Raw genomic sequence first — 461,373 nt, 5'->3', positions numbered from 1 at the left:
GGGTACTTGGCCGCCACGTTTAGTTTGAGCAACCTGCCACCCTTCAATACATAGGCATTGCTGTCGGCACCACGTTGCAATCGCTCAATGCCCTTTATGCCTGCATCCTTCCAGCACTGTGGCGTCGCATCCCAGCGCTGAATACGACCCGCACTCAGACCGACCAGCCCGCCGCGATCCAGGTTAAGGCGGTCTGCAGCGGCAGGTGCTGCCGGAACGGTCAGGCCGCTAGTGATGTCCAGCACCCGCGCATTGGTCAGGTTCCAGCCGCTTTCCAGCGTCGAGTTCTGTTCATCGAGTGCATGGGAATGCACCTCGCCTTTGCGGTTCTTGATCAATGCATGGACGCGGCCATCATCACCGCTGATGAACCCAGTGACGCTGTCATGGCCGCCCATTGGATGACCTGCCAGGTTGTAGCCGGTCTTTTCTGGCATCAGGTGCAACGTCGGTTGGTCATCTTCGAATGCACTGCGGTCGACGCTGTAAAGCTTGCCCTGAGTGTCAGCTACAAACAGTTTGTCGTTACTCAGACCGACCGCTGCTGCCCGGGCGTCGCCGCCGTCGAGCTCCAGGGTCTTGGTCTTCTTCGGCGTCATTATGCCGACCACCGGGCTCATGTCGGTCAGCAGGACAGTTTGAGCGTCCGAGCCGCTGAGCATGGCGGCGGTATTGTCAGGCGCAACCGAAAATGACTTCAGGCCCTTGACCTCTCCCATCGGTTTGAACGTACTGGAGAGGTCGACGACGACATCATCGCTTTTTGCGTAGACCGAGCCGTTCCCGCCGGTTGTAAGGTGATTGAAGGCAGCATCGTCACTGTCCTTTGGAGCCCAGCGGGTGGTCACCGGATCAAACTGATACAGACGACCCTCGTGCACACGCAGGCGTTCTCCGTTGGTAGTCTGGTGTACGTCGGTGAGGTAGGCGATATGCGCCTTGCCAGGCAGCTCCTGGCTTTTGCGTCCACCAGGGCCGTCAATGTGAATATAGCCACCTGAACGCTCCATTTTCACAGCCGGTGGTTTTTTCCCCTCTACCGAGATTGTTTTCTCACTGCTGCGAATCAACGCCAGTGAGCTGTCGTCCTGCAGCAGATGCAACAAATGCCCATTTGATTGCAACAACTGGTGCCCAGCTACACCATCCTGACTTTGCCGAGCAAGATAGGTTTGCCCCGATTTAGCAAGGAGATCCTTCAGCAACAGGTCCAGGCCTGGCGTAACGAACGTAGAGAAATCAGGCTTGCCCTTGGCATTCAGGTTGATAGTGCCTTGAGGTTTTATATCGCGCCTCAATTGCTCGTCCTTGAACTCAAAGCGACCGCCGCGGCTGCGTGCCAGATTTGGACCCTGCGCGGGCTCATCTGAATCGCCGACTTTGGTTCCGGAGCTGCTTGCCTCGTTCGGGTTGGTGGCCATAAACGACAGGCGCGTGCCGTCGTACCCTTGCAGATGGCTACCGGGAAGTCGGGATTCACGAACAGCGTTGGCTACCGCTTCTTCATCAGTCATGGGCTCTGCAGATAGTTCGGCATCATGCGCGGGCTCATCTGAATCGCCGACTTTGGTTCCGGAGCTGCTTGCCTGATTGGGGTTGGTAGCCATAAATGACTGGCGCGTGCCGTCGTGCCCTTGCAGACGGCTACCTGAAAGTCGGGATTCACGAATAGCGTTGGCTACCGCTTCTTCATCAGTCATGGGCGCTACAGATAGTTCGGCCCTACGCGCGGGCTCATCTAAATCGCCTACTTTGGTTCCAGAGCTGCTTGCCTGATTGGGGTTGGTGGCCATAAATGACTGGCGCGTGCCGTCGTGCCCTTGCAGACGGCTACCGGGAAGTCGGGATTCACGAACAGCGTTGGCGACCGCTTCTTCATCAGTCATGGGCGCTACAGATAGTTCGGCCCTACGCGCGGGCTCATCTAAATCGCCTACTTTGGTTCCAGAGCTGCTTGCCTGATTGGGGTTGGTGGCCATAAATGACTGGCGCGTGCCGTCGTGCCCTTGCAGACGGCTACCTGGAAGTCGGGATTCACGAATAGCGTTGGCGACCGCTTCTTCATCAGCCGCTGACTCTGCAGATAGTTCGGCTGAAGCAGTGCGTTCCAGGCGCTCTCCCGGAATGTCGAACCTGACACGGCGGTTGTTTCGGTCGGCAGGCTCTGTCTGCTTGAGCGCTTTTTCGGCGCCAAGCCCCGCTGTCCCGGAGCTGCTCGCTTTATCTGAACTGTTGCGCAGGATTGACTTGGGTGGATTGTCAGCGCCCGTCAGGCGAGAGCCCCGAGCGGCGTTTTGGATGGCCGCGTCACTGGAAAGCGGGCGTGAGCTTGAGGTGTTCGTTGTGCTGGGCGGTCTGGCCGCTGATTGCTGCGGTGCTCTGGATTTCTGAAACACTTTGCCGACGCTTTTCAGCATTCGTTTTCCCAGACTCCCCAGCGAGTGTGATGAGCGTTGGGTGGGCTGTTCGGCGCGTTGCTGCAAGTCGGATGAGTTGCGAAGGTCTGCAGCCGCCTGTGCCTGAATAACGTTTCCGGTGTTCCGGTTGATCGTGGGTGCCTGCACTTTGAATCTCCTCGTCCTCGCTGTCGCCGAGCGATACCTGGGTGAGCCCTTGAAATCCTCCAAAGACTGCGTGGCGCACGCGCGGCTCTGGTTCCATGAAAAAGGAGTGACCGAAGTGTTTCAGCTGAAGGGGTTTCGCAGCGGACATGAGCCAGGTCGTGGCGCAGACATCGTCGCCCAGCTCTGCAGATGCCTGCTGTCCGCCTGCACGGTTGCTGGTTCGCCGTCGATCAGGGTGACTACGGCTGTGTGCGCCGCGTTAACTGGGGTCGCTCGATGAGCCAGCGTTCTGCGACGTGACGAGTGGGTTTATTTCACAGGCGCGCGAGGCACGTATTCTTCTAAACGCCTGAAAAAAAGCGCCGCTTCAATGCGGCGCTTTTCGCTTTTCGCTGTTTGCGTTGTCAGCTCTTCAATTCAAACCCCGCTTTCTTCAACTGGGCCGCCGCTTCCTTGAGCGAAGCGGATGGTCGTGACAATTCCCCATCGAAGGTATAACCAATCGGTTTATCCTGATCGGCGCCATAAATGAAGTTGATGCGTCCTAGCGTTTTAGTGATGCTTAAGCTTGCGCCACTGTTATAACCGACCAAGGGCAGAGGTGAGCTGAAATTTTCAGCCTGAGTCACGGTATGGAATACCACCAGCCGCTTGATGCGCATCTGGTTGCGGTCTTCCAGAAGACGGGAGAGGTCGTTTTGAGTCATGGTGCCGTCATGGCTGCCTTCATCGATTTTATCGACTAGCGAGTCCTTGGGTTCTAGTCGTACGCGTGCCAACGTTCCGACGCTGTGCTCCATTTCCTTCAGTAAGGCACGAAGTTTCGGGTCGTGGCGCATGAGTTCGATAACCCTTGTCGCGTTACCTGGAGCGCTCTCGCTGCCCAGTAAATTCATGATCCTGGTGAATATGTTCTCGCTGGTCATGCCCGATATATCGGTTCTGCTTGTTTCAAAGCGTGCGTTGTCCATTACGCTGTGCTTGTTGACGGACGCCCGATGCTCGACCGCTGCGCGTTTCAGCTGGCGGAGCGCCTTGTACTTCTTGTCATCGTCGTTCGGCGGTGGTGTATCGGCAAACAACTCTTCAAGCCCGTCGAGCCATGCCTGAATGGCCTCGTCAGGTTTCTTGCCTGTGTAGCGTGCATTCAGAGGGTCGGCCAGTTCAGCCAGTTTTGCTTTGATCGTGTTGTCCTTGAATGCACCGTCAAGGCTTTTTGACAGCTTGGTCAGACCTTCGTTGGTTATCGGCTTGGCTACGTTGTAGCGAAACTTGACCCGTTTGACAGTTTTTCTATCGGCGCTGAAATTGAATGCTGCGCCTAAATTGTTGGCGGCTGACTGGGAGGCGGCTGTCGGCCCGGGAGTGGAGGCAGGGCGACCTGTAGATTCAGTGTGGGTGGCGCCTATCTGGCCACGAATCTGTCCCCCCGCCGCCAGGCTATTGAAGAATCGAGGGCGGTTCTTGCCGCCTTCACGCAATTCAGTCTTGTCGTTTTTCTGGATCAGGGAGTAATCGTTGTAGTTCAGCGCATTAACAGTAAGGTTTGCAGCGATCCCTGCGCGTACAACTGCAGAAAACGAATCGCTGTCAGGGTCGGCTGTCGGGCTTTTATCCGGGGTCAGGTTGATACCTGCGCGCAGTTCTGCCGTTCCGGCCCCCGTGATATCAAACGTGAATCGTCGCGCCTGATAGGCCTCATGGTCTACCGCTTTTTTCATCATTTTCAGCGGGTTGTGTGTGCCCGCGAACAGGTTGTCGACAAACCAGCCGAGGTCTTCATCCGCAACATTGAAGACCACACCGGCACGCTGGCTGGCGGTGGCAGTGGCGGTCACGGCTACGCCCAGGCGAAAGTTGGGAATTAGCGAACGGTGGTTACCGACGTCGACACTGCGTGCAGGATCTTTTTCATCAAAAAAACCCGGCCAGTAATCGTGACCGGCGCCTAAACCGCCACTCATGCTCCCCGCAGCTTCGCTCATCAGGTAAAAGGTCACTCCGCCCTCGCAACGTTCGGCGTTGAGTATGTAATTACGATTAGCAGTGGCGCCTGCCATTGGCCAGGGGCCTGTGGCCTTATCGGCAAGGATCATGAATGGGGTGGTGAGGTTCAGTCCATAACTACGCTGCAGACTGATTTCGTCGTCGGCATGCTCCAGTTGCTTGAGTATGCTTTTGAAGTTTTCGCACAGCTCGGTCTGGTCCTTGCTGCCTGTGGCTGCGCGCATATTGACGCTTACGGCATGGTCCTGTTTTTTAAACGCTTTCAGGAATGTCTTGACCGAGTCATAACCGCTTTCAAGTGCACTGTTATCGGTAAAACCCATATCTGTGACCACCTTGACCGGGTTTTTCCCGTAGGTCACATCACGCAGCGTCTCCAGTTTCTTCTCCAGCACGTCTATATCGCTTTGTGGCTTCTCCACTTCGTCGAGAAGATTGCCGAGGTTCTTCAGTGTGACCAGGTCCAGCGCCAGACGCGCTTTACTCAACCCTTGATCCTCGTTGGCGTCGCGGCGCTGGCCCATGGGTATGTCGGCTTTCTGATGGCTGAGTTTCAGCCCTTGATACTTGAGTTTGCCGAGTAATTGTTTGGTGGGGTTTTCAGCGGACGGAGCGACTTGGGTCAAGGCATCTTGCAGCTCTTTGACTAAATCATGCCCAGAGCTTTTGACGTTGAGCTTTGCGCACTTAGCGGCAAGCGTCTTGCCAAACTGCATGCGTACCGCCGGCTTGGCCAACTCTCCATGCTGATTGAGAATGCCATCCCTCTGCCTGAGGTTTTTTAACTTGCCGTAGCTCTGACCGATAGACATCAGCGCGGTGTAACTGTGATTTTCCAGCTCGTCGCGCAGAGCTTCCAGTTTTTTGATCAGCGTGGCGCCTTCGGGTCCCAGTTTTTTTTCCAGCGCGGCAATGCGCGTTTTCAGATCTTTACCTGGCGCCGGTGGCATTCCCCCCGCCTCATGTATCAGTTCCAGTTGCTGGAACAGAATCGACTCGCTTTCATAAACTTCTTTCAAGCCTACGCGACCAAGGTAACGATGCTTGAGATGGTTACCGGAGTTCTTCATCCAGCGCGGCCAGGCGAGGGTGGGTTTGGCGACGTTGGCGCGCATGAATTCGCTGGAGCTGGCTTTGTGGCGTTTCTCCATGCCGCCGCGGCCCATAAAGTTGTAATCCATCCTGACGGTCATCCCGCCTTTTGGGCGCCAGGTCTTGTTTGAGCCCTTGATGCGCGAGTACCCATCGTTCAAGCCATTTTCTGCCACCGGGCGCTGCTCGAAAGGTTGCCATTCACCTGCCTTGAGCTGCATCAGGCCCTCGCCCTCGGCGTCTTCGATCTGGGCGCTGAGCACGTTGTTGTCGTTGCTGAAGAGCGCTTTGACCGGCTGCCCTCCCGGGAGGGCAACCGGCGTCCATTCGGCTCGCATCTGATACTTCAGCTTTGTCGACTGCCAGCTTTTCTTGGACAGAGAATAAAGCCCGCCGGTACTGGTGAGAGCGTACAGGTTGTGTTCTTCGTCCAGCGCCAGGCTTTTGATATCACCTTCCAGTCTGGGGGCCTCAAGCTTGACAGGTTGGTGATCCTTGCTGTGCGCAGTGAGCTTGTTCTGCTTATCAAGTACGACAAATCGCTCATTGTTGACCATCGCAAATGCCGTGATCACGCGGTCATCAAGGCCCTTGATCTCCTCGCCCATCTCGACGGTTGTCGAGCGCGCTGTCTGAGCCAGCGATAGGTTGCGGTTAAAGGCCATGTTGGGGTGGAAGGGAGCAACCTTGAGTGCATGCAGCTTGCCGCCCTTGAGTACATAGGCGTTGCTGTCGGCGCCGCGTTGCAGGCGATCGACATCTTTTATACCTGCGTCTTTCCAGCATTCAGGCGCATCATCCCAGCGCTGTATGCGTCCTTCGCTCAGGCCAACCAGGCCTGCACGATCCAGGTTGAGCCGTTCAGGGGCGGCGGGCGCCGGGGGCATGATCAGGCCGCGATTGTTGTGCCGCACCTGCACACTGGTCAGGTTCCAGCCGCTTTCCAGTGTCGAACCTTGCTCGTCGAGGGCGTGGGAGTGAACCTCGCCCTCACGGTTCTGGATCAATGCGTGAATACGACCGTCGTCACCGTTGATGAATCCGGTGACGCGGTTGTTGCCGCCAATAGGCAGGCCCGCCAACTTAAAGCCAGCCTGTTCGGGCATGAGCTTCAAGTGCGGATCGTCGCTTTCAAACGCACTGCGATCCGCGCTGTAAAGTCTGCCGCGGGTGTCTGCGACGAACAGCTTGTCCGCGCTCAAGCCGACTGCAGCCGCCTGCGCCTTGCCGTCATCCAGCTCAAGAACTTTGGTTCTTTTCGGCGTCAGCCCGCCAGTTATCGGGCTCATGTCAGTCAGCAGGATGGCCTGAGCTTTTGTGCCACTGAGCAAAGCAGCTCTATTGTCCGGCGCCAACGAAAATGACTGCAGGTCTTTGACTTCCACGTGTGGCATGAATGGACTCGACAGGTCGACCAGAACGTCGTCACTTTTCGCATAGACCGAGCCGTTACCGCCCATGGAAAGACTATCGAACGCGATCTCTTCCAGACCTTCCGGTTCCTTCCAGCGGGCGCTGGTCGGGTCGAATTGATACAACCGGTTTTCGTACACACGCAGGCGTTCTTGGCTGCTGGTCTGGTATACGTCGGTGAGGTAGGCCATATGCGCCTTGCCAGGCAACTCCTGGCTTTTGCGGCCACTGCTGGTTTCGATATGAATATGGCCGTCTACGCGTTCCATGCGCACGGTGGGCAGCTTTTTCCCTTCTATATTCAGTGCTTCGTTACTACTGCGAACCAGCGCCAGCGAGCTTTCGTCCTCCACCAGATGCAGTAGGTATCCGTTGGCCTCTAGCAGTTGGTGTCCATGCACGCCGGGTTTGCTTTCATGAGCCAGGTAGGTTTGTTTGGGGCCAGCGAGAATAGAGTCCAGTAACTGGGCAAGGCCAGGTGTATTGAACGTGGAAAAATCGGGCTTGCCTTTGGCATCCAGCTGGACGGTGCCTTGGGGTTGGGCGTGGCGTGTAAACTTTTCATCTTTCAGTTCGAAACGACCGCCAGCACTGCGTCCCAGGCTTGGTTTTTGCGCTGGCTCGTCTGAATCGTCGACGTTGATTCCGGAGCTGCCTGCCTCGTTCGGTTTGCTGGCCATAAATGACTGGCGCTTGCCGTCGTGCCCTTGCAGGCGGCTACCGGGAAGTCGGGATTCGCGAACAGCGTTGGCGACCGCTTCTTCATCATCCGCTGGATCTGCAGATAGTCCGGCTGAAGTGTTGCGTTCCAGGCGCTCTCCCGGAATGTCGAACCTGACACGGCGGTTGTTTCGGTCGGCAGGCTCTGCCTGCTTGAGCGCTTTTTCGGCGCCATGCACTGCTGTCCCGGAGCTACTCGCTTTATCTGAATTGTTGCGCAGGATTGACTTGGGTGGGTTGTCAGTGCCCGGTAGACGAGATGCCCGAGTGGCATTCTGTGTGACTGCGCCATTGGAAGGCGGATGTGAGCTTGAGGTGTTTGTTGTGCTGGGTGGTCTGGCCGCTGCCTGTCGCGGTGTTCTGGATTTCTGAAACACTTTGCCGACGCTTTTCAGCATTCGTTTTCCCAGACTCCCCAGCGAGTGTGATGAGCGTTGGGTGGGCTGTTCGGCGCGTTGTTGCAAGTCGGATGGGTTACGAAGGGCTGCTGTCGCCTGTGTCTGAATAACGTTTCCGGTGTTCCGGCTGATCGTGGGTGCCTGCACTGTGAATCTCCTTGTCCTTATCCTTGTCCTCTGCTTCCGCAGAGCGATGCCTTGATGAATCCTTGAAGTTCTTCAAAGGTTGCGTGGCGCACAAGCGGCTGCGGTTCCATAAAAAAGGGGTGACTGAAGTGTTTCAGCTGTAAGGGTTTTCGCAGCCGACATCTGCAGTGCAGGGAACCGGAATGGCCATCGCACCACGTAGGGTGAACATGCTCAGGACATTCCCGACAATGCCAGCCCCTATACCACCCATTTCCAGACCTCGCTTATTGGTCCGTTCGGTTCAGATCGCCATTCTTGCGCTGGGCTCTGTGTGTGTGGGCTGCCAGTCAGTCGATTATTCCCAGTCGCGCCATGATCGCTTGCCGCGCCTTGTTGCGGGGCTGGTGAATGGCGGCTCGACCAACGAGCAGGCGGACATCGGCCTGCCGAGCGTTTCCGACATGCCGGCTTATAACGGAGATGACGTCTGGCAGCGTCTCGCTGAGCGGTGCCGGCTGGTCGACGGGCAGGGCGCCAACGAGCGGATAATCCGTCAGCGTGACTGGCTGCTGAGCAACAAAGGTTTTGTGAGCAGTGCCAGCGTTCGTGCCAGCCCTTATCTGCATTTCATTGTCGAGCGTCTGGACGAGCGCCAAATGCCTATGGAGCTGGCGTTACTGCCAATGATTGAAAGCTCCTACAACCCCATGGCCAACTCACCTGCCGCTGCGGCAGGTCTGTGGCAGTTCGTCCCTTCCACCGGACGCGCCTTCAACCTTCGTCAGAGCACCACGTACGATGCTCGTCGGGATGTCGTGGCTTCCAGTAAAGCGGCGATGGATTACCTGACGCGCCTGCATGGTCAATTCGGCAACGACTGGCTGTTGGCACTTGCGGCATATAACGCAGGGGAGGGCACGGTCGGGCGAGCGATTGAAGCAAACCGACGTCGTGGCCTGCCGGTTGACTACTGGCACCTGAGCTTGCCGAAAGAGACCCAGGATTACGTACCTCGTTTGTTGGCGCTGTCTATGCTGGTACGCAACCCGGCGGCCTATGGTGTAAAGCTCAACCCGATTGCCAATGTGCCTTACTTTGACGTGGTCGAACTGAACCATGCGGTGGACCTCTCCCAGCTCGCTGCCACTACTGGCGTGGATGAGGCCCAGCTGGTACGACTCAACCCGGCGTTCCTGCGCAAAAAAACGCCGGATGGTCCAGGACGTCTGCTGATACCCAAGGTACACAAACAAGCCCTGACGGCAGGCATCCAGCAAATCACCGGCGAGACACCCGTTACGACCACGGTGCCTCCGCTTCACGAAAACAGAAAGGCTTTGCCGCTTCCGGCGATCAAGCCTGCTGAGCCGGTGCAGGTTGCAGAGCAGCTACCTGTGCAGAAACCGGTTCATCCAGTGAAGGTTGCCGAGCAGAGCCCTGGCCCTGTCGTTTCCATGCCGGTAGCCGATGAGCGCCCGCCGATCCCGAAGGTGGCTCAACCTACAAGCGTGGCAGAACAAACTCCGCCGCCTGCACCGCCTGCTCCTACGCAAGAGGCACTGCGGGCACTGCCTGCAGAGAAAACCATGCCTGCCTTGGTTGCCGAACGCTCGGAGCCAGTCGTTTCGACAGCATCCCTGGCCCCGAATCAGTATGATTTTGCGATCGGTGCAGTCAAGACAACGCGCACCAGAGATGATCATTCGGCGCCGCGAAAACGAGAGGATATCGAGTACCGCAGCGGTCCTCGTGAGCTGCCCACCGGTCCACGGGTGGTGGTCTATGCCAGCGATGTACGTCAGTAAACACTAAAATTTTCTTAATTTTTTAGAAAAACCCCTGAAAACCGCCGGTTTTTGGTGTTTTTCTCATTTAATGTCTGGTTTGTTAATAGTCTTAAGGAAATCTTTAAATTCTCTTTTCACATGTTTTTTGGATCGCAAAATTCTTAGCCGTCCATCTTTTGCCGTGTTCGGTCAGTAATTTTTTTGAACTTTGTAAGCATTTGTAACTGCATAGACACACCCTCTCAAAAATCACGTTGGTGATGACTACCTATAAGCATGGCTGATAACGATGTGATGGCTTTTGCATAGCTTGCATTGCCTGATTGTCCTACATTAAACCGGTTCAGCTAAGTAGTGGCGCATTGGTTTGTTTCAGCAAAGGCGCTACGAAAGGATATATGTTCGGAATGCCGAATGAGGTTGTGGCAAATGGCTATCACTTTTTGAGGCGGAAAATCGGGGGGATTGTGGGATCGGCCAGGTTAAGGGTGAGCTGACGTTCGGAAATCCGAACCCTGCCATGCTGATACCTGATCGTCTGGTCAAACTTTTATCTCTCTTATCCCCTGTAATAACCGATGTATGATTTTATTCTTTGTCGATGGATGTCTTCTTGTTATGAGTGAGTGTTTTATAGTTCACTGGATGTTTATGCCAAAGAGCATTTCTTAAGTTGAAGCGTTTCGCGTACAGGGCAGTGTTTTTATTTCAGTCTTGTGGGTCTTCTTTTATTTTGTTATGTCGGGCTATCGCTGTGTTATGTCGAGGTGTATTAAATTCTGAGTGCGTCGGTATTGCTGCCGTATTTGTTGCAGTAAATAAAAAGAGCAAAAAACGATAATTAAATAGCAATTGTATATCGTAACTTATTGATTTTGTTGAATAAATTCTAATCTAGTTATTTTTGCTCGATCAATTTCATGCCTTTGGGGCGCCGTTAATATGACGATGATACGATGATAGTCATTCTCATTTTTGTGATATTTTTTGCACTCGTTGGGGAACTAAATCCCTATATGTGTGCCTTGTAAGACGTGGTATTAATAGTCCGCTTGCCTTCCACCATGAGAGTGACCGATGAGCACAGACATTGATAAGAACGTCCAGGAGTGTTGGGGCGTAACTGCAGTATCGGCGGGTCATCAAATTGCAATGAACAGCGCGTTCCTTGATATGGATTTGCTGCTGTGTGGCGAAACAGGCACGGGCAAGGACACGCTTGCCAACCGTATCCATGAGCTGTCCAGCAGGTCTGGACCTTTTGTCGGGATGAACTGCGCTGCGATCCCTGAGTCGCTGGCCGAGAGCCAGCTTTTCGGAGTGGTGAACGGTGCATTTACCGGCGTGTGCCGCGCTCGCGAGGGCTACATCGAAGCATCGAGTGGCGGCACGCTGTACCTGGACGAGATAGACAGCATGCCAATGAGTCTTCAGGCCAAGCTGTTGCGTGTGCTGGAAAGCCGTGGCGTCGAGCGGCTAGGCTCGACCGAGTTCATTCCTGTGGATCTGCGGGTGATAGCTTCGGCTCAGCGACCACTGGATGAACTGGTGGAACAAGGACTTTTTCGTCGCGACCTGTTTTTTCGGCTCAATGTGCTGACGCTCCATCTGCCAGCCTTGCGCAAACGTCGTGAGCAGATTTTGCCGTTGTTCGACCAGTTCACCCAGGAAATCGCTGCCGAGCTGGGGCGTCCGGCTCCAGCGCTGGATAGCGGACGTGTGCAGGTCCTGCTTAGTCATGACTGGCCAGGCAACGTGCGTGAGCTGAAATCGGCAGCCAAACGGTTTGTGTTGAATTTTCCTTTACTGGGTTGCGAGCCTGTCGAGGACCTGGCCTCGGCCACCGACCTGCGCACGCAAATGCGTGTCATCGAGAAAATGCTCATTCAGGATGCCCTGAAGCGGCATCGCCACAATGTCGATGCGGTGCTTGAAGAGCTTGAACTGCCAAGACGTACCCTTTATCACCGCATGAAGGAGCTGGGCGTTACCACGCAAATTGCCTTGGCGGCTGGAATCTGATTCGCGGCGTTCTTGCCACACTGGAGTTTTGGGGATCACGGGATGAGTCTGGACGCTACGTACGATGATGACCTGGACGAGGAGCGTGTCCCGAATCTCGGGATCGTTGCCGAAAGTATTTCGCAGTTGGGTATCGATGTGCTGTTGTCAGGCGAGACTGGCACTGGCAAGGACACCATTGCTCGGCGGATTCACACGATGTCCGGCCGTAAAGGCCGGCTGGTAGCCATGAATTGCGCGGCTATCCCGGAATCTCTGGCAGAGAGTGAGTTGTTCGGAGTGGTCAGCGGCGCTTACACCGGAGCCGACCGCTCTCGAGTCGGGTACATCGAAGCAGCGCAGGGCGGCACGCTCTATCTGGATGAGATCGACAGCATGTCGCTGAACCTGCAAGCCAAGCTGCTGAGGGTGCTTGAAACCCGAGCTCTTGAGCGCTTGGGGTCGACCTCGACGATCAAGCTCGATATCTGTGTGATTGCCTCGGCCCAATGCTCGCTGGACGACGCTGTGGAGGACGGTCGATTTCGCCGCGATCTGTATTTTCGCCTGAATGTACTGACCCTCAAGCTGCCGCCGCTGCGCTCCCAGCCTGAGCGTATTGTCCCCTCATTCAAACGTTTTGCGGCGGCCGCTGGTGCCGAGCTGAATGTCGCCGTGCCGACGGTTTGCCCTGCGCTTCAGGAACTACTGCTGAAGCACGAATGGCCCGGCAATATTCGTGAATTGAAGGCGGCAGCAAAGCGATTCGTGCTGGGCTTTCCATTGCTTGGAAGCGAGCCTCAGGGTGAAAAATACCTGGCTTGCGGACTCAAATCGCAGTTGCGGGCTATCGAGAAAGCGCTGATCCAGGAGTCGCTCAAGCGCCATCACCACTGCATCGACGCTGTCAGTCAGGAGCTCGATATGCCTCGGCGCACGCTCTACCGCCGGATAAAAGAGTTGCAGATCTGATTTTTTGTGCTGTCGCCGGAACCGATTCATGGACTGATGCCACGTAGTTGTACCAAGCAATTACGCTGGTATAGCCAAGAAAGGGGAATCAAGACATGCCCGCATTTCCAAGCATCACTTCGAGCCTCACTCAAGCCGGCACCGGCGTCGCCAATGGCATTGGCGGTGCACTGCAGGGTGCTAACACTATCGCTTCGGCCGCTAACATGCAGGGCAACGTTCTCGCAGGCACAGGCATGGGCAACAGTCTGTCGCTGGCTGCGCAGAACAAGGCCAGTGCAGAGATGGACGCCAACGGCGCGCAATTGATCGCCATGCAAGCCGAAGAGACCAAAAAGAAGCAAACGATGGACGTTTTGAACGCCATCGAAGCTGGTAAAGAAGACTCCACCAACAAGAAAATCAGTGCCACGGCGCAAAACGCCAAAGGTATCAGTTACTAATTATTTCTGATTGCCCCCTTGACGGAGGGGGCCGCTACTTCAGGAAGGGCGTTTCTATGCAAGCTCTAAACATTTTTGCCTCGTTGCAAACCCCGGTATCGTCGTTCCCGTTGTCATCCGACAGCAATGTGAGCAACAACACCAGCACGTCGAGCAAAGAGCTCAAGGACGTTATCGATCAACTGGTTCAGGCGCTGACTAAAAATGGCAAGCTGGATGACACGTCTCCGCTTGGCAAGATGCTCGCAAAATCGATGGCTGCGGACGGTAAGTCCGGTGGCAGCATTGATGACATCACCGCAGGGCTCGATAAGCTGATCCACGAAAAGCTCGGTGACAATTTCGGCGCTTCCGCAGGCATGGCCGGTAATCGAGATGTAGGCGGTGGCGGTGGTGGTGGCTCTGATTCCGGTTTGGGCGGCGGTGTGGGTGGCGGTTCGGGTGCCGGACAGTCTGACCTGATGAACCAGGTGCTGAGCGGTCTTGGCAAAGCTGTGCTGAACGATCTGCTGAAGCCCAGCGAGGACGGCGGAACCACGTTCTCCAAAGATGACATGCCTCTGCTGGAAAAAGTCGCCCAATTCATGGACGACAATAAGTCCCAGTTCCCTACCACCGACGGCGGCACCTGGTCGGACGAACTGAAGGAAGACAATGGTCTGGATGGTCAGGAAACTGCTCAGTTCCGTTCCGCCCTCGACCTCATCGGTCAACAGCTCGGCCAGCAAGAGAGTGGTGCCAGTGGTGCGGCTGGTGGCGGTGGTCTGGGTTCTCCTGTGAGTGGGTCCGGTGATTCATCCGGTTCGTTCGGTGATCCTCTGATTGATGCCAACACCGGGCCTTCCAGCAATGGTAATGGCAACGGCAATAGCACCTTTGACCCAGGTCAATTGATCGGGCAACTGATCGACCGGGGTCTGCAGGCATCCGCTTCGGGTGGAGGTCTGGGTTCCCCTGTCGACAACTCGACACAGTCCGGCGGCAACACCAATGGCAATACGGCCAGTCAGGATTTGGGCCAGCTCTTGGGTGGACTGCTGCAGAAAGGGCTTGAAGCAACGCTTCAAGGCGCTGGCAACGCGGCTGGCAACTTGCAATCAAGTGCCGCGCAAACTGCCGCGCTGCTGCTCACTGCCCTGCTGCAGGGTACTCATAATCAATCCTTGTCCTGACTGACAGCCGCCTGACGGAGAGTCATTATGACCATTTCCCAAATCAGCAATATCAACAGCGTCTCCCCGGGGCTTGGGCAGAATGTGCATCAGGGCCTTGCCTCTGAGCCCGCTCAGGCGGATGTCGACTTATTCAATGCGGCGATGCGTCCGGATAACGGGCCTGCTACGTCGCACCTGAGCGATCGGGTGGCCAGCGTGCTGTCCGAGCGTCTGGGCGATACCGCCAAGCTTTCAAATCAGGCAATGCGTCAGATGAAGAAAGTGGCGAACTCCGAAGACGGTTCGGAAATCGTGCAATTGGGCCGCGCGCTTTCGCAGTGCTCGCTGCAAATGGCGTTGACGACCAAGGTCGTCAGCAAGAGCGCTCAGGCGCTCGACAAGTTGACCAACCTGCAGTAGAGGTTTCCGTGAAATTTTTGAGCGCAGGGCTGCTGATGCTGTGCATGCTCCTGCTCGGGGGCTGCAGTGACGAGACTGACTTGTTCACAGGTCTTTCTGAGCAGGATTCCAACGAGGTAGTAGCTCGTCTTGCTGACCAGCATATCGATGCGCGTAAACGCATGGAGAAGACCGGCGTAGTGGTGACGGTTGCCACCAGCGACATGAACCGTGCGGTGCGCGTGCTCGACGCAGCAGGCCTGCCTCGGCATTCACGGACCAGTCTGGGTGAGATATTCAAAAAGGAAGGGGTGATTTCTACCCCGCTTGAAGAGCGCGCCCGTTACATCTATGCCTTGTCGCAAGAACTCGAGGCCACACTGTCGCAGATCGATGGGGTCATCGTCGCCAGGGTGCATGTGGTATTGCCAGAGCGCGTGGCGCCGGGCGAGCCGATCCAACCGGCATCCGCTGCGGTTTTCATCAAACACTCGGCTGCGCTGGACCCTGACAGTGTGCGTGGACGTATTCAACAGATGGTCGCCAGCAGTATTCCCGGCATGTCCGCGCAATCTGCAGATTCAAAGAAGTTTTCGATTGTCTTCGTCCCGGCTGCCGAATTCCAGGAAACCACGCAATGGGTGAGTTTCGGGCCCTTCAAGCTCGATAGCGCTAACCTGCCATTCTGGAAGGTCATGCTTTGGGTGATTCCGGCCGGGATTCTGCTGTCACTGCTGATAGCCGTTCTGCTGGTGCGCAGTGACTGGCGTGCCGCGTTGTTGAAGCGCATCGGTGCAGGCGTCCGTGGCAAGCGTTCGAACCTTCCGGCGCGTGCGTGATGAATCAGGATGCCGAGCAACTGTGGGTCAACTGGTGGTGTAACCCCTGGCCTTGGGCGCACCCGGCCTGGCAGGACAGATTTGCCGAAGTGCATGGAGTGTCGATACATGATTGCGAAGCGCTGCTGACCAGCCGTCATGGTGTGTTTCTTCAGAGTATCGGCATCGTTGCAGATCAGCCGCCGCAGTTAGATGAGCCGGTATTGAGCTGGCTGGCGCTGTCACCGTCGCAACGTGAACAGGCGATAGCGCTGGCGCAATGCATCTGCTTTTCCCTGAATGAAAGTGAAGACCCTGACGGGCAATGGTGCCGAGGGTTCAGCAAGGCGTTACGGCCCGAGGTCTGGCTTGATCTGCACAACCAGGATGCACGATTGCTGCTGGGGGCCTGGCTAGGCGCTCGATACTGGTCTCGATTGCGCCTGGCGTGGCCGCCGGAAGAGGTGGCTGACACCCCGTGCAAGGCACCCTATAACAAGCTTCAAACGTTGTGGCAAGCCGTTTTGTGGCGTGTCTCGGCGGCCTGAACACCCTCCGGTTCTCTTTGTCTCAGGAATTTCCCCATGCTCGCCAAACGCAGTATTGCTCTGACGGCCGCTACGCTGCTGCCTGAACCGATCTTGCGCCGTGAACACATCGCCGACAGCCTGATGGCGCGCGATGTACTCGCCGATGCGCAGCAGCAGGCCAGCCAATTGCTGGTGCTTGAGCAGGAGAAGGCCCAGCGCCTGCAAGAACAGGCGCTTGCACAGTTCTGGCAAAGCGCCAATGACCTGCTGGCTGAGCTGAAAGCGCAACGCGAGGCCTTGCAGGAGCAAGCGCTGTGCGCTGTTGAAACGCTTTTGAACGAGTCGCTAAAGAATTTGCTGGACGACACGACGCTGGCCGAAAGGGCGCGTGCGGTGGTCAGAAACCTTGCTGCCAGTCAGCTCAATGAAGCGGTCGCAACGCTTGGTGTTCACCCCGATATGGCCGAGCCTGTCGCCGAGTGGCTGGCCGAAAGCCGGTTTGCAGAGCACTGGCAGCTCAAGCGTGACGCGACCATAGCGCTGGGCAGCTTGCGGCTGAGTGACGCGAATGGCGCTTTCGATATCGACTGGACGAGCCTGCGCAACGGTTTGTTGGGCGCTGGTCCGTCAGCCTGAGCACAGGCCTCGAACGAACACACACGCGACCGGATCGCGAATCACAAAATGGAACCGTCCGGCATGTTTGTTCCACTCAAGGGTTGAACCCCTTTTATGGAGCACCAGAACATGATCAGTTTCAACAGTTTGCAACGTCATCTGGACAACTCTTCGAATCGCGCCCAGACCAATATGGAGGACGCGGCGATGCAGGCTTCGGAAAGCGGCTCTATCGAAGATATGCAGGCATTCAACGACGCTCAGCAGCAAGCCGACGTTGCCAATATCGCTGTCAATGAAAGCCTGCGCGCCAAACACGGCATCACCAAAGCAATCATCGATGGAATTCAGTGATTTCACCGAGATCCTCGGCCAATGGTTTGCCCAGCGACCGGCGACGCCGCTGGACTGCTGGATCGATGAAGCCAACGCTCGTCTGGCGGTGATCGGTGACGGGGTTCGGTGCAGCATCGAGCTGCTCGACCCCTATGATGCCGATGACCCTCAACGGCTTGAAGCCCTGCTCAGCGAGGGCGGCGCGAGCCTTGCCTGTGCTTGCGAAGGCGCGTTTGCCATCGATCCGCAGACCCGCTGCGTGGTCCTGATCAGCTGGATAGCAAACCCTTGTCGCCTCGATGATCTGCTCGCGCATCTGGAAAGCCTGGCCAATCAACGCGCGGCCCTGCTGAGCCTGATGCAAAACGCCATTCGCGACACCACGCCCGCCTTATCCGGGCGCGCGATCTTCAATTACCGGCAACCGGGAGTGTGAAATGCGCAAGGCCTTAATGTGGTTGCCTTTATTGTTGATCGGGGTAATACCTGCCACGTGGGCGGTCACCCCCGAAGCCTGGAAGCACACTGCTTACGCCTATGATGCCCAGCAGACCGAGCTGTCTACGGCTCTGTCTGACTTCGCCACAGAGTTCGGCATGGCGCTGGATATGTCACCTGTCCAGGGCAAGCTGGATGGCCGTATTCGTGCCGATAACCCCGAGCAATTTCTCGATCGGCTGAGCCAGGAGTATCACTTTCAGTGGTTTGTCTATAACGACACCCTGTACGTCAGCCCGTCCAGTGAACATACCTCGGCGCGCATCGAAGTGTCGCCGGATGCCGTGGATGACTTGCAGACGGCTCTCACCGACGTAGGTCTGCTGGACAAGCGTTTTGGCTGGGGTGCATTACCTGACGAAGGGGTGGTGCTGGTGCGCGGTCCGGCGAAATATGTCGAGTTCGTGCGCGACTACAGTAAAAAAGTCGAAAAGCCCGACAAAAAGGCCGATAAGCAGGACGTGGTTGTACTGCCACTGAAATACGCGAACGCAGCTGACCGGACCATTCATTATCGCGATCAGCAACTGGTGGTCGCCGGCGTGGCCAGTATCCTGCAGGATCTGCTGGAAAGCCGTTCGCGTGGCGAGAGCATCAACAGCGTCAACCTGCTGCCCGGACAGGGCGCAGGCGGGGCAAATGGAACAGCAGGTTTGCCTTCCAATGGGCTGTCCTACAACCTGGGCTCCAACGGAATCGACACCGCCTCTTTGCAGCAGGGCATTGACCGGGTGCTGAATTTCGGCAGTAAAAAATCTTCCAAAGGTCACTCCGCTGGCCGGGCAAGTATTCGCGTGAGTGCCGATGTTCGTAACAACTCCGTGCTGATCTACGACCTGCCAGAACGCAAGGGCATGTACCAGAAGCTGGTCAAGGAACTGGATGTGCCGCGCAATCTGATCGAGATCGATGCCGTCATCCTCGATATTGATCGCAACGAACTGGCAGAACTCTCCAGTCGCTGGAACTTCAATGCAGGCAGTGTCAGTGGCGGTGCCAACCTGTTTGACGCAGGCACCAGTTCGACGCTGTTCATCCAGAACGCCGGCAAGTTTGCAGCAGAGCTGCACGCGCTTGAGGGCAACGGCTCGGCCTCGGTCATTGGCAACCCGTCGATCCTCACCCTTGAAAACCAGCCTGCGGTAATCGACCTGAGCCGGACCGAATACCTGACTGCCACGTCCGAACGTGCTGCCGAAATCTTGCCCATCACGGCGGGCACCAGCCTGCAGGTGATCCCGCGGTCGCTGGATCATGACGGCAAGTCTCAAGTGCAGATGATCGTCGACATCGAGGATGGGCAAATCGACGTGTCGACCATCAACGATACGCAGCCAAGCGTGCGCCGGGGTAACGTCAGCACTCAGGCGATGATCGCCGAGCACGGTTCGCTGGTTATTGGCGGCTTTCATGGTCTTGAGGCTAACGACCGGATTCACAAGGTCCCGCTGCTGGGTGATATTCCGTACATCGGCAAGCTGCTTTTTCAGTCCCGCAGTCGGGAATTGAGCCAGCGCGAGCGGCTGTTTATCCTGACGCCACGCTTGATTGGCGATCAGGTCAACCCGGCCCGCTACGTGCAGAACGGTAACCCGCACGATGTCGATGACCAGATGAAAAGGATCAAGCAGCGACGTGATGGCGGCGAGCTGCCGACGCGTGGCGACATCCAGAAAGTCTTCACCCAGCTGGTCGACGGCACTTCACCTGTCGGGATGCGCACCGGCGACGCCCTGCCATTCGAAACCGACAGCCTGTGTGACCCAGGCGAAGGTCTGACACTTGATCGTCAACGTTCGCAATGGTTTGCGCAGAAGGACTGGGGCGTAGCAGTAGTCGTCGCCCACAACGGCACCGACAAGCCGGTGCGTATCGACGAAAGCCGCTGTGGCGGTCGATGGGTAATAGGTGTTTCAGCCTGGCCTCATGCGTGGCTGCAACCCGGTGAGGAAAGCGAGGTGTACATCGCTGTGCGCCAGCCGCAAGTATCAAAAATGGCCAAAGAAAGCCGGCCCTCATTGCTCAAGGGAGCGAAACCATGAACATCCGTAGCATTGCAGTCTTGCTGGTGCTGGGCGCCACCCTGACAGGGTGCGCCACCCACGGCTGTTCGGGAAGCGCCTGCAAGCGTCCTGATTCCAACAGCCGCGAACTGGTCATCTGGTGGCCGCCGGACATGCGTGACGGCCTTGACGATCAGGACCATGAGCGTGATTACACCGTAGTACAGTTAAAGGACTAAAAATGATCGAGGTAACGGAGAAACTGGCGTTTTACGCCCAGGTAGCCGCTCAACATCCGGCGGTCTGGCCGGTGGCCAACGGCGTCGCTTTTGTCAGTCGGCGCGAGCACCATGACTGGGGCATCGCGCTGCACATCGAAGGTCGCGCCTTGCGTCCAGAGCAACTGCGTGAAGCGTTGCAACGACGCTTCATGGAGGCGGAGCGATTCAGTCAGTACTTCCTGTTTCTGGATATAAGGCGCGACTTTGTAGTGTGGCGCGCTGTCAACGCGACGCCCGACGCAGTCTTTAACCTGGACGAAATCCGCCGGCAGGAGTTGATGCTTGCCGGACTGGAGCACCTCAGCGAAGAACTGCACTGAAAACCTCATGAACAATGCCCATGAGCCCGAACTGACAGGCTCATGGGCATTGCTTTATCGACTCACATCGCCTGCCTGAAAAACCTCCTGCCTCGCTCCAAGCCGCAAAGCATCCGGCTCATACACGACTCCCCAAGTGCCCGCCAAGCGTCGTTCACGCCACGATCACTGCCATGCCTGCGCGCTGATCTGGAGTGCCCCTGCCTGGCCAAGTATGTCGCAATGCTGCGCGTCACACGTTGCAGCAGCCATATCGCGACTGTAAGGCCCGAAGGCATGCAGGCAGTCGTGACGCACTGGCTTGCGTGTATCCGGTCTTGCAGGAGAGGAGGCAGGCGGCGACGTTATGCGTCATCTGCCTGGCCGCGAGGAGGTTACTGCTGGTCGTCGATCCGGATCACTTCGCCGGTGATTTCGTCCAGTTGACGAACCACCTTGTAGATGTGCGCGACGATCAGCAGGGTAGGGCGGGGTATGTATTTGCCGGGTTTGACCTTGTACAGCGTGCGCGCCAGCCAGATGTTCTGGACCACCGGGATTCCGGCTTTTTTTGCCCGTTCGATCAGCGCCAGCGCCTCGTCATCCTCACCTTTGCAGTGGATCATCGGCAGGGGCGTTTCACCGGGTCGATAGTACAGGGCCACCGCATAGTGCGTGGGGTTGACCAGTAGCATGTCCGCGTCTTCGACCGGCTTGGGCGCAGCGCTGGGCTCCTGATTGAGGATTTCATGGGACAGCTGCCGGCGATGACCCTTGACGTGTGGATCGCCCTCTGACTGTTTGTATTCCTTTTTGATGTCCTCGTGGCTCATGCGCAATTTCTTGGCATGGAAGTACTTCTGCATGGCGAAGTCAGCCATTGCAATGACCAGCAACAACCCTAGAATCACGCGAAGAATATGCCTGAACAGCTCAAGCAACGCATGCCAGTAAGTCTGCAGATCACTGTTGGCCAGCAACACCAGACTGCCAAGTTCCGGTTTTACCTGAGTGTACAAAACCGCTGCAATGGCAGACGCTTTGAGGATGCTCATCAACAAATTGGTAATGTTCTGCCCGGAGAACATCTGTTTCGCGTGAGAGAAAGGGTTGATCTTGTTGATGTCGATCTTCAGCGCCTTGGGGGCGAACAGAAAGCCGATCTGCATCCAGCTGCTGATCAGGCGCATGAGCATCGCCAGGCCGACGCTGCACAGGGTAAAGCTGAGCAGCACAGAAAAACCTTCGTTGGCAATCAGCTCGACCGATGACATGAACGGCCGATCGATGCCTTTGAACGAAAGCGCGAGCAACGCCTGCAAGCGATTCACGCTTTCATCGGCCAGGCTCAGGGTGACTTCACTGACGGCCAGCAGCACCAGCAGCTTGCCGATGTCCTGACTCTGCCCGACCTGACCCTTTTCCCGCGCATCGCGCAGTTGTTTGGGCGTAGCCTTTTGCGTTTTTTCGCTCATGGCACCTGCACCATGAAGCCCAGCAGAGATTTGAGATCAGCCAGTTGTGTCAACTGACCGGAACCCAGCTCCAGAAGTGTTGGCAGGTAGATCAACAAGAACGCGAGGCCAGCCATGCTTTTGGCTGGCATGGCCAGAATCGAGACGTTGAGCTGTTGGGCGTACAGGCCGATGATTGCCAGCGCAGCTTCGATCAGCAGCAGCAGCGCAATGAAAGGCGCGGCATACAACATCATGTGTTGCAGGGTCTGGTTCAACTGTCCGAGAAAAATATCCAGGCCGTCCGCCGTCATGCCTGGCAGCCAGGAGGTAGGCGGCCAAACGCTGTAACTGTCCCAGATAACCTGAGTGATCGTCGACAGACCGCCCGTCACGATCACCAGCATGATCAGGGTTTCCTGAAACAGCTCGCCCAGCGGCGTAGCGTCCGGCCCGAGCGCAGGGTTTATCTGACCGCCACTGAGCGCGCCGCGCTGGCTATCGAGCAGGGCACCGACCGAGGCGAACATCCAGAACGGCGCATACAGCAGCATGCCCAGCAGCGTGCCAAGCACAACTTCCTTGAGCAGCAGACCACCAATCGCGAACCAGTCTTCATTAAGTGAAGTCAGCGCCCGGCTGATGCCCGGCGCCGGAACCATTGCCACCACTGCCACCACGGCGTAGCGCACCGGCCCTTTCAAGTATTTGAAGCAGAAAGCAGGCACCAGGAGCATGCATGGCACCAGTCGCGCCATTGCCAGAGCCATGCCCAGTATGAGCTCAAAGAAATCCTGGGCTTGCAAAGGCATCTAGTGGACGACTCCGGACCGGGCGATCAGATCGAAGGCCATGTTGATGAACTGGATAAGCTCGACGCCGATCCAGCGGCCGGTCATGGCCAGCGTCAAGCCTACTGCTGCCAGTTTGATACCAAAGGGCAGGGTCTGATCCTGGATCTGCATCAGCGCCTGCAGCAGTGAGGTAATGACACCCACCAGAACTGCAACGCCGAGCGGCGGGGCCGTCAGGATGACGACCAGGAACATGCCCTGTTTGAACAACGCCAACGCTTCCATGGCCGCCTCACATATACGAATAAAACAGGCTGTCGAGCAGACGCGACCAGCCTGATACCAGCACGAACAACAGCAGCTTGAGCGGCAGTGACAACGTCATCGGTGAAACCATCTGCATGCCCAGCGCCAGCAGCAGATTTGAAACAATCAGGTCAATGACGATAAACGGGATGTAAATCAGAAAGCCGATTTCGAAGCCAGCCTGCAGCTCCGAGAGCACGAAGGCCGGGATTGCCAGCAGCAAGTCTTCCTTGCTGGCCTGGTCGGCCATTTCCTTGGGCCACATGCGCTGAGTGTTTTCGAGCAGATGTGCTACCACATCGGGGTCGGTGTTACGCGTCATGAAGCGCTGCAGCGGCTCGATGACCGTTCGTGCGCTGGCCTGAAGCTTTTCGGTGTTGCCCAGTTCAAGCGGATGCTCATGCACGCGCTGCTGCATTTCATGCGCTACAGGCGCCATCACGAACAGGGTGGCCGCCAGGGCAATGCCGTACAGAGCCATGTTCGGAGGTACTTGCTGAACGCCGATGGCATTGCGAGTGATCAGCAACGTCATGGCGATTTTCAGGAAGGCGGTGCAGACGATCAGCAGAAAAGGAATCAGCGACATTGCACCGAGAAACAGCGCCAGCAGGAGCGGATTCGCTCCTTCCATTATCATGGCTGAGCCGCCAGCCGGGTAATTTGCAGGCCCAGCCGGCCATCGACATCGACCAGTTCGCCTTCGGCTACTACCCGGTCGGCGTGGCATAACGTGGCATACCCGGGTGCGATGCCACTGACCTCGAGAATGGTCCCCGCGTCCAGACGGCGCAGCTCGGCGAGCGAGAGCCGCAGTTCGCCGCAACGCAGGGTCAGGTCCAGCGCCAGTGAGTCGAAATCAGACGATGCGTCGTGTCTGTCGTGGTCGTGGTCCTGTTCGGATTCTTGCGCCTCTGCGGGGGCGTATTCAGGCTGTTCCTCGGCTCCCGACCACAGATTATCCTGCTCCTGCTCCTGCTCAGTTGCCTCATCGTCGTAGTCGTCAAGGCTTTCGACATCTTCCTGATACAGATCTTCAGTACTCATGGTAACCATGCTCCTCGTGGCTGAGCCGCAATGAAAGGTGCTGCGCCTGGTGGTCAGCCTGTGCCGCCCACTTGCGACCGGCGATTGGCAGGACGCCTTGCCCGGCGCTGTCGAACATGCAATGCGCAGGCAGAACCACGTCGCCGGGACGCAACGACGCCAGTTGTTCGAGGGTCAATGACAGCTCACCGACGATCAGCGGGATGTTGACCGACAACGACTCATCGAGCGGTTGCTGCCGGGCCTGCCATTGAGCAGAGCGCAGCAGCGTGATCAGGGTTTGCGGGGTGGCGTGTAAATGAGCGTGGACTCGCTGATCGCCCAGCCTGACTTGAATCCGGCAGCCAACGACAGGCTCTGCTGTGCCGTCGGACAACGGTTCGATAGGGGTCAGCAGGTCGGCAATGGTCGGGCTCAGACGCTGATTGAAAAACTGCCAGTACCAGGCTTGCTGCTCGCCTGCCAGCGTCATGGGAATATCGCCCAGCAGGCTCAACACTGCTTCGGCATCGCTTAGGCACACAGGCCCGATGGCGGTGTTCAGCCAGATACCGACTGCTGGGTTGCCAGCTCCCGGGAGCAACGGTAACAGTGTGAGTTCGGCATCATGACCCCGTGCGCTGAAGCTCAATTGCCGACCTGCACCCAGTTCGCGTGTGGCCTCGGCCAGCAAGGGCGCAACCTTGCGCAGGCTTAGCGCACTCATGCTGCAAGCTCTTCGTGCATGGACAGATCGACGTCCTGGCCCAGCGCTTGCGAAAGTGAGCTGCGGCATGCGCCTGCGTGGCTGCTCAAGCGTTTTAGTACATCGCGACGAGCGAAACCCAGCTGAATGTTCCAGCGGTTGTCTGCCTTGCTGGCGCTGACCCGAACGCTGCCCAGATTAGGCATCAGCAATGTGAAACCGAGTGGACCTTCGGGTTGATCCGGCAGGCGTTGGGCGATCTCGTCAATCAGTTGAGTCGGCACATGATCGGCGTGCATCGGAAATGATATGCCGCCACCGGCGAAACTTTGTTGATCTGTCTCCTCAGCCACTGGTGGCACCAGCAGTTGTGAAAAGAACAGGCCATCGGCGTTAACTGGCGTGTCCGTCAGCGATTTGCCAAAGGCCGTGCGACTCGTCTGTGCGTCGCTGCGTGAAGCACCCAACGGCGGTCGTTTGTCAGCCGATGGCTTGCCGATGAATGGCATCGGCGGCTGGTCCACAGGTTTTTCTCGTGGAGGGGGCGCTGGCGCCTTGGCCGGGGTTTTGATGGGTGCGGTCATCGTCACTTAACCTTCTTGGTTGAGCGTCTCCTCCATGCAGGCGAGTTTCTCGACTGCGCGCTGAGACGCCTTGGCTTGCAGCCGTTTCTGTTCAAGCAACGCCTTTTGTTCAGCTACCCGCATTTGCTGTTGCTGAACGTCCTGGCGGATATAAGCCAGACGGTCGAGCATGTTTCTTTCTTTCTCATGCCAGCGGTCGACGTCATTCAGGTTGATGGTCTTTTGCAAATGCGCATGCGAAAGGCTTTCCCGGCGTCGTTTGTGGTTGTCACGTTCCTGATCCAGCGATGCCCGGGTCTCTGATAAGTGGTCGAGCATCGATTTCAGTTCCACCTGCGCCTGGCGATGTGCCCGTTCAGCACTGGCCTGACGATGTTGACGCAGGGGCGTGAGCAGGCCGATTACCTGCTCCAGAGCGACGTGTTGCGGGTCGTCTTCCAGCAGCTCGTCCATGGGTTACTCCGGCAGTTGAGAAGTGAGTCGCACCAACTCGTCCAGCGTCTCCTGCAAAGGCACAGGCTCACGCAGGTCCTGGCGCAGAAAGGCATTGATGGCGTCATTCAGTTGCACTGCGCAATCGGTGACCGGATCTGCCCCGGCCTGGTACTCACCCAGACGCAGGAGCATTTCCACCTGTTTATAGGCAGCCAGCAACTGGCGCAGGCGGTTGTTAGCGCGCTGATGTGCGCGATCTGTGACGTTACTCAGAATCCGGCTGATGCTGGCGGATACGTCAATCGCGGGATAGTGCCCGCGCTCTGCCAGCTTGCGCGACAGCACGATGTGGCCATCCAGCAACGAGCGAACTTCGTCGGCTACCGGGTCGTTCATCGAGTCCTGTTCGATCAGTACGGTGTACAGCGCGGTGATAGAACCCTCTTCGCTCATTCCGGCACGCTCCACCAGACGGGGCAGCAGGGTATACACCGATGGAGGCAGCCCGCCGCGGCCCAGCGGTTCGCCCGAGGCAATGCCTATTTCCCGCTGTGCGCGCGCGAAGCGGGTCAGGGAATCGAGCAGCAACAGCACTTTCTGACCTCGGGCGCGGTAGGCCTCGGCGATCGCCGTCGCGGTAAACGCTGCGCGAGCGCGCTCCATACTGGAACGATCGGACGTAGCGCAGACCAGTACCGAGCGACTGCGCAGGGTTTCATCCAGCTCATGGTCGAGGAACTCGCGCAGCTCGCGGCCCCGTTCGCCGATCAGACCGAAAACAATGACGTCGCAATCCATGTTTCGGGCCAGCTCGGCCATCAGCGTGGTCTTGCCGCAGCCGGCACCGGCAAAAAGCCCGACACGCTGACCCTCGCCGAGCAGGATTGCACTGTCTATCGCCCGTATCCCGGTGGGCAGGGCTCGTGTGATGCGCGGCCTCTGGGTGGGCGGCAGGGCGTCGGCAATCACCGGCAGGGTAGTGCGACGGTCGTCGGGACCGGCAAATGCACCTTGGCAGTCACCCATCAACGGGCGCCCGAAGCCATCCAGCACGCAGCCCAGCAAGCTGTCATCGACGCCGATTCTGTGTGCAATGCCTAGCGGCCGAATTGGCGCACCGACCTGAACGCCGTCAGGCGCGCCCAACGCACTGAGCAACGTGCATTCCTGAGTGAAACCGACGATTTCAGCCAGCATAAGGGTGCCGTCGGCCTTGCTCACTTCACAGAGGTCGCCAACCTTGGCAGACGGTATCTTGCATTCCAGCAAAATCCCCCGAACTGCACTGACCCGACCACTGACACGAACCGCCGAGTAGCGCGAGAGCCGTGCGGCCTGTTGTTCCTGCCACTGGCTCAGGGCGGCATTCACCACTTCACCTCGATGTGACGGTCGCCGTCGAACTGCAGGCGTTGATCATCAATTCTGGTCAGGCGCAGGCCGTCGACTTCGTCGCCCACGTAGACGCGGCGGCCGTCGGCAGTCACCAGATGCGCGTGGGGGCCGGTCATGATCTGAACCACCACGAACGGCAGGGTGTTTTTGACGCTGCCAACGTTGTCGAGCACGTTAACTGGCGACTCGTAGCGGTCTTTGAAACGCTGCAGCATGCGCTGATAAACCAGCAGCGACTCATCTTTCAAGTGGCCGTTGAGCATCAGCCCTTCAGGCGTTTCCTCAATGCTGACATCGGTCAGCAGCCGGTCACTGAGCATGCTGTTCAACTGGTGTCTGACTGCGTCCGCGTTGTTCAGACGTACGCGCCCGGCAGTTGGCTGGGATGCCGGGTCGGTCAAAGGCTTTTGTGGCCCAGGCGCCGAACGCTCCGTTTCGCCAGCAGACGCGACGGCCGATGCAACGTGTGCCGGCCCCTGGTCCATCTGCATGGCTGTTGGCCGAGTCAGGCTCCAGGCGCTGCCGATCACGCCGACCAACAGGCCTGCAATGATTCCCGTAGTGCGGTTGAGAAACTGCGAGCGTGATTTGACCTTTTCAAGTGGAACGTCGGCGCGCGCAGGACCGGACTCAGGCTGTGGCTGCTTGGGAACCACTGCAGGTACAGCTGGCCATTCATCACCGGCAGGTGAAACGCATAGCCACACTGAACCAAGCATGAATGCGCTGTTGAGAGCCAGTTTCACGCTGGTTTGTGGAACGCCTTCCTCGTCACATACAGGTCCTTCTTCGGCATTGAGAAGCCAGTCCTCATCCTGGTGTTGCAGGCGGCAATGCAGACTTTTCACGCCGGCATCGTCCAGCGCCAGATCCAGCTGTGCTGCCGAGCCAATCGACCACTGTTCGCCGATCAATGGCAGGGCTGCACCTTGGTGCTGGCCATTCAGTACGCGTAGTTCAAACATCTGACCCCCTCCCAGCGCTCAAGCCTCAAAGGCTTAAGCGGCATCCTCGTTGTCCAGCTGTTCAAGGTCATCTTCCAGGTCGAAACGACCCATGACCCTGACCTTGGCTGCGTTGCTGATTTCCGCGAAAGACAGCACGGGAACGTGATAGAACTCTTCTCTCAGCAATGTGCGTAAAGGGCTGCGCAGGTCTTGCGCAACCAGCAGCACTGCCTGTTCAGGTGCTCGTAGCGGAAAAGCGATGTGCAACTGCTGCACGAGCATCTGACTGACCTCGTTGCCCAGTGCAAAAAAGGTTTCGGTCTGTGTCTGGCGCAAGCCGTCGCGCAGCAGGCCTTCGCTTTCTGGCGTCAGCAGCCAGACCTGCAAGCCATCGGCGCCACAGTACTGGTGATAAATCTGTGATTTGAGGGCGATGCGCACATAGTCGGTCAGCACGTTTGTGTCGCGTTCGTGCTGGCAGTGTTCTATCAGGGTTTCGGCGATCACCCGAAGCGCTCGCAACGGCACGCATTCCGAGGCCAGGCGCTGCAGAACCGCAGAGAACCGGGTCAGGGTCAGGACCCGCTGCATTTCCTGAGCGAGTTCCGGTTGTTCCGATTCCAGCCAGCCGAGAATGGCTTTGGTTTCCTGCAAGCCGATGAACTGGGGGCCGCAGGCTTGCAGGGCACGCTCCATGCGTTCAACGATCAGGGTCATGGAGCTGACGCCGGGTAAATCGCTGCTCTGTTCTGCAGGCAACCAGACCCACTGATCTTCCTGGCGGTCGTTTGTGCCGGAGATCGCTGCAGGAAGTGCCTTACCGTTCAACTCACTGGCATCCACCGCAACATGTGTGTTGGTGAATGTCGCTTTGAGCATGGGCACGTCATACACCAGGAAGCGAAATTCATCTGGTGGCAGTTGGTCGACGTATTCAATGACGAAAGAAGGCAGCGTCAGACCGAACTGCACCACCAGGCGGTTGCGCCGTTGGCGTATCTCGCTGACCAGTGCCTCGACCTGTTCGCTGTCCTGATCAGGATGGAACTGCATGACGAACTGACGGCAGGGAGAGAACGTGCGCAGGTCTTCCTTGCCATTCATTTCCGGTGGAACGGCGACAGCGCCTTGCTCCTCTGCCTTGGGCCTTGCGCGTTGCAACTGCAGAAGGCCACCCGCGCCACAAATAATTGCGATGGTGATGAAAACGCCGGTCGGCATCCCCGGCAGGGCAGCGAAGCCGAGCATGGCCACGGAGGCAATAATCCATGCTTTTGGCTGGCTGGTGATCTGCTCGGCGATTTCGCGACCGATATTGGCTTCCACGCCCGCTTCGGTATTAGGCACGCGTGTAATGATCATGCCGCAGGTCACGGAGATCAGCAGCGCCGGGATCTGTGCGATCAGGCCGTCGCCGATGGTGAGAACGGTGTACAGCTGCAGGGCATCGCCCGCTGTCATGCCGTGCTGAATGACGCCGATGGAAATACCACCGATCATGTTGATTGCAACGATGATCAGACCGGCAATCGCGTCACCATTGACGAACTTCATCGCCCCGTCCATGGCGCCGAACAACTGACTTTCCTTGTTCAGCTCGGCGCGACGTTTGCGTGCCTCTTGTACGGTGATCAGATTGGCCCGCAAATCGCTGTCGATGGACATCTGCTTGCCAGGCATGGCGTCCAGGGTGAAACGTGCGCCGACCTCCGCAACCCGTTCAGAGCCCTTGGTGATCACCAGAAAGTTGACCACCGTCAGAATCAGGAAGATCACCAGACCCACAGCAAGATTGCCACCCACCACAAACTGACCGAACGCTTCGACGATGTGACCGGCGTCCTGATTGAGCAGAATCAGTCGTGTCGTGGAGATCGACAAGGCCAGACGAAACATGGTGGTCAACAGCAGCACGGCGGGGAACGTAGAAAAGGCCAGTGGCCTTGGCAGGTGCATCGCCAGCATGATCAGCAGGCAGGAAATACAGATATTCACCGCGATCAGCACGTCGACCAGCCCGGTTGGCAGCGGGGTGATCATCATGAACACGATAGCGATTACAAAAAACGCGCCGACCACTTCCGAGCGACGCATGGCCGACAGCGCGACCATGTTCAGTGCGTTGATAATCCTGTTCATCAGGCAAGTACCCCGTAAAGCTGCTTCTGTTCCTGCTGAGTAAGTTCGGCCATAAGGATGAGCAGGTTACTCAGCGCAGTCTGGCGGCTCTTTATGTCGCGCCAGAGCAGAATCGGCAGTTGCGTCAACATGGGCCGCAAGCCATTTAGAAATGCCAACTGGTGTTTGAGCTGTTTGCCACCGATGTGCTGGGTTAGCTGCAGCGTCTGATTCACATTCATTCCATTGGCCGTCAGTGACAGCAAGTGCTTGAGAAAGGCTGGCGGATCGACTTTTAGTTCAGGGTTCATGGTGCGCATCCTTCCCAGCAGGTGCTCGCAGCCTTTCAGCAACGTGGTCACATGGCGCGCGGTATTGAGGCCGTGCATCAAGGTGCGCAACTGCTCGTTGGAGGCTGACGGCTTGATCGCCGAAAGATCGTCGGCAATGGCGATGCGCATGTCTCGAAGGTCCACGTCGAACTGCCCGTCCTCTTTCTGTTCGCTGAGCAGCGCTTCGATCAACCCGGTGATATTCGGTTGGCCCGACACGGCCACGTTGTAAATATTGCGCAGAGAAGCACGGCGCTTGTTATCGATATTCGATCGACCAAACGCCCTCGCGGTGTTGATACCTGCCCGCGCACGGGGGCCGTATTTTCTGCGCAGCAGTTTCAGTTTTCGGGTCAGGATCACGTGTTCGCCAGTCGCGCCATCGGCCTCAGCCTGCTTGCGGGCCGCCTGCAATACCACGTGTGCCTTGGCGGCATCGCCGTCTGTAAACGCCAGAATCAGCGACAGATCATCGGAAGTGTCTTCCTGAATGATTTTCTTACGCAGCATGTTGGCGGCGTTATCCAGACCGGTGTCCTGAGCTCCCATCAGTAATTGATAGAGCTCACCCAGCTTGACCGCCCGCGACTGCAGGGCGTTGTTGCTGGCGATCAGCTCGCGCTGATGCAGGATGCGGCTGTGCTGAATCAGTGCCGCGGCGAAGCGCGATATCTTTTGCTGTGATGTCCCGGAGCCCTGCGGGTCGACGCTGGCAGGCGACAACGCAGCAGGGGTCACGACGCGGTTTGGCGTTACCGGAAGTATCTGCATGGGAGGCGGAGCGACGATTTTCATAGGGCTGTTCTGAGTCAGATCATGCCTGTTGAGTGGGTCATGGTCGCTGTTCGGTTCCCTATGGGAAAGCCTTCATGTGTTCGTGCCAAAAGTTGCTTGCGTAAATCGTGCGTCACGCAAAAAAATGTATTACAAAGAATTACAAATTTTTAATTTTCTATTAATATCAACAGGTTGCGTTTTATTTTTTGCTGGCACGGTTATCGCTATAGGGCTTACACACCACCATTAAAGGGTAAGCCCATGTTTCAGAAACTCGTGATTCTTGACGCAACCCAGTCACGCCAGCCACGCCAGTCATCTTCGCCGACCGGCATTCGCCAGCTTTCCGCAGATCAGGTTCAAATGCTCAGGGCGTTCATCCAGAAGCGTGTCATGAACCCCGATGATGTCGATGACATCCTGCAGTGTGTGTTCCTCGAAGCGTTACGCAATGAACACAAGTTTCAGCACGCCAGCAAACCGCAGACGTGGTTGTGTGGCATCGCATTGAACCTGATCCGCAATCATTTCCGCAAAATGTACCGTCAGCCTTATCAGGAAAGCTGGGAAGACGAAGTTCATTCCGAGCTGGAGTGGAATAGCGACATCACGCATCAGGTCGACGGGCGCCGGCAGTTGGCACGCGTTATCAAAGCCATTGATTGCCTGCCCTCGAACATGCAGAAGGTTCTGGAAGTGTCGCTGGAAATGGACGGCAATTATCAAGAAACAGCCAACAGCCTTGGTGTACCGATTGGTACTGTACGTTCGCGGCTGTCGAGGGCCCGGGTGCAGCTGAAACAGCAAATCGATCCATTCGCCTGAGCGACGCTTTTTGATGACTTTTCTGGAACCAACGCAGTCGCTCAACCACACAGTTGCCATCCTTCACACCTGGATGGCAACTTATCATGCGTATTTCCAGCCCCCTCACAAGCGGTATTGTTAATCAACCTGCCCAGAGCGACTTCTCTGGGGATGCGCCTCTTGCCAAGGCTTTACTGACGCCGGCCGGAGGTGGTCAAGCGGGTGTGCAGTTTGGTCAACCGGCTGCAAATCCGCCAAGCGCCCCCGCTGGAACCGAGCAAGCGGCGTCGTCCATTCTGGGCTTGCTGCTCAAAGGCGGTAATGCGCCTGTTACAGCTGACCCGCAGGTACAGCCTCAGCCAAGTAGTGATGCTCCCACACAGGCCTCACCCAACGCCCCCTCAACACCTACAGCACCCACAGCACCGGTCGCGCCTGCTGCGGCGCCCGCAAGCACTGATGCATCAGACCCGGCCAATGCACCGAAGGCCGCAGATGCCGCGTTTCTCGATGATTCTGAATACTCATCGCCCGAGGCACTGAAGCGCTGGGAGCCGATGGTGATGAATCTGCCGCCCGAGCAGCGCTTGCAGGCGGAAAAAGAACTCAATCGGCCGATTGCAGCAGCCTGGATGGCCCGTGAAGATGGCCCCAATGCCGCAAAGGCTATGGATTTCATCAACGCCAACCCGGCACTCAAAACCGCAGTGGACGTCGGCGATAGCGGTGGTCACGCAGATGGCAAGATTACCAACAAAGACCTCAAGTCCTTTGGCAAGTACATGGAAGAGGCCGCTGACGACGCTGACAAAAGCGTGTCCGACTACATGTCTGCCCACCCTGACGCCGACCCGCAGTCCCTCGAAATGGTCCGCAGCGCGGCCTTGATGCAGGCGAACATGCCGCTGGCTACTGCGGCTGATCCCAAGAAAGCATTGGGCGCGCAGGATCAGGCTGAAGTAGATGGCAATGTGGGCGCTGGTGACTTGAACGGCCTTGCACAAGGCAACCCCGGGTTGTCAGGGATCCTCAAGCAGTCCTGTAATACCTGGGCGCAGCCTGGCTTTTTGGGGCAGCTCGACGAGGCCGGGCTCAGCGGCAATGACAAGGCAAAGCACAGCGCCGATCAACTGTTCGATAAAGATAACGTGGACAGCTGGATCAGGAACCAGGCACCTACCAATGGCGGCCAGTTTGCCAGCATGTTAAGCGATGCAGCGACTCTTAATTCTGTTGCAGGTATTGATACCAGCAAGCTGGACAAGGATGTCTTCGAACATCCCGAGGCTTACAGCGGCGCTGAGAAAGCTGCCGTCATGATCAAGTTGCAGCAGGTTCAGCAAAGCGTCATTGCCGGACGCAAATTGCGCGACACCGAAGAAACCGAAAAGGAGTTGACCGAAAAAATCTCGCAGCTGCAGGGTGACACAGGCGTACAGGAGTTCCTCAACAACAGTGTTCCCGAGCAGGAGCGCGCGCTGGTAAGCAGCAACCCAGAGCTGCGCAAGGCAGTGGTCAAACAGGCAAAGCATGTCAACAGTGGCGATGCGTTACGTGACGACATGCGAACCGCAGACAAGGCGGTCAGCGATGATAATCCGAATGCCGATTACAGTGGGGCCATCGGTGGGCTCTCTGCTCAACTGCAGATGCAGAAAGACTTGTTCCCCGACGCCGATGTGCCCACTGCCGATCAGGTCCTCGGCAAGCGCCCCGAGTTGCAATCTGCGATTCAGGATTCTTACGTTCGCAACTTCACCGAAGGTGGGTCTCTGAAGCAACTGCTTGGCCGGAAGGATGCCGATGCGGGGGAGTCGTTGCAGACCGCTGACAATCAAAAAGCGATGTATGACAGCGTATTGTCCAGCGACTTCACCCAAAGCCAGCAAGGCGACTACTTGGACTCTACCGTTAGCCAACTGCAGGATTCAAAAAGCGGTCGCAAACTGCTCGAAGGCAAGAATGAAGACAATCAGGGACCGTCGATAGTCAGCCAGGTTGCTTCCGAGATGGGGCCGCGTGCGCTTCAGTCCGTAATGGGGTTCGCCTCGGTCTCCGACATGCTTGCTCAAGGCAACAAGCTCGGCGCAGCTCAGACTATTTACGACAGCACCAAAATGGGCGCCGAAGCGGTCAAGGGAGGCATCGACGCAGGTGCGAAGATGATGGGTCGCGAGGCGTCTGCCGGCTTGGGGCGCATGGCTGGGCAGATTGCCGGCCGCGCGATCGGCATGGTCGCAGGCGAAGCCGCCGGGCTTGCAGCTGGCGCCGCGGTGGGTGCAGCAATTCCTGTCATCGGCTGGGCAATCGACGGCGCGATGGCGCTGGGCTTCGGTATCTCGGCAATTGTCGCAGCGGTCAAAAAGCACAAGGAGCAAAAGGCGTTTGACCATAACGTTGATCCGGTGCTGGACCAGTTCGGGATTTCGAAGGCGCATTGATTTTTTGAAACGGGTTGGTCGTCAACCCGTTTTATCAGCGCTATTTGCAGTATCGGCCAAGATTGCATGGAACTGCGGTGGTCGGATATCACCTCTCGATGATGCTTCTATACCCGGACCGCACAAGCGGTCCCCTTACCCTCGGAGATTGAATCGTGACCAAGGGTAACTTGACTACTGGTGCGGTTGTGTCGAAGTTCAACGTTACGACGTTGATCAGCGCTGCAAAGGAAGCTGGACTTCAGGTGATACTTCTGAACACCTCCAAGACATACAAAACCTCAAATGCCATCGGTAATACGCGCGATAACGACAACAGCACCGACAAATACGATGGACGAGTCTGCCGACATAGAGCTGATCGTCAACAAGCACCTGGCACCCGAGCTGGCGTTGGTCGTGCGTGAGCATTACTGCAACAGCGACAGTTTCCTACATCAAAAAATCACCCACTGCGGTTGCAGTCGGCAGACCTACTATGACCGGCTGCATCAAGCACACCTGAGCATTCAAGGGCTGCTGTGGGGTAAGGCTGCTTGAGGGCTCTCGCCATTTCCCGCTTGTCCTACCTCGTCCCACTGCCTATCTACGTGGTGGGACGGTTTGCCCCTGCAAGTCCAGCCAAGGCTCTCGCTTCGTGCACAAAGCGGAGCGAGCCTGGCAACTGTTCATATATACAGTAAAGGTCTTGCTTTCCATGTCCACACCCATCATCCCTTGGATGGGCGGCAAACGCCGCCTGGCCGACCGTCTCATCCCGCTGTTCCCACCCCACGAATGCTACGTCGAAGTGTTCGCTGGAGGTGCGGCCCTCTACTTCATGCGTCCCCAGGCCGCCCCTGTCGAGGTCTTGAGCGACATCAACGGGGATCTGGTCACGCTGTATCGCGTCGTCCAAAACCACCTTGAAGAATTCGTCCGCCAGTTCAAATGGGCACTCAGCTCGCGCCAGGTGTTTGAGTGGCAGAAGATGACCCGCCCCGAAACCCTCACCGACATCCAGCGCGCCGCCCGGTTCTTCTACCTGCAGCACCATGCCTTTGCAGGAAAAGTGAGCGGGCAGACGTTTGGCACTGCCACGACCGGCCCGGCCATCAAACTGCTGCGGATTGAGGAAAACCTCTCTGCCGCCTGGCAGCGTTTGTCCGGTACGTATGTGGAGAATCTGCCGTGGCTCGAATGTGCCGAGCGCTATGACCGGCCTCACACATTCCATTACATGGATCCGCCGTACTGGCAGACGGCTGGGTATGGTGTGGATTTTCCGTTTGAGAACTACGAGCGCATGGCGGAGTTCATGCGGCGGTGCAAAGGGAAGGTGATGGTGAGCATCAACGATCACCCTGATATACGGCGGGTGTTTGAAGGCTTCCATTTTGAAGCGGTTGACATTCGCTACAGCACGGCAAACCAGAGAACGGGAAAGGCTGATGTCAGTGGTGAGCTGGATATCATGAATTGGGAACCTGTGGCGCTGGGCAGGTTGTTCTGAGGTTTGTCCGTAGCTGGGCCAATAGTGGCTGCACTTCCGGCAAAGGTTAATGTTAGAGTATGGTTTTGTAAGCAGGTCATGGATGAACATATGGACGAATTTTGCACGCCAGAGTCAAACAATAGTCCCACTTGGACCCTGCTTGATCTAGTCATTTGGAAAGCATGGCCCGAGCAATTGGGCGGTGGCACCGCTTATTCACGACGATTCAAAGATGCTTGGGTAGTTCATAATAAATCATATATCAAGACGGCAGCAGCTAAGTACTCACTCCCTATTGAGCTGTTGGCTGGAGTTTGTTGGATTGAGGTTGGCGGCGACCCCAATTTTGTGGACAGGATTGGCTTCGAAGTCAGAGCTCTTGAGCGCTTGGGTAATCTCTCAAGTCCGATAACTAACCCCCCAGCCAAAACCAGTTTTGGTTGGGTCAGCATCCAGCTTCGCACAGCAGCTGTTACTTTAGGGATGAATCCCGATGAGATGGATATCAGTCAGCTTCGGAGTTTGGCTAACTGTATTGAAACTGATATCTATAATATTGATATTGCGGCAAAGCACCTGCGTATGCTTGCTGATTATGATCATTTTTCTTCCATCGGAATGGAGGAGGTACGAATTATCGGCGCTCGGTATAATTGGGGTACAAGTCGGTCTTTAGATGAGATTAAAAAAGATCTGAGTTACGGTAACTTCATCGTCAATTCTTGGGCCCACCTCAAACAGCTTACGATGTGATGAATATGAAAGTGAAAATGAAAATGAAAATGAAAATGAAAATGAAAAGCGTATTGCTGCGAATTTTTTTGTACAGTATTTATTTTTTCTGTCTGCTAATGTATGTGCTCTTTCAGGGTTCTGAATATGATTGGATGGATCCTAGTATGCTCGCGTCCCCACCCGGTCTCACGCCATCACCTGATAATTTATCCTTGCCGATTCAAGATGAGTCTAATGACAGAGCGGTTCTTCGGGGTTTGGTCGTAACTATAGCTATCGTTGTGCAGATGGCTATTTGCTTTTCGCTTTCTCGAAAAGAAGCAATAATTACTGTCATTCTATTTGGTGTCACTTTGCTACTGTTCAGATAAGTCTGGAGCCCGCCCTGTCGTTGGGCGGGCTTCAGTTTCTAAAGAATACCGCTGAGCTGATAGTGTTATTGATTAAGCAAAAGGCTTATTTGCTGTCCTATCCCACCCCCCTGAGACGATACCAGCATTTCCTCCGTCAGCACGCTGCTGCTGAGAATATTCAAATTTTATACGTCCGTAGTTGAGTGTGATCATTTCCACTGGTAAGCCGGCATGTTCTGCGCCATTACCGCTAACGGTTGATATCAAAACTTCTTCAAGAACGATATCTAAATATTTGAATTTCTCAGTGCTTGCGCGGTGTACGCGTATAGTTACCTTGTTGATGTGCGAACCACGGCAGCAAAGCTCAAATAGTTTTGGTGTCGCTCTGTCTATATATTTGCTTACTCTAAAATCGCCCAGAGTCACGCCCCCTGCAGTCGCGCCCCCGCTAGATGAGGCAGTATTACTGATCGACTGAACCGCGTCGTAATGGTAGGACAACAGCTCTACCCAGCCTTTGTGGGCGTCGTCCAGAGACTCGCCTTCTACACCGTCCACCTGCATAAATGCGTCAAAAGACATATCAGCTCCCTGCTTCAAAAAATTGAGAGTTTAGCCTAGCTTGCGGAGCCCACCGATTGCCAGCATGGTTTACATGCAGCGTGCTGCCGAAACACTAGGCGATGAGATCGGGAAGGGCGGCCTCTGATCGAGGAGCGGAGCATCACGTTTGCTGGCCAGGAAGCTGCAGATTAATCAGAAGTGTGAACGAACGCTTGGTCGCGCCGTGCATCATGCGTCGGAACTGCGCGGAACACAGCGCGTTACGCCAATATTACGCCAGACGAAAAAAAAGACCTTGAATTTCAAGGTCTTTTTCAATGGTGGTGCCCCGAGGGAGAATCGAACTCCCACTTCTTTCGAAAACGGATTTTGAATCCGCCGCGTCTACCAATTCCGCCATCAGGGCTCAATGGCGGCGAAGTATAAGGATGAGTTTTCCTTTGGTCAACAGGGATTTACGCAGGTTTTTTACTAATGCCGTCAAACCGGATAAACTTCCCGGCCCTGCTAAACGAACCCGATCATGCGCGTCGCTGACTTTACCTTCGAACTCCCCGATTCCCTGATTGCTCGCCACCCGTTGGCCGAGCGTCGCAGCAGTCGCCTGTTGACCCTCGATGGGCCGACCGGGGCGCTGGCACATCGTCAATTCACTGATTTGCTTGAGCATTTACGCTCTGGCGACTTGATGGTGTTCAACAATACCCGTGTCATTCCTGCACGCCTGTTCGGGCAGAAAACCTCCGGCGGCAAGCTGGAAATTCTGGTCGAGCGGGTGCTGGACAGTCATCGTGTGCTGGCGCATGTGCGTTCCAGCAAGTCGCCCAAACCCGGGTCGTCGATTCTGATCGACGGCGGTGGGGAGGTCGAGATGGTGGCCCGGCATGATGCGCTTTTCGAGTTGCGCTTTGCCGAAGAGGTGCTGCCGCTGCTGGATCGTGTCGGGCATATGCCGTTGCCTCCTTATATAGACCGCCCGGACGAAGGCTCGGACCGCGAGCGTTATCAGACCGTCTATGCCCAGCGCGCTGGCGCTGTGGCTGCGCCGACTGCGGGTCTGCACTTCGACCAGCCGCTGCTGGACGCGATTGCAGCCAAGGGTGTCGAGACTGCTTTTGTCACGTTGCATGTAGGCGCGGGCACTTTTCAGCCGGTTCGCGTCGAGCAGATCGAAGATCACCACATGCACAGCGAGTGGCTGGAAGTCAGCCAGGACGTGGTCGATGCCGTGGCGGCATGCCGTGCGCGAGGCGGCCGGGTGATCGCGGTCGGCACCACCAGCGTTCGCTCGCTGGAAAGCGCAGCGCGTGATGGCGAGTTGAAGCCTTTCAGCGGCGACACTGACATTTTCATTTATCCGGGGCGTCCGTTTCACGTCGTCGATGCTCTGGTGACCAATTTCCATTTGCCCGAATCCACGCTGTTGATGCTGGTTTCGGCATTCGCCGGTTATCCCGAAACCATGGCTGCCTATGCGGCGGCCGTCGAGCACGGGTACCGCTTCTTCAGTTACGGTGATGCCATGTTCATCACCCGCAATCCCGCGCCGACGGCCCCACAGGAATCGGCACCAGAGGATCACGCATGAGTCGCACCTGTCGTATGTCTTTCGAGTTGTTGGCCACCGACGGCAAGGCCCGTCGTGGTCGCCTGACCTTTCCGCGTGGCGTGGTCGAGACCCCGGCGTTCATGCCGGTGGGCACCTATGGCACGGTCAAGGGCATGCTGCCGCGTGACATCGAGGCCACGGGTGCGCAGATGATTCTGGGCAACACGTTTCACTTGTGGTTGCGCCCGGGCACTGAGGTCATCAAGGGCCACGGCGACCTGCACGATTTCATGCAATGGCAGGGGCCGATTCTGACTGACTCCGGCGGTTTTCAGGTGTTCAGCCTGGGCGCCATGCGCAAGATCAAGGAGGAGGGCGTGACCTTTGCGTCTCCGGTTGATGGCGCCAAGGTGTTCATGGGGCCGGAAGAGTCGATGCAGGTGCAGCGTGATCTGGGCTCGGACATCGTGATGATTTTCGATGAATGCACGCCGTACCCGGCTGACGAGGACGTGGCGCGTATCTCCATGGAGCTTTCCCTGCGTTGGGCCAAGCGTTCCAAGGTCGCGCACGGCGAGAACACCGCGGCACTGTTCGGCATTGTTCAGGGAGGCATGCACGAGAACCTGCGCATGCGCTCGCTGGAAGGCCTGGACGAGATTGGTTTCGATGGTCTGGCCATCGGCGGTCTGTCGGTCGGCGAGCCCAAGCACGAGATGATCAAGGTGCTGGACTATTTGCCAGGCCAGATGCCGGCAGACAAACCCCGTTACCTGATGGGTGTAGGCAAGCCGGAAGATCTGGTCGAGGGTGTGCGCCGTGGCGTCGACATGTTCGACTGCGTCATGCCGACCCGCAACGCTCGCAACGGCCATTTGTTCATCGATACCGGCGTTCTGAAAATCCGTAATGCCTTCCATCGTCACGACAATTCGCCATTGGACCCGAGCTGCGATTGCTACACCTGCAAGAACTTCTCGCGCGCTTATCTGCACCACCTGGACAAGTGTGGGGAAATGCTGGGTAGCATGCTCAACACAATCCATAATTTGCGGCACTACCAGCTGCTGATGGCTGGTTTGCGCGAGGCTATTCAACAGGGTACATTGGCCGCCTTTGTCGATGCCTTCTATGCCAAACGCGGCCTTCCAACGCCGCCTCTGGGTTGAAACAGAACGAGTTTTTCCTGCTTTTATACTAATTATGTAACTGGAGCGACACATGAGCTTTTTCATCTCTCCCGCTTTTGCGGATGCTGCTGCACCGGCTGCCGGTCCTGCGGGCAGTGGTTTCGAGTGGATCTTCCTGGTCGGCTTCCTGGTCATCTTCTATCTGATGATCTGGCGCCCACAGGCCAAGCGCGCGAAAGAGCAGAAAAACCTGCTGGGCAACCTGCAGAAAGGCGACGAAGTTGTGACCAGCGGCGGTATCGCCGGCAAGATCAACAAAGTGACCGACGACTTCGTGGTCATCGAAGTGTCCGACACGGTCGAGCTGAAAATCCAGAAAGGCGCCATCGCGGCCACTCTGCCTAAAGGCACCCTGAAAGCGATCTGAGTAGCAACTTTTTACCCATCGACGGGGCGCGCAAGGCGCCCCGCGTTTTAAGCGGGCGGCGTGATGCTGAACAAATACCCTCTGTGGAAATACGTACTGATCCTGGCGGTGCTGGTGGTCGGTTTTATTTATTCCGCACCCAATCTCTATCCTGATGATTCTGCCATCCAGATCAGCGGCGCGAGCACTGCGCTGCAAGTCAATCAGGCAGACGTGGATCGTGCAGCCAAGGCGCTTGCCGATGCTGGCATCTCGGTCAAGGCTTCTTCTCTGGCCGAGAATGGCAAGGGCGGTTTGTTGCGTCTGAGCAAGCAGGAAGATCAGTTGCCGGCCAAGGATGTTGTGCGCAAGGCTTTAGGTGATGACTATGTCGTCGCACTGAACCTGGCGCGTACCACGCCGACCTGGCTGCGTAACCTGGGCGCGAGCCCTATGAAGCTCGGCCTCGACCTGTCCGGTGGTGTGCACTTCCTGCTGGAAGTCGACATGGACAAGGCGATCGATGCTCGTCTGAAAGTCTACGAAGGTGAAGTCAAATCCCTGTTGCGCAAGGAGAAGGTGCGTTATCGCAGCCTCCCGCAGTTGGGCAATGCGATTCAACTGGGCTTTGGCGATGACGCAGAACGCGAGCAGGCCCGTGCGCTGGTTCGCAAGACCTTCACCGACTTCGAAATCACGCCTGCAGAGCTGAACGGTATTCCCGTGCTGCGCATGGCGCTGACGCCAGCCAAACTGGCCGAGATTCGCGAATACTCGATCAAGCAGAACCTGACCACGGTACGTAACCGGGTCAACGAGCTTGGTGTGGCCGAGCCGCTGGTACAGCGTCAGGGTGCCAACCGCATCGTGGTCGAGCTGCCGGGTGTGCAGGACACTGCAGAAGCCAAGCGTATTCTGGGCAAGACCGCCAACCTCGAGTTCCGCCTGGGCGCAGGTCCGGATGATTCGAAAGGCACCACCGAAATGTTCGAATTCCGCGAAGGCGGGCGTCCGGCAGCGGCGGTGGAGCGTGGTCTGATTATCACCGGCGATCAGGTGACTGACGCCAAGGCCAGTTTCGACGAGCATGGCCGCCCTCAGGTAAACATCAACCTGGACGGCCATGGTGGCGAGCTGATGAGCCGCGCTACCCGCAGCAATGTGGGGCGCAGCATGGCGGTGATCTTCATCGAGCAGCGTCCTACCACTACCTACACCAAGCAGATGGTCAACGGCGTCGAGAAAGACGTGCCGGTCCAGACGTTCAAAGAAGAGAAGAAAATCATCAGCCTGGCGACCATTCAGTCGCCGCTGGGCAGTCAGTTCCGGATTACCGGCCTGAACGGCCAGGGTGAGTCTTCCGAACTGGCGCTGCTGTTGCGTGCCGGTGGTCTGGCAGCACCGATGTACTTCGCCGAAGAGCGCACCATTGGTCCAAGCCTGGGTGCCGACAACATCACCAAGGGTATCGATGCTTCCCTGTGGGGCATGTTGTTCGTATCGATCTTCATCATGGCGATCTACCGTTTCTTTGGTCTGATCGCTACCGTGGCGCTGGCCCTGAACATGGTCATGCTGCTGGCATTAATGTCCTTGCTGGGTGCAACACTGACCCTGCCGGGTATCGCCGGTATCGTGTTGACCATGGGTATGGCGGTGGACGCCAACGTGCTGATCTTCTCGCGTATTCGTGAGGAAATCGCCAACGGCATGACGGTACAACGCGCTATCAACGAAGGTTTCGACCGCGCCTACACGGCGATCCTCGACGCCAACCTGACGACGCTGCTGGTCGGCGGCATTCTCTTTGCGATGGGCACCGGCCCGGTCAAAGGGTTTGCAGTGACCATGTCGCTCGGGATCTTTACCTCGATGTTCACGGCCATCATGGTGACCCGCGCTATGGTCAACCTGATCTACGGCGGTCGTGACTTCAAGAAGTTGTGGATTTAAGGGGCTGCCATGTTACGTACCATCAACTTCATGGGCGTTCGCAATGTTGCGTTCGCCATTACGATGCTCCTTACCGCACTGGCGTTGTTCAGCTGGTTCCATAAAGGGCTCAACTTCGGTCTGGACTTCACCGGCGGTACGCTCATCGAGCTGACTTACGAGCGTCCGGCCGATCTGGGCAAAGTGCGTCAGGAACTTGTTTCAGCGGGCTATCACGAAGCCGTTGTGCAGAGCTTCGGTGCGACAACTGACTTGCTGGTGCGCATGCCGGGTGAAGACCCGCAACTGGGCACCCAGGTTGCTGAAGCGCTGCGCAAATCCGGTGCCGATAACCCGGCAGTGGTCAAGCGGGTAGAGTTCGTCGGTCCTCAGGTCGGTGAAGAGCTTCGCGACCAGGGCGGTCTCGGCATGCTGATGGCGCTGGGCGGTGTTCTGATCTACCTGGCGTTCCGCTTCCAGTGGAAGTTTGCAGTCGGCGCGATCATCTCGCTGATTCACGACGTTGTGGTGACGATGGGTATCCTGTCGTTCTTCCAGATCACCTTCGACCTGACGGTGCTGGCGGCGGTGCTGGCGATCATCGGTTACTCGCTGAACGACACCATCGTGGTCTTCGACCGGGTTCGCGAAAACTTCCGCCTGCTGCGCAAGGCATCGTTGATCGAAAACATCAACATTTCGACCACGCAGACACTGCTGCGCACAATAGCGACCTCGGTTTCGACCCTGTTGGCGATTGTGGCGTTGTGGGTATTTGGCGGTGACAGCCTCGAAGGCTTCTCCATCGCGTTGTTCATCGGTGTGCTTGCGGGTACCTACTCGTCGATCTACATCGCCAACGTGGTGCTGATCTGGCTGAACCTGACCACTGAAGATCTGATTCCTCCTGTGGTTGTAGACAAGGCCGACGACCTGCCATAAGTCCGGTCATCATAAAAAAGGCGCGAGAGCTGAACTCGCGCCTTTTTTTATGCTCCAAGGCTAGGCATTGCGCAGTCATGCTGCGTTTCGATTGGTCAGGAGGTTCAAGTGAACAAGTCTATGCTTGTTGGTGTTGTATTAGGTGCTGCTGTCGTGACCGCTGGCGGCGCCGTTGCCACCTATAGCTTGGTCAAGGGTGGTCCTGAGTACGCGGATGTATTGGCTGTAGAGCCAATCAACCAGCAGATCAAAACCCCCCGTGAAGTTTGCAAGGACGTAACCGTTACCCGTCAGGCGCCGGTCAAGGACCAGCATCAGATCGTAGGTAGCGTGATTGGCGCGGTTGCCGGTGGTTTGCTCGGCAATCAGGTCGGTGGCGGTAATGGCAAGAAAATCGCAACCGTCGCAGGTGCGCTCGGCGGCGGTTATGCCGGTAACAGGGTTCAGGAGGGTATGCAGGAGCGTGATACCTACACCACTACACAGAACCGTTGCACAACGGTCAATGATGTCAGCGACAAAGTGGTGGGTTACAACGTCAAGTACAAGCTGAACGAAAAAGTGGGTCAGGTCCGTATGGAGCGTGATCCAGGTAGCCAGATTCCGGTCGACAAGAACGGTCAGCTTATATTGGGTCAGGCGCAATAACGCCAACCGCTGGGCTTCTGAGAGACATAAAAAAACCGGCTTTCGCCGGTTTTTTTACATCTGCTGTTTAGCGCTTGAGCGAAGCAGGCAGGTGCGGTGCGATGGCTGTCAGTACAGCCTTGAAGCACTTGGTATTACCGGCAACGATGTGACCTTTTTCCAGGAAGTCGTGACCGCCTGTGAAGTCGCTGACCAGGCCGCCTGCTTCCTGAATCAGCAGTGCGCCTGCAGCCATGTCCCATTCGGACAGGCCCGACTCCCAGAACGCATCGAAACGACCGGCGGCCACGTAGGCCAGGTCGAGGCTTGCAGCGCCTGCGCGACGGATGCCGGCAGTCTGGCCGACCAGGCTGCGGAACATGCCGAGATAGTTCTCGATGTTGTCCATCTGGTTGTCACGGAAGGGGAAGCCGGTGCCCAGCAGCGCGCCTTCCAGGCTCTTGCGTTGGCTGACACGCAGGCGACGACCGTTGAGTGCGGCGCCGCGGCCACGGCTGGCGGTGAATTCTTCCTGGCGAACCGGGTCCAGAACAACAGCGTGTTCCAGGCGGCCGCGGTATTTGCAGGCGATGCTGACCGCGAAGTGCGGAATGCCGCGAACAAAGTTGGTGGTGCCGTCCAGCGGGTCGATGATCCACAGGTAGTCGGTGCCTTCGCCGCTGCCTTCGTGCATGCCGCTTTCTTCGCCGAGGATGCCGTGAGTCGGGTAGGCCTTGCGCAGCGCAGTGATGATGCTCTGTTCGGCAGCGCGGTCGATCTCTGTGACGTAATCCTTGGCTTCTTTTTCGTCAACCTTGATGGTATCCAAGCGCTCGATGGAGCGGAAAATCAATTCGCTGGCGCTGCGGGCGGCGCGCAGCGCGATATTCAGCATGGGCTGCATGGACAATTCACCTAAGGTTGTTAAAGAGAGCCGGGCATTCTATGGGCTGATTCGAATTATTTCCAGCCTTGCGTTGTTACGGCTGTCGACTTCGTGTGAGTTTTTCTGCTGCCGGGCAAATGATTTCAGGTTGCGTCGTCTGCACGGGTTCGTAGCGTTAGGCGGACCGTTTCTGTAAGATTTGCCCCCCTAATTCGCGTCAGTGAGCGTTCGCCTTGTTGCAGAACATCCGTGTTGTCCTGGTCGGCACTACCCATCCCGGAAATATCGGCGGTGCCGCTCGCGCCATGAAAAACATGGGGCTTTCACGTCTGGTGCTGGTCGAGCCCAGAATCTTTCCGTCGCCGGATGCTGATGCCCGCGCATCCGGTGCCACCGATATTCTCGAAGCTGCGCAGGTCGTCGCTACGCTGGAAGAGGCGCTGGTGGGTTGCCGTCTTGTATTGGGTACCAGTGCTCGGGATCGCAGCCTGCCATGGCCGTTGCTTGATCCGCGAGCGTCTGGCGAAAAGGTTATAGAGCAGGCCGGGGAGGGTGCCGAAGTGGCGCTGGTATTTGGTCGCGAGCACGCTGGCCTGACCAACGAAGAACTGCAGCGTTGTCACTTCCATGTGCATATTCCTTCAGACCCCGCTTTCAGTTCGCTCAATCTGGCTGCGGCCGTTCAGGTGCTCAGCTATGAAGTACGTATGGCGTGGCTGGCCCTATCGGAGCAGGGCGAGGCGTCCAGGCCTGCGTCGGCGCACAGTGCTGAGCTGGCGACGATGGACGAGATGGAAGGCTTTTATGGTCATCTGGAAAGCACATTAGTGGACATCGGTTTTCTTGACCCTGAAAAGCCGAGGCATTTGATGGCAAGGCTGCGCAGGCTGTTCGGTCGCAGTGAGGTGGAGCGCTCCGAGCTGAGTATTCTGCGCGGTGTGCTCACTGAAACCCAGAAAGTCGCACGCGGCGAACCCTACAAGCGGAAGGACCAGTAATGTTCGAGCGCCTTCGAGAAGACATTCAAAGTGTGTTCCACCGCGACCCTGCGGCGCGCAACGCGTTTGAGGTCTTGACCTGCTACCCGGGCATGCACGCTATCTGGCTGCACCGTTTTGGCCATATTTTGTGGCGCAACGGCTGGAAATGGCCCGCGCGGGTGGTCTCCAATTTCGGTCGCTGGATGACTGGCATCGAAATTCATCCGGGCGCGCGCATCGGTCGTCGCTTTTTCATTGATCACGGTATGGGTATCGTGATCGGTGAAACCGCCGAGATCGGCAATGACGTGACGCTTTATCAGGGCGTGACTCTGGGCGGCACCAGCTGGAACGCCGGCAAGCGTCATCCGACCCTCGAGGACGGCGTCGTGGTGGGGGCGGGTGCCAAAGTGCTGGGGCCTTTCACGGTAGGGGCTGGTGCCAAGATCGGCTCCAATGCCGTGGTCACCAAAGCGGTGCCTGCCGGTGCGACCGCCGTAGGTATACCGGGGCGCATCATCGTCAAGTCCGACGACGAGACAGAAGCCAGGCGCAAGGCCATGGCTGAAAAGCTCGGCTTTGATGCTTATGGCGTCAGCGCAGACATGCCAGACCCGATTGCCCGCGCCATCGGGCAGATGCTCGACCATTTGCAGGCGGTCGACGGCCGTCTCGAAGGGATGTGCGATGCCCTCGGTAAACTTGGCAGCGATTATTGCGCCAAGGAGCTGCCAGAGCTGCGTGGTGAGGTCTTCGACTGCGTCAAGGACGAGCGTGAACACGCGGTTAAGTGAAGTTAATTTAGTATCACGCGTCGCCGATTGAGGGCGGGCGGGCCCGTATCGTTGAGGTGCTAATAGTATCGATACGAGCTCGCGATTGTTGTCGTCAGCGCTGTGCTGCGGCCAGTACTCGTTTTATTTCCTGGAGTCTAAAGCCGTCTATGGACGCGCTGAATTGGGTGCTTGACGGTGTACCATCGTCGAGCAAAACACTGCGTGTCATGCGAAATGCCTGGTTGCGTTGAATCAGGTTTTCAGCCTCTCTGTGGTTTTCGCTGTTGACTCTCCCGGCTATGCGTCCGTCCGGCCGCTTCATTAGCTCTCTCGCCTGCGTCAGCGAAGCGCCATGCTTATAAAAATCCACTGGCAGAAAATCCGCACCGAATGCCGCATGAGTGTCCCCGTTCATCAATGGGTATGGGCTGTTTTGTTCGAGTGCGCCGAGGGTGGTCTTGGTTCTGGACTCGTCTTCGGTTGGTAATGCGCCACGCTGAAGACCTTGATGAATGTCATCAAATTGATTTGCATTTTTATAGGCTTTGATTGCGTAATTCAGGGCGTACATAACGCAGTCGTCTTTCGTTTTTTGCGCCTGCGTTTCAAGAATGGCGACGTGCGAGAGTGGTACACCACTCTTTCTCAAATCCTCAAGGGTCAGGTTGTGCTGTCGAAGCTGTTGAAACTCTGAACCGACTATGACGGCTGGCTCAGTAATTATAATGGTTGGAACTCTACCCTGATGCAGGCGGACATCAGCCATTACGTGATGCCTGACTATCTGTCCGGTTCCAGGACTGGTTTGTGGGAATATTGCCCGAAATGCGCTGGGGCCATCGCTTTGGAGTGCCTGAATGAGCTCTTTGTGGTCTCTGAAGTGCCTGAGGTTGAGGCCGGGATTTCGTTGGTTCTCGATGTCGACCATTGCGTCGAGATGGGTGGCGTCCAACTCTGCAAAACTCACACTTGTCTTCTTGCCTGATACTCGGTCGATGGCAGCTTGGCCATAAGCTTTTATTGGGCCTCGTGCATGGCGCACTTAAGGTTTTAAATCCTTTATTTTCTGCTGCAGTCGCATGCTGTGATTTCGGTCTGCGTCGCCCGCCGTCCTCTGGCTGCGCTCCGCAGTATTGCGCGTGCTACGGGGTGGCGCGTCTGCGCGTTCAGGCGAATACACATGTTGCGACATTCGAGAGCCGCTGACGCATACATTTCCCATTTGGTAACTCCTCAAAAAGGTCAAGGCTTCTCAGCGTTGTGTGGCGCATCGTCCTTACCGGGTTGGATTGTAAAAAAGCCTTAATAATTAAAATAATGGCCGTTCGAGGAAGTGTGTTTCGTCACTCGGATCCCAAGCGTGAAAAGCGGATACAACGATTTGCCGGGTTAAGTCGTACGCGAGATTTAAGCTTGCGTGGCCCGCACCATTGAAGCTCGCGTAGGCACGGCACGTGCCATTAGGCCGTACCTTTGCTATGATGCAGCCCGCGCTTTTCGCTAATCCCGACTGTTTTGCTTGGTCTAATACTTGACTCATTTACTCGGGAATAGCATACTCGCTCTCATTCCGAACCTCTGCGGTATATGCCATGCGACTGACTACTAAAGGCCGATACGCTGTGACCGCCATGCTTGATCTGGCGTTGCACGCGCAGAACGGGCCAGTGTCTCTGGCTGATATCTCCGAGCGGCAGGGTATTTCCCTGTCCTACCTCGAGCAGCTGTTTGCCAAGCTGCGTCGCGGCAATCTGGTTTCCAGTGTTCGTGGTCCGGGTGGTGGTTATCAGCTGTCCCGTGACATGAAGGTCATTCAGGTTGCGCAGGTTGTCGACGCGGTCAACGAATCAGTCGATGCCACGCGTTGTCAGGGGCTAGGCGATTGCCACGCAGGTGATACCTGCCTGACCCACCACTTGTGGTGTGACCTGAGCCAGCAGATTCACGAATTTCTAAGCGGTATCAGCTTGGCGGATCTTGTTACTCGCCGTGAGGTACAAGAAGTCGCTCAGCGCCAGGATATGCGCCGTGGCCATAATCACGTGTCGCAACTGGGTAAGATCGAAACGTCCGCCGTCGAATGAACGCAGATGAATGAGCGGTGCGCCTGCCTGATAGGAGAGCTTCAATGAAATTGCCAATTTACCTCGACTACTCCGCGACGACTCCGGTCGATCCGCGCGTCGCGCAGAAAATGATCGAATGCCTGACCGTCGAAGGAAACTTCGGCAACCCGGCCTCGCGCTCCCACGTCTTTGGCTGGAAAGCTGAAGAGGCGGTCGAGAACGCTCGCCGTCAGGTTGCTGATCTGGTCAGCGCCGACCCGCGTGAAATCGTCTGGACCTCCGGTGCCACTGAATCCAACAACCTGGCGATCAAGGGTGTTGCGCATTTCTATGCCAGCAAAGGCAAGCACCTGATCACCTCCAAGGTCGAACACAAGGCTGTTCTCGACACCACTCGCCAGCTTGAGCGCGAGGGTTTCGAAGTGACTTACATCGAGCCAGGTGAAGACGGTCTGATCACGCCATCGATGATCGAAGCCGCACTGCGCGACGACACCATTCTGGTTTCGATCATGCACGTGAACAACGAAATCGGCACCATCAACGACATTGCAGCTATCGGTGAGCTGACCCGCTCGCGTGGCGTGCTATTCCACGTTGATGGCGCGCAATCGACAGGCAAGGTTGAAATCGATCTGGCCAGCCTCAAGGTTGACCTGATGTCGTTCTCGGCACACAAGACTTACGGTCCCAAAGGGATCGGCGCGCTGTATGTCAGCCGCAAGCCACGTGTTCGTATTGAAGCGGCCATGCACGGCGGTGGCCATGAGCGCGGTATGCGTTCCGGTACTCTGGCCACTCACCAAATCGTTGGCATGGGTGAGGCTTTCCGTATCGCCAAGGAAGAAATGGCCGCTGAAAATTTGCGCATCAAGGCGCTGAGCGATCGTTTCTTCAAGCAGGTCGAAAACCTGGAAGAGCTTTACGTCAACGGTAGTCTGACTGCCCGTGTGCCGCACAACCTGAACCTGAGCTTCAACTATGTGGAAGGCGAGTCGCTGATCATGGCACTCAAGGATCTGGCGGTATCGTCCGGTTCGGCCTGTACCTCGGCTTCGCTGGAGCCCTCGTACGTACTGCGCGCTCTGGGTCGCAACGACGAACTGGCGCACAGCTCGATTCGCTTCACCTTCGGTCGTTTCAGCACCGTAGAAGAAATCGATTACGCCGCGCAGAAGGTCTGCGAGGCAGTCACCAAGCTGCGCGCTCTTTCGCCGCTGTGGGACATGTTCAAAGACGGCATCGATATCTCCAAGATCGAGTGGGCGGCACACTAATTTAAAGTCGCCTTCAAGACAGGTTATGTGCAAACCGGACATGACCTGCAGAGCGGCTTCCTGATGTGAGAGGAACAGAATCATGGCTTACAGCGAAAAGGTCATCGACCACTACGAGAATCCACGTAACGTCGGCAAGATGAACGCGGAAGATCCTGATGTTGGCACCGGCATGGTCGGCGCTCCTGCATGCGGCGACGTGATGCGCCTGCAGATCAAGGTCAACGAGCAGGGCGTCATCGAAGACGCCAAGTTCAAGACCTATGGCTGCGGTTCGGCGATTGCTTCCAGCTCCCTGGCGACCGAGTGGATGAAGGGTAAGACTCTGGATGAAGCAGAGACCATCAAGAACACTCAGCTGGCTGAAGAGCTGGCACTGCCGCCGGTAAAGATTCACTGCTCGGTACTCGCCGAAGACGCCATCAAGGCGGCTGTACGCGATTACAAGCAGAAGAAAGGCCTGCTGTAAGCAGCCTTCAAAAAGAAGTCAGAAACAAGTAAGGAGCTCCGATGGCTATCAGCATGACAGAAGCTGCCGCTAACCACGTACGACGTTCCCTCGAGGGGCGCGGCAAGGGTGACGGCGTTCGTCTGGGTGTTCGCACCACAGGCTGTTCAGGTCTTGCCTATGTGCTTGAGTTCGTCGATGAGGCCGCCAGCGAAGACACTGTGTTTGAATTGCACGGTGTCAAGGTGATCATTGACCCGAAAAGCCTGGTCTATCTGGACGGCACCGAGCTCGACTTCGTGCGCGAAGGCTTGAACGAAGGCTTCAAGTTCAATAATCCGAACTCGCGCGGCGAGTGCGGCTGTGGCGAAAGCTTCAACGTCTGAGGCTTCTATTGTGGGTACTCCCTGTCATTTCGCCCTGTTCGAGCTCAAGCCCGAGTTCCAGCTGGACCTCGAGCAGTTGGCGACGCGTTATCGTGAACTGGCGCGCAGCGTTCACCCGGATCGCTTTGCTGATGCCCCAGAGGGTGAGCAGCGGCTGGCACTGGAGCGCTCCGCCAGTCTCAATGAGGCCTATCAGACCCTGAAGAGCCCTCCGAAAAGGGCGCGCTACCTGCTGGCGATGAATGGCAACGAAGTGCCGCTTGAAGTCACCGTGCATGATCCCGAGTTTCTTCTACAGCAGATGCAGCTACGTGAAGACCTCGAGGAGCTGCAGGATGAGGCTGATCTCGATGGCGTCGCGACCTTCAAGCGTCAGCTCAAGGTGGCTCAGGACGAACTGAACCAGAGCTTCGCTGCCTGTTGGAATGACCCTGCACAACGTGAGCACGCTGAAAAGCTGATGCGGCGTATGCAGTTTCTCGACAAGCTTTCTCACGAAGTGCGCCAGCTAGAAGAGCGCCTCGACGATTAACCCCGCGCAGCCTCGGCTGCGCGCCAGTGATTATTCTGAACAGCATGGCCTTACTGCAAATCGCCGAACCCGGCCTGAGTCCTCAACCGCACCAGCGTCGTCTGGCTGTGGGTATTGATTTGGGTACTACCAATTCTCTGGTTGCTGCAGTGCGCAGCGGCCTGTCCGAACCGTTGGCCGATGCACAAGGGCAGGTCATTCTGCCCTCTGCTGTGCGCTACCACGCTGACCATGTCGAGGTGGGGCAGGCGGCGAAAACCGCAGCCTCGCTGGACCCGTTCAATACCGTGCTGTCGGTCAAGCGGCTTATGGGGCGCGGCCTGACTGACGTCAAGCAATTGGGCGAGCAATTGCCCTATCGCTTCGTTGGCGGTGAGTCGCACATGCCGTTCATTGACACTGTGCAAGGGCCGAAAAGCCCGGTCGAGGTGTCTTCCGACATTCTAAAGGTTCTGCGTCAGCGTGCCGAAGAGGCGCTGGGTGGCGAGCTGGTCGGGGCGGTGATTACCGTGCCGGCCTATTTCGACGACTCTCAGCGACAGGCCACCAAGGACGCTGCCAGGCTGGCAGGTCTCAACGTGCTGCGCCTGCTCAACGAGCCGACCGCTGCTGCCGTTGCCTATGGCCTGGATCAGAAGGCCGAGGGTGTGGTCGCTATCTATGACCTGGGTGGCGGGACTTTCGATATTTCCATCTTGCGCCTGACAGGCGGTGTATTCGAAGTGCTGGCCACGGGCGGCGATACCGCTCTGGGTGGCGATGACTTCGATCACGCGATTGCCAGCTGGATCGTCGCCGATGCCGGTTTGTCTTCCGATCTGGCCCCATCCGCGCAGCGCAATCTCCTGCAGGCAGCCTGTTCTGCCAAGGAAGCGTTGACCGACGCTGACGCAGTCGAGGTGGCTTACGGGGAATGGCGCGGCACGCTGACCCGCGACGCGCTCAACACACTGATCGAGCCCATGGTGCAGCGCAGCCTCAAGGCTTGTCGTCGTGCGGTGCGTGATACCGGCATCGAGCTTGAAGAAGTCGAAGCAGTGGTGATGGTTGGCGGTTCTACCCGTGTTCCGCGTGTGCGCGAGGCGGTTGCCGAGCTGTTCGGTCGTCAGCCGCTGACTGATATCGACCCGGATCAAGTGGTGGCCATCGGGGCTGCGATCCAGGCTGATACCCTGGCAGGCAACAAGCGTGATGGTGGCGAACTTCTGTTGCTCGATGTGATTCCGCTCTCGCTGGGGCTGGAAACCATGGGCGGGCTGATGGAAAAGGTCATTCCGCGCAACACCACGATCCCTGTCGCGCGCGGTCAGGAGTTCACCACGTACAAAGATGGCCAGACGGCCATGAAGATTCATGTTCTGCAGGGCGAGCGCGAGCTGGTCAGCGACTGTCGCTCCCTGGCACGTTTCGAGTTGCGCGGCATACCGCCTATGGTGGCGGGCGCCGCGAAGATACGCGTTACGTTTCAGGTCGATGCAGACGGCCTGCTCAGCGTCTCTGCACGTGAAATGGGTTCTGGCATCGAGTCGAGCATTCAGGTCAAGCCGTCCTACGGACTGACCGATGACGAGGTCACTCGCATGCTCAAGGATTCCTTTGAGTATGCCGGCGACGACAAGGTTGCTCGTGTACTGCGTGAACACCAGGTCGATGCAGAGCGTCTGCTTGAGGCGGTTCAAGGTGCGCTGGATGCCGATGGCGAACGTCTTCTCGATGAAGAGGAGCGCCTGGTCATCAATCTGCAGATGGAAGAATTACGTGAACTGATGCAAGGCACCGATGGCTATGCCATCGAGCAGCAGACCAAGCGTCTGTCGCAAGTGACCGACGCATTTGCAGCCCGACGCCTCGATTCGACGGTAAAAGCCGCACTGGCCGGGCGCAACTTGAATGAGATTGAGGAATAACTGATGCCGCAGGTGATTTTTCTGCCCCACGCCGAGCATTGCCCGGACGGGCTGGTTGTAGAGGCGCCGACCGGCACGTCTATTCTGGAGCTCGCCCACGAGCATCACATCGAGATCGAAAGCGCCTGTGGCGGCGTGTGTGCGTGTACCACTTGTCACTGCGTGATTCGTGAAGGCTTTGGCTCGCTTAATGAAGCCGACGAGCTAGAAGAAGACATGCTCGACAAGGCCTGGGGACTTGAAGCGCAATCGCGTCTATCCTGTCAGGCCATTGTCGGTACTGAAGACCTCACCGTCGAGATACCCAAGTACTCGCTCAATCACGCTGCCGAAGCGCCGCACTGATTCAAGGAACGCTCATGAGTCTCAAATGGGTTGATGTACAGGAAATTGCTATCCAGCTGGCTGAAAACCATCCGGAAGTAAACCCGCTCACTGTGAGTTTCCCCAGGCTGCGTGATCTGGTCATGGCCTTGCCTGAATTTGATGACGACCCGGCCCGTAGCGGGGAAAAGGTTCTTGAAGCGATCCAGACACTATGGATCGAAGAGCTGGATTAACGTTCGGTAACGTACGCCGTTAGGCAATACACCAGAACCCGCGTATAATTCGCGGGTTTAATTTTTCGCTTAAATCACTGTTTCTGGAGTTTCACCATGGCTGTTCAACGTACTTTCTCCATCATCAAGCCTGACGCCGTTGCAAAGAACGTAATCGGCGAGATCACCACTCGTTTCGAAAAAGCCGGTCTGCGCGTTGTCGCTTCCAAGCTGAAGCAACTGTCCAAGGCCGAAGCTGAAGGTTTCTACGCTGAGCACAGCGCTCGTGGTTTCTTCGGTGACCTGGTTGCTTTCATGATCTCCGGTCCGGTTGTGGTCCAGGTTCTGGAAGGCGAAAACGCTATCGCTCTGAACCGTGAGCTGATGGGCGCTACCAACCCTAAAGAAGCTGCTGCCGGCACTATCCGCGCCGACTTCGCTGACTCCATCGACGCCAACGCTGTTCACGGTTCCGATTCCGAAGCAGCCGCCGCTCGCGAAATCTCGTACTTCTTCGCAGCTACCGAAGTAACCGCTCGCTAAGTCATTCTGACTGACGAGTGAAGGGTGAATTCATGATTGCATCGACTGGTAAAACCAACCTGCTGGGTCTGACTCAACAGGAAATGGAGAAATTCTTCGACTCTATCGGGGAGAAGCGCTTCCGTGCCGGTCAGGTCATGAAGTGGATTCACCACTTCGGCGTCGATGATTTCGACGCGATGACGAACGTCAGCAAGGCCCTGCGCGAAAAGCTCAAGGCCTGCGCTGAAGTTCGCGGTCCTGAGGTGGTCAGCGAGGATATCTCCAGCGACGGCACCCGCAAGTGGGTGGTGCGCGTAGAGTCCGGCAGCTGCGTCGAGACCGTCTATATTCCGCAGGGCAAGCGTGGCACCTTGTGTGTTTCGTCCCAGGCGGGCTGTGCCTTGGATTGCAGCTTCTGCTCCACGGGCAAGCAAGGCTTCAACAGCAACCTCACCGCCGCCGAAGTCATCGGTCAGGTGTGGATTGCCAACAAATCCTTTGGCAGCGTCCCGGCGACCGTCGACCGTGCCATCACCAACGTGGTGATGATGGGCATGGGTGAGCCGCTGCTGAACTTCGACAATGTCATCGCCGCCATGCATCTGATGATGGATGACCTGGGGTATGGCATTTCCAAACGCCGGGTGACGTTGTCCACGTCCGGTGTGGTGCCGATGATCGATGAGCTTTCCAAGCATATCGATGTCTCGCTGGCCTTGTCGCTGCATGCGCCTAACGATGCGCTGCGCAACCAGTTGGTACCGATCAATAAGAAGTACCCGCTGCAGATGCTTCTCGAGTCCTGCCGTCGCTATATGTCCAGTCTGGGCGAGAAGCGCGTGCTGACCATCGAGTACACAATGCTCAAGGACATCAACGACAAGGTCGAGCACGCTGTCGAGATGATCGAGTTGCTCAAGGACACACCTTGCAAGATTAATCTGATCCCGTTCAACCCGTTTCCGCACTCTGGTTACGAGCGTCCCAGCAATAACGCAATCCGTCGTTTTCAGGACCTGTTGCATCAGGCCGGTTATAACGTCACTGTGCGTACCACGCGTGGCGAAGACATTGATGCTGCATGCGGCCAACTGGTCGGTCAGGTCATGGACCGCACGCGTCGTAGTGAACGCTACATCGCTGTGCGCGAGTTGAGTGCCGAGGCCGAAACGGCTTCCGGTGCGGCAACCCGAACCTGACTGCGAACCTGACCGGGAAAGACTTAATGTCTGTGCGTGCCTCCTTTCTACTGTGTGTTGTCATGCTGCTGACGGCTTGTGTGTCCACCGGCAACGTCAACCCGCTGAGTACGAAGCAGGGGCGCGAAGAGGCGCGTCAGGCTTACGTGCAGCTCGGATTGGGCTATTTTCAACAAGGTCAGACCGAGCGCGCCAAGGTGCCGCTTAAAAAAGCACTCGAGCTCGACAGTTCCGACCCCCAGGCCAATGCGGCGCTGGCGTTGGTGTTCCAGACCGAAATGGAGCCCGAACTCGCCGAGCAATATTTCCGCAAGGCGCTCGCCTCCAGCAATAACGACACACGCGTCGTCAATAATTACGGCAGTTTTCTCTACGAGCAAAAGCGTTACAAAGAAGCCTACGAGCGTTTTGAGCAGGCTGCCGCCGACAACCTGTATCCTGAGCGCTCTCGGGTCTTTGAAAGCCTGGGTATGACCTCGCTGGCGCTGGGCAATCGCGAGCAGGCCCGAGAGCAGTTCACCAAGGCCTTGCGCCTGGACCGTCAACTGCCGCGCTCCTTGCTGGAGATGGCACAGTTGTCTTATGAAGACCGGCAATTTGTGCCCGCACGTGATTATTACGACCGTTTTAGCCAGCTCAGCGAGCAAAATGCACGTAGTCTATTGCTCGGCATACGCTTGGCAAAGATCTACGATGACCGTAACAAGGCGGCCAGTTTCGGCCTGCAATTGAAAAGACTCTATCCCGGTACGCCGGAATATCAGCAATACCTGTCGGAGCAATGATGAAAGCGGCGCATCCCGAAGTTGTAGCAACCAATCGCGTGAACCCTGGAGAAACACTGCGCCAGGCACGCGAGAGCAGGAGCTGGTCGCTGCCCGATGTGGCTTTGAGGCTGAACCTCACCGTGACCTCCCTGAGCAATCTGGAGAACGGCAATTTTGAAAAACTGCCTGGGCACACGTTTGCCCGGGGGTATGTACGTGCCTATGCGAAGCTGCTTGGCCTTGATCAGGCAGCACTGGTTGATCAGTTCGACCAGTTCACCGGTACCGATGGCAAGGGCAGTGCAGTTCACGCGCTGGGCCGCATCGAGGAGCCGGTGAGGCTGTCACACAATATTCTGCGTATCGTCAGCCTGTTGCTGCTGGTGATTCTGGTCGGTGGCGGTTTTTTCTGGTGGCAGGACCAGGCGACCCTGCGCGGCAGGGATCAGTCCGGACTTAACATGGAACACGTCGAAGTCGAAAGCGCCGACGGCACCACGCAGATCCATCCGCTGGACGAGCCTGAAGAAGCGCCAGTGGTCGAAGCACCTGCTTCCGGACAGACTTCCCTGCCATTGAACACCGGTGCGCCTGCCAGCGAGTCGCCGAGCGCTGCGCCAGCCGCACCTGCTACGGATACTACCGGCCGCTCTGCTGCCCAGCCTCAGGCACCGGCTGCTGCGCCGACGCCTGCACAGACTGCGCAGGCGCCAGTGGCTTCGCCTAATGTGCCGTCCATGCCGACAACGCCGGCTGAACAGCCAGCCCCTGTCATGGCGGGCGCCGGCCAGGTCACTGTGCAGTTCGTCGCCGACTGCTGGACGCAGGTCACCGACGGAAACGGCAAGGTGCTGGTCAGCGGTCTCAAGCGCAAGGGCGAAAATCTTGATGTCAGCGGCAAGCCGCCGTTGACCCTTCGTCTGGGCTATGCACGCGGCGCGCAGGTTACCTACAACGGTCAGCCGGTAGACGTGGCACCTTTCACCAGCGGCGAAACTGCTCGCCTGAAGCTAGGGCAATAAGTCATGCACGGCGAATCTCCGATCAAACGTCGCGAATCCCGAAAAATATGGGTTGGTTCTGTACCGGTGGGCGGCGATGCGCCGATTGCCGTACAGAGCATGACCAACAGTGACACCAATGATGTGGCGGCCACCGTCGCCCAGATCAATCGACTGGAAGCAGCCGGTGTCGACATTGTGCGGGTTTCCGTACCTGACATGGATGCTGCCGAGGCTTTCGGTCGTATCAAGCAGCTGGTCAAGGTGCCACTGGTCGCCGATATTCATTTTGACCACCGCATCGCCTTGCGCGTTGCCGAGCTGGGTGTCGACTGCCTGCGTATCAACCCGGGCAACATCGGTCGTGAAGATCGCGTGCGTGCCGTGGTCGATGCCGCACGCGACCGCGGCATCCCCATCCGGATCGGTGTCAACGCCGGATCGCTGGAAAAGGACCTGCAGAAAAAATACGGCGAGCCGACGCCCGAGGCTCTGGTAGAGTCCGCGCTGCGTCATGTCGAACACCTCGAGCGTCTGAACTTCCAGGATTTCAAGGTCAGCGTAAAGGCCTCTGACGTGTTCATGGCCGTGGCTGCCTACCGTTTGCTGGCCAAGCAGATTGTCCAGCCGTTACACCTGGGCATCACTGAGGCGGGCGGCTTGCGTTCAGGCACAGTGAAATCGGCTGTCGGTCTGGGTATGCTGCTCGCCGAGGGAATTGGCGATACTATCCGCATCTCGCTGGCCGCTGATCCGGTCGAAGAGGTGAAAGTCGGGTACGACATTCTCAAATCGTTGCGCCTTCGCTCCCGCGGGATCAACTTCATCGCCTGCCCGAGCTGCTCGCGGCAGAATTTCGATGTGGTCAAGACCATGAACGAGCTGGAAGGCCGACTCGAAGACTTGCTGGTGCCTCTCGATGTGGCGGTGATCGGTTGTGTGGTCAATGGTCCTGGCGAGGCCAAGGAGGCGCATATTGGCCTCACCGGTGGCACGCCGAACCTGATCTACATCGACGGCAAGCCCGCGCAGAAACTCACCAACGACAATCTCGTGGATGAGCTTGAACGCTTGATTCGCGAGAAAGCAGCCGAAAAGGCTGAAGCCGACGCCTCGGTCATCGTGCGTGGCTAACCAGGATTGCTAAGGATTTTCTGTGAGTAAGTCTCTACAAGCCATTCGTGGCATGAACGACATCCTGCCTGAGCAGACGCCCCTGTGGCGTCACTTCGAAGGCACTGTCTCGCGTCTGCTGGATAACTACGGTTATCGCCAGATTCGCATGCCCATCGTCGAATTTACCGAACTCTTCAAGCGATCTATCGGCGAAGTGACCGATATCGTCGAAAAAGAGATGTACACCTTCGCTGACCGCAACGGCGATTCCCTGACCCTGCGCCCGGAAGGCACTGCTGCCTGTGTGCGAGCGGTTCTGGAACACGGTATTACCGGTGGTGGTCAGGTTCAGAAACTGTGGTACATCGGCCCGATGTTCCGTCACGAGCGTCCTCAGAAGGGGCGTTATCGTCAGTTTCACCAGATCGGTGTAGAAGTATTCAACCTCGATGGTCCGGACATCGACGCCGAGCTGATCGTCATGACCTGGCGCCTTTGGGGCATGCTCGGTATTCGCAATGCGGTCAAGCTCGAGCTGAACAGCCTGGGTACCAGCGAAGCTCGTGCACGTTACCGCGACGCGCTGGTCGAGTTTCTCTCGGCGCGTCTTGAGCAACTGGATGAAGACAGCCAGCGTCGTCTGAAAACAAACCCGCTGCGCGTGCTCGACACCAAGCACCCTGAAACCCAGGCTGTGCTCGTCGATGCGCCGAAGCTGGCGGATTATCTCGATGATGAGTCCCGCGTGCATTTCGAAGGCCTCAAGGCCCGCCTGGATGCGGCTGGTATTCCTTATGTCATCAACCCCAAGCTGGTGCGCGGGCTGGATTACTACAGCAAAACCGTTTTCGAATGGGTCACCGATCAATTGGGTGCTCAGGGGACTGTGTGTGCGGGCGGCCGTTACGACGGTCTGGTCGAGCAAATGGGCGGCAAGCCGACTGCTGGCGTAGGGTTCGCGATGGGCATCGAGCGTCTGGTGCTGTTGCTCGAAACCCTGGAGCAGGTTCCGGAAGAAATTGCCCGTCAGGTGGATGTCTACCTGTGTGCCTTCGGCGAAGCAGCCGAGCTGGCTGCGCTGGCGCTGACCGAAAAGGTTCGTGACCGGTTGCCGACGCTGCGCCTGCAGGTCAATGCCGGTGCAGGCAGCTTCAAAAGCCAGTTCAAGAAGGCTGACAAGAGCGGGGCGCTGTACGCTCTGATCCTTGGGGAAGAAGAGTTGGCAGCAAAGGTCATTGGCGTCAAACCCCTGCGTGGTCAGGGCGAACAACAAAATATTGCCTGGGACGCTCTTGCAGAGCACCTGGCCGCCTGCGTTGTGCAGGGTTGAAACAGATTAACAGCCGTTTAGCGAATAGGAGTATTGGGGTGTCGGGTACCGAAGATGAAGAGCTGGCGGTAATGAAGGACTGGTGGCAGCGTAACGGCAAACCCCTGTTGACAGGTGGTCTGCTGGCGCTGGTGGTGGTCTTGGGCTGGCAGGGCTGGCAGCGGTATCAGGCTGGCCAGTCACAAGGCGCCTCGATGCTCTATCAGCAACTGCTCGAAACCGCGCTGACGCCGAGCGGTCAGGCAGATACGGCGCGTGTCGCCGAGCTGTCCGGCAAACTGAAAAGCGAATTTGGTGGCACTACCTACGCCCAGTTCGGTAGCCTGTTCGTCGCCAAGGTGGCGGTCGATGCCGGCAAGCTGGATGATGCAGCTGCCGAACTGAAAACCGTAGCTGACAAGCCAGCCAATGACACTCTGGGTGAAGTTGCCCGTCAGCGCCTGGCTCGTGTGATGGCTGCACAGAACAAGGTTGATGACGCGCTGAAATTGCTCGACGGCGATGCCGACAAGGCATTCCTCGCCAGTCGTGAAGAACTCAAGGGCGACCTGCTGGTACAGCTGGGCCGAACCGATGAGGCACATGCTGCATACCAAAAGGCCAAATCCGCTCTGTCCGAAGACGCAGCGGTTGGTGGCCTGCAAATGAAGCTCGACGATCTGGCGAAAGGGGATGCGTGACGTGATTCGTTGGAAACATGCAGCATTGCTGGCTCTGGCCATTCTGGCCGCGGGTTGCAGCAGCAACAGCAAAAAGGAATTGCCTCCGGCCGAGCTGACCGACTTCAAAGAAGAAGTGGTTCTGCAAAAGCAGTGGAGTCGTTCGATCGGCGACGGTCAGGGCAAGACCTACAACATGCTGGTCCCGGCAATTGACGGCGATCGCATCTATGCGTCTGACGTCACTGGCGAAATCGTCTCTCTGGATCGACTGACCGGTGATGTGATCTGGAAGAAGGATCTTGATCTTCCTGTTTCCGGCGCTGTCGGCGTAGGTTACGGCCTGGTGATGATTGGCACTCTCAAGGGTGAAGTCGTTGCCATGGACGCTGCCACCGGTGAAGAGAAATGGCGCGCCCACGTGACCAGTGAAGTGCTGGCTCCGCCTGCCACCAACGGTTCCGTGGTTGTGGTTCAGACGCAGGATGACCGTATCGTCGGCTTCGATGCGTCTACCGGCTCTCAGCTCTGGATCTACGAAAGCACACCCGCTGTGCTGACCCTCCGCGGAACCGGTGCTCCATTGGCCACCAATCGTCTCGCGATCGCCGGCCTGTCGACTGGCAAGGTCGTCGCCCTCGATATTTCCAACGGCGTGCCGATTTGGGAACAGCGTGTTGCGATCCCTCAGGGTCGTTCCGAGCTGGACCGCGTGGTCGATATCGACGGTGGCCTGCTGTTGTCCGGCGGTACACTGTACGTCGCCACTTATCAGGGCCGCATCGCCGGTCTGGATCTGGAAAGCGGTCGTGTACTCTGGCAGCGTGACGGTTCAAGCTACTCGGGCGTCGCCCAAGGCTTCGGCAGCGTTTACGCCACCCTGGCCTCAGGCACTGTCGAAGGTATCGACGAGCGTTCGTCCTCCGCACTGTGGAGCAACGAATCGCTGGCTCGCCGTCAGTTGGGTGCGCCGGAAGTGTATTCCAGCTACATCGCGGTCGGTGACATGGAAGGCTACCTTCACCTGTTGAGCCAGGTTGATGGTCGCTTTGTCGGTCGCGAGCGCATTGACAGTGACGGCCTGCGTGCCCGTCCGCTGGTAGTAGGGGACATGATTTACGTGTATGGCAACAGCGGCAAACTGGAAGCCCTGACCATCAAGCAATAAGTGTCCAGGCCCGAGGCCATTGGCCCCGGGTGACCTTGCCTCGGCAAGGCTGCAGCGTCATTGTGCGCTGCTCCGAACTTCGGCCGCTGCCCTGCAGCGGCTTTTGTATTTTCTGAAATAACGAAGTGGAGAGCCTAATGGTTCCCGTAATCGCCCTGGTGGGTCGACCGAACGTCGGCAAGTCCACCATGTTCAACCGCCTGACCAGGACCCGCGACGCTATTGTCGGCGATCTGTCCGGTCTTACCCGTGATCGCCAATACGGAGAGGCGAAGTGGCAAGGGCGCTCCTATATTCTGATCGACACCGGCGGTATCTCCGGTGACGAGCATGGCATGGACGAAAAAATGGCCGAGCAGTCTCTGCTGGCCATTGAAGAAGCCGATGTGGTGCTGTTTCTGGTGGATGCCCGTGCGGGCTATACCGCCGCTGATCAGATGATTGGTGAGCACCTGCGCAAGCGCAACAAGCGTTCCTACGTGGTTGCCAACAAGATCGACAACATCGATGAGAACCTGGCGCGTGCCGAGTTCAGCCCGATGGGGCTGGGCGACGCCATTCCGGTGGCCGGCGCTCACGGTCGCGGCATCTCGCAGATGCTCGAAATCGCTCTGCGGGAATTCCCCAGGGACGAGGACGACCTTGAAGAAGGTGAGGTCGAGGAAGTTGCCGAAGGTCAGGAAGCCAAGCGCATTCCGGGCCCGAGCGAAAAAGACGGTATCAAGATTGCGATCATCGGTCGTCCGAACGTCGGCAAGTCGACGCTGGTCAACCGTATGCTCGGTGAAGACCGGGTTATCGTTTATGACGAGCCTGGCACCACGCGTGACAGCATCTACATTCCCTTCGAGCGGAATGAAGAGAAGTACACGCTGATCGACACGGCAGGTGTGCGCAAGCGCGGCAAGATCCACGAAGAAGTCGAAAAGTTCTCTGTGGTCAAGACCCTGCAGGCCATCAAGGACGCCAACGTGGTGATCTTCGTGATGGACGCCCGGGAAGGGGTGGTCGATCACGATCTCAACCTGCTGGGCTTCGCTCTCGAGGCGGGTCGTGCACTGGTCATCGCGCTGAACAAGTGGGACGGCATGACGCCGGGCGAACGTGATTTCGTGAAGATCGAACTGGAACGCCGGTTGTTCTTCGTCGATTTCGCGGACATCCACTTCATCTCGGCCATGCACGGCACGGGCGTAGGCAACCTTTATCAGTCGGTGCAGAACTCGTTCAAGTCGGCCGTAACGCGCTGGCCGACCAGCCGTCTTACGCAGATACTCGAAGACGCGGTCAGCGAGCATGCGCCACCGATGGTCGGCAGCCGCCGCATCAAGCTGCGCTACGCTCACCTGGGGGGTGCCAACCCGCCGCTGATCGTGATTCACGGCAACCAGGTCGAGAAAGTACCCAAGTCTTACGTGCGGTATCTGGAAAACACCTATCGCCGTGTGCTCAAGCTGGTCGGTACGCCGATCCGGATCGAGTTCAAAGGTGGCGAGAACCCGTATGAAGGCAACAAGAACACGCTGACGGACCGCCAGGTCAATAAGAAGCGTCGAATGATGTCGCACCACAAGAAAGCCGACAAGAAGCGCCGCGACAAGCGCTGAGTCGGCCACTGGAAAAAGGCGCTTCGGCGCCTTTTTTTGTGCGTGTTTAATGGGCTATCCTGCTTGACCCCGTGCCGCCCGGTGCCGGGAGATTGCAGGGAAAGGGTTCCATGATCGACAGCAAGTTGCCCAATGTGGGCACCACTATCTTCACCGTCATGTCACAGCTGGCCGCCGAAAACGGCGCTATCAACCTGTCCCAGGGGTTTCCTGATTTTGATGGGCCGCAGGCACTGCGTGACGCAGTCTGCCGCCATGTCACCGAGGGGCATAACCAGTATTCGCCGATGACCGGGCTGCCGGCACTTCGCCAGCAGGTAGCGGCCAAGATTGGCCGCAGCTATGGGCGTGAGGTCAACCCGGACAGTGAGATCACCATCACGCCCGGAGCGACCCAGGCAATTTTTTGTGCGATCCACTCGGTTATTCGTCCCGGCGACGAAGTCATCATTTTCGACCCTTGCTATGACAGCTACGAACCTGCGGTGGAGCTGGCAGGTGGGCGCTGCGTCCATGTGCAACTGGGGCTGGATGATTTCTCCATCGACTGGCAAAAGCTGACCGATGCACTCAGCCCGCGCATCCGCATGATCGTCATCAACAGCCCGCATAACCCGAGCGGTGCACTGATCAGCCGCGCAGAGCTTGATCGCCTGGCTGCGCTGATTGCCGATCGCGATATCTATCTGCTCAGTGATGAGGTCTACGAGCACCTGGTGTTTGACGGCGCACAGCATGTCAGCGTGCTTGATCACGAGGCGCTGTATCAGCGTGCCTTTGTCGTCAGTTCGTTTGGCAAGACCTATCACGTCACGGGCTGGAAGACCGGCTACGTAGTCGCGCCCCCAGCACCGACCGCCGAATTGCGCAAGGTACATCAGTACGTCAGTTTCTGCGGTGTGACGCCGCTGCAGTATGCGCTGGCTGATTTCATGGCCGAACATCCCGAGCATGTCGACGAGCTGCCAGGTTTCTATCAGGCCAAGCGGGACTATTTCTGCAGCCAGTTGGCAGGCTCGCGCTTCAGCTTCAAACCGGTCGGCGGTACTTATTTCCAGCTGGTCGATTATTCGCAGATCAGGCCTGATCTGAACGATGTGGACATGGCCCTGTGGATGACCCGTGAGCATGGCGTGGCCAGTATCCCCATCTCTGTTTTCTATCAAAGCCCACCACCAGGGCAGCGCCTGATCCGCTTGTGTTTTGCCAAGCAGGAAGACACGTTACGTCAGGCTGCGGAGAAACTATGCGCGATATAAGCGGACTGCCGAACCTGAAGCTCGCTTTGATCCAGACGACATTGGTCTGGCATGACCGAGAGGCCAATCTCGAGCATTTCGGACAGTTGCTGGATCAGGCGCAAGGCGCTGATCTGGTCATCCTGCCGGAAATGTTCACTACCGGGTTTTCGATGGAATCCGAAGCGCTGGCCGAGCCGGAAGCCGGGCCGGCATCGGCCTGGCTTGTGGCGCAGGCCAAGCGTCTCAATGCCGTTGTCACGGGCAGCGTGATCATTCGGGCAGCAGATGGCAGTCATCGCAACCGCCTCTTGTGGGCGCGCCCAGATGGAGAGTTGCTGCATTACGATAAACGCCATCTGTTCCGCATGGCTGGCGAGCATGAGCACTACACGCCGGGCGACCGTCAGGTGACGTTTGAGCTCAACGGCTGGCGCATCCGCCCATTGATCTGTTACGACCTGCGTTTTCCGGTCTGGAGCCGTGACGCTCTGGACACCGATCTGCTGCTCTACACCGCCAACTGGCCGGGTGCGCGGCGTATGCACTGGAACCGCTTGCTGCCTGCCAGAGCGATTGAAAACCTGTGCTATGTCGTCGCCGTCAATCGAACGGGGTCGGACGGAAAAGGCTTTGCCTATACCGGTGACAGTCAGGTACTGGATTATCAAGGCGAGAGCCTGTTGAACGCAGGCGATGCGGACGGGGTGTTCATGGCGACCTTGAATGCGGTGGATTTGCAGGGCTACCGCACGCGATTCCCGGCCGGTCTGGATGCTGATTCATTCAATATTCAATAATTCATTACAGAATATTTCGCATCGGCCGATAGTGTGTCCAGACTTCCAGGAGAGCGTTATGACAACCATCGACACTTCCATGCTTAACCGTTACTCGAGTCCGTTGACGCTGACAGTCAAGAAGCCCGAGGAAAATGCAGTTACCGCTGCTACCAATGCCAAGGACACGGACAAGACCACGGAAGAGGCTTCTACCGAAGGCGCGAGCGGCGCACCTGCGGATGGCGGTACCGTAGGCGGATCCAGCTCGGATGCACTCCAGCAAACTATCGACAAGATAAAAGAACAGATAAAGCAGGCTCAAAAGGAATTGGCCCGGGAGCAGGCTCAACTGGCCGCTGCACAGAGCAGCAAGGGCACCCCGGAAGAGAAGGCCCAACGGTCATTGGCTATCCAGGGGCAGATCTCGGCCACCAGTTCCACCTTGCAGACCCTGCAAGGCGCGCTGTTGCAGCTGGAAACCCAGCGTGGCATCAAAGCAACTGCCTGATATCGCTTACTGCGCACCCACTCTGGAGCGAAGTGCAGGCACGATGCTTAACCAGTTATCGTTCCTTACGCTCTAGTGTAGGAATGCCCTGGGTGACGCTCTGCGTCACTCATGGGCAGTGCCCAGCGTCAGTAACCCTGCCGCTTACTCGTTCACATTCATGAACTTACTGGCCCACTCTACGTAGTCTTCGGGCTGGGTGTAGGTGTGGGTCAGTTCCGTGGCGCTCATGTTCGACTCGCTGCCGAGTATCTGGCGCTGTTCGCGCAGGCAGTCGTAGGTCGCCTTGATCGCGGCAAAGTAAGCCGCGTGACCGTGGACGCAGACTCTGACGCCCATCTCGGCAAGGCGCGCATTGTCATGCAGCTCCGGGTTGCCGTAGGTCACCAGCATCAGCGGTACGGTCAGGCCTTCTGAAATCTGTGCCAGGTGATCGAAGTCACGAATGCCAACAATGGTAATGCCGTCAGCTCCGGCAGCCTGATATTGCTGCACGCGACTGATAGCCTCCTGAACCGGAATGATCGCCGCATTGGTGCGGGCAAAAATCGACATCTCCGGATCGACACGCGCTTCCAGCGCCGCACGGATCTTGCCGACGCCTTCTGCAGTAGAAATCAGGTCGGTGGACTTGCGGTTAAATTGTGCAGGCAGCAGGGTGTCTTCGATGGTCAGTGCGGAAATGCCGGCACGTTCCAGTTCGACCACAGTACGCATGACGTTCAGGGCGTTGCCATAGCCATGATCCGCGTCTGCGATCACCGGGAGCTGGGCGACGCGGCCGATGCGTGTGGCCTGCTCAACGAATTCACTCAGGGTGATCAGTGCGAAGTCCGGGGCTGCCAGTACTTGCAGCGACGCGACAGAGCCGCCGAGTATGCCTACTTCAAAGCCCAGATCCGCCGCGATTCGCGCTGACATGGGGTCAAATACCGAAGCGGTATGGAAGCATGAGTTCGACGAGGTGAGCTCACGGAAACTGCGGCGCAAATCTTGGTGGGAAGCCTTGGGCATAATCGCTCCAAATGTGATCGGATCAGCTCAGCATTACCGAGGCAGATAGTAATTTCAATGCACGGGAGGTCTGCCCGAGCATTCTTTTCGTCCGGAAATCAATGCAATAGTCGTCTTGGTTTTTTATAGGAAAGATGCAGCTGGCAGGAAAGTCCGGATTGGCATCGTCAGCATATGGGTCGCTGTTGGATGTGGGCCAGTCTGGATTAAGGGCAGCATGCTACCACAGCAGAAATGAAAAAGATTATGCCGAAAAAGACAGGGGTATGCGCAGACTGCAAGAGCCTTTAAAGGAGAGGCGGGGCGTTACAGGAAGCGTTGTAACGTAGGGGTGAAGAGGGCGGACAGGTGTCCGCCCTCGGTTCAAGGGCTCAGGCGGCCTTGGCTTGTGCCTGACTCAGCGAGCGGTTGAGCGCGCTGAACAGGGCGCGGAAACTCGCTGTGGTGATGTTTTCATCAATGCCCACACCGTGTACCGCGCGGTCGCCATTGACGCGCAGCTCGATATAGGCGGCGGCCTTGGCCGTGGTGCCCGAACCGATCGCATGCTCGTTGTAATCCATTATCTCTACAGCTACCGGCAGGCCTGCTACCAGGGCCTCCAGAGCACCTTTGCCCTTGCCGCGCCAGTGTTGGGTTTCACCGTCCACATGCACTTCTGCATCGACAGCGCTGTTACCGTTCTCTTCCTGCAACTTGTGGCTGATCAGCGCATAGGGCGTGTTGGCTTGCAGGTATTCACGACGCAACAACGAGTGGATCTGCTGGGCAGTCATCTCCAGGCCCAGGCGGTCGGTTTCACCCTGAACCACCTGGCTGAACTCGATCTGCATACGACGCGGCAGAGAGATTCCGTATTCCTGTTCAAGCAGGTAAGCAATGCCGCCTTTGCCGGACTGACTGTTGACGCGAATTACTGCCTCGTAGCTGCGACCGATATCAGCCGGGTCGATCGGCAGGTAAGGGACTTCCCACAGCTCGCCTTCCTTCTGCTGCGTGAAGCCCTTGCGGATGGCATCCTGGTGCGAGCCGGAGAACGCTGTGTGGACCAGATCGCCCACATACGGATGACGAGGGTGAACCGGAATCTGGTTGCATTCCTCGACGACCTTGCGCACTCCATCGATGTCCGAGAAGTCCAGCCCAGGGTTGATGCCCTGGGTGTAGAGATTCAGTGCCACGGTGACCAGGTCGACGTTGCCGGTACGCTCGCCATTGCCGAACAGGCAGCCTTCGACACGGTCTGCACCGGCCATAAGGCCCAGCTCGGTGGCGGCTACGCCGGTGCCACGATCGTTGTGGGTATGCAGGCTGATCAGCACACTGTCGCGGCGAGTGATGTGGCGGCCGAACCATTCAATCTGGTCGGCGTAGATATTCGGTGTGGCGACTTCGACGGTGGCTGGCAGGTTCAGAATTACCTTGTTCTCGGGCGTCGGGTTCCACACCTCGATCACTGCGTCGCAGACTTCCTTGGCGAACTCCAGCTCGGTCGCGCTGAAGGTTTCCGGCGAGTACTGGAACGTCCACTGGGTTTCCGGCTGCAGTGCTGCGTACTTGACGAACATCCTGGCCGCGTTGACTGCGATTTCCTTCACGCCAGCCTTGTCCTGATTGAACACGATGCGACGGAATGACGGGCACGTTGCGTTGTACAGATGAACGATCGCCTTGCGGGCGCCGCGCAACGATTCGAAGGTACGCGCGATCAAGTCTTCACGTGCCTGGGTCAGCACCTGAATAGTGGTGTCTTCCGGAATATGACCTTCTTCGATCAGGGTGCGGACGAAGTCGAAGTCAGTCTGCGACGCTGCAGGAAACGACGCCTCGATTTCCTTCACGCCGACGCTGATCAGGGTTTTCCAGAAACGCAGCTTCTTGACCGCATCCATCGGCTCGATCAGCGACTGGTTACCGTCGCGCAGGTCGGAGCTGCACCAGATCGGCGCCGCATCGATGGTTTTCGAAGGCCAGGTGCGGTCGGGCAGATCAATGGTCGGGAACGCACGGTACTTCTTCGAAGGGTCGTTGAGCATGGTCATCGGAAAATCCTTTTGTATTCACGGGGCCGGTAAGCGGCGGCCTGCCGTTTTGGAAAGTATGGGGTTTGCGAACGCAGGGGCGAGGTACAGCAAATCTAGCCTGGCAGTCGGGCGCTGACCAGGCTGAGGCACCGATGTTGGCGCAATAAAATAAGGGTTTGGGCGTTTTTCATGAAGTCAACCGTACCCACTGGCCAGCACGATGGCAAGCACTTGAAAAAAATTGGGATAAATTCTCGTCATTAGCGTTTTGCTAGTTGTTTATAGCGTTATTCGAGAATTTTATTCCGGAGTATTGTGGGGGTTAGGCGAGGTGCGCAAAGAAAGGGAGCAGTGAGCGAGCGCTGCTGCGCTCGCTCAGGGTCCTGCTCAAGGCTGAAATGCGCCGATAAAAATTGCCGGATCGACCCGCGCGTCATTCAGGCTGACATTCCAGTGCATGTGTGGACCGGTTGCCCGCCCGGTAGCACCGACTTTACCGACAACACCGCCCCTTGGGACCTGATCACCGACTTTTACATCGATCTTCGACATGTGGCAGAACATGCTGATAAAGCCTTGGCCGTGGTCGACGAACACGGTGTTGCCGTTGAAAAAATAATTACCGGTCAGAATGACCTTGCCTGCTGCAGGAGACTTGATCGGCGTTCCGGCGGGCACCGCGAAGTCCAGTCCTGAGTGCGGGTTGCGTTCTTCGCCGTTGAAGAACCGGCGCACGCCGAACTTGCTCGACAGCGGGCCATTGACCGGCTTGTCCAGGATCAGATTGCTAGGTGTGCCGGGGCTGAAGCTTCTATAAGCGCGCAGTTGCTCGGCCAGTTCACCTTCGATGCGCTTGTTGTCTTCTGGGTTGGGATTGACCTGACGCTTGTTCTTGAGGGTGATGTGCTGTTCTGGGTATTTCTTGCTGCCGACCGTGAAATTGAGCGTGCGACCGCCCGACGTGACCTGTTGAGTGCCCGGCTTGACGGTCAGCGGGATGCCGACGATGGCCAGCCAGCGCGCACCTTGTTCCTTGACCACCAGCACCGGTTTGCCTTGATAGGTGGCGGTCGGCGCCTGCGCACCTGTGCCAAGATCGATGACGGCCACGCCACCGGGCACCGGTTTGTCGAGGGCGCGAGTAATGAAGCTGTCGGCATGGGCGGGCAGGCAGAGCAACAGGGCGAACAGCGGGGCGATAAAACGTAGCATCAGGCAGTCAGTCCAGAAGGGAAAGGGTCACAGGCGTGAGGTGATTGTCTTCGACACGTACTTGCAGTTCGCCTTCGCCCAGCCGCGCGGTAAGGCGCTGGCCGGGCCGGGTTTGTGAAGCGTGGCGGATTGCATGGCCCCGTTCATCGAGCAAGATGCTATAACCACGCCCCAGCGTAGCCAGCGGGCTGACGACATTTAGCGTTTGCATCTGACTTTGCAACTGTAGCTTGCGGGCCTTGATCTGGTCGCGAATGGCCCTTGGCAAGCGCTCGGCCAGCGCATCCAGGCGCTGGCGCAGAAACGCCAGCGTGCGGCCCGGATGCTGCGCGGCGAGACGGCTTTGCATGTGCACCAGACGCACCTGCCGCGTGTGCATGTTCTGTTCGAAAGCGCGGCGCAGGCGCATGTCCAGGTCATCCAGGCGCTGTGATTGCTGGCGCAACCGTTCACCCGGATGCCTCAGCCGACGCGAGATACCTTCCAGCTGCAACCGCTCACGCATGAGCCGATCCTGCATGCGGCTGACCAGCCGTCGATGCAGGTTATCGACACGGCGGTGCAGGTCGCTGGAGTCCGGTGCCAGCAACTCGGCAGCCGCGGAGGGCGTCGGGGCTCGCACATCGGCGACGAAATCACTGATGGAAACGTCGGTTTCATGCCCGACGGCACTGACAATCGGCGTCACACAAGCATCAATCGCACGAGCCACGGCCTCTTCGTTGAAACACCACAGGTCTTCCAGTGATCCGCCGCCGCGGGCGAGGATCAGGGCGTCGAAACCCTGGGCGTCGGCCAGCTTCAGCGCGCGGACAATCTGGTTGATGGCCTCGCGGCCTTGAACTGCGGTAGGAATCAGAGTCAGCTCGACCCGTGGCGCTCGGCGGCGAAACACGCTGATGATGTCGCGGATCACTGCGCCGGTCGGCGAACTGATGATGCCGATACGTTGCGGGTGCAGCGGCAGGGCAACCTTGCGCTCGGCGCTGAACAGGCCTTCGTCGCTGAGTTTGGCTTTCAGCGCATCGAACGCCAGCCGCAGTGCGCCATCACCGGCAGGCTCGACAGTGTCGAGAATCAATTGATAGTCGCCACGGCCTTCGAACAGTGAAACCTTGCCCCGTACCTTGACCTGCAAACCGTCCTTGAGTGCCTGACGCACCCGTGCGGCGCTTTGCCGGAACAACGCACAACGCACCTGTGCGCTGGAGTCCTTCAACGTGAAGTAGACATGCCCAGAGGCTGGGCGCGACAGATTGGAAATCTCGCCCTCGACCCAGATGCTGCTGAACACGTCCTCCAGCAACACCCGCGCACGGCCGTTGAGCTGGCTGACAGTTATGACTTCCCGGTCGAGGCCGAGTCTTGCGAAAGGGTCTTTGATCATGTCGGGCATCATAATGGCATTGCCGGTCCGGCGCACGAGTCTGTAACGCCGCTTCAGGCAGGATTTGACCTTGACCTGAATCATCAGCGCATTAAGCTGCGGCCTCGAACAGCATCCAGCGACGCTCCGTTATGAACACCCAAAGCATTATCGTCCCGCAAATATCCACATTCCCCGGGCACGAGGCCAGAGCGCGGCTTATCTTGCGCTGGCTGGTCAAGCTCGACGTGGTCGAACCGGAACTGACCACCTGCGGGCGCACGCATAACAAAATGGCTTATGCCGTGGCGCCTGGAGCCCGCCGGGTGGTGAAGAACCCGGACGCGTTGCCATTCGGCGAAGTGATCAATGGTCTGGAAATTGTCACCAAGCGTTGCATCTTTACCCCGCTGAATGATTTTGCCGAGGAGGCCGGTTGCCCGGAATGCCGTCGCGAAGTCGGCGAGGCGCTGTTCGATAGCCTTGAAGACTGGATGCCCGGCCACACCGACAATTTCACCTGCCCCGAATGCCGCCACGAAGACGACATCAACGGCTTTCTGTTTCTGGACGCCTGCGGCTTTTCCAATCTGGGCTTCATCTTCAATAACTGGCTGGAGGCGTCTTTCACCCAGACCTTTCTGGACGACTTCGCCGAACGTCTGGACCGTCCGGTCTCTTTCGTTCATGTGCGTCTATAAACAGCCTTGATAATAGGCTGAGGTTTACATTGAGCCGGACGGGGTCTGTGGGTATAATGGCGCGCTTCCAATTTCCCGCTCGGGAGCCCCCGCGATGCTGCGTATCAGTCAAGAAGCCCTTACATTCGACGACATTCTCCTTGTGCCCGGTTATTCCGAGGTACTTCCCAACGAAGTCAGTCTGAAAACCCGTTTGACCCGTGGCATCGAGCTGAATATACCTTTGGTCTCTGCTGCAATGGATACAGTCACCGAGGCCCGTCTGGCAATTGCCATGGCCCAGGAAGGCGGTATCGGTATCATCCACAAGAACATGACTATCGAGCAGCAAGCTGCCGAAGTGCGCAAGGTCAAGAAGTTCGAGGCCGGTGTCGTCAAGGACCCGATCACGATCGAAGCCGACGCCACTGTTCGTGATCTGTTCGAACTCACTCGCATGCACAATATTTCCGGTGTACCCGTGCTGCATAATGGCGACCTGGTCGGCATCGTGACGTCCCGCGACGTACGCTTCGAAAATCGTCTTGATGTCCCTGTCCGCGAAGTGATGACGCCCAAAGAGCGTCTGGTCACCGTGCGTGAAGGCGCCGACAAGAACGAAGTACGCGAACTGCTGCACAAGCACCGCCTTGAAAAAGTCCTGATCGTCGACGCCAACTTCGCGCTCAAGGGCATGATGACCGTCAAGGACATCGAAAAAGCCAAGGCTTATCCGCTGGCCAGCAAGGACGATCAGGCTCGCCTGCGTGTCGGCGCTGCTGTCGGTACTGGCAAGGACACCGGCGAGCGTGTGACCGCACTGGTTGCTGCGGGCGTTGACGTTGTTGTAGTCGACACCGCTCACGGCCACTCCAAAGGCGTGATCGACCGCGTGCGCTGGGTCAAGGACAACTTCCCGCAGGTGCAGGTCATCGGTGGCAACATCGCCACTGGCGAAGCTGCCCTGGCGCTGGTCGCTGCGGGTGCCGACGCAGTCAAGGTCGGCATCGGTCCTGGCTCCATCTGCACCACGCGCATCGTTGCCGGTGTAGGCGTGCCGCAGATCAGCGCCATCGCCAACGTTTCCGCTGCCCTTGAAGGCACTGGCGTGCCGATGATCGCTGACGGCGGTATCCGCTTCTCTGGCGACCTTTCCAAGGCCATTGTGGCAGGCGCGTCCTGTGTGATGATGGGTTCGATGTTTGCCGGTACTGAAGAAGCGCCAGGCGAGATCGAACTGTTTCAGGGCCGTTCCTACAAGGCCTATCGCGGCATGGGTTCGCTGGGTGCTATGTCCCAGGCTCAGGGGTCGTCCGATCGCTACTTCCAGGATTCGTCCGCAGGTGCCGAGAAACTGGTGCCGGAAGGTATCGAAGGCCGTGTGGCCTACAAGGGTCCGTTGTCGGCCATCATCCATCAGTTGATGGGCGGTCTGCGTTCCTCCATGGGTTACACCGGCAGTGCCGACATCGAACAGATGCGCACCAAGCCCGAGTTTGTTCGCATAACCGGCGCCGGCATGGCTGAGTCCCACGTCCATGACGTGCAGATCACCAAGGAAGCGCCGAACTATCGCGTTGGTTGATCCGGACTGCATCGTGGTATGTGCCGCGGTGCAGGCCAACAGTTTTTATAGCCGGGGCTGTTGACGCAGCCCCGTGTCGTTTCTGTTTTTTGACGAGAATGAGTCATGGCCCTCGACATTCACGCCCACCGTATCCTGATCCTCGACTTCGGTTCCCAGTACACCCAGCTGATCGCCCGCCGCGTGCGTGAAATCGGCGTGTATTGCGAACTGCATCCGTGCGACATGGACGACGAAGCGATTCGCGAATTTGCCCCGCGTGGGATCATCCTCGCTGGCGGCCCTGAGTCCGTGCACGAAGCCAACAGCCCGCGTGCGCCGCAAGCGGTATTCGACCTCAATGTACCGGTCTTCGGCATCTGCTACGGCATGCAGACCATGGCCGAGCAACTGGGCGGCCGCGTTGCAGGCTCCGACATGCGCGAGTTCGGCTACGCCCGTGTCGACGTCGTCGGCAAGAGCCGCCTGCTTGATGGCATCGAAGACCATATCGATGCCGACGGCGTGTTCGGTCTCGATGTGTGGATGAGCCACGGCGACAAGGTCACCGAAATCCCGGACGGTTTCCATATTCTGGCCAGCACCCCGAGCTGCCCGATTGCCGGCATGGCCGACGACGACCGCAAATATTACGGCGTACAGTTCCACCCGGAAGTGACCCACACCAAGCAGGGCGGTCGCATCCTGTCGCGCTTCATCCTCGACATCTGCGGCTGCGAAGCACTGTGGACCCCTTCGAAGATTGCCGAAGACGCTATCGCTCAGGTTCGCGCTCAGGTTGGTACTGATAACGTATTGCTGGGCCTGTCCGGCGGCGTTGACTCCTCCGTGGTTGCGGCGCTGCTGCACAAGGCCATCGGCGACCAGTTGACCTGTGTATTCGTCGACAACGGCCTGCTGCGCCTGCACGAAGGCGAGCAAGTGATGGCCATGTTCGCCGAGAACATGGGCGTCAAAGTCATTCGCGCCAACGCCGAAGAGCAGTTCCTGAACAACCTGGAAGGCGAGAGCGACCCGGAGAAGAAGCGCAAGATCATCGGTCGCACCTTCATCGACGTGTTCGATGCCGAATCCTGCAAGCTGGACAACATCAAGTACCTGGCGCAAGGCACCATCTACCCGGATGTGATCGAGTCGGCTGGCGCAAAAAGCGGCAAGGCACACGTCATCAAGTCGCACCACAACGTGGGCGGCCTGCCGGAAGAAATGAACCTCAAGCTGGTCGAACCCCTGCGCGAGCTGTTCAAGGACGAAGTCCGCCGCCTTGGCCTCGAACTAGGCCTGCCGTACGACATGGTCTACCGCCACCCATTCCCTGGCCCAGGCCTGGGCGTGCGCATCCTCGGCGAAGTGAAGAAGGAATACGCCGACATCCTGCGTCGTGCCGACCACATCTTCATCGAAGAACTGCGCAAGGCCGACTGGTATCACAAAGTAAGCCAAGCGTTCGTGGTGTTCCAACCCGTCAAATCGGTTGGCGTGGTTGGCGACGGCCGCCGCTATGCATGGGTCGTTGCCCTGCGTGCGGTAGAAACCATCGACTTCATGACTGCTCGCTGGGCGCATCTGCCTTATGAGCTGCTGGAGACAGTGAGTGGCCGGATCATCAACGAGATCGAAGGGATTTCGCGGGTGACTTACGACGTGTCGAGCAAGCCGCCTGCGACTATTGAGTGGGAATGATTGGACGTCCGGCATCGTCCGGCACGATCTAGCAAGAAATGCCCTGGAGCCCGCGTAATTGCGGGCTTTTGGCTTTTTGGGTCTGGCAAATTCTGGCAGCTTTGTGCATCGCCAAGCACCGTGTTTATGTGGTATCGGGCGCTGACTGAGCCAAATGCCATGCTTGGTGCTCGATACCATGTCGCCTTATTAGGGAAGGGCATGGTATCAAAATTCATCTTTACCCCCGGTTTCATTGGGTTTTAACCTGGTGCATGAGTACTTTTCTGCGCATGGTATTTTTTTCCATGGAATCCCACTGCAAGCAGGGTCAACCTGATCGGCGATTACCTCTGGCGGCAGAGCCGCAAGCTGGAAGAGGGTAAATTCAGGCGTTACGACAAGTCGGAAAACCCTAACGTACGATTTTTTCCGAATTCTGTAGGCCCCCAGGCAGAACTTTTTCTTCCCTCGTGCCACTCATGGTTGATTTTACGGGTGAGTTGACCCGCTTCCAGAAAGCCGAAGAGGATCAGTATCATGGTGGGTATCAGTGGTAGAGCAGGGCCATCGGGCGCTTACTATAGTGGGCACACAGACCCTGAGCCAGCATCCGGGCGCGCACGCGATTCCAGCAGCGAAGCCAGCTCCTCGAACAGCCCGCAGGTGCCGCCCTCTTCTAACGCGCCCGCATCTCCGATACCAGCCGGACGTCAGAGGCTTTTGCGATCCAGGCCGTTGTCGAGCCAAACCAGAGAGTGGCTCGAGCAGGGCATGCCGACAGGGGAAGGCACTGGAGCGCGCAACAGGCCGCAAGCATCTGCTGATGCAGCAGCGCCGCATGCAGGTACAGCAGCAAGACGCACAACGCAGGCACCTGCTGATGTCCGCGTACCGCGCGAAGGGGCAGTGGCACGCGCCAATAGGATCGTTCAGCAATTGGTCAGTGCGGGCGCTGATCTTGCCCATACTCGCAGGATGTTTCGCAATGCCATCAATGGGCACGGGGTAGCTTTTTCTGCAGCCGAACAGCGTATTTTGCTGGAGCATTTCCCTGACATGCTAGCGACTGGAATCAGCCAAAACTCAGAGCTTGCCACTGAGCTCCGTGATGCGCTCCGTAGCGCGGTTCGCCAACAGGCAGCACAGGCAGCACAGGCAGCACCGGCTGTGACGCCAACGCCGCCGAGGGCCAACCCTGCGGCATCATCAGCGGGCAGCAGCCAACGTTCGTTATTTGGACGGTTCGCCCGGTTGATGACGCCGAACCAGGGACGGTCCTCGAACACTGCCACCTCTCAGGCGTCGGTAGACAGGCGCCCGGCACGCGTCAATCAGGTACAAACACCCCCTGACAGGACTGCGATGCGCAATCTTGGCGATAATATGGCCAATGTCGCACTGCAGGCATTTGCTGAACAGGGGGGCGATCTGGAGCGCCTGCGCGCTGCTATTGAAAGTTATGTAATGCAACGCCGTCCGATACCCGAGGATATAGGGCGCAGGTTGCAGAGTGTGGGTATTCCCCCAACTATTGACTCTAACGAAAGCATTCTAAACAACCCCCTGCTTAATTTGAATGTTGCGCTAAACCGCAGGTTAGGTGCGTCTCCGGTCGTTGAACGAGCGCCTCGTCCAGCCGTCCCCCCTACAACTGATCGGAGGGCTATGTCGGCTGTTGAGACGAATAGACGCACAGCCCTGAATATATCCTCACAATTTAGTCAGCTGCGTACGATCTCGAAGGCTGAATCCGAAGAATTGGGTTTCAAGGATGCGGCAGACCATGGCTTGGAAGACGCGACGCACTGTCTTTTTGGTGGGGAATTGTCGCTGGGCAATCGGGGTCAACAGGTGATAGGTCTGGCGTCGATACCTTACGGCCAGGAGGGAGATAAGGAACTGGTGTTCATGGATATGAAAAAACTTGCCCAATACCTTGCAGGCGATCCTAGGCATCCGATGCACAGGCAACCGCTTAACGCAGGCAATATCGCTAGTTACGCCTTTAGGCTCGTTCCGTGATCGCGCGGCCAGCAAAAACATGGCATGCCGGCGTTGATGTATAGGAATTTCAATAATTCCTATACAGGGTCATGAACTGAAAAAACATCATCGACGCCCTGCCAACGTGGCGTCGATGTTGGCAAAAAAACTTTTTTCACCCCCCACCGGCGCCGAAAAAGGGATCGAAAGCGACTTTTCTGTCCCTTTTCGAGAATCTTGACGCGCCTCTCTCGTATCATGCCTGCACGTATCTGTTGCCGCTGACCGAAAACTGATCCAGTAGGGGTTTTAATAACAAACCGCCGAAATTTCCGTCGTCCCATCACACCCGGTCTGCAGAATCAGCGCTACTGTGTGGTCCACCCGAAGGCTTCGATATTCGCATCCGCCAAAACCAAGGAACCCGTTCATGAAATCCCGATTTTCTTTCAGCTCATCTCTCCTGATCATGCTGTCGCTGACAGGGTGCGCAGTGAATATGGATGCTTCAAAGTACGATCAGTCTGGAGAAAACGCTCTTTATGGCAGTTGGCATGTTGCAGGCGTAGCGGTATCAGACTCGGGCGTGCAAGCGCTTGAAACTGATGATCCAAGCCTCATGGGCCGACGTCTCAGTTTCAGCCACGACCAACTTGCATGGAAGGCTCCAACAGACTCGACGGAAGATGTATGCAGGGGGCCTGTTTTTCACAAGCTTCCGGCGATGTCCGGAGCTGAACTAGAGCCGCAACTTCATAAGCTGGGCATCGAAAAAGCTGTGCTCTATGGCGTTGAATGCAAATCTGGAAGCTGGGGTCCTTTTGATAAAGAAACCCCGGTATTTTTTATGGCACAGGATGGGTCGCTAGCTCTTTCCTGGTATGACGGCGGAATGCTGAAGCTCGTGCGAGACTGATCACGGAAAGGTCTCGCTGCCGCTCAAGCCATGTGCCTATGGGGCCGAGACCTTGGAAGGGAGTAGTTTTGGCGTCTGCGAATATACGGAGGAGTGCACAGTGGCCTGCATCGAGAGATACTTGCGCGCTGTCTTTTCAAGCAGTTTCAGGCGCTGCTTCCACTGACCAGTCATTCATCCAGCAGAAGCTGCACCACCCCCATTCAATCAATTAAAAACTCACCTGCCCGGAAAAGAACTGGATTTGGGTTTCTCATAAAAAACCGTCTCTCCCGGCGTCCTGTCCATTACATCAATCAGCTTGAGCCAGGTATCCAGGTCATCCGTGCTGATCTTCGTATCGCGCTTGTCCTTTTTCCACAGGTTATCCAGCAAGTCGAAGAAGCCCTTGTCGTTGAGGATAAACTCTGCAGCCGCTTTTTCCTTCTCGTCGCCGCTGTTTAGAATCTTCTCGAAGTCTTTCTTGCTGACGATATCGTCCTTGCCGTTCCAGTCGTCCCATTTCTCGCGGATAGTTTCGATCTCTTCCTTGTGCGCGTCGTAATACGCCTTGTTGTATACGTCAATTGGCAAGCCGTTGGTGTTCTCGCCAATAATGCCGTTTTTGTCTTTATGCGCGCTTTCGTCCAGACGTATCATCGACGAGCCTTGATCCTGAGGGGTTTCAAGGAAGTGTTTCCACTCATCGGTCTGGTAATCGAAGATGCTCTGATCGGTGGGTGCATCCCGGCCTTCGTATTCGTAGAAGCTGTAGCGTCCGTACTCCAGCTTGTCGCCCCAGTCTTCTTGAGCGAAGCCCAGGTTGGCCTGATCCTTGAACCATTGGCCTTCCTTGTCGGTGGCCTTTTGTTTTTTCTGGTGATCGACGAACACGCTGATGATGCCGGTAATGATCCCCAAGCCTGCGGTTACCAGAAATAGCGGCGCGGTTGCACCAGCTAACGCGCCGATAGCGCTCGCAGTTCTGCTGAATGCCACGGCAATCCCGATGCCGGCCGCGGCAGTGCCTGCGGCACCCGAAACGATTTGCAGACTGCCATTGGCAATCTCCAGGTCGCTGCCTGTCTTGATGCCATTTTTGATGGCGATCCCGCCCATGACGATGTCGGCGATGCTCATGACGTCCGGTGCGATGCCGAGTACCTTGACCACTGTACCGGCGATGCGCGCCGAGACACTGGACGACACTTTGCCCGCTCCTTCCGGTGCGGCACTTGCAGCGCCTTGTGTAACAGATTGTGGGTCTATCAGACCTGCACCCCCTGCATTGCCAGCCACGGCCTGACCCACCGAGTTGCGCATGCTATCGACGACGTCATCAGCCGGGATCGGGTGATTATCGGCTTCGAGCATCACATTGATCGACTCGCGATCGATCTCATCGTTGCCAAGCATTTCACTCAAGTTGACTCGATCGTTTTCCGCCGGAACCGGCTGGCCATTACGCTCCAGTTGCTCTTCAATCCCGGCAGTGAATGCTTCACGAGTCGGCGGGGTGATGTCCTCTGCGACGAAGCGCTGCACGGCGGCGTCGTAAAGTTCGTATAACGAGTCGCTGTAGCTGGCGTAACCAGAGCCGGAAGCAGAGTCTGGAACCGGCGTTGTGGCAGCACGCTCCACCTCGACTGCCATGCTGTTCAGACTTTCAGCATCCAGGGCTGGAAGGTCGATTGAGGCGCGCTGAGAATTGATGCTCTGCACCACCGCATCCTGATTGATATTCAGCCTCAGGTCTTCGGCCAATTCGTTCAGATTGGCGTACTTCGAATAATCTGCGGGCGGGTTGCCGCCAGAGCGGGTCACGATCTCGTCGAGCAGTTCGCGACTGACATCCTGCGCGAGCGGCCCTGCATCGTTGACCTCATTGATAAGGCCAATCTGATCCATCACGTCGCCGATACTGCTACCAGCTCTGATGCTGTCCAACTCGTAAACGCTGTTCAGCCGATTTTCCAGACCGTCATCAACAGCAGGGACGTTGTTGGTCGCCTTTTCGTCTTCGATCTTTTTTCCCCACAAACCTTCCTTGCCCCATATTTCCGGTATGGTCTTGCTCAGCCCGATCAGTTCAGCAACGTTGGTCTTTGTAAACAACTCGAACACGCCGGTTTTTTCGAACTGTGCACCGGAGCCCAGGAAGGTTATGAAGTCTTTGGCAATAGCCAGGCGCTCCAGAGGATCGTCCGCTAGCTGGCCGTTCTTGGCCGTCAACATGTAGATGGCGCCACCCAGGGAGGTAAAGCCAGCTGCAGTACCGAATACGCCGCTCTGGTTGAGTTTGCCGATAGCTTTCTTGAAACCCTCTTTATCCTCGGCACCCACGTATTTATCGGCCATGTAGTCGTTGTACTTGTCCAGCGAGATTTCGCCGTTTTTTAGTTTGGTCGTCTGCTCCAGAAAGTCAGTGGCCTTTTTCTTGTCGTTTATCATTTCATTGATAAACTTCTCGATCGTCTCCTGGGTACGGCGGGGGATATCCGCCATACCTTTGATACCCTGTTTGAGGGCAGAGAAAATGTCCTTCAGGGCCAGTTCTTTATATTCATCAGGGATGCCGCCGGGGTCAGCCATCAACTTGTCGACTTCGGCCATCACGCTGTTTTTCTGCAGTTCATTCTGCGCGTCTTTCGCCAACTGCGGATCGAGAAGTTCCAGGCTGGAAAGCAAACGTGCAACGTCAGATTGTCCTTCGGACTTTTTACCGGCCTTGTCCAGATCAGCGAGGTAGTCGACAAACTCGCTGCTGACCAACTTATCGTGCAGGTCCTTGGCCAGTGCTTCCTTGTCGCCACCGCTGACTTTCTCGATGGCGGCGTCCATCTCGGCCTGATATTCCTTGCCTATCTTGTCTTTCTCGCCATCGCCATTGGCAAACAGCTCCGTCAACGCCTTATCGATGTTATTGCCGTTGAGGATGTCCTGCATGTCAGCATTGGTCAGAGTTTCGCCTTCGCTGTCGAACCTGCGCCATGACTCGGCGCCGCGAGGTTCTTCGATATAAGGCGTGATGGTGCGCCCACTCTCCATCCCGGCCTTGGCTTGAATGGCCATGACCAGTTTGTAAACATCGCTGTCCTTGTCGACTTTCTTGTCATCGACCAGTTTTTGGTACTTGTCCATCAGGTTTTTTGTGGCGAGTTCGACCACGGTCAGGTCTTCGGAATTCTTGTCCTTTTCGTCAGACTTCACCCCTGTGGGTTTACTGAGAAGATCCAGTTCGTCGAGATTGCCCAGGCCGTGTTCATCACGGATCTTCTGCACATCGCTCTGAACGCCTGCGCTGCTCTTGTCGGCAACCCGGTCGTACAGCTCTTTGTTTTGGTATTCGGAGACCACGTATTGTTTGCTGTCTCGGCTATCGAACTCGATCACACCATTGCCCAGTTCGTCCTTGGTGCCGGCCTTGATGATGTCGTGATCCGCGACATAGATATTCTCGCCTGCCACTTCCCGCCCGTTATCAGTAACGCGGTTTTCCACGGTGACGCGCGACAGTCCCATTTGCTGCGCAGCAGTAAATAACTCTGGTGTCAGAGCCTTGGAAACAGTGACCTTCTCGCCGTCTTGTTTGACGTAGGTAATGACGTCGGCCGTTTCAAGCTGGCCTTGCCATTCGAAGTTCTTGATATCACCCCATGCAGGCAGCTCGGTATTGCGATCGGCGACCTGAGTGCCGTCAGTGATGGCTTTTTCGACTTGCGATTTTTGCGCTGGTGCTTGGCCAAGGGCATCGAGTTGCTTAAGGAACTGATACAACTTTGGATTGGTCGATGCCGCCACTACAACACCTTGCCCATCACGCTCATAACGCATATCGCCGTTTTCCTCGACCGAGACGGTAGTGCCTTCAACAGGCGGCCACTGTTCATTGTCGGTAGCAGTACGGTCCGGTTTTTTCTGCTCATTGCCTTTGGCCGATACGATGCTGCGCTTGAGCTTCGATTCGAAATCCACAAGACCTTCGCGGGGGAGCGTGTCGTTTTTGGGCGTGATGTTCATGAGCGCCTCGTCAGGTAAGGCGAGCCTTGAAAGGCAAGGCCGCAAGAAAGCGAAAAAGGAGTTTCGCGATTCTTACTGCGATCACCTGCAAATCGTTGTGAAAAGTTGTGAAACGTTGTGCCATTGATTAAAGCGATGGTGGTTTTGTCACACTCGTCAGAGGACTTGTACCCAGGCTGACATCAGCAATGGAGCCCTTCGTCTGGGCTGGTATCGACCCATCAGCAATGCCAGAATGAAAGTGACCCGAATCCAGGAATTCGGATTTTTACGGCACGGACGCGTACAGGCCGTCATCAAGCCTGTTTAAGGGATTTATGGTTTCTATCTATGTGTGTGGCGAAAACAAGCCTCGACGGGTCAGCGACTGGGTTATAAAAAAGAATACTCAGGACGAATTCACGCTGACGTGTCATTACCCCTCTCAACCGTCTGACGACAGCCCGCTTAGCGACTGTAAGATCGTTCCCACCCTTGAACTGAAGGACATGCTTCTTCTGAAAAAAGGAAGCGCTGTGCTCAATCCCGTCGATAAGGTGGAGATATATGGCGAAAAATACGCGCTCGTTCAGTATCCGAAAAGCTTGAAAAAATACCTGTTCAAGATGGACAACATCGAACTCGTTTCACCGACGTCGATCACCGATGAACCTGCATTCACTTATTTTCGCTCTGTGGCTGAAGCTCGGGTTAGCAACGCGGCTGATGATGACAAAAAGGGCATCGCCGAAAATGTTGCTCGCCAGATGGGGAGCCTTTCGTTGTCTCCGGCCACAGCGCTACATGCGTACTGTAAAAGGCAGCAAGCAAAACTGGACTCGCCGGGGAAGTTTATCTTTCCATTCGGTCTTAACGAAAGTCAGCTCAAGGCGGTCGAGCAGGCTTTCAGTTCGCAAATAAGTGTGATCGAAGGACCACCCGGTACTGGCAAGACGCAAACAATCTTGAACGTCATTGCCAATATTCTCTTGCAAGGGAAAACCGTGGCGGTGGTGTCCAATAACAATCCTGCGGTCGAGAATGTCTATGAAAAGCTGGGCAAGTGCGGGCTGGGCTATCTGGTTGCGAGGTTGGGTAGCCAAAAAAACCAGAAAGCATTTTTTGCCGATGTGTCTTCTCGGCCTTCAGCAGACCTTGAGCCTGCACCTTCAATTGAAAGTATCCAGAGCGTTCTGCAGCAACTCAAACGCTGTCTGAGCGCGCAAAATGCAGTGGCCCAGTTACAGATCGAAATTAACGAGCTGGAGATAGAACGGCGCTACCTTCTTGAGTGGCAGCAGGAAAATGGAATCGTGCCTGTCCATGACAGGTACAGGTTGTCGCCACGAAAAACGACGGATTTGATGGCCTACCTGCCGCGCATTCCCGGTGATCGGATCCGGATCAAGGACCGGATCGGGTTGCTGTTCAACTTCAGAATAGTGCGCACCCGGTCGCTGAAAGACCGGGAGAAGCGCATGTCAGCTTTTTATAGCTTGCAGCTTCATTACTACGACGCGGTGCTGCAGAAGAAAAAGTCCGAACTGTCTGGTCATGAGGAAGCGCTTAGGGTCGGTAATTTCAAGGCACTGCTGGAAGAGCTGACGGCCTCTTCGATGCACTATCTGAAACACCATTTGCAGTCTCATATTCCTGATGATGACAGCTTCGATATCAATTACAAAAAGCGGCTCGATGCGTTTTTAAAGCGCTATCCGGTCATCGGCAGCAGTACGCATTCGATCGTCAATTCCCTTGGGGGCAGGGCGGTTCTGGACTATGTCATCATCGATGAGGCCTCGCAGCAGGACATTGTCCCCGGCGTACTGGCGCTGAGTTGCGCGAAGAATCTTATTATCGTGGGTGATCGAAAGCAGCTTGCCCATATTCCGGAGAAACTGGGACTGGAGGCGCCAGCTCCTTGGTATGACTGCGAGAAGTACAGCATGCTGGACTCATGCATCAGTGCATTCGGGGATTCAATCCCGATGACATTGCTCAAAGAGCATTACCGATGTCATCCGCGGATCATTCAGTTCTGCAATCAGCAGTTCTATGACAATCAGCTTGTTCCGATGACGCAGGACGGCGGCGAACAGGCACTGACGCTGGTGGTAACCGCCAAGGGAAACCATACGCGCAACAATTCCAACCTGAGAGAACTGGACTCATTATTGGCGGTGCTCGAGCGCAATGGGGAAAGTCTCTGGGAAGGCGAGGATGGAAGAGGGTTTATCGCACCTTTCAAGAATCAGGCGGTACTTTCCAGTTCGTGTCTGCCAGCAGATTTCGTTAATGACACTGTGCATAAATTTCAAGGGCGAGAGTGCGACGAGATCGTTTTTTCTACCGTTCTGGACAAGCATAAAAGCCCGAAACGCTTGAGCTTTGTAGACGATGCTCGCATGGTTAATGTGGCAGTTTCCAGAGCCAAGAGCAGGTTCACGCTGGTCACGGGCGACAACGTATTCAAGGCTGGTAATGGCCATATCGCCGCACTTATCCGCTACATGGAATATTACGCAGAGAACGGGCAGGTGCATCGTGCGCCGGTTATCTCCGCGTTCGATCTGCTCTACAAAGAGTTCGACCAATCACTGGAACGCCTGGACCAGAGGCTCGACCCTGAAGACGTATCAGTCAAGTCCGAACGAATTGTGGCGCAGATACTTCGTGAGGCGCTGGAACACAAAGCCCGTCAAGGCATCATGTTTCATCGCGAGGTTCTGCTCAAACAACTTGTGTCGGTAACCCGCGCCGACTTCACCACACGAGAGCTGGAGTTCATGAATAACGCGGCCCGCTGTGATTTTGTGCTCTATTTCAAGGTGGGGAAAAGCCCGTTGGGTGTCATTGAAGTCGACGGCGGTCACCATAACGATACTGTACAGATTGAGCGCGACGCTGTGAAAAACAGCATTCTGAGTAAATGCGCTATCCCCTTGCTTCGTTTGCGGACTATCGAAAGCCATATCGAAGAAAAAGTAGCAGCGTTTCTGGATCAATGGACGCCACGCGCAACGGATGAAGATTCTGCAACTGCGCCGCCTTGAAAGTCATCACGTCAGGCGAGCAATTCTTCTCTCCACTGGCGAGCATTTCCAGGGCAGCAAGGCTTCGTGAGCCGAGCGCCGAAAAGCGGAAACAAGCAACAGATGTCAGTTGATCTCGGAACCCATTCGCGCTGGGTGACCACCGATGAGTGCGTTCATGCTGAAAATCCGAGAACTGAATTGAGCGCTAACTTGATCAGGAATAATTGATAAAAAAATTCTGAGGAGTAAGTGATGAAAGCTTCAAGATCTATCAGTGCGCCCAAGGCTACCGAAGTCCTGGCTGATGACTCTAAACGCAAAGACAAGAATGCAGGCTCCCTCGCGTCTGATGCTGGCAGTCGTGGTGCCCCTGATAAAAAGTCAGACGAAAAAAGTGGTTCGCGTCTGGACAAGGCTACTTCAGCCGTAAACTTTGCATCGTCGCTCGTCAATGCGGGAACAAAAAGCTATACCGCCCACCAGACACTGAGCGATGGTCTGCATAAGGCAAATAAGCCAGAACAAGAAAATGTTACTTTCGCGTCTTCCGATGAGCGCGCTGAACTACAGAGCCCGGCTGTCAGCCAGGTAAGCGCTGACCAAAAGTCTGGTTCTTTAGCAGCCTTTGCAGATTTACTCACGCAGTTGCGTTCAACGGCTACGCGGTTATTAGATGACATTAGCGCCAAGCCAGTGCCACAGGTAGCCATCAATCGGCACGATACACCGCCGCCTCCGGAAAAGGAGTACCCGGGTGTTGTCAACGCTGATGGCTCGATCATCGAGACGGAAAAGGATTTGTCTGACAAACCGAGTGATGCTTCAGGCCGGCCGCGGGGCGATACCCGCACTGCGGAGCAAATTATCGATGCCAATCCGATTCTGAAAAACCTGGGTGATCAGAAAGATATAAAACGTACTGAAGCCTACGCCAGGATAGGTGACTGGACTCAAAACAATGCTGATCCAAAAGCCCGGGCGGATGCTGCATACAATGCCGCCAAAGTGCTCAACTGGATCAATAGCTCAGATCAGGCAGATGGCGTCCCTCGCCAATGCACGAACGACAGTGACTTGCAGGGTATTACCCACGACGGTGATGCCAGGCATGGTACTGAAGCAGGTAATTGGAAAGACTTCGTCGAGCAGGGCTACGCAGCGCTGAAGGGCGATCATCGTCTGGATAAAGCCAATGATTCACATGTTCGGCCTGACGGTTCAAACAAGGACAATTTTCAGGCGTTTGCAGGAGAAGCAGGTAAAAAGCTATGGCCTTTGCCGGCCGCCAGTAATGTGTTGGTCGCGGTAGGTGACTCGAAAGGCGGATTGACAGGTGCTTTGAAAGCCGGTGCAGGTGCGGCGGCGCAGACAGGCATTGCGGCTGCTGAAGGTGCTGCAGGCGGGATCAAGGGTGGACGTGCCAGTTCGGCTTCCGTAGTTGCTTTGGGTGCTGCGGGGGCAATGTCCGAGTCTCAGGCCGCGCCGGATTCGGTAAAGACCATTGCTGGCATGGTGTAGAGCCATATGCCCTTTTTTGATCACCCGACAGGTGTTGATAAAAGGGGCATTTAGCACCCGAGAAAAGGCACCGCTTATAGTCTTGATACGTTTCTACAGATAGGCATAGCTACACAATCACAGCCTGAAGTTGCTGTTTTGTGCGCGCTTCTTCATATAAGGCATGGCTGGAACGAGCCAGGCAGCAATAACCTCTCGCGACTCTGACGGCCGCAGCGTTCGTCGCTGCTTTGCCGGCTTGTTTAAGCCCCAACATCAGTTCGCACCCTCTGCTCTTATCTTTCCCCAAATGCAGGTGTATCGTATTCGCCCTTCGCATCTGCTCGCAGGTGCCCTCAGTTTTCGTTTCAGAGGTCCCGCCGTTCATGTCCTTCACCCGTCGTCAAATCCTCACAGGCATTGCCGGTCTTGCCGTAGTCGGCCTTGGAGCAGGCGGTGCTTCGCGTTACTGGATGGGACGTCGCGAATCGGAGGCTGGTTCGGACTTTGTGTTGATCGCCGCTCCGCTGGATGTGGAGCTGGTGGCGGGCCACAAGACGCCTGCCTGGGCATTTGGCGGTTCTGCGCCAGGTACCGAGTTGCGGGTGCGGCAGGGCGAGTGGTTGCGGTTGCGCTTCATCAATCAGTTGCCGGTCGAAACCACCATTCACTGGCATGGTATCCGGTTGCCGCTGGAGATGGACGGCGTGCCTTACGTTTCGCAGCTGCCGGTCAAGCCGGGTGAGTATTTCGATTACAAATTCCGTGTGCCGGACGCCGGTAGCTACTGGTATCACCCGCACGTCAGCAGCAGCGAAGAGCTGGGACGTGGGCTGGTCGGGCCGTTGATCGTAGAAGAGCGCGAACCGACCGGCTTTGCCCATGAGCGCACGGTCAGTCTGAAAAGCTGGCATGTGGACGAAGAGGGCGCATTCACCGAGTTCAGCGTGCTGCGTGAAGCGGCGCGTGAAGGCACGGCTGGGCGGTTATCTACGTTGAACGGCGTTGCGCAGGCCGTCATCGATCTGCCAGCCGGACAGATTACCCGAGTGCGGCTGCTCAACCTCGACAATACCGTGACCTATCGGCTCAATCTGCCGGACGCCGAGGCGCAGATTTATGCGCTGGATGGCAACCCGGTCACACCGCGCCCGTTTGGTGAAGAATACTGGCTGGGGCCGGGCATGCGCATCTGCCTGGCAATCAAGGCACCGCCTGCGGGTGAGGAGATTTCATTGCGCAACGGCCCGGTGCGTCTGGGGACATTTCGTTCGGTTGCCAATAATGATGCTCCCGGCTCGTGGCCGCCCGAGCTGCCAGCCAATCCGGTATCCGAGCCCGATCTGGATAAAGCCGAGAAAATCAATTTCAATTTCGAGTGGGTTGGTTCGATGTCGGTCAACACCGGCAATGGCAAGCCACCCAGCCTGTGGCAGATCAACGGCCAGGCCTGGGATATTACCGACAAGACCTGTGCTGATCGCCCCATCGCCAAACTGAAGCTCGGCAACAGCTACATTTTCGAACTGAAGAACATGACGCAGTATCAGCACCCGATTCACCTGCATGGCATGAGTTTCAAGGTGATTGCGTCCAATCGGCGCAAGATCATCCCTTACTTTACCGATACCTTCCTGCTGGGCCGCAATGAGCGGGCGCGGGTCGCGCTGGTGGCGGATAACCCAGGGGTGTGGATGTTCCATTGCCACGTCATCGATCACATGGAAACCGGCCTGATGGCCGCCATTGAGGTGGCGTGATGAGGCAGCCGCCGATCATTGACCGCAGTAACGACCAGTACTTTATGCGCGAAGCGTTGGCGTTGGCGGCCCAGGGTGCGTTGCTGGGTGAAGTTCCAGTCGGCGCGGTTGTAGTTCACAACGGTGAGATTATCGGCCGTGGTTACAATTGCCCGATCAGCGGCAGCGACCCCAGCGCTCATGCCGAGATGGTTGCGATTCGCGAGTCTGCAAAGGCGCTGGACAATTACCGGCTGCCGGGCAGCACGCTTTACGTGACACTTGAACCGTGCAGCATGTGCGCCGGGTTAATCGTGCATTCGCGTGTGGCGCGCGTGGTCTACGGCGCGCTTGAACCCAAGGCGGGCATTGTTCAGAGCCAAGGGCAGTTTTTCAGTCAGGCCTTTCTCAACCATCGCGTCCTGTTCGAAGGCGGAGTGCTGGGCGAGGAGTGTGGCGCGATGCTGAGCGAATTTTTCAGAATGCGCCGAGCGGCCAGAGAGGCGAGTAAAGGCCAGGCGAGTTAGAGCGCCGGTTTTTCTTCGTTGCTGGCAGGCGCCGGACCGGGCGGTACGGCGGGTTGCGTCTTGTCGACACCTGGCACGTGCAGATTGCCATCGGCCACTTGGCTGCCTTCAAGCTGCGGCTGAGTGACCCAGGTCAGAATGTCGTAATAGCGGCGAATGTTGGCAACGAAATGCACCGGCTCACCGCCTCGGGCATAGCCGTATCGGGTTTTGCTGTACCACTTCTTTTGTGCCAGACGCGGCAGCATTTTTTTCACGTCGAGCCATTTATCGGGATTCAGCCCCTCGGTTTGGGCGAGTTTGCGCGCATCTTCGAGGTGGCCGCTACCAATGTTGTAGGAAGCGAGAGCCAGCCATGTGCGATCCGGCTCTTTAATAGAGTCGTCCAGTTGATCCTTCACGTAGGCAAAATACTTTGCCCCGCCTTGAATGCTTTGTCGGGCATCCAGCCGGTTGGTCACGCCCATGGCTTGAGCCGTGTTCTGGGTGAGCATCATCAGGCCGCGCACACCGGTTTTTGACGTCACTGCCGGTTGCCACATCGATTCCTGATAGCCGATAGCGGCCAGCAACCTCCAGTCGACTTGCTCTTTCTTGGCAGATAACTGGAAGTGCTTTTCGTATTTGGGCAGGCGCTCCTGCAGGTGCTGGGCGAAGGTATAGGCGCCGACGTAGCCAAGTACGTCAACGTGCCCGTAGTAGCGGTCCTTGAGGCGCTGCAGCGTGCCGTTCTTCTCGACCTTGTCGAGGTAGGCATTGATTTCGTTGAGCAGGCTGTTGTCTTCCCCCGGAGCAACGACCCAGCGCTGTTGGCGGGCCTCGCCCAGGTCGAACGCGACGCGTACGTTGGGGAAATACACCTGATTCATCGCCAGTTCGTTGGAGTCGACCAGTGTCAGGTCAATCTGGCCCTCATCCACCATCCGCAGGAGATCGACGACCTCGACCGCGTCCGACTCTTCATATTCAATGGCAGGATTCTTTTCCTTGAGCGCCGCCAGCTGTTCGGCATGGGCGCTCCCCTTGAGCACCACTATACGTTTGCCCACCAGCTCGGCGGGGTCAGTCGGGCGCGACTGGCCATTGCGGTACACAACCTGAGGGGTGACTTCCAGATAGGAGTGCGAGAAACGCGCCTGTTGCTTGCGCTTTGGCGTGTCGATCAGCCCGGCTGCGCCAAGCACCGGGCCGCCCGGTTTGTTCATCTGATCGAACAGATCGTCGAGATTGTCGGCCGTTTCGATTTTCAGTTCGACGCCCAGATCTTCGGCGAAACGCTTGACCAGCTCGTACTCGAAGCCGGTTTCACCGTTGCGATCCTGGAAATAAGTCGCCGGGCTGTTACGGGTGATCACGCGCAGAACACCGTCCTCCTTGACTCGTTCCAGTGTGGTGGGTTTCTCCACGCAGGCGCCGAGCATCAGGAAGAGTCCGGTTGCGATGAGCCACTTGGCGCAACGTGGGCGGAAATCTGGTCTGAAGAACATCGGTGCAGTATACGCAAAGCGCACCGGGCGCCATATCTCGACAGTGATGCTTGCGTCTGATAGGCGAAGGTATTTTTCAGGCATTTGTCGGCTTTTTTCGAGCGCAGCGACATTTGGGCGCATGAGGGGCTGCCGTTTTGAGTGATCAAAGGCCCGGTTTAGGCTAGAATACGCGGCCTCAAAGCACACCCCTTCTCGAGGCTGTCCCGAAGATGTTGATCCTGCGCGGTGCTCCTGCCCTTTCTGCCTTTCGCCACAGCAAATTACTGGAACAACTGAAACAAAAAGTTTCAGCTGTCAGTGGCTTGTACGCCGAATTCGCCCACTTCGCTGACGTCACCGACGTTCTGACCAGCGAAGAACAGCAGGTTCTCGACCGTCTCCTGAAATACGGCCCAAGCGTGCCGGTTCAAGAGCCGAGTGGTCGTCTGTTTCTGGTGTTGCCACGTTTTGGCACCATTTCTCCCTGGTCGAGCAAGGCCAGCGATATCGCTCGCAACTGCGGTCTGAGCAAAATTCAGCGCATCGAGCGCGGGATTGCCTTCTATGTAGAAGGTCAGTTCAGTGAAACAGAAGCTCAGGCCATCGCCGACAGCCTGCACGACCGCATGACGCAGCTGGTATTGGGTGATCACGACCAGGCCGCGGGTCTGTTCAGTCACGCTCAGCCAAAGCCGCTGACCGCTGTGGACATTCTGGGAGGCGGTCGTGCTGCGCTGGAGAAGGCCAACGTCGAACTGGGCCTGGCCCTTGCCGAAGATGAAATCGATTACCTGATCACCAGCTTCAATGGCCTGGGGCGCAACCCTCATGACATCGAGCTGATGATGTTTGCCCAGGCGAACTCCGAGCATTGCCGCCACAAGATTTTCAACGCCAGTTGGGACATCGACGGGCAAAGCCAGGAAAAAAGCCTGTTCGGCATGATCAAGAACACCTATCAGATGCACAGCGAAGGTGTGCTGTCCGCTTACAAGGACAACGCGTCGGTGATCGTCGGCAACGTCGCCGGGCGCTTCTTCCCGGACCCTGAAACCCGCCAGTACGGTGCGGTACAGGAGCCGGTGCACATTCTGATGAAGGTCGAGACCCATAACCACCCGACTGCGATCGCTCCGTTTCCTGGCGCAGCCACCGGTTCCGGCGGCGAGATTCGCGACGAAGGTGCAACCGGTCGCGGCGCCAAGCCCAAGGCCGGTCTGACCGGTTTCACCGTGTCCAACTTGCAGATCCCCGGTTTCGTGCAGCCTTGGGAAGTGCCTTATGGCAAGCCCGAGCGCATCGTGACGGCGCTGGACATCATGATTGAAGGCCCGCTGGGTGGCGCGGCGTTCAATAACGAGTTCGGCCGTCCTGCACTGACGGGTTATTTCCGCACCTTCGAGCAATCCATTACTACGCCGCATGGTGATGAGGTGCGTGGTTACCACAAGCCGATCATGCTGGCAGGCGGTATGGGCAATATCCGCGAAGATCACGTCCAGAAGGGCGAGATTACTGTCGGTTCCAAGCTGATCGTGCTGGGCGGTCCGGCCATGCTGATCGGTCTGGGCGGCGGCGCGGCGTCTTCGATGGCGACTGGCACCAGCTCTGCAGACCTTGATTTCGCTTCTGTTCAGCGTGAAAACCCTGAAATGGAGCGTCGTTGTCAGGAAGTCATCGACCGCTGCTGGCAGCTGGGCGATCGCAACCCGATCAGCTTTATCCATGACGTCGGTGCCGGTGGTTTGTCCAATGCCTTCCCTGAACTGGTCAATGATGGCGACCGCGGCGGTCGTTTCGAGCTGCGTAACGTGCCCAATGACGAGCCGGGCATGGCCCCGCTGGAAATCTGGAGCAACGAATCACAGGAGCGTTATGTGCTCGCGGTCGGCGTCGAAGACTTCGAGCGCTTCAAGGCTATCTGTGAGCGTGAGCGCTGCCCGTTTGCAGTGGTCGGCGAAGCCACTGCCGAGCCACAACTGACCGTGACCGACAGCCACTTCGGCAACAGCCCGGTGGACATGCCGCTGGAAGTGCTGCTCGGCAAGGCGCCGCGCATGCACCGCTCGGTCGAGCGTGAAGCCGAGATCGGCGATGATTTCGACCCGAGTACGCTGGACATCGAAGAAAGTGTGCAGCGTGTGCTTCGTCACCCGGCCGTGGCCAGCAAAAGCTTCCTGATTACCATCGGTGACCGCAGCATCACAGGCCTTGTGGCTCGCGATCAGATGGTCGGCCCCTGGCAGGTGCCTGTGGCTGATTGCGCCGTGACGGCGACCAGCTTTGACGTCAACACCGGTGAAGCAATGGCTATGGGCGAGCGCACACCGCTGGCGCTGCTGGATGCCCCGGCTTCGGGCCGCATGGCGATCGGCGAGACGCTGACTAACATTGCCGCCTCGCGTATTGCCAAGCTGTCCGACATCAAGCTGTCGGCTAACTGGATGTCGGCTGCCGGGCATCCCGGCGAAGATGCGCGTCTGTATGACACCGTGAAAGCGGTCGGCATGGAGCTTTGCCCGGAACTGGGGATTACTATTCCAGTGGGCAAGGACTCGATGTCCATGAAGACCCGATGGAGCGACGAAGGCACCGAGAAAAGTGTGACTTCGCCGCTGTCGCTTATCGTGACCGGCTTTGCGCCGGTGGTCGATATCCGTCAGACCCTCACGCCCGAACTGCGCATGGACAAGGGCATCACTGACCTGATCCTGATCGACCTGGGTCGTGGCCAGAACCGCATGGGCGCCTCGATCCTTGCGCAGACGCACGGCAAACTTGGGCGCGTCGCACCGGATGTCGACGATGCGGAAGACCTGAAAGCATTCTTCACCGTGATTCAGGGCCTGAACGCCGATGGCCATATTCTTTCCTATCACGACCGTTCTGATGGCGGTCTGCTGGTCAGTACGCTGGAAATGGCGTTCGCCGGTCACTGCGGCCTTAACCTGCACCTCGACGGTCTGGCTGACAATGTTTCAGAAATCGCGGCCATCCTGTTCAATGAAGAGCTGGGTGCGGTCATCCAGGTTCGTCAGGACGCTACGCCTCTGGTGCTGACGCAATTCAGTGCGGCTGGTCTGGCGGATTGCGTTGCGGTGATCGGGCAGCCGATCAATAACGACGAAGTGTCGATCAGCTTCCACGGCGAGCCGGTGTTCAGCGGCCAGCGCCGTCTGTTGCAGCGTCAATGGGCCGAGACCAGCTACCAGATCCAGCGCCTGCGCGACAACGCCGAGTGTGCCGATCAGGAGTTCGACGCACTGCTGGAAGAAGATAACCCGGGTTTGACTGTCAAACTGGGCTTCGACGTCAACGAAGATATCGCTGCGCCTTACATCAAGACCGGTATCCGCCCTCAAGTGGCCGTTCTGCGCGAGCAGGGCGTCAACGGTCAGGTCGAGATGGCTGCAGCCTTTGACCGCGCCGGTTTCAACGCAATCGACGTACACATGAGTGACATCCTCGCCGGGCGTGTCGATCTGAACGACTTCAAGGGCATGGTGGCTTGTGGCGGCTTCTCTTACGGCGACGTGTTGGGTGCCGGCGAAGGCTGGGCCAAGTCGGCGTTGTTCAACAGCCGCGCACGTGATGCGTTCCAGGGCTTCTTCGAGCGTTCCGACAGCTTTACGCTGGGCGTGTGCAACGGCTGCCAGATGCTCTCCAATCTGCATGAGCTGATTCCAGGGAGCGAGTTCTGGCCGCACTTTGTACGTAACCGCTCCGAGCAATTCGAAGCGCGCGTGGCAATGGTGCAGGTGCAGGAGTCGGCGTCGATCTTCCTGCAAGGCATGGCCGGTTCGCGCATGCCTATCGCCATCGCGCACGGCGAAGGTCATGCGGAATTCCGCAACGACGATGCGCTGCTCGAGGCAGACGTCTCCGGTACCGTGGCACTGCGTTTCGTGGACAACCACGGCAAGGTCACAGAAGCCTATCCGGCCAACCCGAATGGCTCGCCACGGGGTATCGGCGGCATGACCACCCTCGACGGTCGCGTCACCATCATGATGCCGCACCCGGAGCGGGTGTTCCGCGCGGTGCAGAACTCGTGGCGTCCAGAGGACTGGAATGAAGATGCGGCCTGGATGCGCATGTTCCGCAATGCGCGGGCGTGGGTTAACTAAGGCTCGTGTACAAGCTCGCTTTCTTTGTGCCACCGAGCCATGTGGACGAGGTCAAGAGCGCTGTATTCGCAGCTGGTGCAGGGCGAATCGGTGCTTACGATCAATGCTCATGGCAGGTGCTCGGTCAAGGCCAGTTCCGCCCGCTGAATGGCAGTCAGCCATTTCTTGGGCAGAGTGGCGTGGTCGAGCAGGTGGACGAATGGAAAGTCGAGCTGGTCGTTGCGGACGAACTGATCGCGCAAGCGGTAGTGGCGCTCAAACAGAGCCATCCCTATGAAACGCCTGCTTACGAAGTATGGCGTCTGGAAGAGTTCTGAGGCGCATCCAGGGCTGGACGCAGAGCGTCCGGAAAGGCATTGCCACGCTGAGCGTCCGGAAAGGCATTGCCACGCTGAGCGTCCGGCTGATTATTGTGCCAATGCTCCGCGTTGGCATGCAGTTCTAGACGCTCTGCGTCCGGTCTTGATTGCGTGGGGCAGCGCTCTAACCCTTTGCAATGATCAGGGCCGAATTTCGATCATTGTCCCGTCTTTCACCAAGTCCCAGACTTCGCGCATGTCGTTGTTCTTCATCGCAATGCAGCCGTTGGTCCAGTCGAGGGTGTGGAAATACCACTCCGGATATTCCTCATCCACCGGTGTGCCGTGGATCATGATCATGCTGCCCGGTTTGACGCCTTCGTTACGCGCCCGCGCCGAGTCGGTGATGTTCGGGTAGGAAATGTGCATCGACAGGTTGTAATTGTTACTGGGCTTGCGCCAGTCGAGCCAGTAGAAACCCTCCGGAGTACGTTGATCGCCTTCCTGAAGTTTGGTGCCCTTGGGGTTTTTACCCAAGGAGATGCGATAGGTCTTCAAGGCTTCACCGTCGCTGATCAACTGCAACTGACGCGCCGATTTGAGTACCAGCACCTTGTCGATCTTCTTGCTGGCAATGCTTTCGGTATTGATAACTTTATTGTTGATGATTTTCTGTTCGCTGCCCTTGGGCACAATAGTCTGCGTGAACGCAGCCTGCGACAGTGGCAAGAATGACATGCAGAAGAACGCGAGCAACCAGCGCATTACGATTTCCCTGACGGCCTCGATTCATGGATAACGATCATTATCGATGACAGGCCGATGTTATTTGCAGCCCTGGCTCAGGTGTCCAGCATCGGACGTGACGGGGGGAGGGCGCTGGTATGAACCGGGTAAGTCTGCCGACGCCGATCCGCGAAGAAGCATTCTAGAGTACGCCTGACCGTCATGAAAGCCAGGTCCGCCCACGGAATGTCGGCTTCGTCGAATAACTGCACTTCCAGGCTCTCTATACCGGCGGAGAACGTTTCGGAGGCCATTTCTGCACGATAAAAAACATGCACCTGATTGATATGCGGAACATCAATCAGCGTATACAAGTGTAGCCCGGCCAATGTGGCGCAGGCTTCTTCGACGGTTTCCCGACGCGCGGCCTGCTCGACGGTTTCGCCGTTTTCCATGAAACCGGCCGGCAATGTCCAGAAGCCCAGACGCGGCTCGATGGCGCGACGGCAGAGCAAAACCTTTTCACCCAGCGTCACCAGACAGCCCGCGACAATATTCGGGTTCTGGTAATGGATGGTATGACAATGCTCGCAGACGTACCGCAAACGACTGTCGCCCTCGGGGATACGCTGAATGACCGGGTTGCCGCACTGGCTGCAGAATTTCATGTTTTCAGTCGATAGTGAACGCAGTCGCTATCTTGGCCTGTCGTGCCGTAGCTCGGCAACCCTCGGGTTTATCTGAGTTGCCTTGCAGGGGGTTGGGCACGACGTTGCTTTGGTGCATGATGCCAGACAGGCAACAGAACGAGATTTCCCATGCTGGATGAGCTACTTCACCGAGTCGTCAGTCACACGCCAGAGACTCTCGACACGGATCAAGGCTTCCCCGAGGCGGCGGTGCTGGTGCCTGTCACCCGCAGCGAACAACCCGAGCTGATCCTCACCCTGCGTGCCAGCGGCCTGTCGACTCATGGCGGTGAGGTGGCTTTTCCGGGTGGTCGACGCGATCCGGGCGATCCCGATCTGATCTTCACGGCTTTGCGCGAGGCGGAAGAGGAAATTGGCCTGCCTCCCGGCCTTGTCGAAATTATCGGCCCGCTCAGCCCGTTGATCTCCAAGCACGGGATCAAGGTCACACCCTATGTGGGGGTCATCCCCGATTTTGTCGAGTACCGCCCCAATGATGGCGAGATCGCGGCAGTGTTCAGCGTACCCCTTGAGTTCTTTCGTCAGGACACCCGCGAGCATACGCACCGCATCGATTACGAGGGCCGGAGCTGGTATGTGCCCAGTTATCGCTATGGCGGTTACAAGATCTGGGGGCTGACCGCGATCATGATCGTCGAACTGGTCAATGTGCTGTACGACAGTAAAATCAGCCTGCATCATCCGCCTGAACGCTCGACCACCTGAGCTGACGATTGCTACATCACCTGTAACCATCATCTGTAACAAGCCGAGCCATGAGCGGCCAGTCTGAGGTAACCGCATGAAGTTTCGCCTGGGAGAATCCCGTGTTCAGACCGACCCGCAAAGCTGGGTCGCGCCCAGTGCCGTGCTTATCGGCAATGTCAGGCTTGAGGCCGGAGCGAGTGTCTGGTTCAACACCGTTTTGCGCGGCGATAACGAGCTGATCCACATCGGTGAAAACAGCAATGTGCAAGACGGCACGGTGATGCACACCGACATGGGGTCGCCGCTGGCGATCGGCAGGGGCGTGACCATCGGTCACAATGCCATGCTGCACGGCTGCAGTGTCGACGACTACAGTCTGATCGGTATCAATGCGGTCATCCTCAACGGAGCAAAAATTGGCAAATACTGCATCATTGGCGCTAACTCGCTGATTGCAGAGGGCAAGGTCATTCCTGACGGCTCGCTGGTCATGGGTTCACCAGGCAAAGTGATACGCGAACTCACCGATGTGCAGAAGAAGATGCTTGAGGCCAGCGCCGCCCACTACGTTCACAATGCCCGGCGCTATGCCCGCGACCTGGCCGTGCAGGAAGATTGATGAGTAACGATTCCACAGATTCCATAGTTGAAAAGCCAGTCCGTTCCCCGTGCGTCAGCATCTGTGCGCTGGATGAGCAGGATATTTGCACCGGTTGCCAGCGCACCGTGGACGAGATCACACGGTGGAGCCGAATGAGCAACGACGAGCGTCGTGCCGTGCTGGGGCTGTGTGACGAGCGTGCCAGGGCCAGCGGGCTGATGTGGACGGTGGGCGGGGCACACTGATCATGCTTTTTCTGCTCGCCTACATCGGCAGCGTCGTGCTGATTAATTTCGCTTTTTCCAGTGCGCCGCATCTGGACATGATCTGGTCAGCGTGGGGAGGTCTGGTATTTGTGCTGCGCGACATGGTGCAGATTCGCTTCGGGCATGGCGCAATCGTCGCCATGCTGGCGGCGCTCGTGCTGTCTTATGTCACCAGCGATCCCACTATCGCGCTGGCCAGTGCCACGGCGTTTGCCGTATCCGAGTGCATCGACTGGCTGGTCTTCAGCATCACCAAGCGGCCGTTGCGTGACCGTTTGTGGATCAGCTCTGCACTAAGCATTCCGCTCGATACCTTCATCTTCTTCGGCATGATTGATGCCTTGACCGCCCCCGTCGTGCTGACCGCGCTGATCTCCAAGTTCGCCGGTGTCACTATTGTCTGGATGATCATGGCCTGGCGTGCGCGCAACAGTGCCTGCGCCGGTTGAAACCCATTTGTCCGGGCTTCATGGTAAATTGCGCGCCTTTCTTCACTGCGGTTGCTCGCATTAGGCGTGCAGCTCTCGATATCTGCTTCACGAGGACCTGAGATGACTCGAATCGGAACTCCACTGTCGCCCACCGCGACTCGCGTACTGTTCTGCGGCAGCGGCGAACTGGGCAAGGAAGTCGTGATCGAACTGCAGCGCCTCGGCGTTGAGGTGATCGCTGTTGACCGTTATGAGAACGCACCCGCCATGCAGGTCGCGCATCGCAGCCACGTCATCAACATGCTCGATGGCGCGGCCTTGCGTGCCGTCATCGAGGCTGAGAAGCCGCATTTCATCGTTCCGGAAATCGAAGCGATTGCCACTGCAACGCTGGTCGAGCTCGAAGCTGAAGGCTTCACGGTCATTCCGACTGCACGTGCCGCTCAGCTGACCATGAACCGCGAAGGCATTCGCCGTCTGGCGGCGGAAGAATTGAAGCTGCCGACCTCGCCGTATCACTTTGCCGACACCTTCGAGGCTTACAGCAATGCTGTCGAAGACCTGGGTTTCCCATGCGTGGTCAAGCCGGTCATGAGTTCTTCGGGCAAAGGGCAAAGCCTGCTGAAAAGCGCCGATGATGTGCAAAAGGCCTGGGATTACGCTCAGGAAGGCGGCCGTGCCGGCAAAGGGCGCGTCATCGTCGAAGGCTTTATCGACTTCGATTACGAGATCACCCTGCTGACCGTGCGTCACGTGGGCGGCACCACATTCTGTGCACCAGTGGGCCATCGTCAGGAGAAAGGTGACTATCAGGAGTCCTGGCAGCCACAGGTCATGAGCCCTGTAGCCCTGGCAGAGTCGGAGCGTGTTGCCAAGGCGGTGACCGAGGCTCTCGGTGGGCGTGGCATGTTCGGCGTCGAGTTGTTCATCAAAGGTGATCAGGTGTGGTTCAGCGAAGTCTCGCCGCGCCCGCATGACACCGGACTGGTTACCTTGATTTCTCAGGACCTTTCCCAGTTTGCTCTGCACGCTCGTGCCATTCTGGGTCTGCCGATCCCGTTGATTCGCCAGTTTGGTCCATCGGCCTCGGCAGTGATTCTGGTCGAAGGTCACTCTACGCAGACCGCCTTCGCCAACCTGGGCGCCGCGCTGGCAGAACCGGACACGGCGTTGCGTCTGTTTGGCAAGCCGGAAGTCGCCGGTCAACGTCGAATGGGCGTTGCCCTGGCTCGTGACGAGTCGATCGAAGCTGCGCGTGCCAAGGCGACACGGGCCGCTCAAGCGGTCAAGGTAGAACTGTAGGTCGTAAGCCAAAGGCTGCAGAAAAGGGCGTCCGGCCCTTTCTGCAGCCTGCAGTTCAAAGCTCTGTGTCTTTCGTTTCCTTCAGGCTCAAGACCGCCAGCACGCTGATCAGCGCTGCTGCAGAAACATACCCGCCGACCCAGCTCAAGCCGCCCATCGCTACCAGTTTCTGGGCGAAGAAGGGGGCCACCGAGGCGCCCACGATTCCACCCAGGTTGTAAGCGGCGGATGCGCCCGTGTAACGAACCTGCGTCGGAAACAGCTCTGGCAGCAGAGCGCCCATCGGGGCAAAGGTGATGCCCATCAAAAACAGTTCGATACAGAGGAACAGGGCCACTGCCCAGGTGCTGCCGTGGGTCAGCAGCGGCTCCATGATGAAGCCCGACAGAATCGTCAGCACGCCACCGACAACCAGCACCGGCTTGCGCCCGAAGCGATCACTTGCCAGTGCCGCCAGCGGTGTGGCCGCGGCCATGAACAACACGGCAAAGCACAGCAGCCCGAGGAATGTTTCGCGGGTATAGCCCAGGGTCGAAACGCCATAGCTCAGCGAAAACACGGTCGAGATATAAAACAGCGCGTAGCACACCACCATCGATGCCGCACCCAGAAGCATGGGTCTCCAGTGCTGACCGAAGGTTTCCACGATAGGCAGGCTGACGCGTTGTTGGCTTGCCATCGCTTTGGCGAAGACCGGCGTCTCTTCCAGTTTCAGGCGTACGTAGAGCCCGACCATGACTAGCACTGCGCTGAGCAGAAACGGGATTCGCCAGCCCCACTCGCGGAACTGATCGTCGTTCAGCGTCATGGCCAGTGCCAGAAACAGACCGTTTGCGGCCAGAAATCCGATTGATGGGCCCAGTTGCGGAAACATGCCGAACCAGGCGCGCTTGCCCTTTGGCGCGTTCTCGGTCGCCAGCAGGGCTGCGCCGCCCCATTCACCGCCCAGCCCCAGCCCCTGACCGAAGCGCAGTACGCAGAGCAGAATCGGCGCCCATGCGCCGATGGTCGCATAGCCCGGCAAAACTCCGATCAGTGTGGTGCAGATCCCCATTAGCAGCAGTGACGCGACCAGTGTCGACTTGCGCCCTATGCGGTCACCGAAGTGGCCGAACAGCGCTGACCCCAAAGGACGTGCAAGAAAGGCGATGCCGAAGGTCAGAAACGACGAGAGCATTTGCGCAGTGCCTGACGTCTGCGGGAAAAACACCGGGCCGATCACCAGTGCGGCTGCCGTGGCGTAAACGTAGAAGTCGTAGAACTCGATGGCCGTGCCAATGAAGCTGGCAGTGGCTACGCGGGTTGTTGAGTTGACTGGAGTAGCGAGCGCGTCATTACCTTCACGGGCGAGCAGAGTATTGGTCATGCGGACTCCCTGACAGTCATCTCGCCGGTCGGCCTGCGCCGTGCCCCGGCAAGCGTTGATTATTATGGTTGGGGGTGAAGCGCGGGGGAGAATAACGCGAAGAGTGGGGCGAAAGGCAATGGTGGCGCCCGTGAATCTATTTTAACGTGCCCACCAGCGTGTTGTGCCACATGGCTACCCGAGTGACGCGGTTGTCCTCGGTCTCGAGTATCTCCAGGCGGTAAGGCCCGATTTTCAGGCAGACCGGAGCCTCGGGAATGGTCTCTAGCGCTTCTGTAACCAGCCCGTTGAGGGTCTTCGGACCATCGGACGGCAGGTGCCAGCCGAGGCTTTTGTTCAGCTCGCGAATGGACGCTGCACCTTCGACTTCGAGGCGCCCGTCTTCCTGGCGTTTGACGTGAGGGTTGTCCAGCCTCTGCTCGCTCTCGAACTCACCGACGATTTCTTCGAGAATGTCTTCAAGGGTAACAATGCCCAGCACTTCGCCGTACTCATCCACCACCACGCCAAGGCGGCGTTGCTGCTTGTGAAAGTTCAACAGCTGCAATTGCAGCGGGGTGCTTTCGGGGACGAAATAAGGCTCGTAGCAGACCGCCAGCAATTGCTCCTTGGTCAGCGTGGCTTTGGGCAGCAGATGGCTTATGTCGCGAGTGTTGATGACCCCTTGTACCTGATTGATATCGTTGTGATAGACCGGCAGGCGCGTGTGACGGGAAATGATCAAGCGTTCGATGATCAGTTCTATCGGATCATCAAGGTTGACGCCGTCAACGTCATTGCGGGGTATCAGGATGTCATTGACGGTAATGCTGTCCAGCGCCCGGATGCCCGAAAGCACGTTGATACGCGGGTTATGTTCCTGAACAATCTCTTGCTGAACGGCCTTGTGCGAATCGTCATCGAAGGCCTGGCTCTGAGGTTGCACGTGGCGTGACGGAAACGGGCGCAGAAGGGTCTTGGCAAGCACGTTGAACACGTAGGCCAGCGGCCAGACGATCTTCATCGGAATGCGCAATACGCCATTGCCCAGCATCAGGGTCTCTACCGGATGGCGGTTTGCGAGGCGTCGCGGTATGTATTCGGCAAAAACCAGCATGACGCTGAACGTGGCCAGCCACGCCACGGTCGGTCCGTTGTAGAACCAGTACCCGGCAGCGATGAGTGTGACAATGACGGTGATCAACACCTTGATCAGGGTGTTGCACAGAATCAGGCTGTTCAGGTTGAAAGCCAGATCGGGAAGCGTCGCCGCTTCGTCCTTGCGGCTGGCGGCGCGCAGTGTCTTGAGCTGATGGTGAGCGGTTTCGACTGCCGTCAGCAGGGCGGCCCAGAGAGTCAGCAGGGCGACTACGCCAAGCAGCGGGCCGAGCGGCAAGTTATCCATGATCAGAGGCCATCAGATGTGCAGAATGAATTCGCGTACCAGCTTGCTGCCGAAATAGGCCAGCATCAGCAGGCAGAAACCGCCCAGGGTCCAGCGAATAGCCTTGTGCCCACGCCATCCGAGACGGTTGCGTCCCCACAGCAACACGCTGAATACAATCCAGGCCAGGCAGGCGAGCAGGGTCTTGTGCACCAGATGCTGGGCAAACAGGTTCTCGACGAACAGCCACCCGGAGAGCAGCGACAGCGACAGAAGTATCCAGCCAGCCCACAGGAAGCCGAACAGCAGGCTTTCCATGGTCTGCAGTGGCGGGAAGTTTCTGATCAGTCCGGTCGGATGCTTGTTCTTGAGCTGATGGTCCTGCACCAATACCAGCAAAGCCTGAAAGACCGCGATGGTGAACATCCCGTAAGCCAGCAGCGAGAGCAGGATGTGGCTGAGGATGCCCGGTTCTTCCATGATCGGCTGCACCGTACCGCTGGGCGCGAATTGCGCCAGCAGCACGGTGATCATGCCGAGCGGGAACAGCAGCACCAGCAGGTTTTCCACCGGTATGCGCGACGTGGCGATCAGTGTGACGGCGATCACCGAGGCGGCAATGAGGCTGGCCGAGTTGAAAAAGTCCAGCCCAAGGCCGACGGAGTGCGTCAGTTGGGAAAACAGACCTAAGGCGTGCGCAATGACCGCGAGCGTGCCGAGCAGGCACAGCAGCCGTTTGTCGGGCCTGGCGGTCTGGCTCAGGCGCACGCCCTGGTAGGCGGTCGCGGCGGCATAAAGGGCGGCGGCGGCGAGGCTGGGAAGCAGGCTGGGTGGCAAAGGGGACATAGATCCTGATGGACGGGCCTGGAAAGACGCTGAGTTTGGCATATAACCGGTAAATCACGAAAGACCAGAGAAGCAGTCTGCGTGGTGTCCGTGTGACGGAGTCTTCGCTATAATCCGCGACCTGCTCACGCCGCAGGCTCGCCGAGCGCCATTTCTGCATTACGGGCCGGGCCGCATCAACCGGGGTTCGACGAGAGCCTGAAAGGATCGCGCATGTTTGAAAATCTGACTGACCGCCTCTCGCAGACGCTGCGCCATGTAACTGGCAAGGCCAAGCTTAACGAGGACAATATCAAAGATACCTTGCGCGAAGTGCGTATGGCGTTGCTTGAAGCCGACGTCGCCTTGCCGGTGGTCAAAGACTTCGTCAACAGTGTCAGGGAGCGCGCCGTCGGTACCGAGGTGTCGCGCAGCCTGACGCCGGGTCAGGCGTTCGTGAAGATCGTCCAGGCCGAACTCGAAAGCCTGATGGGCGCCGCCAACGAAGACCTGGTGCTCAATGTCACTCCGCCTGCCGTGATCCTGATGGCGGGCCTGCAGGGTGCGGGCAAGACCACCACGGCTGGCAAGCTGGCGCGCTTCCTTAAAGAGCGCAAGAAAAAAACCGTCATGGTGGTGTCGGTCGACGTGTACCGTCCTGCCGCCATCAAGCAGCTCGAAACGCTGGCCAACGACATCGGCGTCACGTTCTTTGCTTCCGATATCAGTCAGAAGCCTGTCGAGATCGCGCAGGCTGCCATAAAAGAAGCGAAGCTCAAGTTCATCGACGTCGTGATCGTCGATACCGCCGGTCGTCTGCACGTCGATGTCGAGATGATGGGCGAGATTCAGGCGCTGCACGCTGCGACCAAGCCAGCCGAAACGCTGTTCGTGGTCGATGCCATGACCGGCCAGGATGCGGCCAATACCGCCAAGGCCTTCGGCGATGCGTTGCCGCTGACCGGTGTGATCCTTACCAAGGTCGACGGCGATGCTCGTGGCGGTGCTGCACTGTCGGTGCGTGCAATCACCGGCAAGCCGATCAAGTTCATTGGTATGGGCGAGAAGAGCGAGGCGCTGGAGCCGTTCCACCCGGACCGTATCGCCTCGCGGATTCTAGGCATGGGCGACGTGCTCAGCCTGATCGAGCAGGCCGAACAGACCCTCGACAAGGACAAGGCCGACAAGCTTGCCAAAAAGCTCAAGAAGGGCAAGGGCTTCGATCTCGAAGACTTCCGCGATCAGTTGCAACAGATGAAGAACATGGGCGGTCTCGGCGGCCTGATGGACAAGCTGCCGAGCATTGGTGGCGTCAACCTGTCGCAGATGGGCAATGCCCAGGGCGCGGCAGAGAAGCAATTCAAGCAGATGGAAGCCATCATCAACTCGATGACCCCTGCCGAACGTCGGGATCCCGAGCTGATCAGCGGTTCGCGCAAGCGCCGGATCGCCATGGGTTCCGGGACCCAGGTCCAGGACATCGGGCGTCTGATCAAGCAGCACAAGCAGATGCAGAAGATGATGAAAAAGTTCTCCGCCAAGGGCGGAATGGCAAAAATGATGCGCGGCATGGGCGGAATGCTGCCCGGCGGCGGCATGCCGAAAATGTAATTGTGTCGCGTGCAAGAGGTTTTGCATGCGTTTCATTCGGGAGGTGACTCCCGTCCAGCCCGTGTCATGCGGGCTTATACTCGCTGTCTTGATGACAGCTCCTTGGCAAATCTGGAAGGCATGCCGATAGGCGCCGGAAAAAGACATTTGCAAAAGTCCGGATATTCCTTAGAATATGCGGCCTTTCGGGCACCTATGCCCGCTGTGCATCTTAGATTTGCAGCACCGACTACAGGAACGATGTTCAATGCTAACCATCCGTCTTGCCCTTGGCGGCTCCAAAAAGCGCCCGTTTTACCACTTGACCGTAACCGACAGCCGCAACGCTCGTGACGGTTCCCACAAGGAACAGATCGGCTTCTTCAACCCGGTTGCCCGTGGTCAGGAAATCCGTTTGTCCGTTAACGAAGAACGCGTCAACTACTGGTTGAGCGTGGGTGCACAAACTTCCGAGCGCGTTGCCCAACTGCTGAAAGAGCACAACAAGACCAAGGCCGCGGCCTGAGTCTTATGAGCGCGACGCCTGCATCTGCCGACGATCTGATCGTCATTGGCAAGATTTACTCGGTTCATGGCGTTCGCGGCGAAGTGAAGGTGTATTCCTTTACTGATCCGATTGGAAACCTGTTGGACTACAAAACCTGGACGCTTCGGCGCGAAGGCAGCGTTGACAAACAGGTGGAGCTGGTCAGCGGACGCTTGCAGAGCAAGTTTCTGGTCGTAAAGCTCAAGGGTCTCGATGATCGCGAAGAAGCTCGTCTTCTCTCCGGTTACGACATCTGCGTGCCGCGCAACCTGTTCCCTGATCTGGACGATGGCGAGTACTACTGGTACCAGCTTGAAGGCCTAAAGGTCATCGACCAACTCGGGCAACTGCTCGGTAAAATCGATCACCTGCTCGAAACCGGTTCAAACGATGTAATGGTTGTAAAGCCCTGCGCGGGCAGCCTTGATGATCGTGAACGCCTGTTGCCCTATACGGAGCAATGCGTGTTGGCAATCGACATGGCCGCTGGCGAGATGAAGGTGGAATGGGACGCGGACTTCTGAATGCCATGGCCGGTCTGCGCATAGAAGTCATCAGTCTGTTTCCTGAAATGTTTTCCGCCATCAGCGAATACGGCATTACCAGCCGTGCGGTGAAGCAAGGGCTGTTGAAGCTCACTTGTTGGAATCCGCGGGATTACACCACTGATCGCCATCACACTGTGGATGATCGCCCATTTGGCGGTGGTCCGGGCATGGTGATGAAGATCAAGCCCCTTGAAGATGCTCTGGTTCAGGCCAGGCAAGCGGCGGGGGATGCGGCGAAGGTGATTTACCTGTCGCCACAAGGCCGACAGCTGAATCAGTCTGCGGTACGCGAACTGGCGCAGGAGGAAGCGATTATCCTCATCGCCGGTCGTTATGAAGGCATTGACGAGCGTTTTATTGATGCTCATGTCGATGAAGAGTGGTCGATTGGTGACTATGTTCTTTCCGGTGGCGAGCTGCCGGCGATGGTCCTGATTGACGCGGTTACGCGGCTGCTGCCTGGAGCTTTAGGGCATGTGGACTCCGCGGAGGAAGATTCCTTCACGGACGGTCTGCTGGATTGCCCGCATTACACCCGACCTGAGGTGTATGCGGATCAGCGTGTTCCCGACGTGTTGCTTAGTGGCAATCACGCGCACATCCGGCGTTGGCGTTTACAGCAGTCCCTCGGGCGGACCTATGAACGACGCGCTGATCTTCTGGAAAGCCGCTCGCTTTCTGGAGAAGAGAAGAAGCTGCTGGCGGAATACATCCGCGAGCGGGACGATAGTTAACGTATCGATGGTCGATCCAGACGGATTACCTTAGGAGCACCAGCATGACTAACAAAATCATTCTTGCCCTCGAAGCAGAGCAGATGACCAAAGAGATCCCTACCTTTGCACCAGGCGACACCGTTGTCGTTCAGGTTAAAGTGAAGGAAGGCGACCGCGCTCGTCTGCAAGCATTCGAAGGCGTTGTCATTGCCAAGCGTAACCGTGGCGTGAACAGTGCTTTCACTGTTCGTAAAATCTCCAACGGTGTTGGCGTTGAGCGTACTTTCCAGACTTACAGCCCGCAAATCGACAGCATGGCGGTGAAACGTCGCGGTGACGTTCGCAAGGCCAAGCTGTACTACCTGCGTGACCTGTCCGGTAAAGCAGCGCGCATCAAGGAAAAACTGTCCTGATACAGTTTTTCGATGCATAAAAAAGGCAGCCTCAGGGCTGCCTTTTTGCTGTCTGTTATCTGATGATTTGCTCTTGGCTTATTCCCACATGTAACGAGTAAAAATGGCTGCCATCAACCATCCGCTGATTGACCGGTTTCTGGACGCCCTCTGGCTCGAAAAGGGCCTGTCCGATAACACCCGCGACTCTTATCGCAGCGATCTTGCGCTGTTCAACGGCTGGCTGCAGGAACGCAACGTCGATCTGCCCGTTGCCGGGCGCGAAGTGATCCTCGATCACCTTGCGTGGCGCGTGGAAAATGCCTACAAGCCGCGTTCTACCGCGCGTTTTCTGTCCGGCGCGCGCGGCTTTTATCGCTACCTGCTGCGCGAAAAGCTGATTGCCGTCGATCCCACCCTGCAGATCGACATGCCTCAGCTGGGCAAGCCGTTGCCCAAGTCGCTCTCCGAAGCCGACGTCGAAGCATTGCTCGCCGCTCCTGACCTGAGTGAGCCAATCGGTGAGCGTGATCGTGCCATGCTTGAGGTGCTGTATGCCTGTGGTCTGCGCGTGACCGAACTGATCAGCCTGACACTGGAACAGGTCAACCTGCGCCAGGGCGTGCTGCGAGTGATGGGCAAGGGCAGCAAGGAGCGGTTGGTGCCAATGGGGGAGGAAGCGATTGTCTGGGTCGAGCGTTACATGCGTGGCGCCCGTGATGAGTTGTTAGGCGGAAAGCCCAGCGACGTGCTGTTCCCCAGCACCCGCGGCGACCAGATGACTCGTCAGACGTTCTGGCACCGTATCAAGCACCAGGCAACGGTTGCTGGTATCGGCAAATCCTTGTCGCCGCACACCCTGCGTCACGCCTTCGCGACTCATTTGCTCAACCACGGCGCCGACCTGCGCGTGGTGCAGATGCTCCTGGGGCATAGCGATCTGTCGACGACCCAGATCTACACCCATGTTGCGCGTGCGCGGTTGCAGGAAATGCATGCGAAGCATCATCCTCGGGGTTGAATGCTCGCGCTTTTCGCGAAAAGTCTTACATCAGTGCAGAGCGGCCTTTAAGCCCTAATGTGGTAGGCTTTGCCGGTTTCGCAGAACAAGGCCTGACCCTTCTGTTTTCAGCAGCCGTCAGCCTGTCCGCCGTCATAGGAGTTTTCATGCGTTTGCCCCAGATTTTCGCTGCCGCCGCTTTCATGCTGGCCGGTACTTTCAGTATGTTCGCCGCCGCAGATACCGAACCTGACCAGGCCATCCGCAAGACACTGGATTCGCTCCAGCTGGAACTGCCGGTCGAGAGCATTTCGCCGAGCCCGCTCAATGGCCTTTACGAAGTGAAGCTCAAGGGCGGTCGCGTGCTGTACGCCAGCGCCGACGGCCAGTTCGTGATGCAGGGCTACCTGTTCCAGGTGCAGAACGGCAAGCCGGTCAACCTGACCGAAAAGACCGAGCGTCTGGCCATTTCCAAGACGATCAATGGCATTCCGCTTTCCGATATGGTCATCTACCCGGCTGTCGGCGAGACCAAGTCGCACATCACGGTATTCACCGACACCACCTGCCCGTACTGCCACAAGCTGCACGAGGAAGTCGCGCAGTTGAACAAGATGGGTGTCGAAGTGCGGTACATGGCCTTCCCCCGTCAGGGGCTGGGTTCTCCGGGTGACGAGCAGTTGCAGGCTGTCTGGTGCTCCAAGGATCGCAAGTCTGCCATGGACCGTATGGTCGACGGCAAGGACATCAAGGCCGCCAAGTGCGACAACCCGGTCAGCAAGCAATATGAAATCGGCCAGTCTATCGGCGTGAACGGCACACCTGCGATTGTTCTGGCCGATGGTCAGGTCATTCCGGGCTACCAGCCTGCTGCTCAGGTCGCCAAACTGGCGATGGGCGCCAAATAGCACTGCGTCGCGTGAGGCGCAATCCTGGCGCCTCGTCTCATTTGTGGTCGCATGGTGACATGCGGCGGTTTTCCACGGCTGATTCATAATCGGCCGTTTTTCGGGGAGTTCATCAGTGAAACCGGTCAAAGTAGGCATCTGTGGGCTGGGTACTGTCGGTGGCGGTACTTTCAACGTACTTCAACGTAACGCCGAGGAGATTGCCCGTCGTGCCGGGCGTGGAATCGAAGTGGCGCAAATTGCGGTTCGTACACCCAATCCCAACTGCCAGATTGCCGGTACCCCTACCACCAGCGACGTGTTCGCGGTTGCGACCAACCCTGAAATCGATATCGTCGTGGAACTGATCGGTGGTTACACCGTTGCGCGTGAACTGGTGCTCAAGGCCATCGAAAACGGCAAGCATGTGGTCACGGCCAACAAGGCGCTGATCGCCGTTCACGGCAACGAGATTTTCGCCAAGGCCCGTGAAAAGGGTGTGATCGTTGCGTTTGAAGCGGCTGTCGCCGGTGGCATTCCGGTCATCAAGGCCATCCGTGAAGGTCTGTCGGCGAACCGTATCAACTGGCTCGCAGGCATCATCAACGGTACAGGCAATTTTATCCTCACCGAGATGCGCGAAAAGGGTCGCACCTTTCCGGATGTGCTGGCTGAAGCTCAGGCGCTGGGTTATGCAGAGGCCGATCCGACATTCGACGTCGAAGGCATCGACGCTGCCCACAAGCTGACCATCCTGGCGTCCATTGCCTTTGGTATCCCGTTGCAGTTCGACAAGGCTTACACCGAAGGCATTACCAAGCTCACCACTGCAGATGTGAACTACGCCGAAGCGCTGGGCTACCGCATCAAGCACCTGGGTGTCGCGCGCAGCACGGCACAGGGCATCGAACTGCGTGTACACCCCACGCTGATCCCGGCCGATCGCCTGATTGCCAACGTCAACGGTGTGATGAACGCGGTGATGGTCAACGGCGATGCCTCCGGTTCTACCCTGTTTTATGGCGCCGGTGCCGGTATGGAGCCGACCGCGTCGTCAGTCATCGCCGATCTGGTAGACGTCGTGCGGGCCATGACCTCTGACCCGGAAAACCGCGTGCCTCACCTGGCCTTCCAGCCTGATTCATTGTCCGCTCACCCGATTCTGCCGATCGAAGCCTGCGAAAGCGCCTATTACCTGCGCATCCAGGCCAAGGATCATCCGGGTGTGCTGGCGCAGGTGGCGAGCATTCTGTCCGAGCGCGGCATCAACATCGAATCGATCATGCAGAAGGAAGTCGAAGAACACGATGGCCTGGTGCCGATGATCCTGCTGACGCACCGCGTGGTGGAACAACGCATCAATGACGCCATCCAGGCACTGGAAGCGCTTCAGGACGTGGTAGGGCCGGTGGTTCGTATTCGCGTCGAGCACCTTAACTAACGTCGTTTGCAAGCTGTCGGTTACAGGCTGCAAGCACCAGACGACCAGATGCACGTCAGGCGTCAGTTGTTTTGAATTTGAGGCTTGAAGCCTGAAGCCCGGCGCTTCAAGCTTCAAGCTCACACCAAAGGTTTGATCCCATGCGCTATATCAGTACTCGCGGGCAGGCACCGGCCCTTAATTTCGAAGAGGTTCTGTTGACTGGTCTGGCCAGTGACGGCGGCCTCTATGTGCCTGAAAACCTGCCTCGTTTCACTCAGGAAGAGATCGCTTCCTGGGCGGGGCTGCCTTATCACGAACTGGCTTTCCGGGTGATGCGCCCGTTTGTGACAGGCAGCGTCCCGGATGCCGATTTCAAGCAGATCCTCGAAGAGACCTACAGCGTCTTTACCCACAGCGCGGTCGCGCCTCTGCGCCAGTTGAATGGCAACGAGTGGGTACTTGAGCTGTTCCACGGTCCGACCCTGGCGTTCAAGGACTTCGCACTGCAACTGCTCGGCCGTCTGTTGGACTACATGCTGGCCAAGCGTGGCGAGCGCGTGGTGATCATGGGCGCCACCTCGGGCGACACCGGGTCTGCAGCCATCGAAGGCTGCCGTCGTTGCGATAACGTCGACATCTTCATCCTGCATCCGAACAACCGGGTCTCGGACGTTCAACGTCGACAGATGACGACCATCTTCGGCGATAACATCCATAACATCGCCGTCGAAGGCAACTTTGACGACTGCCAGGAAATGGTCAAGGCCAGCTTCGCCGACCAGAGCTTCCTGAAGGGCACGCCTCTGGTGGCCGTCAACTCGATCAACTGGGCGCGCATCATGGCCCAGATCGTTTACTACTTTCATGCCTCGCTGCAACTGGGAGGCCCGGCGCGCTCGGTATCTTTCTCGGTTCCGACCGGCAACTTCGGCGATATCTTCGCGGGTTATCTGGCGCGCAACATGGGGCTGCCGATCAATCAACTGATCGTCGCCACCAACCGCAACGACATCCTGCACCGTTTCATGAGCGGTAATCAGTACGTCAAGGAAACCCTTTACTCCACGCTGTCGCCTTCAATGGACATCATGGTCTCGTCGAATTTCGAGCGTTTGCTGTTCGACATGCATGGTCGCAAGGGCTCGGCAATTGCCGAACTGATGAGCACGTTCAGACAGGGCGGCGGTTTCAGCGTCGAAGAAGAGCGTTGGACCGAGACCCGTAAACTGTTCGATTCGCTGGCGGTCAGTGACGAGGACACTTGCAAGACCATCGCCGAGGTATTCGAGAGCACCGGCGAGCTGCTTGATCCCCATACCGCTATCGGCGTGAAGGCTGCCCGTGAGTGTCGTCGCAGCCTGGATACGCCGATGGTGATCCTTGGCACAGCTCATCCGGTCAAATTCCCGGAAGCAGTGGAGAAGGCGGGCGTAGGAAAAGCGCTTGAGCTACCTGCACATTTGTCTGATTTGTTCGAGCGGGACGAACGCTGCACCGTACTGCCGAATGACCTGAAAGCCATACAGGCCTTTGTCAGCCAGCACGGCAACCGCGGCAAACCGCTCTGACAGAAGCGTCGTGTAACAACTTTAGGCCCGCCACTTGGCGGGCCTTTGTGTTCCTACGTGCCAAACTTCGCTGGTTTTTCGAACCAGAGAGTTGAGTCATTCGTGGGCAAGCAGGCAAGCAGACAGGACGTAGTCAGGGAGACGGGCAGCACGATGAGAGGCCGCGCATGGCGCATGGCATGGATGCTGTTGGCGCTGTTTCTTGCGCGTTCGGTCGATGCAGCCCAGAGCCTGCCGTTCACTCTCACCGCTCCGTTCGTGGTGTCTGAGGACCTCGTCATCAAGGCCAGGGATCGCGCATGGCTGGACCAGCGCAAGGCACTCAGGGTCGGCATTGCGATTGCCGATTACGAGCCGATCGATATTACCAGCGATCGTAATCGCTATCAGGGCATCAGCGCCGACTACCTGGGTCTGGTCAGTGATCAGTTAAATATACCGATGCAGGTCGTCGGTTTCACCAGACGTGAAGAGGCCATTGATGCACTGCGCGCGGGCAGGATCGATCTGCTGACCAGCGCCAACGGGTTCGAGCGAGGCGTGCCAGGGCTGTCGTTCTCGAGCGAGTACATGCCGGACCGGTCAGTGGTGGTCGGTCGGGGCAACGATCTGAGTCCGCCATCGAGCCTGGCCGGCAAAAAGGTCGTACTGCTCGACGGGTACGCCGATTCCGAGGTGGTGCACCGCGTCTATCCAGACAGTGAGATCATCATTGCCCCCAACCTCTACAGCGCGCTGGAGGCTCTCAGCCAGGGGGAGGCTGACGTTTTTATCGGCAACGAGGTGATCGTGCGCACTTACACCGCGCTGCGACCTTATCTGGGCTTGCAGATCAAGTTTGAAAGCCGCTTGCCGCCTGTCGGGTTTTCCTTTGCCATGCGCGGTGACGAGCAGCGCTTGCTGAGCCTGATTGATCAGGCACTCGGCAGTATCGCCCCTTCGGTCAGCCGTGAGGTGCTCGGGCGCTGGACTCTGGGCCTTGGGGCCGACGTAGACGGGCAGCGCATACGTCTGACCGGCGCAGAGCGCCGTTGGTTGCTCAAGCATCCGAAGGTGACGGTTTCTACCACGCAGCATCCACCCTACATCTACAAGGACAAAAATGGCCAGTGGGTGGGACTCAATGTCGACGTGCTGGCGCGTATCTCGCGCATGACCGGCTTGCAGTTCGAACATCAGGAAGTGCCCTCCACGCAGCAGAGTATTGATCTGCTTCGCTCTGGCCTGGCAGACATGAACACCTCGCTGGCCGAAAATGCCGAACGACGACGGTATCTGGACTTCACCTATTCGTTTGGTGGCAACAGCTGGATGTTCGTGGTGCGCTCCGATCGCTCGTCGCGGATATCGCTTGCCAGTCTGGACGGACAGGTGCTTGCGCTGCCTGCCCGGCACGCGCTTGAGGACATGATCAGGCAAGAATACCCGCTGATCAAACTCCGCCTGGTGGACACCTACGAGCAGGCACGCGCACTGGTCGAAAATGGTGCTGCAGAGGCGACCATTCAAAACGAAGCGGGCGCCTACCTGTTCCCCTCGGGGCAGTTGAAAGTGGCGCGCAGTGTCGATGGCAAGTGGTCCCCTGACAGGTTTTCAGTGGTCAAATCCCAACCCGAACTGCTGAGCGTTCTGAACAAGGCGCTGGAAGAGTTCCCGGTCGCCGAGCTGCGCTCTATTCGTTTGAAATGGTTGGGATCGACCCTGCCTCAGCCTTCGCTTTGGTCGCGGATACCGCAATGGGTGTTCTGGGTTGTGGCGCTTGCAGTGCTTACCGGGCTGGTATCGCTGGCCTGGAGCAGCCGTCTGAACGCGCAAATTCGCCAGCGACTCAAGGCTGAGCAACAGCTCAATGATCAACTGGCATTCAAGCATGCCTTGCTCGACGGCATCCCCAACCCCATTTATGTGCGTGACCTGAAAGGGCGTCTGATCTCGTGTAATCGCAGCTACGAGCAAGCGCTGGACATCAGCTTCGAACAGATGAACGGGCGACGCCTGACAGATGTTCATCTCATTCCGCGGCCATTGGCCGAACAGATGCATGCCGACTACCTCAAGCTGCTGGAAAATCATCAACCGGTCTTTTCCGACCGCACGATCGAGTTGTCCGGAAGGCGCATGGACGTCTGGCAATGGACGGTGCCTTTCTTCGCCGCCGACGGGCAATTACAGGGGCTGCTGGGTGGCTGGATCGACATCACCGAGCGCAAGCAACTGGAGCAGCAACTCGAAGACGCCATGCGTCAGGCAGCCGATGCCAACGAGGCGAAAAGTCTATTCCTGGCCAGCATGAGCCACGAAATTCGGACGCCGATGAGCGCAATCACCGGTTTGCTCGAGCTGGAATGCGAGCAGGCGCTACGCCAGGGTCAGGCACCATCCCAAGGCTTGCAGATTGCCCTTAGGTCGGCCACGGAGCTCGTGGCATTGATCGGCGAGAGCCTTGATCTGGCCAGGATCGAAGCAGGTGGCATGCAGTTGTCACTGTCGGTGACGTCGCTGCAGGCAGTATTCGAGGGAGCCATTGAACTGTTTTCGGCGCAGGCCAGGGAAAAAGGTCTGGAACTGCATCTGCAGTTCAGTGAACAGGCGCGGGGCGACTATTGGCTGGACTCGCTGAGGCTGCGTCAGGTGTTGCATAACCTGCTGGGCAATGCCTTGAAGTTCACTCACCAGGGGGAGGTTGTCGTCAGTGTGGATGTCTCGGATGTTTCGGCCGATGCTTCGCGGGTGCGAATCTGTATTCAGGACAGCGGTGCCGGTATTGAGCCGGATCGCCAGCAGCAGATATTTCAGCCCTTTATCCAGGCCAATGACGACACGGCTGCACGCTATGGCGGCAGCGGGCTTGGACTGAGCATCACCCGTCAACTGGTGGAACTGATGACAGGCGATATCAGCCTGCATAGCGAGCCGGGAAAGGGCACGCGGGTAACCATCGACATACCGCTTGCACGCGTCACCGGGCCGCTTGAGCCCATTGAGGATGCTCGGCAGGTGTACGCAGACACTCGCAGCCTGCGTCTGATAGTGGTCGATGACATGTCGGCCAACAGGCTGGTGCTCACCCGGCAACTGGAGTTTCTCGGCCATCGGGTGGTGGCGGTTTCGGACGGGGAGGCCGCCTTGGCGATATGGCGCGAAGAACTGTTCGATGCCGTAATCACCGATTGCAACATGCCAGGCATCAGCGGCTACGCATTGACCCAGGCCATTCGACAGATCGAGCAGAAAGAACGCCGCCGGCGCTGCCCTGTTATCGGCTGCACCGCCAACGCTCTGATTGATGAGGCCGGGCGCTGTGAACAGGCCGGCATGGACGGGCTGTTGATCAAGCCACTGTCTCTGGCGCGTCTGGCCCAGGAGCTGACAGACCGGGTGTCTGAGCCGACCTTCGACATACGCTCGCTGCAAGACATGACCCAGGCCAATCCGGAGCAGATGGACCGGTTGTTAAGCGAGCTCTGGAAAAACCTGCGACATGAGCATGACTTGCTGGAGCCTGCGGTATTGGCAAGCGACTGGAAGACGCTGGGTGCTTGCCTGCATCGGCTCAAGGGCGCTGCCAGCCTGGTGGACGCCGTGCCTTTGGCCAAAGCGTGTGCTGCGCTCGATGAAAGCGTTCGGCTGCAATCCGCGGCTGGCCTTGCCGAGCGCTGGCTGACGCTGGAAACGGCCATGACCTGCCTGCGCGCTGATATCGAGCTGCAACTGGCAGCGGTGCCTGAAATGACGCCGTCTCGCGATTGAGCTTTGCGGAACCGGTTCTGCAAAAAAAGCCGTGATCGCCAGCGCTTTTAAGACATGTCTTATGGGGCATGTCTGCGCGAGGGACTAAAATCAGTGTTCTGCTGTTCCGATGCTTTCAATCCCGTAGGCGTGACCGTGCATACACTCAAGGTTCTGATTCTCGAAGACCACCCGTTCCAGCTGATGGCCTTGCACCAGATGCTCAATGCCAATCAGGTCTTTGATGTGCTGGCCGCTGACAGCGTCGAAGCTGCGAAACAGTCATTGCACAGCCGCGGCCCTATCGACATCGCGATCTGCGACTTGCAGATGGAAGGGCCTGACGGTCTTGAACTGATCCGCTTTCTGGCTGAAAGCGGGCAGGCGAGGGCGCTGATCATCCTGAGTGTTTCCGCCACTTGCGTGCTGGAGGGCGTTGCGCAACTGGCACTCAATCAAGGCATAAAGGTGCTGGGTTACTTGCAGAAACCCGCTTCAGCCGCCGCGCTGTGCGAATTGCTCAAGGCTTATGGGCCTGGTCGTGCCGAGTCTAGGGTGCCTACGCCATCGCCTGTAAGCTGCGCTCCCGAAACTCTGTCTGCGCCAGAGCTGTTTGCCATGACAGGCCAGGACGCAGCCGGCGCAACCTCTGTGGCGGAGCAGTGGATTGCCTATTTTCAACCCAAGGTCAGCCTGCGCGGCGAATTGCTGGGGGTAGAAGCGCTGGTTCGCTGGCAGCACCCTGTGCATGGCCTGCTGGCCCCCGGGCGGTTCATGGCCACCATCGAAGCCAAAGGGCTGACCGCTGCGCTGACCTGGCGGGTGCTGGATCAGGCACTGCAATTATCTGCGCAAGTCCTGCGAGAGCAGGGTATGGCGTTGCCGGTCGCCGTCAACATCGACCCGCACGTGCTTCATCAAGCGGATTTCGCCGAGCAGATCATCCAGGCCCTTGCGCGTCATGGCGTACCGGCAAGTGCCCTGACCCTCGAAATTCTCGAGCAGGATGCCGCCCGGCCTGAAAACTGGCAACTGGAGAGCCTGTTGAGGCTGTGCATGCAGGGCTGCAGGTTGTCCATTGATGACTTCGGCATGGGCGCATCGAATATCGAAAGGCTGCTGCAGCTGCCGTTTTCCGAGCTGAAAATCCCGACCGAGTTTGTGCGTGGCATGGCCGATGATGCGCGCAAGTCCGCTGTAGTTGCCGGGGCAATGCTCATGGCGCAACGCCTGTCCATGTCAGTGGTGGTTGAAGGCGTCGAGACGGTAGACGATTTTCACAGTGTGCTGGCGTTGGGCGACCCTGCCGTTCAGGGGTATTTCATTGCCCGTCCGATGCCGGCGTCCGAGCTGTTGCACTGGATGGCCTCACGTGATGAAACGCGCCGACAGGCGGTGCTGGAGTGACTCTCGCACTCAAGACATCCCGCTTTCCTGCAGGTAAATGAATAATGTTGCGTCGTTGGCCAGGCCGAGTTTGCGCATGGCTCCGATTTTCTGCGCACTGACCGTCTGTTTGCTGCGATTGAGCTGTGCGGCGATCTGGCCGACCGTATGACCGGCCGCAAGCAGGCGCAGCACTTCCAGCTCCTTGGGCGACAGGCGCTCGGACGGCCGCATTGGCTGAGGTCCATGCGGGTGTATTTCTCTCAGAACCCTGCGCACTGAATCGGAAACAAACACCTCACCGAGCCGCGCACTTCTGATCGCCATCGGCAGTTCCCCGGTCAGGCTGGCCTTGCTCAATAACCCTCGCACACCGATGTCCAGCATGGACTGAAACAACCCGCCGTTGCTCAACGTTGTCACCACAACCACGGGCAGCGCCGGAAAGTCCCGGCGGATGCGCTGCAGCAGGCGCAAGCCGTCGCTTTGCTGTTCGACGGGCATCATGAAATCAGTCACCAGCACATCACAGCGGTGCTGCGTCAGCGCCTGCAGCAGTTCATCCGGGTTATGGGCTTGAGCCACCACGTTCGCCAGGCCATGCCGTTCCAGTACTACCCTAAGACCAATGAGGAAAATAGGGTGGTCATCCGCCACGATGACGCGCAACGGGCGATCGGTTGAATCGCTCAAGGTGTGCCTCCGTCATAAATGGGCTGGACGTATTTCAGGTGATCCAGCTGTTTATAACAGGAGGGAAGGGCGTGCACGCTACGTAGGACCTGTAGCGGAATTTTGTCGTCTTTTCCTACCTGTCCGGTTTCATACTTGGGGTGACTCGTTTTTTCCGTGTCACATTCAACAGGCATGCTCGAAATAACAAGCAGTGCCGTGATCGGCCGATAGAAAGAACTTTTTTCTATCAGCGATGGTCATTTGTTGGCACCTTTGCATTCAAACTGTTGAGTGGTGATCCGGATGGAAAATATCAGCTTACTGCTAAGCGAAGCGCTGGCGCCTTACCAGGCCACTATCGGGCCGGCGGGTTCTCGGGGCGAGCGTCTGGTGACTCTGGAAGATAAAGCGGGTGCCTGTGTGATCAAGCGTACATTCAGCGCCGATCAATTGAACGATAAACGTCAGCTCACCGACGTGGTGGACGGCCTGCGCCGAGACCTGATGGTCGCTGAAGGCCGTATCGAGCCTTGTGTCATTGCGGCCATGCGCAACCTTGCAACCAGCCGTGCCTTTGCCGGCGCACGTTCATTTGCTTAACAGACGCTTAACGGCCTTCAACAGGCCCGGAACCTGACGGGTTCGCGGTAATCCTATCCATTATGCCAGTCTTGATCACTGTGCTCCGCTGATCAGGGGCTGGCGTACTGACCCAAGTGGTCATGTTTGCCCCGGCCAGACCCCCTCTGTCCGGGGTTTCTTTTGCCTGCTCAGTTCTTTTCCAGCAGCGCTTTTACCTCCTCCAGATAGCCAGCCCGCTGGGCGGGATCCAGCCATTGTGCGTAGAGCTTCATAAGTCTGGATTCACGCAATACACGCATTTCGTTATTGATCTTGGCGATGGCCTGCTCGCCTTCAGGTGACCGGCTGCAACTGATATAGATGAATTGGTAGGCCGGGTTTCCCTTGATCGGTATAAAACTCAGTTCTTCGGGCAATATGCCTTGTTGCATGGCTTGATAACGAGCTTCCGGCCAGAAGCTGATAAACGCCTGCAGACGCCCGAGACGTTCCATTTGCAGGAGGCTGCCGATGGCGTCGTTGCCATAGTGCGGGATCAGCGTGTCTTCATCGACTGTGCGCAGAGTATGGTCGATCAGCTCACCGTAGCTGCGTTCTGCAACCACCCCCAGCCTGATTGCGTGGCTGTCCATCAGCGCCACAAAGTCGATTTTTCCGTCTTCCATGAAAGGGGCAAACGTCTCCACGTCCTCTTTGCGCACGATCAGGCCGCTGCTCATGATGGCAACAATGGGGATGGAGAACAGCAGGGTCCTGGCGCGTTCCTCGGTCCACAACATGGTCGGGTCGCAGCTCAGAGAGGTCGCGTCATTCAGCATCTGCAGGCCCCTGGCACGATTGACCCGCATCAGCACATGGTCGTATTCGGGCATTCTTGCGGTCAGCAATGGCATGAGCTGATCGATCGCTCCCTGCCCGCGCATCGTTCCGGAGAAGATCGTCGACGGGGGTATGTCGCGCATCAGCCAAGTCAGCGTTTCTCGTGCCTGACAGACACCCGACAGGGTCGTCAGCGCAATGACGAGCATCAATCGAGCCGCTGTACAGTGCGAGGCAGGAAGGGGCATTCGCGGGTGTCATCCTCGAAAAAGGGTCAACAATCTGAGTGGGGTGGCAGGTCTTTGAATGGCGCGGCACCAGTGGCGTCACATTCAAGCACCCAAAGCCGTCTTCAGGCTGGCAGCCTGACGTGTCCGCAGAGACTGTTGCAAAGTATCAAGATGTATCAGGATTTTGTTTCAGACTATCGTTTTTTTGATGTGCCGCAAATCAGTGAAGCACGGCCCGGACTTTGGTGCCTGCGCGAGCAAATTCCTTCGCGGGGCGCGCATCGGTTAGACTTGCGGTCTTCCCTCCAGACTCTAGAAGCCCGTTCATGGCCCAGCCGTCCACGACCTACAAATTCGAACTCAACCTGACAGACCTCGACCGCGGGGTTTACGAAAGCGTCAAGCAGACCATCGCCCGGCACCCATCGGAGACCGAAGAACGCATGACCGTGCGTCTGCTGGCCTATGCCTTCTGGTACAACGAGCAGCTGTCGTTCGGTCGTGGTCTGTCCGATGTGGACGAGCCGGCACTCTGGGAAAAGAGCCTGGATGATCGCGTCCTGCACTGGATCGAAGTGGGGCAGCCTGACGCCGACCGCCTGACCTGGTGTTCGCGGCGTACCGAGCGCACCAGCCTGCTTGCCTACGGCAGCCTGCGCGTCTGGGAAGGCAAGGTCATCCCGGCGATCAAGAACCTGAAAAACGTCAACATCGCAGCAGTCCCGCAGGACGTACTGGAAGTGCTGGCCAAAGACATGCCGCGGGTCATCAAGTGGGATGTGATGATCAGTGAAGGTACTGTGTTCGTTACCGATGACCGTGGCCAGCATGAAGTCCAGTTGCAGTGGCTTGCTGGCGAGCGTGGTTGACCGCAGCCTGCCTGTATCGAACGTATTGTCCATCGACACCCTGAAGAGAATCAGCTGACCCGCATGCGCATTGAACCCCGTCTGTTGCCCGACACCTTGCCGTTTCTCGGTGACCTGCCGCCCTTGCTCACTCGTCTGTACGCCTCCAGAGGCGTGTCCTGCGAGGCAGAGCTGGACAAGAGTCTGGCGCGACTGATCCCCTATCAACAGCTCAAGGGCATCGATGCAGCGGTCGATCTACTGGTGACCGCACTGCGTGAAGGCCAGCGGATGCTGATCGTCGGCGACTTTGATGCCGACGGCGCTACCGCCAGCACCGTGGGTGTTCTGGGCCTGCGCCTGTTGGGGGCTGCGCATGTTGATTATCTGGTGCCCAACCGGTTCGAGTACGGCTATGGGCTGACGCCGGAAATCGTCGAGGTCGCATTGCAGCGCGAGCCACAGCTGCTGATCACGGTCGATAACGGCATCTCCAGCGTCGAAGGCGTGGCGGCAGCCAAGGCGGCAGGGTTGCAGGTTCTGGTCACCGATCACCATTTACCCGGCCATGAGCTTCCAGCGGCGGACGCCATCGTCAATCCCAATCAGCCAGGCTGTAACTTTCCCAGCAAATCGCTGGCAGGGGTCGGGGTGATTTTCTATGTACTGATGGCCTTGCGCGCGCGGCTGCGTGAAACCGGCTGGTTCGATAGCTATCAGCGTGCCCAGCCTAATCTGGGCGAACTGCTTGATCTGGTCGCGCTGGGCAGTGTGGCCGACGTGGTTCCTCTGGATGCCAACAACCGCATTCTGGTGCATCAGGGCTTGATGCGTATCCGGGCCGGGCGCGCACGTCCGGGCTTGCGCGCGATTCTCGAAGTCGCACGGCGCGAGCCTGCGCGCATCACCTCGACCGATCTGGGGTTCATTATAGGCCCGCGCCTGAACGCAGCAGGGCGCCTGGACGACATGAGCCTGGGCATTGAATGCCTGCTTTGCGACGACCCGACGCTGGCGCGGGAAATGGCCGTGCGGCTGGATGAACTGAATCAGAACCGCAAGTCCATCGAGCAGGGCATGCAGCGCGAGGCGCTCGCCCAGCTCAAGGATCTGCCGCTTGAATCGATGCCGTTTGGCCTGTGTCTGTTCGATGCCGAGTGGCATCAGGGTGTCATCGGCATTCTGGCCTCGCGTCTCAAAGAGCGTTACCACCGACCGAGCATTGCCTTCGCGAGTGCGGGCGAGGGCGTCCTAAAGGGCTCTGCGCGTTCGGTGCCGGGCTTTCATATCCGCGATGCGCTGGACGCTGTGGCAGCGCGTCATCCGCAACTGATCAGCAAGTTCGGCGGGCACGCGATGGCGGCCGGTCTGTCGCTGCCTGAGGAGCACTTCCCGGCGTTTGCCGAGGCGTTCGACCAGGAAGTGCGTCGCCAGCTTGAAGAGCAGGACCTGACCGGGCGCTTGCTGTCCGATGGCTCGCTGGCTGTCGAAGAGTTTCATCTGGAACTGGCCCGCGCACTGCGCAATGGCGGCCCTTGGGGGCAGCATTTCCCCGAGCCGTTGTTCCACGGCGTGTTTCAGCTGGTCGAGCAACGGGTCGTGGGCGAACGCCATTTGAAGATGGTGCTCAAGACCGAATGCGGCAGCGTGAAGCTGGATGGCATTGCGTTTGGCGTGGACCGCGACATCTGGCCCAACCCCAATATTCGCTGGGTAGAACTGGCCTACAAGCTCGACCTCAACGAGTTTCGCGGCAACGAAACCGTACAGCTGATGGTGGTGCATCTCGCACCACGCTGACAATCAGCAGGAACCGCTCTCGCTGCCGGGTTGTCGACAACAGACGGTCCAGTGGAATCTGTTGCCTGTATGAACAGAGCCTGGACTCCCGGATTTTCAACACGAGAGGTCACCATGAGCCTGCTGCTAGAACCCTACACCCTGCGCCAACTGACCCTTCGCAACCGCATTGCCGTGTCGCCTATGTGCCAATACTCCAGTGTTGATGGCCTGGCCAATGACTGGCATCTGGTCCATCTTGGCAGCCGCGCCGTTGGCGGTGCCGGACTGGTCATCAGCGAAGCAATGGCGGTTACGCCTGAAGGTCGCATCACTCCCGAAGACCTCGGTCTGTGGAACGATGAGCAGATCGAACCGCTGCAACGCATTACTCGCTTCATCAATGCCCAAGGCGCCGTCGCGGGCATTCAACTGTCGCATGCCGGGCGCAAGGCCAGTACCTGGCGTCCGTGGCTGGGCAAGCATGGCAATGTGCCTTTGACTGAGGGCGGCTGGACGCCGGTCGGTCCATCGGCGATTGCTTTTGATCCGCAGCACACCGCGCCTGTGCAACTGAGCGAAACGCAGATTCAGGAGCTGATCAAGGCCTTTGTCGATTCCGCACGTCGCGCGCTGACGGCAGGCTTCAAAGTGGTCGAAATTCACGCCGCGCACGGTTACCTCCTGCATCAGTTTCTCTCGCCAATCAGCAATCAGCGCACCGATCAATACGGCGGATCTTTCGAGAACCGCATTCGCCTGACGCTGCAAGTCACCGAAGCGGTGCGTGCCGTGTGGCCCGCAGAGCTGCCGCTGTTCGTTCGCGTGTCCGCTACCGATTGGGTGGAAGATGGCTGGAACGCCGATGAAACCGTCGAACTGGCTCGTCGACTGAAAGCGCTGGGCACCGACTTGATCGACGTGTCTTCCGGCGGTACTTCCGCCAACGCCGAAATTCCGGTAGGTCCCGGCTATCAGACCCGATTTGCCGAGCGGGTTCGCAAGGAGTCCGGGATCGCCAGCGGTACTGTGGGGATGATCACCGATCCGGCTCAGGCAGAGCATATTTTGCGTACCGGACAGGCCGATATCATTCTGTTGGCCCGTGAGCTGCTGCGTGATCCGTACTGGCCATTGCGTGCCGATGAAGATCTGGGCGGACGCCTGGCAACCTGGCCTGCGCAGTACCAGCGCGCCACGCATCGTGACCAGCCGATTCATGAGTCTGATCTGCGCGATTGATCGCTGATCAGGGCATTGAATGAAATGAGCGCCATATGGCGCTCATTTTTTTCACTCACCTTCCAGCAGTTCGGTTACTCGGCTGATCAACTCAGCGATGGCGAACGGTTTTGGCAGCACATGCATGCCGGGCTCCAGCGTGTCGTGTGCCAGCGCGGCGTTTTCTGCGTAGCCGGTCACGAACAGGATTTTCAGATCGGGCCTCACTTCCCGCGCAGCGTCTGCGACCTGACGACCATTCATGCCGCCTGGCAGGCCAACATCGGTCACCAGCAAGTCGATGGCGGTTTTTGATTGCAGGATGCTCAGCGCATCAGCGCCGCGCTCGGCTTGCAATACCGCATAGCCCAGGTCTTCAAGCAGTTCGACAATCAGCAGTCGGACGGCAGGTTCGTCGTCGACGACCAGAATCGTCTCGTCGCCGGTATTTTGCATCGGCACTTGCAGCAGTGAATCTTCCAGCGCAGGGGTTTGGGCCTCACCTTCGTGTATCGGCAGCAAAATGCAGACGCTCGAGCCGTCTCCGACTTTCGAGGTGATGCTGACACCGCCACCTGATTGCCGCGCAAAACCATAGATCATTGACAGGCCGAGGCCTGTGCCCATGCCCAGTGGCTTGGTAGTAAAGAACGGATCGAAGGCCCGCCCGATGACGTCTTCCTCCATGCCGCTGCCCGTGTCACTGACTGACAATTCGACGTAGCGGCCCACAGGCAGCCCATGTTTCGCGGCTTCCGCAGCATTCAGGTTGCGATTGCCGGTTCGAATCAGCAACTGCCCGCCATCGGGCATGGCGTCCTTGGCGTTAATGCACAGGTTGAGTAGCGAGTTTTCCAGTTGGTGCGGGTCTACCAGGGTTGACCACAGGCCTTGCGAAGGCGTGACCTGCATATCGATGCCGGGGCCTACGGTTCGTCTGATCAGCTCGTCCATGCCGGCCACCAACCGGTCGATGTCGATGGCAACCGGGGCCAGTGTCTGCCTGCGTGAAAACGCCAGCAACCGATGTGTCAGTGACGCAGCGCGTCTTGAACCTTCCAGGGCTGCGTTGATATAGCGATCCAGCTCGGTGAAGCGCTCTTGACGTATTCTCGACAGCAGCAGCTCCATGTTGCCGGTCACGCCCATCAGCATGTTGTTGAAGTCATGTGCCAGGCCGCCGGTCAGTTGTCCGACCGCCTCCATTTTCTGAGACTGGATCAGTGTTTCCTGTGCGACGCGCAGGGCTTCGATGCGATCCTTTTCATGGGTCAGGTGCTTGCCCAGCGCAAAAATGATTCCGTTGCCTGGTGCAGCGGTCCAGCCGAACCAGCGATATGTCCCGTCAACGTGCTGATAGCGGTTTTCAAACAGCGGCAGGACATGGCTTGCAGCGTGGGTCAGCGCATGTTCTGTATTACTGACGTCGTCCGGGTGGAGCAGGGTAAGGATCGAGCTGCCCAGCAGCTCGTCTTCCTTACGACCGAGGATCGCGTTCCAGGCAGGGTTCACTCTCAGGAAAATACCGTTGAAATCGAGAATTGCCAGCGGGTCGGGAGACATTTCCCAGAACGTGTCCAGTTCGAGCGTACGTTGCTCCAGCGTAGCTGCCTGGCGTTTTTCCAGGGTGATCAGTTCGTCGATCAGGTCCAGGCGTTTGCGTTCGCTTTCCTGCAGGGCCCGTTGATTGAGAACCAGATTGGTGGTTTCGTTGGTGATGCAAAACATACCGACGGTTATGCCGTGTTCGTCTATCACCGGCGAAAAGGAAAATGTCCACCACGTTTGCTCTGGCGCACCGTAGCGCGCCATGCTCAGCGGCAGATCCTTGAAGTGGCATGCCTTGCCTTCCAGTGCATCTATCACCAGCGGGGCTACCTGATCCCAGACGTCAGCCCACAGGTCCGGGATAAGCGCGCCGATTGCGTCATCCTTGCGCGGACCGAGGATCGGGGTGTAGGCGTCGTTGTGGAAAAACACCAGGTCTGGCCCCCAGAGCAGGTACATCGACTCTGGCGAATTAAGAATAAGGTTCAGGGTATTTTTCAGTGACACAGGCCAGCGCTCGATCGGCCCGAGCGATGTTCGGCTCCAGTCTTTCGAGCGAATGGTCTCAGCCGCCTTGCTGTCACTTGCCGGGAAACTTATGGGGGAAATCAACTCAGGCAAGCTCCTCGCGGCTGCATTTTACTGCAAGGCATTCGAATGACATGCTTTAAAGGACTAATCAATTCAAATCGATGCATTATTACTGTTGGCTTTTTCCAAACGCACATTATTGACCCTGCCCGGCAGGCCGGGGTTGCACGCATTTAGCAGAATAAGTTGAACGAGCGGATGAGCGGATGTTGCCCGCAGCAGCCGTAACATTCGGAAGCACACCAGGGAGAGGGGGCGGGGGACTTCTGGTTAACCTGCGGGTCAATAAATCATCTGACAACCGCCATCGGAGGTTTCTTGTGAATACGCGTGGTTTACTCGATCAACTGCTCAAGTCCGGGCAGAGCATGTTACAGGACAAGACAAGTGGCAAATCCGGCAAGTCGTCTTCGGGAGGCGATGCGCTCATGAATGGCCTGGGCAGTTTGCTTGGCGGCGGTCAGGGCAAAGGGCAGGGCGGGCTGGGAAGTCTTCTGTCCGGTGCTGGTGGTGGCGCACTGGCCGCTGGAGCGATGGGGCTGCTCAAGGGCAAACGGTCGCGTGGCATGGGTGGCAAGGTGCTGACCTACGGCGGGCTGGCAGCGTTGGGTGTGCTGGCCTACAAGGCATATAACAACTGGCAGGCCAGCCAGGGTGTTGCCGGCCAGCGTGAACCGCAGACCATCGATCGTCTGCCTGAGGCTGAGGCCGAGCAGCACAGTCAAGCCATCCTGCGCGCGCTGGTTGCCGCTGCCAAAGCTGACGGTCACGTCGATGAACGCGAGCGTGAGCTTATTGAGGGCGAGTTCAGCAAACTGGGTACTGATCAGGAACTGCAGCATTGGCTTGAGGCAGAATTGAAAAAGCCTCTGGACCCGGCTGATGTGGCACGTGCCGCAAGCACACCGGAAATGGCTGCCGAAATGTACATCGCCAGCGTGATGCTGGTGGATGATGAGCAATTCATGGAGCGCGCCTACCTCGACGAACTGGCGCGTCAGTTGAAGCTTGAGCCCGGGCTCAAGGCCGAGCTGGAAGGGCAGGTCAGAAACGCCTAGCAGCCCGCCTTTGGCAACGAGCCGACTGATACCTGCAACGGTATCAGCCGGCCCTCTGATCAACTGTTTTCCAGTCCCTCGGCGTTGGTCAGTTCTCTGATCAGCGCTGCTTGCTGATCCTTGAAGTGCGCCTCGAACTCTCGAATCCTCCCCTCATATTCCTCGCTGTCCAGAGTAATGTTGCGCTGTTCGAACTCATCAGTCAGTCGTGTCAGCCCGGTTCTGTAGATTTGCTCGAGTGCGTCGAATCTTCCCCTGTAGGTTTCTCGCAGGTAGCCGACCCAATAATCCTGTTGCGCAGCAAAGTCGAGAAAGGGTGCGCCTTGTTCCCCGGACTGCACGCGCAGCAGCGCAGTGTCCAGTTCCCCTGGCTGAATAGCAGCATGGGCTTCGAAAAGCATGCCTTCAGGCGGCACAGGCAAGTCCAGTGCGCTTGCCCAGCGCGTGCGGTACGCCAGACGCACTTCGGCTTCGTCTCTGCCGCCAGCCTGTTCGCGCGCTGCCGCATCCAGCTCCGACAGACGATAAAGCCGGGTAGTGAGGCGGTAGAGTGAAGCACCGCGCTGTTCAGGCACGATGTCCAGGACTGTCTGGCGAGTGAACACCAGAACTTCCATCTGATTGAACTCCAGCAGGATGCCGTCCGGGCACGTGTGGTTGCTGCGGAACAGTCTGAGCGGCTCTTCTGCAATTGCGTTGAGTGTCATGCGCAGTGGCGGGTCTTGATTCACGGTGTACAGCACTCGCCAGACACGCTCCTGCAATGCGGCTCGACTGGCAGTATTACGATAATCGGCGCTGTGGCGCAGCGAACTGATCAGCTCCAGCAGGTTGCCGGTGTGTTCCCCGGCTTCAAGCTGTTCCCATATCTGTCGGCGCTCGCCGTTCAACGGGCTGGAATCATCCAGCCAGGGCTCCACGGTGACTGGATTTGGAGTGGAAGAGCGACTTGCACTGGACATGTAGTCTGACAGCGAGCCGTCGGAATCCTCGTCTTGCGCCCATTCCATCGTGCTTAGTTCAGGCGGCACGTCCATGTCAAAGGTGTAAGCGTTCCCGTAACGCTCTGACAGCAGTGCGCTACGTATGGTTGTTTCGGAGAGCGGATTGTTCAGCAGGCTGATTTCCATATGAGACTGGCTTTCAGGATTGGCAAGAACGTGGTCCGGCAGTTCGCTGAGCATATTGCCTTCCAGCAGCAGCGTCCTCAGCGGCCCAGGCACGAGGTCATTCAGCCAGACTGGCCATTCGCTCATTCCGACACTGTTCAACGACAGCCAGGCCAGAGCATTGTCTCGCAGGCCTGCCACGCTGTTGATGGCCCCCAGCCGATTGTTATCCAGTTCCAGTCGCTCAAGGGTCGGAATGCGACTTAGGAAATCGATATGGTGTTGACCGATCAACATCCCTTGGTCGTTGAGAATCAGCGAGCGCAGGAACCTGAGTTCCAGCAGTGCTTGTGGCAGTTGGACCAGCGGTACGACATGCCCATTCATTTCCAGCGAACTGAGTTCAGTCAATGGGCGCAGCAACTGGTCGAGATCAGACACCGTCCCGGTGATTCTGCTCAGGTGCAAGTGGCGCACCTGGCGATAGAAAAACTCCGGCAGGTTTCTCGGGAAATGGGCCAGTGCGATGTCGGCAAGACGCAGCGGCGTGTGGATCTGCCCCAGGCTGAAAGTTCGCCAGTGATCAATCAGTACCGAGCCGATCTGGCGTCTTGCCCCGATGGTATGCTCACTGGGAATGGCCAGCGAGCTTGATGCATGGACCCACTGATCGAGCGCTACGGACAGTTCGGCGCCCTGCAGCAACTGCATGTTGACAGCCGCCTGTATGGCAAGGGGGGTGTCCATGACAAACCGGAACGAGCGGTCGGCTACCGACTCGGTAATGCGTGCCTGTATCGCGGAATTCCGGGAAAGGCTGTTGCCGCGTAGATCGATCAATGTCTGGCGACCAGTACCGGGCGGATTTTCAAGAATCCGGCCCGGAAGCTCTGTCAGGTTGTTTTGCGCCACCGAGAGTTCGCGCACGTTGTTCGGGAGCAGATCTGTCAGCCATGAAGGCCAGCGGTGCATACCGACCCGCTCCAGCACCAGTCGATCCAGATGCAGCCAGTTCAGGTCCATTGGCAGCACGCAGACTATTCGATTGCCGCTGAGGTCAAGCATTCTCAGATCAGTCATGCTGCGAAAGTGGTTCATCTGCGTCTGGTCCAGAAAGATGCTCTGGTTGATCAGCCCAAGCTCGGTCAACTGCGGCAGCATGCTGGACACCCAATAGGGCAGGTTGAGAAAGACCGACGACTGCGGATCCAGACCGGCGCCGGGTTCGCTGATCAGGTGCAGTGAACGCATATTGGGGAAACGTTGCAGGAAATGCCCCAGCTCGAAACTGTTGGTCAACTGGCGAGGCAGGCTCACCTCTGCGGATTGCGCAACTGCAGTACCCGGCTGAACCCTTGCTTCGATCGAGATATTCTCCAGGTGCAGCCCAGTGACGCGGGCATGAACGAAGTCCGGCAGATACCGGGGGAAATCGGTCAGGGACACATACTGCAGACGCAGCGGCTCGAAAATGCGTCCGATCTCGGGCAGATTGTTAAGACGCCAATGGTTCCAGATGGCATCGCTGATACGCTCTCGACTGTCTATGTGCGCCTGACTCATGGGCGGCAACGTGATGATTTCATCTGTCCAGGCGATAAGGCTTGCCCGCAAATCCAGTTGCTCGCTCAGCAGAGTATTGAGTCGCTGGTCGATTTCTCTGTTATTCCAACCGGTATGACGCAGGCGGCTGAGAATGTCCTCCGGGAACGCGTCCTCCAGCTCCAGTGTGCGGATCTTGTCCAGCAGGCTTTCGTCGGTTATGTGCCAGTCGGTCTCGCTGCGACCACTCAACGGATAGCCCACCCGACCGTCAGCCAGGCGCATGGGTGACCTGGAACCTGGTTTGATGGCCTGCATGTTCAGCAATTTGGCGAGCTCCTGGCGCGGCAGGGGATTGTCCTGAATGAGCGTCGCCAGCTCCAGTTTCTGGCCGGTATGGGTAAAGCCCAGCTGCATGCGCTCAGCGTCCGGCAGTGCATGAAGCACAGACGAATACATATCATCCAGCCCCTGCAGATGATGGTCTTCAGCATCGCGGGCCTGATATAGGTCGCCGTCTTTTATCAGCACCCTGCGAATCGGCGCGTCCTGCGGGCCAATGCTGTCGACCAGCGTGCCGCCGAAAAAGCGGTTATGCACCTCGAGCCTGATTTGTGGCGGCCACTGCGGCAAGGCTTCAAGACTGTGCAGAGCAAGGCGGTCGGTATCGGCACTGGACACGGAGGTCAGATAAAGCCCTTCATAAGCCCGCGCCAGCCTGACGTGCTGCAGATACACGCTGGCCTCTTCGGCAATTCGCAAGGGTACGCGACGCTCCGTTGTCAGTTGAGTCAGCTCCGTCGGCGTTGCGTGGCGGGTCAGTTCGTTCACCACAGCAGTTGGCAGCCCGGGAAACGCCTTGTGCAAGGTTTGCGCGCTGTCTGTCTCAGCGACGGCAAGCGCACGGTAGTGTGATTCTAATAGCCAGGCTCTGGTCGCGCGGGCACGGGCTGTCAGTAGCGCCCGCAATGTGGTCACTCGCGCCGACATACCCGGCTGGCCCGCCCCGAACTCTTCGTCGAGCAGAGTGCCAATTTCACGGTTGCTCAACTTTTCCAGAACCTGGCGCAGGGCATCCTGGCGCAGGGCGTCAGGCTGGTCGACACGTACCGTGATGCTGTCGCGAGTAACAGCCTCCTGCGTTGGCGGGAACGTTTGAATGGGCGCGCCCTGGGCATCCACCAGCGTCAGCGCCCGGTTGTTCGGCCAGCGAGGATCCTGGCTCAGCAGTTCAAGTTGCAGAGGGGTTGAAGCGCTTGCATCGTTTGCTGCCATCTGCTCGATGAACCGATCGATTTGCTGGTCCAGCCTGAAACGCAGCGCGGTGTCCTCAAGCAGTGCAGGCGGGCGGGCCTGATCAGTCAGCGCCTGACGCAAAACTGATTCGGGCGAGTTGCTGACGCTCAGCAGGTGCCTGGCTGTGGTGTCGGAAAATACCTCACTGGAATACCCCAGCCGGCGAAACAGCGTCAGACCCTCCATTTGCAGTGGGCGATCCAGCTCGTGCAGCCAGGCACCTGCGCCGTTGTGCCGCAAGGCTGGCTGGTAGCTGTCCGGGCGGGTGGGGTGCGTCATCCGGTAGCCATCGCCGCTCTTGCCGGGCTCTACGGCATAGGTTTTCCCTTCGAGCGCCAGCCACTGCCTGCCTTGCCATGTATACAGGCCAGTAGCGTCTGGCTGCAGACCGCCTGGCAGCACGATGTCATGGGCGAAGGGGGCGAGGTCGGGCTTCCACAGGCATGTCGCGCCGTCCGGCAGTTCCACGGCTTTCAAGCTCCTGACGAACTCGGGCACTTGCAGCGCAGGTATGCCGGCCCCTGCGACCGTCGCAGCGCCGAGCGCGGACATCAGGGCGATGTTCTCCACCACGTCGAACAGATAAGCGAAGGCCTGCTGTTTTTCATCCTTCGCCCAGCTTTCTGCGCCCTCGTAAACTTCATGGATCAGTTGCGCAGCCGTCACCGCCAGCATCAGCTCGCCCAGGACCGGAACCACAAAGCTTGCGATGTTCAAGACGTCCAGCGCTTTGCTCTTGAAGTACTGCAGCCGTTCATCGAACGTCTTCTGATCCTGATCCGCCGTAGGCACACCCTGAAACAAGGCGTCGTCACGCAGTACGGCCTGTTTGCGATCGTACAGCTCGTCCAGCAATGGGGCGCTCAGCGGGGTTTCCCTCAGGTGCAGCCTGGCGTTTCGATCTTCTTCACGCTCCAGCCACTGGCGCTCGAAAATGCCGCCTTTCGTGACCTTGGGGTGCAGACGTTCTAACAGCTGTTCAAGCACTGTATTGCGGTGGCGTGCCGGAATGAAACGCTTGAAGAAGTTCAGATACCCTTTGACGAACATTCGCTCGCGCAGCGAGTTCATGAAGACTTCGACCGAGTCATATTCTTTAAGCGGTGCAATGGGATCGTCAGGCAGATAAACGACAATTTTTTCCGGTCCGGTTGCGATGTTCCGGTTCTTGCCGAAGACGAAGGGGCCGTTAAGCTCTATATCCCCCAGGCACAATACGCTGCAGCTTAACGGCGTGTTATCGAGCAGGGCACCTTGCCTGCCCGCAAGCGTTTCCAGTAACGCAACCTTCAACGGTTCACTGACCAGTTCCTGAAGCGTTGCGATCTGCAGTTGCAGCCGGATGGAGGAAGACTCCAGTTGCATGAAGTCCTTGCGCAGTCTCGAGGCAGCCGAGTCCGAAGTTTCATCTGGCGTCGAGGGTGCGCTGAAGACGGATTTGATATGCGTCTGATACCTGCCGCCCAGGTCCAGTTCGCGGCACAGTGCTGCAAACTCTGTGGGAGAAACAGGCAAGGGCTTGCCCTCGATGTAGTTGCCTGTGATTTCGCAAGACGAAAATACTTCGGCCCTGGTGCCAGTATCCGAGTCCATCGCTCCAGGGACTGTTTCCCACGCCTCGAAGTTCTGCAGAGCGGCGTTGAGCAAGGTCTGCCTTGCAGCTCTCAGGGCCGTATTGGCCTCGGTCATCGGGTCTTTGGAGGCCGACGCGAACGACTGATCGACCTTTGCACGACTGGCGTGAAACAGCCAGGTATCGGTAACGTCAACATCCAGACCGAACCGTTCCTTGATTGCCTCCGTCAGCAGGGGCCTGGCAAAGTCTTCAAGGGTAGAAAGACCGTCGAGTGTCGGACGGACTTTCTGTTCGGTGCGGCGCTGTTCTGCGTAGAGTCGCTGCAGTTCGTCGAGCCGTTCGGGACTGGACGTACGGGCGTTCGTCAGCCATTGCGGTGAACGCCCGGAAGACCGGCGTAACGTTGCGTGGACAGCCGGTCCGGCCTCAAGCAGCCACTCGGGTGTCTTGTCTTTTATATGCTGCACATGAGAGTTTGTCGGAGCAGCGTCCGACAGTAATGAATCGAGCATCGAAGTGCCTTGTCATGAATGAGGAGGCGACGAAGCTTACGTTTGTGTTTGACCCCGCAAGTGCTAACTATTTATGTGTTTTGATTATTCGTTGCACGTGGCGCTCAAGTAGTGCGCAGCGTTGCCGAAAATATTTGAAGGGTGCGATTAAACCGCCTGACGAGTTGATTCCCGTCTCGCCCGCCCGGCCTCTGGAGGCTGGGCTATACTCACGCCGCCTGGACCGTTCATCGGTCTGCATCTTGAACACGGCTGACGCCGTCGTTGAACTCTTGAGGGATGACTGTGAAGAACTGGACCTTGCGCCAACGGATTCTGGCGAGCTTTGCCGTCATCATTGCCATCATGCTGTTGATGGTGGTCGTGTCGTATTCCCGGCTGTTGTCCATCGAGTCCAGTGAGGAGCAGGTCCGCCTTGATGCGCTGCCTGGCGTCTACTACAGCACGCTGGTTCGCAGCGCCTGGGGCGAAAGCTACATCCGCACGCTGGAGCTGATCTCCGAGGGTGCCGCGCGGCCGCTGACCAAACAGGAAAAAGATCAGTACAAAGGGTTCGATGAGAACCTGCAGACGCAAATGGATGGTTACAAGAAATCTATCTTCGATAAGGACGACCGCGACAGTTTTGCACTCTTCGAGAAGCGGCGCGACGACTATGCCCGCATGCTCAACGAAGTGCTTGCCAACTATGATCGCGGTGATTACGCCAGCGCGCGCGCCGAGCTGTTCGGTGATGTGAACCCCGTGTGGCTGGCGGGCCGCAAGCAGCTCAACGAGCTCATTGTCGCCAATAAACAACTGGCTGACGAAGCCACCAACAACATCGTCAGCGCGGTGCTGAGTGCCAAGGTCAGCATGATCCTGTCCTTGCTGATCGCCATCATGGCAGCGGCGGCCTGTGGCCTGCTGCTGATGCGCTCGATCATGGCGCCGATGCAGCTCATCGTACGTATTCTCGACATCATGCGCTCCGGCGATCTGAGCACACGCCTCAGCCTGGCTCGCAAAGATGAGTTCAACGCAGTCGAGACCGGCTTCAACGACATGATGACCGAGCTCACCGGGCTGGTCGCGCAGGCCCAACGATCTTCCGTTCAGGTCACGACGTCGGTCACCGAGATCGCCGCGACCTCGCGTCAGCAACAGGCCACCGCTACGGAAACGGCTGCGACCACCACCGAGATCGGTGCGACATCGCGGGAAATCGCTGCCACTTCGCGTGATCTGGTGCGCACCATGACCGAAGTCACGTCGGCTGCTGATCAGGCATCGATTCTGGCCGGATCGGGCCAGCAGGGTCTGGCGCGTATGGAAGAAACCATGCATCAGGTGATGGGCGCGGCCAATCTGGTCAACGCCAAACTGGCCATCCTCAACGAGAAGGCTGGCAACATCAACCAGGTGGTCGTGACCATCGTCAAGGTTGCCGACCAGACCAACCTGCTGTCGCTGAATGCTGCCATCGAAGCCGAAAAGGCCGGTGAATATGGCCGCGGTTTTGCGGTGGTTGCCACTGAAGTACGCCGCCTGGCCGACCAGACCGCTGTGGCCACGTACGACATCGAGCAGATGGTGCGTGAAATCCAGTCTGCGGTGTCCGCTGGCGTCATGGGCATGGACAAGTTTTCTGAAGAAGTGCGTCGTGGCATGTTCGAAGTCACTCAGGTCGGGGAGCAGCTGTCGCAGATCATTCATCAGGTGCAGGCGCTGGCGCCGCGCGTGCTGATGGTCAACGAAGGGATGCAGGCGCAGGCCACAGGCGCCGAGCAGATCAATCAGGCGCTTGTGCAACTGGCCGATGCCAGCAGCCAGACTGTCGACTCACTGCGTCAAGCCAGTTTCGCCATCGACGAGTTGAGTCAGGTTGCGGTCGGCTTGCGCAGTGGCGTTTCGCGCTTCAAGGTCTGAGTCCGGACAATGACGGAGCAATCGCCGAGGCGCACCGGTCCGCCAGTGACCGCTAACAAGCTCTTCCTGCTGTTTTGCATCGGTGAAGACCGTTACGCGCTGGAAGCGACTGAAATTGCCGAAATTCTGCCGCGGGTGAAGCTCAAGAAGATTGCCAGAGCACCTCACTGGGTGGCCGGGATTTTTGCCCACCGTGGCGAAATCGTGCCGGTCATCGATATCAGCGCGCTCAATTGCGGCCAGCCGGCCCACGCGCGCACCAGTACCCGCATGATTCTGGTGAACTACCGCTACGACGACGCCCACCCTGCTCAACTGCTCGGGCTTATTCTGGAGCAAGCGACAGAAACCCTGCGCTGCCCGGTTTCACAGTTCAAGGCCTATGGCCTGGACAATCGCCTGTCACCTTATCTGGGGCCGGTCCGGGAAGACGAGAAGGGCCTGCTGCAATGGATTCATGTACAGGAACTGTTGAGCGAACCGGTGCGCGAGCTTCTGTATCCGGTGGTGCCGGTAGACCTCGAATTGCTTGAGGACGCGCCATGAAAGTTGATGATTCACGTTTTTTCAGCTTTCTGAAAGACCGCATCGGGCTGGATGTGACCTCGGTTGGCGAAGCCATTATCGAGCGTGCCTTGCGCCAGCGGGCGACCGCTTCCAATTGCCCCGACAGCGATGCCTATTGGCACCTGCTGGTGACCTCGCCTCAAGAGCAGCAAGCGCTGATCGAGGCCGTGATCGTTCCCGAGACCTGGTTTTTCCGTTACCCAGAGTCGTTTCTGACACTCGGCATGCTGGCCCGTGAGCGTGTGGAGAACCTCGCAGGCGTGCGTCAGCTGCGCATTCTGAGCTTGCCGTGTTCGACTGGCGAGGAACCCTATTCCATTGCGATGGCATTGCTGGACGCTGGCGTAGATCCTCGGCAATTCAAGGTTGATGCCATCGATATCAGCCCGGTTTCGATTGCCAAGGCCGAGCATGGCGTTTATGGCAAGAACTCGTTTCGCGGCAGCGATATCGGCTATCGCGAACGCTTTTTCAATCCGGTGGCCAACGGTTTTGAGATTTCCGACTCGATTCGCGGCTGCGTGAATTTTCAGTCCGGCAACCTGCTTGACCCGAAACTGGCAACGCAGGTGGCCTATGACATCGTGTTCTGTCGCAACCTGGTGATCTATTTCGACCAGCAAACCCAACAGCGTGTATTCAAGGTTCTCAAACAGCTGACCCGTGAAGACGGCCTGCTGTTCATCGGCCCTGCCGAGGGCAACCTGCTGGCAGGTATCGGCATGCGCCCCATAGGTATCGCCCAGTCATTTGCCTTTCGCCACGCGCCCGTTGCGGCTGCCGTGCCGGTGCCTCCGGCAGCTTTCGCCGTATCGCGCCCTGCGCCTCCGGCAGCGCCTGCACCGCGCACAGCACCTGCGGCTCGCACATCCGCCGCTTTCGCACCCGTTGTGAAGGCAACAGCCAGCGCCGACAGTACGGGGGCTACAGCATTGCTTGAGAGTATCGCGACGCTGGCCAACGAGGGTAAAAGCACTGAAGCGCGTATGGCGTGCGAGCGCTACCTGCAGCAGCACGAGCCGGCGGCGCAGGTGTTTTACTGGCTGGGGCTCCTCAGCGAGGTGGAGGGCGCTGTGGCGCAGGCCCAGGGTTTCTATCGGAAAGCGTTGTATCTGCAACCCCAGCATCGGGAATCGCTGGCCCAGTTGGCAGCGATGCTTGCCGCTCAGGGAGACAGCGCCGGAGCCCGACGTTTGCAGGACCGTGCGGCACGTGGTGCGAATAAACAAGGAAACCATTGATGACGGGCCTGTCCGGCTTTTCCAGCCTCACCCATGATCAGGCGCAGGACATCGACGATTGCTGGAACCGCATCGGTATCCACGGCGACCGCTCGTGCCCGTTGCTGGCAGAGCATATCCACTGCCGCAATTGTGCAGTTTATTCCGCTGCCGCCACACGCTTGCTGGATCGCTATGCTCTGGCTCAGGAGCAACAGGAGCACTTTCAGGGCTCTGTGCTGCAGCGCGATATCAAGACTCGATCGATTCTGGTGTTTCGCCTCGGTGAGGAGTGGCTGGGGCTGGTTTCCAGCTGCCTCTCGGAAGTGGCCCCGCAACAGACCATTCACTCGCTGCCGCATCAGCGATCACGTGCAATGCTGGGTGTCGCCAACGTGCGGGGCGCGCTGGTAGCGTGCATTTCGCTGGTCGAGCTGCTCGGCCTGGACACCAATCCAGTGGTAACGCAGTCATCGCGCATCTTGCCGCGTATGCTGATCGTTGCTGTCGAGGGTGGCCCGGTTGTCGTGCCGGTGGACGAGGTAGACGGCATTCACGCCATCGACGAGAGTGTGCTGGAGGCTGCCTCTGCATCCGGTACACATGCCAATGCCCGCTTCACCCGAGGCGTGTTGCAATGGAAGGACCGCAGCCTGCGTTGGCTTGACGAAGAAGAGTTGTTGTCGGCGGTACACCGGAGCCTCACATGACGCCAGATCAAATGCGTGACGCTTCACTGTTCGAGCTGTTTACCCTGGAGGCCGACGCCCAGACTCAGGTTCTGAGTGCGGGCCTGCTGGCGCTCGAGCGTAACCCGACTCAGGCAGATCAGCTGGAAGCCTGCATGCGCGCGGCTCATTCGCTAAAGGGCGCAGCGCGTATCGTTGGTGTCGATTTTGGTGTCAGCGTCGCACACGTGATGGAAGATTGTCTGGTCAGCGCCCAGGAAGGCCGCCTGTTGTTGCAGGCCGAACACATCGACGCGCTGCTGTCCGGCACTGATCTGTTGATGCGCATTGCCACGCCCGGCGGCAACAGCGTCGGCCAGCCCGATGTCGACCTCTACGTCGAGCGACTCAACACACTGCTGGCATCTGGTGCGGGGGCGGCGCGCACCGTCAGTGCGCCACCCATCGATCCGTTGCTGGCGAGTGCGATGCAGCTGCTCGATCCTGCGTCCCAGGCCACACCTGTGCCGAACAGCCCTGGCGTTGACCCGCTGGCCGCTGATTTGCGCCTCGGTACGCCAGCGCCGACAGCGCCTCCCGAGCCGGAACCGCCATTCACGCCGCTGCGTGAGCGGCGCGTGACGGAGGGCGGCGAGCGCGTTCTGAGGGTGACCGCCGAACGCCTGAACGGGTTGCTGGACATGTCGAGCAAGTCGCTGGTGGAAACCCAGCGGCTCAAACCGCTGCTGGCCGGCATGCAGCGTCTCAAGCGCCTGCAGAGCAGCAGCGACCGTGCGCTTGAGGTGCTGGGCGCCAGCTTTGGTGAAGAAGGTCCCGGTGCCGATATACAGAAGGCGCTGGAAGATGCGCGGGGGCTGTTGTCTCAGGCGCAACACATGCTGGCCCTGCAGACGGCCGAGCTGGATGAATTCGGCTGGCAGTCGGCGCAGCGCGCGCAGTTGCTGTATGACACAGCGCTGGCCTGCCGCATGCGACCGTTCGCCGACGTCCTGGCGGGGCAGGCGCGCATGGTTCGTGACCTCGGCCGCGAACTCGGCAAGCAGGTCCGGTTGCAGATCGAGGGCGAGAAAACCCAGGTCGATCGCGATGTACTGGAAAAACTCGAGGCTCCGCTGACGCATCTGCTACGCAATGCTGTGGACCACGGCATCGAATCACCGGAAAAACGTGTCGCCTGTGGCAAGGAACCTGAAGGCCTGATCCGTCTGCAAGCTTCTCATCAGGCCGGGCTGCTGGTTGTTGAATTGAGCGATGACGGCGGCGGCGTAGACCTTGAGCGGCTGCGCCAGAGCATTATCGAGCGCAAACTTTCGCCCGCTGAAACCGCCGCGCAATTGAGCGAAGAAGAACTGCTGAGCTTTCTGTTCCTGCCGGGTTTCAGCATGCGCGACAAGGTCACGCAGATATCCGGACGTGGTGTGGGGCTTGATGCGGTGCAGCATATGGTTCGCCAGATGCACGGCAGCGTCGAGCTGCAGCAATGGGCCGGCGAGGGCAGTCGCTTCAGAATTGAAATGCCGCTGACACTGTCCGTGGTGCGCAGTCTGGTGGTCGAGGTGGGCGGCGAGGCCTATGCGTTCCCGCTGGCGCACATCGAGCGCATGCGCGACCTGCAGCCCGATGACATCTTGCAACTGGAAGGACGCCAGCACTTCTGGGATGAAGAGCGTCACGTCGGTCTGGTCTCGGCCAGCCAGTTGTTGAACCGGCCGCCTGCCCAGAACCCCGGAGAAGCACTCAAGGTCGTGGTCATCCGCGAGCGTGATGCCGTTTATGGCGTAGCCGTCGAGCGCTTCATTGGCGAACGGACGCTGGTGGTCATGCCGCTGGACGCGCGTCTGGGCAAGGTTCAGGACGTCTCGGCAGGTGCCTTGCTCGACGATGGATCGGTAGTACTGATCATCGACGTCGAAGACATGTTGCGCTCGGTGGAAAAGCTTCTGAACACCGGGCGGCTCGAACGCATCGACCGACGCAATCGTCAGGTTGATCATGTTCTGCGCAAGCGTGTGCTGGTTGTCGATGACTCTTTGACGGTTCGCGAGCTTGAACGCAAGCTGCTGGTGGGTCGCGGCTACGAAGTCTCGGTGGCCGTGGACGGCATGGACGGCTGGAACGCACTGCGTGCCGAAGACTTCGATCTACTGATCACCGACATCGACATGCCGCGCATGGACGGTATCGAACTGGTGACACTGTTGCGCCGCGACACTCGCTTACAGTCTCTGCCGGTGATGGTCGTTTCCTACAAAGATCGTGAAGAAGACCGACGTCGTGGCCTGGATGCCGGCGCCGATTATTACCTGGCCAAGGCCAGTTTCCATGATGATGCCTTGCTCGATGCCGTTGCCGAACTGATAGGAGACGCGCAAGGATGAAGATTGCCATCGTCAATGACATGCCCATGGCTGTCGAAGCCCTGCGGCGTGCATTGGCTTTCGAGCCCGCGCACCAGATTGTCTGGGTGGCGAACAACGGTGCCGACGCGGTGCAGCGCTGCATCGCAGAAACCCCGGATCTGATCCTGATGGATTTGATCATGCCGGTGATGGACGGCGTGGAGGCAACACGTCGGATCATGGCAGAAACGCCCTGCGCCATTGTCATCGTGACCGTCAACCGCGAGCAGAACATGCGTCGTGTCTTCGAGGCCATGGGGCACGGCGCACTGGACGTGGTGGACACACCTGCAGTCGGTGGTCCCAACCCCAGAGAAGCGGCGCTGCCACTGCTGCGCAAGATTCTCAATATAGACTGGCTGATCGGCCAGCGCGGCAGCCGTGAGCGCGTTGTTGCAGCCCCGGTGCGAGAGTCGGTAAAGCGCGACAGGCTGATCGCCATCGGGTCTTCTGCCGGCGGTCCGGCGGCGCTGGAAATTCTTCTGAAAGCGTTACCGGCAAATTTTTCCCCGGCCATTGTGCTGGTGCAGCATGTCGACCAGGTATTTGCCGCAGGCATGGCGGACTGGCTGTGTTCGGTGTCCGGTGTACCCGTCCGGTTGGCAAAAGAGGGCGAAACGCCGCAGCCAGGGGTGGTCTTGCTGGCCGGGACCAATCATCATATCCGGTTGCTGAAGGACGGTACGCTGGCGTATACGGCGGAACCGGTCAATGAAATCTACAGGCCCTCGATCGATGTGTTTTTCGAGAGCGTGACCCGTTACTGGAGTGGGGAGGCAGTGGGCGTTCTACTGACTGGCATGGGGCGTGACGGCGCGCAAGGGCTCAAGGCAATGCGTGAGCGGGGGTTTCTGACCATCGCTCAGGATCAGGCCAGCTCTGCGGTCTATGGCATGCCCAAGGCGGCGGCCGCCATCGATGCAGCTGTTGAGATACGTCCATTGCTCACCATTGCACCTCGCCTTGTCGAGGTATTTACCCAATGATTGTTCAGGTGCAAACACTGACTGTCGGCGAACAGGAGACAATCCATGGATGACCTGCACAAGGACGACATACTCCCCCCTGACGACGACAGCGCGATGGTGCTGCTGGTTGATGATCAGGCGATGATCGGCGAAGCGGTCCGGCGCGGGCTGGCCGGTCACGAGTCGATCGATTTTCACTTCTGCGCCGATCCGCATCAGGCGATTGCCCAGGCGGTGCAGATCAAACCAACGGTCATCCTTCAGGACTTGGTGATGCCGGGGCTGGACGGTCTGACGCTGGTGCGTGAATACCGCAGCAACCCGCTTACCCGTGACATCCCGATCATCGTGCTTTCCACCAAGGAAGATCCGCTGATCAAGAGCGCAGCATTCACCGCAGGTGCCAACGATTACCTGGTCAAGTTGCCGGACAACATCGAGCTGGTTGCACGAATTCGCTATCACTCGCGCTCGTACATGACGCTGTTGCAGCGCGACGAAGCCTATCGCGCCTTGCGCGTCAGCCAGCAGCAGTTGCTCGACACCAATCTGGTGTTGCAGCGACTGATGAACTCCGACGGCCTCACCGGGCTGTCGAACCGTCGTCATTTCGACGAGTACCTGGAGCTTGAATGGCGAAGGGCAGTGCGTGACCAGTCGCAGTTGTCGCTGCTGATGATCGATGTCGATTATTTCAAGGCCTACAACGACAACTTCGGCCATCTTGAGGGCGATGAAGCGCTGCGTCAGGTGGCCAAGGCAATTCGCAACAGTTGCAGTCGCCCATCTGATCTGCCAGCGCGCTACGGCGGTGAGGAGTTCTCTATGGTCCTGCCCAACACGTCGCCAGGCGGCGCGCGGCTGCTGGCCGAAAAACTCCGGCAGAGCGTGGCGAGCATGAACATTCCGCATGTCGCCCCGGCGCCCGGTTCCAGCCTTACCGTCAGTATCGGCGTCGCAACCGTGACGCCGCAGCTGGAGATGTCCAGCCGTCAGTTGATTCTGGATGCCGACAAGGGGCTTTACGTGGCGAAGAACAACGGGCGCAATCAGGTTGCGGTGGGCTGACCGCAACAGCCCCGATAAAATAGACACCACAACGACCGTCCGACGGGCTGCATTCGCGGCTCGGCCTGGGGTATACTCGTCGGCTTTGAAAATTTCGCCTGCGAGTGCTGCCTACCATGGAAATCAACCCGATCCTAAACAGCATCAAGGATTTGTCCGAGCGCTCCGAAACCATTCGGGGGTATCTTTGACTACGATCACAAACATGATCGTCTGACCGAAGTCAACCGCGAGCTCGAAGATCCAAACGTCTGGAACAACCCGGCCTACGCCCAAGAGCTGGGGCGCGAGCGCTCTTTGCTGGCGCAGATCGTCGAAACCCTGGACGAAATGTCCTCCGGACTGGTCGATGCCAAAGACCTGCTGCTGATGTCCGCCGAAGAAGAAGACCAGGCCGCCGTCGATGACGTGGCTGCCGAAGTCGAGCGTTTGCGTGCGTCGCTGGAAAAGCTCGAATTCCGCCGCATGTTCAGTGGCGAAATGGACCCCAACAACGCCTATCTGGATATCCAGGCCGGTTCCGGTGGCACCGAAGCCCAGGACTGGGCCAACATCCTCTTGCGCATGTACCTGCGCTGGGCCGACAAACGCGGTTTCGACGCAACCATCATGGAGCTGTCTGCCGGTGAAGTTGCCGGCATCAAGGGCGCGACCGTGCATATCAAGGGCGAATACGCCTTTGGCTGGCTGCGTACTGAAATCGGCGTTCACCGTCTGGTGCGCAAGAGCCCGTTCGACTCCGGCAACCGCCGTCATACCTCGTTCTCGGCCGTGTTCGTGTCGCCGGAAATCGATGACAACATCGAAATCGACATCAACCCGTCGGACCTGCGCATTGACACCTACCGTTCCTCCGGTGCCGGTGGTCAGCACGTAAACACCACCGACTCGGCGGTGCGCATCACCCACGTTCCGACCAACACTGTGGTCAGTTGCCAGAACGAACGCTCCCAGCATGCAAACAAGGACACCGCCATGAAAATGCTGCGGGCCCGTTTGTACGAGCAGGAAGTGCAGAAGCGCAACGCAGCGTCCCAGGCCCTCGAAGACACCAAGTCCGACATTGGCTGGGGTCACCAGATTCGCTCCTATGTTCTGGACGCCTCGCGCATCAAGGACCTGCGGACCAACATCGAACGCAGCGACTGCGACAAGGTGCTTGATGGCGATATCGACGAATACCTGATCGCAAGCCTCAAGCAAGGGCTGTAAACCGTCAGCCGACCCCTCAAGCCCCTCGTCGCAAGGCGAGGGCGAACCCGTGATGGAATATCTAAAGACATGAGCGACCAACAACTCGACCCGCAAGCCCTGCAACAGGAAGAAAACACCCTGATCGCCCTGCGCAAGGAAAAGCTTGCTGCCGGCCGTGCCAAGGGTCAGGCCTTCCCCAACGACTTCCGCCGCGACAGCTACTGCAACGACTTGCAGAAACAGTACGTCGACAAGACCAAGGAAGAACTGGCAGAGGCAGCGATTCCGGTCAAGGTTGCCGGTCGCATCATGCTCAATCGTGGCTCGTTCATGGTGATTCAGGACATGACCGGACGCATCCAGGTCTATGTCAACCGCAAGACCTTGCCCGAAGAAACCCTGGCCGAGGTGAAAACCTGGGACCTGGGCGACATCATCGCTGCCGAAGGCACCCTGGCGCGTTCCGGCAAGGGTGACCTGTACGTCGAGATGACTAGCGTGCGCCTGCTGACCAAGTCGCTGCGCCCGCTGCCCGACAAGCACCACGGCCTGACGGACACCGAGCAGCGCTATCGTCAGCGTTACGTCGACCTGATCGTCAACGAAGACGTGCGTGAGACGTTCCGCGTGCGCTCGCAGGTAATCGCTCATATCCGTAGCTTCCTGATGAAGCGCGACTTCCTCGAAGTCGAAACGCCGATGCTGCAGACCATTCCCGGCGGTGCTGCTGCCAAGCCGTTCGAAACCCATCACAATGCACTCGACCTGGAAATGTTCCTGCGTATCGCGCCAGAGCTGTACCTCAAGCGTCTGGTGGTCGGCGGGTTCGAAAAAGTCTTTGAGATCAACCGCAACTTCCGCAACGAAGGCGTTTCGACCCGGCACAACCCCGAGTTCACCATGCTCGAGTTTTACCAGGCGTACGCTGACTACGAAGACAACATGGACCTCACCGAGGAGCTGTTCCGTGAACTGGCGCAACTGGTTCTGGGCAGCACCGATGTGCCCTATGGGGACAAGGTGTTCCACTTCGGCGAGCCTTTCGTGCGCCTGTCGGTGTTCGATTCGATCCTCAAGTACAACCCCGATCTGACTGCGGCCGATCTGCAGGACGTCGACAAGGCGCGTGCCATCGCCAAGAAGGCCGGCGCCAAGGTGCTCGGCTTTGAAGGTCTGGGCAAGCTGCAGGTGATGATTTTCGAAGAGCTGGTCGAGCACAAGCTGGAGCAGCCGCACTTCATTACTCAATACCCGTTCGAAGTATCGCCGCTGGCCCGTCGCAACGACGACAACCCGAGCGTTACCGACCGCTTCGAACTGTTCATCGGCGGTCGTGAAATCGCCAACGCCTATTCCGAGCTTAATGACGCGGAAGATCAGGCCGAACGCTTCCAGGCTCAAGTGGCCGACAAGGATGCGGGTGATGATGAAGCCATGCATTACGACGCCGACTTCGTTCGCGCGCTGGAATACGGCATGCCGCCTACGGCGGGCGAAGGCATCGGTATCGATCGTCTGGTGATGCTGCTTACCGATTCTCCGTCGATTCGGGACGTGATCCTGTTCCCGCACATGCGCCCGCAAGCGTAGTCAGTTGAAAATCAGCCGCCTTTGATGGGCGGCTTTTTTTTAGGTGTTTTTTCAGAATGACTCATTTCAGAATCACTCATTCAGAGCGACTCATTTCAGAGCGACTTAAAAGGAAGCTGTCGTGACGATTGCCAGAGAAGGGGCCGCCGGAGTAGCGAGTGCGGTGGCTAAAAGTGTCAAGTATCAAGGCCGAAAGGCCACTCGCGAAGGCAGCGAGCAACGCAGGCAGGTCATTCTCGACGCCGCCATGCGCATCGTGGTGCGCGACGGCGTACGCGCTGTGCGCCATCGTGCAGTGGCTGCCGAAGCCAATGTGCCGTTGTCGGCCACGACCTATTATTTCAAGGACATCAATGATCTGTTGACCGATGCTTTCGCTCAATACGTTCAGCGCAGTGCCGATTACCTTGCCAGGCTATGGCAAAACACCGAGGTTGTTCTGCGCGAGATGATGGCCCGCAGTTCGGGAAGCCCGAGCGACCGATTTCGGCTGGCCGACGACATTGCGCGCATGGTGACGGAGCATATCCGGCGCCAATTGCTGACCCGGCGTGACTACCTGATCGCCGAGCAGGCTTTCTATCACGAAGCGCTGATCAACCCGCGCTTGACCCCGCTGGTCATGGCCCATCAGGAAATTCTGCTGCAGGGCAGCTGCCAGTTTTTTCAGGTGATCGGCTCTGTGCACCCTTATCAGGATGCACAGGTGTTGACGGGACTCATACGTCGCATGGAGTATCAAGGCCTGCTTCATGGTCCACAGCGTCAGGCAGATGAAGAAATGCTCTGTATCCTGACGCGTCAGATGCGTCTGGTGCTGGGGACGCCGCAGCCCCTCAAGGCGTGACGATGCTTCTTGCCGGGTTCTCTGGTTCAGAAGCCCGCGCGGCTTGACGATTCTGCCTTTTCGGATATTTTTCTAGAGGTGGCGCATGACCCGTGCGCCGCCAAGCAGCAGGGCGAAAGCCCGCCAGCCAAGGAGTCCCGGTGGACGAGTATCAACAGACTATTCGTGCTTTATCGGATCGGATCGTCGTTGCACAGACGCCCATCCGCATTCTGGATGCAGTGAAGTGGGACGAGACGGTTCGTAAGGAGTTTCTGGCTGCCAAGGGCAAGGCATTGCCTGCCGTGGACCGTGCCTATTATGAAAACCGCCCGCTGGGTTTCGATTCGGTTGCCTTGAAGCAAGAGTTTCAGAATATCGAGCGGGACGTCACGCGTCAGTTGGGGCAGTTCAACCCGGTCGGACAGATCATGCGGCGCATGTGCCGCGAGTACCGAATGGTGGTGCGCATGCTTGAAGCGCGTGGCACTCCTGACTTCGGGCTGATCTCGCAGGAACTGTACGGCGCGGCGTCCGATGCGTTCCATGCCGGTGACCCGACTCTCGCCGACCTGGGGTTGATGCTTTCTGATTACCTCAACAACATCGCCGGACGCGGTGACTTGAAGGACGAGCCCAAAATCCTGACGGCCAAAGACGCTGTCTCGCTGCTGCAATCGCGTCTGAACCGGGTGTTCGGCGAGGCCGAGGAAACCATTCGTGTGTTTGAGTCGGACGGTATCGTCGCCGATGCGGCTGCCGGTGCCGACTACATCAAGATCCGCAGTGATGCGATGTTCAACGAACGTGATGTGCGAGCGCTTGAGGTCCACGAAGGGCTGGTTCATGTCGGTACTACGCTGAACGGGCAAAATCAGCCGATCTGCACCTTCCTGTCCAAAGGCCCGCCTTCGTCGACGGTGACTCAGGAAGGGCTGGCGATTCTCATGGAAGTCATTGCCTTTGCCTCTTACCCCAGCCGTCTGCGCAAGCTGACCAACCGTACGCGTGCCATTCATATGGCGGAGCAGGGCGCTGATTTTCTGCAGGTGTTCGAGTTCTATCGCGAACAGGGTTTCGGCATGTCGGAGAGTTACGGCAACGCCAGCCGGGTATTCCGCGGCTCGGTGCCGAACGGGTTGCCGTTCACCAAGGACCTCTCTTACCTGAAAGGCTTCATCATGGTCTACAACTACATTCAGTTGGCCGTGCGCAAGGGCAAGCTTGAACAGGTGCCGCTGCTGTTTTGTGGCAAGACCACGCTGGAAGACATGCGCAGCCTGCGGCAATTGGTGGACGAAGGCCTGGTTGTCGCCCCCAAATACCTGCCAGAACAATTTCGCGACATGAATGCGCTGTCGGCCTGGATGTGTTTCTCCAACTTCCTCAATCACCTCAGCCTGGACCGCATTGAAGCGGATTACTCGAATATCCTGTAGCCACGCGGTCGGTTTTTCGTCCTCTCGGCCTTTGGCCAGTATCAAAAACAGGCTTGCGCATGATGCGGAGCGTCGGCGCGAGAGCCCTATGGCAATGAGACTTTAAGGAACCTCTTTTTGAAACTGATCGGCATCTTCGCCCTGATCCTGAGTCTCACCGGCTGCAGCTCGATGCTGTTTTATCCCGAGCCGGGTGTGCCGTTCACGCCAGACAAGGCGCGGCTGCGCTATCAGGACGTCAACCTGACCGCTGCCGACGGTACGCGCCTGCACGGCTGGTGGCTGCCGGCCAAAGAAGGGGTGCCGGTCAAGGGCACGGTTCTGCACCTGCACGGCAACGGCGGCAACCTTTCGTGGCACCTGGGCGGAACCTGGTGGTTGCCGGAACAGGGTTATCAGGTGCTGATGCTCGACTACCGCGGTTATGGTCAGTCGCAGGGCAAACCCAGCCTGCCATCTGTGTATGAGGACGTTCAGGCGGCTTTCGACTGGCTGAACGCCGCGCCGCAGGTACAAGGTAAACCGCTCGTGGTGCTGGGGCAGAGCATCGGCGGCGCGTTGGCAGTGCACTACCTGGCAGAGCATCCGCAGGAACGCTCCAGAGTAAAGGCACTGGTTCTCGACAGCGTGCCGGCCAGCTACCGCAGCGTCGCGCAAAACTCGCTGAGCAAATCCTGGCTGACCTGGCCTTTGAAAACGCCGTTGTCGTGGCTGATTCCGGACGCCGACAGTGCCGTCAACGGCCTGCCGCAACTGGCAGGCACGCCGATATTGATCTTCCATAGCATGGACGACACGCTGGTGCCTCTTGCCAATGGCATCGAGCTGTACAAGGCTGCGCCACCGCCACGGGTGTTCCAGCTGACCCGAGGCGAGCACGTGCAGACGTTTGCCGATCCGCTGTGGCGCCAGGTTATGCTGCGTTACCTCGAAGACCCGGCCCACTTCAACGGCCTGCGTCGTCTGGGCGAAGTGCCCGATTATCCCGCCCCTCCCGGACAGGCTGGGCAATGAATCGGGACCGCAACGTCAATGGCATGATCCTGAGCGGCGTCGGCGCAGTCATCGGTACTGTCGGTTGCTTGTGGTTTTACGGTTACCTGCACTTTGCAAAACCTGAAGACGCCTTGCTGCTCAGTGAATTCACCCTGCTCAAGACCGTGCCCGGCGAGGACTACAAAGTTGCTGCAACGCCCGCCGCAGAAGTCGCGCAATGCGTTGATGGCGTGCTGGTGCTGTTCGATACCTCGCGAAAGGGGTTGTCGGGCGTGCTGGTCGACGACCACAGGCAGGCGGTGCGTTGCATCGGCCAGCAGCCTCCCGGGCAATAAATAACCAGGCATTAAAAAGCCCCGCCTGTATGCGCAGGCGGGGCTTCGGTGCAACGGCTCGATCGTTTATTTCATCGAAGAGCGCGGTGCAACAGGCTGGTTGTCGTTGGAAATGGTCACTTCCACGCGACGGTTCATGGCGCGGCCCGAGTTGCTGGTGTTGTCGGCAACCGGGTATTCCTTGCCATAGCCCATGGTGACGACGCGCGCAGGGTCTACACCCATGCGAACCAGTGCCATGCGGACCGAGTTGGCGCGACGCTCTGACAGCGACTGGTTGTAGGAAGCCGAACCGGTGCTATCGGTGTAGCCTTCAACAATTACTTTACGGTCAGGGTTTTCCTGAAGGAAAGAGGCCAGCTTGCCAATGTCGCCCTGAGCGGTCGGCTTCAGGTCAGCCTTGTTGTAGTCGAACAGCACGTCGCCGAACGTTACCAGCGTACCGCGCTCGGTCTGCTTGGCGTTCAGGCTGTTTTTCAGTGCTGCGATCTGGGCATCACGTGCGTCCAGACGCGCTTTGGCACGGTCGGCAGAAGCGTTCTGCAGAGCGGCTTCAGAAGTGCGCAGGGCAATGGTCTGCTTGGCCAGCTCGACGCGCTGATTGGTCAGGTAAGCCAACTGATCGACTTTCTGAGCATCTTCGCTGTCGCGGAAAGCCTTGTCGGCCTTGTCCAGCCACTCGCTGGCGTCTTTGGTCTCGAGCGCAGCAACCTTGGTTGCTTCCGGGTTGGTCTGCAGCGCTGTGAAGTTGCTACGAGCCTGTTCCAGGTTAGGGTTGGGCTTGGTTGCACAGGCTGCCAAAGCAACGCTCATGGCCAGCAGAGCAGGGATCATCAATTGTTTACGCATAATAGGGTCGTCCTTTAATCAGTTACGAATTCATGAAAACAGAAGGAGGGCGGGGCAATCACTGCACCTGGCGCATGCCTTCTTCACGGAGTTCGTTGACGCCCTGACGAGCATCCTGCACGGCCTTGGCAGCTTTGGCGGCCTGAGATTTGCGTTCTGCTACACGAGCGTCCCACTCGGCTTGTTCAGCCAGTTTGCGGGCTTCGTCGTACTTGTGGTCCTGCATCGCCAGATCAGCTGCCTTGAGCTTGTCTTGAGCCGACTTCATTTCCACGGCTGCGAACTCGGTACCGCCGGCGCTGACAGCGCTGTTGACGGCTGACTGAGAAACCGCGTACTGCTCTGACGGCGGGTTGCCTGCGCAACCGGCGAGGATGAAGGTGCTACCGATTGCCAGCGCAGCAAGCTTCAGGCCGCGCAGGCCTTTGGATTTGTTTTTGGCAGTAGGGGTGTTCATGGTGATCAACTCCATTGTCTGACTCCGAACGTGGTTATCCATGACAGTTTTCTTATCAAGTCCGGGCATGAGGTTATACAACTGCCTGCTGCCTGACGGGCTTTTCTGTAATGGTTAATGGCTCCGACCCGCGCACTTTTTGAATAGTTCAGATAAATATTTCCTCATCGGCCAGGAAATTTCAATAGCGCCTGGCGTTGGTAGAGTATTCCGTTCGACAGGTAAACGAGGCTGAGCCCGCGTGATCATGGGGATGCAGGGCAGGCTTTTTATTACAAGGATTTGTCGTGGCAAGGGCTTTTGGTGCACTGTTGGCAAAGCGGATTTGAATTCACGTAGCTGTTCTTTTTGAACGGATACGCAACTGAGCCCAAATAAAAACCGGGAGAGGGAACGATGGCCGATATCGATGCACGTCTGCGCGAAGACGTTCACCTGCTGGGTGAGCTGTTGGGCAATACGATTCGTGAGCAACGCGGTGCCGAATTTCTCGACAAGATCGAACGTATTCGCAAGGGCGCCAAGGCTGGCAGGCGCGGCTCTGCAGAAGGGGCCGAACAGCTCAGTTCAAGCGTCGATGGGCTGGAAGATGACGAACTGCTGCCAGTGGCCAGGGCTTTCAACCAGTTTCTCAACCTGGCCAACATCGCCGAGCAGTATCAGCTCATGCACCGGCGTGACGACACTCAGCCTTTGCCGTTCGAGTCGCGGGTGCTGCCCGAGTTGCTTGATCGCCTGAAAACTGAGGGGCATGCGCCTGATGCCCTGGCGCGTCAGTTGAGCACGCTGCAAATCGAACTGGTGCTGACGGCTCATCCCACCGAGGTGGCCCGTCGTACGTTGATTCAGAAATACGACGCGATCGCTGCGCAACTGGCGGCGCTGGACCATCGAGACTTGAGCAGCGCCGAGCGTTCTCAGATCACTTCTCGCCTGCAGCGCCTGATTGCCGAGGCCTGGCACACCGAAGAGATCCGGCGGATTCGCCCCACCCCTGTTGATGAGGCAAAGTGGGGCTTTGCCGTCATCGAACATTCACTCTGGCACGCTATTCCGAATTACCTGCGCAAGGCCGATCACGCGTTGTTCTCGGCCACAGGCACGCACCTGCCACTTGACGCCGCTCCGATCCGCTTTGCGTCCTGGATGGGGGGCGACCGTGATGGCAATCCAAATGTAACTGCGGCCGTCACCCGTGAAGTACTGCTGCTGGCGCGCTGGATGGCGGCTGACCTGTACCTTCGTGACGTCGACAATCTGGCGGCGGAGCTGTCGATGCAACAGGCCAGTACCGCACTGCGCGCCAGTGTCGGTGACAGTGCCGAGCCGTATCGCGCCGAACTAAAGCGCCTGCGCGAACGCCTGCGTGCCACTCGCAATTGGGCCAATGCGTCATTGACGGCCAGCCAGCCCGCTCCTGAAGCGGTGCTGCACGATAATCAGGACCTGCTGGCCCCGTTGCTGCTGTGCTTCCAGTCCCTGCATGAGTGCGGCATGGGCGTGATCGCCGACGGCCCGCTGCTGGATTGTCTGCGTCGTGCAGTCACCTTCGGCCTGTTTCTGGTGCGTCTGGACGTGCGTCAGGATTCCACCCGGCATTGCGCGGCGATGACTGAAATCACCGATTACCTCGGGCTGGGACGCTATGAAGACTGGGATGAACAGGCCCGGATCGACTTTCTGCTGCGCGAGCTGGATAACCGCAGACCGTTGTTGCCGAGCTACTTCAAGCCTGCGGCGGATACCGCAGAGGTTCTGGCGACCTGCAGAGAGGTGGCAGCGGCTCCGGCGGCGTCGCTGGGCTCCTATGTCATCTCGATGGCCGGTTCGGCTTCAGACGTCCTGGCCGTGCAGTTACTGCTCAAGGAGTCTGGCCTGCAGCGCCCAATGCGTGTGGTGCCACTGTTCGAGACCCTTGCCGACCTCGACAACGCCGGGCCGGTAATCGAGACCTTGCTGGGTTTGCCCGGTTACCGCTCGCGCCTGCACGGCCCGCAGGAAGTCATGATCGGGTATTCCGATTCTGCCAAGGATGCTGGCACCACGGCAGCGGCCTGGGCGCAGTACCGGGCGCAGGAAAGGTTGGTCGAAATCTGCCGTGAGCAACAGGTCGAATTACTGCTGTTCCATGGTCGCGGTGGTACGGTTGGGCGGGGCGGCGGCCCGGCGCATGCGGCGATTTTGTCCCAGCCGCCTGGCTCGGTGGCTGGACGCTTCCGCACCACCGAACAGGGCGAAATGATTCGTTTCAAGTTTGGTCTACCGGACATCGCCGAGCAGAACCTGAACCTTTACCTGGCCGCCGTACTGGAAGCCACCTTGTTGCCGCCTCCGCCGCCACAGCCCGCCTGGCGCACGATGATGGACCAGATGGCCAGCGACGGCGTCAGCGCCTATCGCGCCGTGGTGCGCGAGAATCCCGAGTTCGTCGAGTACTTCCGCCAGGCGACACCCGAGCAGGAATTGGGCCGCTTGCCATTGGGCAGTCGCCCGGCCAAGCGTCGTGAAGGAGGTGTTGAAAGCCTGCGCGCGATTCCGTGGATCTTTGCCTGGACCCAGACTCGCCTGATGTTGCCCGCCTGGCTTGGCTGGGAAGCGGCGCTGAGCAAGGCGCTGGCACGCGGGGAGGGTGATGTGCTGGCGCAGATGCGCGAGCAGTGGCCGTTCTTCAGAACCCGTATCGACATGCTGGAAATGGTACTGGCCAAAGCCGACGCGGACATTGCCCGACTCTATGACGAACGTCTGGTCTCCGCCGAGCTGCAACATTTGGGCGCACATTTGCGCGACCTATTGTCGCAGGCCTGCAAGGTGGTGTTGGGCCTGACCGGTCAGGCGCGACTGCTGGCTCATAGCCCTGAAACGCTTGAGTTCATCAGTTTGCGCAACGCCTACCTGGACCCGCTGCATTTGCTTCAGGCCGAGCTTCTTTCCCGGTCGCGTAACCGTGAAGCTAATCTTGACAGCCCTCTGGAACTGGCGCTGCTGGTGTCTGTGGCGGGGATTGCTGCCGGTCTGCGCAACACTGGTTGAAGGCCTTGAGCGGCGCCGTTGCCAGGTCGTTTCGATCCGGCAACGGCAGCGCCTGGGTTTGCAGGCCGGCCCACCGAAAACATTGATGCAGATCACGCTGTACGACTACCAAGGCCCGCAAGCCTGCACGCCTGCGGTTGCTGCGACTTTCGGCGGCTTGTGCGGCCCCGGTCTGCTGTGTATCTTGATCAGCCTTTCGGCCTGTTGGCCTGATTATTTTTTAGATTGGCCCCCGAGGCGAATCCGTTGATTTCACTATAAAAAATTTGAGGAGCATGACGATGCGCGTGATTCTGCTGGGAGCTCCCGGGGCCGGTAAAGGTACTCAGGCAAAATTCATCACTGAAAAATTCGGCATCCCGCAAGTTTCGACAGGCGACATGCTGCGCGCTGCGGTCAAGGCTGGCACTGAATTGGGCCTGAAAGCCAAAAGCGTCATGGACGCGGGCAATCTGGTTTCCGATGACCTGATCATTGGTCTGATCAAGGACCGTCTGGCTGAGCCGGACTGCGCGAATGGCGTATTGTTCGACGGCTTCCCTCGCACCATCCCTCAGGCTGAAGCGCTGTTGAAGGCCGGTCTGGAAATCGACCATGTGCTGGAAATCGCCGTTGATGACGAAGAAATCGTCAAGCGCATGTCGGGTCGCCGTGTGCACGAGGGTTCTGGCCGCATCTACCACACGATCTTCAATCCGCCGAAGGTCGAAGGCAAGGATGATCTGACTGGCGAACCACTGGTACAGCGCAAGGATGACGTAGAAGAAACCGTGCGTCTGCGCCTGAAGGTTTACCATGACCAGACCAAACCGCTGGTCAAGTTCTACAGCGAGCTCGAAGCGAAGAACGGCAAGCCCAAGTGCAGCCATATTCCTGGCGTCGGTTCGGTTGAAGACATCACTGCCAAAGTGCTGGACGCTCTGAGCTAAGCCGCTGCACCTGCTTGATAAATGGCCCGCTTGCGGGCCATTTGTCATTTATACTGCGCCACTTTTTCACCAAGACGGAACCACCGATGACCACCTTGCTGGCCCTGGACACTGCCACTGAAGCCTGCTCGGTCGCTTTGCTGCATGACGGCAAGGTACTGAGCCATTATGAGGTGATTCCACGCCTGCATGCCCAGCGCCTGCTGCCCATGATCAAGGACCTGCTGGCCGAGGCGGGTATCGCAATGTCGGCGCTGGACGCCATTGCCTTCGGGCGCGGTCCGGGGGCTTTTACCGGGGTTCGCATTGCAATCGGTGTGGTGCAAGGGCTGGCGTTCGCGCTGGAGCGTCCGGTGTTGCCCGTCTCGAACCTGGCTGTTCTGGCGCAACGTGCCTTTCGCGAGCACGGTGCTTCGCACGTCGCGTCGGCCATCGATGCGCGCATGGACGAGGTCTACTGGGGTTGCTACGCCGAGAAGGCCGGTGAGATGCGTCTGATCGGCGAGGAAGCGGTCATGGCGCCCGAGCTGGCAGCACTGCCGGCAGGTTCCGTCGAGCCGTGGTTCGGTTCCGGCACTGGCTGGGGCTACGCCGAACGTATTCCGGTAAGCCCGGCGGGTTACGATGCCAGCATGCTGCCCCACGCACAGGACCTGCTGACCTTGGCCACCTTCGCCTGGCATCGCGGCGAATCCTTGCCGGCAGATGATGCTCAGCCGGTGTACCTGCGTGACAAGGTCGCGACGCCTAAAGCGCGTTGATAGGCGCAGCGTGGAACGCACAGACCGCAAAGTGGCGAGCTGATTCGCTGCTCATGAAACTCCGTGTCAGGCCGATATAAATGTCAATAGGCCATCTACCGTTTATCGTCTGTATGCGTCTTAATCGCATATAGCGAAAACAATTTGCCAGATGTGTGGTCTAGTTATCGTTAAGCAATTTGCGAACTACAAGGCAGTAACGCTAAATTGCCACTATCGACGCCGAGTAAATAATCGATGCGCATAGACGGAACATCATCACGTTCATACCCGATCAAGCGAAAGCCGCAGAAAACGCCTGCTACTGTTGAAGGTTCTTTTGAGGAAGTCGTTACAGATGCCGAGTTGCCGCCACCTGCGGCGCAGGCTCGTCGGGAATCGGGCGACTCACCGGTTGGCAGCACGGGCAATGTCCCCGCGCGTCCGCAGGACATCATCTTTCCGCGCTCCATGAGTTCTCGCGTTGCCCATGCGTTGGCCAGCTATCTCACAACTGCCACCTTTGTTGATTGGGACCTTGAAGTATCCGGGCTCGATCTTCACGTCTGATTGTGTCTCGCCTCCCTTACTATCTCGGCTGCCCGTCATGGAGTGAAAACGCCTGGCGCGACTCCCTGTACCCTGAAGATGCGCGTCCCGCCGATTTTCTGAGCCTTTACACTCAGGTATTCAACGTTGTTGAAGGCAACACCACCTTCTATGCCCGTCCCGCCGCCACGACCGTGCAGCGTTGGGCTGAGACGATGCCTGAAGATTTCCGCTTCACCGCCAAATTCCACAAAGACATCAGCCACAGCGGCGACCTTCGCCAGCAAGTCGGTGCTGCCGAGGAATTCATTCGTCTGCTTGCGCCGCTGGGAGGCCGGATTGCGCCATTCTGGCTGCAATTGCCCGCGAGTTTCACCCCGCATAGGCTCGCTGAACTGGTCAGCTTTGTCGATGAGTTGAGCGTGCCTCTGGCGGTGGAAGTGCGCAATATGGCTTTCTTCCTGAAGGGCGATGAGGAGCGCATGCTCAATCGCCTGCTGCTGGACCGGGGCATCGAACGTATCTGCCTCGATTCGCGTGCATTGTTCAGTTGTGTCTCGACTGATCCCGCCGTGCTGCATGCGCAGTCCAAGAAGCCGAAAGTGCCACCGCGTCCTGCAGCACTGACCCTTTTCCCTCAAGTCCGCTTCATCGGCCGTCCGGAGCTGGAAGCCAACGACCCGTTTCTGGTTCAGTGGGTAGAGAAGGTCGCGGCATGGATCGAAGAGGGGCGCACGCCCTACGTGTTTCTGCACACCCCCGACAACCTGAGGGCTCCTGAACTGGCCAGACGCTTTCATGAGCAACTGATGGCACGGCTGCCGGGCTTGCCATCTTTGCCTGAGCTGGAGCGCGGTCCGCAAGTGGAGCAGTTGGGCTTGCTCTGAAGCCACTAGGTGTGGGCTTATAGAGCTTTAACCGGTGCGAAGGCTGAACATGCGGGTATTGCTGTTTTTCTTGGTGATCTTCACCGGCTGTGCGCTTGCGGTCTGGCGTGGCTGGGTCGAAGTGCCAGCGCGCTGGAACCCTTGGGCACCGCTGGACGTGCGAGCAGAGCCGAACATCCTGACCGTTTATAAATTGTCTCGATTGCAGAATGACCCCTCGCTGTGTGGCCAGGTGTTGGGTACTTCCGGGCTGCGCTTCAGTCGCCAGGCTGATAGTGGTCCGGACGCCAAATGTCCGCTGGAAAATACCGTGCGTATTCAGGGTGGCGATGTGGCGCTGAGCAGCAGTTTTCTTGCCAGTTGCCCACTGGCTGTTGCCTATGCGCTGTTCGATATTCACACCTTGCAGCCAGCTGCTCAGGCGGTTTTCGGCCAGCGTGTGGTGCGGATCGATCACCTTGGCAGCTTTGCCTGCCGTAACATCTATAACCGCGCCAACAGCAGGCTCAGTCAGCATGCGACGGCCAACGCGCTGGACATCTCGGGCTTTCGCCTGGCAGATGGTCAGCGCATCAATCTGCTAAAGGACTGGGGCGATACCGGTTACAAAGGGCGTTTTCTGAGGCAGGTGCGTGATGGTGCCTGCAGAAATTTCAGCACGGTGCTGGGGCCGGAATACAACGCGGCGCATCGTGATCATTTTCATCTGGATATGGGAAGGTGGTCGGTGTGTCGGTAAGTCAGGGGCAAGCGATACATCACAGGCGCGCTAACAGACGCTCGCCGCTTGTTTGAGGCTTAGGCCGCCATCCGCAGGTTTTGCAGAATCAGTGGGCGCGCCCAGCTGTTTTCGTAGTCGAACTGGCGCTGTTGAGCGGCAATGGTTTGCTGGTCAAGCGGCAGGGCAGGCTTGTCGGCCAGGTCCCATTCAAGCTCGGCAATCGGCAAATGCAAAGGTCGCGGCTGCGGGCCGGGGCCTGGCGTGCCTTTGTCATCGTAGGGGTTCAATACGGTTGGGCGTACCCAATTGCTGTCGAATTCCAGATGGCGCTGCTGTTCGATCATCTCGACGATGCTGAAAGGTTCGGCAGGCGGTGGCAGCAGGTCGAGATCAAATTCGGCGATCGGCAGGAACAGAGGCTCAGGTGGCTTGACCTCGGTGTCAGTAACCGGGCAGGAGCGTTGCTCAACAATTTTGCTCAGGGTTTTCGCACCAGCGACCGGCTCGCCGGTTTCGACATCGACTTCAACCGCGGTCGGGTGTACTGCAACTGTAGCGCTGTCACTGACCTGTTCTGCCATCGCCCGGGCAAATGCATCCGACCACAGATGCGTCACACCACCCAGTGTGCGGCTGTTGCGAACGCTAAAGTCGCCTGAGTGCGACAAATAGCCGATGGATGATTGAACAATGTCTGACATAGCGATCAGTACTGGCCTTGGGTCTGGCAAAATGCCGGATACTTGGTTATCGGCAGATCTTGCCGATCATTAACAATTTTCGAGTGTATGAACGCAATGAGTGAGCAGCAAGCAGGCAGTCGTGTCCGGGTCGAGTCGCAGAGGGTCGACGGGCAGGCTGCCGCAGCCGATTGGGCGCAAAGACTAGGGCTGCCGTTGCAGGACGTTGAGGCGGATTTTGCTTTGCAGGTCACCGATGATGGGCTGCAATTGCAACAGTTGGGCGACGATGCGCCGGGCGCTGTAAGGGTCGATTTTGTCGAGGGTGCTGTTGCTCATCGTCGATTGTTTGGCGGTGGCACCGGGCAGATGATCGCCAAAGCCGTTGGCATTCAGCCAGGCATACGGCCCAGCGTGCTGGATGCCACCGCCGGGCTGGGCAAGGACGCATTCGTCCTGGCGAGCCTTGGCTGCGAGATGAGCCTGATCGAGCGCCAGCCAATTATCGCTGCTCTGCTTGAAGATGGCCTGCTGCGCGGACGCAGCGACCGCGATGTCGGTTCGATCATCGCGCAGATGCGCCTGCTGACCGGCAACGCCATCGAGATCATCCGTGACTGGACAGGCGAGCCGCCGCAGGTCATCTACCTCGACCCCATGTTCCCCCACCGAGAAAAAACCGCGCTGGTGAAAAAGGAGATGCGCCTGTTCCGGCCGCTGGTCGGCGATGACATGGACGCACCGGCATTGCTCGAGGCTGCCCTCGCGCTGGCCACCCATCGCGTGGTGGTCAAACGCCCGCGCAAGGCGCCTTGCATTGTCGGTCCCAAGCCGGGTTACGCGCTGGATGGCAAGTCCAGCCGCTACGATGTCTACCCGAAGAAAGCCTTAAAACCCAAAGCAGTGGGAAAACAGCAGGACACTCAGGGCAGCTCCCAATAACTAAAGTGCCCCGAACACCTTTTTCGCCAGCCCGGTCGCCGCTGCCTGTGGGTTGGCGCGAATGCTTTCTTCCTGTTTGGCAATCATCTCAAACAGGCCGTTGAGGGCCTGCTCGGTCACATAACTTTCGAGATTGGCACTTTTGCTGTCCAGCGCACCAAGAGCGGCGGCCTTGCCGGCAAAGGCATTGTATTTCTGCACCAGGCCTACCTGATCGGTAGATTTCTTGACGATAGGCAGGAATTTGGCACGAATCTGTTCGCGGCTGGTGCTACTGAGGTATTGGGTTGCCGAGTCTTTGCCGCCACTGAGAATGGCCTTGGCATCAGTCACGCTCATCTTTTTCACAGCATCTACCAGCAACGCCTGAGCCTGGGGTACGGCCGCTTCAGCAGCCTGGTTCATGCTGTTTTCCAGCTGATCGACCTGACTGCCCATGCCGAGCATTTTCATCTTTTTCGCGACCTGGCCCAGTTTGCCAGGCAGTTCGATGCGCACGTCCTGATTCTTGCTGAAGCCACCGGGTACGCCCAGTTGCTTGACCGCAACCTGAGCGCCCTGGGTCAGGGCGTCCTTGAGCCCGCCAGTGGCGTCCGACTGCGAAAGGTCGCTCAGCGACAAGGCAAAAACATTGGCAGACATCAGCAGGCCAGCACACAGACCGGCGAACGTAAACGAAAAACGAGGCATAAGGCGTCCTTGTAGAAATGAGTTCTGACCTGCGCCTGATTCAAAGTTGGCGCGTTACGCTGTCAAGCGTATCAGGAAGTCATGAGAAGGCATCCAAAACCTTGGTGTGCAGAATGTCGCTGGAGAAAACAGGCTGGGAGAATCGAAAGCGGCGCGCAGATAGCGCGCCGCTGAAGCGTGATTTGACTGCGGACCGATCAGTCAGAGACCTGAATAACCTTGATTTTCAGGCCGCTCTGGTTCTGGTCTGTCAGTTCAATCGAGTGGACGGTGTCGTTGATCCAGAGCAACTTGCCCTGGTGTTCGATGCGCGCCGAGAAGGCATAGCTATGGCCTTGCACAGGATAACGGTTCCCGGCATAGCCCAGTTCGAACGGTAACGGTGTCTGGTGGTCGATCTGTTTTTCGCACGTGGCGATGACATCTGCCGGGGCGTCAGCCAGGCTGATGTCACTCAGGGTGACGTTCAGGTTGCAGCCGTTCGGCAGCGCAATGCGTGGCAGGTAAAACACTTCGCCCTGAAGCCTTACTAGGGTTTCGCTGGTCATTTCAATTTCCTTATTGAGTGAGCACCCTTCATGGGTGTAACCCCACCCTAGCAGGCAGCAGAGCATACGAACTGCGAACCGACTGCCTGTCTGGAAAACCCTGCCAAGTTGCTGAAATACCCTACGCTGCCCCTGTTTCGCTTCTTACGTTTTGCTCTTCTTCGTTGCTGTGCAGCGCCACTTGCCGGATGGACAGGCGTATTTCAGCAGGCAAGACGCGTTTGGCTGCACCTTCTGCCAGTTCGCCCAGCATGGGGTGATAGCTCAGCTTGCCGGCGCTGTCCTTGCGCAGTACGCCGAGGTCGAGCAGGGTCTGGATGAAGTGCCTGAACAGGCTCTTGTCGAAAAACTCAGGCGCATTCAGGCCATGCAGAATCGACAGGCGCTGGGCCATTACCGTGCACAGGTCTTCCAGTTCTTCGGCGCTAAGGGTGTTTTGTCCGCTGTTGAGCAGCAAGGCGATTGCCATGTAGAAACGCTGCAGCGTTTGCGCAATGGCCCGCGACAACAGGGTCAGCAACACGAACTCTCGAGAGCTGGGTTCCGGACGTACATAAACGTCTTTGCGAAAGCGCAGCAGGCCTTGTTCGACAAATGCATTCAGCCACTGGTCGACCACCGCATCGAGCTCGCTCAATGGCCAGCGAATGAATAGCTCCGATTGCAGGTACGGGTACAGCGCACGCGTGTAGCGCAGAATCTGTTCGCGGCTCATGCGCGACGAACTCTGGAAAAAGCTCGCCAGCAGGGAGGGCAGGGCGAAGATATGCAACACGTTGTTGCGGTAGTACGTCATCAAGACCGCATTCTGCTCGTTCAGGTACAGAATCTTGCCCAGCGCGTCTTTTTGCTCGGCAAGCAGGTCCATCCCTTTGACGTGCTCGATCAATGAGCGCCCATCGCCTTCCGGTAACGTGGTGTGCGGCGAATAAGGGACGCTGCGCAGCAGTGTCAGGTACAGGTCGAGCACGCGCTCCATGGCCTGGTCGTCGAGTGCCAGCTTTTGAGTCGACAGCAGCGCAATGGCGACGAGGTTCATCGGGTTTACGGCTGCCGCTTCGTTCAGGTGCTGAGCGACGCGTTCGCCCAGTCGGTGAGTCGTTTCGCTCAGCCATTCAGGGCGAAATTCAGGCGTCAGCTCCTGCGCGCGCCAGTCTGGCTGTTCGCTGTCAAGAAATTCGGCCAGCTTGATAGGCTCGCCGAAATTCACCGACACCTGACCAAAGCGCTGCTTCAGCGCGCCGATGACTTTGAAGATGTCGAAAATCGATTCCTTCTTCTTGGTCGCGCCCCTCAGTTCGCCCAGATAGGTACGGCCTTCCAGCACTCGCTCATAACCGATGTACACCGGAATAAAGACAATCGGCATCCGCGAGTTGCGCAAGAAGCTGCGCAGTGTGATGGCGAGCATGCCGGTCTTTGGCTGCAACATGCGTCCGGTGCGCGAACGACCGCCCTCGACGAAGTATTCAACCGGGAAACCCTTGGTAAACAGGGTGTGCAGGTATTCGTTGAAGACCGCGGTGTACAAAGGGTTGCCCTTGAACGTACGTCGCATGAAAAACGCACCGCCACGCCTCAGAAGGCTGCCGACCACCGGCATGTTCAGATTTATGCCGGCAGCGATGTGCGGTGGTGTGAGGCCGTTGCGAAACAGCAGGTAAGACAGCAGCAGATAATCGATGTGGCTGCGATGGCAAGGAACGTAGATCACTTCATGACCGGGTGCGACCTCTTGCACGCCTTCAATGTGACTGACTTTGATGCCGTCATAGATCTTGTTCCAGAACCAGCTGAGCACCACTTCCAGAAAGCGGATCGCGGAATAGGTGTAGTCCGAGGCGATCTCGTTGCCGTAGCTCAGTGCACGTTCCCGGGCTTTCTCCAGCGTGATCTTTTCGCGCTCTGCCTCTTCGATGATGGCCTGCTTGACCAATGGCTCGGCGAGCAGGCCTTTGACCACATTGCGGCGGTGCGAAACGTCCGGGCCAATCACTGCGCTTTTCAGGTTGCGAAAATGCACGCGCAGCAGGCGCTGAGTCATGCGCAGGGTCAGTTCGTAGCCTTTGTTCTGGTCAACCAGCTCGCGCATGTGAATGGGCTCGGAGAACTGCACGCGTGTCTTGCGGCCCAGAATCAGAATGCTGACCAAGCGACGTAAGCGACCAGTCACCGCCCAGCTGTCAGCGAACAGCAGCTTCCAGGCGCTGGACTCTCTGTCCGGGGATTGCCCCCAGAACACGCTGACCGGAATGATCTGCGCATCTTCAGCGGGGTTCTGACTGACCCCCGCAACCAGACGCTCCAGGGTCGGCGGTGCGCCGCGCTTGTCTTGGCGACCGAGCCAGTCGGGCGATGGTGTTAGGTAAAAGAATGCTGCGGGTTCGATCAGGTTGCCAACCGCCACGGACAATACCGGTCTAGGCAGCCCTGCTTTGCGGCATTCGGTATCGATTACCGCCAGATCACTGAGCGACGGAGACTGCAGGGCATAGAAAACCGGCCGGCTGCGATCAAGGTTGAGCGTGAAAGACGATTGGTTGATTGTTTCCGAGCGAACCCAGAGATACAACAATCGGCGCAGAGTGCCGAACACGAGACGACGGAAGGGAGATCGGGTCATACGGCTTCTGCTGAGTCAGGAACGGGCGGCTGCCCGAGATGGGCGCCAGTGTGACGTATCCCGAGACGATCGGCAAAAACCGCTGCACGCCTGTTGTGGCCTCTGCGCTGGAGACGAACGCTTGAAAAGCGCGCTGGATCGAGCAGGCTTGCTTCATCGACGTCGGTCATCCATAGCGTCTAGGGGAAAAGCCTTACGCCGTGCGCCAGGTAATCTCTTCTTCGCCATCGGCACTGACGCGGATCCAGCGGTCGGCAGTTTCGTCGCTTTCTTCTTCGATCCAGGTGCCTGGTGCGCAGCGTACTTCAACGTTCAGCGCTGCGAAGGCCGCGCGGGCGCAAGCGATGTCGTCTTCCCAAGGGGTCTGGTCGCTGTCGAGGTGCAGGCTGTTCCATTTGCCGACGGCCTTTGGCAGCCAGGTCACGGCCACTTCGCCCGCCTTGCATTTCCAGGTCTGGCCGCGTTGCGTCCAGTCACTGCAAGTGCCCAGGGCATTGCTCAGCCATTCGGCGATTGCCTTGTGGTCGACGTCTGCATCTTTCAGGTAAATCTCGATATCGGGTTGGCGCATGGGTGCCTCTGTTGAATGCTTATTGCAGCACGAAATAATCGTAGCGCATGGAAACGGTGACCTTGAAAGGTCCTGGTTGCTCGATGACCGCAGTGCGGCGTTCGGCACTGGCACGCCAGCCGTGAGGTGTCATTGCCAGAAGATCGGCGCGTGACTGGCCGTCGATCAGCTTTAGCGTGTAGCTCAGGGTTTCGCTGTGCTGCAACTGCATGCCCGGCGGTACCAGCGCCAGGTGCTTGTCGTCGGCGTAATCGCGAACCTCGTCGTAGAGTTGCTGGCGCAGTTCCATCAGGTGTTCGCGCGTCGGGCCTACGCGCATCAGTCCGCCACCGGGTGTCAGCAGACGTTTGGCTTCCTGCCAGTCCAGCGGGCTGAATACACTGGCCAGAAACTGACAGCTTGCATTTGGCAGCGGCACTCTGGCCATGCTGGCGACCATCCAGGTCACGCCAGGGCTGCGTCGGCAGGCGCGCTTGACCGCTTCGCGCGAGATATCCAGTGCAAAGCCGTCGGCATGGGGCAGCGCCTCGGCGATCTGCGCAGTGTAATAGCCTTCACCGCAGCCGATGTCCAGCCAGTGAGCCGGCGAGCGTTCAGCCGCAAGCGCTGCCAGGCGTTCGGCAACCGGGGCGTAGTGCCCCGCGTTGAGAAAGTCGCGACGTGCTTCGACCATCGCCTGATTGTCGCCCGGGTCACGGCTGTTTTTGTGCTGCACCGGCAGCAGGTTCAGGTAACCCTGACGCGCGCGGTCGAAGCGATGGTTGGCCGGGCATACGACACCGTTGTCGGCTGCGCTTAGCGGTGCAGAACAGATTGGGCAGGTCAGCATCAGGCGAGCAACTTGACCAGGGTCTGGTAGTAGATCTCGGTCAGCACGTCGAGATCGCTGGCCAGGATGCGTTCGTTGACCTGGTGAATGGTCGCGTTGACCGGGCCAAGTTCGACCACTTGAGTGCCCAGGGTCGCGATGAAGCGGCCATCCGAGGTGCCTCCGCTGGTCGAGGCTTTGGTGTCGCGCCCGGTCACGTTCCTAATGCTGGACGACACGGCGTCCAGCAGTGCGCCCGGCTCGGTCAGGAACGGCAAGCCCGACAGCGCCCAGTCGATGTGCCAGTCGAGTTCATGTTTGTCGAGGATCGCAGTGACGCGCTGTTGCAGGCCTTCGACCGTCGACTCGGTCGAGAAGCGGAAGTTGAAGACGGCCACCAGTTCGCCCGGGATTACGTTGGTCGCTCCGGTACCTGCGTTCAGGTTGGAGATCTGGAAGCTGGTCGGCGGAAAGAAATCATTGCCATTGTCCCAATGCTCGGCGGCCAGTTCGGCCAGCGCTGGCGTTGCAAGGTGGATCGGGTTCTTCGCCAGATGCGGATAAGCCACATGGCCCTGCTTGCCGCGTACGATGAGCGTGGCGCCCAGCGAACCGCGCCTGCCGTTCTTGACCACATCGCCCACCAGCGTAGTGCTTGACGGCTCGCCGACGATGCACCAGTCCAGACGCTCCTTGCGTGCGGCCAGACGCTCGACCACGGCCTTGGTACCATGATGGGCCGGACCTTCTTCATCGCTTGTGATCAGAAACGCCACCGAACCCTTGTGGTCCGGATGGTCAGCGACGAAACGCTCGGCCGCGACCAGCATTGCCGCCAGACTGCCTTTCATGTCTGCGGCGCCACGTCCGCAGAGCATGCCATGCTCGTCTATCAGGGCATCGAACGGGTCGTTCTGCCAGTTTTGCACCGGACCGGTCGGCACCACGTCGGTGTGGCCGGCGAAACACAGTACCGGGCCGTCGCCGGAACCATGAGTGGCCCAGAAATTGTCGACGTCTTCGATGCGCATCGGCTCCAGCTTGAACCCGGCATCGCCCAGGCGCTGCATCATTACCTTCTGGCAATCGGCATCGACCGGTGTTACCGAAGGTCGACGGATCAGGTCGCAGGCAAGTTGTAGGGTGGGCGAAAGGTTGGCTGGGGCCGTCATGTACAGAACTCCGGTAGCAAGACTTTGGGCGCGAAAAGGCGGATATCTTAAAGCAAAACGACGGCCTGAGCCGTCGTTTATCGTGCCCTGTGGATATGTCAGGTTGTGGGGCGGGAAGGGCGGTTGGCGCTGGCCGACAGGATGGCCATGACCACCGCCGCCAGATAAGGAAGTGATTGTGCGAGCAGCATTGCCATCCAGAAACCTGAATCCATATTGATGACTGCTCGGTGCATGAGTAAAAGCACAATTGTCGTCCACGAGATAATCACGGTAGACAGTTCTTCTTTTACATCGAGAATGGTTTGCGCGATCAGATGTGCGGACGTGTGTTTGGGTGTTCTGAAGAACGGCATTCCTGATGTGACGCAACCCGCCAGCACGGCCTTGCCTATCGTCGGATAAAGCGCCATGCCAGCCAGTATCGCTGCAAGAGCCTCTCTGATGTTTGTGCTGACCAACTGTCGGTAGAGCGCAATTACCTTGAGCGAGCGAAGCGCAAGCATCAGTATCAATGGCGTGGAAAATACCCATGGCAGCGGCCCGAAAGTATCTGGCTCCAGAATCATCGCCAGCGACCAGGCGAGCGCGGCAAGCGTTAGCAGATAATTCATGCCTTCTGCCGCCCACGGCATCCATCCCGCGATGAAATGGTAGCGTTGCATCGCACTCAGTGATTCGCAGTTTCCTGCCATCAGGCTCCGGGCATGCCGCTTGACGATCTGGATAGCTCCATATGCCCAGCGGTAGCGTTGTTTTTTGAAATGAATGAACGTGTCCGGAGTCAGCCCTTTCCCATAGCTGGTAGCGGCGTAACCCGTGGAAAAACCGTTTTCCAGCATACGCAGGCCCAGTTCTGCATCTTCACATATGCACCATTGTGCCCACCCCAGCCGGTCCAGTGCTGACCGGCGGATCAGCGTCATGGTGCCGTGCTGGATAATGGCGTCATGGTTGTTGCGGATGACCATGCCGATGTTGAAAAAGCCTCGATATTCGGCCTGGCAGCAGCGCTTGAACAGGCTTTCGTTACTGTCGCGGTAATCCTGCGGTGATTGAATGACTGCGATCTCCGGGTTCGTGAAGTGCGGCACCATGTGTTTGAGCCACTGTCGGTGGACGCAGTAATCAGCGTCGACGACTGCCACAATCTCTGCGTCTTCAGCTGTATGTTTCAGCAGGTAGTTAAGTGCGCCTGCCTTGAACCCGGAAAGAGGATTGATGTGAAAAAACCGGAACGGCGGGCCGAGGCGCTGACAATAGTGTTCAATGGGCTTCCAGACCGCCGGGTCCTGAGTATTGTTGTCGATGACCAGAACCTCGTAATCCGGGTAATCCAGTGTTCGCAACGAGTCGAGAGTCAGTTTCACCATGTCCGGAGGTTCGTTGTAGCACGCGATATGCAGGGAAACCTTTGGTGTGGGACCCGCATGCCGATGTATCGGAGAGAACGATCGTGGGGCGTCCGGTCCCCAGCATGTTTCCAGGAGTTCGTGCGTTTCGATGCCCAGGTAGGCCAGCAAGCAGGTGGCCCAGATAAAAGCGAGAGGCAGCGCCAGCCAGATGCACAGTGAGTGCGCGTAGCTCATGCCCAGCCATACCAATATCCAATAAGCAAGAATGATTATAGAGACGCCTGCATGCCATGAGCCTGGCTTCAGGTGGCTGATAAGCCTAAGCATTTCCGAGGGTACGTTGACCGGCATTTTTACCGGACCGCTGGTTTGCAGTTTTAATCTGCGCTTGGCATCGAACAGACCCCAATTAGGGCCTGGCAGGCCTTCTTCAGTCTTCCAGTCCTGGTCAAAGGCTTCTATCACGAAGTAGTCATGGCCGTGCTGGTCCAGTAAAGGAATCTGGTTGCGCAGGTATATTGAGTACTCTGCGCCGGACGTTGTCATCCGCCTTTTGGCCGCGGTTTTGCTAGGCCAGCCAATCTCGGAAAGTATCAGGGGCTTATCGGGGAATCTCGCTCTCAGTTCATTCGCGTGTGCCAGAACTATCGCGCTCGCCTCCAGCGCTGAAGCACCTTCCCAGAAAGGCAATATATGAGCTGCAATGAAGTCGACCTGCATGACGAGTTCCGGTGTCTCGTACCATTGCGTCCATATCTCGGAGGTCGAGACCGGCACGTTGACGGCACGCCGTGCGGTTTGCAAATACTCGATAAGCAGGCCGACGGGAATATCATCGCGAAGCAGGACTTCATTTCCCAGGATCAAGCGTTGCACGCTGGTGTAGCGGTTGGCGAGTTCGATCCCGGCATTCATTTCCTGGATGTTGTGCTCGTTATCTTCTGTTATCCACACACCGAGCGTGACATTCATGCCCAGTTCTTCGGTGAGCTCGGGTATATGACTCAATGTGCCCTCAACCGAATAAATCCTGATGTTTTTTGTGAGGCTCCGAAGCAGCAGCAGGTCATTCTTTATTTGGTCTCTGGTTGGGAAAATCTGTTTGTACGGGCTTTGTCCTGGATGAAAAGGGGCGTATGCCACGCCAGAGATCATTGCAGGCCAGTCGGGCGGATAGTTGAATCTGGTTTTGAACAGGTTTTTTGGCCAGGCTGCTGCCCTTCCTGAATGTTCGTCCATGTTTGAAATACGCTCCATGCGGTGTATCGACGCCGCGACTCCCTGTCGCGTCCATTAACCCTAGCAACGTTGAAGTGTCAGGGTTTTCCGGCGTTTAGAATCTTTTCTTCGTTGTCGTTGCACGCCAGATGTTTTTTGCACAGTCAGTACTGATCGCGTTTCGACAACAAGCCGAGTGTCTTAACTTCCGACTAACCCCTATAATGCGCGCCGGTTTTCGGGGTATTGATCATGAACACAGACGATCCACGTTTCGCAGGCATCGCCCGTTTGTACGGCATTGAGGGGCTGGCACGTCTGCGCGCGGCTCACGTGGCGGTGGTCGGTATCGGCGGCGTGGGCTCGTGGGCGGCGGAAGCGATGGCGCGCAGTGGCGTGGGCGAGATTTCGCTGTTTGACATGGACGATGTCTGTGTCAGCAACAGCAACCGCCAGTTGCATGCGCTGGACAGCACGGTCGGACGGCCGAAGGTCGAGGTAATGGCCGAGCGCATTCGGGCTATCAACCCTGATTGCGTCGTACACGCTGTAACGGATTTCGTGACCCGCGACACCATGGCCGAGTGCATCACTCAGGACATGGACTTTGTGATCGACTGCATCGACAGCGTCAACGCCAAGGCTGCGCTGATCTCCTGGTGCAAACGACGCAAGATTCAGATGGTTACCACCGGCGGTGCGGGCGGGCAGATTGATCCGACCCTGATCCAGATCGCCGACCTGAACCGTACGTTCAATGACCCGCTGGCCTCCAAGGTGCGCTCTACACTGCGTCGCGATTACGGCTTTTCGCGCACCCCAAACCGCCATTACAGCGTGCCTTGTGTGTTTTCCACCGAGCAACTGCGTTATCCGAAGCCGGATGGCAGCATCTGTCTGGAAAAGAAGTTTGTCGGTGATGGCGTCAAGCTGGACTGTGCGGGCGGTTTCGGCGCGGTAATGATGGTCACCGCGACGTTTGGCATGGTTGCCGCAACCCGCGCCGTGGACAAGCTGGTCGCAGGGACGCGACGACCGTCCGAGCGGGTCAAACCGCTAGCTGCAACAGACGTTCAGGCCTGAGTCAGCTCACGCATCTTTTGTAGCACAGCGTTCAAACCATTGCTGCGCGAGGGTGAAAGCTGGCGACTCAACCCCAGTTGGGTGAACCAGTCAGGCAGGTCCACGCTTTCCAGCTCCGAGGCAGACAGCCCGTTGACCCGTGCCAGCAAAAGCGCAACCAGCCCGCGAATCAGCCGTGCGTCGCTGCTGGCCTGAAACTGCCAGCCATCGGCACCGAGTTCGCCAGTCAGCCAGACCTTGCTTTCGCAGCCATGCACCAGATGGTCATCCGACTTTTCATGATCGTCCAGCGGTGGCAGACGATCACCCCACTGCATTAGAAGGCGTGCGCGCTGCTCCCAGCTCTGTGGTTGCGCGAAGGTCTCCAGGGCAATGAGTGCAGTGGCCGGAATAGTCATCTGAGCAGCTCCAGAGCCTGATCCAGTGCGCTGAAAAACCGCAGCAAGTCGTCCGAGTCGTTGTACAGCGCAAGCGAAACCCGTATGGCGCCGGGCAGACCGAGTGTCTTGAACAGCGGCATTGCGCAGTGATGTCCCGCGCGTACCGCAATGCCTTGCTCGGTCAGCAGATGGGCAAGGTCGGCATTGTGTACACCGTGTGCCACGAAGCTGACCAGTGCCAGGTCAGGGTCGCCCAATACCTGAATGCCATCACGCTGTTGCAAACCTTCCAGCAAACGCCGATGCAGTCTTGATTCATGATCGGCGACTGCCTGATGGTCGAGGTTTTCCAGATAATCGAGCGTTGCTCCGAGGCCGATCACGCTGGCAATGGGCGGTGTGCCTGCTTCAAAACCCAGAGGTGCCGGACGAAATTTTGCGTGCTGATAGTCGGCAGTCAGCACCATCTCGCCGCCGAACTGCCAGTGCGTCAGGTTCGGCAGGGCATCGTTGCGCCCGTACAGAACACCGAGCCCTTCCGGGCCGTAGAGTTTGTGGCTGGAGAACACGTAGAAGTCGCAGCCCAGCGCCTGCACGTCGTGGCGACCATGCACAACGCCTTGCGAGCCATCCACGACGGTCAGTGCGCCGTGTGCCTTGGCAATCGCAACAAGGCGGGCCAGCGGCTGCCAGGTCCCGAGTACATTGGAAAACTGACTGACTGCCAGCAATCGCGTGCGTGGCCCGATCAGGCTGGCGGCTGCTTCAGAATCGATCACGCCGCGCTCATCAATGGGCAGAATCACCAGTTTCAGGCCCCGACGCTGCGCCAGTTGCTGCCAAGGCAACAAGTTAGCGTGATGCTCAAGCGCGCTGATGGCGATCTCGTCACCCGCCGAGAACTCATGTTCCAGCCCGTAGGCCAGCAGATTGAGTGCAGAGGTTGCGCCGTGGGTAAATATGATTTGCCCGCTGTCACCGGCATTCAGCCAGTGGGCTGCCTTGAGCCGGCTGGCTTCGAAGGCCTGAGTGGCATGTGCGCCGGGCAGATGTTGGGCACGATGCACATTGGCGGCACCGTTGCTGAAGTAGTGGGTCAGGGCATCGATCAGTGCCTGAGGTTTTTGCGTGGTAGCCGCGTTGTCCAGATAGGTCTGGCCTTGGCGTTGCAAGGCGGCGATCGCTGGAAAATCGGCACGCCAGGGGGAGAAGAGGGGCATTGTGGGTCCTGCGTGTGAAGGTGGGTTCAACGTCGGAGGACGTCGAACCCACACACAGCATCAGTTGTGAGCGTGCAGTGCTTCGTTCAGCTCGATGGCCGACTTGTGGGTTTTGCATTCCACTGCGCCAGTCTGCGAGTTGCGACGGAACAGCAAGTCGTTCTGGCCCGCCAGTTCGCGCGCCTTGACGATCTTCACCAGCTCGTTGTTTTCATCAAGCAACGCAACCTTGGTACCAGCGGTCACGTACAGGCCCGACTCCACAGTGTTGCGGTCGCCCAGCGGAATACCGATACCGGCATTGGCGCCGACCAGGCAGCCTTCGCCGACCTTGATGATGATGTTGCCGCCACCGGACAGCGTGCCCATGGTCGAGCAACCGCCACCCAGGTCCGAGCCCTTGCCGACGAATACGCCTGCGGAAACGCGGCCTTCGATCATGCCGGGACCTTCGGTGCCGCCATTGAAGTTGACGAAGCCTTCGTGCATCACGGTGGTGCCTTCGCCAATGTAGGCGCCCAGACGCACGCGAGCGCTGTCAGCGATACGCACGCCGCTCGGCACGACGTAGTCGGTCATTTTCGGGAACTTGTCGACCGAGAAGACTTCCAGCAGCTCGCCTTTGAGGCGCGCTTCGAGTTGGCGCTCTGCCAGCTCGGCCAGATCGATTGCGCCCTGGCTGGTCCATGCAACGTTTGGCAGCAACGGGAAGATGCCTGCCAGGTTCAGGCCGTGCGGCTTGACCAGGCGATGTGACAGCAGGTGCAGCTTGAGGTAGGCCTCGGGGGTTGAGGTCAGTGTTGTGTCTTCGGCCAGCAGGGTCGCAACCAGAGGCTTCTGGCTTTCAGCCAGGCGGGTCAGGAGTGCGGCCTGAGTCGCGTCGACTGGTTTCATGGCTTCGGCCAGCTTGTAGGCCAGGTCGACATTGAAGGTAATCGCCTTGTTGCCGTCGGTGTAACCCAAGACTGGCGCGATTGCAGCCACCAGCGCTGCCGAAGGATTGATCAGGGGCTGGGCGTAGAACACTTCCAGCCATGCCCCTTGACGATTCTGGGTGCCGACGCCGAAGGCCAGGCTGAACAGAGTATTGGACATGTAAATACCTCTTAACTTTATCAAGGGGCTTTCAGTAGCGCTTGGGCTTACTGTAAAGCCGCTGCATACAGGTCAGGTTTGAAGCCGATCAGGGTTTTGTTGCCAAGATCGAGCGCCGGGCGCTTGATCATTGAAGGCTGCGCGAGCATCAGTTCGATGGCTTTGGTCTGGTCGAGATCGGCTTTCTGTCCGTCATCGAGTTTGCGAAACGTAGTGCCTGCGCGATTCAGCACCACCTGCCATCCATGTTCATTGCACCACTGCGTCAGGTGCTCACGGTCGATGCCCTGTGTCTTGTAGTCATGAAATTCGTGGCTCACCGCATGCTCGTCGAGCCAGGTGCGGGCCTTCTTCATGGTGTCGCACGCTTTGATGCCATATAGAGTGTAAGTCATTGTTTTAGGTGGGGCGGCTGGTCTTGCTCGATACCCCCACATTTCTCCTCGGCTTGTCAGCCGCGCATTATGCCACGTCATCCCGTCCAATGTTGTGACAGCGTCAGTACGGTTACTGAACGAAAACTAGATAATAAGCCTAACCGTCATTAAGAAAACTTCACCCTGTCGTGCTTGAGTGGCAAGCCCTGCGCGAGCAATTATTACTCTCCACTTGAAGGCTGGGTGCGTTATGTCTGAGCAAGAAAAGAAGCGTCAGGAGGCGCTTGTCCGGCAACGTTATTACCGGGAGCGCCAAAGAGCCGAAGGGTTCAAGCAGAGTACGTTATGGATTCACGGCGAAGCCGAGACAGAGGGGCGATTGGCGGCGCGTGAGGGTAAACCACTGTTGCCCATGCAGTCCCACGACCCGGTAAGTTGGGCCGTCGGGTGGGTCGCGGAAAAATTGCGGACCCGGGAGTAGTTGCCTTGCAGGGTCAGGTCACGCCACCCTTCGCTGCGCGAAGCCGGTGGCGCGACCTATTGGCGGAGCTGGTTATCGGGGGGCTGGTAGCGTATTGCTCTCAGCGCAACATATCGGTATCAGCGCGCGGCGGGTAGATGGCGCCCATCACTTCAATATCATTTTTGCTGAGCGTCTTGCCGGCATTGATGATCTCGAAGTCGCCAAGGGTCACTCCATTGGGAATGTCGTAGTGCATTATCGATTCCCGGTCATACGCCGAGTGATGGAAGTCGGCTGACTCGTACAGTTCGAAAAAATTGCTGTTGATCTCGTCATCAGTCAGCCCGGTCTGAGCCAGCAGCGTGCGCAGCAGGGGTTCGTTCCAGGGGATGTTGGCCTGAGGGTGCTGGTGTTCGTGAACGGCGCCCAAGGCATGTCCGAATTCATGCAGCACAATGCGTGTCAGCTCTGCGCCAGGTTTGAGGTCTGGCGTGTATATATCCTTGATGTTGAACTCCATCGTGGTTTCATCCTGCGCTGCCAGCAGGTTATCGGTGCCGATCGCGCTCCAGTTCAGTTGCTCATTGAAACCGATGCGGATATCGCTCGGCCCATCCGTCACGAACTCGAATTTCAGATTGATGTGTGGCAGCCATTTGTTTGCGGCTTCGATGACCGGGCCTTTCAGGGTGACTGGCGGGTCGTTTTGAAAAAGAATTTTCAGGGTTCGCCCGCGTGCCCAGTATCGGGTGAACGACACCAGAAGACGTGCCTGATGGTTTGTATTGCCCGTGCTTTGGCCGGATTGTGATGTTTGGGCTGGTGCGGTGGCCGTATTGGACGGGTTCTCGCGGATTGCGGCGTCGTATGAGGCCTGCTGGCTGCCAGTGCTGCGTATGCAGCAGGGCGCTGGCAGTTTTATGTTCTGAGTGGCTGAAACGGGCATGTAATTGGCCTTCATGGTAGATCGCTTCCATAAGGAAGCATGAAAAATGAAGGTTGAAGGTACAGTCGCTAAAAGTGTGACAGGTGGTAACTAATTACCCCGCCGCACATTGCATGCGGCGGGGTGGTTGCTTTACTTGAGCACGAAAGCCCGGATGCGTTCCGCTGCCTCTATGCACTCGGCCAGTGGCGCGACCAGCGCCAGACGCACGCGGCCGGCGCCCGGGTTGACGCCATCGACTTCCCGCGACAGGTACGAGCCGGGAACCGCAGTGACGTGTTGATCAACGAACAGGTCGCGACAGAATGCAGCGTCATCGGCGCCCACGTGTGGCCACAGGTAGAACCCGCCGTCCGGACGCTGCACATCCAGAACCGGAGCCAGAATGTCGAGCACCGCGTCGAACTTCTCGCGGTACAGGTCACGGTTGGCGCGCACGTGATCTTCATCATTCCAGGCCGCGATGCTGGCCAATTGAGTTTGCACCGGCATTGCGCAGCCGTGATAGGTGCGATACAGCAGGAATGCTTTCAGAATCTCGGCATCGCCCGCGACAAATCCCGAGCGCAGCCCTGGCAGGTTGGAGCGCTTTGACAGGCTGTGGAACACCACGCAGCGCTTGAAATCCTCACGGCCCAGTTCGACACAGGCGCTGAGCAGGCCTGGCGGCGGGGTTTGTTCGTCGAAATACAGCTCGCTGTAGCATTCGTCGGCTGCAATCACGAAATCATGCTCGTCAGCCAGCGCAATGAGTTTTTTCAGGGTTTCAACCGGAATCAACGCCCCTGTCGGGTTACCCGGCGAACACAGAAAGAGAATCTGGCAACGCTTCCAGATGTCCGGGCTGACTGCGTCGAAGTCCGGATTGAAGCCGTTCTCGCTCAGGCACGGTAGATAGTGAGGCTGGGCGCCGGCGAGAAATGCCGCGCCTTCATAGATCTGATAGAACGGATTCGGGCTGACCACCAGGCCGTCATCACTGCGATTGACCACTGTTTGAGTGAATGCAAACAGTGCCTCGCGTGTGCCGTTGACCGGCAGTACATTGCGCGCCGGGTCGATCCAGCCTTGCGGAACGCCAAACCGGCGACTGCACCACCCGGCAATCGCTTCGCGCAGTGCAGGGATGCCCAGGGTGGTCGGATAAACCGCCATCTGGTCGAGGTTGTCGGCCAGTGCCTTGGCAACGAAATCGGGGGAGCGGTGCTTGGGCTCGCCAATAGACAGCGCCACCGGGCGTTTTTCCGGGTTGGGCGTCACGCTTCCGAGCAATGCGCGAAGCTTCTCGAAAGGGTAGGGCTGAAGCAGTTGCATGGCGTTATTCATGAAGCGTGTTCCTCGATGAGCTGCGTTGGGCCAGTGCGTGTGGTCGAGTGTTCATATGCTGATCCGCAGATCGCCGCCGGTGTCCGAGTTGACGCTAAGTTGCTTGACGATCGCTTCCTGCAAACGGCTGCACAATTGCGGGTCGGAAAGCGGTTGATTGTTGGCGTCGGTGATGAAGAAAACGTCTTCCACGCGTTCACCGAGGGTTGCAATCTTGGCGTTCTGCAGGGACAGGTCGAACTCCAGAAAGATCTTGCCGACACGTGCCAGCAGGCCGGGCCGGTCTGGTGCCAGCAGTTCGAGCACCGTCACCGGACGCTGGGCGTCGTTGTGGATGGTGACCTGCGGCGCGAAGGCAAAATGCTTGAGCTGGCGGGGGACGCGGCGCTTGATGATCGTCGGATAGTCATCCGGGTTATGCAGCGCTTCGGTAAGGCCTTCACGAATGTCCTGAATACGCTCAGGGTTGTTGCCGATCGAGCCGCCCTCATGGTCCAGCACGATGTAGGTGTCGAGTGTGAACTGACTGCTGGACGTGATGATGCGCGCGTCATGGATGTTCAGGTTCAGCTGGTCCATCGCTGCCACGGTCACAGCGAAGAAGTCATGCTGGTCCGGGGCATAGATGAAGATCTGCGTGCCGCCCTCGAACTCGCGCTGGGTCGTTTCCTTGATCAGCACCAGCGGGCCGCCGTCGGCTGGCTGCTGCAGGATTGCATCGCTGTGCCAGGCTACATCACCAGCGGTGTGGCGCAGAAAATAGTCGTCGCCCAACGCTGACCAGAGTTGCTCGACGTCATCCGGGTCAGTGCCGTTGCGTACGAGGATGTCCAGTGCGGCTATCTGCGTGCGTCGAATCTGCTCTTCCCGATCGACCGGGTTCTCCAGGCCGCGACGCAAGGCACGCTTGGTCTCGGTGTACAGCTGGCGCAACAGACTGGCCCGCCAGGAGTTCCATAGCGTGGGATTAGTTGCGTTGATGTCGGCGACGGTTAGCACATACAGGTAATCGAGATGCACTTCATCGCCCACGAACTGGGCGAAATCGTGGATGACCTGTGGATCGGAGAGGTCCTTGCGCTGTGCCGTGGTGGACATCACCAGATGGTTGCTTACCAGCCAGACGATCAGCCGGTTGTCCCATGCAGGCAAGTGATGGCGCTCGCCGAATGCATGCGCGTCCACCGCACCGAGTTCGGAATGATCGCCACCGCGACCTTTGCCGATGTCGTGATACAGGCCGGCAAGGTAGATAAGTTCCGGCTTCGGCAGGCGCGCCATGATCTTGCTGGCCAGCGGGAATTTCTCGGAAACCTCGGTGTACTGCAGTTTACGCAAGTGCTTGATCAGGTTCAGCGTGTGCGCGTCGACGGTATAGATGTGGAACAGATCATGTTGCATCTGCCCGACGATATGACCGAATTCGGGCAGGTACAGGCCCAGAATGCCGTAGCGGTTCATTCTACGCAGATTGCGATGGATGCCTGTCTCGCACTTGAACAGCTCAATGAACAGGCTGGTGTTGCGAATATCGTTGCGGAAATCGTCGTTGATCAGGTGTCGATGTTCGCGCAGCAGACGAATGGTGTCGGCACGCACGCCTTTTATCTCAGGGTGCTGAGCCATCAGCACGAAAATCTCCATCATGGCGAAAGGTGTGCGCTTGAAGACGTTCGGGTTGGTTGCTTCTATATAGCCGTCGTGCAGCTGAAAGCGCGAATTGATCGGCTGAGGCGTGCCTCCGTCATCGGAAAGGATGACTTCCTCGAAGTGCTGGATGATCAGGTCGCTCAGCTCAGCGATGCTCATGACCACACGGTAGTACTTCTGCATGAAGCGCTCTATAGCGAGCTTGGCGTCATTGTCTTCGTAACCCAGCAGCCCGGCGATGCGCACCTGATAATCGAACAGCAGCCGGTCTTCGGATCGTCCGGCCAGCATGTGCAGGGCATAGCGTACTTTCCAGAGAAACTCCTGGGAGGAGGCCAGCAGGGCATTTTCGCTCCCCAGCAGGAAGCCTTCGCCTGCCAGTGCATGCAGGTTCAGTGTGCCGTACTGACGCCGGGCGACCCAGAGAATGGTCTGGATATCGCGCAGGCCACCCGGGGACCCTTTGACGTTGGGCTCAAGGTTGTATTCGGTGTCGTTGTATTTGTGGTGGCGTTTTATCTGCTCGGCATGCTTAGCCAGAAAAAACTCTTTGCTTGGCCACATGTGCCGGGTGCTGGTGACTTCCAGCATGCGCTGGCGCAAGTGCTCGGGGCCGGCGATGGTGCGGCTTTCCATCAGGTTGGTAATCACCGTCAGGTCGGCCAGCCCTTCCTGCGCGCATTCGCGCACCGAACGGACGCTTTGTCCGACCTCCAGGCCGATATCCCACAGCAGCGTCAGAAAACGCTCGATAGGGTCGCGAAAAACTTCGTGATCATCGCTTTCCAGCAGGATCAGCAGGTCAATGTCCGAGTAGGGGTGCAGTTCACCGCGACCGTAGCCGCCCACTGCCAGCAACGAGATGTCGGCATCTTCGCTCCATTCGAACTGATCCCAGGCCTTTTGCAAAATGTTGTCGACAAACCAGGCCCGGTCCTCGATCAGTCGGCGAATGTCGCGGCCCGCTTTGAAACGATCGTCAAGAACATCTCTGGCTCTTCGGATGGCCTTCTTGAACGCAGCGATGGGGCTGGCTTTCAAGGCCAGTTCGGCCTGGAACTGGCCACGATCGAACAAGTCCGGATCTACTTGCGGCATTGAGCAGTATTCCTCGTGTCGGGCTGGGCGCGTTGGTGATCAGGCGTTCAACCGGGCTCAGGGAGCCTTTTGTGCAATGGTATCGTCGCTGCGTAAAGTGAAGATTTCGTAACCGTCAGCGGTCACCAGCAGGGTGTGCTCCCATTGTGCCGAAAGCTTGCGGTCCTTGGTGATTGCGGTCCAGCCATCGCCAAGAATCTTGGTTTCAGGTCGGCCCTGGTTGATCATCGGCTCAATGGTGAAGGTCATTCCTTCTTTTAGCTCGATGCCGGTGCCTGCTTCGCCGAAGTGCATGACTTGCGGCTCTTCATGAAACACCTTGCCGATGCCGTGGCCGCAGAACTCACGCACCACCGAGAAGCCGTTTTTTTCGGCGTGTTTCTGAATGACGGCACCGATGTCGCCCAGGCGTGTGCCGGGCTTGACGATTTCGATCGCCTTGTAGAGGCATTCCTGGGTCACTTTCGACAGGCGCTCGGCCCATACCGGAACAGTGCCGACGTGAAACATCCTGCTGGTGTCGCCGTGATAGCCATCCTTGATCACGGTGACGTCGATATTGAGCGAGTCGCCGTCTTTAAGCTTCTTGTCGCTCGGGATGCCATGGCAGACTACCTGATTGATCGAAGTGCAGATCGACTTGGGAAAACCCTTGTAATTGAGCGGGGCAGGGATCGCCTTCTGCTCGTTGACTATATAGTCATGACAGATGCGGTCCAGCTCTTCGGTGGTGACGCCAGGCTTGACGTGCGGCGCGATCATTTCCAGTACATCGGCGGCCAGGCGGCCGGCAATGCGCATCTTTTCGATGTCTTCCGGGGTTTTGAGGGTGATGGTCATGCTGAATCTCTCGACGTGGCTGGCACGTGGTTGGTGCGCAAAGCGGCAATTCTATCAGACCACCCGCGCCGGGTGATCATCGCTTCCTTCTATAGGCAATCGATGCGCGCTTAAAAGTCCGGTAAAACAAGAGGTTGATTGGAGTTCCGTTCTCTTCCCTTTTGTGATATAAAATGCGCCGCTTTCCAAGGTCCGTCCTTGAAGCACAAACCCACACACGTGTCGACACGATGACCTGGGTGCCCTTGGCAGATGCCACTGGTTGGTCATTGGGATACGTGGAGGCCTAACCCGACTTATCAAGGAACTATTTATGTCCCAAGTCAATATGCGCGATATGCTTAAGGCCGGTTGCCACTTCGGTCACCAAAAGCGTTACTGGAACCCGTTAATGGCTAAGTACATTTTCGGCGCGCGCAACAAGATTCACATCATCAACCTTGAAAAAACCCTGCCGATGTTCAACGAGGCACTGACTTTCGTTGAGCGCCTGGCGTCGGGTAAAAACAAGATTCTGTTCGTTGGCACCAAGCGTTCCGCTGGCAAGATCGTTGCTGAAGAAGCAGCACGTTGCGGCTCGCCGTACGTCGATCATCGCTGGTTGGGCGGCATGCTGACCAACTTCAAGACCATCCGTCAGTCGATCAAGCGCCTGCGTGAGCTCGAAATACAGTCCGAAGACGGTACTTTCGCCAAGCTGACCAAGAAAGAAGCTTTGATGCGTACCCGTGATCTGGAAAAACTGGATCGCAGCCTGGGTGGTATCAAGGACATGGGCGGTCTGCCAGACGCACTGTTCGTCATCGACGTTGATCACGAGCGCATCGCGATCACCGAAGCCAACAAGCTGGGCATCCCTGTTATCGGCATAGTCGATACCAACAGCAGTCCTCAAGGCATTGACTACATCATCCCGGGCAACGATGACGCAATCCGCGCCATCCAGCTGTACATGGGTTCGATGGCTGATGCTGTTATCCGTGGTCGCAACAATGTTGCTGGCGGCACCGACGTATTCGTCGAAGAAGCTCCAGCAGCTGCTGTAGAAGGCTGAGTAAAAACGCCTGGCGTTTACTCAGTACGCGAAAAGGGGGCTTAGCCCCCTTTTTGCCACCTGTGAAATGATTTGTCGGTCTGTAGCCATGACCTTGTTGTCATGTGCTGCTGCCACCCTGATTTTTCAAGAATTGCACGCCCGGCGAGCCGGGTGGAATGGTTGAAGACCTATCCAAGAGGATTTTGAAATGGCAGAGATTACTGCAGCGTTGGTCAAAGAACTGCGCGAGCGTACCGGCGAAGGCATGATGGATTGCAAAAAGGCCTTGACCAAGGCTGGCGGCGACATCGAAAAAGCAATCGACGAAATGCGTGCTTCCGGCGCCATCAAGGCCGCCAAGAAAGCAGGCAACGTTGCTGCTGAAGGCGCTATCGCTATCAAGGAAGACGGCAAGGCTGCCGTCATCATCGAAGTCAACTCGCAGACCGACTTCCTCGCTCTGCAGGACGATTTCAAGAGCTTCGTCGCTGCAAGCGTTGAAAAAGCCTTTGCCGACAAGATGACTGATGTCGCTCCGCTGATCGAAGCTCAGGAAGCTGCGCGTCTGGTACTGGTCGGCAAGGTTGGCGAAAACGTCAATATCCGTCGCCTGAAGCGCATCGAAGGTGACGTTGTTGGTGCTTACCTGCACGGCAACAAGATCGGTGTTGTGGTTACTCTGAAGGGCGGCGACGTCGAGCTGGCTAAAGATATTGCCATGCACGTAGCGGCAAGCAACCCCGAGTTCCTGTTGCCTTCGGAAGTGTCTGCCGAAGCGATCGAGCGCGAGAAGAGTGTCTTCCTGCAACTGAACGAAGACAAGATCAAAGGCAAGCCAGCTGAAATCGTCGAAAAGATGGTTGGCGGTCGTATCACCAAGTTCCTGGCAGAAGCCAGCCTGGTTGAACAGGCTTTCGTCAAGAACCCTGAAGTCAAGGTCGGTGAGCTGGCCAAGAAAGCCGGCGCTGAAATCGTGTCTTTCACCTACTACAAAGTAGGCGATGGCATCGAGAAGCCAGTCGACAACTTCGCTGAAGAAGTCGCTGCTCAAGTAGCTGCCAGCAAGCAGTAAGACGGTTTTATAACTGTCGCCCCAAAGAGGCTGCCCGCATACGCGTGCGGCCTCTTTGTCGAAAGGGGGCAGGAAATTTTTCTGGAGATTGTGCCCACAAGGCTGCATTCTCCCGACGCTTTCGAAGCGTCAAGCTAAAGTAAGCGCAGGCTTGAAATAGCTCGCACAGATTTTTTTCAGAAAAACGCCGCAGGAGAGATTCGCAATGGCTCAGCAGGGCAGTGGTTATCAGGCTCGCTATAAACGCATTCTACTCAAGCTTAGCGGCGAGGCCCTCATGGGCTCGGAAGAGTTCGGCATCGACCCCAAGGTGCTGGACCGCATGGCGCTGGAAGTCGGTCAACTGGTCGGTATCGGCGTCCAGGTTGGTCTGGTTATCGGCGGTGGCAACCTGTTCCGTGGTGCAGCGCTGAGTGCTGCAGGCATGGATCGGGTGACTGGCGACCACATGGGAATGCTGGCCACGGTGATGAACGCGCTGGCAATGCGCGATGCGCTGGAGCGCGCTAATATCACCGCCATCGTGATGTCGGCCATTTCCATGCTGGGCGTGACGGATCATTATGATCGTCGCAAGGCCATGCGCCATCTCAGCGCCAAGGAAGTGGTTATTTTCGCTGCGGGTACGGGGAATCCGTTCTTCACAACCGATTCGGCGGCCTGCCTGCGTGCAATTGAAATCGACGCCGATGTGGTGCTCAAGGCGACCAAGGTGGACGGTGTGTACACCGCAGACCCGTTCAAGGACCCGAATGCCGAGAAGTTCGATCATCTGACTTACGATGAAGTGCTGGATCGCAAGCTGGGTGTGATGGATCTGACCGCAATCTGCCTGTGTCGCGATCACAAGATGCCACTGCGCGTCTTCAACATGAACAAGCCGGGTGCCCTTCTGAATATCGTCCATGGCGGCGCTGAAGGAACCCTGATCGAGGAAGCCCAACAATGATCAACGAAATCAAGAAAGACGCCCAAGTGCGCATGCAGAAAAGCCTTGAGTCGCTGGCTCATGCCTTCACCCGCATCCGCACCGGCAAGGCTCATCCAAGCATTCTGGGTGGTGTCATGGTTCCTTATTACGGCGCAGACACGCCGCTGAGCCAGGTTGCCAACGTAACCGTCAAGGACTCGCGCACCCTGCAGGTTGTTGCGTTCGAACGCAATATGCTCGCTGCCGTCGACAAGGCTATCCAGAGCTCCGGTCTGGGCTTCAACCCGACCAACCTCGGTGAGCTGCTGCTGATCTCCATGCCGGCCCTGACCGAAGAAACCCGCAAGGGCTTCACCAAACAGGCCCGCGATGCTGCCGAAGACGCCCGTGTGGCCGTGCGTAACATCCGCCGTGATGCGCTGAGCCAGCTGAAGGATCTGGTCAAGGAGAAGGAAATCAGTGAAGACGAAGAGCGTCGTGGTGCTGACGACATCCAGAAGCTGACCGACAAGTTCGTAGCGGAAATCGAAGTTGCGGTGAAGCAGAAAGAAGCTGATCTGATGGCTGTTTAAGGTTTCGGACGCTTTCATGGAAAAGATAAAACCGGCCGGGCCGTCATCGGTGCCGCGTCATGTCGCGATTATCATGGATGGTAATAATCGCTGGGCGAAGAAGCGCCTCCTGCCAGGCGTCGCCGGTCACAAGGCCGGCGTCGACGCTGTTCGGGCTGTTATCGAGGTGTGTGCCGAGGCCAAGGTCGAAGTGCTGACCCTGTTCGCGTTTTCCAGTGAAAACTGGCAGCGTCCGGCTGAAGAAGTCGGTGCGTTGATGGAGCTTTTTTTCACAGCGTTGCGCCGTGAAACCAAGCGCCTGAACGAAAACGAAATCAGCCTGCGAATTATTGGTGACCGTTCGCGTTTTCACCCTGAGCTTCAGGCTGCAATGCGCGAGGCAGAGACGCGGACGTCCGGCAACAGCCGCTTCGTCCTGCAGATCGCTGCCAATTACGGTGGGCAGTGGGACATTGCACAAGCTGCCCAGCGTCTGGCGCGCGAAGTTCAGGCCGGGCACCTGCAGCCGGAGGACATCACGCCCGAGCTGTTGCAGACCTGTCTTGCGACCGGCGACCTGCCTCTGCCGGACCTGTGCATTCGCACCGGTGGCGAGCACCGCATCAGTAATTTCCTGCTTTGGCAGCTGGCGTATGCCGAGCTGTATTTCTCCGACCTGTTCTGGCCGGACTTCAAACACGATGCCATGCGCGCTGCGCTGGCTGATTTCGCTTCTCGCCAACGTCGCTTCGGTAGAACCAGCGAACAGGTAGAAGCTGGAGCCCGGGCTTAATGCTGAAACAACGGATTATCACGGCACTCATTCTGTTGCCGATCGCGCTGTGTGGTTTTTTCCTGCTCACCGGCATGTATTTCGCTCTGTTCATCGGAGGCGTTGTCGTGCTGGGCGCCTGGGAATGGGCGCGACTGGCCGGGTTCGCTTCCCAGTCTATGCGCTTGGGCTACGCAGCTCTGGTCGCCATCCTGCTGTTTCTCATGTATCTGCTGCCGGGTCTCGAGCCCTGGGTGCTTGTCGCCGCCGTTATCTGGTGGGGCGTTGCGACCTATCTGGTCCTCACTTACCCTGATTCCAGCAATCACTGGGCGAGCGCGGTCTGCAAGCTTGTGATCGGGCTGCTGGTGCTGCTGCCTGCCTGGCAGGGGCTGGTGTTGATAAAGCAGTGGCCGCTGGGCAACTGGCTGATTCTGTCCGTGATGGTGCTGGTCTGGGCTGCCGACATCGGTGCCTATTTCTCCGGCAAGGCTTTCGGCAAACGCAAGCTGGCGCCCAAGGTAAGCCCGGGCAAGAGCTGGGAAGGTGTATACGGTGGGCTGGTGGTCAGTCTGGGCATTACTGCCGCCGTGGGTATCTCCCGTGACTGGACGGCTGTCCAGTTTGTCGCCGGGCTGCTGGGTGCAGCGGTAATCGTGTTCATTTCCGTGATCGGTGATCTGACTGAAAGCATGTTCAAGCGCCAGTCCGGTATCAAGGACAGCAGCAATCTGCTGCCCGGGCACGGCGGCGTACTGGACCGCATAGACAGCCTGACCGCTGCCATACCCGTTTTTGCCGTCCTGTTATGGGCTGCTGAATGGGGTGTGATGTGAGTGCTCCGCAACAGATCACCGTTCTGGGGGCGACCGGCTCCATAGGGTTGAGCACGCTGGATGTCATTGCACGTCATCCGGCCCTTTATCAGGTGTTTGCGTTAACCGGTTTCAGTCGGCTGGCCGAGCTGCTTGCGTTGTGCATCAAGCACACGCCGCAATACGCAGTGGTGCCGGATCAGGTTGTCGCCCGCAAATTGCAGGATGACCTGGCTGCGGCCGGCCTCGATACCCGGGTGCTGGTCGGCGAAAGCGGCTTGTGTGAAGTAGCTGCGCACCCGCGGGTCGATGCAGTGATGGCTGCCATCGTTGGGGCCGCAGGGTTACGTCCTACGCTGGCTGCGGTGGAGGCGGGCAAGAAGGTGTTGCTCGCCAACAAGGAGGCGCTGGTCATGTCCGGCGCCTTGTTCATGCAGGCTGTTCGCCAGAGCGGCGCTGTGCTGCTGCCTATCGACAGCGAGCACAACGCGATTTTTCAGTGCCTGCCCGTCGACTTTGCTCGCGGTCTGGGTGCTGTCGGTGTTCGACGTATCATGCTCACAGCGTCTGGCGGACCTTTTCGCGAGACCCCGCTTGAGCAGTTGCGAGATGTGACCCCGGCACAGGCTTGTGCCCACCCTGTGTGGTCGATGGGGCGCAAGATTTCCGTCGATTCGGCCACCATGATGAACAAGGGGCTGGAGCTGATCGAGGCTTGCTGGCTGTTCGATGCGCGCCCCGATCAGATCGAGGTTGTGATCCATCCCCAGAGCGTGATTCACTCGCTGGTCGATTACGTTGATGGCTCTGTGCTGGCTCAGTTGGGTAATCCCGACATGCGTATACCCATTGCCAATGCGCTCGCCTGGCCTGCACGTGTAGAATCTGGCGTTGCGCCGCTTGATCTGTTTCGCATCGGCCAGCTGGACTTTCAGGCCCCCGATGAAGGGCGTTTTCCTTGCCTCAGGCTGGCGCGTCAGGCCGCCGAGGCGGGCGGCAGTGCGCCTGCCATGCTCAACGCGGTCAACGAAGTGGCGGTTGCGGCATTTCTTGACGGGCGTATCCGTTACCCGGAAATCGCCGGTATGATCGAGGATGTCCTGAATCAGGAGCCCGTCACGGCGGTCGAAGAGCTCGACGCGGTGTTTGCAGTGGATGCCAAGGCAAGACTGCTGGCGGGCCGATGGCTCGATCGAAGCGGGCAATGAACGCAAGGGTTGATGTGGTGCGTCAAAGGCGGGCCTCGAGGTCTGCGATGATTAACACACTGACCGATCAGTCGGTACCCGGAGAAGCCTGATGAGTGCTTTATATATGATTCTCGGCACCCTTATTGCCTTGGGCGTGCTGGTGACATTTCACGAATTCGGCCACTTCTGGGTGGCTCGGCGCTGTGGCGTCAAGGTACTGCGTTTTTCTGTAGGTTTCGGCACGCCGTTGCTGCGCTGGCACGACCGCCAAGGGACCGAGTACGTCGTTGCTGCGATTCCTCTGGGTGGCTACGTAAAGATGCTCGACGAGCGCGAAGGCAATGTTCCGCCCGAACTGGCCGATCAGTCCTTCAACCGCAAGACGGTAGGGCAGCGCATTGCGATTGTGATCGCCGGCCCGACGGCTAACTTCCTTCTGGCCATCGCCTTTTTCTGGGTTTTGGCGATGATGGGTAGCGAGCAGGTGCGCCCGGTCATTGGCGCAGTCGAGTCTGGAAGCATCGCTCAACAGGCCGGCCTGACCGCCGGGCAGGAAATCGTCGCTGTGGATGGTGAGCCAACCTCAGGCTGGGCTGGCGTCAATCTGCAATTGGTCCGCCGCCTGGGTGAGAGCGGCACCATAGCCATGAAAGTCAGGGATCAGGGCTCGACGGTCGATACCTCTCGCGAGCTGGTATTGAATGACTGGCTCAGAGGCGCAGAAGAGCCTGATCCGATCAAGTCGCTGGGTATTCGCCCATGGCGTCCGGCCTTGCTGCCGATCCTGGCAGAAATCGACCCGAAAGGTCCGGCGCAGAGTGCAGGTCTCAAAACCGGCGATCGGCTGATTTCGATGGACGGTCAGCCGCTCAGTGAGTGGCAACAGGTTGTCGACCGGGTGCGTGAGCGCCCCGAGGCGAAAGTATCGCTGCGTATAGAGCGTGACGGTGCACAAATTGACGTTCCGGTGACTCTTGCCGCCAAAGGCGAAGGCAAATCGGCCGCCGGTTATCTGGGTGCGGGTGTAAAAGCTGTCGATTGGCCACCGGAAATGCTGCGTGAGGTCAGCTACGGTCCTTTGGCCGCCATGGCCGAGGGTGTAAAGCGCACCTGGAGCATGAGTGTGCTGACTCTGGACTCGCTCAAGAAAATGTTGTTCGGCGAGCTCTCGGTAAAAAACTTGAGTGGACCGATAACCATTGCTAAAGTGGCGGGCGCTTCGGCCCAGTCGGGCATCGGAGATTTTCTGAACTTCCTCGCTTATCTGAGTATTAGCCTGGGGGTTCTGAATCTGCTGCCCATTCCCGTCCTGGACGGGGGGCATTTGCTGTTTTATCTGATCGAGTGGGCGCGTGGTCGTCCCCTTTCGGAAAAGGTTCAAGGTTGGGGGGCGCAGATCGGTATCAGTCTGGTAGTGGGCGTAATGTTGCTCGCGCTGGTCAACGATCTGGGCCGACTGTAAAGCGTTGCCGAGTTGCGAATCTGCCGCATTTTGCGGCAGTTTGTTTATTGCCAGTTGGAATAAGAAAGGACTTCATGAAACGTCTGCTGCTAACTGCGGTTCTTTCCGCACTGATGATCGCTGAAGTTCACGCCGAGTCCTTCACCATCTCCGATATCCGTGTCAACGGCCTGCAGCGGGTATCCGCCGGCAGTGTCTTTGGCGCGTTGCCGCTGAACGTAGGCGAGCAGGCGGATGACGGTCGCTTGGTGGAGGCTACCCGTTCGTTGTTCAAAACCGGTTTCTTTCAAGATATCCAGCTGGGTCGCGATGGCAACGTACTCGTCATCAGCGTCGTCGAGCGCCCGTCCGTTGCGAGCATCGAAATTGAAGGTAACAAGGCCATCTCCACCGAAGACCTGATGAAGGGGCTAAAACAGTCCGGTCTGGCCGAAGGTGAGATTTTCCAGCGTGCAACCCTCGAAGGTGTGCGTAACGAGCTGCAACGTCAGTACGTTGCCCAAGGTCGTTACTCCGCCGAGGTTGACGCCGAGGTTGTTCCTCAGCCGCGTAACCGCGTGGGCCTGAAGATCAACATCAATGAAGGTACGGTTGCGTCGATCCAGCACATCAACGTGGTGGGTAACACGGTTTTCTCCGACGAAGACCTGACCGACCTGTTCGAACTCAAGACCAGCAACTGGCTGTCGTTCTTCAAAAACGATGACAAGTACGCTCGTGAAAAACTCTCGGGCGACCTTGAGCGTCTGCGTTCGTACTACCTTGACCGCGGCTATATCAACATGGATATCGCCTCGACCCAGGTTTCGATCACGCCTGACAAGAAGAACGTGTACATCACGGTCAACATCAACGAAGGCGAGAAGTACAGCGTCAAGTCGGTCAAGCTGAGCGGCGACCTGAAGGTGCCAGAAGATCAGGTCAAGTCCCTGCTGCTGGTTCAGCCTGGTCAGGTGTTCTCGCGCAAGGTCATGACCACGACGTCCGAGCTGATAACCCGTCGTCTGGGTAACGAAGGCTACACCTTCGCCAACGTCAACGGCGTGCCGACCCCGAACAACGAAGATCACACAGTCGATATCACCTTTGTGGTCGATCCCGGCAAGCGTGCATACGTCAACCGCATCAACTACCGCGGCAACACCAAGTCGGAAGACGAAGTGCTGCGTCGCGAAATGCGTCAGATGGAAGGCGGCTGGGCTTCAACCTACCTTATCGACCAGTCCAAGACCCGTCTGGATCGTCTGGGCTTCTTCAAGGAAGTCAACGTCGAGACGCCGCCAGTTCCGGGCACCGACGATCAGGTGGACGTCAACTACGCTGTTGAAGAACAGGCGTCCGGCTCCATCACCGCCAGCGTCGGCTTCGCGCAAAGCGCAGGTTTGATCCTGGGTGGTTCGATCAGCCAGAACAACTTCTTGGGTACGGGCAACAAAGTCAGCATCGGCCTGACCCGCAGTGAATACCAGAGCCGTTACAACTTCAGCTACGTCGATCCGTACTACACGCCGGACGGTGTCAGCCTGGGTTACAACGCCTTTTACCGCACCACCAACTACGACGACCTCGACGTTGATGTTGCAAGCTATGCAGTAGACAGCCTGGGTGCCGGTATCAACCTCGGTTACCCGATCAGCGAGACGTCGCGTCTGACTTACGGCCTGACGGTCCAGCAGGACGAGATCAAGACCGGCAAGTACACCGTTGACGAGATTTTTGATTTCGTCCAGAAGGAAGGCGACAAGTACCTGAACTTCAAGGGTTCGGTCGGCTGGTCCGAGTCGACGCTGAACAAAGGCGTTCTGGCAACCCGTGGTCATTCGCAAAGCCTGGTGTTCGAATCCACCTTGCCGGGCAGTGACCTGTCGTTCTTCAAGCTCGATTATCGTGCGCAGTACTTCCACCCGATCACCGACAATTACACCCTGCGTCTGCACACCGAGCTGGGTTACGGCGACGGTTACGGTTCGACCTCGGGTCTGCCGTTCTACGAGAACTACTATGCAGGCGGCTTCAACTCGGTTCGTGGCTTCAAGGACAGCACGCTCGGTCCGCGTAGCACGCCGAGTCGTGGTGCGTCGGTAACCGGAAATCAAGGTACTCTCGCCGATCCGGATCAGGATCCACTGCCGTTCGGTGGTAATGCCCTGGTTCAGGGTGGCGTAGAAGTCATGTTCCCGCTGCCATTCGTCAAGGATCAGCGCTCGCTGCGTACCTCTGTGTTCTGGGACGTCGGCAACGTGTTCAATACCAAGTGCGATTCCAGCAAGACATCTGCAAGCGGCAAGAAAGTCGAGTGCAACGACATCGACCTGTCCGGTATGGCCAGCTCTGTGGGTATCGGTGTTACCTGGATCACAGCTCTCGGTCCTCTGAGCTTCGCCCTGGCGATGCCGATCAAGAAGCCGGACGACGAAGCTGAAACTCAGGTTTTCCAATTCTCCCTGGGTCAGACTTTCTAAGCGTCTGATCTTTGATAACGCAACGAATTTTGTAGGAGTTGTATTGTGCGTAAGTTGACTCAATTGGTAATGCTGGCCACCGTATTGGTCGCCAGCCCTGCATTTGCTGACATGAAGATCGCGGTACTGAACTATCAGATGGCCCTGCTGGAATCCGACGCTGCCAAGCGTTACGCCGTAGACGCCGAGAAGAAGTTCGGCCCGCAACTGACCAAGCTGAAAAGCCTGGAAAGCAGCGCCAAAGGTATTCAGGATCGTCTGGTCAGCGGTGGCGACAAGATGGCTCAGCCTGAGCGTGAGCGTCTGGAGCTTGAATTCAAGCAAAAGGCCCGTGATTTCCAGTTCCAGTCCAAAGAGCTGAACGAAGCTAAAGCTGTTGCTGACCGTGAAATGCTCAAGCAGTTGAAGCCTAAGCTGGATCAGGCAGTTGAAGAAGTGATCAAGAAAGGCGGCTTCGACCTGGTGTTCGAGCGCGGTGCCGTGATTGACGTCAAGCCTCAGTATGACGTGACTCGCCAAGTCATCGAGCGCATGAACCAGCTGAAGTAACCATGAGCATAACCATCAAGCTCGGCCAGTTGGCCGAGTTCCTTGGTGCCACGTTACGTGGCGACAAGGATATCGAAATCACCGGGCTGGCCACTTTGCAAGAGGCCGGCCCTGGTCAAGTCAGTTTCCTGGCAAATCCCAAGTATCGTAAATTGCTGGTCGATACCCAAGCTTCTGCCGTGCTGCTCAAGCCCGCAGACGCCGACGGTTACACCGGTAATGCGCTGGTGGTTCCTGATACTTACCTGGCCTACGCGCGCATTTCGCATTTTTTCGATCCCAAGCCTAAAAGTAGCGCAGGCGTTCATCCGACGGCTGTGATTGCCGCAGATGCACTGATTGATCCTGCTGCCAGTATTGGCGCTTTTGCTGTGATCGAGAGCGGTGTGCGTATTGCAGCAGGTGTCAGCATCGGTGCTCACTGCTTCATCGGCGCTCGCTGCGAGATCGGTGAGGGCGGCTGGCTGGCCCCGCGGGTAACGCTTTATCACGATGTGCGCATTGGCAAGCGCGTCGTCATTCAGTCGGGTGCCGTGCTGGGTGGCGAAGGCTTTGGCTTTGCCAAGGACCAAGGTATCTACCACAAGGTTGCACAGATCGGTGGCGTCACCCTCGGTGATGACGTCGAGGTTGGCGTCAATACGGCAATCGATCGGGGTGCGCTGGCTGATACGCGAATTGGCAATGGCGTCAAACTGGATAACCAGATTCAGATTGCCCACAACGTACAGGTCGGCGACCACACGGCAATGGCTGCGTGTGTCGGTATCTCTGGAAGCACCAAAATCGGCAAGCATTGCATGCTGGCTGGCGGTGTCGGCCTGGTAGGACATATAGATATTTGCGATGGCGTTTACATCACGGGTATGACCATGGTCACGCATTCCATCACCGAGCCGGGTTCCTACTCGTCGGGTACGGCAATGCAGCCAGCCGCCGAGTGGCGCAAGAGCGCAGCACGTTTGCGCAAGATCGATGACATGGCGCGACGTCTGCAAAAGCTTGAAAAGGCCTTGGAGACGGTGACCTGCGCCGATAATCGCTCATCTGATGGCTGATACCTTTTTAATATCAAGCGTGCACAGTCGATAAACTGCCTCCTTGATGTAGAGGGGTGCTGCGCAGTCGCGACGCACTCCTAATCTTTACTACAGGCTTCCCCTCGAAATGATGGACATCAAAGAAATTCGCGAATACCTGCCTCATCGTTACCCGTTCCTGCTGGTGGATCGTGTGACCGAGCTGGATATCGAGAACAAGAACATTCGCGCCTACAAGAATGTCAGTGTCAACGAGCCTTTTTTCAACGGTCATTTCCCCGAGCATCCAATCATGCCGGGCGTTTTGATCATCGAAGCGATGGCACAGGCTGCCGGCATCCTCGCGTTCAAGATGCTCGACTCCAAGCCTTCTGACGGCACGCTCTATTATTTCGTGGGTTCGGACAAGTTGCGTTTCCGCCAGCCGGTTCTGCCGGGCGACCAACTGGTGCTCGAGGCGAAGTTCCTGAGCAGCAAACGCCAGATCTGGAAGTTTGAATGCAAGGCCACGGTTGACGGCAAGGCGGTATGCTCTGCCGAAATCATCTGTGCGGAACGTAAACTATGAGTTTGATTGACTCTCGCGCAATCATCGATCCGACGGCCGTACTGGCCGACAACGTTGAGGTCGGCCCTTGGTCGATCATCGGAGCCGGTGTGGAAATTGGCGAGGGTACAGTCGTCGGTCCTCATGTTGTCCTCAAGGGGCCAACGAAGATCGGCAAGCACAACCGCATCTACCAGTTTTCATCGGTGGGTGAGGACACGCCCGATCTGAAGTACAAGGGCGAGGAAACACGCTTGGTCATCGGCGATCACAATGTGATTCGCGAAGGTGTGACCATCCACCGCGGTACCGTTCAGGACCGTGCTGAAACCACACTGGGTGACCACAATCTGATCATGGCCTATGCGCACATCGGTCATGACAGCGTAATCGGCAACCACGTTATCCTGGTCAACAACACGGCGCTGGCAGGCCATGTTCATGTCGACGACTGGGCGATTCTTTCCGGCTTCACGCTCGTGCACCAGTTTTGCCACATCGGCGCGCACAGCTTTTCCGGTATGGGCACGGCCATCGGCAAGGACGTTCCGGCGTTCGTGACGGTTTTCGGCAACCCGGCCGAAGCGCGTAGCATGAACTTCGAGGGTATGCGTCGTCGCGGTTTCTCCGAAGAAGCCATACATGCGTTGCGCAGGGCCTACAAGACCGTTTACCGCCAGGGGCTGACGATCGGTCAGGCACTGGACGAACTGGCCGCGCCCGCAGCTCAGTTTCCCGAAGTGGCTGTGTTTCTGCAGTCGATCCAGACGTCGACTCGCGGCATCATTCGCTAACCATGACCAGCCCATTATGTGTCGCACTGGTCGCTGGCGAAGCTTCCGGCGATATCCTCGGATCAGGCCTGATGCGCGCCCTCAAGCTGCGCCATCCCGATATCCGGTTCATCGGTGTGGGCGGTCCGCTGATGGAAGCCGAAGGCATGCAGTCTTATTTCCCGATGGAACGCCTGTCGGTCATGGGGCTTGTAGAAGTGCTGGGCCGGCTGCGCGAGCTGCTGGCCCGCCGCAAGCTGCTGATCCAGACGCTCATCGATGAAAAACCGGATGTCTTTATTGGCATCGACGCTCCCGATTTCACTCTCAATATCGAGCTTCAGCTACGCCGCGCGGGTATCAAGACGGTGCATTACGTCAGCCCTTCGGTCTGGGCCTGGCGTCAAAAACGTGTGCTGAAGATTCGTGAAGGCTGCGATCTGATGCTCACTTTGCTGCCCTTCGAAGCCCGCTTTTACGAAGAGAAGGGTGTGCCGGTCCGGTTTGTCGGTCATCCGTTGGCCGACACTATTCCTCTCGAGTCCGATCGCGCTGCTGCTCGCGTCCAGGCGGGTTTGCCCGCCGAAGGCCCGGTTGTCGCATTGATGCCTGGCAGTCGGGGCGGCGAAGTGGGTCGTCTGGGTGGGCTGTTCTTCGATGCTGCCGAGCGGCTGCTGGCCAGCAAGCCCGGTTTACGGTTCGTGCTGCCGTGTGCCAGTCCACAGCGACGTGCCCAGGTTGAAGAGCTGTTGCGGGGCCGGGACTTGCCCGTCACATTGCTCGACGGGCAGTCGCATGTTGCCTTGGCTGCCTGCAACGCGGTACTTATCGCCTCCGGTACTGCGACGCTTGAGGCCCTGTTGTACAAGCGGCCGATGGTCGTCGCCTATCGAATGGCGCCCCTGACATTCTGGATCCTCAAGCGTCTGGTCAAAAGCCCTTACGTGTCGTTGCCGAATCTGCTGGCCCAGCGCTTGCTGGTGCCGGAGCTGCTTCAGGATGACGCAACGCCAGAGGCGTTGGCCGATACGCTGTTGCCGCTGATCGAAGACGGTCACGCGCAGACTGAAGGTTTTGATGCCATTCACCGAACCTTGCGCCGCGATGCCTCCAACCAGGCTGCCGATGCAGTATTGAGTCTGCTCGGCCAGTCACCTTCATTGTGAGTTCGCCAATCATGCAAACAGGTCTGGATTTCACCCTCGTCGAGGATCTGGTCGCGGGCGTTGACGAAGTCGGCCGCGGGCCGCTGTGTGGTGCAGTGGTCACGGCTGCAGTTATTCTCGACCCTGCCAGACCCATTCTGGGGCTCAATGACTCGAAGAAGCTGACCGAAGCCCGGCGTGAAAAACTATTTGTCGAGATTCAGGAAAAAGCCCTGTGCTGGTTTATCGCCCGGGCTGAAGTCGAAGAAATCGATCAGCTGAACATTTTGCACGCCACGATGCTGGCCATGAAGCGCGCCGTCGAAGGGTTGAGCGTCACTCCAAAACTGGCGCTGATCGACGGCAATCGCTGTCCGCAGTTGTCTGTGCCCTCGGCGCCGGTGGTGAAGGGTGACTCCAAAGTCCCCGCCATCGCAGCCGCTTCGATTCTTGCCAAGGTCAGCCGGGATCGGGAAATGGCGGCACTTGAACTCGTCTATCCGGGTTATGGCATCGGCGGGCACAAGGGTTATCCTACTGCGGTGCATCTTGAGGCATTGGCCCGGCTCGGGCCGACGCCCATCCACCGACGTTCGTTCGGTCCGGTGCGTGCGGCCCATGAAGCGCGCGCGGCCATACTGCTTGGTGGCCCGCTTAAGGTGCCGGTCGGTCTGTTACAGGACTGACGTTTCGTCCGGAGACCGCTACAATCCTGCCCTTCGTTTTTTGTATTTTCGCGTTATAGGATCACCATGCCGGCTTCTTTTGTTCATCTACGCCTGCACACCGAGTATTCGCTGGTCGACGGTCTGGTCCGGGTCAAACCGTTGATCAAGGCGCTGACCGGCATGAACATGCCTGCCGTGGCAGTGACTGATCAGAACAACATGTGTTCGCTGGTCAAATTCTACAAGGCCGCCCAAGGCTCCGGGATCAAGCCGATCTGTGGTGTCGACCTGTGGCTGGCGGGCAGGGATGAGGACGCTGCGCTCAGTCGTATCAGCCTGCTGGCGATGAATGCTCAAGGCTACCGCAACCTGACCGAACTGATCTCACGCGGCTTCATCGAGGGCCAGCGCAACGGTCAGATCGTCATCCAGCGCCAGTGGGTCGCGCAGGCCAGCGAAGGCGTTATTGCGCTTTCCGCGGCCAAGGAAGGCGAAATCGGCATGGCATTGCTGGGCGGCAACCCAGGCGAGGCAGACGAGCTGCTGCGCGAATGGCTGGAAGTATTTCCTGACCGCTTCTATATAGAGGTGCAACGCACCAACCGCACAAACGACGAAGAACATTTGCACGCCGCAGTGGCGCTGGCCGAGCGCCACGGTGCGCCGCTGGTCGCGACCAACGATGTGCGCTTTATCAAACAGACCGATTTTGAGGCTCACGAGACTCGCGTGTGCATCGGCGAAGGCCGGGCGCTGGACGACCCGCGTCGCTCTCACAATTACAGCGATCAGCAGTATCTGAAAAGTCCGGAAGAAATGGCCGAGCTGTTCAGTGATTTGCCTGAGGCGCTGGAAAATACCGTCGAGATTGCCAAGCGCTGCAACATCGACGTCAAGCTGGGCACCCACTTCTTGCCCAACTTCCCGATTCCCGATGGCATGACCATCGACGAGTACTTCCGCAAAGTCTCGTTCGACGGTCTTGAAGAGCGTCTTGCTGTCCTGTTGCCCAAGGACACCACCGAAGATTACGAAGCCAGGCGCCAGGTGTATGTCGACCGGCTGAATTTCGAGCTGGACATCATCATCCAGATGGGCTTCCCCGGTTACTTCCTCATCGTTATGGACTTCATCCAGTGGGCCAAGAGCAACGGCGTACCGGTAGGTCCCGGTCGGGGTTCGGGTGCCGGCTCGCTGGTCGCCTATGTACAGAAGATCACCGATCTCGATCCGCTGGAATATGACCTGCTGTTCGAACGCTTCCTGAACCCGGAGCGGGTTTCCATGCCCGACTTCGACGTCGACTTCTGCATGGACGGTCGTGATCGGGTGATTGAATATGTGGCCGAGAAATACGGCCGCAATGCAGTCAGTCAGATCATCACCTTCGGTTCCATGGCTGCCAAGGCGGTGGTGCGTGACGTTGCGCGGGTACAGGGCAAGTCTTACGGGCTGGCTGATCGACTGTCGAAGATGATCCCGTTCGAAGTCGGCATGACCCTAGAAAAGGCTTACGAGCAGGAAGAAATCCTTCGCGATTTCCTCAAGGTAGACGAGGAAGCCGCTGAAATCTGGGAAATGGCCCTCAAGCTCGAAGGCATCGTGCGTAACGTGGGCAAGCACGCTGGTGGTGTGGTTATCGCCCCCACCAAGCTGACGGACTTCTCGCCGATCTATTGCGACGAAGCCGGCGACGGCCTGGTGACCCAGTTCGACAAGGACGATGTCGAGGCCGCAGGGCTGGTGAAGTTCGACTTCCTCGGTCTGCGAACCCTGACGATCATCGACTGGGCGCTGAAGACCATCAACCGCGACCGCGCCAAGGTCAACGAAGCGCCTTTGGACATCGCGTTCATTCCGCTCGATGACATGCCGACTTACCAGTTGCTGCAACGGGCTGAAACCACGGCGGTCTTCCAGCTCGAGTCGCGCGGCATGAAGGAGCTGATCAAAAAGCTCAAGCCCGACTGCCTGGAAGACTTGATCGCACTGGTGGCGTTATTCCGCCCCGGCCCTTTGCAGTCGGGCATGGTAGACGACTTCATCAACCGCAAGCACGGCCGTGCAGAGCTGTCTTATCCGCACGTCGATTACCAGTACGAGGGCCTCAAGCCCGTGCTGGCACCTACTTACGGCATCATTCTGTATCAGGAGCAGGTGATGCAGATCGCGCAGGTTATGGCCGGTTACACCCTCGGCGGTGCGGACATGCTGCGGCGAGCGATGGGCAAGAAAAAGCCCGAGGAAATGGCCAAGCAGCGGGGCGGTTTCATTGATGGCTGCAAGACCAACAATATCGACGCGGATCTGGCCGGTAACATTTTCGACCTGGTTGAGAAATTCGCGGGCTACGGCTTCAACAAATCCCATTCGGCGGCCTATGGGCTGGTGTCGTATCAGACTGCCTGGCTGAAGACTCACTACCCTGCGCCGTTCATGGCGGCGGTTTTATCGGCGGATATGCACAACACCGACAAGGTCGTGACCTTGATCGAAGAAGTGCGCACCATGAAACTGCGCCTCGACGCACCGGACGTGAACACCTCCGAGTTCAAGTTCACGGTAAGCGACGACGGCCGCATTCTGTATGGCCTCGGCGCTATCAAGGGCGTGGGCGAGGGCCCGGTCGAGGCCATTACCGATGCGCGCCAGAACGGGCCGTTCAAGGATCTGTTCGATTTCTGCGCGCGCGTTGACCTCAAACGGGTCAACAAGAGAACGCTCGACGGCTTGATTCGCAGTGGTGCGCTGGATCGCCTCGGCCCGTACTTCGAATTGGAACCCAAGGCGTATCAAGCCAATATCGACCGTAACCGTTCGGTGTTGCTGGCAGCGCTGGAAGAGGCCATTCAGGCTGCCGAGCAGACCGCCCGCAGCCGCGACAGTGGCCACTCGGACCTGTTTGGCGGCCTGTTTGTCGAGGCGGATGCCGACGTATACGCCAGCCATCGCAAGACCCGCGAGTCGAGCCTCAAGGATCGTCTGCGGGGTGAAAAGGAAACCCTGGGGCTGTACCTGACCGGGCATCCCATCGACGAATATGAAGGCGAGATTCGCCGCTTCGCCCGTCAGCGGATCATTGACCTGAAACCGGCCAGGGACACCCAGACGGTCGCGGGTCTGATCATTGCCTTGCGCGTGATGAAGAACAAGAAGGGCGACAAGATGGGGTTCATCACCCTGGATGACCGCTCGGCACGCATCGAAGCGTCGCTGTTTGCCGAAGCGTTTCATTCGGCCCAGTCACTGTTGCAGACCGATGCTATTGTTGTGGTCGAAGGAGAAGTGAGCAACGATGATTTCTCTGGAGGGCTGCGACTGCGCGCCAAACGTGTGATGAGTATCGAGGATGCACGTACCAACCTGGCCGAAAGCCTTCGCGTGACGGTGCACGCCGACGCGCTCAAGGGTGAACGGCTGCGCTGGTTCGGTGATCTTTGCAAGCGCCATCGAGGTGCCTGCCCGATCACTGTGGATTACACCGGGAAGGACGCCAAAGCACTGCTGCAATTGGGAGAAGCGTGGCGTATTGATCCTGCGGACAGCTTGATTCAAGCTCTGCGTGACCAGTTCGGGCGTGAGAACGTCTTTCTCCAGTATCGTTGAACGCCGCAGGCTCGACTTGCGCTCAACCCTGAATTTTAATTTCGACCTGACCGCGCCTGTTCCGAACAGGAAGGGCGCAGACGGATCAACCGGCCGGCCTCTTGGCCGTCGACCCAAGACGGATGCCTATGAACCCGAATTTCCTTGATTTCGAACAGCCTATCGCTGACTTGCAGGCCAAAATCGAAGAACTGCGCTTGGTGGGTAACGACAACTCGCTGAACATCGGCGACGAGATCTCCCGGCTGCAAGACAAGAGCAAGACGCTTACTGAAAGCATCTTCGGTAACCTCACCAGCTGGCAGATTGCGCGCATGGCGCGTCATCCGCGTCGTCCCTACACGCTGGACTACATCGAAAACATCTTTACCGAGTTCGATGAGCTGCATGGCGACCGTCACTTCTCCGATGACGCTGCGATCGTCGGCGGCATTGCCCGTCTGGACAATCAGCCGGTGATGGTCATCGGCCACCAGAAAGGTCGTGAAGTGCGCGAGAAAGTGCGCCGCAATTTCGGCATGCCGCGCCCTGAAGGCTACCGCAAGGCCTGCCGTCTGATGGAGATGGCAGAGCGCTTCAAAATGCCGATTCTGACCTTCATCGACACGCCGGGCGCCTACCCTGGTATCGACGCCGAAGAGCGCAATCAGAGCGAGGCTATTGCCTGGAACCTGCGCGTGATGGCCCGTCTTAAAACCCCGATCATTGCCACCGTCATCGGCGAGGGTGGTTCCGGCGGTGCGCTGGCCATTGGTGTCTGCGATCAGTTGAACATGCTCCAGTACTCGACCTACGCGGTCATTTCGCCTGAAGGCTGTGCTTCGATTCTGTGGAAGACCGCCGAGAAGGCGCCGGACGCTGCCGAAGCAATGGGCATCACCGCAGATCGCCTGAAGGGTCTGGGTATTGTCGACAAGGTCATTCCTGAGCCACTGGGTGGCGCGCACCGTGATCCGGTGGCAGCAGCAGGCCTGATCCGTGAAGAATTGAGCAGCCAGCTGGCAATGCTCAAGGCGTTCGATAATGACGCGCTGCTGGCTCGCCGTTATGACCGATTGATGAGCTACGGCCTGTAAGCTGCATCGCGTCGATTGTTCCCACGCCTTGCGGGCTTCTGCCCAAAGGGCGTGGGAGCGAACCGCGCGACGCTTCGTTTGTTCGCGAAAGGGCAGGTTTGAGCACTGAAACAGTCAGTGTGCGAATCAGCCAAACCGGTGAAAAACACCAATGACCACCCCCTTGTGCAGCGGTCATGACCTTTCTGCCAGGCTTCTTCAAGCCTTGGCTCCATGGCGCAATGCGCCTGTCTGGCACGTCGGCTTTTCCGGCGGCCTTGATTCCACCGTGCTGCTGCATCTTCTGGCTGAACTCGCCAGATCCGAAAACCTGCCTGCTTTACACGCGATCCATGTCCATCATGGCCTGCAAGCCGCAGCCGATGCCTGGCCGGAGCATTGTCGTCAGGTTTGTCAGGCGCTGGGTGTGCCGTTCGAACAGGTCAGCGTAAAGGTCGAGCCCGGTGCCAGCGTCGAGCAGGCTGCCCGGCAGGCGCGCTATAAGGCGTTTACCGAACAGCTCGGTGCTGGAGACGTGCTGCTGGCCGCTCAGCATCGCGATGACCAGGCCGAGACGTTGTTATTTCGTCTGATGCGCGGTGCCGGCGTTCGCGGTCTGGCCGCCATGCCTGATCAGCGTGCCCTGGGGCGTGGGCATCTGGTGAGGCCGCTATTGGTAGTGTCGCGAATCGAACTGGAAGCCTATGCGCATCAGCATGGCCTGAACTGGATTGAAGACCCCAGCAATAATGATCAGCAATTCTCGCGCAATTTTCTGCGCGGTCAGGTCCTGCCCTTGCTGACGTCCAGGTGGCCTCAGGCATCTGCCAGTCTGGCGCGCACTGCAGAGCATCTCGGCGAAGCTCAGCAACTGCTTGACGAGCTTGCACTGCTGGATCTGGCCAATGCACAGGCCACAACAGCCTTTGCCTGGCTGGATTTGCCTGTACTCGGTCTGAAACCGCTCGCCGGGTTGTCTGCAGCGCGACAGCGCAACGCACTGCGTCATTGGCTGGCTCCGCTGACCCGGCTGCCCGATACCGATCATTGGGCTGGCTGGGTTGCATTGCGCGATGCTGCCCAGGATGCGCGTCCGCTCTGGCGGCTGGCCGATGGAGAGCTGCATCGGACGCAGGATTGCCTCTGGTGGCTGCCCGCAGCCTGGTCGCTGACCTGTGACAGCGTCATGAGCTGGCTCGATCCGGCTGACGCGCTGCACCTGCCTGGCAATGGTCGGGTGATGCTGGAAGGAGAGCCGCCCTCGGGAGCACTGGAAATACGCTGCAGGCGGGGCGGTGAGGTCATGCAACTCAGCGGGCGTGGCAGCCGCGATCTCAAGCGGTTGCTCAATGAGCAAGGTGTACCGACGTTCCTGCGCGGCAGATTGCCGCTGCTGTATCGCGACAATACCCTGCTGGCGGTCGCCAACCTGCCTGGACTGGACGGTTCGCCCAATGAACGCTGGCGTTTGCGCTGGATTGCACCGACCCGCGACCAAAGTTTGAGCTGAAAGGCCCTTTCAGGTAGACTACGCTCCCTTCTTGATACAGCTTCTGTTGGTTCTTTTGAAACAACGCAAGTTGCCGGTTACCAACCAGTATTTACTGGGTAATTCTTAAAATGTAGCGCACGACACGCTGGCTTTTGCCGGTCGGTTTCAACGCAGCAGTTTCGGGAGTACGCCATGAATTTTGTCGGTAATCGGGGGCTTAGGCCTTCCTTCGCTTTCCCCGGCGGCTCTGACCGCTTTAACGCAGACTTCTAGGGTTTTTCATGACGCGCTACATCTTCGTCACGGGCGGTGTTGTTTCTTCATTGGGGAAAGGCATCGCCTCGGCTTCACTGGCGGCCATCCTGGAGGCGCGGGGACTCAAGGTCACCATGCTGAAACTGGATCCCTACATCAACGTCGACCCAGGCACCATGAGCCCGTTTCAGCACGGTGAGGTGTTCGTCACCCACGATGGCGCTGAAACCGACCTCGACCTCGGTCACTATGAGCGGTTCATCCGCACCACGATGACCCAGAACAACAACTTCACCACTGGCCGTGTGTACGAACACGTCCTGCGCAAAGAGCGCCGTGGTGATTATCTGGGCGCGACCATTCAGGTCATCCCGCACATCACCGACGAGATCAAGCGCCGCATCATCAAGGGCGCCGGTGATGCCGACGTGGCACTGGTCGAAATCGGCGGTACGGTAGGTGACATCGAGTCGCAACCGTTCCTTGAAGCCATCCGTCAATTGCGTTTCGAAGTCGGCGCGCGCCGCGCGATGCTGATGCACCTGACACTGGTGCCTTACATTGCCACCGCTGGCGAGACCAAGACCAAGCCGACGCAACACTCGGTTAAGGAACTGCGCTCCATCGGTCTGCAGCCTGATGTACTGGTTTGCCGCTCCGATCACCCGATCGATATTTCCTCGCGTCGCAAGATCGCTCAGTTCACCAACGTCGAAGAGCGCGCGGTCATTGCCCTCGAAGACGCGGATACCATCTACAAGATCCCGGGCATTCTGCACTCGCAGGGCCTGGATGATTTCGTGGTCGAGCGCTTTGGTCTGCAATGCGGCGGTGCCGACCTGTCCGAATGGGACAAGGTGGTCGACGCCAAGCTCAACCCCGAACACGAAGTCACCATCGCGATGGTTGGCAAGTACATGGAACTGCTCGACGCCTACAAGTCGTTGATCGAAGCCATGAGCCACGCGGGTATCACCAACCGCACCAAGGTGAACTTGCGTTACATCGATTCCGAAGACATCGAGAACCAGGGCACAGGCCTTCTGGAAGGTGTGGACGCCATTCTGGTCCCGGGCGGCTTCGGTCTGCGCGGTGTCGAAGGCAAGATCACCGCCGTTCAGTTCGCTCGTGAAAACAAGGTTCCGTACCTGGGGATCTGCCTCGGCATGCAAGTGGCGGTCATCGAATTTGCCCGTAACGTGCTGGGCTGGAAAGACGCCAACTCCACCGAATTCGACCGAACCAGCGCGCATGCCGTGGTCGGTCTGATCACCGAGTGGGAAGACGCCACCGGCGCAGTCGAGACACGCACCGAAAGCTCCGACCTGGGCGGCACCATGCGTCTGGGCGCGCAAGAGTGCCAGCTTGAAACGGGTTCTCTGGTTCACGACTGCTACAGCAAGGACGTGATTGTCGAGCGCCATCGTCATCGCTACGAAGTGAACAACAATCTGCTGCCTCAGTTGATCGAGGCCGGCCTGAAGATTTCCGGTCGCTCCGGTGACGGTGCGCTGGTTGAAGTGGTAGAAGCACCGGATCACCCGTGGTTCGTCGCCTGCCAGTTCCACCCAGAGTTCACTTCCACGCCGCGTGACGGACACCCGCTGTTTAGTGGTTTCGTCAAGGCCGCGCTGGCACAACATCAGAAAAACTCCTGACAGGGACTGCAGACATGGCTCAGAAAATCATCCGCGTAGGTTCGATCGAGATCGCCAACGACAAGCCGATGGTGCTGTTCGGCGGCATGAACGTACTCGAGTCCCGGGATATGGCCATGCAGGTCTGTGAAGAGTACGTAAAGGTGACCGAAAAGCTCGGCATCCCTTACGTGTTCAAGGCCAGCTTCGACAAGGCCAACCGCTCCTCGGTGAATTCCTACCGCGGGCCTGGCCTTGAAGAAGGCATGCGAATTTTCGAAGAGATCAAGCGTACCTTCAACGTCCCGCTGATCACTGATGTACACGAGCCTCACCAGGCGGCTGTGGTTGCAGAAGTCTGCGACATCATCCAGCTGCCGGCCTTTCTGTCGCGTCAAACCGATCTGGTCGTCGCGATGGCCAAAACCGGCGCCGTCATCAACATCAAGAAAGCCCAGTTTCTCGCGCCTCAGGAAATGAAACACATCCTGACCAAATGCGAGGAAGCGGGTAATGATCAGTTGATTCTCTGCGAGCGCGGTTCCAGTTTCGGCTACAACAATCTGGTAGTGGATATGCTCGGCTTCGGCATCATGAAGCAGTTCGAGTACCCGATACTGTTCGACGTGACCCATGCGCTGCAGATGCCGGGTGGTCGTTCCGACTCTGCCGGCGGCCGCCGCGCTCAAGTACTCGATCTGGCCAAGGCCGGCATCAGCCAGAATCTTGCCGGTCTGTTTCTTGAAGCCCATCCAGACCCGGACAATGCCAAATGCGACGGGCCGTGCGCCTTGCGTCTGGACAAGCTGGAACCTTTCCTGGCCCAGCTCAAGTCACTGGATGAACTTGTCAAAAGTTTTCCGATCGTAGAGACCGCTTGAACAGGGTTCTCCGGTAAAGTGCCGTTCCCCGTCATTCGTGACGGGGTTGTTGCATTCAGACCTGCCTTTTTCTGCGTCTGATTGCGAGCACCGTTTTCCCAGCTGCGTCGTTTTCGTCAATCTTGGAGTGTTTACAACAATGGCAAAAATCGTCGACATCAAAGGTCGTGAAGTTCTCGACTCACGTGGCAACCCCACCGTAGAAGCAGATGTGCTCCTCGATAACGGCATCATCGGCAGCGCATGTGCGCCGTCCGGTGCGTCAACCGGCTCGCGCGAAGCGCTGGAGCTGCGTGATGGCGACAAGAGCCGTTACATGGGCAAGGGCGTGCTGAAGGCTGTTGCCAACATCAATGGTCCGATCCGCGATCTGTTGCTGGGCAAAGACCCGGTTGATCAAAAGGCTCTGGACCACGCGATGATCGCGCTCGATGCCACCGAGAACAAGGCAAGCCTGGGTGCGAACGCAATCCTCGCCGTTTCTCTGGCTGCGGCCAAGGCTGCTGCGCAGGATCAGGATCTGCCGCTTTACGCGCACATCGCCAACCTCAATGGCACACCGGGCGTGTACTCCATGCCGGTGCCGATGATGAACATCATCAACGGTGGCGAGCATGCCGATAACAATATCGACATTCAGGAATTCATGATCCAGCCTGTCGGCGCCAAATCCTTCGCTGAAGGCCTGCGTTGGGGCACCGAGATTTTCCATCACCTCAAAGCTGTGCTCAAGGCACGTGGCCTGAACACTGCTGTCGGTGACGAAGGTGGTTTTGCACCTAACCTGGCGTCCAACGCCGAAGCCCTGAGCGCAATCGCCGAGGCAGTCGCCAACGCAGGCTACACGCTGGGCACTGACGTGACCTTGGCGCTGGACTGCGCAGCAAGCGAGTTTTACAAGGATGGCAAGTACAAGCTCAGCGAAGAAGGCGAGTACGACTCTGCCGGTTTCGCCGAATACCTTGCCGAACTGACGCGCAACCATCCGATCATTTCTATCGAAGACGGTCTGGACGAGTCGGATTGGGATGGCTGGAAAGTCCTCACCGACAAGATCGGCGAGAAGATCCAGCTGGTAGGCGACGACCTGTTTGTGACCAACACCAAGATTTTGAAGGAGGGAATCGACAAGAAGATCGCCAACTCCATTCTGATCAAGTTCAACCAGATCGGCACCCTGACCGAAACGCTGGAGGCCATCCAGATGGCCAAAGCCGCCGGTTACACCGCGATTATCTCTCACCGCTCTGGTGAAACCGAAGATTCGACCATTGCCGACCTGGCGGTGGGCACCTCGGCTGGCCAGATCAAAACCGGTTCGCTGTGCCGTTCCGATCGCGTCTCCAAGTACAACCAGTTGCTGCGCATCGAGGAGCAATTGGGCGCCAAAGCTGTGTATCGTGGTCGTGCCGAGTTTCGCGGCTGAGCCATAGATGGTAAAAAGACGCAGAGCGCTGCCAGGAATCGAGTCTTGTGACTATTCTTTGCAGCTGTGATGCTGACGCTCCGCGGTAATCTGGAGTGATTGAGCCTGGCTTATGTCAGGCTCAATGCCCTCAGTCATTTGTTCTTCACGCTGGCTCTGCTGTTTTTTTACTGGGTACCTGATATTTCAATGCGCAGTCCTAACTGGTTGTTCCTCGTCCTGCTCTTGTTGCTGGGTGGCTTGCAATACCGTCTTTGGGTCGGTAACGGCAGCCTTGCGCAAGTGGCCAGCCTGACTCAGCAGATTGCCGACCAGCACGCTGAGAATGAGGTGCTGCTCGAGCGCAATCGCGTACTCGATGCAGAAGTCATGGAGCTGAAAAAAGGCCTGGAGACCGTTGAGGAGCGCGCCCGGCATGAACTGGGCATGGTCAAGGACGGCGAAACCCTTTACCAGCTCGCGCAATAATCAAGTTGGTGCAATGACAGATTTCCTTCCTGCCTTCTGGGCAGTGATACCTGCGGCGGGCATCGGAGCCCGCATGGCAGCCGATCGTCCCAAGCAGTACTTGCAATTGGGCGGCCTTACCATTCTCGAACACAGCCTGCTCTGCTTTCTGAATCACCCCCGACTCAAGGGGCTGGTGATCAGTCTGGCCGTGGACGACCCTTACTGGGGCGAGCTGCCCTGTGCGCATGATTCGCGAATCCAGCGGGTAAATGGCGGTAACGAGCGTTCGGGCTCGGTGCTTAATGCGCTGTTGCACCTGCATGCTCAGGGCGCGAGTGACAATGATTGGGTTCTGGTGCACGACGCTGCAAGGCCGAACCTTGCGCGCAGTGACCTGGATAATCTGCTGGGCGAATTGGCGAATGACCCTGTGGGCGGCCTGTTAGCTGTGCCGGCCCGCGATACCCTCAAACGCGCCGACAGCAGCGGCCGCGTACTCGAAACCGTGGACCGTAGCCTGATCTGGCAAGCCTTCACGCCGCAGATGTTTCGTCTCGGTGCCTTGCATCGCGCGCTTGCCGACAGTCTTGTGTCGAATGTCAGCATCACCGATGAGGCCTCTGCCATAGAGTGGGCAGGGCAGTCACCTCGTCTTATCGAAGGGCGTTCCGATAACATCAAGGTCACTCGCCCTGAAGATCTTGAATGGCTGAGGCAGCGCCGCAGCGAGTTCGGACGCTAGCGCCTGCTACTGGCGATACTCGTCCCGCATCGCCAGTCCCTCCTTGAGGTAGTCCACCAGCTTGCGCACCTTGGGCGACAGGTGCCGTTGCTGTGGATACAGTGCCCAGACCGCTGTGTTGGGCGGTTGATGAGTGTCCAGCAGCGATACCAGCGTGCCATCCTTCAAATGCCTTTGCACGTAGTAGTCCGGCAACTGGCAAAGACCAATCCCGTGCAACGCGGCGTCCAGCACCGCTTGGCCACTGTTGCAACGCCAGTTTCCCTGAACCCGCTGAGAAAACTCTCGGCCGTTCTGTTGCAGTTGCCAGGTATCGCTGCCGCCAATCAGGCAGTTATGACGGCCAAGTTCCGACAGGCTGTGAGGCCTTCCGTAACGTTCGATGTAGGAGGGCGACGCGCACACGTACATTTTGCGTGGTGCAATGCGGGTCGCGACCATGCGCGAGTCCTGCAGTCGACCCAGTCGAATCGCCAGGTCCATGCCTTCATGCACCAGATCCAGCGTCTCGTTACTCAATTCGATGTCGACGCGCAACTGCGGGTAGAGATCCATAAAGCGGGTGACCAGCGGCGTGATGAAACGCTCGCCATATGCCACTGCACAGGTCATGCGTAACAATCCCTTGGGCTCGCTGGCCAGATCGCCTACCGCGCGCAGTGCTTCCTCGCGCCCGTCCTGCAGGCGTTGGCAGTGGTGCAGAAATGTCTGCCCGGCTTCGGTCAACGCGACCTTGCGTGTGCTGCGGTACAGCAGGCGAGTCTGCAGGCGTTCTTCAAGGCGCACGATCTGTCGACTGACATGCGACGAAGAAACGCCGAGCCGCAGGGCTGCAGCGGTGAATTGGCCACATTCGGCGACGGCGACGAACTCATCCAGACCTTCCCAGCGATTGGTGTACATCGATTATCCCTGTACAGCATTAATGTTTTGCTTTTAGCCGTATTACTCATCAAATGGCACTGTACTACACTGCAAACCTTGTTTTTACTCGTCGGAGAAAATTGATGATCAAGTCACGCGCTGCTGTCGCCTTTGAAGCCAAAAAGCCACTGGAGATCGTTGAAGTCGATGTCGCCATGCCCAAGGCCGGAGAAGTGCTACTCAAAGTGGTGGCGTCCGGCGTCTGCCATACCGATGCCTATACGCTTTCCGGCGCTGACCCTGAAGGTATATTCCCATCGATTCTCGGCCACGAAGGCGGCGCTATTGTCGAAGCGATCGGCGAAGGCGTGACCTCGGTGGCGGTCGGCGATCATGTCATTCCGCTATATACCCCGGAGTGCCGTCAGTGCAAATTCTGCCGTTCGGGCAAGACCAACCTGTGTCAGGCAATTCGTTCGACTCAGGGCAAAGGCCTGATGCCGGATGGCACCACGCGCTTTTCCTACAAGGGCGAGCCGATTTTCCACTACATGGGCACCTCGACGTTCTCTGAATACACCGTGCTGCCGGAAATCTCGGTGGCCAAGATAGACAAGAAAGCTCCGCTGGAAAAAGTCTGCTTGCTGGGTTGCGGTGTTACCACCGGTATCGGCGCAGTGCTCAACACGGCCAAGGTAAAGCCGGGCGACACCGTCGCGGTCTTCGGTCTGGGCGGCATTGGCCTGTCGGCGGTGATCGGTGCGGTCAAGGCCAAGGCGGCGCGAATCATCGCCATCGATATCAACCCGGCCAAGTTCGAGATCGCCAAGCAGTTGGGTGCAACCGATTGCGTCAATCCGAAGGATTTCGATCGTCCGATCCAGGAAGTCATCGTCGACATGACGGATGGCGGTGTGGATTTCTCCTTTGAGTGCATCGGTAATGTGCAACTCATGCGTTCAGCGCTGGAATCCTGCCACAAGGGCTGGGGCGAGTCGGTGATCATCGGTGTTGCCGGTGCCGGTCAGGAAATCTCTACCCGTCCGTTCCAACTGGTGACCGGGCGCGTCTGGCGCGGTTCGGCGTTTGGCGGCGTGCGTGGCCGTACCGAACTGCCGAGCTACGTCGACATGGCGCAGAGCGGCGAAATCCCGCTGGATACGTTCATCACCCACACCATGGGCCTCGAAGATATCAACAAGGCGTTCGATTTGATGCACGAAGGCAAAAGCATTCGTACCGTCATTCATTTCTGAGTAACAACGCCAGTCTGTCAGCTTCAAGCGCCCGCTTGAAGCTGACAGCTGTTTACTGGGGGACCCCTTATGCCTTTGGAAAATATTTCCTGTCAGAAAAGCTTTGGTGGCTGGCACAAGCGTTACAAGCACCACTCGCAAGCGCTGGGCTGCGATATGGTCTTTGCTGTCTACCTGCCGCCTCAGGCAGAGCAGGGCGGCAAGCTGCCGGTTCTGTACTGGCTGTCCGGTCTGACCTGCACTGACGAAAACTTCATGCAGAAGGCCGCTGCTCATCGGCTTGCCGCCGAGTTGGGCATTATTATCGTGGCGCCCGACACCAGCCCGCGCGGTGCCGATGTGCCGGACGACCCCGACGGTGCCTGGGATTTCGGACACGGCGCCGGTTTTTATCTGAACGCCACTGAGCAGCCCTACGCGCGGCATTATCAGATGCATGATTACGTGGTCAAGGAACTGCCTGCGCTGATCGAGGCGCATTTTCCGGCGTCTCAGGCACGCAGCATCAGCGGACACTCGATGGGAGGTCACGGTGCGCTGGTGTGCGCCTTGCGCAACCCGGGGCGCTACAAATCCGTGTCGGCATTTTCACCCATAGGCAACCCTATCGATTGCCCTTGGGGGCAAAAAGCCTTCTCTCGCTATCTGGGCGAGGATCGGTCCCGCTGGCGCGAGTGGGATGCCAGCGTCTTGATGGCCGAGGCTGCGGAAAAACTGCCGACACTGGTTGATCAGGGCGATCGTGATGATTTTCTGGTCAATCAACTCAAGCCCGAAGCCTTGCTTCAGGCTGCCAAAACTGCGAATTACCCGCTGACACTGCGGATGCAGCCCGGTTACGACCACAGCTATTTCTTCATCGCCAGCTTCATCGAAGACCATCTAAGGCATCACGCCGAAGCCTTGAACAGCTAACGTGCGCCAAAGCAGGTAGAATCACGCCCTGTCTTTTTTCAGGGCGTTTTTTTATGCGTATTGGTCATGGCTATGATGTGCACCGTTTTGCCGAAGGCGATTTTATTACCTTGGGCGGCGTGCGGATTGCACACGGTTTCGGCCTGCTGGCCCACTCCGATGGCGATGTCCTGCTGCACGCCTTGAGCGACGCACTTCTGGGTGCTGCGGCCCTGGGCGATATCGGTAAACACTTTCCCGATACCGACCCGCAGTTCAAGGGCGCTGACAGTCGGGTCCTGCTTCGGCATGTACTCAAGCAGATTCACGGCAAGGGCTGGAAGGTCGGTAACGTCGACGCCACCATTGTCGCTCAGGCGCCAAAAATGGCGCCTCATATCGAGGCCATGCGTGCGTTGATCGCCGAGGACCTGCAGGTGGACCCGGACCAGGTGAACGTGAAAGCCACGACCACGGAAAAACTCGGTTTTACCGGGCGTGAAGAAGGCATTGCCGTGCATGCCGTCGCGTTGTTGCTGCCAGCATGACCGAACTGGAACTGCTGGGGCCAAGGGCCTACGGTGATGCGCTGGGCAGTGCTGTCCTCAAGGCTACAGCTGAAGATTTTCAGGTGGACGAAGTACTGGACATCCCCCTGTCGGGCGATGGCGAGCATTTGTGGTTGTGGGTCGAGAAGCGCGGCCTGAATACCGAGGAGGCTGCCCGCCGACTGGCACGGGCAGCGGGCGTTCCGTTGCGCACGGTCAGCTACGCCGGTTTGAAGGATCGTCAGGCGCTGACTCGTCAATGGTTCAGCATTCAACTGCCCGGCAAGGCTGACCCTGATCTTTCCGCGGCCCAGAACGAGACCCTGCAGATTCTCAAGACCGGCCGGCATCGGCGCAAGCTGCAGCGCGGCGCTCACGCAGCCAACGGCTTCACACTCAGGCTGACCCGTCTGGATGCGGACAAGGACGCATTGAATCAGCGTCTCGAGACCATTGTCCGACAGGGCATACCCAATTATTTCGGTGCTCAGCGTTTCGGTTATCAGGGCGGTAACCTGGGTGAAGCCCGTGATTATGCCAGCCGTCAGGCGCTGCCTGAGCAGCGTGCAGTGCGCTCGCGTCTGTTGTCCACGGCGCGTAGCTACCTGTTCAATCGGGTGCTTGCGGCCCGTGTGGCCGATGGCAGCTGGCAGCAAGCTCAGGTAGGCGATCTGCTGGCGTTCACCGACAGCCGGAGCTTTTTTCCGGCCGGGCCTGACGAGTGCAGCGACCCGCGGCTGGCGATTCTCGATCTGCATCCCACGGGCCCGCAGTGGGGTGAAGGCCCTTCGCCAGCTGGCGGCGTCACCGCAGAGCTGGAAAACACCATCGCCAGCGACGAATCCGCACTGCGCGACTGGCTGATCAGGGCCGGCATGGAGCACGAACGTCGCATCCTGCGACTGCCCATCGGGCGGCTGACGTGGCATTATCCCGAGTCTGACATTCTGCAACTGGAATTCGTCCTTCCGCCCGGATGCTTCGCCACTGTTTTGGTGCGTGAACTCGTGGATCTGGTGCCGGTTGGGCAGACGGACAGCTCATGCGTATTCTGATATCAAATGATGACGGGGTGACTGCACCTGGTCTTGCAGCGCTTTATGCCGCGCTGGCCGATTACACCGAGTGTGTGGTGATCGCGCCTGACCAGGATAAAAGCGGTGCCAGCAGTTCACTGACACTTGATCGGCCCTTGCACCCGCAAACACTGGCCAACGGTTTCATCAGTCTCAACGGCACGCCGACCGATTGCGTGCATCTTGGGATTCATGGGCTATTGGAACGTGAACCGGACATGGTGGTTTCGGGTATCAATCTGGGTGCTAATCTGGGCGACGACGTGCTGTACTCCGGCACGGTGGCAGCAGCCCTGGAGGGACGCTTTTTGCAGCGTCCTTCGTTCGCCTTTTCGTTTCTGTCACGTCAGCCGGATAATCTGGCGACGGCGGCGCATTATGCGCGTTTGCTGGTCGAGGCCCATGAGCAGCTCGACCTGCCTCCCCGTACGGTACTGAACGTGAATATTCCAAACCTGCCGCTGGAGCATATCCGTGGCATTCAACTGACCCGATTAGGCCACCGTACCCGAGCCGCAGCACCGGTGAAGGTCATCGACCCGCGGGGGCGTGCCGGTTACTGGATTGCAGCGGCTGGCGATGTGGAGGATGGCGGCGCCGGGACCGATTTTCACGCGGTCATGCAGGGCTACGTCTCAATCACACCGTTGCAGCTGGACCGGACGTATCAGGACGGTTTCAGCAGCCTGAACCACTGGCTGGAGGGTCTGCGTTGATGTCGCGCGATCAGGATGATCTATTGCGTCGCGGGATCGGGATGACCTCGCAGCGAACCCGCGAACGGCTTATTCAGCGTCTTTGTGAAGAAGGTATCTCCAACGCGCGCGTGCTGGACGTGATCCGCAAGACGCCCAGGCATTTGTTCGTCGACGAGGCGCTGGCGCATCGTGCCTACGAAGACACGGCGTTGCCTATTGGTCATAACCAGACGATTTCCCAGCCTTACATGGTTGCGCGAATGAGCGAGCTGCTTCTGGCGGCTGGCCCGCTGGACAAGGTCATGGAGATCGGCACCGGCTCCGGTTATCAGACAGCGGTACTGGCGCAGCTGGTGGAGCGCGTATTTTCGGTCGAGCGCATCAAGGTGCTTCAAGACCGCGCCAAGGAACGTTTGGTCGAACTGAACGTGCGCAACGTGGTTTTTCGCTGGGGTGACGGCTGGGAGGGCTGGCCGGCTCTGGCACCCTACAACGGGATCATCGTGACGGCGGTAGCCACCGACGTGCCACAGGCGCTGCTGGATCAGTTGGCGCCAGGTGGGCGGCTGGTAATACCTGTAGGTTCTGGCGAGGTTCAGCAACTGATGCTGATCATCCGCGAGGAAAACGGTTTTTCACGGCATGTATTGGGTGCTGTGCGCTTCGTTCCGCTGCTTAACGGGCCGATCGCCTGAAGATTGTCTGTGGCGGCGAGTGAATTCTGGCGCCAGTCATCGGTCTACACCGCGGGGCCTGTAATGTTAGATTGCCTGATGGCGTCATCTCATGCAGCTTATTGATACATAACAACGTTTTTCAGTAGTTAATCACTGGCTGCCCGCCGCTAATGCGGCACAACAGGCATCTTTTTTGAATTCAGTCACCAGTAAAGGGAGTGGCGGGTGAGTCTCACAGTCATTCAGCAGCTCAGGTCTTCAAAAAGTTATCAGCGTCTGGTGATTGGCATTGCTCTCAGTGTCCTCTTGGTCGGCTGCTCAAGTTCGCCCTCGGGCGGCGTTCGCGTCGTGGATCGCAACGGCAATGCCGTTGCGCAACGCCCGACGGTGACCACTGGCCAATACGTGGTCAGGCGCGGTGATACGCTTTTTTCTATTGCATTTCGTTACGGCTGGGACTGGAAAGCGCTGGCGGCCCGTAATCAGATTCCGGAGCCGTTTACAATCAAGCCAGGTCAGACGATTCGCTTTGACGGCCGTTCCTCTTCAACGCAGGGTGTAGCGTCGACGTCCGAATCGGGACGTCCGGCGACCACTTCATCAACCACTACCAGCAGCTCCGGCTCGGTCAAAACCACGGTCATGTCGAAGCCGGTTGCGGTTGTACCGGTGGTGATACCTCCTTCGGCGACTACCGCCACAGGCCCGGCCGGCCGGTCTCCGTCGGGTTGGACCTGGCCTTCTAGTGGCATTTTGATAGGAAAATTTTCCTCAAACGGCAGTTTGAATAAAGGAATTGATATCGCTGGTGATTTGGGACAGCCTGTTTTGGCAGCGTCTGATGGGTCAGTTGTTTACGCCGGAAGTGGATTACGGGGCTACGGCGAATTGATCATCATCAAACACAGCGATACCTACGTCAGTGCCTACGGTCATAACCGCAGGCTTTTGGTACGGGAAGGGCAACAGGTCAAGGCAGGGCAGACGATTGCCGAAATGGGGTCAACAGGAACTGACCGGGTGAAGCTGCATTTTGAGATTCGCCGCCAAGGTAAACCTGTAGACCCGCTGGGATTCTTGCCACGTCGTTGATAGTTGCCAGCCTGTTCCTGGCGTAATAGGAACAGGCTCAAGTGTTGCCATGGAACCAGGCGGCGCTGGAGCTTGAGGTCGAACTCACCAAAGGACTAAAGCAATGGCTCTTGGCAACGAAGCGCCGGAGTTTGACATCGATGATGAAGTGCTCCTTATGGAAGCCGGCATTGTCCTGAAGGAAGCGTCAGACGAGAAGCAGCCACCCGCTGCCTCGGGGCGTACCAAGGTCAAGCAATCATCATCGCTCAAACAACATAAATACATTGATTACACACGGGCGCTCGACGCAACCCAGTTGTACCTCAATGAAATCGGTTTCTCCCCTCTGCTGTCCCCGGAAGAAGAAGTCTATTTTGCGCGCCTGTCGCAAAAGGGAGATCCGGCCGGGCGCAAACGCATGATTGAAAGCAATCTGCGGCTGGTGGTCAAGATTGCCAGGCGTTACGTCAATCGTGGCCTGTCACTTCTCGACCTGATCGAGGAGGGCAATCTGGGGTTGATCCGGGCTGTCGAGAAATTCGACCCTGAACGCGGCTTTCGCTTTTCCACCTATGCCACCTGGTGGATTCGTCAGACCATCGAACGGGCAATCATGAATCAGACCCGGACCATCCGGTTGCCGATTCATGTGGTCAAGGAACTCAATGTCTATCTGCGTGCAGCCAGAGAGCTGACTCAGAAACTGGACCACGAACCGACCCCTGAAGAAATCGCCAACCTGCTGGAAAAGCCAGTGGGTGAGGTCAAGCGCATGCTGGGCTTGAATGAGCGTGTATCTTCCGTGGATGTGTCGTTGGGGCCTGATTCCGACAAGACTCTGCTGGACACCCTGACTGACGATCGTCCCACCGATCCGTGTGAGCTTCTGCAGGACGATGATCTGTCGCAGAGCATCGATCAGTGGCTGTCCGAACTCACCGAGAAGCAGCGTGAAGTGGTTATCCGTCGCTTTGGCCTGAGGGGGCATGAGAGCAGCACACTTGAAGATGTAGGGCTTGAGATCGGTCTGACACGCGAGCGTGTAAGGCAGATCCAGGTTGAAGGACTCAAGCGCCTGCGAGAGATCCTTGAAAAGAACGGTTTGTCCAGCGAATCGCTCTTCCAGTAGCGCCCCTCCCGCAGTGTCACCCAAGGCCGATATAACACTTGATGTGTGTATCGGCCTTGTCATATGTCTTTCGTCATTTAAATTTCAGCGTGTGATTTCTCTGCGCGTTTCCAGGCGGAGGGTGTCGCCGGTTTCATGAGGTAAGTAACGCCGGATTCTTGTAATCCATCGCGTACATCTGTTGTAAGTCATCAAGGCTTTGTGGGTGAGAATTACTGCCAAACGGCGTGTAGGCTGGCTCCAGGTTGCTGATTTTAAAGTCTTTATTTTCTGAGTGGTCAGGCTCGTAGAAATATTCTGGAGCGTTTGAGGTGTTGCTCTTCGAGGTTAAATCTCTAATATCGAAGCTGTGCCAACGGATCGGCACAGGCTATCAAGGATGACGGCCAAGGACATCGCAGGACGCGATTCATCAGGATGATGACAAGGGAATACAGGGATTAGGGAGAAAATGTGGGCGGGTCATACCGCCCCTTTTTTTTGCCTGTCAAACAGCAAGTCCGACTCAAAAAAAGGCCCTTTGAAGGGCCTTTTGTCTGTCTGGAATCTAGCGCTCCAGGTGTTCGATCTTGCCTGGTTTGCCATCCCACTCTGCGGCGTCCGGCATACCGTCTTTCTTTTCGGTGATGTTGGGCCACACCTCGGCAAGTTCGGCGTTGAGCTCGATGAAGTTTTCCATGCCGGCCGGGATCTCGTCTTCGGAGAAAATGGCTACAGCAGGGCACTCTGGTTCACAGAGTGCACAGTCGATGCATTCGTCCGGGTGAATCACCAGGAAGTTCGGGCCTTCGTAAAAGCAGTCCACCGGACAGACTTCTACGCAGTCGGTGTACTTGCACTTGATGCAGTTGTCGGTGACGACGAAGGTCATTTCTAATTTTCTCCTCAGGCGGCTGCAGCAGAGCCCTTCCAGACAGGGTTGCCAGGTTCGGGAGGTTTCCCGGCCCTATGAAAACACGTGCTTTTGGTGGGTGACCTTGAGGCAGTCGGACTGCGTCGCCTGCCACCTACCCTTGGTTCGCTGCGTTTTCACGCGGCTCGAAAAACAGCTCGGCCAGGCTAAAAGCCGAGAGCATCCCAAACCGCGCGGGATTCTAACAGTATGTAATGCTTCGCGTCACAGTCGAGTTTGCAATGTATAGAGCAAATCCAGCGCCTGTCGCGGGGTCAGGTCATCGACCTTGATCTTCGACAGTTCATCCAGTACTGGGTGCGGCAGGCTTGCGAACATATCGCTCTGCTGCGGGATCGCGGGTTTGCCGGGTTTCGCCCTTGGCTGTTCGTGCGGCAGGCTGGTGGTTTCCAGGCGCTGCAAGTGCTCTTTGGCACGTGTGATGACTTTCCCCGGAACGCCCGCAAGCTGCGCAACCGCCAGGCCATAGCTCTGGCTGGCTGGCCCCGGTAGCACACGGTGCAGGAAGACGATTCGCTCGTTATGCTCGGTGGCATTGAGGTGCACGTTGTTCACCAGCGGCTCGCTTTCCGGCAGAACCGTCAGCTCGAAATAGTGCGTTGCGAACAGCGTGTAGGCACGCAGTTGCGCAAGGCATTCGGCAGCAGCCCACGCCAGCGACAGGCCGTCGAAGGTGCTGGTGCCGCGTCCCACCTCATCCATCAGCACCAGGCTCTTGTCCGTGGCGTTGTGCAGGATGTTTGCTGTCTCGCTCATTTCGACCATGAACGTCGAGCGGCCGCCAGCCAGATCGTCACTGGAACCGATACGGGTAAAGATCCGGTCCACCAGTGACAGCTCGCAACTGGCTGCGGGCACGAAGCTGCCGATGTGGGCCAGCAGCACAATCAGTGCTGTCTGACGCATGTAGGTCGATTTACCACCCATGTTCGGGCCGGTGATGACCAGCATGCGGGTGCTGTCGTCCAGTGCCAGGTCATTGGCGACGAATGGCGTGCTCAGTACCTGCTCCACCACCGGGTGACGGCCCTGTTCGATGCGCATGCAGGGTTCAGTGACGAATCGCGGGCAGTTGAGGTCCAGGTTCAGAGCGCGCTCTGCAAGGTTGCTTAGCACGTCCAGCTCGGCCAGCGCCCCTGCAGTGTCCTGAAGCGGCGCAAGGTGGCCGATCAGGTCCTCGAGCAGCGCTTCGTACAACATTTTCTCGCGTGCCAGGGCACGGCTTTTTGCCGACAGCGCCTTGTCTTCGAACTCCTTGAGTTCCGGCGTAATGAAGCGCTCGGCGCCCTTGAGGGTCTGGCGACGTATATAGTCAGGCGGCGCCTGTTCGGCCTGCTTGCTCGGCAGCTCGATGAAGTAGCCGTGTACGCGGTTGTAACCCACCTTCAGATTGGCCAGGCCGGTACGGGCTTTTTCCCGAGCCTCCAGATCAATCAGAAACTGCCCGGCGTTTTCACTCAGCGATTGCAGGTCATCCAGTTCGGCGTCGTACCCGGTCTTCAAAACGCCACCGTCACGAATCACCGCGGGAGGGTTATCGATGATTGCGCGTTGCAGCAGGTCAGCCAATTCCGGATAGGTGCTGGCCGTCTGCGCCAGTTGTTGCAGATGCGGCGTGTCCAGGTCCGCCATCGCCTTTTGCAGCTCTGGCAGGGCGCTCAAGGCATCACGCAGCCGCGCAAGATCGCGGGGCCGGGCGTTGCGCAGACCGATACGGGCCAGAATCCGCTCGATGTCGCCAATTTCCTTGAGCTGCGGTTGCAGGTGCTCGAAGCGGTAGCGATCCAGAAAGCAGGCAATCGACGTCTGGCGCGCCTGAAGAATCGGCAGGTCGCGCAACGGGCGGTTCAGCCAGCGGGTCAGCAGTCGCGTGCCCATCGCTGTCTGGCAACGGTCCATGACCGATTGCAAGGTATTGTCGCGGCCACCAGACAGGTTGATGTCCAGTTCCAGGTTGCGGCGTGTGGCGGCATCGAGGATCACGGTATCGTCAAGACGCTCGTGACGCAGGCTGCGCAAATGCGGCAGGGCAGTACGCTGGGTCTCCTTGGCATAGCCGAGCAGGCACCCCGCAGCGCCAATGGCCAGGGTCAGGTTTTCGCATCCAAAACCTTTGAGGTCCTGTGTCGAAAACTGCTGACACAGACTTTTATGAGCCGAGTCGCGCTCGAAATCCCACGGGGCACGACGGCGGGCGCCTCGGCGTTTCTCCGCCGGCAGACCTTGCGGCCAGTCGTCCGGGATCAGCAATTCTACAGGATTGATACGCTCCAGCTCGGCAAGCAGGTTTTCCCAGCCCTTGATCTCCAGCACGCTGAAGTTGCCGCTGGTGATGTCCAGCACGGCAAGGCCGAACAGGCGCTCATCGCCGAGCACGGCTGCGATCAGGTTGTCCCTGCGCTCATCCAGCAACGCCTCGTCGCTGATGGTCCCCGGTGTGATGATCCGCACTACCTGACGATCCACCGGGCCTTTGCTGGTCGCCGGGTCGCCGATTTGCTCGCAGATGACCACCGACTCGCCCAGCTTCACCAGTTTGGCCAGGTAGCCCTCGGCGGCATGGTAGGGAATCCCGCACATGGGAATGCTCTGGCCTGCCGACTGACCGCGTGCGGTCAGGGTGATATCCAGCAGTTTGGCGGCTTTTTTCGCATCTTCGTAGAAGATCTCGTAAAAATCGCCCATGCGATAGAACATCAACTGATCCAGGTGCTGGTTTTTGAGTTTCCAGTACTGTTGCATCATCGGAGTGTGTGAGGAGAGGTCGGAAATTGCTTTATTCATCAGTGGCTTAGGCAAGTTCTTGAGAAGGGGGTTGGGCAACCCTGAGGCATGACGAGCGATCCCTCTTTGAATCAAGGGCGTCTGCCGGGTATTTGCGATGGTCGCAAGGTTATCACGCACGATCAGGTGGTGCAGTTCTGGCGTGACGGCTGTTCATTGATGACCAGACGTTTCCCGGCGGCCCTGAACGTCGATTTGCCGTATAGACTTTCAGCGTCGGCATTCGATAGTCGAATGCTCCTTGATAAAAAAGGATTTTATATGAAAAAGAAGAGGGCCAGAGACTCTGTCAACGGGCAATTCATTCCTTTGGAAGAAGCCAAAAAAAGACCGAGAGAAACCACGGTTGAAACGGTCAAAAAACCGGAGCGCAGGAAAACTGACTGATCAATCGGCCATTGCAGGGTTGCTGCACTGCTCTGGTGAGCATTTGCTGCAGGTCTTGTGCATGAACAGGAGAACGTCGTGGATCAGATAACCGGGCTTGCCGATACCTTGGGCAAGCTTCTAGACGCAATGAGCGCTCAAGTGACCACCGCCGAATCCTGCACGGGAGGCGGTATTGCGGAGGCAATTACGCGCATCGCCGGCAGCTCCGCATGGTTCGAGGCAGGCTATGTGACTTACTCGAACGCTCAGAAGACCCGACAATTGGGTGTCCCGGAGGCATTGTTCGCTCAGGTGGGGGCGGTCAGCCAGCCGGTCGTCGAAGCCATGGTGCGAGGTGCGCAGCGTGAAAGTGGCGCTCGATACGCCGTGGCGGTCAGTGGCGTGGCGGGGCCGGGCGGCGGGTCGGTCGACAAGCCAGTCGGTACGGTATGGCTCTGCTGGGGCGATGGTGAGGCGCTTGTTGCGCAATGTCACCGGTTCGATGGCGACCGCGATCAGGTACGTCGGCAGACGGTCGAAGCCGCGCTACACGGGCTGATACAGCTTGCACATGGAGAAATGCCAAAACAGGGGTAGGCGCGCGCTCATCGCTGTGGAATAATACTGTCTACTTATACAGGTGTTGTGGCCATCAAGGCCCTAATTGAATTTGATTACGTGAGGACTTCAATGGACGACAACAAGAAGAAAGCCTTGGCTGCGGCCTTGGGTCAGATCGAGCGTCAGTTCGGTAAAGGTGCCGTGATGCGCATGGGCGACCATGACCGCCAAGCGATTCCGGCCATCTCCACTGGTTCTCTGGGTCTGGATATCGCACTCGGTATCGGCGGATTGCCAAAAGGCCGGATCGTCGAGATCTACGGTCCGGAATCTTCCGGTAAAACCACGCTGACGCTGTCGGTCATCGCGCAAGCCCAGAAAATGGGTGCTACCTGTGCGTTCGTCGATGCCGAACACGCTCTGGACCCTGAATACGCAGGCAAGCTGGGCGTCAATGTCGACGACCTGCTGGTTTCGCAGCCGGACACCGGCGAGCAGGCGCTGGAAATCACCGACATGCTGGTGCGTTCCAACGCCATTGACGTAATTGTCGTCGACTCCGTGGCTGCGCTGGTGCCCAAGGCCGAGATCGAAGGCGAGATGGGTGACATGCACGTAGGTCTGCAGGCGCGTCTGATGTCGCAGGCTCTTCGCAAAATCACCGGCAACATCAAGAATGCTAACTGCCTGGTGATCTTCATCAACCAGATCCGCATGAAGATCGGCGTGATGTTTGGTAGCCCGGAAACCACCACCGGTGGTAACGCTCTGAAATTTTACGCTTCGGTACGTCTGGACATCCGCCGCACAGGTGCGGTGAAAGAAGGCGACGAGGTTGTGGGCAGTGAGACCCGCGTCAAAGTAGTTAAAAACAAGGTTGCACCGCCTTTCCGTCAGGCCGAGTTCCAGATTCTCTACGGCAAGGGTATCTACCTGAACGGTGAGATCGTTGACTTGGCTGTCCTGCACGGTTTTGTCGAGAAGTCCGGTGCCTGGTACAGCTACCAAGGCAGCAAGATCGGCCAGGGTAAAGCCAACTCGGCCAAGTTCCTGGCAGATAACCCGGAAATCTGCAAAGCGCTTGAGAAGCAGATTCGCGATAAGCTGCTCACCCCAGGCGTAGATACCAAGGCAGTAGGTTCCCGTGAAGCGGTAGTTGCCGCTGACGTGGCCGAAGCAGACGCCGATATCTGATACCCATGGCCGCTGTGCTTGATACGCCTGTCGCCATACGGCGCACTGCAATGGACCTGCTCGCGCGACGCGAGCACGGTCGAGTCGAGCTGACGCGCAAATTGCGTCAGCGCGGCGCTCCTCCGGAGCTCATCGAAGCCGCCCTCGACCGGCTGGTCGAAGAAGGTCTGCTCTCTGAATCTCGTTACCTTGAAAGCTTTGTCTCTTACCGGGCGCGCTCGGGCTATGGCCCTGTTCGTATTCGAGAAGAGCTGAATCAGCGTGGTTTGCAACGCGCTGATATCGAGCAGGCGCTCAAGGAATGCGGGGTGGACTGGCAAGAAAAGCTTCAGGATGTCTGGCAGCGCAAATTTGCCGGTGCATTACCCGTTGATGCTCGAGAACGCGCCAGGCAAGGGAGGTTTTTGAGTTCTCGAGGATACCCACTGGACATGATCGGCCGCTTGCTAAGCGGCCGTGGTGGTGATGATTGATCAATCAGAGCGTTGTGTGTGGCGCCTGATTTACGCAGTCCTGCCTGTCGCTGAAGCATCAGCCCAGTTTTCCTGCAAGTTGATGTAGTCCACCAATTCCCGAAGCCTGCCTTGGTTGCGCCCTGTAAAGGTAAATGCAAGCCGCGTCAGATGGCTGAATTGCGCTTCATCATGTTCCTCGCCCTGATAACTGTGCTGATGGAAGTTTTCATTGATGCACAGGTCGACGAAAGCCTCCTGCATATGTTCCAACGCTTGCTCACTGAGTGCGTGATGCATACGGATCACAAACTTGTTCTTCAGCCAGCGGCTGGAGTGGAAGTTGCTGTAAAACTGGTTGATCTCTTCCACTGCTTCGCCGGGGCTGTAGACCAGTCGCATCAACTTCATGTCGGCTGGCAGGATGTAGTGGTTGTCCTGTAGCTGATTCTTGATGAAATCCAGCGCACCTTGCCAGAAGCTTCCGCCTGGAGTGTCCAGCAGCACGACCGGCACCAGCGGACTTTTGCCAGTCTGTATCAGTGTCAGTACTTCCAGTGCCTCATCCAGCGTTCCAAACCCGCCTGGGCACAGCACCAGTGCATCAGCTTCCTTGACGAAAAACAGCTTGCGGGTGAAGAAAAAGTGGAAAGGCAGCAAGTTGTCGGTGCCATCGACGGTCGGGTTCGCGTGTTGCTCGAAAGGCAGGGTGATGTTGAAACCCAGGCTGTGTTTCAGGCCCGCACCTGCGTGAGCGGCCGCCATGATGCCGCCACCTGCGCCGGTGATGACCATCATGTCCGATTGTGCGAGTTTCTCGCCCAGATCTCGGGCCTGTGCATATAGCGGGTGCTCTATGGGCGTACGAGCGGAGCCGAAGACTGTGACCTTACGACGCTCCTTGAAGCGCTCCAGCACACGAAAGGCTTTATCCAGTTCACGCAGGGTCTGCAGGGTTATCTTGACGTCCCACCGGTTGCGGTCGTCTTGAGCCATGCGCAACACGGTAAGCATCATGTCGCGATACAGCGGCAGATTTCGCGTGCCGGGTGCCACTTCATTGATATGCGCTTCGATCTTGGCGGTCAGGTCGAGACCGTTGCTTTGAAAATGTCGGGATAGAAGATCATCAGGTACATACGGCATTCGGGATTTTTCCTCCTGCAGAGTCAATGGCCCGCCAGGGCTTGTTGAATCGATGATGTCCCGGTTTTCGGAGAAAGGCTACCCATTCCCTGTTTGAGTCAGAGCGGATTAGTTGCAGGATGTCTTGGCGTTACCGAACTGGCGCGCCTGATGTGTCAGGCGCGCGGGGCAGAAGTGAGGTTATCGCGTGAAAGGACTGTTTACTGCTTGGGCTTGGCTGCGCAGTCCGAGGCCTGGAAAGTCTGGGCCGCAACCGGGCGATTGGTTTTGTACTCGGTGAACTGATACTTGAGTACAGCGCCTTTGGTCATCAACTGACGAAAGCCGTTGTTGTGGCATACGCTGTTGCCCAGCTGGTTACGCATCACGTCCGGGTTGGCACGCATCTGACTTGCCTGGCCTTCGCGGACACTCAAGTGGTTGATCAACTGATTGCCAGTGACGGTATAGCCCTGATCCAGAATATCCTCGTTGATCGCTCTCGGCGTGCCGACACTGCTTTCCTTAGCGACTTTTTCCAGCATCTTGCTGAGTTCGAACTCCTGTTTCGACGCCGCTTGAGCGCACAGCGGAGCAACGAGCAAAAGCGTAAGGGTAGGTGCGATAAGGCGCAGCATTTAACTCTCCTGATTAAGTGGCTGGCTGTTGGACCAGCGACTTCAAAGTGCGTTCCGGTCAGCCCGCCAAGCGAGCGGCGGAGCCGTGGCGCAGCAGTATAGAGCAGGACTAATCCAGCGGCCTAGGCCGAAAGCGGGTTCAAGCGCTGTCGCTCTGATAAACTGCGCGCACTTTATCCCTGCCGAGTCTCTGTGGTGTCGATGTATTCCCCCCGCTGGCGTGCCCAGCGATGAGCCATGCCGTTTCGCGTCTGCGTGACGAGCGTCTGGCACGCAGCACCAAACCGTTTATTGCCCGTGGATCGCGTGCGCCGCGCTGTCCGGCCTGCCGGGTCATTGCCAGCTATTGCCTGTGTGAATGGCGGCCAACGGTGGCCGCCCGATCGGGCATGTGTTTGCTGATGTATGACACCGAGCCTATGAAGCCGACCAACACTGGCTGGCTGATTGCCGATGTCATCGAAGACACCTATGCCTTCGGCTGGTCGCGTGTCGAGATTGATGAGCAGTTGCAGGCCTTGCTGGATGACCCGCAATGGCAGCCGTATATCGTCTTTCCCGGCGAGTTTGTCGCCAGCGAGCGTGTGGTCACGCAGGTCTCGCCGGAGGAGGGCAAGCGCCCGCTGTTCATTTTGCTGGATGCCACCTGGACCGAAGCACGCAAGATGTTTCGCAAAAGCCCTTATCTTGAAAGGTTTCCGGTGCTGAGCCTCGTGCCCGAGCAAATCTCGCGTTATCGCCTGCGTCGGTCAAGACGTGACGATCACTTCTGCACCGCGGAAGTGGCGGCTCTGTGCCTGGAACTGGCCGAGGACGTGAGCGCCAGTGGCGTGCTTGACGCTTATCTGGATGTATTCAGTGCGCACTATTTAGGCGCCAAGTTTCAGCGTCCGATAGATCCGGATGACGCCGCTCACACTCATTTGAAGCCCTTCATTTGAAGGGTGTCATGCTGCGCTGCAGTATCAGGTGGCACGTGTTGGGCCGATTGCCATCTTTGTGCGCAGTCGACGGCGCTTCGCGCTTGACCGTCATGGTGTTGCTGGGCATGCTTGGCGCCGCCTGGAAGCCGATTCATCGGGTCTGCCGCGGCACTTGCCGCCAGCCTTTGAGCGGCCGCTTTTGTCGGCCACTCACTATAAAAACAGGATCATTACATGACCTACGACATCCTGATCGCTGATGATCACCCCCTGTTTCGCAGTGCGCTGCGTCAGGCGCTGACCATTGGCCTAGGGCCTGAGGCACGGCTGGTCGAGGCAGAGAGCATTGCACAGCTTGAATCTCGTCTGGACGAGAAGGGCGACTGGGATCTGGTTCTGCTGGACCTGAACATGCCGGGCGCCTATGGGTTCTCCGGGCTGGTCCTGCTACGTGGCCAGTACCCGCAAATACCGGTGGTGATGGTCTCTGCTCAGGAAGAGGCGTCGATTGTGGTGCGCTCCAGAGAGTTTGGGGCCAGCGGGTTTATCCCCAAATCCAGTTCGCTGGAAGTTATCCAGCAGGCAGTCCGGACCGTACTGGATGGCGAAGTCTGGTGGCCGCCGCAGGTCAATGAAGTCATCAGTGTCTCGGATGAAGCAAAAGCGGCGAGCGCAGGGCTTGCCAGCCTGACGCCTCAGCAGTTCCGCGTGCTGACCATGGTGTGCGAAGGCTTGCTGAACAAGCAGATCGCCTCCGAGCTGAGCGTGTCCGAGGCGACTATCAAAGCCCATGTCACGGCGATTTTTCGCAAGCTTGGCGTGCGTACGCGCACTCAGGCGGCATTGCTGTTGCAGCAGCTTGAATCCATCTCTTCCAGCTGAAGGTAGGCCATGTAGCTCGTATTCACGCTTTTTTGACCTTTATTGCCTTAGTTTTCCTCATCTTTTTTTGCACGGCAGCCCTCTATGTCGCCCTTCAAAGGCCAAACCGGCCTTAAACGTATTCTCAATGCTGCAGGTTATTCCATCGATGGCATGACCGCTGCCTTCAAAGGCGAAGCCGCTTTTCGTCAGTTGGTGCTGCTGAATGTGGTTCTGGTCCCGCTGTCGTTTTTTCTGCACGTCAGCAAGGGCGAGCACGCCTTGCTGGTTGCTGTGTGCCTGTTGGCGTTGATCGTGGAGCTGCTCAATTCTGCTGTCGAGGCGGCCATCGACCGTATTTCGCTGGACCTGCATCCGTTGTCGAAGAATGCCAAGGACATGGGCAGTGCCGCCCAATTCATCGCCCTGAGCATGATTGCGCTGGTTTGGGGCATCGTTTTGCTGGGCTGAGTCTGCTCAGTAGAGGCTTGGCAACACGATCTCGTCGCTGCGCTGCACGCCGGCAGTGAACGCGCGGCACAGTTCGAGAAATTCACGCATGGCGGAAGTCTGATACTTCTGCTTGTGCCAGATGAAATAAAACTGGCGTGACAGGTCCAGCTCCGGTGTGGCCAGCTCCACCAGATTGCCGCGACGAAATGCATCCCGCAGCGCCAGCCTGGAAATACAACCAATGCCCAGCCCTGACTCGACCGCCCGTTTGATCGCTTCGGTGTGTTCCAGTTCGAGCCGGACATTCAGGCTGTTGCGATGATGGCGCAGGGCCTGATCGAACGTCAGTCGTGTGCCTGAGCCCTGTTCGCGGAGAATCCAGGCTTCATGGGTGAGCTCTTCAAGCGTTACATGCGCACGCTTTGCCAGCGGGTGCTGAGGCGCGCAGAACACGACCAGTTCGTCTTCGACCCAGGATTGCACCTCGATGTCCGGATGGCTGCAATCTCCTTCGATCAGCCCCAGGTCGATCTCGTAATGGGCAACCTGTTGCACGATGTGCGCGGTGTTCTGGACGTGCAGCTTGACCTGACTTTCCGGATGGCGCTGCATGTAGCCGCCGATCAGCAGGGTTGCCAGATAATTGCCGATGGTCAGGGTGGCACCGACCGCCAGCGAGCCGAAACCTGATTTGCCATTGAGCAGGTCCTCGATTTCCTTGGCCTGGTCCAGCAGCGCAACCGCCTGCGGCAGCAGCTGTCTGCCCGTGGCATTGAGGCTGAGCCGCTTGCCGGCGCGGTCAAACAGCTGGCAGCTGGACTGGCGCTCCAGTTCGGTGATGGATGTGCTGGCAGCCGACTGTGAAAGCGAAAGCAGCACAGCTGCCTTGGATACGCTTTCCTGCCGGGCCACGGCGACGAAAACCTGAAGCTGACGTAGAGTAAATTGCATATCTATATAACCGATAACCTATATCTTGATAATCCATTTAACAGATATTCTGTCTGCCACTAGAATGTCGCGCAATAGCGCAGTGCTTCTGCGCGCACTATTTTTTCAGGAGTCCTCACGTACATGAGCAACATGAACCACGAGCGTGTCCTCAGCGTCCACCATTGGAACGACACCCTCTTCAGTTTCAAGTGCACCCGCGACCCTGGCTTGCGTTTCGAGAACGGTCAATTCGTCATGATCGGTCTGCAGCAGCCCAATGGTCGTCCGCTCATGCGTGCCTACTCCATTGCCAGCCCCAACTGGGAAGAGCATCTGGAATTCTTCAGCATCAAGGTGCCGGACGGCCCGCTTACCTCCCAGTTGCAGCACCTGAAGGAAGGCGATGAAATCATCATCAGCAAAAAGCCTACGGGCACGCTGGTGCTGGATGACCTGAAGCCGGGCAAGCACCTTTACCTGTTGAGCACGGGCACCGGTCTGGCACCGTTCATGAGCGTCATTCAGGACCCTGAGACCTATGAGCGTTTCGAGAAGGTCATCCTCTGCCACGGCGTGCGCTACGTGAACGAGGTCGCCTATCGTGAGTTCATCACCGAGCATCTGCCGCAGAACGAATTCTTTGGCGAAGCGCTGCGCGACAAGCTGATCTACTACCCGACGGTCACCCGCGAGCCGTTCGAGAACGAAGGCCGTCTTACTGACCTGATGCGCAGTGGCAAGCTGTTCAGCGACATCGGTCTGCCACCGATCAACCCTCAGGACGACCGCGCGATGTTGTGCGGCAGCCCGAGCATGCTCGACGAAACCAGCGAAGTGCTGAACAGCTTCGGTCTGACCGTTTCTCCGCGTATGCGTGAGCCTGGTGACTATCTGATCGAGCGTGCATTCGTCGAGAAGTAGACCGCTCTCACAAGACCCGCCTTGTCCTTGATCGGATCAGGCGGGTTTTTTATTGCGTGGGAAATGTTGCCGGCACTACTTCAATGACGCAGATGACGCCGGTCTGCGGGTAATGCCAGCGTACGTCCAGGTCCCAGAACTGCGCGCCATAGCGGCGCTCTGGCGTGGGTAGCTGGTAAGCCGGTCGCGGGTCTTGAGCCAGGCATTGTTCGATCAGCTCGACTAAGGGCTCGTTGAGGCGTAGAGCGTGTGTTCGGGCTTGCATCAGCGCGGCGTCCTGCCACTGCACCGGGATCAAGGCTGGCGCGGCACTGGCCATGTGGTTGGTTGCGTCGGCGATGACATCGGCATAGGGCACATAAGGCTTGATGTCCAGTACTGGCGTACCATCCAGCAGGTCGATGCCCGACAACCAGAGCCGGCCGGGTTCGACCTTGTCCAGCTTGACCACCGATTGCCCTATACCGTTCGGGCGATGCGTGGCGCGTGTCGCAAATACGCCCATCGACTGATTGCCCCCGAGACGGGGCGGGCGCACTTTCAGGCGTGGCTTGTCTTCCAGTGCCAGGTGGAATAGAAACAGCAACCAGACATGGCTGACCTGTTCCAGCCCCTGAACAGCCTCGCCCTGATCGAAAGGTGCGATCAGTTCCAGCACGCCTCGCGCTGCCGGCGCCAGCTGTGGCTGGCGCGGGATGGCGAACTTCTCCTTGAAGCAGGAGCGCACGAAGCCCACAGGGGAGACGTTGTAGCTCATGGTGTCAGCCGCTTCAGCCGCGGACACGCAGGGTCAGACCCTTGAGGAAGTTGCGCAGCAGTTGATCGCCGCACGCGCGGTAGTTGGTGTGGCCGACCTTGCGGAACAGCGCGCTCAGCTCAGGTTTGGACACTGGAAACTCTGCGGACTTGAGGATTGCATGCATGTCGTCTTCTTTCAGTTCGAAGGCTACGCGGAGTTTTTTCAGGACAATATTGTTGGTGATCGGCAGATCGATCGGCTGTGCAGGGCGGCTTTCGTCCTTGCCACGCTTGAAGTAGACCAGCCCGTCCAGGAAGTGCGCCATGATTTCATCGCTGCAATCCAGATAGCCTTCTTCTTCCTCTTTCTTCATGAAAGCGATGACGTCGCTTTTCGACACTTCAAAACCGGTAAGGCCGATGATCTCGACAATTTTGCTGTCGCTGATATCGAGCATGTAGCGCACGCTGCGCAGTACGTCGTTGTTCATCATGGGGCGTGTTTCCTGGTAAGTCGGCGGCGCATGACAGTGATCACGCGCGCTGTAATAGGGGGATGTCGGAAGGAATTAAAACTTTTCCTTGGTCGTCATGTAACGCCACTGGCCTTCGGGCAGCTTGCCCATAGACACGCCGCCGATGCGGATGCGGCGAATGGCAACGATTTTCAGGCCAACGGCTTCGCACAGTTGCGCGATGATGCCGGGCTGCGGGTTTTTCATGGCAAAGCGCAGACGGTTCTCGTTCTGCCAGCTGGCCTTTACGGCCGGCAGCTCCTTGCCCTTGTAGGTCAGGCCGTGGTTCAGGCGATTGAGGCCGTGGGCAACCATCTCGCCCGAGATTTCCACCACGTATTCCTGTTCGATCTTGCTACGGTCATCGGTGAGTTTGCGCAGGATTTTCCAGTCCTGACTGAACACCATCAGGCCGCTGGCATTGGCTTGCAGACTCGAAATGGCTTCCAGGCGCATGAAGTGGCCTTTGAGCGGGCGCTTGCTGTAGCTGTGCTCTTCGGAAAGCGTGCCTGGCGTGATCATCTGCAAGGCGCTTTCGGCGCTTGCCGAGGCGGGCTTGTGCAGGATGATCGTTACCGGTTCCGGAGAGTCGGCCTTCGCGTCCGGGCTCAGTTCGATTTTCTGCGTGCTGACCTTGAAGTGTGGCTCTTCGATAACCACGCCATCCACAGTGACCCAGCCCCCTTCGATGAACAGTTCGGCCTCCCGGCGGGAGCAACCGACCAGCTCGATAAGGCGTTTGGAAAGGCGAATGGGGTCTGTCATGACAAAAAAGCCGTTTGATAAGTAGAAAGGCGCCATTGTAACCGCCAAAGGCCGGTTAATCGCGGCAACATTGCATTTGCCTGGCAATCCACATCAATTGCGTCTGTTCAGGCGCATCCTGAGCATGGGGTACGGCTGGCCTAGGCCATCGACTTCCGAGCGGCTGACGACCTCGAATCCCTGTTTGCAATAGAAGCCGAACGCCTTGGGATTCTGCTCGTTCACGTCCAGCTCAGTGATGCCGAAATGGTTGACGGCATGTTGCAGCAGTTGCGTGCCAATACCCTGATTGCGGTATTCGGGGGCAATGAAAAGCATGTCCAGCCGCCCCCGGTTCACGCCCGCGAAGCCGGTGATGGCGTGCTTGTCGTTACGCATACAGAACAGCGTCACGCTGTCCAGGTACTGAGTGAGCAAGCCCTTGAGCCGGACGACATACGCGTCCGGCATGAAGTCGTGGGTGGCGCGCACCGAGCGCTCCCACACCTCTATCATTTCCGGATAATCCTTCACATCAGGTGCACATAGCTGCATCACGCCATCCTCCGCTCGGCCTGTCGTCCATAGACAACACCAACAGACAAAAAAGCCCTGCCATTTTAAGGGCAGGGCTTTTGATAGCGCTTTGACCGGTGTCAGAGCATTTCGGCCCACAGGTCGTATTCGTCGGCGTCGGTAACGCGGCACATGATCTTGTCGCCAGGCTGGACGTTGCTGCCGTCTTCCAGGCCGATGAACACGTTGCCGTCGATTTCCGGAGCATCGAAGAAGCAACGGCCGACGGCACCACGATCATCGACCTCGTCAATCAGCACTTCGATTTCCTTGCCGATCTTCATTTGCAGGCGAGCGGCGCTGATTGCCTGTTGATGGGCCATGAAACGATCCCAGCGATCCTGCTTGATGTCATCCGGCACGATGGCCGCATCCAGCAGATTGGCAGGAGCACCTTCGACCGGTGAATACTGGAAGCAACCGACGCGGTCCAGTTGGGCTTCGGTCAGCCAGTCAAGCAGGTACTGGAAGTCCTCTTCGGTTTCACCGGGGAAGCCGACGATGAAGGTCGAGCGGATGATCAGATCGGGACACTGTTCGCGCCAGTTCTTGATGCGCGCCAGGGTCTTGTCTTCAAAGGCCGGACGCTTCATGAGCTTGAGGATTTTCGGGCTGGCATGCTGGAACGGGATGTCCAGGTACGGCAGGATCTTGCCTGCCGCCATCAGCGGAATCAGCTCATCGACGTGCGGGTACGGGTAGACGTAATGCAGGCGAACCCAGACGCCCATCGAACCCAGCGCCTGACACAGCTCGGTCATGCGCGTTTTGATCGGCTGGCCGTCCCAGAAACCGGTGCGGTATTTGACATCGACGCCATACGCGCTGGTGTCCTGAGAGATCACCAGCAGCTCCTTCACGCCGGATTTGACCAGACGCTTGGCTTCGTCCAGCACATCGCCCACCGGACGGCTGACCAGCTTGCCGCGCATCGACGGGATGATGCAGAAGCTGCAGCTGTGGTTACAGCCTTCGGAGATCTTCAGGTAAGCGTAATGGCGCGGGGTCAGTTTGACGCCTTGTGGGGGCACCAGATCGATAAGAGGGTTGTGATCCTGGCGCGGCGGCACGACGTCGTGCACGGCATTGACCACTTGCTCGTATTGCTGCGGGCCGGTGACCGACAGCACACTCGGGTGCACGCTGCGAATGACACTCGCATCGACGCCCATGCAGCCGGTGACGATGACTTTGCCGTTTTCCTTGATGGCTTCGCCGATCACTTCCAGCGACTCTGCCTTGGCCGTGTCGATGAAGCCGCAGGTATTGACCACGACCACGTCGGCGTCCTCGTAGGTCGCAACGACTTCGTAACCTTCCATGCGCAGTTGAGTCAGGATGCGTTCCGAATCAACGAGCGCCTTGGGGCAACCCAGAGAAACGAATCCAACCTTGGGGGCGGACGGCGTGGTAACGGTGGACATGGCAAACCTCGGCGTGAAGGGCGCCCGAACGCAAAGCGCGGGCACCGACTGGGCGCTTGGGGCGCCTCTGATCAAAAAGTGCGCAATTCTAGCGGTGGGCGGGCGGGATGACCAGCGTTAGAAAGAGAATTAAGACGAGTGCTGCGTTATGCTTCGCGCCATCGTGGCCAGACGTGTCAATGTCTGGCTGAATCTTAATTGTTACGTGTTGTGATGTTCTCAGTCTGTTGAACCTCATGTCTGGTTATCTGGAGTAGTGGATGAGTCAAGCAAACAGTCATGCGGAGGCCGGAGGCACGGCGAAACCGATCGGGTTGTTGATCGCCGCTGTCGGCGTGGTTTACGGGGATATCGGCACCAGTCCGCTGTACACGCTGAAAGAGGTGTTTCAGGGGGGCTACGGTGTGGAAGTCAACCACGACGCGATTCTCGGCGTGCTGTCGCTGATTTTCTGGTCGCTTATCTGGGTGGTGTCCTTCAAGTACATGGCGTTTGTCCTGCGTGCCGATAACCAGGGCGAGGGCGGCATCATGGCGCTGATGGCCCTGGCGCGGCGGGCTTCGGCCAAGCACCCCAGGCTGCAGATGATGATGGTGGTATTCGGATTGTTCGGTGCGGCACTGTTCTACGGTGACAGCATGATCACCCCGGCAGTCTCGGTCCTTTCGGCGATGGAAGGTCTGGAGCTGGCCTTCGATGGCCTGGATCACTGGATCGTGCCGATGGCGCTGGTTGTGCTGGTGGGGCTGTTCCTCATTCAGCGGCACGGCACAGCGCGCATCGGCGTACTGTTCGGGCCGGTGATGGTCGTCTGGTTTCTGGTGCTGGGCGCGTTGGGTGTCTACGGCATTATGCAGTCGCCGGAGGTGCTGAAAGCGGTTAACCCGGCGTGGGGCCTGAATTTCTTCATCATCCATCCTGGGATCGGCGTCGCCATTCTGGGCGCTGTGGTTCTGGCGCTGACCGGGGCCGAGGCACTGTACGCCGACATGGGGCACTTTGGCCGCAAGCCAATCTCGCGTGCCTGGTTCATCCTCGTGCTGCCCGCGCTGCTGCTCAACTATTTCGGTCAGGGCGCGCTGGTGCTGGATAACCCGGAAGCAGTGCGCAACCCGTTCTACCTGCTGGCGCCGGGCTGGGCGCTGCTGCCGCTGATCGGTCTGTCGACAATGGCCACCATCATTGCTTCTCAGGCAGTGATTTCCGGCGCTTTCTCGATGACGTTGCAGGCAATTCAACTGGGTTATATCCCCAGAATGCATATCCAGCACACCTCAAGTGACGCGCAGGGCCAGATTTACATCGGTGCCGTGAACTGGGCGCTGATGGCGGGCGTGATCATGCTGGTGATCGGTTTCGAGTCGTCCGGCGCGCTGGCTTCTGCGTATGGTGTGGCGGTCACAGGGACCATGCTCTGCACCACGATTCTGGTGTCGACGGTCATGCTGATGCTCTGGAAATGGCCGCCTTTGCTGGCTGTTCCGCTGTTGATCTGCCTGCTGCTGGTGGACGGTCTGTTCTTCGCCGCCAACGTGCCGAAGATATTTCAGGGCGGTGCCTTTCCGGTGCTCGCCGGTGCAGTGCTGTTTATTCTCATGACCACCTGGAAGCGTGGCAAGCAATTGCTCGCCGAGCGTATCGACGAAGGCGGGCTGCCCTTGCCGATCTTCATCGGCAGCATTCGTGTCCAGCCGCCGCATCGTGTGCAGGGCACTGCGGTGTTCCTCACCGCACGTTCGGACGCTGTCCCTCACGCGTTGCTGCACAACATGCTGCATAACCAGGTGTTGCATGAGCAGGTCGTGCTGTTGACGGTGGTGTATGAAGACTCGCCTCGTGTGCCTGCCGCCGAGCGCTTCGAAGTGGAGTCGTATGGCGAAGGCTTTTATCGGGTGATCCTGCACTTCGGCTTTATCGACGAGCCGGATGTGCCTGCTGCGCTGGCGCTGTGTCATCTGGCCGAGCTGGACTTCAGCCCGATGCGTACCACTTATTTCCTCAGTCGCGAAACGGTCATCCCTTCAAAAATGGATGGCATGGCTCGCTGGCGTGAGGCGCTGTTCGCTTTCATGCTCAAGAACGCAAACGGCAACCTGCGCTTCTTCAAGCTGCCGTTCAACCGTGTGATCGAGCTGGGTACACAGGTCGAGATGTAACCTGCTGCTGTAAAGCCAGTCAGCATGGACAAAAAAATCCCGGCAACCTCACGGTGCCGGGATTTTTTGTGCCTGCAGACTTCGATAAATGAAGCTTACTGGGCGGTAGCCTTGCCCTGACGCTTGTTGATGGCGTCGATCAGGCGCTTGGCCAGTGCCGGATAGTCTTCGTCGAAGTGATGACCGCCAGGCAACTGAACCGCTTCGCCGACGGCGGTGGTGTCGGTGCAGCCGCTGTCTTTCTTCTCTTCGATGCCGTAGACACAGAACACCTTGGCGGCAGGCAGTTTGGCCATTTCCTGTCCGGTGGTGGCCTCCTTGCCTGCGTTTCCGAGCCAGCCGTCGACGTGAATCTCGAAGCTGCCGGTGCGTGCAAAGGCGAGCAGAATGATTGCATCGACACGATTCTGGTCATCCGTAGCCAGGCGGTTGTAGATCGCAGGCATCACGTCCGCGCCAAACGAGTAGCCAGCCAGGATGAAGCGCTTGGTGCCCCATTTCTGCCTGTAGTGGTTCATCAGGTCGGTCAGGTCGGTAGCGGTCTGCTCTGGCGTCTTGTGTTCCCAGTAGTAGCGCAATACATCGATGCCCACTACTGGATAGCCCATCTTGGCCATGTCGCCGGCAACGACCTTGTCCAGGTCGCGCCAGCCGCCGTCACCGGACATGAACAGCGTCACGGTATCGGAAGGCTGGCTGGCCGGGACTTCAACCACCGGGATACCCAGGCCGCCGCTGTCGTTTTCACCGAGCAGCAAGTGACGCAGTTCGGTATTGAGGACCTGCGGCAGCGGAATGTCGTAATCGCTGATGCTGGTGTCGGCGTTGGTCTGGTCGCGTACGAAAGCGGCGCTCGGATCATCCGGTGCATCGTTCCAGGCCGCCAGCCAGTGGCCGTGCGGGGCTTTTTGCGGCAATGCCACGTCACAGATCTGCGGTGCTGTCTCACCCTCTTCAAGCACCGGAGGCGGGTTCGAAGCATGCTCGAGGGCAAAGCCTACAGAGATGGCCTGTGCCTTGTCGTCCGTCTGTTCGGCCAGCCAGCGCCATGCCAGCGTTGCGCCAGGGCCTATCCCGCCAACTACCTTCGCAGGACCGTCGAGCTTCTGCAGGGCAGCTTGAAAGGTCTTCTGTTGCAAGACACAGTCATCCTTTGGCAATACCACCTGAATGATGCGTGCCGAAGCATCCTTGCTGATCGCCAGCAACTGCTTGTCGGTGAGCATGTCTTCAGCGGTGACCGCCAGGGCGATGCGCGTCTTGATGCTGGTGGCCGGCGTCACACTGGTCAGCGGCGCGCCGCCTTCCAGGTCCAGATGTTCCAGCGAAGCGGGTGGAGCGGGGCGGGTCCAGATCCATACCCCCGAAGCTACGATAAACAGAACAATTGCCAGTGCTGCGAGCAAAAGGCGCCAGGAGCGTCGAATCATCAGCGTTTCACCAATCCAGTCAGACCGCCCGCAATCAGGGCGGCGGTGTCAGCCAGTGCCACGAGCGGATCAAGTCCGGCAGGCACGGCCATATAACGAGGTTCCCAATCGGGCTGGAACTTGTCCTTGAAGCGACGCAGCCCCTGGAAGTTGTAAAGCTGTTCGCCGCGGCGGAAGATCATCGAGCCAAGACGCTGAGTGATCGGCGCGCCGCGTCGCGGTTGCAGGCCGGACAAAGGCACCATCCCCAGGCTGAAGCGCGCATAACCCTGGGCTTTGTAGTGCAGAATCAGACCGACCATCATGAACTCCATGGTCAGTTTCGGTGCGTCCGGGTGAGAACGCATCAGGTCCAGGCTGGCCAGTTCCGGGCTGGTGGTTTCCAGCAGGTTGGAGAAGGCCACTGGCTTGCCCTGAAAGTGGATGATGGCGATGCGGAAGTATTTGAGGTACTCCGGGCTGAAGCGACCGAGCGAAAAGCCTTTTTCGCGGACGTTCTTGCCGGTCAGCCAGGCATCGGAAATCACTTTCAGCTCGTCGATAGGCGCCTGACCCGGCTCATAGATCTCCAGCGAAAGCCCATCGCGGCCACCCCGATTCCAGGTGTAGCGCAGGTCTTTCATTTCCTTGCCTTTGGCGTCGATGTCGAAACGTTGCAGGTCCACACGTGCTTCTTCACCCAGCTTGATCGCTGTCAGGCCGATGTCCATGTAGAACGGCAGGTTTTCTGCGCGAACCTGATAAAACACCGGACGAGCATGATGCACGTCGCACAGGTCGCGGAACTGCCAGATCAACTCCGCGCGTTGCTGGGTCGGTCCGATCGGGTCGTAGAGCGCCACCAGACTGCGCCCGCGATGCGAGTACATCAGAAACGCATTGCCAGCAGGGTGAAACAGGATGGCCTTGTCGCCGGTCAGCACCAGGCCGCCGTCTGGCTGGCTGGATGCCTTGAGAATCTCGGCGGCTTTGTCCAGGTCAGCCGCATCCGGCAGCTTGATAACAGGTCGCGCAGTGCGCAGCAGCCAGGTCAGCGAAACCACCACCAGCAGCACTGCACTGCCGAGTGCCGAGCGCAGGCCGCGCGGGGCGTCTGCGTCCAGGGTAAATTGCCACCACAGCTGATGGCTGTAAGGCACATCCTGGTAGGCGAACAGCAGCAGCCATATCGATGCGCCGACCACACAAACACTGGCGATCAGATAAAGCGGCGAGAACGGCAGCTCCAGCAGACGACTGGGACGATAGAACGAGCGGCGGAAGGTCAGCAGCAGGCCTGCGGTCAGCAGGAGCATGCTGGCCTCTTCCCAGTCGAAGCCTTTAAGCATCGACAACACGGCGCCCACCAGGAGCAGAATGACGGTCAGCATCCAGGCTGCGGACAACCGACGACGCAAGCCTTGAGCGAGCAACAGGCACAAGACACCGACCAGGCTGGCGCCGAAGTGCGACGCGTCGATCAGCCGGTGCGGAATCATGAAGCCTACGTTTTCAAGCCGGGTATCGATCTCAGGGGTGGCACCAGAGAAGAGCAGCACCACCCCCGACAAGAAAACCAGTAGTGCCAGAATTGGCGCAGCCAACCCCGAGGCAACGCGCATGGCTTGCCTGGTCGGCAGCAGGCGCTGGGCTTCAGTGAACAGCAAGGTCAGGCAGGCCAGCAGAAGCGGCAGCACCACATATATGAGGCGGTACAGCAGCAATGCAGCGGCCAGCGGTGCGGCACCCAATTCGTTGGCGAAGGCCGCCAGCAAAATGGCTTCGAACACGCCCACGCCACCGGGCACGTGGCTGAGCACACCGGCAGCGAGTGCCAGCAGGTAGATCAGGATGAACGCGCCGAGCGGTGGCGCGTGGGGCAGCAACAGGTAAAGCACCATCGCTGCTGCGGCGACGTCCAGCGCGGTGATAACCAGCTGGATCAGCGTCAGCTTCAGGTCTGGAAGGCGCAGTGTGCGCCGACCCAGGCGGACCAGAATGTTGTGCGGGATATCCTGCTCCGGCAGGCGGCGGCGGTAGACGAACAGCGCCAGCAGCAGGCTGCCAGCCAGAACCGCGGTCGCGATGACGGCGAGAACATCGACCGGCAACTTGAGGGCAAGTGAGGCACCGGAAAGATTGCTCAGCGTCGCCAGTGCGGCCAGCGGTGGCAATGCGCAGCCCAGCGAGAGGCTGGCAAACACCGTCATGCGCGCGATCTCGATGGCACCCACGCCGTAGCGCGAGTACAGCCGATAGCGAACCGAGCCACCCGACAGCATCGACAGGCCCACCGCATTGCCGATGGCAAACGATGTAAAGCCGCCGAGAATCAGGGTTTTGACCGGCAGGTCGACGTTGGCGTAGCGGCTGGCTGACAGTTCATAGCCCATCAGAATGATGTAACCCACCACCGCGGCTGCCAGTGCCCCGCCCAAGGCGGGCAATGGAACCGCGAACAGTGAGTCGTGCAGCGCATACCAGTCCATTTCGACCAGCATGTGGCGGCAGGCAATCAGGGCCAGGCCGAACAACAGCAGCATCACCGCCAGCCCTATAGGCTGTCGGTATTTGCTTAGCAGCTCCCGCCAATGCAGGCGCGGTGGGGTGCTTGGTTGTTCTGCATCAACAGCTTTATTGGAATCGGACGTGTTGTCGCGCATCAATCACTCCTTGGATCGTGCGCGACAGGATGGAGGTATACAGCCAAGTTACCAATCCCTACGCAAAAAATATTTCAGGATGTTAGCGCGTCAACGCCTAACGAGCGAATAGCGAATCGAGCTGGTTGAAGCTGTTCAGCTACGGTTCAGTCGTGATCAGCCTAGTAATAAGCCTATCGGCAGCGCATGCAAAAACTGTCGTCAATGAAAGCATTACGTTACAGATGTGATGATAGGGTTTCAAAGGGTCTGGTAAATAGTCTTTTTTGTCAGACAGTTAGCCGCGGCCTGGAATGTTTTTCCGGCGGAAACAAAAAAGGCCACTCTTTCGAGTAGCCTTTCTTGATGTTTGGTTGCGGGAGCCGGATTTGAACCGACGACCTTCGGGTTATGAGCCCGACGAGCTACCAGACTGCTCCATCCCGCGTCTGTGTGGCGGCATTCTACAGCCGAACGCTGAAGTGTCAACCCTTAATCCACAAAGCAGGCAAATGAGTAGCATATTGTGCGCTTTGTCGTGCAATGCCCTTGGTGGTGCTCAGATATCACAGATCTGTAGACCAAGGTTTGGGAGGGTGTTTTTCAAGCGGAAACAAAAAAGGCCACTCTTTCGAGTAGCCTTTCTTGATGTTTGGTTGCGGGAGCCGGATTTGAACCGACGACCTTCGGGTTATGAGCCCGACGAGCTACCAGACTGCTCCATCCCGCGTCTGTGTGCCGGCATTCTACAGAGAGATGGCGGGGTGTCAATGGCTAGTTTTAAAAAAATGCTTTTTCTTCAATCGGTTAGCGAGGCAGCGTGACTCATCGACCTGGCTTTGACGCCCGTATGACGGGGGGGCCGGGTCATTTGAGTGGCGTAGCAGGGCGGTAAAGGCAATTTTTCGGATGGCCTTTGCATGATTGAGTGTCACTTATTGATACGGGTGAGATACTGCGCAGCCATTGATTCCAAAGTCGCATCAGGTCATGACGCAACGCAAGATCATCCACATCGACTGTGACTGCTTCTATGCAGCCATTGAAATGCGTGACGAGCCCGATCTCGCAGGCAAGCCGCTGGCAGTGGGCGGCTCGGCTGAGCGGCGCGGGGTGATCGCAACCTGCAATTACGAGGCGCGTGCTTATGGCGTGCGCTCCGCGATGTCATCTCGTCATGCGCTTACGCTGTGTCCGGACCTGACCATCGTCAAACCGCGCATGGAGGCTTATAAAGAAGCATCACGAGAAATTCATACCATATTTCGGGATTACACCGACCTGATAGAGCCCTTGTCTCTCGACGAGGCCTTTCTGGACGTGTCCGACGCCGGCCACTTTTCCGGTAGCGCCACGCGCATCGCCCAGGATATTCGGCGTCGGGTCTCGAAGCAGTTGCATATCACTGTGTCGGCGGGCGTCGCGCCCAACAAGTTTCTGGCCAAGATTGCCAGCGACTGGAAAAAGCCCAACGGCCTGTTCGTGATCACACCGGACCAGGTTGAGGACTTCGTCGCGTCGTTACCTGTGACCAAGCTTCATGGCGTAGGAAAAGTCACGGCAGACAAGCTGGGTCGGTTAGGTATTCTTGATTGCGCAGACTTGCGAAGCCGCAGCAAGCTTGCGTTGGTTCGCGACTTCGGCAGTTTTGGTGAGCGTCTCTGGAGTCTGGCGCATGGAATAGATGACCGGCCTGTGCAGAACGACAGCCGGCGTCAATCGGTCAGTGTCGAAAATACGTATGACACGGACCTGCCCGATCTGGCCGCTTGTCTCGAAAAGCTGCCTGCCCTGCTGGAGACACTGGGTACCAGAATGGAGAGGCTGGAGGGGCAGTACCGTCCTGGCAAACCATTCGTCAAAGTGAAGTTTCACGATTTCACCCAGACGACGCTTGAGCAGTCCGGCGCCGGGAGGGATCTGGGCAGTTACGAGCAGTTGCTGTCGCAGGCGTTTGCGCGGGGTGGCAGGCCGGTTCGGCTGCTGGGGGTTGGCGTGCGCTTGCACGACTTGCGTGCCGCGCACGAGCAGCTGGAATTGTTTTCGCGATAACGGATGGCTGCGGTGTGGGCCCGCAGCCGCACGCGCTATTGGCTCTGCGCAGGTACTGCGACCAGGCGGCCGGCGTCTCTGGCGAGTGATTTGAGAAACTCGGTCTGCAGTTGCGGATCGTTGCGTGTCAGTTCGATCAGGCTTTGCTCCAGCTCGCTGGCTTCTTCCTCCAGGCCCATATCAGAAAGACGTTTGACACGATGCACCCATTGGCTGACTTCGTCATCCTCAAGGTCGTCATAGATCAGGGCGTGCGCTTCCAGTAATTTACCGCGCAGCGAGTGACTGATCGGCAAGCTTTCACTGGCGTGAGCGCTGTCCTGGTCGTCTTCGACATTTATGTAGAGACGCGTGATACGGCTCAGGTCCTGTTCTGCAAACGGGCTGTCCAGCAGGTTAATGCGCAGGATGCCATTACGGTCGGTACTCAGCTCATGGGTTTCTGTCCCGGCCTTGACGATGACCGGGCGTTCATTCCACGGCAATGTGGAGTTCTCGATCCGCTTGTCCTTCTGTACTTCGTCGATGCTCGCAAGGTTCTGTTGAGCGCGGCCGTGAGAAGGGGCGTTCATGAACGGGTTAAGTCCTGCCACACCATAGTGAATCCAGTCCTTGGTCATGCTTTCGGGCAAATTGCCCAGCGCAAACACGTTGACCACATTCGCACCGACGCCAGCCACCACTGCAACCGCGCCCAGTGGGATCTCGTAAATCTCCCGCCACGGCTGATAAGGCGTGTAACGGTCATAGTGCCGGGTCACCTCGTAATCGGTGACCTCGAAAGACTTGTGCTCGTGAATCCGCACGCGACGTTGCGGCAACTCCAGTGTCTTGGGTTCGCCAATATCGACTTGCAGCGTATGTTCGAGCAGTTTTCGCTCGACGCGCTCCTCGTGTTCACTGCGTTGTGACAGTTGGTTGGCACAGCCGCCGACAAGAAAAGAGGCGCACAGAACGGCGCTGCCGAGGCTTGAGGTGCTTCGTTTGAACATGGGATCTCTGATGCGGATTGGGCGTGTGATGAGCGACGCACCTGCATATAAGGCAGGTGCGTCTTATGGCTCAGCGCTTCACTCGGCCCTGGATGAACGACAGCACATCCGCGACCGCAATGGCTTGCGGTTGCGACTCGGTACGGCTCTTGTATTCCAGATTGCCTTCGGCAAGCCCGCGGTCACTGACCACGACACGGTGCGGAATACCGATCAGCTCCATGTCTGCGAACTTGATGCCAGGGCTGGTTTTCTTGTCGCGGTCATCGAGCAGCACTTCAAAGCCGGCAGCGGTCAGCTCTGCATAAAGCTTGTCGGTCGCCTCGCGGACGGCGTCGGTTTCATAGCGCAGCGGGATCAGTGCGATCTGGAATGGCGCCAGGGTATCGTTCCAGATAATGCCGTTCTCGTCGCTGTTCTGCTCGATGGCGGCAGCAACAACGCGTGAAACGCCGATGCCGTAGCAACCCATGGCCAGATTAACCGGTTTGCCGTTCTCACCCAGCACCTGGCACTTCATGGCCTCGCTGTATTTGGTGCCCAGCTGGAAGATATGGCCCACTTCGATGCCGCGCTTGATTTCCAGCGTGCCTTTCCCGTCCGGGCTAGGGTCGCCTGCAACCACGTTGCGCAGGTCGGCGACAGTGGGAACGGGCAGATCGCGTTCCCAATTGACGCCGAAATAGTGCTTGTCATCTATGTTTGCGCCGACGCTGAAATCGCTCATCATCTCGACGGAGCGGTCGATGATGCATGGCAATGGCAGGTTCAGCGGACCGAGCGAGCCGGCGCCAGCGCCGATGGCATCCCGAAGTTCTGCTTCGGATGCCATCACCAGCGGGTTGGCAACCTGTTCCAGCTGGCTTGCCTTGATTTCGTTGAGCTCGTGATCGCCGCGAATGATCAGTGCGATCAACTTGCCTTCTTCGGCTGCATGCACAACCAGCGTCTTGACCGTCTTTTCGATGGGCAGACCAAAGCCTTCGACCAGATGCGCGATGGTCTTGGTATTTGGCGTATCGATCAAGCGCAGCTCTTCAGTGGCGGCAGGGCGAGTCTTCTCGGAAGGGACTGCCTCGGCCTTTTCTATATTGGCTGCGTAGTCGGAGCCATTGCTGAACACAATATCGTCTTCGCCGGATTCGGCCAGTACGTGAAACTCGTGCGAGCCTGCACCACCAATCGAACCGTTGTCGGCTTCGACCGGACGGAATTTCAGGCCCAGGCGGCTGAAGATATTGCTGTACGCAAGGTGCATCCGATCGTAAGTGACTTGCAGCGATGCGTTGTCGGCGTGGAACGAGTACGCGTCCTTCATCACGAACTCGCGTCCACGCATCAGGCCGAAGCGCGGGCGGATCTCGTCACGGAATTTGGTCTGGATCTGGTACATGTTGATCGGTAGCTGTTTATAGCTGTTGAGCTCGTTGCGTGCGAGGTCGGTAATGACTTCTTCGTGGGTCGGGCCCAGGCAGAATTCACGGTTGTGGCGATCGACCAGGCGCATCAGTTCCGGGCCGTACTGTTCCCAGCGGCCGGATTCCTGCCAAAGCTCCGCAGGCTGAATGCCGGGCATCAGAATTTCGAGAGCGCCAGCGGCGTCCATTTCTTCACGAACAATGGCCTCGACCTTGCGCAACACGCGCAGGCCCATCGGTAGCCAGGTGTAGAGGCCGGATGCCAGCTTGCGGATCATGCCGGCACGCAGCATCAGCTGATGACTGACCACGACCGCATCGGAAGGGGTTTCTTTCTGTGTGGCGAGCAAAAATTGACTGGTGCGCATGGTTGGCCGTTGTCGGTTGCTGAGACTGGAAATGACCTGGCATTGTACGGCGGTGTTCCGGTGACGTACAGGGCAGGGCGGGCTTGCAGGTGGCGGGAGGGCGCTTTCCCGGCTCAATGAAAAAGCCCGGCATGAGCCGGGCTTCTTTTGTTAACGAGTGCTGAACTGCGATTACAGGATCGAGATCGGGTAATCGACGATCAGGCGGAACTCGTTGACGTCGCCTTCGCCTTGGTCGGCGTTGGCGCGGTGCCATGCCTGACGAGCACGGAAGGACAAGTCCTTGGCCGGGCCGGTCTGGACGACATATTTGGCTTCAAGGTTGGTCTCGTGGTGTTCGCCATCAGCACCGTACAGGCCAGCATAAGCGCTGCCAGCAGGTGTTTTGGTGCCGTCGATGTCGGTACCTTTGATGTAGCGGGTCATGAAGCTCAGGCCGGGCACGCCGTACGGAGTCATGTTCAGGTCGTAGCGAGCCTGCCAGGATTTTTCACCCGGACCGTTGAAGTCGGAGTACTGAATCGAGTTGTTCAGGAAGATCGAATCGCCACCGCGGTTGTTGTCGCCGATACCGATGTAGTCGAACGGCGTGTCACCGTTGATCTTCTGGAACGCCAGGGTCACGGTGTGCGCAGCAAGGAACGAGTAGGCTGCGGAGCCGGAGAACGCGGTGTTGCTGATAGAGCCAGCTTTTGCGCTGCCTTCGTCAACGGTGCGATAGATGTTAGCGTCGAACGCCAGCGACTGATCGCCACCCAGTGGCAGCGCGTAGTTCACGTTACCGTAGTATTGATCCCAGATATCTTCGAGTTTGGCTGCGTAGAACGCCACGCCAAGGCTATCGGTGATGGCGTATTTGCCGCCGGCAAAGTCTGCGCTTTTGGCTTCAACGCCAGCATAGTTTGCGAAGATGCCGCCGCCGTGACTGGTGTCATCCTGGCTGGTGCCTGAGTAGAAATGACCCGCTTCAACATCCAGGCCCTTAAGCTCGCTGCTCTGGAGGCTGATACCACTTGCCGTCTGAGGCAGCAGGCGCGAGCCGCCGACTCCAAACACAGGGCTCGTGGGCTGCATGTCGCCCACTTTCAGCTCAGTCTTCGAAACGCGGAATTTAACAGCGCCACCGGCCTTGCTCTGTGTGTCTTCGTTGTTGCCGGCAGAGTCGGTAATCAGGTTACCCGAACCCGAATATTTGTCCGGGCCCCAGAGTTTCACACCAGCGTAAGCGAAAGCTTCTACGCCGACACCGATGGTGCCTTGGGTGTAACCGGTGCTGAAGTTGGCCCAGATACCTTGGGTCCAGTCACGATCGTCAGCAGCGCCGGCTTTCTTGTCGCGGTTGTAATAGTAATTGCGCAGCTTCAGGTCAAGCGTGCTGCCTTCAACGAAACCCTTGGCCTCAGCCTGATCGCTGACGAAAGGTGCCGCTGTTGCCAGTTGGGCGCTGGCAGCCGTGACGGCCAGTGCGATTGCGCTCCACTTCATCACTCTCATCGTGATTGCTCCTTTGGTTTTTAGAAGATTTTGTGCCGTCCCACCTGCTTTTTTATCTGGGCGGCTCTTTCTATTTTTGGTCGGCGGAATCTACATCACGCTGACTTTTGTAGCGATAGATACAGCTCTATCCTTTCAGAATCTTTACGGCGATGGGCGTACCGGGCCGTTTTCCCTTGACCGTGTCACCTCTGTTTTCCGCCAGAGGCACCGTGATCATATGGGTGATAAAGCAACAAGCGTGCACAAATCATTCGAAAATGAAAAAATTTTGTGAAAAATCAGAATTGGCATTGAGTTGCAATTTTAACTCTATGTTTTAAAAGGAAATATACATTTCATGAGAATTCATGATCTTCACCTCTTCTTGGGATGGCCAGCGCTTTATCCTCCTCAAGCGTTACCCTTGGCCGCATCGTGTGGGTAAAAAACGAAGGCTTGGTGTTGGTACGGCAACAACAGTGTGTGTTTTTGGTGCACTCATTGTTACGTGTGCCTGAACCTGGGGCGCTCTCTGGAAGGGCTCTATGGTGGGGGCTGGACTGTTTCATTTTCATGTACATCAGGCCCATCATTATCTCGTCAAGCTCTCCTGGGGTCTTATCACGCACTGCTGCGGCTTCAAATCGGTGCGGTAATGCTACTTAAGGTTGCACGTTGGTGCGTCGTGCTATCTGCAGGTGAAGCATTGCTCTATCGCGCGTATCCTTCCCGCTATCAAATGCCAGCTTTATCCATCCGGGCTGGCCTGACATCCACCTGGCAATCAGGAGCTTCCTATCGTGTTCGTTCTGGACCCTCGTCTTCAGCAAGATACCTTGCCCATTGGTGACTTTCCCCTGTGTCGGTTGCTGCTGTCCAACGATGCACATTATCCCTGGTTCATTCTGGTGCCGCGTCGGGCCGATATCAGCGAGGTTTTTCAGCTGGAGCCTGCTGATCAATTGCAGTTGTGGCAGGAGACAAACGCGCTGGCAAAGATGCTGAAAGATGTTTTCGATGCGGATAAAATCAACGTTGCGGCTTTGGGCAATGTGGTCAGTCAGCTTCATATGCACGTCATAGTGCGCAAGCGTGACGATGTCGCCTGGCCCGCGCCCGTCTGGGGCAAGCATGCTGCCGTTGCCTACAGCGACGAGCAGTTTGCAGCGATCTGTCGGCGACTCAAGCCGGCGTTGACGACGAATGATTTCAGATTTGAGGGGGAGCAATCATGAGTCTCGAAGATCGAGTCATGGAGCTGGAAAGCCGGATGGCCTTTCAGGATGACACCATTCAGGCACTCAATGATGTCTTGATAAAGCAGCAGCGTGAGCTTGAGCACCTGCAACAGCAGATGGCAGCCATGCTCAAGCGTCAGGAAGAAATGGGCAGTCAGTTCGATACCTTCGAGGAAGATGCGCCGCCACCTCACTACTGATCGGGCTGTGCCCATAAAAAAACCGCGACTCCCTTCGGGATGTCGCGGTTTTTTATTGCCTGAAACTAAAGGTATGGCCTGAAGTAATCAGCGGCGGGGCAGGGCTGCAATCACGTCTTCGGCCTGCAGGCCTTTGTCGCGATTCATGACTGAGAACTCGACACGTTGACCTTCGACCAGGACGCGATGACCCTCACCGCGGATGGCGCGAAAATGGACGAAGATATCATCGCCGGAGTCCCGGGAAATAAAGCCGAAGCCTTTGGAGGTGTTGAACCACTTCACAGTGCCTGTATCGCGATTGCTCATGTCGTGGTTTTGAGGTGCGGGCGAAGGCGAGTATGACCTGTAGAAGCTGACACCCAGATGCAGAACCACAGCCAGCACGGCGATTGCCAGGCTCACCATGATTGCAGGTTGCCCGGCAATGGTCAGGAGCGGAACAAGCAGGGTGAGTGTCTGCACGACGACTGCGATGACAAGCAGTGCGCTGACCAGATTTTGCAGGTTATGACGTGGGCCTCGATTCCAGTAAGGGATTACCGGTGCAAGTATCAGGTTAAGCAGACCGAAGAAAGCCAGGTAAAGCGCGTCGGGCTGTTGCAGGTAGGGAGACATGGCCTCGCTACGCAGGCTGGGGATGAAAGAAAGCAACAGGGCAGCTGCTCCCGTTACCAGGTGGACAATTTTCAACATTTTAAAAAGCTCACATGCAAGAAGGATTACAAGAAATAGCTGGTAACGCCCGGTACGCTTCTGAACAAGATGAGGCGTGATGCACGAACGGTGGGCCAGCCTATGCGCCGATGCTGAAGGGCTACTCATTGGCGACACGCCGTGTATTTAACAGCAAAGCCCGATCCTACTCAAATCAGCAATTGATTATGGCCACCGTGCCTGACATGGGTCACTTGCAAGTCTCGGCACAATGTCTCTGAAGGTGCCCAAGCAGAGCGTTCTGGCTGGCTTCCCCCCGAGCCTCCGAAACAGACACGAATTTTTCGCCATGCCCGTTGCCTCATCAACAAGGGTGCTCCCCGGAACACTATCTGCTCCGCGCAACGTTCCCGCCGCATCGCCGCAACGGAAGGCTGCATCGGTCGGGTTCTCTTGATAGAGTAGCGGGCAGTACGGCTTTCAATCCTCACTAAAAGGGCATGAAACATGGCAATTGATATTGGTATCAGTGAAGAGGATCGCAAATCGATCGTGGACGGCCTGTCGCACCTGCTGTCCGATACCTACGTGCTTTACCTCAAGACTCACAACTTTCATTGGAATGTCAGCGGGCCTATGTTTCGCACGCTGCACCTGATGTTTGAAGAGCAATACAACGAACTTGCACTGGCGGTCGATTCTATCGCCGAGCGTATTCGTGCGTTGGGCTTTCCTGCACCGGGTACGTATTCCACGTATGCCCGTCTGTCTTCCATCAAAGAAGAAGAGGGCGTTCCAAGTGCTGAAGATATGATCAAAAGTCTGGTTCAGGGTCAAGAGGCCGTTGTCCGAACTGCTCGTAGTATCTTTCCTCTTCTGGACAAGGTCAGCGATGAACCGACAGCCGATCTATTGACACAACGCATGCAGGTGCATGAAAAGACGGCCTGGATGCTGCGCTCGATGCTCGAGTCGAAGTAACGGTACTGGCGGGCGACTTTGAAGGTCGCCCGCCCGCTTTACGTCTGCGGCAGCGAGGCTCGCCCATCTGTTACCGCATGCGCACCGGCGACCGGCAGTACGAAGCGTCAGCCGGGCATGATGGTCATCCGCGGTGTATCACCCACTGTTTTATTTCCTGTTGTTAACTCGCTCTATCGCCCTTCAAGTGTTAACGATATTCCGCTGATTTCTGTGGCAATGTCCTACAGTGACAGGCTGCGGAGCCTGCTGGTTATAGCTGCTCGAATAATGTTTTATACATCGGGTATTTATGTGTTTTTGAATATTTCTTCCGGTGTTTTGAATTTATTGATTCGAGGGTGGTAATGATGACCAGTGGGATTGATCAAGAGGTTAAAGTTTTACATCGGGAGGTGGACATACGTCACGATCCCTTTGTTCAGGATTTCAATATGACGCTGGCACAGCCTCATTCGAAGTCGGTCAGGCTTAATGGGCTGGCAACGTGTTTGCGTCTGGAAAACGTGTACTGGAATATTCTGTCGGGCATCGCCAGTTCCAATGAATGCTCCGTCAATGCGGTGCTGTCGTACATCGACAGGGAAGTGCACTTGCGCTATGGCGGCGTCAAGAATTTCAGCGGTTTGATTCGCGTTGTCTGCGTTGCCCATGTTTTAAAGGCTGACTGTCTGGAAAATTCCCACGCCTAGCTCGACCCTCTCCTCATTCTGCGGGCTCGCCACGGCGCGCCTGCCTTCTCTGCTGCGGATGCACTGCCCGGCTGCACGGAGCGACCGCGAACTTATCCGGGCCTCACAGGTTCGTTCGGCTGCACGGTGTCAATTAACTCTATATAATCCCCCGTCTTGCCAGCGGGCGTACTTTGCGTGGGCCTGGGCTGGTTTGAGCCTTGTGCCGGTGCCTTGCACCACTGAGCGCAAGCCAGGAGCGAAAGCGCCACCGAATTCGAATTACGAGAAGTGAAAACACCATCATGATGCGCAGCCATTATTGCGGCCAACTGAACGAAAGTCTGGAAGGCCAGGAAATTACCCTTTGCGGATGGGTCCACCGTCGTCGTGACCACGGGGGCGTTATCTTTCTCGATATCCGCGACCGTGAGGGCATGGCTCAGGTAGTGTTCGACCCTGATCGTGCAGACTCCTTCGCCGCCGCTGACCGTGTGCGCAGCGAGTACGTCGTCAAGGTCGTGGGCAAGGTTCGTGCTCGTCCGGCCGGTGCCGTGAACGCGAACATGGCGTCCGGTGCCATCGAGGTTCTGGGTTACGAACTCGAAGTGCTGAACGAATCCGAAACTCCGCCATTCCCGCTGAATGAATACTCTGACGTTGGCGAAGAGACGCGCCTGCGTTATCGCTTCATCGACTTGCGCCGTCCGGAAATGGCCGAGAAGCTGCGTTTGCGTTCGCGCATTACCACCAGCATTCGCCGTTACCTGGACGAGAACGGTTTCCTCGACGTCGAGACGCCGATCCTGACCCGCGCCACCCCGGAAGGCGCTCGCGACTATCTGGTCCCGAGCCGCACACACCCGGGCAGCTTCTTTGCGCTGCCGCAGTCGCCTCAGCTGTTCAAGCAGCTGTTGATGGTGGCCGGCTTCGACCGCTACTACCAGATCGCCAAGTGCTTCCGTGACGAAGACCTGCGTGCCGACCGTCAGCCTGAATTCACTCAGATCGACATCGAGACCAGCTTCCTCAACGAAGAAGACATCATCGGTCTGACCGAGAAGATGGTTCGTCAGTTGTTCAAAGAAGTTCTGGACCTGGAGTTCGGTGACTTCCCGCACATGACTTTCGAAGAAGCCATGCGCCGCTATGGCTCCGACAAGCCTGACCTGCGCAACCCGCTGGAACTGGTAGACGTTGCCGACCAGCTCACTGGCGTGGAATTCAAGGTGTTCAGCGGTCCGGCCAACGACCCGAAGGGGCGTGTTGCCGCGCTGCGTGTACCGGGTGCTGCCAGCATGGCGCGCAGCCAGATCGACGACTACACCAAGTTCGTCAGCATCTACGGCGCCAAAGGTCTGGCTTACATCAAGGTCAACGAGCGCGCGAAAGGGCCGGAAGGCTTGCAGTCGCCTATCGTGAAGTTCATTCCTGAAGAAAACCTGAATGTCATCCTTGACCGCGTCGGCGCCGTCGATGGCGACATCGTGTTCTTCGGTGCGGACAAGTTCAAGGTTGTCAGCGAGGCGCTGGGCGCTCTGCGGATCAAGATCGGTAACGACCTCAAGCTGCACACCTGCGAGTGGGCGCCGATGTGGGTCGTCGACTTCCCGATGTTCGAAGAGAACGACGACGGCAGCTTTACCGCGTTGCACCATCCCTTCACGGCACCCAAGTGCACGCCTGAAGAGCTGGAAGCCAACCCGGCGACAGCCTTGTCCCGTGCCTATGACATGGTACTCAACGGCACCGAGCTGGGTGGTGGTTCGATCCGTATCCATCGCAAGGAAATGCAGCAGGCAGTTTTCCGACTGCTGGGCATCGCCGAAGACGAGCAGCAAGAGAAGTTCGGCTTCCTGCTGGATGCGCTGAAGTACGGTGCGCCACCGCACGGCGGCCTGGCGTTTGGCCTTGACCGTCTGGTCATGCTGATGACCGGTGCGCAGTCTATCCGTGAAGTGATTGCGTTCCCGAAAACCCAGAGTGCTGCCGATGTCATGACCCAGGCACCTGGCGTTGTCGATGCCAAGGCACTGCGCGAGTTGCATATTCGTCTGCGCGAGCAGCCAAAGGCCGAGTGATGCCGGGCAGGGCGCATCTACGATGCGCCCTGTATCACCCTTATCGAGTGAAGCTTTTTGCCAGATGGCTCATGGGCGAAAGGTGAAGGTGTTTCAAAAAGAATCTGGAGCGAGAAATGGCAGGTCATTCCAAGTGGGCCAACATCAAGCACCGCAAAGAGCGTCAGGACGCCAAAAAAGGCAAGATTTTCACCAAGTGGATCCGTGAGCTGACCGTTGCTGCGCGTCAGGGTGGCGGTGATCCTGGCTCCAACCCGCGCTTGCGTCTGGCGCTGGACAAGGCCCTTGGCGCCAACATGACTCGCGACACCATTGATCGTGCAGTGGCGCGGGGCGTGGGTGCATCCGACGGGGATGATGTAGAAGAGCTGGGTTATGAGGGCTATGGTCCGGGCGGCGTGGCGATCATGGTCGAAACCATGACTGACAACCGCAATCGGACCGCTGCCGCGGTGCGTCATGCGTTCACTAAATGCGGTGGCAATCTCGGCACCGACGGCTCTGTTGCCTACCTGTTTGATCGCAAGGGGCAAATATCCTTTGCTGCCGGTGTTGATGAAGACGCGCTGATTGAAGCGGCTATGGAGGCTGACGCCGACGATGTCGTGACCAATGAAGACGGCTCGATCGATGTCTTTACCTCGTTCTCCGGGTTTTATGCGGTGCGCAACGCGCTGGAAGCATCAGGCTTCAAGGCCGATGATGCGGAAATCGTCATGCTGCCTACTACCAGCGCAGTGCTTGATCTGGAAACCGCCGAAAAGGTGCTCAAGCTGATCGATATGCTTGAGGACCTGGATGACGTGCAGAATGTCTATTCGAACGCGGAAATTCCTGACGAAGTCATGGAGCAACTGGGCTGATCGTCGACTGGTAGCACCGTGTCAGAAGCCGGGGGAACGAAGCTGTGAGCATCACGCAGCTATCGGCCTCCGGCTTCTGCCTTTATGCTGCGCACATTGCTTTTGCGTCACCTTCTGAAGCTGCAGGCGTTATGACTCTTATTCTAGGTATCGATCCCGGTTCGCGAATTACCGGCTATGGCGTGGTGCGTGATACCGGGCGCGGCTGTGTTTATGTGGCCTCCGGGTGTATTCGCACCGGCAGCGGCGAACTGCACGAGCGTTTGCAGATCGTCTATCGCGGTGTGCGTGAAGTCATCAAGACTTACGGGCCTGTAACTATGGGCATCGAAAAGGTCTTCATGGCGCGCAACGCTGATTCGGCGCTCAAGTTGGGGCAGGCCAGAGGTGCGGCCATCGTGGCGGGTGCCGAAGAGGCGCTGGAAATCGCCGAATACACGGCCACTCAGGTCAAGCAGGCCGTTGCAGGCACCGGTGGCGCTAATAAGGAGCAGGTGATGATGATGGTCATGCATTTGCTCAAGCTGACTCAGAAACCGCAGATCGATGCGTCCGACGCCCTGGCGATTGCGTTGTGTCACGCGCACACGCGCTCCAGTCTGATTCCGCATGGGTTGAGTACTGCGCGTAGTCGCGGCGGTCGGCTGCGTCTCTGATAGCATCGCCCGCACGCTTTTTTATGACGGATTGTGTTCAATTTCTTCGCGCAAGCGACACGCAACACGAAAGGATCTGAAACGTGATTGGACGTTTACGCGGCTCTATCGCCGAGAAGCAGCCTCCGCATCTGGTGCTGGATGTCAATGGTGTCGGTTACGAGCTGGAAGTGCCGATGACCACCCTTTATCGGCTGCCGCATGTCGGCGAAACCGTCACGCTGTATACCCATCTGGTGGTGCGCGAAGACGCGCATTTGCTGTACGGGTTTTACGAAAAGCGCGAGCGCGAGCTGTTCCGTGAGCTCATTCGCCTCAATGGAGTAGGGCCAAAGCTGGCCTTGGCCTTGATGTCGGGTCTGGAGGTCGATGAGCTGGTGCGTTGTGTTCAGGCTCAGGATACCTCGGCCTTGACGCGCATTCCTGGCGTGGGCAAAAAGACCGCCGAGCGTCTGCTGGTCGAGCTCAAGGATCGTTTCAAGGCCTGGGAGGCATTGCCAGGCACCTTCGCACTGGTTTCCAATGGCCCTAATCAGGCCGAGCCTGTTGCGTCGGCCGAATCCGATGCTGTCAGCGCGCTGATTTCATTGGGTTACAAGCCTCAGGAGGCAAGCAAGGCTGTCTCCGCCATCAAGGAAAAAGACTTGAGCAGTGCAGATCTGATTCGCCGCGCGTTGAAGGGGATGGGTTAAGTGATAGACGCCGACCGCCTGATTACCGCCGCTGGTGGCCGTGATCGCGATGAACAGATGGATCGTGCCATTCGTCCGCTGAGTCTCGCCGATTACATCGGCCAGCCTACCGTTCGCGAGCAGATGGAGTTGTTCATCCAGGCTGCCCGAGGCCGCAGCGAAGCGCTGGATCACACGCTGATCTTCGGCCCGCCCGGTCTGGGCAAGACCACACTGGCCAATATCATTGCCCAGGAAATGGGCGTGTCGATCAAGAGTACTTCCGGCCCGGTGCTGGAGCGGCCAGGGGATCTGGCTGCGATCTTGACCAACCTTGAGCCCAATGACGTGCTGTTCATCGATGAAATCCATCGGCTGTCACCGATTGTCGAGGAAGTGCTGTACCCGGCAATGGAAGACTTTCAGCTCGATATCATGATCGGTGAGGGACCTGCGGCGCGTTCGATCAAGCTTGATCTGCCACCCTTCACGCTGGTGGGCGCGACCACGCGTGCGGGCATGCTGACCAACCCTCTGCGTGACCGTTTCGGTATTGTGCAGCGCCTCGAGTTTTACAATATCGCTGATCTTTCGACGATCGTGTCGCGTTCGGCCGGCATTCTGGGGCTGGTCATCGAGCCGCAGGGGGCGTTCGAGATAGCCAGGCGCGCGCGAGGAACACCACGGATCGCCAACCGCCTGCTGCGTCGGGTGCGGGACTTCGCCGAAGTGCGTGGCAACGGGCAGATTACCCGTCAGACAGCTGACAAGGCGCTGAACCTGCTGGATGTCGACGAACACGGTTTCGATCATCAGGACCGGCGTCTGCTGCTGACCATGATCGAGAAGTTTGACGGTGGTCCGGTAGGTGTCGACAGCCTGGCGGCGGCCATCAGTGAAGAACGTCACACAATTGAAGACGTGTTGGAGCCCTATTTGATCCAGCAAGGCTATATCATGCGCACACCTCGCGGGCGCGTGGTCACTCGTCATGCGTACCTGCATTTCGGGCTGAATATCCCCTCGCGAATGGGTGAGATGCCGGCAGCGGGTGATTTTGTCGATGACCCGGCGGATTTATAGTAATGCTTTGCAATTTATTCAGGGTTCCTGTGGTCACATTGCCAGTCTTGCGGCCGATACTGGTAATAAGCTGCAAAACGTTGAAAAACAGTTGCCTGAGCCGATTGGCAACCTGAGGAGTAAGCACTAGAGTATGCGCGCGCAAAACGGGGTTCAGTCGTTCGCACATCGCTGTCGCGTTTATTACGAGGACACCGATGCTGGCGGCATCGTCTACTACGTCAATTATCTGAAATTCATGGAGCGGGCTCGTACCGAGCGGCTACGGGATCTGGGCTTTGCCCAGTCCGAACTGGCGCAGGAAAACCTTTTATTTGTCGTGCACTCCAGTGAGGCGCGTTATCACAAGCCGGCGCGGCTGGATGACGAGCTGCTTGTCAGTGCAGAAGTAACCGAATTGAACCGTGTCAGCCTGCGTTTTACACAGCAGATCAGGCGGGCGTCAGATGCAACACTGCTCTGCGAGGGGCAGTTCCTGGTGGCGTGTGTACGCGCCGATAGTTTTAAACCCCGGGCCATTCCCGAAGCTCTGCGAGCGGCCTTTGCCGACCAGGGCGGCGCGGGCATACATTCAGAGCAGGAGATAAAGCGTGGAAGCTAACGTCGTCGACCATTCCTCCATGTGGAGTTTGGTCAGCAATGCCAGCATTGTTGTTCAGTTGGTAATGCTGATTCTGGTGGCCGCTTCGGTCACCTCGTGGATCGTGATTTTTCAGCGCAGCAATATGCTGCGTGCAGGTCGGCGCGCACTGGACAGCTTTGAAGAGCGCTTCTGGTCGGGCATCGACCTGTCCAAGCTGTACCGTCAGGCAGGCAGCAACCCCGATCCGGACTCGGGCGTCGAGCAAATCTTTCGTGCCGGTTTCAAGGAATTCTCCCGTCTGCGTCAGCAGTCCGGCGTCGATCCTGATGCAGTCATGGAAGGTGTGGCACGCGCCATGCGCGTAGCGATCTCCCGAGAGGAAGAAAAGCTCGAAGCAGGACTGCCTTACCTGGCGACCGTCGGTTCTACCAGTCCGTACGTCGGTCTGTTCGGTACCGTGTGGGGGATCATGAACTCCTTCCGCGGTCTGGCGACTGCCCAGCAGGCAACACTGGCCACTGTGGCACCGGGTATTGCCGAAGCACTGATTGCAACGGCCATCGGCCTGTTCGCAGCCATCCCGGCTGTTATTGCCTACAACCGTTTCGCCGCGCGCAGTGAGACCTTGATCAGCCGTTATTACACGTTTGCTGACGAGTTCCAAGCCATCCTGCACCGTAAAGTGCACACCAGCGAAGAGTGAGCAGGTAATTCCCCATGGCTTTAATCGCTCGAGATCGTCGCAGAAAACGCAAGCCGGTCGCCGAAATGAACGTAGTGCCCTACATCGACGTGATGTTGGTGCTGCTCGTGATTTTCATGGTGACGGCTCCCATGATCAACCAGGGCGTGAAGGTCGATTTGCCCAAGGTCTCCAGCGAGGCTTTGCCGCAAGACAACAACAATCAGGTCCTGACCATTTCGATCAAGGCTGACAAGACCTATTACTGGAACCTTGGCAGCGAAGTCGATACCGACAAGCAGATGGACAAGGCAATGACCCTGCCGCAACTGACCGCCGCCGTGACCAAGATCGTCGCAGCCGGTCGTGACGCAGGCAAGCAGACGCAGGTTTTCATTCGTGGTGACAAGACCGTCGATTACGGCTCGGTCATGGGCACGATGGGCGGGCTGCAGAAGGCTGGGGTCGGGAATGTTGGCTTGATTACCGAGGCACCCTGATGCAGCCGATTCGAGAGCCGTCCGCCTCGGAAAGCTACTTCTGGCCCAGTGTCTGGGCCGTGGCATTGCATATTCTGATTTTCGGCATGCTGTTCGTCAGCTTTGCCATGACTCCGGATCTGCCCGAAGCCAAGCCTATCGTTCAGGCAACGCTCTATCAGCTCAAGTCCAAGAGCCAGGCCACTACCCAGACCAACCAGAAGATTGCCGGTGAGGCGAAGAAAACCGCTGCGCGACAAACTGAAGTCGAACAGCTGGAGCAGAAAAAGATCGAGCAGCTCAAACAGGAAGCTGTAAAAGCTGCGGAACAAAAGAAAGAAGAATCGGCTCAAAAAGCCGAAGAGCAGAAAGCAGCCGACGAAGCCAAGAAGGCCGAGCAGAAAGCAGAGGAGGCCAAAAAGGCTGACGATGCCAAGAAAGCCGACGAAGCCAAGAAGGTCGCTGACGCCAAAAAGGCTGAAGACAAGCAATTGGCTGACATAGCCAAGAAAAAGGCTGAAGACGAGGCGAAGAAAAAAGCCGAAGAAGACGCCAAGAAAGCTGCAGCCGAAGAAGCCAAGAAACAGGCTGCCGATGAGGCCAAGAAAAAGGCCGCAGAGGACGCCAAGAAGAAATCTGCCGAGGATGCCAAGAAAAAGGCTGCCGAAGACGCCAAGAAAAAAGCCGCTGCCGACTCTGCCAAGAAGGCTCAGGAAGCTGCTCGCAAATCTGCCGAAGACAAGAAGGCGCAGGCACTGGCCGATTTGCTTTCCGACAAACCGGAACGGCAACAGGCTCTGGCTGACGAGCGTGGCGATGAAACGGCAGGCAGTTTCGATGACCTGATCCGTGTTCGAGCGTCGGAAGGCTGGAGTCGTCCTCCTTCTGCACGTAACAACATGTCAGTAACGTTGCAGATAGGGATGTTGCCGGACGGTACGATTGCTTCGGTATCGATTGCAAAGTCCAGTGGTGACGGACCGTTCGACAGCTCTGCAGTTGCAGCGGTGAAGAACATTGGACGTTTGACAGAAATGCAGGGTCTGAAGCCGGCTGACTTCGCTCCCTATCGTTCATTCAAGATGACATTCACACCTGGAGATCTAGCCTTGTGATCAACCTTTTTCGAGGACTGCTGGTCGTTCTCTGTTTCGCGTCCGGAATAGTGGCGGCAGAAGAAAAGAACATTCTGGTTACCAGTGGCAGTGACCGCGCGGCACCAATTGCGGTCGTGCCATTCGGTTGGCAGGGCGGGAGCGTGTTACCGGAAGACATGGCGGAGATCGTGAGCAACGACCTGCGCAACTCCGGCTATTACGCGCCAATTCCGAAGCAGAACATGATCAGCTTGCCGACCCAAGGCAGCGAAGTCATTTTCCGTGACTGGAAAGCGCTGGGTGCCCAATACGTTATGGTGGGCAATATCACGCCAGCCGGCGGACGTCTGCAGATTCAGTATGCACTGTTCAACGTGGCTACCGAGCAGCAGGTACTGACCGGTAACGTTTCCGGTACCAACGATCAACTGCGAGACATGGCGCATTACATCGCCGACCAGTCGTTCGAGAAACTCACCGGTATCAAGGGTGCGTTCTCTACCCGCATGTTGTACGTGACGGCCGAACGCTTCTCGGAAAACAACACGCGTTACACTCTGCAGCGTTCGGATTACGACGGTGCTCGAGCGGTAACCCTGTTGCAATCCCGCGAGCCTATTCTGTCGCCGCGTTTTGCGCCTGATGGCAAGCGTATCGCTTACGTGTCGTTCGAACAGAAGCGTCCGCGCATCTTCGTTCAGCATATCGATACGGGTCGTCGCGAGCAGATCACCAACTTCGAAGGCCTGAACGGTGCTCCTGCGTGGTCCCCGGATGGCAACAAGCTGGCATTCGTTCTGTCCAAGGACGGTAACCCGGAAATCTATGTAATCAACCTGGCTTCGCGTCAATTGAGTCGTGTCACCAACGACGGTGCAATTGATACCGAACCTTTCTTCGGAAAGGACGGGTCTACGCTATACTTCACGTCGGACCGTGGCGGCAAGCCACAGATATACAAGACGAACATCAATGGCGGTGGTGCCGAACGGGTAACGTTCGTGGGTAACTACAATGCCAATCCGAAATTGTCAGCCGATGAAAAGACGCTGGTGATGATTCACAGGCAGGACGGCTTCACTAATTTCAAGGTAGCAGTGCAGGATTTGGCCCGCGGTAGCGTAAAAATCCTCACAGATAGCAACCTTGATGAGTCGCCTACTGTTGCGCCCAACGGCACCATGGTAATCTACGCCACCCGCCAGCAGGGCCGGGGAGTCTTGATGCTCGTGTCCATTAACGGACGCGTAAGGCTCCCGCTTCCTACCGCTCAAGGCGAAGTCAGAGAACCTTCCTGGTCCCCTTACCTGAACTGACGCGGCGCTACACGTTTTGCTTAACACACTGGGGTTCATTAGGAGTTTCAAGATGGAAATGCTGAAGTTTGGTAAATTTGCTGCGCTGGCTCTGGCCATGGCTGTAGCTGTAGGTTGCTCGTCCAAGGGCGGCGACAACGCCGGCGCTGGCGGTGCTGCTGTTGATCCTAACGCTGGTTACGGCGCTAACTCTGGTGCCGTTGACGGCTCCCTGAGCGAAGAAGCTGCTCTGCGTGCAATCACCACCTTCTACTTCGAATACGACAGTTCGGACCTGAAGCCAGAAGCCATGCGCGCTCTGGATGTTCACGCCAAAGACCTGAAAGCTAACGGCGCTCGCGTTGTTCTGGAAGGCAACACCGACGAACGTGGTACTCGTGAGTACAACATGGCACTGGGCGAGCGTCGTGCGAAAGCCGTTCAACGCTACCTGGTTCTGCAAGGTGTTTCCCCAGCTCAGCTGGAACTGGTTTCCTACGGCGAAGAGCGTCCAGTTGCTACCGGCAACGACGAGCAGTCGTGGGCTCAGAACCGTCGCGTCGAACTGCGTAAGTAATTTGACATGCGAACGTGCCGACGTGCTCTAACCGTTTTGGCCCTCACTCTTCCGCTTTCAGCGATGGGTGCGGCACCTGTGGTCGATAATAATTCTGGCTCTGGCAGCAGCAGTTATCCGCCAGCGGGTTATGGCACGTCCGGCGCCTACGCCGGGGGAGGGGTTACGGCCCCTGCCTCGGCGCAAGGTCAGCTGTTCATGCAGCTGCAGCAAATGCAGGATGAAATCGCGCGCTTACGCGGTGTTGTAGAGGTCCAGCAAAACGATATCCAGCGCATGAAGCAGGAAGCTCTGGAGCGTTATCAGGAACTCGATCAACGTATAGCCAGTGGCACTGCCGCTCCGGCTACCAATAATTCTCAACCTTCTGGTGGCGCTATCGACGCCAGTGGGACGCCTTCGGCTTCAGCAGCCCAGGCTCCGGCAGCAGGCACCGAGCCTCCTGACCCGGCGAAGGAAAAGCTCTATTACGAAGCTGCCTTCGATTTGATCAAGGCGAAGGATTTCGATAAGGCCAGTCAGGCTTTTACCGCTTTCCTACGCAAATACCCGAACAGTTCGTACGCGGGCAATGCCCAGTACTGGCTGGGCGAGGTAAACCTGGCCAAGGGTGACCTTCAAGGTGCCGGTCAGGCGTTTGCAAAAGTCAGCCAGCAGTACCCGAAGCATGCCAAGGTGCCTGATTCTCTGTACAAACTGGCAGATGTTGAACGTCGCCTAGGTCATACCGACAAGGTAAAAGGCATTCTGCAGCAGGTTGTAGCCCAGTATCCGGGTACATCGGCTGCCCAGTTGGCGCAACGTGATCTTCAGCGTTTGTGACCTCCTGACCCGCTGATCAAGAAAGCCGCGCCAGTCGCGGCTTTTTTCGTTAGAATCTCGCCCCCGAAATTCCGGTACACCTTACGCTTTTCCGGATTCTGCAATGGCAGGGTCCTTTGAAGTGCCTGACGGAGGCGGACGGCCTGTTTAGCTGTTACGCCCGTGGCTGATATGCAAGACACATTACGCATCACCGAAATATTTCACTCGTTGCAGGGTGAAACCCGTACGGCTGGCCTGCCTACCGTATTTGTCCGCCTGACCGGTTGCCCTCTGCGCTGCCAGTATTGCGACAGTGCCTACGCGTTCAGTGGCGGCACTATTCAGACGCTGGACGACATCGTCGGACAAGTTGCGTCCTATCGCCCTCGTTACGTCTGCGTGACCGGCGGCGAGCCGCTTGCCCAACCCAACGCGATCCCGCTACTCAAGCGCCTCTGTGATGCGGGCTATGAAGTGTCGCTGGAGACCAGTGGCGCTCTGGACATCTCTGCAGTGGACCCTCGGGTGAGTCGCGTTGTCGATCTCAAGACCCCAGGGTCAAAAGAGGTCTCGCGTAACCGCTACGAGAACATGGAGCTGCTGACGCCGAACGATCAGGTCAAATTCGTCATCTGCTCACGCGAGGATTACGACTGGGCTGTTTCCAAGCTCATCCAGTACGGCCTTGAGCGTCGTGCAGGTGAAGTTCTGTTCTCTGCCAGTCATCACGAGCTTAAAGGCCGTGACCTGGCCGACTGGATCGTTGCTGATAACCTGCCGGTACGCCTGCAGATGCAGTTACACAAAATTCTTTGGGATGACGAGCCGGGGCGCTGAGATGAATGAATTGACCAATACCGGTAAAAGAGCCGTGATCCTGCTGTCGGGTGGCCTGGATTCGGCAACCGTTGTGGCGATGGCGCTGGCTGAGGGCTACGCCTGTTACACCATGAGCTTCGACTACGGCCAGCGCCATCGCGCCGAGCTGGATGCAGCTGCACGTGTCGCCCGCGATCTGGGCGCCGTCGAGCACAAGGTCATTGGCCTGAACCTCAACGGCATTGGCGGCTCGGCATTGACCGACAGCTCCATTGCCGTACCTGAGTCACCCTCAGAAGGCATTCCGGTCACCTACGTGCCTGCGCGCAATACCGTATTTCTCTCGCTGGCGCTGGGTTGGGCTGAAGTGCTGGGCGCACGGGACATATTCATTGGTGTGAACGCAGTGGATTACTCCGGCTACCCGGATTGCCGTCCCGAGTTCGTCGAGTCCTTCGAGCGCATGGCGAACCTGGCGACCAAGGCCGGTGTGGAAGGGCAGGGCTTCACAATCAGGGCTCCGCTGCAGAACCTGAGCAAGTCGGATATCGTCAAGGCCGGTAGCGCTCTGGGCGTCGATTACTCGCTGACGGTTTCCTGCTATCAGGCCGACGATCAAGGTCGGGCGTGCGGTAAATGCGACAGCTGTCGCCTGCGCGCAGAAGGCTTTTCTGCTGCCGGCATGACCGACCCGACGCGTTATTTTTAAATTTTTTCAAAATAGGTGTTGAATTACTGATAAAAATCAGTAATATACGCGCCACACAACAGAGGGTCGTTAGCTCAGTTGGTAGAGCAGTTGGCTTTTAACCAATTGGTCGTAGGTTCGAATCCCACACGACCCACCATTTCGAAAATCTGGAAGGCCCATGAAAATGCGGATTTCCAGGTTTTTTTTTGCGTTGCAGATCGTCATGATCAGATAGCGCCTCTGCGTATCCGCCATGGCGTTGAAGCAACGATCTGTAAAACAGTTGGCAAGTCTTTCGAAGCCGAAGGCAGGCGATACCGTTTGAGCGCGATGCGCACCCAGACAAGCAGCCGTTTGTCACGAAACATAGCGCCGGCAAGCCGTTATCTCAAGTTGCAAGGCGGAATGCTGCTTAAGACATACTGGAGGTCGGGCGTATTTTTCATCCTGACGCAGTGCGTGGCTGTTATCGGCTGTTGTGCACGGTTATTGAAAAAAATGCGTGCTTTGGTGAGTGCTTACGATGATGGCATTTTGGGCTCCAGCGTATCGTTGACTCACTTTGAAGATCTACTGTTCCAGGGGATCCTGTAATAGCCGTCAGGCGCTTGAATCGATGTCTTGCCTTCGCCGATTGCGGCTGTGTCTTCCTCCGCCGCAATCTGGAAACCACTTCGCCTGCAGCATTTTCTCTGATCCAGCGAGCAATATCCTCCAACTCGTCGAATTCATATTCCATCTCCGGTGCGTCCGATATCTGACGCAATGCCTGCGCTTTGGCCTCGTGTGAGATGACAGTCTCGCTATAACCAGAAGTCGGAGTCGAGTTCAATAAATTGATCAAAGGTACGGTCTTTTTTAATTCGAGACGCTCCGTCATCGCGCCAGTCACGAAAACGCTGATACACCGTCGACCAAGGCCCAAAGCGTTCCGGCAGATCACGCCAGGCAGCACCTGAGCACAAAATCCAAAGGATTCCGTGGAGTACCAGACGATCATCACTACGTGGGCGACCCATTTTCTGCTCGGGAGAAACCAGATCCTTGATCAATTCCCACGATGCGTCGGAGAGTTCGTAAAGCTTTGCCATGCGGGCCTCCAGCCAATCATGGCGGCAACTCTACCCCTACCGACTTTTCGTACAAAACCTAGAGCTGCCGGCCAGATCAACTCCGCGTTTGTGCCAACCGATTATCTGACCGCTCGTGCGATACCAGCGTTTGAAACTAGTCAGCGTTATTGTCTGCAGGCTATTGAGCGAAAGGTAGTCTCGAACGGTTTGACGTTCAATAACAGTTTCAGCCACGCGCCCGATGCTGCGCTCGATCAGCTTAACCGCGAGTCTTCCTACCCGACGTTAAAATCGTACATACCGATTTTTATAGGACCGAGCAAAGCGTGGTTCACATATCAGCGGTTCAAATCAAATCCGCAAATGTTGTAACCCGGAGCGCGCAGCACTGGATCATAGTGATGAAACCAAAACGGCGTTGCTTGCCACACAGCAGGTTCATCTATCCAGGAGGTCGACTCAATGCATCGTCCTATCACCGCAGCCTATACCACCTCACCTCTCATCCTAGATCAGTCAAAACAAATATCACGCACCTCATCGGAAAGTAGCGTGCAATCAGTGCTTCCTCAGCAGACAAGTATGAGTGGCCCAGTTTTAGAGCGGTCGAAAAGTGCGCCAAAGTTATTGACTGCTGCACAGCGCACGATGCTTGCACAAGTGGGCGCATGTGACTCTCATTTGACCTCAGACGAAAACATGGCCATCACCGAACTGAGATTACACAAGCCCCGGTTACCGAAGGATACGTGGTTTTTTACTGATCCTAATAAGGACCCAGATGATGTCGTGACCTACACCTTGGGCAAGCAATTGCAGGCTGAGGGCTTTGTGCATATCACGGATGTAGTGGCGACACTGGGTGATGCTGAAGTTCGCTCTCAACGTGCCGAGATGGCCAAAGGCGTGTTCAACAAGCTTGAGTTGCATGACGTGCATGTGTCGCGTGGTCGGGATTACGCAATGAATTCGCTTCAGTCGAAGGAGCATGCCAAGTTTTTACTGGAAGGTCATGCTTTAAGGGCAGGACCTGGTGAAATACACCGTGACAGCTTGCAGGACATGAGCAGGCGCCTGACCCGTGCGCCACATGGACTTAGTATTGTCGTAATTGCAGGCATGAGTGATATCAATGCGCTTATCACTACCTACCCGGATATCGTGCGTGAGCGGGTTGATGACATCACCATTATGGGCGGAGTCGAGCCTTTGAAGGACGCAGATGGTTTTGTACAGCCTGATGCACGCGCTTACAATAATGCGACCGACATGGATGCCGCGCGCAGTCTTTATCGAAAAGCGCAGGAGCTTGGCATTCCACTTCGTATAGTGACAAAGGAGGCAGCTTATAAAACGGCGGTTTCGCCTTCATTTTACGAAGGGATAGCAGGGAGCGGACACCCAGTAGGCCACTACCTGAGAGACGTTCAGAAGAGTGCGCTGAAAGGCCTCTGGGAAGGTATTCAAGCTGGATTGCTTCCTGGGTTGGATGACTCATGGTTCTTTCGGACGTTCATGCCGAATGCACAGACTGAAACAGTAGAGGATAAAAATAAAGAGAGATCGTTTGATGATATCTGGCCTAAAGTGACGAAACTAAACCTGTATGATCCTCTGACATTACTGGCCTCAGTGCCGGGTGCGGCGAAACTGCTATTTAAACCAAAAGCTATACACTCAGAAGGATTGGGTGTGGTAGAGCAAGTAGGTCCAGATGATGTGACGCATCCAGAGAAAGCAAAGTTATTGATGTCCGCTTTAGCCAAGTCTGCGCTTGTCCAGTCGTAGTCCCGGATTGACCCACGGCAAATGCCTACAGGGATCAGGCCCCCTTGTTTCGCAGCGACGATGGCCTGGCAGAGTGAAGACACTGCTTGTTGGTCACTCTGTCATGTCTGTCAGCTGAGCCGGTGACGGAGCATCTTCTTTCTCCAGCTGCCCTCGATGTGTAGGGGTTTAAATGCCTACACACGAGCCTTTGCCGTCTTATCCTCCTTACCGTGTGCTAAGTTTAAATCCCCGCGCATAAACAAGATTGAACGTGTCTATCGCATGCAGTATTTCTTCGTCAGGTAGGCTGGCGGAAACTGTCAGTACCGGTTTGTCATCCGCATCTCGCACTGTAGCAGTATGGGGACTCGACTCCCGATCAATCTGAATATCATTGGGGGCTACGAGATAAATAAAGTTTTTCATGTGCGTCTTCCGTGATTGCTGGTGGAGTTTGGAAATTGAACAGTTTCGCTACGAGAAAGGCGATTCTCTATCATCGATACTTTCGCGTCGAAGATCCAAAAGCGTGTAAATATTAGCCTGTTCGTTTCAGTTTCGTGGACTCTGACCTCTGGCGCTCCCGAATCCTCTAAAAAACTGCACCGACACCGCCAAAGGCCCCGTCAGTGCAGCTACTCACTCGTTCACATCAGCCATTCAGTTTCGGCGGTCGATGATGTAGAGCATTTTGCCTCGCTCCGAGACCGCGTAGTCTCTGGCATCCTTGCGCAGGACCGACACGCTGCCTTGGTCTTTCTGATACGCCTCGTTGATGTCGGGGATATCGGCGATGGCTGTTTCGATTCTGGCGCGTTCGTCTTCATCGACTTCAGAGGCCTCAACGAAAATGGTCACCAGTTCCTTGCGCTCTTCGGTCACTGACAAGTGGACCTGAATTTCAAGGGAGCGGCCCAGTGTCTGTTTGATAGCATGCTGAATGATGCCTAGACCGATGAGGTTGCCCATGAAGTTGAAGCTCATGTCCTCCCGCTGGATGTCTGTCAGGTAGAGTTTGTCGCCTTTCATCGAAAGGGTTGCGGTGTCTCCTAGGCGATACCTCAGCAGCGGCGTGAAGTTCTCTCGGGTCAGCGAGGTGATGAGGATGCTGTCGCCTTCTTTTTCGATGAAATACTTGTCGGACAGAAACTCATATTCAGTGTGGCACGGGCTGTTGGTGAAACCCAGAATGCCGCCCTCGGAACTGCCATACACACCGACAATGGAGACCTGTTCGCCAAAGGCTTCCCTGATGATTTTCTTCTGAAAGGTTTTCAGGCCTTCGCCATTGAAGACGATCTTTTCGATGTCGATGTGCACGCCGTGCTGTTGCATGGCGTTGATGAACTGCAAGATGGTCGATGGTACGCCTAGCAGTACGTTGAGCTTGATCGAGTTGAGTGCCTCGAAGTGACTCTTGGTCAGCAGGGTGATGTCGCCCACCGACGCCACATGAGCACCACAGTTACCGGCCATCATGGTAGTGATGTTGTTCAGGGCAGAAAACAGATTGATGGTGAACAGGTTGGCGCAGCGATCACCAGGTTGAATGAAGCCGTTGCTGCGAAAGACGTTGGAGCGGGAGCTGTCTTCATCGACTTCGCAGTCGTAGTAGTAATAACAGCGTTTAAGGTTGCCGCTGGTTCCACTGGTAAAGCCGATCAGGCAGTTTCGCTCATTGCGTTTTAAACAGCGTTCAGTCTGTGCCGCGAAGCCGTCCTTGTCCATGATCGGTACGTGGGTTCTGAAGTCCTGATAAGTGAATCCTTCAAAATCGTTGTTCTGGTGGATTTTAGCGGCAGTGCTGGAAATTCTGCTCCATTCCTTTTCCATATCGTAGGCAGTCATGCGAGTCCTCTATAGTCCGTTTTTTGATTTCCTGGACATCCTGCCCACCTGACGACAGCAAAGGGTGGGCAAAACGTGGACTATGAGTTACTCCGGTGTAGGGATCGGTTCCCTATTGAATGGATCTCGATGTCCAACATCTTTTTCATGAGCAGATGCGCGAGCCAGCAGGCACAAAAGGCCACTATGGTGTTACCCAGCAACTGCCCGAGCATTACCCCGACGCTGCCAAATTTATGTGCCCCATACCACACAAACGGCATGGTTCCCAGGCTGGCGCGCAGCCAGCCGAACAGTGTGACGTAAGCCGGTCGCCCCATACTGAGGAAGACTGAGGTGGCAATGAATTGCAGCCCGATGAGCGTCCAGAGGGCGCCGCCCCATCGGCAGAACGCGAAGAACACGACCTGGCCTTCACCGGCGATATGAAACAAGCTGGCTAATGGCTCAGCGAGCAGAATGAGTAACAGCGAGGTCACTGAGCCGTAGCCGATCAACAACCCGTATGTCATCTTTATGGCTTGCGATACGCGAGCAGTGTTCATTGCGCCCAGGTTTTGGCCCAATATAGGGATCAGCGCACCGGGCAAGGCGAACACGACACAAAAAGCAACCTGAATGACCCTGTCGATCACCCCGATAGTCGCCAGCGCCTGAGACCCGAACGGCGCCATCGCAGCTATTACGTAGGCCATGCCCACTGGAGTCGCCAGGTTGCCAGTCACCGCTGGCAAGGCGGTTCGTCCGATATTTCTGATGTCACCTGACAGGTTCTTCAGGCTGACCCGACAGGTCAAATGGGCGACTCGGTGAACGTAGTAAAACCCCAGACAGGCCGATACCAGGCTCGATATCAGGTAGGCGATGCCGGCACCCACCAGGCCTAAATCGAACACCACAATAAGCAGCGGATCTGCGATGGCAACGGCGGCCGTCGCCGTCAGCAGGGTCCACATCGCCTGTTTGCCGAAGCCTGCACTGCGCAGGATCTGCACGCATAGCTGCTCGACAGCGACCAGCACCGAAGCCGGAAGGGTTAGCCACAGATATTCACGCGCCGCGGTAAAACTGTCGCCCTCTCCGCCTAACATGCTGATGGCCTGGTCGAGAACTATTAGCTCAAGCGCAGCGCCACAAACGGTAGCCATGCTGGCAAGCAGCACACCACTACTGGCGAGGCGTCTGGCTTGATCCGGCAGGCCGCTGCCGAGGCTTCTCGAAACGATTGTCGAGACCGCCACGGCGATGCCAAGGATCATCGAAATGAGGAAGAACATCAGGGTTTTGGCTATAGCGAACGCAGCCAGCAAGCTGTCGTCACGCAGCATCGCAATGTAAACCACGGTCAACACTTCGATTAGAAAGATCGACAGCAGGCTGGTCGCACTGGTGCTGGTCATGAACACAAGATGCCGTAACAACGACCCAGAGGTGAAGGCTGCTTTGTTAACCGCCATTGATTCTTATCTTCTCACTGATCTCAGAAGAGCACGGCATTGCATCACTGAAGCTCTGTATGAAAAGTGGCTGAGCTCCGTGATGATGCATTAAAACAAGCTCAGAACACTCATTTACAATCCGTAGAAACCGCTTCCTCGCCTTTTTTGCCTTGCATGAACCACACCCCCGTACTTTTGGTACGCGGTTTAATATGTGGTCATCAGGGCTTGTGGGTTCCGAAGAAAGATTTAAAGCTGGCTGATATGTCGCTCAAGAAGCTCCACGCTGATTGCGAGCACGGCCGTTTTCGATTGCAAGCCGCTACAGGTAAGCCCCTCTGTAGGTGCTTGAGAATCGTGGTCCTCTGCGCGTTCGTCTGAACGGCGTAGGAATGGGCCTATGTAGCCAGGCCACAGATCGAGTCTGCCTTGTTCAAACGGTGCTACGCCGAACGCCTCGGCTACCTTGTGCGGTGACGGTGCTTCGTAATGGCTGCACATAGAGCCTCACTGGATCATGTAGGTGTTCTAGTGTGAGACGCCGCCCTGCCGCGCCGTTTCATTTAATCGACTGGTTAGAGTTTCAGGGAGCAGCGATAAGAACTTGCACTTAAGACCAGTGCCTGTCCGCAACCCTCTTGCAGCCTGGCAGGTACGATAAAAAAACAGTTTTATAAAACCGTTTCCGCAGACGTTATGTCGATCCCTAAACCTCAGATTATGGCGTCACCACTTTTTTCAGGGCTTAGGGCTCCATCAATAGTAGGCTGGCGTCCCTCGCACATTCGCAGAACGCCGAGCATCGCTGCTTTCATAGCTCGCGCGATCCCTGTCGCAGGCTGGGCGTATACGGCGGCTGAGTTAGGACTGATAGTCTACAAGACAGTTGCAACTTATAACTCCATTGTGAGCAACTAAGATCAGGTTTTCTAGCAATGAACGAACCCCTTGATTACAAAATACTGGATGGCATTGTCTTCTGCAACACACCGCTAAGAGTGGGTATGTTGTGTCTAACCTTAAAGTCAGGACGTTGGGATACACAAGCATTTGAACAAGCCAAATTTAGCGATGTTCCACTCATTGCCGCTCTCAAAGGACGATAGTCAGTGGCACTTGGCCAATTCGAAAGGTATAAGCCGAAACTTTTGAAAATTTCGGCTTACCCTTTTTAATTAACTGCTTACTATCAGACTATTTTTAGATTGTATTTACCAATTTCCAGAACGTGCATAGGTTCGCCGCAAGGGTAAGCCATGCTCTTGTCGGATGGAGTTCTCGCTGGGCTCCCCTGAGTTTGCATATTTGCCAAGCCCTACTGCTCTTAACTCTTCCTTGCCAGACGGTGTGGAAGCGGATGATGCAGACCTGGTCACTTCACCACCATATTTGAGAGTGCCAGCCAAGTGATGCTTAGCGTGAATGAGCTCATGAGCAAGTGCAACATACGCAATCTCGGGGTTGGCACCTTCCACCGGAACACCTTGCTCATTAAGGTTGGGCTCCGCGGTATGCTTACTCCAAGGGATTTCAGAAGCAACGCCCCGTTTACTAAAAGCGCTGCTTCCGCTTGCATTTTTTATCAACGCTTTATCAAATGTCTTCTGATCTGGATTACTTCCTAAGTTCTCCCACTGTGCTGGAGTCAGCCTGGGTTTAGCAACAATCGCTTGTCCTGGGCCTGCTTCGACTATAGTCACTTTTTTATCATGATCGGATAATGCCTCAACCTCTTGAAGAAGACGTCTGCCACTCGGACGCTCGTCAATTTTTTGAAGGGCTTCAGTAACCTCGTGGCGAAAGTTAGGAGAAGTGTGCGCGCCGATACCAATGCTTGGATAACGCTCCATCTTCATTTCCTCTCTATGCAATTGTTGATGACTTCAGTTGATTTCTTGCGTCCTCGACTGTCGTTTTTAGTGCTTCACGGATGGGTTCACTACGAAACCACATCAGGCGGTGAGTGGCTCCATTCAAAAAGAAATTCCACTTGCGATACTAAATTAAAATTAACTTGAATCCATTTTTCCGCTGCTTTATTTTATTTAAAATACACGGCTTTAAAGTTATAAATGGGTTCAACCTCTACTGCCGAGACTTAAAAAATTCAATGGTTTAATCTGATGGATCTCTGCCAAACATTTTTGCCAACGGAGCGTGAGATTGCAGGCATCAATTTCTACACAGCTGGGATTTCCAGCAGAATAGCCTAGGCCATTCGCAGTTGATCTGCCCAAAGCCACGCTTGTCGCAGGCCATTGCAGGTAGTATTGCAGGACAGCACGTACAGCTAAAGAGCAGCCATGAAAGCAGGGATAGCAGTAACAATTGCATTCGGGGTCTTTGTTAAGTGGATGCCAAACTCAGATACCGGTAAAGACAAAAGACCAGACAGATACAAGTTTTCGCGGGGGGAGGGGCGATAATCGAGTAGTTCGGGAATGCCCATCTGCGCAGAACCTCGTGCAGCCTGGTCGGCTGGATAAAAACCACCGTCTGATGGACTCCCAAATCATCGATTTTTCAGTCGCATTATTGTGATTTTCCCTAGGATTAATTCATTTTCGATTAGATTTCTTCGTCACTGACCGTCAAATTTCAGAGGCCGTTATGCAAACCTATATACCCTGTTCAAAAAATCCTCCTACCGTTGGTACAGTTCTGCTGACTTCCTATGGCTCATTCGCGCACGAAAACGAGATACCTAAATCTTGTGCTGCCGACGCTTTAAGAATAGGCAAAGAGCTCGCTGATGGTTTCGATGGCGAGGCTCATCATCTAGGCGCTCTGATGATGATGATTTCTGACTTTCCAGCAGAGCCGCTGCTGAAAGCATCTGCTGCCAAGAAAGGTTCTTTACTAGGAATTACTTCGCTTGGCTACCTATTATCCTATGGATCTACTGGTGAAAAAGCGAAGCGAATCATCGAAGCAGGTTGTGGTATTTTTCTCGTCAGATTGAGTGGTGATATTGAAAACCCTAAAGCAAAAATTGAAGTTTTTAGCTCTTGGTCTCAGTACCAGAAGTTTCTTGAGCCCATTTTGAAGACCGGTGACTTTTATCCAGTGAAAACGTCGTCTTTTTCCGAATAACAGCTCTTGAGTGCTGGGTTGGAATCCGGCAAAAAAACGTCGCCGTTACAGGTTTTGAAAAGGGAATCATTGCCGTTCGGTGCGCAACCGTCGCAGGCCGGGCAGCCATGAAACGGCGAGCCATCAACCTATACTCTCAGCACCAGTGCAAGCTTGTATTGGTCGCTGGCTTCGGTCTGCACGCACGCCTCAAGCGTTGCCCTTAAGCCCTCATGCTGCTTGGTCGGTTTGATAAAGCCACCGTCTGACGGTCGTGCTCTGGTTGCTGCCCGAGTCACCCGAAACGCATGAAGAACTGCTGCCTGACGACAATCCGCTCGACGAACCACTTCCCGAACCTGAAGATGTGGTCATACCGGATCGGACTGTGCTTTTGGAAAGGTAAAATGTGTTCAGCAAATAGACAGAGTTTGTATTTGCAACAAAATATTTCTTAGTTAGCTTTCAATACGGTCCACCTAGCCCCTGTCGCAATACTGCTCAGCGTAGCGATGCGACATTAATTATCCAGGCGCTTTTTTGGCCTGTCTAATAGGAGAGCAAAAATGAAAATTGTTAACGGCGGGCCTGGTGGAAACGGGGGAGCCGGTGGGGCTGGAAGCGGCGGTGCGGCTGGCGGTGCAGGCGGAAACGGCGGTGATGGGGGTGACGGCTAAGATTGAAGGCTCTTATCAGACTTGTCAGTTCGATGGTTTGTCTGAGTAGATACCGAGCAGGTGAGAATGAGGGCAAGGAGGAGTGCAGTAGTAGCAACCCTCCTTATCAGCCAGTCTGTCAGTTGATCAGAGCATAACGCTTTTCAACGAGGTACAGACTTCAGTTTGAACGAGCGTTGGTTCTGATCATCATCTGCAGAATCATACACACTGCACTGACAAAAAATGCGGAAAAAATGAGCGGCCCGAACTCTTGAACCAAGCGCAGTTGGTCGAAGTTCGGGTCCTGCATCAGAGAAACCATGGAAAGCAGGACGTAACCAACGATGAGCAGAAAGCCGCATCCGTTACCAACTTTAGAGATTCTGAGCAGTACAGGTTCCAGATTTGAAACAATCGATTTGAGCATGAAGAGCTCCCACGGCAGCTTGACCTATAGGCTTGATGGCGAAGATTAAAGCAATCGTAGCTGCTTTGCAGCAGTGGGTTCTTTGAGTCAGTGCGCCTTATCAATGACCATTACCGCGAAACGGTTTGCGTGCATGACAAAATCGCCCAGTCGCTCGTAGTTGACGATGATCCAGCCAGCGTTCGCATCAACGGTTTGCATGGCAATCTGAGCCTGAGGGAACACCATCAGGATCTCACGCTGCCAGTTTATGATCAGGCTGTTGAGTACAATTACCAGAACCGGTTTACCTTGGGCACGTATACCAGCGGCAATCACCGCCTGGCGTGTTTTGTCCAGCCCCATGTCGTCGGCAGGCATGAAGAGGCGATCAGGCGAAGGTCCGTTTTGCGGACCAGAAGTGCTAGATCGCCAACTTTTTCAAGCAGGTACTTGCTTATCAATCGATCCGTGGATGCTGTTGCACCAGTGCTTCACGCTTGGCTTGCAGTTCGGCTATCTGCGTGTCGAGGTCTTCGATCTTGTGTTCGATGTTATCGTGGTGCTCTTTCAGCAGCTCACGAGCTTCTTCCATGTCGGAAGCAGCGGGCGCCGCACCGCGTAGGGGCTTGTTGGCGGTTTCCTTCATGGTGATGGCGGTCACGAAACCAACGACGGCTATGACCATGAGGTAATAGGCCGGCATGTACAGGTTATTGGTGGTTTCCACCAGCCAGGCCACCGCTGTCGGTGTTAGACCAGCGAGCAATACCGAGACGTTGAAGGCACTGGCCAGCGCGCTGTAACGGATGTGCGTGGGAAACATGGCCGGCAAGGTCGAGGCCATCACTCCGATGAAAAAATTCAACAGCACCGCGATCATCAACAGGCCGGCGAAGATCAGGCCGATTTTGCCACTGTTAATCAACATGAAGGCTGGAATGGCCAGCAGGAATAGGCCAATGCTGCCCACAAGAATGAAAGGCCGGCGCCCGACCTTGTCACTAAGGAAGCCGATCAGCGGCTGCACGAACAGCATGCCGACCATGATTGCGACAATGATCAGCACACCGCGGTTTTCACTGTAGTGCAGGTTATGCGTCAGGTAGCTCGGCATGTAAGTGAGCAGCATGTAATAGGTGACGTTAGTAACCGCAACGACGCCAATACAGGTCAGCAAACTGCGCCAGTGCTTGGTTGCGACCTCCTTGAACGACACCTTTGGCCCATCGGAAAGACCTTCACGGTCGCCCTGTTCGAGCTTGTCCATGTGCTGCTGGAACGCCGGGGTTTCTTCCAGGTGGTGACGCAGGTACAGGCCGATCATGCCCAGCGGCAATGCCAGGAAGAACGGCAGGCGCCAGCCCCACTCGAGAAACCTCTCTTCGCCGACGATCGAGGAAATCATCACAACTACACCTGCGCCGAGCACGAAGCCAGCGATCGAGCCGAAGTCAAGCCAACTTCCAAGAAAGCCTCGCTTGCGGTCCGGCGCGTACTCAGCGACGAAGATCGAGGCACCGGTATATTCGCCGCCCACTGAGAAACCCTGAGCCATCTTTGCCAACAGCAGCAGAATAGGTGCCCATATACCGATGGTCGCGTAAGAGGGGATCAACCCAATGGCGAAGGTGCTGAGCGACATGATGACAATGGTCGCCGCGAGAATCTTTTGCCGACCGTATTTATCGCCCAATGCGCCAAAGAACAACCCACCCAGCGGGCGGATCAAGAAAGGAACGGAAAAAGTGGCCAGGGCAGCGATCATCTGCACGTTAGGGGACGCGTTGGGAAAGAACACCTTACCCAGAGCGTAGGCGACGAATCCGTACACGCCGAAATCGAACCACTCCATGGCATTACCGAGCGCCGCAGCCGTGATCGCCTTGCGCACCTTGACGTCGTCAACGATAGTGATGTCGCTCAATCCAATCGGACTGACTTTTTCTTTACGTGGTTTCATACCATTACTCTATAACAAATCATTTGGTGAGGAAGGCGACTTTAAATACAGTTGTCAGACAGGACACTTGTGGATCAGATACCTATGGTACGCAAATAATTCAATGCTGAAAGATTTCACCTTACGAACAGCTGTGCCGGACCGTCGCCCCGGTGTAGTGGTGATCTGATCCCGGACACGACGTTAAGATTTTTTCCGTCCTGAGCGGGCGGCAGTCCATCATTGAGCTGGTATGGCCGAATCCAGTTGTAACGATGCATCAGATCATGACTGATACCCCGCTGAGCCTCTTGGGCCGCCATGTAGTCTACGGTCGGTATCCACTCAGTTTTCAAGCTGCGCAATACCATCCGACGCGCAGACAGACCCATAGCCACCGCCAGGTAATGCCATTTTTCTTTTAACCAATTGGTCTTAGGTTCGAAGCCCACACGACCCACCATTTCCAAAATCTGGAAGGCCCATAAAAATGCGGATTTGCAGGTTTTTTTGCGTTGCGGATTGTGATTTGCCGGATAGCTGCCTTGAGCTTCCGTAAATGGCTTGAAGGTCGAGCACCAAAGCTGAGGCTTTTGAATATGCGCGCTTATCGATTGAGTGGCCGACGAGACAGCCGCTGCACTTGCATGTTTCAAGTGTCAGAGGCTGCACGAGTTAAGAGCTGGGCGTCATGTGAAAGTGCGCATGACCTTGAGAGTCTTTTCGATGTCCTCAGGCGTATTGATAATCCCGGCGGAGAAACGCACTGTTGAATGACGGTAGGGAGTAGCGCTGGCGATGATCTTCTGTGCTTTCAACTTCGCCACCACATCTCTGGGCGTCCAGCCTTTGACGTCGCAGCACACGATTCCAGCCGAAAATTGCGCGGAGCGTGGAGTGTGCAGATGCACATTCGGCAGTTTTTCCAGACCTTCCTTCAGTTGCCCGTTAAGTTCGGAAACACGATCGGCAATACGTTTGCGGCCGACCTTTCTGGCAAACTCGAACGCTTCGATCACTCCCCATTGGTTCTCAAATGCCAGAAAGCCGCCGGGGCTTACCCATGCTGCTTGAGTTTCTCCTTGCGGTTCGCGCTCTTGCCGCCAGGCATTTGCAGGCTCGGCTGCCATGATCGTGGGGATGGTCGGCGTGATTTGTGCCCACTGACCTTCGCGGCCCCAGACCAGCCCCGTTCCGTGTGGGCCGAGCATCCACTTGTGCGTGCCGGCACTGAAGAAGTCGCAACCCAGGCTGGCGACCTGCGCCTCGGAGCAGCCAAAGCCATGGACGCCGTCGATCACATAGATGATCCGGTCGGCTTCGGAGCGATCACGATTGATCCGTGTGACGATTAGGCCTATTTCCTTGACCGGTAAGCGCACGCCTGTGCCAGAGTGCACCCAGGTCATGGCGAGTATGCGAGTTGAGGGTCGGATAGCGGCTTCGATGCGAGCGATGATGGCATCGATACTAACGTCCTCGGGGCCTTGGTAAAGGTCGATGCGCCTGATGCTTCCACCCCATTTAAGCACTGCCAGACGCATTGCCTCGTCGTGGGTGTACCACTCGTGGCTGGTCGTCAGGATTTCCTGGTCAGCTGTCAGTTTCAGACCGTTGTAGATCATCGCCAGCCCCTGCGTGGTACTGGTGGTCAATGCGATGTCCTCGGCGCGTCCCCCAGTGTAGTTTGCCGCTGCTGCACAGACCTTGCGCCAGACCATGTCTTCTGGCTTGGCGAACATATTGTCTTCCAGGTAGGTGTAGGGGTTTTCGTCGAAGGCTTTTCGATGATGGGCCATTGCGTCGCGCACGGCCTTGGGGTTGGAGGCCAGAAAGAAGTTCGAAATGTGCACGAACTCCGATGACAGGTTGAACTGCGCACGCACCGATGCCCAGTTGTCTGGATCAAGCGCCATCACCGCTTTATCCTGTTCAGAAGGCTGTGCCGCTTTCGCACTTGCCACGCCTGCAAACATGCTGCCTGCTATCAGGGTTGCTCCAACAGTGGCACCCATAAAATCGCGTCTTCCCAAACTCATATTATTCCCTGCCGGTCATATTGGCGTGCGCGCAGAACGCGCGAATACAGCATTGAAAATACGCTGCCCATACAGGCCGACGGCCAGGCCAAGCACAATCAGCACTATTGCCAGTACTTTGCTGATCGGTACGCTTTCGTTGAATAAAACGACCGACCCGAGCATGCCGAAGATCGGTACCAGCAACGAGAGGGGGGCAACGGTCGAAACCGGGTAGGTTTTGAGCAGTGAGTTCCAGATCCAGTAGGCGAACAGCGTATTGGGATAAACCTGAAACACGATCGACAGTAAGGCAGTTGTGTCTACCTGATTGACGAAAGCGGCATAACCAGCACTGCCATTGACAGCATAATCGAGAGCAAATAGAGGGATAGGCGCGAAGGCACTGGACCACACCAGAAAGCCGAATACATCCTTGGTGCTGGCCTTTTTATTGATGATATTGGCAATGCTCCAAGATACCGCGCCAACCAGTACCAGTAGCACACCAGGCAGGCTTACTGAGCCATCGCTGATCCCGATGATGCACAAGAGTCCGGCAAGCGCGATCAACATCCCCAGCACCTGAAAACGGGTCAACGCCTCCTTGAATACCCAGCCGCCGAGCAGTATGGTGAAAAATGCGCTGAATTGCAGAACCAGCGAGGCGATACCCGCCGACAGGCCCGCCTTGATGCCAAGATTGACCATCCCCCACAGGCCAATGCCGAATACCAGGCCATAACCGATTATGTAGCGCCATGGCACGTCCGGTTTACGGATGAAAAAGATTGCCGGTAACGCACAGAGACTGAAGCGGATACCCGCGAGAATGAAAGGGTCGACGGTGGCCAGTCCCAGTTTGATTACTGAGAAATTCACGCCCCAGATTGCTGTTATCAGTACAGCCAACACTACGTGCAGTGGTTTCATGGTTGAGTTGCCTTGATGAGAGAGATCACGCGACGGATGTCAGGTCTTGGGTGAGGTTCACCCGCGAAAACAGTGTTCGCATCCAGTCGCGGGTCTTCTGTGGGCGAGCGGTCTTGACGATGCCAGCTAGTGGCACCTCGAAAGCTGAATACGTGACGTGATCGGGCAGTAGCGCACCCATAGGAAGCTCGTTCCACTGCACGACATATGGGCTCGTGCGCAGTTCATCCGCGCCGTCCAGGCCTTGGAATGTTCTTTGCGGGTGGGCATGGCCGGGGAAAACAAACCAGCCGAAGCCCAGGTCCGGTTGTTGCCCGATCAAAGACGGGATGTCCAGTTCGCCTTCAATGTGAATTCGCAGTTCTGCTGACGGCAAGTGTATGCCGGTGGCCAGCTCATAGGTCGCGACGACGTCTGCACCACCGACCCGGTTGCCCACTTCAAGGAATACCGGCTCATCGGCATCCATGATCGCTTCCAGATGGAACGCGCCGTTGTAGATCTGCACCGCTTGCAGTGCTTCACTGACCCAGTCCTGCATCTGTGTTGTGGTCTCCAGATGCCAGGAACCAAGCGGAGCTCCGCGCTCCATGTAGTCCAGGCACGTTCCAACATATTCACTGGATATCAGAGTGATTATCTGACCTCTCAACACCAGGCCGTCAAAATGCCGGATGGGGCCTGCGATATATTCCTCGACCTGAAAGTCTTCGATGCGCAGCGACAGGCCGCTGATTTTGCGCCTTATTTCATCGAAGGCATGTGACGGTTGCTGGTAAATACTCACATCGGCGCTTGATGCGCCGCTGTGTGGCTTAAGTACGGTTGCTCCGGGCCACGGCACATGCCCTTGCAGTTCGAGGTAGCGGTCAAGTGCCATGAAACGCGGCACTCGCAAATATCGCGCCTGGACAGCCGTCTTCATTTCCAGCTTGTTGCGTGACAGCGTCACGGCTGTCAGGGAAGCCCCTTCGACATCAAGCATTTCACGCAGGCGTGCAGCGTCAAGCAGCTCATACTCGGACATCGAAATGATTCGTTCAAAGCGTTGGGGAAAGCGTGTCAGCCAATCCAGCACTTCCTCGCAGGCGCTGGTCAAACCAGGTCGAACGACACGTTCACAGCGCAACGTCGCTGGCAGTGTATTTATCGCCGACTGTGTTCCCAGGTAAGTAACATCATGCTGTTGATGGTCGACGCCACGGTGATATTCGATACGCGTATAAGGAACGCGGTGAAGGATAAGAATTTTCATGCCAATGGTCTCGATGCTTTAGAGAATCGAATCAGGAAGCGACCTTGAACTGCTGCCCGGATGCAAGTTTGCGATTCAGAACTTCCAGCCACTGCTCCCGCATTGTCGCCACCAGATCGCGTATATCCACCCTCGCGTCATGCAGCGCTATACAGGCGTGGGCAACGAAGTCGCTGTTGTCTCTGGGGACTGCGTGAATCAGGCGTGCCTGGCCGGATATCCATGCACATTCGATCAGGGCAATATCCTTATTTTCCATGCCGAGTTTCTGCGCGGCGAGGATCAATGTGTCGTTGACCATTGTCTGGGCCTCGCCCAGCTCGGCTACCTCGAACGTCATGTCATGAGGCACGCCAAGCATCACTGTTGCGGCGCTGCAAGTGGCGGCGGGCATCGCTGTCGGAACGGGGACTGCGAACACCGAGTCGACCCAGGCTGCATACATATCAAGTCCGTGAACTGCGTGTGCAAGTGTCCAGATTTTCATGCCGCCTGGGCGGCGGTTTGGCTCGATCACCGCAGTGCTGAAGTCGTTATCGCTGAGCTTTATTTCATTGTGAAATGGGCCTGTTTGCTGGCCCACCAGACGATTGACCTGCTCGCCGGCCTGACGTATGGCCTGGCGCTCCTGCTCGCTCAGGCGAGCTGGCAGTATCTGCGCCACCTCTACGGGATATCGCCCGCTGGCGCTGATTTTTTCTGTGATAAACCACAGGTCACCCAGCCCATCGTAGGAATACTCACGGGTGAATGTGATGAAGGCTTCAGCCAGCACGCCCATGTCCAGGTAGGGCGCAACTTCCGCGAATGCCTGCTCGCAATCGCCTCCCGGCATTACTATTACCACGCCACGATTGTTACCTTCGCACGCAGGCTTGAGCACGAACCCGCTATCCTGGCGCAGGGCAAAATTGCGTACATCATTGACGCACTTAATCTGCTGAAAATCTGGCAACAGGACACCCAACTTTTTGAGCTGGAGGTGCATACGCCTCTCGGCGATGCGGTACGCCAGTTTGTCAAACGCGCCAAGTGCCAGCCCCGAGTCATCAACCTGCAGGCCGAGCTGTTCCAGCAAGACTGCGCCGCTGGCCACAGCGTTATCGGAAAAGACCAGGCCTGCGGAGATTCTTACAGCGTCGTCACCCAATATACCGAGCGCCCTATGGATGAAATCGGGGGCCAGGGGATCGGCGTCGATTACCCGGTCACTCATGTGCAAGTCATGTTCTTGCGGAGAGCCCCGTACCAGCCACGTTTCGGCATTCCATCGTTTGCGCGCGTAGTTGCGTATATGCAGGACATCACCGATTCGGCTCAGGTTGTAGTCCACTAATAGCAATACCGGCGATTGTTGAGGCATGTTAATCATCTCCAATGCTAGGGCGGATCATAGGCAGGGGTAATGTTCCAGACGCTTTCATGGTGGGCTTATAAGCTGTCGGCCTCGTAGCGGATGTCCAGTGCTGTAGCGCTCAGGGTCGCCAGGCTCGCGAGCTCCGTCGTCTGACGTGCCCGGTCGAACTTCCATAGCAATTGGCCAAGGAATACTTCGCGGGCATGCGCGGGTATAACGTCGCCAGCTTTCAACAGGATGTGTTTCACCACAGGGGCAAGAGGCAAGTCATTCAGTGTCACTGAACTAAGCCTTCCCGGTCTGGCGAAGTAGACTCGAAAAAAAGTTGCAATGGACTGTGCACTCGAACCGTCTGCATGCCAGCCGTACCTGGACAACTTCGCCACCAGTAACTCGCGTGGTAAAGCATCGTCCTGGCTGGCCAATAGCAGATCCAGCCAAAGGGACAGCATGCTGTGGCCCTCGGTGACAGCCTCGACACTGTGGGAAATCAGGCTGCCGCCAACACGCGGATTGATTTCTATCAGGTCCCAGTATTGCCCGGTAAAGCGTGCTTCAACGTGATAGCAGCCCCACTTGAGTTTCATGTGTCTCAGCACTTTTTCCAGCCAATCGATACCGGCGGCTATTTGCCCCTGATCGATACTCGCCGGCGGAGTGGTACAACTGTCTTCCAAGACCGTTTCGGCGGTTTCAGTCACTTCGTATTTTTCGTGGATGGCCACGACGTGAACCTGACCATCTACCAGCAGAGTCTCGAAACTGAATTCCTGACCGTCTATGTAATCCTCCGCCATAAACTGCAGCCCGTCGTTGAACGCTGACGCATACACCGTGTCGTCTGCCGAGGCCAGGCGCAGCGCGTCGAGCTCGTTCCATGTGGTGCATTTGCGCATGGGAAATGTTGCATATGACGCAATCCCGTAAACGGGTTTGATGAAATAGCGCTGGTCATGCGCCTGCAATGATTCCAATACCGGCCCACTCAGTGCGTGGGCTCTTGCTTGCGACAAGCCCGCCTCTAAAAGTTGATTGCGCACCTCAAGCTTGTTGCGCAGTGCAAGCGCCTGTTCGGCGTCAATGTCATAAGTGCCGAGCGACGCGTTGGCCGCGGCCATCAGGTGCCGATAACCTTCCCACACGCTGATGCAGCAGGTGACCTGCTCTCCCGATGCGCGCAGGGTCTGGAGTGCGTTGTTCACATCTTCTGTTTTTAACTGATGCGAATCGGAAACATGAAGCTGATCCGCCCAAGCCTGAATCTGGTCCAGACGAGCTGGCAAATGCTCAGGAAGCGGCAATGAAGACAATACGAAACACTGAAGCCGACGTCGATGCAGCTCCTCTTTCAAGTCCTCAAGGAATGAAAAGCCACAATGGCTCAGGATCAGAACACCGGGACGATTTGCCTTCATTGCCCGTTCCATGGTCTAAGCTGCCTTGTCTTGCGGCGTGGCCAATGTGTCGATGTACAGCTCACTGAAGTACATGGCGAGAATCTTTTGATGCTCTGCCAGATAGCGCTTCAACGCAGCGATGTCTTGCTCGCTTTTAAGCAAAAAGCGCAGTGCCGCCCACACTTCGCCGGGGTGGTCATCATTGATGTCTGTGTGAGAGTGGGAGACCTGACCGATGATCTTGGTCTCGCCAATCGATGCCTTGAGTGCTTCAAGCTTGCGGGGTTCGAGCTTAACGTTCACATACTCGACCAGGTAGGAATAGGCGACTACGCCAAGTGGCCCCTCATGGTCGAGCAGGTAGGAGAAGAAACCGGTCAATAGTTTCGTGGACAGGTAGGGTTCGGTTTCAAGAAATTCCTCGCGGCTGACGCCTACACGCTCAAGGTCCTGAATGAACAGGTCGTCGTGAAGCATCTCTTCCTGTTCATAGTGGGCCCATATTTGGGCCGCCTCCGGGCTGATCTTGGCGATATCCACCAGTGCTTTTGCTTCGGCCACACGCAGCAGACGGATGCGCCATGCCGTTTCGATCAGGTGACGCTTGTAATACGCGCTGTTGACATCTTTTCCTTCCAGGTGGGCAGCCTGAGGGACAGTTTGATACCACTGCTCAACCTGGACGTCGATGATCCGGTCAATCTCACCCCTCAGGTTTAGCGAAGCGGCGGCGTTGAGAAATGGAGTGCGATTACCATAGCCAGCATTCTTTACACGGTTAAGCATAATCAAGCCTCTTTTGGGTTTGTGTATAACGCTTTAAATAACGGGCAAACTTAAACAGCAGGGTCAGCCAATAATTTCAATGGCGACGTTTCCTCTTATCTGGCACTGACACGCCAAGCGGTACTCTGCTCCGCTATAACCCAGTACTTCGATAAAAGCCTCTTCATCATCGTCCCGAGGATTCAATGCATCGAGACCTGATTTAACCTTTATCAAGCAGGCCCCGCAGGCTCCTACACGGCAGCCCAGCGGGATTACATTCTTTCCCCCGACTTCCCATTCGATATCGGTAATAGGGGTATTGACCGGCAGGAGAAATTCGAGCTGATGCGAAGTGATGGTGAGGGTGTGCAATGCCATACTTGCCTCGGGCTTACATTAAAAATAGTGTGAGCTGGACACACAGTTTGACGCCCCGCCTACAATAATCACGAGCGCAGGGTTAACGTGTCAGTCGTTTAGGGGGGTGTGAGTTCCAGGAAGATCCAGTACACCATGGCAATTGCACTGATGGCGGCCCCCAATGCACACACCGCTCCCCAGCCAAAGTGCGCGTAGGTATAAGTAGCCGCCACCGCGCCCAGACCGCTGCCTATCGAGTAGAAGCACATATATGCGCCAACGAGACGGCTCTGCGCGTCGGGTCGCGAGGCAAAAATCAGGCTTTGATTGGTGACATGGACCGCCTGCACGGCAAAGTCCAGCAAAACCACGCCAACTACCATTGCCAGCAACGAGCTTTCGACAAACGCGATGGGCAGCCAGGATAAAGTCAGTAGTGCCAGCGCCACGCCGGTGGTGCGATTGCCAAACCCTTTGTCGGCAAGTCGCCCGGCTCTTGCTGCTGCAAGTACACCAGCCACACCGGCCAGCCCGAAAAGCCCGATCTGGGTATGTGACAATGACAGTGGAGGCGCGCTGAGCGGCAGTACCATTGATGTCCACAACACACTGAAGGCAGCAAAGATAAGCAGGGCAAAAGTGCCCCTGACACGCAGACTGCGCTCAGTCAGGTACAGCTGGAACATTGATCGCAATAACTTCCAGTAACCATCTTTCGCTGGCGGGGGCGTTGAGGCAGGCATTGTCCGGAATAACACCAGCGCCATGCAGACCATCAGTGCGGCCGACACGAAATAAACACCGCGCCAGCCTGCAAGGTCCGCTACCGCTCCTGATACGAAACGCGCGAGGAGAAGTCCCAGCACGATCCCGCTGGTTACAGTGCCAACTGCTTCACCGCGCTGTTCGGGGCTCGCCAGGGTGGCGGCATAGGCGACCACCACCTGGACCACGACTGCCATCAGGCCCACTAGCACCATCGCACCTAGCAGCATGATCCAGTTCTGAGCCATTCCTACAGCGCATAAGGCCAAAGCCGAAAGAAGCATTTGTGTGAGGATGATCTTTTTGCGATTTAGAAGGTCGCCCAGCGGGACAATGAACAGCAACCCAACGGCATAACCTGCCTGTGTGGCCGTGACGACGATACCTATTATTCCAGAGGAAACAGCCAAACTGGCAGCCATCGATTCTAGTAGAGGCTGTGCGAAATAGATGTTCGCCACGGCAATTGCGCAGGTAATCGAGAAGAGAAATGTCTGGTAACGGTTCAGTCTGGGGAGCGTAGCTTTCTGAGATGAGTTGGCATATCCGCCAGCAGCCTTCTCGGTTTCAACATCCATTTTGACCGGTGCAAGGGATTTGTAAGGCATCACTTCATCCTTGAAATTGGTTTCGAAAGAAAACCGGCGTGTTGATTTTTACCAAGTCAGGTTTTAAAATGCAACCACTTATGCAAAAGCATTTTTGTATTACCTTGGATTTCGAGATCAATTGATTTTTTCGCACCCCTTGGAGAACTATGGCCAGACAGCAAATATTGGCTCAAAGCGAATGTCCGGTGGCTCGTACGCTTGAGGCGATCGGTGACCGATGGGTTTTGATGATCCTTCGTGATGCTTTCGACGACGTTCGTCGATTTAGTGAGTTCCAGAAACGTCTTGGCCTTGCTAAAAACATTCTTGCGGTGAAGCTTAAAATGTTGGTTGAGCTGGGCGTGTTCCATATTCAGCCCGCCTCAGATGGCAGTGCCTATAAGGAATATGTGTTAAGCGAAATGGGCCGCGCAGTGTTTCCTATCCTTATCAGCATGCGGCAGTGGGGAGGGCAGTTTCTGTTCAGCGAAGGTGAGCATTACTCCATTTTGCTCGACAATGAATTATCGGAGCCGGTCGAAACCATCGCCGTGCGTTCCAGATCGGGCAGGGTGCTTGCCCCGGAAGACTGCCACCGGCAGGTAATCACTAAAGACTCCTGAGCGTGTAATGCATTGGCGTTGGGCCTGGTAAACCAGTAGGCGCTGGTTGAATTTCTTCACGCCATCCACGATGTGCAGTTGATGTTCGGAGTCGCTTATCGAGCCAGAAACTTCTGCCAGATCAGGTTTTTGGCGTTAGAATCGCCGCGCCTTCAGAGGTCGGGCCGATATTTTTCGGGCATCAGCCATCGGCGATTGCACATGGCGCGGCCTCTTTCAGGCGATGTATGCGTAAGGCCGGACGACCCGTTGCGGATGAGGTTTCCGGCTTTTTTATTGCCTGTTTTTTCAGGTGTAGACTTGCCTTTCGCGCTCAAGCGCCATCAGGTATCGCGAACATGACACAGATTTCCGAACGCTTTCTGGTGCAGGCGCACCTTGATGCCAAGCAGCCCAAAGCGTTGAGCTTTGATGAGCAGGCGCATTACCGTGCCGAGATCGCAGCCGAGCTGAAGAAGCAGGACGCGGTCATGGTCGCTCACTATTATTGCGACCCTGAAATTCAGGCGCTGGCCGAAGAAACCGGTGGCTGCGTGGCGGACTCTCTGGAGATGGCGCGTTTCAGCAACAGCCACTCAGCCAGCACCGTGTTGGTGGCCGGTGTGCGGTTCATGGGTGAAACCGCGAAGATTCTCAACCCCGAAAAACGCGTGTTTATGCCGACGCTCGAAGCTACTTGCTCGCTTGACGTCGGCTGCCCGGTCGACGAATTTTCCGCATTTTGCGATCAGCATCCCGAACGCACTGTGGTGGTGTATGCCAACACCTCTGCCGCAGTCAAAGCCCGTGCAGACTGGGTAGTGACCTCTGGTTGCGCGCTGGAGATCGTTGAAAGCCTGATGGACAACGGCGAGAAGATCATCTGGGCGCCGGACAAGCATCTCGGGCGTTATATCCAGCGCGAAACCGGTGCCGACATGCTGCTGTGGGACGGTGCCTGCATTGTTCACGAGGAGTTCAAGTCCAAGCAGCTCGAAGACATGAAAGCCTTGTATCCCGATGCCGCTATTCTGGTTCACCCGGAGTCGCCGGAGTCAGTGATCGAGCTGGCTGATGTAGTTGGCTCCACCAGCCAGATGATTGCCGCCGCACAGCGCTTGCCCAACACGATGTTCATCGTTGCGACCGATCGGGGCATCTTCTACAAAATGCAGCAATTGTGTCCCGACAAGATCTTCATTGAGGCACCTACAGCCGGTAATGGTGCTGCATGCCGCAGCTGCGCACACTGCCCGTGGATGGCGATGAACACGCTTGAGCGCACCTTGCAGTGCCTGCGTGAAGGCACCAATGAGATAGTCGTTGATCCTGCACTGATCCCTGGCGCAGTTCGCCCATTGCAACGCATGCTGGATTTCACCCATGCGGCTCGTATAAGGCAGGCGGGTAACGCTTGACAGTAAAAAGCCCGACTGCAAAGTCGGGCTTTTGATTTCGTGAAGGCTTGCCGCAGCGCGCGTCGGGCGGCTTGTCGCGATCAGTTCATCATGTCCTTGACCATTCTTTCCTGTTCGACCAGATCCTTCTGGCGTGCGTCGATGCGCGAGGCCAGCTGGAAGTTGTTGGCGGCTCGGCGTTTGGCAAAATCGAGTTGCTGAATAGCCTGAGGGAAGTCACCGACCAGGGCAAAATATTCAGCACGCGCCTGGTGCAGGCCGATCGTATTGCCGTTCAGGCCGCGGGTTTCTGCTACGACATACCAGATGTCCGGGTCGTCCGGACGTGTCTTGAGCAGCGCTTCCAGGGCCTTTTCGGCTTCTGCGGTGCGATTCTGCTTGAGCAACACATCAATGCGCACATCATTGAGCGGGTAGCTGCCAGGGTACAGCGTCAGCATGCGATCGACGCGCTTCTGTGCATCGGCCAGACGGTTGTTGGTGATGTCCAGATCAATCTGCGTCAGGTTGTACGTAATGTCGTTCGGCGCCTTCTCCAGCAGTGGCTTGAGGCTTTCGCGAGCTTCGTTGAGCTGTCCACCCTTGATCTGGGCGATGGCCAGGCCATAGCGAGCGGCATCCGAGTCGGGGTTTTCAACCAGTTGGGCGCGGAAACGCTTGGCGGCTATCCCCGGTGTTTCCTCGTAGATAAGTGCAACGCGTGCGCGCATCAGCTGATACAGCGTGCTGTCTTCCTTGCCGCCAGGCTTGGCCTGTTCGGCGCGGTTGCGTGTGTCGGCGATCCGCGACTCGCTGACCGGGTGAGTCAGCAGGAACTCTGGAGGCTTGGCGTCGAATCGATACTGGCGCATGAGCCGCTCGAACATGGTCGGCATGTTCCGTGGGTCGTAACCTGCCTTTTCCAGATTGAGGATGCCGATACGATCGGCTTCCTGTTCGTTCTGGCGCGAAAACCGACGCTGCTCCTGAATGGCTGCCGCCTGCGAGCCGGCGATGGTTGCGATACCGGCATCACCGGCACCGGCTGCCGCCATCACAATACCCGCCAGCATCGCGGCCATCACCGGCACTTGCATGCGTTGCTGTGCTTCGATGCCTCTCGCGAAGTGGCGCTGAGACAAGTGGGCCAGCTCGTGGGCCAGCACCGAGGCGTATTCGCCTTCGGTCTTGGCATTCAGAAACAGGCCGCCGTTGACGCCGATGATCCCGCCAGGTGCGGCAAAGGCATTGAGCTGCGGGCTGTTGATCAGGATAAATTCCAGGCGTCGGTCCTGAACCTGACTGGTCTCGGCCAAGCGATAGACTGTGGTCTCGACGTAATCCTTGAGCTGCGGGTCCGACAACTGACCCACCTGGCCGCGCAGAAGGCCTAGCCAGGCGCGGCCAAGGCGATGTTCCTGCTCGGGAGACACAATCGAAGAGCTGGCATCGCCCAGAGAAGGCAGATCATCAGCCATGCCGTGGGTCGAAAACAGGCAGGCGAGGGTGAGCAGTGTAGGACGCAAAAAATTCATGCACGAAGCTCTGGTCAGAAGAACCTGTACTGTAGCTGGCCGAATGGCGTGCTGACCAGAGTGAGGTATTCTTGACGCCTTGTCCGCCGTGCCTTTTCGGACCTGCTTTGTAATTCGATGTGTCCGCCTGGAGATAAAAGATGTCTGACGCTGTAGCGCCCCCTGGCGCCTGTGACGCTGAACTGGATGCCAGCGGGCTCAATTGCCCGCTCCCCCTGTTGAAAGCCAAGATGGAGCTCAATCGGCTGGCCAGCGGGGCGGTGCTGAAAGTGATCGCCACCGATGCTGGATCACAGCGTGATTTCCGAACCTTTGCCAGACTTGCCGGGCACGCGCTTTTGCACGAAGAAGCCGACGCAGGCGTTTATCGTTATTGGCTTCGCAAAGCCTGATCCGTCGCCGTTTTTTTCCGAAAAGGATGTTTGATGTTCAATGTGATTCGCAACTGGGTACAACGCTACTTCTCTGACGAGGAAGCGGTGGTGCTGGCGGTCTTGCTGTTTCTGGCGTTCACGCTTGTCCTGACACTGGGCGGGATGCTGGCCCCGGTACTGGCCGGGTTGGTGCTCGCGTTTCTGATGCATGGCCTGGTCAGCGCGCTTGAGCGCTTGCGCATGCCGGAGATGGCTGCGGTCGGTCTGGTGTTCACATTGTTCATCGGCGTGTTGCTGGTGTTCCTGCTGGTGCTGGTGCCGTTGCTCTGGCACCAGATGATCACGCTGTTCAACGAGGCGCCGGGGATGCTTGCCAAATGGCAGTCGGTGCTGCTGTTGTTGCCTGAGCGCTATCCGCATCTGGTTTCTGACGAGCAGGTGCTGCTGGCGATCGAAGTCGCTCGTGGGGAAGTGGGCAAGATCGGCCAACTGGCGCTGACGTTCTCGATTTCCAGTCTGCCGCTGCTGGTCAATCTGATGATCTACCTGGTGCTGGTGCCGATTCTGGTGTTCTTCTTCCTCAAGGACCGGCACATGATCGGCCGCTGGGCGCGGGGCTACCTGCCGCGTGAGCGGGCATTGCTCAACCGTGTCGCCGATGAAATGAAGCGTCAGATCGCCAACTACATTCGTGGCAAGGTCATCGAAATCTTCATCTGTGGCGGCGTGACTTATATCGCTTTCGTCGCGCTGGGGCTCAATTACGCCGCTCTTCTGGCCATGCTGGTCGGGATATCGGTCGTTGTGCCTTACGTCGGCGCAGTGGTGGTAACGGTGCCTGTAGCGCTGATCGGCCTGTTTCAATGGGGTTGGGGCGACCAGTTCATCTACCTGATGATCGCGCACGGCATCATTCAGGCGCTGGACGGCAACGTGCTGGTCCCATTGCTGTTTTCAGAAGCCGTCAACCTGCACCCGGTCGCGATCATCTGCGCGGTGCTGCTGTTCGGCGGCCTGTGGGGATTTTGGGGGATCTTCTTCGCTATTCCGCTGGCGACCCTGTTCAAGGCCGTACTCGACGCCTGGCCGCGCAACGAGCCAACGGTAGCGCCTCTGCTTTAGCGGGCGAGAGTTAATTGCTGCGGCACGTCGAGTGCCGCAGCCGATACCGCTAATCAGGCTTTGTTCAGGGCTTCAGCGGTGGCCAGCACCTCGGCCACATGGCCTGGCACCTTCACGCCGCGCCACTCGTTGCGCAGGACGCCATCCTTGTCGATCAGGAATGTGCTGCGATCAACGCCCAGGTATTCCTTGCCATACAGCTTTTTCAGCTTGATGACGTCAAACAGCTGGCATAGCGCTTCTTCCTTGTCCGAAATCAGCTCGAACGGGAAGGACTGCTTGGCCTTGAAGTTTTCGTGGGTCTTCAGGCTGTCCCGAGACACGCCCAGGACGACGGTATTGGCGGCCTGAAAACTGGCGATGTGATCACGGAAGTCCTGGCCCTGGGTCGTGCAGCCGGGCGTGTTGTCTTTCGGGTAGAAATAAATCACGACCTGCTGACCCTTGAGTGCAGACAGCTCTATGGTCTGCCCGCTGGTCGCAGGTGCCTGAAAATCGGGAACCGGTTGATCTACTGTAACGGCCATGGATGACTCCTTACATGGGGGCTTGTGGGCGCCAGGGTTCGATCAGCGCATCAAGGTTCAGTGCGTCGGCAAAGTCAAGGAACTGATCACGCAACCAGCTTATTTGCGTGCCGGCAGGCAGCGTCACCGTGAAGGTGGCATTGAGCATGGTGCCGCCGGTCTGCGGTGCCTGATAGGTATCGCAGATCAGGTTTTCCAGCTCGACGTTGTGATCGATGAAGAACTGGCACAACTCGTTGATGATGTCCGGACGATAGGCTGAACTGACGTAAGCCACGTAGGGCAGGGCTTCTGGACGGTTTTCAAGCGTTGCGCTGCGCACGACACTGGTCGTGAATGCATGCTTCTTGGAGAGCCCAGGAAGACCTGTCTCAAGACGCGCCAGAGCGTCCCATGTGCCGGATATCTGCAGAATCAGCGCGCTGCACTCACCGTGGCGAGTGAGGCGAGAGGTGACGACCGAGCAACGGTTTTCATGGCTGGCGCGGCACAGGACGTTGGTCAGCTCCATTGGGTTGGCGCCAAGGGCACTGATGACAAGGAATTGTTCGCGAACTGTGGGGGTGGACGACATGCAGCATTCCTAGACGATGAGCGGTCGGTACTTTTTCGGACTTGCGGGGCTGTTTCGACAATCGATGGCGCGAGAGACCTTCCCGGTCCCCGGAGCGCCTGGCTTGCATGAACGAGCCATGACTGGGCTGGAGGGCGCTGGGGCAGGGCTTCTGGCGAAAAATTCGACCGATTGAGCGAGGTACGCAGGTGACCAGTACCGATCAAAGGACAAAGGGTAGCGAAAACCAACGCTCAGGGGAATGCTCAGAGCGCGGTACTTCGCTTGTACAAGGCTGATAGCGCCAGTACCATTACGGCTCTCTTTTTCCGGCAGGAGCGGTTGCATGATTGCGGGCAGTATGGTGGCACTGGTCACACCAATGGATGCACAAGGTCGTCTGGACTGGGACAGCCTGAGCAAACTGGTTGACTTCCACTTGCAAGAGGGCACCCACGCCATTGTTGCCGTCGGCACCACCGGTGAGTCGGCGACGCTGGATGTGAACGAACACATCGAAGTCATCCGTCGAGTGGTCGCTCAGGTTGCAGGTCGTATTCCGGTCATCGCCGGCACAGGTGCCAATTCGACGCGCGAAGCCGTCGAACTGACCACCAACGCCAAGACTGCTGGCGCCGATGCGTGCCTGCTGGTGACCCCTTATTACAACAAGCCGACGCAAGAAGGCCTGTTCCAGCATTTCAGCCACATCGCCAATGCTGTCGACATTCCGCAGATTCTCTACAACGTGCCGGGCCGTACGGCCTGCGATATGCTGCCAGAAACCGTTGCGCGTCTGTCGAAAGTGAAAAACATCATCGGCATCAAGGAAGCCACCGGCAACCTGCAGCGCGCCAAGGACATTCTGGCCAGCGTCGGCAGCGATTTTCTGTTGTACTCCGGTGATGACGCAACGGCTGTCGAATTGATGCTGCTGGGCGGCAAGGGCAATATTTCTGTCACTGCCAACGTGGCGCCGCGCGCCATGAGTGACCTGTGCGTAGCCGCCATGCGTGGTGATGCCGAGACGGCACGAGCGATCCATGAAAAACTCATGCCGCTCAATAACACCCTGTTCATAGAATCCAACCCTATCCCTGTGAAGTGGGCCTTGCATGAAATGGGTTTGATGCCAGACGGTATCCGTCTGCCGCTTACCTGGCTCAGCGAAGCCTGTCACGAACCGCTGCGTCAGGCCCTGCGCCAGTCCGGCGTCCTGGTTTAATTGAGGAAGTATCACGCAATGAAGCGATTGGCCGGACTTTCCGCACTTGCTCTTATCATCTCCAGCACCAGCGGTTGCGGTTGGCTCTGGGGCGAAGATGGTTACTTCCGTGATCGCGGTAGCGATTACCTCCAGGCGACCCAGACTGCCCCCATGCAGTTGCCAGCCGATGTGTCGGGCGTCAAACGCCTGGACCCATTGTTGCCGATCCCGCGCAACGTGGCTGACAGCACTCAGAAGGAGGGCGAATACACGGTCCCTCGTCCTCAGCCATTGGCCACGACTTCCGAGTCGAGCGACTTCAGCTTGCAGAAGAGCGGCGATGCGCACTGGATTCTGGCTCAGCGCCAGCCTGCCGAAGTCTGGCCGGTGGCTCATCAGTATTTTGAAGACAACGGTTTCCGCATCGCTGAAGAGCGCCCGCAGACCGGCGAATTCAGCTCCTCGTGGCAGCGTCTTGATGAACTTTCCGCCTCGGTCGCCAAGCGCCTGAGTGCCGCTGGCGTCGCCGCCGATGCAGAGACCCGCGTGCGGGTTCGTATCGAGCCGGGCGTGCAGCGCAATACCAGTGAAGTCTATGTAGTCAGCGTCGAACGTCCGGCCGGCAGCGCCGCCGACGTGGCGTTCCCGAACCGCACCACCAACCTCGGTCTGGATGCAGCCCTGACCGATGACCTGCTTGCCAGCATGGGTCGCAATGCTGAAAAGGGCGGTTCGATCTCCCTGTTGGCTGCGCGTGATTACGATACCCCGAGCCGCGTTGCGCTCAGCGAAGACGGCAGCGGCAACCCGGTGTTGAACCTCGGTGCCGATCTGGATCGTGCATGGTCGAGCGTTGGCCGTGCCCTGGACCAGGGCGACTGGCGCGTCGAGGACGTCAACCGCAGCCTGGGTCTGTATTACATCAACCTGGCCGAGAAGGCGAAAACGCCTGAAAACGAGCCTGGCTTCTTTGGGCGGATGTTCGGCAGCAAGTCCACCAAAGAAGAAATCGATGCCCGCGCCGAGCGCTATCAGGTTCGCCTGAGCAAGGTGGGTGACAACGTCCAAGTGACTGTCGAGAAAAACATCAACACCGTTGCGCCTGCGGATGTCGCTCGCCGGGTGTTGAGCGTTGTTCAAGACAACCTGGGTTAAGTGCGTTTCGCGGTTCTCGGCAGCGGCAGTCGTGGCAACGGCACGCTGGTCGCAAGCAACGATACGTACATCCTGGTCGATTGCGGTTTTTCGCTGAAAGAAACCGAGCGACGCTTGGCTCGCCTGGGTGTCGCAGCCAGTCAGCTGAGTGCAATTCTGGTGACCCACGAACATGCCGATCATGTGCATGGCGTGGGTTTGCTTTCCCGTCGCCATAACGTGCCGGTCTACCTCAGCGGCGGTACCTTGCGCGGGATGCGCAAGCCGGTGGAAGTGGCGGGGTTGCTGGCAGGCGGGGAGAGCTTGCGGATCGGCGCGCTGGATATCGATGTGGTGTCTGTTGCCCATGATGCGCTCGAACCGACTCAGTTTGTCTTCAGTGACGGCGAACGTCGTTTTGGCCTGCTGACTGATCTGGGGTCTTACTGCTCCAATGTATTGCAGCGTTATCAGGGCCTGGATGCCCTGATGATCGAAGCCAATCACTGCCGCGACATGCTTGCCCGAGGCCAGTACCCGGTCTTTCTCAAGCAGCGCGTCGGTTGTGAAACAGGGCATTTGAATAATCATCAGGCCGCCAGCCTGGTGAGCGAACTGGGATGGCAGGACCTTCAGCACCTGGTGCTGGCGCATCTCAGCAGCAAGAACAACCTGCCGCACCTGGCCCGGCAATGTTTTGTCGACACCCTCGGGTGCGACCCGGACTGGCTGCAACTGGCCGATCAAGATTCAGGGCTCGACTGGCGACATATCGCCTAGCCCAACTACTTAGCAAGCGGAGCCCATCATGGAAAAACGTGAAGAACTCTACCGCGGCAAAGCCAAATCGGTTTACAAGACCGACGACGCCGACCGCTTGATCCTGCAGTTCCGCAACGACACTTCGGCGTTCGACGGCAAGCGCATCGAACAGCTGGACCGCAAAGGCATGGTGAACAACAAGTTCAACGCCTTCATCATGCAGAAGCTTGAACAAGCTGGCGTCCCGACGCAGCTCGACAGGCTGCTGGGCGACAACGAGTGCCTGGTCAAGAAGCTGGAAATGATCCCTGTCGAATGCGTAGTGCGTAACTACGCAGCTGGCAGCCTGGTGAAGCGTCTGGGCATCGAAGAGGGTACGAAGCTTAATCCGTACACCTTCGAACTGTTCCTCAAGGACGACGCCAAAGGCGACCCGTTCATCAACGAATCCCATGTTGTGGCATTCGGCTGGGGCACTGCAGAGCAACTGGTGCGCATGAAAGAACTGTCGATCAAGGTCAATGAAGTCCTGACCAGGCTGTTCGACGACGCTGGCCTGCTGCTGGTCGACTTCAAGCTTGAGTTCGGCGTGTTCCATGGCGAAATCGTCCTGGGCGACGAATTCAGCCCGGATGGCTGCCGCCTCTGGGACAAGGACACCGGCAAGAAAATGGACAAGGACCGCTTCCGCCAGGGTCTGGGCGACGTGATCGAAGCGTACGAAGAAGTCGCAAACCGCCTGGGCGTGCCGCTGTAACCCTAAAAAAGCACGCAAGCGCTTGATAGCACGAAAAAAATCAGCGGAAGGGCTTCGCCTTCCGCGCCGATGCTGTTATTATTCGCGCCGTTGGAGAGATGCCAGAGTGGCCGAATGGGACGGATTCGAAATCCGTTGTACCTTCACCGGTACCTAGGGTTCGAATCCCTATCTCTCCGCCATTATTTGAAAACCCCGTAACTCGGCGAGTTACGGGGTTTTTTGTTTCCGGTCTTACTGTTTTTCTCATGCTGGCAAGCCCTCTTCGTAGGCATTGCTGGCATCAGTCTCTTTGAAGGTCGACCTGTGTGAATGCCGGTTCCTATGAGTCCGAGGGCTGTCATTGATAACTTTTATTTACACAGTGCTCGTGCGAACCGGTAAAGCCGTTGTGGCACGTTTGCCATCCAGCTATTTAGAGTCAGTTTAGTCTGACCTGTTTTTTAAGATTTCCTTGATGTGATTTTTTAAAAGATCATTGATGTCAGCCAGCCGGGTACAGTGGTCAATATCAAAGAGGCGAGCGATGCTATTGATAACGCAGCAACAGATTTTATGATTTTTAATGATGCGTATCATTTGATTTATCTCGGGTCTGTCGCATCTAAACTGCCAGCGTATTTCAGCTCTGATTCGTAGAGTCTGTCCCCTCCAGATTTTTGCAGTCAGCCGCTTGGCTAACCGAATACTCTTTAGATGTCATGGTGACTTGTCGACTGAAAGCTGTGGCAAATACCTGATTATATTCAGCCCGTTTTATGTAAGACCAATCTGCCAGCCGTGCAGGTACTTTCCTGTTGTGACGCCTTGCACATTGCCGCACGACGATCTGCATCTTACGTACCCCGAATCCGGGGACGACTTCAGCAGTGCCTGGCGTGATCTATCGGTAGCCCTGCTCACGGGGATGTTGATTTCCGCAGGCTCTCCCTATGGAACCGATCTGCTCATGCTGACCACTCAGGACGTTAAATTTTCGCTTGCAGACTGAAAAAAAACATGAAAAAACAGACTTTTTCTATGGGTAGCGATGATGGCACTTTATAAGCTACCTATCGACCATGCCCGACGCACATAACATAATCAATAGCGTTGACAGGTGGAGTTTAATTAATTAATTTTAATTTTTTCCTGTCAGTCGGTGATTACACTCGTGCTCTAACGGCTGAAGCGCCAAACGTGAAAGCGATGGCCCAGTGGCACTACAGGGCTTGATCTGATAGATACCCCGCTAAAATATGAGGAGCTGCAATGAGTGATATTCTGAACAAGATAAAACATTATAAACTTCAAGAGATTGAGGCGGCAAAAGCCAAGTTGCCGTTGAACGTCATCAAGCAACATGCCGCCGACCAGCCAGGTCCTCGGGGCTTTTATAATGCACTGAAAGCGAAAGAGCAGCAGGGCTTGTTGGGGTTAATCGCAGAAATTAAAAAAGCCAGCCCGTCAAAAGGTCTGATCCGTGAAGACTTCAATCCCCCTGCGCTGGCTCAGGCCTATGAAACGGGTGGGGCCGCCTGTCTATCCGTTCTGACAGACACCCCAAGCTTTCAGGGGTCCCCACAGTTTCTCATTGATGCGCGAAACGCCTGCAGCCTCCCTGTGTTGCGCAAAGACTTCATGTTCGACACTTACCAGGTCTATGAAGCGCGTGCGTGGGGCGCGGATTGCATATTGCTGATCATGGCTTCATTGACTGACGACATGGCTGCTGAACTTGAAGCCGTGGCCATGACGCTCGGGATGGACGTGCTGGTGGAAGTGCATGATGAAAGTGAAATGGAGCGTGCGCTCAAGTTGTCTTCGCCACTGGTGGGCGTCAATAATCGCAACCTGCATACCTTCGAAGTAGACCTTGGCGTGAGCGAGCGCCTGGCATCGATGGTTCCCGCAGGCAAGCTTCTGGTCGGTGAAAGCGGGATTGCCAACCATAACGACTGCCTTCGCCTTAAAAAGGCCGGCATCACTACCTATCTGGTTGGTGAAAGCCTGATGCGCAAAGAAGATGTTGTGGCGGCGACAAAAACATTGCTTACAGGCAGTGCCGACTGAGCATTTAGTCAGTTTTTACTCAGAGGAGCGACCATGCTCCTCTGACGGTTCATGAAGCACGCCTTTCTGTCTGATCAGGTCACGCACCAGGACGATGCTGTTCGTACTTGCCCTGTCCTTGCCTGTCCGCTTGGGCGCGTTACATTCGGTAGTGAGCCGAAGTCAGTGGTTACCCGGATCGAACCTTTCAAGCTGCCAATATCCACTAATCACCTGTCCCCGGTTTCCCTTTCGCCCGATCTGATCTATACCTTGGGTTCAACGTTTTGTGAGGCGAGGAGCTATCAGATGTCGGACGCAGATCAGGTACAAAGGGCGCAGCCTTCCCCCGGCCAGAGTCACGATGACGTGATCGCCCAGTTCAAGTGGCAGGGCAAACAGATTGACTGGTTGTTGCAGTGGCTGGTCAAGTTCGTGGCGAACACCAAGGTGGAGATGGGCGTGACGCTATCGGTAGGCGGAAATCTGGTTTCCGGGCATCTGATTTCTCACGACACCTATTTTGAGCAGCTGGCTGAGGATATTTCGGCGCCGTTCTCTCAGTTTGCCAATGGCACTGATGCGTCGATGAAAGAAATGATCCTGTCTTTCAAGCCGGGCGAATCGTCGGAAGACACGCCGGCTTTCCATTTCATCCACCTGAAGGATTGCCAGACTTTTTCCACTGACGGTAACCCGATCTGTGAGGCTGGTGTTCTGTGGCGTGGCCGGATTTCAGCGGTCGACGGGTTTACCATCGGGCTGATTGCCGAGAAAACTGAAGTGTCCTGACGTCTACAGGCCCCGACAATCGTCGGGGCTTCTCACCCCCTTTCGGCACACTTTGCCAAAGCGCTTTTGGCGCTGATTGGCAGCAGAGCGCTGCGCGGCGAATGGCTTCATTGGGCTGCTCTGTGCGCGACAAAATGCCGCAACCGTTCTGTGGGCGAGTAATATGTGCCACCTGACCCACGCGCCGAATGTTTTCGGCATGGCCTGATGAGAACTGGCGACAAGAAAAAATAACAAGAAATGAGCCAGGCTGCCCGCCTCGGTCGACGTACAGAATTAATGAGTAGACGAAAAAGGCGACTAGAGAAAATGACCAAGACTTCGCGACCTTTATACATTTCCTACGCAGGTCCCTCGCTGCTGGAGATGCCGCTGCTGAACAAAGGCAGCGCCTTTACCCCGCAAGAGCGGGTTGAATTCAATTTGATCGGGCTGCTGCCGCAGAACGTCGAAACCATCGAAGAGCAGGTCACCCGGGTTTACAGCCAGTACAAACAGTGCGCTAGCGACCTGGACAAGCATATTTACCTGCGTTCGATTCAGGACAATAACGAGACCCTGTTTTTCCGCCTGCTGGATTCGCATCTGGACGAGATGCTGCCGATCATCTACACGCCGACAGTGGGGCAGGCGTGTCAGGAGTTCTCCAAGATTTACCGCACGCATCGCGGCCTGTTCATTTCCTATCCTGAGCGCGACCGCATCGATGACATCCTGCGCAGTGCCACCAAGGACCGTATCAAGATCATTGTGGTGACCGACAGCGAGCGAATTCTCGGCCTTGGCGACCAGGGTATCGGCGGCATGGGGATTCCGATCGGCAAGCTGTCGCTGTACACCGCGTGTGGCGGGATCAGCCCGGCCTATACGCTGCCGATCGTGCTGGACGTCGGGACTAACAACCGCGAGCTGCTGGACGACCCGATGTACATGGGCTGGCGTCACGAGCGGGTGTCGGGCAAGGAATACGAAGACTTCATTGCGCTGTTCATCGATGCGGTTCAACGTCGCTGGCCGGACGTGCTGTTGCAGTTCGAGGATTTCGCCCAGTCCAACGCCATGCCGCTGCTTGAGAAGTACCGGGACGAGCTGTGTTGCTTCAACGACGACATTCAGGGCACCGCTTCGGTTGCCGTGGGCACGTTGCTGGCGGCCTGCAAGGCCAAGAATGAAACCCTTGGCCAGCAGAAAGTGGTCTTTGTCGGCGCAGGGTCTGCGGGTTGCGGGATTGCCGAGCACATCATCGCTGCGATGCGCATCGAAGGCCTCAGCGAAAGCGAGGCGCGCAAGCGAATATTCATGGTTGACCGCTTCGGTCTGCTGACTGAAGGCATGGGTAACTTGCTGGACTTCCAGCAACGTCTGGCGCAAAAAACTGCTGATGTCGCTGGCTGGACGGCAGGTACGGAAGACTTTCCTCAGCTACTCGACGTGGTGACGCACGCCGGTGCCACCGTATTGATCGGCGTGTCCGGGCAGCGCGGCCTGTTCACCGAGCAGGTAGTGCGTGAGCTGCACAAGCACTGCGCCAAACCACTGGTGATGCCGCTGTCGAACCCGACCTCGAAAGTCGAGGCTACGCCGGAAGAGATTCTGCGCTGGACTGACGGCAACGCGCTGGTTGCGACTGGCAGTCCGTTTGCGCCGGTCGAGATAAACGGCCGTACCGTTCACATCGCGCAGTGCAACAACTCTTATATCTTTCCGGGCATCGGCCTTGGCGTGGTCGCTTGCAAGGCATCGCGCATTACCGACCGCATGCTGATGGCCGCGTCAAATGCGCTGGCCGAGTGTTCGCCGATGGTCACGGGGCAGGGCGATGCGGTCTTGCCACCGCTCAAGGAAATCCAGCAGGTCAGCCGCAAGATCGCGCTGGCAGTCGCCAGAGAGGCCCAGGCTGAAGGGCTTGCACTGGATACCTCGGAGGAAGCGTTGCTGGAAGCCATTGAACGCAATTTCTGGCTGCCGGGTTATCGCGCCTATCGACGCCGTTCGGTCTGACCGGGCGCCGCTTGAACCGTGACGCCTCTGCAAACCTGCTTGCAGGGGCGTTCTTGTGAATACGAGGGGCAAAGCGTGCGCCGTGATGCTTTCCTGTGAAATAACCTTCATTCAACCCAATCGTCTCATCTTTTTCACATAAAATTGATGAGGCGCTGCCTACAGTCCGCGCCATCGGGGAGTTGCCTGGTTCCTGCTATGCCCGATGCACATTAATTAGATAAGCAGACCACAATGCCGACACCCAGAACTGTTCGTCCAGAGTTTGTAACCTTGCTTGCCAGTGGCTTTCTTTTATTCGGTTTCAATCTCAATCTTTGGCAACACCTGTTTGCGATTACGAGTTCCGATGCCAAAGGCATTGCCATGCGCGTTGCATTTGGATTGATGATTTTCTGTGTGTTCAATATCGCACTGACGCTGATTGCATTCCGTGCAGTGTTTAAACCGGTGTTGATCTTTCTGTTTATGGTCAGTGCCGGTGTGGTCTATTTCATGACCGAATACGGGGTCATGATCGACGCAGGCATGTTCCGTAACTTTGCCGAAACCAACGTGACGGAAGTGCAAGGGTTGCTGTCCCTGAAGCTGGTGTTGTACATCGCGTTATTAGGCGTACTGCCTTCGCTGATACTGTGGAAAACGCCTGTTGGCTATCGTCCCTGGCACCGCGAGCTGTTCAGCAAGCTGGTGGTGGCTGTGGTCTGCAGCGTTGTCATCGGCGCAGCGGCGCTGGCTAACTATCAAGGCCTGTCTTCGTTGTTTCGCAACCATCACGAACTGCGTCTGATGGTCGTGCCGAGCAATTACATCGGTGCTTCGGTGGGTTATCTGCGTGAGCAGGTCGTCTCTGCCCAGCGACCGTTCGTCAAGATCGGCGAGGACGCCAAGCGCTCGTCGGACTGGGCGACGCATAGCCGTAAATCCCTGACGGTGCTGGTGGTCGGCGAAAGTGCCCGGGCCGAGAACTTCGGCATACTGGGCTATGGTCGCAACACCACACCGAACCTGAACAAAGAGAGTGGTTTGGTGGCGTTCACCGATGTTTATTCCTGCGGTACTGAAACTGCAGTTTCGGTGCCATGCATGTTTTCCAACATGGGCCGCAAGGATTACAACGCCACCGTGGCGCGCAATCAGGAAGGCTTGCTGGATGTGCTTAAGCGCGTGGGCATTAACGTCGTGTGGCGCGACAATCAGGCAGGCTGCAAAGGCACGTGTGATCGCGTGACATTCCAGGATGTCAGCAACCTCAAAGACCCGCAGTTGTGTACGTCCCACGAGTGCCGCGATGAAATTCTGCTGCAAGGCCTGCAGGGCTTTATCGACAACCTCGACAAGGACACGGTTCTGGTTCTGCACCAGATGGGCAGTCACGGCCCTGAATACTACAAGCGCTACCCAAAAGAGTTTGAAACCTTCACCCCTGTGTGTGAAAGCAATGCGCTGAACAACTGCAGCCGCGACACGATCGTGAATGCCTATGACAACACGCTGCTGTATACCGATCACGTGCTGTCCAGCCTGATCGATCTGTTGCGCAAGAATCAGAACAAGGTCGATACCGCCATGGTGTATCTGTCGGACCATGGTGAATCACTCGGTGAATACAACCTGTTCTTGCACGGCACACCCTATGTATTGGCCCCTGACCAGCAAAAACATGTGCCTTTGCTGATCTGGTTGTCCGATGCGTATCAGAAGTCCTTTGCGGTAAGCCCTGAATGCCTGGCAAAAGAGCGCAATTCCCCGTTGAGCCAGGACAATCTGTTTCACTCGATGCTGGGTTTGCTGAAAGTGGACACCAAGGTCTATAACCCGGCGCTGGATATGTTTGCCAACTGTCGGAGTGAGGCTAGAGCAACTGACCAGGCGTCCAGTGTGCCTGGCGCCGCCGAGTGAAGCGTGGGCGCCAGGGGCAGTCGGTATTCGGGACACGCGTCGCCGTTCCTGTCAGTCATTTGCATGAAGAACGGCCAGACTCGGACGACAGACGCGCGATATTCTTCGATGACGATATATACTGCGCGCCATTGTTGAAGGGAGAGCCATGTGGCCATCGATATTCACTGGATTCGCGACGACGACAGCCTCGCCCTGTATTGCGCACAATGGCAGTCGCTGCCGTTTGTCGCGCTCGACACCGAGTTCATGCGGGTCGATACGTTTTACCCGATAGCCGCGTTGCTGCAGATAGGCGACGGAAAAAGCGCGTGGTTGATTGATCCGCTGCTGATCAATGACTGGCGGCCCCTGTCTGCGTTGCTTGAAAATCCCGACGTGATCAAAGTCGTTCATGCGTGCAGCGAAGACCTCGAAGTCTTGCTGCGCCTGACTGGCAGCCTGCCGGTTCCGCTGTTCGATACTCAGTTGGCAGCTGCTTACCTGAACCTCGGTTTTTCCATGGGCTATTCGCGACTGGTGCAGGAGGTGCTCGACATCGACCTGCCCAAGGGCGAAACCCGCTCTGACTGGCTGCAACGCCCGCTGTCGGAGACGCAGATCAGCTATGCCGCCGAAGATGCAGTACACCTTGCCGAGCTGTTTGCCATCCTGCGCCCGCGTTTGTCCGATGACAAATACGCCTGGTTGCTGGACGACGGTGCCGAACTGGTCGCCAATCTGCGCCGTGAAGTTGACCCTTACGAGGTCTACAGGGATGCCAAACTGGCCTGGAAACTGTCGCGTGCCCAACTGGCGGTGCTGCGCGAATTGTGTGCCTGGCGTGAGCGTGAGGCGCGCGCGCGCAACCTGCCGCGTAATCGCATCGTGCGCGAGCACTCGCTCTGGCCGCTGGCAAAAACGCAGCCGGACAACCTCGGCGCGCTGGCCCGTATCGAAGACATGCACCCGCGCACTGTTCGTCATGATGGCGAGTTCCTTCTCGAACTGATCAAGACGGCGAGTAGCCTGCCGCCGGAACAATGGCCGCCTGCGCTGCCCGAGCCGCTTCCGGTAGACGCTGCCGGTTCGATCAAACGCCTGCGTGCGATCGGTCAGCAGTACGCCGAGAAAATGGACATGGCGCCCGAGCTGATGCTGCGCAAGAAGACCCTCGAAGCCCTGCTCAAGAGCGGTTACCCCGACGGTCCTTACCAATTGCCCGATTCGTTGCGTGGCTGGCGTCGCGAATTGATGGGTCAGGCGCTGCTCGACAGCCTGGCAACCCCTGGAGAACAGTCTTGAAGCGTATCTGCTCGATTTATCGCAGCCCGAAAAAGAACGAAATGTACCTTTACGTGCTCAAGAGCGATGTCCTCAAGCGTGTGCCACCAGAATTGCTGGTGGCGTTCGGCAAGCCGGTGCATGCCTTTGATCTGGTGTTGAGCCCGGAGCGGGCGCTGGCGCGTGAAGACATCAATCTGGTGTTGTCGAATCTCGACAGTCAGGGCTATCACCTGCAGATGCCGCCGGCTGAAGACGAGTACATCGAGCATTTACCCGAAGAGCTGCTGCGCCGCAACGATCCCATGTGATTGTTGCTGCGGTTGTAAATCGTGTCGTAAAAGCGGTCCACATCGGTTGTGGGTTGCCTGTCCTGTTTTTAAGGTTTTTGAAACATGCGCGTTCTGATTGCCGAGCACGACTACCCCGTTTATACCCAATTGTTGCGCAAGGCTGTGCCTGAACTGGACGTCTTGAGCAGCGGTGACTCTGCCGAGCTGTCGCGGATGGCCAGCGATTGCCCGGTCTGGCTGGGGCAGCCGGACCTGATGGCCAACCTGTTGCGTCAAGGCCACAAGCCTCAGTGGCTGCAATCTACCTGGGCGGGTATTAACCCGCTGTTGATGGGCGGCCTGTCGCGGGATTATCGCCTGACCCGCGCGGTGGGCATTTTCGGTCAGGTCATGGCCGAATTCGTGTTGACCTACATGCTTGGCCACGAACGTGAGGTGCTGGCGCGATTGATGAGCCAGGTCGAGCGCAAGTGGGACAACCGCACCGGGCAAAGTCTGGCGGGCCGCAAGGCGTTGATCGTCGGAGCCGGTGATATCGGCCAGCGCGTCGCGGAGTTCCTGCTGCCCTTCGGCGTACAGGTCTATGGCGTGGCATCTACTGCACGCACCCAGGAGCCGTTCGTTGAGGTGGCCGCTCTGGCGGACATCGGACGCCTGGTCGGTGAGGTGGATTACGTCATCAATCTGCTGCCCAACACGCCCGAGACTCATGATCTTTACGACGCGAAGCTGTTTGCCAGCTTCAAGCCCACGGCGTTGTTCATCAACGTCGGGCGTGGCATTTCGGTGGTTGACGCAGATCTGGTCGAGGCATTGAGGGTAGGGCATCTGGCGGGCGCAGTGATTGACGTCTGTCGTCAGGAGCCGCTGCCGCAGCGCCATCCGTTCTGGACCGCCTACGGTCTGCTGTTGACCGGGCACAGCTCGGCGCCGACATCGCCGGTAGCCATGACCGAGCTGTTCGTGCATAACCTGAAAGCCTTTCAGGCCGGGGAGGCCTTGCGCGGGGAAGTGGATTTCTCGCGCGGCTATTGAGTTGACCGCTGGAGGGCCGACGCCCAAGGCGTCGGCCTTTCTGTTTCAGTCCGGGCAAAAAAACGGTTACAGCGAAAAATCACCTTCAGCTGCGAGTTCTGCCAACGGTTTGCGCGGGCTGGGTAATTCGCGACCTTGCAGGTATTCCGGCAGTGTCGACTTATCACCCAGCTTGCCGATCGCGATGGCAGCATGCACCGCGTAGCCTTCGGGAATATTCAGCGTCTTGCGCGTCAGGTCCTGATCGAAACCGGCCATGCCGTGGGTGTGCCAGCCGTCAAGACTGGCTTGCAGCGCCAGGTAACCCCACGCCGAACCGGTATCGAATGTGTGCCACAGGGCCGGGCTTTCTTCCGTTGCGCCGGGCGCGGTGAAGGTAGTTTTGGAAATCACGATCACCAAGGCAGCAGCATGTTGCGCCCAGCTGCGGTTGAACTCGTTCAGCAGACCCAGGTAGCGCTCCCAGTTCGGTGTGTCACGGCGCGCATACAGAAAACGCCAGGGTTGCGAGTTGTAGGCAGAAGGCGCCCAGCGCGCGGCTTCGAAAAAGCTCAGCAGCGTTTCCTGCTCAATGCCTTCACCGCTGAACGCGCGGGGCGACCAGCGTTCGGTGAATTGAGGGGCGATAGGGTGGTCAGCGATGCGAGGGTTTGTGCTCATGAGAATCCTTGATAACACTAAAGGTTGGGAAACGAGCGTGGCTGGATGGGCCGTGGTCGGCAGGCATCGTCCGAACGCGCTGAAAACGCGCTAACGCTACTGTTTTGCTTTCTGGCTGACAAGTCCCGGCTACCGACAGTCGCAAGTGCTTGGCCCGCACCCCGTGTACCTCTAGACTGGCGGCCTTTTCATTATCGATACCGTTGCTCGACTCATGGCCGCTAAAGTTGAACCGTTCTGGATTCGCAAGACCCTCGACCAGCTCGATATGCAAGAGTGGGAATCACTCTGTGACGGCTGCGGTTTGTGCTGCCTGCAAAAACTCGAAGATGAAGAGGACAACAGCGTTTATTACACGCGGATTGCCTGCAAGCTGCTGGACCTCAAGACCTGTCAGTGTTCCGACTATCCGAACCGAAAGGCGTCGGTGCCGGACTGCATTCAGCTGACGCCGGGTCAGGCTGACGAGTTCAAATGGCTGCCGCCGACCTGTGGCTATCGTCTGGTCAGCGAGGGGAAGGATTTGCCGCTTTGGCACCATCTGGTGTGCGGTGATCGCACTGCTGTGCATCATGAGCGTATCTCCCAGTCCGGCCGCATGCTCAGTGAGAGCACGGTGGCCGAAGACGACTGGGAGGATTACCTGATATTTCGCGCAGGTTGAACGCTTAGCTTAAACGACCGGCTTTGGCTCGGTCAGCGCATCAACGCTTTTGGCCGCGGCATCCTTGACGGCATTTTCAGCGTCGTCTTTCAGGTTGTTCAACTCGGCGCCGGCACGTTCGATGCTCGAACGGGCGCTTTGCAGATCGCTACGGCCTTTTTCCATCAGCGTCTTGGCGGCGCAATGACCGCTGATGCCGCGAGCCAGCGCTGCGCCACCGATGGCCAGCTGGATGAGGCCCAGAAAACCGCCACGGCGGACGCCTTTGCCCATGATCAGCACGCCGCCGGCCAGCGAGCCGATACGTTCCCAGCCGTTAACGTTCTGAGCGGGTTTTTGCTTGAGCAATTCAGGTGTGTCAATGCGTTCGATGATCGGGGTGTCGCGCATGATGGCTCTCCATGAGGTTGTGGTGCGGAGGTAGTCTGTTGGAGCTCGGTTCAGAGAAACTGACTGCCCGCTGACAACACAGGTTCAATGCTTTTGTGTCAGTGGTCGCTCGACGGATCAATTTTTTCCCGACCAAATTGCGGACCCGAGCGCGTATTGATGCCTTTGGCCATGCGATCGTAGAGCACGACGTTGACGGTGGCCGCCAGGTTCATGCAGCCCTCGGTCGGGATATAGACCACGTCTTCGCACCAGTCTCGTATGTCCTGATCCAGCGAGCCGTCTTCCGGGCCGAAGATATACAGCGCCCGATCAGGATGCGTGTATTCGGGCAACGCACGGGCGCCTTCCACCAATTCGACAGCAACCGGAATACAGCCCAGTGGCAGGATGCTCTTGAGGTCTTCGATACCGATCAGTGGAATGTCCTGATGGATCTTCTTGGTGTCGGTGATGAAGTCCCGGGCGCGCTCATAGCGCTTGCCTGTATAGAACACCGACGCGACGCCGTAACAGCCCGCCGCCCGCATGACCGAACCGACGTTTTCCGGGGACTTGGGGTTGTAAAGACCGATGCAGGCATACCGTTTGTTGGCCACGGGGAGGGTGCTCTGTAGAAAACCGGGGATTATACGGCAGGGTTGCGGCAATGCCATTTGCATTTCCGCGGCTCAGAACCATACGCGCAGGCCCGCCACCAGCCGTGCTTCGGCAACATCGTCGCCTTCTTCGCGGGCGAAGTCGGCGGTATTGCCGTAGGACCGTTCCCAGGTCACGCCCACATACGGAGCGAATTGGGGGGTGACTTCATAGCGCAGCCTCAGGCCCAATTCGCTTGTCGAGAGGCCTGAGCCGTTGCCGCGTTGCGGATCGTTCTTGCCGAAGAAATTCAGTTCAGCAGTGGGTTGCAGCACCAGATTATTGGTCAGCAACAGGTCGTAGTCGGTTTCCAGACGCGCGGAGGTCTGCCCGGCCTCGCCTATAAAGGCAGTCGCTTCGACGTCAAGATCCGAAATCGCCTGGCCTTGCAGGCCGAAGGCTGCCCAGGTTTGCGGGGCGCCAGGTTTGAAGTCCTGACGTGCGCCAGCCGCTACGTCCCACGACGAACTGACCGAGTGGCCCCAGAGCGCCTGGACTTCCGCCTCTTCGGTCTTGCCGTTGGTTCGCTCGCCTTCGGAGCGCAACAGCAGACGGTTGATATCGCCGCCGATCCAGCCGGACAGGTCCCAGGCCAGCGCACTGCCATCGTTGGCGTCCTGCCACTCCAGCTTGTCGGCCAGAAAGTAACTGTTGATGGTGTTGTCGTAAATCTGATGGCCTGCATGGCTGGTGTAGACAGCAGCACGATCGGCATCGGTGACGGGCGGGATCGGCGTTCTGCTTTGCGTTGCAGCGTTGCCGTTATCGCTGTCTGCGGCGTCCATCGGCATCGAGTGGCTGCCGTGATCCATACCTTCCATCTCGGCCGCCAGTGCTGGCGCCCAAGGGGCCATGACCAGACCTGTGGTCAACAGCAGGGCTGGCAGGCGAAGCAAATTGCGCGATCCATTCAACCTTGAAATCCTCATTCTTCCACCCGCACTTCGCGGAACATACCCATTTCCATGTGATACAGCATGTGACAGTGATAGGCCCAACGGCCGAGAGCATCAGCGGTGACGCGATAAGTGCGACGTGAGCCGGGCGGCATGTCGATGGTGTGTTTGCGCACCTTGAACTGCCCGTGCTCGTCTTCCAGATCGCTCCACATGCCATGCAGGTGTATCGGGTGGCTCATCATCGTGTCGTTGACCAGCACGATGCGCACCCGTTCGCCATATTTGAGCGCAATGGGTTCAGCGTCGGAAAACTTCACGCCGTTGAACGACCAAGCGAATTTCTCCATGTGGCCGGTCAGGTGCAGCTCGATAGTGCGGCCTGGCTCGCGGCCGTCAGGGTCCTGGAACGTGCTGCGCAGGTCTGCATAGGTCAGGACTTTGCGCCCGTTGTCCCTGAGACCGATACCCGGATCGTCAAGCTTCGGCGAGGTGGTCACGGCTTGCATATCGACCAGCGGGTTGCCGCTTTCACTGTCCGGGTGCGATTGCAGGGCAGGGGTTGCCTGCATCGGCATGTTGCCATGGTCCATGCCCGGCATTGAGTCATGGCTCATGTTGCCGTGATCCATCGCCACCATGCCGATGTCGTTCATGCTCAACAGCGGGCGTGGGTCCAGGGGCGGGACGATGGCTTGCAGGCCGGGCTGACTGGTCAGCGTGCCGCGGGCATAGCCTGTGCGGTCCATTGACTGGGCGAACAGCGTGTAAGCGCCTTCAGCCGGTTCGACGATGACGTCGAAGGTTTCTGCCACCGCGATGCGCAATTCGTCGACGACGACTGGCTCGACGTAAAGGCCGTCGCTGGCGACCACGGTCATTTTCAGGCCCGGGATACGTACGTCGAAATAAGTCATCGACGAGCCGTTGATAAGCCGCAAGCGAATGCGTTCGCCGGCTTTGAACAGCCCGGTCCAGTTCATGTCGGGCGCCTGGCCATTCATCAGGTAGGTGTAGGTCGCGCCGCTGACGTCTGCCAGATCGGTCGGGTCCATTCCCATCTTTGCCCACATCGTGCGTTCGGACGTGGTCGCGCTCCAGCCTTTCTCGCTGACGTCGTGGATGAAGTCGCCGACGGTGCGCTTGTTATTGTTGTAGTAGTCCGATTGCTTCTTGAGCTTTTTCATCACCTGGGCCGGGTCTTCATCGGTCCAGTCACTGAGCATGACCACGTGTTCGCGCTCGTAGCTGAACGGCTCCGGTTCTTTGGCGTCGATCACCAGCGGCCCGTAAACACCGGATTGCTCCTGAAAGCCCGAGTGGCTGTGATACCAATAAGTACCGTTTTGTTTGACCTTGAAGCGGTAGACGTACAGACCATCAGGCGCGATACCGTCAAAACTCAGCCCCGGAACGCCATCCATGTTGGCGGGCAGGATGATGCCGTGCCAGTGAATGGAGGTGCTTTCGTCGAGACGGTTTTTTACTCTCAGGGTGACAGTGTCGCCTTCACGCCAGCGCAACAGAGGGCCCGGAATGCCGCCATTGATGGTCAGTGCAGTCCTGGCCTTGCCGGTGATATTGACGGGGGTTTCGCCGATGGTCAGGTCGAACTCGGTGCCGGAGAGCCCGTCAGGCTGCCCAGGATTCGGGAGCGCCCATGCCGGGCTGCGCCAGAGCCCCAGGCCGCCGAGGACGCCGCTGGCAGCAAGCCCTTTCACAAAGGTTCGTCTTGAAGTTCGGGTGGGCATGGTGGGGTATCCGGTCAGTCTGTTCATTGCAGGCCCGCATGCGGGCTGCTTGCTCGGGGCAGTTCTGATGATGTTGGTCAGTCAGGAGGGAAGCTGGTGCAGGAGCTATCGTGGCAGGACAGTCATGAACGTATCCGAGTGCAGACCATTGCCTTCGCTGACAAGTCAGCTCCCACTTCGATATATGTCAGCCCGGTGACGGGTGCGTTGGCTTGCCCCCTCATTCATTCGTCTTTTTTCATCAGCCCGGCCAGTGCGGCGAACGGGTTGTGGGTGGCCTTGGCGGTTTTCGGTGTGCTCAGCGAGCCGTCGGCGAAGTATTGCTGGTCGGTGTAACGCGAATGTTCGTTATCGTGGCAATACAGGCACAACAGCTCCCAGTTGGAGCCGTCCTGCGGGTTATTGTCGTGATTATGATCACGGTGATGCACGGTCAGTTCGCTGAGGCGTTTGCCGGCGAATTCACGTGCGCATCGGCCGCAGACGTGGGGGTACATGCGCAGCGCCTTGTCGCGATAACCCATTTCACGGTCGCGCTGGGCGTCGGCCAGGATGCGGTCCAGCTTGGCAGTCTGGGAAGGAGGGTTGGCCGTGCTCATGGTGTCACCTGTGCGTTGTGCGCATTGAAAGCGGAATATCGGCAAGTTTAGCGCCAGATGGGCAAACTCACACCTGCTGGGAGAGTAATTGACCGTCGACCATGCGCAAACGCTTGGACAATGAGATAGCCAGGGCTCGAATGATCTTGGCGGCGATCTTCGGCGCTTCGTCGAGCATCTTGTCCAGCGAGTCGCGTCCCAGATTCAACAATTGGCAATGGGTCGACGCAATGCAACTGGCCGAGCGGCGTTCGCCATCCAGCACCGCCATTTCGCCAAAGGCCCGGCCGCGACGCAAGACTGCGATTTCCACCTGCTGGCCATCACTGGCAAGCTTCTGCACGGACACGGCGCCCTGATGGATGATGCACATGAACGTCCCTGCATCGCCTTCGGCAAAGATGGTTTCGCCTTTCTCGATGTCGGTGATGCTGAAGTACCCGGCGATGGTGAAGAAGTCGCCGGGCAGCAGTGTGTCGAACAGGCCGCAATCCAGCAGCATGTCGCGAATGGCGTTGTTCAGGTTGGACAGTGGTTCTGACATGTTCGGTCTTATAATCCTGACAAAGGGGCAACTCCGCTGCCCCCGATCCTAGTAAGACAGGCGTTTCACACCAAGTTCATTCGCAAATCTGCAATACCTTGAAGATAAAACCATACTCCAGTGCCACGTCGCGCAGGCCTTGGTAGCGACCGCTCATGCCGCCATGCCCGGCGCCCAGTTCGGTCTTGAGCAGCAGCAGATTGTCGTCAGTCTTGCGCTCGCGCAAACGAGCGACCCATTTGGCGGCCTCCCAGTACTGCACACGGCTGTCGTTGTAACCGGCAATCACCAGCATGGCCGGGTAGGCCTGAGCGCTGACATTTTCGTACGGCGCGTAAGCCTTTATCCGTGCATAAACGTCGGGTTCCTGAGGGTTGCCCCATTCATCGTATTCGGTGACGGTCAGGGGCAGTTCAGGGTCGAGCATGGTGTTCAGTACATCCACGAACGGCACGTCGGCAATGGCCGCCTTGAACAACTCGGGGCGCTGATTGAGCACGGCGCCGATCAGCAGGCCACCGGCACTGCCACCGCTGATCACCAACTGTTCGGCGTTGGTGAGCCCTGCAGCGATCAAGTGTTCGGCGCAGGCAATGAAGTCGCCGAAGGTGTTCTGCTTGTGTTCCTGCTTGCCGTTGCGATACCAGGCCTCGCCCAGTTCGCCGCCGCCGCGCACATGGGCGATGGCAAACGCCACGCCACGGTCCAGCAGGCTCAGGCGTGCATGGGAAAACCACGGGTCGAGGCTTTCGCCGTAGGCGCCGTAGCCATACAGGTACAGCGGGGTTGTCTTGCCGACCAGTTCGCGCTTGACCACCAGGCTGATCGGCACCTGAGTACCGTCACTGGCCGTGGCCCACAAACGCTGGCTGACGTAGGCGTCGGCGTCAAAAGTGCCCAACACCGGGGTTTCCTTGAGTACCACTTGTTCGCCGGTGGCCAGTGCCAGCTGGCGCACCTGTGCCGGACGGTTCAGTGACTGATAGCGAAGGCGAATTCTGTCGCTGTCAAACTCGAGCGTGTCCTGCACGTAGAGGCTGTAGGCAGCGTCCGGCAGCTGCACGCGATAAGCCGGCAGGTCCTGCGGGCGCACCTCGATGACCGGCAAGCCGCCTTCACGCAGGCTGAGGCTGATGCCTTTCGCGTTGAGACTGACGCCTTCGAGCATCACCTTCTCATCGTGAGCAACCAGCGTTTGCCAGTCATCGCGTACCGGTACGCCATCGGCTTTTTCTGCCGCGTAATACAGCGCGAAGTTGATGCCGCTCTGATTGCTGCGGATGAACCAGCCCCAGACACCATCGAGCAGGCCGTGATCAGGATAATATTCGTGACCTTCCTCGCGCGGCGCGAGGCAAATGAAGTCCTGCTCGGGATGGTCGGCATCGAGCACCCAGGCTTCGCTGGTGGTCTTGCTGTTGAGCAGGATGACCAGTTGGCGTTCGGAGCTGGTACGGAAGCAGTGCAGGAAGAATCGGCCGTCCGGTTCGTCGAAGACCAACTCTGCCGACGCGTGGCCAAGTGTGTGGCGATGCAGCTTGCCCGGGCGATGGGTGTCGTCCAGTTCGCCGAAAAACAGTGTCTGGCTGTCGTTGGCCCAAGTCATGCTGCCGTCGCAGTTTTCAAACGGCAGGCTGCTGATCTCGCCTGTGCTCAGTTCCTTGACGAACAGCTGATAGACCTCATCGCCGCTGGTGTCCAGGCTATAGGCCAGGCGCTGGTGGTCAGGGCTGATGCTAAACGCGCCCAGCGAGAAGAAGCCACCATTGGCCATCGCGTTAGGGTCCAGCAGCAGCTCTTCGCGACTTTCATCCACGGTGTTGGAATCGTCGGCCGGGCGCGGGCAGCGATAGTGGCGGGCGTACTCGTCGCCTTCGGTGGTACGCGTGTAATACAGGTACGGCCCCCAAGGGGAGGGCAGCGACAGATCGGTTTCCAGAATACGGCCCTTGATCTCCTGAAACAGGTTTTCGCGCAGCGCGGCCTGGTCCGCCAATTGTTGTTCCTGCCAGGCGTTTTCGGCCTTGAGGTAGTCGAGCACCTCGTCGGTGTCGCGATTCTGCAGCCAGGCGTAGGGATCGGAGCCGTCGGCCTTGCGAGCAATCGGGGCGCTGGAGGTTGCATTCGAAAAGGACATGCTGGTCTCTCTGTAAAGGCATCGATAACGAAAATATCGGTACACGCTGAACTGATTACTGAAGCGAGGCAAGCCGCGTCAGGCAAAAGCCGTTATCATAAGCGCCTCTCTACCTGCCTTACCACGGACGTCATGACCGAAAACGACTATCTGATCGCCTGGAGCGTCTACGCCTTCGCCGCATTGGGTTGCCTGCTGGTGTGGTTCCTGATGACCCGCTGGATGTGGCGGTATCTCAAGGAGCCGCTGCTGGTGGCCGTCGCGGTGCTGCTGTTCACGCCGACCATGGTCGACCCTGTCAAGGATGCGATGGCTCCGGCCATCGCAATCACCGCGCTCGACCTTATGTTCAAGGTTGGCAGCAACGTCTGGGCCGCCGTGTCGGATCTGGCCATGTATGGCATGTTCGCGTTCTGTGCGTACCTGCTGTTTGTGCTGATCCGCTGGCCGATCGAACGCAGCCGCAAGGCGCGTCAACCGCAGCCGGTTGCTCAGCCGGTCGAAACAGACCCCGCTGACGAACCGTTTGCCGAGGACGACTCGTTTGCCCGCAGAACCTCTGCGCCCCTTCCTCCGGCCAGAGGCTCGCGGGTAGAGCCGCGGTTGTAGATCCCGCTTCGCCGGCAGCGCCGCTGTGTGCGGCGCATGACCCGCCGCAAACGTCTTGAAGCGAGAACCTGAGCATGTGTGAACTACTGGGCATGAGTGCCAATGTCCCGACCGATATCGTTTTCAGCTTTACCGGGCTGATGCAACGTGGCGGCCGCACCGGCCCGCATCGCGATGGCTGGGGCATTGCGTTCTACGAAGGACGTGGCCTGCGCCTGTTTCAGGACCCCGCCGCCAGCAGCGAATCCGAAGTCGCGCAGTTGGTGCAGCGTTATCCCATCAAGAGCGAAGTCGTGATTGGCCATATTCGTCAGGCCAACGTCGGCAAGGTCAGCCTGTCCAACACTCATCCTTTCGTGCGCGAACTCTGGGGCCGCAACTGGTGCTTTGCGCATAACGGCCAGCTGGCGGACTTCAAGCCTGGCGTCACGTTTTATCGGCCGGTCGGCGACACAGACAGCGAGGCAGCATTCTGTGATTTGCTCAATCGTGTCCGTGAAGCGTTTCCAGAGCCGGTCGACATCGAAGAATTACTGCCATCGCTGATCCAGGCCTGCACTGAATACCGTCGTAAAGGCGTGTTCAATTGCCTGTTGAGCGACGGCGACTGGCTGTTCTGCTTTTGCAGTACCAAACTGGCGCATATCACACGACGCGCACCGTTCGGTCCTGCCAGGCTGAAGGACGTCGATGTGATCGTCGACTTTCAGGCAGAGACTACGCCACACGATGTTGTAACCGTCATCGCAACCGAGCCGTTGACCGAGAACGAAAACTGGAACCGCTACGAGCCGGGTCAGTGGAGTCTCTGGCGCAAAGGCGAGTGCGTGGTTCAGGGAACTGTCGAGACAACAGCGCTTTAACGGTGTCTACCCAGGCACACCGGATAAATGGAAAAGAGGGATATTGATGCTGCGAAGTTATCTGCGATTGGTCCTGTTCACGGCGGGCCTGTTGTTCGGGGTACAGATCCCCGGCTTTATCAGTGATTACAGCAAGCGTGTCGAAGCGCATCTGATCGAGGCGCAACAGGCGGTCAAAGGCTATAGCGCCACTGCGCAGCAGTTCTTCAAGGGCGATATACAGGCGCTGATTCAGCACTATCGCAGCAGTGAAGACCCTGTTTTTCGTGCTGATGCAGACAACATCGATACCTTGATGACCCGTACTCACATTCTTGAACGCCAATGGCTTGGGCTGCAGGGGGCCTGGTACTCCAAGGCCATCTTCGTGGCAACTTCTGCCGATCCGGATATTCGTCGCGAAACCTTCAACGGTTACACGTGGCAAGTCCTGCTGGCTCCGGAAGTGATCGCCTGGGGCATCATCACTGCATTGCTACTGGCGCTGGCGATTGAAAGCGTCGTTCTGCTGCTCGGCTGGGTGGTCAGTGGCGGACGACGCAAGCCGCAACTCGCGAGAGACCGTCACTGACCGCTGACAGGTGTTACAACACTGCCGGGCAGCTCATATGACTGCCCGTGTTTCGTTACGCAGATAGGCGAGCACTGTTTCGGGAGCGTTCCACATCAGCACATCGACTATCGAGAGGTTTTCGAAGAAGGTGTATGGCCCGGTGGAATAACTGAATGAAGCATGTTCGAGAAACCTCAGTTCCACGCCGCGTTCCTGCCATTCTTCAGGGATGAATATGTCGCGTCCCCCGGCTGCGTTGATGTACTGACGCGCCTCCAGCAGCGTGCTGATTTCCAGCGCCCATTGGCCGGCATGCTTTATCGGTGGCAGATCAAGCTGCAGCGTAGAACAGCGTTCCCAGTCGAAATTCATGCCCAGATAATCGCAGACCACTTTCAGGGAGCGTGTATTTATATCGCACAGGTGTGTGGCCGGTGTGCCGAGAGTCAGGTCAATCAGGTTCAGAGTTTCCTGAAAGTAGGGCGCTTTGTGCCGGTAATGCTCAAGCTGATGCCTGATTTTATGATGCGTCATGGCAAGGTCGGTCAGCGTGGCGTCCTTGATCAGCGTTCCCTCGCTGGCGCACACCGGCACAGTGATGTGTTGCCAGCCACCTTTGCCGTCCAGCACCCGATTGCGGTTCATCCAGCTCTTGCGTTTGTATTTGACGATGTCAAAGACAATGCCGCGCTGGACGGCCGCAATCAGCTGGAAATAGCCGATGTAGGGGAAAAAATAAGGCTGCATGATGCCAAGCGTTTCGTTCATGAGTCGTCCGCTGCGTGGCGACGGCGGGTCAGGCAAAACGATGGAGTTACTGCAAAACTGTCTACTCGATCAGCGCATGTCCGTCTGATGGGGTGTCTGGAATGTGTGAGCGTAGCTCATGACTCTGCAAATGGCCGAACCGATGCACAGGTTGTACGAGCTTTGGCCGCCAGGCCCGTACAACCGTCAATGTGCCGTTATTTCGCCAGGTAACGCATGCCTTCTTCCAGCCCGCGCAGGGTCAACGGGTACATCTGACCTTCAACCAGATCGCGCACGACATGGGTGGAAGTGGTGTACTCCCAAGCATCCTTGGGGTACGGGTTAATCCAGATGATCTTCTTGAACTTGGCCATGAAGCGCTGCATCCACACGTAACCCGGCTCTTCGTTCCAGTGTTCGACACTGCCCCCAGGCTGGGTAATCTCGTAGGGCGCCATCGAGGCGTCGCCGATGAAAATGACTTTGTAGTCTGCGCCATATTTATGCAGCAGGTCCTGCGTGGAGGTCCGCTCAGAGCCGCGGCGCAAGTTGTTCTTCCACACCGATTCATAGATGAAGTTATGGAAGTAGAAATACTCCATGTGCTTGAACTCGGTCTTGCATGCCGAAAACAGTTCCTCGCATACCTTGATGTGTGCGTCCATCGAGCCACCGATGTCGAACAGCAGCAACAGTTTGATGGTGTTGCGTCGCTCGGGGCGCATCTGGATGTTCAGAAGGCCTGCGTCGCGTGCGGTGTGGTCGATGGTGCCATCGATATCCAGCTCGTCTGCGGCGCCCTGGCGGGCGAATTTGCGTAGACGACGCAGCGCGACCTTGATGTTGCGGGTGCCCAGTTCAACCTGATCATCGAGGTTCTTGTACTCACGCTGATCCCAGACCTTGACAGCCTTGCCCTTGCGTTCGCCGGCATCGCCCACCCGGATGCCTTCCGGATTGTAACCGCCCGAACCAAAAGGGCTGGTGCCACCGGTGCCGATCCATTTGTTGCCGCCGGCGTGACGTTCTTTCTGTTCTTCCAGACGTTTCTTGAACGCCTCGATGAGTTTGTCGAGACCGCCGAGCGACTGGATCTGTGCGCGTTCTTCGTCGCTCAGTGAGCGCTCGAACTCCTTGCGCAGCCAGTCTTCCGGAATAAGCGCCTGCAAATGATCGTCGAGTTTTTCCAGACCGTTGAAATACGCACTGAAGGCGCGATCGAACTTGTCGAAATGACGCTCGTCCTTGACCAGAATCGTGCGCGCCAAAAAGTAGAACTCATCTATGTCGGCAAAGATTACCCGCTGTTTCAGAGCGTTGATCAGGTCCAGAAGCTCGCGCAGGGACACTGGCACCTTGGCCGCACGCATTTCGTTGAACAGGTTGAGCAGCATGGCTGTCGCCCTTTTTGGTAACAGGATGGATAAAGGCGATCAACGATTGCCGCGACGGCTCATGAACGCCAGACGCTCCAACAGGTGCACATCCTGCTCGTTCTTGACCAGCGCACCGGCCAGTGGCGGAATTGCTTTGGTCGGGTCGCGCTCGCGCAATACAGCTTCGCCGATGTTGTCGGCCATCAACAACTTCAGCCAGTCCACCAGTTCGGACGTCGAAGGTTTCTTCTTCAGACCTGGCACTTTGCGCACATCGAAGAACACGTCCAGGGCTTCGCTGACCAGGTCTTTCTTGATGTCCGGATAATGGACATCGACGATGCGTTGCAGGGTGGCGCGGTCCGGGAAGGCGATGTAGTGGAAGAAGCAGCGGCGCAGGAAAGCGTCCGGCAGTTCCTTTTCGTTGTTGGAGGTAATGATGATGATCGGGCGCTGCTTTGCCTTAATCGTCTCATTGGTCTCGTAAACGTAGAACTCCATCTTGTCGAGTTCCTGCAACAGGTCGTTGGGGAACTCGATATCGGCTTTGTCGATCTCGTCGATCAGCAAAATTACCCGTTCTTCGGACTCGAAGGCTTCCCAGAGCTTGCCCTTTTTCAGATAATTGCGCACATCGTGAACCTTGTCGACGCCCAGCTGCGAGTCGCGCAGACGGCTCACGGCATCGTATTCGTAAAGGCCCTGATGCGCCTTGGTGGTGGACTTGATGTGCCAGGTGATCAACCGTGCGCCGAAAGACTCTGCCAGTTGTTCGGCCAGCATGGTCTTGCCGGTGCCAGGCTCACCCTTGACCAGCAACGGACGCTCCAGCGTGATCGCCGCGTTGACCGCCAGCTTGAGATCGTCAGTGGCAACGTAGGCCGGAGTACCTTCGAACTTCATGATCCATCCTTTTCGCGTGGTCGCGCTTGGCCTGTTGGCACGCGTACCGTAATAGAAGCAAGCAATGCCAGGACTATAACTTGGCTGCCCGATGGCTGTGAACGTTGACGCCTCATTCAGTTCTTGAATGAGGCGTCACGCTGTGACCGGGCCTGGATGGCGCCGCTGTATTGCCGCTCAGGAGCCCTTGCTGTTTTCATACCGCGCATTGAACGCCTGGACAAATGCGTTGCGCAGGATCTGCAAAAAGGCCTGGAAGCCGCTGATGTCCTGCTGATGGACGCTGCCGCTGAGGTCGACACGGGTGGCGAACTGGTTCTCGCGCTGGTTTTTCAGCACGGTTTCGCTGGTGCCGACAAGTGCTTCCCAGACCGAGCGGAAAATGCCTTTGTCCTTGTTTTCAACATCCTGGTGCCAGTTGAAGACATCAACGTTGCGCAGCAAGGGCTTGATGTAACCCGTCAACTGGCCTTTATCGGCCTGTGCTTCAATCACAATATCGCCATCACCGGCGTTGAAGTCGAACTTGCCGTAGGCCGATGAAAAGTCATTGAGCTTCTTGAGCTGGATGCCGGTGGCGCGCAGGCGGAAGTCGAAATCCTCGAAGTTGCTGAACGGGTCGAACCTGGCCGTACTTTCCAGATCGGCGTGGCCCAGCAGGCGCGCCTTGCCCTTGAACTCGGCATCGCGATTGCCTTCGACGTCCACCACGTTGGTGAGGTTGTAAAAACTGGCATTGACCTGGTCAGCGTCGATTTTCACTTTGGGCGTCGAATTGAAGTTGTTGAACGTGATGCGTCCATTGTTGATTCGCAATTCGTTCAGGGTGATCGGCAACAGCTTATCCAGTTGGGTACGCCAGTCGGTGCCCTGACCGGTCTGGGACGCTTGCTTGTTATTGCCGCCGTCGACGAAGTTGATCTGCGGGTCTGTGAACAAGGCTTTCGCCACCACTGCATGATCGTTCCAGAGCGAGTTCCAGCTGACAGCCAATTCGATCATGGGCGCATCGACAAATGGCACCGGAACCTTGCCATCGGTCTTGACGATCTTCAGCCCTTTGATCCGGTAGGCGCCGCGCCACAGTGCCAGGTCCACGTCGCTGATCTGCCCCCTGTAGTCACCCATGTCGGCGAGCTTGTCGTTGAGATAGTCGCGCACCAGGTACGGCAGGGCGATATTGATGGCGATCAGCAAGACGACCAGGGCGGCCATTGTCCATAGCGGCCAGCTGTAGCGACGTTTCATGACATGCGTCTCCTGTTTCAATGAGAGGATTGACTGCGCGCGCAGTCATACGTTCGGTCGGACTGGACGCCCATTGGATGGGGGCATAGGCTTTGGGTCTTTAACCGATGTGCACAAGGACACCATCATGAGTCGTATCTACGCGGATAACGCCCATTCCATCGGCAATACGCCACTGGTGCAGATCAACCGTCTCGCGCCGCGTGGTGTCACGATTCTGGCCAAGATAGAAGGGCGTAATCCAGGTTATTCCGTCAAGTGCCGTATAGGCGCCAACATGATCTGGGACGCCGAAAGCAGCGGCAGACTCAAGCCCGGCATGACCATTGTCGAACCCACGTCGGGCAATACCGGGATCGGTCTGGCGTTTGTAGCTGCCGCCCGTGGTTACAAACTGATGCTGACCATGCCGGCCTCCATGAGTATAGAGCGTCGCAAGGTGCTCAAGGCGCTGGGCGCTGAGCTGGTGCTGACCGAAGCTGCCAAAGGGATGAAAGGTGCAATTGCCAGGGCCGAGGAGTTGCTGGCGGGCGATCCCGAAAAGTATTTCATGCCTGCGCAATTCGAGAACCCGGCCAACCCGGCCATTCATGAGAAAACCACCGGTCCGGAAATCTGGTCCGACACCGACGGCACCATTGACGTGTTGGTGGCCGGGGTTGGCACCGGCGGCACTATCACTGGCATTTCCCGGTACATCAAACACACCGCAGGCAAGCCGATCCTTTCGGTTGCGGTCGAACCGGACAGTTCACCGATCATCACCCAGGCGATGGCCGGCGAAGCGATCACGCCCAGCCCCCACAAGATTCAGGGAATTGGCGCGGGCTTCATCCCGAAAAACCTCGACCTGTCGATTGTCGATCGGGTCGAGCGTGTGACCGACGAGGAATCCAAGGCGATGGCCCGGCGTCTGATGCAGGAGGAGGGTATTCTCTGCGGTATCTCCTGCGGCGCTGCGATGGCGGCTGCCGTCCGTCTGGCCGAGAAGCCGGAAATGCAGGGCAAAACGATTGTCGTGATCTTGCCGGACTCCGGCGAGCGTTACCTGTCAAGCATGCTGTTCAGCGACCTGTTCACCGAGCAGGAGTTGTCGCAGTAACACTTCTTCGAAGGTGTGTACTTCATGCGGGCAACGCAAGGGTTTATGATGGTCAGCTTGCCAGTCGCCGGGCGGGGTCTCTGCCTGCACGGCGCCTGCGGTCCTTTGTTCAATATCATGCATCACTGCTGCCTGCGTGACGTTCGGCGTTACTCGCCCGCTTCAAGGAGAGCTTCATGACCCTTTCATTTGTTGCCAAGGCATCGATCCTGATGCTGTTTCTCGGCAGCACGCTATATGTTCACCTGCGTGGGCGCGCGCGGCTGCCTTTGTTGCGGCAGTTCGTCAATCATTCGGCACTGTTTGCGCCTTACAACGCGCTTATGTACCTGTTTTCCAGAGTGCCGTCCGAACCGTATCTGGACCGCAGCAAGTTTCCTGAACTCGACATCCTCAAGGACAACTGGGAAACCATTCGCGACGAAGCCATGCACTTGTTCGACGAAGGCTACATACGTGCGGCCGAGAAGAACAACGATGCCGGTTTCGGCTCGTTCTTCAAGAAGGGCTGGAAGCGTTTCTACCTGAAATGGTACGACAAGGCGTTGCCGTCTGCCGAAGCGCTGTGCCCGAAGACTGTCGAGCTGGTCAACAGCATTCCCAACGTCAAAGGCGCGATGTTTGCGCTGTTGCCGGGTGACAGCCACCTTAACCCGCACCGCGACCCGTTTGCCGGTTCGTTGCGTTATCACTTGGGCCTGTCCACGCCCAACTCGGATGCCTGCCGGATTTTCGTCGACGGCAAGGAGTACGCGTGGCGCGACGGCCAGGACGTGATGTTCGACGAGACTTACGTGCATTGGGTCAAGAATGAAACCACTCAGACCCGGGTGATTCTGTTCTGCGATATCGAACGCCCGCTGACCAACCGTTTCATGACGCGCGTCAACCGCGGCGTCAGTGCGTTTCTGGGGCGTGCAACAGCACCTCAGAACCTCGATGACGAGCGTGTCGGCGGGATCAATCAGGCGTATGCGTTCAGCAAGCGTTTCAGCGACAGCTTCAGTGGCAAGGTCAAGCAGTTCAAGCGCGCCAACCCCAAGGCATATCGCGTGCTGCGCCCGGTGTTGGCGGTCCTCGTACTGACATTGCTGGGTTACTGGTTGTTCGGTTGATCTTCTGATGTATCGGGTTGCTTGCCGCTTGGGCGGGCAACCCTTATCCCTTCCTTAATCCAGATTCACATGCCGACTCAACAGCGCTCGCAATGCGGCAGGCTTGACCGGCTTGGGCAGATAATCGAGCCCGGCGGCATGCACTTGGGCGATCAGCTCCGGTCGACCGTCGGCGCTGATGAGTACGCCGGGTACTGGCTGACCCAGACGGGTGCGTAACCAGGCCATCAGTTCAGTGCCGGTTTCACCCTCATCCAGGTGGTAATCCACCAGCGCAATCTGCGGCCTCATGCCGTTGTTCAACAGCACCTCGCATTCCTGGCGGTTACGAGCAGTCCAGACCTGACAGCCCCAGCGCGACAGCAGGCTGTTCATGCCGATCAGGATGCTGTCTTCATTATCGATGCACAGCACTTGCGTACCGTTCAGCGCAGGCCGGCTGATGTCTGCCTGAGTGGCAGGGATCGGTGCCTGAGCGGTGGCCAGTGGCACGCGTACGCTGAACACGCTGCCTTTACCGGTCCACGAACGCACCTGCAAAGGGTGCTCGAGAATGCGGCACAAACCATCCGCAATCGCCAGCCCCAGGCCCAACCCCTTGGCTGCGTGGGTCTTGTGGCTGTCGAGGCGTTTGAATTCCTCGAATATCACAGTGCGCTTGTCTTCGGGTATGCCCGGACCGCGATCCCATACTTCAAGGCTCAGGCTGTCACCATGGCGCCTGACGCCCAGCAGGACAGGGCCCTTGGCGTAGCGAAACGCATTGGTCAGGAAGTTCTGCAGAACGCGACGCAGCAGCTTGATATCACTGTCGACGCGCAGTGAACTGCCCCTGACACGGAACGCCAAACCTTGCTCGCCGGCCAGCGCCTTGAACTCGGCGCCCAGCGTGTCGAACAGCGCATTCAGCGGGAACGGCTGGCGATCCGGCGTGATCTTGCCGTTTTCAAGGCGAGAAATGTCCAGCAGGTCGCTGATCAAGTCTTCGGCGGAGCGCAATGAACTGTCCAGATGCTGGACCAACTGCTGAGCGTCTTTGGCAAGACCGTCCTGTTGATGGGACAGCGCTGCGGAAAACAGCCGTGCAGCGTTCAAGGGTTGCATCAGATCGTGGCTGACCGCCGCCAGAAAACGGGTTTTCGATTCGTTGGCGGCTTCAGCCGTGCCCTTGGCGTCGGTCAATGCCTGATTGAGTTGCGACAGCTCGTGGGTGCGCGCTGCGACGCGCTGCTCGAGGCTTTCGTTGACGCCCTTGAGCGCCTGCTCTGCGGCGCGAAACTCGGTAATGTCGGTAAAGCTCATGACGAAGCCGCCGCCCGGCATCGGGTTGCCGATCAGCTCGATCACCTGACCGTTGGGGAACAGCCGCTCCGAGGTGTGGGCACGGCCCTGGCGCATCCAGTGCAGACGTCGTGCGACGTGGACTTCCGCTTCGCCTGGCCCGCACAGTCCACGTTCGGCGTTGTAGCGGATGATGTCGGCAATCGGCCTGCCCACGCCGATCAGGCCTTCCGGGTAATTGAACAGCTCAAGGTAGCGACGATTCCACGCTACCAGTCTCAACGACTGATCGACCACGCTGATGCCCTGGGTGATGTTCTCGATGGCACCTTGCAGCAGCGCGCGGTTGAATTGCAGCACCTCGGAGGCCTCGTCGGCGATGCGCACCACGTCTTCAAGTTGCATCTCGCGGCCTTCGATAGCCGCTTTTACCACTGCGCGTGTCGAAGAGGTGCCCAGTACGCCTGCCAGCAGCCGTTCGGTATGGGCGATCCAGTCGCCGTCGGCGTTCTGGCTGGGGTTGAAGCGCTTGCCTTGCCGGTCGGCAAAACGGACGAAGCTCTGTTGTGCCCGATCCTCGCCGACAAAACGTGCTGAAAGACTGAGCAGGTCCTCGATCTGCACCGCCAGCAGCGGCCGGCTGTAGTCTCGCCCCTGAGTTTCCTGGCCGATGAAGCGGCCCGCCTGCCAGTGCTCGGTCACCCGCGTGCGTGACAGCATCGAGACCCAGGCGAACAGTGTGCAGTTGCCCGCCATCGACAGCACAACGCCTTGGGTCATGGGCGAGATGGGCAGATTCAGCGGGTTATTGTGCAGCCAATTCAGCAGCGGAAAACTGCTCAGTGACCAGCCCATGCCGTGCGCGGCGACTGGCAGCACCAGGGTGTAGAACCAGATGAAAATCCCGGCTGCCAGACCCGCGAATACGCCACGGCGATTGGCCTGCTTCCAGTACAGCGCGCCGAACATGGCCGGCGCCAACTGTGTAATTGCCGCAAAGGCGATCTGGCCGATGGTCGCCAGGCTGGCGGTCGACCCCAGCATCCGGTAACTGACATAGGCCAGCAGCAGTATCATCACGATGCTGATGCGTCTGACCGAGAGCATCCAGTGACGAAACGCTTCGAACGGCCGCTCGGTGTTTTTGCGCCGCAGCAGCCACGGCAGCAGCATGTCATTGGAGATCATCGTCGACAGAGCCACGCAGGCTACGATCACCATGCCGGTGGCCGCCGAAGCACCGCCGATGAAGGCCAGCAGAGCCAGTGACGGGTGCGCGTGCGCCAGCGGCAGGCTGATCACGAACGAGTCCGGCAGCATGGAGTCAGGCAGCAGCATCTGTCCGGCCAGCGCAATCGGCACTACAAACAGGGCCGCCAGCGCCAGATAGGCCGGGAACACCCATTTGGCGAGATTGAGGTCTTGAGGCTCGATGTTCTCTACCACGGTCACGTGAAACTGCCGGGGCAGGCAGACAATCGCCATCATCGCAACGCCGGTCTGCACGAACATCGACGGCCAGTTGATCGTGTCCTGCCAGTATTCCTCAAGGCGCGGCGCGAGCTTGGCCTGATTGAACAGGTCATCGAACCCGTCATACAGGCCGAACGTCACGAACACACCGACCGCCATGAACGCGAACAGCTTGACCAGTGCTTCAAAGGCGATTGCCAGCACCATGCCACGGTGGTGTTCGGTGACATCCAGGTTGCGTGCGCCAAAGACAATGGTGAACAGTGCCAGAATCAGCGACACCACCAGCGCCGTATCCTGAGCGCGCGTGCCGGTCGAGTCGGCGACTGCGCCGATCAGGATATTCACGCCCAGCACGATGCCTTTCAGTTGCAGCGCAATGTACGGCAGCATGCCGATCAGGCAGATCAGCGCCACCATCACTGCCAGTGACTGCGATTTGCCATAGCGCGCGGCGATGAAGTCGGCAATTGAGGTGATGTTTTCCTGCTTGCTGATCAGGACCATTTTTTGCAGCACCCAGGGCGCCAGGACCATCAGCACGATCGGCCCCAGATAAATCGGCAGGAACGACCATAGCTGCTCGGCGGCCTGACCGACTGCGCCAAAGAACGTCCAGCTGGTGCAGTAGACCGCCAGCGACAGGCTGTATACCCAGGCGCGCATCGTCGGGCGCAGTGAAGCGCTGTACCGATCACCATAAAAGGCAATGGCGAACATGATGGCCATATAGGACAAGGCGACGGCCGCAATCAGCCCGCTGGACAGCGACATTTCAAATTCCACACCGTATCGACAGCACGCAGTCTCGCACGATGCACACGGTTCGTCTTTGTCGACCAAGGTCGAGCGTGGCAGGGTGTCGCAGCGGTCTCTCGAACGCCTGCTGTGAAAGGGAAGGGCGCCAGGTGATGTGTAAAAGGAAATGTCCTATCGACATTCACTGAAGTTACGTCTTCAATGTGCCTCGGATTGGCGGTTGCGTCAGTTCGCCCCAGCCTCTCAGGACCATGGACGATGAGCCAACAGTCGCAATTCAGCTTGCTCGGGAAACGTCGTTTCCTGCCATTTTTCATCACGCAGTCTCTCGGCGCGTTCAATGACAATATCTTCAAGCAGTCATTGATTCTCGCCATCCTTTACAAGCTGAGCATCGACGGGGATCGCTCGATCTACGTCAACCTGTGTGCCTTGCTGTTCATTCTGCCGTTCTTCCTGTTTTCGGCACTGGCCGGGCAGTTCGGCGAGAAGTACCCCAAAGACAAGCTGATCCGCATCATCAAGTTCGGCGAGATCGTCATCATGACGGTCGGCGCTGCAGGTTTTCTGTTCAATCATCTTGAGCTGATGCTGGCGGCACTGTTTGCGATGGGCACGCATTCTGCGCTGTTCGGGCCGGTCAAGTATTCGATTCTGCCGCAGCACCTGCGTGAGAGTGAGCTGGTTGGCGGCAACGCGCTGGTCGAGATGGGGACGTTCCTGGCGATCCTTGCCGGCACCATCAGTGCGGGGGTGATGATGTCTTCCTTGCACTACGGCTGGATCGTCTCGGCGGCGACTGTGCTGGTGGCATGCCTTGGGTTCATTGCCAGTTTCGGCATCCCGAGCGCCTCTGCCGCTTCACCCGAGATGAAGCTCAACTGGAACATCTTTACCCAGTCCTGGGCGACCTTGCGGATGGGTTTGAAGCAAACTCCTGCCGTATCGCGTTCGATTGTCGGTAACTCGTGGTTCTGGTTCGTCGGTGCTATTTACCTGACGCAGATCCCGGCCTATGCCAAAGAGTGGATGTACGGGGATGAAACAGTCGTCACCCTGATCCTTACTGTGTTTTCCATCGGTATTGCATTGGGCTCGTTGCTCTGCGAGCGCTTGTCCGGGCACAAGGTCGAGATCGGTCTGGTGCCGTTCGGCTCGATGGGCCTGACGATTTTCGGTCTATTGTTGTGGTGGCATTCGGGCGGTTTCCCGCAAAACGTGCAGGCCAACGACTGGCTGGCAATACTTTCCTACGGGCAGGGCTGGCTGGTGCTGTTCGACATTCTGGGCATCGGCGTGTTCGGCGGCTTTTATATCGTGCCGCTGTACGCACTGATCCAGTCAAGAACCCCGGTCAAGGAGCGGTCACGAGTCATTGCGGCCAACAATATTCTCAATGCGCTGTTCATGGTGATCTCGGCGATCGTCTCGATCCTGCTGCTGAGCTTTGCCAAGCTGTCGATTCCGCAGCTGTTCCTGGCGGTTTCGCTGATGAATATCGCGGTGAACATCTACATCTTCAAAATCGTCCCCGAGTTCACGATGCGCTTCATGATCTGGCTGCTTGGCCATTCCATGTACCGAGTCGAACACCGTGACCTGAACCGGATTCCAGATGAAGGTGCGGCGCTGCTGGTCTGCAACCATGTTTCCTTCGTCGACGCGCTGTTGATTGCCGGGGCGGTGAGGCGGCCAATCCGGTTTGTCATGTATTACAAGATCTACCAGTTGCCGGTGCTCAACTTCATCTTCCGCACCGCGGGGACCATTCCGATTGCCGGGCGCAACGAAGACATGGAAATCTACGAGCAATCGTTCAAGCGGATCGCACAGTACCTCGCTGAGGGTGAGCTGGTGTGCATCTTCCCGGAAGGCAAGCTCACCACCGATGGCGAAATCAACGGTTTCAAAAGCGGCATGAGCCGTATCATCGAGGAAACCCCGGTGCCGGTGATCCCGATGGCGCTGCAGGGGTTATGGGGCAGCTTCTTCAGCCGCGACCCCAGCAAGACGTTGTTTCGACGCCTGTGGTCGCGCGTGGTGCTGGTCGCTGGTTCGCCTATTGCCGCAGATGTTGCAACGCCGGTGGATGTGCGCGAAGCGGTCAAAGCGCTGAGAGGGGCGGTGCAGTAGTAGCTGCACTGGCCTGAATGTTGTAACGCTGTGCGTCGCCCTCGGGTGACGCACACGTATCAAAGGCCCGGCTTGTCGTCTTCTTCCGGCATCTTCCTGAAATACGTCGACAGCAATGCACCGGAAATATTGTGCCAGACGCTGAACAGCGCGCTTGGCACTGCCGCCAGTGGCGAGAAGTGTGCGCTGGCCAGTGCTGCCCCCAGGCCTGAGTTCTGCATGCCGACTTCCAGTGCTAGTGACTTGCGTTGCGGCAGTGGCAGTTTGAACACCTTGCCGGTGAAGTAACCCAGCAGAAAGCCGAAGGTATTGTGCAGGATTACCACGGCCATGATCAGCAGGCCGGATTCGGCGATTTTCGCCTGACTGACCGCGACTACGGCGCAGACGATCATCACGATGCTCACTACCGACACCAGTGGCAGAACGTCCGCGGCGTAACGGACCCGCGCGCCCAGCAATCGCTGGGCGACCACGCCCAATACAATCGGCAGCATGACCAGTTGCAGGATCGACCAGAACATATCGAGGAAGGACACCGGCAGCCACGCCGACGCCAGCAACCAGATCAGGGTCGGGGTCAGCAGCGGGGCGAGCAGGGTGGTGACTGCAGCGATTGCCACCGCCAGCGCCAGATCACCCTTTGCCAGCCAGGCCATGACGTTGGATGAAGTGCCGCTCGGGCAGCAACCGACCAGAATCACACCCACGGCGATTTCCGGCGGCAGTTGAAACACCTGACACAGCAACCACGCCACGCCGGGCATGATCACAAAATGCGCGATCACGCCCAGTGCCACGCGCCAGGGGTTACGCGCAACTTCAGAGAAATCTTCGAGTTTCAGGGTCAGGCCCATGCCGAACATGACCAGCCCCAGCAGCGGCACAATCCAGCTTTTCAGGCCGATGAAGACCTGCGGGAACAGAAACGCCAGGATGGCGAACAGCAGCACCCAGTAAGCAAAGGTATTACCGACAAACCGACTCAAGGCTGCCAACGCACGCATGGCTCGTTCCTTCCTGTTTGAATAGTTGGTGTGAAATGAATGCGCCGTCTGAAAAGACGGCGCGGTGTTTCAGGCATCAAGGTTCGAAGCAACCGCGAGCGGGTATCAGATCCCTTGCGGAATTTCTTCGCCGCCCAGTGCTTCGAACAACTCCGGCAGAAACTCGCCGAAGGTCAGCATCATCAAGGTGAAACTGGCGTCGAGCTGGCCCAGCGCCTCATCGCCGCCGTCCTGTTCAGCCTGATCTTGCAGCAGGTCTTCGAACTTCAGGCGCTTGACCACCAGTTTGTCGTCCAGCACGAACGACAGCTTGTCCTGCCAGGCCAGCGACAGCTGGGTGACGACCTTGCCGGTGTTCAGGTGCAACTGGATCTCGTCGCTGGTCAGGTCCTGACGCTTGCAACGTACAATGCCGCCATCTTCATGGGTGTCGCGCAGTTCGCATTCGTCCAGCACAAAGAAGTTGTCCGCCGCTTTCTGGGTCTTGACCCAGTCGGTCATGGTCGCGCTTGGCGAAACCTTGACGGTCAGCGGACGTACCGGCAGTGAGCCGATGACTTCACGCAGGGTCGACAGCAGGTCTTCCGCGCGTTTCGGGCTGGACGCGTTGACCAGGATCAGACCCTGTTTCGGCGCAATGGCGGCAAAGGTCGCGGAGCGGCGTATAAAGGCACGCGGCAGGAAGGCCTGGATGATTTCATCCTTGAGCTGATCGCGTTCCTTTTTATAGACCTTGCGCATCTGCTCGGCTTCGATCTCGTCGACCTTTTCCTTGAGTGCGTCGCGTACGACGCTGCCCGGCAGAATGCGCTCTTCCTTGCGTGCGGCGATCAGCATGAAGTCCTGGCTGATGTGTACCAATGGAGCGTCTTCGCCTTTGCCGAACGGAGCGACGAAACCATAGGTGGCCACCTCCTGGCTGGCGCAAGCACGGGCCGGTTTGGTCGCAAGTGCTGTCTCCAGCGCTTCGGCATCAAAAGGCACGTCTTGGGTCAGGCGATAGACAAGCAGGTTTTTGAACCACATGAGGTGAATCTCTCTTTCTATACAAAGGCGGGCATTATTCGCTCCTAAGCTGCTTCGGCCAACCCTGCACAGCGCGTTTGTAAGCCTTTGGAAGGATTATAAAAATTATTTAAAAAATCGCTTGCCAGAGCACAGGTCGCTCCGTAGAATGCGCGCCACACCGAGAGTGAAGGGTGATTAGCTCAGCTGGGAGAGCAGCTGCCTTACAAGCAGCGGGTCGGCGGTTCGATCCCGTCATCACCCACCAAACTCACTTTTAGTGTTACGCGCAGCGGTAGTTCAGTCGGTTAGAATACCGGCCTGTCACGCCGGGGGTCGCGGGTTCGAGTCCCGTCCGCTGCGCCATATTCAGCTTCAAGGTCCTTGAACTCCTTGAAGCAAACAGAAAGCCCGCTTTGTGCGGGTTTTCTGCTTTCTGATGCTTTGAAAAGCACATCTTTGATTATTTGGCGTAAAGGCAACTGCCAATTGTGTTGATGCCTGTCCCGGTTGATGTCGTTTTTCCAGGCTGGCGTCTTGTATCGCCAGCCCGTGCAGACATTCATTATTCGGTTTTAGTCGCCATCAAGGCGTTCACCTCACCGTAGGTGTGTGCTTTAAGCGCATGGGTGTCGAGTTGGCCTCTGTCGAGAAAGCTGCGCGCCAACCCGGCCATTGCACCCTGCAGAAACTCGGCGATGCTCGAGCCGGCGCTCAATCGTCTGACGCCCAGACGCTTCAACTCTTCTACCGATGGCAGACTTTCCCGCGACAGCAGGTTGACCGGTAACGTGCTTTCAAGGCAAATAGTGCTGATGTCGCTCGACGTTACAACGCCTGCCGCAAATAGCCCGTTCGCCCCGGCATCGGCATACAGTGCTGCGCGTTTCAGAAGTTCTTCCAGACGTTGTTCGACGGGGAACAGATTCTTTAAATAAACATCGGTTCTTACATTGATAAACAGCCTGACGCCGGTCAGGTCTGCCACCTTTTTAGCAACGTCGATCTTGCGCACAAGCAACTCCGGAGAGTTTGTGCCGTCTTCGATATTAATGCCTACCGCCCCTGCGGCAATCACGGCATGGATTACTTTTTCGACCTGTGCCGGATCATCCGAGTAGCCGCCCTCGATATCTACGGTGAGCGGGACGCTGAGCACGCGTGCCATTGACCTGACGGTAGTGCTCAGCAGGTCGAGTGGCAGCTTGTTGCCATCCGGATAACCATGCGACCAGGCCACTGCCGCGCTGCTCGTCGCCACCGCCTTGGCGCCCAGGCTTTCGACCATGCGCGCGCCGCCCGCATCGGCTACGTTGGCGAGGATCAGCAGTCCATTTTGATGCAAGTTGTGAAAAACAGTATCCAGTGCAGTCATTACAATTCAACTCCTTCGAGACGCGGCTTTATATGGCAAGGTCCGGTTGACTGTTACAGCGCGGCACGGCTTCTCATACAGCGCAGTATCGGTTGTTTCAGCACATCATCAGGTAAGACGTTGTCTTTTACAATGTCAGTCATTTCCTTATTTATTGAAATTGGTGGCTCGCTCTCCGTTTGGACTGATCCAGCCCTTGATTTCTCTTCTTTGCTGGTATTAGCTGGTTTTACGAGTCGGCACCCTAAGTGGTGCTGGCCGAGTGCTTGATTACCTGATTTTATATAATCGCCCGGTCAGGGCGGTTGAACACTGCCTATTCAAATAAGGAAGTTATATGAACACGTGTCTAAAACTGTTATTGGCCGTTTCGGTCATGGCAGCCTCCGTCAGCGCCCTGGCCTCGGCTGCGCTGCACACTGCAACTATAGACCAGCACGGCACTGTCGTTGCTCAGTCTTCCCCATGGATCAAATCCGTTAGCTACAACAGTCAGAGTGATTACTTTGCGACGTATAAAGTATTCTTCAAAGAGGGACAGTTTGAAAAGTCCCCTGGTTTCTGCGCCGTGTCGTCTATTGACACCAGTGATTATGAGCGCCTGTTCTACGGCCACGCCAAGTTGGGCGGCGCTGCTACAACAAAAGAAGTCAATGTATTGGGCCTCATGGTAGGCAAGCGCGGCGCTTCGGGGGATTCCTCGATGAGTTTCCAGTTGGCGTGCAGTAACTGAATGAGTGGGCCTCGCTTCATGCGAGGCTCATAACTTGGAGTGGCGCCGATTAGCACTGTTGATTTCCAGGACCACTCATCATGCAATTGCCTGCCTGCCACTGGTTATCTGACAAAGCTGAGCTGTGATGGCAAACTGGAGTTAAGTGGTCGCCCTTAATATTGGCGCTTTGATAGATCGTCTCTGCGCTGACTGTTTTGTAAACGGCTAATCCCCCGGCTTTCCATTCAGCGCGTTTGCGCCGATCATTCGTCCATTCCCTCACAAGAATGGACGTGTCATGAATCTACCTTTGCAAGGCATCAAGGTGGTGGAGCTGGGCCAGCTTATTGCCGGGCCTTTTGCGGCGAAGATCCTTGCCGAGTTCGGTGCCGAAGTCATCAAGGTCGAGCCGCCGCTGACGGGTGACCCATTACGCAAGTGGCGTCTGCTGCATAACGGTACTTCCGTCTGGTGGGCGGTGCAGTCGCGAAACAAGCAATCGGTAACCCTCGATCTGCGTCAGCCCAAGGCGCAGGAAATGGCTCGGCGGCTGATCCGTGATGCCGATGTGCTGATCGAGAACTTCCGCCCCGGTACGCTTGAAAGCTGGGGCTTGAGCTGGGAGGAGCTGCATGCGCTCAACCCGAAGCTGATCATGTTGCGGGTTTCCGGCTACGGGCAGACCGGCCCTTATCGGGACCGGCCTGGTTTCGGTGTGATAGGCGAGGCAATGGGGGGGGTGCGACATTTATCGGGTGAGGTGGGGCGCACGCCGGTGCGTGTCGGTGTGTCGATCGGTGATTCGCTGTCTGCGCTGCACGGCGTTATTGGCATCCTGCTGGCTTTGCGTCACCGCGAGCAAAGAGGTGGCGACGGTCAGCAGATCGACGTCGCGCTGTACGAGTCGGTGTTCAATATGATGGAGAGCCTGATTCCAGAGTACTCAGTATTCAATACGGTTCGTGAGCCGGCTGGCAGCAGCCTGCCAGGTATCGCCCCGACCAATGCTTACCGCTGCAATGACGGCAAGTACGCCCTGATCGCGGGTAATGGCGACAGCATCTATCGTCGTCTGATGGAGAAGATAGGTCGCATGGACCTTGCCAACGATCCTGAGCTTGCGCACAACGAGGGCCGGGTCAGGCACGTGGCGCGCATTGATGCGGCCATCTCGACCTGGACCGCCGAGCGCTCGCTTGACGATGTGCTGGCGGCCCTTACAGAGGCGCGTATTCCAGCGGGCAAGATCTACGACGCAGCGGACATAGCCAGCGATCCGCATTATCAGGCGCGAGATATGCTGCTGCAGACCACACTGGATGACGGCACCCCAGTCACCGTGCCGGGCATTGTGCCCAAGCTGCTGGACACGCCAGGACAGGTCCGGTCGCCCGCACCGACACTTGGGCAGCACACCGATGTAGTGCTGGAAGCACACGGTATCGATGCCGACACCCGCGCAGAGTGGCGTCGGTTGGGCATCATCTGATCCATAATCTCGCTGCTGACGTAAACAAAACTCTATTTTTCAAACGGAGCTGATCCCGTGATTGATCATCTGGACCATCTGGTATTGACCACCGCTGACATTGACGCATGCAAGGATTTTTACGTGCGCGTGATGGGCATGACCCCTGAACGCTTTCGTCAGGGCCGTCTGGCGTTCCGCTTCGGCAATCAGAAAATCAATGTGCATGAACGCGGCAGAGAATTCGAACCCAAGGCTCATCTGCCCGTGCCGGGTGCGCTGGACCTGTGTTTTATCGCCAGCGTTCCGCTTGAACAGGTGATCGTGCACCTGAGCGAGCAGGAATGGCCGATTGAAGAAGGGCCGGTTGATCGCACCGGGGCGACAGGCCCTATCCGCTCGGTGTACGTGCGTGACCCGGACCTGAACCTGATCGAAATCTCCGAGCTCGTTGGTCCCGGTATCTGACCCTGCAGCTTGGAGCGTTTTGCTGGTCCTGAGCGGTTTCACCACCAGGACCAGGCACGTCGCGAATCATAAGCCCCGGTTCGCGGTGTCATATCCCGCTATGTCATCTCGCCCCTTCAGTTTGCTTACGCTCCTGACTCGATCAGTCAAGCTCAAGGAGCTGCAAACATGTACCTCAGAACAAAACGTCCCAAGCGATCCGCAGGTGATCGGGGGCATCCGGCCATGCCGACGCTCAGCGCACCGTTCGATCATCCTGACGAGGCGGCGCGTTACGCCCACGAGCGGATAGGCAATCGGCGTGACCGTGAATACGGCGGCTTCATTCTGGTTCGGGACGACGGCAAGTACGTCGCGACCGAGCCCATGAATGGCAGTCAGTTCAGTTTTGACCCGAATGAAGTGTTCCCTCGCAACGACGAGGAAGGTTATGTGCTTTATCCGGAAGGGCATGACGACTATGCGATCTACCATTCCCACCCTTCATTGCAGGCTGGGCTTGAAGAGTGGCCGGAGCCCGAAAAGGTCACGTACCCGAACAGTTTTTCAGCGGGCGACATTTATGCGGTGATCTCTGACGAAATCTGTCCGGCGTTTTATCTGTCCGGCCCTGACGGCTCGTTGATCAAATACACACTGTCCCATTCCGCCGCTGAGACAGCGTTGTTCGCGCGCGTGGCCGGCCCCTCAGGCATACCTCACCTCAGCAGGCTTAGCGAGGTGCAACGGTCATTACAGAACCTCACGCTTATGCCCAGCGACGTAGTACGCCTGCTGGCAGCTGCAGGGGACTTGCAAGTCGTGGTACCAAGCCTGTTGTGGGGGCGCGCTGGAAAGGTCTCAGCCGACTGGCGACCTTTTCCCGGCCAGCTTGCCTCTGATGAACCAAGAGTCTCTGCGCCCGCCACCTGTGAAGCGGTGTTGCCGCCCGTACCGTTGAGCCTGAGCCCTCAATTCTCCAGTGCCGATGATGGCGCCCGTTACGTGCACGGCCAGATCGGCGCTCGTATTCATTCGCCGATCATCGGGTTTCTGCTGTTCAATCCGGTGTTGCGAACCTACCTTGTCGCCGAGCCGATTCTGGAGGACGGCTATCCGGTTTATGCGCCGTGTTCGGTGTTTCATCCGGATGCCTTTTACCGACCCGCGTTGCCTGCCGGTTACCGCGTCGACGGGATGTATTTTTCACCCGCCAACCTGGCAGCGGAGGGCGGGCATGAAACGCAGCGTCCGTTCTTCGAGCCAGACGACCTGCACCGGGTGTTCACGTATCGACACATCCCCGCAAAACGGCCAAAGGGCTTACCGATTCGCTACGGGTTCGAGATGTCGGCGATTTATTTCCTGGCTGGCGACGGTGCATTACTCTGTTACACACCCAGCAAGTCCGTTCAGGAAAATCAATTGGCGCAAGGTGTGTCACGGGTCTATTCGGGGGCTCAATCCATACAAGCGCAGCTCGCGGCCGGCACGATCAGTGCGGACGAATTCGTTCGTCATGTCGCGCGAGCCGGTCATCTCCGGGTCTTGCAGACCAGCAAGAGCTGGCCTGTCGCAGGGGTGATCAGCCATATGCCCTGAACTTTTTGCAGCCTGACTGCGCTTTACGCGAGGGACTCGCAAACTGAACTGCAACTGAACAATGCGGTGTCGAGCCGGGAAAACCTTTGGATACCTGAACTTATCGGCTTTTTCTCCCTCTCATGCCGGTAGCCATTGATCGCGGCGGCCTGATAAGCTCGCGGCTTTACTCGTTTGCCCTTTTGGCGCATGAACAAGGAATTAGCATGAAACAGCATCGGTTGGCAGCGGCGATTGCCCTGGTCGGTCTGGTACTCGCAGGTTGTGATAAGCAGGCCAGCACCGTAGAGCTGAAAACCCCAGCACAAAAAGCGTCCTATGGCATCGGTCTGAACATGGGCAAAAGCCTGGCTCAGGAAGGTATGGACGATCTGGATTCCAAAGCTGTGGCTCTGGGTATCGAAGACGCTGTTGGCAAGAAAGATCAGAAGCTCAAAGACGAAGAGCTGGTTGAAGCGTTCTCTGCTCTGCAGAAGCGTTCCGAAGAGCGTCTTGCCAAGATGAGCGAAGAAGCATCGGCAGCGGGCAAGAAATTCCTCGAAGAAAACGGCAAGAAGGACGGCGTGGTCACCACTGCCTCCGGTTTGCAGTATCAGATCATCAAGAAAGCCGATGGCCCACAGCCTAAGCCGACTGATGTTGTGACTGTTCACTACGAAGGCAAGTTGATCGACGGCAAGGTCTTCGACAGCTCTGTAGATCGCGGTAGCCCGATTGACCTGCCGGTAGGTGGCGTGATCCCGGGTTGGGTCGAAGGTCTGCAACTGATGCACGTAGGTGAGAAGATCAAACTCTTTATCCCTAGCGATCTGGCCTACGGTGCCCAGAGCCCGAGCCCGGCGATCCCTGCCAACTCGGTTCTGGTCTTCGATCTGGAATTGCTTGGCATCAAGGATCCGGCGGCTGCACCGGCACCTGATGCTGACGAAGAAGAATCAGCTCCAGCTGCTTCGGCTTCGGCTCCGGCCAAGAAGTAACGCAACACCTGGCTACGAAAAACGCCCTGTCTCGACAGGGCGTTTTTTTGTGCATTTTATTTCTCGAACGCTTGGCCGTCCTTACAGTCCCACTATCATGGCTGCAGCGATGAGGATTGTTCGACAGTCGGGCAGGTTCATTGCGTCTTTCCAGAAGACCCGCAGAGTCAACATTTTTTGCAGTTTTTTTGTGAGTAAAAAACGCCCGATCTAACTGCGGCCCCACGGAAACGGGGGGTTCAGGCATTAAAAAAGCGGCTGTTCACAAGGTTATCCACAATTATTGTGGATAACCTTGAGCGCCAGACAGGCCGGTTCTCACGACCGCTGTTTATCCAGACACAATTTGCTGAATGGGAGTGGGTATGAAAGCACCGTGGAATCTGATCCGTTATCTGCCCGGCGCTCGTCGTCTGCTGGCCGCAGGGCGGCTGCCGGGACTGTTGTTTGCGGTTGCGCGCAAGGGCAATAGCGAAGGCAATCGTCTGGGCAAGCTCAAGGAGGACCTGCGTCTGCTTCAGGCATTGTGTCTGGCCTACTGGCGTGGCGAATACCGAAGTATCAGCCCCAAGGCAATCCTGTCGATCGTTGCCGGGTTGATGTACTTCCTCAGCCCGCTGGACGCGATACCAGACTGGATTCCGGGCCTCGGGATGCTGGATGACATCGCGGTCCTGGCCTGGGTCACCAAGCATTTGAGCGACGAGCTCGACGCTTTTCGCGCATGGCGAGCGCAGCAGTCTCCCGAAAAGCTGATCGTGGTCGAGCAGTTGCCCAAGACTCAGGCGCTGCTGGAGAAAGAGCGCAAGGTGTGAGTCTCGCGGATTGAACACAAGACCTGGCGTTCCGCTGTTAAGATGCCAGCATCCGACGTAAGCCTGTTCAGTAGGCGGTCTTGTAGTACAAGAGGAGTCTATGGATCTTCAAGTGATATCTCGTGACGGTGAGCCGGAATACGCGGTACTTCCGTGGGCTCAGTACCAGGCGCTGCTCAAGGCCGCCGGCCTGATAAGCAAACCGACTACGCTGGCAGCAGCGTCTTCTGTCGAGACAGGCTCCGATGAACAACTTCCAGGTTTTGACCGGCTGGGCGCATTGCGTGCGGCCAAGGGGCTCGAAGTGGCTACCCTGGCCCGTGCCGTCGGCATCAGCCCGTCTTACCTGGAACTGATCGAAAATGGCACTCGCCAACCGGATGCAGCCATCAAGCGCAGCCTTGCATGGGAACTTGGAGTAGCGGGCTGGCGAGGTGAGTCATGAGCGTACGCATCAGCCGCCAGCACTGGGAAGGTCTTCTCAGCGAGCTGGACGGTGCTCGCCGACAGCGTCATCTGCTGACCTACCGTGCGTTGGTCGAGCGCCTGCAACTGCCCAGTCCTGCCATGCAGACGCTGACCGCGGCCCTTGAGCACCTGGCCGCAATGGACGCCCGCGCTGAACAGCCTTTGCGCAGTTCGCTGGTAATAAGCCAAGGTGCCAGCCGCCTGCCGCGCCCAGGCTTTTTCGAGTGCGCCGAACGCCTCGGGCGCTTTTCCGGCCCATCGGACGGCGTTGCCGCAGCCTCATGGCATGCCTCGGAGGTGGTCAGGGTGTTCGAATACAGCTATCCGGAAGCGCAAGTAGAGTAGTTTCGCCAACTGTCATGACTTCGGTGCGGAGCCTCCAGTAACTGTAGCGACGATGGTTCGGGCTTCACTCACGCCTGCATCAACAAATCCATCCGCGTCGAGTCGATCACATGGATGCTCGCGCCCGCGATGTCCTTGGCGAAGTGTTTGGCTTGAGATGCCAGGTCGGCCAGTTGGCTGGCGTCGACGTGACTGCAGCTCTCCTCATGCAGATGCACCACGCCAATCGACAACGACAGCAGAGGAAAATCCTGACGCTGCCCCTGACGATTGAGGGCTATGAAGCAGCCGGCTTCCAGGTGTTCGGCACGGTAGAAACGACGGCATTGGTTCTGGAAATCATCCAGCAGGGTTTTCAGGCGTCGTTCCCAGTCATCAAAACCCAGCACCATCAGAAAGTCGTCCCCGCCGATGTGCCCGACAAAGTCCCGGCTCGGATCGATGCGGTCGTTCAGGCACTGCGCCAGGCACAGCAGCACTTCGTCGCCGCGGGCATAGCCGTAGATATCATTGAAGGGTTTGAAACTGTCGATGTCGACGTAACAGATCATCGATTCGCGGCCCTGTTGCAGCAGGCGTGTCAGGCATTGCTGGATCGGGACATTTCCGGGCAGCAGGGTCAGAGGGTTGGCATAACGGGCCTGCTGGATCTTCATTTCAGTGATCAGTTTCAGAACATCGATTACGCGGCCCAAGCCCAGATAAGTGCCGTTCAGCGTAATGATGAAATCCTCTTCGATGCGCTGCCGGGCGCGGCTGGTCAGCAGCCGGCTGACCTGCTGCAGCGACTGGCCGACTTCCACAGCCAGAAAGTCGTCGCTCATCAGGCGGCTGATCGGCTTGCGGGCAAACAGTTCGGTACCAAACGGCTTGAGCAGCGCTTCGGAAAGCGAATGCCGATGCACAATGCCGCAGGGCCTGGCTTCTTCATCCAGCACGGCCAGCGAGTTGAGGTTTGCCTGCTTGCGAAACGCTTCAAGCACTTCTGCGGTGGGTGTGTTCTGGCTCACTGAGGGTTGCGGGTTGAGGAGGGCGGAAAGATCGGCAGCCTCTTCGTTCAGTGGCGCAGCTACGGCTTCTGCCTTGGGCAGCATCGCGCGGGTGTCGCGGGGCGGTCGCTCCTGCGGGCGAGCCAGCAGATAGCCCTGAACCAGGTCCACGCCCATTTCCTTCAGTATCGCCAGTTCCTCCGGCAACTCTATACCTTCAGCGATGACCGTTGCTCTGGACGCTTTGGCCATTTGCAGCATGGAGCCCACGAACTCGCGTTTGACCGCGTCCTGGTGGATCCCGTCGATGAAGTGTCGATCGATCTTCACGTAGTCCGGGCGCAGCTCCGACCACAGCCGCAGGCTTGAATAACCCGCCCCCAGATCGTCCAGTGCAATCGAAAACCCCATGTCACGATAGTGATGCAGCGCTTTGTACAGCAGGTTGAAATCATCGGTCGGCATTTGCTCGGTCAGCTCGATGACCACGTCCTTGGGGGCGATCTGGTAGCGGCGCAGCATCTCCAGGGTACGTCCCGGCGGGTGTGACGTTTCTAGCAGTGATTCCGGTGAGACATTGAGGAACAATTTGCCCGGCAATTTCTGCTGACTGAAGCGACGGCAGGCGCTTTCTCGGCAGCTTAGCTCCAGCTCACTCAGTCGCCCGGCTTGGCGGGCAATGGCAAACAGGTTGAGGGGAGAGTGCAGCGGGCTGTTGGAGGGGCCGCGTGTCAGGGCTTCGTAACCCAGAATCCTGCGCTCCGACAGCGAAATAATAGGCTGGAACAAGCTGTGCAAATCACCACGAGCCAGAATGGAACTCAGTGCGCTCAACTGTTCGGCTACGGTCATGGTCGTCTCGAGGGGAATAAAGAGTGTTGCAATGAAAAGGGCTGAACGCTTGCACGTTCAGCCCTGTATTTCACGACAGCTTCATGACTGTTTGATGACGTTGGAACTAAATGGCCATCAATGAATCCGCCTTATTTTTTTGCCACCGCAGCACTAAGCCCCAGGTAGTCGATGAGGATGCGCCCGGTCTCGGCCAGATAGGCGTCGTCCTCGGGTTTGGTCTTCTCGTCTTCAACAGGCAGAGCGTCTTCGTCCTCTTTCTTCAGCTCTTTGAGCGGCTCTTCACCCTTGGCCTTGCGGCGGGTGTTTTCCAGCGCGAGCTGCTTGCTTTCGATAGACGCGTGTTCGGCGCGACGGTCTGCTTCATTGAGGCTGACCGTCTTCTCGTTCATCAGCTTCTTGGCCAGCGCGAGACGATCCTCGATGAACACGAATTCGGCGTCTTTGGCCGAGCGCGCGTCATGACGGGTCTGCAACTGCGCCAGGAAAGGTTTGAACGGATCAATTGCCGGCTTGATCGCCGGCTTGATGCTATCCCAAGGCATGGCCTCGGGTAGCGCGCTCTCGCCGATTTCCTTGGTATCGATCAGCGAAGGGTAGGTGATGTCCGGCACCACGCCCTGATGCTGTGTGCTCTGGCCGGAGACCCGGTAGAACTTCGCCAAGGTCAGTTTCAGTTCGCCGTGGTTAAGCGGCTGGATGGTCTGCACGGTGCCTTTGCCGAAGGTCTGGCCACCGATCACCAGCGCGCGGTGGTAGTCCTGCATTGCACCGGCAAAAATCTCGGACGCCGAAGCCGACAAACGGTTGACCAGCAGCGCCATCGGGCCTTTGTAGAAGGCGCCTTTGGCTTCGTCTTCCAGCACGTCGACCTTGCCATCTGCATTACGCACCAGCACTGTCGGGCCCTTGTCGATGAACAGGCTGGTCAGTTCGGTGGCTTCCTGCAAGGAACCGCCGCCGTTGTTGCGAAGGTCCAGCACCACGCCGTCGACTTTCTCGGCCTGCAGCTCGGTGAGCAGTTTCTTCACGTCACGGGTTGTGCTCTTGTATTGCGGATCGCCAGCACGGTAGGCCTTGAAGTCCAGATAGAAAGCCGGAATGTCGATGACCCCGAGCTTGTAATCCTTGCCGTCCTGCTTGATATGCAGGATCGACTTCTTGGCCGCCTGCTCTTCGAGCTTCACTGCTTCACGCGTGATCGAGACGATTTTGCTGGTCTGGTCATTCGGCGCATTGCTGGCGGGGATGATCTCCAGGCGAACCACGGAGCCTTTCGGGCCACGGATCAGCTTGACCACTTCATCCAGACGCCAGCCGATCACGTCGACCATTTCCTTGTCACCCTGGGCCACAGCAACGATCTTGTCGGCGGGGGCGACCTGCTTGGTCTTGGCCGCCGGACCTGCTGGCACCAGGCGCACGATCTTCACGTTGTCGTTGTCGCTCTGCAACACGGCGCCGATGCCTTCCAGCGACAGGCTCATGTTGATGTCGAAGTTTTCCGCGCTGTCAGGTGACAGGTAGTTGGTATGCGGATCGTAAGACATGGCAAACGTGTTGATGTAAGCCTGGAAGATATCTTCGGCGCGGGTCTGGTTCAGACGCGCCTGCTGATTCTTGTAACGCTTGGTCAGGGTTTCCTGGATCTTCGCCGGGTCTTTGCCTGCGATCTTCAGGCGCAGGACTTCGTCCTTGATGCGCTTGCGCCACAGCTCGTCCAGCTCGGCGGTATCCTTGGGCCATGCGGCGTCCTTGCGGTCCACCAGCAGGGTTTCCTTGGTCGTGAAGTCGAGCTTGTCGACGCCTTTGCCCAGTTCTGCCAGAGCGAAGTCCAGACGCGCCTTGATGCGGTCCAGATAACGCTTGTAGATGGTAAAGCCGGGGTTCAGGTCGCCGCTCTTGAGGAAGTCGTCGAAGTCGAACTGCCACTTGTCGAATTCGGCAATATCGCTTGCCATGAAATAGCTGCGCGAGGGGTCAAGCTGCTTGATATAGCTCTGATAAATAATCGCTGAACGCTTGTCGTCCAGGGGCGGCTTGCTGTAGTGATGTCGCTTGAGCAGCTCAACCACGTTGAGACTGGCAATCACTTCGTCGCGGTCAGGCTGAAGATTATCCCAGCTGTTGGCGGCAAAGGTGTTGGCGGACATCGGCAAAACGCTAAGGCCGACAAACAGTGCAAGGGCTGTGCTTGGGAATAGTTGCTTCATGCTGATTCGACGCGAGGACAATTGATAACGCATATTAGGCCGTCTGTGAGGTCGCCGGTTCCCTTGGAGCCGGCCGCATAATGCAAAAGCCCGGGCAAACAGCCGCGGGCTCAGTCTGGACTCACTATGGAGGCACCGTGAAAGCATTGCAAGGCGTTGAAGGTCATGTGGAATGGGTCGAGGCGCCAAGTCCGGCCCTCGATGTGGGACAAGTACGTATCAAAGTTGCTGCGGCGGGTTTGAATCGCGCCGATCTGTTACAACGCGCCGGGAAGTATCCGCCGCCGCCTGGCGTCACCGAAACGCTGGGTCTGGAGTGCTCTGGCGTCATCGCCGAGGTGGGGCCGGGAACCTCCTGGCAGGTGGGAGACCGCGTCTGCGCGCTGTTGGCGGGCGGGGCGATGGCCGAAGACGTAGTGGTCGATGCCCGACACGTCTTGCCGGTACCAGAAGGGCTGTCGCTGCACGAGGCTGCAGCCATTCCTGAGGTGTATGCCACAGCCTGGCTGAACCTGTTTCAACTGGCAGGTCTGAAGCCAGGTGAAAAAGTCCTGCTGCACGCCGGTGCAAGTGGCGTTGGTTCAGCCGGTATTCAGCTTTGCAAAGCGTTTGGCAACCCGGTCTGGGTCAGCGTTGGCTCGACTGAACGACTGGCTTATTGCGTCGAACTGGGCGCACAGGGCGGGGTGGTGCGCAGTGAGAGCCTGGAAGGCCTGAACGACTTTGCGCCGTTCAACGTCATCCTCGATCCGGTTGGCGCAAGTTACGCCGAGCTCAACGTAAAACTGTTGGCTCTGGATGGTCGCTGGGTGCTGATTGGTGTGATGAGCGGGCGTGAGGCGCAGGTGGATCTGGCGCATGTGCTGGGCAAGCGCATCCAGTTGATGGGCTCGACGTTGCGCAGCCGTGACGAAACGTTCAAGGCCGATCTGATTCGTGACCTGGGGCAGCATGTCTGGCCGCTGTTCACCGAAGGTCGCCTCAAGCCGCAACTGGCAAAATCCTTTGCGGTCAAGGATGCCGAAGCGGCATTCGAAGAACTGGCGACCAACAAGGTGTCCGGCAAGATCGTGCTGGTGATCGACGAAAGCCTGGTCTGAAGCGTCGGTGCTGCCGGATTCAACTCCAGCGATGCACCGGCCAGCCAGCTTTCTGCGCATGATCCAGTAGCACTGCATCAGGGTTGACCACGTTAGGGTGGTCAACCCTGAGCAGCAGCGGCAGGTCATTGCGCGAATCCGAATAGAAGCTCGCACCCTCGAGGTTTTCTCCCTTGGCGTCCAGCCACTCCATCAGGCGAGTGATCTTGCCTTCCCGGTAGGTCAGCACACCAACGGTGCCGCCGCTGTAGACGCCATGCTGCACGTCCAGCTCGATCCCCAGCACTTCATCGATCCCCAGGCGGTCGGCAATCGGCTTGACCAGATGCACGCCCGACGCCGAGATCACCAGAATCCGGTCCCCCTTGGCGCGATGCTGTGCGATGCATTTGCAGGCGTCGCTGTAGATGATGGGCTCGATCACATCCTCGACCCACGGGCCGACCAGATGATCGACTTCCTCAGGCGTGCGTCCGGCCATAGGTTCCAGGCTGAATGCCATGAACTCTTCCATCGCCAGTTTGCCCGCACTGTAGGCGTCCATCAGCTCATTGTTGCGTTGCATGAACGACTTGGAATCGACCCAGCCCAAGCGACCCATCTGCTCGCTCCAGAGCGTGGCGCAATCGCCACCGATCAGGGTTTCGTCGAGGTCGAAAATTGCCAGGGGCATGTGCGTCTCCTAAATATTCGTTGAATCAGCTTCAAGCTTGGCGCTTCAAGCCTCCAGTGAAAGCATGGCGCTCTGGCGTTCTCATTCCAGTGCGCAGAGTGCCGATGGTTCGATGTTCAGTGTTACCCGCCGCCCGTCCGGGTGCAGATCGTCGGCGCTGCGGTTCAGCACGTCGACTACCAGCTCCACACCGCGGGCCTGTATGCGATAGCGGATCACGTTGCCGAGCAGACTGTGACTGCGAACTTCGCCTTCCAGTTCGCCGGTCAGGCTCAATTGGATCGCTTCGGGGCGAATAGCCACACGGCTGGCGATCGGGCGTTGCATCAGGCGTGTGGCAACGTCGGCTTCCAGCAGATTGTAGTTGCCGATAAAACCGGCGGCGAAGACATCCACTGGCGCCGTGTAAAGCGTTTCTGCGTCACCGCTCTGTACGATCCGGCCCTGATTCATCAGAAAAATACGGTCTGACATGGTCAGCGCTTCTTCCTGATCGTGGGTCACAAAAATCGTGGTCAGGCCCAATTCGCGCTGGATGGCGCGGATTTGCTCGCGCAAGTGCTTGCGAATTCGCGCATCCAGCGCCGACAGCGGCTCGTCGAGCAATAGCAGACGCGGGCGAGTGACCAGCGAGCGGGCCAGGGCTACGCGCTGGCACTGACCGCCGGACAGCTGATGCGGATAACGCTTGGCAAAGTCGTGCAGTTCGACCATCTGCAGTATTTCGGCGACGCGTTTTTCGCTGTCGTCTGCGCTGACTTTCTGCATGCGCAGGCCAAAGGCGACGTTCTGCTCCACGTTCATGTTGGGAAACAGCGCGTAGCTCTGGAACACCATGCCGATGTTGCGCTTTTGCGGCGTGAGCGGTACCAGATCGCTGCCGTCCAGCAGGATGCGTCCGCTGTTGACCGGGGTCAGCCCGGCGACGCAGCGCAGCAGGGTGGATTTGCCGCAGCCGGACGGGCCGAGCAGGGTGACGAACTCGCCTTTTTTGATGTTGCAATTGATATCGCTGAACACCGACGTGCTGGCGTAGCTTTTTTGCAGATTTTCAATGCTGACAAAACTCATTTCAGTCTTTGTCCTTGTTCAGTCGATTGGCGGCCCAGGTCAGCACCAGCACGAAGAGGAAATACGAGATCACCAGCGCGCTGTTGAAATGACCGCTGCTGTTACGCATGTTGTTCAGGTACACCTGCAGCGTTTCATAGCGGGTGCCGACCAGCAGGTTGGCGAACACGAATTCGCCGAACAGGAAGGAAAAAGACAGCAGCAGGGCGATCATCAGGCCCTTGCGCAGATTGGGCAGCACCACCATGAATGCCGCCTGCCAGGTGCTGGCTCCGAGCAGTTGGGCGGCATCCATCAGGTCTGTCAGGTTGATGGCCTGAAGGTTGTTGGTGATTGCGCGGTACATGAAGGGCAGGGCGATGGTGAAGTAGCAGCCGATCAGAATCCACGGCGTGCCGACCATCGCCATCGGGCCAGAACCATAGAGTTGCAGCAGGCCCACCGACGACACCACCGGCGGGACAGCGAAAGGCATCAGGATCAGGATGTTCATCAGCCCGTCGAGGCGCGGGAAGTGGTAATGCACCACAAACAGCAGCGGCAAAATCAGCACCACCGACAGAATCAGCGCGCCGAAGCACACTAGCAGCGACTGGCCGAAAGCCGCCAGAAATCGTGGGTCGCTCCAGAGTGCCACGTACCATTTGAAGGTCAACCCGCTGGGCAGAATAGTTGCCGACCAACTGGTCGCGATCGAGTACAGAAAAGTGCCGGCAAGCGGCAGCAGCAGGATCAGAAACAGCAGGTAGACCACGGTCTTGTGGTAGAGGGCTGCTGGTGCTCGTTCAGCGCGCGACATGGTAGGTCCTTTTCAACAGCCACTGATGGATCACGGTGACCAGCGTCATGAGGCCGACCAGAATCATGGCCAGCGCGCTGGCCATGTTCGGGTCCAGCGTGATGTCACCTGCCACCATCGCCGCAATGCGGATCGGCAACACGTTGAAGTTGCCGGTGGTCAGCGCGTAAACCGTGGCATAGGCCCCCAGCGCGTTGGCTAGCAGGATAACGAAGGTGCCGAGCAGGGCCGGGGTCAGAACAGGCAGGCCTATGTAGCGCCAGAACTGATAGCTGCTGGCGCCCAACAGAGCCGCTGACTCGTTCCAGTCTTCGCGCACCGCATCGAATGCCGGATAAAGCAGCAGCACGCCAAGAGGGATCTGGAAGTAGGTGTACAGAATGATCAGACCGGCTTTGGAATACAGGTTGAAGTCGTCGATGATCCCGGCCTGCTTGAGGATCAGCGTCAATGCTCCGTTAAAGCCCAGCAGGATGATGAAAGCAAATGCCAGCGGGACACCGGCGAAGTTGCTGGTCATATTGGCGAACGAGTTCACGAAGTCTCTCAGCCGCGAATCCACCTTGCGCAGCGAGTAAGCCCCGAGCACCGAGATGATGATGCCGAACAGGCTCGACCAGAAGCTGATCTCCAGGCTGTACTGGATGGCCTGGCGATAGAACTTCGAGCCAAACGCTCTGACGAAGTTGTCGAGGCCCCAGCCGGCGTCGCTTTGCAGGCTGTTGATGACTACCCACAGCAGTGGCGCAATCTGGAATACGATGAAAAACAGGGCGAATGGCAACAGGCACAATAGCGCCAGCCACTTGCCTCGGGTAAAGCGCGTCACTTGAGTATCTCCCGGCAGAGCGGTTTGTCGTGGGGCACGCCAAGCAGCTCGCAGATCGTGCCACACAGGTCGGTCTGGCGCGGCGCTGCATCGACATTCAGGCTGAATGCCTCACCGATGACAAACAGCGGCACTTCGCGCTCTTCTGGCAGCAGGCCATTGTGCGAGCGGTCATTGTTCATGCCGTGGTCGGCGGTCACCAGCACCTGATAACCCGCGTCCAGCCAGCGCTGCAGGTAATCCGCCAGGATGATGTCGGCGCTGCGGGCGGTGTTGCGATATTGCGCGGTATCGAGGCCGTGCTTGTGCCCGGCGTCGTCAATGTTCATGGGGTGTATCAGGAGAAAATTAGGGGCGTGCCTGAGACGCAGGCTTTCGGCGTCGGCGAACAGGTGCGAGTCCGGATAGTGGTCGGCCCAGTAGAACAGCCCGTGCTGGATCGGCAGGTCGGCTGCTTCGGTGTAGCGATCGCGTGCCGGGTCGAACGGTGTGCGGTTGTACAGTTCGCTGACCCAATGATAGGCCGCCGCCGCAGTGCTCAGTCCGGCGTCGCGGGCGTAGTGGAATACGCTGCGCTGGCTGGACAGGCGGGAAACGTTGTTGTGCACGATGCCGCTGTCGATGGGTGCGACGCCGGTCAATATGCATTCGTACAAGGGGCGGGAAAGGGCGGGCAGCTCGCACTCCAGCTTGTAGAGCGCTGCACGGCCTGCGTTGTGCCAGGCCTGAAGATGGCCCATTGCATGGCGGGCTACTTCGTAATTGAGTCCATCGAGCACGATCAGGATGACGTTATGTTTCATGGGCGACTCGCTTGGGCGAAGAAGTACGGGCGAGACTGTCTCGCCCGTTTCACACGACTCCATCCCTGGGTCGCAGTGGCGATCAGTTCATCTCGATGATGACCTGTTCGTTCCACTTTTGAGGCAGGGCCTTGGACGTCTTCTCCCACGCATCCGCGTTGACGATCGGCTTGGCATTCTTGTACTGGTCTTGCGGCAGCAATTTGGCTTGAACGGTCTCAGGCAGCTTGAGGTGCTCTACGCGGATCGGACGCGCATTGCCTTCGGCCAGCCGGATCTGACCGGCATCGCTGAACGTGTACTCACGCGCCAGCTTGGCAGCGTTCGGGTGTTTGGCGTATTTGTTGATAATGGTGGTGTACCCGGAAATCACCGAGCCATCCGACGGGATCAGCACTACGTAGTCGTCAGGCTTGGTCATCTTGGCCTTGTAGCTCAGCCCGTTGAAGTCCCAGACCACACCCACTTCGATTTCGCCTTTCTCCATAGTCTGGATAGTCGGGTTGGCGAGCGACAGACGCTTTTGCTTAGCCAGTTCGGTGAACAGTTGCAGGCCCGGTTCGATGTTGGCTTCGTCGCCTTTCATGGCGATGGAAGCTGCCAGTACACCGTTTGCGGCCTGGGCAGCAGTACTCACGTCGCCGACCGAAACCTTGTATTTACCGGTTTTCAGGTCAGCCCAGCTTTTTGGTATTTCCGAACCGTGCAGCAGGTTCTTGTTGACGATAAAGGCGATGGTGCCGGTGTAGGCCAGCGCCCAGTGGCCTTCCTTGTCCTTGGCCCAGGCCGGGATCTGATCCCAAGTGGTTGGCTTGTAAGGCTGGGTCACGCCCTTCGACACGGCGATGGGGCCGAAGGCTGCGCCCACGTCACCGATGTCGGCGCTGGCGTTATCTTTCTCCGCATCGAACTTGGCAATCTCCTGGGCCGAGCTCATGTCGGTGTCCATGTGCTTGAGGCCGTACTTGGCTTCCAGGTCCTTCCAGATGCCGCCCCAGTTAGCCCAGTCATCCGGCATGCCAGCGCTATTCACAGCGCCTTCAGCCTTGGCCGCGGCCTCAAGGGTTTTCAGATCCGTGTCCGCAGCCATGGCCAGGGAACTCATTGCCATGGCTGAACCGAGGAGTGATGCCAACAAAAGATGTTTCATTCGGAGCTCCTGTGCACTTCTTTAGCAGAAGTCTTCATCGCGGATGGTTTGGTCTAGATCAGCAATACCTGAGCCAAGTTAGGCGTGTTGCATGACATTTTCGTGTCGGGGAGGGCGAAGAATTCCGTTGTTCCCGCTGCCTGACAGGGCTTCGGGCTAAGCGTAGACCATTGCAAAGCGTCTGAATCAATGGGGTTTCAGGGCTTTTGGAGCGGCGTCTAGCATGGATTGTGAAGTGCTGTGTCACGGGATGGTCATCTGGCCGGCCTAGGCTTGCACCGATGGAGTTAACAGCGGTTGCAGCACGCATGCGTGCCCCGCGAGAGGGCTGGTCTAGTCCAGACAGGTACGCAAATGCGCGAAGATGTACCACGAGCAGTCACCACTATCTGCAACGCTTTGCAGGAGCAAATAGAACACGGTCTGTTGCCGCACGGCAGCCAACTGCCCGCCGAGCGCAAGCTCAGTGAAGTATTCGCTACCACGCGCATCACCCTGCGCGAGGCACTCCTGCAACTGGAGGCTCAAGGGCTGATCTACCGCGAAGAGCGACGTGGCTGGTTCATATCGCCGCCGCGCCTGGCCTATGACCTGATTCGACGCAGTCATTTTCACGCGATGGTCTGCGCGCAGGGAAGGGTGGCTCACACCCGCTTGCTTTCGGCGCGTCTGCAGCCGGCGTCAGCGAAAATCTGCGAAATGCTGGAGCTGCCGGCACTGTCAAGCGTGATCCAGATCTGCCGCGCGCGGCGTATCGACCAGCGTCTGGTGCTGTACGTTGAGCATTACCTGAGGCCTGAGTTGTTCCCAGGTATTCTCGAACACGACCTGAGCGAGTCGCTCACCGAGCTTTACGCCCGGTGCTACGACATTCACTACGGTCAGGTGCATTTCGACATGGTACCCACGGCACTGCACGTCGAGGCAGCCGCCGCCCTGAAGGTTTCACTCGGCAGCCCGGGTTTGCGCATTGCGCGGGTCAACTATGATCGCAACGACCGGCTGATCGACTGCGACCTCGAATACTGGCGTCATGATGCTATTCATGTGCGCGCTAAGGTGCATAGCAACTGACGCTTGTATTGCAAACCCACTTGCCGGGTGCGGCCCGCACCTTTGTTAGTTGGCTGTTTTATATAAGTTAATAGTTGTTTCATTGTTCTAGTGCTTGCGAAGTGTACGGCATGGTTAATAGGTTTTATATAGTGTCCGTGGCCAGCTAATAAAAAAATCATTGAAAATATTTCTATTCTCTCGGAGGGGCGTGGCGTAAATTAGTTGGTTTTTCTTCAGGATTTTCCAGAGTGATTATTCTAATTTTTAAGGGGTATATAAGAAAAAATTTTAGAATTAATTAATATTTCCTAATGCGCTGTGTTAGGTTTTTTAGTGTGGAGCGAAGTGCGCAGGCCAGTGGTTTTCCTGTGCGCCGTTCCGCTGTGGGATTAAGGCTGACATGGCGGTTGTCCTGTAAAGCAATGCTTGATAAGTGCAGCTGCTTTTATTTAAAGGATCTATGAGGATGCTGTAATGAATCTCGACAAGGCGTTAGTGCTGCGTACCTGTGCAAATAACATGGCCGATCATTGCGGCCTTATATGGCCCGCTTCCGGAACAGTTGAATCCAAATACTGGCAGTCAACCAGGCGGCATGAGAATGGCTTGGTCGGTCTGCTGTGGGGCGCTGGAACCAGCGCTTTTCTAAGCCTGCATGCCGACGCACGATGGATTGTCTGTGAGGTCGCCGTTACAGACATCATCAGCCTGGAAGAACCGGGGATGGTCAAGTTTCCGCGAGGCGAGGTGGTTCATGTCGGCGACAAAATTAGTGCGTCACACTTCATTTCGGCACGTCAGGCCGACCAGGCATCAATGCCCGCGCCTACGCCTATGCTCTTGACCACGCCTGCGGCGGTAAGTGTCACGTTACCTGTGGCCGAACAGGCCAGTCATGAAGTGTTCGATGTGGCGTTGGTCAGCGCGACAGCCCCCTTGGCAAACAACTTGCCGGTGACGGTGCCGCAGACTTTGCAGACCGCCACTTACGGCGGCACGTTGAGTGGCGATAACCACAGTCGGCTCATTGCCGGTTATGGCAGTACCGAAACCGCTGGCAACCACAGTGATCTTATTGCCGGTTATGGAAGTACAGGAACCGCCGGCTCCGACAGCGCTTTGGTAGCAGGCTATGGCAGCACCCAGACTGCCGGAGGGGATAGCGCGCTGACTGCGGGTTATGGCAGCACCCAGACCGCCCGCGAAGGCAGCAACCTGACGGCAGGGTATGGCAGCACCGGCACGGCGGGTTCCGATAGCTCGCTCATCGCAGGTTACGGCAGTACACAGACTTCTGGTGGGGACAGTTCGCTGACGGCGGGATACGGCAGCACGCAAACGGCCCGGGAAGGCAGCAATCTCACCGCCGGGTATGGCAGCACCGGCACTGCAGGTTCCGACAGCTCGCTGATCGCGGGTTACGGCAGTACTCAGACCTCGGGCGGGGACAGCGCCTTGACCGCAGGCTATGGCAGCACTCAGACGGCCCAAGAAGGCAGCAATCTCACCGCCGGTTACGGCAGCACTGGCACAGCAGGTGCCGACAGTTCGCTGATCGCCGGTTATGGCAGCACACAGACGTCAGGAAGTGACAGTTCCCTGACGGCGGGCTACGGCAGCACTCAGACCGCTCAAGAGGGAAGCAATCTTACTTCTGGTTACGGCAGTACAGGCACCGCTGGCTCTGACAGTTCGCTGATCGCCGGTTATGGCAGCACACAGACCTCCGGGAGTGATAGCGCACTGACAGCGGGCTACGGCAGTACCCAGACCGCCCAGCAGGGCAGCAACCTGACGGCCGGGTATGGCAGCACCGGGACGGCTGGCTCCGATAGCTCGTTGATAGCAGGCTACGGCAGCACGCAGACCTCGGGCGCAGACAGTGCAATGACAGCAGGTTATGGCAGTACACAGACCGCGCAGGAGGGCAGTAACCTGACGGCGGGTTATGGGAGTACTGGTACGGCAGGCGCCGACAGCTCCCTGATCGCCGGTTATGGCAGTACCCAGACCTCTGGCAGTGACAGCTCGCTCACGGCAGGCTACGGCAGTACCCAGACCGCTCAGCAGGGCAGCAACCTGACAGCCGGGTATGGCAGCACCGGGACGGCTGGCTCCGATAGCTCGTTGATAGCAGGCTACGGCAGCACGCAGACCTCGGGCGCAGACAGTGCAATGACAGCAGGTTATGGCAGTACACAGACCGCGCAAGAGGGCAGTAACCTGACGGCGGGTTATGGCAGCACTGGAACAGCAGGAGCCGACAGTTCTCTGATCGCCGGTTATGGCAGTACACAGACCTCTGGCAGTGACAGCTCGCTCACAGCAGGTTACGGCAGTACCCAGACTGCTCGGGAAGGTAGCATTCTGACAGCGGGCTACGGCAGTACACAAACAGCCGGGGCCGACAGTAACCTGACTTCAGGTTATGGGAGTACAGGCACTGCGGGGCATGAAAGCTTCATCGTGGCGGGTTACGGCAGCACGCAGACAGCAGGTCACAAGAGCATCCTGACGGCGGGTTATGGAAGTACTCAGACGGCCAGAGACGGTAGCGACCTGATAGCGGGTTACGGGAGTACGGGTACGGCAGGCTCTGGCAGTTCACTGATTGCGGGTTATGGCAGTACTCAGACAGCCAGTTACAGAAGTATGCTGACCGCCGGTTACGGCAGTACTCAGACCGCTCGGGAACGCAGTGATCTGGTCGCAGGCTACGGCAGCACTTCAACTGCGGGATCGAACAGTTCGCTGATAGCCGGGTACGGCAGCACTCAGACGGCGGGCTTCAAAAGTATCCTGACTGCAGGCTACGGCAGTACGCAAACAGCTCAGGAGCGCAGTGACCTTGTCACTGGCTATGGAAGTACCTCCACCGCCGGCTATTCCAGTTCTTTGATTGCCGGCTATGGCAGCACGCAAACTGCAGGATACGAGAGCACACTGACTGCCGGTTACGGCAGTACGCAAACCGCACAGGAAAGCAGCTCGCTCACCACGGGCTATGGAAGCACCTCCACCGCCGGTTATTCCAGCTCGTTGATTGCGGGTTACGGCAGTACTCAGACCGCGGGCTACGAGAGCACGCTAACCTCTGGCTATGGCAGCACGCAGACGGCACAGGAGCACAGTGATCTCGTTACCGGCTATGGAAGTACCTCCACCGCCGGTTATTCCAGCTCGTTGATTGCGGGTTACGGCAGTACTCAGACCGCAGGCTACGAGAGTACGCTGACTGCCGGTTACGGCAGCACGCAGACGGCACAGGAAAACAGCTCGCTTACTACCGGCTACGGGAGTACTTCCACCGCTGGCTTTTCCAGTTCCCTGATTGCAGGCTATGGCAGCACGCAGACAGCAGGCTATGAAAGTACCCTCACGGCTGGCTACGGCAGTACGCAAACCGCAGAGCGTGGTAGTTCATTGACTGCGGGCTATGGCAGTACCGCAACGGCCGGGGAAGACAGCTCGTTGATAGCCGGGTATGGCAGTACGCTGACCAGTGGGATCAGAAGTCTGTTGACCGCAGGTTATGGCAGTACGCTGATAGCCGGGCTGCGCAGTGTGCTGATTGCGGGTTACGGCAGCAGTCTTACCTCTGGTATGCGCAGTACATTGACTGCGGGCTACGGCAGTAACCAGATTGCAAGTTATGGCAGTTCGTTGATTGCGGGCCATGAGAGTATTCAAGTTGCCGGGCATAAAAGCATGCTTATTGCCGGCAAGGGCAGTTCGCAGACAGCGGGGTTTCGCAGCACGCTTATTGCCGGTGCGTTCAGCGTGCAATTGGCAGGTGATCGAAGCAGGCTGATCGCCGGCGCAGACAGCAATCAGACAGCCGGTGATCGCAGCAAGTTGCTGGCCGGAAACAACAGTTACCTGACTGCGGGTGATCGAAGCAAACTTACAGGCGGGAATGACTGTACGTTGATGGCTGGAGACCAATGCAAGTTGACCGCCGGAAAGAACAGCGTTCTGGTCGCGGGCGCTCGCAGCAAGCTTATTGGCAGCGAGGGCTCAACGCTCTCGGGTGGCGAGGACTCCACGCTTATTTTCCGGCTCTGGGATGGCAAAAAATACAGGCAACTGGTTGCCAAAACAGGAGAGAAAGGCGTTGAGGCCGACATGCCGTATTACGTGAACGAAGATGACGATATCGTCAGTAAACCCGAAGACGATGATGCCTGAACCACGTCCACCGGTTTATTCGAAAACGCCGGTGTCAAGCATTGACAGGGTACGTCAATGGATTGCGGGACATGAAGTCCCTTTTTCGAAACACCCATGCTGTACTTATTTCTTTCATTCTCAGCGAACATTGAATTTTATTCTGACCAGGCATCTATCGAGCGGCAGCGGCTGAGGTGCGGGACAGCAGGCTGCCCCGCGATACAGTTTGTGTCCTTGGTGACTGCTACGGCAGCTCATGGCTGGCATAGAACGCGCCCAATACCTTGACCAGATGCGCCAGATCGTGGCTGCCGGCAAGCTCCCGAATCGAGTGCATGGCGAATGTCGGTAAGCCGATGTCGACCGTACGTATGCCCAGGTGGCTGGCGGTGATCGGCCCGATGGTGGAGCCACAGGCCATGTCGCTGCGCACCACGAAGCTTTGCACGGGCACTTCTTCAGCCATGCACAGATGGCGGAAGAAACCTGCGGTTTCGCTGTTGGTGGCGTAGCGCTGATTGCTGTTGACCTTGATGACTGGCCCGGCGTTGAGCTTGGGCCCGTGATTGGCATCATGCTTCTCGGCGTAGTTGGGGTGTATGCCATGAGCGTTGTCGGCGGAAATCATCAGCGATTTCTGAATGGTGCGTACATAGTCTTCGCTGCTTGGCAGCAGGCGCTGGACGATCTGTTCCAGCATCGCGCCGTCTGCGCCGCACGTCGAGGATGAGCCCACTTCCTCGTGATCGGTACACACCAGCAGGGCGGTTTCATCACTGCTGGTGTTGAGCAGCGCCTGCATGCCTGCGAAGCATGATAGTAGGTTGTCCAGACGTGCGCCCGCCAGGAAGTCACCATTGAGGCCAACGACTGCTGCGCTCTGGGTGTCGTAGAAACTCAGCTCGTAATCAAGCACTACATCGGCGTTCAGGCCATGTTCGCGTGCCAACTGATCAGTCAGTAGCGCGCGGAAGTCTGCGCGCTCGTCACCGGCGACTTGCGCCAGAATCGGCGGCAGCTCGTTTTGCGCGTTGATCGCCCAGCCTTCATTGGCTGTGCGGTTCAGGTGAATAGCCAGGTTGGGGATGACAGCGATCGGCAGTCTGAAGTCGATGAGCTGGCTTTCGACCTTGCCGTCACGGCGGAAGGTGACCCGGCCGGCCAGCGACAGGTCGCGGTCGAACCAAGGGGCCAGCAGCGCACCGCCGTAGACTTCGACACCCAATTGCCAGAAGCCCTGACGTTGCAGTTCCGGTTGCGGCTTGACCCGCAGGCATGGGCTGTCAGTGTGCGCGCCGACCATGCGGATGCCGCCGGTAAGCGGCGACTGGCGGCCCATTCTGAACGCGACAATGGAAGAATCATTGCGTGTGACGTAGTACCGGCCACCGGTTTCGATGCCCCAGGTGTCACGTTCGTCCAAACGTTGAAAACCCGCAGCCTCAAAGTGTTGCACAAGGGTGGCGGTGGCGTGAAAGGGGGTAGGCGAGGCCTTGAGAAAATCGATGAGGCCTTTGTTCAACTCGTCGCGCATAAATAGCTCCAGACAGCAATGGCGCGAGTTTACCGCATTGGCTCAAACGTTGCCTTGGGTTGCACTCACCTGACATCACGGAACTGCTGTGTGACGCAAAGCGTCACGAACGGCATGACCACGCGAGGCGTGGACACTATAGTCATGGCTCAGAACCGCTGTGTGATGCAGGTCAGAAAGGTACAGGGCACTCGAAGGTCATTCGTTCGCCGCTGCCGGGATGCGTGAAACTCAGCATGCTGGCGTGCAGGCACAGGCGCGGGTACGCCGCCAGCGCCTCGGAATGGGCGTAAAGGCCATCGCCCAGCAGCGGATGCCCGATGGACAGCATGTGCACGCGCAACTGGTGAGAGCGGCCGGTGACAGGCGTGAGTTCGACCCGGCAATGGCTGGCATGCCGTTCGAGAACTTTCCAGTACGTTAGCGCGTGCTTGCCAGCCTCGTGATCCACGACATGGCGCGGCTTGGTCGGCGGATCGTAGCGCAAGGGCAGGTCGATGCTGCCGCTGTCCAGCGACGGCTGGCCCCAGCACAGCGCGGTGTAGGCTTTTTCGGTTTCACGATCGTGAAACTGCCGCGACAATTCGCGATGCGTATCGGGATCGCGAGCCAGCAGAATGATGCCGGACGTTTCCCAATCCAGACGATGAACGATGCGGGCTTCGGGGTAACCGTTTTCCTGCAGGCGGGTAATCAGGCAATCCTTGTTGTCATCGGCGCGGCCGGGGACGGAAAGCAGCAAGGTAGGCTTGTCAATCACCAGAACGGCAGCGTCCTGATAAATGATGCGGATGTTGGACAGCGGCATGCAACGGCCTCGAAACGCTAGAAACGCCGACAGCGGCAAAGGCGCAGCTTCTTGAGAAGTGCGCCGATGCCGCCGTGGACGACTGCCTGATCAGCGATCTGGCAGGGTGATATTGAGTTCCAGAATCGAGCAGCTGCCCTGGCTTTCCAGAGCGACCTGAACCTGATCGGACTCGATATTGACGTATTTGCGGATCACTTCCACCAGCTCTTTCTGCAGGGCAGGAAGGTAGTCAGGGGTCGTTCGCTGGCCACGTTCGTGCGCAACGATGATCTGCAGACGCTCTTTCGCTACCGAGGCCGTGCTTTCTTTTTTGCGGTCACGAAAGAAGTCAAAAATATTCATCAGTTACCCCCGAACAGACGTTCAAAGAATCCTTTCTTATGCACATCCAGAAAACGGTGCTCAAGTGTTTTGCCCAGCAAGCGGTCGACTGCATCGCTGTACGCCTGACCGGCGTCGCTCTGGTCATCCAGAATGACCGGTACGCCCGAGTTGGACGCCTTGAGGACAGCCTGAGATTCCGGGATCACGCCCAGCAGGGTGACGGCGAGAATTTCCTTCACGTCTTCCACGCCAAGCATTTCGCCCTTGCTGACGCGCTCGGGGTTGTAGCGGGTCAGCAGCAAGTGTTCCTTGATCGGGTCTTCACCGAGCTCTGCGCGACGCGATTTGCTGGCCAGCAGGCCGAGCATGCGGTCAGAGTCACGTACCGAGGAGACTTCAGGGTTGGTCACGACGATGGCTTCGTCGGCGAAGTACATCGCCAGATGAGCACCGGTTTCGATACCTGCTGGCGAATCGCAGACGATGTATTCAAAGGTCTTTTTCAGTTCCATGAGGACTTTTTCAACGCCCTCCTTGGTCAGTGCATCCTTGTCACGTGTCTGGCTGGCGGCCAGCACGAACAGGTTTTCGATCTTCTTGTCCTTGATGAGCGCCTGTTGCAGGTTGGCTTCGCCTGTGACCACGTTGACGAAGTCATAAACGACGCGACGCTCGCAGCCCATGATCAGGTCGAGATTACGCAGGCCGACGTCGAAGTCGACGATGACAGTCTTGTGGCCGCGCAATGCGAGGCCTGTACCGATGGCGGCGCTGGTAGTGGTCTTGCCCACACCACCCTTGCCGGATGTAACAACTAGAATCTTGGCCAAGGTGAATCACCCCTAGATGAAAAGGACGTTGAGTCCCTGAAGAGCATCTCGTGACGCAGCAGGGGTCGAAGAGTTCTGGAAATCAAATGGCATGATCCTGGAAAGCTAGCACCGGGCTATTACTTTCAACTCATATGCCGACTGAAAAGCGACGCCTTTCAGGATTTCCTACAGCCTTTGCGACCTTTTCGCGGCGAATCAGAGATACTTTGAAAATTGCGGCAGTATCCGTTAAAGACGAATGATGTTCAACACATCACCGGAAAGGCTTATCTGGACCGGCGAGCCCCACAAAGGGTCTCTGCGCAAGTCTTCGGAGACCTTGTATTGCCCGGCAATCGAAATCAGCTCGGCGCTGAGTTGCTGACAGAAGATCCTTGCCCGAGTGTCACCCTTGATACCTGCCAGTGCTCTGCCGCGCATCGGGCCGTACACATGGATGTTTCCATCGGCCAGAAGTTCCGCGCCGGGACTGACAGGCGCGACCACGACCAGATCGCCGCCCTGGGCGTAGATCTGCTGGCCGCCGCGGACTGGCGACGTAATCACACGGGTCGGCTTGATAACGGGCTCGGGCGGTTTTTCCGGAACCTTCTTTGGCGCCTCGGCTTCGACCGGGTCCAGTACGCGTTCACGAGCACCGGATGGCGGAAGCACCGGGATATCGACGGCGATGGCTGCAGCGATGTCTTCAATGCGATTGGCCCGGATGGCCAGGGTGCGCAGGCCGTGCTGACGACAGATGCGCATCAGCCCCGGCAGGTCCACCGCGCCTTCGTGGGGCGCCAGTTTGTCCAGAGCCAGGATCAACGGCGTGTTGCTGAAGAAGTTGGGAGCCTGCGCCACTTTCGCCGCCAGTTGCCTGTCGAGCGCTTCGAGGTTGGCTCGGGTCAGCTCCATCACAGTGATGGCGAGCATGCTGCCCTTGAGTTGAAATACGGGTTCCGGGTTTTGCGATTCAATCTGGCTCATGGTTGATATACACAACAGCTTGTCGCTAAAAGTGCCGAGACTTATAGCGAGAACGCCCGCGAGCCGCAAGCGGGTCGAACCGTTGTAGAATGCGCGGCCTTTGTTCTGACGGAAGCCCAAATGGATCGCCCGCGCTTTAAATCCAGTTTCCTTCATCCCCGTTTCTGGCCGTTGTGGCTGGGGCTGGGGCTTTTGTGGCTGATCGTCCAGTTGCCTTTTCGGGTCTTGCTGGTCATTGGTCGAGCTCTGGGCGCAGTCATGTATCGGGTGGCCACTGATCGAAAAAATATTGCATCGCGCAACCTCGAGCTGTGTTTTCCGCATTTGTCCGCTGCCGAGCGCAAGCGTCTGCTGAAGGAAAACTTCGCCTCCACGGGCATCGCTTTTTTTGAAATGGCCATGAGCTGGTGGTGGTCCAGGCAGCGACTGGCGAAGCTGGCTCGGGTCGAAGGGCTTGAACACCTGCAGCAGGCTCATCAACAGGGCGAAGGCGTGATCCTGATGGCGCTGCATTTCACCACGCTGGAGATCGGCGCCGCGCTACTGGGCCAGCAGCACACCATCGACGGCATGTACCGTGAACACAAGAGCCCGGTGTTCGATTTCATCCAGCGTCGTGGCCGCGAGCGTCACAATCTCGACTCGCTGGCCGTCGAACGCGACGATGTGCGCGGCATGCTCAAGCTGCTGCGCGCCGGACGTGCCATCTGGTACGCGCCCGACCAAGACTATGGCGCCAAACAAAGTGTGTTCGTGCCGCTGTTCGGCATTCAGGCGGCCACCGTGACCGCCACCAGCAAATTTGCCCGCTTGGGGCGTGCGCGGGTGGTTCCGTTCACCCAGCAGCGGCTGGCCGATGGCAGCGGTTATCGGTTGGTCATTCATCCTGCCCTGGAAGATTTTCCGGGTGAAAGCGACGAAGTCGACTGTCTGCGCATCAATCAGTGGGTAGAAAAAGCCATTACCGAATGCCCGGAACAATATCTGTGGGCCCATCGACGTTTCAAAAGTCGACCGGCAGGTGAACCGAAGCTATATAACAAGCATAGATAAAGTGTCTTCGATCACCGAGGTCAGTTGCAGATGCCAGAACCCGTCGTTTCGAGCAGTACTGTGACAAGCAATGTCGAGCCCGTGACCGGGCTCATTCTGTCAGGAGGCGGTGCCCGTGCCGCCTATCAGGTAGGGGTGCTTGCCGGCATTGCCGACCTGCTGCCTGCCGGTTCACCCAATCCTTTCCCGGTCATTGTCGGCACGTCGGCAGGTGCGATCAACGCAGTGAAGCTGGCCAGCGGCGCGCTGCATTTTCGCATCGCCATTCACCAGTTGACCGAGTTCTGGCAGTCATTTCGCAGTCACCAAGTGCTGCGCAGTGACTGGTCAGGCGTGATTCATCAGGCCAGCCGGTTTTTTGGACGCAGCCTGATGGGGTTCGGTCGCAATATTCCGGTTGCCTTGCTCAACAGTTCACCCTTGCGTGATCTGCTCAACGAGCGGCTGGACCTTTCCGGGATCGAAGCCGCCATTGACGCCCATCATCTGCGTGCAGTGGCGGTGACAGCCTTCGGCTACGAGTCAGGGCATGCAGTCACGTTCTATCAAGGTCGCGGCACTATCGAACCCTGGCTGCGTCATCGGCGTACCGGTCGGCCAACGCAACTGACGGTGGACCACTTGCTTGCCAGTTCTGCCATTCCCCTGCTGTTCGCCCCGGTGATGCTCGATCAGGAATACTTCGGGGATGGCGCCGTGCGGCAGTCGGCACCGATCAGCCCGGCGCTGCACCTGGGGGCAAATCGTGTGCTGGTGGTGGGGGTCAGCGGCAATCCGCGCGGGCTCAAGAGCGAAAGGCCTGCGCCGCGTCCGCCAAGCGGCATTCAACCGAGCCTGGCGCAAATCAGCGGGCACATGCTCAACAGCACGTTCATCGACAACCTCGAAAGCGATATCGAACTGCTGGAGCGGTTGAACATGGCCAGTGCGCTGCTGCCCGACGAGCAGATAAGGCAACCGGGCATGGAGCCGGTAGAAGTGCTGGTGATCTCTCCCAGCCGACCGCTGGACGAAATTGCTGCACGTCACCGCCGCGAGTTGCCGCCGGCACTGCGCACTTTTCTGCGCGGCCCGGGGGCGACCAAGAGCAGCGGCGCCAGTGTCCTCAGCTATCTGTTGTTCGAGTCGGGTTATTGCAGTGAGCTGATTGAGCTGGGTCGCCACGACGCGATTGCCCAAGGCGCAGAATTGAAACGGTTCCTGCGGCTGGCTTAACCAGCCACGAGCGGTGGACCTTGCGAGGGTGCTGCCGTGTCAGGCTGCCGTTGACGACCGGGAAACCGGATTGAATGACGGATTCCCGGTGGTGCAGGGGGCAGGGCGGGTATCACGCGGTCAGGCGATCTTCCCGGAGGTCGCGCAACGCCTGCTCGATCTCTTCACGCGTGTTCATCACGAATGGCCCGTATTGCACAATCGGCTCGTGCAAGGGTTTGCCTGCAATCAACAGCACTCGAGCGCCGTCGGTGCTGCTGATCAACAGTTCGCCTTCGTCGGACAGCCGCGCTATCTGGCGCACGCCAATCGGTTGGCTGCTGCCCTCAAGCTCGACGCTGCCCTCATACACGTACAGCAGCGCAAGGTGACCAGCGGGCAATTGCGGGCTGATGCGACTGCCTGCAGGCATGTGGAAGTCAAAATACAGCGGTTCGGTGTCTGGGCGTTGCACGGCCCCGAGCTGCTGAACCTTGCCGTCATCGAAACGACCGGCCAGAACCACAACGTGTACGCCTTGCTCGGTGGTAAGGCGGGGAACGTTTTCCGGCTGGATGTCCTGATAGCTGGCGTCGTTCAGCTTGTTCTTGCCAGGCAGATTCAGCCACAACTGAAAGCCGCGCATGGTGCCTTGTTCAAGCTCGGGCATTTCGCTGTGGATAATCCCGCGAGCGGCGGTCATCCATTGCACGCCGCCGCCCTGCAGCAGGCCGACGTTGCCCATGTGGTCTTCGTGGCGCATGCGACCTTCGAGCATGTAGGTCACTGTTTCGAAACCACGGTGCGGATGGGGCGGGAAACCTGCGATGTAATCGTCCGGTTTGTCCGAGCCAAACTCGTCCAGCATCAGAAACGGATCGAACTGCTCTACGCCACGGCCACCGAACACCCGCGTCAGTTTCACGCCAGCGCCGTCAGAGGCAGGTTGGCCAGCCTGAACAGACAGCACTTTACGAAATTGAGTCATGAAAAAAAGGCACTCCTCATCAGGTGATAATGAGTGTCATGGTAGGCCCGCCTGATCGATAAACAGAATCAAATCCCGGTATGGAATGATCGTATTTATCGATGTTTTCAGAGAGCGGGTAGGTGGCTACTCAGTGCTTGCTGCCTTGGGCGGGAATGGACAGCAGTTGCTTTTCCTGATTCCAGTCAAACGGCTCATCGTTCTGCTCTGCTTCGTAACGACGCTCTTCAAGCGCTTGATACAGCTCGATTTCGTCATCAGGCATGAAGTGCAGGCAGTCGCCGGCGAAGAACCACAGCAGGTCGCGAGGCACCAGATGGGCGATTTGCGGGTAGCGCTGAATCACCTGGCACAGAATGTCTTGTCCCAGGTACTGGCTCTCGATCGGGTCAAGCGGCAGTTGTTCGACCAGTTCATCGAAGCGTTCCATGAACAAGGCATGGCTTTCTTCAGGAACCTGCTCGGCCTCGCCCAGCGCGACCAGAATGCTGCGCAGGTGTGCCAGCAGGCCAAGTTGGTAGTCGAGAGTGGCGTCGGCCATCGGGGTAATCCTCAAATGCAAAAACAGGCGCGAGAGTATAAAGCTCTACGCGCCTGCTGTGTGGTGCTACCCGACGGATCAGCGAATCTTGCCTTCCGTCAGTGTCAGCTCTTCCTTGTCGAAGTCGTCCACATCGATCACCACGCGACGAGCCGCTTCCGCCGTGCGCAATGTCTGCACTTCATCTGCCTGCAGCACACCAAGACGCAACGCAGCGTCGATGGCATGTTCGCCGGCGTCGGGTTTGACCTGACCGCTTTTGAGCGCCACTTGCAATTTTTTATGAAGCGGATAGGCGGCGCTCAGCAGGTCCACTGCATGTTGCAGGGCGCCCACCGGGTCTTCTGCCGATTGCGGGCGGTAGCAGCCTGCCAGCAGCTCTTCAAGGGTCGGATCGCCTTTGGCTCGGCCCAGCACCTGTGCAACCTCGCCGTCCAGCTTGTCCGACGGCCCCTTGTGACGACGGCCAAACGGGAAGACCAAAGCGCGCAGTACGCCGCCCAGCAACCGGTTAGGAAAATTGCTGAGGATTTCGTCCATCGCACGTTCCGAATGCCCGAGGCTTTCTTCCATCGCCCAACGAAACAACGGGCTCATGTGGTCGGGCGAACCCAGATCGTGATAACGCTTGAGCGCGGCCGAGGCGAGGTACATGTGACTGAGTACGTCACCCAGCCGTGCGGACAGGCGTTCACGGCGCTTCAGCTCGCCACCCAGCAGCATCATGCTCAGGTCGGCCAGCATCGCAAACGCTGCTGCCTGCCGATTGAGCGCGCGGAAATAGCCCTGACTCAGGCTGTTGCCCGGCGCTCGTTCGAAATGCCCGAAGCCGAGATTGAGGATCAGGGTGCTGGCCGCGTTGCTTACCGCAAACCCGATGTGCTTGAGCAGAAGACTGTCAAACTCGAGCAGGGCTTGTTGCTTGTCTTCGCGTCCGGCCAACGCCATTTCCTTGAGCACGAACGGATGGCAGCGAATGGCACCCTGGCCGAAGATCATCAGGTTGCGCGAGAGGATGTTGGCGCCTTCGACGGTAATGAAGATCGGCGCGCCTTGCCAGTTACGGCCCAGATAGTTGTTCGGCCCCATGATGATGCCCTTGCCACCGTGCACATCCATCGCATGGCCGATGCACTCGCGGCCACGCTCGGTCAGGTGGTACTTGAGGATCGCCGACAGTACCGAAGGTTTCTCGCCCAGATCGACTGCGTTGGCCGTCAGCATGCGGGCGCTGTCCATCAGCCAGGCGTTGCCGCCTATGCGCGCCAGTGCCTCCTGAATACCTTCAAAAGCCGACAGCGGCACATTGAATTGCTCTCGAACCTTGGCGTACTGCCCTGTCACCAGGCTGGTGTATTTGGCCGCGCCAGTGCCGACCGCAGGCAGCGAAATCGAGCGACCCACCGACAGGCAGTTCATCAGCATCATCCAGCCTTTGCCGAGCATCGGCTGACCACCGATCAGGTAGCTCAGGGGCACGAACACGTCCTTGCCCGAGTTCGGGCCATTCATGAACGCGGCGCCCAGCGGCAGATGGCGACGGCCGATCTCCACACCCTGGGTTTCGGTAGGGATCAGCGCCAGGCTGATGCCCAGGTCTTCCTCTTCACCCAGCAGGTGCTCGGGGTCGTAAGCCTTGAAGGCCAGGCCGAGCAGGGTGGCCACCGGGCCGAGGGTGATGTAGCGCTTCTCCCAGGTCAGACGCAGGCCGATGACTTCTTCGCCCTGCCACTGGCCTTTGCAGATGATGCCGGTGTCGGGCATCGCGCCTGCATCGGAGCCTGCCAGCGGACCGGTCAACGCAAAGCAGGGAATGTCTTCACCACGTGCCAGACGCGGCAAGTAGTGATTGCGCTGTTCGTCGGTGCCGTAATGCAGCAGCAATTCAGCCGGGCCGAGGGAATTGGGGACCATCACGGTGGACGCCAGGTCACCGCTGCGGGTGGCCAGTTTCATCGCAACCTGAGAGTGAGCGTAGGCCGAGAAGCCCTTGCCGCCGAACTCTTTGGGAATAATCAGAGCGAAAAAGCCGTGCGCTTTCATGTGCGCCCAGGCTTGGGGTGGCAGGTCCATCGCCTGGCCGATCTCCCAATCGCTGACCATCGCACAGAGTTCTTCGGTCGGGCCATCGATAAACGCCTGTTCTTCTTCGGTCAGGCGGACTTTCGGATAGGCCAGCAATTTGTCCCAGTCCGGACGCCCGCTGAACAGTTCGCCATCCCACCAGACCGTCCCGGCGTCGATGGCATCGCGCTCGGTTTCCGACATGGGCGGCAAGACCTTTTGGAACCAGCTGAACATCGGGGTGGTGAAATGTTTACGGCGCAGATCAGGCAGTATCAGCGGTATGAATAGCGCCAGCCACAACAACCAGAACACTGTCAGCAGCCATCCTGGCGCGCGGCCGAAAATACCCATGGCCAACAAATAGACAGCCACTACGCCAAGCGCCGGGAGCGGGTCGATACGTCGGTGAGCCAGCCAGGCAATGCCGACGACCAGCACTACAATCCACAACAACAGCATAGGTGTTCCTCCGTGATGACAGCCGCCCTGGCAGCTACCAGTAACTGGTCGCCAGGCAGTGGTGAGGCGACATCGATAGTGACCCCTGGCTAACAAGGAAGTTGCCGCAGGATCGGCGTAGACTGATGGTATTCATTTACCAGCGTAGGCGAGGGGAACGCAATGCTTAAAATCTGGGGACGGAAGAATTCCAGCAATGTGCGCAAGGCGCTCTGGGTTGCCGAAGAAGTCGGGGTTTCTTATCAAACCCAGGATGCCGGCGGCGCGTTCGGCCTGGTCGACGAAGCGGCTTATCGTGCGAAAAACCCCAACGGGCGCATCCCCATGATCGAAGACGGCGATTTTGTGCTTTGGGAGTCCAATGCCATCGTGCGCTACCTGGCGGCGCGTCACGCCCCTGATTCCGAGCTGTACCCCGCTGATGTGCAGGCCCGAGCCAGTGCAGACAAATGGATGGACTGGACTACTTCTACCATTGCTGCTGCCTTCAGCCCGGTATTCTGGGGCGTGGTGCGCACGCCGGCTGACAAGCAGGACTGGCCTGCCATCGAGCAAGGCATAAAGAACCTGCACGGTCTGCTGCTGATCGCCGATGAGGCGTTGTCTCGACAGCCTTATCTGTCTGGCGAGGTTTTCGGTATGGGCGACATTCCGCTGGGCTGCTTTGCCTACGGCTGGTTTGAAATGCCGATTGAACGTCCGCCGCTGCCTCACCTCCAAGCCTGGTATGAACGTCTGAAAGCACGTCCGGCCTATCGCAAGGCTGTCATGAGCCCGCTGACCTGATGCTGCAAACGGGGCCAGATGGATCATGCCCGGCGCTCGATATTTACTATTAACAGATGTGTCTGTACTTGACCGGCTCAGCCAAGCACCATTGTTCGATTGAGGCTGAGCGGGTCGACGACTGGCCGCTGCTTCCAGCCTGATTCATTTCCTTTTTCCTGATGGGTATTTCTCAAGATATGTCTTCCGCTCTGTCCATTCGGCAGCTCACCAAAACCTACGGCAACGGGTTCCAGGCCTTGAGTGGCATCGATCTGGACGTGGCCGAAGGTGATTTTTTCGCCTTGCTCGGCCCTAACGGCGCTGGCAAATCCACCACCATTGGCGTCATCTCGACGCTGGTCAACAAGACCGGCGGAACAGTGAACATCTTCGGTCACGACCTGGACCGTGAACCTGCTGCGCTCAAGCGTTGCATCGGCGTCGTGCCGCAAGAGTTCAACTTCAACCAGTTCGAGAAGACCTTCGATATCGTCGTGACTCAGGCCGGCTACTACGGCATCCCGGCGAAAATTGCCAAGGAACGCGCCGAGCAGTACCTGACCCAGCTGGGTCTGTGGGACAAACGCGATGTGCCTTCGCGTTCGTTGTCCGGCGGCATGAAACGGCGCCTGATGATTGCCCGCGCGCTGATTCACGAGCCGCGTCTGCTGATCCTCGATGAGCCAACGGCCGGTGTGGATATCGAACTGCGCCGCTCGATGTGGACCTTCCTCACCGAGCTGAACAGAAAAGGCATCACCATCATTCTGACCACTCACTACCTGGAAGAGGCCGAGCAGCTATGCCGCAACATCGGCATCATCGACCATGGAGTGATAGTGCAGAACACCGGAATGAAACAGCTGCTCGCCACGCTCACCGTCGAGACGTTTGTGCTCGACCTCAAGGAATCCTGGCAGAACGCTCCTCAGTTGCCGGGCTTTCCCTGCCGGCTGCTGGACAGCCATACGCTGGAAGTTCAGGTCGACAAGAATGTCGGCATCACTGCGCTGTTCAGCCAGTTGGCGTTCCAGAACATTGAAGTGTTGAGCCTGCGCAATAAATCTAATCGCCTTGAGGAGTTGTTTGTGTCTCTGGTTGAGAAAAACCTGGCGAAGGTGGCGGTATGATTGAGCAAAACGGCGAACTGCGTCCCAATCTGGTTGCCCTGAAAACCATCGTCTATCGCGAAGTCCACCGCTTCATGAGGATCTGGCCACAGACCTTGCTGCCACCAGCGATCACCATGGTCCTGTACTTCGTGATTTTCGGGAATCTGATCGGTCGGCAGATCGGTGACATGGGTGGTTTCACCTACATGCAATACATCGTGCCTGGCCTGATCATGATGTCGGTGATCACCAACTCCTACGGCAATGTGGTTTCAAGCTTCTTCGGTGCAAAGTTTCAGCACTCCATCGAAGAGCTGATGGTCTCGCCGGTGTCGCCGCACACCATTCTGGTCGGCTACACCCTGGGCGGTGTGTTGCGCGGCCTGATGGTGGGGTTCATCGTCACCATGTTGTCGATGTTTTTCACCGACCTGCAAGTGCATCACCTGGGCGTGACTATTATTGTGGTCGTGCTGACCGCAACGATCTTCTCCCTGCTGGGTTTCATCAACGCAGTGTTCGCGCGCAATTTCGATGATATTTCGATTATCCCGACGTTCGTTCTGACCCCGTTGACGTATCTGGGCGGTGTGTTCTATTCAATCAACCTGCTGCCGCCGTTCTGGCAGACCGTGTCGCTGGCCAACCCGGTCCTGCACATGGTCAACGCATTTCGCTACGGCATTCTGGGCGTGTCCGACATCAAGATCAGCATCGCTCTGGCGTTCATGATCGTTGCGACCATCGTGCTGTACCTTGGCTGCGCACGGCTCCTGGTCAGCGGGCGCGGTATGCGCCAGTAACACATCGGCTTCGACCCGCCAGGCTGGCGGGTCGGCTGGTTGTAGAGCGCTGTTGCTCAAATTCTGCAATACACCATTCCTGCTGATTGTCCCCCGCTGCGTTAATCCTTAGAGCTTTCTGCTTCAGGGAATCATCATGCGCACAGGGATGATCGCGCTTGCGCTGGGGCTTGTTGCCCTGCGTTTTCTGCCGGTATTGCCGCCGATCTGGCTATTGCTGCTGATGCCGATACTGGCGTTGATGCTGCTGCCGTTTCGTACTTATCCAATGGCGTTTTTTCTGGTCGGCTTCACGTGGGCGTGCGTGTCGGCGCAGTGGGCGCTGAATGATCGCCTGCTGCATCGGTTTGACGGCCAGACGCTGTGGGTGCAGGGCAACGTCGTCGGGTTGCCGAGTGTTGCAGAAGGCGTGGTGCGTTTCGAACTGGAGGATGCGCGCTCGCGGCGCGCGAAGCTGCCTGCGCGTATTCGCGTGGCCTGGTACGGCGGCCCCGATGTCAAAAGCGGCGAGCGCTGGCGTCTGGCCCTCAAACTCAAGCGTCCGGGCGGGCTGGTCAACCCGGATGCCTTCGATTATCAGGCCTGGCTACTGGCCCGGCGCATCGGCGCGACCGGTACTGTGGCAGACGGTCAATTGCTGACGCCAGCGCGCGGGGCCTGGCGCGATGGCATTCGTCAGCGGTTGCTGGCGGTCGATGCGCAGGGCAGGGAAGGCGGTCTGGCGGCGCTGGTGCTGGGCGACGGCTCGGGCCTGTCGCGCACTGACTGGCAAGTGCTGCAAAACACCGGCACGGTCCACCTGCTGGTCATTTCCGGTCAGCATATCGGTCTGCTGGCAGGGGTGGTCTATGCGTTGATTGCAGGTCTGGCACGTTGGGGGCTATGGCCACGGGCGTTGCCCTGGCTGCCGACGGCGTGTGCATTGGCGTTTGTCGCGGCGCTGGGCTACGGGCTGCTGGCTGGCTTCGAAGTCCCGGTCCGACGTGCCTGCGTGATGGTGGGCATGGTGTTGCTGTGGCGCTTGCGCTTTCGGCACCTGGGCGTTGTCTGGCCACTCCTATTGTCATTCTGCGCGGTGCTGATCTTTGAGCCGTTGGTAACCCTGCAGCCTGGTTTTTGGCTGTCATTCGCGGCAGTGGGCATTCTGATCCTGATCTTCAGTGGTCGTCTCGGCGCCTGGCAGTGGTGGCAAAGCTGGACGCGCGCGCAATGGTTGATCGCCATTGGCCTGCTGCCGATACTGCTGGCGCTGAACCTGCCGATCAGCCTGAGTGGTCCGTTTGCCAATTTGCTCGCTGTACCCTGGGTGAGCGTCATCGTCTTGCCGCTGGCACTGATCGGCACCTTGCTGCTGCCGGTTCCGGTGGTGGGTGAAGGCCTGCTGTGGCTGGCGGGCGGCGCTCTGGAGTGGCTGTTCGTGTTTCTCGGCTGGGTGGCCGACGTCCTGCCCGCCTGGCTGCCCAGTGCGGTGCCCGTTTGGGCATGGCTGATAAGCCTGCTCGGAGCCTTTGTTTTATTGCTGCCCAGAGGTGTGCCGATGCGCCCCCTGGGCTGGCCTTTGTTGCTGCTATGCGTTTTTCCGCCCATCACACCGGTACCGATGGGGCGGGTCGAGGTGCTGCAGCTCGATGTCGGGCAGGGCCTGTCGATTCTGCTGCGCACGCGCAATCACACCCTTTTGTATGACGCAGGGCCACGCTTTGGTGAATTCGATATCGGCGAGCGTGTGGTGGTGCCCGCCATTCGCAAGAGTGGTGTTCGTCATCTTGATCTGATGCTGATCAGCCATGCCGACGCGGATCATGCTGGCGGCGCCCTGGCGGTTCATCGGGCCTTCCCGGTGAACCGAGTGTCGGGCGGAGAGGTGGCCAGGCTGACCCCGCAGCTCGACGCCGGGCTGTGCGAAAACGGCGAACGCTGGGAATGGGACGGCGTCGTGTTCACGACATGGCGCTGGGAGGAGGCCCCCGACGGCAACGCGGGCTCCTGCATCCTCAGCGTCGAGGCCAATGGCGAGCGCCTGTTGTTAACGGGCGACATTGATGTACACGCCGAGCGTGCGGCGATGGGCAGCGGCTTCGACCTGCGCGCCCACTGGTTGCAGGCGCCGCACCACGGCAGCCGCAGTTCTTCCTCCAAGCGCTTTTTGCAAGCAGTCGCGCCGGTTGGTGTACTGATCTCGCGCGGCCACAACAATGCCTTTGGCCATCCTCATCCACTGGTCATGGCGCGCTATCGGTGGCTGGGTATCGCCAGTTATGACAGCGCCGAACTGGGCGCTGTCAGCCTGCAACTGGGTGCATTCGGTACACCACAAGGGGAGCGCGCGCAACGGCGCTTCTGGCGTGATTGAATGAAGGGATATCGATCTCGACGTTCGGCACTTGGCGACCCTATGCTAGAGTGGCGGCAATTTTTCGAGGGAGTGATCACTGTGTGGGAACTGGTCAAATCGGGCGGCTGGATGATGCTGCCGATCATTTTAAGCTCCATCGCCGCTGTCGGCATCATTATCGAACGCCTGTGGACGCTGCGCGCCAGCCGGATTGCGCCACCGCATCTGTTGGGGCAGGCCTGGCAGTGGATTCAGGAAAAGAAGCTGGACAACGAAAAACTCAAGCAACTGCGCGCAGATTCGCCGCTGGGCGAGATCCTGGCTGCCGGTCTGACCAACTCCAGGCACGGTCGCGAGATCATGAAGGAGTGCATCGAGGAGGCCGCCGCTCGCGTCATTCATGACCTGGAGCGCTACCTGAGCGCACTGGGCTCGATCGCCGCGATGGCGCCTCTGCTCGGTCTGCTGGGCACAGTATTGGGCATGATCGACATTTTCGGCTCGTTCAACAGCACCGGTGCCACAGCCAATGCAGGTGTGCTGGCGAGTGGTATTTCCAAGGCGCTTATCTGTACTGCGTCGGGCCTTATCGTTGCGATCCCTGCGATCTTCTTTCACCGCTTTCTGCAAAGCCGTGTCGATGAACTGGTGGTCGGTATGGAGCAGCAAGCAATTCGTCTGGTCGAGGTGGTGCAGGGCGACCGTGATGTCGATCTGATCGACGCCAAAATAGACCTCAAATCGCTGGCCAGGGCAGGCGGGGGCAAGAAGAAGTGAAATTTCGCCGCCGCAGACCTCGCGAAAACATCGACATCAATCTGGTCTCTCTGATTGACGTGGTGTTCATCCTGCTGCTGTTTTTCATCGTGACGACCACGTTTACCCGTGAGACCCAGCTGCGTGTGGACTTGCCACAGGCAGTCACCGGCACGCCGGAGGTGGACGCCGCCGCGAAGCACCTGGACATCGCCATCAATGCCGACGGGATATTTTCCCTGAACAATCAGCTGTTGCCGAAGAACGACCTGGCAACGCTGATCGAAGCACTGCAGCGCGAGTCGGCGGGCGATACCAGCTTGCCGCTGTCTATCAGCGCGGATGGCAAGACCCCTCATCAGTCGGTCATCACGGCCATGGATGCAGCAGGGAAACTGGGCTTCAGTCATTTGCGCATGACCACTGTCGAGGCCACAACGGCTAACTGATGGCATTTACCGACCGTTTGCTTGATGCCTGGTACAAGGGCCACCCGGCGCTGATGTTGTTGCGTCCGCTGGAAAGCCTTTACCGACGCGTGGTGGACAGCAAACGGGCGCGTTTTGTGGCTGGCGAGGGCGATATCTATCGGGCCCCGGTGCCGATTATCGTGGTTGGCAATATCACCATCGGTGGCACAGGCAAAACGCCTCTGATCCTCTGGATGATCGAACACTGCCGCCTCCGCGGGCTGCGCGTAGGCGTTGTCAGCCGAGGTTATGGCGCCAAACCGCCAAGCCTGCCCTGGCGTGTACAGCCTGACCAGAGCGCCGCCGAGGCAGGTGACGAGCCTTTGCTCATCGTCAAGCGCTGCGGTGTGCCGCTGATGATCGACCCTGATCGCAGTCGCGCCGTTCAGGCGTTGCTCGCTGCCGAGCCGCTGGACCTGATTCTTTCCGACGATGGCTTGCAGCATTACCGTCTGGCGCGTGACCTTGAATTGGTGCTGATCGATGCCGCCCGAGGTCTGGGCAATCGCCGCTGCCTGCCGGCCGGCCCGTTGCGCGAGCCGGTCGAACGGCTTAAGAGTGTCGATGCCTTGCTCTACAACGGCGCTGCTGCGGATCGCGACGATGGCTACGCGTTCTCGCTCAAGCCGTCTGCGCTGATCAACCTGCGGAGCGGCGAGCGCCGGCCAGTTGACTATTTCCCGGCCGGGCAGGCGCTGCATGCGGTCGCCGGAATCGGCAATCCGCAACGTTTCTTCAAGACCCTCGAAGGACTACACTGGCGACCGGTGGCTCACGCTTTCGCCGACCATGCAGTCTACAGTGCTCAGGCGCTGACCTTCACCCCGGCTTTACCCTTGGTCATGACCGAGAAGGATGCGGTGAAGTGTCGTGCCTTTGCAGGCGACGATTGGTGGTATCTGGCGGTCGATGCAGTGCCGTCCGACGCCTTCGTCGGCTGGTTCGATGAGCAACTCCTCCGTCTTTCTTCATGATTGCTTCAGGATCTCCTATGGACACCAAACTACTCGACATCCTTGCCTGCCCCATCTGCAAGGGGCCATTGAAGCTCAGCGCCGACAAGACCGAGCTGATCAGCAAGGGCGCAGGCCTTGCCTACCCGGTTCGTGACGGTATTCCGGTGATGCTGGAAAGCGAAGCGCGCACCCTGACCGTCGATGAGCGACTGGAAAAATGACAGCAGCCTTTACTGTCGTCATTCCGGCGCGTTACGGCTCCAGCCGGTTTCCCGGCAAGCCGTTGCAAACCATTGCTGGCAAACCCATGGTTCAGCTTGTCTGGGAACAGGCACGCAAGAGCAGTGCCGAGCGTGTAGTGGTGGCGACTGACGATGCACGCATCGTCGAGGCGTGCCGCGCATTTGGCGCTGAAGTGCTGCTGACCCGCGAAGACCACAACTCCGGCACCGATCGCCTGGCCGAGGTGGCCACGCAACTGGGGCTGGCGGCCGATGCGATTGTGGTCAATGTCCAGGGCGACGAACCGATGATCCCGCCTGCGGTGATTGACCAGGTGGCAGCCAACCTGGCTGCGCATCCGGAAGCCGGCATGGCTACCCTGGCCGAGCCTATCGATGATGTGGCGGCGTTGTTCAATCCGAACATCGTCAAGGTCTCGACCGACATCAACGGTCTGGCCCTGACCTTCAGCCGCGCTCCGCTTCCGTGGGCGCGGGATGCGCTGGCCAGTGATAAAGACCGGTTGCCTGCGGGTGTGCCTTACCGCCGGCATATCGGTATCTATGCCTACCGTGCGGGTTTTCTGCATGACTTCGTCAGCTGGGGGCCGTGCTGGCTGGAAAACACCGAAAGCCTCGAGCAATTGCGTGCGCTGTGGAATGGCGTGCGCATTCATGTGGCTGACGCGCTTGAAGCGCCGCCCGGCGGTGTCGACACACCTGAAGACCTTGAGCGCGTAAGACGCCTTCTGGAGGCTTGATGCGGTTTATCCAGCCGGCTGGAAAGGTGAGGGCATGACCTTGCAGGTTCACTCCGATGTTTCCCTGAAGCCGTTCAATACCTTTGGTGTGAATGTACAGGCGCAATTGTTTGCCGAAGCGCACAGCGACGACGATGTTCTCGAGGCGCTGGCGTATTCCGCCGAACACGATGTGCCGCTGCTGGTCATCGGCGGCGGCAGCAATCTGCTGCTGAGCAGTAATGTGCAGGCGCTGGTGCTGCGCATGACGAGCCGCGGCATTCGCATCGTGCGTGAAGACTGTGCGGAATCGATTGTAGAGGCCGAGGCCGGCGAGCCCTGGCATCCGTTTGTTCAATCCTGTCTGGAGCTTGGGCTGGCAGGGCTCGAAAATCTCAGCCTGATTCCAGGTACTGTAGGCGCCGCTCCGATGCAGAACATCGGGGCGTATGGCGTCGAGATCAAGGATGTCTTTCATAGCCTGACTGCGCTGGACCGCGAAACGGGCGAGCTGCGAGAGTTTTCTCTTGACGACTGTGCGTTTGGTTACCGGGACAGCGTTTTCAAGCACCAGGTAGCACGCTGGTTGATTCTGCGTGTGCGTTTCAGGCTGACTCGCGACGCCAGATTGCATCTTGAGTACGGCCCGGTCCGTCAGCGTCTTAATGAACTGGGCATCGAAAAACCAACGCCGTTCGATGTCAGTCGCGCAATCTGCGCCATTCGTAGCGAAAAACTGCCCGACCCTGCGGTATTGGGCAACGCAGGCAGTTTTTTCAAGAATCCGGTGATTTCGGCTGAGCTTTACATCAGGCTCCAGTCCGAGCATCTAGGTGTGGTCGGCTACCCGCAGCCTGATGGCCGGGTGAAGTTGGCGGCGGGATGGTTGATCGAGCAGGCTGGCTGGAAGGGCTTCCGTGAAGGCGACGCCGGGGTGCATACGCTCCAGTCACTGGTGCTGGTCAATTACGGACAGGCCAGTGGCCTGCAATTGCTCAACCTCGCGCGCCGAATTCAGGCCGATATCGCCGAGCGTTTCGGTGTCGAGCTGGAAATGGAGCCGAACCTCTACTAAGCAAGGCTCCGCACATTTATATCTGCGTCTCGGCCTACGCAAACTCAGAAACGGACACAGCGTTTGCGGCCAGACCAAAGAGTTATCCTGAATCGCAGATGTAAAAAAGCCCCGCCTGTCTGCACAAGCGGGGCTTTTTCATGGGCCGGAGTTAGATGAGAGGTTTAGTCTCGTCTTCCTTATTGGCTTCATGGTGAGGCTGAGCGGTTTGGTGGCTGGTTGCAGCCTCTTCGGTTGCCGGTGAAGGCTGGACCGATTCTGGCTCTGCAGCAAAAGGTGCTGCCTCAGCAACCGGAGCGCTTGCAGCCGCCGCACGACGCGCTTCTTCTTCGCGTTTGCGGCGACGAACTTCACGCGGATCGTTGGGGGCACGACCAGTGCTGCTGACCGGACGAGCTGCCGGTTGTTCCTCGATCGCCGGTTCCTGCTCTGCGGGTGCAGACACCTGTTCCTCGGCAGCGGCCTGAGGCGCGGCATAAGGTACAGGTTCTTCTTTCGCGAATGCAGGCTCGGCAGCAGGTGCTTCGACAGGTGTTGGCAGTTCGGATGATTCAGTGGCTGGCACTTCCTCATGAGCCGCTGCTTCGACCGGCGCTTGTGGCGCAGGCTCTGGCGTTGGCTTGAACGGCACTACACGCTCTGCATGCGGTGCCTCGAACTGCTCGGTCTGTGCTGCAAAAGCCGGTGCTTCGGTCGCTGCTGGCAGAACTTCTACTTCAGGAGCAGGTTGCGCAACCGGAGTGTCGATCACCGCAGGCGCTTCAACGGCCGGGGCTTCAACGACAGGCTCTGCTGCTGCCGGCGCATCTGCGACCGGTGCTTCAGTGGCTGTTGTCTGGGCGGCTGGCTGTTCAAATGCAGGTGTTTCAACAGCCGGCGCTTCGGCGGCAGGGGTCTGCTGTGCAGGCTCTGCAGTCGATGCGTCCGTGCTGTTGGCGCGCTCGGCCTGCTGATGCGCATCGGCTTCGGCTGGAGCGCTGATCACGCTACTGGCGGCAGAGGCGGCGGCTGTGAAGCCAAGACCGGCCGACAGATCGGCGCTGCCTTCTTCGTTACCGTTTTCGTCGGAGCCTTCGATCACATTGCCGTTGGCATCACGTTGACGCTCGCGACGGTTGCTGCGACGACGCTGACCACGGGAGCGGCGGCGAGGGCGGTCGCCTTCACTGCCGTCGTTGCTGTCCTGATTCTCGTCGTTGGCCTGTTCGTCGTTGAGCAGTACTTGCTCTTCTTCGGATGCAGCCGCCGCGGCCTGTTCGGCGCGCGGTTGACGTTCTTCACGAGGCTGGCGTGGTTGACGCTCTTCACGCGGAGCGCGTTCAGGACGTTCTTCGCGGGCCAGATCAACAGCCGGGGCTGCGTCCAGAGGCTCGCGCAGTTCACGAACCGGGCGGTCTTCACGAGCTTCACGCGGCTTGCGCTCACGGGAAGTACGGGCCGGACGCTCTTCGCGAGGTGCCGAGTCTTCACGGGCTTCACGAGGTTCGCGGACGGCACGTTCTTCACGCGGTGCGCGTTCTTCGCGAGGCGCACGCTCTTCACGCGGGGCGCGTTCGGCACGCTCCTCGCGGGGAGCACGTTCTTCACGAGGTTTGCGTTCTTCATCACGACGATTGTTGCGGCCACGGCTCTGTTGACGACCGTTGCGACGTTCTTCGTTGCGAGCTGGACGCTGTTCTGCAGCCGGTTTTTCAACTACTACCGGTGCAACAGGCTCTTCCTTGGTCGCGAACAGGCTGACCAGGGATTTCACCAGGCCCTTGAACAGGCTTGGCTCGTGAGCGACAGGTGCAGGCGTCGGAGCAGGTGCAACGGCTTCTACCGGAACCGGCGCATTGGCGCGCGCTGGAGCAGTCTTGACGGCTGCCTCCTGACGAACCAGGGTGCGGGTTGCGGCAGCCAGCGGGGCAATCTCTTCCACTTCGGCGGCGGCAGCGGCGATTTCGTAGCTGGTCTGGCTGTTGTGCGCTTCCGGGCTGTCATCACGCAGACGCTGAACCTCGAAATGCGGGGTTTCGAGCTGGTCATTCGGCAGGATGATGATGCGTGCGCGAGTGCGCAATTCGATCTTGGTGATCGAGTTGCGTTTTTCATTGAGCAGGAACGCAGCAACCGGGATCGGCACCTGGGCACGTACTTCGGCAGTACGGTCTTTCAGGGCTTCTTCTTCGATCAGGCGCAGGATGGCCAGCGACAGCGATTCGACGTCGCGGATGATGCCGGTGCCGTTGCAGCGTGGGCAAACGATGCCGCTGCTTTCGCCCAACGATGGACGCAGGCGCTGACGGGACATTTCCAGCAGGCCGAAGCGCGAGATGCGACCGACCTGAACGCGGGCGCGGTCGGCTTCCAGGCTTTCGCGGACTTTTTCTTCCACGGCGCGCTGGTTCTTGGCCGGCGTCATGTCGATGAAGTCGATGACAATCAGGCCGCCGATGTCGCGCAGACGCAATTGACGGGCGATTTCCTCAGCCGCTTCAAGGTTGGTCTGCAGGGCGGTTTCTTCGATGTCGCTGCCTTTGGTGGCGCGCGCCGAGTTGATGTCGATGGACACCAGGGCTTCGGTAGGATCGATGACGATGGAGCCGCCGGAAGGCAATTCGACCACGCGCTGGAAGGCGGTTTCGATCTGGCTTTCGATCTGGAAGCGGTTGAACAGCGGAACGCTGTCTTCGTAGAGCTTGATCTTGCTGGCGTACTGCGGCATCACCTGGCGGATGAAGGTCAGGGCTTCTTCCTGGGCTTCGACGCTGTCGATCAGGACTTCACCGATGTCCTGGCGCAGGTAGTCGCGGATGGCGCGGATGATGACGTTGCTTTCCTGGTAGATCAGGAAAGGAGCCGAACGATCGAGGGACGCTTCCTTGATGGCGGTCCACAGTTGCAGCAGGTAATCGAGGTCCCACTGCATTTCTTCGCTGCTGCGGCCAAGGCCGGCAGTGCGAACGATCAGACCCATGTCGGCGGGGGCGATCAGGCCGTTGAGGGCTTCACGCAGTTCGTTGCGCTCTTCGCCTTCGATACGGCGCGAGATGCCACCGGCGCGAGGGTTGTTCGGCATCAGGACCAGATAACGGCCTGCCAGGCTGATGAAGGTGGTCAGGGCTGCGCCCTTGTTGCCACGCTCTTCTTTCTCGACCTGAACGATGACTTCCTGGCCTTCGCTCAGGACGTCCTTGATGTTGACGCGGCCTTCAGGGGCTTTCTTGAAGTACTCGCGGGAGATTTCCTTGAGGGGCAGAAAACCGTGGCGCTCAGAGCCGAAATCGACAAAGGCAGCCTCAAGGCTGGGTTCGATGCGAGTGATTCGGCCTTTATAGATGTTGGCCTTCTTCTGCTCGCGTGCACCTGACTCGATGTCCAGGTCGTAGAGGCGCTGGCCGTCTACCAGTGCAACACGCAACTCTTCGGGTTGAGTTGCGTTAATCAGCATTCTTTTCATGTAGTACCGTCGGTTTCCGGGCTGCCGGAAACGGCGTTCGGCACACACGACTTCTCACGGTCGGTGTCAGGGCACGTCAGGAGTGGTTGGACACTCCAGTGTCTAGCGAGGTCCTCGCCCAGAAGGGGCGGAGGGTCGCGACTACGTTTCCTGCTTGCTGTGGTGGCATAAGACACCCTTTCAGCAAAAGCTTTGTCAGGAGGAGGAATCGACCATCGGTAGCGGACGAGATGAAGCGTCTAGAACAAGCCTTGTGCTACACATTCCGATGGTTGTGCGTCTCCACCCTACACGTATCCCTGATAATTCGGGTGCTGCCGCGCGCAGAATCCGCAGCGGGTTGGCATTTACCGCAGCCTTCGATTGGGAAGGTTGCGCATCATGGCTTGAGGCGTTGTTCCCGAAGCATTCGCTCGTAGCGTCTGGAAGCGACTGCACTTTGTGAACTGGCCATGAACTGTCCGCACTGACCGCGAGCTGTCTGCTCTGCTGTCAGGCGTGTTTCCGGCCTCATGTCACCTGCGCTTGTTACGTTTCCAGCGTGCTCCGTTGTCACCGAACACTGCGTAGGACGGCCTCCCGTCCTTGTGAATTGCGTTGGTCAGGGCCGGTTGTCAACCGTTGATCCGCTGCCCGGCCGCTTTTGGCGGCGTTCGCGACTATAGCAGCAATCATTAAGTGCTTCAAATCCATAAAAATTGTTATGATTTGCCGCATGACGAATATTGCCCCTCCAACCCCCGGCGTCCAGCTGGTTGAGGTTGCGCCGGAACTTGCCGGTCAACGCATCGATAATTTTCTGATCACTTATCTCAAGGGCGTGCCCAAGACCTTGATCTACCGCATCGTGCGTAAAGGCGAAGTGCGTGTGAACAAGGGCCGGACCAAGCCTGAATATAAGCTGCAGGCAGGCGATATCGTGCGCATTCCTCCTGTGCGCGTGCCCGAGCGTGACGAGCCTGTGCCGGTTGCGCAGGCACTCTTGCAGCGCCTTGAGGCTGCGATTGTCTACGAAGACAAGGCGCTGATAGTCCTCAACAAGCCTGCGGGTATTGCCGTGCATGGCGGCAGCGGTCTGAGCTTCGGTGTCATCGAAGCCTTCCGCCAGCTGCGCCCGGACGCCAAGGAGCTCGAGCTGGTGCATCGTCTTGATCGAGACACCTCCGGCCTGCTGATGATTGCCAAAAAGCGCAGCATGTTGCGCCATCTGCATGAGGCCCTGCGTGGCGATGGCGTCGACAAGCGCTACATGGCGCTGGTTCGCGGCAATTGGGCGGCTGCCCAGAAGCAGGTTCGCGCCCCGTTGCTCAAGAGCAATCTGCGTTCCGGCGAGCGCATGGTCGAAGTAAACGAGGAGGGCAAGGAGGCGCTGACAATCTTCAAGGTGCTGCGCCGTTTCGGTGACTTCGCCACCATGGTCGAAGCCAAGCCGGTCACCGGTCGTACTCACCAGATCAGGGTGCATACCCTGCATGCGGGTCATGCCATTGCCGGTGATACCAAATATGGTGACGAGAACTTCAGTCGGGAAATTCGTGATCTGGGTGGCAAGCGCCTCTTCCTGCATGCCTACATGCTGACCGTGCCGATGCCTGATGGCAGCAAATTGAATGTGCAGGCGCCTGTCGACGAGATGTGGGCCAGGACAGTGGAGCGTCTTAGTGCGTCGTGATTACGATCTGTTGATATTTGACTGGGATGGCACGCTGGCCAACTCGGTCGGGCGCATTATCCATTCAATGCGCACCGCGGCCATCGAAAGTGGTGTCGAGGTGCGTGACGATTCTGCAATCAAGAACATTATCGGCCTTGGCCTGCCCGAGGCGATCCGCACACTGTACCCGCAGACCAGCGAAACCATTCTTGTCGAAATCCGCCAGCACTACGCTGACGCGTACATGGAGATGGACAAGGTGCCTTCGCCGTTGTTCGAGGGTGTCGTGGAGTCGATGCAGGCGTTTCGCGAAGACGGCTATCGTCTGGCTGTGGCGACCGGCAAAGCGCGACGCGGGCTTGATCGGGTGCTGAAAGCCAATGGCTGGGCGGATTATTTCGACGTCACTCGTGCTGCCGACGAGACCGCCAGCAAGCCTGATCCGCTGATGCTGAACGAGATCATGGCGCACTGCGGTGTCTTGCCGGGCCGTTCGTTGATGATTGGTGACGCCTCGTTCGACCTGCTGATGGCGCGCAATGCCGGTATGGATTCAGTGGCGGTTGGCTATGGTGCGCAACCGCTTGAGTCCCTGCGGCAGTTCGAGCCCATAATGGCCATTGAGCATTTTTCCGAGCTGCGCACCTGGTTGAACAGGCGCAGCGTCTAGATTTCCGGTGAGGGTAGAAGAAGCATGTCTGATGAATGGAAAGCACCCGTTTCGCAGAGCGCGGACGAGGGTGTCAATGGCAGGGAAGAGGCTAAAAGCTGGAAGCTTCTTGAAAAAACGCTCCTCGCCAGTGTTCAGGAGCAACGCAGGGCACGGCGCTGGGGGATTTTCTTCAAGCTGCTGACGTTCGCGTTTCTGTTTGTGGCTGTGGTGTTGCCAATGCTTGATCTTGAGGGTGGTGCTTCGCGACGTTCAAGTCATACCGCGCTGATCGACGTGCAGGGTGTGATCGCCGACAAAGAAGCGGCTAGTGCGGAAAATATCGTTACCGCGTTGCAAAAAGCCTTTGAGGATGAAAAGACCAAGGGTGTCATTCTGCGCATCAACAGCCCGGGTGGCAGTCCTGTGCAGTCAGGCTACGTCTATGACGAGATTCGTCGTCTGCGCGCAACCAAGCCCGATATCAAGGTATATGCGGTCATTACCGATCTGGGTGCCTCGGGTGCTTACTACATCGCCAGTGCGGCTGATCAGATTTACGCTGACAAGGCCAGCCTTGTAGGCTCCATCGGGGTCACTGCGGCCGGTTTCGGGTTTGTCGGCACCATGGAAAAGCTGGGTGTCGATCGTCGTACCTACACGTCGGGTGAGCACAAGGCTTTTCTTGATCCGTTCCAGCCGCAAAAAGCTGATGAAACCCAGTTCTGGCAGGGTGTGCTGGATACTACCCATCGTCAGTTCATTGCCAGCGTCAAGCAGGGGCGTGGCGATCGCTTGAAAGACAAGGATCACCCAGAGCTGTTTTCCGGGTTGGTCTGGACCGGTGAGCAGGCGGTCGGGCTTGGTCTGGTGGACGGTCTTGGCAATGCGAGCTACGTGGCGCGTGAGCTGATCAAGGAAAGGGACATTGTCGAATACACGGTCGAAGAGTCGCCTTTTGATCGTTTCTCGAAAAAAATCGGCACCAGCATGGCTGAGCGTATTGCCACGCTGGTCGGCTTCAGTGGTCCGACGTTACGCTGACAGGCATTCAAAGCCTTGGTGTCTGAGCCCTGATCATTGCTGGTCAGGGCTTTTTATTGCAGGTCGTGTTGCAGGCGCTCAGGGGATGCTGACGCCTTCCTTTATAAGCATGTCTACCAGGCGAATCAGTGGCAGCCCTATCAGGCTGGTGGCGTCGCTGCCTTCCGTGCTGCGAAACAGGCTGACACCCAGGCCTTCGGCCTTGAAGCTGCCTGCGCAGTCGTAAGGCTGTTCTGCGTGCAGGTATCGCTCGATGCGGGCCTGATCGAGCTCGCGCATGTGTACGGTAAAGGGCACGCAGTCGATCTGGCATTCTCCGGTCGTGCTGTTAAGCAGCGCGAGGCCGGTCAGAAAGGTTACGCGGTTGCCGCTGGCGGCCGTCAGTTGTTGCAGGGCGCTCTCGAAGGTGTGCGGTTTGCCCAGTATGCGGCCATTGAGCACAGCGACCTGATCCGAGCCGATTATCAGGTGCTGCGAATATTCACCCGCCAGCGCCTCGGCTTTTTCGCGGGCGAGGCGCTGCACCAGGTCGTGTGCCGCCTCGTTCGGGTGATGGCTTTCATCGATATCCGGAGACTTGCAGGTGAACGGCAGGCGCAGGCGGGCAAGCAGTTCGCGGCGATAAGTGGAGCTGGAGGCAAGGAGCAGGGAAGGCATGCGGTTCTCCGTAGGCTGAGCGTTGATTCTAAAGAGTGGCCCGAGTGACGAACAGGCCTGAATTTCCTTTGACATGCCAAGGGGGCATCCCTAGAATGCTGCGCCTATGTTGAATGACCCGATTCCATCTCACGTTGACCCGCGCAAATTGTCTGATCGCGGCACTACCCTTCAGGGTGAAGTGCTGCTGGGCGATTTGAAGAGACTCTGCGACCCGCTTGCCGACACTGTCGGTACGGTGCAGGCGAAGTTCATTTTCGAGCGTGACGAACGCCGTTCTGTGGTTATCCACAGTTCGATAGACGTCCCGGTCAAGATGGTTTGCCAGCGTTGTCTTGAGCTGGTGACCCTGCCGATCCACAGCGAATGCAGTTATGTCGTGGTGAAGGAGGGTGCGAATACCCAGTCGTTACCGAAAGGTTATGACGTGCTGGAACTGGGCGAAGATCCATTGGATCTGCTGGCATTGATCGAGGAGGAGCTACTGCTCGCCTTGCCCATTGTGCCTGCTCATCATCCTGAAGAATGCCAGCAACCGGCGGGTCTCGATGAGCCCGAACCGAGCGTGGACGAGGTAACGCGGTCCAACCCGTTCAGTGTATTGGCGCAGTTAAAGCGTGACCCAAACGTTTAGGAGTTAATCAATTATGGCTGTTCAGCAGAACAAAAAATCCCGCTCTGCCCGTGACATGCGTCGTTCGCACGACGCTCTTGAGGCAAGCACTCTGTCGGTAGAAAAGACCACTGGTGAAATTCACCTGCGTCACCACGTATCGCCAGAAGGCGTATACCGTGGTCGTAAAGTGATCGACAAGGGCGCTGACGAGTAATTTCTTGTCCGCTCCGATAATCGCGATCGACGCAATGGGCGGGGACTTCGGTCCCCGCAACATTGTTCAGGCAAGCCTCGCGTGTCTGACAGCTACACCCTCGCTTCATCTGGCCCTCGTCGGCCAAGCCACCCTTATTGAAGAACTGATTGCCCACCATCAAGGTGTGGATCGCTCGCGCCTGCGCGTTGTAAATGCTAGCGAAGTCATTGCCATGGATGAGCGTCCTTCTCAGGCTCTGCGTGGCAAACCTGATTCCTCCATGCGTGTTGCACTCGAGCTTGTAGCAAGCGGGCAGGCTCAGGCCTGTGTCAGTGCCGGCAACACCGGTGCGTTGATGGCGCTGTCTCGTTACGTGCTCAAGACGTTGCCTGGTATCGACCGGCCCGCGATGATCGCTGCTGTGCCCACCCGCGCAGGTCATTGCCAGTTGCTGGATCTGGGCGCAAATGTCGATTGCAGCGCCGAGGCGCTTTATCAGTTTGCGGTGATGGGGTCTGTTCTTGCCGAGACGCTTGGGATTGTAAAGCCCAGAGTCGCCTTGCTCAACGTGGGCACTGAAGACATCAAGGGTAATCAGCAGGTCAAGCAAGCTGCTGCACTGTTGCAGCAGGCTGCGGGGCTCAACTACATCGGCTACGTCGAGGGCGATGGTGTGTACCGGGGGGAGGCCGACGTGGTGGTGTGTGACGGTTTTGTCGGCAACGTGCTGCTCAAGTCTAGTGAAGGGCTGGCTACAATGATTGCCGAGCGGATCGATGCGCTGTTCAGCCGTAACCTGCTGACCAAGGCTGTCGGCGCGATGGCGTTGCCGTTGCTGAAGCGCTTGCGGACCGATCTGGCCCCGGCCCGTCACAATGGTGCCAGCCTTTTGGGGTTGCAGGGCGTTGTGGTGAAAAGCCACGGGGCTGCCAGCGTTGCAGGGTTTCAGAGTGCTATTCAGCGAGCGCAGACCGAGGCCTGCGAAAACTTGCCGCAGCGCCTCAGGGGGCGCCTTGAAGCAGTGCTTCGAGACGACCAGACCTGAAAATGTGACGCATCAGACTGGTCAGTCATCCAACCGATCAGTCATGTAAACTTGAATTCTCGCGTTCGGCTCGTCCGGACGCTTATTTTGACGACAATCATTCAGAGGCCTGTCATATGTCTGCATCCCTCGCATTCGTCTTTCCGGGTCAAGGATCGCAATCGCTCGGCATGCTTGCCGGAATGGGCGAGCAGCATCCGTTGATCCTGGACACATTCGAGCAGGCTTCCGAAGCGCTTGGTTATGACCTGTGGGCATTGACCCAGAGCGGTCCTGCCGAGTTGCTCAATCAGACCGACAAGACCCAACCGGCCATTCTGACCGCTTCCATCGCCCTGTGGCACGTGTGGTTGGCGGAAGGCGGTGCCGTTCCGGCTTTTGTTGCCGGTCATAGCCTGGGTGAATACAGTGCGCTGGTCGCTGCGCAAAGCCTGAGCCTGGCGGATGCCGTCAAGCTGGTGGAGCGTCGTGGTCAGTTGATGCAGGAAGCCGTGCCGGCCGGTCAGGGTGGCATGGCAGCCATTCTGGGTCTTGATGATGCCGACGTCATTGCCGCCTGCGCCGAAGCGGCGCAGGGCGAAGTCGTCAGCGCAGTTAACTTCAACTCGCCGGGCCAGGTGGTCATCGCCGGTTCCGCCGAAGCGGTCAAGCGTGCCATGGAACTGTGCAAGGCCCGTGGGGCGAAGCGTGCCTTGCCGCTGCCGGTCAGCGTGCCTTCGCACTGCGAGCTTATGCGTCCGGCTGCCGAGCGTTTTGCCGAGGCCGTCGAGGCCATCGAATGGCAGGCGCCAGGCATCGCTTTGGTGCAGAACGTCAGCGCGAGCGCAGTCAGTGATCTGGCGACCCTCAAACGTGATCTTCTGGAGCAACTGTACAAGCCTGTGCGCTGGGTCGAATCCATCCAGTGCCTGGCAAGTCGCGGTGCGACCCAGTTGGTGGAATGTGGGCCGGGTAAAGTCCTGGCCGGTCTTAACAAGCGTTGCGCCGAAGGCGTGACGACTTACAACCTTGATACCCCCGAAGCCTTTGCCGCCGCACGCGCGGCACTGGCCTGATTAGGAGAAGTCTGCATGAGCCTTCAAGGTAAAGTGGCACTGGTCACCGGTGCCAGTCGCGGTATTGGTCAAGCCATTGCTCTTGAATTGGGACGCAAGGGTGCGGTCGTTGTAGGCACTGCGACTTCCGAGTCCGGCGCCGAGCGTATCAGTGCGACGTTCAAGGAAAACGGCATCGAAGGCTTCGGTCTGATGCTGAATGTCTGTGATGCCGAGTCTGTAAATTCGGTCTTGTCGACCATTCAGGAACGTGTTGGCGCGCCGTTGATTCTGGTCAATAATGCCGGTATCACCCGTGATAACCTGATGATGCGCATGAAAGATGACGAATGGCACGACGTTGTCGACACCAACCTGAACAGCCTTTTCCGTCTGTCCAAGGGCGTTTTGCGTGGTATGACCAAAGCTCGTTGGGGGCGTATTATCAGCATCGGTTCGGTTGTGGGTGCCATGGGCAACGCCGGTCAAGTAAACTATGCTGCCGCCAAGGCCGGTCTGGAAGGTTTCAGCCGTGCCCTGGCCCGTGAAGTGGGGTCGCGTGCGGTTACCGTCAACTCGGTTGCGCCAGGCTTTATCGACACCGACATGACACGCGAGCTGCCAGAGGCGCAACGTCAGTCACTGATTACCCAGATCCCCCTGGCTCGCCTGGGGCAAGCTGAAGAGATCGCGCATGTAGTCGCTTTTCTTGCGTCTGAAGGCGCAGGCTACGTTACCGGGGCTACAATCCCGGTCAACGGCGGCATGTACATGAGCTGATGTGACGCTCTGTTTCAAAAAAATGTCATACGAGCTGTCTAAAATCCGTTATAAAGCTGCAATCTATGAATGGGCAAAGGTACGGTTGGGGACAAGGGAAGAGCGTTTAGCTTGAAATACGCAAAACCTCTTCTATACACTTACCCACTGGCCAGATGCCTGAACATTTCCACTAGGAGTTAAAACTAGGTATGAGCACCATCGAAGAGCGCGTCAAGAAAATCGTTGCCGAGCAACTTGGCGTCAAAGAAGACGAGGTTGTCAACACTGCTTCTTTCGTTGAAGACCTGGGCGCTGACTCCCTGGACACCGTCGAGCTGGTAATGGCTCTGGAAGAGGAATTCGAGACCGAAATCCCTGACGAAGAAGCGGAAAAGATCACTACCGTTCAAGCAGCAATCGATTACGTCACTAGCCATCAGGCTTAAGATTTGTAATCGCTGACTGCTGTCACGGGAAAACCGCACTGCTTTAACCGGCGTGCGGTTTTTTCTTTAAAAAACGCTGTGATTGTTCCGTAAACAAGAGAGAAGGAGAGTCCTGTGTCGCGTAGACGCGTCGTGGTCACCGGGATGGGTATGCTTTCGCCACTGGGCAATGACGTGCCCAGCAGTTGGCAAGGCATTCTGGCGGGCCGCAGTGGCATTGGCCTTATCGAGCACACGGACTTGTCAGCCTTCACCACCCGCTTCGGCGGTTCGGTCAAGGGTTTCAACGTCGAGGAATACCTGGCGCCCAAAGAAGCGCGTCGGCTCGATCTCTTTATTCAGTATGGCCTGGCGGCCAGCTTCCAGGCGGTGCGTAACGCAGGCCTTGAAGTCACTGATGCAAACCGTGAACGCATTGGCGTCGCCATGGGTTCGGGCATCGGTGGTCTGACCAACATCGAAAACAGCAGTCGTTTGCTGCATGAGCAAGGGCCGGGACGGATTTCACCGTTTTTTGTACCGGGCTCCATCATCAACATGATTTCCGGTTTCCTGTCGATCCATTTGGGCGCACAGGGGCCTAACTATGCCATTGCGACGGCATGTACCACGGCCACTCACTGCATTGGCATGGCTGCACGCAACATCGCCTATGACGAAGCGGACGTGATGATTGCCGGTGGCGCTGAAATGGCGGCCTGTGGCCTTGGACTGGGCGGTTTCGGCGCAGCGCGTGCGCTGTCGACGCGAAACGACGACCCGGCGCGTGCCAGCCGTCCCTGGGACAAGGGCCGTGATGGGTTTGTCCTTTCCGACGGTGCCGGTGCGATGGTGCTTGAAGAACTCGAACACGCCAAGGCGCGTGGTGCGACCATTTATGCCGAGCTGGTCGGGTTTGGCATGAGTGGCGATGCGTACCACATGACCTCGCCACCTGACGACGGCGCCGGTGCCGCTCGCTGCATCGTCAATGCGTTGCGAGATGCCAAGGTCAACCCTGATCAGGTGCAATACATCAACGCACACGGTACATCGACGCCGGCAGGCGATCTCGCCGAAGCGTCGGCCATCAAGTCGGTCTTCGGCGATCATGCCTATCAGCTGGCAGTCAGCTCGACCAAGTCGATGACGGGCCATTTGCTGGGTGCTGCTGGCGCAGTCGAGGCCATTTTCAGCGTGCTGGCGATGGTCGATCAGGTGGCTCCGCCGACCATAAACCTCGACGAGCCAAGCGAAGGTTGTGACCTGAACTTTGTGCCTCACGAAGCACGCCGCATGCCGATCGACGTCGTTCTGTCGAACTCCTTCGGTTTCGGTGGCACCAATGGTTCGCTGGTATTCCGCCGGTTTGCCGAGTAATGCCCGATTGGGTTGATGGCCTTCCTGCCGGCAGCCTGTCTGTCAAGGACAGAGGGCTGGCCTACGGCGATGGAGTTTTCGAGACCATCGCTGTCAAGGCTGGCCGGCCATTGCTGCTTGATCGTCATCTGCAGCGTCTTGAAACTGGCTGCCAGCGTCTGGCGATTTCGGTCGACCTTGCGCTGGTTCACTCTGAAATGACCCGTTTCGCCGCCGAGCTTGGCGACGGGGTCATGAAGCTGATTCTTACCCGAGGCGACGGTCAGCGCGGTTATGCTCCTGCCGCCAACGCGTGTTCACGTCGAATTCTGCAAGGCAGTGCCGCACCAGCCTATCCCGCTGCCTATGCCGAACAGGGCGTACGCCTGTTTGCCTGTCAGACCCGGCTGGCCGAACAGCCGCTGCTGGCCGGGCTCAAGCATCTGAATCGCCTGGAGCAGGTCATGGCCCGCTCCGAATGGAGCGACAGTGAACATGCCGAGGGGCTGATGCGCGACACCTCGGGGCGGTTGATCGAGGGGGTATACAGCAATCTGTTTCTGGTCTGTGGCGGGCGTTTGCTGACCGCCGACCTGAGTCGGTGCGGGGTCGCAGGCGTGATGCGTGCCGCATTGCTCGATCAGGCACGAAATCTGGGGCTGGCTGTCGAAATCCGTGATCTGCACTTGCCTGACCTTGAAACGGCAGACGAAGTGTTCCTGTGCAATAGCGTCTATGGCGTCTGGCCTGTCTGCGGTTTTGCAGCGCTGGACTGGGCGGTTGGTCCGCTCACCCGTAAACTGCAAGGTATTGCTCGCACCCTTCTGGATATCTGATCTGTGATCCGAAAATTACTGGTGTTGCTGGAAACTGCCGTTGTCCTGGCCGGCCTACTGCTTGGCTTCGCGTTCTGGCAGCAGAACAAAGCCCTGGAACAACCACTCAAGGTGGCTCAAGAGCAATTGCTGGATGTGCCGGCGGGCTCGACGCCCACCGGTGTTCTCAATCGCTTGCAGGCCGATGGCGTGATCAGCGACGCGTTCTGGCTGCGCCTCTACTGGCGCTTCAACCTGTCGGGGCAGTCGTTGCACAGCGGCGAATACCGCATGGTGCCGGGCATGAACGTCAAAGGGTTGTTTGATGTCTGGAAGCGCAAAGAGGTCGTGCAATACAGCCTGACTCTGGTCGAAGGCTGGAATTTCAGGCAGGTACGTGCTGCGTTGGCCAAGCAGGCCAAGCTCGATCAGACCCTTGCAGGTTTGTCCGATAGCGAGCTGATGGCGAAGATCGGTCATCCTGATGTGTTCCCCGAAGGCCGTTTCTTCCCCGACACCTACCGCTATGTACGCGGCATGACCGATGCCGAATTGCTCAAGCAGGCTTACAGTCGTCTGGAAGAAGTGCTGGATGAGGAGTGGCGTGCCAAGTCGCCGGAAGCACCTTATTCCACGCCCTATCAGGCGTTGATCATGGCATCGCTGGTCGAGAAGGAAACCGGTGTGCCGCAGGAGCGCGGCCAGATTGCCGGTGTTTTCGTACGTCGCTTGAAGCTGGGTATGCAGTTGCAGACCGATCCGACCGTTATCTACGGGATGGGCGAACGCTACAACGGCAAGCTGACCCGTGCTGACCTGAAAGAAGCAACGCCTTACAACACCTATATGATCGCCGGAATGCCACCGACACCTATTTCGCTGGTAGGGCGCGAAGCCATTCATGCTGCGCTCAATCCTGTGCCCGGCAGCAGCCTGTATTTCGTGGCCAAGGGTGATGGCAGCCATGTCTTTTCGGACGATCTGGACGCCCACAACGCAGCCGTGCGTGACTATCAGCTCAAGCGCCGTGCAGATTACCGCTCCAGCCCGGCACCTGTTGCTCCGCCTGTAACGCCAGCTGAAACGCCTGAGTCAGGGACGCCTGAATCAGTGCCTTCCCCTGCAGAGCCAGATGTCACGACCCAGCCGGATGCACCGCAATCCGGGGCTGATGCGCAATGACAAAGACTAAGGATTATCTGTGACTGGCTTGTTTATCACTCTTGAAGGTCCGGAAGGTGCAGGCAAGAGCACCAATCGTGATTACCTGGCAGCGCAATTGCGGGCCCAGGGCGTGCAGGTGCTGCTGACACGTGAGCCTGGCGGCACGCCTCTGGCCGAGCGCGTGCGCGAGCTATTGCTGGCGCCCAGCGAAGAAAGCATGAGCGCTGACACGGAGCTGCTGCTGGTGTTTGCAGCGCGTGCGCAACACTTGGCCGAGGTCATCCGTCCTGCGCTGGCGCGTGGTGAAGTGGTGCTTTGTGATCGGTTCACCGATGCAACCTACGCCTATCAGGGGGGCGGGCGTGGCCTGTCTCACCAGCGCATTGCAACGCTGGAGCAGTTTGTTCAGGGCGACCTGCGCCCTGACCTGACGCTGGTCTTCGATCTGCCGGTGGAAGTCGGTCTGGCGCGCGCTGCGGCACGCGGCCGGCTGGATCGCTTCGAGCAGGAAGGCCGGGCCTTCTTCGACGCGGTACGCAGCACCTATCTGCAGCGGGCAAAAGCCGAGCCTGCGCGTTATCGCCTGGTGGATGCCGCGCAGACCCTCGCTGAAGTCCAGGCCTCTCTCGACACGTTGCTGCCCCAATTGCTGGAGCTGCAACGTGGCTGAAGCCTACCCCTGGCAGGAATCGCTCTGGCGACAGATGGCAGGCCGTGCTCAGCACGCGCACGCCTACCTGTTGCACGGTCCTGCCGGTATCGGCAAGCGGGCACTGGCCGAGCGCCTGATGGCCAGCCTGTTGTGCAAGGCACCTGACGGGCTTGACGCTTGCGGGCAGTGCAAGTCGTGCCTGTTGCTGCTGGCTGGCAGTCACCCGGACAATTACGTGCTTGAGCCAGAAGAGGCCGACAAGCCGATCAAGGTCGATCAGGTGCGTGATCTGGTCAGTTTTGTGGTCCAGACCGCCCAGATGGGCGGACGCAAAGTGGTCTTGGTCGAGCCTGTCGAGGCGATGAATATCAATGCGGCCAACGCTTTACTGAAAAGCCTCGAAGAACCCTCGGGCAACACCGTGCTGTTGCTGGTCAGTCACCAGCCGAGTCGACTGCTGCCGACGGTCAAAAGCCGTTGCGTGCAGCAGGCCTGCCCGCTGCCCGGCGAGCAGATGAGCCTGGACTGGCTGAGCGGCGCGTTGCCTGATTGCACTCCGGACGAGCGCTTTGAACTGCTGACACTGGCTGCCGGCTCCCCACTGGCGGCTGTGTCGCTTCACGCCCAGGGCGTTCGCGAACAGCGCGCACTGGTGGTGGATGGCGTAAAAAAACTGCTCAAGCAACAGCAATCGGCTACCCAGCTCGCCGAGGGCTGGAAAGACATCCCGTTATTGCTGCTGTTCGACTGGTTCTGCGATTGGTCTCACCTTATCCTGCGCTATCAGATGACTCAGGACGAAGAGGGCCTGGGCTTGGGTGATATGCGCAAGGTTGTTCAGTACCTGGCGCAAAAGTCGACACGTGGCAAGGTGCTGGATATTCAGGACTGGATACTTGCGCAGCGCCAGAAAGTCATGTCCAAGGCCAACCTCAACCGGGTATTGCTGCTCGAAGCGCTACTGGTGCAGTGGGCAGGGCTACCGGGACAGGCGTAGACTCGGTGTTATTCGGAATCGTAGAGGTATTGTCATGAGTCTGCCGCTTAATACGGGTCCACGTAACGGCATTCTGTCCCTGACCATCAAGGACAAGTCCGTGCTGTACGCCGCTTACATGCCGTTCATCAAGAATGGCGGCCTGTTCATTCCGACCAGCAAGAGCTACAAGCTGGGCGATGAAGTGTTCATGCTGCTCAATCTGATGGATGAGCCGGAGAAGGTTCCGGTAGCGGGCCGGGTCACCTGGATCACACCCAAAGGTGCTCAGGGCAACCGTACTGCCGGGGTCGGCGTGCAATTCAATGATGGCGACAATACTGCTCGCAATCTGATCGAAACCCACTTGGTCGGTGCTCTCAAGTCCGATCGTCCCACCCATACGATGTAGTTGTGTTCCTTGCCCATGCTTGTAGATTCTCATTGTCACCTTGATCGCCTTGACCTCGCCCAGCACGATGGCTCCCTGGACGCAGCCCTTGAGGCCGCCCGGGGCCGGGGTGTCGGACACTTTCTGTGTATCGGCGTCAGCGCCGACAATGCCGGTGCGGTCAAGGCTCTTGCCGAACGCTATGCCGATGTCGACTGCTCGGTTGGCATTCATCCGCTGGACGTCAAACCGGGTGAAATGCCGCCGCTGGACTGGCTGCTCAAAGAGCTGGACCACCCACGTGTGGTAGCGATTGGTGAAACCGGTCTGGATTACCACTACGAACCTGAAGCCGCCGAGCTGCAACAGGCGTCCTTCCGAATACACCTTGAGGCGGCCAGAGCCACTGAAAAGCCGGTAATCATCCATACCCGCGGTGCCCGTGCCGACACCTTGAGCCTGTTGCGTGAAGCGGCCTTGCCTCAGGCCGGCGTGCTGCATTGTTTCACTGAAGACTGGGAAATGGCCAAGGCCGCGCTGGATATGGGGTACTACATCTCGCTGTCCGGTATCGTGACGTTTCGCAACGCCGATGCCCTGCGTGATGTGGCCAGGCAGGTGCCTGCCGATCGTCTGCTGGTCGAAACCGACTCGCCTTATCTCGCCCCCATTCCTTATCGGGGCAAGCCAAATCTGCCGCAGTATGTGCGTGAGGTGGCCGAATTTCTGGCAATGCTTCGCGGTGAGCCTTACGAGCGATTCGCCGAGCAGACCACTGCCAATTTCTCTCGCCTGTTCCCCCTGGCCCATCTTCAGCGCTAAACAAGCCTCGAATTGCAGGCAAAAAAAACCCGGATTCTGGGGGGGTGAAACCGGGTCAAGACCATTAGGAGTAAAACAAAGGCACTCGGTCCGTTGGCACCTTTGCAGGTGCATCATTTGGGGGAATGAGGCACCAGCGCCTTGAGTATTGACCAGAATGGTAAGTCTTCCAGCGCCTTCTGGTCGTTTTTTAAACAGTTTTGGAATACCAAAGCGCTTGTTGAGTCCTTATTGAACAGATGAGGGCACTCCGATGCGCCAAAACGAACATCGCGGTTCTGGTCGAGGTTGTCAGTGGAGTTTTCCAACGGGTTTCTATTGAGTCTTTCGTTATGCCTGGATATTGGCCTGGCAAACATCGCCATGATCACCCTATCCATGCAACGTGGCTTTACCAAGGGGCTTTGGCTTGGCCTGGGGACCTGCGTTGGCGATCTGACTTACGCGATTCTGGCCATGCTTGGCATGGCGGTGCTTCTTCAGTACGAGGCCGTGCGTTATGTGCTGTGGCTGGGCGGAACCGCGGTTCTGGCCTGGTTCTGTTTCAGGATGATCATGAGCGCAACCACTGTCAGCGAGGGCCTGGCGAACGCTGATGTCGAGCCAGAAACGTCCGACCTGACACTGTTCCTGCGCGGGATTTTTCTGGCCATGTCATCGCCCAGCGCCATTCTCTGGTTCGCGGCAGTAGGTGGCGCACTCATCGCGCGGCAAGGTTCTGATCTGACCAGTGCCTCGACGTTTCTGGCCGGGTTTGTCGCGGCTGGTGTGGTCTGGTCGATTTCCCTGTGCGCGCTGGCTCATCAGGGTGGGCGTTTCATGGGGGAGCGAATGCTGCGCTGGTCTTACATTGCCTCAGCGCTGATCTTTGCCTATTTCACGCTGTACGTTGTCATCACCGGGTACATGGAATTTGTCGCAGCAACGCCTTCGCTGCCAGCGCTTTAGCGTTTTGGTCAGTGCGGGGCCGAATAATTATCAATTGCTGCAGGTTATTTGCCAGTGGATGGATATAACCCGGAAGGACCGATGATCCGTGCAATTTAGCGCCGATTGGGCATAATACCCGGCTTCGATTTCGATCCTGACAGACCTCCTCATGCAGAAAGAACCTCGTAAGGTCCGTGAATTTCGCCGCCGTGAGCAGGAAATTCTCGACACCGCACTAAAGCTTTTCCTGGAGCAGGGCGAAGACAGCGTCACCGTCGAAATGATCGCGGACGCCGTTGGCATTGGCAAAGGGACCATCTACAAGCACTTCAAGTCCAAGGCGGAAATCTACCTTCGCCTGATGCTCGACTATGAGCGTGACTTGAACGAACTGTTGCACTCTGCCGACGTCGACAAGGACAAGGAGGCGCTCTCGCGTGCCTACTTCGAATTCCGCATGCGTGATCCACAGCGCTATCGCTTGTTCGACCGTCTGGAAGAAAAAGTGGTAAAGGGCAATCAGGTGCCCGAGCTGGTCGAAGAGCTGCACAAGATCCGCGCTTCCAACTTCGAACGCCTGACGCTGCTGATCAAAGGCCGCATCACTGAAGGCAAGCTTGAAGATGTGCCTCCTTACTACCACTACTGTGCTGCCTGGGCATTGGTGCATGGTGCTGTTGCGCTGTACCACTCGCCGTTCTGGAGCAACGTGCTGGAGGATCAGGAGGGCTTCTTCAATTTCCTCATGGACATCGGTGTACGCATGGGCAACAAGCGCAAGCGCGACATCGATCTTTCAGCAGAGCCCAAGCCCGACCCTGCTGCTTAATAACGCTGCGTCGCGGTTTTGAGCCTCTGACCCAGAGATGGCGCGGAAGCTGCATCCGACGACCATTCGCCGGTTTTCCGTCACCGGCATCTGGGAGGGGATGATGCGTAGCCTGGTTCTGCTGCTCGCGCTTATGGCGCTGAGCGGCTGCATGAAAGTCAGTGACATGGGCGAGGGTGTTCGCGAGCAGTTCAGCGACGCAGGTCTGCTCGACCACAGCAACACCCGCCGCACGGCCAACTGGCGTGTGCAGCCAGACTCGTTCATCTACATTGCTCAAGGCGCCTTCGTGCCGCCAGGCAATGCCTATCCGCGTCCCAATGTGGTGGCCGAGGAGGCCTTCAAGGGTTTCGTCGAATACTTTCCGATGGTCCGCCGTGCCCGTGCCCCGTTAGGCTTGGACGAAGCGCTGACCGAAGCGCGCAGTGCCGGCGCACATTATTTGCTCTACACCCGTTTTGCCAAGGCAGATGACCGCATCGGCAATGTTGATCAGTGGTCTGATCAGGAGGCGGTTGATCGGCTGGGTGTGGACAGTGGCGTCATTCAGCTCATGCTGATCGAAACCAGCCCCCGTTACCTGATCGACAGCGCACGCATACGCAGTCGTGGCGGATTGCTGACGCTTTACGATACAAGTCCTGAAGATTTGCTCGGCCCGCCACTTGAGGACTACGCTCGTACACTCTTGGGCGTTGAGCGCTAGGGCTGGCTGCAGGAGAGTTGAGTGACCGATTCAAGCAAGGCGGGCGATCTGTTTGCGCAGATCCCCAAAACCAAAGGGTTGCCACCTGTTCATCTGTGGAATCCGGATTTTTGTGGCGACATCGACATGCGCATTGCCCGCGACGGAACCTGGTATTACCAAGGGACGCCGATCGGTCGCAAGCCTATGGTCCGGCTGTTCTCGACCATCATGCGGCGCGATGGGGATGATTATTTTCTGGTCACCCCTGTGGAAAAGGTCGGTATCAAGGTGGACGACGCGCCTTTTATCGCGGTCAGCCTTGAGGTGGTGGGAGAGGGCGAGGCGCAGGTGTTGCGCTTTCGGACTCATGTCGATGACGAAGCAGAGGCTGGTCCTGAGCATCCTCTAAGGGTAGTGACAGATCCGCATACCGGCGAGCCAGCTCCTTATGTGCTGGTGCGCAGCAATCTGGAAGCACTGATTCATCGAAATGTGTTCTATCAGCTGGTCGACCTGGCGGTTTCTCGCGAGATCGACGGGCAGCAGTGGCTGGGCGTCTGGAGTCACGGTACGTTCTTTCCGATTGGCCTCGAGCCTTGAAAAATAGTCTATTTGGTCGCTTGAATTGCTTGCTTGCAGTACGACGGTTAAAGTGCCGCTCCCCGATTTTCCTGAGGTTTTTGCATGAGCCAGTCCTTTGATATCGCCGTAGTCGGCGCAACCGGTACTGTCGGCGAAACCATTGTCCAGGTTCTGGGAGAGCGCAATTTCCCTGTAGGCAGTCTGCACTTGCTGGCAAGCATCGAGTCTGCCGGTCATTCGGTGCCTTTCAGGGGCAAGAATGTGCGCGTGCGTGAAGTCGACGAGTTCGACTTCAGCAAAGTCCGGCTGGCGTTCTTTGCCGCTGGCCCGGCGATCAGTCGCAGCTACGCCGAAAAGGCGGTAGCGGCGGGGTGCTCGGTTGTCGATCTGTCAGGCGCCTTCCCGTTTGCACAGGCGCCCAATGTGGTGCCTGAAATCAATGCTACGCTTTTGGATATTTGTGGCGTCGCGCCATGCTTGGTGGCCAGCCCGAGTGCTGCGGCCACAGCGGTTGCGCTTGCCTTGGCCCCGTTGCGTGCGCTGGTCGATATTCAGTCCGTGAGCGTGACGGCGTGCCTGGCTGTTTCCGCACTGGGGCGCGAGGGCGTCAGTGAGCTGGCGCGTCAGACCACTGAATTGCTCAATGTCCGCCCTCTGGAAACCCGTTTTTTTGACCGCCAGATGGCGTTCAATGTGCTGGCTCAGGTGGGTAAACCCGACGAGTCGGGTCACCTTCCGCTGGAAAAGCGTCTGGTCACCGAGTTGCGCGAACTGCTGGCCCTGCCGTCACTTAAGGTATCGGCCACTTGCATCCAGGTGCCGGTGTTCTTTGGTGACAGCTTTACCGTCTCGCTGCGCGCGGCCGGGCCGGTTGATCTGACTGCGGTCAATACCGCACTTGAGGCCGCTGCCGGAGTCGAACTGGTGGATGCCGGTGATTACCCGACCCCGGTCGGTGACGCAGTGGGGCAGGATGTGGTCTATGTAGGCCGGGTTCGAGCCGGAACGGACGATGCGGAACAGCTTAATCTGTGGCTTACCTCGGATAACGTGCGCAAGGGTGCCGCGCTCAATGCTGTGCAGGTTGGCGAATTGTTGATAAAAGATTATGTGTAAAAGATACTTGGCAACACATTGAACAATTATTTTAGCGGCGAGACGCCTTACACCCAAATGCAGGACTACCTCTCCGGATATCGGAGAATCTTTAAACAAGGGATGGGCTATGGTTCAGGTTCGTAAACTGGTATTAGCAATCGCTGCGGCTTCAGCGCTGTCATCGGGAATGGCGCAGGCGCTGGGGCTCGGGGAATTGTCGGTCAAGTCGACCCTGAATCAGCCATTGGTAGCGGAAATCGAGTTAACTGATGCGCAGGGGCTCAATGCTGCGCAAATTGTCCCCAGCCTGGCAACCACGGCTGACTTCGCTCAGTTGGGTGTCTCCCGTCAGGAGTTGCTGAACGATCTTTCGTTTACCCCCGTCATCAATGCTAATGGCAAAAGCGTCCTGCGCATCACCTCCAGCAAGCCGGTGCGCGTACCTTATGTGAAGTTTCTGGTTCAGGTGCTTTGGCCGAACGGTCGACTGGTGCGTGATTACAGTCTTCTGCTGGACCCGCCGAAGTACTCTCCTGAGGCGGCCGCTGCTGCAGCTGCTCCGGCACCGGCCCCTGCGGCGGCCCCTGCGGCGGCTCCCGCAGCACCTGCGCAACTGGCCACAGTGGAGCCGTCGGCAGAAGCTCCGGCGCCCGAAGCCACTGCCCCGACGCCTGCAGCCGTTCCGGCAGCATTGCCACCGCCAGCCGCAGATAAACAGTCGCAATACGTCACCGCCAATAACGACACCTTGTGGGAAATCGCCGCGAAGGTACGTAAGGGCGGTACGGTTCAGCAGACCATGCTGGCGATTCAGGCGCTGAACCCCGACGCATTCATCGGTGGCAACATCAACCGTTTGAAAAAGGGTCAGGTGCTGCGTCTGCCGACACCTCAGCAAACCGCTGCACTGCCACAGCCTCAAGCGATTGCCGAAGTTTCCCGACAGTACAGTGCCTGGCGCGAAGGCCGTCGCCTACCCGCAGGCCCGCGTCAGGTCGATGCCACCCGGCGTGATCGCGCCGGTGCGGCGCCCTCCAAAGTGGATGCTTCTGACAACCTCAGCCTGGTGTCTGCGAGCGGCAAGCCAGCCGCCAAAGGCGCAGCGGGTGACAGTGATCTGGGCAACAAGCTGGCGGTCGCTCAGGAAGCGCTCGATACCACGCGCCGGGATAATGCCGAGCTGAAAAGCCGGATGAACGATCTGCAAAGCCAGCTGGACAAGCTTCAGCGTCTCATCGAGCTGAAAAACGGTCAGTTGGCCAAGATGCAAGCGGCTGGCGCTGCGGTGCCGCCTCCTGCGGCCACTCCTGACGCTGCGACCCCAGCCAACGCAGCGGTGCCGGCCTCTCTGGTTGATGCCAATGGCGCCCCGGTCAAGCCAGCTGGCGAGATTGCGCCTGAAGATGCGTTGCCGGCAGGCGCGGCTGAGGTGGCGACACCGGCTGCGGATCAACCGCTGGCAGTGGAGCCTGTGGCCGTTCCTGAAGATGATGAGAGTACGCTGCAGAAGATCCTCGATAATCCGGTGCTGCTCGGCCTGGTCGGGGGCGCTGTGCTGCTGATTTTGGCGCTGTTGCTGCTGTTCCTGGCACGCCGTCGTGCGGCAAAAGCCGAAGCCGAGAAGCACAAGCGCATGGCGCGGGCGCTGGCTGAAGAGTCCGAGTTCGTTTCAGACATGGACATGGATTCGCCGCAGGCCAGTTTCGACGGGCTTGATGTGCCACCGCCCAATGTCCGTATGGGCGCCGGTGCTGTGGCAGCCGCTACAGCTGCGACTCGCGAGCGTCCAGCCGATGCGCTGGTCCAGGCCGAGATTCATATTGCTTATGGCCGCATGAATCAGGCCATCGAGTTGCTGGAGGAGGCTATCAAGGAAGATCCGCAGCGTGATGATATCCGCCTCAAGCTGATGGAAATCTACGCCGAGCAGGGCAACAACAAAGCCTACGCCGCCCACGAGCGTAAACTGGTGGCTGCGGGAAAGCCTGAAGCTGAGGTCGAGCAGCTTGAAGAACGTCACTCGACCCTGAAGTCCGCTACGCCGCTGGCTTCTGAACCTGCACCGGCTTCGGCAGCTCCTGCCATTGCTGCGGCAGCTGCAGCAGCCAGTGCTGCTGCATTGGCCGCTGAACTCGACGCCAAATATGTCGAAGAGTTGCTGGCTGATAATTCGGCAGACGAGGCAACTGAACCGGCGCTCGAGCCTGAGCCCGTCGTAGCGGTCGAGCCGGAGGTGATAGCACCGGTGGCAACTGCGCCTGCCGAGGAAGCGGATCCGTTCGATAACGATTTCGATCTGAGCCTCGACGAGTTCGAAGAAACACCTGCGTCAGATGTTTCCACGGTGGATGACATCGATGACCTGATGCTGGACGAGCCGAAAATATCAGCGGTGGCTGACGACGACGAGCTGAGCTTTGAGTCGATCATGCGCGAGCAGGAAGAAGCGCGCGCAGCAGCAGTCCCTGAAGAACTTGCCGATTTCGACCTGGACCTGTCCGAGGAAGACCCAGCGCTCAAGAACGAAGATGACTTCCTGCTGGGCCTCGGCACCGATCCGCTCGATCCTGTCGAGACAAAGCCGGTGCCGCCGATCAGCGACGATCTAGAGCTGCCTGAAGACTTTGATCTGTCGCTGGCTGACGAAATCGAAACCGATCAGGCCAGTCAGGCGTTTGCGACCGAAATCGATGACGTCAATGCCGAGCTGGACCGTCTTTCTCAGAACCTTGAGCATCCGCCGCTCGACGAGCCAAGGTTTACCGCCGAAGACGCGGCAGCGCTGGACGATGAGCCGGACTTCGACTTCATGGCCGGTACTGACGAGGCGGCGACCAAGCTGGACCTGGCGCGTGCCTATATCGATATGGGCGATGCAGACGGAGCGCGTGACATCCTTGACGAGGTCGTGACCGAAGGTGATGACGGGCAGAAAAGTGAGGCGCGCGAGATGCTTTCGCGGTTGGTCTGATTCAAACCTGCCCCCCACTCGAACGGCCGCTTACGCGGCCGTTTGTTTTTCAGCCGTCGGCGTGAGTAGCGTGTTTTTTCTGCGGCCCTATAATGGCCGACTTTTCGCGAACCGACAGGCTGTACCACATTGGCGAACATAGATAACCCGGCTGCCGAGATGGCGGCCGAGGGCTTTTCCCGAATCGCGCTGGGCGTTGAGTACAAAGGCTCGCGCTACTGCGGCTGGCAGCGTCAGGCGTCCGGCGTGCTCACCGTGCAGGAAACACTCGAGAACGCACTGTCCAAGGTTGCTGCGTCACCGGTATCGCTGATGTGTGCCGGGCGCACTGACGCTGGCGTACACGCCTGCGGGCAGGTGGTGCATTTCGATACCCTTGCCGAGCGTTCCTTGAAAGCCTGGGTGATGGGCGCCAACATCAACCTGCCTCATGATGTCAGCGTTACCTGGGCCAGAGTCATGCCCGCCAACTTCCATGCACGCTTCAAGGCCATTGCGCGTCGTTATCGCTACGTGATCTACAACGATCAGATCCGTCCTGCGCACCTGAATCAGGAAATTACCTGGAATCATCGTCCGCTGGATGTCGAGCGCATGGCTCAAGCCGCCGAATTTCTGGTGGGCACTCACGATTTCAGTGCCTTCCGTGCCGGGCAGTGTCAGGCCAAATCGCCCGTCAAACAGCTGCACCATCTGCGTGTTACCCGTCATGGCAAGATGATCGTGATCGATGTGCGCGCCAACGCGTTTTTGCACCACATGGTGCGCAATATCGCCGGCGTGCTGATGACGATCGGCGCCGGCGAGCGTCCGGTCGAATGGGCGCGTGATGTTCTGGAAAGCCGGGTTCGGCGTACCGGTGGCGTGACGGCCCATCCTTACGGCCTTTATCTGGTGCAGGTCGAGTACCGCGACGAGTTCCCGTTACCTGAACGCTACGTCGGTCCGCATTTTCTTACGGGGTTTGCCGAATTGGACGGCTGACGATCCGGAAAGCATTTGTTAACATCCGGGACTTTCCGAAAGGTCTGAGGTTTTCAACATATGTCAGCCGTTCGCAGCAAGATCTGCGGGATTACCCGCATAGAGGATGCATTGGCCGCTGTCGAGGCTGGGGCGGATGCCATTGGTCTGGTGTTTTACCCAAAAAGCCCGCGGGCTGTGACCGTGCTTCAGGCCCGCGCGATCATCGCCGCGTTGCCGCCTTTCGTGACCACGGTGGGGCTGTTCGTCAATGCCAGTCGCTGTGAGCTCAACGAGACGCTGGATGCGGTTGCGCTGGACATGCTGCAGTTTCACGGCGATGAAACGCCGGAAGAGTGTGACGGCTATCATCGCCCCTACATCAAGGCGCTTCGGGTCAAGGCGGGTGATGACATCGCCAGTGCCTGTCGTGCCTATCGTAATGCCCGTGGCGTGCTGCTCGACACGTACGTAGAAGGTGTGCCCGGCGGCACTGGCGAAACCTTCGACTGGGCACTGATTCCGGATGATCTCGACAAACCGGTCATTCTCGCAGGCGGCCTGACCTCGGCCAATGTGGCGCAGGCCATCGCTCAGGTCAGGCCTTATGCAGTGGATGTCAGTGGCGGCGTCGAAAGGAGCAAAGGCATCAAGGATCGCGAAAAGATCCTTGCGTTCATGAGTGCGGTCCAGGGCTCCTGATGTGACGGTTGCGCTTCGGCCGCCGTCCATAAGCCTGTTCCGCCAGAGATGCGGGTCGAATCAAGTAAGCGAGGGTGCCTGTGTGCGCCGTCGTCGTTGTGAAGAAGCGGAGTGAGGGGGTGTGCAGGTCTGGCCAGGGGTCGATCGCCGTTCCGTCACCATCGTCCATACGAATTTAGCTGAGGGCGTGCGGCTGGCGTGTCATGGCTAGCCGTTCAAGCCACATCGGTACTGGAGATATAAAGCATGAGCAACTGGTTGGTAGACAAACTGATCCCATCGATCATGCGTTCCGAGGTCAAGAAGAGCTCGGTTCCCGAGGGCCTCTGGCACAAGTGTCCTTCCTGTGAGGCGGTGCTCTATCGCCCGGAGCTGGAAAAGACACTGGACGTCTGCCCCAAGTGCAACCACCACATGCGTATCGGTGCGCGCGCGCGCCTGGACATTTTTCTGGATGCCGAGGGTCGCGAAGAGCTGGGCGTTGATCTGGAACCGGTCGACCGTCTGAAGTTTCGTGACGGCAAGAAGTACAAGGACCGCCTGACGGCTGCCCAGAAGCAGACCGGCGAAAAAGATGCGCTGATTTCCATGAGCGGCACCCTGTTGGGCATGCCCGTGGTTGCGTCGGCATTCGAATTTTCCTTCATGGGCGGTTCGATGGGTGCCATCGTCGGCGAGCGCTTTGTTCGCGCTGCCAACTACGCCCTCGAAAATCGTTGCCCGATGATCTGCTTCGCCGCTTCCGGCGGTGCGCGCATGCAGGAAGCACTGATCTCTCTCATGCAAATGGCCAAGACCTCGGCTGTTCTGGCGCGCCTTCGCGAAGAGGGGCTGCCATTCATCTCGGTGTTGACCGACCCTGTCTACGGCGGTGTTTCGGCGAGCCTGGCCATGCTGGGCGATGTCATTGTCGCAGAGCCAAAGGCGCTGATCGGTTTCGCCGGTCCTCGCGTTATCGAACAGACCGTTCGCGAAAAGCTGCCGGAAGGTTTCCAGCGCAGCGAGTTCCTGCTGGATCACGGCGCGATCGACATGATCATCGCGCGTAGCGAGCTTCGTCCGCGCCTGGGTAATCTGCTGGCGCAAATGATGAATCTGCCGACGCCACGTTTCGTCGCGCCGGTCATCGAGCCTATCGTCGTTCCGCCGGCACCTGCCTCGATATGACCCCAGGGTCACTGGGCGATTGGCTCGCTTATCTGGAGCAACTGCACCCCAGCGCCATCGATATGGGGCTGGAACGCTCCCGACAGGTGGCGCAGCAGTTGGGCCTGCTGCGTCCGGCGCGCCGGGTGATCACGGTGACGGGCACCAATGGCAAAGGCTCGACCTGTGCGTTTGTGGCCGCCCTGTTGCAGTCCCAGGGCCTTAAAGTCGGTATCTATAGCTCGCCGCATCTGATTCGCTACAACGAGCGAGTCAAGGTGCAGGGCGTCGAAGCCACCGATCTTGAACTATGCAATGCCTTCGCCGCGGTTGAAGCAGCGCGCGGCGATGTCACCCTGACTTACTTTGAAATGGGCACGCTGGCGGCGTTCTGGCTATTCGAACAGGCACAGCTCGATGTGGCTGTTCTGGAAGTCGGTCTGGGCGGACGTCTGGATGCGGTAAATCTGGTTGATCCGGATATCGCGCTGGTTACCAGTATCGGTGTTGATCATGCCGAGTACCTGGGCAATACCCGCGAGTCAGTCGCGTTCGAGAAGGCCGGTATCTTCCGTTCCGGCCGTCCTGCCCTGTGTGGTGATCCTGCGCCACCGGAGCCCCTGTTGGCTAAGGCTCGCGAGCTTGGTTGCCCGTTGTTGTTACGAGGGCGGGACTTCGACCTGTCGACAGGGCATGACAGCTGGAACTGGCGTGGTCTGGCAGCTGGTGAGCAGGTCGAACTGCATAATCTCCCGCTGCTCGACCTGCCTATGCAGAACGCCGCGCTGGCGCTTCAGGCGTTTGCATTGCTGGGTTATCCGCTGCAACCGGAAGCAGTAGGGCGGGTGCTTGCCGAAACCCGGCTGGCCGGTCGTCTCGACCGCCGGACAGTCCGCTGGCAAGGCAAGCGGCTCAATCTGCTTCTGGATGTGGCCCACAACCCCCATGCCGCGCATTTTCTGGCGCAGCGTATGGCCCGTCGTCCGGTTTCCGGCAGACGTCTAGCTATGTTCGGGCTTTTGAGTGATAAAGACCTCGACGGCGTTATTACGCCCCTGGCGGCGGTGATCGATGAGTGGGCGGTTGCGCCTCTTCCCACGTCGCGCAGCCGCAGCGCAGAAGAGTTACATTCGGCACTGGAGAACCTTGGTGCTCGCGTGACGTCCTATCAGAGTGTTGCGCTGGCACTCGAGGCTCAGTGCGCGCACGCCACGACCGATGACGAGATTCTGCTGTTCGGTTCATTTTACTGTGTTGCCGAGGCTCTGGAATGGCTGGCCCGGCATACCGATGAGGACGCTGCAAATGGCTTTGCTGGATAACGTATTCAAGCAGCGAATGGTTGGAGCACTGGTACTGATCGCTGTAGCGGTCATTTTTCTGCCCATGCTCTTCACGCGTGAAGATGAGACACGTCAGGTACAGGTTGAGGCGCCTTCTGCGCCTCAGGCCCCTGCAGTCTCGCAAGTAAAGGTCGATCCAGTACCTGTTCCGGAACCTCAAGCTCTGCCTCAGGAGCCTGTGCCGGGCGAGGATGACAGCGGCAGCAGCAATCAGCCGCCGTCGATGCCTATTGCACCAGCTCCTGCCACCCAGAGCGCACCGCCTGCGGCACAGGCGCAGGCGCCAAAGCCAGCCAGCAAACCTGCACCCGTGACTGCGCCAGCGGCTCCCGCCAAGCCTGCAGCACCGGCTGGGGTCGATGCCAATGGTTTGTCAGTCAGCTGGTCCGTGCAGTTGGCGAGCATGTCCAACCGTGCCAATGCCGATAACCTGCAAAAGACCCTGCGTACCCAAGGGTATAACGCTTACATTCGCACGTCCGATGGCGTTAATCGGGTGTTTGTCGGCCCGCTGATAGAGCGCGCAGAGGCCGATCGTCTGCGCGATCAGCTCGACAAGCAGCAAAAACTCAAAGGTATCGTGGTGCGCTTTCAGCCTGAGCGGGGCTGACCGTCCGGCGCCTGATGGCGTCGACGTACAGGAAAATGCCTCTTGCCGGTAATCGCTGCTTACCGGCAGGCAGGCGCTCTGCTAAAATGCGCCGCCTTATCTGTCTGCAGGCTGCAACGTGCCATTTACTCCGGTTGACTGGGCAATTCTGGGAATTGTCGCCATCTCCGCCCTGATCAGTCTGAAACGCGGCTTCGTAAAAGAAGCACTGTCGTTGACGACGTGGATCATTGCAGGTGTAGTGGCCTGGATGTTTGGCGCAGGGCTGTCGCAGTACTTGGTCAATTACATAGAAACACCTTCGGCCCGCGTCATTGCGAGCTGTACCATCCTCTTCGTCGCCACCCTGCTGGTAGGCGCCATGGTCAACTTTCTGATAGGCGAACTGATTCGCGTCACCGGGCTCTCCGGGACCGATCGTTTTCTTGGTATGGTCTTCGGCGCAGCGCGCGGAGGCCTGCTTGTCGTTGTGGCGGTGGGGCTGTTGAGCCTGGGGCCGGTACAACAGGATCAATGGTGGCAGCAGTCCAGGCTGGTGCCGAAATTTCTCATGGTTGCTGACTGGTCGAAAAACCTGATTCTCGGGATGTCCAGCAAGTGGCTTGCAAGCGGCATCAGCATACCCGCTGATCTGCCGTTCAAGGAACAGATCCTGCCGTCTACACCACAGCAGGATGTGCTCGGTAAATCCAGTTCCACTAAGTAGGGGTTGTGTCGCATGTGTGGCATCGTCGGTATCGTCGGCAAGTCGAACGTCAATCAGGCGCTGTATGACGCGCTTACCGTCCTCCAGCACCGCGGCCAGGACGCTGCCGGTATCGTAACCAGCCACGATGGCCGGTTATTCCTGCGCAAGGACAATGGATTGGTGCGTGATGTGTTCCATCAGCGGCATATGCAGCGCCTGGTCGGGCATATGGGCATCGGTCATGTGCGTTATCCAACGGCGGGCAGCTCGACTTCGGCCGAAGCCCAGCCGTTCTACGTCAACTCGCCTTATGGCATCACGTTGGCGCACAACGGCAATCTCACCAACGTCGAGCAACTGGCCAAGGAGATTTACGAATCCGACCTGCGCCATGTGAACACCAACTCCGATTCGGAAGTGCTGCTTAACGTATTCGCCCATGAGCTGGCCGTGCGTGGCAAGTTGCAGCCCACTGAAGAGGACATCTTTGCCGCAGTTACTGACGTGCATCATCGCTGCCGTGGGGGCTACGCGGTCGTGGCGATGATCACCGGTTACGGCATCGTCGGTTTCCGTGACCCGGATGCCATTCGTCCTATCGTGTTCGGTCAGCGTCACACCGATGAAGGCGTCGAGTACATGATCGCGTCTGAAAGCGTATCGCTGGACGTGCTGGGCTTTACTCTGATTCGTGATCTGGCACCGGGCGAAGCGGTCTACATCACCGAAGACGGCAAGCTGCATACCCGTCAGTGCGCCGCCAACCCAAAGTACGCGCCGTGCATTTTCGAACACGTCTATCTGGCGCGCCCGGATTCGATCATCGACGGTATCTCGGTCTACAAGGCGCGTCTGCGCATGGGCGAGAAGCTGGCCGACAAGATCCTGCGCGAGCGTCCGGATCACGACATCGACGTGGTCATTCCGATTCCGGACACCAGCCGTACGGCGGCACTGGAGCTGGCCAACCACCTGGGCGTCAAGTTTCGCGAAGGCTTCGTCAAGAACCGCTACATCGGTCGGACCTTCATCATGCCGGGTCAGGCCGCACGCAAGAAATCCGTGCGCCAGAAGCTCAACGCGATCGAACTGGAGTTTCGCGGCAAGAACGTGATGCTGGTGGATGATTCCATCGTGCGTGGCACCACCTGCAAGCAGATCATTCAAATGGCCCGTGAAGCTGGTGCCAAGAATGTCTACTTCTGCTCGGCGGCCCCGGCTGTGCGTTACCCCAACGTCTACGGCATCGACATGCCGAGTGCTCACGAGCTGATTGCCCACAACCGTACGACTCAGGACGTGGCCGACCTCATCGGTGCCGACTGGCTGGTCTATCAGGATCTGAACGACCTGATCGAAGCGGTCAGCGGCAGCAAGAAGATCAAGATCGATAACTTCGATTGCTCGGTATTCGATGGCAAGTACGTGACCGGCGACATCGACGAACATTATCTGAACAGGATCGAGAGCGCGCGCAACGACGCTTCCAAGATCAAGACTCAGGCCGTGAGTGCGATCATCGATCTGTACAACAACTAATCGGACAAGGAGTGGGCGGCATGACTCAGGAATGGGATGCAGGGCGGCTGGACAGCGACCTTGAAGGCGTGGGTTTCGATACCCTCGCCGTACGTGCCGGGCAACACCGCACACCGGAAGGCGAACATGGCGACCCCATGTTCTTTACCTCCAGCTACGTATTTCGCACGGCCGCCGATGCGGCTGCGCGTTTTGCCGGCGAGGTGCCTGGCAACGTCTACTCGCGTTACACCAACCCGACTGTGCGCTCTTTCGAAGAGCGCATTGCCGCGCTTGAGGGCGCCGAGCAGGCCGTCGCCACGGCCACCGGCATGGCCGCAACCCTCGCGGTGGTGATGAGCCTGTGCAGTGCCGGTGACCATGTTCTGGTGTCGCGCAGCGTGTTTGGCTCCACGATCAGCCTGTTCGACAAGTATTTCAAGCGCTTCGGTATCGAGGTGGATTACGTTCCGCTGGCTGATCTGAGTGGTTGGGAAGCGGCAATCAAGACCAACACCAAAATGCTGTTCGTCGAGTCGCCCTCCAATCCATTGGCCGAGCTGGTCGACATCGCCGGTCTGGCCGAGATCGCTCATGCCAAAGGCACGATGCTGATCGTCGACAATTGCTTCTGTACGCCAGCCTTGCAACAGCCGTTGCTGCTGGGGGCCGACATCGTTGTGCATTCGGCCACCAAGTTCATCGATGGCCAGGGCCGTTGCATGGGCGGTGTGGTTGCAGGTCGCAGCGAGCAGATGAAGGAAGTGGTCGGTTTTCTGCGTACGGCCGGGCCGACACTCAGCCCGTTCAACGCATGGATCTTCCTCAAGGGCCTCGAAACCCTCAACCTGCGGATGCGTGCTCATTGTGCCAACGCTCAGGCGCTGGCCGAATGGCTCGAGCAGCAGGACGGTATCGAGAAGGTCCACTACGCCGGGCTCAAGAGCCATCCGCAGCATGAGCTGGCCCAGCGTCAGCAAAAGGGCTTCGGTGCGGTCGTGAGCTTCGAGGTCAAAGGTGGCAAGGATGGCGCATGGCGCTTTATCGACGCCACGCGTCTGATCTCGATCACCGCGAACCTGGGCGACAGCAAAACCACGATTACCCACCCGAGCACAACCTCGCATGGCCGTCTGGCCCCGCAGGAGCGTGAAGCGGCTGGCATTCGCGACAGTCTTATCCGGGTGGCGGTAGGTCTTGAGGACGTTGCTGACCTCCAGGCCGACCTGGCACGCGGTCTGGCGGCGTTGTGAGTGATACGGTGAGCGCTGAGACAGGTCAGGAGTGGGCGCTGAAGTTTGCAGGTACCCACAACGGTCGCGTCGCGCTGGTGACCGGGGCTGCGCGCGGCATCGGGCTGGGCATTGCGGCGTGGCTGATTGCCGAAGGCTGGCAGGTGGTGTTGACCGATCTGGACCGTGCACGCGGTGCGAAAGTAACCCGCGTGCTGGGTGACAACGCTTTGTTCATAGCCATGGACGTCGCGAGTGAAGAGCAGGTCGCCCAAGGTGTGGCTGAAGTGCTCAGGAAGTTCGGCCGTCTGGACGCACTGGTATGCAACGCAGCGGTCGCTGATCCGCATAACACCACTCTCGAAAGCCTGGATCTGTCTCACTGGAACCGGGTACTGGCGGTCAATCTCGGTGGGCCGATGTTATTGGCCAAGCACTGCGCGCCTTATTTGCGTGCGCACTGCGGCAGTATCGTCAATCTGACTTCAACGCGCGCCAGGCAGTCGGAACCCGACACTGAGGCTTATGCGGCCAGCAAGGGCGGTCTGACGGCGTTGACGCATGCGCTGGCAATCAGTCTGGGGCCTGAAATCAGGGTCAATGCGGTCAGCCCTGGCTGGATTGACGCGCGCGATCCGTCGTTGCGCCGCGCCGAACCCTTGTCCGAGACCGATCATGCCCAGCATCCGGCGGGCAGGGTAGGGACAGTCGAGGATGTGGCGGCGATGGTTGCCTGGTTGTTGTCGCGAAACGCCGGGTTTGTGACCGGTCAGGAGTTTGTCGTAGACGGCGGCATGACCCGGAAAATGGTCTACGCTGAATAGTTTTGCGCAGCGTTGCGGGATTGGTGCTTTGCTGTTCTTTTGATGTGTGGTAAAGGGTCAGCGTTTGAAGCGGTTTTTCAAAAAACTTCAATCAGGGTATTGACTTAGGTTCGTTAGGTGCGTAAATTTCGCGGCCTCAACGAAGCAAAGGGTGATTAGCTCAGCTGGGAGAGCAGCTGCCTTACAAGCAGCGGGTCGGCGGTTCGATCCCGTCATCACCCACCATCGTAAGATTGGCGCATCGTTGAGTTTGAAGGCTGAAGTACGAGAGCTTTCAAAAACGGTTATACGGACGCAAGTCCACAATGCGCAGCGGTAGTTCAGTCGGTTAGAATACCGGCCTGTCACGCCGGGGGTCGCGGGTTCGAGTCCCGTCCGCTGCGCCATATTTGTACAGATCGGGTTCGCCGGGTCTGCGATTGAAAAGCCAAAGGGCGTTTCAGTCCGATGTACAGGAAGCAAGCCTGTTAAGGGTTGTTTCAAACAGTTTCAAAGCGATACGCAGCGGTAGTTCAGTCGGTTAGAATACCGGCCTGTCACGCCGGGGGTCGCGGGTTCGAGTCCCGTCCGCTGCGCCATACACCGCTTCAAGGCCCTTGAACTCCTTGAAGCAAACAGAAAAGCGACCTAAGGGTCGCTTTTTTGTTGCCTGCGTTTTATGCGGCGCAGATAGAGGCTGGGCAATGCTTTCAGATCCTTTTTGAACTGTACGTTGATACAACGTCTCCCTTGTTGCAGACTTACCGCCATTTCCCAGTTCGCAGTCTTGCTGGCAGATTCTTCCTTCCTCAGGATTCTCGATGTTTAAGCTATTGAACCTTCGCACCGCATTGTGGGCCTCTGTCCTGTTGATGGCAGCGGGCTGTTCATCGCCCAAACAGGCGATTTATGATCACGAGCACTTCGACGACGCCGGAACCTTCTCACGCAGCTATCCTGCGACCGACCTGGCATATTGCGAAGCGGGGCGACGTGCCTTGCTGAGTCAGGGCTACATCATCACCAGCAACGATCCGAAGATGGTCGCCGGTCGCAAGAGCTTTCAGCAAACCGGTGATACTCACATCGAGATCAGCTTCAATCTGGTGTGTGCGGCTGACATGAAAGATGGCAACTCCACCATGTTCGCCAATGCGTTGCAGGACCGTTATGCCCTGAAGAAGACCAATAACTCCGCCAGCCTCGGGGTCGGAGTATTGGGTTCTGTCTCGATGCCAATTGGTTCTACCGATGATTCGATGGTCAAAGTTGCCAGCGAGACTGTTTCGTCGGCGAAGTTCTATGAGCGCTTTTTCGGTCTGGTGGAAAACTTCCTGCCACCTGAAGTGAAAAAGGCCGCGCATATTGTAGAAAAGCCGAAGGCGGACCTGGGCGTTCCGGATGTGGCACCTGCCGCCGCTGAACCGGCCAAGGCAGCCGAGCCGTCCAGGCTGGCCCCGGAGTCCCGGGAATCGAAACCCAAGGCAGTAGAACCTGCTGTGGAGTCTGCCACGCCGCCTGCGGCAAGCGAGCCTGTGCCAGCCCCCGCCGAACCTGCATCCTTCAAGGCAGAAACCATCGAGACGCCAGCCGCCGAGCCGACAGAAAAAGCTAACCCTGCGACGCTTGAGCACGCCCCTATACAGTAAGGTTTGACTCAGAACGTCAGGTAACCATGGTGCCGATGCTCCGCGTCGGCATGCATTTCAGGACGCTCCGCGTTTCGGCATCAGCCCAAAAACAACCGATACGCCGGGTTTTCGCTCTCGTCCCAGTACGGGTAGCCGATCTCGTCCAGCGCCGCGCCTACCAGATGCCGTTCTTCTTCTGGCACCACCAAACCAGCCACCACCCGGCCATCCGCCGCGCCGTGGTTGCGGTAGTGGAACATCGAAATGGTCCAGCGGCCGCCCAAGCGGTTGAGGAAGTTGAACAACGCGCCCGGCCGTTCCGGGAATTCGAAGCGCAGCACCACTTCATCGTCGACGCGCTCGGCATGCCCGCCGACCATATGCCGAATGTGCAGTTTGGCCAGTTCGTTGTCAGTCAGGTCAAGCACCGGAAAGCCCTGCCCGGTGAGGCTGGCGATCAATGCGCTGCGCGGATCGTTTTCCGGATGAGTCTGCACGCCTACGAAGATGTGTGCTTCGCGGGCAGTGTGGTAGCGGTAGTTGAATTCGGTGATCTGTCGTTTGCCGATCGCTTCGCAGAAGGCCTTGAAGCTGCCTGGCTGTTCGGGGATGGTCACGGCGATGATCGCCTCGCGGCCTTCGCCCAGTTCGGCGCGTTCGGCCACATGGCGCAAGCGGTCGAAGTTTACGTTGGCGCCTGAATCGATCGCTACCAGCGTCTGCCCTTTCACGCCGCGTTGTTCGACGTACTTCTTGATCCCCGCCACGCCCAGCGCGCCTGATGGCTCGGTGATGGAGCGGGTGTCGTCGTAGATGTCCTTGATCGCAGCGCATATCTCATCGGTGCTGACGGTGATCACTTCATCGACATAATGACGACACACTTCAAAGGTGTGATAACCGATCTGCGCGACTGCCACGCCATCGGCAAACAAGCCGACCTGGCTCAGCACCACGCGCTCGCCAGCCGCCATAGCCGCCTGCAGGCAGTTGGAGTCGTCCGGCTCGACGCCGATCACCCTGATTTCCGGGCGCAGGTACTTCACGTAAGCCGCGATTCCCGCGATCAGACCGCCGCCGCCCACCGGCACGAAGATCGCGTCCAGCTGGCCCGGTTGCTGGCGAAGAATCTCCATCGCCACTGTGCCTTGCCCGGCAATGGTGTCGGGGTCGTCGTACGGGTGGATGTACACAAAACCCTGTTCATCGACCAGTTTCAGCGAGTACGCCAGCGCTTCAGGGAAGGAATCGCCGTGCAACACCACAGTGGCACCGCGCGAGCGCACGCCTTCGACCTTGATTTCCGGCGTGGTGCGCGGCATGACGATGGTGGCCAGAATGCCCAGTTCGCGTGCCGCCAGCGCAAGGCCTTGCGCATGGTTGCCCGCCGAGGCCGTGACTACGCCGCGTGCCGTTTCTTCTGCGCTCAGTTGCGCCAGCTTGTTGTACGCGCCACGAATCTTGAAAGAGAACACTGGCTGCAGGTCCTCGCGCTTGAGCAGCACCTGATTGTTCAGCCGCTCGGACAGCTGGCGAGCGCCTTGCAGCGGCGTTTCGATGGCAACGTCGTAGACGCGGGAGGTGAGGATCTTGCGAGCGTAATAGTTGAGCAGATCGGCTTGGCCTTGGCTCATCGTGTCGATCCTTCAGGCGTGCGCAGTGCGACAGAAGGCGGCAAACCGATCATCAGGTTCAAGGATGCGATAGGGGCGATAGAGCGAAGGGTGGCGATCATGTCTGACTCCTGGCTGAATGATGTGGCCCGGGAGACAGAAGAAACCCGCCTCCAGGGCGGGTTTTTTGCAAACGTCGGCTAACCCGCCATGACTGGAATGACGGTAATAATAATCTGGCAGACGTTTTGCTTTATGCGGTTCATGGGCTGGAGGTTAGGTCGACACAGGCCGGCAAGTCAATAGCGCGCTTGCAGCAAACGTATCAGTACGGCTGGTGAATCTGTCTGGGTGTTTTTCGTCTGTTTGACGGGAATCAACATTTTTATTTCACATTGGCACTTTAATGTTGATCTTGCGGTCAGTTATTTCAGCTTGATGGTCAAGCACACTCAATCAGCCAAGAGGGCGAAGAAATGGACGAATACCAGGAAGAACTACTCGAATACCGTGCATCGGAACTGGACCCTGTAGAACCTGCCGACGACGCTACCGAGTTATGAAGGGCTTCAGGCGCTTTGGCGCTGGCTGCGGCGGAACTCTCCCGGAGTCTGTCCGTTCCAGCGCTTAAAGGCGCGTTGAAAGGCTTCTGCCGAAGCAAACCCCAGCAGATACGCTATCTCCCCGAACGCCAGTTCAGTGTCTCGAATGTACGTCATTGCCAAGTCACGCCGCGTGTCATTGAGCACGGCGCGAAAGCGTGTGCCTTCCTCGGCCAGTTTGCGGCGCAGCGTCCATGTCGGCAGCTTGAGTCTTGCCGCCACTTCTTCCAGATCCGGTTCTCTACCGCCGCTCAACAATGGCCCGAGCAACTGAATGATGCGCTCACGCAGGCTGCGCGTGCGGGTCTGTTGCTCCAGTTCTCTTTCGCATAGCTGCAGCAGGTGCCGCCAGGTACTCGGGCAATGCTCCGGGTTGCGCAACGCCAGGCTGGCCTGATCCAGACGCAACTGATTGGTGGCCGCGCCGAATATCACCGGATGATCGCTAAGGCTGACGTATCGGTGTGCGTACCCAGGCGCGTCGAATTCGATTTCGACCCGTTGCGCGCGCAGCTCGGTGCCCGCCAGCGCCGAGAGTTGAGCGAGCCAGCCGCCAAGGATGGAGTCCACCACGAAACGGTTGTAGGCGTTATAGGGGCTTATCGAATAAAAACGCATCCAGGCACCGTCGGCATCCTCATGAAGGCTTGACTGGCCACGGTAGTTGGAGCCGTACAGCGGTTCGAAACGGGTAAGGGTGCGTGCCGCTTCTCGCACGGTAGGGGCCTGCGCTGCGGTCACTCCCGCCAGGCCTGCCTGAGCGAAGCGGCTGAGTTCTCCCATGCGCAAGCCCAGATCGGGCTGGCCGGTGAGCTGGATCGCGGCATGGCCAAGGCGCATGTAGCGCGGGATCGACAGGCGAGCGCCGGCCTGGCTCAGGCGCGCAGGGTCAAGGCCATACTGTTTCAGCAGCGGGGCGGGGTCCTTGTCGAAGCTGTGGACGGCATCGGTGAGGCTCTGGATGAACCCCACCGACAGGTCGCCGAGGCGCAGGGGCGATGTCGGCATTGTCAAAGCCAGAGGTTGATCAGGCGAGCGCCGCCTGCGCTGCTGTCAGGCTGGGGTTCGGCAATGGTCTGACCGTCGTGGCTGGCAAAGCTCTGCCCGGCAACTCCCTGATTCCAGAATTGCCCGCGCATGAACACGCTTATTCCAGCCTTTGCCGAGCTTTGCGGAGGGCGACTGATCAGTGTCAGCCGACGCCACGCTTCGCCCGTACTCGGATGATCAGTGGCCATTTCGATGCCTGAATGTGCAGGCTTGCGCCACGGTTGCGACCAACTGGCCTTGCCGATCACGAAGGCCGGCACGGCGATCAGTTCAGCACCGCTCTGGTTGAGGCGGGCGTAGTTGTCCGGATACCAGCTGTCGCTGCCAATCAGAACACCCAGGCGCCCAGCGGGCGTATCGATCACGTTCAGCGGCGCCTCGCGCGCTGCGCGCACATATCGTTTCTGGTGCCGCTCCGGGTAAAGCTGACGCTGCGGCTGCCCGAGTGGGTGGCCGTCACTGTCGAAAGTCACGCTGCTGTTATACAGGGCGCCTTGGCCGATCTTCAGCTGACCACCTTCGACGCTTGGGTCCGGCAGCACAATCGAGCCTGCCACCAGCGTCACGCCGAACTCTTTCGCCAGACCGCCGAACAGTGTCTGGTAGTCGCGGGCCATATTGCTGGCTTTAGTGCGCAGGTGCGCGTCGTCCAGACGGTTATTGCCTTCGGCGCCGAGCAGGGCCGTGATGAATTGCAGCGGGTTACTCCAGGCCAGCCATTCCATTGCATCGTCTACCGTGGCGGCCTGATAGAGCTGATCCTTTTCGCCGCTGGCAAACAGCCAAGTGCCAATATGTTCCGGCATGACCACTACCGTTCTGGCATTGATCAGCCCGTAATCACGAGCCTGTTGCAGGTAGGCGGCCAGCTTGCGATGCAAATGGTCGATGTTTTGATAGTCCGTGGGGAACAGCTCTGGCTCGATGCCCAGAAGGTTTCCGCGTTCGCTCGGGTCGCCTTCATTGACTGCCAGTCGAATGCGCAGGTCGGACAGGTAGTGACCCGCCGGGCGTTGTTCGGTCCAGATCAGGTAGCTGCCCAGACTGATTGCGCCCAGGAGGATCAGACAGATGGCGAAAAGTTTGCGCATAAATAGGCCGGATGGCTGCCATCGGGAAAGTGTCGACTAGGGTAGGACTACGTTGAGCGCTTGCCAAGTGCCGCTGCGCGTTTGGATCAATAACTTGTCACTTTCGGTCATTGAGTGGCCTTGACGGGCTGTTTACTGTGGCCTGATACATCAGAGAACCCGCAGAGGTTTCTGTTTTTCCGTGATTGACTCGATGGAGCTTTGCCATGACTGCTGCCCCTTATCCCCACCTGCTGGCCCCGCTGGACCTGGGGTTCACGACGTTGCGCAACCGCACCCTGATGGGTTCGATGCACACCGGTCTTGAAGAGCGTCCGGGTGGCTTCGAGCGTATGGCCGTGTATTTTGCCGAGCGCGCACGTGGCGGGGTCGGTCTGATGGTCACGGGCGGCATAGCGCCAAACGAAGAGGGCGGGGTCTACGATGGCGCAGCCATGCTCACCAATGCCGAAGAGGCGGAACAGCATCGCACGGTCACCCGGGCAGTTCACGATGCCGGTGGCAAGATCTGCCTGCAGATCCTGCATGCCGGTCGCTACGCCTATAGCCGCAAGCAGGTCGCGCCGAGTGCCATTCAGGCACCGATCAACCCGTTCACACCCCGTGAACTGGACGAAGAAGGCATTGAAAAGCAGATCAGCGATTTTGTGAACTGTGCGACCCTGGCCCGTAGTGCCGGGTACGACGGCGTCGAAATCATGGGGTCGGAAGGCTATTTCATCAACCAGTTCCTCGCCGCCCACACCAACCACCGGACCGATCGCTGGGGGGGCAGCTACGAAAACCGCATGCGTCTGGCGGTCGAGATCGTGACGCGCGTGCGTGAGGCGGTCGGGGCCGATTTCATCATTATCTTTCGTCTGTCGATGCTGGATCTGGTCGAGGGCGGCAGTACTTGGGAAGAAATCGTCCAGTTGGCCAAGGCGATCGAGCGGGCGGGCGCAACGCTGATCAATACCGGCATCGGTTGGCACGAAGCCCGTATTCCGACCATCGCCACCAAGGTGCCGCGCGCTGCATTCAGCAAGGTTACCGCCAGGTTACGGGGCTCGGTGAGTATTCCGTTGATCACCACCAACCGGATCAACACACCGGAAGTCGCCGAACGCATCCTCAGCGAGGGCGATGCCGATATGGTCTCGATGGCGCGCCCGTTTCTGGCCGACCCCGAATTCGTCAACAAGGCCGCGGCAGGCCAGGGTGACCGCATCAATACGTGCATCGGCTGCAATCAGGCCTGTCTGGACCATACCTTCGGCGGCAAGTTGACCAGTTGTCTGGTCAACCCGCGTGCCTGTCACGAAACTGAACTCAACTACTTGCCAGCTTTGCAGATCAAGAAAATTGCCGTAGTGGGTGCCGGTCCTGCCGGTCTGGCCGCTGCGACGGTCGCTGCGCAGCGTGGCCATGAGGTGACCCTGTTCGACTCGGCCAGTGAAATAGGCGGCCAGTTCAACATTGCCAAGCGTGTACCGGGCAAGGAGGAATTTTCCGAAACCCTCCGTTATTTCCGCAACAAGCTTCAGGACACCAGCGTGCGGTTGCGCCTGGGCATGCGGGTCAAGGCTCAGGACCTGCTGGGCGCGGGCTTTGATGAGGTGATTCTGGCCACTGGCATTGCGCCGCGCACTCCGGCCATTCCCGGTATCGAGCATCCGAAGGTGTTGAGTTATCTGGACGTGATCCTGCAGCGCAAGCCGGTCGGTCACAGCGTGGCGGTGATCGGTGCGGGTGGTATCGGTTTTGATGTGTCGGAATTTCTCGTGCAACAGGGCGTGGCCACCAGCCTGGATTGTGAGGCGTTCTGGAAAGAATGGGGCATCGATACGACGCTTGAGGCACGTGGCGGTGTCGCCGGGATCAAGCCCGAGGTACACGCCCCGGCCCGCCAGGTGTTCCTGTTGCAACGCAAGAGCTCCAAGGTCGGAGATGGCCTTGGCAAGACCACCGGCTGGATTCATCGCACCGGGCTGAAAAACAAACAGGTGCAGATGCTCAACAGTGTCGAGTACCTGAAAATCGATGACGCCGGGCTGCACATCCGTATTGGCGAAGACGGTGAAGAAAAACTCCTGGCGGTGGACAACATCGTCATCTGCGCGGGGCAGGACCCGTTGCGCGAGCTGTATGACGACCTCGCCGCGGGCGGCCAGAGCGTGCATCTGATCGGCGGCGCGGATGTGGCCGCCGAGCTGGACGCCAAGCGCGCCATCGACCAGGGATCACGTCTGGCTGCTGCGCTCTGACAAAGCTTGTCTGTAAACTGCGCGGATGATTTTTGACGCTCTCGGCTGGCAACCCACTGCTCCGCTGCAACGCCTCGACCTGCCTTGGCTGCAAGACGCCGGAGTCGAGGTGGCAATACTGCGCCTGGACCGGATCGACCCGCTGATCAGCGGCAACAAATGGTTCAAGCTCAGCAAGCACCTGACGCAAGCCGCCAAGGTCGGGGCGCAAGGCGTGATCAGCCTCGGCGGGGCGCACTCCAATCATCTGCATGCCTTGGCTGCAGCGGGCAAGCGCTTCGGTTTTCCAACGGTTGGCCTGTTGCGTGGCCATGCCGGGCAGACGCCGACGGTGCAGGACCTGCAAGCCTTCGGCATGCAGTTGCACTGGCTGGGTTACGCCGGCTATCGACAGCGGCATGCTGCAGATTTCTGGCAGCCGTGGCAGGAACGCTATCCCGAGTTCTACCCGATTCCCGAAGGCGGCAGCGGGCTTGCCGGGGCTCTGGGCTGTGCAGCGCTGCAGAAAATGGTCAAAAGCCAGCTTGGGCAACTGGGCTGGGCCGATTACCACAGCTGGTGGCTTGCTGCCGGGACTGGCACGACCGTGGCCGGCCTGCTGCTGGCCGAGGCGGGCGCTCACCCGGTTTATGGTGCGATGGCGGTACCTGACGATCACGGAGTCGCTGAAAATATTGTGTCTGTGCTGAACGAAGCGGCAGGGCCGCAGGCAAAAGCCTTTTCGGACCCGCCACCAGGCTGCGTTCTGCTGGATGCCAGCCGGGGCGGGTTCGCCAAAACCGATGCGGTGTTGCTCGACTTCATCGCCAGCAGTGAAGCGCAGAGCGGCGTGCCTCTCGAGCCGCTGTACACCGGCAAGGCGTTGCTGGCGTTGCGTAACGAGGTGCTGGCCGGTCGTTTCGAGCCAGGCGCGCGTCTGATCTTCATTCATACCGGAGGCCTGCAGGGGCGGCGGGCGATGCGGCTGTAGGCGTCGTTCCAGAGCCTTTGGCATGGATCATGCCCGAATAGGTGGCAAGAGGTCGGCCCTGACTACGTGGATGACACATCTGGAGTAAGGCGTACGGGGTACTGTCTCGATAATCGACCCCTTCCAGATCAAGACGCCGAGGTCAGCATGACAACTACCATTCCAGAGCACGTCGATCCTGCCACGCTGAAGAAAGTCATTGTTGCCGCAGCCATTGGTAATTTTGTCGAGTGGTTCGATTTCGCCGTCTACGGCTTTCTGGCCACCACCATCGCCCTGCAATTTTTCCCCAGTGGCGACAGCAGCGTCGCACTGCTGAAAACCTTCGCCGTGTTTGCCGTTGCCTTCGCGTTTCGTCCACTGGGCGGGATTTTCTTTGGCATGTTGGGTGACCGGATAGGGCGCAAGAAGACCCTCGCCATGACCATCCTGCTGATGGCTGGCGCGACGACACTGATCGGCCTGTTGCCGGCGTATGCGGCAATAGGGGTGATGGCGCCGGTGCTGCTGACCCTCATTCGTTGTGCGCAGGGCTTTTCAGCCGGAGGGGAATACGCCGGTGCCTGCGCCTACCTCATGGAACATGCGCCGCGCACACAGCGAGCCTGGTATGGCAGCTTCGTCCCGGTCTCGACCTTTTCCGCCTTCGCTGCTGCTGCCGTTGTGGCCTATGCACTGGAGTTTTCGTTGTCGGCTGAGGCCATGGGCAGTTGGGGCTGGCGTTTGCCGTTTCTGATTGCTGCGCCTTTGGGGCTCGTGGGGCTTTACCTGCGCTGGAAGCTCGACGAAACCCCGGCTTTTCAGGCGGTGACTCAAGAGCTCGCGGTGGCTCACTCGCCGCTTAGCGAAACCCTTCGTCATCATGCGGGGGCCATATGCTGTCTGGGGGCGTTCGTGTCGCTCACGGCGCTGTCGTTCTACATGTTCACCACCTATTTTGCGACTTATCTGCAAGTGGCTGGAGGTTTGAGCAGGGCAATGGCGTTGCTGGTATCGCTGATCGCGCTGGCTTTCGCGGCTGTGCTGTGTCCAGTGGCCGGCGCGTATTCGGATCGGGTGGGGCGTCGTGCCACGATGGCGACTGCCTGCATTCTGTTGATGGTGGTGGTCTATCCGTCATTCCTGATGGCCAGCTCCGGCTCCTTCGTGGCTTCTATCATCGGCGTCATGCTGCTGGCCGTGGGCGCCGTACTGTGCGGCGTGGTGACGGCGGCGTTGCTGTCGGAAACCTTCCCGACCCGTACCCGCTATACCGCTTCTGCTATCACCTACAACATGGCCTACACCCTGTTCGGTGGCACCGCGCCGCTGATGGCAACCTGGCTGATCAGCATCACCGGCAGCAACCTGTCGCCGGCGTTTTACCTGATGGCCGTGGCAGTGCTGGCACTGGCGGGCGGTCTGGCACTGCCGGAGACCTCGAAGATTTCGCTGCACGACGTGCCGGTTGCAGGCAAGGGAGCGGCGCTGGGTTCGATTGCTTGAGGGTCGCGGCTGGCATGCATCCTGTGCCGCCCCGCGTTACACATCTGCACCGCGCGGTGTGCAGAACCATATGGCCAGCGAAGCGGCGCGAGAGTCATCTGCATTCCTGCGTTGCAGACAAGAGGCTTCCTGAAGCACTTCTCGGCCCCTCTGCAAAAACGCAACAAAACGTGGCACAGTCGCCCCGAAAAATGGCACATTGGCGCGCCCGGGTACGCGTGACACATTTTGTAATCATCCGTCCGGGGAGACTCGAAAACCTTTTTACGGATGAAACTCATGGCCACCAGTGCTCAGCCGACGACGGCGAAGGCCTCGACAACTTCTCAGTCCAGTCCGCTGGTAATGCGCATTATCGGCGCCGTTGCACTGGCGCACCTGATCAACGACCTGATCCAGGCCATCCTTCCTTCCATCTACCCGATGCTGAAGGAAAGCTACGACCTGAGCTTTACCCAGATCGGCCTGATTACGCTCACATTTCAGATCACCGCATCGCTGCTGCAGCCTTGGGTCGGTTATTACACAGACCGCCATCCCAACCCGCTGGTATTGCCGGTCGGCTCGATCTGCACCCTGATCGGCATTGTCATGATGTCGCTGGTGGGCAGCTTTCCCTTGATTCTGCTGGCGGCGGCGTTGATAGGCATCGGCTCTTCGACCTTTCACCCGGAAGCCTCGCGTATTGCGCGGCTGGCCTCCGGTGGGCGCTTCGGCCTTGCGCAGTCGACCTTTCAGGTTGGGGGCAACACAGGCACTGCGTTCGGTCCATTGCTGGCGGCGGCGATCATCATCCCGTTCGGGCAAGGCAATGTGGCCTGGATCGGGCTGTTTGCCCTGTCCTCGCTCGGCTTGCTGTATGCCATCAGCCGCTGGTATCGCGCCCACCTTGATCTGTTCAAGCTCAAGGCCGGTCAGACAGCTACCCACGGTCTGTCGAGAAACCGGGTGATTGCCTCGCTGGCCGTGCTGGCGTTTCTGGTGTTCTCCAAGTTTTTCTACATGACCAGCCTGACCAGCTACTTCACGTTCTACCTGATCGAGAAGTTCGACCTGTCCGTCGCAAGCTCCCAGCTTCACCTGTTCCTGTTTCTGGGAGCAGTAGCGGCGGGGACCTTTTTTGGCGGTCCGATCGGCGACCGAATCGGGCGTAAGGCGGTCATCTGGTTTTCGATCCTCGGCGCTGCGCCGTTCACCCTGGCACTGCCTTACGCAGACCTGTTCTGGACCAGCGTGCTCAGCGTGATCATCGGCTTCGTGCTGGCCTCGGCGTTCTCCGCCATCGTGGTCTACGCCCAGGAACTGGTGCCCGGCAATGTCGGCATGATCGCCGGGATCTTTTTCGGCCTGATGTTCGGCTTTGGCGGCATCGGCGCCGCCTTGCTCGGTTATCTGGCTGACAGCCAGGGCATTCTGTTCGTCTACACGCTGTGTTCTTACCTGCCGCTGCTCGGCATCCTCGCCATTCTTCTGCCACGGACCAAATAATGCTGATCGCAACGCTGATCTTTCTGTTCACCATCACACTGGTTATCTGGCAGCCCAAAGGGCTAGGTGTAGGTTGGAGTGCGGTGCTGGGGGCCGTTCTGGCGTTGCTGACCGGGGTTGTCCAGGTCAGTGATATCGCCGTGGTGTGGGGCATCATCTGGAACGCCACCGCGACGTTCATTTCACTGATCATCATCACGCTGTTGCTGGACGAAGCGGGCTTCTTTGCATGGGCAGCGCTGCATGTGGCGCGCTGGGGCAAGGGGAACGGGCGACGCCTGTTCGCCCTGTTCGTGCTTTTTGGTGCATTGGTGTCGGCGTTGTTCGCCAACGACGGCGCGGTGTTGATCCTGACGCCCATCGTCATCGCGATGATGCTGGCGCTGCGCTTTTCGGCGGCATCGACCCTGGCATTTGTAATGGCTGCCGGCTTCATTGCCGATACGGCGAGCTTGCCGCTGGTAGTGTCGAACCTGGTCAATATCGTTTCGGCTGACTATTTCAAGATCGGCTTCAATCGTTACGCCGCAGTGATGGTCCCGGTCAACCTGGCCAGCGTCGCCGCCACCCTCGCAGTGCTGATGTGGTATTTCCGCCGCGATATTCCTCGCGAGTTCGAGCCAGAGCAGCTGGACAAGCCCGAGACTGTCATCCACGACCGGGCCACGTTCATGGCTGGCTGGGCCGTGCTGGTGATTTTGCTGGTGGGCTGCTTTGCGCTTGAACCGCTGGGCATTCCGATCAGCGCGATCTCGTCGGTGTGTGCCTTGCTGTTGCTGGCCATCGCTGCCAAGGGCCACACCATCAAAACGCGCAAAGTGATGAAGGAAGCGCCGTGGCACATCGTGGTGTTTTCGCTGGGCATGTACTTGGTGGTCTACGGGCTGCGCAATGCCGGTCTGACAGATTATCTGGCCCGTCTGCTGGACTGGTTCGCGGGCTATGGTATCTGGGGCGCGGCAATGGGCACTGGGGTGATGACGGCGTTTCTGTCGTCGATCATGAACAACATGCCGACGGTGCTGATCGGGCTGTTGTCCATCGACGCTAGCCATGCCAGCGGCGCGATCCAGGAAGCGATGATCTACGCCAACGTGATCGGCAGCGATCTGGGGCCGAAGATCACGCCGATTGGCAGCCTGGCGACGCTGCTCTGGCTGCACGTCCTGGAGCGCAAGGGTATTACCATCAGCTGGGGCTATTACTTCAAGGTCGGCATAGTGCTGACGGTGCCCGTGCTGCTCATCACGCTGGCGGCGCTGGCACTGCGACTGGGTTGAGTGCATGACTGGTGTCGGCCAGGTTGGGCCACATGTCCGACACCAGAAACAGCCGCTCGGCTTCCTGCCAATGGCCCGTCGCATCCTGGCTCAGTCGGACCAGCAATTGCGCCGGGGCCATCGGGTCGAGCTCAGTCAGCCAGTCTTCAAGTTGTTGTTCAGTCCAGGCCTCGGTATATAGCGCTGGCGCCAGCCAGGCGTGACGAGGCAAAGGCTGCCAGCGGCCTGGCCGGCTTTGCACATGAAATGCTCTCCAGTCTCGCTGATGCAGCCAGTGTCCCTTGAGGTGCTGGGGGTGAGCACCTTCCGGGGATTCACACGGTCCCGGCCACGGATACAGCAGATAGCCGCCCAGCCACAACTCCGCATTGAACGCTTCGACACCCAGCGCGGCCAGCGTCGCGCGGCTTTCCGGGCGCGCAGACATGGGCAACTGATGCAGGCTCAGGTGGGCAAGCTTGCGATCCAGCCGGTCATTGCAGCCAGGCCCCAGCCAGTGCTCCGGCGGGCATCCGTCTCCATCCTGTGGCCCGAGGTAAAGCTTGATTGCCAGCTCGACGTGATGCACACCGTCGCGATCACGTAACAGCATGTCCAGTTCGCCCAGCGTCTGGCTGCCCAGCCTGATCGGCAGGTTAGCGGCAATGATCTCCACCCCCGGCGCGTGCTGTACCGCAAATTGCCAAAGCCGCTCGTAATAGCGCCCCAAGCGCCGCGTGGTCGCCTGTGCCAGCCAGTTCTCCAGCGGGCCACTGTCCCGATCGAGTTGCCAGAGAAAGGCCGCCAGTTGCTCGGGGGCCTGTACCCAGTCGCTGCCTGCCAGTGGATGACGCTGCGGCCAGGGTGTGGCTTCGAGCATGGGCGGCGCAAGGATCACCCAGGCAAGGTCGCGCACTTCTGAGTGTCGCAACTGGCGGGGCAGATCGATGAGCGTGGGGAATAGAGTCATGTGCCGAGGATAGCGTGAGTCGCTGCCGACAGACAGTCTGAATGAAAGGTTTCAGGCGGTCGGCACTGAAGAAAGAAAACAGATATTACCCTGGGCCGGAGAGTGTTTATTATGCACGCCTGCCGGTGGGGCAATGTCTGATATAAATGATATTCGCGAGGCGGCAAACAGGTTTTGTATGTTTTCGCATGAAAGACCGGTCGCCTGTGCAATCATGTTTATTCACCCGTACTGTTTCAAGTGTGTTCAAATCGGGCCGCTGTTTATATATCGTCATCTGGACAGGGTGACGGCGTTCATACGCAGTCTTTTTAAAGCGATTGTGCTCGGGAAACGGAATGCCTGGAGTGGTCCATGAATGGTGAAATGCAGACACGTATAAAACATCTGCTCTCACCGGCGATAGCGCGTGTGCAATGTATTGCACTGGTCTGTTGGCTGGCTGTTTTAACTGTGACGCCCGATGTCGAATGCGGTGTTCGTGAGGTGCTGCTGACCGCCGCCATGATGGTGACGTGCGTATGGCAGTATCGCGCTGCCGATTTCAGAGTCTGGCGCGGCGCAGGCATGGCGTCGGTGGTCACCGTGGCCCTGTGCTTTTCGCAGGTCACTCGGTTGAATAATGACCTGGGAATCAATTGGTCATTGCCGATCGCAATCATGATTATCCTGTGCTCGACATTATTGGTGGTGTATACCCGCGATTATCTGCTGGTGTCGATACTCTCCTGGGTCATTCTGTCTCCGGCGCAGGGTGTCGACAAGGACAGTGTGACGTACGTGTTCATGATACTTTTCTTTATTTCATCGATCAGCCTGGGGGTATTACTCAATCACACCTATACCCGAACCCTGCGCAAGGTATTGTCCCTGGAAAGCCGTTTTCGCGAACTGTCGTTGACCGATGACCTCACCGATATACTGAACCGTCGTGCATTGATGCAGGCACTGGATGAACACGTGGCACATAACAGTGCCGGTTATTTTCTGATGCTCGACATTGATAACTTCAAACATATCAATGACCGGTTCGGACACGATGCCGGCGATGATGTCCTGCGCCTCATGGCTACCTGCCTGCAAAAGACTCGGGGCAGCCTTGCGTTCGGTCGTATGGGGGGGGAGGAGTTCGGTGTGATCCTGCCTGCCTCCAGTGAAGAAGCCGCCAGTGATTACGTGATGCGCCTGCTGGACACCATCAGAGCCACGCAGGCCGTCAGCAAGTTGACCTGCAGCGCAGGCCTGGCGAATATCGACGCGGGCTCAAGCAGCCTGCAAGTGCTCAAGACGGCCGACGTCAATCTTTATCAGGCCAAGCGAGGTGGCAAGGACCAGGCGTTCTGGAAGGGTGCGCCGATTGCCGAAGGGGCCGTGCAAGGTTCTGCAAATGGTTGTGAGAAGGTTCGACCGCTGACGCCGTAGCCTCGCCGGAAAGGAATTTGCTCGCAGTGTGCAGGTACCGCACGCTTGCGCGCTGGTCATCCTTTTACACTCGGTTTGCTGCTGCCGGGCCGTTTCGCCCATAATCGCGTTTTAAGTCGTCTCGAACCGCAGCAGGAGCCTCATGGAGCAATTTCGAAATATCGGCATCATCGGTCGCCTGGGCAGTGTTCAGGTGCTCGATACTGTTCGCCGACTCAAGAGATTCCTGCTGGACCGGCATCTGCACGTCATTCTAGAAGAGACCATCGCCGAGGTTTTGCCCGGTCACGGTCTGCAGACCTCGTCGCGCAAGATGCTCGGCGAAGTCTGTGACATGGTTATTGTGGTCGGTGGCGATGGCAGTCTGCTGGGTGCCGCGCGTGCGCTGGCCCGGCACAATGTGCCGGTGCTGGGTATCAACCGTGGCAGCCTGGGCTTTCTGACTGACATCCGGCCGGACGAACTCGAGGTCAAATGCGCCGAAGTGCTCGACGGGCATTACCTGGTCGAAAACCGCTTCCTGCTGCAGGCCGAAGTACGCCGTCATGGCGAGGCCATTGGCCAGGGCGATGCGCTCAACGATGTGGTGCTGCACCCTGGTAAGTCCACGCGAATGATCGAGTTCGAGATATACATCGACGGCCAGTTCGTGTGCAGCCAGAAGGCCGACGGCCTGATTGTCGCCACGCCGACCGGATCCACCGCCTACGCGCTGTCGGCCGGCGGGCCGATCATGCACCCCAAGCTCGATGCCATTGTCATCGTGCCGATGTACCCGCACACGCTGTCCGGTCGGCCCATCGTGGTTGATGGCAACAGCGAGCTGAAAATCGTGGTGTCCAAGGACATGACCATTTACCCGCAGGTGTCCTGCGACGGTCAGAATCACTTTACCTGCGCCCCCGGCGACACCATCACCGTCAGCAAGAAGCCGCAGAAACTGCGCTTGATCCATCCGCTGGACCATAATTATTACGAGGTCTGTCGCACCAAGCTCGGCTGGGGCAGCAAGCTCGGCGGCGGGGGAGATTAATGCTCGATCCTGCGCGTGGCTACGATCTGATCGGTGACGTGCACGGGTGTGCCCATACCCTCGAGCACTTGCTGGAGCTTCTCGGTTACCGTCTGCAGGCTGGCGTCTGGCGCCACCCTGAACGCATCGTCATATTTCTCGGCGATATCATCGACCGTGGCCCGCTGATTCGCGAGTCGCTGCATATCGTGCGCGATATGGTTCAGGCGGGTCAGGCTCACTGCATCATGGGCAACCATGAATTCAACGCGCTTGGCTGGGTGACACCGGCGCTGCCCGAAAGCGGACATCAGTTTGTGCGTGAACACACCACGCGTCATTCCCGGCTGATCGGCGAAACACTGGCTCAGTTCGAAAATTATCCTGATGAGTGGAGCGAGTTCGTCAACTGGTTCTATGAGCTGCCGTTGTACATTGATGCCGGACGTTTCCGGGTGGTGCATGCCTGCTGGGATTCGACCCTCATCGACCCGTTGCGCAGCCTGTATGGCAACGGTTGCATCGACAGGCCATTTGTTCAGGCCTCGGCAGTCCCCGGCAGTTTCGCCAGCAATGTCTTCAACCGCCTGCTGCGCGGCACCGACATGCGTCTTCCTCACGGCCTTACCCTGACTGGCGGCGATGGACTGACCCGCGAGTTCTTCAGGACCAAGTTCTGGGAAGATGACCCACAGACTTACGGCGACGTGGTTTTTCAGCCCGACGCATTGCCGGAAGGTGTGGCCAAGACGCCGTTGTCCACGTCCGAAAAAAATGCATTGCTGCGCTATGGCATCAACGAGCCGCTGCTGTTCGTCGGTCATTACTGGCGCAGCGGGCCGCCGGCACCCATACGGCCGAATCTGGCCTGTCTGGATTACAGCGCTGTGCTCTACGGTAAACTGGTCGCCTACCGGCTTGATCACGAAACACAGATCGATCCGGATAAATTCGTCTGGGTCGATGTTCAGCGTCCCGAGGTTTCACAATGAGTCCCGTTGCCGTTCTGCGCTTGCCTTTGACGACCGATTTGAGCGGGTTCGTTCGTTTGCTGCAGCGCTTGCAGATCCCTCATCGGGTCAGCGAAGAGGTCGGAGAACAGGTGCTGTGGGTGCCTGATGCCGAGCGCCTGGCCGATGAGGTGCGCGAGCTGTACACGCGCTACCCCGAGGGCGACGAGCATGTTCAACTGGCAGACGCGTCTCAGGCGCCCAGGTACAAGGCGCCTGGCCTGATCGAACAGTTGCGCAACAGTCCGGTGACAGCGTTGGTGCTGCTGGTCACCTTGCTGGTTGCAGGGCTGACACTGTTGGGCGACAACCTGGAAGCCATCCGCTGGCTGACTTTTCAGGATTTCCGCATCAATGGTGAATACGCGATGTTTCTGCCATTGTCCGAAACCCTGGCTTCCGGGCAATGGTGGCGAATCGTCTCGCCGATGTTGATCCACTTCGGCATCCTGCACCTGGCCATGAATGGCATGTGGTTCTGGGAGTTAGGTCGACGCATCGAAATTCGCCAGGGCAGTTTTCCGTTATTGCTGCTCACTCTGCTGTTTTCAGCGGTTTCAAATTATGTGCAATACCTGTTCAGCGGTCCGAGCCTGTTTGGCGGGTTGTCTGGCGTGCTGTACGGGTTGCTCGGCCACTGCTGGATCTTTCAAATGCTGGCGCCCAACCCGGTCTACCGCTTGCCGCGTGGTGTATTGATCATGATGCTGGTCTGGCTGGCGCTGTGCCTGTCAGGTTTCGTGAGCATGCTCGGCTTCGGCGAAATCGCCAACGGAGCTCATGTCGGCGGGTTGATCATCGGTTGTGTTACCGGCTTGCTTGGTGGTGTGGTTGCACGCCGCAAAGCCTAGAATCACTGGCTACTTTCTGGAGTGCCCCATGTCGTCTTTTATAGAAATGATCGAAAACATCACCCCGGACATCTACGAAAGCCTGAAACTGGCCGTAGAGATCGGCAAATGGTCCGATGGTCGCAAATTGACCCAGGAGCAGCGTGAGCTGTCATTGCAGGCGTTGATCGCCTGGGAAGCGCAGCACCTGCCCGAAGACCAGCGCACTGGCTACATGGGGCCGCAGGAATGCGCCTCCAAGTCTGCGCCGGTGCCCAATATCCTGTTCAAATCGGATGCTATTCATTGATCGAAATTGGTCGCGGAGCTGTCAACAAAATGTCGGCGCGTCAGGATGACACGCCGTTCGTGCAATATGCTTTTCGCCTTGGTGAGACCGAGATTGCGGTCAACCCACTGATCGGCAAGACCGTGCGTCTCGAGTTTCTGGGGGCGATTCACTGCAGTCATTGCGGGCGCAAGACCAAGTCCAGCTACAGTCAGGGCTACTGCTACCCGTGCATGCTCAAGCTGGCGCAGTGCGATCTGTGCATTATGAGCCCGGAAAGATGCCATCACGATCAGGGCACCTGCCGCGACCCGTCATGGGGCGAGCAGTTCTGCATGACTGATCACATTGTGTACCTGGCCAACTCTTCAGGCGTCAAGGTCGGTATCACTCGTGCGACGCAGTTGCCGACTCGCTGGCTGGATCAGGGTGCCAGTCAGGCACTGCCGATTATCCGCGTCGCAACTCGCCAGCAGTCGGGCTTTGTCGAAGACCTGTTGCGCAGTCAGGTGGCGGACCGCACCAACTGGCGTGCCTTGCTCAAAGGAGACGCCCAACCCGTCGATCTCAAGGCTATTCGCCAGGAACTGTTCGACAGCTGTGGCGCAGGGTTGCTCGGATTGCAAGAACGATTCGGTCTGCAGGCCATCCAACTGCTACACGATGCCGAACCGGTCGAGTTTCGTTATCCGGTCGAGGCGTATCCGACCAAGATTGTCAGCTTCAATCTGGACAAGAACCCGATTGCCGAGGGCACGCTGCTGGGGATCAAGGGCCAGTACCTGATTTTCGATACCGGCGTGATCAATATTCGCAAATACACGGCTTATCAGCTGGCCGTGCATCAGTAAAAGGATCCCCGCATGCGCACCGAACAACCGAAAATGATCTACCTGAAGGATTATCAGGCTCCCGAGTACCTCATCGATGAGACGAACCTGACCTTCGAGCTGTTCGACGATCACTCGCTGGTCCACGCCCAACTGGTCATGCGTCGTAACCCCGAGCGCGGCGCAGGCCTGCCGCCGCTGGTGCTGGACGGTCAGCATCTGGAATTGCTGTCGGTAAAACTGAGCGACGTCGAGCTGGGTGCTGCGGATTATCAGTTGACGGAAGATCACCTGACTTTGCATCCACAGGCTGCCAGCTTTACGGTAGACAGCACCGTGCGCATCCATCCTGAAACCAATACCGCGCTCGAAGGCCTTTACAAATCCAGCGGCATGTTTTGCACTCAATGCGAGGCCGAAGGCTTCCGCAAGATCACGTACTACCTTGACCGCCCCGACGTCATGAGCAAGTTCACCACCACGCTCAGCGCCGACAAGCAAGGCTTCCCGATTCTGCTGTCCAACGGCAACCCGGTCGCCAGCGGTGAAGAGGAGGGCGGACGACACTGGGCGACGTGGGAAGACCCGTTCATGAAACCGGCTTACCTGTTTGCGCTGGTGGCCGGTGATTTGTGGTGCATCGAAGACACATTCACCACCATGAGCCAGCGCGAAGTGACCCTGCGCATTTACGTCGAGCCGGAAAACGTCGACAAATGCCAGCACGCCATGACCAGCCTGAAGAAGTCCATGCGCTGGGACGAAGAAACCTACGGCCGCGAATACGACCTGGACATCTTCATGATCGTTGCGGTCAACGACTTCAACATGGGGGCAATGGAGAACAAGGGCCTCAACATCTTCAATTCCAGTGCTGTGCTGGCCCGCGCTGAAACCGCCACCGACGCGGCGCACCAGCGTGTCGAAGCGATCGTTGCCCACGAGTACTTCCACAACTGGTCGGGCAACCGCGTGACCTGCCGTGACTGGTTCCAGTTGTCGCTCAAGGAAGGCTTCACGGTGTACCGCGACGCTGGTTTCTCGGCTGACATGAACTCGGCCACGGTCAAGCGTATTCAGGACGTTGCCTACCTGCGCACCCACCAGTTCGCCGAAGATGCAGGCCCTATGGCTCATGCCGTACGCCCGGACAGCTTTATCGAGATCTCCAACTTCTACACCCTGACCGTTTACGAAAAGGGTTCGGAAGTGGTCGGCATGCTGCATACCTTGCTGGGCGCCCAGGGCTTCCGCAAGGGTAGCGATCTGTATTTCGAGCGCCACGATGGCCAGGCCGTGACCTGCGACGATTTCATCAAGGCCATGGAAGACGCCAATGGCGTCGATCTGACCCAGTTCAAGCGCTGGTACAGCCAGGCCGGAACGCCGCGTCTGGTGGTCAGCGAGTCGTATGATGCCGCTGCAAAAGCCTACAGCCTTACCTTCCGCCAGAGCTGCCCGACCACGCCGGGCCAGCCTGGCGATCAGAAGCAACCATTCGTGATCCCGGTCGAGCTGGGCCTGCTGGACAGCAACGGCGGCGAGATTGCCCTGCGCCTGGCCAACGAAACCGCCGCAACCGGCAGCACGCGGGTGCTTTCGGTGACTGAGGCCGAACAGACCTTCACCTTCGCCGATATTGCCGACAAGCCGCTGCCTTCATTGTTGCGCGGCTTCTCGGCACCCGTGAAGCTGAGCTTCCCGTACGACCGCGATCAGCTGATGTTCCTGATGCAGCACGACAGCGATGGCTTCAATCGCTGGGATGCGGGTCAGCAACTGTCGGTTCAGGTGTTGCAGGAACTGATCGGTCAGCACCAGCAGGGTCAGCCATTGGTCATGGACCAGCGGCTGATCACTGCGCTGGGTACCGTACTGGCGGATGAACAACTGGATCAGGCGATGGTTGCGGAGATGCTGTCGCTGCCGGGCGAGGCTTATCTGGCCGAGATCAGCGACGTGGCCGATGTCGATGCCATTCACGCTGCTCGCGAGTTTGCTCGCCAACAACTGGCCGATGGCCTGTTTGACAGCCTGCTGGCGCGCTACAAAGCCAACCGCGAGCTTTCCAAGGCCACGCCATACGTTGCCGAATCTGCGCATTTCGCCCGTCGCGCGCTGCAGAACATCGCGCTGTCGTACCTGATGCTCAGCGGCAAACCTGAAGTGCTGGCGGCGACCATCGACCAGTTCGACACCAGCGATAACATGACCGAGCGCCTGACTGCGCTGGCCGTGCTGGTAAACTCGCCATTCACTGAAGAGCGCGACAAGGCACTTGCCGTGTTCGCCGAGAACTTCAAGAACAACGCGCTGGTCATGGATCAGTGGTTCAGTGTGCAGGCCGCCAGCACCCAGCCGGGCGGGCTGCAACGCGTTCAGGAACTGATGAAGCACCCTGCCTTCAGCATCAGGAACCCGAACAAGGTCCGCGCCCTGATCGGCGCGTTCGCCGGGCAGAACCTGATCAACTTCCATGCAGCGGATGGTTCCGGCTACCGCTTCCTGGCGGATCTGGTCATAGAACTGAACGCATTGAACCCGCAGATTGCTTCCCGCCAACTGGCGCCGCTGACCCGCTGGCGCAAATACGACAGCGCCCGTCAGGCGCTGATGAAGGCAGAACTGGAACGCATCCTGGCCTCCGGCAAACTGTCGGCGGATGTCTATGAAGTGGTGAGCAAAAGCCTGGCTGAATGAAAGCTTATGCTGTGACGGGTGAGTGATCTGCACCCCGAAGAAAGGCGCTACCTGCTGATGTGGGTAGCGCCTTTTTTGCGTTTTTAGTACTGACTTACTCAGTGCCTGATGACCCGCCTTCTTGGACAAGTCCACTCCCACAGGGTTAAAGGGCACAGGTCAACAGGGGTACAGGGGAATAGGGGAATAGGGGAACAGAGGCACAGCGACACAATATTGTGGGAGCGGACTTGTCCGCGAAGACTTCAGAGCTGTCAGCGGCTGGATCTTGAGCCAACACGCTTGCGCTAGCGCGACTACTCCCGTCGCTAAAAAAATCTCACATGTGATACATATCTATCTTTGAAAACATCTGATACGTTGCTCACCTGATTCATAGCTAACAGCCAGAGGGGAGCGCCAATGCCTCGTAAAACCCAAGGCGACAAGGCAGCCGTCCCGGCCAAAGTTTCCAAGAGCTCTACCGATTACATGCGTGAAATGCGTCTGCGACTCAAGGACGCCGGTCTGGTCAAGCGGGAATTCTGGATCCGGCCCGAGAATGTCGATGCCTTGCGAGGCATCGAAAAAGCATTAAGACAGCCCTTTCTGGGCGAGAGGATCAAATTGGAGGATTTCATGACCGAGAATACCCACTGGACCATCAGCTCACTGCAAAAGGCCCTTAGCGAGTTGGAGCTGGTGACGAACGGAAAGATCGAGCTCGACGTGACCGAGGCTGATGGATCGGGTATCAAGCTAACGATGGCCGACCATGGCGATTTGCCTATCTACATTGCGGTGGAAGGCGAGCAGATTCTGGCCGACGCGACGCTGATTGAAGTGAACAAGGTCAAGAATGTGCAGGCATTCAACGACGTTGTGCTACGCAGTCGCGATCTGTTTCCGCTGTCCTCGATCGGCATCGAAAAGCTGGGCAGCGATCAGGAAGTCTACTGCCTGTTCGGAGCACTGAGCGCGGCATCGTCGCTTACCGTGATCGTGCAGGAAATCCTCACCCTCGCGGATAACGTGATGCGTGCGGCCGACGCTTTTGAAGATCATTTCATCTACTGAACAGCGCTGTCAGGCGGAGAACATTCATGACTACGAGTATCTGGAAAAAACTGGTGACTGCCGTTCGTGGTGGCGCTTCCGAAGTGGGCGAATCGATCGCCGATGCCAACGCCATCCGCATTCTGGATCAGGAGATCCGCGACGCAGAGAACGCGTTGGTCAAGGCGCGTGACGGCCTGATCACCATCAAGGCCAAGCACAAGTTGTCGGCACAGCGCCTTGAAGAACATGCCACCAGCATCGCGAACTGGGAAGGCCGCGCCATGCAGGCGCTGAACAAGGGTGAAGAAGCTCTGGCTGTTGAATGCGCCAACAAGATTGCCGAGATCGAGGCCCTGCGTGATCAGGAACAGGAACTGGCTGACCAGTTCAGCAAGCAGGTCAGTCTGCTGCAGGAGCAGGTGATCAAGGCCGAGTCGCGCATCAAGAGCCTCAAGCAACAGGTCGAGATGGCCAAGGCCCGCGAAACCGTGCAGCGCGCCCGGGTTGCGACCGCCACGGCAACCGGTGGCGCCAGTGGCGCAGTGGAAACCGCCGTGGGTTCGCTGGCGCGCCTCAAGCAGCGTCAGGACGAACAGGATGCCAAGCTCGAAGCCGCCGAGGAACTGGCCAGCCAGTCCAGCGGCAGTGATCTTGAGCGCCGCCTGCAGGATGCCGGGATCGGTGCGAAGAGCGGTGGTGCGGAAGACGTGCTCGCGCGTTTGAAAGCCAAAAGCCAGACGCCGGCTCAGTAAGCGTAGCGACGAGGCAGGCGGGGACGGTCAATGGAGTACTCCAAACGGCTCAAGGTCATCCTCGTACTGTCGGCAGTGTTGCTTGCGGTTCAGGCAATAAACTCGATCACCGGCAACGCTCTGGTTCATTTCGGTATCATTCCGCGCAGCCTTACCGGGCTGCGCGGAATTGTTTTCGCTCCCTTCATACATGGCTCGATTCAGCACTTGATCAGCAATCTGTTGCCGTTCATTGTGCTGAGCTGGCTGGTGGCTACTGAGGGGGTCAGGCGCTATGCGTGGGTCGCCGGGCTGGTTTGCCTGCTGGGCGGGCTGCTGGTCTGGTGCTTTGGACGCAGCAATATTCATGTCGGCGCAAGCGGCCTGATTTTCGGTTTGTGGGCTTATCTGCTGGCGCGAGGCTGGTACCAGCGCAGTATCGCCAGCGTGCTGATCGCGCTGGTGGTGGTGGCCGCTTACAGCGGGCTGGTTTTCGGCTTCGTGCCGGTGGCCGGTGTGTCGTTCGAATCACACATTGCCGGTGCGCTGGCGGGTGTTTGTGTGGCGTGGCTGATGCATTCCAGAACATTACTCGCGCCGAAATGAACCCGTCTCGCGAGCCGTGCGCCTGTTCCGGTTAAAGAGATTTATATATCGTCTCCCGTCGACTGCAAGGAAATGGATTATGAGTTGGTTCAAACGTGCCATGGGGCTGGAAGCACCCAAGGCATCTGGTGGTGATGGCGAACGATCAGTCGGCACGCTCAGCCCGCTCGGGCTGGCGTCCGGACGAATGCTGTGCCTGGACAGCTCATTGAAGCTGTTGCTCGAAGGCCATTCGGAGGTGGTCGTCCCCGGCGACGAAAAAGTCTGGGCCGTGGGGCGTGTCGACCTGGGCCAGTCGATGGCCATTCATCGTTTCTATCTGGATAACGAGGACTACTTCCTGCAAGTGGTCAGCAACGGACCCAATCCGGAAGACGTGCAGGACATCATTCTGTTCGGCTACTACAGCGCCGAGCCGATCACCAGCAAGGACGAATTGCTGCGCCTGACCGGCCCGTCGTCGAAGATCGGCCTGCCGACCTACGAGCACGACGGCGAAGTATTCGAACGCCAGTGGGGTACTTCGCCAGGCCAGACCGAGCTGACACCGTTGGACGAAGACATCGTCAGCCCTGACGCGGCCTATCGCGTCAAACACTTGAGCATGCTGTACGCGCGCGAAACGGGCCTGATCAATCGCCGTGAGTTTCTGCTGTTTTCCGTGGAGGAAGACGAAGAGGGCAGCATCACACTGACCACGGCGGTAGGCATCACGCTGCAATCCACTGATATCAACGTTCTTTGACAAGGAAATCCTCATGATCGACGCGCTGCGTATGTCGCTCAATGCCACTGCCGTGTTCGGCTTTATCATGTACATCCTGGTGGCGGCGATTCTGTTCGCGCTGTTCCAGTTCATCTACAGCAGGATCACGCCGCACAAGGAGTTCGCGCTGATCCGCGAGAACAACAGCGCCGCTGCACTGGCACTGGGTGGCTCGTTGATCGGTTTCGCGTTGCCGGCCAGCAACATCATCACCTACAGCATCAGCATTCTGGACGTGATCGTCTGGGTGGTAATTGCTGCCGTGGTACAACTGCTGGCGTTCGGCGTCACCAGCCTGGTGCTCAAGGGCCTGTCTGGCCGCATTGCCAGGGGCGAGCTGGCAGCCGCCATCTATTCGGCCAGCGTCGCGATCAGCGTCGGTCTTCTCAACGCCGCCTGCATGACCCCATCGGTCTGACAGCAGCCTTGAACAAGGAGACTCATGATGAGACGTAGTTCAGTAAAACTGGTACTTGCCAGCACGCTTCCTCTGGCTCTGGCCGGGTGTGGCCCGTCTGAAAGCAAACAGAATTTCGAAGCCAAGGCCAATTTCAAGTCGGTGCAGGAATGCGTCGAGGCCAAGGTGCCGGTGGACATGTGTTCGGACGCCTACATGCAGGCGCTGTCCGACCATCGGCGCATTGCCCCGACTTATGATGACAAGGCGTCCTGCGACGCGGACTTCGTGCCGGATTACTGCCAGGTAACGTCCGACGGCAAATACGTACCAAAGATGGGCGGTTTCGAGCTGGGCTTCTCCGGGCAGGTGCCCAAGGAAGCGCTGGACAGAGCCAATCAGGAAGTCACGCAGTCCGCTCCCGCCGGCATGAGTGGCACCACCGGGCTGATGGCGGGTCTGCTGATCGGCAACTTGCTCAGCAACGGCTTTGGCGGCAACCGTTACTCGCAACCCATCTATCAGACGCGTGATGATCGGGGTGGGTATTACAGCTCTTCTCTGCCCAGCCAGATCGACCGCGGCAAGACGTTCAGCCGTTCGACCCAGGCTCAATCCAGCCCGGACCGCAGCTACGGCAAGAGTACCCTGGGGCGTAATCTGGGCAGCTCGGGTTCTGGCTCGTCGGTGTCATCGACCATTTCGCGTGGTGGCTTCGGCAGCCAGGCTTCGGCACGCAGCGGTTGGGGCGGTAAAAGCAGCGGCAGCAGCAGTTTCGGAGGCTGACGGAACGGGCCATGAAGAAGATAAGCATCGAGGAACGCCCGGACTGGCGCCAGACGGCGGAGCGTGAAGGTTTCAACTTTCACACCATCGACGGCGAGCGGTATTGGGACGAGCGCGGGTACTACCTGTTCACCGAACAGCAGATTACCCGCGACCTGGAAGAGCCCACCCAGCAACTTCACCAGATGTGTCTGGATGCAGTGGCACGGGTGGTCGACAGCGAAGAGCTGCTGCGCCAACTGGCAATTCCGGAAGCATTTTTCGATGTGATCCAGACGTCCTGGAAACAAGGGCACCCTCATCTCTATGCACGGTTCGACTTTGCCTACGACGGTACAGGGCCGGCAAAGATGTACGAGATCAATGCGGATACCCCGACCAGCCTGATGGAGGCCGGAGCATTTCAGTTGCTCTGGCTCGAAGAGCAGATGGCGCGCGGGGTCCTGCCCGTGCGTGCCACCCAGTTCAATTCGATTGCAGAAGACCTGGTGCGGGCTTTCGCAGAATTTTCGGCACAGACCCCATTCTATTTTTCCGCCATGTCCGGCTCTGTCGAGGACCGTGGCACGACTGATTTCCTGAGGCGCATGGCGGCGCACGTTGGCATTGACGCCCGGCATATCGACATCGAAGACATCGGGCTCGATGCCGACGGGCGTTTTGTCGATCTGCAAGGGGGCTGGATCGAACGCCTGTTCAAGCTGCATGCGTGGGAACACATATTTCACGAGGAATTCGGCAAACATGTGCCCGCCAGCGGCACCCAATTCGTCGAGCCTGCGTGGAAGGCGATTCTCAGTAACAAGGGCATATTGCCGTTGTTGTGGCAATTCAATGAGGGACATCCGAACCTGCTGCCGTCGTCTGTCGATCTGGACGCAACTAAACCGGTGCCCAAGGGCTGGGTGCGCAAACCCTACTTTTCCCGCGAAGGCGCCAACATCGAGATGCGCACGCCAGGCGATCAGGTCATTGCGGTCGACGGCCCCTACACGGATGCGCCTTATATTCTCCAGGCATATTCGCCGCTACCGAAATTCGGTGACAGCTACACGTTGATCGGTTCCTGGGTCATCGGTGACCTGGCTTCAGGCATCGGGATCCGCGAGGACGACAGCCTGATCACCAAAGACACCAGCCGTTTTCTGCCGCATGCGGTCATTGATTGATCCCTTTGCATATTCCGTTCGCGTGTTACTTGCGCGAATGCGTAACACTTCACTGTTACGGACGGTGTACGTTTCTGATAACAGCCGGCAAGAGTTGTCGGGCTGACTTCAATAGCTGTCAGACAATCAAACCGTCTTTCTTGAACTTGCAGACTCGCTGATAAAGAACATTCACTGAATGATCTGAACTGTACTTGATAGTGTTCCTGATCTGTTTGCCTTGGGTGTTCTGGCATTCAGGTTGCATCGGGATGCACCGTTCTGCCTGCTCGCCGCTACCGGATTGCTTATTCCGTCACGCGTAAGGGTGAGTCAGGCAAGTGCTTTGTAAGTCTGTGTCCGACCTAAAAGATCGGCATGTTCTATTTGTTCAGTTGATCACTGTGTAGTTGTCCGATACGCCGCTTGCACAGGCGGCGTGTATCGGACAGTTGCTCATGCCTCAAGCATATTGAACCCGTTCATGCTGCCACCCTGGGGGCGCACTGCCAGGCACGCTTTTCCGGCCAGTCAAACAAGGAGAGCCACTGTGCTCGTTAAACAATGGATAGGGCTCGCGCTGGCGCTGCTGCTTACGATCAACATCAGCACGGCCAGCGATGGCTTGACGCTGGGCAAGGGGCTGACGCCACTTGGAGGCGAAATGGCTGGCAATGCAGCCGGAAGCATACCGGCCTGGAGCGGCGGAATCACTCGCCCCCCGCCGGAGTATCAAGGGGCCGGCACGCGGCACATCGATCCCTATGCCAGTGACAGGCCGTTGTTCAGCATCACCCGTGCCAACCTGAATCTTTATCGTGCGCGGCTGACACCAGGCCAAGTGGCGATGTTCGAGGCCTACCCCGAGAGTTATCAGATGCCTATCTACCCGACCCGGCGCTCCGGGTCGGCACCCCAATGGGTATACGACAACGCTCGGCGCAACGCGAAAAAAGCCCGTCTCATCGATGGCGGCAACGGTTTTGCCGATGCCTATGGTGCTATTCCTTTTCCCATTCCGAAGAAAGGCATTCAAGCGGTGTGGAACCACATAGCCCGGTATCGAGGCCATTACGTGGTGCGCCGTGCCTCTGAAGTCGCCGTCCAGCGCGACGGCAGTTTCAAGCCGGTCACCTCGCGACAGGAAATCCTGTTTCGCTTCTATGACCCGTACGGCAGCTTCGCCAGTCTCGATAACGTATTGTTCTACTACTTGTCGTTCACTCAGTGCCAGGCACGGATGACCGACTCCGCAGTACTGGTTCACGAAACGCTCGATCAGGTACAGGAGCCGCGTCAGGCCTGGGCCTACAGTACCGGTCAACGCAGGGTACGGCGGGCGCCGAGCCTGGCCTATGACCTGCCGATACCAGCCTCTGAGGGGCTGCGTACGGCGGATGACACCGACATGTTCAATGGCTCGCCGGACCGTTACGACTGGGAGCTGCTGGGCAAACGCGAAATCTATATTCCCTACAACAATTACCGGATATCCAGCCCGGACATCTCCTATCGCCAATTGTTGCAGGTCGGACACCTCAATCCGGCGTACACGCGGCATGAGCTGCATCGGGTCTGGGTGGTGGAGGGCACGCTCAAACCTTCGGCGCGGCATGTGTACTCGCGGCGCACGCTGTATCTGGACGAAGACAGCTGGCAGGCTGCAATCGTTGATCAATATGACGGTCGCGGTCACTTGTGGCGGGTCTCCATGGCCTACTTGAAAAACTACTACGAACTGCCGACCACCTGGTCTGCGCTGGACGTCTTTCATGACCTTCAGGCCCGGCGCTATCACGTCCAGAATCTGGACAATCAAGAATCTGGCACCAGTGATTTTTCACAACCCGTGCCCCCTGCAAATGCATTCAAACCGGTTGCCTTGCGCCGCAGCGGCGTTCCATAACCGAGCACCTGTCGAGTCTTTCGACGGTGCGGGTCGATCATTGCTCGTGATGTTCGATCAATCACATCCACAGCGCTTAACAAAAGATAACGACATGGCGATTGTCAGGCATTTGCAAAGCTGCCTAGGATGGCCGAGCTTGCGCAAAGGCATGGCCTGACGGCTACGGGCGTGGGGCTGCAAGGGCTGGTCGGTGCTGTTTTAGCGACCCTCTGATAATAAGAAAAGGGAGAAGTCCATGCGTGAGCCTTTCCATCGGCGCACCCGGCTATGCGCCGGCCTGTTGTTGATGACGCTTGTTTCATGCGCGTTTGCCTCGGCTGAGTCCGGTTCTGTGCCGATTGCAGCATCCACTGAAAATAACGCCGTTTACGCTATCGAATCAGCCAAAGCCTCACGCGGCCTGCTACTGGATGTCGTCCATGCCGGGGCACGCATTGTGGTCGTCGGTGATCATGGGCATATCCTGTTTTCCGATGATCAGGGCGCAACCTGGACGCAGGCCAGCGTGCCTACCCGCCAGCTGTTGACGGCGGTTTTTTTCGTCGATGAGCAGCACGGCTGGGCTGTGGGGCACGACGCCCAGATACTGGCGAGCAACGATGGCGGCAAAAGCTGGAGCAAGCAGTTCGAGGACCTGAAACGCGAAGCACCGTTGCTGGATGTCTGGTTCAAGGACCTCAACAACGGCTTGGCCGTGGGTGCTTACGGCGTTTTGCTGAGCACCGGTGACGGCGGCAAGCATTGGCAGGACATCAGCGATCGTCTGGACAACGAAGATCAATACCACCTGAACGCCATCGCTCAGGTGAAAGAGGCGGGGCTGTTCGTCGTGGGTGAAGCAGGCAGCATGTTTCGCTCGGGTGACGAGGGGCAGACCTGGGAAAAGATCGAAGGTCCTTATCAAGGGTCATTGTTTGGTGTGACCGGCACGGCACAGCCCTCGACGCTGCTGGCTTATGGGTTGCGCGGCAACCTGTTTCGCTCCACCGACTTTGGCGATAGCTGGCAACCCATCGAGCTCAAAGGCGCGCGAGGGCCTGTCGAATTCGGCCTGGCCAGCGCCACTCTGCTGACCGATGGTTCGCTGGTGCTGGTCGGCAACGGTGGCAGCGTCATGCGCAGCCACGACGATGGAGAAACATTCGAGGTTTTCAATCGCCCCGACCGTATTTCGCTGGCAGGTGTCGCCGCCAACCTTCAGGGCAATCTGATTCTCGTAGGGCAGGGTGGCGTGCGCGTCGCCTCGCCAACAGGCGCCGAGACGACCCCACAATAAGAACCTCAGGGCGGGAATATTCAGGCATGAGCACTCTTCGACAGCCAGCAGACTCAGACGACAAGGCCACCTTTCTCGAACGCCTGATTTTCAATCATCGCCCTGTGGTGATCTTCCTTTGCCTGCTGACCAGTGTCTTTCTGTTCTGGCAGGCGTTGCAGGTTCGGCCTTCCACCAGTTTCGAGAAAATGATCCCGCTGTCGCATCCGTTCGTCCAGAACATGATGAAGCACCGCAATGACCTGGGGAACCTGGGCAACACGGTACGCATTTCCGTCGAAGCGGTGGATGGGGACATCTTCTCCAAGGCTTACATGGAGACCTTGCGCCAGATCAGTGACGAAGTATTTTACATTCCGGGAGTGGACCGCTCCGGGCTCAAATCGCTGTGGAGCCCCAGCGTACGCTGGACCGAGGTGACAGAGGAGGGATTTGCCGGCGGTGAAGTCATTCCTCAGAGCTACGACGGTTCGGACGCGAGTCTGGATCAACTGCGCAACAACGTGCTCAAGTCCGGGCAGGTGGGGCGCCTGGTCGCCAATGATTTCAGGTCAAGCATCATTGACGTGCCGTTGCAGGAGTCTTACCCGGACCCTGCCGATCAGGGCAAGTTACTGGCGCTGGACTATCAGCAGTTCTCGCACCAGCTTGAAGACAAGATTCGTGATAAATATCAGGCGCAGAATCCCACCATCAAGATTCACATCGTCGGCTTCGCGAAGAAGGTCGGCGACCTGATCGATGGTCTGTTCATGGTGGTGATGTTCTTCGGCATCGCCTTCCTGATCACGCTGGTGCTGCTGATCTGGTTTACACGCTGCATTCGCAGCACCGTTGCGGTCCTGAGCACCACACTGATCGCGGTCATCTGGCAGCTAGGTTTGATGCATGTGGTGGGATTCGGTATCGATCCGTACTCCATGCTTGTGCCGTTTCTGATCTTCGCCATCGGTATTTCCCACGGCGTACAAAAAATCAACGGCATCGCCCTGCAATCCGGCGCGGCAGACAATGCCCTGACCGCTGCACGTCGTACCTTTCGCCAGCTGTTTTTGCCAGGCATGATCGCGATTCTGGCTGACGCCGTAGGGTTCATCACCTTGCTGATCATCGATATAGGTGTGATTCGCGAGTTGGCAATCGGTGCGTCCATTGGCGTGGCGGTAATCGTATTCACCAACCTGATCCTGCTGCCAGTGGCGATTTCCTACGTGGGCATCAGCAAGCGGGCGATCAGCCGCAGCAAGCAGGATGCCGTCTCCGAGCATCCTTTCTGGCGACTGCTGTCGAATTTTGCCAGCGCCAAAGTCGCGCCGGCCTCGATTGCATTGGCAGTGCTGGCCTTCGGCGGGGGCCTCTGGTACAGCCAGAACCTGAAGATCGGCGACCTTGACCAGGGGGCGCCCGAGCTGCGCCCAGACTCGCGCTACAACCAGGACAACGCGTTCATTATCAATAATTACTCGACCAGTTCCGACGTGCTAGTGGTCATGGTCAAGACACCGCCCGAGGGCTGCTCGGCGTATTCGACCCTGTCAGCGATCAACGAACTGGCCTGGAAAATGGAAAACACTCAGGGCGTGCAGTCGGCCATTTCGCTGGTGACTGTTTCCAAACAGGTCATCAAGGGCATGAACGAGGGCAACCTGAAGTGGGAAAGCCTGTCGCGTAACAAGGACGTGCTGAACAACTCCATCGCCCGCGCTGATGGCCTGTACAACACTGACTGTTCGCTGGCCCCGCTGTTGGTCTTCCTCAACGACCACAAGGCCGAAACCCTCGACCGTGCCGTACACGCCGTGCAGGACTTCGCTAGGCAGAATGACAAACCGGACATGCAATTCCTGCTGGCTGCCGGCAACGCCGGTATCGAAGCGGCGACCAACGAGGTCATCAAACAGTCCGAGCTGGTCATTCTGATACTGGTATACATCTGCGTGGCCGGCATGTGCATGATCACCTTCCGTTCCTGGGCCGCCACCCTGTGCATCGTCCTGCCGCTGGTGCTCACGTCTGTGCTGGGCAACGCACTGATGGCGTTCATGGGCATCGGCGTCAAAGTCGCGACCCTGCCGGTGGTGGCGTTGGGCGTGGGCATCGGCGTCGATTACGGTATCTACATCTACAGCCGCCTGGAAAGCTTTCTGCGCGCCGGTTTGCCGTTGCAAGAGGCCTATTATCAAACCCTGAAATCCACCGGCAAGGCCGTGCTGTTCACCGGCCTGTGCCTGGCTATTGGTGTGTGCACCTGGATTTTCTCGGCGATCAAGTTCCAGGCCGACATGGGCCTGATGCTGACCTTCATGCTGCTGTGGAACATGTTCGGCGCCCTGTGGCTGCTGCCAGCGCTGGCGCGGTTCCTGATCAAACCGGAGAAGATGGCGGGGAAGGTGGGCAACTCGCTGTTTTCGCATTGAGCCCGTGGCGGCCTGTCACTCTGCGTCCTTTTGCGGCGCAGAGTGTCGAAAAGTGCGTTTCCATGCTGGAGCGCTCAGCGTCATACACAGTCCTGAACAGCCCGAGAAAGGGTACCTATGAAGCGGAACGGATGACGCTTCGCTTGTCCGCAATCTCTCGTCACGTAGGAGTGGACTCGTCCACGATCTGCCGGGAATCGGCAGCCAGTTTTTTGAGTGTCGCTTCGCAGCCGTCTTAACTTCCTGAAAGGCAATGCTTGCCTGGCTGTTCCGGGCTTGTATACGACGCTGAGCGCGTCGCGTGGTAACGATCATTGAAACGGTCAGCGTCTTGGTGTTCCCGTCGTTGAGGCTTCAGGCGAGCAGGGTGATCACCCCTGCATCGGTAAGACCCAGAATGGTTGGAATATATCTACCCGATAACATCCGGCCGGACTTATGTGCGGGCCGCTCGATTTTTCTGCCAAGCCTTTTTCCCCTCATTCAGAAGCTATCCAGAGACTGCTCATGCCAAAGCATATTAATAGCAATAGATGTCTTTTGGGATGCTTCATTTTTTTGGATCTATAGCTATAGGTTGGTCGCCTATGCATTCAGGAAAATTAGGGCCGATATAAATTATGCCTGCTGTTACTTTTGGTATGGATGGGTAGCCCCAGTCCAATGGTTCGCTTGTGTACTGAAGATCATAAATTTTACTTTCGCCGATCAGCGCGCCGGTATGGTTATTGTATAAACGATAGAATCCGGGGTATCCCCACAATGGAAACCACTTGGGTTCGGTATCTTCGTTAGGGTCAGACTCCCGATGAAATATGTCGGGCAGCACCCAGCGTGGTTTAAAACGTTCAACACGATAGCAGCCATTTGGACTAATCGTGTCTGCCCCCAATTTTGTAGCCAACGCTTTTTCCCACCATTCCGAGACGGTCCAGAGGCTGCCTGCGATGGTTAAGTAGGTCAGAAAAAATACCCAGCGTCTCGATACCGTTTTCATCGAGGGCTCACGCGAGTAGGGCGATCACCCACGCAATCAGGAGCATTGGGTCCTATGGAGATCAAACCGGACATCACATCTCCCGATCCACTTCCCCATGACAGTTTTCCGCCCGATGACTCCAGATCGTAAATTTTCGTCTCTGAAATCAATACGCCAGTGCGGTGATCATAAAGTCGAAAAAAGGCTGGGTAACCCCACCAGGGAAACCACGTGGGTGGTTGATCTTCGTTGGGATCGTGTTCTCGATGAAATATCATCGGTAAGACCCAAAATGGTTGGAGTATATCTACCCGATAACATCCGCCCGGACTTATGTGCGGGCCGCTTGATTTTTCAGCCAATCCTTTTTCCCACCATTCAGAGGCTATCCAGAGACTGCCTGCGATAGTAATGTAAGCGAGGAAAACAGTTACGCGTCGCTTCGCTGGCGTCATCGATCATATCCCGACACGTCTGGCTGATCACCAATACAATCAGGTGTGTTGGGTCCAACGGGGATCATCCCTATAAAAACAGTTTTGGACCCGGATCCCCATGTTATTTCTCCACCGGCTACTTCCAGGTCATAAATAGTAGTCTCGGATATTAACTGCCCGTTGCGATTGTCATAAAGTTTAAAAAAAGCCGGATATCCCCACCACGGAAACCATTTGGGCGCATTAATCTCATTGACGTCGGGTTCTGGGTGAAAGATGTCTGGCAAAATCCAAAAAGGTTTAAATGCTTCCACTCTATAACACCCGTTTGGGCTAATGACGGGGTCTCCTAGATTTTCTGCCAAGCCTTTTTCCCACCATTCAGAGGCGGTCCATAGAGTGCTAAACGTCGCGATGCCGACCAGCAGGAATATTGAAATTTTCGCTCGACTATTATTTTTTTGGTATCGGGTTGTCAAGTTGGTCACCAATGCAATCTTGAAGGTTAGGGCCGATATAAATAAATCCAGCCATGACCTTAGGCATGATTTTATCGCCCCAGTATAAAGTTCCACTTGCGGATTCAAGGTCATAAATATGACTCTCCCCGATTAATTTGCCACGACGCTGATCATACAAACGATAAAAGCCTGGGTAGCTCCACGATGGTAAAATTTTCGGTGATATATCGTTATTTGGATCAGGCTTTCTATGAAATATCATGGGTAACACCCAGAATGGCCTGAAGGTTTCAACTCTATAACATCCGTTTGGGCTAATATCGGCGTGGCCTAGCTGTTTAGCCAAACCCTTTTCCCACCATTCTGAGGCCATCCAGAGGCTGCCTGAGATTAAAATATAAGTAATTATAAATTTTAAGCTTTGTGTGGGAATATTCAAAGTATTGAACCAAGATCAATAATTGTTTGAGATATTTTCCAGTGTACATCTGAATAAATAATAAAATCGCCTCCGCTACCTGTTTTTTCTCGATATTTACGAAAGTGAGTGTTCGTTATGGCAGCGAATGGGCCGTCCTTCAACCGTACTATTAAATTTCCTTGCGGTGTCAATGTTACGATGCTTTCAGTTTTGGTAAGAATTCGGTCCTCTGTCCAAGTGCCAAGATATTGTAGGCCGTTGAAGTCGTAATGATCGCGTATGTAGAATCCTAGATTTTCAACCTGAAAAAAATTATGAGCCTCGTGAGTGATAGGACTTTCTTTGATGAAGGTTTTTCCCGAAACTCCGACTTTGAGCGTTGCGCGTCCGAGAGAGCCATACATATCATCCAGCCTGTTCCAGGCAGAACCGAATTCAGCGAAGTTTATTTGAGATATAGTGTCTATCTGCGACGCTTTCATCATCGTAGTATCTAAGTTGAATGTTTCCTCACCTGCCCAGCCAGCATTTTTCAGTAGCAATCTCAAACGCTCAATACCATTGACAGTGGTCACCCTGGATTCTGCAAGCTTAACTGCGTATCTACAGCGTTCAAACTGCATCGCCCAGTCCATCTTTACAATGTTTTCATCGCATTGCGCTGATAGCAGTGTTGACGGGTCAGGCTTGGTTTTTTCTTCCTTCCATTCCTCCGGCATCTCCCACGCAGGACTGTCAAACCAGCGCTGCATCAGCGCCGCTGCCGTGTCCCACCCCATGTTGCGCATGGCTCCGGGTAGGCGGGAGAGGGCCAGGCTCTGGATAATGACTTCTTTGGCTGGGGTGTCTGTCGGGGCGTAGGTATGTGAGGCTCCTTGCGGCAGAGCGTAGTAGGTGTCTGGGCCCAAAGCGTTGGTGCGTTGGAAATCGTTCAGGGACATCGGGGTTACTCCATGACCGGCCAAGGGGCGGTGGTTGCGAGTTGTAGAGCGATGACCGCAGGACTTGTGTGGCTGCGGCTGTAGCCTTGCAGGTCAAGCACTCCGACTGCAGTGCAACGTTGGTCTTGCATAACCACATAGCCGAGATGACCAAGGCTGGAACGCTTCTGATCGAACACACGAAAACGCTCATCGCATGCGAGCGACGTTCGCTGACCCACCCATGAATCAGCTGACTGCTCCACCTCATCCACTGCACACTCGCTGGTTACACTCTGATCATTACCGACTGAAATAGCCGGCGCAGACTCAACAGCACTCGACCGTCTTCCAACCCTGAAGAAGCTTTGTTGTGTAGATATCAATTTAGCCCCGCAGCTGGTCAGGTCGCCCTCCAAGGCGATGGTGTTCCCTTCGATATGGAGGTTGTTTTCTTCACCAATGATTTTGCTGGCGCCATGCAATGGGCAGATGACGTCACAGCCTCTGTGCCCCACCGGGAAACCATTGATGCGCTTTGTCTGGTCACCGTTTATAACAACCCCTCCGTGGTCTGTAGTATCACCCTGGACAATGGCTAGAAGTTTCATGCAACTCTCCCTGAGTGGTGTTTTTTCTGCAGGCTGCACAGCTTCCTGACGTCTGATGTGTTTAATCGACGTATATGGAAAGGCGTAATGTCTTAATTAACGTGCAGGGAGAGATAGCATTAGTTTATATTTTCGGAAAGGGCGGATCGCCGTTTGCGCTAATTCAAGACAGGGCTTACGCTGGGTTGATAAATGTCGTACTACTGAAGTAGATGTTTCCTACGTAAATAAAAGATATAGAGACTGGTATCAGAGAACAGCAGTGTTCGCCGTGCCTGATTAATAAACACGGCGAATGGACAGTTCAAGGAAGTTATCGATTCAGTCGAGTCGATCAACCGCCACTCAGCACCACGCTCAGCGCATTGCGCGCATCGTCCAGTTGTACCAGTGAGGCATGCCGCGCGCCAAGGGCGTCGCGGTTCTGGATGGCAGTGAGGATGGCTTTGTGGCGCGGCATGGCCAGTTCGTGCAGGTTGGGGCGTTTGTTGGAGTATTTGAGCGCTTCGCGCAGTGCCAGTGACAGCATGTTGCACAAGTGCGCGAGCAGGTCGTTGTGCGTAGCGTCGGCGATGCGGCTGTGGAAGTCGAGGTCCGGTTGCAGCAGGTCTTCCGGAGTCGGTGCCGCCTCCATACGCAGGTATGCTTCGTGGATCGATTCGATTTCTGCATCCGTGGCGTATTGCGCAGCCAGTGCTGCAACAGCCGGTTCGATGACTGCGCGCACGCTGGTCAGCAGGTGGAAGAATTCATTCTGCGGCGAGCTCTGCATTACCCAGTGCAGTACGTCGGGGTCCAACAGGTGCCACTCACGGCGAGCCTTGACCACCGTGCCGACCCGAGGTCGCGAGTAGACCAGCCCTTTGGCGACCAGTACCCGAGTGGCTTCGCGCAACACAGGTCGGCTGACGGCATACTCTTCGCAGAGCAGCGCTTCGGCAGGCAGCTTTTCGTCAGGCTTGAAACGCCCGGATACGATCTGCATGCCCAGTTCCTGGACGATGCGGGTGTGCATGCTTTTTCGGTCGGAAGGCTTTCGATAATCCATGGGAACGCAAGTCTGTCCTGGCAGTGATTGCTGGGCATCATACCATCGCACAAGGTTTGCGGCGGTCGCCAGAACAAGGGACCGCCGCTTCTTTTAGTGCAAGTAATGCGGGTGACTAGTGCGAGTGACGAGGCACTTCTGAACCCCGGCAACCGACCAGGAAGTCAAAGTCGCAGCCTTGATCGGCCTGCATCACTTTATCGATATACAACTGGCGATAGCCGCCAAGCAGCAGTTGCGGTGGTGCTTGCCAGTCGGCCAGACGCGCAGCCAGTTCGGCTTCCGGGATGTCCAGATGCAGACGCCCGCTGGCGCAATCAAGCTCTATCCAGTCGCCTTCCTTGACCACGGCAAGCGGTCCGCCGGCGGCCGCTTCCGGCGCGACGTGTAGCACTACGGTGCCATAAGCCGTGCCGCTCATGCGTGCGTCGGAGATACGCACCATGTCAGTCACGCCCTGGGCCAGCAGTTTGGCTGGCAGGCCCATATTGCCGACCTCTGCCATGCCCGGGTAGCCTTTGGGGCCGCAGTTCTTCAGCACCATGACCGAGGAGGCGTCGATGTCCAGATCCGGATCATTGATCCGCGATTTGTACATCTCGAAGTTCTCGAACACCACCGCACGACCTCGATGCTGCATCAATGCCGGTGTTGCAGCCGATGGCTTGAGCACTGCGCCCAGCGGCGCGAGGTTGCCGCGCAGTACACAGATACCGCCGTCGGCGCGGATCGGGTTGTCGAGTGCTCGAATCACCTGGTCATCGCCGTAGATTGGCGAATTGCAGGTGTTCTCGCCGATGCTCTTGCCGTTCACGGTGAGTGCGTCGGGGTTAGGCAGCAGTCTGGCTTCGTTCATGCGTCGCAGCACGGCGGGCAGGCCGCCCGCGTAGTAGAACTCTTCCATCAGAAAGCGCCCGGAAGGCTGCAGGTCGACAATGGTCGGCATGCCCCGGCCCATGCGTGTCCAGTCGTCCAGATCCAGATCGACGCCAATGCGTCCGGCTATGGCTTTCAAGTGGATGACAGCGTTGGTCGACCCGCCAATGGCGGCATTGACCCGGATGGCGTTTTCGAACGCGGCCTTGGTGAGGATCTTCGACAGACGCAGGTCTTCACGGACCATGTCGACTGCGCGCATGCCGGACATGTGGGCCAGCACGTAACGTCGCGAATCCACAGCAGGGATGGCGGCGTTGTGTGGCAATGAGGTGCCCAGTGCTTCGGCCATGCAGGCCATGGTCGAGGCCGTGCCCATCGTGTTGCAAGTGCCCGCCGAGCGCGACATGCCAGCTTCGGCGGAGAGGAATTCGTCCAGGCTTATAGTCCCGGCCTTGTAGGATTCGTGCATCTGCCAGACGATGGTGCCAGCACCGATGTCCTTGCCTTCGTGCTTACCGTTTAGCATCGGCCCACCGGTCACGACGATGGCGGGTATGTCGCAGCTGGCGGCACCCATCAACAGGGCAGGGGTGGTCTTGTCGCAACCGGTCAGCAGCACGACGCCATCAATGGGGTTGCCGCGAATCGCTTCTTCGACGTCCATGCTTGCCAGGTTGCGGGTAAACATCGCAGTGGGGCGCAGGTTGGATTCGCCATTGGAAAACACCGGAAACTCGACCGGCCAGCCACCTGCTTCGATCACGCCACGCTTGACGTGCTCGGCGATCTGCCGAAAGTGTGCGTTACAGGGGGTCAGCTCCGACCAGGTGTTGCAGATGCCGATGATCGGCTTGCCCTGAAACTGATGGTCGGCAATGCCCTGATTCTTCATCCAGCTGCGGTACATGAAGCCATTCTTGTCGGCAGTGCCAAACCACTGGGCAGAACGGAGGGTCGGTTTTTTATCGGAGTCAGACATGATCGGCTCTCTTATTGTAAGACTTAATGGCGATACTGTTGGCTAAGGTAAGCCTAAAAAACGCGTATTGGAAGAGTTGTCAGTTTAAATAGTATTACTATATAGTCATTCGTAGACGAGGGATTATCCTGGCGCACGTGCGGTGTCATTCAGCACCCAGGCACAGAGGTCATCCCCGCAGGTTCCATAACAAAAACAAAGGGAGACCGCCTACATGAGCCAGGAACTGCGGCTTATACGCCGCATCACGTTCAAACTGATTCCATTCCTCATCCTGCTGTACCTGATCGCTTATGTGGACCGTTCTGCCGTGGGTTTCGCCAAGCTGCACATGGGCGCGGACATCGGTATTGGCGACGCGGCCTATGGGTTGGGCGCCGGGCTGTTTTTCATCGGCTACTTTCTGCTGGAAATTCCCAGCAACCTGATGCTTGAGCGCTTCGGTGCACGTCGCTGGTTTGCGCGGATCATGATCACCTGGGGCGCAATCACCATTGGCATGGCGTTTGTGCAGGGGCCTCACAGTTTCTATGTGATGCGTTTTCTGCTCGGCGCCGCTGAAGCAGGCTTTTTTCCTGGCGTGCTTTACTACATCACCCAATGGTTTCCGGTTCGCCATCGCGGCAAGATCCTCGGCTTGTTCATCCTCTCGCAACCCATCGCCATGATGATCACCGGACCTGTCTCCGGCGGTCTGTTGGGCATGGACGGCGTGCTTGGCCTGCACGGTTGGCAGTGGTTGTTCATTGTGATCGGCACGCCAGCGATTCTGCTGACCTGGCCGGTGCTGCGCTGGCTGCCGGACGGTCCGCAACAGGTCAAGTGGATGGATCAGGCCGAGAAAGACTGGCTCACCGGAGAACTGAAAAAGGACCTGGAAGAATACGGCCAGACCCGTCACGGCAACCCGTTGCACGCCTTGAAAGACAAGCGCGTTCTGCTGCTGGCGCTGTTCTATTTGCCGGTGACTCTGAGCATCTACGGTCTGGGGTTGTGGCTGCCGACGCTGATCAAACAGTTCGGCGGCAGTGACCTGACCACTGGCTTCGTGTCCTCGGTGCCCTACATCTTCGGCATCATCGGCCTGCTGATCGTGCCGCGCAGTTCGGACAGGCTCAATGACCGTTACGGGCATCTGGCGGTGCTGTATGTGCTGGGTGCCATCGGCCTGTTCTGCAGTGCATGGCTGACTTTACCTGTGGCGCAACTGGCCGCACTGTGTGTCGTGGCGTTCGCTTTGTTTTCCTGTACGGCTGTGTTCTGGACCTTGCCGGGACGCTTCTTTGCCGGTGCCAGTGCGGCAGCCGGTATAGCGCTGATCAACTCGGTCGGCAACCTTGGGGGGTACATCGGGCCGTTCGTGATCGGTGCATTGAAGGAAATGACCGGCAGCCTGGCGTCCGGTCTGTATTTCCTGTCCGGCGTTATGGTGTTCGGGCTGCTGCTGACCGGCATCGTGTATCACGTTCTGGAGCGCAAACATGTGCTGCCGGTATCCGACTTCGCGGCCAGTGCCAAGGCGAGATAGGTTTTCAGCTTCCCACTATTCTGGAAGGAGATTTTCATGCGGTTAGTACAGTTTGAATTGAGCAATGGTCAGCGCCGTGTCGGGCTGGTCGACGGTGATCAGGTGCGTGAAGTGCAGGGAGTCGAGAGTGTCCGCGAGTTGGCATTGGCGGCTATCGAGGCGGGCTCTGTGCTGGCGCATCAGGTCGAACAGCGTGGCGTTGGCGAAACTCATGATTATTCGCAACTGCTGAGTGACCTGCGCATCCTGCCGCCGCTAGACCATCCTGATCCGGCGCACGTGTTGGTCAGTGGCACCGGGCTGACTCACCTCGGCAGCGCGTCGGCGCGCGACAAGATGCACCAGCAGGCCGGCGATGAGGCGTCGATGACTGACACCATGCGCATCTTCAAATGGGGCGTTGAAGGCGGCAAGCCAGCGGCGGGGCAGGCCGGTGTGCAACCGGAGTGGTTCTACAAGGGCGATGGCAGCATTGTCGTGCGTCCGGGCCACTCGTTTTCACTGCCTCCGTTTGCCGAAGATGGCGGCGAGGAACCGGAGCTGAGTGGGTTGTATGTGATCGGCCATGATCGCAAGCCTTATCGTCTGGGTTTCGCCATTGGCAACGAGTACTCCGACCACGTCATGGAACGTCGCAACTACCTGTATCTGGCGCATTCGAAGCTGCGCGCCTGTTCGTTCGGGCCGGAGTTGCGTGTGGGCGATTTGCCACAAAGCCTGACGGGCACCAGCCGCATCTGGCGTGACGGCAAGGTGCTGTGGGAAAAGGAATTTCTCAGCGGCGAAGCGAACATGTGCCACAGCCTGGAAAACCTCGAATACCACCATTTCAAATACGCCCAGTTCCTCAGGCCCGGCGACGTCCATGTGCATTTTTTCGGCACCGCGACCCTGTCGTTTGCCGATGGCGTGCGCACTCAGCCGGGGGATCGCTTCGAGGTCAGCCAGGCCGAGTTCGGTCAGCCGCTGATCAACGGCCTGGCACCGAGCGAAGCGGTGTTTCAGCCAGGCGGTATCGGCAAATTGTGATGCTGGTCTTCGGCATGCCTGCGTCCCGCGCTGGCATGCCGTTCTGTGCGCTCTTGACCGAGTAGCAAGGCGATCAGCGGTGTATCTCCCCCTGCCTTTGCCCTATCATTCGCGCTTTTGCAGGCAGGATAACCATCATGACCACTTCGCCAACCACGCTGTTCGCCGCCCTCGAAGCCACCACCATGCTGGAAATCGACGGTCTGCACGCCTGGGACTTCTCCTTGGGTGATGAACTGAACGTTGAATGCATGGACGGCCGCGAGCGCAAGGTATGGCGTTTCAGCAAAGCCCAGGTCGAAGCTGCAACATTCGATGAATCCCTGCAAAGCTGGGTCGTCAACGATGGCAATGCCGATCACCGGATCATCTGCCTCGACGCTTTCACCCCTTCGGACGAAGATGATTCTGCGCAGGATTGATTAAATGCGGGCTGGCGCTGTCATAGACCCGACAGTGCCGTAACAGGCACTACATTCGCTAACAAAATGGATGCCCCCATGCCCCATAAACTTCTGCCATGGCTGGCGATTGCCAGTGCCATGAGCGCATTTTCCCTGCAGGCCCAGCCTATGCCCGACACTGAGTTGCTGATGGGTTCCTACACACAAGGAAAGAGTGAAGGGATCTACCGTTTTGGCTTCAATAGCGAAACCGGGATGATCGACGCCAAGCCGCTGCAGGTCGTCAAATCCGATAACCCTTCCTGGCTGACGTTATCTCGAGACCAGCGTTATCTGTTCGCGGTCAACGAGAACGGACCGGGCCAGAAGGATGTGATCGGCAAGGTCAGCAGCTTTGCCATCGACCCGAAAACCCGTCAGATAACGCCCGTCAATCAGGTCCAAAGCCGTGGCGAAGAACCCACGCACTCCAGTCTGAGCCGCGACGGTCGCTACCTGTTCGTTGCCAACTACGCAGTAAACCCTGACCCCGGTGGCGCGCTGACAGTGGTGCCAGTGGGCAAGGACGGCAAGTTGAGCGAGGCCGTTCAGGTCCTGCCGCTGGGGCCTGGAAGCAAGGTCGACAGTGAGCGGCAGATGTCGTCGCATGTGCATCTGGCCGTGCCGACCCCGGATGACAAGTATGTGGTGACTGCCGACCTGGGCGCCGACAAGCTGTTCGTGTACCGCTACGACGCCAGCCAGACCAAGCCGCTGCAGCCAGCCAAAGAGCCTTTCGTGCAGTTGCCAGGCGGTACAGGACCACGCCATACCCTGTTCAGTGCTGATGGCAAACATGCCTGGCTGGTGCTGGAGATGACCGCCCAGGTCGCCGTGTTTGACTACCATGACGGTGTCTTCAAGCAGACCCAACTGGTCGATTTGAAGAACAAAGGTGTTGAGCAGAAAAACGGTGGAGGCGCCTTGCACACCTCGCCGGATGGCAAGTTTCTGTATGTGACCAATCGTGGTGAAGCCAATCAGGTCGTGGTGTTCCGGATCGATCAGGCCAGCGGCAAGCTTGAAGAAATTCAGCGTCGTTCCCTCGAAGGCAAGGAGCCTCGCGAATTTGCCTTTGACCCGACCGGCAAGTTCATGCTGTTTGCCAATCAGAAGAGCAACCAGATCGTGACCGTACGCCGCGATCCGCAAAGCGGGATGCTCGGCGACACGGTGCAGAAACTCGATGTGGATACACCGTCGTATCTGTATTTTCTGACTGACAAGTAAGGCCCGTCGGCTTCAGCCCTCCAGAGTCAGGGGCTGGAGCCGTCATCATTCTTGGTGATATGGGTTAGTGCTACAAAAGATTTCTGCTGAGCCACCCCTCGGGCGTAAGTTTGAGTCACGGCCAAAGACGGCCAACGCTTCAAACCCATGCACAGACAGACAACGAGGGGTGACCGACATGAACTTCAATCTTTTCTCCATCATCGCTGCATCAGCCATTTCGGCAAGCGTCGTGCTGCCCGCCAGCGCAAGTGTGGAAGTAAGCGACAAGAAAGCTCACGCCACCCAGACCTACACCACTAAATACCTGCAGCAAAGCGCCAACTTTTACGCCGCTCTGGATCACAAAACCGCCCAGTGAGTTGATTGTGAGTCAGGTGCATTGCCTCAGTGAGTGTTAGGCCTCCATTGTACTTACACTTATAGGAATGCCTTGACCCGAGCGGTTTTCCTCAGCAACTGCAGCGCAAAGAAGACGAACAGTAGTGCTGCTGCTGATAGTGTCAATGGCAGGCCATTTGCGTTGCCTGTCATTACTACTCCGCTGACCAAAGGGCCGAGCAAGCTACCTACTCCCCATAGGAGGCCGGCACTTGCATTGGCGGTTATCAGGTCTCGGCCCGTGAACTTCTCGCCGATGAGAATGATTGCCAAGGTATAAACACCGCCTGCCACTGCACCCAGCACTGCTAGACATGGCCATATGAGCAGCGGGTAATTCATCAACCAGGACATGCTCATTCCGATGACCAGAGACAGTACGCCACATCCAAGATAAACCGCAGGCCTTGAAACTTTGTCCGACAGCCAGCCCAGTGGAAACTGAAACATCGCGTCTCCCAGCAGGATAACGGTCACCATCAATGCCGCGAGTTTGATCGTATAGCCATGGTCAGCAGCATAAACCGGGAACAGCGATAGAATGACGCTGTCGAAAAACGAGAAAAAAATGATTCCCATGCACAAGGCGGGTGCGACTTGAATAAAGCCAAGTACCGAGAATGTTTTGTCTTTGCTGTCACCCGGCCCGGTCATGTGGCTGGGTAGAATGAACCAGATAACCGCCAGCGCTACAAAGTGTCCGGCGATGACTACGCCGTTCACCTGCGCTCCGGCAGTGCCAAACACTGACACCATCGCTGGCCCAAGCAGCTGAAAGACCGTGAAGCATGTCGTGTAGATCGCGACAATCCTCCCCCGGTACGAGTCCATGGCAATTTCATTGACCCATGACTCTCCCAGAATAATGATGGTCCCCGCTGCCAGCCCCATCGTCAGCCTGGCGACTGCCAGAATTGCCAGCGATGAGGGAAGCACTTCCAGTGCAGCAATACTCAGTGTGGAAAGGCTGAAGCAATACAGGTAGATATGGCGGCGGCTCAAGTGTTTGCAGAGCCGTTCCACAATAAATGCTGATAACATCATCCCCGCCGCCGGCAGCGCAGACATGATGCCTATGTGTACATTTGATGCCCCTGCCTGGTAAAGGCGCAACGCCACCACCGGTACGGTCGAACCAATGCTCAAACCGACAATGGAGACGCCGAGGATAAGCGCCGCCAACAACACTCTGTTCATCACTCATGCCTCTGACTGACTGGGTCATTGAAAGCCACGTTAGTGGTGTGGGTGCGCAACCAGATGTTCGTGGATATCACGTTGCGGTAAGGTCGGTTTGGCGATGCGCACGCCGTTTACATAAAGACACGAGGCCGCGACACCCTGTCCACCATAAGGGGCGTAACCTTTTTCGACAATGTGCAGGTCGGTATTACTTAGCACTGTGCAGGGGTCGTGTTTTCCTTGCTCAATGAGGCCGCTGATATAATCGCTGCTGCCAAACAGGGAGATGTACATAGAGTTTGGTGAATAAAGTGGGTGTTCAAAATAGGACGCCAGTTCAGCATCGTCGCTATAAAGTTGTACAAAAAATACGGGTGCAAAAAACTCTTTGTAGTTGCCGCCTAAAGACAAGGGTCGCTCGAATATTGTCGGTCTGATCAACCCGCTGACAGGGTTTATTTCGCCACCATAGGTGCAGTGTTCACGACAGTCTCTGAACATTTTCATGACTTTCAGCGTATGGTCGGGATCACTGTTGGGTCCGACAATATTTTTCTTGCACTTGTAATCGCCTACAAGACCTTCACACCGGGTCAGTTCTTTGCGCAGCTGTCGAATGAATTCAGGGTAGGCCTCAACGTGCACCATAATACTATTAGGCCCAGCGCAATCCTGGCCTTGGTTATATAATACGACTCTCAAAGCGCTTTCCACGGCCGTCGTGATGCAGGCATCGGCTGCCACTACCAAGGGGTTATGACCTGCGCCGTTAAGAATGAAGAGCGTCCGTTTCAAGTAAGATTTTCTGACCTTGGCTGCATTTTCCGGGGTGCCGGTAAAAATCACCGCGTCCGAGATCGCTGCGGTTTGACTAACAAACGTATCTTTGTCGGCAAAAGAGACATGTAAGTTGGGAAAGAAGTGGTCGAGTTTTAACGGATTCAGCAATTTTTTATAATGCGGGTGCATGGCAGTTGGAGGCCGAAGCCATGCTGAGCGGGCCAGTAGCGAAGGAATAATGCCAAAGCACGTCGTTGCGTAAATTGGCTGGTTGAGTGGCAGGTAGCTTGTGACACAGTTCACCCGGCGCTCAAAGAATGATCTGTTCAACTCAATATTTTCCAGGAACTCGATACAGCGTTCTATTTCATCCACTGCCACGTTGTAGCATTCAAAGCCGGAAAGGCTTTCTGCGATAGACTCGCTATGGCTTCTTAAGTGTAGTGCATACGCTTCTGCGCGTGCCTTGATCTCGTCAAAATCGATAGCTTCCGGCGCTTGATCCGATGTGTTTAACGTTTCGGATTTGGCCGTATGGTTCGCTGCATCGGACATTTGCAAGGCTTCCTGGCTCGCGTGTGTGTCTTCTTTCATCGGGTCATACTCCCTATCATGAACAGCTTGTTGGATCCTTGAGTCAAGTTTTTTACAAAAAGCCTGCACCCCCAGAAAGTTGATATATTCAGCAAGTCGGGGACCATGTTCGTCTCCAAACAGGCACGCATATATCGTTTTGTAGGCATCCCGTTGACAGCGAAATCCAACACTGTCAACTATCGGTTTGAGCAGCAGGCAGGTGATGAACTTGTTTTTTACATCAAGGCGCTTTAATTGCGCTGAAAACGAGTGCAGTAAGGCGGCTGACTGTGTATCCAACAGACGCGGACGATACGCAGGCGCGATGACGTCTTTATAATATGCAAATGCTTTTTCTATCACTGTCGCAAAGGTGTCATCATTAATAATGTCGTGCCTGGTTTTTTCGTGCTTGAGCAAGTAGTGGTAGGCGGTATCAAGGTCTTCAGGGTGGCAGGCGGTGAAAATATTCATCATCGTTCGGTAGGTGGTTAAGCGTTTAGCATGGGCCGGAATACGATGAAAATAGTTAATCGGGTTGTCAGGCTGATCCTTGTCTAGGCGTGCATGGTCAGCACGGTAGCTGTCATATGCCTTTACAGAAACCTCAGGGTGGAATCGAGTGGTCCGATAAGGGTTGTTGAACATGAAATGTTGCAGCGCTTCTTCTGGCATGTAGCGGCTGACCTGATTCAGCGAGAAACCATTACCTTTGCTCTTGGATATTTTATGCCCAGTCATATCTGTGAACAGGCCGTACCTCATCAGAAGTGGAGGTTGTACACCTAAGACCTTGCAGATATCACGCACCGTATTGGCTGAGTCTGTCAGGTCCTCGCCATGCATTTCAAAAGCGGTATTACGGTGGATCAATCGCATAGCCCAATCGGCTTTCCACTGCAGTTTACAGTGACCGTCCAGTACAGAAACGGTGATGTTCTCGCCAATCGGTTCGTCTGCATAGTATTCCTGAGATGTGATGCTGTATTCTTCGCCAGGGCGATTGATCAGTAAGTCAGGTGGAATGGTATAGACAATCTCTCCACGGCTCAGATCCACGCTCTGGATGACAAGGTGTTCAATGACACGGCCAGAATGACGCGAGATGGGCATAAATAGGCTGTAGCTTTTTCTACGGTTCACTCCGAGGCGTGAGGCAATAACCTGATTGAGCGTGTCCATCTGCAGCAGGAATTTTCTGATCGTCGTGTTGTAGTAGCCCGACCGATAAAGTGAGCTGTTCTCAATTAATTGATAATCGAGTGTGTAAGGCGCTAATGCGCTGTCGAGGCGCTTATTGATACCTGCTGATAGGCTGGACGCTTGCTGAAAGGGATCGGCTATGTCGCATAAAGGTACACCCAGGTAATTTTCAAGGGACACAGTCTTTGGGAAAGTCGCAGGTATCTTCCTTAATGCATCCATGTCGTCGGAGATAATAAACAGGCGAGTTTCTTTACCCGAAAGTCTTTCAAATGCTGTCTTCACAATGCTTACCCGCAGCACTTCACATAACGTGCCTATGTGGGGGAACCCTGAGGGCCCGAAACCTGCGCCCATTGCAACGATACTGTTATCGTCGGCAGTTCTTTCCTGAATTTTTTGGGCAATATGCTTCCACCACATGATGCGGACTCCTGTGTAACCAATCAGTAAATATGTTCGGTGCGATGACGCCCAGTTTGAGAGGGGTGCTCAAAGACATCAGGCAAGGCAAACTACCCAATCGATTGTTGGCACCGCAGCAGCTCTCTGATAACGGATCAGATTTTTAAGGATGAGGGGAGAATGTAAATGCAAATAAAATACAGCGGAGAAGGCTGCTCGCAGCGCGGCCATCAGCCGGGGCGTTGCCTGGGTGGGCATGTTTATTGAAGCGTGCGCAGGTGCGTGTCAAAGGCATAGAAAGGTCACAACCAAACACTGGCAAATCTATTCTAAATAAATTTGCTTTCCTCTATTACTGATAGGTAACAGATAGTGAACACTCTGTACCCACCGCTCCTTGTAAGCATATGGCTCCCTGAGCCTGCTTGGAATTGCATGAGCGTTTTTCGTCGATCGATGCATTTCACGGAAATAAAATAGGTCACCTGCTGCCATCTGTCAAATTCCGCATTGTCTCGCGCTAATGACGATGCATGAATTAATAAGTTGTCGTTCTCATCACACCTTGATGCTCATCACGACTGCAAATAACTCAGACCGCAATAACCGCTGCAACCAGGCTCGCAGGGCAGGGTACAGACTTTGTTCGAACCACTCCGGATCAACAAAGCAAAACTGTCGTATGAAAGGGGCGATGGCGACGTCGGCCAGTGTCAGGTGTTCGCTGACCAGAAACCTTTGCGATTGCAGTCGGTGTTCCAGGATTTGCAGGAACACTTCACCCTGCTCGCGATAATGTTGCGGTGAGTGCTCGGGGTAGCGCACCGAATATTTATAGCGGTCCAGATGCAGCTTGAAGACCTCATCATTCTCTGTGATCAAAGCTGCGATTTGCGTTGGCCCTTGGGGATCATTCGCCAATAGCCAGTCATCAGGGTCTTGTTGGGCAAGTGCCCAGCGCATAATGTCCAGGCTCTGCTCGATCACCCAGTCTTCAAGCACCAGAACCGGGACGGTGCCCTTCGGCGATCGCTCCAGCATCTCGGCGGGCTTGGCTTTCAGGCTGACTTCATGGACATCCACCACGCAGTCTGCGTAATGCAATGCCATGCGTGCACGCATGGCATAGGGGCAACGGCGGAAGGAGTACAGCACCGGCGTCATGTACTGCCTACCTCAATCGTGCTCAACCCATTGCCCTGACGACGTACCTTGATCTGCACCGGAATACGTTCGTGCATTTCCTGCACATGGGAGATCACGCCGACTTTGCGGCCCTGTGCCTGCAAGCCGTCCAGCGCGTCCATTGCCAACTGCAGTGATTCCGGGTCCAGGCTGCCGAAGCCTTCGTCGATGAACAGGGATTCGATGCGCAAGGTGCTGGAGGCCATCCACGCCAGGCCCAGCGCCAGCGCCAGCGAGACGAGGAAGGTTTCCCCACCCGAGAGCGAGTGGACCGAGCGCAGTTCGTCGCCCATCTCGGTGTCCATGACCAGCAGGCCAAGCATGCTGCCGCCGCGTTTCAGGCGGTAGCGCCGCACCAGTTGCTTGAGCTGTGCATTGGCATGATGGACCAGCAGATCGAGGTTGTAGGCCTGAGCGATCTTGCGAAATCGGTCGCCTTCGGCAGAGCCGATCAGTGCCGCCAGTCGTGCCCAGCGCAGGTATTCGTCGTTGGCTTCGGTGATGCGCGCCTGAAGCTCGCTGTTGGCGTTTCTCCGGCGCTGATCTTCACTGAGTTCGGCGCGCAGGTCCGCACAATGCTGTTCACTTTGTGCCAGTTGCTCCTGAGCCCCTTGCAGCTCGGCGGTCAGTTGCCCGGCGTCGCTCAAGTCGCTGTGCTGGGCCTGATGCTGTTGCAGGCGCTGATCCCGCTCCTGGAGCAAGACCTTATCCTGTTCCAGATTCTTTTCGATGCTCTGCAATTGCTGACGCAGTTGTTCGACATGTGCGTCATCGTAAGTCAGCAGAGTGTCGAGCGCCGCGTCGTCCAGTTGCGGATGCTGAGCACGCCATTCACCGATCTGAACGTCGAGCTGCGCCAGTTCATCCTGCAAGGTCTGCTGCTGATGCATTCCCGATTTGAGTTCGGCGGCCAGTTGAATCAGCTTACCGTGCAGATCCTGAAGCGTCTGGGCGGCCGATGCTTCGGCTTGACGTGCCTGCTCGATGCTGTTTTCCAGGGTCTGCTGCCATTGCTCGGCGGTGGCATGGTCGCCCAGTAAATCGGCAAGTGTCTGCTGACGGGCCTGGCGCTGTTCGCCGAGCCGGATGACGTCCAGCGCCAGCTCGGTCTGGCGTTGCAGACGGGCCTGTTGCTCGATCTGTTCTTTCTCGATCTTCTGCTGACGTTCGCGCTGTTCCTGCTGCTCTTCGTTCTGCTGCTCCAACTGGTCCAGCCGCTGAGTCACTTGCTGTTCAAGCTGCATGACCGTTGCCGAGGCATCGTTGCGCAGGCCTTCGAGTACCTGCGGCGACACCAGTGGCGTGAACGCAGTCAATTCTTCTTCCAGACGCTGTTGGTCGACGTCCAGTTGCTTGAGTTGTTCGGCGACATGATGCGCAGCTGTCTGGCTGGCTTCTGCCGCAGTCTGGAGCTGCTGCTGCAAACGCGCAGCGTCTTTCTGCAAGGTCAGCAAGGCCTCCTGACGCTGCTCGTCACGCGCGATGACGTCGTTCAACTGTCTCAGTTGCTGGCTCAGCCAATCGTCTCGTTTGTCCGGGTCGCGATCCAGCAATTGAGCGGCAAGCGGATGCGCTTCAAGGTCTGGCATCAGGGCCTGATGACGCAGGGTCAGTTGCTCGTGCTGGCGCAGCAGCTCTTTCTGTCGGGCGATCACGCCGCCGACCTGTTCGCGCAGATGATTACGTTGCTCGGTCAGCAGGTCGACGGCTTTCTGCGCGCTGGCTTGTTCGTTGTCGTCATGGTGGGTAAGGCTTTGCAGCAGCGCCTCGGGCTGATGCCAGGGATGTTCGACGCTGCCGCAGACCGGGCAGGGCTGGTCGTCCTGCAATTGCACGCGCAACTCTTCGACACTGGCGCTACGGGCCAGACGCTGACGCTCCAGCAGTTGCCGGGTGACGCTGAGGGTCTGTTCGGCGACGGTCAATTCGTCGCGAACGCGAATGCCCTCGGTGTTGAGCTGCTCGCGTTGCTGCTGGGCACCCAGCTGTTGCTGAGCTAGCTCGGCAAACTGATGGTCCACTTCCTGTTGACTGGCCCACAAACGCGCAAGGACTTCGAATGCGCGTTGTTGTTTGCGATTGTCCTGCAACAGGCTGCCGAGGATCTGCACCTGCTCGGTCACCGCATCGACTTCACAGTCGGCTTCGCGGTACAGCAATTCCAGCGTCTGGCGCTGTTCGGTCAACTGTTGGTCGGCGTCGCTGGCACGTTGTTGCAGGGCAGGCAGTTCGCTTTGCCCATGCCTTAGCCGATTGGCGATCAGGGTCAGGGACTTCAAACGGTCACGCCATGCGCTCCACGCCTGCGCCAGCGGGGCCAGTTGGCTGCTCTGCTCCAGCTGCGTGGCGATACGCTCGAGGCGCTGTGCCACCTGTTGCTGCTGATCAAGCAAGGTTTGCAGGCTGGCCTGACCTTCAGCGCACAGTTGTCCGGTTTGCTGATGTAAATCGGCAGCCTTGGCCAGTTCCTGAGCCAGATGGTTCAGGGTGTTCTGCGCATCAAAGGCCTGTTGCAGCAGCGGTTTTGCCAAACCGTGCGCCTGCTGGGCGGCCAGCAGGCTGGCCTGGGCCTCGGTGCGCCGGGTTTCCAACTGCTGTTGCTGGCTTTGCAGAGAAGTTTGCTGTGCCTGAAACTGTCGAATTTGTTCAGCTAACGGGGTGAGTAGGGCGTTCAGGGTCAGGCGTCGGGCAAAACGGTGTCGCTGTGGGCCCAGGCGTTCCAGCTGGCTGAGAGTCTGACGCTCAGCGCTGCGCTCGTCCCAGGACTGTTGCGCACGGGTCAGGCTTTCCTGAGCCGCGAGTTGTTCGTCACGCAGGCGGTGCAGCTCGATCAGCCACTGCTGCTTGAGTTCCAACTGGCGTTGTTGTGCTTGATGGGCCTTGAGCTGCTGCTGTGCATTGGCAAGGCGCTGTTCAAGCTCGACCAGTTGCTCCGGGGCCAGCGGGATAATGTTGCTGGCCTGGGCGGTCAGGGTTTTCAGCGCTTCTTCTGCTTCCTTGCTTTTGCTGTAGGCACGCCGGCCGAGCTGGCTGTAGATTGCAGTGTTGGTGAGCTTTTCCAGCAGTTCGCTGCGTTCCTTGTCATCTGCTTTCAGGAACGCGCTGAACTCACTCTGGGCAAGCATGACGGCACGCGTGAACTGTTCGAAGTTCAAGCCCAAGCGGTTTTCGATGAGTTGTTCGAACTCACGCTTGCTCTGGTTGCTGAGGACCTGCTCGCTGTCCAGATCGGTCAGTATCTGGCGGCTGGCCTGCAGCTTCTTGGTCGCATTGTCGCGTGCGCGGTTGGTTTCCCAGCGGGCGCGGTAGCGGCGCTGATCGATGCCGATGAAATCCACCTCGGCATACCCGCTGCCGGTGCCACGGCGCAGCAAGGTGCGCGGGTCGCTGGTGGTGATGTCGCCGTCGACATCCGGGACCTTGGACTGGCCGATATTGCTCAGCCGCGGAATGGCCCCGAACAGCGCCAGGCACAAAGCGTCGAGCAGGGTACTTTTACCCGCGCCGGTAGGGCCGGTGATGGCGAACAATCCGGCACTGGCCAACGGTTCTGCGGTGAAATCCAGTTCGAACGGACCCGCCAGCGACGCGAGGTTTTTCAGGCGAATGGCAAGAATTTTCATGACTGTTCGCTCTCTTGCTGGACTTCACGCAGCAATGTGGCGAAATCGGTGAGGGTCTGTTCGTCCACCTCGCTGCCATAGTTGTCCTGCCAGGCACGGCTGAACAATTCCTGAGGAGTGAGCTGGTCAAGCTCGATCAGTGCTGCGTCGTTGTCGCTGCCGTCGACACTGCCTTTGCCAGCGTACTCGGCGCCGATGCGCACCAGTCGCACGGCTTTGCCCTGCAGCGCGGTTTCGATCTGGTTGCGCAGGTCCGGCTGCGGTTCGTCCAGGCGCACGCGCACTTCCAGCCACGGCTGACGATCCGGATCAGCGAGCAGGTCGACGTCCGGCAGTGCCTTGAGCTGCACCAGCAGTTCGGCCAGTGGCGAAGGCCCAAGACGTTGCAGGTTGACGGCTCGCGGGATCAGAAAGGGCTCGACGCTGGTCAGGGTTTCGCCGTCGCAGTTAATCTCGAGAATCTGATGCTGGTAACCGATTTCCGAAAATGACAACGGGATCGGCGAGCCGCTGTAGCGGATACGTTCTTCGCCATTGACACGCTGAGGCTTGTGCAGATGCCCCAGCGCGACGTAGGTGATACTTGACCCGAAGAGGCTGGCGGGAAGGGCTTCGGCGTTGCCGATGATCAGGCTGCGCTCGGAGTCTTCCGAAACCGACCCGCCCGCCATGTGCGCGTGGCTGATGGCGATCAGCGCCTGCCCTGGCTGGCGCTTGAGATTGGCTGCCTCGATAAGCAACTCATGAACCCGGCCGATGCCGCGCAGGTAATCATCGCCCAGCGTCGGGCCGGTGACTTCGGCAGGGCGCAGGAAGGGCAGCGCCAGGCACCAGGCCTTGATGTCGCCCCTGGCGTCAGGCAACGGCAGGAGCAGGCGCTCGGCATCCAGCACGCCATCGTTCAGCCACATCACCCTGCCCAGCGCGTGCGTGCGCAGGCTGCGCATCAGCGGTGCGGGCAGTTCGATGCGCGACCCGGAGTCGTGGTTGCCCGCGATCATCACGATAGTCAGCAGTGGCTGTTGCTCATGGGCGTTGACGATGAAGTCGTAGAGGCGCTCCTGGGCTTTGACCGGCGGGTTGACGGTGTCGAAAATATCGCCCGCGATCAGCAGCACATCAGGTTGTCGTTCGGCCAGTCGGGCCAGCAGCCAGGTCAGAAAGCAGGCGTGTTCGAAATCCCGCTCCTGACCGTGCAGGTTCTGGCCCAGATGCCAGTCGGAAGTGTGAAACAGACGCATTGGTTTACCTTGTGATGTAGAGGTGTTGCCTGCGTTGCATCCTCACTTGGGATACAGCGGCGGCAACCCGGCATCGCCTGCCGGGTCCTGAATATGTTCGGCGGCGGGCAGCTTGCGCACAGCACGCCAGAGGTCTTCGCCCAGCCACAGTTTGCCGGTCTCGCTGTAGAGCGCACCGTTTAGACCGTCCAGCGCATCGGAGAGCGGCACAAAGCGCGCGGCCATTTCGGCCAGGGTTTCCGGCTGTTGACGCGCCCACGCATCGAGCGCCTGGCGAGTGCCCTGCGGGTCGTTGGCCATGCAGGCGCGCTTGAGGTCATCCAGCACGCTACGTGGGCTGGGCCCGGTCTGCACTGTCCTGGCGATCGCCGGCTGGCCACGGGCCCGCCACCACAACGCAAAGCCCAGCAGTGTGGTGCAGACGAGCAGCAGCGTGCTCAGTTGCCACGGCCAGACCGGCGGGCCGATTACTGTTACGCCGCCCATGTCGCTGCTCACGGGTGTGTCTACGGCCAGACCGGGGTTGGCGCTGATCTGCAGCGTTCGCGCCGGCAGGCTGGTGTGTTCCAGATAATCTTCGCGGGTGTTCCACCAGGTGACTTCGACTGCCGGCAGGTCAATCGCACCGGCCCGACCGGGCACCAGCGCTTCGCGTTCTTCACGGGTGCCGATCAGGCCGCGCTCGCTGGGCAGGTTGCGCAGTTGCGGCTGGTCCGGATAGCGCCGCAGGCCAGGCACTTCGGTGGGCGGCAGTGGAGGCAGTTGCGCGCCGGCCAGCCCTTCCGCCTTGAGGGTCAGGGTCCGGGTCAGCGAGTCGCCGACCTGAGAAGTGCCGGGCTCCGGGCTCCAGTTCTCTTCGAGGCTGATGCTGCGTGCCGGCAGCCAGGGGGTGTCGGCGGGATAGCTGGCAGGCTTGGGTTTGACCGTCAGCGGCACCTCGGCGGATTTGACCCGCATCAGCTTGCCCGGCTGTGGACCGAACGGATTGGCATCCTGGCCCTGGGAACCTTCAGCAGGCGCCTGCACCAGCGTGGCGCTGAAGACCTGCGCGGGAATGTTCAGCAGACCGCTCTGCTGTGGATAGATCGCGTAGCGTGTTTCGATCACGCCGTGCCGAACCCCATTGATCAGCTTTTCGTAGGTGCGTGAATCACCTAGTTTCTCGACCCGCGCGTCCGGTACTTGCAGGGGGCTCAGGCTGCTGTCGTCAAACAGAGACACCGAGTGGTAGACCCGTACGGTCAGAACGGCCTGCGCCTGAACATAGACGCTGTCCTGGTCCAGGCTCGCTTCGATGAAGATAGGGGCCAGCTTGTTACTCGATTCAGTGGGGGCGCTCTGCATGACTTGCAGCGTCAGAGGCTGGCTTTTCAACTCCCCCAGTTGCAGCGCGGGTATGACCACGCTGCCGGTTGCGCGCGGCAACAGAGTTACAAGCCAGCGCGTCGTTGCCTGACTGCTGCCGTCCAGGGTTCTCAGGCTGTTGAGCTGACGAGTGTCGCGCACCTCGAAGCTGTCGTTGAGCGGGCTCATGTCGGGTTTGCCAAACTGCGTGACGTCGTCGGTTTCCAGCGTCAGCTCGACAGTTTCTCCGGCGTTCAGGTGCGTGCGATCAACGCTGGCTGTCAGTTGCGCGGCCTGCAGCGACAAGGTGACCAGGCTCAGCAACAGACCGGTCAGTAAGGTGTACACGCGACTCATCGGGTTTTTTCCTGATGTTGCTGTTCGTAGCGAAATTTGCGCCGTAGCAGTTCGCCCGGATCGTCCGGAATCTGCCTCAGCCACTGCTCCAGCTCCTGACGCCGCTCGCCTGTCATGGGGCTGTCGGCGCTTTGGTTAGGCGGGCGGGTAGCTGGCTCATCATCCGTCTTATCGCCAGCGGTCGCCTGACCGCTGGTATCCGGCGGCAGGCTCTCGCTGGTGCCGGGTTGATCCGAGCGGGACGGGGTCTGGTCGGCCGGCGCCGCGCTGCTGTTCGGATCTTGTGACGCCTGCTGGCCTTCTTCGCCCTGATCGGCCTTGTTCTGTTCGTCCTGCGCAGGTTTTTGCACATTTGCCTGATCGAGCAGGTTTTGCACCATTGCGCGGTTGCTTTGTGCAGCGGGGAAATCCGGCTGGCGATCCAGCGCCTGTTCGTAGGCGTCCAGTGCCGCCTCCAGCTCGCCACTGTGAGCCAAGGCGTTGCCGCGATTGTAGTGATCCTGTGCAAGTGTGCCCTGGGCGAACTGCTGGGCGGCACTGGCGTAGTCTTGCGCTTCGTAGAGCGCCACGCCTTTCCAGCGCGGGTCCTCAAAGCGCTGCGCGGCCTCGGCCGGTCGATGCTGCTCCAGCAGTCGCTGGCCCTGTTGATCCGGACGCAGCCACAGATCCTGAAACTCAAACGCCTGGCTGTTTTGCGGAAACACGAACATCAATGGCAGGCAGAACAGCCAGCCGCGCCGACCAGCCAGTGCTGCAATCAGCAACAGCGCCAGCACAAACCAGTGCCCCTGATCAGCCCAGGTATCAAGCTGGACGACCTGACCATCGCTGCGCACATGTTGCGGGCTGGTCAACAGCCCGAGGCTGCGCAGGTCCTCTTCATCATTTCGTGCCTGATGATAGCTGCCATCGACCTGATCGGCGAATTCGCCAAGGCTCTTGCTGTCCAGACGCGGCACCATGATTGCGCCTTGATCGTCCTTGAGCAGGCTGCCGTTTTCCTGAGTCACCGGCGCGCCTTCAGCGGTGCCGACGCCAAGAATCAGTAGCGGCGGCGAGCGCCCGCGTAGCGCTTCACGTATGCCCTGACGTTCCGTTTCGCTCAACGAAGAGGTGATCAACAGGATACGGCCCTGACCCAGCGCGCCCTGTTTGAGCAAGTGCAGCGCCTTGTGTACCGCCAGGTCGGCACGCTGGCCGGTGACTGGCATGATCGACGGTCTGATGGCTTCCAGCAGGTTATGACTGGTGACCAGGTCATCGGACAGTGGCACCAGCGTATGCGCGCTGCCTGCATAGACGACGATTGCAGTCTGCGCATCGCTACGTTTTTGCAGCAGGTCCAGCAGTTTGCGTCGCGCCTGTTCCAGGCGGGTCGGCGATGTATCGGTGGCGAGCATCTGTGGGGTCAGTTCCAGTATCACCACCAGCGGGTCCACCGGTTTTTGGCTGATTTGCTCGACACGCTGCCAGCCAGGGCCGAGCAGGGCAAACAGCGCCAGCAGCCACGCCAGCCCCAGTGCGATCCACGGTAATTTGCTGTTGCTGCCGCGCCCGCCGCTGAGCAGCACGGCATGAAACTGGGTTGGCAGGAGCATCTGCCAGCGTCCTGCGCGCTTCTGCCGATGCCACAGGCGCCATATCAGCAGCGCCAGCAATGGCATGAGCAGCAGCCATTCGGGACGAAGCCAGTGTGGCCAGAGAGCGGCAGTCATTGCGGTCTCCAAAGGCGTCTGAAGCGTTCACGCCAGTCAATGGAGCGGGCAATTGTCAGCAGACGTTGCAGTGCATTGTTTGGCCACAGTGCTCGCAATACCAACAGCACGCTCAGCAGCACTGCGGCCGCCAGCGGCCATTGATAAAGCGCCAGCGCGGGACGCGCCTGGGTCGGCTGTTGAGCGACAGGTTCCAGTGAGTCGAGGGTAACGCGGATCTTTTCCAGCTGGTCGCCGTCGCGAGTACGGAAATACTGACCACCGCTCAGCCGGGCAATCTCCTTGAGGGTCGGCTCATCCAGATCAAGGCTGGCGCTCAAGCCGAGCGCACTCTGCAACGCGTTTTTTTCAGGGTCCGAGCCGATGCCGATTGTGTAGATTTTCACGCCTTCGTCGGCTGCCAGTCGTGCGGCGGTGAGCGGGTCGATCTGACCGGCATTGTTGGCGCCATCGGTGACCAGCACCAATACACGGCTGTTGGCAGGCCGCATGCGCAGGCGTTTCAGGGCCAGGCCTATGGCGTCGCCAACAGCGGTATTCTTGCCGGCGATGCCTATTTTTGCCTCATCGAGCCAGACCCTTACGGTCTGTCGGTCGTAGGTCAGCGGGGCTTGAAGAAACGCCTGAGTGCCAAACAGAATCAGCCCGACCCGGTCACCCTTGCGGCTTTCGAGAAAGTCACCGAGCAGTTGCTGAACCAGCACCAGTCGGCTGACCTCGTCGTTTTTCCACTGCATGTCGGGGTAATCCATGGAGCCCGACACGTCGACCGCCACCAACAGGTCGCGTCCGCTTGCAGCCACTGGCAGCGGTTCGCCCAGCCATTGGGGCCGTGCCGCCGCGATCAACAACAACAGCCAGATGAGCAGGAATGGCGCACGTTGGCGCCACACAGGCAGATTGGCCTTGGCGCGACGTCCGCTGAGCCCTTCGAGTTCGTTGAGAAAGCTGACGTTGAGTGCGGGTTCGCCGCTGTCGGCGGCCGGCAGCACGGCACGCATCAGCCATGGCAGCGGCAGCAGGGCAAAGACCCAGAGCCAGGCGAACTCAAACATGTTTGCGAATCCAGGTATCGACCGCCTGGGTCAGGCCGGTGATGGCCTTGTCGTCCAGTTTGCATTCCGGCTTGTAAGCGCCTTCGACCAGAATCATCCAGCGTGTCAGGCCCGCCGCCGGACAGCGGTTGTCGAGAAAAGCCAGCCATTTGCGGCCATTGAGGGTGTGGCTCTGGCTGTGCGGGTAGTGGTTGCGGCACAGGCGTTTGAGCAGCCCGTTGATCTGTTGCAACCACGCGCCAGCCGGGGCGCCGTCGTAGGGTTTGGGCAGGTTGGCCAGCTCCGCGAGGGCCGCGACACGAACCGGGTCCAGCGGTTGCTCGCTGCGCACGTTGCCTGTCTTGATCGGCAGCAGCCTGCGCAACCGCCACAGGCCCCATCCCGCAGCAGGGATCAGCAGCAACAGCAACCACCAGCCCGGCGCGGGCGGCCAGAAGCCAACGGCCTCTGGGGCAATCAACGGCTGTAGCTGATCCAGCGGGTTCATTTACGTTTCACCGGGCGCTGTGCATTGAGGTATTCGCGCAATTGCTCAACAAGCTCGGCCTGGGTGCTCAATGGCATGAGCAATACCCGCAGCTTCTGCGCCAGCAGTTCCCAGCGTGCGGAACGGTCCTCGCCCTGTTGCCGGTAAGCGCGACGCAGTTCGGGGTTGAGGGTGTCGAGTTCCAGTTGCGCGCCGCGTTCGGCAAAACGCAGCAGGCCGGCAGCGGGCAGGGCGCGATCCAGCGGGTCGGAGAGCGGCAGCAACAGCAGGTCGCTATGGCGGGACAAGAGGCTCAACTGTTGTTCGGCTGCCTCGGACAAGGCGCGCTCGTCACATAGCACGATCACCAGGCTGCCGGGCCGCAGCACTTCCCTGGCGCGGCGTAGCGCAGTACCGAAGGCATCGCGGTTCGGCGGGGTTTCGGTGTGCAGTGACTGATTGACCCGCACCAGCCGGTTGAGCAGTTGCAGCAGGCTCTGTTTGCTGCGCCGTGGTTTGATTTCGTAGTGCTCGTCATCGCCGAAAACCAGCCCGCCGACCCGGTCGTTGTGTTCGAGCGCGGCCCAGCCGATCAGCGCAGCAGCCTGGGCGGCCAGTACCGATTTGAACATCAGGCCCGAGCCGAAAAATAATCGCCGGCTTTGTTCTACCAGAATGAAAATGGGCCGCTCACGTTCTTCATGGAACAGTTTGGTGTGCGGCTCCTGAGTGCGGGCGGTCACGCGCCAGTCGATGCTGCGCACGTCGTCACCCGCCTGATAGACCCGCACCTGATCGAAATCCACGCCACGACCGCGCAGCTTGGAGTGGTGCAGGCCGATCAACGGGCTGCGCCTGCCGGGTGTTGAAAACAGCTGCACTTCCCGCACCCGATGACGCATCTCGATCAGATCGCTGAGGCTGACGCGGATGCCCGGTTGGGGGATCAGATAGGGTTGCATGGGGTCAGGCGACGGCCACGACGTCGAGGATGCGCTGAATCACACGATCCTGATCGATACCTGCGGCTTCGGCTTCGAACGACAGGATGATCCTGTGGCGCAGCACATCGAATAGCACCGCCTGAATGTCCTCGGGGCTGACGAAGTCGCGGCCGGCCAGCCAGGCATGGGCGCGGGCACAGCGGTCCAGCGAAATGGAGCCGCGCGGGCTGGCCCCGTAGGCAATCCATTCGGCGAGTTCTGGGTCGAATTTGGCGGGCGTGCGGGTAGCCATGACCAGCTGCACCAGGTATTCCTCGACCGCATCGGCCATGTAAAGCCCGAGGATTTCCTTGCGTGCGGCAAAGATCGCCTGCTGGCTGACCCGGCGTTCAGGTTTGGTTTCGCCATTGAGGGCTTCCCCACGGGCCTGCTGAAGGATCTTGCGTTCGACGGCCGCATCCGGGAAGCCGATCTTGACGTGCATCAGAAAGCGGTCGAGCTGGGCTTCGGGCAGTGGGTAAGTGCCTTCCTGCTCGATAGGGTTCTGGGTCGCCATAACCAGAAACAGGGGAGACAGGTCATAGGTGCTGCGACCGACGCTGACCTGCCGCTCGGCCATGGCTTCAAGCAGCGCCGACTGGACCTTGGCCGGGGCACGGTTGATTTCGTCCGCCAGCACCAGGTTGTGGAAGATAGGCCCTTG

At 57.8% G+C, this 461,373-nt stretch carries 409 protein-coding genes, 10 tRNA genes and 9 pseudogenes (2 of these 428 running past the window's edge); 278 read left to right on the top strand and 150 right to left on the bottom strand.

Features of this window, described 5'->3' with window-relative positions:
- A protein-coding gene (locus POR16_RS18290) for an AvrE-family type 3 secretion system effector (protein ID WP_420376867.1) crosses the window boundary here: on the bottom strand, window positions 1-1,886 show its beginning. It extends 3,340 nt beyond the left edge of the window; 1,886 of the gene's 5,226 nt are visible here — the first part of the coding sequence; its start codon is at window positions 1,884-1,886; the stop codon falls past the left edge of the window.
- Between the two features lie 876 nt (window positions 1,887-2,762).
- Between POR16_RS18290 and POR16_RS18280 the strand changes: the two are divergent.
- Window positions 2,763-2,917, top strand: a pseudogene (locus POR16_RS18280) (CesT family type III secretion system chaperone); the annotation flags it as partial.
- Between the two features lie 51 nt (window positions 2,918-2,968).
- On the opposite strand, the gene POR16_RS18275 reads toward POR16_RS18280, so the two are convergent.
- Window positions 2,969-8,341, bottom strand: coding sequence for an AvrE-family type 3 secretion system effector (locus POR16_RS18275; RefSeq protein WP_154897063.1), 5,373 nt, complete (start codon window positions 8,339-8,341; stop codon window positions 2,969-2,971).
- A gap of 230 nt (window positions 8,342-8,571) precedes the next feature.
- Here POR16_RS18275 and POR16_RS18270 point away from each other — a divergent pair, with 230 nt between their 5' ends.
- The 14 genes from POR16_RS18270 to POR16_RS18205 all read left to right on the top strand — a co-directional run bounded on the left by POR16_RS18270 (window position 8,572) and on the right by POR16_RS18205 (window position 20,483).
- Window positions 8,572-10,128, top strand: coding sequence for a lytic transglycosylase domain-containing protein (locus tag POR16_RS18270; protein WP_042932365.1), 1,557 nt, complete (start codon window positions 8,572-8,574; stop codon window positions 10,126-10,128).
- Window positions 10,129-11,187: 1,059 nt separating this feature from the next.
- Window positions 11,188-12,132: a sigma 54-interacting transcriptional regulator gene (locus tag POR16_RS18265; protein ID WP_005891552.1), complete on the top strand. Its 945-nt coding sequence runs from the start codon at window positions 11,188-11,190 to the stop codon at window positions 12,130-12,132.
- 42 nt (window positions 12,133-12,174) lie between these two features.
- Window positions 12,175-13,083 carry a sigma 54-interacting transcriptional regulator gene (locus POR16_RS18260; protein ID WP_005891554.1) on the top strand — a complete coding sequence of 303 codons (909 nt, stop codon included), beginning with the start codon at window positions 12,175-12,177 and terminating at the stop codon, window positions 13,081-13,083.
- Between the two features lie 95 nt (window positions 13,084-13,178).
- Window positions 13,179-13,526 carry a type III secretion system major pilin HrpA gene (locus POR16_RS18255; RefSeq protein ID WP_005891557.1) on the top strand — a complete coding sequence of 116 codons (348 nt, stop codon included), beginning with the start codon at window positions 13,179-13,181 and terminating at the stop codon, window positions 13,524-13,526.
- A 56-nt stretch (window positions 13,527-13,582) separates the two neighbouring features.
- Window positions 13,583-14,698 (top strand): type III secretion system effector HrpZ, encoded by a 1,116-nt coding sequence (hrpZ, locus tag POR16_RS18250; protein WP_005891558.1) that lies wholly within the window; start codon window positions 13,583-13,585, stop codon window positions 14,696-14,698.
- A 27-nt stretch (window positions 14,699-14,725) separates the two neighbouring features.
- A complete protein-coding gene (sctI, locus tag POR16_RS18245; RefSeq protein WP_005891559.1) occupies window positions 14,726-15,100 on the top strand; it encodes a type III secretion system inner rod subunit SctI in 375 nt (124 codons plus the stop codon).
- 8 nt (window positions 15,101-15,108) lie between these two features.
- Window positions 15,109-15,918 carry a type III secretion system inner membrane ring lipoprotein SctJ gene (gene sctJ, locus POR16_RS18240; RefSeq protein ID WP_005891560.1) on the top strand — a complete coding sequence of 270 codons (810 nt, stop codon included), beginning with the start codon at window positions 15,109-15,111 and terminating at the stop codon, window positions 15,916-15,918.
- Window positions 15,918-16,445 carry a hypothetical protein gene (locus tag POR16_RS18235; protein ID WP_005891561.1) on the top strand — a complete coding sequence of 176 codons (528 nt, stop codon included), beginning with the start codon at window positions 15,918-15,920 and terminating at the stop codon, window positions 16,443-16,445. The genes sctJ and POR16_RS18235 overlap by 1 nt, the downstream gene beginning before the upstream one ends.
- Window positions 16,446-16,481: 36 nt before the next feature.
- Window positions 16,482-17,063, top strand: a complete 582-nt coding sequence (gene sctL, locus POR16_RS18230) for a type III secretion system stator protein SctL (RefSeq protein WP_122381102.1) — start codon at window positions 16,482-16,484, stop codon at window positions 17,061-17,063.
- A gap of 111 nt (window positions 17,064-17,174) precedes the next feature.
- Complete coding sequence (locus tag POR16_RS18225; protein WP_005891564.1) at window positions 17,175-17,399, top strand: type III secretion protein; 225 nt, start codon at window positions 17,175-17,177, stop codon at window positions 17,397-17,399.
- Window positions 17,386-17,817: a hypothetical protein gene (locus tag POR16_RS18220; RefSeq protein ID WP_005891565.1), complete on the top strand. Its 432-nt coding sequence runs from the start codon at window positions 17,386-17,388 to the stop codon at window positions 17,815-17,817. Before POR16_RS18225 ends, POR16_RS18220 begins: the two co-directional genes overlap by 14 nt.
- Window position 17,818: 1 nt before the next feature.
- Window positions 17,819-19,921, top strand: a complete 2,103-nt coding sequence (gene sctC, locus POR16_RS18215) for a type III secretion system outer membrane ring subunit SctC (RefSeq protein ID WP_005891566.1) — start codon at window positions 17,819-17,821, stop codon at window positions 19,919-19,921.
- Window positions 19,918-20,121 carry an HrpT family type III secretion system protein gene (gene hrpT, locus POR16_RS18210; protein ID WP_005891568.1) on the top strand — a complete coding sequence of 68 codons (204 nt, stop codon included), beginning with the start codon at window positions 19,918-19,920 and terminating at the stop codon, window positions 20,119-20,121. The genes sctC and hrpT overlap by 4 nt, the downstream gene beginning before the upstream one ends.
- A 2-nt stretch (window positions 20,122-20,123) precedes the next feature.
- Complete coding sequence (locus POR16_RS18205) at window positions 20,124-20,483, top strand: hypothetical protein (RefSeq protein ID WP_005891570.1); 360 nt, start codon at window positions 20,124-20,126, stop codon at window positions 20,481-20,483.
- A 374-nt stretch (window positions 20,484-20,857) separates the two neighbouring features.
- Here the strand turns inward: POR16_RS18205 and sctU are convergent, their stop codons facing one another.
- Genes sctU through sctW form a run of 12 tightly spaced genes read right to left on the bottom strand, consistent with a single transcriptional unit; the run spans window position 20,858 to window position 31,354 of the window.
- The gene (gene sctU / locus POR16_RS18200; protein WP_005891572.1) at window positions 20,858-21,937 is read right to left on the bottom strand and encodes a type III secretion system export apparatus subunit SctU; all 1,080 of its coding nucleotides are present in this window, start codon (window positions 21,935-21,937) and stop codon (window positions 20,858-20,860) included.
- Window positions 21,934-22,728 (bottom strand): type III secretion system export apparatus subunit SctT, encoded by a 795-nt coding sequence (gene sctT, locus POR16_RS18195; RefSeq protein WP_005891574.1) that lies wholly within the window; start codon window positions 22,726-22,728, stop codon window positions 21,934-21,936. The genes sctU and sctT overlap by 4 nt, the downstream gene beginning before the upstream one ends.
- Window positions 22,729-22,995, bottom strand: coding sequence for a type III secretion system export apparatus subunit SctS (gene sctS, locus POR16_RS18190; protein WP_024671153.1), 267 nt, complete (start codon window positions 22,993-22,995; stop codon window positions 22,729-22,731). It abuts the gene before it with no gap.
- A 7-nt stretch (window positions 22,996-23,002) separates the two neighbouring features.
- Window positions 23,003-23,656, bottom strand: a complete 654-nt coding sequence (gene sctR / locus POR16_RS18185; RefSeq protein ID WP_005891576.1) for a type III secretion system export apparatus subunit SctR — start codon at window positions 23,654-23,656, stop codon at window positions 23,003-23,005.
- Window positions 23,653-24,063: a FliM/FliN family flagellar motor switch protein gene (locus tag POR16_RS18180; protein WP_005891577.1), complete on the bottom strand. Its 411-nt coding sequence runs from the start codon at window positions 24,061-24,063 to the stop codon at window positions 23,653-23,655. Before POR16_RS18180 ends, sctR begins: the two co-directional genes overlap by 4 nt.
- Window positions 24,053-24,769: a hypothetical protein gene (locus POR16_RS18175; protein WP_005891578.1), complete on the bottom strand. Its 717-nt coding sequence runs from the start codon at window positions 24,767-24,769 to the stop codon at window positions 24,053-24,055. Before POR16_RS18175 ends, POR16_RS18180 begins: the two co-directional genes overlap by 11 nt.
- Window positions 24,766-25,332 (bottom strand): type III secretion system HrpP C-terminal domain-containing protein, encoded by a 567-nt coding sequence (locus tag POR16_RS18170; RefSeq protein ID WP_024671156.1) that lies wholly within the window; start codon window positions 25,330-25,332, stop codon window positions 24,766-24,768. Before POR16_RS18170 ends, POR16_RS18175 begins: the two co-directional genes overlap by 4 nt.
- A gap of 6 nt (window positions 25,333-25,338) precedes the next feature.
- Window positions 25,339-25,785: a hypothetical protein gene (locus POR16_RS18165; RefSeq protein ID WP_005891582.1), complete on the bottom strand. Its 447-nt coding sequence runs from the start codon at window positions 25,783-25,785 to the stop codon at window positions 25,339-25,341.
- Window positions 25,786-25,788: 3 nt separating this feature from the next.
- Complete coding sequence (locus POR16_RS18160; RefSeq protein ID WP_024671157.1) at window positions 25,789-27,138, bottom strand: FliI/YscN family ATPase; 1,350 nt, start codon at window positions 27,136-27,138, stop codon at window positions 25,789-25,791.
- Entirely contained in the window at window positions 27,135-28,127 is a 993-nt protein-coding gene (sctD, locus tag POR16_RS18155; RefSeq protein ID WP_005891585.1) for a type III secretion system inner membrane ring subunit SctD, read from the bottom strand. Before sctD ends, POR16_RS18160 begins: the two co-directional genes overlap by 4 nt.
- 33 nt (window positions 28,128-28,160) lie before the next feature.
- Window positions 28,161-30,248: a type III secretion system export apparatus subunit SctV gene (gene sctV, locus POR16_RS18150; RefSeq protein WP_005891588.1), complete on the bottom strand. Its 2,088-nt coding sequence runs from the start codon at window positions 30,246-30,248 to the stop codon at window positions 28,161-28,163.
- Window positions 30,248-31,354 (bottom strand): type III secretion system gatekeeper subunit SctW, encoded by a 1,107-nt coding sequence (gene sctW / locus POR16_RS18145; protein WP_024671158.1) that lies wholly within the window; start codon window positions 31,352-31,354, stop codon window positions 30,248-30,250. The genes sctV and sctW overlap by 1 nt, the downstream gene beginning before the upstream one ends.
- Before the next feature lie 243 nt (window positions 31,355-31,597).
- Here sctW and POR16_RS18140 point away from each other — a divergent pair, with 243 nt between their 5' ends.
- From POR16_RS18140 to POR16_RS26895, 6 genes are all read left to right on the top strand, one after another.
- The gene (locus tag POR16_RS18140; protein WP_005891591.1) at window positions 31,598-32,161 is read left to right on the top strand and encodes an RNA polymerase sigma factor; all 564 of its coding nucleotides are present in this window, start codon (window positions 31,598-31,600) and stop codon (window positions 32,159-32,161) included.
- A gap of 86 nt (window positions 32,162-32,247) precedes the next feature.
- Window positions 32,248-34,584, top strand: a complete 2,337-nt coding sequence (locus POR16_RS18135) for a type III effector HrpK domain-containing protein (RefSeq protein ID WP_005891593.1) — start codon at window positions 32,248-32,250, stop codon at window positions 34,582-34,584.
- A 285-nt stretch (window positions 34,585-34,869) separates the two neighbouring features.
- A complete protein-coding gene (locus tag POR16_RS18130) occupies window positions 34,870-35,124 on the top strand; it encodes a PA0613 family protein (protein ID WP_050587135.1) in 255 nt (84 codons plus the stop codon).
- A 157-nt stretch (window positions 35,125-35,281) separates the two neighbouring features.
- Window positions 35,282-36,076, top strand: a complete 795-nt coding sequence (locus POR16_RS18125; RefSeq protein ID WP_055002278.1) for a DNA adenine methylase — start codon at window positions 35,282-35,284, stop codon at window positions 36,074-36,076.
- A 90-nt stretch (window positions 36,077-36,166) separates the two neighbouring features.
- Entirely contained in the window at window positions 36,167-36,811 is a 645-nt protein-coding gene (locus POR16_RS18120; RefSeq protein ID WP_042932373.1) for a hypothetical protein, read from the top strand.
- Between the two features lie 29 nt (window positions 36,812-36,840).
- The gene (locus tag POR16_RS26895) at window positions 36,841-37,164 is read left to right on the top strand and encodes a hypothetical protein (RefSeq protein ID WP_051126729.1); all 324 of its coding nucleotides are present in this window, start codon (window positions 36,841-36,843) and stop codon (window positions 37,162-37,164) included.
- 72 nt (window positions 37,165-37,236) lie between these two features.
- Here the strand turns inward: POR16_RS26895 and POR16_RS18115 are convergent, their stop codons facing one another.
- Both POR16_RS18115 and POR16_RS18110 read right to left on the bottom strand, forming a co-directional pair.
- Window positions 37,237-37,731: an Hcp family type VI secretion system effector gene (locus POR16_RS18115; RefSeq protein WP_005891599.1), complete on the bottom strand. Its 495-nt coding sequence runs from the start codon at window positions 37,729-37,731 to the stop codon at window positions 37,237-37,239.
- Window positions 37,732-38,034: 303 nt separating this feature from the next.
- Window positions 38,035-38,119, bottom strand: a tRNA-Leu gene (locus POR16_RS18110).
- Between the two features lie 117 nt (window positions 38,120-38,236).
- Here POR16_RS18110 and queA point away from each other — a divergent pair.
- The 6 genes from queA (at window position 38,237) to POR16_RS18080 (ending at window position 44,320) form a co-directional block, all read left to right on the top strand.
- Window positions 38,237-39,301, top strand: coding sequence for a tRNA preQ1(34) S-adenosylmethionine ribosyltransferase-isomerase QueA (gene queA, locus POR16_RS18105; protein WP_005891600.1), 1,065 nt, complete (start codon window positions 38,237-38,239; stop codon window positions 39,299-39,301).
- Between the two features lie 14 nt (window positions 39,302-39,315).
- Complete coding sequence (tgt, locus tag POR16_RS18100) at window positions 39,316-40,431, top strand: tRNA guanosine(34) transglycosylase Tgt (protein ID WP_005891601.1); 1,116 nt, start codon at window positions 39,316-39,318, stop codon at window positions 40,429-40,431.
- A gap of 52 nt (window positions 40,432-40,483) precedes the next feature.
- A complete protein-coding gene (yajC, locus tag POR16_RS18095; protein WP_002552468.1) occupies window positions 40,484-40,819 on the top strand; it encodes a preprotein translocase subunit YajC in 336 nt (111 codons plus the stop codon).
- A 63-nt stretch (window positions 40,820-40,882) separates the two neighbouring features.
- On the top strand, window positions 40,883-42,751 hold the full coding sequence (gene secD / locus POR16_RS18090; protein WP_005891605.1) for a protein translocase subunit SecD: 1,869 nt from the start codon (window positions 40,883-40,885) through the stop codon (window positions 42,749-42,751).
- Window positions 42,752-42,760: 9 nt separating this feature from the next.
- Window positions 42,761-43,672 carry a protein translocase subunit SecF gene (secF, locus tag POR16_RS18085; RefSeq protein ID WP_005891607.1) on the top strand — a complete coding sequence of 304 codons (912 nt, stop codon included), beginning with the start codon at window positions 42,761-42,763 and terminating at the stop codon, window positions 43,670-43,672.
- Between the two features lie 108 nt (window positions 43,673-43,780).
- Window positions 43,781-44,320: a glycine zipper 2TM domain-containing protein gene (locus POR16_RS18080; RefSeq protein WP_024670468.1), complete on the top strand. Its 540-nt coding sequence runs from the start codon at window positions 43,781-43,783 to the stop codon at window positions 44,318-44,320.
- 67 nt (window positions 44,321-44,387) lie between these two features.
- Here the strand turns inward: POR16_RS18080 and suhB are convergent, their stop codons facing one another.
- On the bottom strand, window positions 44,388-45,203 hold the full coding sequence (gene suhB / locus POR16_RS18075; RefSeq protein WP_024670469.1) for a type III secretion system regulator SuhB: 816 nt from the start codon (window positions 45,201-45,203) through the stop codon (window positions 44,388-44,390).
- A gap of 215 nt (window positions 45,204-45,418) precedes the next feature.
- Here suhB and trmJ point away from each other — a divergent pair, with 215 nt between their 5' ends.
- Window positions 45,419-46,183, top strand: coding sequence for a tRNA (cytosine(32)/uridine(32)-2'-O)-methyltransferase TrmJ (trmJ, locus tag POR16_RS18070; RefSeq protein ID WP_024670470.1), 765 nt, complete (start codon window positions 45,419-45,421; stop codon window positions 46,181-46,183).
- A complete protein-coding gene (gene cysE, locus POR16_RS18065) occupies window positions 46,183-46,959 on the top strand; it encodes a serine O-acetyltransferase (RefSeq protein WP_005891615.1) in 777 nt (258 codons plus the stop codon). The genes trmJ and cysE overlap by 1 nt, the downstream gene beginning before the upstream one ends.
- Before the next feature lie 94 nt (window positions 46,960-47,053).
- Here cysE and POR16_RS18060 read toward each other — a convergent pair whose 3' ends face one another.
- Window positions 47,054-47,983 carry a YopJ family acetyltransferase gene (locus POR16_RS18060; RefSeq protein ID WP_080267908.1) on the bottom strand — a complete coding sequence of 310 codons (930 nt, stop codon included), beginning with the start codon at window positions 47,981-47,983 and terminating at the stop codon, window positions 47,054-47,056.
- Window positions 47,984-48,533: 550 nt separating this feature from the next.
- On the opposite strand from POR16_RS18060, the gene iscR reads away from it, so the two are divergent.
- The 20 genes from iscR to POR16_RS17960 all read left to right on the top strand — a co-directional run bounded on the left by iscR (window position 48,534) and on the right by POR16_RS17960 (window position 65,996).
- Window positions 48,534-49,025, top strand: coding sequence for a Fe-S cluster assembly transcriptional regulator IscR (gene iscR / locus POR16_RS18055; RefSeq protein WP_005891617.1), 492 nt, complete (start codon window positions 48,534-48,536; stop codon window positions 49,023-49,025).
- A 44-nt stretch (window positions 49,026-49,069) separates the two neighbouring features.
- Window positions 49,070-50,284 (top strand): IscS subfamily cysteine desulfurase, encoded by a 1,215-nt coding sequence (locus tag POR16_RS18050; protein WP_024690524.1) that lies wholly within the window; start codon window positions 49,070-49,072, stop codon window positions 50,282-50,284.
- An 82-nt stretch (window positions 50,285-50,366) separates the two neighbouring features.
- Complete coding sequence (gene iscU, locus POR16_RS18045; protein ID WP_002552476.1) at window positions 50,367-50,753, top strand: Fe-S cluster assembly scaffold IscU; 387 nt, start codon at window positions 50,367-50,369, stop codon at window positions 50,751-50,753.
- Between the two features lie 41 nt (window positions 50,754-50,794).
- Window positions 50,795-51,118 (top strand): iron-sulfur cluster assembly protein IscA, encoded by a 324-nt coding sequence (gene iscA / locus POR16_RS18040; protein WP_003314173.1) that lies wholly within the window; start codon window positions 50,795-50,797, stop codon window positions 51,116-51,118.
- 10 nt (window positions 51,119-51,128) lie between these two features.
- Complete coding sequence (gene hscB, locus POR16_RS18035; protein WP_005891623.1) at window positions 51,129-51,650, top strand: co-chaperone HscB; 522 nt, start codon at window positions 51,129-51,131, stop codon at window positions 51,648-51,650.
- 44 nt (window positions 51,651-51,694) lie between these two features.
- Complete coding sequence (gene hscA, locus POR16_RS18030; RefSeq protein ID WP_005891624.1) at window positions 51,695-53,557, top strand: Fe-S protein assembly chaperone HscA; 1,863 nt, start codon at window positions 51,695-51,697, stop codon at window positions 53,555-53,557.
- A gap of 3 nt (window positions 53,558-53,560) precedes the next feature.
- Entirely contained in the window at window positions 53,561-53,902 is a 342-nt protein-coding gene (fdx, locus tag POR16_RS18025; RefSeq protein ID WP_005891625.1) for an ISC system 2Fe-2S type ferredoxin, read from the top strand.
- A 14-nt stretch (window positions 53,903-53,916) separates the two neighbouring features.
- A complete protein-coding gene (gene iscX, locus POR16_RS18020; RefSeq protein ID WP_005891626.1) occupies window positions 53,917-54,117 on the top strand; it encodes a Fe-S cluster assembly protein IscX in 201 nt (66 codons plus the stop codon).
- A gap of 96 nt (window positions 54,118-54,213) precedes the next feature.
- Window positions 54,214-54,639: a nucleoside-diphosphate kinase gene (gene ndk, locus POR16_RS18015; protein ID WP_002552482.1), complete on the top strand. Its 426-nt coding sequence runs from the start codon at window positions 54,214-54,216 to the stop codon at window positions 54,637-54,639.
- 32 nt (window positions 54,640-54,671) lie between these two features.
- Window positions 54,672-55,820, top strand: a complete 1,149-nt coding sequence (gene rlmN, locus POR16_RS18010) for a dual-specificity RNA methyltransferase RlmN (protein ID WP_005891627.1) — start codon at window positions 54,672-54,674, stop codon at window positions 55,818-55,820.
- Between the two features lie 26 nt (window positions 55,821-55,846).
- Entirely contained in the window at window positions 55,847-56,605 is a 759-nt protein-coding gene (gene pilW, locus POR16_RS18005) for a type IV pilus biogenesis/stability protein PilW (RefSeq protein ID WP_005891628.1), read from the top strand.
- Window positions 56,605-57,609 carry a RodZ domain-containing protein gene (locus POR16_RS18000; protein ID WP_005891629.1) on the top strand — a complete coding sequence of 335 codons (1,005 nt, stop codon included), beginning with the start codon at window positions 56,605-56,607 and terminating at the stop codon, window positions 57,607-57,609. The genes pilW and POR16_RS18000 overlap by 1 nt, the downstream gene beginning before the upstream one ends.
- Before the next feature lie 3 nt (window positions 57,610-57,612).
- Entirely contained in the window at window positions 57,613-58,722 is a 1,110-nt protein-coding gene (gene ispG, locus POR16_RS17995; protein WP_005891630.1) for a flavodoxin-dependent (E)-4-hydroxy-3-methylbut-2-enyl-diphosphate synthase, read from the top strand.
- Between the two features lie 22 nt (window positions 58,723-58,744).
- The gene (gene hisS / locus POR16_RS17990) at window positions 58,745-60,034 is read left to right on the top strand and encodes a histidine--tRNA ligase (protein WP_024670476.1); all 1,290 of its coding nucleotides are present in this window, start codon (window positions 58,745-58,747) and stop codon (window positions 60,032-60,034) included.
- 38 nt (window positions 60,035-60,072) lie between these two features.
- Complete coding sequence (locus tag POR16_RS17985) at window positions 60,073-60,714, top strand: YfgM family protein (RefSeq protein WP_005891635.1); 642 nt, start codon at window positions 60,073-60,075, stop codon at window positions 60,712-60,714.
- On the top strand, window positions 60,707-61,861 hold the full coding sequence (gene bamB, locus POR16_RS17980; protein WP_024670477.1) for an outer membrane protein assembly factor BamB: 1,155 nt from the start codon (window positions 60,707-60,709) through the stop codon (window positions 61,859-61,861). Before POR16_RS17985 ends, bamB begins: the two co-directional genes overlap by 8 nt.
- A gap of 137 nt (window positions 61,862-61,998) precedes the next feature.
- On the top strand, window positions 61,999-63,468 hold the full coding sequence (gene der / locus POR16_RS17975) for a ribosome biogenesis GTPase Der (protein WP_024670478.1): 1,470 nt from the start codon (window positions 61,999-62,001) through the stop codon (window positions 63,466-63,468).
- 110 nt (window positions 63,469-63,578) lie between these two features.
- Window positions 63,579-64,727 (top strand): pyridoxal phosphate-dependent aminotransferase, encoded by a 1,149-nt coding sequence (locus POR16_RS17970; protein ID WP_005891645.1) that lies wholly within the window; start codon window positions 63,579-63,581, stop codon window positions 64,725-64,727.
- Window positions 64,715-65,506, top strand: a complete 792-nt coding sequence (locus POR16_RS17965) for an amidohydrolase (protein ID WP_005891646.1) — start codon at window positions 64,715-64,717, stop codon at window positions 65,504-65,506. Before POR16_RS17970 ends, POR16_RS17965 begins: the two co-directional genes overlap by 13 nt.
- A 58-nt stretch (window positions 65,507-65,564) precedes the next feature.
- A complete protein-coding gene (locus tag POR16_RS17960) occupies window positions 65,565-65,996 on the top strand; it encodes a hypothetical protein (protein WP_005891647.1) in 432 nt (143 codons plus the stop codon).
- A gap of 144 nt (window positions 65,997-66,140) precedes the next feature.
- Here the strand turns inward: POR16_RS17960 and POR16_RS17955 are convergent, their stop codons facing one another.
- The 4 genes from POR16_RS17955 to xseA form a co-directional block, all read right to left on the bottom strand.
- Window positions 66,141-67,010: an isocitrate lyase/PEP mutase family protein gene (locus POR16_RS17955; protein WP_005891648.1), complete on the bottom strand. Its 870-nt coding sequence runs from the start codon at window positions 67,008-67,010 to the stop codon at window positions 66,141-66,143.
- A gap of 371 nt (window positions 67,011-67,381) precedes the next feature.
- Window positions 67,382-69,052 (bottom strand): 2-isopropylmalate synthase, encoded by a 1,671-nt coding sequence (gene leuA, locus POR16_RS17950; RefSeq protein WP_005891649.1) that lies wholly within the window; start codon window positions 69,050-69,052, stop codon window positions 67,382-67,384.
- 369 nt (window positions 69,053-69,421) lie between these two features.
- Window positions 69,422-70,246 (bottom strand): peptidoglycan DD-metalloendopeptidase family protein, encoded by an 825-nt coding sequence (locus POR16_RS17945; RefSeq protein WP_005891650.1) that lies wholly within the window; start codon window positions 70,244-70,246, stop codon window positions 69,422-69,424.
- A 7-nt stretch (window positions 70,247-70,253) separates the two neighbouring features.
- Window positions 70,254-71,633 carry an exodeoxyribonuclease VII large subunit gene (gene xseA / locus POR16_RS17940; protein WP_005891651.1) on the bottom strand — a complete coding sequence of 460 codons (1,380 nt, stop codon included), beginning with the start codon at window positions 71,631-71,633 and terminating at the stop codon, window positions 70,254-70,256.
- 131 nt (window positions 71,634-71,764) lie between these two features.
- On the opposite strand from xseA, the gene POR16_RS17935 reads away from it, so the two are divergent.
- From POR16_RS17935 to POR16_RS17915, 5 genes are all read left to right on the top strand, one after another.
- Window positions 71,765-72,313, top strand: a complete 549-nt coding sequence (locus POR16_RS17935) for a hypothetical protein (protein WP_005891652.1) — start codon at window positions 71,765-71,767, stop codon at window positions 72,311-72,313.
- Window positions 72,314-72,407: 94 nt separating this feature from the next.
- The gene (gene guaB / locus POR16_RS17930) at window positions 72,408-73,877 is read left to right on the top strand and encodes an IMP dehydrogenase (protein WP_005891653.1); all 1,470 of its coding nucleotides are present in this window, start codon (window positions 72,408-72,410) and stop codon (window positions 73,875-73,877) included.
- 105 nt (window positions 73,878-73,982) lie between these two features.
- Window positions 73,983-75,560: a glutamine-hydrolyzing GMP synthase gene (guaA, locus tag POR16_RS17925; RefSeq protein WP_005891654.1), complete on the top strand. Its 1,578-nt coding sequence runs from the start codon at window positions 73,983-73,985 to the stop codon at window positions 75,558-75,560.
- Between the two features lie 1,344 nt (window positions 75,561-76,904).
- The gene (locus tag POR16_RS26820; RefSeq protein WP_005891661.1) at window positions 76,905-77,564 is read left to right on the top strand and encodes a hypothetical protein; all 660 of its coding nucleotides are present in this window, start codon (window positions 76,905-76,907) and stop codon (window positions 77,562-77,564) included.
- A gap of 391 nt (window positions 77,565-77,955) precedes the next feature.
- Window positions 77,956-78,441, top strand: a complete 486-nt coding sequence (locus tag POR16_RS17915) for a hypothetical protein (RefSeq protein ID WP_005891663.1) — start codon at window positions 77,956-77,958, stop codon at window positions 78,439-78,441.
- Between the two features lie 219 nt (window positions 78,442-78,660).
- Here POR16_RS17915 and POR16_RS17910 read toward each other — a convergent pair whose 3' ends face one another.
- The gene (locus POR16_RS17910; RefSeq protein WP_005891665.1) at window positions 78,661-82,440 is read right to left on the bottom strand and encodes a hypothetical protein; all 3,780 of its coding nucleotides are present in this window, start codon (window positions 82,438-82,440) and stop codon (window positions 78,661-78,663) included.
- Between the two features lie 317 nt (window positions 82,441-82,757).
- Between POR16_RS17910 and POR16_RS17905 the strand changes: the two genes are divergently transcribed.
- From POR16_RS17905 to tadA, 4 genes are all read left to right on the top strand, one after another.
- The gene (locus POR16_RS17905) at window positions 82,758-85,472 is read left to right on the top strand and encodes an AAA domain-containing protein (RefSeq protein WP_005891666.1); all 2,715 of its coding nucleotides are present in this window, start codon (window positions 82,758-82,760) and stop codon (window positions 85,470-85,472) included.
- Between the two features lie 234 nt (window positions 85,473-85,706).
- Window positions 85,707-86,972, top strand: a complete 1,266-nt coding sequence (locus tag POR16_RS17900; RefSeq protein ID WP_005891668.1) for a hypothetical protein — start codon at window positions 85,707-85,709, stop codon at window positions 86,970-86,972.
- 365 nt (window positions 86,973-87,337) lie between these two features.
- On the top strand, window positions 87,338-88,711 hold the full coding sequence (locus tag POR16_RS17895; RefSeq protein ID WP_005891670.1) for a multicopper oxidase family protein: 1,374 nt from the start codon (window positions 87,338-87,340) through the stop codon (window positions 88,709-88,711).
- Entirely contained in the window at window positions 88,711-89,217 is a 507-nt protein-coding gene (gene tadA, locus POR16_RS17890; protein ID WP_005891672.1) for a tRNA adenosine(34) deaminase TadA, read from the top strand. The genes POR16_RS17895 and tadA overlap by 1 nt, the downstream gene beginning before the upstream one ends.
- Here the strand turns inward: tadA and mltF are convergent.
- Window positions 89,214-90,704, bottom strand: a complete 1,491-nt coding sequence (mltF, locus tag POR16_RS17885) for a membrane-bound lytic murein transglycosylase MltF (protein WP_042932433.1) — start codon at window positions 90,702-90,704, stop codon at window positions 89,214-89,216. The two genes, tadA and mltF, sit on opposite strands and share 4 nt — an antisense overlap.
- A 212-nt stretch (window positions 90,705-90,916) precedes the next feature.
- On the opposite strand from mltF, the gene purL reads away from it, so the two are divergent.
- Both purL and POR16_RS17875 read left to right on the top strand, forming a co-directional pair.
- Complete coding sequence (purL, locus tag POR16_RS17880) at window positions 90,917-94,813, top strand: phosphoribosylformylglycinamidine synthase (protein ID WP_005891676.1); 3,897 nt, start codon at window positions 90,917-90,919, stop codon at window positions 94,811-94,813.
- A 5-nt stretch (window positions 94,814-94,818) separates the two neighbouring features.
- Complete coding sequence (locus tag POR16_RS17875) at window positions 94,819-95,130, top strand: YqfO family protein (RefSeq protein ID WP_005891677.1); 312 nt, start codon at window positions 94,819-94,821, stop codon at window positions 95,128-95,130.
- A 183-nt stretch (window positions 95,131-95,313) separates the two neighbouring features.
- Here the strand turns inward: POR16_RS17875 and POR16_RS17870 are convergent.
- Window positions 95,314-95,733: pseudogene (locus tag POR16_RS17870) on the bottom strand (L,D-transpeptidase family protein); the annotation flags it as partial.
- Between the two features lie 221 nt (window positions 95,734-95,954).
- Window positions 95,955-96,506 (bottom strand): NUDIX hydrolase, encoded by a 552-nt coding sequence (locus POR16_RS17865; RefSeq protein ID WP_005891679.1) that lies wholly within the window; start codon window positions 96,504-96,506, stop codon window positions 95,955-95,957.
- 150 nt (window positions 96,507-96,656) lie between these two features.
- Here POR16_RS17865 and POR16_RS17855 point away from each other — a divergent pair, with 150 nt between their 5' ends.
- The 5 genes from POR16_RS17855 (at window position 96,657) to purT (ending at window position 99,835) form a co-directional block, all read left to right on the top strand.
- Window positions 96,657-97,253, top strand: a complete 597-nt coding sequence (locus POR16_RS17855) for a CoA pyrophosphatase (RefSeq protein ID WP_005891680.1) — start codon at window positions 96,657-96,659, stop codon at window positions 97,251-97,253.
- A 76-nt stretch (window positions 97,254-97,329) separates the two neighbouring features.
- Window positions 97,330-97,854, top strand: coding sequence for a gamma carbonic anhydrase family protein (locus POR16_RS17850; RefSeq protein WP_005891681.1), 525 nt, complete (start codon window positions 97,330-97,332; stop codon window positions 97,852-97,854).
- A complete protein-coding gene (locus tag POR16_RS17845; RefSeq protein ID WP_005891682.1) occupies window positions 97,854-98,081 on the top strand; it encodes a DUF1289 domain-containing protein in 228 nt (75 codons plus the stop codon). The genes POR16_RS17850 and POR16_RS17845 overlap by 1 nt, the downstream gene beginning before the upstream one ends.
- A 2-nt stretch (window positions 98,082-98,083) precedes the next feature.
- Window positions 98,084-98,551 carry a VUT family protein gene (locus POR16_RS17840; protein WP_005891683.1) on the top strand — a complete coding sequence of 156 codons (468 nt, stop codon included), beginning with the start codon at window positions 98,084-98,086 and terminating at the stop codon, window positions 98,549-98,551.
- Between the two features lie 102 nt (window positions 98,552-98,653).
- Window positions 98,654-99,835 carry a formate-dependent phosphoribosylglycinamide formyltransferase gene (gene purT / locus POR16_RS17835; protein WP_005891684.1) on the top strand — a complete coding sequence of 394 codons (1,182 nt, stop codon included), beginning with the start codon at window positions 98,654-98,656 and terminating at the stop codon, window positions 99,833-99,835.
- 55 nt (window positions 99,836-99,890) lie between these two features.
- On the opposite strand, the gene POR16_RS17830 is transcribed toward purT, so the two are convergent.
- The 3 genes from POR16_RS17830 to POR16_RS17820 form a co-directional block, all read right to left on the bottom strand.
- Complete coding sequence (locus tag POR16_RS17830; RefSeq protein WP_005891686.1) at window positions 99,891-101,201, bottom strand: MFS transporter; 1,311 nt, start codon at window positions 101,199-101,201, stop codon at window positions 99,891-99,893.
- Window positions 101,202-101,337: 136 nt separating this feature from the next.
- Window positions 101,338-102,585 (bottom strand): CNNM domain-containing protein, encoded by a 1,248-nt coding sequence (locus POR16_RS17825; RefSeq protein ID WP_005891688.1) that lies wholly within the window; start codon window positions 102,583-102,585, stop codon window positions 101,338-101,340.
- Window positions 102,586-102,597: 12 nt separating this feature from the next.
- Window positions 102,598-103,410: a cytochrome C assembly family protein gene (locus POR16_RS17820; protein ID WP_005891690.1), complete on the bottom strand. Its 813-nt coding sequence runs from the start codon at window positions 103,408-103,410 to the stop codon at window positions 102,598-102,600.
- A gap of 213 nt (window positions 103,411-103,623) precedes the next feature.
- Between POR16_RS17820 and ffh the strand changes: the two genes are divergently transcribed.
- From ffh to POR16_RS17765, 11 genes and pseudogenes are all read left to right on the top strand, one after another.
- Window positions 103,624-105,000: a signal recognition particle protein gene (gene ffh / locus POR16_RS17815; protein ID WP_024671790.1), complete on the top strand. Its 1,377-nt coding sequence runs from the start codon at window positions 103,624-103,626 to the stop codon at window positions 104,998-105,000.
- 247 nt (window positions 105,001-105,247) lie between these two features.
- Complete coding sequence (gene rpsP / locus POR16_RS17810; protein ID WP_003377687.1) at window positions 105,248-105,505, top strand: 30S ribosomal protein S16; 258 nt, start codon at window positions 105,248-105,250, stop codon at window positions 105,503-105,505.
- A 5-nt stretch (window positions 105,506-105,510) separates the two neighbouring features.
- On the top strand, window positions 105,511-106,050 hold the full coding sequence (gene rimM, locus POR16_RS17805) for a ribosome maturation factor RimM (RefSeq protein WP_005891695.1): 540 nt from the start codon (window positions 105,511-105,513) through the stop codon (window positions 106,048-106,050).
- Between the two features lie 5 nt (window positions 106,051-106,055).
- On the top strand, window positions 106,056-106,808 hold the full coding sequence (gene trmD / locus POR16_RS17800; protein WP_005891697.1) for a tRNA (guanosine(37)-N1)-methyltransferase TrmD: 753 nt from the start codon (window positions 106,056-106,058) through the stop codon (window positions 106,806-106,808).
- Window positions 106,809-106,852: 44 nt separating this feature from the next.
- Window positions 106,853-107,203: a 50S ribosomal protein L19 gene (gene rplS / locus POR16_RS17795; protein ID WP_004878874.1), complete on the top strand. Its 351-nt coding sequence runs from the start codon at window positions 106,853-106,855 to the stop codon at window positions 107,201-107,203.
- A 103-nt stretch (window positions 107,204-107,306) separates the two neighbouring features.
- Window positions 107,307-108,203, top strand: a complete 897-nt coding sequence (gene xerD, locus POR16_RS17790) for a site-specific tyrosine recombinase XerD (RefSeq protein WP_005891699.1) — start codon at window positions 107,307-107,309, stop codon at window positions 108,201-108,203.
- Window positions 108,204-108,349: 146 nt separating this feature from the next.
- Entirely contained in the window at window positions 108,350-109,090 is a 741-nt protein-coding gene (dsbC, locus tag POR16_RS17785; protein WP_005891700.1) for a bifunctional protein-disulfide isomerase/oxidoreductase DsbC, read from the top strand.
- Between the two features lie 115 nt (window positions 109,091-109,205).
- Window positions 109,206-110,510, top strand: a complete 1,305-nt coding sequence (locus tag POR16_RS17780) for a homoserine dehydrogenase (RefSeq protein WP_005891701.1) — start codon at window positions 109,206-109,208, stop codon at window positions 110,508-110,510.
- A gap of 140 nt (window positions 110,511-110,650) precedes the next feature.
- Window positions 110,651-112,060 (top strand): threonine synthase, encoded by a 1,410-nt coding sequence (thrC, locus tag POR16_RS17775; RefSeq protein WP_005891702.1) that lies wholly within the window; start codon window positions 110,651-110,653, stop codon window positions 112,058-112,060.
- A gap of 174 nt (window positions 112,061-112,234) precedes the next feature.
- The gene (locus POR16_RS17770; RefSeq protein WP_162010136.1) at window positions 112,235-115,810 is read left to right on the top strand and encodes an ATP-binding protein; all 3,576 of its coding nucleotides are present in this window, start codon (window positions 112,235-112,237) and stop codon (window positions 115,808-115,810) included.
- 135 nt (window positions 115,811-115,945) lie between these two features.
- Window positions 115,946-117,233 (top strand): annotated as a pseudogene (locus POR16_RS17765) (EAL domain-containing response regulator).
- Here POR16_RS17765 and POR16_RS17760 read toward each other — a convergent pair.
- Window positions 117,206-117,868 carry a response regulator gene (locus POR16_RS17760; RefSeq protein WP_005891709.1) on the bottom strand — a complete coding sequence of 221 codons (663 nt, stop codon included), beginning with the start codon at window positions 117,866-117,868 and terminating at the stop codon, window positions 117,206-117,208. The pseudogene POR16_RS17765 and the gene POR16_RS17760 overlap by 28 nt on opposite strands.
- Before the next feature lie 285 nt (window positions 117,869-118,153).
- Here POR16_RS17760 and POR16_RS17755 point away from each other — a divergent pair, with 285 nt between their 5' ends.
- Window positions 118,154-118,450 carry a DUF3509 domain-containing protein gene (locus POR16_RS17755; RefSeq protein WP_005891711.1) on the top strand — a complete coding sequence of 99 codons (297 nt, stop codon included), beginning with the start codon at window positions 118,154-118,156 and terminating at the stop codon, window positions 118,448-118,450.
- A gap of 170 nt (window positions 118,451-118,620) precedes the next feature.
- Here POR16_RS17755 and POR16_RS17750 read toward each other — a convergent pair whose 3' ends face one another.
- Window positions 118,621-119,460 carry a TIGR02285 family protein gene (locus POR16_RS17750; protein WP_005891713.1) on the bottom strand — a complete coding sequence of 280 codons (840 nt, stop codon included), beginning with the start codon at window positions 119,458-119,460 and terminating at the stop codon, window positions 118,621-118,623.
- 347 nt (window positions 119,461-119,807) lie between these two features.
- Here POR16_RS17750 and POR16_RS17745 point away from each other — a divergent pair, with 347 nt between their 5' ends.
- The 3 genes from POR16_RS17745 (at window position 119,808) to POR16_RS17735 (ending at window position 123,350) form a co-directional block, all read left to right on the top strand.
- Window positions 119,808-120,350 carry a YaeQ family protein gene (locus tag POR16_RS17745; RefSeq protein WP_002554774.1) on the top strand — a complete coding sequence of 181 codons (543 nt, stop codon included), beginning with the start codon at window positions 119,808-119,810 and terminating at the stop codon, window positions 120,348-120,350.
- A 63-nt stretch (window positions 120,351-120,413) separates the two neighbouring features.
- The gene (gene recJ, locus POR16_RS17740) at window positions 120,414-122,129 is read left to right on the top strand and encodes a single-stranded-DNA-specific exonuclease RecJ (RefSeq protein WP_005891718.1); all 1,716 of its coding nucleotides are present in this window, start codon (window positions 120,414-120,416) and stop codon (window positions 122,127-122,129) included.
- A 114-nt stretch (window positions 122,130-122,243) separates the two neighbouring features.
- Complete coding sequence (locus tag POR16_RS17735; RefSeq protein WP_005891720.1) at window positions 122,244-123,350, top strand: NADH:flavin oxidoreductase/NADH oxidase; 1,107 nt, start codon at window positions 122,244-122,246, stop codon at window positions 123,348-123,350.
- A gap of 51 nt (window positions 123,351-123,401) precedes the next feature.
- On the opposite strand, the gene POR16_RS17730 is transcribed toward POR16_RS17735, so the two are convergent.
- The gene (locus POR16_RS17730) at window positions 123,402-125,489 is read right to left on the bottom strand and encodes a response regulator (RefSeq protein WP_024671797.1); all 2,088 of its coding nucleotides are present in this window, start codon (window positions 125,487-125,489) and stop codon (window positions 123,402-123,404) included.
- 299 nt (window positions 125,490-125,788) lie between these two features.
- Here POR16_RS17730 and POR16_RS17725 point away from each other — a divergent pair, with 299 nt between their 5' ends.
- Entirely contained in the window at window positions 125,789-126,526 is a 738-nt protein-coding gene (locus tag POR16_RS17725) for a tellurite resistance TerB family protein (protein ID WP_024671798.1), read from the top strand.
- A gap of 59 nt (window positions 126,527-126,585) precedes the next feature.
- On the opposite strand, the gene POR16_RS17720 is transcribed toward POR16_RS17725, so the two are convergent.
- Complete coding sequence (locus tag POR16_RS17720; RefSeq protein WP_005891723.1) at window positions 126,586-132,561, bottom strand: NEL-type E3 ubiquitin ligase domain-containing protein; 5,976 nt, start codon at window positions 132,559-132,561, stop codon at window positions 126,586-126,588.
- A 285-nt stretch (window positions 132,562-132,846) separates the two neighbouring features.
- Between POR16_RS17720 and POR16_RS17715 the strand changes: the two genes are divergently transcribed.
- The 13 genes from POR16_RS17715 (at window position 132,847) to POR16_RS17655 (ending at window position 147,760) form a co-directional block, all read left to right on the top strand.
- Window positions 132,847-134,469 (top strand): methyl-accepting chemotaxis protein, encoded by a 1,623-nt coding sequence (locus POR16_RS17715; protein WP_055003411.1) that lies wholly within the window; start codon window positions 132,847-132,849, stop codon window positions 134,467-134,469.
- Between the two features lie 9 nt (window positions 134,470-134,478).
- Entirely contained in the window at window positions 134,479-135,015 is a 537-nt protein-coding gene (locus POR16_RS17710; protein ID WP_005891724.1) for a chemotaxis protein CheW, read from the top strand.
- Window positions 135,012-136,277 carry a CheR family methyltransferase gene (locus POR16_RS17705; protein WP_024671801.1) on the top strand — a complete coding sequence of 422 codons (1,266 nt, stop codon included), beginning with the start codon at window positions 135,012-135,014 and terminating at the stop codon, window positions 136,275-136,277. The genes POR16_RS17710 and POR16_RS17705 overlap by 4 nt, the downstream gene beginning before the upstream one ends.
- Window positions 136,277-136,966, top strand: coding sequence for a chemotaxis protein CheW (locus POR16_RS17700; protein WP_005891726.1), 690 nt, complete (start codon window positions 136,277-136,279; stop codon window positions 136,964-136,966). The genes POR16_RS17705 and POR16_RS17700 overlap by 1 nt, the downstream gene beginning before the upstream one ends.
- Window positions 136,963-139,323: a hybrid sensor histidine kinase/response regulator gene (locus tag POR16_RS17695; protein WP_005891727.1), complete on the top strand. Its 2,361-nt coding sequence runs from the start codon at window positions 136,963-136,965 to the stop codon at window positions 139,321-139,323. Before POR16_RS17700 ends, POR16_RS17695 begins: the two co-directional genes overlap by 4 nt.
- A complete protein-coding gene (gene cheB / locus POR16_RS17690; RefSeq protein WP_005891728.1) occupies window positions 139,320-140,330 on the top strand; it encodes a chemotaxis response regulator protein-glutamate methylesterase in 1,011 nt (336 codons plus the stop codon). The genes POR16_RS17695 and cheB overlap by 4 nt, the downstream gene beginning before the upstream one ends.
- Before the next feature lie 45 nt (window positions 140,331-140,375).
- A complete protein-coding gene (locus tag POR16_RS17685; RefSeq protein ID WP_054997852.1) occupies window positions 140,376-141,380 on the top strand; it encodes a response regulator in 1,005 nt (334 codons plus the stop codon).
- 116 nt (window positions 141,381-141,496) lie between these two features.
- Window positions 141,497-142,592 (top strand): peptide chain release factor 2 gene (gene prfB / locus POR16_RS17680; protein WP_096059895.1). Its coding sequence is split into 2 segments (ribosomal slippage): window positions 141,497-141,568 and window positions 141,570-142,592, totalling 1,095 coding nucleotides; the frame shifts between segments, so codons are not numbered across the junction.
- Window positions 142,593-142,661: 69 nt separating this feature from the next.
- Window positions 142,662-144,164, top strand: a complete 1,503-nt coding sequence (gene lysS / locus POR16_RS17675; RefSeq protein ID WP_005891735.1) for a lysine--tRNA ligase — start codon at window positions 142,662-142,664, stop codon at window positions 144,162-144,164.
- A gap of 121 nt (window positions 144,165-144,285) precedes the next feature.
- Window positions 144,286-145,011 (top strand): TetR/AcrR family transcriptional regulator, encoded by a 726-nt coding sequence (locus tag POR16_RS17670; protein WP_005891737.1) that lies wholly within the window; start codon window positions 144,286-144,288, stop codon window positions 145,009-145,011.
- Window positions 145,012-145,151: 140 nt separating this feature from the next.
- Window positions 145,152-146,429 carry a flavohemoglobin expression-modulating QEGLA motif protein gene (locus POR16_RS17665; RefSeq protein WP_024671804.1) on the top strand — a complete coding sequence of 426 codons (1,278 nt, stop codon included), beginning with the start codon at window positions 145,152-145,154 and terminating at the stop codon, window positions 146,427-146,429.
- A 117-nt stretch (window positions 146,430-146,546) separates the two neighbouring features.
- Entirely contained in the window at window positions 146,547-147,443 is an 897-nt protein-coding gene (locus POR16_RS17660) for an alpha/beta hydrolase (RefSeq protein ID WP_005891740.1), read from the top strand.
- A complete protein-coding gene (locus tag POR16_RS17655) occupies window positions 147,440-147,760 on the top strand; it encodes a PA3694 family proteiin (protein ID WP_005891741.1) in 321 nt (106 codons plus the stop codon). The genes POR16_RS17660 and POR16_RS17655 overlap by 4 nt, the downstream gene beginning before the upstream one ends.
- 66 nt (window positions 147,761-147,826) lie before the next feature.
- Here the strand turns inward: POR16_RS17655 and lptF are convergent, their stop codons facing one another.
- Both lptF and POR16_RS17645 read right to left on the bottom strand, forming a co-directional pair.
- The gene (gene lptF, locus POR16_RS17650) at window positions 147,827-148,609 is read right to left on the bottom strand and encodes a lipotoxin F family OmpA-related lipoprotein LptF (protein ID WP_005891742.1); all 783 of its coding nucleotides are present in this window, start codon (window positions 148,607-148,609) and stop codon (window positions 147,827-147,829) included.
- Window positions 148,610-148,667: 58 nt separating this feature from the next.
- On the bottom strand, window positions 148,668-149,081 hold the full coding sequence (locus POR16_RS17645; RefSeq protein WP_005891743.1) for a DUF4398 domain-containing protein: 414 nt from the start codon (window positions 149,079-149,081) through the stop codon (window positions 148,668-148,670).
- 381 nt (window positions 149,082-149,462) lie between these two features.
- On the opposite strand from POR16_RS17645, the gene ppc reads away from it, so the two are divergent.
- The 6 genes from ppc to POR16_RS17615 all read left to right on the top strand — a co-directional run bounded on the left by ppc (window position 149,463) and on the right by POR16_RS17615 (window position 155,943).
- On the top strand, window positions 149,463-152,099 hold the full coding sequence (gene ppc / locus POR16_RS17640) for a phosphoenolpyruvate carboxylase (RefSeq protein ID WP_005891746.1): 2,637 nt from the start codon (window positions 149,463-149,465) through the stop codon (window positions 152,097-152,099).
- A gap of 281 nt (window positions 152,100-152,380) precedes the next feature.
- Window positions 152,381-153,028, top strand: coding sequence for an adenylate kinase (gene adk / locus POR16_RS17635; RefSeq protein ID WP_005891753.1), 648 nt, complete (start codon window positions 152,381-152,383; stop codon window positions 153,026-153,028).
- A gap of 86 nt (window positions 153,029-153,114) precedes the next feature.
- Window positions 153,115-153,789, top strand: coding sequence for a tRNA (adenosine(37)-N6)-threonylcarbamoyltransferase complex dimerization subunit type 1 TsaB (gene tsaB, locus POR16_RS17630; RefSeq protein WP_005891756.1), 675 nt, complete (start codon window positions 153,115-153,117; stop codon window positions 153,787-153,789).
- Window positions 153,790-154,026: 237 nt separating this feature from the next.
- On the top strand, window positions 154,027-154,338 hold the full coding sequence (locus POR16_RS17625; RefSeq protein WP_054989663.1) for a hypothetical protein: 312 nt from the start codon (window positions 154,027-154,029) through the stop codon (window positions 154,336-154,338).
- 2 nt (window positions 154,339-154,340) lie between these two features.
- The gene (locus tag POR16_RS17620; protein WP_005891759.1) at window positions 154,341-155,204 is read left to right on the top strand and encodes a DUF72 domain-containing protein; all 864 of its coding nucleotides are present in this window, start codon (window positions 154,341-154,343) and stop codon (window positions 155,202-155,204) included.
- A 49-nt stretch (window positions 155,205-155,253) separates the two neighbouring features.
- A complete protein-coding gene (locus tag POR16_RS17615; RefSeq protein ID WP_005891762.1) occupies window positions 155,254-155,943 on the top strand; it encodes an extensin-like domain-containing protein in 690 nt (229 codons plus the stop codon).
- A 59-nt stretch (window positions 155,944-156,002) separates the two neighbouring features.
- Here POR16_RS17615 and POR16_RS17610 read toward each other — a convergent pair whose 3' ends face one another.
- Window positions 156,003-156,626, bottom strand: coding sequence for a hypothetical protein (locus tag POR16_RS17610; RefSeq protein WP_005891765.1), 624 nt, complete (start codon window positions 156,624-156,626; stop codon window positions 156,003-156,005).
- Window positions 156,627-156,722: 96 nt separating this feature from the next.
- On the opposite strand from POR16_RS17610, the gene POR16_RS17605 reads away from it, so the two are divergent.
- Window positions 156,723-157,547: a class I SAM-dependent methyltransferase gene (locus POR16_RS17605; protein ID WP_122358002.1), complete on the top strand. Its 825-nt coding sequence runs from the start codon at window positions 156,723-156,725 to the stop codon at window positions 157,545-157,547.
- Here the strand turns inward: POR16_RS17605 and POR16_RS17600 are convergent, their stop codons facing one another.
- From POR16_RS17600 to POR16_RS17570, 7 genes are all read right to left on the bottom strand, one after another.
- Complete coding sequence (locus tag POR16_RS17600) at window positions 157,548-158,237, bottom strand: DUF4197 domain-containing protein (RefSeq protein ID WP_005891771.1); 690 nt, start codon at window positions 158,235-158,237, stop codon at window positions 157,548-157,550.
- A 197-nt stretch (window positions 158,238-158,434) separates the two neighbouring features.
- Window positions 158,435-158,785: a YbaY family lipoprotein gene (locus tag POR16_RS17595; protein WP_005891775.1), complete on the bottom strand. Its 351-nt coding sequence runs from the start codon at window positions 158,783-158,785 to the stop codon at window positions 158,435-158,437.
- A gap of 121 nt (window positions 158,786-158,906) precedes the next feature.
- Window positions 158,907-161,408 carry a glycerol-3-phosphate 1-O-acyltransferase PlsB gene (gene plsB, locus POR16_RS17590; protein WP_005891779.1) on the bottom strand — a complete coding sequence of 834 codons (2,502 nt, stop codon included), beginning with the start codon at window positions 161,406-161,408 and terminating at the stop codon, window positions 158,907-158,909.
- Window positions 161,409-161,601: 193 nt separating this feature from the next.
- A complete protein-coding gene (locus tag POR16_RS17585) occupies window positions 161,602-161,979 on the bottom strand; it encodes a hypothetical protein (protein WP_005891780.1) in 378 nt (125 codons plus the stop codon).
- A 19-nt stretch (window positions 161,980-161,998) separates the two neighbouring features.
- Entirely contained in the window at window positions 161,999-162,808 is an 810-nt protein-coding gene (locus POR16_RS17580) for a putative RNA methyltransferase (protein WP_005891782.1), read from the bottom strand.
- The gene (dapE, locus tag POR16_RS17575) at window positions 162,808-163,959 is read right to left on the bottom strand and encodes a succinyl-diaminopimelate desuccinylase (protein WP_005891785.1); all 1,152 of its coding nucleotides are present in this window, start codon (window positions 163,957-163,959) and stop codon (window positions 162,808-162,810) included. Before dapE ends, POR16_RS17580 begins: the two co-directional genes overlap by 1 nt.
- 98 nt (window positions 163,960-164,057) lie before the next feature.
- Entirely contained in the window at window positions 164,058-166,553 is a 2,496-nt protein-coding gene (locus POR16_RS17570) for a glycosyltransferase family 2 protein (protein ID WP_005891789.1), read from the bottom strand.
- A 231-nt stretch (window positions 166,554-166,784) separates the two neighbouring features.
- Between POR16_RS17570 and tcdA the strand changes: the two genes are divergently transcribed.
- The gene (tcdA, locus tag POR16_RS17565) at window positions 166,785-167,615 is read left to right on the top strand and encodes a tRNA cyclic N6-threonylcarbamoyladenosine(37) synthase TcdA (protein ID WP_024671813.1); all 831 of its coding nucleotides are present in this window, start codon (window positions 166,785-166,787) and stop codon (window positions 167,613-167,615) included.
- Here tcdA and POR16_RS17560 read toward each other — a convergent pair.
- From POR16_RS17560 to POR16_RS17545, 4 genes are read right to left on the bottom strand one after another with little or no spacing between them, the layout of a single operon-like run.
- On the bottom strand, window positions 167,606-168,013 hold the full coding sequence (locus tag POR16_RS17560; RefSeq protein WP_005891797.1) for a SufE family protein: 408 nt from the start codon (window positions 168,011-168,013) through the stop codon (window positions 167,606-167,608). The two genes, tcdA and POR16_RS17560, sit on opposite strands and share 10 nt — an antisense overlap.
- Complete coding sequence (locus POR16_RS17555; RefSeq protein WP_005891799.1) at window positions 168,010-169,215, bottom strand: aminotransferase class V-fold PLP-dependent enzyme; 1,206 nt, start codon at window positions 169,213-169,215, stop codon at window positions 168,010-168,012. The genes POR16_RS17560 and POR16_RS17555 overlap by 4 nt, the downstream gene beginning before the upstream one ends.
- A gap of 60 nt (window positions 169,216-169,275) precedes the next feature.
- Window positions 169,276-170,310, bottom strand: a complete 1,035-nt coding sequence (gene dapD, locus POR16_RS17550) for a 2,3,4,5-tetrahydropyridine-2,6-dicarboxylate N-succinyltransferase (protein WP_005891801.1) — start codon at window positions 170,308-170,310, stop codon at window positions 169,276-169,278.
- 47 nt (window positions 170,311-170,357) lie between these two features.
- Complete coding sequence (locus POR16_RS17545) at window positions 170,358-170,705, bottom strand: ArsC family reductase (protein ID WP_005891803.1); 348 nt, start codon at window positions 170,703-170,705, stop codon at window positions 170,358-170,360.
- 232 nt (window positions 170,706-170,937) lie between these two features.
- Between POR16_RS17545 and POR16_RS17540 the strand changes: the two genes are divergently transcribed.
- The gene (locus POR16_RS17540; protein WP_005891805.1) at window positions 170,938-171,168 is read left to right on the top strand and encodes a hypothetical protein; all 231 of its coding nucleotides are present in this window, start codon (window positions 170,938-170,940) and stop codon (window positions 171,166-171,168) included.
- 100 nt (window positions 171,169-171,268) lie between these two features.
- Here POR16_RS17540 and POR16_RS17535 read toward each other — a convergent pair whose 3' ends face one another.
- The 4 genes from POR16_RS17535 to map form a co-directional block, all read right to left on the bottom strand.
- A complete protein-coding gene (locus POR16_RS17535; protein ID WP_005891807.1) occupies window positions 171,269-172,111 on the bottom strand; it encodes a matrixin family metalloprotease in 843 nt (280 codons plus the stop codon).
- A gap of 117 nt (window positions 172,112-172,228) precedes the next feature.
- Complete coding sequence (gene dapC / locus POR16_RS17530) at window positions 172,229-173,422, bottom strand: succinyldiaminopimelate transaminase (protein ID WP_005891809.1); 1,194 nt, start codon at window positions 173,420-173,422, stop codon at window positions 172,229-172,231.
- Between the two features lie 51 nt (window positions 173,423-173,473).
- Window positions 173,474-176,170 (bottom strand): [protein-PII] uridylyltransferase, encoded by a 2,697-nt coding sequence (locus POR16_RS17525; protein ID WP_005891811.1) that lies wholly within the window; start codon window positions 176,168-176,170, stop codon window positions 173,474-173,476.
- 57 nt (window positions 176,171-176,227) lie between these two features.
- Window positions 176,228-177,010, bottom strand: coding sequence for a type I methionyl aminopeptidase (gene map, locus POR16_RS17520; protein ID WP_005891813.1), 783 nt, complete (start codon window positions 177,008-177,010; stop codon window positions 176,228-176,230).
- 313 nt (window positions 177,011-177,323) lie between these two features.
- On the opposite strand from map, the gene rpsB reads away from it, so the two are divergent.
- The 23 genes from rpsB to ispD all read left to right on the top strand — a co-directional run bounded on the left by rpsB (window position 177,324) and on the right by ispD (window position 203,567).
- The gene (rpsB, locus tag POR16_RS17515; RefSeq protein ID WP_005891816.1) at window positions 177,324-178,064 is read left to right on the top strand and encodes a 30S ribosomal protein S2; all 741 of its coding nucleotides are present in this window, start codon (window positions 177,324-177,326) and stop codon (window positions 178,062-178,064) included.
- A 190-nt stretch (window positions 178,065-178,254) separates the two neighbouring features.
- Entirely contained in the window at window positions 178,255-179,118 is an 864-nt protein-coding gene (gene tsf, locus POR16_RS17510; protein WP_024671815.1) for a translation elongation factor Ts, read from the top strand.
- Window positions 179,119-179,323: 205 nt separating this feature from the next.
- Window positions 179,324-180,067 carry a UMP kinase gene (pyrH, locus tag POR16_RS17505; protein ID WP_002554728.1) on the top strand — a complete coding sequence of 248 codons (744 nt, stop codon included), beginning with the start codon at window positions 179,324-179,326 and terminating at the stop codon, window positions 180,065-180,067.
- The gene (frr, locus tag POR16_RS17500) at window positions 180,064-180,621 is read left to right on the top strand and encodes a ribosome recycling factor (protein WP_005891818.1); all 558 of its coding nucleotides are present in this window, start codon (window positions 180,064-180,066) and stop codon (window positions 180,619-180,621) included. The genes pyrH and frr overlap by 4 nt, the downstream gene beginning before the upstream one ends.
- Window positions 180,622-180,637: 16 nt before the next feature.
- Window positions 180,638-181,393 (top strand): polyprenyl diphosphate synthase, encoded by a 756-nt coding sequence (gene uppS, locus POR16_RS17495; RefSeq protein ID WP_024671816.1) that lies wholly within the window; start codon window positions 180,638-180,640, stop codon window positions 181,391-181,393.
- Entirely contained in the window at window positions 181,393-182,208 is an 816-nt protein-coding gene (locus POR16_RS17490) for a phosphatidate cytidylyltransferase (protein ID WP_024671817.1), read from the top strand. Before uppS ends, POR16_RS17490 begins: the two co-directional genes overlap by 1 nt.
- Window positions 182,205-183,395: a 1-deoxy-D-xylulose-5-phosphate reductoisomerase gene (gene ispC, locus POR16_RS17485; protein ID WP_005891825.1), complete on the top strand. Its 1,191-nt coding sequence runs from the start codon at window positions 182,205-182,207 to the stop codon at window positions 183,393-183,395. Before POR16_RS17490 ends, ispC begins: the two co-directional genes overlap by 4 nt.
- 91 nt (window positions 183,396-183,486) lie before the next feature.
- Window positions 183,487-184,839 carry a sigma E protease regulator RseP gene (rseP, locus tag POR16_RS17480; RefSeq protein ID WP_005891827.1) on the top strand — a complete coding sequence of 451 codons (1,353 nt, stop codon included), beginning with the start codon at window positions 183,487-183,489 and terminating at the stop codon, window positions 184,837-184,839.
- A 74-nt stretch (window positions 184,840-184,913) separates the two neighbouring features.
- The gene (gene bamA, locus POR16_RS17475; RefSeq protein WP_005891829.1) at window positions 184,914-187,301 is read left to right on the top strand and encodes an outer membrane protein assembly factor BamA; all 2,388 of its coding nucleotides are present in this window, start codon (window positions 184,914-184,916) and stop codon (window positions 187,299-187,301) included.
- A gap of 45 nt (window positions 187,302-187,346) precedes the next feature.
- Window positions 187,347-187,850: an OmpH/Skp family outer membrane protein gene (locus tag POR16_RS17470; RefSeq protein WP_003314303.1), complete on the top strand. Its 504-nt coding sequence runs from the start codon at window positions 187,347-187,349 to the stop codon at window positions 187,848-187,850.
- Window positions 187,851-187,852: 2 nt separating this feature from the next.
- Window positions 187,853-188,908, top strand: coding sequence for a UDP-3-O-(3-hydroxymyristoyl)glucosamine N-acyltransferase (gene lpxD, locus POR16_RS17465; RefSeq protein ID WP_005891831.1), 1,056 nt, complete (start codon window positions 187,853-187,855; stop codon window positions 188,906-188,908).
- A gap of 109 nt (window positions 188,909-189,017) precedes the next feature.
- On the top strand, window positions 189,018-189,458 hold the full coding sequence (gene fabZ / locus POR16_RS17460; protein ID WP_002554719.1) for a 3-hydroxyacyl-ACP dehydratase FabZ: 441 nt from the start codon (window positions 189,018-189,020) through the stop codon (window positions 189,456-189,458).
- Window positions 189,455-190,231, top strand: coding sequence for an acyl-ACP--UDP-N-acetylglucosamine O-acyltransferase (gene lpxA, locus POR16_RS17455; RefSeq protein ID WP_005891833.1), 777 nt, complete (start codon window positions 189,455-189,457; stop codon window positions 190,229-190,231). The genes fabZ and lpxA overlap by 4 nt, the downstream gene beginning before the upstream one ends.
- 2 nt (window positions 190,232-190,233) lie before the next feature.
- Window positions 190,234-191,376: a lipid-A-disaccharide synthase gene (lpxB, locus tag POR16_RS17450; RefSeq protein WP_005891835.1), complete on the top strand. Its 1,143-nt coding sequence runs from the start codon at window positions 190,234-190,236 to the stop codon at window positions 191,374-191,376.
- Between the two features lie 11 nt (window positions 191,377-191,387).
- A complete protein-coding gene (gene rnhB, locus POR16_RS17445) occupies window positions 191,388-192,041 on the top strand; it encodes a ribonuclease HII (RefSeq protein ID WP_005891839.1) in 654 nt (217 codons plus the stop codon).
- A 66-nt stretch (window positions 192,042-192,107) separates the two neighbouring features.
- Window positions 192,108-195,629, top strand: a complete 3,522-nt coding sequence (gene dnaE, locus POR16_RS17440; RefSeq protein WP_122381100.1) for a DNA polymerase III subunit alpha — start codon at window positions 192,108-192,110, stop codon at window positions 195,627-195,629.
- 128 nt (window positions 195,630-195,757) lie between these two features.
- Window positions 195,758-196,705, top strand: a complete 948-nt coding sequence (locus tag POR16_RS17435) for an acetyl-CoA carboxylase carboxyl transferase subunit alpha (protein ID WP_024671823.1) — start codon at window positions 195,758-195,760, stop codon at window positions 196,703-196,705.
- A 151-nt stretch (window positions 196,706-196,856) separates the two neighbouring features.
- Window positions 196,857-198,194 (top strand): tRNA lysidine(34) synthetase TilS, encoded by a 1,338-nt coding sequence (tilS, locus tag POR16_RS17430; RefSeq protein ID WP_005891852.1) that lies wholly within the window; start codon window positions 196,857-196,859, stop codon window positions 198,192-198,194.
- Window positions 198,195-198,457: 263 nt separating this feature from the next.
- Window positions 198,458-200,089 carry a CTP synthase gene (locus tag POR16_RS17425; RefSeq protein WP_005891854.1) on the top strand — a complete coding sequence of 544 codons (1,632 nt, stop codon included), beginning with the start codon at window positions 198,458-198,460 and terminating at the stop codon, window positions 200,087-200,089.
- A gap of 14 nt (window positions 200,090-200,103) precedes the next feature.
- Window positions 200,104-200,949, top strand: coding sequence for a 3-deoxy-8-phosphooctulonate synthase (gene kdsA, locus POR16_RS17420; RefSeq protein WP_003314314.1), 846 nt, complete (start codon window positions 200,104-200,106; stop codon window positions 200,947-200,949).
- A gap of 139 nt (window positions 200,950-201,088) precedes the next feature.
- Window positions 201,089-202,375, top strand: coding sequence for a phosphopyruvate hydratase (eno, locus tag POR16_RS17415; RefSeq protein WP_005891857.1), 1,287 nt, complete (start codon window positions 201,089-201,091; stop codon window positions 202,373-202,375).
- A 189-nt stretch (window positions 202,376-202,564) separates the two neighbouring features.
- Complete coding sequence (gene ftsB / locus POR16_RS17410; protein ID WP_005891859.1) at window positions 202,565-202,843, top strand: cell division protein FtsB; 279 nt, start codon at window positions 202,565-202,567, stop codon at window positions 202,841-202,843.
- A gap of 13 nt (window positions 202,844-202,856) precedes the next feature.
- The gene (gene ispD / locus POR16_RS17405) at window positions 202,857-203,567 is read left to right on the top strand and encodes a 2-C-methyl-D-erythritol 4-phosphate cytidylyltransferase (RefSeq protein ID WP_005891861.1); all 711 of its coding nucleotides are present in this window, start codon (window positions 202,857-202,859) and stop codon (window positions 203,565-203,567) included.
- Between the two features lie 6 nt (window positions 203,568-203,573).
- Here ispD and POR16_RS17400 read toward each other — a convergent pair whose 3' ends face one another.
- Window positions 203,574-204,470, bottom strand: coding sequence for a LysR substrate-binding domain-containing protein (locus POR16_RS17400; RefSeq protein WP_005891865.1), 897 nt, complete (start codon window positions 204,468-204,470; stop codon window positions 203,574-203,576).
- A gap of 104 nt (window positions 204,471-204,574) precedes the next feature.
- Between POR16_RS17400 and POR16_RS17395 the strand changes: the two genes are divergently transcribed.
- The 8 genes from POR16_RS17395 (at window position 204,575) to rpoS (ending at window position 211,783) form a co-directional block, all read left to right on the top strand.
- Window positions 204,575-205,687, top strand: a complete 1,113-nt coding sequence (locus POR16_RS17395) for an S-(hydroxymethyl)glutathione dehydrogenase/class III alcohol dehydrogenase (RefSeq protein WP_024671826.1) — start codon at window positions 204,575-204,577, stop codon at window positions 205,685-205,687.
- A 69-nt stretch (window positions 205,688-205,756) separates the two neighbouring features.
- Complete coding sequence (gene fghA / locus POR16_RS17390; protein ID WP_005891873.1) at window positions 205,757-206,602, top strand: S-formylglutathione hydrolase; 846 nt, start codon at window positions 205,757-205,759, stop codon at window positions 206,600-206,602.
- Between the two features lie 53 nt (window positions 206,603-206,655).
- Window positions 206,656-207,129, top strand: a complete 474-nt coding sequence (gene ispF, locus POR16_RS17385; RefSeq protein ID WP_005891875.1) for a 2-C-methyl-D-erythritol 2,4-cyclodiphosphate synthase — start codon at window positions 206,656-206,658, stop codon at window positions 207,127-207,129.
- Entirely contained in the window at window positions 207,126-208,184 is a 1,059-nt protein-coding gene (gene truD / locus POR16_RS17380) for a tRNA pseudouridine(13) synthase TruD (RefSeq protein WP_005891878.1), read from the top strand. Before ispF ends, truD begins: the two co-directional genes overlap by 4 nt.
- On the top strand, window positions 208,172-208,921 hold the full coding sequence (surE, locus tag POR16_RS17375) for a 5'/3'-nucleotidase SurE (protein ID WP_005891881.1): 750 nt from the start codon (window positions 208,172-208,174) through the stop codon (window positions 208,919-208,921). Before truD ends, surE begins: the two co-directional genes overlap by 13 nt.
- A gap of 41 nt (window positions 208,922-208,962) precedes the next feature.
- A complete protein-coding gene (locus POR16_RS17370) occupies window positions 208,963-209,598 on the top strand; it encodes a protein-L-isoaspartate(D-aspartate) O-methyltransferase (RefSeq protein WP_005891883.1) in 636 nt (211 codons plus the stop codon).
- 207 nt (window positions 209,599-209,805) lie between these two features.
- A complete protein-coding gene (locus POR16_RS17365) occupies window positions 209,806-210,672 on the top strand; it encodes a peptidoglycan DD-metalloendopeptidase family protein (protein WP_005891885.1) in 867 nt (288 codons plus the stop codon).
- 103 nt (window positions 210,673-210,775) lie between these two features.
- On the top strand, window positions 210,776-211,783 hold the full coding sequence (gene rpoS, locus POR16_RS17360) for an RNA polymerase sigma factor RpoS (RefSeq protein ID WP_005891887.1): 1,008 nt from the start codon (window positions 210,776-210,778) through the stop codon (window positions 211,781-211,783).
- Between the two features lie 547 nt (window positions 211,784-212,330).
- Here the strand turns inward: rpoS and fdxA are convergent.
- Both fdxA and mutS read right to left on the bottom strand, forming a co-directional pair.
- The gene (gene fdxA, locus POR16_RS17355) at window positions 212,331-212,654 is read right to left on the bottom strand and encodes a ferredoxin FdxA (RefSeq protein ID WP_005891889.1); all 324 of its coding nucleotides are present in this window, start codon (window positions 212,652-212,654) and stop codon (window positions 212,331-212,333) included.
- A gap of 246 nt (window positions 212,655-212,900) precedes the next feature.
- Window positions 212,901-215,468, bottom strand: a complete 2,568-nt coding sequence (gene mutS / locus POR16_RS17350; protein ID WP_193566956.1) for a DNA mismatch repair protein MutS — start codon at window positions 215,466-215,468, stop codon at window positions 212,901-212,903.
- A 60-nt stretch (window positions 215,469-215,528) separates the two neighbouring features.
- On the opposite strand from mutS, the gene POR16_RS26330 reads away from it, so the two are divergent.
- The 4 genes from POR16_RS26330 (at window position 215,529) to recX (ending at window position 218,077) form a co-directional block, all read left to right on the top strand.
- Entirely contained in the window at window positions 215,529-215,867 is a 339-nt protein-coding gene (locus tag POR16_RS26330) for a hypothetical protein (RefSeq protein ID WP_005891894.1), read from the top strand.
- A 78-nt stretch (window positions 215,868-215,945) separates the two neighbouring features.
- Window positions 215,946-216,446 (top strand): CinA family protein, encoded by a 501-nt coding sequence (locus tag POR16_RS17340; RefSeq protein WP_024691312.1) that lies wholly within the window; start codon window positions 215,946-215,948, stop codon window positions 216,444-216,446.
- A 93-nt stretch (window positions 216,447-216,539) separates the two neighbouring features.
- A complete protein-coding gene (gene recA, locus POR16_RS17335; protein WP_005891902.1) occupies window positions 216,540-217,604 on the top strand; it encodes a recombinase RecA in 1,065 nt (354 codons plus the stop codon).
- A 5-nt stretch (window positions 217,605-217,609) separates the two neighbouring features.
- The gene (recX, locus tag POR16_RS17330) at window positions 217,610-218,077 is read left to right on the top strand and encodes a recombination regulator RecX (protein ID WP_005891904.1); all 468 of its coding nucleotides are present in this window, start codon (window positions 217,610-217,612) and stop codon (window positions 218,075-218,077) included.
- 30 nt (window positions 218,078-218,107) lie between these two features.
- Here the strand turns inward: recX and POR16_RS17325 are convergent, their stop codons facing one another.
- Window positions 218,108-219,202, bottom strand: a complete 1,095-nt coding sequence (locus tag POR16_RS17325; RefSeq protein ID WP_024671765.1) for an LOG family protein — start codon at window positions 219,200-219,202, stop codon at window positions 218,108-218,110.
- A 200-nt stretch (window positions 219,203-219,402) separates the two neighbouring features.
- Window positions 219,403-219,819, bottom strand: a complete 417-nt coding sequence (locus POR16_RS17320) for a quorum-sensing-regulated virulence factor family protein (RefSeq protein WP_005891914.1) — start codon at window positions 219,817-219,819, stop codon at window positions 219,403-219,405.
- A 230-nt stretch (window positions 219,820-220,049) separates the two neighbouring features.
- Between POR16_RS17320 and POR16_RS17315 the strand changes: the two genes are divergently transcribed.
- From POR16_RS17315 to POR16_RS17300, 3 genes are all read left to right on the top strand, one after another.
- On the top strand, window positions 220,050-220,760 hold the full coding sequence (locus POR16_RS17315) for a tRNA-uridine aminocarboxypropyltransferase (protein WP_005891916.1): 711 nt from the start codon (window positions 220,050-220,052) through the stop codon (window positions 220,758-220,760).
- 216 nt (window positions 220,761-220,976) lie between these two features.
- Window positions 220,977-221,624: a response regulator transcription factor ErdR gene (erdR, locus tag POR16_RS17305; RefSeq protein ID WP_024671764.1), complete on the top strand. Its 648-nt coding sequence runs from the start codon at window positions 220,977-220,979 to the stop codon at window positions 221,622-221,624.
- Window positions 221,625-221,708: 84 nt separating this feature from the next.
- Window positions 221,709-222,074: a diacylglycerol kinase gene (locus POR16_RS17300; protein ID WP_005891927.1), complete on the top strand. Its 366-nt coding sequence runs from the start codon at window positions 221,709-221,711 to the stop codon at window positions 222,072-222,074.
- 6 nt (window positions 222,075-222,080) lie between these two features.
- Here the strand turns inward: POR16_RS17300 and POR16_RS17295 are convergent, their stop codons facing one another.
- On the bottom strand, window positions 222,081-223,007 hold the full coding sequence (locus POR16_RS17295) for a LysR family transcriptional regulator (protein WP_005891929.1): 927 nt from the start codon (window positions 223,005-223,007) through the stop codon (window positions 222,081-222,083).
- 123 nt (window positions 223,008-223,130) lie between these two features.
- Here POR16_RS17295 and fpr point away from each other — a divergent pair, with 123 nt between their 5' ends.
- Window positions 223,131-223,910, top strand: coding sequence for a ferredoxin-NADP reductase (gene fpr, locus POR16_RS17290; RefSeq protein WP_002554680.1), 780 nt, complete (start codon window positions 223,131-223,133; stop codon window positions 223,908-223,910).
- Window positions 223,911-223,959: 49 nt separating this feature from the next.
- Here fpr and tsaA read toward each other — a convergent pair whose 3' ends face one another.
- From tsaA to rimO, 5 genes are all read right to left on the bottom strand, one after another.
- Complete coding sequence (gene tsaA / locus POR16_RS17285; protein WP_024670217.1) at window positions 223,960-224,667, bottom strand: tRNA (N6-threonylcarbamoyladenosine(37)-N6)-methyltransferase TrmO; 708 nt, start codon at window positions 224,665-224,667, stop codon at window positions 223,960-223,962.
- A gap of 13 nt (window positions 224,668-224,680) precedes the next feature.
- The gene (locus tag POR16_RS17280) at window positions 224,681-225,142 is read right to left on the bottom strand and encodes a YehS family protein (RefSeq protein ID WP_005891935.1); all 462 of its coding nucleotides are present in this window, start codon (window positions 225,140-225,142) and stop codon (window positions 224,681-224,683) included.
- 75 nt (window positions 225,143-225,217) lie between these two features.
- Window positions 225,218-225,928: an rRNA pseudouridine synthase gene (locus POR16_RS17275; protein WP_005891938.1), complete on the bottom strand. Its 711-nt coding sequence runs from the start codon at window positions 225,926-225,928 to the stop codon at window positions 225,218-225,220.
- Window positions 225,929-226,021: 93 nt separating this feature from the next.
- Window positions 226,022-226,462, bottom strand: coding sequence for a GNAT family N-acetyltransferase (locus tag POR16_RS17270; RefSeq protein ID WP_005891941.1), 441 nt, complete (start codon window positions 226,460-226,462; stop codon window positions 226,022-226,024).
- Between the two features lie 101 nt (window positions 226,463-226,563).
- A complete protein-coding gene (gene rimO, locus POR16_RS17265) occupies window positions 226,564-227,907 on the bottom strand; it encodes a 30S ribosomal protein S12 methylthiotransferase RimO (RefSeq protein ID WP_005891943.1) in 1,344 nt (447 codons plus the stop codon).
- Between the two features lie 260 nt (window positions 227,908-228,167).
- On the opposite strand from rimO, the gene POR16_RS17260 reads away from it, so the two are divergent.
- On the top strand, window positions 228,168-230,063 hold the full coding sequence (locus POR16_RS17260; protein ID WP_122381099.1) for a potassium transporter Kup: 1,896 nt from the start codon (window positions 228,168-228,170) through the stop codon (window positions 230,061-230,063).
- A gap of 95 nt (window positions 230,064-230,158) precedes the next feature.
- On the opposite strand, the gene POR16_RS17255 is transcribed toward POR16_RS17260, so the two are convergent.
- The 4 genes from POR16_RS17255 to POR16_RS17240 form a co-directional block, all read right to left on the bottom strand.
- Window positions 230,159-231,493 carry a virulence factor family protein gene (locus POR16_RS17255; RefSeq protein ID WP_024670219.1) on the bottom strand — a complete coding sequence of 445 codons (1,335 nt, stop codon included), beginning with the start codon at window positions 231,491-231,493 and terminating at the stop codon, window positions 230,159-230,161.
- Window positions 231,493-234,135: a bifunctional lysylphosphatidylglycerol flippase/synthetase MprF gene (gene mprF / locus POR16_RS17250; protein WP_005891960.1), complete on the bottom strand. Its 2,643-nt coding sequence runs from the start codon at window positions 234,133-234,135 to the stop codon at window positions 231,493-231,495. The genes POR16_RS17255 and mprF overlap by 1 nt, the downstream gene beginning before the upstream one ends.
- Before the next feature lie 350 nt (window positions 234,136-234,485).
- Window positions 234,486-234,562: transfer RNA gene (locus tag POR16_RS17245), tRNA-Met, on the bottom strand.
- 205 nt (window positions 234,563-234,767) lie between these two features.
- Window positions 234,768-234,844: transfer RNA gene (locus POR16_RS17240), tRNA-Met, on the bottom strand.
- Window positions 234,845-235,104: 260 nt separating this feature from the next.
- Between POR16_RS17240 and dinB the strand changes: the two genes are divergently transcribed.
- Window positions 235,105-236,166 carry a DNA polymerase IV gene (gene dinB / locus POR16_RS17235; RefSeq protein WP_024670220.1) on the top strand — a complete coding sequence of 354 codons (1,062 nt, stop codon included), beginning with the start codon at window positions 235,105-235,107 and terminating at the stop codon, window positions 236,164-236,166.
- Window positions 236,167-236,201: 35 nt separating this feature from the next.
- Here dinB and POR16_RS17230 read toward each other — a convergent pair whose 3' ends face one another.
- The 3 genes from POR16_RS17230 to POR16_RS17220 form a co-directional block, all read right to left on the bottom strand.
- Window positions 236,202-237,158 carry a hypothetical protein gene (locus POR16_RS17230; RefSeq protein ID WP_005891966.1) on the bottom strand — a complete coding sequence of 319 codons (957 nt, stop codon included), beginning with the start codon at window positions 237,156-237,158 and terminating at the stop codon, window positions 236,202-236,204.
- A 70-nt stretch (window positions 237,159-237,228) separates the two neighbouring features.
- Window positions 237,229-238,944, bottom strand: a complete 1,716-nt coding sequence (locus tag POR16_RS17225; RefSeq protein WP_005891967.1) for a proline--tRNA ligase — start codon at window positions 238,942-238,944, stop codon at window positions 237,229-237,231.
- A 171-nt stretch (window positions 238,945-239,115) separates the two neighbouring features.
- Complete coding sequence (locus POR16_RS17220) at window positions 239,116-240,438, bottom strand: OprD family porin (RefSeq protein ID WP_005891968.1); 1,323 nt, start codon at window positions 240,436-240,438, stop codon at window positions 239,116-239,118.
- A 782-nt stretch (window positions 240,439-241,220) separates the two neighbouring features.
- Here POR16_RS17220 and POR16_RS17215 point away from each other — a divergent pair.
- Both POR16_RS17215 and POR16_RS17210 read left to right on the top strand, forming a co-directional pair.
- Window positions 241,221-241,655, top strand: coding sequence for an HIT family protein (locus tag POR16_RS17215; RefSeq protein WP_005891969.1), 435 nt, complete (start codon window positions 241,221-241,223; stop codon window positions 241,653-241,655).
- Window positions 241,652-241,858, top strand: coding sequence for a SlyX family protein (locus POR16_RS17210; RefSeq protein WP_005891970.1), 207 nt, complete (start codon window positions 241,652-241,654; stop codon window positions 241,856-241,858). The genes POR16_RS17215 and POR16_RS17210 overlap by 4 nt, the downstream gene beginning before the upstream one ends.
- 87 nt (window positions 241,859-241,945) lie before the next feature.
- On the opposite strand, the gene POR16_RS26815 is transcribed toward POR16_RS17210, so the two are convergent.
- Window positions 241,946-242,554, bottom strand: coding sequence for a cold-shock protein (locus POR16_RS26815; RefSeq protein WP_005891971.1), 609 nt, complete (start codon window positions 242,552-242,554; stop codon window positions 241,946-241,948).
- Window positions 242,555-243,022: 468 nt separating this feature from the next.
- Between POR16_RS26815 and POR16_RS17200 the strand changes: the two genes are divergently transcribed.
- The 18 genes from POR16_RS17200 (at window position 243,023) to POR16_RS17115 (ending at window position 256,705) form a co-directional block, all read left to right on the top strand.
- Window positions 243,023-243,496, top strand: a complete 474-nt coding sequence (locus POR16_RS17200) for a Dps family protein (protein ID WP_003314356.1) — start codon at window positions 243,023-243,025, stop codon at window positions 243,494-243,496.
- 18 nt (window positions 243,497-243,514) lie between these two features.
- Window positions 243,515-243,844, top strand: coding sequence for a hypothetical protein (locus POR16_RS17195; protein WP_144114450.1), 330 nt, complete (start codon window positions 243,515-243,517; stop codon window positions 243,842-243,844).
- A gap of 2 nt (window positions 243,845-243,846) precedes the next feature.
- Window positions 243,847-244,188: a ribbon-helix-helix domain-containing protein gene (locus POR16_RS17190; protein ID WP_371906434.1), complete on the top strand. Its 342-nt coding sequence runs from the start codon at window positions 243,847-243,849 to the stop codon at window positions 244,186-244,188.
- 284 nt (window positions 244,189-244,472) lie between these two features.
- Window positions 244,473-246,248 (top strand): aspartate--tRNA ligase, encoded by a 1,776-nt coding sequence (aspS, locus tag POR16_RS17185; protein WP_005891981.1) that lies wholly within the window; start codon window positions 244,473-244,475, stop codon window positions 246,246-246,248.
- A 116-nt stretch (window positions 246,249-246,364) separates the two neighbouring features.
- A complete protein-coding gene (locus tag POR16_RS17180) occupies window positions 246,365-247,111 on the top strand; it encodes a YebC/PmpR family DNA-binding transcriptional regulator (protein ID WP_005891986.1) in 747 nt (248 codons plus the stop codon).
- A gap of 131 nt (window positions 247,112-247,242) precedes the next feature.
- Window positions 247,243-247,767, top strand: a complete 525-nt coding sequence (gene ruvC / locus POR16_RS17175; RefSeq protein WP_004657902.1) for a crossover junction endodeoxyribonuclease RuvC — start codon at window positions 247,243-247,245, stop codon at window positions 247,765-247,767.
- A gap of 83 nt (window positions 247,768-247,850) precedes the next feature.
- Complete coding sequence (ruvA, locus tag POR16_RS17170; protein ID WP_005891987.1) at window positions 247,851-248,459, top strand: Holliday junction branch migration protein RuvA; 609 nt, start codon at window positions 247,851-247,853, stop codon at window positions 248,457-248,459.
- Window positions 248,460-249,521 (top strand): Holliday junction branch migration DNA helicase RuvB, encoded by a 1,062-nt coding sequence (ruvB, locus tag POR16_RS17165; RefSeq protein WP_005891988.1) that lies wholly within the window; start codon window positions 248,460-248,462, stop codon window positions 249,519-249,521.
- 133 nt (window positions 249,522-249,654) lie between these two features.
- Window positions 249,655-250,122, top strand: coding sequence for a tol-pal system-associated acyl-CoA thioesterase (gene ybgC / locus POR16_RS17160; RefSeq protein ID WP_005891989.1), 468 nt, complete (start codon window positions 249,655-249,657; stop codon window positions 250,120-250,122).
- A complete protein-coding gene (tolQ, locus tag POR16_RS17155; protein ID WP_002554655.1) occupies window positions 250,112-250,807 on the top strand; it encodes a protein TolQ in 696 nt (231 codons plus the stop codon). Before ybgC ends, tolQ begins: the two co-directional genes overlap by 11 nt.
- Window positions 250,808-250,821: 14 nt before the next feature.
- Window positions 250,822-251,286: a protein TolR gene (gene tolR / locus POR16_RS17150; protein ID WP_002554654.1), complete on the top strand. Its 465-nt coding sequence runs from the start codon at window positions 250,822-250,824 to the stop codon at window positions 251,284-251,286.
- Window positions 251,286-252,380 (top strand): cell envelope integrity protein TolA, encoded by a 1,095-nt coding sequence (gene tolA, locus POR16_RS17145; protein ID WP_024670226.1) that lies wholly within the window; start codon window positions 251,286-251,288, stop codon window positions 252,378-252,380. Before tolR ends, tolA begins: the two co-directional genes overlap by 1 nt.
- Window positions 252,381-252,427: 47 nt before the next feature.
- On the top strand, window positions 252,428-253,678 hold the full coding sequence (gene tolB, locus POR16_RS17140) for a Tol-Pal system beta propeller repeat protein TolB (RefSeq protein WP_371903820.1): 1,251 nt from the start codon (window positions 252,428-252,430) through the stop codon (window positions 253,676-253,678).
- 52 nt (window positions 253,679-253,730) lie between these two features.
- Window positions 253,731-254,234, top strand: a complete 504-nt coding sequence (pal, locus tag POR16_RS17135; RefSeq protein ID WP_005891998.1) for a peptidoglycan-associated lipoprotein Pal — start codon at window positions 253,731-253,733, stop codon at window positions 254,232-254,234.
- Window positions 254,235-254,240: 6 nt separating this feature from the next.
- Window positions 254,241-255,056, top strand: a complete 816-nt coding sequence (gene ybgF / locus POR16_RS17130) for a tol-pal system protein YbgF (RefSeq protein WP_054991122.1) — start codon at window positions 254,241-254,243, stop codon at window positions 255,054-255,056.
- A 171-nt stretch (window positions 255,057-255,227) separates the two neighbouring features.
- Window positions 255,228-255,875 carry a 7-carboxy-7-deazaguanine synthase QueE gene (gene queE / locus POR16_RS17125; RefSeq protein WP_005892003.1) on the top strand — a complete coding sequence of 216 codons (648 nt, stop codon included), beginning with the start codon at window positions 255,228-255,230 and terminating at the stop codon, window positions 255,873-255,875.
- A gap of 1 nt (window position 255,876) precedes the next feature.
- Complete coding sequence (gene queC, locus POR16_RS17120) at window positions 255,877-256,566, top strand: 7-cyano-7-deazaguanine synthase QueC (protein WP_005892007.1); 690 nt, start codon at window positions 255,877-255,879, stop codon at window positions 256,564-256,566.
- A gap of 63 nt (window positions 256,567-256,629) precedes the next feature.
- A tRNA-Lys gene (locus POR16_RS17115) sits at window positions 256,630-256,705 on the top strand.
- Between the two features lie 714 nt (window positions 256,706-257,419).
- Here the strand turns inward: POR16_RS17115 and POR16_RS17110 are convergent.
- Window positions 257,420-257,639, bottom strand: a pseudogene (locus POR16_RS17110) (transposase); the annotation flags it as partial.
- A gap of 66 nt (window positions 257,640-257,705) precedes the next feature.
- Between POR16_RS17110 and POR16_RS26640 the strand changes: the two are divergent.
- Both POR16_RS26640 and hopQ1-1 read left to right on the top strand, forming a co-directional pair.
- Window positions 257,706-257,936, top strand: a pseudogene (locus POR16_RS26640) (hypothetical protein); the annotation flags it as partial.
- A 267-nt stretch (window positions 257,937-258,203) separates the two neighbouring features.
- Window positions 258,204-259,409: a type III secretion system effector HopQ1-1 gene (gene hopQ1-1 / locus POR16_RS17095; RefSeq protein WP_005892015.1), complete on the top strand. Its 1,206-nt coding sequence runs from the start codon at window positions 258,204-258,206 to the stop codon at window positions 259,407-259,409.
- A 207-nt stretch (window positions 259,410-259,616) separates the two neighbouring features.
- On the opposite strand, the gene POR16_RS17090 is transcribed toward hopQ1-1, so the two are convergent.
- From POR16_RS17090 to POR16_RS26635, 4 genes and pseudogenes are all read right to left on the bottom strand, one after another.
- Window positions 259,617-259,817, bottom strand: coding sequence for a hypothetical protein (locus POR16_RS17090; RefSeq protein ID WP_042932390.1), 201 nt, complete (start codon window positions 259,815-259,817; stop codon window positions 259,617-259,619).
- Window positions 259,818-260,051: 234 nt separating this feature from the next.
- On the bottom strand, window positions 260,052-261,239 hold the full coding sequence (locus POR16_RS17085; protein ID WP_005892018.1) for a phenylacetate--CoA ligase family protein: 1,188 nt from the start codon (window positions 261,237-261,239) through the stop codon (window positions 260,052-260,054).
- Between the two features lie 80 nt (window positions 261,240-261,319).
- The gene (locus POR16_RS17080; protein ID WP_005892020.1) at window positions 261,320-262,696 is read right to left on the bottom strand and encodes an MATE family efflux transporter; all 1,377 of its coding nucleotides are present in this window, start codon (window positions 262,694-262,696) and stop codon (window positions 261,320-261,322) included.
- A 303-nt stretch (window positions 262,697-262,999) separates the two neighbouring features.
- Window positions 263,000-263,179, bottom strand: a pseudogene (locus tag POR16_RS26635) (SOS response-associated peptidase); the annotation flags it as partial.
- A gap of 144 nt (window positions 263,180-263,323) precedes the next feature.
- Between POR16_RS26635 and POR16_RS27270 the strand changes: the two are divergent.
- A complete protein-coding gene (locus tag POR16_RS27270; protein WP_474707168.1) occupies window positions 263,324-263,596 on the top strand; it encodes an STM2901 family protein in 273 nt (90 codons plus the stop codon).
- Window positions 263,597-263,889: 293 nt separating this feature from the next.
- On the opposite strand, the gene xopG is transcribed toward POR16_RS27270, so the two are convergent.
- Window positions 263,890-264,528, bottom strand: a complete 639-nt coding sequence (xopG, locus tag POR16_RS17075; RefSeq protein WP_024689564.1) for a XopG/HopH/AvrPtoH family type III secretion system effector — start codon at window positions 264,526-264,528, stop codon at window positions 263,890-263,892.
- 760 nt (window positions 264,529-265,288) lie between these two features.
- Here xopG and POR16_RS17065 point away from each other — a divergent pair.
- Window positions 265,289-265,771: a hypothetical protein gene (locus POR16_RS17065; protein ID WP_122381184.1), complete on the top strand. Its 483-nt coding sequence runs from the start codon at window positions 265,289-265,291 to the stop codon at window positions 265,769-265,771.
- A gap of 816 nt (window positions 265,772-266,587) precedes the next feature.
- Here POR16_RS17065 and POR16_RS17055 read toward each other — a convergent pair.
- The 12 genes and pseudogenes from POR16_RS17055 to POR16_RS17000 all read right to left on the bottom strand — a co-directional run bounded on the left by POR16_RS17055 (window position 266,588) and on the right by POR16_RS17000 (window position 278,218).
- Window positions 266,588-266,836, bottom strand: a complete 249-nt coding sequence (locus tag POR16_RS17055) for a hypothetical protein (RefSeq protein WP_005892027.1) — start codon at window positions 266,834-266,836, stop codon at window positions 266,588-266,590.
- Window positions 266,837-266,926: 90 nt separating this feature from the next.
- Window positions 266,927-267,190 (bottom strand): annotated as a pseudogene (locus tag POR16_RS17050) (DEAD/DEAH box helicase family protein); the annotation flags it as partial.
- 85 nt (window positions 267,191-267,275) lie between these two features.
- Window positions 267,276-268,778: a glycine betaine/L-proline transporter ProP gene (proP, locus tag POR16_RS17045; protein WP_005892032.1), complete on the bottom strand. Its 1,503-nt coding sequence runs from the start codon at window positions 268,776-268,778 to the stop codon at window positions 267,276-267,278.
- 116 nt (window positions 268,779-268,894) lie between these two features.
- Window positions 268,895-269,125 (bottom strand): annotated as a pseudogene (locus POR16_RS17040) (hypothetical protein); the annotation flags it as partial.
- Window positions 269,126-269,446: 321 nt separating this feature from the next.
- Window positions 269,447-270,772, bottom strand: a complete 1,326-nt coding sequence (locus POR16_RS17035) for an aminotransferase class V-fold PLP-dependent enzyme (RefSeq protein WP_005892036.1) — start codon at window positions 270,770-270,772, stop codon at window positions 269,447-269,449.
- A 39-nt stretch (window positions 270,773-270,811) separates the two neighbouring features.
- The gene (locus POR16_RS17030) at window positions 270,812-271,708 is read right to left on the bottom strand and encodes an EamA family transporter (RefSeq protein ID WP_005892038.1); all 897 of its coding nucleotides are present in this window, start codon (window positions 271,706-271,708) and stop codon (window positions 270,812-270,814) included.
- 25 nt (window positions 271,709-271,733) lie between these two features.
- Window positions 271,734-272,963, bottom strand: coding sequence for an ATP-grasp domain-containing protein (locus tag POR16_RS17025; protein WP_005892040.1), 1,230 nt, complete (start codon window positions 272,961-272,963; stop codon window positions 271,734-271,736).
- Between the two features lie 31 nt (window positions 272,964-272,994).
- Window positions 272,995-274,326, bottom strand: a complete 1,332-nt coding sequence (locus POR16_RS17020) for an ATP-grasp domain-containing protein (protein WP_005892044.1) — start codon at window positions 274,324-274,326, stop codon at window positions 272,995-272,997.
- A gap of 68 nt (window positions 274,327-274,394) precedes the next feature.
- Window positions 274,395-275,735 carry an ATP-grasp domain-containing protein gene (locus POR16_RS17015; RefSeq protein WP_005892047.1) on the bottom strand — a complete coding sequence of 447 codons (1,341 nt, stop codon included), beginning with the start codon at window positions 275,733-275,735 and terminating at the stop codon, window positions 274,395-274,397.
- Between the two features lie 15 nt (window positions 275,736-275,750).
- Window positions 275,751-276,503: a hypothetical protein gene (locus tag POR16_RS17010; protein ID WP_005892051.1), complete on the bottom strand. Its 753-nt coding sequence runs from the start codon at window positions 276,501-276,503 to the stop codon at window positions 275,751-275,753.
- Between the two features lie 63 nt (window positions 276,504-276,566).
- On the bottom strand, window positions 276,567-276,863 hold the full coding sequence (locus POR16_RS17005) for a 2Fe-2S iron-sulfur cluster-binding protein (protein WP_005892054.1): 297 nt from the start codon (window positions 276,861-276,863) through the stop codon (window positions 276,567-276,569).
- Window positions 276,864-276,961: 98 nt separating this feature from the next.
- Window positions 276,962-278,218, bottom strand: a complete 1,257-nt coding sequence (locus tag POR16_RS17000) for an MFS transporter (RefSeq protein WP_005892056.1) — start codon at window positions 278,216-278,218, stop codon at window positions 276,962-276,964.
- Between the two features lie 149 nt (window positions 278,219-278,367).
- On the opposite strand from POR16_RS17000, the gene POR16_RS16995 reads away from it, so the two are divergent.
- Window positions 278,368-278,823: a winged helix-turn-helix transcriptional regulator gene (locus POR16_RS16995; protein ID WP_005892059.1), complete on the top strand. Its 456-nt coding sequence runs from the start codon at window positions 278,368-278,370 to the stop codon at window positions 278,821-278,823.
- 338 nt (window positions 278,824-279,161) lie between these two features.
- Entirely contained in the window at window positions 279,162-280,220 is a 1,059-nt protein-coding gene (gene nadA, locus POR16_RS16990; protein ID WP_005892062.1) for a quinolinate synthase NadA, read from the top strand.
- A gap of 80 nt (window positions 280,221-280,300) precedes the next feature.
- On the opposite strand, the gene POR16_RS16985 is transcribed toward nadA, so the two are convergent.
- On the bottom strand, window positions 280,301-281,734 hold the full coding sequence (locus POR16_RS16985; protein ID WP_024669475.1) for a M48 family metalloprotease: 1,434 nt from the start codon (window positions 281,732-281,734) through the stop codon (window positions 280,301-280,303).
- Window positions 281,735-281,874: 140 nt separating this feature from the next.
- Here POR16_RS16985 and POR16_RS16980 point away from each other — a divergent pair, with 140 nt between their 5' ends.
- Window positions 281,875-282,126 (top strand): sulfurtransferase TusA family protein, encoded by a 252-nt coding sequence (locus tag POR16_RS16980; RefSeq protein WP_005892070.1) that lies wholly within the window; start codon window positions 281,875-281,877, stop codon window positions 282,124-282,126.
- A gap of 33 nt (window positions 282,127-282,159) precedes the next feature.
- Window positions 282,160-283,230, top strand: coding sequence for an AI-2E family transporter (locus tag POR16_RS16975; RefSeq protein WP_024669477.1), 1,071 nt, complete (start codon window positions 282,160-282,162; stop codon window positions 283,228-283,230).
- Between the two features lie 53 nt (window positions 283,231-283,283).
- On the opposite strand, the gene POR16_RS16970 is transcribed toward POR16_RS16975, so the two are convergent.
- Together POR16_RS16970 and POR16_RS16965 are read right to left on the bottom strand one after the other, a co-directional pair.
- On the bottom strand, window positions 283,284-283,757 hold the full coding sequence (locus POR16_RS16970; protein ID WP_005892074.1) for a peroxiredoxin: 474 nt from the start codon (window positions 283,755-283,757) through the stop codon (window positions 283,284-283,286).
- Window positions 283,758-283,767: 10 nt separating this feature from the next.
- Window positions 283,768-284,331 (bottom strand): glycine cleavage system transcriptional repressor, encoded by a 564-nt coding sequence (locus POR16_RS16965; protein WP_005892076.1) that lies wholly within the window; start codon window positions 284,329-284,331, stop codon window positions 283,768-283,770.
- Window positions 284,332-284,656: 325 nt separating this feature from the next.
- Here POR16_RS16965 and dapA point away from each other — a divergent pair, with 325 nt between their 5' ends.
- The 12 genes from dapA (at window position 284,657) to POR16_RS16905 (ending at window position 297,487) form a co-directional block, all read left to right on the top strand.
- Window positions 284,657-285,535: a 4-hydroxy-tetrahydrodipicolinate synthase gene (gene dapA, locus POR16_RS16960; RefSeq protein ID WP_005892078.1), complete on the top strand. Its 879-nt coding sequence runs from the start codon at window positions 284,657-284,659 to the stop codon at window positions 285,533-285,535.
- Between the two features lie 18 nt (window positions 285,536-285,553).
- Complete coding sequence (gene bamC, locus POR16_RS16955; RefSeq protein WP_005892080.1) at window positions 285,554-286,672, top strand: outer membrane protein assembly factor BamC; 1,119 nt, start codon at window positions 285,554-285,556, stop codon at window positions 286,670-286,672.
- Window positions 286,673-287,431, top strand: a complete 759-nt coding sequence (locus POR16_RS16950; RefSeq protein WP_005892082.1) for an MBL fold metallo-hydrolase — start codon at window positions 286,673-286,675, stop codon at window positions 287,429-287,431.
- A gap of 28 nt (window positions 287,432-287,459) precedes the next feature.
- The gene (gene purC / locus POR16_RS16945; protein WP_024669480.1) at window positions 287,460-288,170 is read left to right on the top strand and encodes a phosphoribosylaminoimidazolesuccinocarboxamide synthase; all 711 of its coding nucleotides are present in this window, start codon (window positions 287,460-287,462) and stop codon (window positions 288,168-288,170) included.
- Between the two features lie 92 nt (window positions 288,171-288,262).
- Window positions 288,263-288,352, top strand: a tRNA-Ser gene (locus tag POR16_RS16940).
- Between the two features lie 1,069 nt (window positions 288,353-289,421).
- Window positions 289,422-290,222, top strand: coding sequence for an indole-3-glycerol phosphate synthase TrpC (gene trpC, locus POR16_RS16935; protein WP_005892095.1), 801 nt, complete (start codon window positions 289,422-289,424; stop codon window positions 290,220-290,222).
- A gap of 288 nt (window positions 290,223-290,510) precedes the next feature.
- The gene (gvpU, locus tag POR16_RS16930) at window positions 290,511-290,993 is read left to right on the top strand and encodes a gas vesicle accessory protein GvpU (RefSeq protein WP_024669482.1); all 483 of its coding nucleotides are present in this window, start codon (window positions 290,511-290,513) and stop codon (window positions 290,991-290,993) included.
- Between the two features lie 309 nt (window positions 290,994-291,302).
- Window positions 291,303-292,994: an NAD-dependent malic enzyme gene (locus POR16_RS16925; RefSeq protein ID WP_024669483.1), complete on the top strand. Its 1,692-nt coding sequence runs from the start codon at window positions 291,303-291,305 to the stop codon at window positions 292,992-292,994.
- A gap of 234 nt (window positions 292,995-293,228) precedes the next feature.
- Window positions 293,229-294,896 carry a phosphoethanolamine transferase gene (locus tag POR16_RS16920; protein ID WP_005892102.1) on the top strand — a complete coding sequence of 556 codons (1,668 nt, stop codon included), beginning with the start codon at window positions 293,229-293,231 and terminating at the stop codon, window positions 294,894-294,896.
- A gap of 150 nt (window positions 294,897-295,046) precedes the next feature.
- Window positions 295,047-296,180, top strand: coding sequence for a ribonuclease D (gene rnd, locus POR16_RS16915; RefSeq protein ID WP_005892103.1), 1,134 nt, complete (start codon window positions 295,047-295,049; stop codon window positions 296,178-296,180).
- Complete coding sequence (locus POR16_RS16910) at window positions 296,177-296,470, top strand: YcgL domain-containing protein (RefSeq protein ID WP_005892105.1); 294 nt, start codon at window positions 296,177-296,179, stop codon at window positions 296,468-296,470. Before rnd ends, POR16_RS16910 begins: the two co-directional genes overlap by 4 nt.
- An 84-nt stretch (window positions 296,471-296,554) precedes the next feature.
- On the top strand, window positions 296,555-297,487 hold the full coding sequence (locus tag POR16_RS16905) for a D-2-hydroxyacid dehydrogenase (RefSeq protein WP_024669485.1): 933 nt from the start codon (window positions 296,555-296,557) through the stop codon (window positions 297,485-297,487).
- Between the two features lie 66 nt (window positions 297,488-297,553).
- On the opposite strand, the gene POR16_RS16900 is transcribed toward POR16_RS16905, so the two are convergent.
- The gene (locus tag POR16_RS16900; protein WP_005892109.1) at window positions 297,554-298,147 is read right to left on the bottom strand and encodes a nitroreductase family protein; all 594 of its coding nucleotides are present in this window, start codon (window positions 298,145-298,147) and stop codon (window positions 297,554-297,556) included.
- A gap of 214 nt (window positions 298,148-298,361) precedes the next feature.
- Between POR16_RS16900 and POR16_RS16895 the strand changes: the two genes are divergently transcribed.
- Entirely contained in the window at window positions 298,362-298,811 is a 450-nt protein-coding gene (locus POR16_RS16895; RefSeq protein ID WP_005892111.1) for a YcgN family cysteine cluster protein, read from the top strand.
- Window positions 298,812-298,820: 9 nt separating this feature from the next.
- Here the strand turns inward: POR16_RS16895 and POR16_RS16890 are convergent, their stop codons facing one another.
- The 7 genes from POR16_RS16890 to POR16_RS16860 form a co-directional block, all read right to left on the bottom strand.
- On the bottom strand, window positions 298,821-299,201 hold the full coding sequence (locus POR16_RS16890; protein ID WP_005892113.1) for a YgaP family membrane protein: 381 nt from the start codon (window positions 299,199-299,201) through the stop codon (window positions 298,821-298,823).
- 98 nt (window positions 299,202-299,299) lie between these two features.
- Window positions 299,300-299,800, bottom strand: coding sequence for an RNA methyltransferase (locus POR16_RS16885; protein WP_024669488.1), 501 nt, complete (start codon window positions 299,798-299,800; stop codon window positions 299,300-299,302).
- A gap of 72 nt (window positions 299,801-299,872) precedes the next feature.
- Entirely contained in the window at window positions 299,873-300,754 is an 882-nt protein-coding gene (locus POR16_RS16880; protein WP_005892119.1) for a copper resistance protein B, read from the bottom strand.
- 11 nt (window positions 300,755-300,765) lie between these two features.
- Window positions 300,766-302,487 (bottom strand): copper resistance system multicopper oxidase, encoded by a 1,722-nt coding sequence (locus tag POR16_RS16875; protein WP_042932392.1) that lies wholly within the window; start codon window positions 302,485-302,487, stop codon window positions 300,766-300,768.
- Window positions 302,488-302,711: 224 nt separating this feature from the next.
- Window positions 302,712-303,086, bottom strand: a complete 375-nt coding sequence (locus tag POR16_RS16870) for a YajD family HNH nuclease (RefSeq protein ID WP_005892123.1) — start codon at window positions 303,084-303,086, stop codon at window positions 302,712-302,714.
- A gap of 67 nt (window positions 303,087-303,153) precedes the next feature.
- On the bottom strand, window positions 303,154-303,630 hold the full coding sequence (locus tag POR16_RS16865; RefSeq protein ID WP_005892125.1) for a cyclic nucleotide-binding domain-containing protein: 477 nt from the start codon (window positions 303,628-303,630) through the stop codon (window positions 303,154-303,156).
- A gap of 76 nt (window positions 303,631-303,706) precedes the next feature.
- On the bottom strand, window positions 303,707-305,767 hold the full coding sequence (locus tag POR16_RS16860; protein ID WP_005892127.1) for a S9 family peptidase: 2,061 nt from the start codon (window positions 305,765-305,767) through the stop codon (window positions 303,707-303,709).
- A gap of 132 nt (window positions 305,768-305,899) precedes the next feature.
- Between POR16_RS16860 and POR16_RS16855 the strand changes: the two genes are divergently transcribed.
- From POR16_RS16855 to POR16_RS16845, 3 genes are all read left to right on the top strand, one after another.
- Complete coding sequence (locus tag POR16_RS16855) at window positions 305,900-306,376, top strand: hypothetical protein (protein ID WP_005892128.1); 477 nt, start codon at window positions 305,900-305,902, stop codon at window positions 306,374-306,376.
- A gap of 74 nt (window positions 306,377-306,450) precedes the next feature.
- Window positions 306,451-307,239, top strand: a complete 789-nt coding sequence (locus tag POR16_RS16850; RefSeq protein ID WP_005892130.1) for a class II glutamine amidotransferase — start codon at window positions 306,451-306,453, stop codon at window positions 307,237-307,239.
- 46 nt (window positions 307,240-307,285) lie between these two features.
- The gene (locus POR16_RS16845) at window positions 307,286-307,810 is read left to right on the top strand and encodes a DUF2937 family protein (RefSeq protein ID WP_024689925.1); all 525 of its coding nucleotides are present in this window, start codon (window positions 307,286-307,288) and stop codon (window positions 307,808-307,810) included.
- A gap of 33 nt (window positions 307,811-307,843) precedes the next feature.
- On the opposite strand, the gene POR16_RS16840 is transcribed toward POR16_RS16845, so the two are convergent.
- The 4 genes from POR16_RS16840 to POR16_RS16825 all read right to left on the bottom strand — a co-directional run bounded on the left by POR16_RS16840 (window position 307,844) and on the right by POR16_RS16825 (window position 312,069).
- Window positions 307,844-308,560 (bottom strand): WbqC family protein, encoded by a 717-nt coding sequence (locus POR16_RS16840; RefSeq protein ID WP_005892133.1) that lies wholly within the window; start codon window positions 308,558-308,560, stop codon window positions 307,844-307,846.
- 197 nt (window positions 308,561-308,757) lie between these two features.
- Window positions 308,758-309,936 (bottom strand): vWA domain-containing protein, encoded by a 1,179-nt coding sequence (locus POR16_RS16835; RefSeq protein ID WP_005892135.1) that lies wholly within the window; start codon window positions 309,934-309,936, stop codon window positions 308,758-308,760.
- 39 nt (window positions 309,937-309,975) lie between these two features.
- The gene (locus POR16_RS16830; protein ID WP_005892136.1) at window positions 309,976-310,821 is read right to left on the bottom strand and encodes an AAA family ATPase; all 846 of its coding nucleotides are present in this window, start codon (window positions 310,819-310,821) and stop codon (window positions 309,976-309,978) included.
- Window positions 310,822-310,998: 177 nt separating this feature from the next.
- Window positions 310,999-312,069, bottom strand: coding sequence for a DUF748 domain-containing protein (locus tag POR16_RS16825; RefSeq protein WP_024669494.1), 1,071 nt, complete (start codon window positions 312,067-312,069; stop codon window positions 310,999-311,001).
- Window positions 312,070-312,196: 127 nt separating this feature from the next.
- On the opposite strand from POR16_RS16825, the gene cysK reads away from it, so the two are divergent.
- Complete coding sequence (gene cysK / locus POR16_RS16820; RefSeq protein ID WP_005892144.1) at window positions 312,197-313,171, top strand: cysteine synthase A; 975 nt, start codon at window positions 312,197-312,199, stop codon at window positions 313,169-313,171.
- Window positions 313,172-313,347: 176 nt separating this feature from the next.
- On the top strand, window positions 313,348-314,286 hold the full coding sequence (locus tag POR16_RS16815; RefSeq protein WP_005892146.1) for an aspartyl/asparaginyl beta-hydroxylase domain-containing protein: 939 nt from the start codon (window positions 313,348-313,350) through the stop codon (window positions 314,284-314,286).
- A 54-nt stretch (window positions 314,287-314,340) separates the two neighbouring features.
- Here the strand turns inward: POR16_RS16815 and POR16_RS16810 are convergent, their stop codons facing one another.
- Window positions 314,341-317,814: a hybrid sensor histidine kinase/response regulator gene (locus POR16_RS16810; protein WP_122349616.1), complete on the bottom strand. Its 3,474-nt coding sequence runs from the start codon at window positions 317,812-317,814 to the stop codon at window positions 314,341-314,343.
- A 243-nt stretch (window positions 317,815-318,057) separates the two neighbouring features.
- On the opposite strand from POR16_RS16810, the gene POR16_RS16805 reads away from it, so the two are divergent.
- Complete coding sequence (locus POR16_RS16805; RefSeq protein ID WP_005892156.1) at window positions 318,058-319,932, top strand: MFS transporter; 1,875 nt, start codon at window positions 318,058-318,060, stop codon at window positions 319,930-319,932.
- 59 nt (window positions 319,933-319,991) lie between these two features.
- On the opposite strand, the gene POR16_RS16800 is transcribed toward POR16_RS16805, so the two are convergent.
- Window positions 319,992-320,939 (bottom strand): bile acid:sodium symporter family protein, encoded by a 948-nt coding sequence (locus tag POR16_RS16800; RefSeq protein WP_005892158.1) that lies wholly within the window; start codon window positions 320,937-320,939, stop codon window positions 319,992-319,994.
- A 105-nt stretch (window positions 320,940-321,044) separates the two neighbouring features.
- On the bottom strand, window positions 321,045-321,965 hold the full coding sequence (gene rdgC, locus POR16_RS16795) for a recombination-associated protein RdgC (RefSeq protein ID WP_005892159.1): 921 nt from the start codon (window positions 321,963-321,965) through the stop codon (window positions 321,045-321,047).
- 171 nt (window positions 321,966-322,136) lie between these two features.
- Here rdgC and POR16_RS16790 point away from each other — a divergent pair.
- Both POR16_RS16790 and POR16_RS16785 read left to right on the top strand, forming a co-directional pair.
- Window positions 322,137-322,212 (top strand) — tRNA-Val (locus POR16_RS16790).
- A gap of 21 nt (window positions 322,213-322,233) precedes the next feature.
- A tRNA-Asp gene (locus tag POR16_RS16785) sits at window positions 322,234-322,310 on the top strand.
- Window positions 322,311-322,509: 199 nt separating this feature from the next.
- On the opposite strand, the gene POR16_RS16780 is transcribed toward POR16_RS16785, so the two are convergent.
- Entirely contained in the window at window positions 322,510-323,319 is an 810-nt protein-coding gene (locus POR16_RS16780) for an isocitrate lyase/PEP mutase family protein (protein WP_005892160.1), read from the bottom strand.
- Between the two features lie 337 nt (window positions 323,320-323,656).
- On the opposite strand from POR16_RS16780, the gene POR16_RS16775 reads away from it, so the two are divergent.
- From POR16_RS16775 to POR16_RS16740, 8 genes are all read left to right on the top strand, one after another.
- Window positions 323,657-324,052, top strand: coding sequence for a hypothetical protein (locus POR16_RS16775; protein ID WP_005892161.1), 396 nt, complete (start codon window positions 323,657-323,659; stop codon window positions 324,050-324,052).
- A 280-nt stretch (window positions 324,053-324,332) separates the two neighbouring features.
- Window positions 324,333-325,523, top strand: coding sequence for a CaiB/BaiF CoA transferase family protein (locus POR16_RS16770; protein WP_005892162.1), 1,191 nt, complete (start codon window positions 324,333-324,335; stop codon window positions 325,521-325,523).
- A gap of 57 nt (window positions 325,524-325,580) precedes the next feature.
- Window positions 325,581-325,970 carry a VOC family protein gene (locus POR16_RS16765; RefSeq protein ID WP_005892163.1) on the top strand — a complete coding sequence of 130 codons (390 nt, stop codon included), beginning with the start codon at window positions 325,581-325,583 and terminating at the stop codon, window positions 325,968-325,970.
- A gap of 168 nt (window positions 325,971-326,138) precedes the next feature.
- Window positions 326,139-327,551, top strand: coding sequence for a DUF4329 domain-containing protein (locus tag POR16_RS16760; protein WP_024669501.1), 1,413 nt, complete (start codon window positions 326,139-326,141; stop codon window positions 327,549-327,551).
- A gap of 206 nt (window positions 327,552-327,757) precedes the next feature.
- Window positions 327,758-328,528, top strand: coding sequence for a BamJ family beta-barrel-assembly machinery protein (locus POR16_RS16755; protein WP_005892165.1), 771 nt, complete (start codon window positions 327,758-327,760; stop codon window positions 328,526-328,528).
- A gap of 365 nt (window positions 328,529-328,893) precedes the next feature.
- Window positions 328,894-329,343: a YkvA family protein gene (locus tag POR16_RS16750; protein ID WP_005892166.1), complete on the top strand. Its 450-nt coding sequence runs from the start codon at window positions 328,894-328,896 to the stop codon at window positions 329,341-329,343.
- A gap of 100 nt (window positions 329,344-329,443) precedes the next feature.
- Complete coding sequence (locus POR16_RS16745) at window positions 329,444-329,788, top strand: helix-turn-helix domain-containing protein (RefSeq protein WP_005892167.1); 345 nt, start codon at window positions 329,444-329,446, stop codon at window positions 329,786-329,788.
- Window positions 329,785-330,156 carry a hypothetical protein gene (locus tag POR16_RS16740; RefSeq protein WP_005892169.1) on the top strand — a complete coding sequence of 124 codons (372 nt, stop codon included), beginning with the start codon at window positions 329,785-329,787 and terminating at the stop codon, window positions 330,154-330,156. Before POR16_RS16745 ends, POR16_RS16740 begins: the two co-directional genes overlap by 4 nt.
- Before the next feature lie 68 nt (window positions 330,157-330,224).
- Here the strand turns inward: POR16_RS16740 and POR16_RS16735 are convergent, their stop codons facing one another.
- Window positions 330,225-331,997, bottom strand: coding sequence for a bifunctional diguanylate cyclase/phosphodiesterase (locus tag POR16_RS16735; protein WP_005892171.1), 1,773 nt, complete (start codon window positions 331,995-331,997; stop codon window positions 330,225-330,227).
- 131 nt (window positions 331,998-332,128) lie between these two features.
- Window positions 332,129-334,210, bottom strand: coding sequence for a carboxy terminal-processing peptidase (locus POR16_RS16730; RefSeq protein WP_183132242.1), 2,082 nt, complete (start codon window positions 334,208-334,210; stop codon window positions 332,129-332,131).
- A 137-nt stretch (window positions 334,211-334,347) separates the two neighbouring features.
- Between POR16_RS16730 and POR16_RS16725 the strand changes: the two genes are divergently transcribed.
- Window positions 334,348-335,310, top strand: coding sequence for an NAD(P)H-quinone oxidoreductase (locus POR16_RS16725; protein WP_005892178.1), 963 nt, complete (start codon window positions 334,348-334,350; stop codon window positions 335,308-335,310).
- A 19-nt stretch (window positions 335,311-335,329) separates the two neighbouring features.
- On the opposite strand, the gene POR16_RS16720 is transcribed toward POR16_RS16725, so the two are convergent.
- The 6 genes from POR16_RS16720 to POR16_RS16695 form a co-directional block, all read right to left on the bottom strand.
- Window positions 335,330-335,983 (bottom strand): HAD family hydrolase, encoded by a 654-nt coding sequence (locus POR16_RS16720; protein ID WP_005892179.1) that lies wholly within the window; start codon window positions 335,981-335,983, stop codon window positions 335,330-335,332.
- A gap of 81 nt (window positions 335,984-336,064) precedes the next feature.
- On the bottom strand, window positions 336,065-337,054 hold the full coding sequence (locus POR16_RS16715; protein WP_005892180.1) for an ABC transporter ATP-binding protein: 990 nt from the start codon (window positions 337,052-337,054) through the stop codon (window positions 336,065-336,067).
- A 1-nt stretch (window position 337,055) separates the two neighbouring features.
- On the bottom strand, window positions 337,056-337,853 hold the full coding sequence (locus tag POR16_RS16710) for an ABC transporter permease (RefSeq protein WP_005892181.1): 798 nt from the start codon (window positions 337,851-337,853) through the stop codon (window positions 337,056-337,058).
- Entirely contained in the window at window positions 337,840-338,682 is an 843-nt protein-coding gene (locus tag POR16_RS16705; RefSeq protein WP_005892182.1) for an ABC transporter permease, read from the bottom strand. The genes POR16_RS16710 and POR16_RS16705 overlap by 14 nt, the downstream gene beginning before the upstream one ends.
- Window positions 338,679-339,485 (bottom strand): alkaline phosphatase family protein, encoded by an 807-nt coding sequence (locus POR16_RS16700; protein ID WP_005892183.1) that lies wholly within the window; start codon window positions 339,483-339,485, stop codon window positions 338,679-338,681. Before POR16_RS16700 ends, POR16_RS16705 begins: the two co-directional genes overlap by 4 nt.
- Before the next feature lie 82 nt (window positions 339,486-339,567).
- The gene (locus POR16_RS16695) at window positions 339,568-340,635 is read right to left on the bottom strand and encodes an ABC transporter substrate-binding protein (RefSeq protein ID WP_005892184.1); all 1,068 of its coding nucleotides are present in this window, start codon (window positions 340,633-340,635) and stop codon (window positions 339,568-339,570) included.
- A 354-nt stretch (window positions 340,636-340,989) separates the two neighbouring features.
- Here POR16_RS16695 and POR16_RS16690 point away from each other — a divergent pair, with 354 nt between their 5' ends.
- On the top strand, window positions 340,990-341,709 hold the full coding sequence (locus POR16_RS16690) for a UTRA domain-containing protein (protein WP_005892185.1): 720 nt from the start codon (window positions 340,990-340,992) through the stop codon (window positions 341,707-341,709).
- Window positions 341,710-342,165: 456 nt separating this feature from the next.
- A complete protein-coding gene (locus POR16_RS16685) occupies window positions 342,166-345,879 on the top strand; it encodes a beta strand repeat-containing protein (protein WP_154897062.1) in 3,714 nt (1,237 codons plus the stop codon).
- A 226-nt stretch (window positions 345,880-346,105) separates the two neighbouring features.
- Here POR16_RS16685 and POR16_RS16680 read toward each other — a convergent pair whose 3' ends face one another.
- The 5 genes from POR16_RS16680 to minC all read right to left on the bottom strand — a co-directional run bounded on the left by POR16_RS16680 (window position 346,106) and on the right by minC (window position 350,332).
- Entirely contained in the window at window positions 346,106-347,395 is a 1,290-nt protein-coding gene (locus POR16_RS16680) for a M18 family aminopeptidase (RefSeq protein WP_005892193.1), read from the bottom strand.
- A 172-nt stretch (window positions 347,396-347,567) separates the two neighbouring features.
- Window positions 347,568-348,203, bottom strand: a complete 636-nt coding sequence (locus tag POR16_RS16675; RefSeq protein WP_005892195.1) for an RluA family pseudouridine synthase — start codon at window positions 348,201-348,203, stop codon at window positions 347,568-347,570.
- Between the two features lie 90 nt (window positions 348,204-348,293).
- Entirely contained in the window at window positions 348,294-348,548 is a 255-nt protein-coding gene (gene minE / locus POR16_RS16670) for a cell division topological specificity factor MinE (protein ID WP_005892197.1), read from the bottom strand.
- Window positions 348,548-349,360, bottom strand: a complete 813-nt coding sequence (minD, locus tag POR16_RS16665; protein WP_005892199.1) for a septum site-determining protein MinD — start codon at window positions 349,358-349,360, stop codon at window positions 348,548-348,550. Before minD ends, minE begins: the two co-directional genes overlap by 1 nt.
- A 231-nt stretch (window positions 349,361-349,591) precedes the next feature.
- Window positions 349,592-350,332, bottom strand: coding sequence for a septum site-determining protein MinC (minC, locus tag POR16_RS16660; protein WP_005892201.1), 741 nt, complete (start codon window positions 350,330-350,332; stop codon window positions 349,592-349,594).
- A 120-nt stretch (window positions 350,333-350,452) separates the two neighbouring features.
- Here minC and POR16_RS16655 point away from each other — a divergent pair, with 120 nt between their 5' ends.
- Together POR16_RS16655 and POR16_RS16650 are read left to right on the top strand one after the other, a co-directional pair.
- Window positions 350,453-351,385 carry a lipid A biosynthesis lauroyl acyltransferase gene (locus tag POR16_RS16655; protein WP_005892203.1) on the top strand — a complete coding sequence of 311 codons (933 nt, stop codon included), beginning with the start codon at window positions 350,453-350,455 and terminating at the stop codon, window positions 351,383-351,385.
- A 30-nt stretch (window positions 351,386-351,415) separates the two neighbouring features.
- Entirely contained in the window at window positions 351,416-352,600 is a 1,185-nt protein-coding gene (locus POR16_RS16650) for a patatin-like phospholipase family protein (RefSeq protein WP_005892205.1), read from the top strand.
- 112 nt (window positions 352,601-352,712) lie between these two features.
- Here the strand turns inward: POR16_RS16650 and POR16_RS16645 are convergent, their stop codons facing one another.
- From POR16_RS16645 to POR16_RS16635, 3 genes are all read right to left on the bottom strand, one after another.
- Window positions 352,713-353,567, bottom strand: coding sequence for a pirin family protein (locus tag POR16_RS16645; protein ID WP_005892207.1), 855 nt, complete (start codon window positions 353,565-353,567; stop codon window positions 352,713-352,715).
- A 130-nt stretch (window positions 353,568-353,697) separates the two neighbouring features.
- On the bottom strand, window positions 353,698-354,108 hold the full coding sequence (locus POR16_RS16640; protein ID WP_005892209.1) for a PA2817 family protein: 411 nt from the start codon (window positions 354,106-354,108) through the stop codon (window positions 353,698-353,700).
- 78 nt (window positions 354,109-354,186) lie between these two features.
- Complete coding sequence (locus POR16_RS16635) at window positions 354,187-356,634, bottom strand: acyl-CoA dehydrogenase (protein ID WP_005892211.1); 2,448 nt, start codon at window positions 356,632-356,634, stop codon at window positions 354,187-354,189.
- Window positions 356,635-356,796: 162 nt separating this feature from the next.
- Here POR16_RS16635 and POR16_RS16630 point away from each other — a divergent pair, with 162 nt between their 5' ends.
- From POR16_RS16630 to murB, 10 genes are all read left to right on the top strand, one after another.
- Window positions 356,797-357,420, top strand: coding sequence for a glutathione S-transferase (locus POR16_RS16630; protein WP_005892213.1), 624 nt, complete (start codon window positions 356,797-356,799; stop codon window positions 357,418-357,420).
- A gap of 179 nt (window positions 357,421-357,599) precedes the next feature.
- On the top strand, window positions 357,600-358,532 hold the full coding sequence (locus tag POR16_RS16625) for an ABC transporter ATP-binding protein (RefSeq protein WP_005892214.1): 933 nt from the start codon (window positions 357,600-357,602) through the stop codon (window positions 358,530-358,532).
- Window positions 358,529-359,317: an ABC transporter permease gene (locus tag POR16_RS16620; protein WP_005892215.1), complete on the top strand. Its 789-nt coding sequence runs from the start codon at window positions 358,529-358,531 to the stop codon at window positions 359,315-359,317. Before POR16_RS16625 ends, POR16_RS16620 begins: the two co-directional genes overlap by 4 nt.
- Before the next feature lie 136 nt (window positions 359,318-359,453).
- Window positions 359,454-361,670: a DNA internalization-related competence protein ComEC/Rec2 gene (locus POR16_RS16615; RefSeq protein WP_053932356.1), complete on the top strand. Its 2,217-nt coding sequence runs from the start codon at window positions 359,454-359,456 to the stop codon at window positions 361,668-361,670.
- A gap of 42 nt (window positions 361,671-361,712) precedes the next feature.
- Window positions 361,713-362,429, top strand: coding sequence for a MotA/TolQ/ExbB proton channel family protein (locus POR16_RS16610; protein ID WP_080267902.1), 717 nt, complete (start codon window positions 361,713-361,715; stop codon window positions 362,427-362,429).
- Window positions 362,426-362,857 carry an ExbD/TolR family protein gene (locus POR16_RS16605; protein WP_005892218.1) on the top strand — a complete coding sequence of 144 codons (432 nt, stop codon included), beginning with the start codon at window positions 362,426-362,428 and terminating at the stop codon, window positions 362,855-362,857. The genes POR16_RS16610 and POR16_RS16605 overlap by 4 nt, the downstream gene beginning before the upstream one ends.
- A complete protein-coding gene (gene lpxK / locus POR16_RS16600) occupies window positions 362,857-363,852 on the top strand; it encodes a tetraacyldisaccharide 4'-kinase (RefSeq protein WP_005892219.1) in 996 nt (331 codons plus the stop codon). Before POR16_RS16605 ends, lpxK begins: the two co-directional genes overlap by 1 nt.
- Before the next feature lie 17 nt (window positions 363,853-363,869).
- Entirely contained in the window at window positions 363,870-364,055 is a 186-nt protein-coding gene (locus tag POR16_RS16595; protein ID WP_005892220.1) for a Trm112 family protein, read from the top strand.
- On the top strand, window positions 364,052-364,816 hold the full coding sequence (kdsB, locus tag POR16_RS16590; RefSeq protein ID WP_005892221.1) for a 3-deoxy-manno-octulosonate cytidylyltransferase: 765 nt from the start codon (window positions 364,052-364,054) through the stop codon (window positions 364,814-364,816). Before POR16_RS16595 ends, kdsB begins: the two co-directional genes overlap by 4 nt.
- A 34-nt stretch (window positions 364,817-364,850) precedes the next feature.
- Window positions 364,851-365,870, top strand: coding sequence for a UDP-N-acetylmuramate dehydrogenase (gene murB / locus POR16_RS16585; protein WP_005892222.1), 1,020 nt, complete (start codon window positions 364,851-364,853; stop codon window positions 365,868-365,870).
- Window positions 365,871-366,021: 151 nt separating this feature from the next.
- On the opposite strand, the gene rne is transcribed toward murB, so the two are convergent.
- Complete coding sequence (gene rne, locus POR16_RS16580; protein ID WP_005892224.1) at window positions 366,022-369,303, bottom strand: ribonuclease E; 3,282 nt, start codon at window positions 369,301-369,303, stop codon at window positions 366,022-366,024.
- Window positions 369,304-370,027: 724 nt separating this feature from the next.
- Between rne and rluC the strand changes: the two genes are divergently transcribed.
- Genes rluC through sppA form a run of 3 tightly spaced genes read left to right on the top strand, consistent with a single transcriptional unit; the run spans window position 370,028 to window position 372,659 of the window.
- On the top strand, window positions 370,028-370,984 hold the full coding sequence (gene rluC, locus POR16_RS16575; protein ID WP_005892226.1) for a 23S rRNA pseudouridine(955/2504/2580) synthase RluC: 957 nt from the start codon (window positions 370,028-370,030) through the stop codon (window positions 370,982-370,984).
- Window positions 370,974-371,636 (top strand): HAD-IA family hydrolase, encoded by a 663-nt coding sequence (locus POR16_RS16570; RefSeq protein ID WP_005892228.1) that lies wholly within the window; start codon window positions 370,974-370,976, stop codon window positions 371,634-371,636. Before rluC ends, POR16_RS16570 begins: the two co-directional genes overlap by 11 nt.
- Window positions 371,637-371,660: 24 nt before the next feature.
- Complete coding sequence (sppA, locus tag POR16_RS16565) at window positions 371,661-372,659, top strand: signal peptide peptidase SppA (protein ID WP_005892230.1); 999 nt, start codon at window positions 371,661-371,663, stop codon at window positions 372,657-372,659.
- Window positions 372,660-372,737: 78 nt separating this feature from the next.
- Here the strand turns inward: sppA and POR16_RS16560 are convergent, their stop codons facing one another.
- Window positions 372,738-373,316, bottom strand: a complete 579-nt coding sequence (locus POR16_RS16560; protein WP_005892232.1) for a Maf family protein — start codon at window positions 373,314-373,316, stop codon at window positions 372,738-372,740.
- A 106-nt stretch (window positions 373,317-373,422) separates the two neighbouring features.
- On the opposite strand from POR16_RS16560, the gene POR16_RS16555 reads away from it, so the two are divergent.
- From POR16_RS16555 to POR16_RS16495, 13 genes are all read left to right on the top strand, one after another.
- Window positions 373,423-373,950 (top strand): YceD family protein, encoded by a 528-nt coding sequence (locus POR16_RS16555; protein WP_005892234.1) that lies wholly within the window; start codon window positions 373,423-373,425, stop codon window positions 373,948-373,950.
- Window positions 373,951-373,963: 13 nt separating this feature from the next.
- Window positions 373,964-374,146, top strand: coding sequence for a 50S ribosomal protein L32 (gene rpmF, locus POR16_RS16550; RefSeq protein WP_002552688.1), 183 nt, complete (start codon window positions 373,964-373,966; stop codon window positions 374,144-374,146).
- A 4-nt stretch (window positions 374,147-374,150) separates the two neighbouring features.
- Complete coding sequence (plsX, locus tag POR16_RS16545; protein WP_042932397.1) at window positions 374,151-375,173, top strand: phosphate acyltransferase PlsX; 1,023 nt, start codon at window positions 374,151-374,153, stop codon at window positions 375,171-375,173.
- A 116-nt stretch (window positions 375,174-375,289) separates the two neighbouring features.
- Window positions 375,290-376,228, top strand: a complete 939-nt coding sequence (fabD, locus tag POR16_RS16540; RefSeq protein WP_042932400.1) for an ACP S-malonyltransferase — start codon at window positions 375,290-375,292, stop codon at window positions 376,226-376,228.
- A gap of 15 nt (window positions 376,229-376,243) precedes the next feature.
- Window positions 376,244-376,987: a 3-oxoacyl-ACP reductase FabG gene (fabG, locus tag POR16_RS16535; RefSeq protein WP_005892237.1), complete on the top strand. Its 744-nt coding sequence runs from the start codon at window positions 376,244-376,246 to the stop codon at window positions 376,985-376,987.
- Between the two features lie 191 nt (window positions 376,988-377,178).
- On the top strand, window positions 377,179-377,415 hold the full coding sequence (gene acpP, locus POR16_RS16530) for an acyl carrier protein (RefSeq protein ID WP_005892238.1): 237 nt from the start codon (window positions 377,179-377,181) through the stop codon (window positions 377,413-377,415).
- 114 nt (window positions 377,416-377,529) lie between these two features.
- Window positions 377,530-378,774, top strand: coding sequence for a beta-ketoacyl-ACP synthase II (gene fabF, locus POR16_RS16525; protein ID WP_005892239.1), 1,245 nt, complete (start codon window positions 377,530-377,532; stop codon window positions 378,772-378,774).
- Window positions 378,774-379,589, top strand: a complete 816-nt coding sequence (gene pabC, locus POR16_RS16520; protein WP_005892240.1) for an aminodeoxychorismate lyase — start codon at window positions 378,774-378,776, stop codon at window positions 379,587-379,589. Before fabF ends, pabC begins: the two co-directional genes overlap by 1 nt.
- A gap of 3 nt (window positions 379,590-379,592) precedes the next feature.
- Window positions 379,593-380,750 carry an endolytic transglycosylase MltG gene (gene mltG / locus POR16_RS16515; protein WP_005892241.1) on the top strand — a complete coding sequence of 386 codons (1,158 nt, stop codon included), beginning with the start codon at window positions 379,593-379,595 and terminating at the stop codon, window positions 380,748-380,750.
- A gap of 19 nt (window positions 380,751-380,769) precedes the next feature.
- Window positions 380,770-381,402: a dTMP kinase gene (gene tmk / locus POR16_RS16510; RefSeq protein ID WP_005892242.1), complete on the top strand. Its 633-nt coding sequence runs from the start codon at window positions 380,770-380,772 to the stop codon at window positions 381,400-381,402.
- Window positions 381,395-382,381: a DNA polymerase III subunit delta' gene (locus tag POR16_RS16505; RefSeq protein WP_005892243.1), complete on the top strand. Its 987-nt coding sequence runs from the start codon at window positions 381,395-381,397 to the stop codon at window positions 382,379-382,381. Before tmk ends, POR16_RS16505 begins: the two co-directional genes overlap by 8 nt.
- Before the next feature lie 34 nt (window positions 382,382-382,415).
- Window positions 382,416-382,772: a PilZ domain-containing protein gene (locus POR16_RS16500; protein ID WP_005892245.1), complete on the top strand. Its 357-nt coding sequence runs from the start codon at window positions 382,416-382,418 to the stop codon at window positions 382,770-382,772.
- Between the two features lie 15 nt (window positions 382,773-382,787).
- Window positions 382,788-383,573 (top strand): TatD family hydrolase, encoded by a 786-nt coding sequence (locus POR16_RS16495; RefSeq protein ID WP_005892246.1) that lies wholly within the window; start codon window positions 382,788-382,790, stop codon window positions 383,571-383,573.
- 113 nt (window positions 383,574-383,686) lie between these two features.
- On the opposite strand, the gene POR16_RS26325 is transcribed toward POR16_RS16495, so the two are convergent.
- Entirely contained in the window at window positions 383,687-383,938 is a 252-nt protein-coding gene (locus POR16_RS26325; RefSeq protein ID WP_162235249.1) for a hypothetical protein, read from the bottom strand.
- Here POR16_RS26325 and POR16_RS16490 point away from each other — a divergent pair.
- The 19 genes from POR16_RS16490 to POR16_RS16400 all read left to right on the top strand — a co-directional run bounded on the left by POR16_RS16490 (window position 383,868) and on the right by POR16_RS16400 (window position 401,325).
- A complete protein-coding gene (locus tag POR16_RS16490; RefSeq protein WP_024670206.1) occupies window positions 383,868-384,521 on the top strand; it encodes a LysE family translocator in 654 nt (217 codons plus the stop codon). The two genes, POR16_RS26325 and POR16_RS16490, sit on opposite strands and share 71 nt — an antisense overlap.
- A 151-nt stretch (window positions 384,522-384,672) precedes the next feature.
- Window positions 384,673-385,332, top strand: a complete 660-nt coding sequence (locus POR16_RS16485) for a TetR/AcrR family transcriptional regulator (protein WP_005892252.1) — start codon at window positions 384,673-384,675, stop codon at window positions 385,330-385,332.
- Between the two features lie 103 nt (window positions 385,333-385,435).
- Window positions 385,436-386,038, top strand: coding sequence for a DUF4823 domain-containing protein (locus POR16_RS16480; protein ID WP_005892254.1), 603 nt, complete (start codon window positions 385,436-385,438; stop codon window positions 386,036-386,038).
- 21 nt (window positions 386,039-386,059) lie between these two features.
- Window positions 386,060-386,620, top strand: a complete 561-nt coding sequence (locus tag POR16_RS16475; RefSeq protein ID WP_005892255.1) for a DUF1285 domain-containing protein — start codon at window positions 386,060-386,062, stop codon at window positions 386,618-386,620.
- An 84-nt stretch (window positions 386,621-386,704) separates the two neighbouring features.
- Entirely contained in the window at window positions 386,705-387,718 is a 1,014-nt protein-coding gene (locus POR16_RS16470) for an aspartate-semialdehyde dehydrogenase (protein WP_005892257.1), read from the top strand.
- A 109-nt stretch (window positions 387,719-387,827) separates the two neighbouring features.
- A complete protein-coding gene (locus POR16_RS16465) occupies window positions 387,828-390,671 on the top strand; it encodes a FimV/HubP family polar landmark protein (protein WP_005892259.1) in 2,844 nt (947 codons plus the stop codon).
- Window positions 390,672-390,830: 159 nt separating this feature from the next.
- Window positions 390,831-391,655 carry a tRNA pseudouridine(38-40) synthase TruA gene (gene truA, locus POR16_RS16460; protein WP_032618904.1) on the top strand — a complete coding sequence of 275 codons (825 nt, stop codon included), beginning with the start codon at window positions 390,831-390,833 and terminating at the stop codon, window positions 391,653-391,655.
- Window positions 391,656-391,715: 60 nt separating this feature from the next.
- The gene (locus tag POR16_RS16455; protein WP_005892261.1) at window positions 391,716-392,336 is read left to right on the top strand and encodes a phosphoribosylanthranilate isomerase; all 621 of its coding nucleotides are present in this window, start codon (window positions 391,716-391,718) and stop codon (window positions 392,334-392,336) included.
- Between the two features lie 246 nt (window positions 392,337-392,582).
- Window positions 392,583-393,503 (top strand): acetyl-CoA carboxylase, carboxyltransferase subunit beta, encoded by a 921-nt coding sequence (gene accD, locus POR16_RS16450; RefSeq protein ID WP_024670212.1) that lies wholly within the window; start codon window positions 392,583-392,585, stop codon window positions 393,501-393,503.
- Window positions 393,500-394,804: a bifunctional tetrahydrofolate synthase/dihydrofolate synthase gene (gene folC / locus POR16_RS16445; RefSeq protein WP_005892264.1), complete on the top strand. Its 1,305-nt coding sequence runs from the start codon at window positions 393,500-393,502 to the stop codon at window positions 394,802-394,804. Before accD ends, folC begins: the two co-directional genes overlap by 4 nt.
- The gene (locus POR16_RS16440; RefSeq protein WP_005892266.1) at window positions 394,788-395,435 is read left to right on the top strand and encodes an SPOR domain-containing protein; all 648 of its coding nucleotides are present in this window, start codon (window positions 394,788-394,790) and stop codon (window positions 395,433-395,435) included. Before folC ends, POR16_RS16440 begins: the two co-directional genes overlap by 17 nt.
- 118 nt (window positions 395,436-395,553) lie before the next feature.
- Complete coding sequence (locus POR16_RS16435; protein ID WP_005892267.1) at window positions 395,554-396,141, top strand: CvpA family protein; 588 nt, start codon at window positions 395,554-395,556, stop codon at window positions 396,139-396,141.
- Window positions 396,142-396,153: 12 nt separating this feature from the next.
- The gene (purF, locus tag POR16_RS16430; RefSeq protein WP_005892270.1) at window positions 396,154-397,662 is read left to right on the top strand and encodes an amidophosphoribosyltransferase; all 1,509 of its coding nucleotides are present in this window, start codon (window positions 396,154-396,156) and stop codon (window positions 397,660-397,662) included.
- Between the two features lie 20 nt (window positions 397,663-397,682).
- Window positions 397,683-398,894 (top strand): O-succinylhomoserine sulfhydrylase, encoded by a 1,212-nt coding sequence (locus POR16_RS16425; RefSeq protein ID WP_005892273.1) that lies wholly within the window; start codon window positions 397,683-397,685, stop codon window positions 398,892-398,894.
- Complete coding sequence (locus POR16_RS16420) at window positions 398,891-399,697, top strand: SDR family oxidoreductase (RefSeq protein WP_005892276.1); 807 nt, start codon at window positions 398,891-398,893, stop codon at window positions 399,695-399,697. The genes POR16_RS16425 and POR16_RS16420 overlap by 4 nt, the downstream gene beginning before the upstream one ends.
- A 149-nt stretch (window positions 399,698-399,846) precedes the next feature.
- Window positions 399,847-399,922, top strand: a tRNA-Val gene (locus POR16_RS16415).
- An 84-nt stretch (window positions 399,923-400,006) separates the two neighbouring features.
- Window positions 400,007-400,083, top strand: a tRNA-Asp gene (locus tag POR16_RS16410).
- Between the two features lie 115 nt (window positions 400,084-400,198).
- Window positions 400,199-400,275, top strand: a tRNA-Asp gene (locus tag POR16_RS16405).
- Between the two features lie 222 nt (window positions 400,276-400,497).
- Complete coding sequence (locus POR16_RS16400) at window positions 400,498-401,325, top strand: DUF2242 domain-containing protein (RefSeq protein ID WP_005892279.1); 828 nt, start codon at window positions 400,498-400,500, stop codon at window positions 401,323-401,325.
- Between the two features lie 80 nt (window positions 401,326-401,405).
- Here POR16_RS16400 and ilvA read toward each other — a convergent pair whose 3' ends face one another.
- The 3 genes from ilvA to POR16_RS16385 form a co-directional block, all read right to left on the bottom strand.
- Complete coding sequence (ilvA, locus tag POR16_RS16395) at window positions 401,406-402,941, bottom strand: threonine ammonia-lyase, biosynthetic (RefSeq protein ID WP_080267822.1); 1,536 nt, start codon at window positions 402,939-402,941, stop codon at window positions 401,406-401,408.
- A 548-nt stretch (window positions 402,942-403,489) separates the two neighbouring features.
- Window positions 403,490-404,530, bottom strand: a complete 1,041-nt coding sequence (locus POR16_RS16390; RefSeq protein WP_005892284.1) for an AraC family transcriptional regulator — start codon at window positions 404,528-404,530, stop codon at window positions 403,490-403,492.
- A gap of 2 nt (window positions 404,531-404,532) precedes the next feature.
- A complete protein-coding gene (locus POR16_RS16385) occupies window positions 404,533-405,663 on the bottom strand; it encodes a carbon-nitrogen hydrolase family protein (protein ID WP_005892286.1) in 1,131 nt (376 codons plus the stop codon).
- 206 nt (window positions 405,664-405,869) lie between these two features.
- On the opposite strand from POR16_RS16385, the gene POR16_RS16380 reads away from it, so the two are divergent.
- The 5 genes from POR16_RS16380 to POR16_RS16360 all read left to right on the top strand — a co-directional run bounded on the left by POR16_RS16380 (window position 405,870) and on the right by POR16_RS16360 (window position 413,132).
- On the top strand, window positions 405,870-407,909 hold the full coding sequence (locus POR16_RS16380; protein WP_005892288.1) for an NADPH-dependent 2,4-dienoyl-CoA reductase: 2,040 nt from the start codon (window positions 405,870-405,872) through the stop codon (window positions 407,907-407,909).
- Window positions 407,910-407,934: 25 nt separating this feature from the next.
- Window positions 407,935-408,879 carry a 1-aminocyclopropane-1-carboxylate deaminase/D-cysteine desulfhydrase gene (locus tag POR16_RS16375; RefSeq protein ID WP_122381117.1) on the top strand — a complete coding sequence of 315 codons (945 nt, stop codon included), beginning with the start codon at window positions 407,935-407,937 and terminating at the stop codon, window positions 408,877-408,879.
- 147 nt (window positions 408,880-409,026) lie between these two features.
- Window positions 409,027-410,364, top strand: a complete 1,338-nt coding sequence (locus tag POR16_RS16370) for an MFS transporter (RefSeq protein WP_122381118.1) — start codon at window positions 409,027-409,029, stop codon at window positions 410,362-410,364.
- 279 nt (window positions 410,365-410,643) lie between these two features.
- A complete protein-coding gene (locus tag POR16_RS16365) occupies window positions 410,644-411,852 on the top strand; it encodes an MFS transporter (protein ID WP_005892296.1) in 1,209 nt (402 codons plus the stop codon).
- Window positions 411,852-413,132, top strand: coding sequence for an arsenic transporter (locus tag POR16_RS16360; protein WP_053480836.1), 1,281 nt, complete (start codon window positions 411,852-411,854; stop codon window positions 413,130-413,132). Before POR16_RS16365 ends, POR16_RS16360 begins: the two co-directional genes overlap by 1 nt.
- Here POR16_RS16360 and POR16_RS16355 read toward each other — a convergent pair.
- Complete coding sequence (locus POR16_RS16355) at window positions 413,098-414,081, bottom strand: DUF1853 family protein (RefSeq protein ID WP_122381119.1); 984 nt, start codon at window positions 414,079-414,081, stop codon at window positions 413,098-413,100. The two genes, POR16_RS16360 and POR16_RS16355, sit on opposite strands and share 35 nt — an antisense overlap.
- Before the next feature lie 354 nt (window positions 414,082-414,435).
- On the opposite strand from POR16_RS16355, the gene POR16_RS16350 reads away from it, so the two are divergent.
- The 17 genes from POR16_RS16350 (at window position 414,436) to POR16_RS16270 (ending at window position 433,248) form a co-directional block, all read left to right on the top strand.
- Entirely contained in the window at window positions 414,436-415,503 is a 1,068-nt protein-coding gene (locus POR16_RS16350; protein WP_024669721.1) for a GGDEF domain-containing protein, read from the top strand.
- A gap of 142 nt (window positions 415,504-415,645) precedes the next feature.
- A complete protein-coding gene (locus tag POR16_RS16345) occupies window positions 415,646-416,536 on the top strand; it encodes an NAD(+) kinase (RefSeq protein ID WP_002554505.1) in 891 nt (296 codons plus the stop codon).
- Entirely contained in the window at window positions 416,536-417,507 is a 972-nt protein-coding gene (locus POR16_RS16340; RefSeq protein WP_005892304.1) for a metallophosphoesterase, read from the top strand. The genes POR16_RS16345 and POR16_RS16340 overlap by 1 nt, the downstream gene beginning before the upstream one ends.
- Window positions 417,504-418,376 (top strand): rhomboid family intramembrane serine protease, encoded by an 873-nt coding sequence (locus tag POR16_RS16335; protein ID WP_005892306.1) that lies wholly within the window; start codon window positions 417,504-417,506, stop codon window positions 418,374-418,376. The genes POR16_RS16340 and POR16_RS16335 overlap by 4 nt, the downstream gene beginning before the upstream one ends.
- Before the next feature lie 28 nt (window positions 418,377-418,404).
- A complete protein-coding gene (locus tag POR16_RS16330; protein ID WP_005892310.1) occupies window positions 418,405-418,665 on the top strand; it encodes a YeaC family protein in 261 nt (86 codons plus the stop codon).
- Window positions 418,662-419,495 carry a DUF2797 domain-containing protein gene (locus POR16_RS16325; RefSeq protein ID WP_024689838.1) on the top strand — a complete coding sequence of 278 codons (834 nt, stop codon included), beginning with the start codon at window positions 418,662-418,664 and terminating at the stop codon, window positions 419,493-419,495. The genes POR16_RS16330 and POR16_RS16325 overlap by 4 nt, the downstream gene beginning before the upstream one ends.
- 12 nt (window positions 419,496-419,507) lie before the next feature.
- Window positions 419,508-422,174: an aminopeptidase N gene (pepN, locus tag POR16_RS16320; protein WP_005892316.1), complete on the top strand. Its 2,667-nt coding sequence runs from the start codon at window positions 419,508-419,510 to the stop codon at window positions 422,172-422,174.
- A 402-nt stretch (window positions 422,175-422,576) separates the two neighbouring features.
- Window positions 422,577-423,230, top strand: coding sequence for a YjfI family protein (locus POR16_RS16315; protein ID WP_005892318.1), 654 nt, complete (start codon window positions 422,577-422,579; stop codon window positions 423,228-423,230).
- 26 nt (window positions 423,231-423,256) lie between these two features.
- Entirely contained in the window at window positions 423,257-423,964 is a 708-nt protein-coding gene (locus POR16_RS16310; RefSeq protein WP_024669724.1) for a PspA/IM30 family protein, read from the top strand.
- A 30-nt stretch (window positions 423,965-423,994) separates the two neighbouring features.
- Window positions 423,995-424,549: a rhomboid family intramembrane serine protease gene (locus POR16_RS16305; RefSeq protein WP_005892324.1), complete on the top strand. Its 555-nt coding sequence runs from the start codon at window positions 423,995-423,997 to the stop codon at window positions 424,547-424,549.
- A 79-nt stretch (window positions 424,550-424,628) separates the two neighbouring features.
- The gene (locus tag POR16_RS16300) at window positions 424,629-425,294 is read left to right on the top strand and encodes a YjfK family protein (RefSeq protein WP_005892326.1); all 666 of its coding nucleotides are present in this window, start codon (window positions 424,629-424,631) and stop codon (window positions 425,292-425,294) included.
- A gap of 13 nt (window positions 425,295-425,307) precedes the next feature.
- Window positions 425,308-425,733: a DUF350 domain-containing protein gene (locus POR16_RS16295; protein ID WP_005892328.1), complete on the top strand. Its 426-nt coding sequence runs from the start codon at window positions 425,308-425,310 to the stop codon at window positions 425,731-425,733.
- A gap of 27 nt (window positions 425,734-425,760) precedes the next feature.
- Window positions 425,761-426,498 carry a DUF1190 domain-containing protein gene (locus tag POR16_RS16290; RefSeq protein WP_122381120.1) on the top strand — a complete coding sequence of 246 codons (738 nt, stop codon included), beginning with the start codon at window positions 425,761-425,763 and terminating at the stop codon, window positions 426,496-426,498.
- A gap of 11 nt (window positions 426,499-426,509) precedes the next feature.
- Window positions 426,510-427,667: a glutathionylspermidine synthase family protein gene (locus tag POR16_RS16285; protein WP_005892331.1), complete on the top strand. Its 1,158-nt coding sequence runs from the start codon at window positions 426,510-426,512 to the stop codon at window positions 427,665-427,667.
- Between the two features lie 529 nt (window positions 427,668-428,196).
- Window positions 428,197-429,552 carry a DUF1329 domain-containing protein gene (locus POR16_RS16280; RefSeq protein ID WP_005892335.1) on the top strand — a complete coding sequence of 452 codons (1,356 nt, stop codon included), beginning with the start codon at window positions 428,197-428,199 and terminating at the stop codon, window positions 429,550-429,552.
- 238 nt (window positions 429,553-429,790) lie between these two features.
- Complete coding sequence (locus POR16_RS16275; RefSeq protein WP_005892337.1) at window positions 429,791-430,831, top strand: WD40/YVTN/BNR-like repeat-containing protein; 1,041 nt, start codon at window positions 429,791-429,793, stop codon at window positions 430,829-430,831.
- A 26-nt stretch (window positions 430,832-430,857) separates the two neighbouring features.
- On the top strand, window positions 430,858-433,248 hold the full coding sequence (locus POR16_RS16270; RefSeq protein ID WP_005892339.1) for an efflux RND transporter permease subunit: 2,391 nt from the start codon (window positions 430,858-430,860) through the stop codon (window positions 433,246-433,248).
- A 550-nt stretch (window positions 433,249-433,798) separates the two neighbouring features.
- Here the strand turns inward: POR16_RS16270 and POR16_RS16265 are convergent.
- The 8 genes from POR16_RS16265 to POR16_RS16230 all read right to left on the bottom strand — a co-directional run bounded on the left by POR16_RS16265 (window position 433,799) and on the right by POR16_RS16230 (window position 439,983).
- A complete protein-coding gene (locus POR16_RS16265) occupies window positions 433,799-434,245 on the bottom strand; it encodes a hypothetical protein (protein WP_005892340.1) in 447 nt (148 codons plus the stop codon).
- Window positions 434,242-434,682 carry a hypothetical protein gene (locus tag POR16_RS26630; protein WP_080268161.1) on the bottom strand — a complete coding sequence of 147 codons (441 nt, stop codon included), beginning with the start codon at window positions 434,680-434,682 and terminating at the stop codon, window positions 434,242-434,244. Before POR16_RS26630 ends, POR16_RS16265 begins: the two co-directional genes overlap by 4 nt.
- Window positions 434,679-435,104 carry a hypothetical protein gene (locus POR16_RS16255; RefSeq protein WP_080267827.1) on the bottom strand — a complete coding sequence of 142 codons (426 nt, stop codon included), beginning with the start codon at window positions 435,102-435,104 and terminating at the stop codon, window positions 434,679-434,681. Before POR16_RS16255 ends, POR16_RS26630 begins: the two co-directional genes overlap by 4 nt.
- Window positions 435,105-435,117: 13 nt before the next feature.
- On the bottom strand, window positions 435,118-435,564 hold the full coding sequence (locus POR16_RS16250) for a hypothetical protein (RefSeq protein WP_005892342.1): 447 nt from the start codon (window positions 435,562-435,564) through the stop codon (window positions 435,118-435,120).
- Entirely contained in the window at window positions 435,561-436,487 is a 927-nt protein-coding gene (locus POR16_RS16245) for a DUF6402 family protein (protein ID WP_005892344.1), read from the bottom strand. The genes POR16_RS16250 and POR16_RS16245 overlap by 4 nt, the downstream gene beginning before the upstream one ends.
- A 5-nt stretch (window positions 436,488-436,492) precedes the next feature.
- Window positions 436,493-437,077, bottom strand: coding sequence for a PAAR domain-containing protein (locus POR16_RS16240; protein ID WP_005892346.1), 585 nt, complete (start codon window positions 437,075-437,077; stop codon window positions 436,493-436,495).
- A gap of 334 nt (window positions 437,078-437,411) precedes the next feature.
- On the bottom strand, window positions 437,412-438,125 hold the full coding sequence (locus POR16_RS16235; RefSeq protein WP_005892348.1) for a FadR/GntR family transcriptional regulator: 714 nt from the start codon (window positions 438,123-438,125) through the stop codon (window positions 437,412-437,414).
- 115 nt (window positions 438,126-438,240) lie between these two features.
- Window positions 438,241-439,983, bottom strand: a complete 1,743-nt coding sequence (locus POR16_RS16230; RefSeq protein WP_005892350.1) for an IlvD/Edd family dehydratase — start codon at window positions 439,981-439,983, stop codon at window positions 438,241-438,243.
- A 214-nt stretch (window positions 439,984-440,197) separates the two neighbouring features.
- On the opposite strand from POR16_RS16230, the gene POR16_RS16225 reads away from it, so the two are divergent.
- The 5 genes from POR16_RS16225 to POR16_RS16205 all read left to right on the top strand — a co-directional run bounded on the left by POR16_RS16225 (window position 440,198) and on the right by POR16_RS16205 (window position 444,574).
- Entirely contained in the window at window positions 440,198-441,511 is a 1,314-nt protein-coding gene (locus tag POR16_RS16225) for an MFS transporter (protein ID WP_024669735.1), read from the top strand.
- 36 nt (window positions 441,512-441,547) lie between these two features.
- The gene (gene araD1, locus POR16_RS16220; RefSeq protein WP_053486225.1) at window positions 441,548-442,540 is read left to right on the top strand and encodes an AraD1 family protein; all 993 of its coding nucleotides are present in this window, start codon (window positions 441,548-441,550) and stop codon (window positions 442,538-442,540) included.
- 137 nt (window positions 442,541-442,677) lie between these two features.
- Complete coding sequence (locus POR16_RS16215; protein WP_005892356.1) at window positions 442,678-442,962, top strand: DUF5629 family protein; 285 nt, start codon at window positions 442,678-442,680, stop codon at window positions 442,960-442,962.
- Between the two features lie 78 nt (window positions 442,963-443,040).
- Window positions 443,041-444,213: a lactonase family protein gene (locus POR16_RS16210; RefSeq protein ID WP_005892358.1), complete on the top strand. Its 1,173-nt coding sequence runs from the start codon at window positions 443,041-443,043 to the stop codon at window positions 444,211-444,213.
- 178 nt (window positions 444,214-444,391) lie between these two features.
- Window positions 444,392-444,574, top strand: coding sequence for a hypothetical protein (locus POR16_RS16205; protein WP_005892360.1), 183 nt, complete (start codon window positions 444,392-444,394; stop codon window positions 444,572-444,574).
- 59 nt (window positions 444,575-444,633) lie between these two features.
- On the opposite strand, the gene POR16_RS27125 is transcribed toward POR16_RS16205, so the two are convergent.
- The 12 genes and pseudogenes from POR16_RS27125 to POR16_RS16150 form a co-directional block, all read right to left on the bottom strand.
- A complete protein-coding gene (locus tag POR16_RS27125) occupies window positions 444,634-445,173 on the bottom strand; it encodes an MFS transporter (RefSeq protein WP_420376866.1) in 540 nt (179 codons plus the stop codon).
- An 87-nt stretch (window positions 445,174-445,260) separates the two neighbouring features.
- Window positions 445,261-445,791, bottom strand: a pseudogene (locus tag POR16_RS27120) (MFS transporter); the annotation flags it as partial.
- Window positions 445,792-445,830: 39 nt separating this feature from the next.
- Window positions 445,831-448,758: an aldehyde dehydrogenase family protein gene (locus tag POR16_RS16195; protein WP_122381122.1), complete on the bottom strand. Its 2,928-nt coding sequence runs from the start codon at window positions 448,756-448,758 to the stop codon at window positions 445,831-445,833.
- 540 nt (window positions 448,759-449,298) lie between these two features.
- Complete coding sequence (locus POR16_RS16190) at window positions 449,299-449,904, bottom strand: glutathione S-transferase (protein ID WP_122312689.1); 606 nt, start codon at window positions 449,902-449,904, stop codon at window positions 449,299-449,301.
- Window positions 449,901-453,548 carry an AAA family ATPase gene (locus POR16_RS16185; protein ID WP_005892377.1) on the bottom strand — a complete coding sequence of 1,216 codons (3,648 nt, stop codon included), beginning with the start codon at window positions 453,546-453,548 and terminating at the stop codon, window positions 449,901-449,903. Before POR16_RS16185 ends, POR16_RS16190 begins: the two co-directional genes overlap by 4 nt.
- Entirely contained in the window at window positions 453,545-454,789 is a 1,245-nt protein-coding gene (locus POR16_RS16180) for an exonuclease SbcCD subunit D C-terminal domain-containing protein (RefSeq protein WP_005892380.1), read from the bottom strand. Before POR16_RS16180 ends, POR16_RS16185 begins: the two co-directional genes overlap by 4 nt.
- 42 nt (window positions 454,790-454,831) lie before the next feature.
- Window positions 454,832-456,490 (bottom strand): BatD family protein, encoded by a 1,659-nt coding sequence (locus tag POR16_RS16175; protein WP_042932406.1) that lies wholly within the window; start codon window positions 456,488-456,490, stop codon window positions 454,832-454,834.
- Window positions 456,487-458,205: a VWA domain-containing protein gene (locus tag POR16_RS16170; protein WP_024669745.1), complete on the bottom strand. Its 1,719-nt coding sequence runs from the start codon at window positions 458,203-458,205 to the stop codon at window positions 456,487-456,489. Before POR16_RS16170 ends, POR16_RS16175 begins: the two co-directional genes overlap by 4 nt.
- Entirely contained in the window at window positions 458,202-459,260 is a 1,059-nt protein-coding gene (locus POR16_RS16165) for a vWA domain-containing protein (RefSeq protein WP_005892387.1), read from the bottom strand. The genes POR16_RS16170 and POR16_RS16165 overlap by 4 nt, the downstream gene beginning before the upstream one ends.
- Window positions 459,253-459,747, bottom strand: a complete 495-nt coding sequence (locus tag POR16_RS16160) for a DUF4381 domain-containing protein (RefSeq protein WP_005892389.1) — start codon at window positions 459,745-459,747, stop codon at window positions 459,253-459,255. Before POR16_RS16160 ends, POR16_RS16165 begins: the two co-directional genes overlap by 8 nt.
- Complete coding sequence (locus tag POR16_RS16155) at window positions 459,744-460,688, bottom strand: DUF58 domain-containing protein (protein ID WP_005892391.1); 945 nt, start codon at window positions 460,686-460,688, stop codon at window positions 459,744-459,746. Before POR16_RS16155 ends, POR16_RS16160 begins: the two co-directional genes overlap by 4 nt.
- 4 nt (window positions 460,689-460,692) lie before the next feature.
- Window positions 460,693-461,373, bottom strand: partial view of an AAA family ATPase gene (locus POR16_RS16150; RefSeq protein WP_002554476.1) — the 3' portion only. 279 nt of this gene lie beyond the right edge of the window; only the last 681 of its 960 coding nucleotides appear in the window; its start codon lies beyond the right edge, outside the window; the stop codon is at window positions 460,693-460,695.

The sequence above is a fragment of the Pseudomonas coronafaciens pv. oryzae str. 1_6 genome (assembly GCF_000156995.2).
Classification (GTDB): Bacteria; Pseudomonadota; Gammaproteobacteria; order Pseudomonadales; family Pseudomonadaceae; genus Aquipseudomonas; species Aquipseudomonas tremae.
This window is presented reverse-complemented; position numbering and strand designations above follow the sequence as displayed.

Excerpts from the sequence above, each read along its gene's own strand:
- POR16_RS16840 (WP_005892133.1), bottom strand. The coding sequence starts at position 308,560 with ATGAACGAAACGCTTGGCATCATGCAGCCTTATTTTTTCCCCTACATC.
- ppc (WP_005891746.1), top strand. The coding sequence starts at position 149,463 with ATGGCCGATATCGATGCACGTCTGCGCGAAGACGTTCACCTGCTGGGT.
- POR16_RS17905 (WP_005891666.1), top strand. The coding sequence starts at position 82,758 with ATGGTTTCTATCTATGTGTGTGGCGAAAACAAGCCTCGACGGGTCAGC.
- hscA (WP_005891624.1), top strand. The coding sequence starts at position 51,695 with ATGGCCTTACTGCAAATCGCCGAACCCGGCCTGAGTCCTCAACCGCAC.
- POR16_RS16400 (WP_005892279.1), top strand. The coding sequence starts at position 400,498 with ATGTTTAAGCTATTGAACCTTCGCACCGCATTGTGGGCCTCTGTCCTG.
- araD1 (WP_053486225.1), top strand. The coding sequence starts at position 441,548 with ATGCGGTTAGTACAGTTTGAATTGAGCAATGGTCAGCGCCGTGTCGGG.
- POR16_RS16425 (WP_005892273.1), top strand. The coding sequence starts at position 397,683 with ATGACTCAGGAATGGGATGCAGGGCGGCTGGACAGCGACCTTGAAGGC.
- kdsA (WP_003314314.1), top strand. The coding sequence starts at position 200,104 with ATGGCTCAGAAAATCATCCGCGTAGGTTCGATCGAGATCGCCAACGAC.
- POR16_RS17820 (WP_005891690.1), bottom strand. The coding sequence starts at position 103,410 with ATGTCCCCTTTGCCACCCAGCCTGCTTCCCAGCCTCGCCGCCGCCGCC.
- POR16_RS16870 (WP_005892123.1), bottom strand. The coding sequence starts at position 303,086 with ATGAGCACGGCCAACCCTCCTTCCCAGACTGCCAAGCTGGACCGCATC.
- POR16_RS17545 (WP_005891803.1), bottom strand. The coding sequence starts at position 170,705 with ATGACTTACACTCTATATGGCATCAAAGCGTGCGACACCATGAAGAAG.
- POR16_RS18000 (WP_005891629.1), top strand. The coding sequence starts at position 56,605 with ATGAAAGCGGCGCATCCCGAAGTTGTAGCAACCAATCGCGTGAACCCT.
- POR16_RS17295 (WP_005891929.1), bottom strand. The coding sequence starts at position 223,007 with ATGCAATTTACTCTACGTCAGCTTCAGGTTTTCGTCGCCGTGGCCCGG.
- recJ (WP_005891718.1), top strand. The coding sequence starts at position 120,414 with ATGCGCATTGAACCCCGTCTGTTGCCCGACACCTTGCCGTTTCTCGGT.
- secF (WP_005891607.1), top strand. The coding sequence starts at position 42,761 with ATGTTACGTACCATCAACTTCATGGGCGTTCGCAATGTTGCGTTCGCC.
- leuA (WP_005891649.1), bottom strand. The coding sequence starts at position 69,052 with ATGACCATGCTCAACGACCCTTCGAAGAAGTACCGTGCGTTCCCGACC.
- lpxK (WP_005892219.1), top strand. The coding sequence starts at position 362,857 with ATGGCATTTACCGACCGTTTGCTTGATGCCTGGTACAAGGGCCACCCG.
- POR16_RS16155 (WP_005892391.1), bottom strand. The coding sequence starts at position 460,688 with ATGCAACCCTATCTGATCCCCCAACCGGGCATCCGCGTCAGCCTCAGC.
- cysE (WP_005891615.1), top strand. The coding sequence starts at position 46,183 with ATGTTCGAGCGCCTTCGAGAAGACATTCAAAGTGTGTTCCACCGCGAC.
- sctU (WP_005891572.1), bottom strand. The coding sequence starts at position 21,937 with ATGAGCGAAAAAACGCAAAAGGCTACGCCCAAACAACTGCGCGATGCG.
- POR16_RS16845 (WP_024689925.1), top strand. The coding sequence starts at position 307,286 with ATGCTGCGAAGTTATCTGCGATTGGTCCTGTTCACGGCGGGCCTGTTG.
- POR16_RS16615 (WP_053932356.1), top strand. The coding sequence starts at position 359,454 with ATGCGCACAGGGATGATCGCGCTTGCGCTGGGGCTTGTTGCCCTGCGT.
- sctL (WP_122381102.1), top strand. The coding sequence starts at position 16,482 with ATGCTCGCCAAACGCAGTATTGCTCTGACGGCCGCTACGCTGCTGCCT.
- POR16_RS17320 (WP_005891914.1), bottom strand. The coding sequence starts at position 219,819 with ATGCTGCGCCTTATCGCACCTACCCTTACGCTTTTGCTCGTTGCTCCG.
- POR16_RS16640 (WP_005892209.1), bottom strand. The coding sequence starts at position 354,108 with ATGGCCGACGCCACTCTCGACTACCAACTTGGCCTGCTGGCACACCTG.
- POR16_RS17010 (WP_005892051.1), bottom strand. The coding sequence starts at position 276,503 with ATGCTTAACCGTGTAAAGAATGCTGGCTATGGTAATCGCACTCCATTT.
- iscU (WP_002552476.1), top strand. The coding sequence starts at position 50,367 with ATGGCTTACAGCGAAAAGGTCATCGACCACTACGAGAATCCACGTAAC.
- POR16_RS16720 (WP_005892179.1), bottom strand. The coding sequence starts at position 335,983 with ATGCCCCTGGCAATTTTCGACCTCGACGAAACCCTGATCGGTGGCGAT.
- bamB (WP_024670477.1), top strand. The coding sequence starts at position 60,707 with ATGCGTGACGTGATTCGTTGGAAACATGCAGCATTGCTGGCTCTGGCC.
- POR16_RS18265 (WP_005891552.1), top strand. The coding sequence starts at position 11,188 with ATGAGCACAGACATTGATAAGAACGTCCAGGAGTGTTGGGGCGTAACT.
- lpxD (WP_005891831.1), top strand. The coding sequence starts at position 187,853 with ATGAGCATAACCATCAAGCTCGGCCAGTTGGCCGAGTTCCTTGGTGCC.
- rimO (WP_005891943.1), bottom strand. The coding sequence starts at position 227,907 with ATGTCCACCGTTACCACGCCGTCCGCCCCCAAGGTTGGATTCGTTTCT.
- POR16_RS17845 (WP_005891682.1), top strand. The coding sequence starts at position 97,854 with ATGAGTAACGATTCCACAGATTCCATAGTTGAAAAGCCAGTCCGTTCC.
- hopQ1-1 (WP_005892015.1), top strand. The coding sequence starts at position 258,204 with ATGAGTGGCCCAGTTTTAGAGCGGTCGAAAAGTGCGCCAAAGTTATTG.
- dapE (WP_005891785.1), bottom strand. The coding sequence starts at position 163,959 with ATGACGGCCCCAGCCAACCTTTCGCCCACCCTACAACTTGCCTGCGAC.
- POR16_RS16985 (WP_024669475.1), bottom strand. The coding sequence starts at position 281,734 with ATGAATTTTTTGCGTCCTACACTGCTCACCCTCGCCTGCCTGTTTTCG.
- POR16_RS17645 (WP_005891743.1), bottom strand. The coding sequence starts at position 149,081 with ATGGAGTTGATCACCATGAACACCCCTACTGCCAAAAACAAATCCAAA.
- POR16_RS16750 (WP_005892166.1), top strand. The coding sequence starts at position 328,894 with ATGAAAGCACCGTGGAATCTGATCCGTTATCTGCCCGGCGCTCGTCGT.
- POR16_RS16995 (WP_005892059.1), top strand. The coding sequence starts at position 278,368 with ATGGCCAGACAGCAAATATTGGCTCAAAGCGAATGTCCGGTGGCTCGT.
- POR16_RS16675 (WP_005892195.1), bottom strand. The coding sequence starts at position 348,203 with ATGCCGCTGTCCAACATCCGCATCATTTATCAGGACGCTGCCGTTCTG.
- POR16_RS17585 (WP_005891780.1), bottom strand. The coding sequence starts at position 161,979 with ATGCGCCAACCCGATATCGAGATTTACCTGAAAGATGCAGACGTCGAC.
- rluC (WP_005892226.1), top strand. The coding sequence starts at position 370,028 with ATGACGAATATTGCCCCTCCAACCCCCGGCGTCCAGCTGGTTGAGGTT.
- POR16_RS17280 (WP_005891935.1), bottom strand. The coding sequence starts at position 225,142 with ATGATGAACAACGACGTACTGCGCAGCGTGCGCTACATGCTCGATATC.
- POR16_RS16165 (WP_005892387.1), bottom strand. The coding sequence starts at position 459,260 with ATGTTTGAGTTCGCCTGGCTCTGGGTCTTTGCCCTGCTGCCGCTGCCA.
- POR16_RS16650 (WP_005892205.1), top strand. The coding sequence starts at position 351,416 with ATGCCAGAACCCGTCGTTTCGAGCAGTACTGTGACAAGCAATGTCGAG.
- dinB (WP_024670220.1), top strand. The coding sequence starts at position 235,105 with ATGACGCAACGCAAGATCATCCACATCGACTGTGACTGCTTCTATGCA.
- rpmF (WP_002552688.1), top strand. The coding sequence starts at position 373,964 with ATGGCTGTTCAGCAGAACAAAAAATCCCGCTCTGCCCGTGACATGCGT.
- fabG (WP_005892237.1), top strand. The coding sequence starts at position 376,244 with ATGAGCCTTCAAGGTAAAGTGGCACTGGTCACCGGTGCCAGTCGCGGT.
- iscR (WP_005891617.1), top strand. The coding sequence starts at position 48,534 with ATGCGACTGACTACTAAAGGCCGATACGCTGTGACCGCCATGCTTGAT.
- tsf (WP_024671815.1), top strand. The coding sequence starts at position 178,255 with ATGGCAGAGATTACTGCAGCGTTGGTCAAAGAACTGCGCGAGCGTACC.
- POR16_RS17895 (WP_005891670.1), top strand. The coding sequence starts at position 87,338 with ATGTCCTTCACCCGTCGTCAAATCCTCACAGGCATTGCCGGTCTTGCC.
- POR16_RS18255 (WP_005891557.1), top strand. The coding sequence starts at position 13,179 with ATGCCCGCATTTCCAAGCATCACTTCGAGCCTCACTCAAGCCGGCACC.
- queC (WP_005892007.1), top strand. The coding sequence starts at position 255,877 with ATGAATGAATTGACCAATACCGGTAAAAGAGCCGTGATCCTGCTGTCG.
- rseP (WP_005891827.1), top strand. The coding sequence starts at position 183,487 with ATGAGTGCTTTATATATGATTCTCGGCACCCTTATTGCCTTGGGCGTG.
- ispF (WP_005891875.1), top strand. The coding sequence starts at position 206,656 with ATGCGTATTGGTCATGGCTATGATGTGCACCGTTTTGCCGAAGGCGAT.
- hrpZ (WP_005891558.1), top strand. The coding sequence starts at position 13,583 with ATGCAAGCTCTAAACATTTTTGCCTCGTTGCAAACCCCGGTATCGTCG.
- POR16_RS17425 (WP_005891854.1), top strand. The coding sequence starts at position 198,458 with ATGACGCGCTACATCTTCGTCACGGGCGGTGTTGTTTCTTCATTGGGG.
- POR16_RS16335 (WP_005892306.1), top strand. The coding sequence starts at position 417,504 with ATGAGTCCCGTTGCCGTTCTGCGCTTGCCTTTGACGACCGATTTGAGC.
- fabD (WP_042932400.1), top strand. The coding sequence starts at position 375,290 with ATGTCTGCATCCCTCGCATTCGTCTTTCCGGGTCAAGGATCGCAATCG.
- POR16_RS16375 (WP_122381117.1), top strand. The coding sequence starts at position 407,935 with ATGATTTTTGACGCTCTCGGCTGGCAACCCACTGCTCCGCTGCAACGC.
- lptF (WP_005891742.1), bottom strand. The coding sequence starts at position 148,609 with ATGCGTAAACAATTGATGATCCCTGCTCTGCTGGCCATGAGCGTTGCT.
- POR16_RS16170 (WP_024669745.1), bottom strand. The coding sequence starts at position 458,205 with ATGACTGCCGCTCTCTGGCCACACTGGCTTCGTCCCGAATGGCTGCTG.
- POR16_RS17935 (WP_005891652.1), top strand. The coding sequence starts at position 71,765 with ATGAACACCCAAAGCATTATCGTCCCGCAAATATCCACATTCCCCGGG.
- POR16_RS16340 (WP_005892304.1), top strand. The coding sequence starts at position 416,536 with ATGCTCGATCCTGCGCGTGGCTACGATCTGATCGGTGACGTGCACGGG.
- POR16_RS26330 (WP_005891894.1), top strand. The coding sequence starts at position 215,529 with ATGACGAGCGATCCCTCTTTGAATCAAGGGCGTCTGCCGGGTATTTGC.
- tcdA (WP_024671813.1), top strand. The coding sequence starts at position 166,785 with ATGAACACAGACGATCCACGTTTCGCAGGCATCGCCCGTTTGTACGGC.
- POR16_RS17260 (WP_122381099.1), top strand. The coding sequence starts at position 228,168 with ATGAGTCAAGCAAACAGTCATGCGGAGGCCGGAGGCACGGCGAAACCG.
- sppA (WP_005892230.1), top strand. The coding sequence starts at position 371,661 with ATGTCTGATGAATGGAAAGCACCCGTTTCGCAGAGCGCGGACGAGGGT.
- POR16_RS18135 (WP_005891593.1), top strand. The coding sequence starts at position 32,248 with ATGCGTATTTCCAGCCCCCTCACAAGCGGTATTGTTAATCAACCTGCC.
- POR16_RS16350 (WP_024669721.1), top strand. The coding sequence starts at position 414,436 with ATGAATGGTGAAATGCAGACACGTATAAAACATCTGCTCTCACCGGCG.
- POR16_RS17230 (WP_005891966.1), bottom strand. The coding sequence starts at position 237,158 with ATGTTCAAACGAAGCACCTCAAGCCTCGGCAGCGCCGTTCTGTGCGCC.
- POR16_RS16800 (WP_005892158.1), bottom strand. The coding sequence starts at position 320,939 with ATGCGTGCGTTGGCAGCCTTGAGTCGGTTTGTCGGTAATACCTTTGCT.
- tolR (WP_002554654.1), top strand. The coding sequence starts at position 250,822 with ATGGCTTTAATCGCTCGAGATCGTCGCAGAAAACGCAAGCCGGTCGCC.
- frr (WP_005891818.1), top strand. The coding sequence starts at position 180,064 with ATGATCAACGAAATCAAGAAAGACGCCCAAGTGCGCATGCAGAAAAGC.
- thrC (WP_005891702.1), top strand. The coding sequence starts at position 110,651 with ATGCGCTATATCAGTACTCGCGGGCAGGCACCGGCCCTTAATTTCGAA.
- POR16_RS17915 (WP_005891663.1), top strand. The coding sequence starts at position 77,956 with ATGAAATCCCGATTTTCTTTCAGCTCATCTCTCCTGATCATGCTGTCG.
- sctR (WP_005891576.1), bottom strand. The coding sequence starts at position 23,656 with ATGATAATGGAAGGAGCGAATCCGCTCCTGCTGGCGCTGTTTCTCGGT.
- pyrH (WP_002554728.1), top strand. The coding sequence starts at position 179,324 with ATGGCTCAGCAGGGCAGTGGTTATCAGGCTCGCTATAAACGCATTCTA.
- rpoS (WP_005891887.1), top strand. The coding sequence starts at position 210,776 with ATGGCTCTTGGCAACGAAGCGCCGGAGTTTGACATCGATGATGAAGTG.
- mltF (WP_042932433.1), bottom strand. The coding sequence starts at position 90,704 with ATGTTCTTCAGACCAGATTTCCGCCCACGTTGCGCCAAGTGGCTCATC.
- POR16_RS18140 (WP_005891591.1), top strand. The coding sequence starts at position 31,598 with ATGTTTCAGAAACTCGTGATTCTTGACGCAACCCAGTCACGCCAGCCA.
- rimM (WP_005891695.1), top strand. The coding sequence starts at position 105,511 with ATGAGCGCGACGCCTGCATCTGCCGACGATCTGATCGTCATTGGCAAG.
- POR16_RS27125 (WP_420376866.1), bottom strand. The coding sequence starts at position 445,173 with ATGGGAATCATTTTTTTCTCGTTTTTCGACAGCGTCATTCTATCGCTG.
- POR16_RS16310 (WP_024669724.1), top strand. The coding sequence starts at position 423,257 with ATGACTACGAGTATCTGGAAAAAACTGGTGACTGCCGTTCGTGGTGGC.
- POR16_RS17540 (WP_005891805.1), top strand. The coding sequence starts at position 170,938 with ATGTCTGAGCAAGAAAAGAAGCGTCAGGAGGCGCTTGTCCGGCAACGT.
- POR16_RS16455 (WP_005892261.1), top strand. The coding sequence starts at position 391,716 with ATGTCAGCCGTTCGCAGCAAGATCTGCGGGATTACCCGCATAGAGGAT.
- dnaE (WP_122381100.1), top strand. The coding sequence starts at position 192,108 with ATGCCGGCTTCTTTTGTTCATCTACGCCTGCACACCGAGTATTCGCTG.
- POR16_RS16365 (WP_005892296.1), top strand. The coding sequence starts at position 410,644 with ATGGCCACCAGTGCTCAGCCGACGACGGCGAAGGCCTCGACAACTTCT.
- POR16_RS16895 (WP_005892111.1), top strand. The coding sequence starts at position 298,362 with ATGGCCGCTAAAGTTGAACCGTTCTGGATTCGCAAGACCCTCGACCAG.
- POR16_RS16685 (WP_154897062.1), top strand. The coding sequence starts at position 342,166 with ATGAATCTCGACAAGGCGTTAGTGCTGCGTACCTGTGCAAATAACATG.
- POR16_RS17700 (WP_005891726.1), top strand. The coding sequence starts at position 136,277 with ATGACGGGCCTGTCCGGCTTTTCCAGCCTCACCCATGATCAGGCGCAG.
- POR16_RS17955 (WP_005891648.1), bottom strand. The coding sequence starts at position 67,010 with ATGCCCAAGGCTTCCCACCAAGATTTGCGCCGCAGTTTCCGTGAGCTC.
- cysK (WP_005892144.1), top strand. The coding sequence starts at position 312,197 with ATGAGTCGTATCTACGCGGATAACGCCCATTCCATCGGCAATACGCCA.
- POR16_RS16655 (WP_005892203.1), top strand. The coding sequence starts at position 350,453 with ATGGATCGCCCGCGCTTTAAATCCAGTTTCCTTCATCCCCGTTTCTGG.
- POR16_RS16330 (WP_005892310.1), top strand. The coding sequence starts at position 418,405 with ATGTCGTCTTTTATAGAAATGATCGAAAACATCACCCCGGACATCTAC.
- POR16_RS16690 (WP_005892185.1), top strand. The coding sequence starts at position 340,990 with ATGCGCGAAGATGTACCACGAGCAGTCACCACTATCTGCAACGCTTTG.
- cheB (WP_005891728.1), top strand. The coding sequence starts at position 139,320 with ATGAAGATTGCCATCGTCAATGACATGCCCATGGCTGTCGAAGCCCTG.
- sctS (WP_024671153.1), bottom strand. The coding sequence starts at position 22,995 with ATGGAAGCGTTGGCGTTGTTCAAACAGGGCATGTTCCTGGTCGTCATC.
- fabZ (WP_002554719.1), top strand. The coding sequence starts at position 189,018 with ATGATGGACATCAAAGAAATTCGCGAATACCTGCCTCATCGTTACCCG.
- tsaB (WP_005891756.1), top strand. The coding sequence starts at position 153,115 with ATGACCACCTTGCTGGCCCTGGACACTGCCACTGAAGCCTGCTCGGTC.
- POR16_RS16390 (WP_005892284.1), bottom strand. The coding sequence starts at position 404,530 with ATGCCGACATCGCCCCTGCGCCTCGGCGACCTGTCGGTGGGGTTCATC.
- POR16_RS17190 (WP_371906434.1), top strand. The coding sequence starts at position 243,847 with ATGACCAGTGGGATTGATCAAGAGGTTAAAGTTTTACATCGGGAGGTG.
- POR16_RS17180 (WP_005891986.1), top strand. The coding sequence starts at position 246,365 with ATGGCAGGTCATTCCAAGTGGGCCAACATCAAGCACCGCAAAGAGCGT.
- POR16_RS16810 (WP_122349616.1), bottom strand. The coding sequence starts at position 317,814 with ATGTCGCTGTCCAGCGGGCTGATTGCGGCCGTCGCCTTGTCCTATATG.
- recX (WP_005891904.1), top strand. The coding sequence starts at position 217,610 with ATGGCCGCTGTGCTTGATACGCCTGTCGCCATACGGCGCACTGCAATG.
- folC (WP_005892264.1), top strand. The coding sequence starts at position 393,500 with ATGACCCCAGGGTCACTGGGCGATTGGCTCGCTTATCTGGAGCAACTG.
- pepN (WP_005892316.1), top strand. The coding sequence starts at position 419,508 with ATGCGCACCGAACAACCGAAAATGATCTACCTGAAGGATTATCAGGCT.
- POR16_RS17400 (WP_005891865.1), bottom strand. The coding sequence starts at position 204,470 with ATGTACACCAATCGCTGGGAAGGTCTGGATGAGTTCGTCGCCGTCGCC.
- POR16_RS18050 (WP_024690524.1), top strand. The coding sequence starts at position 49,070 with ATGAAATTGCCAATTTACCTCGACTACTCCGCGACGACTCCGGTCGAT.
- POR16_RS18225 (WP_005891564.1), top strand. The coding sequence starts at position 17,175 with ATGATCAGTTTCAACAGTTTGCAACGTCATCTGGACAACTCTTCGAAT.
- secD (WP_005891605.1), top strand. The coding sequence starts at position 40,883 with ATGCTGAACAAATACCCTCTGTGGAAATACGTACTGATCCTGGCGGTG.
- POR16_RS17710 (WP_005891724.1), top strand. The coding sequence starts at position 134,479 with ATGACGGAGCAATCGCCGAGGCGCACCGGTCCGCCAGTGACCGCTAAC.
- POR16_RS16865 (WP_005892125.1), bottom strand. The coding sequence starts at position 303,630 with ATGTCAGAACCACTGTCCAACCTGAACAACGCCATTCGCGACATGCTG.
- sctV (WP_005891588.1), bottom strand. The coding sequence starts at position 30,248 with ATGAACAGGATTATCAACGCACTGAACATGGTCGCGCTGTCGGCCATG.
- POR16_RS16775 (WP_005892161.1), top strand. The coding sequence starts at position 323,657 with ATGAACACGTGTCTAAAACTGTTATTGGCCGTTTCGGTCATGGCAGCC.
- ispD (WP_005891861.1), top strand. The coding sequence starts at position 202,857 with ATGACAGATTTCCTTCCTGCCTTCTGGGCAGTGATACCTGCGGCGGGC.
- POR16_RS17210 (WP_005891970.1), top strand. The coding sequence starts at position 241,652 with ATGAGTCTCGAAGATCGAGTCATGGAGCTGGAAAGCCGGATGGCCTTT.
- rnhB (WP_005891839.1), top strand. The coding sequence starts at position 191,388 with ATGCAAACAGGTCTGGATTTCACCCTCGTCGAGGATCTGGTCGCGGGC.
- lpxB (WP_005891835.1), top strand. The coding sequence starts at position 190,234 with ATGACCAGCCCATTATGTGTCGCACTGGTCGCTGGCGAAGCTTCCGGC.
- POR16_RS16830 (WP_005892136.1), bottom strand. The coding sequence starts at position 310,821 with ATGAAGTTCGAAGGTACTCCGGCCTACGTTGCCACTGACGATCTCAAG.
- POR16_RS16215 (WP_005892356.1), top strand. The coding sequence starts at position 442,678 with ATGACCACTTCGCCAACCACGCTGTTCGCCGCCCTCGAAGCCACCACC.
- POR16_RS17685 (WP_054997852.1), top strand. The coding sequence starts at position 140,376 with ATGGATGACCTGCACAAGGACGACATACTCCCCCCTGACGACGACAGC.
- POR16_RS17965 (WP_005891646.1), top strand. The coding sequence starts at position 64,715 with ATGCGCGATATAAGCGGACTGCCGAACCTGAAGCTCGCTTTGATCCAG.
- POR16_RS17085 (WP_005892018.1), bottom strand. The coding sequence starts at position 261,239 with ATGACTGCCTACGATATGGAAAAGGAATGGAGCAGAATTTCCAGCACT.
- POR16_RS16770 (WP_005892162.1), top strand. The coding sequence starts at position 324,333 with ATGAATCTACCTTTGCAAGGCATCAAGGTGGTGGAGCTGGGCCAGCTT.
- POR16_RS16735 (WP_005892171.1), bottom strand. The coding sequence starts at position 331,997 with ATGACCGTAGCCGAACAGTTGAGCGCACTGAGTTCCATTCTGGCTCGT.
- nadA (WP_005892062.1), top strand. The coding sequence starts at position 279,162 with ATGACACAGATTTCCGAACGCTTTCTGGTGCAGGCGCACCTTGATGCC.
- POR16_RS16275 (WP_005892337.1), top strand. The coding sequence starts at position 429,791 with ATGCGTGAGCCTTTCCATCGGCGCACCCGGCTATGCGCCGGCCTGTTG.
- truD (WP_005891878.1), top strand. The coding sequence starts at position 207,126 with ATGACCGAACTGGAACTGCTGGGGCCAAGGGCCTACGGTGATGCGCTG.
- POR16_RS17615 (WP_005891762.1), top strand. The coding sequence starts at position 155,254 with ATGCGGGTATTGCTGTTTTTCTTGGTGATCTTCACCGGCTGTGCGCTT.
- POR16_RS17855 (WP_005891680.1), top strand. The coding sequence starts at position 96,657 with ATGCTGGATGAGCTACTTCACCGAGTCGTCAGTCACACGCCAGAGACT.
- POR16_RS17595 (WP_005891775.1), bottom strand. The coding sequence starts at position 158,785 with ATGACCAGCGAAACCCTAGTAAGGCTTCAGGGCGAAGTGTTTTACCTG.
- POR16_RS16610 (WP_080267902.1), top strand. The coding sequence starts at position 361,713 with ATGCTAGAGTGGCGGCAATTTTTCGAGGGAGTGATCACTGTGTGGGAA.
- POR16_RS26815 (WP_005891971.1), bottom strand. The coding sequence starts at position 242,554 with ATGTTGAAAATTGTCCACCTGGTAACGGGAGCAGCTGCCCTGTTGCTT.
- fdx (WP_005891625.1), top strand. The coding sequence starts at position 53,561 with ATGCCGCAGGTGATTTTTCTGCCCCACGCCGAGCATTGCCCGGACGGG.
- accD (WP_024670212.1), top strand. The coding sequence starts at position 392,583 with ATGAGCAACTGGTTGGTAGACAAACTGATCCCATCGATCATGCGTTCC.
- POR16_RS16760 (WP_024669501.1), top strand. The coding sequence starts at position 326,139 with ATGTACCTCAGAACAAAACGTCCCAAGCGATCCGCAGGTGATCGGGGG.
- tilS (WP_005891852.1), top strand. The coding sequence starts at position 196,857 with ATGACCACCCCCTTGTGCAGCGGTCATGACCTTTCTGCCAGGCTTCTT.
- POR16_RS16500 (WP_005892245.1), top strand. The coding sequence starts at position 382,416 with ATGAGTCTGCCGCTTAATACGGGTCCACGTAACGGCATTCTGTCCCTG.
- POR16_RS16385 (WP_005892286.1), bottom strand. The coding sequence starts at position 405,663 with ATGCGCAAACTTTTCGCCATCTGTCTGATCCTCCTGGGCGCAATCAGT.
- adk (WP_005891753.1), top strand. The coding sequence starts at position 152,381 with ATGCGCGTGATTCTGCTGGGAGCTCCCGGGGCCGGTAAAGGTACTCAG.
- rdgC (WP_005892159.1), bottom strand. The coding sequence starts at position 321,965 with ATGTGGTTCAAAAACCTGCTTGTCTATCGCCTGACCCAAGACGTGCCT.
- POR16_RS16270 (WP_005892339.1), top strand. The coding sequence starts at position 430,858 with ATGAGCACTCTTCGACAGCCAGCAGACTCAGACGACAAGGCCACCTTT.
- rlmN (WP_005891627.1), top strand. The coding sequence starts at position 54,672 with ATGATTGCATCGACTGGTAAAACCAACCTGCTGGGTCTGACTCAACAG.
- POR16_RS17555 (WP_005891799.1), bottom strand. The coding sequence starts at position 169,215 with ATGCCCCTCTTCTCCCCCTGGCGTGCCGATTTTCCAGCGATCGCCGCC.
- ispG (WP_005891630.1), top strand. The coding sequence starts at position 57,613 with ATGCACGGCGAATCTCCGATCAAACGTCGCGAATCCCGAAAAATATGG.
- POR16_RS16360 (WP_053480836.1), top strand. The coding sequence starts at position 411,852 with ATGCTGATCGCAACGCTGATCTTTCTGTTCACCATCACACTGGTTATC.
- POR16_RS17770 (WP_162010136.1), top strand. The coding sequence starts at position 112,235 with ATGGCATGGATGCTGTTGGCGCTGTTTCTTGCGCGTTCGGTCGATGCA.
- POR16_RS17945 (WP_005891650.1), bottom strand. The coding sequence starts at position 70,246 with ATGCTACGTTTTATCGCCCCGCTGTTCGCCCTGTTGCTCTGCCTGCCC.
- POR16_RS17275 (WP_005891938.1), bottom strand. The coding sequence starts at position 225,928 with ATGACAGACCCCATTCGCCTTTCCAAACGCCTTATCGAGCTGGTCGGT.
- recA (WP_005891902.1), top strand. The coding sequence starts at position 216,540 with ATGGACGACAACAAGAAGAAAGCCTTGGCTGCGGCCTTGGGTCAGATC.
- POR16_RS16730 (WP_183132242.1), bottom strand. The coding sequence starts at position 334,210 with ATGAAGCAACTATTCCCAAGCACAGCCCTTGCACTGTTTGTCGGCCTT.
- POR16_RS16175 (WP_042932406.1), bottom strand. The coding sequence starts at position 456,490 with ATGAGTCGCGTGTACACCTTACTGACCGGTCTGTTGCTGAGCCTGGTC.
- sctD (WP_005891585.1), bottom strand. The coding sequence starts at position 28,127 with ATGTTTGAACTACGCGTACTGAATGGCCAGCACCAAGGTGCAGCCCTG.
- POR16_RS16890 (WP_005892113.1), bottom strand. The coding sequence starts at position 299,201 with ATGCGCGACACCCCGATCATCGAACGCATTGACACACCTGAATTGCTC.
- POR16_RS17005 (WP_005892054.1), bottom strand. The coding sequence starts at position 276,863 with ATGGCATTGCACACCCTCACCATCACTTCGCATCAGCTCGAATTTCTC.
- POR16_RS16635 (WP_005892211.1), bottom strand. The coding sequence starts at position 356,634 with ATGCTGTTGTTGTGGATTGTAGTGCTGGTCGTCGGCATTGCCTGGCTG.
- POR16_RS16240 (WP_005892346.1), bottom strand. The coding sequence starts at position 437,077 with ATGAAACTTCTAGCCATTGTCCAGGGTGATACTACAGACCACGGAGGG.
- der (WP_024670478.1), top strand. The coding sequence starts at position 61,999 with ATGGTTCCCGTAATCGCCCTGGTGGGTCGACCGAACGTCGGCAAGTCC.
- POR16_RS16920 (WP_005892102.1), top strand. The coding sequence starts at position 293,229 with ATGCCGACACCCAGAACTGTTCGTCCAGAGTTTGTAACCTTGCTTGCC.
- POR16_RS17960 (WP_005891647.1), top strand. The coding sequence starts at position 65,565 with ATGACAACCATCGACACTTCCATGCTTAACCGTTACTCGAGTCCGTTG.
- POR16_RS17055 (WP_005892027.1), bottom strand. The coding sequence starts at position 266,836 with ATGCTCAAATCGATTGTTTCAAATCTGGAACCTGTACTGCTCAGAATC.
- POR16_RS26895 (WP_051126729.1), top strand. The coding sequence starts at position 36,841 with ATGAAAATGAAAATGAAAAGCGTATTGCTGCGAATTTTTTTGTACAGT.
- POR16_RS16700 (WP_005892183.1), bottom strand. The coding sequence starts at position 339,485 with ATGAAACATAACGTCATCCTGATCGTGCTCGATGGACTCAATTACGAA.
- POR16_RS17695 (WP_005891727.1), top strand. The coding sequence starts at position 136,963 with ATGACGCCAGATCAAATGCGTGACGCTTCACTGTTCGAGCTGTTTACC.
- POR16_RS17025 (WP_005892040.1), bottom strand. The coding sequence starts at position 272,963 with ATGAAAATTCTTATCCTTCACCGCGTTCCTTATACGCGTATCGAATAT.
- POR16_RS17840 (WP_005891683.1), top strand. The coding sequence starts at position 98,084 with ATGCTTTTTCTGCTCGCCTACATCGGCAGCGTCGTGCTGATTAATTTC.
- POR16_RS17000 (WP_005892056.1), bottom strand. The coding sequence starts at position 278,218 with ATGCCTTACAAATCCCTTGCACCGGTCAAAATGGATGTTGAAACCGAG.
- sctT (WP_005891574.1), bottom strand. The coding sequence starts at position 22,728 with ATGCCTTTGCAAGCCCAGGATTTCTTTGAGCTCATACTGGGCATGGCT.
- POR16_RS17065 (WP_122381184.1), top strand. The coding sequence starts at position 265,289 with ATGCAAACCTATATACCCTGTTCAAAAAATCCTCCTACCGTTGGTACA.
- POR16_RS16975 (WP_024669477.1), top strand. The coding sequence starts at position 282,160 with ATGTTCAATGTGATTCGCAACTGGGTACAACGCTACTTCTCTGACGAG.
- POR16_RS16905 (WP_024669485.1), top strand. The coding sequence starts at position 296,555 with ATGCGCGTTCTGATTGCCGAGCACGACTACCCCGTTTATACCCAATTG.
- dsbC (WP_005891700.1), top strand. The coding sequence starts at position 108,350 with ATGCGTTTGCCCCAGATTTTCGCTGCCGCCGCTTTCATGCTGGCCGGT.
- POR16_RS17490 (WP_024671817.1), top strand. The coding sequence starts at position 181,393 with ATGCTGAAACAACGGATTATCACGGCACTCATTCTGTTGCCGATCGCG.
- POR16_RS16850 (WP_005892130.1), top strand. The coding sequence starts at position 306,451 with ATGTGTGAACTACTGGGCATGAGTGCCAATGTCCCGACCGATATCGTT.
- POR16_RS16485 (WP_005892252.1), top strand. The coding sequence starts at position 384,673 with ATGCAGAAAGAACCTCGTAAGGTCCGTGAATTTCGCCGCCGTGAGCAG.
- ndk (WP_002552482.1), top strand. The coding sequence starts at position 54,214 with ATGGCTGTTCAACGTACTTTCTCCATCATCAAGCCTGACGCCGTTGCA.
- POR16_RS26820 (WP_005891661.1), top strand. The coding sequence starts at position 76,905 with ATGCGCAATCTTGGCGATAATATGGCCAATGTCGCACTGCAGGCATTT.
- POR16_RS16625 (WP_005892214.1), top strand. The coding sequence starts at position 357,600 with ATGTCTTCCGCTCTGTCCATTCGGCAGCTCACCAAAACCTACGGCAAC.
- rplS (WP_004878874.1), top strand. The coding sequence starts at position 106,853 with ATGACTAACAAAATCATTCTTGCCCTCGAAGCAGAGCAGATGACCAAA.
- POR16_RS16495 (WP_005892246.1), top strand. The coding sequence starts at position 382,788 with ATGCTTGTAGATTCTCATTGTCACCTTGATCGCCTTGACCTCGCCCAG.
- minC (WP_005892201.1), bottom strand. The coding sequence starts at position 350,332 with ATGAGCCAGATTGAATCGCAAAACCCGGAACCCGTATTTCAACTCAAG.
- POR16_RS17745 (WP_002554774.1), top strand. The coding sequence starts at position 119,808 with ATGGCCCAGCCGTCCACGACCTACAAATTCGAACTCAACCTGACAGAC.
- POR16_RS17655 (WP_005891741.1), top strand. The coding sequence starts at position 147,440 with ATGAATCGGGACCGCAACGTCAATGGCATGATCCTGAGCGGCGTCGGC.
- POR16_RS17255 (WP_024670219.1), bottom strand. The coding sequence starts at position 231,493 with ATGATTCGACGCTCCTGGCGCCTTTTGCTCGCAGCACTGGCAATTGTT.
- POR16_RS16680 (WP_005892193.1), bottom strand. The coding sequence starts at position 347,395 with ATGCGCGACGAGTTGAACAAAGGCCTCATCGATTTTCTCAAGGCCTCG.
- mprF (WP_005891960.1), bottom strand. The coding sequence starts at position 234,135 with ATGCGCGACAACACGTCCGATTCCAATAAAGCTGTTGATGCAGAACAA.
- POR16_RS17865 (WP_005891679.1), bottom strand. The coding sequence starts at position 96,506 with ATGAAATTCTGCAGCCAGTGCGGCAACCCGGTCATTCAGCGTATCCCC.
- POR16_RS16695 (WP_005892184.1), bottom strand. The coding sequence starts at position 340,635 with ATGAAACATCTTTTGTTGGCATCACTCCTCGGTTCAGCCATGGCAATG.
- gvpU (WP_024669482.1), top strand. The coding sequence starts at position 290,511 with ATGTCGGACGCAGATCAGGTACAAAGGGCGCAGCCTTCCCCCGGCCAG.
- POR16_RS17315 (WP_005891916.1), top strand. The coding sequence starts at position 220,050 with ATGAGCCATGCCGTTTCGCGTCTGCGTGACGAGCGTCTGGCACGCAGC.
- POR16_RS16780 (WP_005892160.1), bottom strand. The coding sequence starts at position 323,319 with ATGACTGCACTGGATACTGTTTTTCACAACTTGCATCAAAATGGACTG.
- iscA (WP_003314173.1), top strand. The coding sequence starts at position 50,795 with ATGGCTATCAGCATGACAGAAGCTGCCGCTAACCACGTACGACGTTCC.
- POR16_RS16355 (WP_122381119.1), bottom strand. The coding sequence starts at position 414,081 with ATGACTCTATTCCCCACGCTCATCGATCTGCCCCGCCAGTTGCGACAC.
- dapA (WP_005892078.1), top strand. The coding sequence starts at position 284,657 with ATGATTGCGGGCAGTATGGTGGCACTGGTCACACCAATGGATGCACAA.
- guaB (WP_005891653.1), top strand. The coding sequence starts at position 72,408 with ATGCTGCGTATCAGTCAAGAAGCCCTTACATTCGACGACATTCTCCTT.
- POR16_RS17325 (WP_024671765.1), bottom strand. The coding sequence starts at position 219,202 with ATGCCGTATGTACCTGATGATCTTCTATCCCGACATTTTCAAAGCAAC.
- POR16_RS16480 (WP_005892254.1), top strand. The coding sequence starts at position 385,436 with ATGCGTAGCCTGGTTCTGCTGCTCGCGCTTATGGCGCTGAGCGGCTGC.
- POR16_RS16305 (WP_005892324.1), top strand. The coding sequence starts at position 423,995 with ATGGAGTACTCCAAACGGCTCAAGGTCATCCTCGTACTGTCGGCAGTG.
- sctW (WP_024671158.1), bottom strand. The coding sequence starts at position 31,354 with ATGAAAATCGTCGCTCCGCCTCCCATGCAGATACTTCCGGTAACGCCA.
- tolA (WP_024670226.1), top strand. The coding sequence starts at position 251,286 with ATGCAGCCGATTCGAGAGCCGTCCGCCTCGGAAAGCTACTTCTGGCCC.
- POR16_RS17435 (WP_024671823.1), top strand. The coding sequence starts at position 195,758 with ATGAACCCGAATTTCCTTGATTTCGAACAGCCTATCGCTGACTTGCAG.
- map (WP_005891813.1), bottom strand. The coding sequence starts at position 177,010 with ATGACCATCACCCTCAAAACCCCGGAAGACATCGAAAAGATGCGCATT.
- POR16_RS17035 (WP_005892036.1), bottom strand. The coding sequence starts at position 270,772 with ATGGGTGCCACTGTTGGAGCAACCCTGATAGCAGGCAGCATGTTTGCA.
- POR16_RS17910 (WP_005891665.1), bottom strand. The coding sequence starts at position 82,440 with ATGAACATCACGCCCAAAAACGACACGCTCCCCCGCGAAGGTCTTGTG.
- trpC (WP_005892095.1), top strand. The coding sequence starts at position 289,422 with ATGAGTGATATTCTGAACAAGATAAAACATTATAAACTTCAAGAGATT.
- xseA (WP_005891651.1), bottom strand. The coding sequence starts at position 71,633 with ATGATCAAAGACCCTTTCGCAAGACTCGGCCTCGACCGGGAAGTCATA.
- POR16_RS16900 (WP_005892109.1), bottom strand. The coding sequence starts at position 298,147 with ATGAGCACAAACCCTCGCATCGCTGACCACCCTATCGCCCCTCAATTC.
- POR16_RS17030 (WP_005892038.1), bottom strand. The coding sequence starts at position 271,708 with ATGAAACCACTGCACGTAGTGTTGGCTGTACTGATAACAGCAATCTGG.
- POR16_RS16980 (WP_005892070.1), top strand. The coding sequence starts at position 281,875 with ATGTCTGACGCTGTAGCGCCCCCTGGCGCCTGTGACGCTGAACTGGAT.
- surE (WP_005891881.1), top strand. The coding sequence starts at position 208,172 with ATGCGTATTCTGATATCAAATGATGACGGGGTGACTGCACCTGGTCTT.
- POR16_RS16805 (WP_005892156.1), top strand. The coding sequence starts at position 318,058 with ATGAGCCAACAGTCGCAATTCAGCTTGCTCGGGAAACGTCGTTTCCTG.
- POR16_RS16925 (WP_024669483.1), top strand. The coding sequence starts at position 291,303 with ATGACCAAGACTTCGCGACCTTTATACATTTCCTACGCAGGTCCCTCG.
- POR16_RS16230 (WP_005892350.1), bottom strand. The coding sequence starts at position 439,983 with ATGTCTGACTCCGATAAAAAACCGACCCTCCGTTCTGCCCAGTGGTTT.
- POR16_RS17015 (WP_005892047.1), bottom strand. The coding sequence starts at position 275,735 with ATGAAGGCAAATCGTCCCGGTGTTCTGATCCTGAGCCATTGTGGCTTT.
- pal (WP_005891998.1), top strand. The coding sequence starts at position 253,731 with ATGGAAATGCTGAAGTTTGGTAAATTTGCTGCGCTGGCTCTGGCCATG.
- POR16_RS17300 (WP_005891927.1), top strand. The coding sequence starts at position 221,709 with ATGTCGCCCTTCAAAGGCCAAACCGGCCTTAAACGTATTCTCAATGCT.
- POR16_RS16300 (WP_005892326.1), top strand. The coding sequence starts at position 424,629 with ATGAGTTGGTTCAAACGTGCCATGGGGCTGGAAGCACCCAAGGCATCT.
- POR16_RS26630 (WP_080268161.1), bottom strand. The coding sequence starts at position 434,682 with ATGACGCCAGCGAAGCGACGCGTAACTGTTTTCCTCGCTTACATTACT.
- tsaA (WP_024670217.1), bottom strand. The coding sequence starts at position 224,667 with ATGAGCTACAACGTCTCCCCTGTGGGCTTCGTGCGCTCCTGCTTCAAG.
- pabC (WP_005892240.1), top strand. The coding sequence starts at position 378,774 with ATGCCCGATTGGGTTGATGGCCTTCCTGCCGGCAGCCTGTCTGTCAAG.
- purT (WP_005891684.1), top strand. The coding sequence starts at position 98,654 with ATGACTCGAATCGGAACTCCACTGTCGCCCACCGCGACTCGCGTACTG.
- POR16_RS16380 (WP_005892288.1), top strand. The coding sequence starts at position 405,870 with ATGACTGCTGCCCCTTATCCCCACCTGCTGGCCCCGCTGGACCTGGGG.
- POR16_RS16875 (WP_042932392.1), bottom strand. The coding sequence starts at position 302,487 with ATGCCCACCCGAACTTCAAGACGAACCTTTGTGAAAGGGCTTGCTGCC.
- POR16_RS17605 (WP_122358002.1), top strand. The coding sequence starts at position 156,723 with ATGAGTGAGCAGCAAGCAGGCAGTCGTGTCCGGGTCGAGTCGCAGAGG.
- POR16_RS16295 (WP_005892328.1), top strand. The coding sequence starts at position 425,308 with ATGATCGACGCGCTGCGTATGTCGCTCAATGCCACTGCCGTGTTCGGC.
- POR16_RS17370 (WP_005891883.1), top strand. The coding sequence starts at position 208,963 with ATGACCTCGCAGCGAACCCGCGAACGGCTTATTCAGCGTCTTTGTGAA.
- pilW (WP_005891628.1), top strand. The coding sequence starts at position 55,847 with ATGTCTGTGCGTGCCTCCTTTCTACTGTGTGTTGTCATGCTGCTGACG.
- POR16_RS16195 (WP_122381122.1), bottom strand. The coding sequence starts at position 448,758 with ATGTGGTGGAAGCATATTGCCCAAAAAATTCAGGAAAGAACTGCCGAC.
- ruvC (WP_004657902.1), top strand. The coding sequence starts at position 247,243 with ATGACTCTTATTCTAGGTATCGATCCCGGTTCGCGAATTACCGGCTAT.
- dapD (WP_005891801.1), bottom strand. The coding sequence starts at position 170,310 with ATGTCCAATACTCTGTTCAGCCTGGCCTTCGGCGTCGGCACCCAGAAT.
- POR16_RS18115 (WP_005891599.1), bottom strand. The coding sequence starts at position 37,731 with ATGTCTTTTGACGCATTTATGCAGGTGGACGGTGTAGAAGGCGAGTCT.
- POR16_RS17625 (WP_054989663.1), top strand. The coding sequence starts at position 154,027 with ATGCGCATAGACGGAACATCATCACGTTCATACCCGATCAAGCGAAAG.
- trmD (WP_005891697.1), top strand. The coding sequence starts at position 106,056 with ATGGCCGGTCTGCGCATAGAAGTCATCAGTCTGTTTCCTGAAATGTTT.
- fghA (WP_005891873.1), top strand. The coding sequence starts at position 205,757 with ATGCCTTTGGAAAATATTTCCTGTCAGAAAAGCTTTGGTGGCTGGCAC.
- minE (WP_005892197.1), bottom strand. The coding sequence starts at position 348,548 with ATGAATATTTTTGACTTCTTTCGTGACCGCAAAAAAGAAAGCACGGCC.
- POR16_RS16160 (WP_005892389.1), bottom strand. The coding sequence starts at position 459,747 with ATGAACCCGCTGGATCAGCTACAGCCGTTGATTGCCCCAGAGGCCGTT.
- POR16_RS16370 (WP_122381118.1), top strand. The coding sequence starts at position 409,027 with ATGACAACTACCATTCCAGAGCACGTCGATCCTGCCACGCTGAAGAAA.
- POR16_RS16645 (WP_005892207.1), bottom strand. The coding sequence starts at position 353,567 with ATGACTCAATTTCGTAAAGTGCTGTCTGTTCAGGCTGGCCAACCTGCC.
- POR16_RS16465 (WP_005892259.1), top strand. The coding sequence starts at position 387,828 with ATGGTTCAGGTTCGTAAACTGGTATTAGCAATCGCTGCGGCTTCAGCG.
- POR16_RS16285 (WP_005892331.1), top strand. The coding sequence starts at position 426,510 with ATGAAGAAGATAAGCATCGAGGAACGCCCGGACTGGCGCCAGACGGCG.
- proP (WP_005892032.1), bottom strand. The coding sequence starts at position 268,778 with ATGAAACCACGTAAAGAAAAAGTCAGTCCGATTGGATTGAGCGACATC.
- guaA (WP_005891654.1), top strand. The coding sequence starts at position 73,983 with ATGGCCCTCGACATTCACGCCCACCGTATCCTGATCCTCGACTTCGGT.
- POR16_RS18175 (WP_005891578.1), bottom strand. The coding sequence starts at position 24,769 with ATGAGTGCGCTAAGCCTGCGCAAGGTTGCGCCCTTGCTGGCCGAGGCC.
- eno (WP_005891857.1), top strand. The coding sequence starts at position 201,089 with ATGGCAAAAATCGTCGACATCAAAGGTCGTGAAGTTCTCGACTCACGT.
- POR16_RS17970 (WP_005891645.1), top strand. The coding sequence starts at position 63,579 with ATGATCGACAGCAAGTTGCCCAATGTGGGCACCACTATCTTCACCGTC.
- purC (WP_024669480.1), top strand. The coding sequence starts at position 287,460 with ATGGAAAAACGTGAAGAACTCTACCGCGGCAAAGCCAAATCGGTTTAC.
- rpsP (WP_003377687.1), top strand. The coding sequence starts at position 105,248 with ATGCTAACCATCCGTCTTGCCCTTGGCGGCTCCAAAAAGCGCCCGTTT.
- POR16_RS18125 (WP_055002278.1), top strand. The coding sequence starts at position 35,282 with ATGTCCACACCCATCATCCCTTGGATGGGCGGCAAACGCCGCCTGGCC.
- POR16_RS16235 (WP_005892348.1), bottom strand. The coding sequence starts at position 438,125 with ATGGATTATCGAAAGCCTTCCGACCGAAAAAGCATGCACACCCGCATC.
- POR16_RS17570 (WP_005891789.1), bottom strand. The coding sequence starts at position 166,553 with ATGGACGAACATTCAGGAAGGGCAGCAGCCTGGCCAAAAAACCTGTTC.
- erdR (WP_024671764.1), top strand. The coding sequence starts at position 220,977 with ATGACCTACGACATCCTGATCGCTGATGATCACCCCCTGTTTCGCAGT.
- POR16_RS18120 (WP_042932373.1), top strand. The coding sequence starts at position 36,167 with ATGGACGAATTTTGCACGCCAGAGTCAAACAATAGTCCCACTTGGACC.
- POR16_RS16185 (WP_005892377.1), bottom strand. The coding sequence starts at position 453,548 with ATGAAAATTCTTGCCATTCGCCTGAAAAACCTCGCGTCGCTGGCGGGT.
- yajC (WP_002552468.1), top strand. The coding sequence starts at position 40,484 with ATGAGCTTTTTCATCTCTCCCGCTTTTGCGGATGCTGCTGCACCGGCT.
- POR16_RS16345 (WP_002554505.1), top strand. The coding sequence starts at position 415,646 with ATGGAGCAATTTCGAAATATCGGCATCATCGGTCGCCTGGGCAGTGTT.
- POR16_RS17535 (WP_005891807.1), bottom strand. The coding sequence starts at position 172,111 with ATGAAGGCCAATTACATGCCCGTTTCAGCCACTCAGAACATAAAACTG.
- murB (WP_005892222.1), top strand. The coding sequence starts at position 364,851 with ATGACCTTGCAGGTTCACTCCGATGTTTCCCTGAAGCCGTTCAATACC.
- POR16_RS16180 (WP_005892380.1), bottom strand. The coding sequence starts at position 454,789 with ATGCGTCTGTTTCACACTTCCGACTGGCATCTGGGCCAGAACCTGCAC.
- POR16_RS16815 (WP_005892146.1), top strand. The coding sequence starts at position 313,348 with ATGACCCTTTCATTTGTTGCCAAGGCATCGATCCTGATGCTGTTTCTC.
- POR16_RS17850 (WP_005891681.1), top strand. The coding sequence starts at position 97,330 with ATGAAGTTTCGCCTGGGAGAATCCCGTGTTCAGACCGACCCGCAAAGC.
- purL (WP_005891676.1), top strand. The coding sequence starts at position 90,917 with ATGTTGATCCTGCGCGGTGCTCCTGCCCTTTCTGCCTTTCGCCACAGC.
- queA (WP_005891600.1), top strand. The coding sequence starts at position 38,237 with ATGCGCGTCGCTGACTTTACCTTCGAACTCCCCGATTCCCTGATTGCT.
- ybgF (WP_054991122.1), top strand. The coding sequence starts at position 254,241 with ATGCGAACGTGCCGACGTGCTCTAACCGTTTTGGCCCTCACTCTTCCG.
- POR16_RS16970 (WP_005892074.1), bottom strand. The coding sequence starts at position 283,757 with ATGGCCGTTACAGTAGATCAACCGGTTCCCGATTTTCAGGCACCTGCG.
- POR16_RS17825 (WP_005891688.1), bottom strand. The coding sequence starts at position 102,585 with ATGGATAACTTGCCGCTCGGCCCGCTGCTTGGCGTAGTCGCCCTGCTG.
- POR16_RS17830 (WP_005891686.1), bottom strand. The coding sequence starts at position 101,201 with ATGACCAATACTCTGCTCGCCCGTGAAGGTAATGACGCGCTCGCTACT.
- POR16_RS16440 (WP_005892266.1), top strand. The coding sequence starts at position 394,788 with ATGGCTTTGCTGGATAACGTATTCAAGCAGCGAATGGTTGGAGCACTG.
- POR16_RS16745 (WP_005892167.1), top strand. The coding sequence starts at position 329,444 with ATGGATCTTCAAGTGATATCTCGTGACGGTGAGCCGGAATACGCGGTA.
- POR16_RS17580 (WP_005891782.1), bottom strand. The coding sequence starts at position 162,808 with ATGCTGACCTGCCCAATCTGTTCTGCACCGCTAAGCGCAGCCGACAAC.
- POR16_RS16620 (WP_005892215.1), top strand. The coding sequence starts at position 358,529 with ATGATTGAGCAAAACGGCGAACTGCGTCCCAATCTGGTTGCCCTGAAA.
- POR16_RS16265 (WP_005892340.1), bottom strand. The coding sequence starts at position 434,245 with ATGAAAACGGTATCGAGACGCTGGGTATTTTTTCTGACCTACTTAACC.
- POR16_RS18205 (WP_005891570.1), top strand. The coding sequence starts at position 20,124 with ATGATCGAGGTAACGGAGAAACTGGCGTTTTACGCCCAGGTAGCCGCT.
- bamA (WP_005891829.1), top strand. The coding sequence starts at position 184,914 with ATGAAACGTCTGCTGCTAACTGCGGTTCTTTCCGCACTGATGATCGCT.
- purF (WP_005892270.1), top strand. The coding sequence starts at position 396,154 with ATGTGTGGCATCGTCGGTATCGTCGGCAAGTCGAACGTCAATCAGGCG.
- POR16_RS18180 (WP_005891577.1), bottom strand. The coding sequence starts at position 24,063 with ATGAGTACTGAAGATCTGTATCAGGAAGATGTCGAAAGCCTTGACGAC.
- POR16_RS17610 (WP_005891765.1), bottom strand. The coding sequence starts at position 156,626 with ATGTCAGACATTGTTCAATCATCCATCGGCTATTTGTCGCACTCAGGC.
- uppS (WP_024671816.1), top strand. The coding sequence starts at position 180,638 with ATGGAAAAGATAAAACCGGCCGGGCCGTCATCGGTGCCGCGTCATGTC.
- lysS (WP_005891735.1), top strand. The coding sequence starts at position 142,662 with ATGAGCGACCAACAACTCGACCCGCAAGCCCTGCAACAGGAAGAAAAC.
- truA (WP_032618904.1), top strand. The coding sequence starts at position 390,831 with ATGGCGGCCGAGGGCTTTTCCCGAATCGCGCTGGGCGTTGAGTACAAA.
- queE (WP_005892003.1), top strand. The coding sequence starts at position 255,228 with ATGCAAGACACATTACGCATCACCGAAATATTTCACTCGTTGCAGGGT.
- POR16_RS17560 (WP_005891797.1), bottom strand. The coding sequence starts at position 168,013 with ATGACTATTCCGGCCACTGCACTCATTGCCCTGGAGACCTTCGCGCAA.
- POR16_RS16835 (WP_005892135.1), bottom strand. The coding sequence starts at position 309,936 with ATGCTGCTCAACCTGTTCAACGAAATGCGTGCGGCCAAGGTGCCAGTG.
- POR16_RS16710 (WP_005892181.1), bottom strand. The coding sequence starts at position 337,853 with ATGTCGCGCGCTGAACGAGCACCAGCAGCCCTCTACCACAAGACCGTG.
- ffh (WP_024671790.1), top strand. The coding sequence starts at position 103,624 with ATGTTTGAAAATCTGACTGACCGCCTCTCGCAGACGCTGCGCCATGTA.
- tgt (WP_005891601.1), top strand. The coding sequence starts at position 39,316 with ATGTCTTTCGAGTTGTTGGCCACCGACGGCAAGGCCCGTCGTGGTCGC.
- POR16_RS17720 (WP_005891723.1), bottom strand. The coding sequence starts at position 132,561 with ATGCTCGATTCATTACTGTCGGACGCTGCTCCGACAAACTCTCATGTG.
- POR16_RS16555 (WP_005892234.1), top strand. The coding sequence starts at position 373,423 with ATGTTGAATGACCCGATTCCATCTCACGTTGACCCGCGCAAATTGTCT.
- POR16_RS16630 (WP_005892213.1), top strand. The coding sequence starts at position 356,797 with ATGCTTAAAATCTGGGGACGGAAGAATTCCAGCAATGTGCGCAAGGCG.
- POR16_RS18270 (WP_042932365.1), top strand. The coding sequence starts at position 8,572 with ATGCCAGCCCCTATACCACCCATTTCCAGACCTCGCTTATTGGTCCGT.
- rne (WP_005892224.1), bottom strand. The coding sequence starts at position 369,303 with ATGCTGATTAACGCAACTCAACCCGAAGAGTTGCGTGTTGCACTGGTA.
- iscX (WP_005891626.1), top strand. The coding sequence starts at position 53,917 with ATGAGTCTCAAATGGGTTGATGTACAGGAAATTGCTATCCAGCTGGCT.
- plsB (WP_005891779.1), bottom strand. The coding sequence starts at position 161,408 with ATGACCCGATCTCCCTTCCGTCGTCTCGTGTTCGGCACTCTGCGCCGA.
- POR16_RS16595 (WP_005892220.1), top strand. The coding sequence starts at position 363,870 with ATGGACACCAAACTACTCGACATCCTTGCCTGCCCCATCTGCAAGGGG.
- POR16_RS17900 (WP_005891668.1), top strand. The coding sequence starts at position 85,707 with ATGAAAGCTTCAAGATCTATCAGTGCGCCCAAGGCTACCGAAGTCCTG.
- POR16_RS16860 (WP_005892127.1), bottom strand. The coding sequence starts at position 305,767 with ATGTCCTTTTCGAATGCAACCTCCAGCGCCCCGATTGCTCGCAAGGCC.
- POR16_RS16560 (WP_005892232.1), bottom strand. The coding sequence starts at position 373,316 with ATGCCTTCCCTGCTCCTTGCCTCCAGCTCCACTTATCGCCGCGAACTG.
- hrpT (WP_005891568.1), top strand. The coding sequence starts at position 19,918 with ATGAACATCCGTAGCATTGCAGTCTTGCTGGTGCTGGGCGCCACCCTG.
- POR16_RS17750 (WP_005891713.1), bottom strand. The coding sequence starts at position 119,460 with ATGCTCGTCATTGCGCTGACGACCCTGTCGGGTGTCTGTCAGGCACGA.
- fdxA (WP_005891889.1), bottom strand. The coding sequence starts at position 212,654 with ATGACCTTCGTCGTCACCGACAACTGCATCAAGTGCAAGTACACCGAC.
- POR16_RS17090 (WP_042932390.1), bottom strand. The coding sequence starts at position 259,817 with ATGAAAAACTTTATTTATCTCGTAGCCCCCAATGATATTCAGATTGAT.
- POR16_RS16225 (WP_024669735.1), top strand. The coding sequence starts at position 440,198 with ATGAGCCAGGAACTGCGGCTTATACGCCGCATCACGTTCAAACTGATT.
- POR16_RS17705 (WP_024671801.1), top strand. The coding sequence starts at position 135,012 with ATGAAAGTTGATGATTCACGTTTTTTCAGCTTTCTGAAAGACCGCATC.
- POR16_RS18165 (WP_005891582.1), bottom strand. The coding sequence starts at position 25,785 with ATGGACGAGCTGCTGGAAGACGACCCGCAACACGTCGCTCTGGAGCAG.
- POR16_RS17020 (WP_005892044.1), bottom strand. The coding sequence starts at position 274,326 with ATGCCTCAACAATCGCCGGTATTGCTATTAGTGGACTACAACCTGAGC.
- POR16_RS16210 (WP_005892358.1), top strand. The coding sequence starts at position 443,041 with ATGCCCCATAAACTTCTGCCATGGCTGGCGATTGCCAGTGCCATGAGC.
- POR16_RS17220 (WP_005891968.1), bottom strand. The coding sequence starts at position 240,438 with ATGAGAGTGATGAAGTGGAGCGCAATCGCACTGGCCGTCACGGCTGCC.
- POR16_RS17395 (WP_024671826.1), top strand. The coding sequence starts at position 204,575 with ATGATCAAGTCACGCGCTGCTGTCGCCTTTGAAGCCAAAAAGCCACTG.
- POR16_RS16855 (WP_005892128.1), top strand. The coding sequence starts at position 305,900 with ATGACCGAAAACGACTATCTGATCGCCTGGAGCGTCTACGCCTTCGCC.
- xopG (WP_024689564.1), bottom strand. The coding sequence starts at position 264,528 with ATGGAGCGTTATCCAAGCATTGGTATCGGCGCGCACACTTCTCCTAAC.
- POR16_RS16190 (WP_122312689.1), bottom strand. The coding sequence starts at position 449,904 with ATGACGCCGGTGCTGTACTCCTTCCGCCGTTGCCCCTATGCCATGCGT.
- POR16_RS17755 (WP_005891711.1), top strand. The coding sequence starts at position 118,154 with ATGGAAAATATCAGCTTACTGCTAAGCGAAGCGCTGGCGCCTTACCAG.
- POR16_RS18170 (WP_024671156.1), bottom strand. The coding sequence starts at position 25,332 with ATGACCGCACCCATCAAAACCCCGGCCAAGGCGCCAGCGCCCCCTCCA.
- sctI (WP_005891559.1), top strand. The coding sequence starts at position 14,726 with ATGACCATTTCCCAAATCAGCAATATCAACAGCGTCTCCCCGGGGCTT.
- bamC (WP_005892080.1), top strand. The coding sequence starts at position 285,554 with ATGAAGCGATTGGCCGGACTTTCCGCACTTGCTCTTATCATCTCCAGC.
- POR16_RS16825 (WP_024669494.1), bottom strand. The coding sequence starts at position 312,069 with ATGAAACGTCGCTACAGCTGGCCGCTATGGACAATGGCCGCCCTGGTC.
- POR16_RS26325 (WP_162235249.1), bottom strand. The coding sequence starts at position 383,938 with ATGGCGATGTTTGCCAGGCCAATATCCAGGCATAACGAAAGACTCAAT.
- POR16_RS18220 (WP_005891565.1), top strand. The coding sequence starts at position 17,386 with ATGGAATTCAGTGATTTCACCGAGATCCTCGGCCAATGGTTTGCCCAG.
- lpxA (WP_005891833.1), top strand. The coding sequence starts at position 189,455 with ATGAGTTTGATTGACTCTCGCGCAATCATCGATCCGACGGCCGTACTG.
- POR16_RS16755 (WP_005892165.1), top strand. The coding sequence starts at position 327,758 with ATGAAACAGCATCGGTTGGCAGCGGCGATTGCCCTGGTCGGTCTGGTA.
- sctC (WP_005891566.1), top strand. The coding sequence starts at position 17,819 with ATGCGCAAGGCCTTAATGTGGTTGCCTTTATTGTTGATCGGGGTAATA.
- POR16_RS17525 (WP_005891811.1), bottom strand. The coding sequence starts at position 176,170 with ATGCCGCAAGTAGATCCGGACTTGTTCGATCGTGGCCAGTTCCAGGCC.
- ilvA (WP_080267822.1), bottom strand. The coding sequence starts at position 402,941 with ATGAGCCAAGGCCAAGCCGATCTGCTCAACTATTACGCTCGCAAGATC.
- POR16_RS16965 (WP_005892076.1), bottom strand. The coding sequence starts at position 284,331 with ATGTCGTCCACCCCCACAGTTCGCGAACAATTCCTTGTCATCAGTGCC.
- fpr (WP_002554680.1), top strand. The coding sequence starts at position 223,131 with ATGAGCAACATGAACCACGAGCGTGTCCTCAGCGTCCACCATTGGAAC.
- POR16_RS16245 (WP_005892344.1), bottom strand. The coding sequence starts at position 436,487 with ATGTCCCTGAACGATTTCCAACGCACCAACGCTTTGGGCCCAGACACC.
- POR16_RS17270 (WP_005891941.1), bottom strand. The coding sequence starts at position 226,462 with ATGCAGCTATGTGCACCTGATGTGAAGGATTATCCGGAAATGATAGAG.
- POR16_RS18260 (WP_005891554.1), top strand. The coding sequence starts at position 12,175 with ATGAGTCTGGACGCTACGTACGATGATGACCTGGACGAGGAGCGTGTC.
- POR16_RS16290 (WP_122381120.1), top strand. The coding sequence starts at position 425,761 with ATGAGACGTAGTTCAGTAAAACTGGTACTTGCCAGCACGCTTCCTCTG.
- POR16_RS17735 (WP_005891720.1), top strand. The coding sequence starts at position 122,244 with ATGAGCCTGCTGCTAGAACCCTACACCCTGCGCCAACTGACCCTTCGC.
- POR16_RS17600 (WP_005891771.1), bottom strand. The coding sequence starts at position 158,237 with ATGCCTCGTTTTTCGTTTACGTTCGCCGGTCTGTGTGCTGGCCTGCTG.
- POR16_RS16715 (WP_005892180.1), bottom strand. The coding sequence starts at position 337,054 with ATGAGTTTTGTCAGCATTGAAAATCTGCAAAAAAGCTACGCCAGCACG.
- acpP (WP_005892238.1), top strand. The coding sequence starts at position 377,179 with ATGAGCACCATCGAAGAGCGCGTCAAGAAAATCGTTGCCGAGCAACTT.
- POR16_RS17225 (WP_005891967.1), bottom strand. The coding sequence starts at position 238,944 with ATGCGCACCAGTCAATTTTTGCTCGCCACACAGAAAGAAACCCCTTCC.
- suhB (WP_024670469.1), bottom strand. The coding sequence starts at position 45,203 with ATGCAGCCCATGCTGAATATCGCGCTGCGCGCCGCCCGCAGCGCCAGC.
- xerD (WP_005891699.1), top strand. The coding sequence starts at position 107,307 with ATGGCTGCCATCAACCATCCGCTGATTGACCGGTTTCTGGACGCCCTC.
- ybgC (WP_005891989.1), top strand. The coding sequence starts at position 249,655 with ATGCGCGCGCAAAACGGGGTTCAGTCGTTCGCACATCGCTGTCGCGTT.
- POR16_RS18235 (WP_005891561.1), top strand. The coding sequence starts at position 15,918 with ATGAATCAGGATGCCGAGCAACTGTGGGTCAACTGGTGGTGTAACCCC.
- tadA (WP_005891672.1), top strand. The coding sequence starts at position 88,711 with ATGAGGCAGCCGCCGATCATTGACCGCAGTAACGACCAGTACTTTATG.
- POR16_RS16470 (WP_005892257.1), top strand. The coding sequence starts at position 386,705 with ATGAGCCAGTCCTTTGATATCGCCGTAGTCGGCGCAACCGGTACTGTC.
- POR16_RS16315 (WP_005892318.1), top strand. The coding sequence starts at position 422,577 with ATGCCTCGTAAAACCCAAGGCGACAAGGCAGCCGTCCCGGCCAAAGTT.
- dapC (WP_005891809.1), bottom strand. The coding sequence starts at position 173,422 with ATGAATAACGCCATGCAACTGCTTCAGCCCTACCCTTTCGAGAAGCTT.
- POR16_RS18130 (WP_050587135.1), top strand. The coding sequence starts at position 34,870 with ATGCCATCGGTAATACGCGCGATAACGACAACAGCACCGACAAATACG.
- POR16_RS17080 (WP_005892020.1), bottom strand. The coding sequence starts at position 262,696 with ATGGCGGTTAACAAAGCAGCCTTCACCTCTGGGTCGTTGTTACGGCAT.
- POR16_RS16205 (WP_005892360.1), top strand. The coding sequence starts at position 444,392 with ATGAACTTCAATCTTTTCTCCATCATCGCTGCATCAGCCATTTCGGCA.
- kdsB (WP_005892221.1), top strand. The coding sequence starts at position 364,052 with ATGACAGCAGCCTTTACTGTCGTCATTCCGGCGCGTTACGGCTCCAGC.
- ftsB (WP_005891859.1), top strand. The coding sequence starts at position 202,565 with ATGCGCAGTCCTAACTGGTTGTTCCTCGTCCTGCTCTTGTTGCTGGGT.
- aspS (WP_005891981.1), top strand. The coding sequence starts at position 244,473 with ATGATGCGCAGCCATTATTGCGGCCAACTGAACGAAAGTCTGGAAGGC.
- rpsB (WP_005891816.1), top strand. The coding sequence starts at position 177,324 with ATGTCCCAAGTCAATATGCGCGATATGCTTAAGGCCGGTTGCCACTTC.
- POR16_RS16740 (WP_005892169.1), top strand. The coding sequence starts at position 329,785 with ATGAGCGTACGCATCAGCCGCCAGCACTGGGAAGGTCTTCTCAGCGAG.
- POR16_RS17200 (WP_003314356.1), top strand. The coding sequence starts at position 243,023 with ATGGCAATTGATATTGGTATCAGTGAAGAGGATCGCAAATCGATCGTG.